Origin of the sequence: Paenibacillus sp. FSL W7-1279 (genome assembly GCF_037969845.1) — a bacterium.
Taxonomy (GTDB): Bacteria; Bacillota; Bacilli; order Paenibacillales; family Paenibacillaceae; genus Paenibacillus_AQ.
Window position 1 is genome coordinate 2,998,259 of sequence record NZ_CP150215.1, and the last position, 461,373, is coordinate 3,459,631.

The following is a 461,373-nucleotide window of genomic DNA, read 5'->3' on the forward strand; positions in this document are numbered from 1 at the left end:
TGCGAGGCTAGGTCCGTTGGACCCGGTCGCGTTGCTCCCTTAAGCCTCTCGGGTTCGTAGATACGTAATTACACAAAGCGAAAATCAGCACTTTTGCTTTATCAGGTAAACTTAAAGAACATGAAATCATACCCTAAGAGAAAAGGAGCGTTTAATATGATTAGTATCTATGATTGGTTCGGATATGAACTGCCTATTGAAGAACGATATCGCTTGATCAAGAAAGCAGGTTTTGATGGTGTGATGCTGTGGTGGAGTGAAGGCTTTGGTCGTGGAGAATATCGAAGCGGAGCACGACTTGCACGAGAAGCGGGGCTAACGATTGAAAACATTCATGCCCCTATCGAATATCAAAATGATCTTTGGTTAGCTAATTTGGCGGGTGAAGCTTTGGTCAATTGCTACTTGGAATGTATTGAAGACTGTTCGAATCTAGAAATACCAACAATAGTCATACATCTTCCGGATGAAAAACATATACATAACCCTTTTGCTATGGATAGATTTAAACACATTGTGGACAGAGCGGAACAGCGAGGAGTTAGCCTTGCTTTAGAGAACTTATGGAATTTAACAAACTTGACACACGTATTGAACGAAGTGGATTCGCCGCAAGTCGGTTTTTGTTACGATGTAAGTCACCACTATCGATATTATCCAGAATATGATTTTTTGTCCGTGTACGGTGAACGATTAAAAGCTACGCACCTGCATGATAATAACGGAAGCTACGCTCAACATGGATTGCCTTTTGATGGCACGCTTGACTGGGCTGTAATTATGCGAAAAATAGTAGAGGCTGATTATTCAGGACCCACCTCTATTGAAGCGATGAACTGGGATTATCTTAACCTGTCTGTTGAAGAATTTTTAGTAAGAGCATTTAAACAAGCAAAAAAGTTAGAACAATTAAAGTTGGAATTCAGCAGCCTTTCAAAGCAGAGCAGTAACTACGTATAACATAGTATCTACGCCGCGGCCCATTCGGCCCTTGGTCTGCAAGGGGCATTTCGAAGAAGTGACTCAGCAGACAACCCTGCGAGGCTAAGTCCGTGGGACCCGGCGCGTTCGCGCCTTAAGCCTCTCGGGTTCGTAGATACGGGAACGTTAGATGAAATCATTTAAGGTGTATAAGGAGAAAAGACATGAGAAGAACAATAATGTACTATCCCAGTATAGCTATACCAGACGGAAATTGGTTAAGAAAATCATTGCTCTACTGGGACGAAGTGAGCTCTATTGTTCCTAGAACTGTAGAATATGATTTATATTCTAGTAACCACTTAATTGCAGAATTAAAGAATGAAGGACATTATCGTCCAATTTATCCTGACCAGATAATGAATAGTGAGTATTTTAATGATTTTGAGAAAGAATGTATTGATAAAATTAAAAACTATCGAAAGAAATTTGATAATCCAAATTACAGAGCAAACTTTCGACCAGATCCAATTCAATTACATACCGAAAAATTGATTAATAAATATGATATTCATAGAGATAAGATGTCTTATCGAATTATGCAGTTGCTTAAACGTGAGGAATTAATTTCTTCTAGTGATGACTGGATGAGTTTTGACAATGAACTAGCAACTTTATATATGTCCGTATTGGCAAAATACTCAGCATTGAACGATGTGAATTTCACGGTAATTGGTACAGATAAAATAGCTGCAATTAATAGTATATACCCAGTAAAACGTCTCTCTAAGAAACCATGGAGCTATAAATCACCTGTAGTTAATTTGTCATTAAATATTTTACCGACTCCTTGTGATGATGTTTCATATAAGAAAATAATGAATTTCAAAATGAAATATAGAGATGAATTACTTGCTTTTCGAAACATCATTAATGAGTTCGAAAATCAGATTAGCAACTGTGAAACAGAATTTGAAATGAAAGAAAAATCAATAAATTTTAAAGAGATGATCGAAAGAGGAACAAGAGAAGCAATGAGTATGTTAAAAGGATCTGGTATAAACTTTTTCTTATCATCACTCAGATCCATAATAAATCTTAAGTCACCAACTATGATTGCCACATACACTGGCATAGTAGGACAGAGGATTTCTGATCTTCATCCTGCAGTTAGCTTAGCCGGAATTGGTATAGCTGGTGCAGTTGATATTTCGGTTAATTATATGACAATTAGTAAAAGTACAAAGGATAAACTTGCAGGCAAGGGGTTTTTGTATCTATATAACGCTAGACGTAAAGGTATCATTAATGACTTCATCTAACATCATATTCAGGCTTCGGGGCATTAGCCCCTTGGTCCCAGGAGTGACTCGAAAGAAGCATATGTGTGGACACATCCGACTTCGTCGGACGTCTTGAATATACGAGACGTTATATGCAATCAGGCAAGGGATAAAGACCATTATATTAAATTTAAGGAGATACTAATGATAGAAATACTAGAAGAACCAGTAGGAAATACATACAGGCAATTAATATCATTGGCATTTAACATCTGTGATGAGTTCATCTTAGTCAAGAGAGATCAAATTGAGTTAAGTAAAAACAGTGAATTACTAATCGAAGAGTTAAACCCATATGTAAAAGCGATGAAGAAACAAGAGGAATGGCCTGAACACGACTGTTTGGACATTATGCGGATGTCTATTATTTTGATTGCATACCAGAATTGGAACAATTATTGATTCATAAGGCGGAAAGACTTTATCAATGGAAGCAACCTGAATTATTAGAAGATCTATGTTTTTATAAAGACAAAGAAGAATGGTTAATAACCGTGGCCCATGAAAATCTAGGATATATCAGAACTACCGTCCGAGAAGAAATTGTAAGGATTAGAGAGATCGAAGGGATTATGATTTATTGATAAAGGCAAAAAGCGAAAGTGAGTAATTCGATGCGGAGCCTGACAGCATATAACATTGCATTCACGCTGCGGCTCCTAACGGCCCCTTGGTCTATAGAAGTTAAAGCTATGAAGTGTGGCAGCAGACAACTCTGCGAGGCTGGTCTTCGACCCGGCGACGTTGTCGCATTAAGCCTCTCGAGTTCGTGAATACGGGAACGTTATCGGAAATTCATGTAAATTAATTTAACATTATATGGAGGCTCAACATGAAAGAATCTGTTACACCTGAATATAAATTAGGTTTGTTTTACTTGTCGGGGCCCATAGAAGAAAGCGATCTTTTATTAATAAGCTCTGATTTGAATGAGAATGGAATTCAATTTATACCTTTAGATAAAAACGGAAAAGTTACTGCTTCGATTGATGAATTTTCTAATGTTTTTTCATTCTTAGTTAATTCTCCATTAGCTATGGCGTTGGTTTCAGGTATTCTTGCTAGTGCAACGTGGGATAGTATAAAAACTGTAATATTACGTACTTTTAAAAAAGTAAAAAACAAAAAATGTAACAAGATAACGAGAAATGGCGTTGAGGAGAAGCAAATAACATTTGGGATTGAAGTGAAAATTAATGATGATCATTACAATTTTAATTTTAATGGAATATCATCGGATGAAGCAATGCGCGAAGCTCTAGATAAAATTATTCCTTTGCTACAGAGTAAACAATCGCTATCAAGTGAAACAAACCACTTGTCAGGATCTGGTTTACCTAATTATATTGCAACTTATGACGAGGTATCGAAAATATGGATCGTTAGAGAAACCAATAAAATCATATTAGACAAAATAGAGAATTCCAAGTAATTAAGCTAATTCGAAGAGGATATGAACATCCGATAACATCTTATCTACGCTGCGGGCTGTACTGCCCTTGGTTCGCAAGAAGCGGTATGCGATGATGTGATTTCAGCTCACAACCCTGCGAGGCTAAGTCCGTCGGACCCGGTCACGGGCTCCCTTCCTCGGGTTCGTAGATACACAAACGTTAGATGAAATTGCCAATGAAGGAGAGTTCAATGAAGTTAACATCAATTCGCAAAAAAGTAAGAGGATTCAGAAGAAGAGCTAGAAAGCTACCGTTATGGGGGAATCATTTCAAAAACCTTGATCTTGATATATTAATAAAGTACAGAAAAGAGTATGTAAAGTTATGGATTAATCCATTCTGTAACTTGTATCAAATTAGTAATTCTGAAGTAGGTAAGAAGATTCCGCCGTATAGATTTAGAAACCAAATACTATTTCAACTTATTGAAATATATCTTGAGTGGGAAAGGAAGTTAAAAGAGCTAGATGAACCATATTATTTGAAGATTTGGATAGGTGATCCTGAGTTTACTAACTCACAGGTTGTTACTGCTATTAATTCGGAAATTAGTTATTATGAACATATTTTTATTAAAGATACTGAACCTAAGCCATTTCCATACATCAATAACCATCCGAGCTTTATATCGTTCACTTGGGAAAGGTGTGTTAATGGTTATTTTATTTGGGAAAGTGATTTAGAATCCATAGGAGAAATCAGTGATATTGAAAGAAAGGCATATAAAATATCGGAAGAATCTATTAACGGAAAAATTGAAAGAAGTTTTTATATAAGAACTGGAGACATGTGGACAGGGAGTATTCGAAGAAGCGGCAACATCACCTAACATAGTATCTACGCTTTGGGCTACGCCCCTGGTTCGCAAGAAGAGGTAAGCAGAGAAGTGAAATCAGCTCAGAACCCTGCGAGGCTAAGTCCTGAGGACCCAGTCGCTGACGCTCCTTAAGCCTCTCGGGTTCGTAGATACAAGAACTTTATACGAAACTACCAATTAATTTAATAAAGGAGATATCTCATGGATGAGACAATTAGTTCTTTTCGTAAAGAAGAAAAACCTGATGAAGTAATGAAAGAGATAATTGAAAGATATAGATTATTAAATCCGGAAACTGTGTTGAAACTTTTTAATTATATTATAGTTAAATCGAATATGAATTTTAAGGAAAATAACAAATCAGATTTCTCACTAAAATTATTTCTAGATATTATTTATTTGTATTCTTGTAATGGTTATCTAGGAAATAAGGAAACAATAGATTTTGAAGAGGAGTATTCATATATTAGTGAAAAAATCGAATTAATACAGGACATTTATTATTGGTCAATTGTTGAAGAGAATAAAACCCACACTGATAGTATCACTACCGATGCATTTATGTCCTATCATTTTGATTACCATCTAATCACATTGAGACAATACAATAACTTTATCAATTCTAATTCAGAATTGTTTAATAATAATTTTGGTGGAGACTTTAAGAGTAATGAAATAGTTAAAGGGATTTATGCCCTTATGAAAATAGAGTTTTGTCTAAAGGAGAATAAGCATCTTGAACTAATTCATAACTATTATATAGAACATCATCCCGAGTTATTTGCTTTTGTAGGTAATATGCCATTCTACTTATTAATTCCAAAGCTATTGGCTGAAAGAATATTAATAAACTATAATATTCCACTAGCATTTATAGATACTTTTATTAAAGAAATCCAAATATCTAAAGAGGAATTAATACACTATCCTACGGATATAAAAAAAATTACAAACCACACGGTAGGGTATTCTTATAATAATCTTTTGCTTTTTCCAAGAACCTATTTTATTTTAGATAGGTTATTAAACAATATGCTTTTTGATAATAAAAGCTTTCTTTCAAAAAAAGGTGACATTACAGAAAACTATTGCATGGAAATTTTATTGAATTTATTTGAAGAATCAAAAATATTTAAGGGCTTATATGATGAAATGGGTAATGAGCAAGACATAATTGTACTTCATAACGATACAGTTATAGTTTTTGAATGTAAATCATCTACGCTTCGTGAACCTTTTAGAAACTATATGAAATCGAAAGTACGTTTAGCTGAAGATTTTAAAGAAAGTATTCAAAAGGCTTATAACCAGGGACTCAGAGTAATTGAGAATATCCGTAATGGCACGGCAGTTTATTATGATAATGATAATAAGAATAAGAGAAATCTTATTCTTAATTTAAATATAATTAAACCGGAAAATGTAATAATTGTTGCAGTAACACTAACTACTTATTTAAGCTTAGCCAATAAGATACATCTATTACTTGAACGGGGAGCAGAATCAAATCAATATCCATGGGCTATTGATGTATTTTCACTGGAGCATATTGTTAATAAATGCAAAAGAGACTTCGATTCTGATTATTTAATTAAATATATTCGAGCAAGGATAGAGACATTTGGATCTACATTTTCTAGTGCTGCAGATGAGGTATCATATTTTGGTTTTTATACAAAATACAACAGATTTTATAATGGAGCAAATTATAATGCATTTATGATGCTTGGACCAGGCTATTCAAGTTTCGTAATAGATGAGGAGAAAGAAAACTTTTTATCGTTATCAGAATTAGGTTTATAAAGATAGATAGTAATTCTACGAGGTAAGTAGCTTTGTATAACATCATATCCACACATCGGAGCCTGACGGCTCCTCGGTCCGCCCGAAGAGATCGGCAGGAGTAGAATCAGTCGGACACATCCGCACCGACTAAGCACAGTCGCGCCCGGGTGCTATCGCAGTCTTAAGTCATTGGGACGTCGTGAATACAGTAACGTTATAGGAAATCAGCACAAAACATATTTATGGAGGATTAACAATTGAAGATAGTTAGTCAAGTTCAAGAAGATGAAGTAATAGCAGAATTCTTATTTGCAGAGGTTAACTCAGATAGATTTAAAGAAGGAATATTAAATGCACTTGGAGACCATGATTTGAATTTACTTATTAAACCCAATTTGAATGATCAAGCCGAGAACCAAATTAGACGAGATATTCTTGGTCAGACAAGGGGGTTCGGTCGCAATACGGATATGTTTGAGAATTTTCCTACAGAAGTTAAATGGTATAAAGCTTTCTTTGAGAAGCAAGATCTAAACGAAGTAATGTATATCAACTATAGTTATTGGAATGAATTATCAAGTAATACTAGACTTCCTTTGCAGGCATCGAAAAATATCATGAATCAAATTGAAGTCTTTGGAGTTAGTAACCAAGGATTTCTAGATATCAACTTAGCTCTCAAGAACGGTAAAGTATTTCCAAGATTAATATTTGTGTCTATGAATGAGAATTCGCGAGTAGTTGTATTAGAAGGTCACGCGCGGTTAACGGCTTATTATTTAGATAACGATTATATACCTGATGAACTTGAAGTAATTATCGGGTTCTCTGATAAGTTTAGCGTATGGGACTTATATTAAGAACATTTTGTAGGTTGTTCATAGATATTAATGCAGATCTGAAATAGAAACTATTTTGGGGAAGGTGTCTTCATGGACAAGAAGTCTGTAAATAGATCAATCATTATTGGCGCTGGCGAAGTTGGCGTAACCATTTCGGAAATCATGGATAAGAATGTTGTTCATAAGACAAACAGGCTCTATTGGGATACAAAAGGCAATGACTTCTTAAGAGCAATTTCACTTCCTTATTATGGATGGTTTATCTCAGAAGAAAAATGCCAGCTCTTTGGCGATATCTCAGGAAAAAAACTGCTGGAGATCGGCTGCGGCAACGGCCAATCCTTGCAATATCAAGGGGAACGCAACCCATCTGAATTATGGGCTGTGGATATATCGGAAAAACAAATTGAAAAGGCAACGCAGCATTTGGAGTCACTCGGTCTATCGGCAAAATTCATCTGTTCTCCCATGGAAGAAGAATGCGGCATACCGGCGGATTATTTTGACTATGTTTATTCGATTTATGCCATCGGTTGGACAACCGACCTTGAAGGTACCTTTTGCCGTATCGCTACGTATCTTAAAAAAGATGGTGTATTTATTTTCAGTTGGTCTCATCCTATACACAGATGTGTTACTGATGATAATGGTAGGTTTGTTTTTAGAAAGAGTTATTTCGATGAAGCTTGGTATCCGGTAGCTGTTGATGAAGGTGAGCTATTATTAGCGGACCGTAAGCTATCAACCTATGTGAACGCGCTGGCGAAAGCGGGATTTGTAATTGAGCAATTGATTGAGCAAACTGATGATGAGATTATGCAATCGCGGGACGATAAAAGCGATTTGGCCAAGAGAGCGAAGATGCTTCCTGTAACCTTAGTGATTAAGGCAAGAAAACTATAATATCTGATGACAAAGCGAAGCATGTATAAAGAACTTTAGAGGTATCAAGGAAGGCATTGACATCCGATAACACTATTTTCACGCATTGGGCATACGCCCTCGGTCCGGCAGAAGGTAGAACGTTAGGCGAAATCCTCAAGATATTCAGAATAGGGGGGAAGAATTAAGTTGCTTCCTTGTTGTTCAAACAGTAGAACTATTTTCAGAAGGGACCTGCTGATGAGAAGAAGATATTCTATTGAAAAAGCAGAGTGGACAGAAACAAGAGAAAAAAAGTATCAGCAAGACTGTAGAGATATTGTATTTAAGTTCGATGATGAGCTTTTACAGCAAGATGACGCTGTTTATTTGAATAGAAAAGAAGGACAAACTATGGTGATAAAGCCTTTAAATCAATAAACATTTTGGTACGAAATATGGTTAAAACTCAAAGACATCTACAATACATAATGAAACATAGAATTTAAAAGACAGATTAAAACCTAGGCAGATCTGATTGAAGACCCTTGTGAGCAACATCAGGAAGTCGAGAACTACGTCTAACATAATATTCACGCTGCGGACATTCGTCCTTGGCCTGGCATCCGCCGGGCATTCAGTAGACGCTGAGTCGTGAATACATAAACGTTAGATGAATCGCTAGAAGATAATGAAAGTAGGTGTAATCAAAGGTGTATCTAAACCAGTTTCATGCAATGATTGGATCACTCGTTGGGGAATTACTTATTAAATTTAAAGATCAAGGGGAATATGGTTTCACCAATAAAACTCAAAGAGAATGTAAACGAATTGGCTATTCAACGAATATTACACCGGAATTGATTGAACAAGCATATGAGAAAAAGATCGATTTAATGATAACTCATCATGACGCTTGGAATTTCATCTATGGAATGAAGGACGAGTGCGTGCGCAGGCTCAAAGCTTATGATATTGCCCACTTCTTCATACATTTACCTTTGGACTATGCTGATTTTGGTACAGGACAGTCGTTATTAAATGAGATCGGTCAAATACAAATGATCCAAGGATCATACTATGTGAATGGAGAAAGTCGAATCGGTATAGGAGAATTGCTTGAGACAATTACATTCAATGAGTTAGTGACTCGATTGAAATTGCGATGCAATGAAGAGGTAAAGGCTTGGAACTTTGGAACGCAGTCAATTCAGCGAATCGGAATCCTTACGGGAGCAGGCGATGGTACGAAACATGTAAGAGAAGCTTTGGAAGCACAGTGTGATGTCTATATAACAGGGGAGAAGACGTTATATACAATTCAGTATGCTGAATTTTCAAAGATCAATTTGATTGTAGGGAGCCACACATTTACCGAGGTGCTTGGTGTTCGATCGCTTGCAAATAAAGTCCGAGAGTCGTTTCCAGAAATCGAAATTGTATACATTGAAGAAAAACATATGGAATAGATTGCGAGGGTAACTCAAGGCGACTTTGACTAACACAGCATTCACGCATCGGCTGACGTTCTCGGCCGCAGACGTGGATTCGAGGAAGTGATTGCCGCCGCAATCAATAAAACCATCTTGGGGTGAAGCATGGAAGATTGTATCTACTGCAATATTACTCAAGAAATTAATCATGAAGTTCTATTAGAAAATGATTTGTGTATCTACTCATTAATGCAGGATCAAGAAATACAAGGGGCAGGAATAATTGTGCCTCGAAGCCACAAGGAGACAGTGTTTGATTTGAGCCAAGAAGAGTGGAATGCGACTTATCAGCTACTTCATGAGGTCAAAATCTATTTAGACGATAAATACAAACCAGATGGATATAATGTGGGTTGGAACTGTGGTCAGCAGGAGGACAACATATATTTCATTCTCATTTACACGTCATACCAAGATTTTCGGATGAAACATACGCAGGCAAAGGAATCCGGTAACTTTTTAAGAGTGATATAAATAAAAGGAATGGGAAATAAATAACAACACTTTGTGAGCAGTTCAAGAAGGCAGCTGCGACACACCCGCACCACCCAACGCATCTCGGCCGGATCTAAAGGTCCTAAGGGAGTGGGGCGTCGGGAACACGACATCGTTATAAGAAATCGGCGAAGAGCGTAAGCCGATTATTGATATTCAGATATCTGTAAGGGATTTAGGCAATATAGAGACAATCATATCTGGACTTGAATCTTTAGGATAACTCATATTCTTGTAAGGCAAGCAGGTAGCTGGTCTGAACAATTCAATTTATTATTTCGAGATAACTTAAGAACTCATGAAGAATATGTAGGGAGAAAGAAACAATGAAAAAGTACATACTCTTCGATCATGATGGTGTTCTGGTTGATACTGAATACTGGTATTACAAAGCGGGAGAACGCGCTCTTGCTGACATTGGATTTACCTTGGATAAAGATCAATACCTCCGCGACATGACCCAGTCGCTGGGCACTTGGTCCCAAGCTAGGGCGGCAGGTATTGATGAACAGACCATAAGCAAGCAGCGTGAGGCCCGCAACGTCTATTATCAGGAATATCTAAGAACAGAAGCCATAGAGATTGAAGGCGTAGTTGAAACTCTAGCCGAACTGTCAAAGTACGTCCGCATGGCCATCGTGACGACTGCAAAACGGGCGGATTTTCAACTCATTCACGAAAAGCGCCAGATTAGACAATTCATGGATTTCGTCCTTGTTCGCGAAGACTACGAGCGCACCAAGCCGCACCCGGAACCATACTTGACCGGCATAAAGCGCTTCGGTGCTACCAAAGAAGAGACCCTGGTTGTAGAGGATTCAAACAGAGGTTTGAACTCAGCCGTGGCGGCTGGTATCGACTGTGCTATTGTCCATAACGACTTCACAAAAACACATGACTTCTCACAGGCAAGCTATCGAATCAAGACTCTGATTGAACTAAAGGACATTATTCTGAATGTAACCTGAGAGAGCATTCGCCAGCGTGTCCCGTACTCACTTTTAATGATATAGGTGATTGGGTTACAAGAATTCATGAACGGTCAGGAATAGATATGGACATTGTACGGCTGTCTTTGAAAGTATATTCGAAGTCATATAACAAAACATTCACGCTACGGGACGAAAAGCCGACCCTTAGTCCCGGAAGCATGAGCGAGGAAGCAATTGCCGGGACACATTCGCACAGGCTAAGTCCGTGGAAACCAGCGCATTCGCGCCTTAAGCCAGTGAGGGATCGTGAATACAACAACGTTATGTGAAATTCGGTAAAATCTAATAAGGAAATACACCGGGAATTTAGCATACATGTGCGGAAAATTAATAACATATTAATTTTCTTTACATATTTTGCACAGCAATTGTAAAGATCTATTATCAAAAAATCCTACAATTATAGTTGAAGGAGGTGGCTAATGGATAACTTTAAAGCCCTTGAAAGTGTAGTTGAATATCTGGAGAATGAAATTTCCGGCTCGAATGAAGTTGACTTTACTGTCATTTCAAAAATTGCATGTTGCCCGGTCCCTTTATTCCAACGAATTTTTGTTTATATTACCGGAATAACAATATCCGAATACTTAATGCATCGTCGACTGACATTGGCAGGTTATGACATAAAAAATAGTAAGGAAAAAATAATTGACATAGCTATGAAATACGGATTTAATTCTCATTCTTCGTTTACTTGAGCATTCAAACAGCACCATAAGTTTTCGCCCTCTAGTATTAGGAAGGGAGGGGTTAAGCTTAATGACTATCCTAGAGCCTCCTTTACAAATATCAGAATTGTAGGAGGAAAACGAATTATGGCAAATCTTAAAAGAATTGAATACATGGAACATGGTCCTCGAAAAATTGTAGGCATGATGAAAATGACTTCATTTCAAAAAGCAGGAGAAGAATGCTGGGGTTCAGCATTTAATGAAGGTTTGTTTGACAGATTCTCCGAAATTGAAAATTGGATCTGCAAAGACATTGATAATTATGTTGGGCTTGGTCACATGAGTAAATTTATCGGAAAGGATAGTTTCCAGTATATCATAGGTAAATTAGTTCAACCTGATGCACCAATTCCAGAAAATATGTATTTTCAGAATATTCCAGCAGGAACAGTGGCTAAAGTATGGATCGAAGCAGATAATCTTAACGATATTATTGATTCTGCATATTTAATTTGTTCCGAGGCGATTGAGAAAACAGGATATAGGATTGATCATGAAAACTTTTATTGGTGTGATGTTTACACATACGATAGATACTGCATCCCACTAGAGAAGAGAGAAAAAATTATTCTTGATTATTTATTGCCTGTTATTAAATAGCGAATAAACTTCGTTAAAGCACTCCTTGCATGCAATACGTGGAAGCCCTTCCAAAGATGTCATTGACTTCAGTTAACATAATATTCAAGCAGCGGCTCCTTGTGGAGCCTTGGTCTGCTGGATGGATTTCGAGCTAGCATTTCAGCAGACGTATCCGACTTTGTCGAACGTCTTGAATACGAGAACGCTAGATGAAAGAAAAGATCACATGAAAAACACTAATGAGGAGATTAAATGCTGAAGGAAATACAAGATTACTTAAATGATAGGTTTCCTGAATATTGGAGCGATATCAACATTCGTTTTGAGTTAGGTGAGCCTTATCGAAACGGATCGAAACGAAGAATAAATCAAGTAAATAAAAGAGTAAATACAATTTTCGAAGAGCTTTTCAAACCCACAGATCATATTTTTCTCATAGTTAAAGACTGGGGATCCTATGAAGACCCAATGTACGGGAATACAACACCTGAATATCTTTATGAATTACTCCGAGAAAGGATAATTGAAGAGGAAACTCTCTTTGATATCGATGAAGACGAAGATGTAGAGGGAAATAGCATAGAGGTTAAAATAGAATTTCATTTTAAAGTTTTGGAGGGATTGGTTTCTTCAATTCCATATAAGAAAATTTTTGAAGGAATTTCACATTATGAGCAGGGAAGAGAACCATCCATAGGACAGAGCGTGTACATCTTAAACAAAGATAAAAATATACTATTTCATATGTATGATGACAGAGGATGTATCGCTCACGCTACTTCAAAAGAACAGTTAATGTCCCTATATAGAGAGTATAACGATTGGATAGTGGATTACTGGAGAGAGTATTTTGATGGTATTTTCAAGGATGCATGATCCTTCGTCCAACACCATATTCCAATTGCGGGGCATTCGCCCCTTGGTTGTAGGGTGTGTAATTGTAGAAGGAATTCAGACAACACACGACCCAGCATAAGATAAGGGTTATCTAAAGCCGGGCCGGGTCGCGTCGCAGATACCAAACGTTATGTGAACTCACAGTGTGATATTTAATGAAAGCATTTAAAGGAGTCCTGTATGAAGACAATTATCTATATGGTTAGGCATGGAGAATCACCATATAATGAAGGAAATGAAAGAACAAGAGGGCTTACCCCAAAAGGAAAGGTCGATATTGAAAAAGTAACGAAGTTACTTATAGGTGAAGGAATAGACAAGATTATATCAAGTCCTTATACTCGAGCAATTCTTAGTGTTGAGGGATTGGCCGAGAACTTAAAGTTAGATGTTGAAGTATTTGAAGATCTTAGAGAACGACATTTTGCATCTTATTTTATTGAAAATGCAAAGTTAATGTCTAGTATCAGAGAGAGTTTTAATGACCCTGATTATACCTTGCCGGGTGGAGAGTCTAATGCTGACTGTCAGGAAAGAGCAATCTCAGTTCTAAAACCCATATTAAAAGAGTACAGAGGGAAGAAAATAGCAATCGGGACTCATGGTCTTGTAATGACTTTGATGATGAATCATTTTGATTCATCTTTTGGCTTGGAGTTTTTGAATCAATTAAAGAAACCAGATATTTATAAAATGCAATTTGAGGACTTAGAATTAGAAGAGGTAACGAAAATGTGGAATGACCAAATTTCTTAAGGTTTATCGAAGAGGACTGCGGTATTACATAACAGAGTATTCGCGCTGCGGGGGCAAGCCCCCTTGGTCTGCCCGAAGCAATTCGGAGAAGTATGAGTATGCAGACAACCCTGCGAGGCTAAGTGGCTAAGCCACCCAGTCGCATACGCTCCCTTAAGCCTCACGGGTTCGTAGATACAAGGAACGTTATGTGAAATTGGGGCAAATTCAAATAAATTTACTATTGATGGAGGTCCTTAAGATGAAAAATATTGTAGGTCATATCGATTGTGTGTATTTACCTGTCATTGATCGAGAAGAAAGTATTAAATGGTACCAGGAGAAACTTGGCTTTCATTGGACAGGATTTAGTTTTGACCTTGGTTTTGGTCCAGAGATAATGCTGGTAACGGTCAATAATAATGAAGATGTGAAACTAACGTACAAGACGGATTTCTGGGAAGATAAAGACTATGAAATGCATATTCTAACATACAAATCAGACAATATAGAAGAGACATATGAAACCTTGAAAGAACGAGGAGTAAATGTATCAGAGATAAAACTGTATGATGGAAACCGAAAGAATTTTAGATTTTATGATCTTAATGGAAATCGATTTGATGTATGGTCTGGCTGGCTTTGATTTTGAATAGTACAGGTATTCGATAAAGACCAAAACATTACATAACAACGTATTCTCACATCATACTCACGCCCTCGGTCCGCAGAAGTATTTTCGAAGAAGCAGGGGCTGCGGACAACCCCGCACCACCTAAACGCATCGGCCAGGAAACCGGGAGAGTAAGATAAGGGCTATCTAATTCTCCCGATTTCCTTTAAGGTGCTGGGGGTTCGTAAATGCAAGAACGTTAGCTGAAATTGCTGTCAATGTGCATAAAAGAAAGGAATAAAAAACAATGAATAGATCTGCGTTCACAATCGCAGTCAGTGGTCCATCTGGATCAGGCAAGAGTACATTAACTAAGCAATTAAGAGATAAACTTGTAGATGCAATATCTTTCTACTTTGATGACTATGCTTCAACTAATAAATATCCAGATAATTTTGATGAATGGTTGGAAAAAGGTGCCGACCCTAAATTAGTTCAAAACCCAAATTTTAATAGAGACTTATATGAGTTGGTTCAAGGCAGGTCCATAAAACTACCTAACAACCAAATCGTAAAATCAGAAAAATACATTATAGTCGAAGAACCTTTCGGTAGAGGTCGGGAAGGAATGGTCGAACTAATTGATTTTGTAGTCTGTATTGATATTCCATTAGAGGTAGCACTGGCTCGTAGGATTTTAAGAGGGATACAAAATACTGAGTGTTCTCCAAGTGAAACTTTAAAAAACTTCGAAGAATATTTGTCTCAGTATCTTATCGTAGTGCGAAATTTATACCAAGCTATAAATTCAAATGTCATGGCCGATTGTGATTTAATTGTATCTGGTCTTGAACCAATGGATGTAATTACGGACAAAATAATAATAGAGCTTGAGAAACGAAGTATAATATAACTCAAAGAAGACAGCAACATCAGCCGGACAACCCTGCACCGACTAGGAGTATTTTAAAGAATGGAGTGACCTCTTTGGATATTGAGATAGCAATTTCAATAGCTCTTAAAGCTCATAAAGGCCAAGTTGATAAAGGCGGAAACCCATATATTTTACACCCAATAGCAGTTATGAATAGGGTTGAAACAATTGAAGAGAAGATAGTTGCAGTTCTTCATGACGTTGTAGAAGATACGGAAGTAACAATTGATCAATTAAGGGAAACAGGATTTACAGATGAGATACTAGAAGCTATAAATTTATTAACAAGAGCTAAGGAAGACAGTTATGAAGAATTCATTGATAAAACATTAAAGAACCGAATAGCTAGAAATGTAAAGATAGCTGATATTAAAGAGAATATGAATTTATCAAGAATACAAGATCCTTCAGAACAAGATTACATGCGACTCGAGAAATATAAAAGAGCATTGGAAAGACTGGAAAGACTGGAAAGACAATTTGAAAGTTAATCAAGAAGAGGGTATACGCATAACACCATGTTCACGCTTCGGGTCATTCGCCCACAGTCCGGCAGAAGGAAATAGTGATTATGTAATGAAATAATCAGGTGAGAAATTTGTACACGAGGAGAAAAAACTATGGAAAAAAATAAATTACTAAGAATGGACAATGTAGGTATCGTTGTAGAATCCCTTGATGACGCAATTTCTTTCTTTGAGGAGATTGGCTTGACCCTCGAAGGGCGAACGACTGTCGAAGGGGAATGGGCTGGTCGCGTAACCGGACTAGGTTCTCAGTGTGTAGAGATTGCTATGATGGTTACCCCAGATGGCCACAGCCGACTTGAACTTTCGCGATTTCTCACCCCACCTACGATATCCGATCACCGGACGGCTCCTGTAAACTCCCTTGGTTATCTACGCGTCATGTTTACAGTTCAAAACATTGACGAGATGGTATCCAGACTCACTACTAAGTATGGTGCTCATCTCGTTGGCGAAGTGGTTCAATACGAGGATTCGTATCGGCTCTGCTACATTCGTGGAACCGAAGGACTTCTAATCGGTTTAGCGGAACAACTCGGTAACAAATAAGTAAGTGACGCTTTTTTTAAAAATACTCTATTGAAATATACGTTAATAGAGTAAAAATAAAAGAAAAGCTGTGTGAAAGTGTCCCGAAGAAGTTAGATTCGTCATATAACAACATATTCACGCATCGAACATTCGCCTACGGTCCGCAGAAGTTATTGGTAGGGAAGTATAGGCTGCGGACACTTCCGACATTCGTCGGACGTCGTGAATACTGATTACGAGATTATTATAATTTATGAATTACGCACTACGGCCAAACTTAGTAAAAACTATAATGTATATACATTAAGAGAAGGGTGTAATTGTAGGGGAGCGTAGCTAATTGTGAATAAATCCTACTTATTTTTACTTATTTTGGTTATTTTATTTTTATCGGCTTGTCAATCATGAGAACAATTAAAGCCGATAAAAGAAGAAACAATTGAATTCGACATAAACACTGCAATTGAAATGGTTGAGAAGAAAGAAAAAATGATCATTGATTTAGCATTGAGAGAAAAGGTGTCAAAACTGGAGTATAAGGAATTAGAGAAATCTTTTACCGAAGAGTTTGGAGTCCATGCTAAGGATATTCTATCTATATTATTTATCAATAATATGGATTCCGATCCCGAGTCAGATATGTATGTACAACAGAACACATTATACCCAACACTCTTTCATGAAGGAATAACTATAACAAATGCGGTCGTTTATAAGAGCTACTTCGAGAATGAGTTTATTAATCAAACTAGATTAAGCATTGAGGAAGAATATGTTGGTGATGATGAGAAGTTAAAGGATTGGAAAAGAGAATACATATTTACTCCAAACAAAAATGGAGAATGGGAATTAAATGGATTTTCTGGAGTGATGAATTTATTAGGCGAAGATTATAATATGAATTATTTAGAGTTAAAGAGGTAAAAAGTTAACTATCGAAGACCATCACATGTCGATATGGCAAAAGAATCTCATGGAGCATAAGCTACGATTTACCGAGGTATGGTGCGCTCGAACTAAAATAAGTCATACCATGATACCACGACGCTACGCACCTTAAGCACCCTCGGGTTCGTGAATACAAGAACGTTATGGAGACATCATCGTGATATAATCAAAGCAAAACCGATTAGGGCAGGAGAGATAGAATCCATGGATGATTTTACGAAGAAGCGGATTATGAAAATCATGGACCAATACACCCGAAATGCAGTACCAGAACATGTGAAAAGCCAGATTAGAATCAGTTACAAGATCAGAGGTAATCATGTGACATTGATTGAAGAAAGACAAGGATACAAAAGCGATCAATGGGTGCAGCTGCCAGTAGCTCAGTTCAGATTAGATGAGAATGAATGGAATATATATTGGCAAGACAGTAAAGGGAAATGGCATTTCATAGATGATATAGAACCGAATGAAAATTTTGAAATACAGTTAAAGATCGTGGACGAAGGGCATAACGGAATGTTTTGGGGTTAACTCGAACTGGTCCATGACATCTATAACATAATATTCACGCTTCGGTATCTTCCCCCTTGGTCGTTAGAAGTATTATGCTGAGGCTAACTCGTGACGACACCCGGCTTAAGCCAGATGCTATCTAAGGCCAAGGCGCGTTGTGTATGCAAAAAATCATAGATGGCAAAGAAACTTACTTGGTTGCTTATCATAACGAGGGTTATACTATTATTAATGAGCCTATTTAGGCTGCGTTATGCCGAGCATCATAGTTTGGCTTCAACAGGCTATTTCTACGAGGATCTCCTTCTGGATGAATAATCATTAATGATGTAGAACGCACCGATTGAAGAATACGAGCAGCATGAATCGAACAAAAAAGTGGTGGTTAAATTGGGGTAACCGTTAAAGATTTACTGCAGCTGCCTTCATTTAGAGGAGCTCAGGTGGTCACTGGAACAAGCAGACTACATCAGACCGTTTCCTCTTTATCTGTGTTAGAGGTGGCGGATGTCAATTTCTTCTCGCAAATTATTCAAACCGTTCAAGAAGAATGGTATGCCGAAGAACTGGTCATTAGCTCTTTTTATTCCATTAAGGACAGCGTGGAGCAGCAATGTAAAACGGTTCAATATTTGCATGACCTTGGTGAAGTGGGATTGATTTTGTACTATGTTGGCATTATCATGCCAGATATAGCCGATGAAGTGCGCGAGCTGGCCGAATCTCTGAATTTTATTATCATTTGCATGCCGAGAAACGATTACTCTCTTAGGTATAATGAAGTTATTTTTGAAGTCATGGAGGCTATCGTAAGCAATCAGAATGTAAATGAGCATTTCGTGAATGAATCACTGGAAAAGGTCTCGCTGCTGCCGGAACATTTGCGGAGCGTGGAAATTACCCTTAAACTGCTGTCGGACCGGATGAAAGCGAACATCGTTCTGACAAACAGCAGCCTGGATATCATCAATCGTGTCATGTGGCCGCGGAATTCCTCGCTCGATGTTGCGAATCTAATCCGGTCCATGGCGCCCTCCATTTTGAATGACAGAATAGGAGAAGGCGAGCTGGATTCGTCCTGCTTTGTTGAATACAAACGTGTGCATCAAAAAAACGGGGAGATCCTTTACCTGTTTCTCATTAAAGAGAATACGAAGCTGCCGCCGAAGACGATGGAGCAAGTCAGCGAGGTGGTGCAGGTGGCCATCAATTTGTGGGGAGACAAGCATAACGAGGTCAGCGAATACGCTTTGGTTAAAGCCATCGTGAATGATGAAAGCGAAAAAATGCGCAGATTGGCCAGTTTGCTCCATATTGACGTTTCCGCCATCCAAATGATGTGGCTCGTTTACATCCGGGATTTGTCGGAGGAAAGAAGGATAAGGGAAGACTTGAAAGCGCATCTCTCGCAATATTATAAAACCGCGGTCATTCAAACGATCGATCACTGCGTTGTTGTGTTGCTGGGGAATTGCTCCTATAAATACAATGAGTTTGAAATCGCAGTGGAATATATCGAAACCACGAGTCTCACCGCTGAAATATCAAGCATCGTTTATTCTCCGAGGATGCGGAACACCCAGGACGTACGCCGCATGTACCAGCTCGTAAACGGAGTCTCTAAAGAGGTTCACCGCATCTATCATAACCGCAAACTATACACCGCGGCTGAAGTCCGTTCCATGAAACGGGCCATAGACCTCAGCAAACAAGGGGAAGAGATGACGGAAGAATGCTTGTCCGTTTTGGAGCCTATCATGGACGACCCTGACGCATTGAACACCCTGATGACTTTTCTTCTGGATGCGAAGGGGAATATGGATGACTGCAGCAAGCTGTTGTTCGTCCACAAAAATACGGTGAAATATCGCATTAAAAAAATTTGCGAGCTCATAGGATATGATGTGACCATCAATTCGGAATCGTACGATGTTTATACGGCCTGCATGGTCTACCGTCTCATCCATAACTAAAAAGTTCCGATGTTTTGTCCAATAAGACAAAAACATCGGATTTTTTTTTGTTATCTGAAAAAGACGCTAACCTGCTTCATCTTTTACAATAAGAAACAAATATTCGAACCAACAAGATTAGGGGGGATCATATGAAAGCCGTTAAAAAGCATCAATCCTGGTTCAGTCTCGGAATCGTATGGGCCGGCGCGGTCATTAGCATCCCGAGTTTGTTGGTAGGGAATGCGCTTGTCGCAGGAATGGGATTATCCACAGCACTGCTCGTCACGTTGGCAGGCTACGCAATCATTGTACTGCTCATGATTTTGCAGGGCATTCAAAGCACGGACTTAGGAAAGCCGACCGTTCAGGTCGCAGCTCAGGTATTCGGCAAAACAGGGTCTCGTACGATTCTGTCGATTATCCTCGCGATTGCGTGTCTTGGCTGGTTCGGGATCCAGGCGAATGTGTGCGGCGCAGCCTTGGCAGACCTGCTAGCCAAGACCGGAGTGAACATGCCGGTGCCATTGGCATCTCTTATATGCGGTTTCGTGATGGTGATATCGGCCGTCTATGGCGTTAAAGTGCTGCGGGTGATCAGTTATATCGCCGTTCCTTTATTGGTGGGAATCAGCATATTTGGTCTTATCGAAGCCTTGACCGGTGACTCCCTGCAGATCATTCAGCATTATAAGCCTGAGGGAGCGATGAGCTTTACGGACGGGCTGGCGGTAACGCTGGGTTCATTTGCCCTGGGTGCAGTCATCGCGGGAGATTATTCGCAATTTTCTGGAAAACGGTCCGATGTCCTGAAAGCGGCTCTAATCGGGATTGTTCCGGCAGGCTTGCTGATGATCGGTGCAGGGGCTGTCCTGACGATTGCTTACCAAGCCAGCGATATTACAGCAACCTTTTTGAGCATTACGACTCCGTTTGTTGGCGGCGTGGTGTTGATCCTGGCTACGTGGAAGACCAACCTCGTGAACGCGATTTCAGGCGGATTTGCCTTCATTAACGTGTTCAACGTATCGAAGGAAAAAGAAAAATGGGCCGTCGGCATCGCGGGAACCATTGGGACCGTATTGGCCGTCGTCGGTATACTGAACTATTTCACTCCGATCATGTCCATCCTGTCGGCTATGATTCCACCGGTTGCAGGCGTGATGATCGCATCTTACTGGATGCTTGGAAGAGGGGATAAGAGCCGCTGGCATGAGGTCGAAGGCGTGAATACACTGGGCGTCGTTTCCTGGCTGTTGGGTGCGGTGATTGCTAGTACCCCTGTTGTGTTATCCTTGTTCCCAAGTTTGCCGCAAGTACCGAATCAGCCGTTGATCGGGATTGTTATTTCTTTTGTCGTGTATTATGCAGGCTATCGTTTATCGGCTCAGAAAACCGTTATATTGGAGGAATCATGAATGAGATATTTAGATAAAGCAGCTGTTGAAAACATCGCCGTTGGCGCAGCATTTCTGGGAACCGGCGGAGGGGGAGACCCTTACATCGGTAAATTGATGGCTCTCTCGGCCATTGAGAAGTTCGGACCAGTAAAACTATGCTCAGTCGATGAGATTAAGGATGAGGACTTTTTCATTCCGGCTGCGATGATGGGGGCGCCATCCGTATTAGTGGAGAAATTCCCCAGAGGGGACGAGTTTGTTAAGGTTTTTCAAAAATTAGCAAATTACTTGGGAGAAGAACAGATCGCCGGCACGTTTCCGATGGAAGCGGGAGGCGTCAATTCCATGATTCCCATCGTTGTTGCGGCGCAGCTGGGATTGCCTCTGATCGACTGTGACGGTATGGGGCGGGCGTTCCCGGAGCTGCAAATGGTGACGTTTAACCTGGACGGCATTCCGGCGACACCGATGGCGATTACGGATGAAAAAGGGAATATCGGTATCTTTGAGACCATTGATAATAAGTGGACGGAACGGCTCGCCAGAGCGGCCACGGTTGAAATGGGCGCCAGTGCTTTAGTAAGTCTGTACCCGGCAACGGGTGCTCAAATGAAGCAAAGCGGCGTTCATCATATCGTGACCCTCTCCGAACAGATTGGAGAAATCATTACATCGAAGAATCGGGACGCAGGCGATAAGCTTCAAGAGCTGCTGAACCTTGTGTCTGGCTATGAGCTTTTCCAAGGTAAAATCGTGGATGTCATCCGGGAAACCAAGGGCGGTTTTAACCTCGGTCAAATGCATCTTGATGGAATCGAAGCACATAAAGGCGGAGTGATGAAGGTTCATTTCCAAAATGAAAACCTGGTTGCCGAAAAGAACGGTCAAGTTATAGCGATGACCCCCGATTTGATCTGTCTGGTTGATTACGAAACCTTGTCGCCTGTAACTACGGAGAGCCTGAAATACGGTAAACGCGTACGGGTTATTGGACTGCCCGCTCATGATAAGTGGAGAACGGAAAAGGGAATCCAGACGGCAGGACCAAGATACTTCGGATATGATTACGATTATGTTCCTATTGAGGAAATGGTGAAAAAGGCGGTGGCTGAGAATGTATAGAATCGGGATCGATGTAGGCGGCACCAACACGGACGCCATCATTTTGGATGAGAATTATCATCTGGTTCATGCGGTGAAATCACCAACAAGTCTAGATATTAGAACGGGTATTGAAACCTCGCTCCGGAATTTGCTGCAGGAATCGAATATGGATAAAACCCAAATCACGCATGCCATGTTAGGTACAACCCAGTGCACGAATGCCATTGTTGAGCGCAAAAAGCTGGCCCAAGTCGGCGTCATTCGTCTGGGTTACCCGGCAACGGCTTCCGTTGCGCCGTACACGTCCTGGCCTGAGGATATGGTTCGGAAGCTGTCGGGTAAATATGCACTCGTTCATGGCGGATATGAATATGACGGCCAAGTGCTTGGAGAAGTCGACGAAGCTGAAATTATAGCTCTTTTAGAGGAATGGGGGAGCAGTGTCGAGTCCATCGCGGTCATTGGTGTGTTTTCATCCATTAAAAATGACCAGGAGCTTCAGGTTCGCGATCTCATCCATCAAGTATATGGACCGGAATTCCCTGTTTCCTGCTCATCCTTGATCGGTTCGGTAGGATTAATCGAGAGGGAAAATGCGACCATACTCAATGCAGCATTGTGCAAGGTTATTGAAACGACTACCCAAGGATTTGTGCAGGCGTTAGAAGAAGAAGGCATTACAGACGCAGCGGTGTTTTTATGCCAGAATGACGGTACCTTAATGTCGATCGATTACGCTAAACAATTTCCGATCCTAACCATTGCATGCGGGCCAACGAACAGCATACGCGGGGCCTCTTATTTGGCGAAGATCAAAGATACGATGGTTCTCGATGTGGGAGGGACTACATCGGACATTGGTGTTTTGCAGGACGGGTTCCCAAGAGAATCCTCGGTTGCAGTCGAGGTTGGCGATATCCGCACGAATTTCCGCATGCCGGATATTATCTCCGTTGGGCTGGGAGGCGGAAGCATTGTGCGTTCGGAGAACGGTAAAATCACGGTGGGACCTGACAGCGTAGGATACAAGATTGGACAGGAAGCGCTGGTCTTTGGCGGACATACGCTGACTACAACAGACATTGCCGTACGGCTGGGTCTTGCGGACGTCGGGGATAAGAGCTTGGTAGCGCATCTGGATGAAGACTTCGCTAAAAAGGTGCAAGCTGAAATTGCAACCATCATTGAGCAGGCCATTGATAAAATGAAGACATCGTCGGGAGATGTTGAGCTTGTATTGGTAGGCGGCGGCAGTGTCGTTATACCGGATACGATTCGCGGGGTATCCCATATGATTAAGCCTGAGAACGGGGGCGTAGCCAACGCCATTGGCGCGTGTATTGCTCAAATCAGTGGACAATATGAACAAATTTATATCTATTCTACAGAGCCACGTGAGGATTCATTAAAAGATGCGCAAGAAAAAGCCGTGCAGCAGGCGGTGCTGGCTGGCGCTGATCCGACTACGGTGGAGCTCGTGGAAGTGGAAGAAACCCCGCTGGCTTATCATCCGGGAAATGCGACGAGACTGAGAGTGAAAGTCGTAGGAAACATGAAGTAGAAGGGAGGCTTCACATAAGTTTATACAACTTGTGTGAGGCTCTTTTTTGTTACTTAACATCGTATCCACGCTGTGGGGACTTGTCCCTTGGTTCGCAAGATGAGACAACAGAGAAGCTGAATCAGCTCACTACCCTGCTAGGCTAAGTTCGTCGGACCCGGCGCATTCGCGCCTTAAACCTCTCGGGTTCGCAGATACAAGAGCGTTATGAATAAAAATAAACAAACAAAACCTATAAAAGTGTTATAAATTGAGTTATACTGAGGTAAGAATAAGTAAGGAGCCGTGCTGGAACACGACTCCAAAGCACAATAACTGCATAAAGAGCAGTCGGCCACAGGAGTTAGGTCGAGAAACAGACCGTTACCTTAGCGAGGGCGGTCTATTTCTTTTTCATGTAGGTAAGCAATGCCAAAATGAACATGCCGAACATGAACATTAAGGAAAGCGCATCTTTGACCTCCATGGGCATCACCTCCCTTCTGGGAGATTAGCCGACCGCCCTTATAGCCGTATATTGTACTTAGAAAATTATAACATATTGGACTAATAAATACTGATATTATCATGAATTACGAATTGAGAAAATAAAAGATTGAATAACAAAAGTATGTATTGTAGGAATCACAAGAAAGGCAGTAACATCACTTAACAATGCATCTACGCTGCGGGGCTTTCGCCCCTTGGTTGTTGGACGATTTTTCGAGGAAGAATATTCTGACAACACACGACCCGGCTAGGATATCTATGGCCGGGTCACGTCGTAGATGCGAGAACGTTAGACGACAGACCGAAGAAAAAATATATAAAGGCTGATGACAGTATGAAATTAAAGCAACGAATGTGTGAGCTTCTGGGACAGTAAAGGTTTGCGAATACAACAAAAAAGAGTATATGTACGTTAAACCCATGCAGAGGAGGTTGAGAAATTTGGATAAAGGGAGAATTATATATTTGAATGGCGTTACAAGTTCAGGTAAAACTTCAATAGTAGAAGCTATGCAATCTTACTCGAATCCATTTTTTTATGTAGTTGCCAATGATCTTTTTGAAAATACGATTGGTGATAAACATCTACAGACAGATTACTGGAAGTATTTAAGTGAAGTAATAATTATAATGTACCATACAGCAAAGTTATTTTCGGATAGTGGCAAGCATGTAATAATCGATGGGATACTTGTTGAAAGGCCTGAGTTAAAGCCACATTATGAAAAAGTCAAAGAGATTTTTAATGGGTATCCTTTGGAGATAGTCGAGGTGTACTGTCCTCTAGATCTTTGTCGTAAGCGAAATATAGAGCGTGGTGATAGAAGAGAAGAACAATCAGATGAGCAAAATAAAATAATGTCGCAAAACATTCGTTATAGCTGCTCAGTGGACACGAGTTTGAATACACCAGAAGAATGTGCAGAAATTATTATTACATCATTATTCAAAAAGAATGTTAAACAATCGTAAATGAGTATTATTGATAGCGACTCACAGGAGTCAGGTTCATCGGATAACAACGTGATCTAGCTTCGTGGCTATCGTCACTCGGTCTCTCGAGGAGTATCATGGAAGTAGATGAAAACACATCGATTCCCCTAAGATAAGAGCTAACTAAGGGAACCGACGTCAGGAACACAAGAATGTTAGATGAAATATCAGCAGTAATTAATTTTTAAGGACGGATAGGATGGAAATATCAAACAAAAAAATCAATGAAATTCTTAACAAAGAGCATAGTCCTAAATATCATGATAAATCAGAACTAATTGATGTAGCGTGGCCAGACTTGGTGGAAGTAGAAGGTTGCATTTTAATGAAGAAATACACTGAAGATAATATAAAAATTAATATTAGACATATTATTCATCAGTTTGGAGATCGGACTGGATTTGAAGCAAGTGAAAACCATGTTCATATGATAGATATATCAAAAACCTTTAAAAAACATCCTTTAGAAGGGTTGAGGTTTGCAAAGAAGCTATTAGAAATATGGTCTCTTAAACTGAAAATTGATTTTCCAGATTATGAATTTATACTTATCTTAACTTATCATGATGATGACACAATTTTACGGTTTCATAGATTAAGAGAATCAGAAGAGACTTGGATAAACATTAATGATATAGAGGATTTTGAAGAAGGGATTATGATTAGGAAAGTGTAGTCGTAGAGGGCAGATACCTCACCTAACCTAGTATCTACTCTCTGGCTTTGACCTTGGTTTGCAAGGGGGATTAAGCAAAGGGGGGACTCAAGCGAACAACCTTGAGAGGCTAAGTCTGTCGGATCCAGTCGCTACGCTCCTTTTATGGGGTATAAATATATCAGTATAACAATTAGAAAAGGCAAAGCAACATTTGAAGGCGTGCGGTCTTTCGGATGTGTTCTCCTATGTAAGAAGAATGTGACATAGTCGTAGATTATTTTGACTTTGATTATTCGATTTACTACATAGGCTGGACAACTGACCTTGAAGGAACCTTTTATCGGGTCGCTTCTTATATAGAAAAAGGACGGCGTATTTATCTTCAGTTGGTCTCAAGCGCTAGCATCAGATAACAATATATTAACGCATCTGAACACGAGAACGTCAACTGAAACCTGTGAGAAAGGAAATAAACCAGAATATGTATAAGAAGTATGAAATTAAGTATCCTAGATCAGAGTATGTCCAAGTGATTATTTCTATTTTAATTACTTCAATACTAATACAAGTGCTTCGAATAGATAATTTATTATCTGTTATTTGTGTGGTTATATTATTATTAGGTAACCTAGTCCGAGTAGTAATGCTATTGAAGAGGATATTAAGAAAAAATAGTGAGCTGGAAATTACAGAAAATACAATTAGGCTTAATCAAGCTAAAGTATCAGTACAACAAATCGAAAAGATTATAATAGAAGGTTATTTTGTACAGAGTATCGGTATCAAGTTATACGGAAGAAAATTAGTTTCAATGGATTTTCATTTTAGATTTAAGAATAACGAGGAAATAAATATTGAAGAATTAAAGCAATGGGCAAATAGGAACAGGATAAAAGTAACTAGTGGAAGAATATTCAGATGGATATAGATATCCTGAAAGTAATTAAGGGTGTCCTGCCATCCGGTAACCGCGTATCTACTCTTCGGGCGTACGCCATTGCGGTACGATGAATTTCATAGAAGCGGAAGACCACCATTCGCCGACTAACCGTATCAGCAGCCCTCCGGACTTAAGTTGGTGAAGGTTCGCAGTTACAAGAGCGTTAGTGGAAATTATTTTAATAACCAGGAGAACAAAATGAAAAGAATGATGATAATTGGATCTGGAGGATCAGGGAAATCTACATTCTCAAGTAAACTCTCTGAAGTCTTAGGCTTACCATTGTATCATTTAGATGCGTATTATTGGAAACCTGGATGGGTTGCAACCCCTAATCACGAATGGGATGAATTTCTAAGAGACATTATACAAAATGATATATGGATTATTGATGGAAATTATAATCGAACAATAGATATTAGAATTTCTAGAGCAGATACAATAATTTTCTTTGATTTACCTCCGTGGATAACTACTTATAGAGTCATTAAACGAAGAATTATATACCATGGAAGAACAAGACCAGATCTGAATGAGGGATGTCCTGAGCAATTAGATTGGGAATTCATGAAGTGGGTATGGAATTTCAGAAAACATAAAAGACCAGGAATACTCGAAAAGTTAAAAAAATATGAAAAAGAAAAAAATATAATAATACTTAAAACACCAAGGGAAGTAACTAATCTAATAGACAAATTAAATAATTAAATTCGAATAAGAGCAATAACATCTTCTAACTTTGTATCTTCGCACAGGGGTGGAGCCTCTTGGTCTGCATGAGGGATCTCGATGAAGCATATTCAGCAGAGCCATTGAAAGGGATTGAAAATGACAAAAAGAAACACTTATATCGTAGTCATTATCATTGCGTTAGTAACCATTTCTTATTTATACTTTTCTCCGACTACAGTGCACAAAGAGATGGAAGGCTTAGTCTATTCTTTTGATTCGGACTTTGAAAGGAAAACTCAAATGGTGATATCTGGTAATTCTAATCGAAATGTATTTTCTAGAGATTCGTTTATTGGCGAGTTAGTCGTAGATGATGATCTTTCATATGATGTTGAACTTTATTACGATGGAGGGAAGTTATTTGGGACAATTACAACGTTTGGTAAGGACGCAATGCTTAAATCAGTAGGCAGCGTGATGGCTACTAAAGAATTAGAATATATATGGATAACGCTGAATGATATAAATGAAAAGTATGGTATTCAAGAAGGATATATTTTTAGTCCAGCAGATAGCAAGGAAGAAGCGAATAATCTAATTAAGAAAGAACTAATGAAAGTAACTCAATGAGGTGTAGTCTTCAGGTAACAACACATTCACACTGCGGATCGCTACCGCGCCCCTTGGTCCGCACTGAGAACTATTGAGGAAGTGGAACTAGGTAGACAATCCTACACCGGTTAAGTCTGACGACCCGCGCTACGAACTTTAAGCACTGGTCAGGGTTCGTGAATGCAAGAACGTTATAGGAAATCAGCGAAATGTTGTATAAAGAACTAGCAACTTCATTTATAGTGATACGACAATAAATAAAGTCTAAAATAATGGAGGTTTTTTATGAATTCTGCTAACAAATGTACCATTTTGTTACTTGGCACATATCATATGGGCAATCCTGGACTGGATATGCACAATGTTAAGTCTGATGACGTCTTGGCACTAAAAAGACAAAAGGAGATTTATGAGGTTGTCGATAGACTTAAACGATTTAATCCAACGAAAATCGCAGTTGAAGCTCTCGCTGATGAACATGAGGCATATAATAATCAGTATCTCTCATATTTGTCAGGTGAATTTACTCTCGGGGCAAATGAAATTCATCAATTAGGTTTCCGTACTGCGGCTGATCTTGGTCATGATAGAATTTACCCTATCGATTGGAATGAATGGTATGGAGGGGTTGCACTAGGACATGTTTATGAATATGCACAATCAAACATGCCTGAGCTCTATCAACGGTTAAATTCTAATAACCAGGAAAAAGCAGAGGCTCTTCAAAAGTCAATGAAAGAAAAAACAGTAAGGGAACTTCTGATGACAGGTAATACTCCTAGTGCAATACAAGGGGACCATGAAACGTATATGACTGTTGCGCGAGTTGGGGATGGTAAAAACAATATAGGAATTGATTGGCTCTGTAATTACTGGTATCGTCGAAATTTAATTATCTATTCTAATATTTCACGAATTTCATCTCATCAAGATAGAATTCTTGTGATTTATGGCTCCGGACATATCCACTTACTCACCCAATTTATTAAAGAGAGTGGTCTTTTTTTACTTGAATCTGTAGAAAAATATCTAGGAGACCGTTAGATAACAGACCTTAACTAAAGTAAGACAATACTTGAAATAGCCGACGATTTATGTGGCTCGTAGAAGCTTCTGATGTCTTATAACATAGTATCTACGCTGTGGGTTTTGGTCCGTCGAACCCAGTCGCTGGCGCTATAAGTCTCTCGAGTTCGTGCAGAAGGCACCTGGCTCTCTAGCCAATTTTCAAGTGTTGGGCGAAGTAATCAAAAACTTCAAAAGCAATGGAAAAAGTTGTGGAATCAAAGCATTTATAAAAATGGGCTTCTGAAAAGGAGTAACCAGAGATATTTAGTCTTATATCCCCCTGATTTTACAATGATTAGAGAAGAAGACCTACAGGATATGCTGATAAACATGTGGCCGGCATTTATAAACTGGTGGAGTATGCCTGCAGGCGGCCAAACTGCGATGAATTATTGGGAAGCTAAACCAGATCTTATAGCTTTTGTGAAAGAATTCGAAAATCAAGCCGGAAGAGAGATAAAACCATTTAAGTTACATGTCGATATAGTATATACAGGATTGAAAGAACCAATTGAAGTGAATAACCAATTCATAATAATGCCCATTAAAGCTGAGTATTTATTGAAGAAAAATTGGTGGGTTAAGAGGTTTAAAGAGCATTATTGAGTGTAAGAAGAGCAGGTCGTGTAACAATATTCACGCTGGGGCCTATGTTTCGTTTAAAGTCATTGATAAATGACGCAGCGCTTTAGGTTGTCAGCCAGGGTATTTGCTAGACCATATAGCTGAGAAAATAAGTGAAAGGAATAAAGAGAAAGGTCCGGCCAACAGGAATATGGCCGGACCTTCTTCATTTGTTATAACACTTGGTAATGGTGGAGGCTTAACTTGGTTCTATATGAACATGTACGTCATAAACGCCGTGTGTTTCTTTTAATTCATGTTCCACCTGGTCTGAAATATCATGGGCGACCCGGATATCCAGATTCGACCTGACCAGGATGACGATGTCAACAACCGTGTTGCTGCCGTAATTTCTTGCCCGGATGTCCTTGACTCCCTTAACGCCAACCACTTGCTTTACGGTTTCTTTGTAACTTTTGACAATGTTCTCATCAAAGCCATCGGTTAAATGATGTGAGGCATCCCGGAATATATCCCAAGCGGTTTTACATATCAGGAAGCCTACCAATACGGCGGTCAGCGGATCGAGCCATGGCAGATGAAATTGGGCGCCGATGATACCAACGACCGTGCCGATGCTGACCCAGGCATCCGAAAGATTGTCCTTGGCCGCTGCCATAACGGCTTGACTGTTTATTTTGGTAGCCAGGCGTTTGTTGTAGCGGTAGACCAAGAACATCACGATGGCGCAGCCAATACCGGTCCACGCGGATAGAAGATCAGGCGATTCATGGTTGCCTTCAAACATGGAAGAAACGGCCCCGAACAGGACTTGGATCCCGACGGCCATCATAATAAAAGAGGCGATCAAGGAGGCTACCGTTTCCGCTTTCCAGTGGCCGTATGGATGATCCCGATCCGCAGGTTTTTGCGATAAACGCAGTCCGATCAATACAGCAATGGACGCCACGATATCTGTAGCATTATTTAATCCGTCCGCCCGCAGAGCCTCGGAGTTCGCGGTGTAACCTATCAATAATTTGATTGCAGATAAACAGATATAAGCAATGATACTGATGATGGCACCTTTTTCACCCAATTTTAAATCATGATAACGTTGTTGTTCCAAATCTAGCCGACTCCTTCCACACGCCCCAAAAAATAGTACCTGACTATATTACCAAGCCGAGTTGGGGTGGGTCTAGAGCAACGTTTTTTCCTATCACTTAATAAGTGACAAGGGGCAAAAAGAGTTGCACTGGACTAAGAAAGATAGTTCGAGGCTAAGGTCTTGGCATATAAAACTGAATACTGGATGGATGATAGCATTAAGCATGACGCTTGACATCAATATCCAAGGAGGGTAACATTGATTATATACTAGTTGGTACATAACTGAGGTGAGAGTGGTTGGCGCGTCCGCGGGAATTCGATATGCAGAAAGCATTGAACAATGCGTTGGAATTATTTTGGGAAAAGGGTTACGAAGCGACCTCCATTACAGATTTAACGACCAGGATGGAGATTAGCCGGCCGAGCCTATACATGGCTTTTGGAGATAAACGTGCGTTATTTATGAAGGTATTGGACATTTATATGGACCAGTTTCTTCGGAAACTCGAGTCTATTCTTGCTGCTAATGGATCGGGGTACAAGGGGATTGAGGCATTATTTCGAGATATTGTTGAATCGGTCGATGACCGTGGAATAAAGCGCGGTTGCTTGTTCGTAAACACAATGACGGAGCTTGCCGCACATGATGAGCAAATCGCGTTAAAAGGCCGTGAGTATCAGGACAAGGTATCACAGTTTCTGGCAAACGCGTTGACCGAAGGAAAAGAAGCGGGAGACATTGCGCAGACCATCGACGTTCATTCCACGGCACACTTTCTAATGCTGGCATTGGTTGGACTTTTCGTGGTCGTAAAAATAGAACCCGCCCCGGTTGTTTTGAAACACAGTATAGAAGTTACTTTGGGTGTATTGAGGTAATTTTTTTTGATCATTATATACCAATTGGTATATAAAAGTGCGAGCGCATATTATAACTTTTGTAAGGAGATGGTTGGAATGCGATGGAAGCAGCTGACACGTCACGTGTGGGGCGGATATGTATATTGGCCATTGCCTGTCATGGTATGGATCGTTGAAGATCGGGACGGATTAACGCTGGTTGACGCAGGGATACCGTCCATGTGGAATTCGTTGTATCAAGCGTTAAACGTCCGCTTCAAGAATAAGCCCTTAGTACGGGTGCTGCTTACGCACAGTCATGGGGATCATGTGGGGATGCTGCCGAACCTGACTCGGACCTTGCAGGTTCCGATTGTAGTACACCCATTAGAAGCGGACCGGATATCTGATATCCCCTCTAATCCAACCAAATCCCTGGATTTGGACAATGCGTATGGCGGGTTAATCCCTTATCATACACCGGGACATAGTCCGGGGCATGTGGTATTCTATCATCCTGACGACCAAATTCTTCTCGCAGGCGATCTGTTCACAGCATTCTTCGGCAAACTCCGCAGACCCATTGCGAAATTTACGCCTGATATGGAAGAGTCACTTCGGAGCGGGAGGATTCTTGAACGACTGGACCCTAAGCTTACGGCTTGCGCCCATTGTGGTGTTGTTAAACATGCGTCATCGCAATATCCCAAGCTGCTTCGTAAAGGTCATGGCAGTCGGTAGTCTTTGATTGCTTTCACTGTAAACAACCACATGATAACGGCTTTACAGCCCTTATCCCCGGTATATACCTCCAGTTCGGAAGCATTTAATGCCAGAGACTATCCTTTAGAAGGAAAACGGATCGAACAAAAAAATAGCGGGCGAGAGTCATCTCTCGACACCGCTATGGATTGACACGTACGTTCTTTACATGATCTTGTTCAAATAAAGCATATATTCACCGCGGTTCAGCGGGTTGACTTGTCGCCGTTTATTCACAGGGACGGTGGCTTGCACCTTCACGTAGCCTCCTGGTTTAACGGAGAGCATGCCCTCACCGCTTGTCAGGGAATGGACTTCGGCTTTCAGCAAGTCGGTTGTCCGCACGGGGATGGTACCATGAACGTGGACAGCATGGTTGTGGAATGTTGGTTCCTGATAGGTCCCCTCTAGCGCTGCCAACTTGGATAACACTTTGCTTAAACTGGTTTCCGGCAAAATGAATTGGATGACATTGATAGGCTCGTGGACTTCCGTTCCGGCTTTGCCCAGCGCAGACATGAGGACGAGCGGGGTCAGACTGCGAAAATCCTTTGCCGTCGACACCGGACTTGCGTAACCGGTATGCGTCAGCGTCACGATAATATCGGTCACGGTCCATCCATACAAACCTTCCTGCAGCACCTCAATCACCGTGTCTTTAATCGCTTTCTGAAAGGCTAAGGGGAGAGAGCCCAGTTCCACTTCCAGACGATACTGAATTCCGGTTCCTCTCTCGCCAGGCTCAACCCGTAAGCCAACCGTTGCATAAAAAGGACATTCGCCAATAAATTCAACAGCCTCTCCGGTCGCAACCGGCTTCTCGATACAAATGACCCGCGGAGCAGAAAATGCAGCTTCGATGCCATATTGCTGCTGGATCGTTTCCAGCAGAATTTCCTGCTGGACTTTACCGAATACGTGGATGATGTTTTCTTTGGTTTTCATATCCTGGATATATTGCAGGAATGGATCCTCTTCGGTGAGATCGCTTAAGGCCGTGTGAAGCTGATGCTCCTCCGCGGGATTCTTGGCCGAAACCTGGACTTGAATCGGCGGCTTCTGAAAGTGGACCCTCTTCATCCTGTCGGAAACAGCACCGATGACGTCGCCCACCTTGAGTTCATCGGTCATGAGAATCGCAATGTCTCCGGCATCGATCTGATTCACCGGCATGGATTTGCCATGATGCAGAGCATGGAGGTGTTTTACCTTGAACATGGTGGTGTTTCCGTTCTGCGTTATTACCGTAATCTCGTCTCGCGCCTGGATACTGCCGGCGAACAGCCGGAGGTATACGTTCCGTTCTCCGTTCGGAAGTTTGATCACTTTGAACACTAGGCCGGATAACGATTCATGCTGAAGCTCCGAGGCGTCATTAACGGGGAACAACTCCCCAAGCGCATGAAGCAGCGGCTCGATGCCGATCCCTTTGGCTGCTGATCCTGCAAATAGAGGGTAAGCTTTACCTTGCTGGGTTTGCCTGCGTAATTCTTCCTGCAGCCGCTCGCGTGATATGGGAATATCCTGGGCATAGTCGTTCAGCAGATCGTCATTGGTCAGTGCCAACATTTCGACCCATCCGGCGTTATGGGGATCGGCCACGTCTACCCGAACGGTTGCGCTGCCCTCATGAGATACAGAGCTCATCTCGCAAATATGTTCATCCAGCAGATTTCGTATCATGGTATAGACATTGTGGTAATTCGCGCCCATTCGATCGATCTTATTCATGAATAGAAGGGTGGGAATCCCTTGTTCTTTCAGCGTCTGCATGAGCACCCGCGTCTGGGCCTGTACGCCCTCAACCGCGGAAATCACCAAGATGACGCCATCCAGCACACTCAGTGAATGCTCGACCTCCGAGATGAAATCGGCATGTCCCGGCGTATCGATCAGATTGATTTTTAGATCGCCCAGCATGATGGATACGGCAGCGGATTTTATCGTGATGCCCCGTCTTCGCTCAATCTCCAGCGAATCCGTGATGGTATTGCCTTGGTCAACGGAACCCGCTTGATCAATAATGCCGGATCTGAACAGGATTTGCTCCGTTAGTGTGGTTTTACCGGCATCAACATGGGCCAAAACTCCAATATTCAATATGTTCTTCATATATCATAACCCTCATTCGTTTCATAGTTAGTTGTCCTTTCGGTTGGAAGTTATGGTTCAATTGCCGCATGTATATCGCCTCCGTGTAAAATAAAGTTACTTCTAGTTTATCCATTGAGAGATGATCGGAATATGTAATAAATACTTATAATCGTTCATTATCTTGCTCTAAATATGGCAACGTGCAGCGTCTTATTTGAATTTACATATTTAATACCGTGAAAAATGGTCGGCATTGGATTAGGATAAAGGCATACACCATATATGAAGGAGTCTTGCATTTGATAACACTTCATGCCATAGATAAGGACAATTGGGAGGATTGCATCCGTCTTAAACCGAGACCTGAACAGGAGAAGTGGATTGCCCCCAATCTATACTCGATAGCGGAAGCTCAATTCATGGAGGGCTTCAAAACGCGTGCGATCTACCATGATGAAGAGATGATCGGATTTGTGATGTATGGCCTGCACCCGCACGATGATAACTACTGGATCTACCGGTTTATGATCGACGGCAAGTTTCAGGGACTACATTATGCCAAACCTGCGATTCGTTTGGTTCTCGAGGAGATTCGGAACTCGCCGGATACAACAAACGATGTTATGCTCTGTTATAAATCCGAGAATGAGCATGCAAAAAGGCTATATTCCCAAATCGGGTTTAAAGAAGCCGGGATTGCCCCTTGGGGAGACGTGATGGCTAAATATCGTTTTATATGATTAGCGTAGGGAGGGAACGGCAATTCGAATATTAGCGATTAGCGACATTCATGGCTGCTACGATGAGTTCAATCAGTTACTGTATGATGTGCAGTATAAACCTGCCCAGGACCAGCTGATCTTGCTTGGGGATTACGTGGATCGTGGATTGAGAAGCAGGGATGTCATTGAACAAGTGATGAAACTGCGGGATGATGGTGCGATTACGCTTCGCGGAAATCATGACCAGATGATGCTGGATGCCATTTTGCTTGATTCGGATGAAGCGAACTCGCGCTGGATTCGCAATGGAGCTCGACATACGATTGAAAGCTACTGCGGCGCCGATTTTTTTGAGGGTGAAATGGATCGTGCCAGATATAACGAAGGAAAAGCCTATATTAAGAAGGGGTATGAGCATCATCTATCCTTTCTTGATACGCTGGCACTTTTCTATGAAACAGACACTCACATATTCGTGCATGCAGGGATCAATCCGGGTGTTGAAGACTGGAAGTTGCAGCCTCAGCATGATTTCATCTGGATACGGGAACCATTCTTCAATTATCCTACTGGCATCAACAAAACCGTGGTGTTCGGGCATACGCCAGCGGTCAACCTGCACGACTCGGAGCAGATCTGGTTCTGTGGAGAAGGGGACAAAATCGGTATTGATGGAGCGTGCGTGTACGGTAAACAGCTGAACTGTCTGGAAATCACGGAAGAGCAGGAATACCGAACCCATTCTGTTCGGTTCATGCACCATGATGTGAACGCAAAGGCAGAGCAATGAATGAACGAACACCTACTTTTAATAGGAGGATCTATCCATGTTAATGATGAATGAAAAGATAAAAGCACGCGAAGTAGAGCTGACCGGCTTAAACGGCGAAGATCTGGGAGTCGTCTCCAGGGATGAGGCGCTAGCGCTGGCGAAAAGTCACAAAGCCGATTTGGTGTGTACCTCCCTATTCAGCAGTCCCCCGCCATGCAAACTCGTAAGCCGGGGGCAGGCGAAGCAGGAGGCAGTGAAAGAGAAGAAGGGCCAGCAAGCTTCAGCCGATCCGATGAAAGTAAAGGAATTCCGCTTGTCCGTACATATCGAAGAGCATGATTATGACACCAAGCTGTCGCAAATGCATAAGCTGCTGGCAGCGGGCAAAGCTGTCCAGCCCGTTATTCGCATTCAAGGCAGGGAGGGCGAAGCCGCCCGCAAACTGCTGGAGCGACTCGTGCAAGATCTGGCTGAGGTAGGCAAGAAGGAGACGGGTATACAAGTCAGCGGCAAGCAGGCTACGGTGAAGCTGCTGCCTATCTAACAGAACGGGACAAATTTTTCATTGCATCGGCGTTTCATTGCAGTCGACGTTTTACGGTTTACTTTTTATTTTTTTGATGATACTATGGATCAAATTGTAAACGCCATGAAGAGAAGAGTAGATGAACAGGAATCCCTACAGAGAGCTCCGGTAAGCTGAAAAGGAGTTGGATGCCATTCATTGAACCAAGCCTCTGAGCGGCGCATCGGAACTTATGGATAAGGGATGGTGCGACAGGAGCTCCTGTTACAGAGCTAGGGTATAAGCGATCGCGTGATGGCCGTACCTGATAAGGCCTGATATCGTGAGATATCGGCGAATAGGGGTGGCACCGCGAAACCAATCTCGTCCCCAAGACTTATGTCTTGGAGACGGGATTTTTTTGTTTTTCATGGAATTACGGCAGATCAAACAACGTAAGGAGGAGTCAGGTATGAGCGACGACAAAAACAAAGGAGAAGAAACGGTGGATTTCTTGACCAAGATGATCAAGGAGGATGTAGAGAACAGCGTGTATAACAGGCCGGTGGCTACGCGATTTCCGCCGGAGCCCAACGGCTATCTGCACATCGGCAGCGCCTATGCGATTTACATTAATCACTCCATCGCCAGCCGGTTTCATGGAACATTCAATCTTCGGTTCGACGATACGAATCCACTGAAGGAAGATATCAAATATGTGCATGCGATTCAGGAGGATATCGAGTGGCTTGGACTTAAGCCGAACGTTTATTTTGGGTCGGATTATGCGGATCAAATCGCTGAAGCGGCCAGGAAACTCATTGCCAAAGGGAAGGCTTATGTCTGCGATCTCACATCCGAACAAATGACGGAATACCGGGGAACGCTGACCGAAGCCGGCATCAACAGCCCGTTTCGGGAGCGCAGCATTGAGGAGAATATGGCGTTATTTGAGCAAATAATCGCGGGAGCATTCCATACGTCGGAAAAAGTACTCCGAGCCAAAATCGATATGTCGTCCCCCAACATGAACCTGAGAGATCCCGTCCTGTATCGTATCATTCATGCGAAGCATTATCGGACCGGAACAACTTGGTGTGTGTATCCGATGTACGATTTCGCCCATCCGATCCAGGACTGGATCGAAGGAATTACCCATTCGCTATGCTCAGCCGAATTTAAAGATCATCGACCGCTATACGAGTGGGTACTTACGGAGCTGGAAGTAACCGAGCCGCCGAAACAGCGGGAATTCGGAAGATTGAATATCTCGGGATACGTTACGAGCAAGCGATACCTGAGGGAATTGGTAGAGGGGGGCTTTGTCGACGGATGGGATGACCCCAGACTGCCTACGTTGAAAGGATTACGGCGGCGAGGCGTGACACCTGAGGGCATTCGGCGTTTTCTGGGCGAACTCGGGGTGTTTCGCGGCAACAGTCTGGTGGATTCAGGCATGCTCGATCATTATATCCGTCAAGACTTGAAGGAACGGTGTTATAACGCAATGGCTGTCATGAAGCCGCTGAAGGTGATCATCACGAATCTTTCAGAAGATTGCACCGAGATGCTTGCTATACCGAATCATGAAAATGATGATACGTTGGGTGAGCGGGAGGTTCCTTTTTCACGGGAGTTGTACATCGAGCGTGAGGACTTTATGGAGGAGCCCGTTCCTGGATTTCACCGGTTATCTCCTGGCAAGGAAGTGCGTTTGAAAGGAGCCTACTTCATCAAATGCGAACATGTCGTGAAAGATCCAGACACGGGGGACATCGCGGAGATCCACTGCACGTATGATCCATTAACGAAGAGCGGGAGCGGATTTAATGAGCGGAAGGTGAAAGCAACGCTGCATTGGGTGTCTGCGAAGCACGGGATCCCGGCGGAACTTCACTTGTATGATAAGCTGCTGAAGGAATCTGCCGAGTTATCTGAATCGGGGAACATATGGGAGGAGCTAATGAATCCCGCATCGTTGATTCGCATCGAAAATGCTATATTGGAGCCTTCCATGCAGGAGGCGACCCAAAACCGAACGTACCAATTCATCAGACACGGCTATTTCTGCGTGGATTCCAAATATACGACCGAACGGAGACTGGTGTTTAACCGTATCGTTCCTTTGAAGGATTCATGGAAGAAGCCTATGTGAAAATTAAAATACAATTCCATAACTGAAGCGTTTACAGGCGTTAAGTGTAGGCGATTCGGCCACTACCAAAAAGCCGGCTGCAAGTTAGCTGCCGGCTTTTTGGTGTTGGTAGTAAATCTTCAGCTGTTCTACTACCCGATATATTCAGCGTTAACGCGTCCAATGGTCCGGTCGAGATAAGGATGGAGGCAGTTTGGTATTGGCGTCTCCTATTGCCGCGTTAACTTGGAATTGAGTAAGGAAGAGGCTGGTCGCCAGATTGGCTCCTCTCAGGTCTGCGTCCCTGAAATCGGCACCGATCAGATCGGCAGCCCGCAGATCGGCTCCTCTGAGGTCCGCGGCAATAAGATAAGCTCCTCTCAGATTGGCGTATCTTAGGTCTGCTCCTTTAAGTTTTGCACCCATCAGGTCAGCACCGCGCCCCCCGATCTTTTGACGCACGGGCGGCCCCTTATGCTTCTTGCGCGCATCATCCCGCACAAGCTCACTGGTCCGAAGAAGCAGCTGATTCACGTCTGCCCGATGAGCTGCAACATTCAGCTTTAACAAAGATTCGGGAGGAAGCTGAGTCATCCGTCGTGTCTCTTCCAGCGACAATCTCAGATCGGTATGGATGTCTTGAGCCGGTTGCAAAGTCAGGGCTTCGTTCAGATACCATAACAGTTCGTGAAGCTGCCGCATGATCGGGAATACGTCATACATTTCTTTTGCCGTCCCAGGGGCCTGCCGCCAGTCGCGTCCATTATAAGTAACCTGTGTAACCATTTGACCTGCTCCGAAGCAGTCGTATACGGTGCAGCCTCTCATACCTCGCTGTCTCAAGCTGCTGTGCACACCGCAGCGGAAATCGGATTGCAGATGGTGACAAGGGGTTCCACCGTCTTTGTCCATGGCAAAATCCGTGGAGGCGGCGAAGGGTAAAGCGACGCAGCATAATCCAAAGCAGCGTTCGCAATCCGCTTGTAATTGTAGTCCGACCTGCTCATCGGGACCTTGTTCTTGTTTGTCTGGCATCATGTTAGAGGAGCTCCTTCCAGTCGGTGTTACGTCAATAAAGTGACATCTATTTATATTTTAAAACAAAATGATCATAGAGTCATAGATGAAATCTTGGTTTAAACGGTTTTATACCTGGTGAAGGGATTAAAATCAGAAGTCCCGGATGCTATAATGCACCTTAAGCATATTGCGAATAGATAAAGGGGAATACCATGACAACAAACCAGCTTGCCTTGGAGGCAATTGAATCGAATGATTACGAGCGTGCATTGTTACTGTTTCAACAGGCTGTCAGGGAGTCGAGAGATGTTCAATCTCTTCATAACTTGGCGTTTTTCTATGTTCACGAGGGATTAAGGAACGACCAGGGCTGCTGGGAAGCGGCCGAGGATCTAGCGATTGAGCTTTTGAAGGAGTGCATCGAGCTTCAGCCTCGCTCTCATTTTCCTTACCAATTGCTAGGAGAAGCGTACCTGAATCTTGAACAGTGGGAAGAGGCGCTTGTGGCGTTAGAACGCGCAGCTCGTGTTCATCCAACGCCTGTAGCTATGCATAATGCAGCCGTGGCAGCCTACCGGCTGGAGAACGTAGAATTGGCCGTCTCCTACTTTGGACAATCTGTAGCTGCAGGCGATAACGAGTATACGAAATATGAATATGCGGCCTGTTTAGTTGAAACGAAACGATATGACGAAGCGCTTGCGATGATCGAGAAATTGATGAGCGAGACAGGCGACTATATCGGAGATGTCGAGATCGCAGAATTGTATCTGGAGATGGGGCAATACCATTCCGCCGTTACCTTTTACGAGAAAGGCTGGCGCGAATACGCGAAGGATCCTCGTTGGGTGAATCGGTTTATCTATTCGCTGATTCGTACTGGACAGAATCAAAGAGCAGAAGAGATCGCAGCTGAAGCGGTGCAGGAAAACAGGGCATGGATTGCCGATATTCAGCATGATCCGGAAGAAGATGAGTTTGATGAGGAAAACCAGGCAAGCATCCGCTTCGCCTTGGACGATATTGAAAATTACCAAACGATCATTTCCCGTTTCACAGAAGGGGAATATCCCGTCATGGATCATCGTCCCTCCATACTGACCGCTTGTTATTGGTTCGGCTGCAAAAGGCATGGGCATCCTGAATATGTATAAGTCACTGCATCGTGGCAATCCGTTAAGCTGCCAAGGGAAATCCGGCAGCTTTTTTGTATGTTACATGCCAAGCCGACCGATAGTATATAATGAAATTCGTGTCTTTGGGCATCGCTTTATTTGGAATTCCCTTCATTTCAGGACATATGTCCTTTCCCGAGTTTGGGGAATTCACTTTTAATAGTATACAGACCTATAGAAAAAGGAGTATGTATCGTGAGAGGAATCTTATTTGCATTCATTGGCGGTGCCTGCATTACGCTGCAGGGGGTGGCCAATGCCCGGATTAGCCAGGATATGGGCACTTGGCAAGCAGCGACCGTTACGCAGTTGACCGGATTTATTATGGCTTTGGTCATTTTGCTGTTCGTCCGGGACGGAAGCAGACAAGGATTTGGACAAGTGAAGCCGCTCTATCTAATCGGGGGAGCCTTGGGGGCACCCATTATATTCAGTGAGGTGACAGCGATTCAGAACATCGGCGTCACATTAACGATATCCGCATTGTTGATTGCCCAGTTATTCTTAACGTTCCTGATTGACAGCAACGGATGGTTCGGCGTGGTGAAGAAGAGAATGAGCTTGCCTCAATTCATCGGGATCGGGATGATGATCGCCGGTGTCGTGATAATCAAATTATGATATGGAAGCAAGTGATCCATTGAAATGTTCGGGAAAGGAGAGAGAGATGTGAAGGAAATTCAAAATGCGGAGCTCATGCAGCATTTTTTGCTGAGCAACCAGATCCAGTCCGTATTTCACGATGATTTAATGCCATATCTGGTGTTATATCACTTCGATCAGGGCGACATCGTCTGCACGCAAGGCGAGCCGGCCGAGATGCTGTATATCCTGGTTCAAGGGAAGATAAAAATCTTCACGACCTCCGCAGAAGGCAAGGCGCTTGTTCTATCTTTTAAAACACCGCTTGAGGTGATCGGAGATATTGAATACATTCAAGGCAATCCGTTGATCAATACGGTACAGGCCATATCATCTGTGTATATGATCGGCGTGCATTATCGCTGGCTTCGCAAATACGGACAGGAGCATCCGCCATTGCTGCAATTTTTGCTGCGGATCATTACGCGGAAGTTTTATATTAAATCCAATTTCTTGAGTTTTAATTTGCTGCATCCGGTTGAGGTGCGACTGGCCAGCTATCTATTATCCGTATCTGACGAAGAGTCAGGCACGTTCGCTGCCAACGATCCGGCCGCTTACAATCTGACGGATATCGCGAATCTGCTCGGCACCAGCTACCGGCATTTAAACCGGGTGATTCTGAAGTTCAGTCAAGAAGGGCTGATCGAGCGCCGCAAGGGGTTCATTCTGATTAAAGATCGGGAAGCGTTGACGAGTGTAGCGGGAGGCAACATCTACGAAGAATGACGCTTGGTGAGGATGAATCAATGAAGTGAGGAGATGGAACATGATAGCAGGATTGGTATTGGCACTAATCGCGGGTTCATTGGTTAGTTTGCAGAATATTTTCAATAACAGAGTGAATGAGAAAACAGGCTCCTGGTCTACAACGACGTTGGTGTTAGGCATGGGCTTCGTGGCTTCGTTTGGCATGAGTCTTGTTGTAGAAGGCAAAGGGACGTTCTCCCTACATAACATGGAGCCTTGGTACTGGATTAGCGGGTTGATTGGGGTCGGCGTGGTGATTTGCCTGGTGCAGGCGACAAGGCTGCTCGGTGCCACATTCGCCATTTCGATTGTCATGACCTCGCAGCTCGGTTTTGCGTTGTTGTGGGACTCCCTGGGATGGTTAGGGTTAGAGAAGGTTCCGTTTACCATGAATCAGCTGATCGGTGTTCTTGTTATTGTTGGCGGGATTCTGGTATTTAAATTAGGCGGGAAACGGGAACAACAAGAGACGGCTTAGCGTTAAGCTCATCTGATGAGGGGAGGAATCCATATGATAACGGAGATTGACAAAATCGCCTGGATCCACATCGCGGAAGGACGCATATTGGGCGCTCGTTCCAAAGGAAAGGATACGTACTACTTGCCGGGAGGAAAGCGAGAACCTGGGGAATCCGATATCGACACGCTGGTGCGGGAAATCCAGGAGGAACTGTCCGTTCGTATCAATCCGGAGACCGCGGCGCATGCTGGCAGCTTCCGCGCTGGCGCTCACGGCAAATCGGAGGGCGTTCGAGTAACGATGTCCTGTTACACGGCGGAGTATGAAGGAGAGTTAAGCCCGGCTTCGGAAATTGATGAATTGGCTTGGCTAACGTACAAGGATCGGGAGCGGGTCTCTGAGGTCTGCCAGATGATCTTCGATCATCTGCATGAATTGAAGAAGCTGGCTGATTAAGTCCCGTTGGAGAAGCAGCCTGCATCCAGCTCCATGCATCGAAAAAAGACGCTCCCGCGGGAGCGTCTTGTCATATATGGAACAAATGTTCGTTTTGTGGGTCATCTAAATTGAATCGGACGATATTCGGCTTTCATATTATTAGTATAGCTCAGCGCTTAATATAAGTCTATATTTTGCCAGGGAAATGTTTTATAGTTTGTAATACCCGGCCGGGGGACGTGGTATATCGCATTTTTTACTTGTGCTGTTCGGATAGAAAGAGGGAGTCCTGTGCAAATTCGATTATGGGATAACAACTTAAAGGTTCGATTATTGGGTGAAGCGCTGTTCAATATGCTGTTTTGGATGTACTTTCCCTTCATAACGGTTTATTTCGGAGCGGCTTTAGGCAATCATATCGCGGGAATCCTCATGACGGTTCCGCCGATATTCAGCATCATCGGCAGCTTGCTCGGCGGCGCATTAGCCGATCGGCTGGGACGCCGCCCCATCATGCTGCTTGGCGCCTCGCTGCAGACGGTCATGTTTGCGCTGTTCGCGCTGTCGCCTTCGCACTGGATCGATTATGCCGCATTTATCGGCATCGGATTCGGGGGCGCCATCTATAGGCCTGCCAGCTCCGCGATGGTAGCCGATCTGGTTCCGGTTGAAGAACGCCGGCAGGTATTTGCAACGTTCATGACGGCGAACAACTTGGGAGCCGTGCTTGGTCCGGCGCTTGGGGCCATTTTCTTTTTTCAGTATCGGCAAGAGCTTCTGTGGTCTTGTTCCTTCGTCTTACTGATCTATTTTATCGCCATTTACTTCATCGTTCAGGAAACCCTGCCGGCGCCTGCAAAACGCACGAAGCCGACAGGTTCGATTCTTCAGGTATTCAAGGAACAGTGGAAGGGATATGGCGTCATTTTTCGAGATAAGGTGTTTTTGGTGTACATACTGGCGGGGATTTTTGCTCTTGTGGCCATCATGCAGCTGGATCTGTATTTGGCTGTATATGTGATCGATTATGTACCATCCCAGGCGCTGTTCTCCTGGAATGGGCATTCGCTTTGCTTTCGAGCACGGAGATATTAGGGTGGGTGCTGGGGCTTAACGGGCTCATGTTCGTTCTCTTTATTCTCCCGGTCACCAAGTGGTTTCGGGATTGGAGGGAGCGTGACGTCTTCGTACTGTCTTCCCTGTTATCCGGAGTAGGCACTTTTGCACTCGGGCTGAACACAAACATCTGGTTCCTATTCTTTGTAACCATTATTTTCACTTTCGGCGAAATGGTCCGTTCCCCCGTGACGCAAAGCTTTATCAGCCGTTATGCCCCGGAGCATGCAAGAGGACAATATATGGGAGCTGACAGCTTACAGTTTACGATCGGAAGATTTCTGGCACCGGTGACGGTCTTTCTGTCCTCTTGGCTGCAGCCTATGGGTATATTCAGCATTATCTTGCTATCGGCATTAATCAGTGTGGTGCTGTATATCCTGCTATTTCGAATGTATGAAGAAAAAAAAGACGCAGCATAATAGGCCAGACCTATGATAAGAGAGTAGAAATGAGAGCAAGCCCGGTTGGAACGCAGCCGCAGGCTTGCTTTCTTTTTTATTCGACGCTGAACGTGACTGAAGTCTTTAAAGGAATAAATTTGAAATTCATATTTACAAACCGCTGGTCGGTATATATAATAAAGCTACAAATATACGGAGGGTTGGTGAAGGTCATGATTCCGTTTATAGCCATGTTGGTTTCGCTTCTTTTGTTTCGGACGCTCGGCTTTGCAGGCTGGGAGTATATGAATGACTGGGTCATCTCACTCAGATTTGCGGTTGCGGTCCTGTTACTGCTAACGGCTTCTGCCCACTGGGGAAAACGAAGACCCGATTTAATCGCCATGATCCCGCCAGGAATACCGAAGGCTGCGCTCATGGTTACCATCACCGGTGTGCTGGAGCTTGCAGGCGCGATGCTCATCCTTATTCCGGCTACAACAGCATGGGCCTCTGCCGGTCTGGCGCTGATGCTGATCGCCATGTTTCCCGCCAATGTATACGCAGCAAATCACCATTTGTCACTTGGCGGTAAGCCGGTCACTCCAATCGTACCGAGAACGTTTCTCCAAATCGTGTTTCTGGCAGCGGTTCTCATGGCGGGCTGGCTTCCACCTCAAGGGTAATCAACTTATCATCAAGGAGGAATTAATAAGTGAAGCAGGAAGAAAGGCGAGAGCAAACCAAGCGAATACTGCTTGAAGCCACGGAAGACCTGATTAGGGAGCAAGGCTGCAGCCAAACCACCCTTAATGACATCATGAAGCGTTCCGGTTTGTCTAAAGGCGCCATATTTCATTATGTTTCAAGTAAGGATGAGTTGTTTGTGCACGTATTACGGGCTAAGCTTGCCGAGCAGAACGAGCAGTTCATGAGCGAAGTGAACAAGCAAGGGGATATCAAACAGTTTGACGGACCGATGAATACCATTACCAACAGCATGTCGAGACTGGAAAGTCGTGATGATGTCAGCAACCTGATCTTCATGTACCTGATTGGCAAAAGCGATCAGCCCGAAATCGCCGACATTGTGGCTGGCTTCTATAGGGAAGCGACAGCCACTTCGAAGCTATGGATTGTCACAGGCCAGGAAGCAGGGGTTATACCGGAATCCATCGATGCGGAACGCACCGCCGAGCTGTTCGAGCTGTTGTCGTTCGGACTGCGGATGCGGGGGCTTATCGGTGTAAATAGTCATGCATTCAGCACGAAGGATTATGCCGAATTCATCATCGATATTCTCCGGCCCGGGCACCGGAAAGAGGGGAAGGATGGCTTATGACGCTGTGGTTATTTCTGCACATCGCCGGATGCGTATTATTTCTCGGTAATATCATTACGGCGGCATTCTGGAAAATAAGAGCTGACCTGAGAGGGGATCCGGCCGAAGTCCATAATACGGTTAAGAATGTTTTGTTAGCCGATATGGTATTTACCCTGCCAGGTTTGCTGCTAATTATCGTCTCAGGCGTTATGATGGCTGTTCAAGCCGGATATGCAATGGGCGGAATGAACTGGCTGATGGCCTCATTGATTCTGTTTGGCGTTACGGGGATCCTGTGGGCAGTTTTTTTGATTCCGCTGCAAAAAGGAATGATTCGGCATAGCATGCAATCCATTAGGGATGGGGTCATTTCAGCCGGTTATAAAAGAGCTTCGACGTATTGGGCTTTAGGCGGGACAATAGCCACGCTGCTGCCGATTGTTATTTTATACTTCATGGTCAGCAAACCATTTTGAAGTGAAGAGAACGATCTGATTGCCTAACGTGATCAGGTCGTTTTTTTAACTTGCGTTCATTCGACAATGGAACACAGGGGTGAGACGTGCCATTCCAACCTGCCTGCAGGTGCATATTTGACCATCCTCTGCATACAGTTAGGCGAGAAAGCTCTGAATAAGGGAGGATGCCGAAATGTCCGTTAATGATCAGCATTTGGCACAAATCGCTAAGGCCTATCTGCCAAGCGGTGCTGAACTTGTACGAATCGATAAACCTGCAGAACATCCTGCGGTTATCACAGCCGACGTAACGGGAGATCACATACCGGAGATTGCTGGTGTGTCCCGATTCAATGAAGCACTATATTTATTTGTGCTACAGTACCGCAACGGCGGATATGAGGTCGTAGCCAATGTCTTGGGGCAGGGATATGCGGTTCATTTATTGACCGCGGCCCCGGTGTTGAACCCTCATATGAATCAATTGATCGTGGGATGGCAGCTCGGTTCCATCTGGTCAAAATTGTCGATATACGCTTGGACACCAGAGGGCCTCCAAGATATCGCACCTGCCGATATATATTACAGTTATATCGAAATTGCCGACATGCCAGGTGCTTCGGGTCCGGATGGTCAGGCTGAAATTGCGCTTTGGATTCACGATACAGGCGAAGCTTATCGAGTCGAGGTCGTCAGGTGGAGCCAAGGGGCCTTAGTCACTGCACCGGATGTATACCCCTATTATTATCCTGTCGTTGTTAGGTACTACGAGAGACTGACGCAAGAACATCCGGATTACTCATATTATTGGTATTACCTGGCGGAGGCACAGTATCGGGCCGGAATGCCGGAAGCAGCCCTTGTGTCGGTCCGCAAAGCACTTACGTTCGCAGAACCTTACCCGGCGCGCGAAACGCTGCTTGAACTTGAGAAACGGATCAAGGAGATGCTGGCAAGCAGAGGGCAGTCCCAGCAGCATGTCGGGTTATTTCCGGCATCCGTGAAAACGACGAACGGAACGAAGTGGGGATACATTGATCGCAGCGGAAATATGGTCATTGAGCCGAAGTACGATGATGCACAGGATTTTCAGGACAATGGTCTCGCGATCGTAGGCGTGAAGGGGAAGTATGGCCTCATCGACAGGTCTGACCGTTTTGTAGTGAAGCCTATATATCAGTTCATCAGCCCGTTCTCGGAGCATCGAGCGACCGTGATCGATGAACAAGGTTTTAAGATGATTAACGAACAAGGAGTAGTTCTGACACGACGAGGTTATCCGTATATCGCAGAACTTAAAGAAGGAAGAGCGGTTTATTATGTAACCGATAATGGCAGTGGCGATAGCGCGAACAGCAGATACGGCTATTTAGATTCCACAGGCCAAGAGGTAATCCCGGCGCAATATGAGGAAGCGAATGATTTTGTCGATGGCAAAGCTGTTGTGAAAATCCAAGACCGTCATTACGCGCTCGTTGATCTCCATGGCCGCCGATTGGCCAATTATCCATTCGCCTACGTCGGACCGCCCGGCGATGGCTTGCTTGCTTATCAGAAGGATAGCACTGGCAAATACGGCTATATCGACGAGCAGGGGAACATCGTCATTCCGCCGACCTATACTTCGGCATTTCCTTTTCATCATGACAGAGCCATCGTCAACACGGCTGAAGATTACAAGTCGAAGTATGGCGTCATTAATAAACAGGGCGAGTGGGTCATCCAACCGGAATATAACGATATTCGGGATTTGAATGAAGACCGGTTTGCGCTTGGACGTGCGATCGATCCTGCACAGCCGTATATCGGTTCGATCTATGCCATTGCGGATTGGGATGGAAAGAGGTTATCCGATTTTGTATACCGTGAAGTATCGGAATACAAGCACGGATTGGCATCCGTTTATGATGCACAGCAGACGTATTTTATTGATCGAACCGGCAGACCGGCCCCGGGGTATCCTCAAGTGAACGGCAGCGGTTCGCTCACGCTCGAACCAGGCGGGCTAATTAAGGCATTGGTCGATCAGCGGCTGTCTTACGTAGATCGGTCGGGTCACGTCATCTGGAAGCAGAACACGGTGATTCCGCTGCAACCACCTTATAAGGTAATGGAAGAAAAGTACAAACCCAATCCGGATTACTTGGTCTACTATCCACAGATCGAAGGTATGAGGGATCAGGCAGCTCAGCAAACGCTGAATACGAAGCTTAAAGAAATGTCACAGGTGAAATTCATTCCTGAGAATCAACAGCTTGATTACACGTATACAGGTGATTTTGACGTCATTTTCTACAAGCAGAAGCTCCTCGAACTAGAGTTGAACGGTTATAACTATCCCTTCGGTGCCGCACATGGCATGCCAACCAAAGTTTACGCTGTGATCAACCTGGAGAACGGCAGGATGTATGAATTGAAGGACTTGTTTAAGCCTGGCATCGATTATGTGAAGGAGCTCAGCCGTATCGTTGGCAAGCAGATACAAGAGGATCCGCAGTATTCGTACGTATTCCCGGATAGCTACAAGGGAATTGCAGCAAACCAGCCCTTCTATGTAACCGAGGACGCGTTGCATCTGGTGTTTGCACCGTATGAGATCGCTCCTTACGCAGCGGGTTTTCCGACATTCACAATTCCTTTCGCTGAGATCAAGGACATGATCAATACGGAGAGTGAATTTTGGAGGGCGTTTCATTCCTGAGCTTTCATTTCGGGAATAAAAGCCATACCTAACCTTTCCATATTTCCGAACAAGGATTAGAATAGATGAAAACTCCCCTTACATACGAAGCTGGGCTAGGAGGTTTGGTTATGGCAGATAGTGTCACAGGCAAAAAAGATTTCGTTATCACATGCGCTGAGGATTGCGGGAACGCACCGAAGAAGGAGCTGCTTAAGAAACTCCACATCGCTATGGCTGGCATGGACGCACAATTTATGAATGAGAATTTCACGGATGGGATTCAGCTAAATTACGTTGGGGAAAGAATCGTTCAAGGGAAGGAACAAGTGATTGAATCGTTATGTCAGGGGCTTACCGATTCCTTGCTTGGGGTCGCATAGCATTGGGATCGGCTCGTTCGGCCGTCAAGCTCGGGGAGCGAAAAAGCGAATAGCGATTTCGCTTGCCAACACCATACGGACTCGGTTTAGTGCTTAGTGTAGTAGAAAAAATCGAGCATGGAATAAATGCATCACCATGCTCGATTCTTTAACCTGATATATCCGGAGCGCTTGCCACTCCCTTCTGTTTTATAATAATTATCTCCTAATATCAGCCGAAGAACATAAAGCGACAACTCACTGAATTAATCCCTCGCCTACTAGTTCCTCTCGCTTCCTGAAGCATATACAACTTCTGCAACTCGCAAATCCTTGCATCAGAGGCAACTGCATCCCACGATCCCGCAACCGCCAAGCTGTCTCTTTTTTAATAAAAACTAACACGGCGGAATCCGGGTTACTGCTAGCTAACAAGAGTGGCTATGATGAGTCATTAACCATATTTAAAAGCACTAGTGGGGACTTGTGGAAAAAGAACAGGGGAAAGGTGCTTTGATAAGGACGAGCGAAAATTAAACAGACGAGTGAGGTTATATATGAGAAAGATTAATCGTAATAGGATACTGCTTATTGGAGGCGTTTTCATTGATGTGCGAACAAGGGAATGAAGCGGCCGCACAAGCGGTTCAGGTGCAAGGCGGAAAATGTAAGTTAAATCATGTTACTAAATTTGATAACAAATAAATCCCAACCTCTCATTCATATAACTAAGAAGTCGCTAAATTGGTCATAAGCTTGTCAAGTAGACAGTATAAAAAAGACATGATTTAAGCTGCGGCCGTTTCCCGGTATTCTACCGGGGAACGGTCGTTTATTTTTTTCTGGAAGCGGTTTGGTTATAAAACAATGTATTCACACTGGACAAGGGAAGATTTCTTTGCCTACGCAGAGGAAGCCCGCACGTAGCTCCCGAAAGACAAATATCCGATCGACGACCTCCGGAACATTTGGGAATGGTACCAATTCTACTAAACGTCCAAAGGACTGGTTCAATCTTTAAAGACGGCAGACATAACAGTTCTTACTGATTATATTTTCCAACATTTTCATCGAAGTGTATCAATCAAATCAGACAACCATGTTTTGTTTCAGTACATGGATATTGTAAAAGACAGGTGATTTTTTCCATGTCCAAATTCCTTCCTCTTACCTTGATACAGGAACTTTAGTAGTTAATCAAGTTAATGGGCAGGATGATAATCTCTTGGTATTACCTTCCTGTAACCACAAAGTCAATTTATTTAAACAATTAGCTCAAACCGGTCCCCTAGTATCAACTGCTTGGAGCGATGGATTTTTTTACCATCCAGGCTGCTGACGGTACTTCGGATACATAGCAGAGGGTGACCCTCCTCAATATTCAAGTAGGTGGCTACATCGAAAGAAGCGTATTCCATCACGATATATTTTCGGGATATGCCAAATGTAATTTTGTGTTTGTTTCTTAAAATTTCGTACAATGATTTATGATTCAAATCCTCTTGCAGCAAAAAGGAAAAAGAAGAAGGAAGCCGGGTATATTCCACAGATACTGGGACATCGTCGGCATATCTGATTCTTTCGATGTTAATGATTTTATCCCCGGGTTTTAAACCCAAATGCTCCTGATCCGCAGCAGTAGCCTCTTCAATTACGCACTTGATCACTTTTGCCCCAGGGACCTTGTTTTGCAGTTTGCAAGTGTCGGTGAATCCAATGGTCTCCGTGACGTTTTTCTTGATCTTCTCTTTCGTAATAAAAGTGCCTTTACCCGGGATTCGCACCAAATACCCGTCAGAGGTAAGCGAATCGAGGGCAGCGCGGACCGTGACCCGGCTCACGTTGTTGGTTTCGCTGAGCTCTAATTCCGTAGGGAGTTTGTCTCCTGGCTTCAAACTGCCGTTATGGATGGATTCCAAAATTTTATCTTGCAGTTGTTTATATAATGGAGCGAATTCTGTATGATCGACCATGGTTTTACCTCCAAAAAAACTTTGTATTATATTGTTTTATTTCTCTACCTCTATATTATAACAATATCTACAAGCTGTGAACCAAAAAAAGGCGAATTATAGTATTGCCTTATGTATTTCCATGTGTTATTATCGCATCAAGACATTCCAATACAAAACACCGGTGAGGAATGAAAAAAAACTAAATGTATCATACAAGGAGAAGACGATGGATATCAAACAAATTATTGGAGACATTGTGGCAGGGAAACAAGAGGTTGGAGGTATTAAGCAGGTTTATTATGTAGCATGCGGCGGTTCTTATGGCGCTTTTTATCCAGCCAAAACTTTGCTGGAGAAAGAGGCCAAGGATATTAAAGTAGGGCTGTATAACAGCAACGAGTTTGTGCACAACACGCCTAAAGCCTTTGGCGAAAATTCGGTGCTGGTGGTAGCCTCGCACAAAGGCAATACGCCGGAGACGGTGAAAGCGGCGGAGATCGGCAAAAAGGCGGGTGTTCCGGTCATTGCGTTAACTTGGCTCACGGATTCACCAATTACGGAGCATGCGGATTATGTGGTGAAATATACATTTGGCGAAGGCAAGGATATCGCTGGAGAAAAAACCATAAAAGCCCTGTTGACCGCGGTAGAAGCATTGAATCAGACTGAGGGATACGAGCACTACAATCAATTCCTCGATGGTGTGGCCAAAATCGATCACATTGTTAAAAACGCTTGCAAACATGTGGCCAAACGCGCACTGACGTTCGCCAAAAACCACAAAGACGATAACGTCATTTACACCATGGCCAGCGGAGCCGGTTACGGGGCCGCCTACATGGAAAGCATCTGTATCTTCATGGAAATGCAGTGGATCAACTCCTCCAGCATTCATTCGGGCGAATTTTTCCACGGGCCGTTTGAGATTACGGATGCGGAAATTCCGTTCGTCATTCAGATTTCCGAAGGAAGCACCCGGCCGCTGGATGAAAGAGCGCTGAATTTCCTGAACCGTTATGCCAAGAGAGTGGAAGTGTTGGATGCCAAGGATTTGGGCTTGTCCACCATCGACGGTTCCGTGGTCGATTACTTCAACCATTCTCTGTTTAACAACGTTTATCCGGTTTACAATCAAGCTTTGGCAGCGGAACGAGAGCATCCGCTTACAACTCGCAGATATATGTGGAAGGTTGAGTATTAATGGAAAAATATAAGGTTATCGGCATCGGCGACAACGTAGTCGACAAGTATTTCCACCAGGGGATGATGTACCCTGGTGGAAACGCCTTGAACTTCTGCGCTTATGCCAAAATGTGTGAAATGGAAGCGTCCTATTTAGGCAAATTTGGAAATGACCAAGTCGCCCATTATATCCAGCGGGTGATGGATGAATTGGAGATTGAGCATAGCCATTGCCGGAATTTTGAAGGGGAAAACGGGTATGCGCGGGTTACGCTGGAAAACGGCGACCGTGTATTTCTCGGCTCGAACAAAGGCGGGATCGCCAAGGAAAAAGCTTGGGATTTTACGGAAGAGGACCTGAATTATATTAAACAATTTTCCGTGATTCATACGAGTCTAAACAGCTATATCGAGCAGGATCTGGCCTTCTTAAAAACAAGCCATGTACCGATCTCCTTTGACTTCTCGGTGCGTTGGAATGACGAGTATTTGGAGCAAGTTTGTCCGTATGCGGATATTTCCTTTCTTTCCTGCAGCCATTTAACGGAAAGCGAGCGAGAAAGAGAAATGCGGAAAGCTCAGGCATTCGGCTCCAAAATGGTGATCGGAACGGTGGGAGAAAACGGCTCATACGCGCTCTATAAAGATCGGTGGATCTACCAATCGGCCGTATTGACGGAAACGGTAGACACGATGGGAGCGGGCGATTCCTATTTAACCGCTTTTCTTATCGGGCTGATCCGAAGCTCGGAAAACGACACCCTATTCTCGGATTCGGATGAGGAGATGTTGCGAAGAATCAAGGCAAGCATGGAGCAAGGCGCAGCCTTTGCCGCGAAGATTTGCAGGATCAACGGCGCTTTCGGCTATGGAACGGCCGTCGTATAAAGAACCCTCCGACTATAAAAGAGACACCTTACATCGGCATTTTGTAAGCGTATTCAGAAAAAGCGGCATTGCGCCGCAAGTGATCAGATAAGTCGGCAAAATCACATAAGGAGGGCGAACCTCATGTTTTGGTTCCAGTTGTTAATCATCGTTTTGCTCATATTTTTTGGCGCAAGAAAAGGCGATGTTTTTATGGGCTTGCTCGGCGGCGTGGGCGTGGCGATCTTTGTTTTTATTTTTCATGTCCAGCCGGCGGCTCCTCCCATCGATGTCATGTTGATTATTCTAGCGGTCGTTTTGGCGGCCTCCGCGCTGCAGTCTTCGGGCGGGCTCAACTTCCTCGTCCATCTTGCGGAAAAAATGCTGAGTAAGTCGCCTAAAAACATTACGATTATAGCTCCGATTATCTCCTGGTTGTTTACGTTCTTGTCGGGGACGGGACATGTCGTTTATAGTTTATTGCCGATTATCAATGAGCTTGCTATTGATAATCGAATCAGACCCGAAAGACCCATTTCAAACAGTATCATTGCCTCCCAGCAGGCGATCACCTGCTCGCCGGTATCGGCTGCCACCGCCGCGATGATCGGATTTATGGCCCCGCTTGGAGTTAGTTTGGGTACCATCTTGACCATCGCCATACCGGCTACTCTTTTGGGGGTTGTTGCAAGCGCTGTATTGACCATACGAAAAGGCAAAGAACTGGAGGACGATCCGGAATATTTGCGGAGGCTGGCAGAAGGATTAATCGCCAAACCGGAGCATGATGCTGAGAAACAAGCAGTTACGAAGGGTGCGAAAGCCTCGGTTGTGCTCTTTTTGCTGGGCGTTCTGGCGATTGTTATCATGGGCCTGTTTACCAACCTGCGCCCATCGTGGGTGCTAAATGGCGAAACTACGCTTTTATCCTTGCCGAATACGATTGAAATTATTATGTTGGTTTGCGCTACGCTCATCATTATCTTTGGCCGTCCGGCGATTGAAACCATTCTTAACGGGCCTATATTTAGAGCCGGAGCACTGGCGATGGTTTGCGCTTTTGGGCTGGCTTGGATGAGCAGCACCTTCATCAACGGACAAACGGCTTTCATTCAGGATCATGTCGCCACCATCGTGAATAATCATCCCTGGACGCTTGCGGTGATCATGTTTATCGTCGCCGCTTTGACGACGAGCCAAGGGGCGACAACATTGATTATGGTCCCGATCGCCATCGCCCTGCATCTGCCTCCTTATATCATCATCGGAGCATGGATGGCCGTTAATGCCAATTACTTTTTGCCTGTGGCGTCCCAGTGTCTTGCCGCCATCTCGTTTGATACCACGGGATCGACCAAAATCGGTAAATTTGTATTGAATCACAGTTTCATGATACCGGGATTAATTAATACGGTGGTCTCCGTCATCATCGCTACGTTGATTGGAAGCGCTTTATTATAACCGCTTGACACAACCAAAGGAGGAATCTGTTAATATGATACAACTCTCGCAAGTCGCTGCCGCAAACTATCATTATAAAAGGTATTCCCTGGAGTATTTTTTGAGCTCCGCCGCACGGTTGGGATTCCGCAATATTGAATTGTGGGCTTCGGGTCCACATTTCCACTTGGATTATTTCTCGCTTCAAGATATCAAAAATTTGCAGTTAAAAATAAAAACACTCGGGTTAAAGCTGATCTGTCTGACCCCTGAGCAGTATGTCTATCCGATCAGCATCAGCCATCCCGATCCGGAGTACCGCAAGCACAGCGTCGATTTTTTTTGCCGCCATATTGAAGCCGCGTCGCTTCTCGATTGCGACCGAATGCTGGTGACAACGGGACTCGCCTATTTGGACGCCGATGAGACGGAAGCATGGAAATGGTGCCGGGAATCTTTGAGCGAAATTTGCAAAACAGCGGAAAAAGAAGGAGTCTACCTTCCGGTGGAGGCGTTTACGAGCTTTACGACACATGTATTTAACCGGGCTGAGCATATTTCCAGGATGATTAAAGAAGTCGGAAGCCCGTATTTGAAAGGGTTGGCGGACACGGATGTCATGGCTACGACAGGCAAGGATACGATCCACGACTTCATCAAGGAACTCGGGCATGATTTGAATCATGTCCATTTTGTAGACGGCAATCCCGGAGGGCATCTGGTTCCTGGTGAAGGCATGTTGGACATGGAGGGGGCGTTAAAGGCGCTGAACGCTATCGATTATAAGGGATACCTGGGTCTGGAATTGCTGGATAGAAGGTATATTTTGGACCCAGAAAAAGCGATGCGGGATTCGCTCGCGTGGTTTGAAAAGCACTTATCCTAATACCCATCTGCGAAATGAACGAGGCCGAATGATATGAACAAAGGAAGGGGAAGCGAGGGAATGCGAATAGCGGGAGTTGGATTCAGCTGCGTGGATGTTTATGACCAATTGAACAGGATGTATCCAACCGGGAATAGTGTCGATTTTGTTATTCATATGCGCAGAATGGGAGTTCAGGCTTCCTTGGTCAGTGTGATCGGGTCGGATGCATACGGGGACATGATGATCGACATGCTGAAAACAGAAAAAATCGATGTTTCCCATCTTAGCGTGCGGCAGGGCAGCACGGCGGTGTTCAAGATGGAGCTGAACGGGAACGATCGCGTGCACAAGGAAAAAATCGAAGGCGTTATGGCGCATTTCGCCTTGAATGAGGATGACCGGCGATTTATCACCGAGCACGATGCACTCCATACCAACCTGTCCGGCCGGATCGAGCGGGAACTGCCTTATTTCCGGGAGCAGGGCGTCTCCATAGTGTTTGATTTCTCTACGCGAACGAAGAAGGATATTGCCGGGCCGATTTTGCCGGATGTGGACTATGCGTTCTTCTCCTATACGGAGGAGGACGCATATATTACGGAGTTCATCGCATGGGCGCAGGCGCTGGGGCCGCGTATCGTCATCGCGACGTTAGGGGAGCGCGGCAGTCTGGCTTATGACGGGAAGACGCTGTATCGCGGTCAGATCGTACCTGTGGAGGTTGTCAACACGGTTGGGGCGGGAGATTCCTTCTGTGCCGGCTTCATGTACGGCGAACTGCAAGGCTGGTCCATTCCGGAATCACTGAATCATGGCGCTCGAACGGCAGCCGGGGTTGTCACCAAATTTGAACCCTACTGAAACAGTACAGACCAGAGAAGAGGTGCTTTCTTTGATTATTGATGTGCACACACATCCAATTTTCCACAAGGCAATTTGCGAGGACAAAGAGACGCTGGCATATCGCAAACGCGAGTTCGGTATATTCAAACAGTCGCCAACTCCCGTTGAATCGGTGCTTCAGGAGATGGACTACAATGGCGTAACGCGCTCCGTGCTGCTTCCGCTGGATCTGACGACCAGAAGTGGCGGCTGGATTGTCACGAATGAAGAGGTACGAACGCTGGTTGACCTAGCGCCAGACCGGTTAATCGGTTTTGCCAGCGTGGATCCGTATCGCGAGGATGCGGCAGAGACGCTGGAGTACGCGTTCGCTCATTTGAAGCTGAGCGGCCTGAAGCTTCATCCTTCCAAGCAGAAATTTTACCCCGATGATGACAGGCTGAAACCGCTCTACGAGATTTGCGTGAAATACGACAAACCGATCATGTTCCACGCGGGTATGAGCTGGGAGCCTGACGCTCCGGCCGTATATTCGCACCCGCTGCGATTCGAGGAAGTGGCGATCGCGTATCCCGAGCTTCGCATGTGCCTGGCGCATTTCGGCTGGCCATGGATTCAAGAGACGGTCATGCTGCTGCTGAAATATCCGAATGTGTTCACGGATACGTCATTGCTCCATATGGATAATGCGCTGGACTTCTATACGCAGATTTTCAAAGTAAATATGGGTCCGCTCTGGATCGAGCGCAATCTGAGAGACAAAGTCATGTTCGGCACCAACACGCCACGATTCAAAGCAAAGCGACTTTTGCCTGCGCTAGAGGCGATGGCGTTCCGGCCGAAAACATTGCAGAAAATTCTGAGCAGCAACGCTGAGGTATTCCTGGGTGAGAGGAGGAATGAGCGGCCTTGGTTAAATTAAAAACGCTTGTGCTCAGGTCGACAGCCGAGTATCAGATGATCAAAATTACGAGTGAGATTCAACGTTTCGTGGAACAATGCGGCATTGTCAACGGTCTGGCGGCTGTTATCTCGGCTCATACGACTACCGGCATTATGGTTAACGAAGGACTGGAATGCGTGGAGACGGATATCGAGGAATTGCTGGAACGTTTGGCTCCCAAGGATTGGCCGTATGCTCATGCGCATTTCCTGCCGTCGTACGGCGCAACGGGGAGCAATTCTCCCTCACATCTCAAGTCGATGATTGCCGGCAACAGCTGCATGTTCATTGTGCAGGATGGAAAGCTGGTGTCCGGCGACGCCCAGGATGTGTATTTGGCCGAATTCGACGGTCCGAAGAGCAGGAAAGTTTACATTCAGGTCATCGGAGAGTATCTGTCACATACAAAAGAGGCATCTGGTTAATATGATACAAATGGTTCTTCACTTCCGTGCGGGCGCGGCATCAGGTATCAGGCATCATTCTTCAAATTGACGAAACCACAGGGGAGTCCAGTGGTAAGCTTATTTTGTGATTGGTGAGAGGGCGACAAGCCCTCTCTTTTTTAGGACAAACAGGCATGAAGAAATATGCAAAATATCCCTCGAATGACATTCCCATCTCCGTGACAAAATGTACTAAGGTGGTGAATGGAAATGCAGATAAAGAGAATTATAATCATAATGCTGTCGCTTGTATTGATCACGATTGTGGGCTGCCAGCATCAAAAACCTGCCGAACAGGATTTGCTGCGGGTTAAATCCGAACAAGGAGCCACACATAAGAAAGTCATATTCCTGATGGTCGACTCACTCATGGCACAGGCGATCGATAAGGGCATTTCACAAAAACAGCTGCCCACCATACAGTATTTGATTGAACATGGACAATACCATAAGGATATGGTTAGCTCATTTCCTACGATGTCCGTTACGATTGACAGCACGATGTTAACCGGGAAAAATCCGAATGACCATGGTATACCGGGTCTCCTATGGTATTCTTCCGACGATAAAAAAATGATCAACTACGGTACCGGACCGATGGAAATCCTCAGACAAGGCATCAATCCGGTCCTGACCGATGCATTAATCCATTTGAACGGGAAACATTTAAACTCGAATTCACGAACGATCTATGAAGATTTAGCCCGTGTTGGCTTGAAATCAGGATCGATTAACGGCTTGATATATAGGGGAGCGACCGAGCATACGCTGACGATACCGGATTGGATTCAAGGTCCGACATCACTGCAGAAAAAAATAAAAGTCAAGGGGCCGGATTTTCTAACTTTGGGAGCCTTGTCTAATCCCTTAGAAGGTGCGGAGAATTTGCCTGATCATCTCACCGACCGGATGGGGCTAAACAATAAGTATGCAATAGAAGCTTTGAACTATTTAATTCAAGCGAACAAGCTGCCGGATTTTTTGTATGTTTATTTACCGGATATGGACCAGGAGCTTCACAAGAAGGGTCCGTCTTCGCTTGAAGGAGTCAAAGAGCTGGATCAGCAGCTCCAATCCGTATTGAATTCCTTCGGTTCGCGGGAAAAAGCGTTAAATGAAGCTATTTTCGTCATCGCCGGGGACAGCGGAATGACACAGCTTCTTCCAGCAAATCAGCGTTCCGTGATTGATATGCCAGCTATGTTGAGAGGCATCTCCGTTCTAAAGCCGGGCGAAGAGGTAGAAGCTGAAACCGAGGTCGCCCTTGCAGTCAATGAAACGATGGCTTATGTATATAATTTCAAACCCAATCGTTCCCTGCGAAGCTTGGCGGAAATCCTGAGCAAGGATGACCGTATCGACTTTGTTGCTTGGAAAGAAAACGAATGGATGCATGTCCTTCAAGGGTCCACTTTGAAAGAACTCCGATATAAGGCGAAAGGTAACCTGATCGATCGCTATAAACAAACGTGGACCGTGAAGCAGGATGCCGAGGTGCTGGACCTTACATTAAATGCCGATCATCGAACCTTGGATTACGGACAATATCCCGATGTGCTGGAGAGGTTGTCCGGTTCGCTGAATTCTCATAAAGGTAAATTTTTGGTCGTGACGGCTAAACCGGGATACGAATTGGCAGACCGAAGTTCACCAACACATGAGGGGGGCGGGGGTCATGGCTCGCTCCGTCGAACCGAGTCGCTTGTCCCGCTTATCATTGTTGGAACTGACGAAAAGCCTGAGCATCTACGAATGGTTGATCTAAAAGCCTATTTACTTGATCTGCTGACAAATCACGTTAAGAAGACAAAATAATTTGCAGAGGCTATACCATCATGTTCTACGACTTGGCCGGTGTAGTGTAGTTTGCTTGATATTAGGCACCTTTTTCCGATTTTATGGAAAAGGGTGCCTTTTTTATAGCGATTTATTTGAATTTTGCCGTTATAATATGATGTAACTCTTAGCTGTACAAGATGATCTCAACCTTATAAGAATTTTAATAAAGGAGCTGTACGAACATGACGACCAACCGAATCATTCATTCCGTTATTTTTTCGCTTAAACATGAGAAAGGCTCAGCGGAGGAGCAGCGTTTCCTGGAGGATGGACGATCTGCCCTCAGCACGATTCCAACGGTTCAAGACTTTAAGATATTCAAGCAAATCAGTCCTAAAAATACATATGATTTCGGCTTCTCGATGGTGTTTGAGAACGAAGCCGATTATGATGCCTATAATGTGCACCCGCAGCATGTGGACTTCGTCGAGAACCGCTGGAAGAAGGAAGTCGAACAGTTTTTGGAGATCGATTACAGCGAAGTGTAGAAGATGAATTCACATGAATAAGCTGCTGGAGCGGGGGATCATCGTCCGCTACGCCAAAGGTTGGGGACTGCCTGAGCATATTCGGATTTCGGTAGGAACCGCGGAAGAAAATCAAGCGCTGCTTGATGCTTTGGGTGAAATCCTAGGGTATATCACGTAACCTATGGATCGCCGGTTGAACTGCACCTCCCACTGTTAGACATGATCTAACAATGGGAGGTGCAGTTTTTTTTGATGAATATTGATGCAGTCTAATCCGTTATCCTGAATTTATAGGTTCTTCAGATTACCCCGATTCTCAATGATGGTTGTTACATGCAGTTTGAAATCCAGATTCGGGTAGTAAGTGGTTCTCCAATCCCGCAGCTGTTCACGATTCAGGTGATTTCTGAAATATTGGCCCAAGGCAAAGATATCTGCTTGTTCTTTTTGCGTTTTCTTGAACATTTGATCCAGACGAGAGGTCAACAGCGCCTCCAGCCTCTCCTTAATTTGTTCCTCCGTTAGATGCCCCCTGGAGTCTAGAATGGTGACCTTCAGCCTGAGATGGCTGCGGAGGTAAGGCTTATCATTCTTCATCCAGCTGTGATGGGTAAGCCTGTTGCTAATGATTTGTACGGTGGTGCTGTCCATGATCTCCACCTTGCCGAATGCGCTTTTTCCATAAAAGGCATTGGCTACTAACGTTTCATCGGATCCGATTTGACCCGTCATTCTGCCATTCTTGATGATAGCCGACCCCATGCATTCGATACTTGTGGATCTTCCTGAACGTATGATCGGGACGATGACATCATGCGTATAGGAATGAATGCTGCGAAACATTTGCCATATCCGGGTATCCGCCAATTGGGGGTTCCAGCCGGCGTTTTTTTCAAAAAAATCATAAATGATATTGCCGCTGTGTTCCGATTTGGCTGCCATATCCGAAAAGAATTGATCCAGCCCTTGATCACTGATGGCAAATAGCGTTTTGGAGGAGATGTCTCTGGAACGATTAAATGCGGAGATAATGTCTTCCATGCCGTTACGGGCAAAATTTTCATCCACGATGACGATTTTCAAATGCAGCAAATCGACCTGAGACTCCATATTCATGCTAATTTGATCAATAATTTCATTGATGGTGTCACCCGTTTCCGAAACGATATTTACGGTGCTTGTCTCATTGGTTGCCGGAATATCCAGAAACACCTTGTATTGATTCTCCTCGGTTAACGAAATGCCCATAATGACCGGAAGCGAGCGATGGTTAATGTCTTTGATATCCCAGCAACCGGTTACGAAGGGAACCATCGCAACCAGCAGGAGAACGAATTTAAAGGTCATTCGGATGGTGGCAAGCTTGTTCATATTAAGTTACCTCCGTCGTACGGTTCGCTTTATGCTTGTGCCGCCAACCGATGATAAACGTGATCAGCGGAATCACCAGGAACATATACAGCCTCAGTGGAATAATCCACCTTTGCAGCGTCTTAAGGTAGTCCCAGTTGGGGATGGCGATGGATATGGCAAACAATCCGATGGTCAGCGCAATCAGGAGAACGTTTTGAGGAATGAACGGGACGGCCCGCTTCGCAAGCGTGACGAGAACCCATAACGTCACACCCAGGTACAGAAATGCAAAAGCCATCAAACTCAATAAAAAGAAGATTGTGACCCGATCAAATAAAAGCCATGTAATGTTCACGGTGTCTATCGTCATTAGCATGGGGAATTCATATAATTCGGCGGTTGCGTGACCAAAGGTCAGAAGCGGCAAATATACGGACAATAAGAACATGGGAAACAGCAAGAGACAGCCTAGCATCATTTTTTTGGTGCTGATCTGTATAGAGGGCGGTAACAGCCCCAGGAAAAAGAAGCCGCCCGCATATACGAATAAACTGACCAGAAAATCAGGTTTCGCAAGAAAATGGAACGATTGACCAGGGTCAATGATTGGCAGCAAGTAATACCAATCCACATTTTGAAAGCTAAAGCACAGAACAAAAAGGATGGGGATTGTGAACAGGATAACCAGCAGGACACTGGTTCGGGCCATGCTGCTTATTCCTTGCCAAGCCATGAGGAAAGCAATGGATATCAGTAACAACTGGATCGCCCACAGCGGCGTGCTCGATAAGAATACTAAGGTGAGCATCTCGGAATAAGCTCGGATCGTTATGATAATGGCTACGCCGAAGTAGAGCAAGGCAGGCAGCAGGAGTAGCCACGGAAGAAATTTGCCGACGCTCCCGAAAATATCCACGACATTCCGATGCGCGGCCCATTGCAGTCCTTTGACATACATGTAGAGGGCTATCGCATGCAGTGCATAGCTTATGGCAATTCCGATCCAATGCCCCATGTCCATGGCTGAAAACAAATCGGAAGGATAGAGAAAAAAGATAAGACCCATATGACAAACCACATACACGATGGCTGCTTGATAACCACTCTTATCCATTGCGATCATCCTTCTGATTTAATGTTGGAAATGACAAGTAAGGAATGCCCATGCTTTTTTGATGACCCATATAGGCACAGATGACCACGATTCCAGCAAGGAGCCCCAACATCCCATAGATAGCGGATAAAATGATCAGCAGGTATTTGAACACGCGAACAGATACAGCGTTCTGAAACCCCACTACAGTAGAAGAAGCAATCGTGGTACCCGCCAGCACGATAATCAGAAGGTTGCTGACAAGTTTAGCGGACACGGCTGCCTGGCCCAGTATAATACCGCCAACCATCGTAATCGTGGGTCCCACGCTTTTTGGAAGTCGAACACTTGCTTCAAGAATGAGCTCTAGAACGATGAGGAGCAGCAGCGTTTCGACAAAGGCGGGATAAGGTACGTCCTGCCGGCTGTTAGCAATCGACAAGGCCAGCTGAAGCCGCAGTACTTCAGGGTTAACGGACACTAAGGCCACATATAACCCAGGAATAATCGTTGCGATCAAGACGCCCACAATTCGCAAAAGACGGATAAGGTACATGAAGGTGCGAGGGTAATTATGATCGTCCTTCATGCAGAACATATCCATGACGAGACTGGGTAAAATGATTGCAAAAGGATGACGGTCAATCATAAATACCACTTTACCTTGTTGAAGGGCGTGAGCTGCATTTTGCGGTAATTCCGTCATGTTGAAGTTGGTTACAAACGACCACTTGTTTAATCCCAGCATGTTCTCAAGCTGTTGGATATGTTGAACATCCTGGTGTAATCCTGCTCTGATCTTCGCTTGAATGGATTGCAGTAACTGGGGGTTGATCCTGTCCTCCTGATAGATTAGCAATAACGACTTGGGGTGACTTGACCCTGCCGTGTACGATTCTACCTGAAGGCTGGATCCGGTGCAGTGTTTTCGAAGGATGCCGATATTCGTATGGATATCCTCCAGAAAAGAGCTGCTGGAGCCGTATACCGTACTTTCCGTTTCAGGCGCAGCGACGGATCGGGTGACATTTTTCGATATCGGAAGAACGGCACAGCATGTCCCTGACAGAGGCTCCAGCAGGATCAGGTGGCCCTTCATGATGTCAGGTACAATCGATGCCAGATTAGGTTCTACAAGCTCGCCCAAAATTTTAAGAAGCTTAGCGGGCGGCAGGGAGGTTTTGACCAGATTTGAGGTTTGAGTTTGAAGGGATGCGATACTCTGGGGCAGATCAACTAACGAATCTAAACCAAACACTTGAACTTGATACTGCTGCAATCGAATTTCTACATTGAAATAATCAGCATTCGCTTTGAAATACTCAGCAAGGCTTTCTTTGAGATCCATATATTCACTCCCACGCGCCGGTATATTAGATATCATTTCCATTACAGCCATTGATTTATGCAAAAAAGCTTAATTGATGTCACACTTGGCGTGCCTTATTTGTCTACATTATGAAATAGACGAAAAAGGAGAGATATACGATGGAGAACATGCTCATCATCAACGCACATCCGAGGGTGGAGTCAGCGACATCGGTCAGCCTGCAGGTGCTTCAGCATTTTTTGGAGGCGTACACGAAATGGAGCCCAGGAGAAGCAATAGAACAAATCGATTTATACCGTGATTCTATACCTGCCATAGATCATATGATTCTAGAGCTACGGAGCAAACAGGGAAGAGGGGAGCTGCTTAGCGAAGAGGAACAACAGCTAACGGTCCGCACGTCCGCCATTCTACAGCAATTTAAGGCGGCACGGAAATATGTCATCGTCTTGCCGATGCACAATTTCAACGTTCCTTCGAAGCTTAAGGATTATATCGATAACATCCTCATTGCACGAGAGACGTTCCAATATACGGAGAAGGGTTCGGAAGGTTTGCTAACCGATGGCCGCAGTCTGCTGGTCATTCAGGCGAGTGACGCCATTTATACAAATAATGATTGGTATACCGAGGTGGAATATTCGCATAAATACCTAAAATCCATGTTTAACTTTATGGGGGTTATGGATTATCAGATCATCCGGGCTCAAGGAAATGCATTTTTCGATAGGGATCAAATTCTAGAACAGGCTTATAAGGAAGCCGAAGAAGCTGCGAAACGTCTTGCAGGTAAGAAAATTGAGACATCCAGTAAGTAAGGGAAGATAGAGTTCTGCTCTGTATATCAATTAAACAAGGCTGCCAACCCGGCAGCCTTTCCTTCGTTCATTCATAGTGGCCCTGCTCCTTCAAATAGGTGAGCAATGACGCCATGTTTTTGCGGATCTCATCAGGGTTCAGATGACCGTAACCCAAAAGCAGCTTGTTTACATGCATGCCCTTCTGAATACTGTGATGCTCCACAGGCGTAATGCGTATTCTGTTTAACCGGCTTTTTTCACTGAACGACTCATCAAAATGAATTCCGGGAAACTCAACGGCAAGATGCAGTCCTGCCGCATCTCCCCAGGGGTGCCAGGCCTCCCCGAAACACTCTTTAAGTGATGATAGAAGCACCTCTCTACGCTCACCATATAACCTCCGCATTTTCCTAATATGTCTGTCGAATTTTCGAGTATGTAAAAACTCAGCCAGTGCTGCTTGCTCAAACGGCGGATTCTGGACATCCGTATAAGTGCGGAGAAAACGCCAGCGTTGCTGAAGCTTAGGTGGAAGTATTGCATAACCAATTCGAAGAGCAGGAAAGAGTACTTTACTAAAAGTACCGATATAGATTACCCGCTCTGAGTCCATGGCATATAACGGCGATACCGGATCACCATAATACCGGAATTCGCTGTCATAATCATCCTCGATAATATAGCTTTGGTTCTCTCGTGCGAAACGGATTAACGCGGCACGTCGGTCAGCGGGCAGGATTCCGCCTAGAGGAAATTGATGCGAAGGCGTGATATAGACGGGTGAAGATGATTTTCCTTTCAGCTTGTCTGGCTGTATTCCATGTTCATCCACTGAAATAGGCTGGACGTTGTAGCCCTTATTAATAAATGTCTGCAGCATCTCGATGTTGCAGGGGTCTTCAACCATAATTTCCATTCCATCCTCATACAACAAGTCAGCAATGACGTGCAGTGCATGGGTAGCTCCTGCCGTTATAAAGACGTCTTCAGGATCTACGGAGAGCCCTTTGCTCCTGTAAAGCCATGAAACGATTTCCATGCGCAGTCGCGGCAAACCTTGGGGGCCCGTATAACCTAGCAGATCATGAGGCATCTCGCTTAAAGTTTTCTGCGAGATCTGCTGCCACAGATACCGTGGAAATTGCCTTAATTCCGGCTGGCCCGTCCGGAAATCAACTAAAAAAGATAGGGGACTCTCTACTCGCTTCGGCGGTTCTTCGACTGGAGGCACCTCCAGAGACAAACCTTCGGCAATCCGGGTCGGTGCTCCCTGGCGGCTTACGACAAAGCCTTCGACGAGCAGCATCTCAATAGCTTCATTTACGGTGTTTCGTGAAACATGCAGCACATTGGCCAAAACACGAGTAGATGGCAGTGCTTCGCCTTCCTTGAGTTTCCCGTTAATAATCTGGTCCCGGACGGCAAGATAAATCTGGCGTTTCAGCGGAATTTCGCTGCTCCGTATCAGTTCAATTCCCCACATTAGGGCATGACCTCCAACTGGTCTGTATAAATTCTAGTTTAACTGGCACTTTTTCCATACCAGTTCACACTCTATGATTGTAGCATATATCAATGTCTATTAGTCCTAGGATGGTTGGGGGATGTGATTGTTTGGAGCGTTGGAAAGGGATGTTGTATCTGTTGGGCGCATTTTCACTTGCGGGCACTTCGGTTATTACCGGTTGGTTTTTGAACGAAAGATTAGGGGTTTTCACCATTACCGCAGTCAGCTTGTTCTTTGCGCTTCTGTGTTTGCTGCCGCTGTGCCTGAGGAACCTGATGAAGACGGTCCGTCGTTTATCGATAAGAGAGTGGAGGATTCTATTCTTCCAGGCGTTATTTGGAATGTTTCTGTTTCGGATGTTTTTACTGTACGGCCTACAACATACAAGTTCTGCTGAAGCCGGAATCTTAACGGGTGCCACGCCTGCCTTTACCGTTATTCTGGCCGGCATGCTGCTGAAAGAATCGATGAACCGCACCAAGCTAGTAGGTGTTCTAAGTACGGTGGGAGGCGTTATCGTGATCCAGGGGTTATTTTCATCGGATGTTTCATTTTCCCTTCATCATATATGGGGTAACGCGCTAGTCCTCTGCGCAGCAGCGAGTGAATCTTACTTTAACATCCTGTCTCGGATCAGTTCAGTCAAGCAAAACAAGACATACGATGAGAATATTCATCCTATAGTCCAAACGACATTGGTCTCTGCACTTGCCCTCATGCTCTGCCTGGTTCCTTCATGGTTTGAGAACCCCGCAGCTTCACTATCAGCGATCGGGCTAAAGGAGTGGTTGGCTCTGGTATGGTATGGACCTATTGTAACGGCGCTGGCTTTTATTTGTTGGTATGCCGGCATCAAGCGGTGCCAGGCTTCAACGGCCGCAGCTTTTTCGGGGATGATGCCATTCACCGCTTTAATGCTCTCGGTCATCCTATTAAAGGAATCGGCCGGCTGGGAGCAGTGGTGCGGGGGACTCCTGGTCATTATAGGTATGATTCTGATTGGGAGAAATCAAGCACAAACCGGTAAATTGTCCATGCAGCCTGTCTCTGACCATGGAATGATATCTGGAGTTCGAAATGAACGCATGGATCCAGACGGAGGGAAACGTAGAACAGATAAAATTGGGTAATAAATGATAAGAGGGATAACATTAAGGATAAGGAGAGTGATCCGAATGGAGAAATTACTAGTTAAGCTTCTGGTGCATGGTGTTATGATTACGGCAATCCTAGTCGGTCTATCGAATGCTACGTTTGCATCAGCGGTTATTGCTGCTTTGGGTATCGGGATTGTTGCTTATCTGGTGGGTGATCTTTTAATTTTGCCGAGGACGAATAACATGATGGCTACCATTGGAGATGCGGGACTGGTATTCGTCATGCTGTGGATTATCAGCGAATCGGCGAACTGGACCTTGACCTTACCGGAGATCTTGCTGATTACGGTGTTAGCCGGTATCTTTGAATATTTCTACCACATGTGGCTCCTTCGGGACCACGAGCCTGTTCAAAAACAACGGGCTTGAGTTTCGGCAAGGCCAATCTGTGATTAACAAATTTTAAACAAAGAAAAAACACGCTGACCTCATCGGAGATCAGCGTGTTTTTGTGCTTTGGGCTATTTTTCTTCAGGTCTCTTGATTTGAAGAGGAGGAGGAATGAGCCAGCCTTTTTCCTTATTCATCTGGAGGATCCGCACACCCAGCGCCGTCTTGGTGAGATGATATTTAGCGAATAAGGCTCCAATATCCTCCCGGATGGACATCCCCATGGTTTTACTGCATGATACGAGTCCGAGTGATGTATCAGCAGCGATTTTGGCTGCAATTTCAGGATCTGTGAATCTTGCACCTACTGGAATATCCTCAAGTTTGGCCGGGGGTCTTTCGGGAAGTCCCGGTGCAGGGGCGATTCCGTTATCTGTAAGCAGTTCATCACATTCTTTAATCTCAAGTTTTGCTTGATCCAGCAGATCTTTTAGCATTTTTTTGAGATCTTTATCGCCTGCGTGACTCATATAAGCCTCGTAGCAGGAAACCATGCCTTTTGCCATCATGGACGTTTCCCATACACTGAAGATTTCACCATAATGCATAGGCTCATTTTTAGGATTGCCGCTTAGAATTCCCAAGTTGTTCTCTCCTTTTGTGTTTAATACAAACAGAGTCATTATGTGCAGGAGAGTATCTTTTAATTCTTTCGAAGTAGGTACAGGCATTTTTCGAGGAAATCATTGTCTGAAGGTGCGGATGCATGGGAAATGGGACATTAGCGCAAACTGGATTCGTGACAATATTGAGGAAGCGGGAGGACGTTACATGTATTTTTACAAAGAGGATCTGATCAATCTGATCGTTCCGGATAAACCCGATCCAGCAGCTGCAAAAGTGCTGCAGGAAACGTTAGGCGGCCGATTCGGCGAAATGCGGACGTTGATGCAGTTCTTTTTCCAAAGCAATAATTTCAGAGGGAACGCAACTCAATACCGTGACTTGATCCGTGGCGTTTTCTTGGAGGAGATAAGCCATGTCGAGTTGGTTCAACATACAATAAACCAGCTGCTGACAGGCGCGGGCGCAGAAGGCGCAGGTAATGCCGGAACGGACGGTGCTCCGCTGAATGAAGCGATTAAGCATGCGAATCCGCATCACTTCATTATGGGGGCCCAAAGTTCTTTGCCTGTTGATGCCGCAGGAAACCCATGGCAGGGTAATTACGTGTACGATCACGGAAATTTGGTTAGTAATTTACTTGATAATGTCGTGCTCGAATCAACGGGAGTGCTCCAAAAAACGCGAATCTATGAGATGAGCACAAACAAAACCTTCCGTGAAACGTTGGCTTTCCTGATTGTACGGGATAACGCGCATCAAAATGCGTTTGCCAAAGCGCTGGAGACGCTGGGCGTTGAATGGGGTAAAATATTCCCCGTTCCGAATTATGACATCCATAAATATCCGGAGTGTCAAAAATACGTAGATATGGGCTTCCATAACGCACAATTCAACTTCAGGCTGGATGATACACGAATCGGTGAAATCTTTAGCGGTCAAACCCCAAGCAGAAATGGCGGGGAACTGCAAGTGGTTCAACCTCCGGAGGGGTTCCCGTTACCTGTGATGCCTGAGCTGGCCAACGAGCATGCACCTGGGTTATACGATTTAAATCAGTAATTCATCTGTTTGGATATGCAGGCTATTGAACCAAAAGAGGCAGTCATCGGACTGCTTTTTTTGTTTGTTTTTATTTATTTATCTTTTGAATTTAGAGATAAGTATAGTAAGATAGAACACAATCCGAAAGATCGGGATATCTTTAAGATCATATAGAGTGACAAGGACGGGGGAGGATGGCTTTTGAAAAAAGTGCTTTTGCTGTTGGCGGATGGATTTGAAGCTGTGGAAGCGAGTGTATTTACGGATGTACTGGGGTGGAACAACCTGGAGGGAGACGGGACAACCCAGGTCGTGACCGCGGGACTGCATGACAGATTGAAATGCACGTGGAATTTTACCGTCATTCCCGAGGTCACGCTGGACTCGGTGAAGGTGGAGGATTACGATGCTCTGGCGATTCCTGGCGGGTTCGAGGAAGCGGGCTTTTATAACGATGGATACGACTCCAGGTTCTCCAAGATCATTCGGGAATTTCATGAGCAGGGCAAGTGGATTGCCACAATCTGCGTTGCAGCTCTTACGCTTGGCAAAGCCGGCGTGCTGGAGGGACGAAAAGCCACGACGTATGATCACCCGACCAGCATCCGAAAATCGCAGCTGCGGGAATTCGGTGCCCATGTCGTGGATGAGCAGATCGTTGTGGATGGAAACCTGATCACCTCATGCAACCCGGCAACGGCTTTTGAAGTGGCATTCACTTTACTGGAAAAGCTGACATCCTTGGAAAATACAATGCATGTGAAAGAGCTTATGGGATTTACAAAGAAATCATGATTAGAGACGAAATGGATTTTAAGCAGTAAGCCTGTCGGAAGAAGACAGAGCTTATTGCTTTTTTTTTTGTGATGACGACGTACCGCGGTTTATATAAAAAATAATTATAATCATACAGCCTATATGTAAGCGTTGGTTGAGGATGATACCCTTGAGTGCAAGGAGGGATATGATTTGAGTTTATTTCCTGTCACCTACTCGCTTCTATCCAAGCAAGCGGTAGGGTTACATATCCAACATCATTATGAGATCGGTAGCGTTGTGAAAATTCAGTATTTTCTGCGGGGCATGAACGATACGTACGAAGTAGAAACGGATGTTGATAAATATATATTTCGTATCTACAGAGCTGATCGAAGAAGCCGGTCTGATATCGAGTTTGAATTGGAATTTCTGCAGTTTCTCGGTGCGAAAGGGATCAGCGTGTCAGAGCCGATTCCGGGAAAAGACGGCGAATACCTTAGAGGGTTTAACGTCATGGAGGGAACTCGGTACGGGGTCCTATTTCAATATGCGGAAGGGCACGAAAGGCCGATTCACGCCATTGCGGACAGTTACCGATTCGGCGAATCCGTTGGCCATATGCATAAGGTGGCGGATCATTTTGAATGTGTTCATGCAAGGGAACAGCTGAATATGGAGTTTCTTATTGATCGACCTTTATCCATCATCAGACCCTATATGGAGCATCGGTTGATGGATTACAACTACCTAGGTGAATGGGCAGCGGAACTAAAGAAACGAATCTCGGAACTCGAGATTAGAGGTTTAGATTGGGGCGTATGCCACGGAGATCTGCATGGCAACACGAATGCCGCATTTGCGAAGGGTAGAGAGCTGACCCATTACGATTTTGATTTATGCGGTTACGGCTGGAGAGCTTACGATCTTGCCGAGTTTAGACTGGCCAGGGAGATACATAGCGGGCATGACCCGAAGGAAGTGGAAGGATTATGGGACGCCTTTTTGAGAGGATATGGCAGTGTCAGATCCCTCGGCGAAAATGATCTAGCCGCTGTCCCTGTTTTTGTTGCCATTCGGCAGCTTTGGCTCTTTGGATTATGTTTTCAAGATTCGGAGTTTGCAGGCATTGCCGACTATGATGAAGGTTTTATAGATAGCAAAATGCAGTATTTCAAGAGTTTGGGTTATGTCTAGAACGGAGGAGAGCATATGAAAGTTACCGTGGAGTTAACCGATTCTTCCACCAAATTTATCATTAATAATATATATCCGCTGTATTTGCATGATTTATCGGGGATATGGGGATGGAAGCCGAATCGATATGGCATCTATGAGGATGATGACACAAGAACCTTGAATGACCAGAATCAAGTTTTTGATGTATGGTGGGAGAAGCCTTCGATTTTGTTTCCATACCTGATCCGAGTGGATGGCATCCCGGCTGGATTTGCTCTGGTAGCAACCCCGCCATACACATATGGCAGTGATTATTATATGAATGAGTATTTTGTTATGAAACCTTTCCGTGGTAAACATGTTGCAGAAGCCGCGGCGGTGCAAGTCTTCGACAAGCATCCCGGCAGCTGGGAGATCCAAACGAACGCCACCGATAGCAATAAGCGGGCGCAGGCATTCTGGAGGAAGACACTGCAAATCTATGTGCCGCAATCATGCGTAAAAGAATTTGTTGCGACGAGGGACGATAATGAGAAGCTGATCTTTCAGTTTAACTCAACGCCGGCATAGCCGTTTAAGCCGATATTTAAAAATGGATGATGCCCAGGTCCCCGATCCTATGATCGAGAATCTGGGTTTTAATATGGGAAATGTTGTTTAAGCTGCATGGATGATAGACTCACTTTTATTGTGGTTATCCTTTACGGTGCGACTGGATTAAAGTATTCTGACCCGCAGCAAGGAGCCATGTGTCTTGATCCTTGACCATCACATAGATTGCCAAGCTACCTTGCCCGTCTTCAATGAGTTCCCCCTTCGATGTAGCCGGATACTGTCGTATATGCGCGATGGCCACATCCTGGCGTAAGAATACAAGTTTCTCAACGAAATACTTTGCGTATGAATGAAGAAGCGGCCCTTTTAAAACAACTTTATGTGCGTTATTTATTTGCTCCCAGCCTGAGAGCATCTCCCCCATCACATTGACCCAGGTGGAGTCTTGGGTAAAGTGACGATCCAAGGCATCGGCATCATGTTGATTAAATGCCGATTCCATATCGGCAATCGTTTGTCTAATGAAGCGACCTTCCTGCTCCTCTAATACCTTGTGATTTTCCTGGATGTTGGACATTGCGAATAACCTCCTTTTATTTTTACTGCATTATGGGCCGATACCTCTTCGGCCTTAACCATTGATTTCTGTGATTTCATCTTAGATGATAAGATATATAATTAAAAATATATTTTATGGCAGGAGCATATGCCTTCAGGTATATAAGCGAGAAGGGGATCATCCAGACGTTCGAAGACCTCGTTACTGATACAAGAAAAGATCGACATTACATCAAAACAATTCATACTTGGGGTATGGGTTGTTTTTTTATTTATGTTACAGGTGTCCCTTTTTTGGCAGAAGAGGTGTTATACAAACGTAAATAAGATTTACGCGGAGGTGCGTCTTCGAATTGGATTCGTTAGAGGAGTGCGTGAGGCGCGTTAAGGCCGGTGAGGTGGATTGTTTCGAGCCTATCGTCGATACGTACAAAAAACAGATCTACATATATTGCTGCCGGATGCTCGGCTGCAAGTTGGACGCGCAGGATGCCGTCCAGGATATCTTCATCAAGGCGTTCACCAAGCTTCATACCTATCAAGCGAAGGTATCATTCACATCATGGTTATACAAGATTGCCTATCATCATTGTCTTAATCTGCTTCGCAAGAGACAAGTTCGTATGCGGGTGAACCGACTCATCAAACCGGCAGGTTATGCTGATAGCGTGGAGCAGATGCTGGAGCGCAGGTGGTTCAGCGAACCGCTGGAATATGCCATGACCAAGCTTTCGGTTGAAGAGCGAAATCTGCTCGTGCTGCGGGTGTTCGAAGATAAGCCATTCACGGAGATTGCGCAGATTCTGGATAAGAATCTCAGTGCAGTGAAGAAAAAGTATGCTCGGATGAAACAGAAAGTCATCAAGCTGATTCAGGAGAAGGAGGGGACGGAGTTATGCGAGATTCGGGACAGCCGGAGCAAGATCGAATTCTGAGAGGCATGGAACTGCACTCCGTGGAAGAAGAGGTGGACGTGACCCCCGCCATCATGCACAGGGTGCGTCAAATTCACCAGAAGAAACAAGGAAGAAATGCCGGAAATCGTAAGAAAACCTTGATTATTGCGATGCTTACTGCGATTTTGATTCTTTCGTCTATTAGCGTTTATGCAAGCCAATACCTGATTCAGATCAAGAACAAGGAAGGCAAAGTCATTCTGTCTACCATAAAGCCATGGAAATACTCCGAGTCGGAATATAATTCCAAACGTAAAAAAGAGACGGAAGAAGAGCTGAGCAAGAGGTTAAAGCCCGGAGAACAGGCTGTATATTATATCAAGGATCAGCATCTGACTTCATCTACCAAAAAATATCCACTGAACTATTTTTATATGGCGACAAAGCATCCGAATTATCAAGAACTCGCAAAAGAAATTGAGGAGAAGGATGCGCCCCTACTTCGGAAACCTGATTATGTACCCGAAGGGTATCGATTTGATTTTGGACGGATTCAAATTAGAAACGAACCCGTGTGGGGAACACCGGGGTACGAAAGTCTTCTAAATGAACTTAAAGAGCAGGCGGAGAAGTCGGATGAAGAACAGGGACTGTACTATAAAATTGTTCCTTGGTTCAAGATTGCCTCTACAGGAATGGAATATCGTAAAGGCGATAATCGGATCAGGATTTTAGCTTTTGCACGAGAGAAGGGCCCAAAAGCTGGAGTGCTCACAAATCAAGCCGTAAAACTGACGGTAAATGGGAAAGAAATGATTTTTTCTGCCGATCAGACAAATGAAACGCGCAGCTTGACTTGGTTAAGCGACAGTGAAGAGGTGCTATATATAATTACGGATGATCCAAAGGATCCGCTATCCAAGGATGAGTTTGCGAAGATTGCAGCCGGTCTTGTTTCGGAATAAACGCTTTTCCATTATTTTTTACAAAATGTCCCTTTTGTTGTCGGCAAGGTGTTATATGAGATGAAATTCAACACTATTTTAAAAGGCCTTACCGCCGAAAGGAGCACGAATTTTACCATGATGAAAAACAAGATGAAGGTCGCTTTATTTCTCGCAGCAACGATGATGATCGGTTCCGCGAATGGTTATGCAGCAAGCACTGCAAGCATGTCTGTTCCGCAGACGAAGGCAGCGGCTTCTACTGCTATACCGGAGAAGACATCCGTTTCGTATGATGATCGTATCAAGGAGCTCAGTAACAAACTTAAAGCAGGGCAGATGGTTGCGTATTATGTTGCGGACCAGGAATATAACCGGTTAGATGAAATTTACTTTACGTCTATAGGCTTTGTTCATACCAAGTATGCGGACTATGTGGCGAAGGCTAAGGCATTGAACGCTCCTACGCTTACCAAGCCTGCTGACTTGCCGAAGAGTTATTCATTCCAGAACGCGATTTTATACTTAAAGAGTCCTGAAAGAACGTCTAGCTTGTACAAAGAAATTGAGCAGGAATTAAAAGCGAAGGCAGCAAACGGCGAGAAATTCGTATATTCCGACATCATGAAGTCGAATGAAGCGTCCGCGGCGGTTATGAATTTTGATAAAGGAAACGTAAAGCTTCAAGTCGTTGCGAGCTATATTGTCCCTGAACAGCCAATGGGCGGAACGCCTGTGCCGCAGAAGAAACCGAACGAGAAGAAGGAAACCATCGTCATTAACGGAGTGGAATGTGTCTACACAGCCGACTCCAAGGGAAGGGATCACCTGGATTGGGTGGATGAAGAGCAGCAGATCCGGTACAGCATTTGGGCGGAGAGCGCCAAATCGGATGTGCTGAACTATGCCAAGAAAATGATTGCGAAATAAGTTATTCTTAAGAGTCCATATTCATATTGACTCAACGCCAGTCTGTTTTTATTTTATTTCTTTATAGTCTAAGCTCTTTGAAATATCGAGCATAGGATGTTGTGTTCGGAAAAGTAAAGGAGGTTAGAACAATGGGTGAAGTTGGTGGATATGGCGGAGGATATGGTTCCGTTGGAGCAGTACTGGTACTCTTCATTCTCTTGGTCATCATCGTTTCTGCATTCGGATTTGGATTTGGAGTTTAATAGGTATTAAATGAAACCCGCACCGCTTGCCCGGTGCGGGTTTCTTCTGTATTAATGAGAAACCTGTCTGACGATTGGCGAGGTCCAACCATCATGTGGGACAGGCTCTAAAAGCAGGGACAACCATTTGTCGTATAACTCCCACGGTTTACCCGAATCCAGCAGTGCCTTGCAAGTATAGATCCCTTCCTCAACGGATCTGACCTTATCCGCCAACTGTAAACGTACAGCTCCATTCAGCAGAACCTGGTACATAAAAGCGATGTCCGCTTTGCCCTGCAGAACCTGTTCTGTAACATCAGCCTGTTCGGCGGGTGTCCAGCTTATGTCCGGAACGGGCGTATCAAGTCCGTAAGTTTCCGGATCGATGATATGGAGGCTGGCTTCACCGTTCTCAACCCGGTAAGTCCGCGTGGGCCGGTGAATGAACAGTTCATCGGAGCCTTCACTTCCCTGAATGATGATCGCTTTCCGATAACCGAGTTTTAGGATCAGTCGGCTTAAACGGTCAAAGACCGTGTTATGGTATACGCCGAAAGTTAGGAAAGGGGAATGGGCGTAATCCACAAACTTTTCGGCCGTATTGAGCACGGTCCGCATACCGAGCTCCTCCCGGATCGGGCGAAGATTCTTAAGCGGGGGACACCATTCCTCAGCATGTACATATAATACGCCAGATTGATGGGCTGCACGGATGCATGATTCTTTTGCCAGTAACGATCCGGATATCCCCTTCTCCGCGAGTATATCTGATAATGTGATCCCCCACTTCGGGGGCAGTGATGCGGTTCCATGCAGAGTGACAGGCAGATCAGCAGCAGCCAGTACAAACGCGGTGGCTAACGTAGAGAAAAAAGAGGACTTTCTGCCATCATAAGGTCCTGCACAGTCTACACCCTCATGTACAAACGAACGGTCCGCATATTCACGGCAAACCTGCACAAATGCCTCCAATTCTTCCACGCTTTCCATTTTGATGCGTTCCGCAATGAAAAAGGCTCCGATCTGAGCAGGGGTTGCCTGCAATCCGAGAATCGATTCTGCAGCCTGCAGCGCTTCCTCGTAAGTTAGGTCACGTGCGCCCCGCTTGCCGCGGCCGACTTCTTTTAGTAAGTGGATCATGATTTTTTTGCACCTCCTGAACCGGTCTCCTGCAGCAATTGATACAACTTGACGATCGAGGTTGCGACATCCACCATTCTTTTTCTTTCATTCATCGCCTGTTTGCGCAGGACATCGTATGCTTCGGATTCCGAAATGTTTTTCATCTTGCATAGAATGCCTTTGGCCATATCAATCCATTTACGCTCTTCAATGCGAGCAAGGAGCTGCGTTCTTTCGTTATGCCACTGCTCTCGTTCGTAAAAATGCTTGGAGCTAAAATGCAGCGTCCAATGCAGCTCATGCTCCTTCATGGCGGGGAATAAAAGTCCATCAATGATAACATCATCCTCACATGCTTCGAGAGATTGCGAAGCGGCATGATCGCTGCACCACCACAGAACCGGAACGCGCTTTTGTTGTTCAAGGGTATTGGACCACGATTTGATTGCGGCAACCGGGAGGTGGAGAACCGTTCCGTCTGCTTCCATGATTCCAGCCAGCGCTTGCTTCTCACTTCGGGCAAGGAGGACCTTGTATCCATAAGAACGAAGGATAAACTCCGGAAGAAGCGCCCTGGCATCTGTGTCACTTCGCTCTGAAGCAGGGACCGGATGGTGGATAACCAGCAATGAACGCATGGATTGACGCTCCTTTCATAAATGATATCCGTCAGAAATATGCTGTCAGTAAAAATAGATATTATGTTAAATTATATAACATATATCACAGGAGGATGTCGATATTTAATTAATTTTCTTCTTTTCATGTCAAATATGTTGACAGTTGGCACGTGGGTATTGTATATTTCCCTCAAGAACTTTAAATTTCGGATACAATGGTGTATCCCATTAGCGGCAAAGAAGCCTGCTTTCGTTCCGGTAAGAGTGTGCCTACTCTACTGGAGCGAATGCAGGCTATTTTGGTTTCTGTAAGGCTTCTGATGAATCAACAAGTATATTCAAAGGTGTTAGACGGAGGGGAGCGCAAACCATGACAAAAAAGAAGTTAGTAATGATCGGGAATGGTATGGCAGGGGTACGGGCAATCGAGCATTTGATTAAGCTTACGCCTGAGGCGTATGAAATCACGATATTCGGATCTGAACCGCATCCGAATTACAACCGGATTATGCTGTCTTCCGTTCTTGCAGGCGGAGCCGACATGCAGGAAATTATAATCAACGATTGGGATTGGTACAAAGAGAATAACATCCATCTATATACCGGCCACACCGTAACCCGGATCGATACCAAGAACCGTAAAGTGTACTCCGATCAAGGAGCTGCGGCCGAGTATGATTCATTGATCATCGCAACCGGTTCGAATCCGTTTATGCTTCCTCTGCCTGGCGCAGACAAGGAGGGAGTTATCGCCTTTCGGGATATTAAGGATTGCGAGATTATGGTGGAGACTTCCAAAAAATATAAGAAAGCCGTGGTCATCGGCGGAGGATTGCTTGGTCTTGAAGCAGCAAGAGGGCTGCTCCATCTCGGGATGGATGTTTCGGTGGTTCATCTTAGTCCCTATATCATGGAACGGCAATTAGATGAGACCGCTGCGAAAATGCTGCAGCTGGAATTGGAAGCCCAAGGCATGAAGTTCCTGCTTAATAAAAATTCAGAGGCCATTGTGGGCCGAAAGCGGGTCAAGGAGCTCCGCTTCACGGATGGGACGCGCGTTGAAACGGATCTGGTTGTCATGGCTGTCGGGATCAAGCCCAACGTCATGCTGGCACAATCCGCGGGAATTGAAGTCAACCGGGGTATTATCGTGAACGACTATATGGAGACGAGCATCCCGGGGATCTACGCGGTCGGTGAATGCGCCGAGCATCGTGGGATTGCGTATGGGCTTGTCGCTCCGCTCTACGAGCAGGGAGCCGTGCTCGCCAAGCATCTGGCAGGTGTGGAGACAAGTGGTTATGGCGGGTCCGTACTATCTACTAAATTGAAGATCTCCGGTGTAGATGTATTCTCGGCAGGTCATTTTGCAGACCCGGAAGGATCCAGGTCGATGCGGTACCAGGACGAAGTTGAAGGTGTATATAAAAAAATTGTCATTCGCGATGACCAGCTCATCGGAGCTGTTATGTTCGGCGATACGGGAGACGGGCCAAAGCTGTTCTCGCTCATGAAAAGCGGCGAATCCATCAAGGGCCGGGAGAAGGAGCTTCTGTTAGGCTTTACGGGTAACGCCGGTGCAGTATCGGCGGAACAGCGACTGGCTCAGCTAGCGGATGATGAGATCATTTGCGGTTGTAACGGTGTGTCGAAAGAAACGATAAAAGATGCCATTCTCACGAAAAATTGCAACACCGCTGCTTCCGTTAAAGCTTGTACAAAAGCATCGGGATCCTGCGGCGGCTGCAAACCTCTTGTTGAGGGACTGGTTCAGTTATACGCCGGAGATGCAGCAGGGGAACCCGTAAAAGAAGGGATATGCGGGTGTACTTCGCTAGGAAGGGATGAAATTATCGCAGAAATTACCCGTCTTGGACTTGGAACCGTCAAAGAAGTGATGAATGTGCTGGGATGGGAGAATCCGGAGGGATGTTCTAAATGCCGGCCATCGTTGAACTACTATCTGGGCATGCTGTTTCCGGAAACCTACGTCGATGAGAAGGAATCCCGCTTCACGAACGAGCGTTATCATGCCAATATTCAGAAGGATGGCACGTATTCCGTCGTTCCCAGAATATATGGCGGGGTGACGTCGCCTTCGGAGCTAAAGAAAATCGCGGAGATTGCGGAAAAATTCGATGTGCCGATGGTTAAGATTACTGGCGGACAGCGGATCGACCTGCTTGGCGTCAAGAAGGAGGATCTGCCGAAGATGTGGGAGGAGCTCGATATGCCTTCCGGGTATGCTTACGGTAAAGCGCTCCGTACGGTAAAAACTTGCGTGGGGTCCACGTTTTGCCGATTCGGCACCCAGGATTCCATAGGCATGGGCGTACGCTTGGAGAAAGAGTTTGAGCGGCTGAGCACCCCAGCCAAAGTGAAACTTGCGGTTTCCGGATGTCCTAGAAATTGCGCAGAAGCGACCATCAAGGATTTTGGAGTCGTAGCGATTGATGGTGGATGGGAACTGCACGTCGGCGGCAATGGAGGCGTTCATGTTCGGGCTACGGAGTTATTGTGCATCGTGAAGACGGAAGATGAGGTGCTCGAATGGGCCGGGGCATTTATCCAATACTATCGGGAAAACGCGCAGTGGAATGAGCGTACATCGGTTTGGATCGAGCGAGTAGGCCTGGATCATGTGAAAAAAGCATTAGAGAAGAAGGAGGACCGCGTCGCGCTCTTCTCGAGAATAAAGCTGGCTTTAAGCAAGCAGCAGGATCCATGGAAGGAAATTACGTCGGACAGCGGACTTCGTAAAAACTTCGTGCCTTTGCCTGATGCTGAACCAGTGACGAAATAGGGGGAATCCAATGATGACGAAACTTCATGTAGGATATGTAAACGAAATTGATCATAAGGGCTCAAGGACCATTGAGGTCGGCGGAACGGAAATCGCGCTGTTCCGTTTATCGGATGGAGATATTCTGGCTGTGGAGAACAAGTGCCCGCATAAAGGAGGAAAGCTTTCGGAGGGCATGGTGTGCGGGAAGCAGGTGCACTGTCCGCTGCATGATTGGAAGATCGATCTATGCAGCGGGCGGGTTCAAGAGCCGGATACGGGTCATGTTAACACCTACCAGGTTGAAGTTGATCCGGTAAGCGGCGCGATTTACCTGCAGGATCTTACGGCTTGACGCGAACCAGTTACCGAATTGCTGTAATTTCAGAGGCATTTCAATAGGTGAGTGATTGATTCATTAGAGGGGGTGCACGAGATGGATTATGTAAAACCGAATCAGGTAATGGATGACTTGATCGAGGCCGGAGCCGCGAAAGCCCGGCTGAAGACTTCGCAGATGCTCATCCGCGGCATGTTATCGGGCGCCATCCTGGCGTGCGCCACCACGCTAGCTTTTACCGCTTCGGACCAAACGAATATCCCGATGGTAGGCGCGCTCCTGTTTCCGGTTGGCTTTGTGATGATTGTACTGCTGGGCTTAGAGCTGGTAACTGGAAGCTTTGCACTCTTGCCATTAGCCGTCCTGCAAAAGAAGGCTTCAGGTGCCTCTATGCTTGCAAATTACGGATGGGTCATTCTCGGACATGTGATAGGCTGTCTGATTTATGGGGGGCTCTATACACTTACCGCGACCAGGATGGGGACGGATATGAGTCATCCGCTTGTTCAGATGATCATCGACACCAGTGAAGCAAAGACACTCGGTTATAAGGCACTGGGCGTGAGCGGCATGCTGCTGGTGGTGATCAAAGCTATGCTCTGCAACTGGATGGTGACGCTAGGCGTTGTCATGGCGTTTACGTCAAGTTCAACGATAGGGAAAATCGTTGCGATGTGGCTGCCCATCCTGGTCTTTTTCGGTCAAGGCTTCGAGCATGCCGTGGTAAATATGTTTGTGATACCGGCGGGCATGATGCTCGGGGCGGATGTCAGCTTGGCCGATTGGTGGCTCTGGAACCAAATTCCCGTATTAATAGGTAATTTTATTGGCGGAGCGGTATTTACCGGGGCGATGTTGTACTTATCCCATTTCGGATTCGGAAACCGCAGCGAGGTTAACCCGATTGGGAAGGTCCATCATGGACTCAGAGTTATGGAGGCGACAGCGGTTCCGGTCGATAAAAGACGATGAGGGCGGGCATGGTGTATATTGTTGGCGCAGGTCCGGGAGATCCGGAGCTGATCACGCTGAAAGCCCTTCGGCGTATTCAGGAAGCGGACGTCATTATGTACGATCGACTGGTGAACGATGAGCTGTTGAATTATGCGAAGAAGGATGCTTTGCTCGTATACTGCGGTAAGGCACCCGGCAGCCATTCCGTTCCGCAGGAGAGGATTAACGAGAACATGATAGACTATGCCCTTGCAGGTCATGATGTCGTCCGGCTCAAGGGAGGTGATCCGCTGATCTTCGGACGAGGCGGCGAAGAGGCGTGCGAATTGGCTGCACGAGGCATTCCCTTTGAGATCGTGCCCGGCATTACCTCGGCTTTGGGCGCAGCCTCCTCCACTAGGATACCTCTGACCCACCGTGGAGCCAGCACTTCGGTAGCTTTTGTCAGCGGAACGAGCTGCCATGGAAATGAGCGGGGCGTCAGGTGGGACTTGCTGACTCACAGTGTGGATACGCTAGTGGTATACATGGGCGTTAGCAGAATGAACGATATCTGCAAGGAGATGCTCGCTCATGGCAAGCCGTCGTCGACTCCCGTAGCTATCGTTGAACAAGGGACTCGGGCAGAGGAGCGAACCATAACGGGAACGCTCGGAACCATCCACAAGATCGCTCTTCTTATGAACGTGAAGAATCCGGCGCTTCTGATCATTGGCGAAGTTGTGCGAGTGAGGGATCAGCTCCTGAAACTGGCTTCGGAGGCGGAGGAACGAACAGGATAAACGAAACGCAAATACGCTGACAATATGAGTGAACCCTTATCCACATGGGGTTCACTTTTTTTGATGTGAAACAGGTTTGCAGCACAGGGAAGGCATACACTATATGAAAGCGGAAAGTGTTATACGCCGTGGGATTCGAGGGGGAGGCGTTCACGGATACCTCGCATTGGAGGGAACGTTTCTGGGAGGCTGCCTGTTCATGGGGAGACAGACGGGGCGGAGCATTGCGAAGCCCCGATAATACGTTCTTGTTTCGGTTACCGCACGGCAGATTGCACGTTGGTTGGCAGATTCTATATGGACAGACAAATGAAATTTTCCTCTTATCGTAGGAAGGTTTATGGTATTCTGTTTGGTAGCACATGAAAGGAGAATGTCCATGTCCCATGATCAGGATATTGCTGAAACCAACACGAAGCGGCAATCCCATATTCAATCTTACATCGATTCGCCCGACTTGCAGAACAAGCTGTATAAGAAGACCCTCATCGTTGTGATCCTCTCGCAAATATTCGGTGGGGCTGGTCTGGCCGCAGGATTGACGGTCGGTGCGCTTCTGGCACAGGATATGCTCAAGACGGACAGCTTTGCAGGAATCCCTGCTGCTCTTATAACGGTCGGTTCTGCACTGGGTGCCTGGTATATTGGACGGCTTACCCAGCGATATGGAAGAGGGCCGGGTTTGGCTGCCGGATTCCTGGCGGGTGGAATTGCCGCGATCGGAGTCATATTGGCTGCCGTTTATGACAATATTTATCTGTTATTCGCTTCGTTGTTGATATACGGTGCAGGTACCGCAACGAATATGCAGGCTCGTTATGCAGGTACGGATTTGGCTAAACCTTCCCAGCGTGCAGGAGCGGTCAGCATGGCGATGGTTTCCACCACCTTCGGTGCCGTTGCGGGTCCGAATCTGGTGGAGGTTATGGGGAACGTTGCCGAATCCTTCGGGATTCCTGCCTTGGCCGGACCGTTTATTTTGGCGGCGGTGGCTTTTATTCTGGCAGGACTGATCCTGCTATTATTCCTGCGCCCGGATCCTTATGCGATAGCCCAAGCAATTGAGGAAGTTAAAATGAAAATTTCCGGTGATTCTTCTGCCGGCACGGTGAACGGATCACAACGAAACAAACGGGGGATCATGGTTGGAGCCTGCGTGATGATATTGACTCAGGTGATCATGGTCTCAATCATGACCATGACGCCTGTCCATATGAAACATCACGGACATGATCTAGGAGCGGTAGGTTTGGTGATTGGCATTCATATCGGAGCGATGTACCTGCCCTCGTTAATCACAGGTTTTCTTGTGGATAAAATCGGCCGCATCAGCATGTCCATCGCTTCGGGCGTCGTGCTCTTGAGCTCCGGGATTCTAGCTGCTGCGGCTCCCGCCGAATCCATGGCGCTGATCATAACGGCGCTGGCTCTGCTGGGGCTGGGCTGGAACCTTGGATTTATCAGCGGAACGGCGCTCATCATCGATGCAACCCATCCATCCGCCCGCGCCAGAACGCAGGGAACAGTGGATGTCTTGATTGCTTTGGCGGGAGCATCGGGCGGCGCTTTATCCGGTATGGTGGTTGCCAATACCAGTTACGGTACGCTTTCCATTGCTGGAGGTTTACTGTCACTGGTGATGATCCCTATTTGTCTAAGCGCGGTGAACAAGCGCAAACCATCATCATCTTCAAAAAACGCGGCAATATAATGAAAACAGCCTCCTATCATAGACGATAGGAGGCTGTTTTGAAGTGGCCTTAAGGAAGGATGTTGCCCGCCGCACGGTAAATGGCATACCATTCTTCGCGGGTGAGCGTTACATCGCCGGCTTTAATACAGTCATGCAAGCGACTGATATTCATCGTCCCGATGATCGGCTGCATGTGTGCAGGGTGACGTAGAAGCCATGCGATGGCAATCGTGGTGTTGGTTACATTGTATTTTTCCGCAATCTCATCGATCTTCTCATTAAGCTCAGGGAACTTGTCGCTTCCAAGGAATACGCCTTCAAAGAACCCGTATTGGAAAGGAGACCAAGGCTGAATCGTAATATCGTGAAGTCGGCAGAAATCGAGTACGCTGCCATCGCGGTTAACCGCGGCGTCATTCTCCATATTGACGTTGATCCCGCTTTGAATCATGGTGGTGTTCGTGATGCTAAGCTGCAGCTGGTTGGCCACGAGCGGCTGCTTCACTGCTTTTTTCAGCAGCTGGATCTGCATCGGATTCTGGTTGGATACGCCGAAATGACGCACTTTACCGGAGCTTTCGAGTTTATCGAATGCCTCAGCCACCTCTTCTGGCTCAACCAGCGCATCCGGACGGTGCAGAAGGAGTACATCGAGATACTCGGTTTTGAGTCTTTTTAGGATCCCATCAACGGAATTCAAGATATGCTCTTTGGAAAAATCGAACATGCCCTGGCGAATCCCGCATTTGGATTGCAGAATGATCTTCTCGCGGACTTGTGCATTCATATGTATCGCGTCTGCGAAAATTTCCTCGCAAGCTCCGCCGCCGTATATGTCGGCATGGTCGAAGAAGTTAGCGCCTTCTTCCAGTGCGGATAACACGAAACGCTCAGCTTCCGCTTTTTCCAGCGAATTTATACGCATGCAACCCACGGCTACAACAGGTACTTCCAGTGAACTGCTTCCAAGCTTCATCGTTTTCATGATTACGGTCCTCCAATTCAAAAATAGGTTGATTGTGCGACCACCTCGCTGTAGTTGCAGGGGCAGCTGAGAACTTGTAAGCGAAACTACATAGATGCATAGGTCCATGCTGACAGTCTCTAGTTTATTGTGACATGCAGATGGCAAGGTGTACAAGCTTAAATTTGCGAAGAGAGCTTGGGATCATTGAGCGAGGGAAAGGTTTGTGAAAATTTGATAGAGAGGATATATACCATGTCGATATAAAAGCTGCGGCAGCCGGGTCAGGCGTATTGAATCACTTGCCACCTGACTACCGCATAACCTTGCCGTTTTAATGCAGCGGTTTGACTTTCCGAATGACGATACGGCTGTGAGGAAGGGACGGCATATCGTGAAAGCTGAAGCTTACGTCCTGCACAGGCACTTCATAACTCATCTTGTTTGCGAGAAAGTCGAGACTTTCCTTCATGATCTCAAGCGTAATCCACTCCCCGGCACAGCGGTGTCCCGTATGATGGTCTCCGCCTCCTTGAGGGATAAAGCTAAAGGGGCTGCCGTTCCAATCGTCGAAACGATCCGGCTTGAACAGCTCCGGCTGATCCCACAGACCGGGATGATGATTCGTTCCGTATAAATCGAGGATCGTGAGCACGCCTTTGTCAAATGCATATCCGTTCCAGGTGAAATCCTTCCGTGCACGCGCAGGCGCAAAGGGGAAGAAGGGATAGAATCGCCGGACTTCCTGGACAAATTTCTTGAGTTGCTTCTCGTCAGACGTCATCAATTTGTCACGCTCTTCGGGCTGCTGAATGACAGCTAAGGCAGTAAAGCACACGTAAATGGCGACCGCTACGATGGGGCGAAGAATGTTCAGAATCTCTACCGCTGCGGTTTTCTTGTCCAGGAGCTCGCCCCTAAGATCGCGATGCCAGGATATTGTATGCAGGGTGCTGCCCTGTTGCGGTTCTATTGCTCCACTGCGTACCTCAACTACGAGATCCTGTATCCATTTTTCCGCTTTAGCCCGGGCATTTCTTCCTTTCCTGTGCTTGATACCAAAGGCTGCCGTAGCCTCAATCATGTCAGCTAGCCAGCCCGTTTTCTCTTTCACTTCCGCTTCGGGAAGCGGCACAGCCGCCCATTCACAGGCCACTCGGCACAGAATTTCCTGAGCCTCTTTATAGATCTCGACTTTATCCCTGGACTCCCATCGACACACGGCAAGCTCCCAATGTTTATGGGTGATTTCCCTCATGCAGCCAAGAGCTTCTCTGGACATCAAGGACATAAACATCGCTTTGCGATGATGATGCTCTTCGTCATCCAGCGTCTGGACTCCGTCTTCACCGAACAGGGTCTTGAGCACGCGTTTCGGGGCTGCACCGCTACGAACAAACTTCTCCTGATCGTAAAATAGTCTGGCCGCTTCTTCTCCGCGCATGCAGATGGCGCGTTCCCCCAATAGACGCGTCTCGAAGAGATCAGATTGAAAGCCGATCGTTCTGTTGGTAATGAACAAATAACCTTCGCGCAGCACATTTAAGCTGTGATCGAGCCCCTCTTCCTTGGGCATCGGTTTGATATTTTCCATAGTGATTGCCTCCTGATTGTTCAAGATTAGAGATGAAAACGTGCTTCCAACACAATACTTCTTAAATACCCGTTCTCATCCGATCTGAACAAATCAAGCTTTTACCACAATGTCAAAAGACAACACGCCAGTACCTGATCGCCAAACGACCGGATATCCTCCAGATAGTCGTAGCGGGGCGGGTTCGTTAAGGTGCTTGTATTTATTTGGTGACTGCGGATGTTAACCCTTTATTCGGCGTGGCCTGCATGCTTGATTACACCTCGTTTACTGGATATGTATGAATGACTCGAGCTCTCCGTTTCTATGGGAAGGCTCGAGTCACCATTCTTCAGCTTCGGTATATTAAATAGAGATGCTGGGTCTAACCTTTGCTTACGAAATTCTTAGCGTTGTCTACTTTCAGCTTTTTTACATGTTGAGTTAATAGATTCTTGTCACTTACGATCCAGGTGTGATTCTTGGAGTTCCGTCTTCGGTTCGCTATGAAATGGTAGGGACTACCAGAGTATATTTTAAAGTTACGAGTTATACAATCAGCACAAAATTTGACGCACTCGCTCCGATTTTGGTTCGGAAACGATACTTGATCGAATACGTGCCGTTTAACCAAAATGGTCGCCCCTTGAACAAGGGGGGCCCATCGATTGGCCATGTTGGGGTAACGGTACAGAAGATCCTTTTGACCGGCAAGCTGCATGAAGTGAGCCCTTTTTCCTACAATATCAGCACGAGTCTTGATCATGAGATCGACGCTATCCTTCAGATAATCGCGAGCGTAATAATCATCGTCGTCAAATTTGGCAATGATGCTGTGTTTAGCGACCTTTACACCAAAATTGAGGCAGCTGCCGAGCGATAATTCAGCAGGCTTCCTATATATTCTCACGTTACGATATGGCTTGGCTGCCTGTTGAACTTCCGATAGTTTCAGGCTGCCATGATTTAATATGATGATTAACTCTTTGTGCCTGTAATTCTGTCTGACGTAATTTTCTAGCAGATTGTGCAGGCATTCCGGTCTTTTGGTACAGGTGATGATCGAAACAGCAGGCTGTGAGGGAGAAAATGACGTTCTCGTCAAGTTCGGTCGCCTCCGGATTTCCTCTGAACGAATGTTTTGTAGTCTTTTACATTCGGAACTTTAGGGTGCTTGTCGGTAAGTTCTTTATCGCTGATCACCCAGGTATGGCTTGATGAATTCTTCCTTCGTACTGCTGCAAAATTATACTTATCACCGGAATAGATCCTGTAGCCCTTACGCTTGCTTCTCATGCAAAAAAGATCGTCTTCACCGACGTTTCGATTCGGAAATCGCACTTGGTTAAGGACGTTCTTTTTAAACATGAGCGTAGCACCCGGCAGTTGGGTAACGGGGCGATTTTCATCGTTAGGAAAACGTAGAATTAGAGTTTTGGAGCCTTTTAAATACATATAATGTGCGAGTTTTCCTATAATATCAGCATTCGATCTTCTTAATGACTTCAGGCAGTCCGACAAGTAATGAGGGGCGTAATAGTCGTCGTCATCGAATTTGGCAATGATGCCGTATCTCGTTTTGCTAACGGCGTAATTTAGACACGCACCTAGAGTGACATGTTCGGGCATGCGATAAATTTGTATGTTTCGATGCTTATTGGCCAGCTGTTGGTAAGGAGAGAGTGCGATTGAACTATCGTTGATAACGATAATAAGCTCTTTTTTTGGGTGAGATTGTCTGGTGAAATTATGGAACAGGTTTTTAATATAATTGGGGCGATTGGTGCAGGTAATAACGGATACGCCTTGTGCTTTAGATGAATGGTTAAAGCTTGCTGCCATTACATCACTCTCCTTATCTATGAAGATAATTCCTATATCACATTAGAATATGTAAACTATAAATAGTGGTAACGGCATTACTGCATGGTCAACTCAAAAAAATTAATAATAGGAGGGCATCGAGATGAAAGAGGGATGGGAACGCACAGTGCCGCCGATGCAACTAGACATCACACAAATTCATGACATGATTACACCCGTATTTCCCCGTAAAAAAGTAGTAGCCGCTGAACGGATCGGTACCGGACTTAGCAATACCAACTACAAAATTCGTCTGGAAGGCAGTGCAGAACCTTACGTGCTGCGTTTGTTCAGGAAAGGCCTGGAGATTGCGGAAAAAGAACTGGCTATCATTCAAAGGGTTCGTCAAACCGGTCCTTCAGTCAAACATACAGTCATTTATTGTCAGAGATTGAAGAGACGCCCGTGCTTGTTCACTCGGACTATAATGGCTTAAATATATTAATGCAGCATGGTCCAGAAGGATGTGCGGTTTCCGCAGTGCTTGATTGGGAGGAGGCTTTTTCATGGAACAGATACGTAGATATAGCCAATATGCTTAACGATACGAACCCGACGGATCTGTATTTGAAAAGAGCTTCGTTCGAGCATATCGTGAGGAAGGAGCGGTTCTGAATGATCATTGGAGAATCCTATCCAAGCTTGAAGATCTTGTTGCCTTGTGCGATATGTTAACTCATTCCAACTTAGCTACGCCCACTCGAATGCGTGATCTTCAGCGTTTGGTTGCAGAAACCGTTCAGGTTACGAATGGCTGAGCTTTATTTGATTCGTATATCAAAATAACAAATCGAGTTGCAATATGGACTTTGTTTGTCTATAATAGATATCACAAATCTATAATAATATTTGTCCGTGGCAATCTTCCTTGAGCATGGTGAATTTTCCAGAGGTCAGGATTTCTTATTTTATTATTATGGACATTAAAGATCCAGAAGGGTGATGGTATAGATGACGGAGCAATTGCACGATGTCCTTATTGTTGGCGGAGGTCCGGCAGGCTTGAATGCTGCGCTGGTATTGGGAAGAGCGAGAAAAGATGTGGTGTTGATTGACGAAGGGAAGCCGCGAAATAAGGTTACCCGTGAGACTCATGGTTTTCTTACCCGAGACGGTGTCAGCCCATCGGAATTTCGCCGTATTGCAAGGGAACAGATTAGCGCGTATCCTTCTGTCCGTTTCGTAGAGGGTACGGCTGCCGCCGTTGCAGGCGTGGACGGTGATTTTCGGATCACAACGGGAGAAGGGACGATCTACCGCAGTAAAAAGCTGCTTTTTGCCGTTGGCAAGAAAGATAGCCCCTTGGATATTAACGGTTTGGCGGACGTATATGGCAAGAGTGCTTTCGTCTGTCCATATTGCGATGGATGGGAACTGCGGGATCAGCCGCTTGTTGTCATTGCCAAGGGGGCGGGGGCCGTGCACTTTGCCAAAGTCATTGCAGGTTGGAGTGATCGTTATACGATTTGTACGAACGGACCGGATGAACTGACGGATGAACAGCGCCAAGAGTTGAAGGAGCATGAAATCCCCGTATTCAGCTCCCCGATTCATCGCATTGAATCGAACGAGGGTATGGTCCGGGAAGTCGTGCTGGAGGATGGAGAGATCATTCCTTGCACGGGCATCTTTTTCGCGCCTAAACTGGTCTCCGGCTCAGTATTGCCGGCCGCCATCGGATGTGATATCAATGAAGCCGGAAGCGTGGTCATTGACGCCTTCGGTAAAACGAGCGTGCCTGGCGTCTACAGTGCCGGTGATGCAGCCACGGAAATGTATCAGGCCATAGCCGCCGCTTCGATGGGAGCCATGTCAGCGGCTGCCATCAATGGTGAGCTGCTTAACGAACGTTGGAATCGGTAAAGCATGAATATGCGAAAAAGCAAGCTTGGTTATGAACCAAGCTTGCTTTTTTATGCCCTTAGGGGATTTTTTGAGTATAAATGATTCTTACACTCCGCGGTCGTGACGTTTTGGGTATGATGGAATCATCAAGTAAAAGAAAGGGTGTTTGGGATGAGAAAAACGATGGACTACACCATGAATCAAGTTTGGAGGGATAAGAACATCTAACCCTCCGACATTATGGAGGAGATTGATTTGAATTCACGAACCAAGAAATTTTTGTCCTATTATAAACCGTATCTGGGATTATTATTTGCAGACTTGGCATGCGCTTTTGTTGTCTCGGTTATTACGCTAATGCTTCCTCTGTGTATACGGTATATCACCATCAACGTGTTGGAAGGGAATTCCCCGAATCCACTGAACCAAATCTATGCGGTTGGTGCAATCATGCTGGCCATGGTCCTCATCCACACCTTCTGCGACATGTTCATCTCCTATAAAGGACATATGATGGGGGCTTATATGGAGAGTGACATGAGACGGGAGCTGTTTGACCATCTTCAGAAGCTGTCGTTTGGTTTCTACGATGAGAACAAAACAGGGCAGCTCATGACACGCACTACCAATGACATTCTGTCGTTAACCGAGTTGTATCACCATGGACCCGAAGATATTGTCATTTCCGTTCTGAAGTTCCTGGGTGCATTCATTATCTTAATGTATATTGACGTGAAGCTGACCCTGATCGTGTTTCTCTTTCTGCCGGTCATGGCCGTGTTTGCTTTTTATTTTAATAAGAAGATGAATGTGGCGCTGCGTGTTAGCAAGGACCGAATCGGGGATATCAACGCGCAGGTGGAGGATTCTCTATCGGGTATCCGCGTGGTGAAGTCGTTTACGAACGAACACGTAGAGAGGAAAAAGTTCGCCTACGCTAACGGGCGATTCGTTGACAGCAGAAGGGAAGGGTATAAGAGTGAAACCTACTTTCACGAAGGGTTGGTTGGGTTTACCCAGCTCATTACCATAACGGTCATTGTGTTTGGCGGAGCCGCCATCGTGGATGCCTCGCTGGAACTGGCGGATTTGCTGACTTTTTTCTTGTGTATTGGCATTCTGATCGAACCGATCCAGAGACTCGTTAATTTCGCCAGACTGTACCAGGAGGGTATCACGGGATTCGACCGGTTCATGGAGATTCTGGAGGTAGAGCCGGATATTGAGGATTCCGTTGATGCTGCGGTGATCACGCAGGTTCAGGGGAATATCACATTTCAGAACGTCAGCTTCAGATATAAAGATAACTACGGATATGTGCTGAAACAGGTATCGCTGGACATCAAGCCTGGCGAGTATGTGGCATTGGTAGGTCCCTCCGGCGTTGGCAAGACGACGTTGTGCTCGTTGATTCCGCGTTTCTATGAAGTAAGTGAAGGACGCATCATGCTGGATGGACGCGATATCCGGGATATCACGCAGCACTCGTTAAGAAGACATATTGGGATTGTTCAGCAGGATGTATATTTGTTTGCGGGAACCGTCTTCGATAACATCCGGTATGGCAAAATGGAGGCCAGCGAGGAGGAAATCATCGAAGCTGCGAAAAGAGCGAATGCCCATGATTTCATCATGGCACTGCCGGAAGGTTACGATACGGATATCGGGCAGCGCGGCGTCAAGCTGTCCGGAGGACAGAAGCAGCGGCTCAGCATTGCACGTGTGTTCCTGAAGGATCCGCCGATCCTTATATTTGATGAAGCGACCAGCTCCCTGGATAATGAAAGCGAGAGAGCCGTCCAGGAATCGCTGGAGCGGTTGAGCAATAATCGCACAACGCTTGTCATCGCGCATCGCCTGACTACGGTACGGAATGCGCAGCGAATCGTCGTGTTATCCGAGGATGGAATTGAGGAACAGGGCACGCATGATGATTTAATTGCCCGTCAAGGCGCGTATGCGAATTTATACAATATGCAATTAACCATATAAGAGGAAAGGCGATTTGCGAACGGTTTATGCACCGTCAGCAAATCGCCTTTTCCTATTGTTGGATCAATCTATTGATTGCGTTTGTTACGTTGTCCTGTTCCAATCGAAAATCGGAATTTAACCTTGAAGCGTTTTTCCAGGCTGCTGGTCTTCCACTTCCTTGATTGCATTGTCCTCGTCTTGGACTTTCCCCTTCGAAGAACTAAACCATCCGATAACGGCAATCAGCACAAGAACAATATAGAAGGATGCCTTCCAAATCGAGCTCTCAGGGAAGTGATGGTCGATGAGGGCAACATCGGGATGCGCAAGGGTAATGACGGCAAGTTTGACCCCTACCCAACCGACAATGAGGAATGCCGCCACTTCAAGCCCAGGGCGCTGCTGCAGCAGCTTCACGAAGTAGGATGCCGCAAAACGCATGATGATCAGACCAATGAATCCTCCCAGGAAGATGACGATGAATTGACCACCATCCAGGCCGCCGATGTTCGCCAGACCGCTTGGAGGCAGCGCCACAGCCAGTGCTACGGCTGCAAGTATCGAGTCTACCGCAAACGCGATGTCTGCAACTTCGACTTTGAAGACGGTCATCCAGAAGCCGGATTGCTTCTTGGGTTTGTCCGGTAGAGGCTTGGCGTCTTCCGTCGGTTTCTTGCCCTTGATCACATGTTTCAATGTGTGATTGATCGAAATGTAGAGAAGATAGAGTGCGCCAATGGCTTGCACCTGCCATACGTCAACCAGAAACGAGATTAAGAACAGCGATCCGATGCGGAATACAAACGCTCCGAGCAATCCGTAAAATAAAGCTTTTTTACGCTGCTCCTCAGGTAAATGCTTTACCATAATGGCAAGGACCAGCGCATTATCTGCTGCGAGCAACCCTTCCAGTGCGATGAGCACCAACAGTACCCACCCATACTCCAATAAAAGCTCCATACCCATTCCTCCTAGTTGTTTAATTGAAGGCACAAAAGAAAAGGACCTCCACCGGCAGGTGAAGGCCCCTCATAATCAAAAAGAGACCTTCACCACAGAGTGTGTGGTAAAGGTCTCGCAAACAACGTATCGTTGCCAACAAAGCCGGGGAAATTTCCCGGAATGACGACTTTGTTGTGTCAGCTACTCCCCTTTAATCACGTTCCTGCATAACTGATATCGTTATCAGTTAAGCCGTGATATAAAGATATATATTTTTGGGGGATTAGTCAAGCTTTTTTTTACTTGAATTCAGCAGAATACGTCTCCATTGGAACGGGGCTATTCTTGATTGTAGAGCGTCTCCTCACATTTACATTAACGCTCGATATAACAACGCTAAGAAATACTAGGGCAGCACCCAAATATTGATTGGAATTCAGGACCTCGTGAGCAAACCAGAATCCGACCAGCGCCGCGAATACAGGCTCCAGAGAAAATACAAGTCCCGTCCGGGTAGCCGTCGTATATTGTTGGGCAATTGTCTGAAAGATGAACCCGACCGCGGTGCACACCACGCTAAGAACAAGGACGGCCATCCACGAGTGGGTCGTGCTTGGCCATACCGGAGCTTCAAAGAGCAGAGACGAGATGAACGCGTACAATCCGGTGAATCCAAGTTGCAGGATGCCAAGGCTTAGCGTATCGACCTTCTGCGCGGCAGTGCTTACCATATTGATATGAAGCGCATAACATAATGCGGCCGCGATGCAGAACAGATCACCGATCTTAAATGTAAAAGGAAGCTGGATAGTTAACAGTGAAATGCCCGTTAAGGCCAGCACAATACTGACAACCGCTTTGTTCTCTATTTTTTTCTTAAATAGAAACGTATGTAATAAGGGGACAAACACCACCGTTAGACTGACCAGAAATCCGGCATTGGATGTTGTCGTGGTCTTGAGACCGAAGGTAAGCGCGGTGAACATGATAAATAATATAAAGCCTAGGAGCATGGCATATCGAATCGTCTTTACGTTAACCTGGCGCAAGCGGGGGAGAAAAATCAAGCCTGCAAGTATAAAGGCCAATCCAAAGCGTAGGGCTATCAAATTAAACTCCCCTAGCGAATCCAGTCCCATTTTCATAAAAAGATAGGACGAGCCCCAACAAATGGTGATGAATAAAATCATAAGATCGGCCTTCAGCGGTTTCAAGTTCTATTTCCTCCTTCAAGTGATTGAACAGAATCAGTATACTCACGTACAATAGACAAGTAAAACGAATGTTTCTAATGATAAACATGAGTAAAATTCATGTATAAATGAGCAGGAGGAATTCCCTTGAGCATAAATAAATTCAAAGTTCTATTGAAGGTCGTCGAGCTCGGAAGTTTGACCCAAGCCGCTGAAGTGATGGGTTTTACGCAGTCCGGTGTCAGCCATATGATCAGCAGCCTGGAAGATGAGTTTGGTTTCTCGTTGCTGATTCGGAACCGTTCAGGAGCGAAGCTGACAACCAATGGCGAAGAGATTCTGAAGACGATACGGGAAATATTGAAATGGAACGAACATTTGGAACAGCAGGTGGCTTCCATTCATGGAATCGAGCTGGGAACCATTCACATCGGTACCTTCACCAGTGTCGGTGTTCACTGGCTGCCGGGGATTATTCAGGACTTTCAGCGGGATTATCCCCATATCGAGATTCGTTTGGTCGAAGGAGATTATCGGGAAATCGAGGATTGGATCGCTGAGGGCAAGATCGATTGCGGGTTCCTGTCACTTCCAACGTCGGATACATTCGATGCGATTCCCCTGCATCAAGACCCGATGCTTGTATTGCTGCCCATGGAACATCCGCTTAGTTCTGAGGACTCTATTACATTGTCCCAGATTGAGAATGAACCGTTTATTATGCCAAGCAAAGGTTCCGATTATGATGTGAACCGGATGCTGGAGAAAGCCCGGATCAAGCCGGATATCAAATATACACTTGGTGATGATTATGCCATTATGGCCATGGTGGAGAAGGGTCTCGGCATCAGCATTCTTCCAGAACTTGTGCTGCGAGGGCAGCAACGGAATATACGGCTGATCGAATTGAAGGAGAAGAGCTTTAGATCGCTCGGCATTGCCGTAAATTCCATGCGGGAGATATCTCCCGCTACGAAGCGATTCTTGGATTATGTTAAGAGTTACCCCAAGCTGTAGCTGCTATAAGGGCGCTAAATGAGACTCATACCCGCATCCAGACTCTATCACACGGCAGGAGCTTCGTTCATGAACTTCACTACATCAAATAATGGGTGTGGTGTCACAAAGTCACTTGTTGGGATTGTTATATAGGTAAACAAAGAAGGAGGTGAGCTCACTTGCAGCCAACCATCCCCGGGGAAGCGGAAGGAAGAAGAGAAGCCATTGAAGCGGTTGTAGAACAAGTCAAATCAGGAGATAAACACGCATACCAAGCGATCATCCTCCAGTTTGAGCGGCAGATGTACACGTACTGCTACTATATTCTGAAAAATCATACGGAGACTGAAGATGCGGTACAAGAAATTTTTATTCGTGCCTATGAGCATCTTCATCAGTACAAGAGACAAGTGTCTTTCTCCGCCTGGTTGTATAAAATGGCCTATCATCATTTGATCAATATCAAAAAGAAGCAGAGCCGTTTTCTTAACCTGATCGAGCATTGCAAGGAACAGCAGCCGGATATGCAGATATCTCAGCACGAGCCGGTTGTGTACGAGCTGTTAACCTACCTGACAGCAGAAGAACGACACATTTTGCTGTTGAAGGCGGTTGAACAGTATACCTTTGAGGAAATCAGCGACATCATGGGACTCAAATCGGCAACGATACGAAAGAAGTATGAACGGTTACGACGTAAACTGATGGACCGAATAAGCAAAAAAGGAGAGGTAGCACGTGGGACAATCGCCGAAACAAACGGAATTCGCTGAAATGAATGTACTTGAAGAAATGATTCGAGAATCATCCTTACAGAAGAATAGCTTGAGCTATCAAATTATGAACAGGATTGGAGAACGTGAAATGACAAGGACAAGAACATCATCCAAACGGCAACCGAATGTTTTAAAAAGAACAATACTCGTTGCATCCGCAGCTGCTGTGCTGGGAGGAAGCGTAATCGGGTCAGGATTTGTATCGCCGGTCATGGCGGCAAACCTGAAGCAAATCCCAGTGATCGGCGTGCTATTCAAAGGAACCAGCGAAGAAGCAGTTCATACCGCTATAAAGCAAGGGATTCTATCCGAACCGAACTTGAGCGTGACTCACGATGGCGTGACTTTGAAGATAGCTAACCTTCTATACGATGGAACTCGGCTGTCCTTTATACTCGAACGCGAGGGAGTGGATTTACCGAGTACAGCTTCTCCGTATATAAGCGAAGATGCTAAATTCATCGGTAATCCAGATAGCGAGTATATTAAGTCGAGGACAGTAGCTAAGAAGGATCAGGAAAAAGGCTATATTGAAACGCCGCGAATTCTGGTGGACGGACAAGAAGTAGTGATGGGCGAAGGGACATTTGGAGATTACCCGCAACAGGACAATGCCTACATCGTTGAGCTTTCCAAGGATCTGAATCTGCCTGATCAATTCGAGCTGACCATTCAGGCCAACGTAACCCAAGTGAATGAAACCTTCGAGTTCAAGGTCCCTGTGAATGTCACTAATAAATCGGTTGTCGTGAAGCCGGACCAGGCTACAAAATCGGATGGACAATTCAGTTATACCGTGAAGCAATTGGATATTTCACCGGTATCGACCCGCCTGGTTCTGGATAGTAAAGGCGAGGTGCCTGCTTCTGCAGAGCAAACAGGCGATTACAGCGCCAGCATGGTGTATTACGAACTTGTGGATGATCAAGGGAATGTGCTGAATCCTCGGATGTTTGGTTACTTTAACAGCAAGCCCAAGACTGAATATCATATCGACGAATTGTACAGTCCTGTAAACGGAACTCCGAAATCCATCACGATTAAACCGTTTACTCTGACCGTAAACAACAAGGATTGGAGCGTAGTTGGTCAAGGAAAGGACAGCATCGGAGATAAAACATATCTGACGGAACTGGAAATGACCATTCCGGTTCAACCGTAACAACGAGCGTAAGTATAAGAGAGGCCCGCATAAGCTGCGGGCCTCTCTCTCATTCTTCATCATTCTGGCTTATGTTTCGGCTCGAAATGTTTTGCCTAACGGGGTGCCAAGGCCATAATAATGCCGGAAATTATATATGATCGGGCTCCATTTGGCAGGATCAATGTGATGCTCATTCCACATGATGTTTCGATGGGCGTGTACATGGATCGCCTGTGTTTCGACAATGGCAAACATGGAAGAATAGTTAGGCATCCGAATGTTTTTTACTGCGGCCTCAATTTGAATGGGGCACTCCATGATGCGAGTAGGCTTTACCGCGACAGAATCCGCTGGAGTTAAACCGCTAATCGCGTATTTATCTTTTTCATATGTAAAACCGTTCTTTGCCTTACCATCAGGAACCGGATATTTTCCTGTATGAGGGGCTAATTGTTCAACATTTTCCCATAAGGAAGGGTCTGGAAGGTTGATGACACATTCCGGATGCCTTTCCAAATTCTCCATCGCTTTACCGCCAAGTCCGATTCCTAAAACAATGTAATCTCCGAGCGCCCATGAAGAGGATATGGGACTTATATTTACGGTATCGTCTTCATTTAGCGTATTGAGTAAAATTACCGGGGTTCCATAGTACAGAATTTTCGGTTTAATGATGTTCGAGTTGATCATGCCTTTCGTTTCCTTCATAAAATGTTCCTCCCATTAACTGTTCTATCCCAAATCATTGTAAAATAGAAAAGGTTCGATGCTCATCGAAATATGGATTACATCAGGAGGGATCGAGATGAATGCGAATTCGAACATAGCACAAGTAGCCTCACTCGTTAGCGATGCTTCTAGAGCGGCTATTCTAACCGTTTTATTGGATGGGCGATATCATCCGGCAAGCGAGCTGGCGTACATGGCAAACATCAAACCGCAAACGGCCAGTTTCCATTTATCGAAAATGGTAGCGGCGAATCTGGTCACCGTTGAGCAACAGGGAAGACATCGTTATTATGGGATACAGAATCAGGAGGTTGCCCAGATCATGGAGACACTTCTATCGATAACGCCTCCTGTCGAAATAAGATCATTAAACCAAGCTGCGGAGAATGAAGCCTTACGTCAGGCAAGGACTTGCTACGATCATCTTGCGGGGAAATTGGGAATCCAATTGACGAATTCACTGCTCAGCGCAGGGGTCCTATCCGAAGTGGAAGATCATTATACGGTTACAGAAAAAGGAGAGGACTTTTTCAAGGCATTTCAGGTCGATCTGGGCCGTGTTAAGCGCAAACGCCGCTCTTTCACACATCGATGCCTGGATTGGAGTGAAAGACGCCATCACCTGGCCGGGGCATTGGGACATGCCCTGCTAGAAAGGTTGCTCGAGTTACATTGGATACAACGCGTTCCAAGCACAAGAGCCATAAAAATCACGCCCGAAGGCAAGAAGGGATTGCAGGAAATATTCCATATTGACGTGGAGTAGGAACGGGGCTACGGTATAGGACTGATGGTGAAGGTAGACGATGCAGATATACTTATGGATGCAGAAATATGGATGCAGAAAAATGAATGCAGAAAAATAAAAAGGACTGCCCTCGCCTCATCGGAAGATGAAGAAAGGCAGTCCTTGAATTAGAGATTAGCGCAGTGTTTTTAAAGCTCCGCTCCATGCAAGCACTTGGTCAAGCATGCCATTCAGGTTGACGAGATGCAGATCAGCCGGTTTGAATACAGAGCCATTCTCGAAATCAGTGAATAACGAAAGCGCTGGGTGTACACGAACATCCGCTACGGACAATTCGCCCAGAATTCCACGCAGATGTTCGGCAGCACGAGCGCCGCCAACCGAACCGTAACTCACGATACCTGCAGCTTTGTTGTTCCATGGCTCACGAGCAAAATCGAGTGCATTTTTCAAAGCCCCAGAAATACTGTGGTTGTATTCTTGTACGATGAATACAAAGCCGTCAAGACTGTTCAGCTTGTTGTTCCAAGCGGTAGCTTGCTCTGTAGCATCAGCTTCGCCCAAAAGCGGCAGCTTGTAATCAGCGATATCAACGATTTCGTAGTTTGCATCTCCGCGTTCATCAGCGATACGTTTAACCCATTCACCTACTTGCGGGCTTAAACGGCCTTGACGTGTGCTGCCTAGAATGATACCGATATTCAATTTGGACATTGTTGTTACCTCCTGATTATTTGAAATTTATTTTTACCGTGATGTATTTGTTATTTTGCATGAGCTAATCATAATCTCAGGGGGTTAACTTTGTCAAGTAGCTTACAAAAAGTTTGTGAAAATCATTCCAACATTTTTTGTCCCATTACGGTCCCAATGCGCCTGGATATGTTCCTGACAACGGACGGTGTTTTGTACCGCATAGACAGCAGTAATGTTATACTGATCATATGTCCTGAAACAATATTTCTGAAGCGGGATAAGCGGTAATTCAGCAACAAAAGTACATATACAGATTGGAGAGGTGAAGCAAGTATGGAACTTAGACAATTAAAATCCGACGAGTTTGAGATCAGCACCAAATTATCCGAATATGCCTTTCAATATACGCTAACACTGGAGCAGCGAGAATCCAATCAAAAACATTTTAAACCTGAACGCTTCTGGGGGATATTTGATGGAGAAGAGCTGCAAGCGAAACTGACCATCATCCCGCTGCAAGTTTATGTGCATGGAAACAAATTCGAAATGGGCGGTATTGCCGGTGTGGCAACATGGCCCGAGAACCGCAGACAGGGACATGTATCAACCTTGCTCAAGCATGCATTGCAAGAGATGAAGAGCAAAGGCCAGACCCTCTCCTTCCTGCATCCGTTTTCGATCCCGTTCTATCGTAAATTTGGCTGGGAACTTTACGCGGAATACAAAAAGTACACCATTCCGGTATCTAAATTCCCGCGTAAGGTGGAAGTGCCTGGCCGCATTGTAAGAGGCGTAACCGATATTCCAACACTGGACGGCATGTATCAAGCCTATGCCAGCCGCTATAACGGGACTCTTGTGCGTGATGAAGCATGGTGGACAAGATCCGTGCTGCAAGGCGACAATCACAGCGTTGTTTATTATTCAGCGGAGGGAAAACCGACGGGCTACGCGTTATATGAACTCAAAGACAAAGATCTTGTGTGCGACGAATTTGTGTACCTGAACGAAGAAGCACGAAGCGCACTCTGGACCTTTTTTGGAAACCATGATTCCAGGATTGAGCAGGTTACAATGACAATGGTACCTGGGGATGATCAGCTGCCATTCATGCTGCCGGATCCACGCGTTACCCAGGAAGTGGTCCCTTACTTCATGGCCCGAATCGTAGATTTGAAATCCTTTGTGGAGCAGTACGCTTTTGAGGCTCATCAGGAAGCTGTAATGACCTTAGAGGTGGAAGATTCCGCTGCGCCTTGGAATGCGGGCAGATGGAGGTTGTCCGTTAATCAAGAGGGGAAAGGGGAGCTGTCGGAGCTTCCGACCGATCAAGGGGAGCAGGCTGATCTGACCACCGATATTCAGACGTTGTCTGCTCTGTTTACGGGATATAAAAGACCACAGGCGCTGCATGCCATTCACCGGCTATCTGGGAATCCAAAGGCTGTAAAACAACTGGAAACGATGATCCCCGCCGGTCAAACCTATCTCATGGATTTCTTTTGAGAAAGGGAGAAGACTAGGTGATTCGCAGACTTTTGCCTGAAGAACTGGGGCGTCTCTTGGAAACGATCAACAGAGAGCAGCATTTCTTATACTATTCCTATCTCACATTTCGGAAGAATCATGCCGTTCACTATGGGCAGTTCTCTGAACATGGAGAGCTGCTGGGTGTTGCGGCTTTCCTGAAGGGTCTTCCTTTCTACGCCTTTTCGGTTTATCCCCTTCAGACATCGTTTCGTTTTCGGTCCGTGCTGACCCGAATGATACAAGATTTGAAATTACCGGATGGGGCATTAGGGAGCTTTATCGTGAGTGAGGATGAATGGGAGGTTCTAAATCCTGAGATTGATGTGACGAAACCTCCCGCAGGCATCCTTCTCATGAAGCATCGGCATCTTGAAGATTTGCCTGTAGGGGATAACGAAGTGTTTCGTTTAGGCCCATCGTACTTTGATATGATCGAGTCAAAAATGGCTGAGTTCCATTCAATGGCTTTTGCAAGGGAAGAGCTTCATCATCCGTTTTATGGGGTTGTTCAGGATCAGGAGCTCATCGCTGTCGGCGGATACCATATTTATAGCGATGATTATGTGGAGCTTGGAAATATCGGCACGGATGCTGCGTGGAGGAGACAGGGGTACGGCAAAAAGGTGTGCGCGGAATTGACCCGTAAGGGGCGTGCAATCACTCCCCATGTGTATCTGAATGTGCTGGAGGATAACCTAAGCGCGGTACGTTTATATCAGTCTCTGGGATATGTTACGGTGTGCAAACAGTACATCGTTGAATTCGGTCTATAGTTAGGAGCAAGGGGGAAAGAAGCCTGATTTATCAGGCTTCTTTCGTTTTTTCATCGGAGGGTACAGGTTCAGCCCTGAACCTCACGCTTGGAATAAACATAAAGCTTCCCGTCATCTCCGTATTCCGCGTATGCGATGTCTTCCAGGGAGTCAAAACCTTGTTCCCGAGCTTTCGATTGGATCTCGCCCTGTTCAATGGGTTTGCCCAGCATCGATTCCTCGAGCAGCTTTCCCTTGTCAATAACCGTTACCGTAAAGGTGTCCGGCTTGGCTGCTACGCCCATATCCTGAGCCGTGGGCGGCTCGTACTCGGGTTTACGCATGACGGAAAGCGATCCGTCCGTTTCCAGTATGGCGTATTTGACTTCAGTTAACGAGAAAATGCTTTGCCGTCTCAGCATGGATAACAGCTGTTTATATTCCATATCGTATTTGTTCAACAATTTTTGGTTGAGCTTTCCGTTATCGATCAGGAGTACCGCCCGGCCTTCCGTTAAATATCCGAACTTAACAAAGTGGGTGGTTGCCTTCTCGAAGAGGTAAGACATCGTTGTCCAAAGCGCAAGCGCGAATAACAAATGATAAAGGTTTACCTTATCATCATAGAGGCTTGCCCCGACGATTTCACTCAGAATTAAGGAGGACAAGAAGTCAAGCGGTGTAAGCTGGCTGATGGTTTTTCTCCCCGTAACAAATGTGATGATCCATAACCCGAAAAAGCTGACGATTAGTTTAATCCCTAAATCTATAAACATATCCATGGACAACCCTCCTTCAGCGTTCATGTCATATGGTAAGATATTAAACGTTTTGGCTTCAAGGAGAAACAAGGGAGATTTAACCTCCCATTTCGAGGGTTGACGATTACTTGAGAATTCCGAAAAGCTCTCCTTGATCCCCTAAAACTTTACTCTTTTTAAATCAACCACTTGAAAACGACGCTACGTCATCTTGTAAGATGTATGTTGTGATGAAAAATTACGATCTATGTCATAAATACATACAGAAGGAGATGGTCGGAATGAACAAGGGAGATGTCATTATTTACGCTTGCGTCATCATTGGAGCGGGTGTCGGTTTAGCGCTGGACAGCGCGTTTCCAGGATTTCTGGTCGGTTTAGGCGTTGGATATTTGATTAAAATCTCATGGAACCATGAAGAAAAGTAACCATGATAGAGATATTTACATAGGTTGTATTAGAGGGGAGTGGAAGTAATCCAAATTAACATGGAGCTATCATTTTGGATTGGGTTTGACAAATAGAAAAAACTGACTTATAGTACTTTACTATCAGCAACGATCAAAGACATGATTCTTGAAACGACCTGCCCAGAGAGGGAAGTGATTGGTGAAAGCTTCCTCCGTGATTGCTTCTTGAATTACCCCTTTGTAGCTGTGTTTTTGAACCCTGATCGCTCGTTCGACTATCGAGATATGGAACTAGAAAACACCGAATCATCCCCGTTACCGGATGTCTGAATGAGGATCCGATGAGCATGCTGCGATTTAGCCGCTGTAAGTCTGGATCAAATTAGGGTGGAACCACGAGCTGAACGCACTCGTCCCTTCGGGATCGAGTGCTTTTTTGCGTTCAATCTAAATTTGATGGAGGGATAACAATGTCAATCGTAGTAACGCTGCCAGACGGAAGTAAAAAGGAGTATCCCGCACAAACGACGATGGATCAAATCGCGGAATCCATCCATTCAGGTCTGAAGAAACAAGCCGTTGCAGCCAAAGTGAATGGGAAACTCGTGGATTTGGATCATAAGCTGTGTGAGGATGCGGAAGTAAGCATCATAACGCTGGATTCAGAGGATGGACTGTACGTGTATCGGCACAGCGCGGCTCATCTGATGGCCCAGGCCGTTAAACGGTTGTATGGCAGCCAGTCCGTCCATTTGGGGGTAGGACCTGTCATTGAGGATGGTTTTTATTATGATATGGATTTGGGGCACTCAATTACGTCTGAAGACTTGATTGCCATTGAGCGGGAAATGCAGAAGATCGTTCAGGAAGACCTGCCGATTATTCGCAAGGAGGTGGGTCGTCAGGAGGCCGAACATATTTTCCAAGATGACCCGTACAAGATGGAGCTGATCCGCGAATTACCGGCGGACGAGGTCATTTCGGTGTATGAGCAGGGAGAGTTCGTTGATTTGTGCAGGGGGCCGCATCTTCCTTCAACGGGCAGAATCAAGGCATTCAAATTAATGAGTGTGGCGGGCGCTTATTGGCGGGGGAACTCGGACAATAAAATGCTGCAAAGAATATATGGAACGGCGTTTCCCAAGAAGTCGCAGCTCGAGGAGCATCTGTTGCTGCTTGAAGAGGCCAAGAAACGGGATCATCGGAAGCTGGGTAAAGAGCTCGGGCTCTTTATGTTCTCGGAGGAAGCACCGGGCATGCCTTTCTTTTTGCCGAACGGGATGATCATCCGCAATGAGCTAGAGCAATTTGCAAGAGGACTTCAGTTCCATCGCGATTATGATGAAGTGCGCACGCCGCTGATGATGAACAAGCGGCTGTGGGAAATGTCCGGTCATTGGGATCACTACAAAGACAATATGTATTTCACGCAAGTGGACGAGACGGAGTATGCGCTGAAGCCGATGAATTGTCCAGGGCATATGTTAGTCTACAAAAACTCGCTGCATTCCTACCGAGAGCTGCCCATTCGCATTTCCGAATTTGGCCAGGTGCACCGCCATGAATTCTCAGGGGCACTGAACGGTATGATGCGGGTGCGCACGTTTTGTCAGGATGATGCGCATATTTTTGTAAGACCTGATCAGATCCAGGAAGAAATCAAGCAGGTTATCGATTTTATCAGCCAGGTTTATCAAGTGTTTGGCTTTGATTATACAATCGAGTTATCGACAAGACCGGAAGATTCCATGGGCTCTGAGGAATTGTGGGAGCAGGCGGAGTCCTCCCTGAAGCAGGTGCTGGATCAACTGGGGCTGCCGTACCGGATTAATGAAGGGGATGGCGCGTTTTATGGTCCGAAAATCGATTTTCATATCTTGGATTCCTTAAAGCGAAGCTGGCAATGCGGCACCATTCAACTGGATTTCCAATTCCCTGAAAAATTCGATCTTTCGTATATCGGAGAAGATAACCAGAAGCATCGGCCGGTTGTTATTCACCGGGCGGTATTTGGATCCATCGAGCGATTTATCGGGATTCTTACAGAGCATTACGGCGGGGCTTTCCCGATGTGGCTGGCTCCCGTACAGGTTATGATTATACCGGTATCCGACCATTATATCGATTACTCGTTAAAGGTGAAGAAGCGTCTGGAAACTGCCGGCATACGGGTGAACGTCGATGTAAGAAATGAAAAGCTGGGTTATAAAATCCGCGAAGCGGGTCTGCTGAAAACGCCGTACACGCTTGTTCTTGGCGAGAAGGAAATGAACTCCGATCACGTATCCGTCCGTAAACGGGGCGAGGGCGAACTTGGAGAGAGTGCCTTAGATGATGTGATCGCAAGGCTTCGGAATGAGATTGAGTCCAGGGGGATTTGAACATCCCATTGATGATATTCATCACCGTGCTTGATCCTTGGACATGGTATAATTTGGATATGTCGGAGGAGTGAAGCCCGTTAATGATGAAGGAGAGAGTACCTTGCAAACATACCAGAGCAAAGAAGCGTTCATCGCTGAAATTCAACGAACGTATAGCCTTTTTGACCAAGAATTTGATGAGGTACCAGAGGATGAAAGGAATCTTCGTATTGGCGAAGTCGATAGAACACCCCAAGAGATGATCGCCTATCAGCTGGGATGGCTAACGCTGGTGATGAGCTGGGAGAAGGATGAACTTGCGGGTAAAGAAGTTACGACGCCAACCCCTGACTTAAAATGGAATCAGTTGGGGGCGTTGTATCAGCAATTCTATCATACGTATGATGGATATTCTTTGGAAGAATTACGTTCGTTGTTAAAGCAGAGGACAAATGAATGGTGTGAATGGATCAGCGGCTTACGTGAGGAAGAGTTGTTTGATTCAGGTGTTCGCAAGTGGACGGTAACCGGTGCCAATTGGCCGATGTGGAAATGGCTGCACATCAATTCCGTCGCACCGTTCAAAAGCTTCAGAACCAAAATCCGAAAGTGGAAGAAGCATGCCGGCTAGCCCATATTACTCGGCAGACAAAACGATTCGAGGTTTTCTCGAATCGTTTTTTTCGTTGGAATCGAATGAAAAGGGACAGGTTTGTTCCTTTATCACCACCTTAGGGGCGCAAAAGTCAAAATATTGCACATCAAGGCAAAAATCGGCTCTACAAGAACCGGGTGACTCTCCTTATCATGAATCGTAATCATGATGGATTGGAAGGGAGCACGACGTTATGTGGAGCAGTGCGATTAAAGATGCTGTAGAGAAAATCCGGATGAACATGGATACCTTCGGGACAAGATTTCCCCACGTCAGCAGGGACGGCGCTTATTTGCTGAATGACAATGACGACTGGACGAACGGTTTCTGGAGCGGACTTCTCTGGCTATGTTATGAATACACGGGCGACGAGGCCTTTCAATTGGGCGCGAAACGAACGGTAGAAGATTTTCGCCGCCGCTTTGCAGAAAAAAAGGTGCTTGATCATCACGATATCGGATTTCTGTATTCCTTGTCCTCCAAAGCGGAGTGGATCGTTGAGAAGAACGAGAGCGCCCGCCAATTGACGCTTGAGGCTGCGGACTTGCTGCTGAAACGCTGGCGTCCAGACGGAGGATATATTCAAGCGTGGGGTCCTGAAGGAGATCAACAGGAGGGCGGTCGCATCATTATCGATTGTTTGATGAATCTGCCGCTGCTGTTCTGGGCGGGACAGCAAACCGGTAAGTCCCAGTATAGAGACATCGCAATCATGCAGGCGGAGAAGACAAGGCGTTATCTGGTGCGGGGAGATGACAGTTCATACCACACCTTTTTCTTCGATCCGCATACGGGGGAGCCGATCGGCGGTGCCACGCATCAGGGCTTTACGAACGGCTCGACCTGGACGCGGGGACAAGCGTGGGGGGTGTACGGCTTCGCACTGGCTTACCAATATACAGGAGATCGTGTATACCTGGAAACCTCCAAACGAATGGCGAAGTATTTCCTGAAGCACTTACCGGAGGATCATGTCGCCTTTTGGGACTTTAACGCCCCCGTAAGCGCTGATACTTACCGCGACAGCTCTGCCTCCGCCATTGTGGCAGCAGGCTTGCTGGAACTGATTGGACATTTGGATGAGGAGGATCCGGAAAGAACCGACTTTGAGCAAAGCCTGGAGGCTTCCATGACCTCGCTGGTACGAAATTACTCTACAATCGGCAAGGAGGCGGAGGGTCTGCTGCAGCATGGCTCTTATCATGTACGCGGCGGATTGTCACCGGATGATTTCATGATCTGGGGGGATTATTTTTACCTGGAAGCTTTGATTCGGATGGAGACCGGGAGCAAGGGGTACTGGTATGAACGCTGATGCCACGGAAGCTTCGGTGAATGCCGTATGGGCTCTTTTGAATCTGGAGGATCCCGTTATGCGTTCGATGCAGGATGCAGATGATCAAGGCCATCGGCGCGATATGCTGTGTAAGCTGCATAAACATTTCTCCTGTCGGAACACACCCGGATGGTGGATGAGCAGTGAGGATCAGCAGAAAATTTCGGATTATGTGAAGCAATTCTGTGCAGATGAACTGGAAACCGTCATGAAGACGGCGGATGAGGTGGTGCAGCAGACGTTCCTGTTCCGCTTTCCATGGGATATGGAACGGAGCGTGATTCCCGTTACATTTGACGGTGATATTGACTGGTGCCATATTCCCGATCAAGACGTGGAATGGGCTTATATGCTGAATCGCCACCGCTATTGGGTGGCGCTGGGACAAGCGTATGTGATGACAGGCGATGAGAAGTATGCAGCGGTGTTTAGCCAGCAGCTTGAAGACTGGATCGATCGGAATCCTGTCCCTAGAGAACCAACGACGGATACGTTGACATGGCGTCCGATCGAGGCGGGTCTGCGCAGCGTGAACTGGATCAAGGCACTTCGATACGTGATCGGTAGCCCTTCCCTGACTCCGTCATTGCTCGGTAAAACGCTGATTTCGCTTCACGAGCACGGGGAGTATTTGGCTGCTTCCTTCACCAGCTGGAAGCATATCAGCAACTGGGGAGTACTGGAAACCTGCGGCTTATACCATATTGCACTGTTCTTCCCCGAGTTCAGCAAGTCAGCACGGTGGCGGGAAATGGGAGAAGAGAGACTGATGGAGACGGCGAGGCTTCAAATTATGGCGGATGGCATTCATTGGGAGCAATCGCCTACATACCATCATGAGGTGCTGGCTTGTTATCTTGACTGCATTCACCTCTCCAATCTCAACGGGTTGGAGCTTAACGGTCCATTTCGGCGTACGGTCCGCGAGATGGCCGAAGCCTCTCTATACTGGGCGAAGCCGAATCACAGACAGCCGATGCTGGGAGACAGCGACGATAGCGATATTCGTGGTATTCTGACCTATGCCGCGTGGTTATTTGGGGATTCCGTTCTGAGATATGGCGGCCATGCTCGACCGGATTATGATAATGCCTGGCTGTTCGGCATAGACGGAATCCGGGAGTACAAAGCTATGGTTCCAGCGGAGCCGCCATGTCAGAGCCGGGCTTTAACCCATTCCGGTCATTATACGATGCGAACGGGTTGGGACGAAGATGCATTGTACCTTTATTTTCACTGCGGACCGCTTGGCGGAGGCCACGGTCACGCCGATATGCTGCACGTGGATCTTCATGCCTACGGCCGTGATCTGCTCACGGATCTTGGAAGGTATAACTATAGCGACCATACACCGCTGAGAAAAGCATTAAAGGAGAGCTCAGCCCATAACACAACGGTTGTCGACGGAATCGGGTTTACCGGAATCAAGGACACCTGGTCTTTCGACCGGATTGCCGCGCCGCTAGGCTGCAAATGGGTCAGCAGGCCGGAGTTTGACTATGTCGAGGGGGCGCATGACGGCTATCTCTATGGGAATGAACCGTTGTATCCGCGGAGAAGGATCATTTTTGTTAAGCCATATTTTTGGCTGCTGATCGACAGCTTGGCGTGCCTTGAGCAGCATATCTTTACCCAGCATTTTCATTTTCCGCACCCGCCAGGAGAAGTCGGGATCGAAGCGGAGTCATTGATATCCTGTACAAACACCCCCGGGGAGGCGAATCTATCGATTATCCCCGTACGCACAGACGGTCTGCGCGGAGAAGTTGGCGAGGGTGTAATATCCCGCGAGTATAACCTGTTGGAACCGAATGCGAATGTGACTTACTCCCGGACGGGAAAAGGATTGATCAGCATCATGCAGGTGCTGTATCCTCATCGTCCAGGCGAAACGGCTTCTCCGCGAGTTCGTAAGGTCCCGATTTACCGTCATACGGGTGAGCGGGTTCATGACGGGCAAGCGGAGGCATGCGGTGTTCAGCTCCCGGGAATGGAAGAGGAGTTTATACTCGTTGTTAGTCACCGTGCGCCGTCCGGCCACTATGATTCTTTTGTGGTGGAGGGCATGCAGATCTTCGGGGAGGTTGTGCTGATGACCCTTCAAGGCGGAAAAAAGCATGCAACCGCCATCATTTAATGAATGCTTCCAGCACAAAGGACTGATAGAATAAAGAGGACAAGAGCATAAGAGAGGCGCAGAGAATATGTTCAAATTCACCTACTACAAACGCATCCAGCTGTCGTTTCTTTTGCTGATCTTTATTCCGCTGATCGCGGTTTCTATCATTTCGTTTGTTCTGATTCGGGATACGATGGTAGAGAAGCTGCAGCTCAGCAACGAGAATGTCCTGAACGTCATGACGGATGAGCTGAGCAAGACGATTGACGATGTCACGTTTGCTTCCCATTTTATCGTGAACGATACGAATGTTCGCAATATCCTGAAGTCATTCGCAGACACCAAACGGCTGGCTACTTATCAGGATTATGTACATTTTAGACAAATTCAGGACGTATTTTCCCTGATTAATTCCAAGCCGCTGAATAACAACGTACGCATGTACTTGGTCAACCGTCAGCATTTTGTCATCTCATCCGGCACGGAGGATTTGACCGCCATTAACGGAAGCCTCGACAAACTGATGGAGCGCGTCGATCTCAGTAAACCGGAAACCCTGCAATGGCTTGGGATGGCCGGCGGCGACTCATCAGGGAAAGGCAAGAGTTATTATATTGCCAGGGTGATCTATGACAGCCGAGAGAAGAGGCAAGTGTCCGTATTGCTTAGTGCCATTTCCGATTCGTACTTCAACAAGCTGCTGGGTACGATCGACTTCGGCAAGGTGGCGCTCTTTGATGCAAACGGGGAATTCATCGCAGGCAATTCCGGGTTGATCCCGCATCATACGGAGACCAAGGGCAGTGTCCGAACGGACAGAACCATATTGAAATCGAACTGGAAGCTGGGTTACGAGGCCTCGGAGAAAGAGTGGTCGGGGCAAATCTCCCGGACTTTTTATACCGGTCTTGCCGGGGTTCTGCTGCTGTTTCTCGTGTTCTCCGGAATGTCCATCCTGATCGCCAAAAGGCTGCACAGTCCGATTCTCAAGCTGCAGCGGGTCGTACGCCAGTTCGGCATGGGAAACCTGGATGTCAGACTGGAGGTCAAGGGCAAGGATGATATCGCCGAATTGGGGCAGACGCTGAATACGATGCTCGATCAATTGCAGCGGCTGATCCATGATATCGAACAGGAGCAGGAGCAGAAGCGAGTGATGGAGCTCGAGGCCTTGTTTATGCAAATTCGCCCTCATTTTTTGATCAACACGCTGAATTCGATCAAATGCAGCCTGATCTTGACGAAGGATACGCTTCACAGTGGAATTATTGATTCCCTGATGAGTTTGCTCCGAGCCTATCTCAAGGTCAATGAGCCGGCCACCTTACGCGAGGAATGCAAGCTGCTGGGCCACTACGTTGACATTATGAAAATCCGCAATGAAATCCCGCTTCATTTAGAGGTTGATCTGGATCCGGAAACCGAGGGACTCATCTTGCCGAAACTTATTTTGCAGCCCATCGTTGAGAATGCCATCGTCCACGGGCTTGTCGATCATCAAACTCCACGCATGGAGATCCGTTCCCGAAGCAACCCGGACGGAATCAGAATCGAGATTATCAACAATGGCTTCGGGGCCGATGAAGAGATGCTCCAATGTCTAAACCGTAGACTTGGAAAACCAAGCGGCGAGCAGGATGGAGCTTATGAGAGGGTCGGTCTAATAAACGTGATCCAAAGACTCCGATTGACCTTCGGACAGGAGGCGAGTTTGACACTCGCCATCCTTCCGCAGGGTGGAATGTCAGTTTCGCTGTACTTGCCCCAAAGTCATCATCATGGTTTTTTGCCGGAGGGAGAGGAAGAATGATGTACAGAGTATTGCTCATAGACGATGATGTTCCTATGCTCAAGGTACTGCAACAGATGATTGACTGGGAGGCAAACAATCTGCAGATTGCCGGCAGTACGTATTCCAGCGCGAAAGCGATGCATATGTTTGAGGAAGTCAGGCCGGACATTGTCATTACGGATATCGGACTGCCACAGAAAAACGGCATTGAGCTGGCGGACCATTTTATTCGCATGAAGCCGGAGGTTCGGATTATCTTCCTGACGTGTCATGAGGATTTTCATTATGCCCAGCAGGCCGTAAAACTGCAGGCGGATGACTATTTGATCAAAGATCAGCTTACGGCAGAGCAGCTGGAACAGAGCCTCGGCAAGTCCATGCACTTGTTAAAGACGCGGGCTGGTCTGATTAATCGCGAGGCAGCGAGTTACAATAGTCAGCTCTTTCGGCAGGATTTGCTGCAAAAGGTGATCAATGGCTCTCCGTCCGAGGCCACTTTGGCTTATGCGGCGCAGATCGGCATCTCCTGGACGTATCCGTGGTTTATGCTGGGGCTGGTCAGCATTCAGCTCTCCAGCTTTGACAAGCGTTTCAGGCAATCGGAATTTCCGCTGATTTTATATGCTGTCTACAATATCGCGATGGAAATGTCCGAATCGTATGAAGGGATTACGCCGTTCATGGAGCAGGGGAACATTGTGATTCTGCATAACTTTAGGGTGAACCTCGCACAGAATGCCAGCTTGCATCTCCATAATTATGTGCAGCGGCTGCGTTATCAGTGCGTCCATTTTCTCAAAATTCAACCGAACGTAATCGCGGTTACGGACAAAATGGAACTAAGCTCGATTGGCTCCATTTATCAGGAAATTCTTCATGACAAATGCGAGTTTTACGAAAATTCCGACTATACGATATCCGAAATTTCTCAAATAAGGTCGCGGTGGTTTCAAGCCGCGCCTCAGGGCTTTCTTGACAGCTACGTTTCGGAGCTGGAGCGGAAACTCATCAAGCAGGATCTCGACGGTATCCGCACGACCCTGCACAAAATCGCCGGCACCGCAAAAGAGCTGTCGATTGATCCGGCCGACTTTGCCAGGGATCTTTCCTCCATGCTGCGAGGTATCGAGCTGATGTTCTCCAGTCTCAAATTCGATGAGGATCTGTTCGCCTATCTTGCTTTAGCTCGCACCTTGGAAGATATGATGGAACTGGTGGAGAGAAAGCTGACCCAGATTATCGGAACCCGGCAAGCGGGAGTGGGAAGCTCCACGAATGAGCCGAAGCTGCAGGTGATCCAGCAATATATCGATCAGCATCTTGACGATAACATTACGTCGATCGACATGGCACGCTATCTGTTTTTGAATCCGAGCTACTTTTCGCGCTATTTCAAACGGATGACGGGGTTGACCTTTACGGATTACGTGCATCAATACAAAATGAAGATGGCTACCAAAATGCTCAGAATGTCCGGACAAAATCTGGAGTCCTTAGCTATGGGATTAGGTTATTCGGATCGGACGTATTTTTCAAAAGTGTTTAAAAAATACGTGGGGACCACACCCAGCGAATACAAAGCGAAGTACACCGCACGAAAATAAGCGGACCGCTACCACTTCATTCACTTATAAGCATCGAAGCATAGGCTCCACTTTGTGGGGCTTTTTTGTTTTGGGGTCCCCGCAAAGTATTTGGAATAAGGATCGAAGTTTAGGCTCCACTTTGTGGGGCTTTTTTGTTTTGGGGTCCCCGCAAAGTATTTGGAATAAGCATCGAAGCATAGGCTCCACTTTGTGGGGCTTTTTGTTTTGGGGTCCCCGCAAAGTATTTGGAATAAGCATCGAAGTTTAGGCTCCACTTTGTGGGGCTACTTTAGGTCAAAATCTTGCACATGGCTGGTCATAATCCCTCCTTCTTGCCGATACCGGATGTATTACTATAATGACAACTTACAAATTGTTGAGGTGATGCTAGATGGAGGCTGTACAACAACCAGTGCCCAAGAGCCGGCGGAAGTTTTGGACTCCCAAGCGGAAAGAGGCTTTGATCGGGTGGCTGTTTCTGGCCCCGGAAATCGTCGGGATGCTGCTATTAAACGTGTTTGCTCTTGGATTTTCTTTGTATTTAAGTTTATCCGATTGGGATATGCTGTCAGGTGTCCAAGGGATCGAGTTTACCGGATTGGATAACTACATCAAGATGTTCCATGATCCGACCATTATTCAAGCGATAAAAAATAATTTGATCTATATGGTTCTTACGGTGCCGATCCCGATTGCCATCGCTCTGGTGCTTTCGGTTTTGATTCACAACAGCGTGTTCTTCAAGAGTTATTTTAAAGTCGCGTTCTTCATTCCTTATATCTCTTCGATTATCGCAGTTGCTGCGGTGTGGAGCGCATTATTCCACCCATCGCTGGGACCGATCAACCAGTTTCTGATGGATCTCGGGATCAGCAATCCGCCGAAATGGCTGGTCGATCCGAAAACGTCGCTCTTGGCGATTTCGATCATCAGTTCCTGGGCGGGCCTGGGCTACACGATCATTATTTATATGGCCGGGCTTACGAACATTTCGAATGAAATTTATGAAGCGGCGGATATTGACGGTGCCAGTGCAATTAAAAAGTTTTTTGCGATTACGGTTCCGATGCTTCGTCCGACAACCTTCTTCCTGTTAATTACGATGTTGATTGGCTCGTTTAAAGTGTTTGACATCATCGCCTTTTTAACGGAAGGCGGCCCGAACAATTCTTCTACCGTGCTTGTATTCCGCATCTATGAGGAAGGCTTTCAATATTACAATATGGGATATGCTTCGGCCATTTCCTGGCTGCTGTTCGCGATTATCGGTCTGATTACCGCGCTCACCTGGAAAATGAGAAATGAAGAATAAGGAGGGAGAGGAATGTACATACAGCTTCTTCGAAAAAACCTGTCCAAAGTGGTAGTCACCTTTATCATGGGGGCATTGTCCATTGTGTTTCTCGTACCGCTCATCTGGATGATTTCCGCGGCTTTTAAATATGAGAAGGACGTTATGCGATTCCCGATTCAATGGATACCGGAAAAGGTGAATCTGGCGTACAATTTCAAGATGGTCTGGATGGGAAGAGTTCCCTTCTATGATTTCTATTTTAATTCTTTTAAAATAGCGATTATTACGACCCTAATCACCCTGATTATCTCATCCATGGCAGGGTATGCGCTAACGAAAATTCGATTCAAGGGACGAAATCTGGTTTTTATGGCCTTGCTCTCGTTCATGATCATTCCGGATCAGGCGACGCTCATTCCGCGGTTTCTGCTCATTCGCTGGTTTGGACTCTACAATACGCATGAGGCCATCATCTTTATGAGCATGTTCTCCATTTACTTTACGTTCCTGCTGCGTCAATTTATGAACGGGATCAGCGATGAATACTTGGAAGCGGCCAGAATTGACGGAGCGGGTCATCTGCGGACATTTGCTTCCATTATGGTTCCGCTGTGCAAGCCTGTGCTGGCTACGGTGGCCATTATTAAATTCATATGGACCTGGAACGATTACCAGAATCCGCTCATCTTCTTGCTGGACAAGGATTTATACACGATTCCGCTGGGGATGACGCTGTTCCGTGATGACTACACCAACAACTATGCCATAATGATGATGGCGTCAGTCTCGGCAATCATTCCGTTGGTCATTGTGTTTATCGCATTGCAAAAGCAGGTTATAAACGGCATTGCTTTGGGCGGGGTAAAAGGTTGATACGAAGTCTAAAGTCAAAATTCAGAAGTTCGAAAAGTCAAAAAAGTAATCCTAGAACCTCAAAATTGTGCACTTGATCCGCCATGCTGGTGCCTATAATGAACATGAAAACAACACCACAACTAATTTATCTGTGCAGGGGGAAGTAAGATGAAGAAAAAAAGCAAACACAGATTATCCGTCATTCTTAGCACGATCCTGGCGAGCACCCTGGTATTAAGCGGCTGCGGGAAATCCGGGTCGGAAACGGGTGCCGGCAGCAACGGTGGAAGCGGTCAGACGGACAAGCAGGTTACCGTTAAGTACTACAACTGGGATAACGAAGCCCAGCAAGCGGGTACGGACGCCATGCTCCAGGAATTTATGGATCAGAATCCGAATATCAAGGTCGAGCATGTGGTTCTGGTTCCCGGCGACTCCGTGGAAATGTTGAAAAAGTTGGATTTCCTGATCTCATCCGGTGAAGCGATCGATGTGATTCAATTCCCAAGCTTGGGCGGAGTTCTCGAACGGGCCTCACGTGGAGCCCTTGCTCCCCTGAACGAGTTCTATGAGCAGGAAAGTCTCGTTCCGGAAGACGAATACTTTGTGAATGCCAAGCTAGAAGACAAGTATTATGGCATGCAGTACACCAAGAGTACCAACTATGTGATGCTCAACAAGGATGCCCTGGATGAAGCGGGACTTGAGGTTCCGAAATTCGGCTGGACGTGGGATGATTACCGCGACTATTCCAAAAAGCTGACCAAGGGCGAAGGGGTTGACAAGCGTTACGGTTCTTACTTCCATACATGGGAGCTATATATGAACGCTCCTGCGCAAACCATGATGAAAGATCCGTTCGTATATGAGGACGGGACAACCATTTTGGCAGATCCGACCTACAAATACTTCTTCCAGCTCCGCAAAGATATGGAGGAGACGGACAAGTCGGCCAAACCTTACAGTGACGTGCTTGCCGCGAAGCTGAACTACCGTACTGAATTTTTTAATGAAGAAGCTGCCATGATTCTTACAGGTAACTTTACGGTAGCGGATCCAGGCAATACCGAGCAATATCCGCATGATTTTAAAACCGCTTTCGCTCCTGTACCTGTGCCTCCTGCAGGATCGGAACCTAATGAGTATGAAGGAAAATACTTCACCAGCGGCAATATGCTGGCACTGGGTGCCAATTCCACCAACAAGGAAGCATCCTTCAAGCTTATGAGATTCATGACAACAGCCGATTCGGACAACAGACTTGAGTTCTCTGGCTACAAGAAAGCGAATAACGAAGAATTGTTGACAAAGCTGGTTGCCGGTAAAGAGGATAAGTACGATATGGAGTCGTTGAAATATACGCTGTTTAGCGATGAAATCCAGTATCTTGATGCAGCCAAAGTCATGATGACGGATACTTCGGAATTGACCAAGATCATTAATGACGGCTTTGCGAAATTCATGCTCAGCAATGAATCGATTGATGAGGTTCAACAATGGATGGTCGATGAAGCCACCAAAATCATTAACGAAAAAGGCGTTGTCAAGTAACGGGGCAATGCACGAGGTATGAGAATCCTGGTAGGAAACGGGTTTCGGGAGGCCAATGAACGGGCTTCCCCAAAGCCCTTTTTTTACGACTGGTGAGCGTTGGAGGGGAAATTATGTCCATATCAAGAAAGCCTAAGGACCAGCTTGTTGTTCCTTCGCTGGAGCAGCTAGCCTGGCAGGACATGGAGCTCGGGATGTTCTGCCATTTCGGAATCAATACGTTCTGCGACCAGGAATGGGGGGAAGGCAAGGATGCTCCGTCTTTGTTTAATCCGGACGGCCTGGATGCTAAACAGTGGGTCCGATCCGCGAAGGAAGCCGGATTCCGTTATTTCATATTGACGGCCAAGCACCACGACGGTTTTTGCCTGTGGCCGACGGCGACAACGGATTATTCCGTAGCCTCGAGTCCGTGGAAGGTGGGTCGGGGCGATGTCGTAAAAGAGTGCGCGGATGCTTGCCGGGAAGAGGGCATCGGCTTCGGTATTTATGTATCTCCCTGGGACAGGCACGAGCCGTGTTATGCCGACCCGCAACAGTATGATGACTTTTATTGCAGACAATTGGAGGAGCTCTTAACGGGCTATGGTCCGCTTGTGGAAATTTGGTTTGATGGCGCTGGGTCGGAAGGCCGCGAATATGACTGGCCCCGTATCATGGATCTTGTTAAAAGGTATCAGCCCGGCGCCATGGTGTTTAATATGGGCGCGCCCACGATCCGTTGGGTCGGCAATGAGGATGGCGTGGCTCCGTATCCTTGCTGGAACACGGCCGATTCTTCGCGGGGCAGCATGTTCAGCGAAGAATCGTTGAAGTGGCTGCCGGAGACGCCGGGCTGGGTGCCCGCGGAATGCGATGTCCCCATCCGCAAAGACCGCTGGTTCTGGCATCCGGATGAAGAACACTTGCTGTTGTCCGTGGATCAGTTAATGGAAATCTATTATCGGTCGGTCGGGCATGGTGCGACCTTGCTGCTCAACGTCGCACCAGACCAGCGCGGGCTGCTTCCCGAAGCCGATGTAAAGCGGCTTCTGGCATTTGGCAAAGAGATCAAGCGCCGGTTTGGTCATGCCCTGGCCGAAAGCTCGGGATCGGGAGAGGTCGTTGAATTATACCTTCCTCGAACATGCGTGATCGATCATGTCGTTGTTATGGAGGACATTGCTTTCGGGGAACGGGTGAGTCAATATGTGCTGGAAGCCTTCATTGATGGAGCGTGGCTCGAGCTTATACGCGGCAGCGCGATCGGCCACAAGAAAATCGATGCGTTCGCTCCAGTGTCTCCCGACAAGGTACGTTTGCGTGTACTGAAATCGGCAGCAAGTCCGAAAATCAAAAGCATGGCGGTTTATCGCTGCGGGGAATAAACGTTGGATTTTATATAGGTGTGGAGGAGAACTGTAATGGGAGTGCTCACTTGGAAGAACGGGCAGTACTTGCTGGACGGGCAGCCGTACCGGATCATATCGGGAGCGATTCACTATTTCCGTGTCGTTCCTGAATATTGGGAGGACAGGCTATTAAAATTACAAGCCTGCGGCTTTAACACCGTTGAAACGTATATCGCATGGAATGTGCATGAACCCAAAGAAGGGGAATTTCACTTTAGCGGTATGGCTGATATTGTATCGTTTATCGAAATAGCCGGGAAACTGGGCCTGCATGTCATTGTCAGACCGAGCCCGTTCATCTGTGCGGAATGGGAATTTGGAGGTTTGCCGGGCTGGCTGCTAGGTTATGGAGAAATCCGGCTACGTTGCAGTGACCCGCTCTATTTAAGCAAGGTGGATCATTATTACGACGAGTTGATCCCGAGACTGGTTCCGCTGCTGTCCACACACGGAGGGCCGATTCTGGCGGTTCAGGTCGAGAATGAATACGGCAGTTACGGCAACGACCACGCTTATCTGGAATATTTGCGTGCAGGACTGGTTCGGCGAGGTGTTGATGTGCTTCTCTTTACTTCGGATGGGCCAACCGACGAAATGCTGCTGGGCGGGACGCTTGGCAATGTGCACGCAACGGTGAATTTCGGTTCCCGGGTAGAAGAATCCTTCCGCAAATACCGGGAATATCGTACGGAAGAGCCGCTGATGGTCATGGAATTCTGGAACGGCTGGTTCGATCACTGGATGGAGGACCATCATGTGCGGGATGCGGCCGATGTCGCCGGCGTACTGGATGAAATGCTTGAGAAGGGTTCCTCGATTAATATGTATATGTTTCATGGCGGAACCAACTTTGGCTTTTACAGTGGAGCGAATCACATCCATGCATATGAGCCAACAACGACAAGTTATGATTATGATGCCCCTTTGACGGAATGGGGGGATCAGACGGAGAAATATGAGGCGGTGCGGTTGGTGCTCGACAAGCATGGTTTTAAGCCGGGGTGTGCCTTCCCGGATCCCATTCCAAAGGCAGCCTACGGAAAGGTCGCGTTGTCTGAAATGGCCGATCTGTTTGCGGATGCCAATCTAGAGCATCTCTCAGAACCGATAAAAAGTGTATGCACCCAGCCGATGGAAAAATTCGGACAGTCCTATGGCTTTATATTGTACAGCACATTTATTCAGGGACCGCGGCAAGGACAGCAGCTGCATATTCAGGAGGTTCGTGATCGCGCGCAGGTATTTCTTGACGGTCGGCCGCTTGGCATTATCGAACGATGGAAATCAGAGCCTCTCGATATTACCGTACCCGCAGGCGGAGCGAGGCTGGATATTCTTGTCGAGAACATGGGCCGGATCAATTACGGGCCGCTAATCCGCGATTCCAAGGGAATCACGGAAGGCGTGAGAATCGATAACCAGTTCCTGTACGACTGGACGATCCGAACCCTGCCGCTGGAGCCAGAAATGCTGTCTTCTCTCTCTTATACACCGGTTACGGATGAAGGGCGGGCGGAGCAAGTAGAGCTGTCCATGCTGGAGTCGGAACACGCGGGCCTGCCCCGATTTTACCGCGGCAGCTTTCAGGTGGAGGATATCGGAGACACGTTTCTTCGCTTTGATGGCTGGACCAAAGGTGTCGCCTGGATCAATGGCTTTAATCTCGGTCGATACTGGAGCGCGGGGCCGCAGAAGGCCTTGTATATTCCCGGCCCTTTATTGCGTAAAGGGGGGAACGAGCTAGTTCTTTTTGAACTGCAAGGCGGTCCCGAATCTTGCGAAGTTGAGCTGTCAGATCAACCGGACCTTGGACAGACCTCGGCAGTGGATGAATCTGTGCTCAATTTCGTACAGGATGGGGAGGACAAATAGTCCATAACGACACGGATCATACAGTTCATCGTGTACAACATGCCCGGTCAGAATATCCCTCTGGTCGGGTTTTTACTGCAAACAAGATAAATGATGGCATGGGTTCTGAAAAATAGCTTCCCTTTTTATTCATTTAGGTTTTTAATGTTTATATGGGTTCGAAACAGGTTTATTTAAGTTCGTTTTTTATTTTCATTATGTTGGGAAGCAGCTTTATCATCGGATTGGGAAAGGAGAACAAATGAACGATTATAAAGAGAGAATGAACCGGATTGTTCGGAACGTTGCGGAACAAGCATGGGGGCAGCCTCTATTACCCAGCGGATTGTGGTTCCATGGGGATGTGCGTGATAACTTCTACTATGCCTCTTATCTGTTTGCGGCTTCGCTAGACCTTGAGATTGATCCGAAGTTTAATCGGCAGGAGGGTAAACGGCTGGCAGAGGAGGTTCTGGGTCGTGTGCTGCGATTGCAGAACAAGGACGCGAAGAGTCCGATGTACGGTCATTGGCCGCTGAACCTGGGACCGAAGCCGGAAGAGGCGAGTCCACATGCGCTGCCGGTTGAATTAATGGGGAGCTTGATGGTTTTTTTCCATCGCAAGTTTGAAACTGAGATGAGCGAGAGCTTGGCGGCTGGGTTTGAGGCTGGACTGGAACATATCTACCACGGAGGATTTTTTCGCAAGCCGCTCACCGTGTGCAATCATCATGAGGCTAAATATACGGCAGCCAAGCTAATATTCGGCCATCGGTTCAATGATAAGGAACTTCTGGAGGACGGAAAACAAAGTCTTCGGGATACCCTGTGCTTGCTCCGGCGGGAAGGCATGGCAGAATATGGCTGCTTGCCGTGGTTCTGGCATTGGACACAGGCGTTCACCTGCGCGTTGGAACTAATGGAGGAACCGGAATTAAAGCGGGAGCTTCATGAACTTCTGGATGAGCTGTGGAGCCTGCGCACGTCCTATTATTTGAAAGGGGCGTGGGTAGGAGCCCACTCCAGAGGATGGCCGCATGATGCACCGAGGGATGCCAATGTGCTTCACGATTATGTCCAGTTCGGTGATTTTAGCCTTCCGGAGGAGATGCCGCGCACGGAGTACGCCGGATTTCTATTCCACGAAGCTCCGGAAGCTGATCGTCGTCTAGCCCTGGATCGAAGCGAAGCGACCGAAGTGCGCAAGGATCTGATGAAATCGGTTGACGGCGAGATGCTGCAGCTGCACTCCTACGCTTATGTGACGGAACATTTTGCGGCGGGCGGATTGTGGGAGCGGGTTCGTGAGTTCGACAACGAGCAGCTGCGCTGGATGTTCAGCCTGCCTGTCCGCACTGGCGGCAAGGCAAATCAGCTGTATTTTTTTCACCCGGGAGAGGGATATGATCCCTCAGGAAACGATCCCCGCCACCAGAGTGAGTGGATGGAGGTGCTGTACCACAAAAATGTGGTGCTTGCGCTGTATCCGCTGCCTGAACCAGCAGGTGATGGTGGCGATGAAGTTGTCGGCGTTCTACCGGAAGGAGAATGGCTGTATGAGGCGGAAGCTTTGTACGGCAAGGTTGATGAGGTTTATTTTGCCATACATTTGAGCCCCGGGACCGCTTATAACATTAGGGAGCAGTCCGGATATCATCTGGCCGTCTGCCATGGCCCTCGAATGGCTCTCACCGTAGAAGCGGTGACCGTTCGGGAAGCGGAGAACAGAGGGATGGGACAACTGGCGGCGTTCGCACGGCAAATGTCCGGGCACAGGCCGGAATTCAAGACTGACGGCGGATTTGAGGTTGCGTATAAAGGATGGATGACCGAGGATCGAATGCATCTGAAGGTTATGGCTTCAGGCAGCTCCGCGAGAACGATAAACGGAGCGGAATATACGTTTGAATCATATTCTGTGTAGTTATCGAATAGAAAAGAGGAGTTAAGATGAAGAAATTGCAGTTGATTCAAAAAATAGCAGAAGAAGGCGTGGTCGCGGTCCTGCGCGGCGAAACGCCGGAGCAGGTTGTGGAGATGGCCGAACAGGCGATTGCCGGCGGCATTAAAGTGATCGAGGTGACGATGACCGTACCGTTTGCGCTCCGGGCCATTGAAACGTTGTCGCGCAAATATTCCTGGAACGCCGAAGACCCTTCATCCTATGCCATCATCGGGGTAGGTACAGTGCTAGATCCGGAAACAGCGCGTGCTGCGATATTGAGCGGCGCCGAGTTTGTTGTTGGGCCGTGCCTGAGCAGGGAAACCGTCGTGCTGTGCAACCGCTATCGGATTCCGGTCATGCCGGGCGTGATGACGATCAAGGAAATCCAGGAAGCACTGGAACTGGGGGCGGACATTGTCAAGCTGTTCCCTGGCAATCTGTACGATCCGTCGATGATCAAGGCGATCAAAGGCCCGCTGCCGCAGGCGAATATCATGCCGACCGGTGGTGTCTCGCTTGATAATCTTGGCGAATGGATCAAGGCGGGGGCTATAGCCGTCGGTATTGGATCGGATCTGACAAGCGAAGCTTTGAAGCGGCAGGATTACAGCTTGATCGCCCATAAAGCAGCCGAATACAAGAAAGCGTATCTGCAGGCTAAAGGGCTGACACAGTAACTATACTTTGGAACTGGTAGGAAAATTAAATCAGATAACGCCTGTTGTTGACTCCCTGAGTCTTCAAGAGGCGTTTTATTTTGAACGAATTCACTTCAAGGACCTGTCTCAAAAAGTATATAATATCCAACTGCGGGAACAGTAGAGGAAAAGATAAATGAAGGTAATTGAATTCCTTGTAAGGCAAAGCTGACCATGAGGGAAAAACGAGGAGTCGTTTACATGACGGAGAACACCACACGCAATCATGTTTCACAAGAAATATTGCCGGTTTCCATCGCGCAATTTATCGAAAATATGAAGAGTCGATTCGGGCAGAGCGGAGATATCATATACAGAGAGTTAATTGTGGGGGCTATCCCTACGGTGATGGTTTACATTGAAGGGATGGGAGATCCTCATCTTTTAATAGAAGCAATTCATAAGGATTTACCGCTATTCATTGAATTCCCCTATCAAACCCCGGAAGAACGTATGAGAATGCTGAAGGAACTGACGATAACGATGGGGAAAGTGGGGGAAGCCCGAACCTATCAAGAGGTTGAAAAGAAACTGTTGTCCGGGAATACGATCGTCTTCATGGATGGAACATCCACCTCGCTCTATGTGGGTACTGAAACACTGAAGCAGCGCGCAGTTGAAGACGCGACTTCTCAATCCGTGGTAAGAGGTCCGAGGGAAGGTTTTACTGAATCCCTCCGCGAGAATACGGCCTTAGTCCGGCGGAGAATTCAGAGCCCTAAGCTGCGCATTGAAGAAAGAACTGTAGGCGAGCACACCAATACGCAATTGGCCGTGATGTACATGGACGGTTTATGTGATGTCGATGTACTCAATGAGCTGCGCAGAAGACTGAATGCAATCAAGCTGGACAGCGTCCTGGAGAGCAATTATATCGAAGAGATGATACAGGACCATCGATACAGTCCTTTTCCGACGGTATATAATTCAGAGCGGCCCGATGTTATTGCTTCTGCAGTACTGGAAGGGCGAGTTGCTATTTTTGTGGAAGGTACGCCGTTTGTATTGGTGGTTCCGGCACTGTTCGTACAACTGTTTCAATCGAGCGAGGACTATTACCAACGCTGGGATTTTGCCAGCTTGGTTCGACTACTTCGATACTTATGCTTCGGAATAGCGCTTCTTACCCCCTCATTATATATTGCGATCACTACGTTTCATCAGGAAATGCTTCCGACCAACTTGCTGACAAGTTTGATCGGTCAACGCGAAGGGGTGCCATTCCCCGCATTTATTGAGGCGTTGATTATGGAAATCACGTTTGAAATTTTGCGCGAGGCCGGGATTCGATTGCCTAAATCGATCGGCCAATCCGTTTCCATCGTTGGCACTTTGGTTATTGGACAGGCCGCCGTCGAAGCGGGTCTTGTATCGGCCGCGATGGTGATCGTTGTATCCATGACGGCGATTGCCAATTTTGCCCTTCCGGCTTTTAATATTGGGATCTCGGTCCGGATATTGAGATTTGGGCTAATGGGAATAGCAGCGTCATTCGGATTGTATGGAATGATAATCGGAATGATTATGATTGGCCTCCACCTGTGCAGTCTGCAGTCCATGGGGGTTCCTTATATGTCTTCTTTTGCACCTATACGCTGGCGGAGCCAGAAGGATGCATTGTTGCGATTGTCACGCCACAGTATGAAGAAATACTTGTCCAAATCCAAGACATGAGCCGTCTTTTTACGTCATGACTCGAATTCTTTATTTTAGACAGATGGGACTGGTTATGGATGTGGGAAAGAAAAGTACTTACAGTCCTGCTTATAGTCAATTTAGCCATAACGCCTGGATGCTGGAGCAAAAAAGAACTGAATGAGCTTGCCGTCGTCATGGCACTTGGAATCGATACCCACGAGAATGGGTACGCCGTTTCAGCTCAAGTGCTCAATTCCAGTGAGACGGGGTCCAAAAAAGGCGGATCCATGGGGAGTCTTCCGGTCGTAACCTACAAGTCAGTGGGTAAAACCATCCCCGATGCCCTTCAGCGCATGCTGAGCATGGCACCTCGGATGCCGTATCTGTCCCATGTCCGGGTGTTGGTATTTGGGGAAGATTTGGCCCGGCTAGGGGTCAGCGACGTGCTCGATTATATCTCCCGGAACCATCAGCTTCGAACGGATTTCTTCATGCTCGTTGCCAAAAACGGGAAAGCCTCTGACATCCTGGAGGTCGTTACGCCATTCGAGTATGTTCCGGCAAATTCGCTCTATTCCTCGATTCTGATATCGCAGAAAAAATGGGCAGCGACGGGTAAAGTTACATTGCAGCAGTTTGTGACGGAGTTAAAGCGAAGCGGCTCAGACCCTGTATTATCCGGAGTCCAGTTAAACGGCAGTTTAGCAGAAGCACAGTCTCTGGAGAATGTGAAGCAAATCAGTCCTTCAACGCTGCTTCAACATACGGGATTAGGCGTGTTTAAAGAGGACCGGTTAGTGGGATGGCTGGGGGAACCGCCTAGCAAGGCCGTCAATTATGTCTTGAATAGAGTCGACAACACGGCGGGATATATTTCATGTCCGGACGGAGGCATCGTCGGGTTTGGGGTGAACCGGGCAGACACATCGCTTGATGTTACGCTCAATTCGAAGGGGATCCCTGAATTTTCAGCCGAATTGGAGATCGAAGCGGATGTGAACGCCGTTCAATGTCCGATTGATATCAGTCGACCTGCCGTCATCGACGAATTAGAGAAGGATATCGAAGATAAATATAACACCAATATCTCGAAGCATATCGGGCTGGTGCAGCAGCGTTATGGATCCGATGTTTTTGGATTCGGTGAGGTCCTGCACCGAAAATATCCGGATGTTTGGAAAAAATACCGGGATCATTGGGGAGAAAGCTTTAAAACGATGAATATCCGCGTGGATGCAGATGTAGCGATCCGGCGGATCGGATCCATCATACAACCCATAAACCAAAAGGTGGATGAGCCGTGAATTGGCATTGGTTATTCATATTGTTCCTGTCCATCGTGCTCGTTACGGAAACCCGGCAACTGCTGAAGCTTCGCTCCCTCAGGGACTTGGTTGTGTTCTATGCGGTATGGGGAGTGACCTTGCTGGCCTTGATCGGGGATATGATGGAGGTACCTTATTTAAGGCCGCTGGACTGGATCGGCGTCTTAATGCAACCGCTGAACAGGTTGATCTCATAACGAAGAAGGGTATGGTTGTACGTGATTAAATACAAAGATATCGCCGCACGGCAATTTTTTATACTGGCCTTTGGCTTGACCATCGGAACCTCGATCCTGGTGACCCCCACCGGATTAGCGCATACCGCACGGGAAGATGCGTGGATGGCTTCCCTCTTCAGTATCCTCATTAATCTCCTTATGGTTGTGCTGTACTTAGCCATCGCGCGTGTCTATCCTGGCCAAACGATCTTTGAGATCCATGAGAAGGTTTTGGGGAAGCTGCTGGGAAAGATTCTCTCGCTGCTCTACCTTTTTTATTTTTTGATTCTTACGGGCACATTGCTTGGCAACTTGGGTTTTTTCCTGAGCAGCGAGATGATGCCGGAGACGCCGATCGAGGCTATCCAAATCTTATTCTTGATAGCGGCCGTCATGTGCGCCAGGATGGGCATCATTCTTTTGGCCCGTGTCAGTGAATTGATGTTTCCGTGGATTGTATTTCTGTTCTTGGTCCTTGTCCTCTCGCTGATTCCCCAGATCGATTGGAACCATATCAAGCCTATGCTTGAGGAGGGCTGGATGCCAGTTGCCAAGGCCGGATTCCATTCCTCCATGTTTCAGGAACTGATTGTGCTGATGACCTTTTTGCCCCTGGTTAAGGGGGAGAGGAAAGCGGGGAAGGCATTGATGTGGGGAGCCGCTGCAGGCGGGATCGTGCTCGGCATTACCGTCCTGCTCAGCGTGCTGGTTTTGGGCATTGAGCAGACGGAGAATAGCACGTTTCCGGCATTTGCACTTGCGAAGACGATCAACTTAGGAAACTTTTTCCAACGTGTGGAAGGCATATTGATTACACTTTGGATCCTGACTTTTTTTATCAAGATCTCTCTCTTGTATCTTTCGATTCTTCAAGGCATGAAGACCGTGTTCGGACTAAAGGAACAAAATCCGTTAATCTATCCATTGTCCGTGCTGTTTGTGATCGTGGCCTGGAATACATACATCAACACCATCTATGTTGCCGATATCATTCAGAACGTGTGGTCAAGCTATGCGCTCCTCCATTTGCTGGTGATTCCCATCGGACTCTATCTGATTGGCTTAACCAGAACAAAAATCATCAAGCTGAAGTGAATTCCATTCTGCATTAGAACAAAGCCCGATAACTCGGGCATTTTTTGTGCCGGCTGCATCAAACTACAATGGTCATATTTTTCGTAAAAAAGCTTGAAAGTGACGTAGCGTCATCCTGTATAGTGAAGTTATCGAGACTTTAGGAAAGCAGGTGATGAAGTTGATTCCCATTCAAGATTTATCCAAGCAGACGGGGATTACGGTAAGAACGCTGCGCTATTATGACCAGATTGGCCTGCTGATTCCTGCCGCCAAAACACCGGGCAAGCATCGTATATACAGTGAAGAGGAATTAAAGAAGCTGCAGCAAATCCAGTTTCTGAAGAGGCTGGGCTTTAGTTTGCAAGAAATATCGGATATGATTTCCAACCCGGAATGGAACTGGTCCACCAGCCTGATAAATCAGTTGGACATTGTAATGAACGAACAAAAAAAGCTGAACCAGATGGAATCGGCGCTGCGAGCCGTGCTTCACAGCATTGCGATGGAAGGTGAGACAAGCTGGGACGTCATTCAGAAATTGATTCACCTCTCCGGAAGAGACCCATCGTTAAAGCACTCGATAAGGCAGCAGATGTTTGAGAAGCGCGAAGTAGAGTTGTTAAGTCTACTCCCTAATATGAACAGCACGGATCCCGACTCTCTCGAGTGGATCGCTCTGTTGGGGCAGCTCAAAAGGCGGATGCAGGACGGTCCCGATTCACCGGATGTGCAGCGAATTGTCCGACGGATGGATGAGAAACGACTTGAGGTATTTGAAGATGAAGATCCCTTCATCGATAAGCTGTGGGAGATCCGTAAATCGCCGGCGCAGTCCGAGCAGATGGGATTATATCCCATCGAGGATGCCCTTCTTCAGTTCATGGAACAGGCATTCGAAATTTATGTATTACGCAAGGACAAAGAACAAGCAGAAGAGGGGGAGATATCTTGACGTTGGAACTGCTGCTCTCCATTGGAGCCTTATCCCTCTTGGACATGCTGAGTCCAGCTACGCTTGGCGTAACAGTGTATTTGCTCTTGACCGAACGGGACCGGTTAATTCCCCGTTTATTCATTTATTTATTTACAGTGGGAGGCTTCTACTTCCTGGTAGGCGCTGCGCTTATGCTGGGTTTGGATGCCGTTTTGCAATCCGTAACCGGCATTTTTCAAAATCGAACGGTAAGCTGGATCATGACCGTTGTCGGCGGTGTCCTGTTTGTCGCCAGTTTCTTGATCCCCACGAAAAAAACATCCGAGCCGCGCCGTCCAAGATCCAAAAGCTTCGGAGCCATGATCGGACTTGGATTCACGACGTCCCTGCTGGAGGTAGCAACAGCCCTTCCGTACTTTGCGGCTATCGGGCTGATGACTACAGCTCAGTTAACAACGGTTCAATGGATGCCCATCCTGGCTGCATACAATATCGTGATGGTGCTGCCTCCAATCCTACTGCTTGGATTACACCTCGTATTCGGCCGCATGATGCAGCGTCCGCTCGAGAAGCTGCGCCTGAAAATCGCGCAGAGCTCCGGATCGATTCTGTCATGGGTATTGTGTATTGCCGGGCTGATTCTGGTGCTGAACAGCATAGATAACTTGTAACGATATCCAATTATGAATTAAGAGTCTGCTTCCAATGATTTATGAACAGCTCTACTTGCATGTATGGAGGTTGTATCAAAGAGTGGAACATTGGAATCCTCGGGTTTTACTAATAATCCGATCTCCGTACATCCTAGAATAATTCCTTCGGCACCATCTTGAATCAGCCGTTCAATAACTTCTTTATAGTGGGCTTTTGAATCCGATTGGATGTTACCGAGACATAATTCCTCGTATATCACTTTATTTACGATCTCACGATCTTGTTCATTGGGGATGAGCACTTGAATACCACTAGATTCTATTCGTTGCTTATAAAAATTCTGCTCCATGGTATATTTGGTTCCAAGCAAGCCTACTGTACGAATCCCATGTTCATGGATTTGATTTGCCGTAGCATCGGCAATGTGCAGCACAGGAATTCTTATTCTTTCTTCTATATAATCTAGTACCATGTGCATCGTGTTGGAGCATATCACAATAAAATCGGCGCCGCCCTTTTCTAATGAAAGTGCAACTTCACCTAATGTTTCACCGGCTTTTTTCCAATTCCCCTCGGATTGATAGCGTTCAATCTCTTCGAAGTTCACGCTGTACATAAGGCATTTGGCCGAGTGGAGGCCACCCAATTGGCTTCTCACCTGCTCATTTATCATTCTGTAGTATTCAATGGAGGATTCCCAGCTCATTCCCCCGATTAGTCCAATTGTCTTCATAGATAAGCTCCTTTACAGTCCGAAGTAAACTTATTATAGAGTGTTTCATACATGCAAAACAAATGCTATCTCTGTATCCGTTACAAGGTATTCATAACCGAGGTAATGCACTGAAGAGATGATTGAATTTGTTCTCTTAAGGGAATGATATCGGGCACCTTTGAGCCTGCTATGTATTCATCGTATTCTCGTTATGATATATTAATCGCATGGTTCATCGACTGACCGATACCTAATTGTAGCGGTTTGTTACAGATGTGCTTGTCCTTGCATTACAGCCTGAGACATTGAGGGGGTTATCCATGAGCATGCGGATTTTAGAACGGATAAGAGAAGAGACGGCAGCCCAGCATGAACGAATCGAACAGAATCCATACGCCAAAGCTGCCTTCGATCAGACCTTGAACATAGATCAATATCGGTCTTATTTAGCGAAATTTTACGGATTTATTAAACCGGCCGAAGAGCAACTGATGGCAGAGGGTGCCGTGAACCATCTTGGTTTGGATCTGGAAATCCGAACGAAATCGAACCTATTGGAAGAAGATCTTATTCATCTAGGAATGACTCCTGATGAGATTGCACAATTGCCACTGTGCAGCCGATTGCCAGAGCTGAGCAGCCAAGCACGAATATTGGGATATCTGTATGTTATTGAGGGATCCACACTTGGTGGCCAAGTCATTACGAAACAATTGATGAAGTTCTTGCCGCTGAGTCCGGAGTCGGGTCTACGTTATTTCTATGCATATGGTCAAGAGACCAAGCCAAGATGGATCGAAATCCGGGAAGCGCTGCTCAATGCCGCGGAGGATCCTGATGAGATTATAGATTCGGCTAAAGAAACTTTTCGTTTGCTGGATGCTTGGATCAGAGAATAGGCATATTAGGAAACCATAGAGACACCTTGATGAAAAACCGCGTTCTGCGGTTTTTTTGCATTGAAGCGAAACAAGCATTACACGCATACCAATCTTGCTATAGCCATAGGCTATAACTAGATATAGCTTATATGAGTTACACTATACCGATCAATACATGATATCTTTCTTGTAACAATTTGTATAGGAGTGTTACATAGATGGCAAAAAGCAGTGTACTGGGATATCCGCGTATTGGCGCTGATCGGGAATGGAAGAAAGCCTTGGAAGCATTCTGGGCAGGCAAGCTGGAAGAATCGGAGTTTCACGGGCAGCTGCAGGAGATTCGGTTGAATCATTTACGGAAGCAGCAGGAGAGCGGGATCGATCTTATTGCGGTTAATGATTTTAGTTATTATGATCATGTTCTGGATACGGCGACGATGTTTGGCATCGTACCGAAACGCTTCTCTTATGAGGGCGGCGTTGTGCCATTGTCTGTATATTATGGCATTGCACGCGGAACGAAGGATGCTACGGCAAGTGAAATGACCAAGTGGTTTAATACCAATTATCACTATATCGTGCCTGAATTGGATGGGGCTGCACCGGTACTGACGGAAAACAGACCCCTTGCAGCCTATCGGGAGGCCAAGGAGAAACTTGGAATAGAAGGCAAGCCGGTTATTGTCGGACCGCTCACCTTCCTGAAGTTGTCCAAAGGGTATCAGTCGTCGGAAACGGATGCTTGGCTGGAAAAATTGTTACCGCTCTACGTACAAATTCTTCAGGAGCTTGCCCAAGAAGGCGTTCAATGGGTACAGATCGATGAGCCGATACTCGTTACAAAATTAAGCGATGCCGATCTTAAGCGGTTAACCCGCGTCTATGAAACGTTTGCGGCTTCGGCACCGGGATTGAACATCATGCTGCAAACCTATTTTGAATCCGTTGAAAACTATCAGGATATTATCCAGCTTCCGGTTAGCGGCATCGGTCTTGACCTGGTGCACGGATACCAAGGCAATATGCAAGCCATTAAACAGTCAGGGTTTCCTGCGAATAAGGTGTTGGGCGCCGGCATAATCGACGGACGGGGTATTTGGAAGGCGTCTCTTCGCGAGAAGCTGTCGCAATTGGAAGAGCTGACGAAATACGTAGCCCCTGAACGCCTGATCGTTCAATCTTCGTGCAGCTTGCTGCATGTTCCGGTGACGGTGAGCAGCGAAACGAAATTGCAGCCAGAATTGAAAGGAGCGCTCGCCTTTGCAGACGAGAAGCTGAGTGAACTGGTTCTTTTGACAAAAGCAATCTCCACAGGAGCAGCCCGAATCACTAAGGAACTGGAAGCATGCGATGCTGCGCTTCAGGCGCTGAAACAATCCGGAGAGCGGAATCGCCATGACATTCAGCAGGCAGTTGCTGAGATTAGTTCACAGAATCCGGTTCGCAGTCTGCCGTTTGCGGAGCGTCATGTCGCTCAACAGAACAAATGGCAGCTGCCGATTTTTCCGACCACGACAATCGGCAGCTTCCCGCAATCAGCCGAGGTGCGCAAGGCACGTCAGGCGTGGCGTAAGGGAGAGTGGAGCCATGAGCAGTATGAGCGCTTCATTCAAGAGCAAATCGATGTTTGGATCAAGCTGCAGGAAGAGATTGGCCTTGATGTGCTTGTGCATGGGGAGTTCGAAAGAACGGATATGGTTGAATTCTTCGGAGAGAAGCTTGGAGGTTTTGCCTTCACTCAGTTTGGATGGGTTCAGTCCTACGGCTCACGCTGCGTAAAACCGCCTGTGATCTTCGGGGATGTGGCATTCGAAAAACCGATGACGGTGGAGGAAACGAAATATGCACAATCGAAGACGGACCGGCCCGTGAAAGGGATGCTAACCGGCCCGATTACGATTATGAACTGGTCGTTCGTTCGCGAAGATATCTCGCGGGAACAAATTGCCTATCAACTGGCTTATGCCCTAAGACAGGAAGTAGAGGCGCTGGAGCAGGCGGGCATCGGGATGATTCAGGTGGATGAACCAGCGGTGCGCGAAGGGTTGCCGCTTAAGGAGGAAGATCAAGCGGAGTATCTCGCTTGGGCTGTTAAAGCCTTCCGCATGACCACATGCACGGTTCAGCCGACTACGCAAATTCATACGCATATGTGTTACTGCGAATTCCATGACATGATCGATTCGATCGAGGCGATGGATGCCGATGTCATCTCGATTGAAACTTCGCGCAGTCATGGCGAGCTGATTCATAGCTTCGAGGTCAATACGTACAGATTAGGGATCGGACTAGGCGTGTATGATATCCACAGTCCGCGGGTACCTCGAGTGGAAGAGATGACAAGCATGATCGAGCGTGCACTGCGGGTCCTGGATCCGAAGCTGTTCTGGATCAATCCGGACTGTGGCCTCAAAACACGCGGTAAGGAAGAAACGGTTGCATCCCTTCGTAACATGGTTCAAGCCACGGAGATCGCTCGCTCGTCCTATTCGCTGAACGTGTAACCGTCAATATGGCCAGGTGGGCCGATTAATGAATCGTAAAGTTAAGATAGAAGCAAGCTGCATTGGCAGCCTGCTTCTTTTTTTTACTAATCAATGCAGCTATTTGAAAGATTTGCTTCTAGAACAGGATCCGAGGGACGTCTATATGTCTATGAAACTCCTGTCATTAGCATAGAGTAACGTTGGACACAAGTTGTTGACATCTTGGTAAAATCGTTGTCACATCCGGCGATTATATTCTTCTTATGGAATCGTATCTAGCACGATCACCAAGAAGGAGGAACCATGATCTATCACAAGAAAAGAAAGAAACTTACCAGAGTCTTTTATATTCTATTTATTGCAATCCTGCTTATCGTCGGCTTCAAATTGGCATGGCACGTCGGTTCATCAACGGTAGAGTTGATGCCGGCATCATCTGCTAGAGTTGCAGATAACTATAAGTCGCTTCCTGCCGTGCCCAATCATCAAGAAATATTTCGGATCGTCATCGATCCAGGCCACGGGGGAAAGGATCCTGGAGCTACAGGAGTCAGCGGCGCATATGAGAAGGCGTTCAATCTGTCCCTTGCCGGACGGGTTGCTGCCCTTCTTGAGGAGGATCCTATGTTTGAGCCTCTCTTGACACGAACGGATGACCAATTCATAGAATTGGAGGAGCGGGGAGCGATCGCGAATGATGGGAATGCGGATGCCTTCATCTCCATCCATGGCAACACCTATACGGATCCTATGGTATCAGGAACAGAAACCTTATACCGAAACCAGGACAGCATTCCATTGGCCCAAGCTGTTCAAACGCATTTGGTGCAGGGAATTGGACTCCGTGATCGCGGCGTAAAGGAAGAACAACTAAAAGTGCTAGGTACACCCAAGATGCCCGCAGTGCTTGTTGAAGTTGGATATCTTACCAATGCGGAGGATGAGGATTTCCTGCTGAGCGATGAAGGACAAGACCTTGCCGCGCTGGCAATAGTCGATGGACTCAGATCATATTTTTTGGAATCGCAGGAGCTCTCGCTTGAACACCAAGAAACGGATGATTTAGATGAAAAAAGATCGCCCGATACCACTCAAAGCGGAATTCGGTCCATGGAGAAGAAGGTGTATTTTAATGGTTCAGCGAAAGACGGCAAACAGGTTGCTTTAACGTTTGATGATGGCCCGGATGCCATAGTAACACCCAAGATTCTGGATATTTTAAAGGAAAACGAGATTAAAGCTACCTTTTTCTTGCTGGGAGATCGGGCTGAGGCTCATCCTGAGATTGCCCGGCGAATTGTTGAGGAAGGCCATGCCATAGGGAATCATTCCTGGTCACATCCCAACTTCAAGGAGTTATCCATGGACGAAGCGATGAAGCAGGTCATGGATACACAGGAGGAACTGAACGACATCATTGGTTATCGACCATCCTTATTCAGGCCGCCGTATGGCGCATTGGATAAGGACATGGAGCAAGCCATCCAGAATAAGGATCTAGCCATTGTAAACTGGTCTGTAGATACGATGGATTGGTCAGGTGTGCCTGCTCAGGAGATCATGAGGATCATCCACAATCAGTTGAAGCCTGGAGGCATCATTCTGCAGCATTCCGCAAACGGCCAGAACCATCTTGCCAACACTATTGAGGCACTTACACTGTTAATACCTGATTTGAAGAATCAAGGATATTCTTTTGTCACCGTACCGGATCTGCTGCATTTGCCTGAATCACAGACATAATATGCTTGTAGGTGATCAGGTTATCATAACTGTGGGGATATGCTAAAATCGAATCATCAAATAGCTTGTGAATTAGGAATGGAGACTTCATGAAAAAAACAAAAATTCTCATTATCGAAGATGAGGAGCCGATCGCCGATCTGCTGGCCTATGGCCTCGCGATGGAGGGTTTTGAAACCCGTACCGCGGCCAGCGGTGCCGCAGGCTTTAGGGAGCTTGCGGCATTTCATCCCGATCTGCTCCTTCTGGATTGGATGCTGCCCGACCAAAGCGGGCTCGATATATGCAAAAAAGTAACAACGGACTATAACATCCCCATATTCATGATTACGGCAAAATCCGACATCACGGATAAAGTGCTTGGGCTAGAATTTGGTGCCGATGACTACATTACGAAGCCCTTCGATCTGAGGGAGGTGGTCGCCCGAATTCGCACGATCCTCCGACGGCTGGATCAGGCGAACCAAGGGGATAGGGGAGGAATGCCGGAAGCCGTGATCCGCTTTAGGGATATCGAAATCGTAATGGAAGAGCGACTGGTCAAGAAAGACGGAAGACCGGTTGATCTTACGCCGAAGGAATTCGACCTGCTCATGACCATGTACGGTCACCGGGGGAAGATTTATACCCGCTCGGAACTGCTGGATTTAGTCTGGGGATATGATTTCATGGGGGATACGCGGACGGTGGATACGCATATTCAGAGGCTCCGCAAAAAACTGGATGCCGGCGATATGATCACAACCGTATTCGGCATCGGCTATAAATTCGAGAAGCAGGCGGAATAAGAGATGATCCGGACCATCAGAGCCAAGTTTATTGTTGGTTTTTTTGTGATATTCAGTCTGTCGTTCCTCGTACTCAATCAAACTGTCAAGGAGATCATTCGGACAAGCAATCAGAAGATCGTAACTTCCGATCTGGTTGGACTTAAAAACAACAGCAATGTATATGTAAGGCAAGCTTTCCTTATCAATCATTTTACGAACAATAAGCTTTATTTCGGGCAGATGGCCGAGGAAATGGTGAATGATTTGAAGCATGCTACCTCTAGCCATGTCAGCGCATACACCGTCGACGGCAAGTTATTGTTCTCATCGGACGAGAGAAGATTCTCGGGACCCTCGGATGCGGATCTTCGCCAAGCGATCGAGGGAAAGACGGCCTATACCATCACCTATGGTCGAAACAGCGGAACCGTTCTCTATTCATATCCGGTTATCATCGATGGAGTCAAGGTGGGCATATTGAGGTTTACCAAGGATTTTACCCTGCTCTACGAACAAAGCGGCCGGATCATGGACATTATTTTCTACATTGCGCTTGCCATCTTCGGGGCAGCGTTCCTGTTCTCGTACCTGCTGTCCAGGAATATCACCATACCGCTAGTGAAGCTTACCCGCGCTTCCACTGAAGTAAAGAACGGGAACCTGGATGTTCGAATCCGATTCCGGCGAAGAGATGAAATTGGCAAACTGGCTCTGAATTTCAATGACATGATCGACCGGATCGGCAGCCAGATATCCACGATTGAGCGTGACCGGGATCGCTTGAAGGAGCTAAATGCGCAGGAGAAACGTTTTTTTGACAATGTGACCCATGAACTCAAAACGCCGCTCACCTCCATTCTGGGTTATGCCGAGCTCATTCGGGAGAAAGGGGATGACGATCGGGAGTTCTTCGATAAGGGCATGAATCACATCGTTGAAGAGAGTCGACGTCTGCATGGCATGGTGCTAAGGCTGTTGGAAGTATCACAGCACAATGCTGGAGAAGAGGATGTAGAGCTTGTGGATTCGGGAAAAATTCTGCGCGATGTAGTTGACTCCATGTCGTTCCGGGCCAAGCGCTATAAAAAGAGCATCGTTTGCGAAGCAGAGGAAGGTTCCTTCGTGCTTGGCCAGCCTGATCGGCTGCGCCAGCTCTTCATCAATCTTCTGGATAATGCCATCAAATATAGTGCCGCCCAATCGGAAATTACCGTCAAGGCTGAGCGTGTGGACGGAAGCGTTCGTTATACCTTCGATAATCCCGGAGAGCCCATACCGGAACACGAGATCGCAAACGTCTTCCAGCCGTTCTACTCGGTGAGCCAGAAGCAGAAGGAAGAGGGCAGTGTGGGTCTGGGCCTCAGTATCGTTAAATCCATCGTCGATGATCACGGCGGAACCATCCGTATCGTCAGCGAGAAGTTTCATACTGTCGTCTATGTTGAAATTCCTTATGAAAAGGCGGGGGCTGTCCATTGAGATATCGATATAAACGTTTTGAATTATGCTATGCACTTGCCTTGATTTTACTGACCGGCTGTGCAAGCGGACTGCAATCAGAGACCGTCATTATCCCCAGCGCGGAATCGGATCAAGCCGTGGACGAGGGAAGCCGGCCTTTCCAAGTGAAGACGATTTATCGAATGCCAGAATCCAAGGATGCAGTTGAATTGCTCGGCTGGTCATCATCCAAGTCGGTGGTCGGTCTTTTTTATGAAACCGAAGCAGTAGACGCGGCGAAATTGAGCTTGCAGCGTTTTTCATCCCCATACGAGCGAGTTGACCATTCATTAGAGATTGAAATGAATAAGATTTCCTATCAATTGTCCCCCAATGGAAAATATGTTTCGGGAATTGCCAAGACGGAGGAGGGCGTTTTTCTGCAATTGATAGCATATCCGGGCGGGGAGGTGGAAAGCCTCGAAGCTACGACAGATGCCAATCAGGAGCTATGGTTTGAGGAACCGACTTGGTCCGGCAACAGTCGATTTGTAAGCTATATGGTGATGGAATCAAACAAAAGGCAGTCCAGCATCGGGATTTTTGATACGGAATCGGAATCGGCACGTGTTTATCGGCTGAAGGGTCTTGAAACGGAAGCCCTTCCTTTCAAGGTGATCGTCTCGGATGACGGGAAGATGGCGCTCATCGTTCTGGACGAATACGGTCACGGTCGTCGAATTGCTATGGGTGCCGTCAACGGCAATGCGATTGATGTTCAGTATGAGCATGATATCGGCACAGACCAAGCCGCATGGTTGAACGATGATCAATTCGTATTCTTAGGAACGGAGGGAACCTTGTACGTATATGACCGCAGAAATCATGAGCTGTCCATTCTGCTGGAGAAGGTGGATAGCTATGAGTTCTCGAAGGATCGCAAATATGTCGCCTATTCCCAGAACGGGGAGAATACAATTTATGCAGGTAAGCTTCAAGGGAAGAATATACTGAGCGCAGAACCCATCTATCATGGGGTCATACCTTCTAAGATGTATTGGAGTCCGGACCATCGCCGGCTTCTCGTGAACGGCCGCAAAAATTATGCCAAAGAGCAGGGGCCGGTTGCGATCGGACCGACAGAACATCAGCCATTTATAATCGAATTCAAGTAAAGGTTGAGGTATCTTTGACCACCTATTTATTCTTCGCTCTGCGGCAGATTGAACGATAGGCGTTCGATTTGCCGCTTTTTCTCTTTAAGGATGAGTAGGGAATCGTGCAAACCCCCGTTTTTTGTTATGATTATTACTAAACTTTGAATAGAAGAGGAACAAGACATGCAGTTAAATGAACACAACTTGATCAAGATGCAAAGCATCATCAAGGAACACCAATTTGAGCATGCAGCTGACTATTTAATCGAATCTACGCGCCAAGGCATACGGTTATCCAAAAAGGGAGTGGAGAACTATGCCAGGCCGTGCCATTCACGGATTGGCGGAGATCCGGATCTTCCCGAAGAAATTGAATGGCCACTGACTTCGGATGGAACACCGATGACGTTTTTGGCACAGCTGCAGTTGAGGGATGTGGCAGCTCATGATGCCACCGCTTCGTTCTGACAGAGGATCAGACGGCGGCTGCGGTTCGACGCCGGGCTCCTGAGGAAACCACGTTAGAAGAGTTCACCGGCTACCGTATTGAAGCCAGAGCTACGCTTGAGCCTCCTAATTACGCATATGTGGATGACGAAATCGTCGAGGATGAGGAGCACGATTTTGAATCTTATGAGGACCTGTGTCATCAATTGACTGGACTAGAATTTGACGACATTGCAACGATCTTTGGCTATCCCTCTACCCAGCACGGAGATTGTGAGCATGAGGCAGCTTTAATGCTGCTAACCGGATCCGAGTACAATTACTCCATGGAGGCGGCTGTGCAGCAGATCACCGATCATTGCGGCGGCAACGCGGCGCAAGCCCAGCAGGAAATTCGGGATACACTGCTGCTGCTGGCGATCGATTCGGACGACGATGTAGGATTTTGCTGGTGGGATGCGGGTGAACTGCAATTTTACATACGAAAAGAGGACTTGCTGGCCGGAAATTTCGAGCGCACGTATTGTTCGCTATACTCAAGCTGAATATTGGGATCATTATGTACTTGGAGGAGGTATGAACCATGAAGGAGAAGGTCACTAAAGCATATGATAAGCTGGCCGGAGACTACGAGCGGCATGTGGATTCGCAGAGCGGACATAATGCGTATTACGAAAGGCCGGCCATGATCCATTTGTTACCGGCAAACATGGAGCAAATGGCCGTTCTCGATGCTGGTTGTGCCGCGGGGTGGTATACAGAGCAATTTCTTAAACGAAGGGCCCGGGTCACAGCGGTTGATCTGAGTCCGGCGATGGTAGAAGCCTGTAAGAGGCGAGTCGGCAATGAAGCGACGGTATTCGCATGCGACATAACCGAGGATCTGCCCTTTGAAGATGAGGCTTTTGATCTTATCGTAAGTTCATTGACGCTTCACTACATCGAGGATTGGGCGCCGACCTTTCGCGAATTTCAGCGCGTGCTGAAACCTGGCGGCAGTTTGATTTACTCCGTTCATCATCCCTTTATGGATGTTAAACATTTTGATCGCCAAGATTACTTTGCCCGTGAGTTATTGACGGAGGTTTGGAACAAACCGGAGTCCGGACCCGTCGAAGTCTCCTTTTATAGAAGACCGATTCAGGAAATCATCAACGTAACTTCCTCACGGTTTCGAATCGATCAGCTCATCGAGCCGCAGCCCAGTTTAGCGGATAAAGACAACCCGGAAGCTAAGGAATGGATGGCCAAATGGTATGATCGCCTGATGATGAACCCTCATTTTTTGATAGTGAAAGCACTAAAATCATAACTTCGTTCGAATACATACATATTCAAAAGGGGAGCCGCGTCCATCGCGGTTCTTTTTGTGCTCGAAGTACGTGACGGGAGCGGATATGATTTTCCTCCAGCCCATACAAGATTTAAAGGATATCGATGGGGGAGGATGATCGCCATCCGACGGTCTGCACATGAAAGATGGATGATACAGCCTATGTGTATCATAGCGATTGGTTGTATAATAGAAGCAATGCAATGCATTACATCACATCCAAGGGGAGAAAATTACATGCAATGGAATGAAATTACGACAATAGAAGAATGGAATGCGATTCTGGAAAAATCCTCCGAGCGCGGCCAAGTTATTTTGAAGCATAGCACGACATGCCCGGTTAGCTCCAATGCTCTTTCGGAGTTTGAATCTTACTTGAATAAGACGCCAAACGGCGATGTGGATTACACGCTGGTTAAAGTCATTGAGTCCCGGCCGGTTTCCAATAAAATTGCCGAGGATTTGAACGTAAAGCATGAATCGCCGCAAATTATCTATGTGAAGGACCAAGCGAAATATTGGACGGCCTCACACTGGGCGGTTACGTCTGCGCATATCACCGCGGTTCTGGACTGAACATAATCCTTTGTCGCGCTTGAAAGATGGTGTAATAGATGAAAAAACTGGAAGAACTAAGATCGATAGAGGCCATCGAGCGGTTTATTCAAGATCACACCTTCAGTTTTGTATATGTATCCAGACAAGATTGCAGCGTATGCCACGCGATCTTACCCAAACTTAGAGAGTTGTTGGAGCAGTTCCCTCGCATCTCATTGGGACATATCCAAGGCGAAGCCGTCGGTGAAATCGCCTCGAGATATTTGATATTTACCGCACCGGTACTCCTCTTATTCGTAGAGGGAAAAGAGCATCTGAGAGAGGATCGTTTTGTACAGTTTGGCGCGTTAGAAAAGAAATTAAAAAACTTGATGGAGCTCTTTAGCTAGTTGTCAGGGAAAAAGCAATGAACCAAAAGGCGATATTCCTACGTCACAAGACTTAAGGAATGTCGTCTTTTTGCGTTTCAAAACAAGCTGAGAAACGGAACTTTAAGGCAATAACCGTCATAAAAAATTCAAGCAATTGTCGAAAACCAGGACTAATTTGCATTCAAATATTACTAAAGTATTAAAAATATAAGGGGGAATGCCGATTTATTAATAGTACAAAAGATGTAATGTTTATGGAATCATAACGTGAATATGGATCTATTGAACTGGAATTTCACATAACAAGAGCTTTATGTGAAATGAACCTATGTCAGAAGAATGATGGAGGGGGAAAGCGGTTCATTCAAGATGAACATTTTTGAAAAATGTAATGTATTCATGAAAATTCCGGAAATATTCAATGTTTCCAGGAAAGTAGGTGATGCGACAGGTTCGCGAAAGAATTCCCTATTTTAAATGGAAGATACATAAGAGATATCAAAGGAGAGACACCAAGTGAGTGAGCCAAAATCGTTATCAAAAGGAATGCGTTTTAAAAATCTGAGCATTGTTACAAAAAACATGATGTGGACGAGCCTCTATATCATTATTACCGGGGCCATCGTGATTGGCGCAAGCTTTTATATCCAGGACAACGTGCTGACGAAGCAGCTGCAGTCCGATTCGGGGAAAATTATGGATACCTTGGTTAAGTCGGTATCGGTGGAAGATGCTCAAGCGGTGAAAGGCGCAACCGATCGCAATGCGGATATCCAAAAAAAACTTACCAAGACGTTTAATGATCTATCCTTAACGCATCCCAATATTGCACAGGGCTATATTTTTGGACCGGAGCTCGAGGGTGGCAACCAGACCTCGATTATTGCCATGCCGACGGCAGTGCTCGATATGTTTGCCGAAGAAGACTTGAATCTGGGCGACTTATACGAACAGCCGGATATCCACGCCGATGCCGTAAGAGAGATGCTGAAAACGAAAAAAATCGTCTACACCAAAGCCTATACAGACAATTATGGTACCTGGATCACCGTGCTGCATCCTTTCCAGGATGCCAGCGGGGAGATTTTTGCTTACATGGGAATCGACGTGGATGCAAGCTTAATCGCTTCCGGGAAACAGGAATTGATCACCAATACGGTTTTTGCGCTGCTGATTACCTTGCTGATCGTATTAGCATTGCAATACTTCACGATTAGACGGACATTCGCACCGATTCAAGCATTAATGGGGGCGCTGGACAAGCTGAGCAAAGGTGACTTCACCGTCCAATTAAAAGCTGGCGAAGATGAGCTGGGCCAGGTCAATGCCAAGTTCAATACAACCGTCAATCATATTAATGAACTTGTCACAACGATCAAAACGGTATCGGAGCAGTCTGCAGAGCAGTCTAAATTCCTCTTCTCCGCTGTGGAAGTCAATAATAACAAATCTTCAGCTATTACTAGAAATATGGAGGAAATGTCGGAACGCGTTGCTCTGCAGAGCACTTCCATTACCGAAAGCGTGGTTTCGCTTGAGGAAATCTCATCCGGCGTATCAACGATTGCCGGCAATACATCAGATCTTTCCGAGATATCCGTACAGATGAAGGAGCAATCGGAACGTGGTAACCACAATGTGGAGCAGGTTATCGAGCAGATGAATTCCATCGATCATTCGGTCAAAAACTCGGTGCATATCATCGAGAAGCTGCAGAACCGTTCACATGAGATTGGTCAGATCGTGCAGGTTATTACCGAAATTGCTTCTCAGACGAATCTGTTATCACTCAATGCCGGAATCGAGGCGGCAAGAGCCGGCGAAGAGGGCCGCGGGTTTGCTGTCGTCGCCAGTGAAGTGAAGAAACTTTCGGAGGAATCCAGAAAATCGGCGGACCAAATCATTGAATTGGTTCGATACATTCAGGATGAAACGGCATCTGCGGTAGAAGCCATCAGCGAAGGTGAACACAACGTCGCTAAGGGAATTGAAGTTGTCAAAGAAACGGGAGAGCTGTTTAAAGGCATGCTGGTGGCAACCGATACGGTGACGAGTCAAATTCAAGAGGTGTCTGCAGCTACGCAGCAAATGGTTGCCGAGACCGAACAGATTACCGCAGCGATTAAACAATTGGCAGAGCTTGCAGAGAGAAACTCGTCCGTATCGGGTGAGATCCGGATCAGTGCCCAGGAACAGCAGGCTTCCTTCACCAAAATTTTTGAATCTGCAGAACAGATCAACCAGGTTTCCGCTGAGCTGGAGGCGCTTGTAAACAAATTGCGTGTGTAGTGTGTAGTACTGCGAGAACAAAAACAGTAGAGAAAAAAAGATGGAGCTGAAACCTTTGAATACAACATTGATGATCGAACAAGGCAAAGAATATTGGTTGAATGAACTGCAGCTACCTTTACCGGGATTCTATCTGTACACCGATGGTCCAGCGCATCTTCAGCAGCAAGAGCTTGATCGCACGACGTTGAAGCTTCATATCGAAACCGGTAAAATCAAGCGGTTCCGCGATTCATATGACTTGAAGGCGTGGATGCTCACAAGCTATGTGGTGTTTCTATACCGAATGACTCACGATACCGATTTACTGATCGGCGTGAACAATGAGAAGGGCAATCTCCTTCCGTTGAGAGTTAACTTAAGCGGCAGCGATTCATTCGCACAGATCTATGAGCACATTTCCGCCAAAATGGAGCACATAGAAGTAAGCAGCTATTCGCTTGAGGATATAGAAGGATTCACCGGTCAGCCGCTCCCGCTCCAAACGATCTATGGCCATAATGGGAATGGTTATGCTTATAGCTCCAGCTGGCTGAACTGGATGGTTCAGGAGGAGAAGAAGGACGAATGGACGCTCTATGTATCCTATGCACGACCATTGTATCGAGAAGAAACGATCGAAAAATTTAGCAGGCATTTTGAACAGCTTGCAAATGCGGCTCTTGAACATATGGATGTTCCGGTTAGCCGTTTGCCTATGCTGACAGAAGAGGATAAGAACGCGTACTCGATACTCAATGACACGAAGAAAGAGCTCCCGAAGGATCCTACCATTGTGTCGATGCTTGCTTCCATTGTGGAGAGATTTCCTAAGCGAATCGCGCTATCGACAGGTCATGAGCAAGTATCGTATGAGCAGCTTGACCGGTTGTCAAACCAAGTTTCACATATGCTTATAGACAAGGGACTGCGTAAAGGCCAATTCGTCTCGATATTTATGAAGAGGGGCCTGGATACAATTGTCAGTATGCTCGGTGTGCTCAAGGCCGGCGGAGCCTATATCCCGCTGGATCCATCACATCCAGATGAAAGAAATGCTTATATTATCGAGGATACCGAATCGGCGATCATTCTGACGCATCAGGACTTCACTGCCAAGCTGGATGGACTCCTGGCTGGTTTTCAACCGAAGCCAGAGTACTTCTGTCTGGATGAACAATTCCTTTCGTACTCGGAGGAAGCCTGTGGCGTCCGCGTTGAAGGCGATGATTTGGCATATATTATCTATACCTCCGGTTCGACGGGCAAACCGAAAGGGGCCTTAATCGCCCATCAAGGCGTCGTGAATTTGGCACTGGCCAATCAAGAGAATTTACAGATGAGTGAACAGGATATCATTCTTCAATATTCCACATTCAGCTTTGATGCTTCCGTATACGATATATTCGGATCGTTGGCTTGCGGTTCACGACTGCACCTTCTTACCGATGAACAGCGTTTCTCCATAGACGCCTTTACGGAGGCCGTAGCAGAAACCAAGGCAACACGTGTCGCCATATTGCCTACGGTGTTTTTTAATCAATTGGCAGCGTATTTGCCTGTGGAAGACACACATAAATACCGGAATATCAAGACGATCGTCGTCGGAGGGGAAGCGCTGGCCGGAGAAACCGTTCGGATGTTCCAGAAAAAGCTGCAGATTCCAATCGTGAATCTATACGGCCCAACGGAAACGACGGTTGTAGCAACAGGGCATGTCGTTGATTATCCGGTTCCGGACGATCTGGCCACCGTGTATATCGGGACGCCTTTTGCCAACTATGAATTATATATTGTGAATGAACATAACGAGTTATGTCCAACTTGCGTAACCGGAGAGCTGCTGATCTGCTCGGTCGGCGTAGCCAAAGGGTATCTGAATCAGCCTGAGAAAACAAAAGAAGCCTTCATTCTGGATCCGATAACACCGGAATCAGGAAAACAATACTACCGTTCCGGAGACTTGGTTCGCCTGCTGCCGAACGGACAAGTGGAATACCGGGGGCGTAAAGATTCGCAGGTGAAGATCAGAGGCTTCCGGATCGAGATTGGGGAGATCGAAGACAATCTGGCGAAGCACGAACAAGTAAAAGACATCGCGGTTATTCCGAGAATGGACGAGGACGGAACCAAAATGCTAGCGGCATTCTATACAACCCATAATGGACAAGCAGCTTCTGCTAAGGATTTGGTGCAATTTTTAAGTCAGAAAGTACCTGGTTACATGGTTCCTAAATACATGTGTTTCGTGGAAGAAATGCCGCTATCCCCGACCGGTAAGATCGACCGTAAGAAGCTGGCAATGTACGAATTGTCGATGGAGATGGAAGAGGATGACTCCCACTACGAGGCACCGGTTAACGATATTCAGCGGGATGTTGCTGCGGCTTGGGAACAAGCACTTGGACAAACCAAGATCGGCATCCACGACGATTTCTTCGATATCGGCGGGTATTCTCTGAAAATACTGGAGATTCTGGTGCTCCTTAAGCCGCAGTATCCACAGTTGAAGATCAATGATTTCTTTGTGTATCCGACGATTGCAAAATTAGCGGAGCGAGTAGAGGAAATGGGGCAGGTAACCATCCCAGCCGATCAATTAGAAGATAGGGATCTTCCTATTCAGGATTTGGCTGAGTATCCGATCTCTTTCCCGATCAACGATGGTTCGGAACAACCCATCTATCACCAGCAGCATATTTTGCTGACAGGCGCCACGGGATATTTGGGGTCACATCTGCTGTATGAACTGCTCAAACAATCGACCGCTACCGTATACTGTCTGGTTCGACCAACAAAGCAGATGGAGCCCTATGCCCGCCTTGAGCAGATCATGACCGGATATTTTGGCGAAGAGGTCAAGTCTCGAATGGACAAAAGGGTGATTGCGATTCAGGGCGACTTGGAGCAGGAATATCTCGGGCTCGGAGCTGAAGACCTTGCCATGATTGAAGCACGCATCGATTCCATCATTCATTGCGGAGCCGAAGTGAAGCACTTTGGCGATTCCGACTATTTTGCTAGAGTCAATGTGGAGAGTACGGACCGTTTGTTGACTTTGGCTCAGAGAAGACCGCATATCCGCTTTCACTTTATTTCTACGCTTGGGATCCCTGAAGATTTGGCACTGGGCGGTCAGTGGGATGCCATCGTTGCCGGAACGGGATATGAAGAGTCGTCCATTGAGAATGTCTATACGAACAGCAAGCTGGAGGCAGAGAAGCTTGTCATTAAAGCCGGTGCAGATCGAGGCATTCCATCATCGGTTTATCGCGTGGGGAATTTGTCCTGTAACTCGGAGAATGGAATTTTCCAGAGAAACATCGATAACAACGCGTTTTACCGCATGCTGAAAGCGATGCTGCTGTTGAAGAAAGCGCTCGGTGTGAGATGGGAAGTAGATATTACGCCGATTAACTATGCCGGGGAAGCCATTACCGCACTGCTGCTTCAGCAGGAAACGGTCGGGCGGGTGTTCCATATCTGCAACCCGGTTGCCATTCCTTATGAGGAGATGGTGGAGCATTTCAAAGCCTATGGATATGACATTTCGGTGATGGACTGGAAGGAATACGAAGCATGGTTATTGGATCCTCAGCAGCCGAAGGATAAGGAAGGCCTTGAGCTGGCGATGGCCCAATTCGAAGGCGACGGAGCCAAGAATTCCATCTACCGGTATACTTGTCCGCAAACCTCGGAATTCCTCAAGCACACAGGGGTAAAATGCGCTTTACCGGACAAGCTGTTATTCGAAAAAATGATTGAATATGCCGCTGGTATTGGATATTTCGTGAAGCCGGAGTAATCACAGGCAGGCAGCAAGCATGAAACCGCGAGAAGCTCTCGCGGTTTTTTTTGTGGTCAGGATCAGGCACAGCATGCAAATATTTTTTTTGTGGCGGGAGTGTGGTACGATCATACTGATTTAAGTCCAGTAACACCAAATGAGGTGGCCCATGAATCACGAACATTGGAAGCAGGCAGAAACCGCACTGGCTTGCATGGATGTTTTCAAGAATGGAGAGAACGACCCTGTAACGATTGAAGGCGAATCGGATGACCTGCGCTGCATCGGAATCGGTACGGATGCTGCAGTATTCGTATACGAACCTTTGCCGGCTTATGCGTTTAAACTGTATGCTGCGGAGGCGCAGCCTAAGAAGGAAGCGGAGATTAAGGTCTATCAAGAGTTGGTAGGCAGCCCCTATTTTCCTGTATTTTATGGAGCAGGTGAGCGTTACGTGGCGATCAGCCATGAATCCGGATTCACTCTGTACGACTGTTTGCTCTATGGTATGCCCGTTCCGAGGCAGGTCATCGATGATGTTGAAGCAGCACGCTCCTTTGTGCGCAGCAAGGGCTTAAACCCGCGGGATATTCATTTGAAGAATGTACTGCTGCAGGAAGGGAGAGGGAAGGTACTCGATGTATCGGAGTATATTCAGGAGGGAAACGACAAGCGCTGGGAGCATCTCGTGTGGGCTTACGACAACGTATATCCGCTCCTTGAGGGCAAGAAGTTACCGCTCTGGGTATTGGAGGCCGTGAAGAACGGATATTACCGTTTAGACCCATCCAGTGTGAATATGCAGGAATTTGCAGACCGGATTGGACGACTGTTCTTCAGAAAATAGGATAACCGGAACTATTCCAAACGGGGTAGGAGCATTCCCCGCTTAGCAAACGAAGTGCTATCATCAGAACATATAGCGGATTCAATCCCCCTGAAGCTGTAACGGTTCCAGGAGGATTTTGGTTATTAGAAGATACTCCAGTTCATCTCTCGGGATATGGTCTGCAGCAAATGCACGCCGGCATAGCTGTTGCCCTTGTCATTCAGTGCTGGGCCCAGCACACCGATTCCATAACGTCCGGGCACAAAAGTTAAAATGCCCCCTGAAACGCCGCTCTTGGCGGGCAACCCTACCTGAATAGCGAATTCTCCTGATGCGTTGTACATGCCGCACGTCGTCATAAACGTCCTGGCGATTTGAACATACCTTCTAGGTATGAGCGTGTTGCCGGTAAGCGGATCCGTACCGCTGCAAGCCAGCACTAATGCCATTCTGGCTAGATCGGCGCAATTCACAGCGATTGAGCAGTGCCGAAAATACACCTCTAACACCTCTTCAACATCTCCGCATAGAACCCCGTTTTCCTTCAAAAAGAATGCTATGGAACGATTCAGATTCCCGCTTTCCGATTCTGAACGGTAAACGCCCAAGTCATATTCCAAGCCAGCGTTGCCGGATAGCTCTTGAAGAAACTGAAGAATTCGGTCGGATTTCTCGCTCGGGCTGCCTCCGTGAATTAAGGAAGAAACGGTAATCGCGCCTGCGTTAATCATCGGATTGAAGGGAATGCCGGGCCTTATTAACTCCAGCTTCAGCATGGAATTGAAGTTGTCTCCGGTCGGCTCCATGCCAACCTTGCTGAAGACGGCATCCTCTCCATTGTCCATCAGGGCTAATATTAACGTAAACACTTTGGAGATGCTCTGCATCGTAAAGCGCAGCCCGCAGTCCCCGGCTGTGACGGATTCACCCATGGTGTTCAGAAGGGTGATGCCCAGAGCAGCATGCGGAGCTTTCGACAGCTCGGGGATGTAGGCGGCGACTCTGCCTCTGCTGACACATGGCAAGCTGGCTTCCAGCCAGCCGGGAAGCTGCTGTCGGATGGCTTCGATTTCGGTTGGCCTCATCTGTCAAACCCCTTTCTTGGTGTTAAACACCTTATAAGCCCGCCATGGCCGTGTCCATGCTGCGGGTTTTGGTTTTGTTCTGAGTAAGCATGCTCGTGTTCGTGTACTGAACAAGTTTGTTAAGCTTTATGTAAGGTTCGTATAAAAATCGTGTAAGGTTCGCCTTTTATAATTACATCTGTGCTTAACTAACGACAACTTGAAGGGGAACGCCATATGACAGCCATATTACAAGCAAAACATGTAGAAAAAACATTCGGTAATCAAGGGAATCAATATACGGCATTGCACGATATCAATCTTGAAATTCAGGAAGGCGAGTTTGTCGGCATCATGGGACCATCCGGGGCAGGCAAATCCACGCTGCTGAATATTTTCTCGACGATTGATGCACCGACGGCAGGCGATATTACCATTGCCGGACAGCATATCGTGGCGATGAACGAGGAGCAGCTATCGGATTTTCGCCGGAATCAGCTCGGCTTTATATTTCAGGACTACAACCTACTGGACACACTCACGGTCAAAGAAAATATTTTGCTTCCACTGGCGTTGTCCAAGGTGCCTGCAGACGAGATTGAGAAACGGGTTAACGCGATTGCTGATACGTTCGGCATTCGCGATATCTTGAACAAATATCCTTATCACATCTCAGGTGGTCAGAAGCAGCGTACCGCGGCCTCGCGCGCCATTGTGGCCAATCCAAGCCTCATATTGGCGGATGAACCGACAGGGGCGCTGGATTCCAAGTCGGCAACCAGCCTGCTGCAAAGCTTAAAGAAACTAAATGAGATCGATCGTTCCACCATCATGATGGTCACTCACGATGCTTATGCTGCGAGCTACTGCAAACGTGTCATTTTTATAAAAGACGGACAGCTTTACCAGGAGCTTCATAGAGAAGACCAACTTCGCAAGGTGTTTTTTGAACAGATTCTGGAGGTACTGGCTGCACTTGGGGGTGAGCACGATGACACTGTTTAGCATAGCCAGAAAAAATATCCGTAAAAATTTCACCAATTACTTTTTGTACTTTGCTTCGATGATTTTTAGTATCGTCATTTACTTTACTTTTGTTTCATTAAAATATGATACTGCCATTCAGTCCGCAACGGAGGGATCGACAAAAATAAGTTCAGCCTTTAGCGGTGCCGCCGTCGTGCTGATCATCTTCGTGGCTATATTCATTTGGTATTCCAATTCCTTCTTTACCCGCAAGCGCAAGAAAGAAGTCGGATTGTATTCATTGCTCGGTGTTCGGAAGAAACAAATCGGCCGGATGTTATTTTATGAAAACTTTCTGATGGGTGTGCTGGCTCTACTAGCCGGGATGGTTCTAGGCTCCGTGCTGACGAGATTCTTTGTATCCCTGTTAATGAAGGTTATGGGATATGATGCGGTGTCGAATTTCTCGATATCGCCTGCGGCCATCATCAATACCACCACCGTATTTATGATTATTACGCTTATCACATCGCTGCAGGGTTACCGATTGATCTACCGGTTCAAATTGATTGAATTGTTTCATGCGGATCAGGAGGGAGAACGGGAACCGAAGGCTTCATGGATCACCGCTATATTGTCTCTGGTATTCATAGGCACCGGATATTGGCTTGCTATGCAAAATCTGCTGGAATCCAAGGCTTGGGCGGCGATGGGATTCATGTTAACGCCGCTTGTCATCCTGATGACCGTGATTATCGGAACGTATCTGCTGTTCAGTACCCTGACCGTTACGTTGTTGAAATTGTCCAGAAGCAACAAGAACAGATTCTGGAACGGGATGAACATGATAGGTGTCTCACAGCTTCTATATCGAATCAAAGGCAACGCGCGAACGCTCACCATCATTGCCGTACTTAGCGCGACAACACTTACCGCTGTTGGGACGGCTTACAGCTTTTATTACAGCAATGCAAGCAGCGCCCAGCAAGCGAACCCGAACAGCATGATGTGGATCTCCCATGACAGCAGCGTGACCAAACGCGCAGACGAGCGGATCGACTCAGCTGCGCATCATGAGCTGTTATATCATGTGTCCGTCCCTGTCCTTGAAGTGGATGCTGATGTCAGAGGGCTGAACGATGTTTTTTCGCATGATATCCAAACATACAGCGTCATCTCCGAGCATGATTTTAACGAGCTGGCGAAGGTGCAGGGCCGCAAAGATACCCTTATTTTAAGCGGAGAAGAGGCCGTTGCCTTGGACCCAGCCTATTACGAAGGAATTTCACCGACGTATGTGGGTTCTACGGTCACGCTTAACCCGGACAAGCAGGAGCAGCAAATTACCTTTAAGGAATTGAAGAAATTCAGCGTGCTGAATATGGGGACCGTCTATTCTACAGTGGTCGTAAGCGACGAACTGTATACGCAATTGCAGAAACAGAACAACACGATTTTGCTGGAGGCTTATGGCATATCGAACCAAGATAAAGCGAAGCAGTTGACGGAGGATCTAGAAGGCATCTTACCGGAAAGCGCCTCATTCGCCAGCTATTATCATGATTATGCGAGAGGTATGGAATCGTCAGGCCTGTTGATTTTTATGGGAGGATTCCTGGGACTTGTGTTCCTTACGGCGACAGGCAGCATCATTTATTTCAAGCAATTGACAGAGGCCAATTCGGACAAAGCAAGATATCAGATATTATACAAAATCGGCGTAAATCGGCGTGAGGTTAAAAAGAGCATAGCCCAGCAAGTGCTGTTCATCTTTGCTTTGCCGCTTGCTGCAGGCATTGCGCACTGCGCTGTCGCACTATTTGCGTTGTCTAAGCTTCTGCATATGAATCTTGTGATTCCGGTCGTGATCTGTATGGTCGTTTATACCTGTGTTTATTTGATCTATTACGTTGTTACCGTTAGGTCCTACTATAAAATCGTAACCAAAACATAATAACCAATCATAAAGGAGTACAGTCATGAAAAAAACGTTGATCTTCGGCGGCATTCTTGTCGCCATCCTCATTGGATTTGTTGTATTCATTCAAAATGTAAACATCAATCGCCTCGGAACAGAATCATATTATGTGCAAATCCAAGATGGAAACCGAGTGGAAGACAAAGCGGATAACGGAGAGAAATACATCTACTACGAGTACAACCTGGAGGGGTTCGACAAAGAAGGGAGCGCGAAGACGTTAACCTTTAGGGCAAATAAAGAGCTGCGAAAAGAAGCGTACTTGCGTTTATATGTTAAAGAAAAGGGAGTCAGTTCCTATCAAGAGGTACAGGCAAACGAAATTCCGGAAAAAGCCAAGATGAAGCTTGAAACGTTAGAAAAATAAGGACGATATCAGAGGGAGAGAATAACGTGACTCATCTAAAAGAAAGAACGACGAGCCTATCGAAGAAGGCTATCATTAGCTCACTTGTTTTGACATTGACTGCATGCCCGCTCATCAGCGCGGGTCATGCAGTGGCAAAAGCCGTTTCCCCGACTACAATTTCACAAGTCTCTGCGAGCGTTGAAGCGCATGCGCCGATTCAATATCATATTCAGGCGAGACTGAACGAGAAGAACATGACGATGCAGGGAAGCAGCATGGTTACCTATCGTAACACGAGTCAGGATACGTTGAATCAGCTGGTATTCCATACCTTTGCCGATGCCAACCGTTCGAAATCGACGCAGACGTCCATGTTTAAACGATCGAACGAAGAAATCAGCAAGAACCATCCGGAGAAGAAGCCCGAAGATTTTCTCGGAGGTATTGATATTCAAGGAGTGAACGCTAACAGCCAAGCTCTCGAGTTTCACAACAAAGATCAGGCTTTGATTATTCAATTGAAGGAGCCCTTACAACCGGGAGCAACGATAACGGTACATATGGACTTCTCTCTGAACATTCCGTTTGGTTCGCAGCGCTTATCGTATTACCAGGATATTGTGAATGGCGCTCACTGGTTTCCGGTCATGTCGGTCTATGATGAAGAGAAGCATCAATGGAACACAACCCCTTACAGTCCAACGTTCGAAACCGATTATTATACTTCCGCAGACTATGAAGTAGAGTTCAACGTTCCCGACGATTATCAGGTGGCGATGCCAGGCACGATAACGACACGGAATGACGTGGAACCTGGCCGTAAGGTTGTTTCCGCTATTTCCAACAATACAAGGGAATTCGTATTTTTTGCCAGTCCCAATTTCAAAGTGGACAGTGTTACCCGCGACGGCTTGACGATCGAATATTTTTATTTTGATAACGAACCCGGAAAGAAACAGGTTATTGATCGGTATATCGATCAGGCATTTAAAGCGATAGAATTTTTTGGAGATAAATACGGCGCTTATCCTTATCCGGAATTCCGAATCGTCGAGTCTTACGTGGAGGGCGTGGCTATCGAATATTCACGGGTCATTCAGATGGGACAGGTTGACAGCCAGGCCGATCCCGCGCAGGACACGGTATTCGTTCATGAAATTGCACATCAGTGGTTCCATGCTCTGATCGGGAACGATTCGGAGAACGAATCTTTCCTGGACGAAGGTTTTGCCGATTTTTCCAAGGTGTATTTTGCCGAGAATCAGGGGGATAAGCTGAACGGCTTTAGATCCATTCAATTTGACGATTCCCCGCTGGAACTTGCCATTGCGTCGAGCAATGACGAGGTGGGGGATATGGCTAGCCCGGTTTATTACGATAAAGGTCGCCAAGCGATTTACCAATTGTACCATTCTGTTGGCGAAGAAAAGTTCGATCAGTTTATGAGGGAGTATTTCAAACGCTATGTTCACAAAAATGCCACGATTGAGGGACTCCTCCAAACAATTGAAGACGTGCTGGGAGAAGAAGCCCGTAACGAAATGGCCACGGCTCTATACGAACCGGGCTTTGTACTTAAGCCTGAATACCAATTGTCAGAAGAAGAGAAAACAGCTTATATGCATGACCAGTTTCAATTGTTGTATCAAACATCCTTAAACCAAATTCCAGACTTGCCCTACGAAACGATGAGCCGCATCATGGAGAAGGCTCTCCAGGGAGAGCCGTTATCGATCGTTCTGAGCGATCAAGTAAGCAGTTCAGCACGCAAGCAGCAAGAAGCCATGGTGAACCAGCTCACGATGCTCTTTGATATCAGCGGAGTGAAATATGACGTTATTCGGGACCGCCAGGTATTGAAAAAGAAATTAAAGAAAGAACTGGGGACAAGCAATCTGATCGTGATTGGCAACGGTAAATCGAATGGGGTGATCCAGGCGCTGAAATCCGGTATCATCGAGCGGGCCAACAAAATGGGCTTTGCCTGGAAGGATACCATGAATCAACCAGGTGCTTCCGGAGCGTATGCGATCAAGCATCCATTCAATCAGAATCGCCTAATGCTGCACTATTTCTGGAATGGAGATCATGTAGATGACAAGGCCTTGGAGACGTACATGGCAAAAATGCAGGAATCTCTAGGATTCACGAGCGCTTTTTATCACTACTATGTGTTGGACAAGAATGGCAAGATGGTGTTAGATAAACTGGAGGGGAATCCGCTATCGAAGTTTTTTGCGGAGGAGTAAGCTTGATGTTTGTCCCCTTCCCGAGCCATGCTCTGTTGAATAGCAGCCTGGCTGGTGGGAAAAATGTTGGTTATAGCAGGGGGTGAACGAATTGGCGTTTGATCAAAAGGTACTTGTCGTTGATGATGAGACGGATATTGTCAGGCTTCTTCAAACCGTACTGATCAAGGAAGGCATCGATCAGGTGTATACTGCTGGATCAGCGGAAGCAGCATGGGTTGAATTCCAGAAATGGCAGCCTGATCTTGTTATTCTGGATATCATGCTCCCGGACGGAGAAGGATACGAAGTATGCAAGAAAATTCGCAGCGTCTCCAATGTTCCGATATTCTTCTTATCGGCCAAGACGGAAGAAATCGATAAAATCCTGGGATTCGCCATCGGCGGCGACGATTACATTACCAAGCCATTTAGTCCGAAGGAAGTGGCTTACCGGATCAAAGCCCGATTTCGGAGACCGGATGTTACTGAGCAAGTGGACAAACCGAATCGCGTGATAAAGAAAGGCCCCTTTGAATTAGATGAAGATAAGATAGAGCTGAAGAAGAACGGCAAAGTCATTCCACTAAAACCGAAAGAGCTGGGATTGCTCACGCTGCTGCTTAAACATCCGGGTCAAATCATCAGCAAGGAAAGTTTATATGATCAGGTCTGGGGTGAGGAATTCTTCGGTTTTGATAATACCGTGATGGTTCACATCCGGAGGCTGCGGGAGAAAATAGAAGATGACCCTTCCAATCCCCGGTATCTGCTCACGGTAAAAGGCCTTGGGTATAAGCTTGTCGTAGAGGATGAATAAGGGATGAAGTGGAAGCTGACCGGCAGATATTTGGTCTCCGTGGTTCTTATCGTTGTCATCGTTATTATTATGAACATCGTCGTGGTTATCGGTTTATTCATTCTACAATCGGTGAATGAGGATCTTCCAATCTTAAATAGGCAAACCTCAGCGGAATCGATATCCCGATCCTTCCAGAAACATATCGTAATAACCGAATCGGGTGCTTCGATAAGCGAGAAGGGCAAGGAGATTCTGGAGAAGAATCAAGCGTGGGTGCAAATTCTGGATGAGGATGGCGGGGAAATCTACCGTTATCTTGCTCCGGAGGAGGCCAAAACGAAGTACGCCCCCATCGATATCGTGCAAATTTATAAGTATGTCGAGAAGGAAGTGCTGTCCACCGTTTTCGTTGGCGAAAAAAAAGGTTTCGAGCATCGTTACAGTTACTTGGTTGGATTTACGACTCCATACCTGGAGCGGCAAGTGTTAACCTTCGATTCCCGGAACATTGCTCAAATGTTTAAGGTCTTTAGTGTGTCCATCATCATTATTGATGGATTGATTGCCTTATGCATCGCTTATATCTTCAGCAAGCGGCTGACCAAACCCATGTTTATCTTAATCGACAGCATTAAGCGTTTAGCTGGTCGTGATTATAACGTCTATCATCAACCTAAGGGGATTTATAAGGACGTCTTCGCCAATATCAATCATTTGTCGGAAGAGCTGAAATCAAGCGAGAAGGAAAGAAAGAAATTGGATGCGATGAAGGAAGAGTGGATCGGGAATATCTCGCATGACATCAAAACGCCTCTTGCTTCGATTCAAGGCTATGCGGAGATGATCAAGGACACGGAATATCAGTTCTCCATGGATGAAATACGGGATTACGCCGGGATCATCGAAGGAAAGTCCAAATATTTGCGAGACGTGATTGAGGACTTGAATCTGTCGACCCGCTTGAGGAATAAAGAGCTGTCGTTGAAGAAGAAAAATGTAAACATCGTAAGCCTGGTACGCAATGTCGTCATCGATACCCTCAATGACCCCAGGTATGCCAACCGGGACATTGATTTTAGCAGCAGTCATGAGGTTATTAAAATCGAGGTTGACGATATTCTGATACGCCGAGCGATCAGCAATCTGATCTATAATGCAATTGTTCATAACCGTGAGGATATTTCGATCAAGGTCCAGGTTGAGAAGTATGATGAGCATATCCTGATCCGTATAGAGGACAATGGAAAGGGCATTAAGCAGGAGGAGCTTGGAAGAATCTTCGATCGCTATTACCGTGGGACCAATACGGGAGAACTCCATAAAGGATCAGGTCTTGGCATGGCGATTACGCATGACATTGTGATTGCGCATGGAGGGAATATTCAAGTTCATAGCACGGTTGGCCAAGGCACGGTTCTTGAAATCAAACTGGAACGGAACAGCGCCCAATAGGAGTGATGGTTTTCCGAGGATATTAGGGACCATGGCAGGAGTAAAAACACGCAAAAGGGATACACTACCGCAAAAGGAGTGTATCGCTTATGAAACTGCTTGTTAAGTTGTTGGTGCATGGAGTCTTGATTACGGCACTGCTGGTTGCACTTACCGATGCTTCGTTCACAGGCGCTGTCTTGACGGCATTAGGCATTGGCATCGTCGCTTATTTGGTGGGGGATTTATATATTCTGCCCCGAACCAGCAATATGATGGCAACGATTGCGGATGCCGGCTTAGTATTTGTGATGCTGTGGGTCATCGGTGGAGTTGCAAACTGGACTATCGATTTCTCGGAGGTCCTGCTGATTGCAGTACTTGCAGGAAGCTTTGAGTATTTGTATCATATGTGGCTCAGGGGCGAGCATTTGTTTGAAAAGAGACGGCGGGCCTCGTAACCACGGCAAAACCTCATATCGATAAATGTGCGTATACGATAAAGCCTGAGATATCAGGCTTTTTTGTTGCCAACAAAGAGAACACGCATTAAACCATAAAAAAACAAGGCTGCCATATCATGATGGCAGCCTTGTTTTTTCGATTAATCTAGGTTCCCTAATTGATTTAAAATGTCCTGTCTTCTCTGGTCAATATATTTACGTATCGTATCCGGCTCGGAGTCGAACACCTTGTCGCTCCACTTATGATTAGGGTCCTTATAGACATGGTCCGCAATCGCATTGTGCATTTTGTATACGATCGGCAGTTGACGCCTCACGGTGAATACCGACTCGAGAAACCCAGACAGGAGAGCTTTATACCTCTGCCTGTGCGGACGGAAGGATAATATTTTCTCGGTCAGCTTATTATAACCTTGAATTTTCACAAGGTCAGAATCTACTAATTTTCCATAGCAATTCCTTCCCCAAGTTCCCTCGTAGTCCCACGGGATCATGCGGTAAGTTCGGTTTTTTCCATGCTCAAACAAAGTGTAGTTCTGATTAAAGCCATCGTAATTCCCGGTTAATACCGCGCCGCATAACCACCGCAAATAATTTTCGATGTCCAGGTGCTTACGAAGATACTGCTGCAATTCAGCACCCACTTTGAGATGAATCTGCTGTACGAAGTTGGACAGCTTCACGCGATCGCGCTCGGAACCTTTGATCAGGTTATAACCCGAGAAGGAGGATTTACCGGATGAACGCTTATCCGTAAAATCGGCATTGTCGTTAACGGCATAAATAATGCTGCGCACGGGAATTCCCCGCTTGCGAAAAAAGGGAGTCTTAACTGCCTCAATATTAAGGTAGACCCCCAGATTCTCATTATTCAGATTCAGCACGCAGTGGCGGGTCGACGGGCTTGGCACATGGATAGAATTGAAAAATTGAAAGGAGAGGGCGTTTCGAATCAAGGAAGGGTCATCATATTCGGCATTGAAATGGTAGGTATATTTTGAGGTTCTAATTTCATAGGATTTTTTCGGGTATTCACGTGTATGCCCTCCGCGATAGCGAATGCGTATCGGTATCCTTTTTCCCCCGCTAACCAGCTGTGCAGGCACAAAATGATTCGACCAAATATTGCTTTTTAACTGTTCATAATCTTTGTCTTTGATAGTTATGCGATACACAGGCAAGGGCATGAAGCTACCTCCTTCAAACTGGTAGACTATCGTTGATTTTATATGATTCGATTATATTAAACCAGTTCCTTTCTATTACGGGAAACATATAAATATATTACCGATAGACCTGATGGACAATTGAGGGGTATCCAATGCGGTCAAGATAACTCCTGAAATATACCATTCATGATCTGTCGAAATATGAATCCTCGAAAGGAGCATGAACATGGCTTATAACAGGTTTGGTTTCGGGAATTTGGTAGGAAGAAACGTGAAGATCAACCGCGGCGGGCCAGATTCAATTGAAGGTCTTCTGCTCGATGCTCAGTCAGACTACCTGGTTGCAGTTGCTGATGGCGGTTTTGTTTATGTTAAAGACGATCATGTCAAGAGCATTACGGACACAGGTAAATCCGGTGGAGCGAGAGAAAGTATTGTAAATCCGATTACGGCATACAACTTCGTGGGAGTCATGCAAGCCCTGCGGTATCGCCTTGTTAAAATTAATCGGGGCGGACCAGAAAAACTGGAGGGCATCATCGTTGACGTGAACCAGAACTATCTGATCTTAACCGTAAAAGGTCAAGAGGTCGTTCACATCCCTGTTAGCCATATTAAATCGATCACGGTTGTTCGTGGCGGAGGGAATAACCAATCCGGCAGCAATCAAAATCAAAATAGCAACTCTCAAGGCAACCAATCCAACCAATCGCAATCGCAAGGCAACCGCTCAGGCGGTAACCAATCGGGGGGCAACCAAGGAGGAAACCGCGCGGGCGGCAACCAATCGGGAGGAAACCGCTCAGGTGGTAACCAATCGGGAGGAAACCGTACAAGCGGTAACCAAACGAGAGGTAACCAGACTGGCGGAGACTGGATGAATTGGACAGGCGGCAACCAATCCAAGAACCGTTCCGGCAAGCGGAATCGCAGCGGCAACCGTTCCAATAACCGCTCCGGCAACCGAAATCGCAGCGGAAAACGGAGAAGTGGCGGCGAGTAACTCATCGGTCCAATACAAACGGTGTAATGATATCCAAGTCCAGCCATCTTCTCTCACTCATTTTATATATGAAGCAATAGGAATTTAAAAGTATGTTAGTCCTCCGTAGCGAAACACCTCACATGAATCATTGCGTGTTCTCCTCTTTTATAAGGTGAGTTGCATGAATATTCCACCGATTCAGCCCCTTACCGATATCATTGTGCGTGCATTATTGATGTCTTGCCTCTGAATGAGCATTGGCTGCCGAACGCATCCAATGCTTCCTTCAGGGGAGTGTTTATCCAGTACGATGCTTGCGGTTGTAAGCCTGCACGTTGTAGTTCGATATCAACAATATATGCAGGCGCAGGGGTTAGGTGATGGTGATTCTTGATGCTTAAGTGAAGTTATTTGATGTGCAAGTCATCATGACGCAGCGAAGTTTTTTTGCGAGGAGGGAAGAGATGGAACCATTACGCTCAATGATAGGCAAACGTGTTGAGTTGGAGCTTTCGGGCTGCAAGACGATGCTTCATGGAGAATTCATTGATATGGGAAGCGACGTTCTGGTGTTATATTCCAATTCAAAATATATATATACACCAATCCATCATTTGCAGCATTTACGTTTATATGAAGAATGGGAAAACCCTGCGATGGATAGCGGTCCTGATTCTAAGATTGATCTCACCAATATTTCATATCGCAAAGTGCTGATGAATTCCAGGGGCATTTTTACTGAAATTTACTTGGGAGGCTCGCACTCATTGCATGGTTATGTGACGGGCATTATGAACGATTTCTTTGTGTATCACTCACCGATGCATCAGGCGGTTTATATTCCGGTTAACCACGTTAAATATCTGATACCGTATCCACCGAACATGACCCCTTACAGTCTCAGTCAAGAACATTTTCCAGTACAGCCTTCCGGTGTTGCGCTGTCTCGAACTTTGGACCAGCAGTTAAAAAAGCTCGAGGGCCAGCTCGTCATATTTGATCTCGGCGAACAGCCCCACAAGAAAGGCTTGCTTAAATCCGTAAATGATAAAATCATTCAACTGGTTCTCGCCTGCGGAAACGACATTTACTTGCATATTGATCACATTAAATCCATCCATCTGCCGTAAATCGGATAATCTAACCTTTAGAAAGTTACAGACTTCCCACTGACAGTTTATCTGGCGGTGGGGTTGTTATTTGCCTAGCCTCTGAGAAACATCATATTGTATCGTACGGGTACTAATATAATGAAGTCGCTATTTAATCAACGGAGCATTCATTCAGAGGGGGGGGCGTATCTTCTCATGCGATCAAGCAGTTGTCCATCCGTGCACGGGTTCTCGCCGCTCACAAAATCCTTCATGTAGTAGGACAGATAGTCACCGTATCGACTTTCGGTCTGAAGGAGCAGCTCATCCACGAAATAAACTCCATTCGAGATTTCGTCTTTAAGGAGCGTACATAATGCGCCATATAGGCCGCACGCAACCTGAAAATAGGTGGCGTTGGTATGATATTGAGGAAAAATGTCGTCGCTGCTTAGAACATTATACATATACCTCTCTTTGTCCGGATAAACAAGCAGGACCCCCACTAAATCTTCTCCTCCGACTTCACCGTTCGCTGGATCAAGCACCTGGTGATCCCATTCCCATATTTCGTCGATATCCTCAAGTTGGGAACGGATTAAATGAATGGTATAGTCGCTCACGCGGTAGATAAAACCTGTCTCCATATCGAATGCTTTGCCGAGGGTCAATACTTCCTCATGTGGCATTAATGAGCCATAGAATTGTTTATTTCCCAATGTGACCTTGAATTCAAGCTCGTATACTGGAAGATGCATTGTGAACGGAATGTGATGTTTCATAAACATCGGATAGTTGAGTATGGCTTCATCAAGAAAACATTCGGGTGACCAGGTCGAATAAATCGTACGCTCTTTAACGAGTGAAGGGTCTTTATATAGTGAAGTATCATGTTCAACGATATAGCAGGCAATCGGTTTCTCGTCAGGTGTTTCGTTCATTAACTTGATGGCCATCCATTGTACAACACCAGGATTCATACCGGAGCCGATAATAGCTGCTGATTGCGCGGTTTGCTGCCGGCCTTCCTGAAAAATCCGGTAACGTTCCAAAAGTGAATATTCTGCAAGACTTTCATTCTCATCCACTTTCGGATTCTCGAGCGCGGTATTAATGTAGTGCACACCGGAGTCTTGGCAGCAAGTAAGCATATCGACCGTATCAGCCCAGGATACATCGATTACGTGCGTGGTGTTGGTATTTCGCAAATGCTGACGAAACAGTTCCAATTGATTCAAATCGAATTGGTGCAGTGTGGCATGCTTTAGCAGTTTCGGCATGAATGATCGATAATGAGCCGCATCTCTCTGATTCAGGTCTATTAAATGAATCTTGCTGTGCTTTATAAAGGAATGAATGGGGTCATGGCTATCTCCAAGGCTTTTCTCTAATACCGAGAGGATTGCTTTAGCGACTCCGCCGGAACTGCCAAGTATGCTGATAACGATTCGGGGTTGTTTCATATTCTATCAACTCCTTTCTAGTAATAGAGTATTCATCGAGTTGAGAAAAGGTCTGTACGAACGCACATTCAGCGTATGATCTCGTTCGATTCACGATATGTACATAACAAGCTGAGCTCACAGACAGAAAGAGAGAGCACTGAAGGATGTGCGTGTTATTCATCGTTTTATAAGAATGATGAACAGCGCGCGCCACTGATTTTCAATGCTCTCCACGAATTGTTGTTACTGTTGTTGAATGTTCAGTACAGCCATTGAACCCAAAAAGCCAGAACCACCAATGTAAATAATAGTGTAGGAGGGATGGTTAGGACGGTTACTTTGATATAATCCTTCCATTTGATATTGACATGGTGCTGTTTAAGAATATGAAGCCATATTAATGAAGCCAGAGTACCCATGGGTAGAAGCAACGCTCCAATATCACTGCCGATTACACTGGCAAGATAAGAAATCTTGAGCGTTAGCGGATCAAGGTTCATATTGGTTAAGGTGATGGTTCCTACCATCAGGGCGGGGTGATTGTTGAAGAGGATCGATAATAACGAGAGAAGGCCACCCATTAATAAGCTGGCATTTAATAAGTCTGTTGAAACGATAGGCTCGAAGAATTGGATCAACACTTTCGTCAAACCAATATTATGAAGGGCATAGATGAGAACATACATCGCAAATGCAAATACGAGAATATGCCAGGGTGTTTTTTTTAATAAATCGTTCGGAGGTATTTTCAGAACGATCCATCTCCATGACAATAGAATGGTTGAGCCGAGGATAGCTACAATTTCGATAGGTATCCCGAAGTAGGAAGCGACAAACAAAGCGACTCGAACGGTAAAAACAAACAGGAGAACATTACGCATAAACTTATTGCGCTTGTGATTATCTTCTGGAGAAATCATAGTACCGCTAAGAGGATGCTTTCCACTGCTCATATGTTTTTTCACATGAAGTTTACGCGGTATCTGACGTCTAAAGCAGAGGAATAGCAGGCTTACGAGTAACAAAAGCCCGAGGGTTGCTGGAACAAACATCATAATGGTATGCATATAAAGATCCATGTCCACAATTTCTAGAGCGATTAAATTTACGATATTACTCACACCTATAGGTGCACTTGATGCAGTGGCTATGAGTGCACCTGAGAGTAGGTATGGGATTTTTTCATGATTTTTGAGTCCAAGTCGCCTGAGCAGAATAAGCAGGATCGGAGTCGTAATGAGAATACTTCCATCGTTGTTAAAGAACAGAGTCATTAGAAAGCATAAAATATTGACATACCAGAACAGGCGAATTCCCGACCCTCGTGCCCTGGCCGCCAAGCCCTCGGCAGCCCAATTGAAAAAGCCGAAGCTCTCAAGTATGATGGCCATGACAATGGTTGCTATGATCGTTATGGCAGCACTGCTTATGGTTGACCCGATCGTTAGGAGGTCCGGTAACGATACGCTCCCGCATAGTACAACGATTGCAGCACCAACGGAAGCGGGTATGGCTTCATTTAAGCCATTTGGGCGCCATATGATTAGAACCATTGCGATAATAAAAGCTGCAATTGTCAGAGTGATCACTGCTGGACTGAACATGGGTGTCTCACTCCCTTCTATCATTGATGATAAGAGTTAATTAGGAATCTTTCTTTTCGGGGACCACGACACTAATAAAAGCAACTTTTGTAGCCTCATCCTTAATAGATTCCATAGGGAGTTGTTTAGGAGGCGTTAGGAGAGTGTAAAGCCCCCAGCCTGCCAGTAAAATAACAATGAGTACGATCACAAATATCACTCCTCGCTTTGACTTATTCACTTTTTCGTGATGATACCTACCATTCATAATTAGTAGATAGATATACTCTATTTATATGTATCGAGGACTGGCAATGCTCTAATGGATTTGCCTTGATCGTGCGATATTCCGCGATTGTTGAGCTGCATCTGACCAGATCACTAGATCGGTACTGTGACATTCTATATTTCGTAAAATAGAGAGGGGGACTAGATTTGGTTTATAGATGTCGATAAGTGTAATGAAAGGGCCTTTCCCGAATCACCTGGATAATGGTTCAGGTTAATAGAAGCGAATCACGCCGCATGGAGCGTCGATAAATAACCCCATTGCTAGAAATAAGCAATGGGGCTGATTATTTTCTTAAGGCTTGGCATTTTTCCAGTAAGCATACGCATGCACCACGCTACCGGTAAAGGAAGGTGAATCCTTCAATAAATCAGGCAGCTTGGCAAGCTCTTCCTCCATGTAAGCTGCTCCTTCTTCATAGAAGGTAATATGATCGCCTTCATGGCTGGCTTTGATTTCTACGGAAATCTTGATCGGTTTGCCCAGCTCATCGGCAAATGCGATCTCTTCCTTAGCTACGGCGACAATTCCGTTCGATCCTTCCGCTGCATCCCGGAAGGCCATGAGAGAAACATGGTCCATTCGGTTGATCATCCACTTGCTGAGTGACATATCTTGTCCGGGAACTTTGTATTTATCCAGCCACACGGGCATATCCATGCTTGCTTCCAGATTGGAATCTTTTTTCAATTCCGTAACAAAGGCATCCAGATTCGCGGTCCATTCGGAAATAACCTGCTGCGAATTTTCCCTCCATGCAGGCAGCACATAAGGCTCAATGTCCAAATGAATGCCATGAAAGCGCTCATTGCCTTCCACAGCGCGATTGTAGTTCTTCACATAATTGACCAATCGCATCATTCTGGGCCGGTTCTCCTCAAGTGCCCATATCGGATGGCCACCCATGGCATGGACCTCGATTCCGGCTGCAGCCGCTTGTTTAACAAACGACGAGTACGAACTGTACGGTTGCTCCAGGTCCAGCCTTACATAGAGCCAGTTCAAGTTTTTCTCTTTCGCAAAATCAAGAATTTCCTGACTGTTTTGAATTACTTCATGGGCTTCCCATATATATGTGCCTCTTACGATAGAGTCCCGTGTAACGGGATCAGCATCGGGCACGCGATCGCCTTCTCCCGGTTCAGGATTCGGATCGGGGGCCGGTGATGGGGAAGTAGGGTCCTTATCGTCTGGCGGCACGCTCCCATCATTAGACATGTTTTGCCAGTTGCGAATATCGTGGATAGCGATCCCGGCAAAGGAAGCATATGAACCGAGCGCGCTGGACAGATGTTCCAATTTGGCGTTCATTCTTTCCTTACCATGTCCATAAAAGCTGGTGTGAGGCTCACCCGGCATTTCCTTCGTGTTAACCCCGATAAGAATCTGCTTGCCAAGCCTGTTGGCAAGCTCAAGCTCATCTCGCGTCAGGTTCAGAATGCCATGCTCGGATTCTACTTCGTTCCGATAGGCCATAACGGTAACATGGTCAAATGTACCGATCAGCCATTCATTCAGACTGGTTCCATTACTCAGAGTGTATTGATCAAACCAGAAGGGGATGTCAATTCCGAGCTCCAGGTCGCTCCCGGATACTTGATTCAGGAACACCATAAGATTTTGTTCCCAGGTGCTGATGATTATGTCCTGCTCATCCTCCCACTGGGCAAGTACATACGGCTCTATATCAAGATGAATGCCGTCAAATCGGGCGCCGGCCGAAACCTTGCCGTTATAGTTGATCACCCAATCGGCGAGTCCGAGCATATCCTCCCGATGTTCGGTGAGGGCCCATCTTGGATCTCCTCCTAAAGCATGCACGGCAATTTGATTCTCATGCGCACGCTGTATAAATGCCTCGTAAACTTCGAACGGCATTTGACGATCAATCTGTAGGAAGATTAGATTAATTCCTTCTTCGCGGGAAAAATCAAGCAGTTCTTCGCCGCCATCCTGAATCAGATCCGTTTGCCAGATCCAAGTTGCTTTTGTTGTAGCATTTTCTCCATAAGCCGGGGTTTGAAGCCCCACCAGAAGCATGACAGCCAACAGGCCGGCAAGCATCGGGTAACCTTTTACTTTCATGTTTTCCCTCCGTTTCTCTACGAGAACTCCACGTATTCTCTATTTAGTAAACGGGGTTATTATAGCATTGATGCCTCAAAAAAAGATGAGACCTTGTTCTTACGGGACAGGTGGCAAGCAATAGATCGAACAAATGATCGGTTTAAAAGGAACTATGATATATTTGGAAAAATATAACTAAATTATATAAATTATATGAATTTAAACAAGATTAAGGCTAACTACTCAGGAAGAAAGTTGTGTTTTTGGCTTCTATATGGCCTAGTGTCACTGTTTATAATGAAGAGCATCATTAAATTTATGGGTTATGAAGGAGATTCTAATGCTTTCATCATAGCGGCTAGTAATTTAAGGGAGAGGAGCACCTAGTAGAGGTGGTAAGTAAGATTTTATCATATGGAAATGAATCGTAATGTTGATTTCGAAAAGCATTCCCGTATACCGTTTGGCATTCAAGTCCATCCTAGGACTAAAAACATAAGGGTGGGCGCACATGATTAATTTGGAATCGAGATTGGAGAATATCGAAGACCGTTTTGTGAATATAGACACCTATCTATGTAAACATGAGTTTACGTTAGCCGGCAATTGGGATTATAAGCATGGTTATCTGGACAGGCGCTTGGATCAGGAGCGGATGGTGTGGCTTCGGATCCCTTTTCTGGTCACCAAAGGCAGCCTGGATGGCGAATGCGGCGGTTGTCATGCTACGATAAAGCTCGGCCGTCCATTCGTATTTAGACATATATACAATACGGGAACCGACAAGCATGCAGCACCTCGTTTATTAGGAGCACTCTTTGATCAATTCCAGGCTCCGATCGACCCTGACGCATCGGTGGACGAGATGTGGATTGAACAAGCACGAAAAGTCTTGGATGAAGTGGAGACAGGGTACTTGCACTGATACTCGGCGCTAACGAGGAGATCAAGTTTGCTTGATCTCTTTTTTTATAGTTACATCATAATAAGCAAGGAGCTCTGACGTTTGCTGCGGTCAAAGGGCTCCTTTTTGTATGAGTGAACAGAATAGGGGGATTAAAGAATATCCTTTGAAAACTTAAGTATTTTCGTAAAAGCGGGCTCAATGTTAAAACATCCTGATATAGTTGGAGAGACTGGCTTCAATATGTGCCAACTTGGATCAATTAAATAAATGAAGAAGGTGATACCCACCCATGAACAAAATAACATTATTTAATGATGGATGGACATTTGCAAAAAGCAGTCTTGATCATACGGATTCGGCGAATCTGAAATTCCAACCCGTGGATATTCCCCATGATTGGCTTATTTATAACACGGAGAATTTATATGAAAACAGCATAGGCTGGTACCGGAAGCAATGGACGTGGAATGGCGATGGAGCTCAGGTTCTGCTGTGTTTTGACGGGGTGTATATGGATTCTTCCGTCTATGTCAATGGTCATTGCGTGGGTGAATGGAAGTATGGCTATTCCTCCTTCGAACACGAAATCACGGATTTCCTGGCAGAAGGGGAAAATGACATCGTTGTGAAGGTTGTGTTTCAAAGTCCGAACAGCCGGTGGTATTCGGGAGCGGGCATCTATCGTAATGTGTGGTTAAAGATAAGGGAAGCGAACCATATCGCAACAGACGGCATTTATATATCAACAAAATGTCAGGAAAATGAATGGTTGGTCGAAGTCGACACAGAAATGAATATCGTAGATGATGTGGTCATCAACCATACGCTCCTGAAGGATGGTCAGAGGATCGCAGAGGTGTCCAATTGCGTCAACGCTAGCAGCACTGGCAATTTAACGAATACACAAACGATAGCTGTTGAGCGTCCATGGCTCTGGAGCCCTGATGAACCTCATCTGTATCAGTTGGTTACCGAGATGCGGGTGACTGGAATGGATCTTCCGACTGACCAGTACGATGAAATGGTAGAATCGGTATCGCACAACGTGGGATTCCGCCATATTCAGCTTGATTCGAATCAGGGGTTCCTTCTGAACGGCCGCAAACTGAAATTGAACGGCGTATGCGAGCATCATGATCTCGGAGCTCTGGGTGCAGCGTTTAACAAAACGGCCTTAGCCAGAAGGTTTGCTATTCTGAAAGACATGGGGGTTAATGCGATCCGCACCGCTCACAATATGCCTGCGAAGGAATGGATGGATCTTGCGGATGAAATGGGGCTGCTGATCGTATCGGAAGCCTTTGATATGTGGGAAAGACCGAAAACCCCTTATGATTATGCAAGATTTTTCCCGGATTGGGTTCAGCGCGACGTGAAGAGCTGGGTCAAACGGGATCGGAACCATCCGTCCCTTATCATGTGGAGCATCGGGAATGAAATATATGATACCCATGCGGATGAGAGGGGGCAGGAAATAACAAGAATGCTGATGGCGGAGGTCCAAAGATACGATCCCAAGCAAAATGCAAGCGTTACCATCGGGTCGAATTATATGCCTTGGGATAACGCTCAGTTATGTGCCGATATCGTAAAGGTGGCAGGTTATAACTATGCCGAGAAGTATTACGAGAAGCATCATCAGGCACATCCGGATTGGATCATCTATGGCAGCGAGACCGCATCGGTCGTACAAAGCCGAGGCATCTATCATTTCCCGTTTGAAAAGTCCATTCTGGCCGATGACGACGAGCAGTGTTCCTCCCTTGGAAACAGCTCGACCAGTTGGGGGGCGAAATCGGCGGAGGCCTGCATTCTGGCAGAGCGAGATATGCCCTTCTCGCTGGGACAGTTTATATGGACCGGATTCGATTATATTGGAGAACCTACGCCGTATCATACCAAAAACTCTTATTTCGGACAGATCGATACGGCAACCTTCAAGAAGGATTCTTATTATATCTATCAAGCAGCCTGGACGGATTACAAAACGAAACCCATGGTGCATCTGCTGCCATACTGGGATTTCAACGACGGCCAAATGATCGATGTTCGCATCTGTTCCAATGCGCCAAGCGTCGAGCTGCAGCTGAATGGGGAAACCATCGGTACGCATGATATTGACCATGCACACGGAAGACAGCTGGTGGGTTGGTGGAAGATTCCTTATGCAAAAGGCGAATTGAAAGCGATCGCTTATGACGAAGCTGGCCGTATCGTGGCTGAGGATACAAGAACCTCTTTTGGCGATGCCAAGCGTATTGTTTTGTGCCCGGATAAAGAAGAATTAACAGCCGATGGAACAGACCTCATCTTCCTGGAAATTGCGATGGAGGATGAGGACGGCCATTCCGCCCTGAACGCGAATAACCGGGTAGAGGTGCATGTGACGGGTGCCGGGCGGTTGCTTGGACTCGATAACGGAGACAGCACGGATTACGATCCGTACAAAGGCCGGAGCCGAAGATTGTTCAGCGGCAAGCTGATGGCAATCATCGGAGCCACATTGGAGCCTGGCCCAATTCGAATCGAAGTGTCTTCCAATGGTTTGGAGAACCGATGCCTAGATCTGACATCCATCCCTGCGCAGGATGAATTGACAAAGGGCATATCGGCAAGCATGAATAACGAAGAGGGGCCGTGCCTCACGGGGAACATGCTCGAGCTTCCGCTTCGCAAGATTGAATTGATCAGCGAAGGAGTTCAATCATTTCATCCGTCCAATCGGCAAATGGTGGTGCGTGCCATGTTACATCCGCCGGAAACCTCTTATCAAGAGGTCGAATGGGCTGTCGTGAATGATGCCGGCATCGAATCCAATATCGCCGGTGTGGAAGCCGATGGCCATGAAGCCATCGTAACTGCTCTTGGCGACGGTGAGTTTCGTTTGAGATGTACGAGTCGGAACGGGACGGATAAAACCAAGCTCATCTCCCAGCTTGAATTTCAAGTTGACGGTTTGGGTGCGGCCTACAAAGATCCATACTCCTTCATCTCCGCAGGACTGTATGATTACAGTCAAGGTGATGTGGGGAACGGGAACGAAAGAGGCGTAGCTACGAGCAGAGACGGCGAGACGCAAGTCGGATTTCGGGACATCGATTTCGGTCCCCATGGCTCCGATACGATCACCATTCCGATATTTGCACTCTCAAGCGAAGCGTACTCGCTGCAAATCTGGGAAGGCATGCCTGGTGAGGAGGGCAGCTCCTTGCTGGCCGACTGCATTTATCAGAAAGAGTCCAAGTGGAACGTGTATCAGGAAGAAACCTACCGGCTATCCAAGAAGCTGCGCGGCATCACGTCAATATGCTTTGTCCTGCGCCAGAAGGTGCACATCAAAGGGTTTTATTTTCAAGCGGGGGATCGGGCCTTCGAGCAGCATTATGCCGCAGATGGTGATCGAATCTACGGAGATAGCTTTACGATTATGGATGACAAGGCTGTTGAAGGTATAGGAAATAATGTTTCCCTCGAGTTTGACCTAATGGATTTCTCAGAAGCAGGCACTTCAAAACTGATTGTGTACGGGCGCTCGGCCATAGATAAAAACACGATTCATATCCGGTTTGCCAATTCGGCGGGAGAAAGCAATCAGCTTGTTGAATTTACGCAAACTGATGGATACGAAGAGCAAGTGTTCGATCTGGAGCATGTGAACGGCAAACAGAAGGTGACGTTCATCTTCCTGCCGGGAAGCCAGTTTGATTTTGGCTGGTTCCGGTTTGTACGATCCGGTTCATAATACAAGGGGTGACTCAAGGCTGCTGATCCAATCGGCAGCCTTCTTTTGTTAGGAATTGAGGTAAGGTCCATCTGAACGGATCGATAGGATTTTAATTAACCCTGCGGTATAATTAAATGATCGACATACCTGGATGGAAGGGACCGTGATGGAAATGAAGCAAACCAATAAACCGAGGAGTAAAAGAGGGCGCAGGATTGTCATATGGACCCTGTCTATATTAGTCATTATTACCATAGCAGCTAGTGTTCTACTGGATTCTCTTACTTACAAACCGCTCGATGAAGCGAAAGCGGTGTTTCAAAGTGATACGAAAGTAGTTGTCGAACACCTCAAGGACGGCTATCGTTTCGAGCCGGTGGGCGGGGAGGTGACCCAGCCTGACATTATTTTTTATCCGGGTGGATTGGTGGAGCCTGAAAGTTATGCGCCTTTTGCCAAGAGAATGGCGGAGAAGGGGCACCGCGTATATATTGCATCCATGCCTTTGAATCTCGCCTTCTTCGGACAGAATAAAGCGGATTCCTTCATATCGGAGCATCAAGACAGACGTTATGTCATTGGCGGGCATTCCTTAGGCGGGGTTTTTGCTGCGAGATATGCTGCTGAACATGCGGATGTCATTGACGGGGTTTACTTCATGGCATCCTACGCGGATGATGGAGGCAAGCTAAACGGGTTGAATATGTCCGCGCTTCAAATCACCGGTACGCAGGATGGCGTTCTTGATCGAACCGAGTGGGAGGCTGCAAGAAAGAATCTGCCGAACGATACGACATACGTGGATATTGCGGGCGGCAATCACGGACAATTCGGTTCTTACGGTTTCCAAAAGGGAGACAACGAAGCTTCCTTAACCCCAGCAGAGCAGTTGATCGAAGTGACGGAAGCCATGGACCTCTGGATCCAGGGACTCGATTCGTTTCAACGCTGAAACTGAAATGTAACCCGATTGAAACTTCTACGTATATAGGTTATAAACATGGGTACATGTTAAACACTTAAAGAAGTTGAGGGATTCCATCATATGAATGTGGCGTATACAGACTATGCCGATACGGGATATCGGCGGGCTGAGCAGAAGGCAGCTCAGTATTTTGCATCACTTTATGTACAGGTTAAGGAAAAGAGTTATGTGCCGATCCTGACAGAGGACATTCTAATATGGAAAAGGAAGCATATTCATCGTCCTTCATGGCTGTCTTTTTTATCGCGCGGAAAGAAGAAACCGGATAGCCGGGATTATCATAAATATATCGGCTGGCTTCATTATACAGGCGAATTGGATAATTACTTGGATCGAAGCATTTCCTATATTTATATGAGAGACCTGGGGATGGACCTGAATTCGCCTGACACGAAGGCCCGAATTCGGCGCGTTGCCCAAGATACCAAGAAACTTCTGCTTCGCTCGACCAATAGGAACGGTGGAGGTACGCCGGATTACATGAGTTTGACCGGGCTGTACCGATGGGCACAGAAGGAAGGCATCGAGAATGCCGTGATTTGGGTCATAAACAAACTGAAGCTCGTGGCGACCCATATCCCGGAGGAGATGGATGCGGACCAAGCTCAACGCAAATTGATTAAAATTATCGTAGGCGTTGTTATGCACGTCATCGAGGATATGAATGTCGAGACATCGCCTGCGGAGCGCTCAGCCCGCCTTGATGATGCTATCCGGCTGGGATATTCCTATGGGTTGACCTATCCTTTTATAGACGATCTGCTCGATTCAAGGGTACTTAACGCTCAAGAGAAGGAACAGTACTCCCAGATGATACGTCAGGCGCTCCTTACTGGAACGGTACCGGAGCTTGGGCAGTGGAGCGGGAAGAACATGGATCTCGTTCAATTCGTTCATAAGGAACTTCGGGATGCATTTGAGTATATTCAGGGACACCAACACCCGGAAACGCAGCATGCTTTTTTCGAGCAGTCTAATGTGTTTTTTCATTCCCAGCATATTGACCGCATTAAGGATCTGGGCAATCCCAATTACAGTAACGAGGAATTATATCTGCCAATCATCCTGAAATCATCGTCCTCCCGCTTGATCGTCCGTTCCGTTATCAGCGCTTCGGCGGATGAAGGCTTTGAGGACCGAACCTTCTTCTACGGTATCTACAACCAGCTGGCCGATGATTTTGCCGATATGTTTCAGGATATGGAAGACGGGGCGGTAACCCCGTATACGTACTATTTAAAATATCGCGGTCAGCGTACGGATCTTATCAATCCTTTTGAAATGTACTGGGCGGTTATTTCCCATCTGATTCATGGGGTGTATCATTCGGACGCCAAGACGCGAGAGGTGATGCTGGACCGGGCCATTAACGGCCTGAAGCGTTGTAAGGAACGGGTCGGTGCTGAGAAATATAACGAAATCATGGATATTTTTGCATCCGGTAACCCGGAATTCAATCGGCTTGTCCAGCAAATGGTTCGAACAGCCGATCAGGTGGATTTCTTCGATAAGTTGCTGCGGGACCAGATGGTTACGGTGCTCCGAAACGAGCGGAAGGAAAAGGATTATTTTATCGATACCATTAAAACCGTTCGAAATGAGATTAACAACAGCTTGCAAATCGCAAAGCCCCTTGGCATTCCACCCATGAAAGAGTCGCTGATTGACGCCGCCAATTATACGCTCGATGGGGACGGAAAACGTCTAAGACCTATCTTGACTTGGGTTATGGCGGTCAACGAATACGGTTTGCAAGCTTCCGCCATCGTGCCGCTGCTAAGGTCGCTTGAATACATGCACACCGCTTCCTTAATATTCGATGATTTGCCGTCTCAGGATAACGCCTCTACCCGTAGAGGACGACCGACCCTGCATCGGGTTCATGATAGCGCCACGGCGGAAATCACCGGTTTGTTCCTGATTCAGAAGGCTATCGAAGAACAATCGTCCCTTGATGGGTTTGATCCCCAGACGGTATTAAAGCTGATTCAATATTCGTCTCAGCGAGCGGGAGATATGTGTTCGGGCCAGGCGATGGATTTGAATTCAAAAGGGAAGGCATTGTCTTTGGAGGAGCTGAATACGGTATGTTATTACAAGACGGGCATTGCCTTCGAGGCATCTCTCGTCATGCCTGCCATCCTCGCTCAGGTGAAGGAGACCGAAATTGCGACATTGAAGAAATTCGCCTACCATGCGGGCATTGCCTTTCAGATTCAGGATGATTTGCTTGATGTGCAGGGCGATATGGAGCAGCTCGGGAAACCCGGAGGACAGGATGCGGAGAATAATACATCGACCTTTGTGAGCATTTTGGGTCAGGAAGGCGCCAGTCGGGAAATGTGGGAGCATTATTGCCTGGCTATGGAGGCGCTGCAGGAGATGCCGCGCAATTCGGCGTTTCTCAAGCATTTATTAAATTACATGGTAAATCGAGATCGTTAAATTGCTTCTATTAAATTGTTAATGTTCAATCATGAGAAAAATATCCCGAGAGGAAGTGTTGGCGTGAATGCCAGCACTTTTTTAGGTTATGGCATTGGTTTAAGCCATGCTTGCTGCATGCGTGTTACAAGGATGATATTGTGCAAAAGCAGCAATTCAGAAGAAACACAGCGTATTCCCTATAGATACAATAAGCCCTATGATACGCTTTTAGCCAGCGACCTGCCGCCGATTGAAAGAACGCCCCGTCTGAGCACGCCGGTTAGTATCGTGGTTGGCGAACAAAGTCCTGAATCCATGCTGGAGGTTGGGAAGCAGCTAAGCCGAGCTATTCCAAACGCCAAAAACACGATTCTAGAGGGCCAAGATCATATGCCGGATCCGGAATGGTTGCTGCCATTACTCTCAAGCTTTCTTTACAAGTAGTTAAAGTGGAGAAGAATAAAAGCGAGATTGTTTTTTTGATAAAAAAGTACAGTTCTTGCTGCAAGGAATTTGGTATGATGACCTCATAGCCAATCCAACTTGATAGGGGGCAACAGGATTTGAAATGCAGAGCGGTGAAATCGTTCAACGCGCCATTGATTATATCGAGGATCATCTGACGGAATCACTGACACTTGAGGGGATTGCCGGCGTGGCGGCCATGTCGCTGCCCAATTTATACCGTTTGTTTCATAGCCTGACGGGACACCCCATTAAGGAATACATACGTAAACGCAGAATCAACGAAGCCGCCAACTGCTTGCGAAATAGCGACTTGCCGACCATCGATATCGGGTACCGCTGCGGATTTGAGTCGTATCCGACATTCATTAAAACCTTCAAGAGACTCACGGGACAGACTCCAGGACAATATCGAAGATCTCAGGTGGTTTACAGCTTCGAACGGATGAATCTGAAAGAGCATGTAAGCTATTTGGAAGAGCGGGCCTTATCAGAACGATTTCCTGAAGTAAGGGTCATCCGTCTGAATCCTCAGCAAGGGATCGGCCATCTCTTCGTTTCCGAGTATGAGGAGGGTATAGAGACCGCTGCGATCGATCATTTTCGCGAACGGTTGTCATCACACCGTATCGATCTCAATGGGCTGAGGCTCTTCGGTTGGAACGTGGACATGGAAGGTGAAACCAAGCCCTTCGGTTATCAACTGCTGGCTGTAGGCACGATGGAGCAAGCCGAGATGATGAAGCATTCGGAACTTTATTCCCTGACGCTTGCGGGTGGATTGTATGCAGTGGCCCGAACGCCGTCGGTAGCGGAAGACAGTATTCAAAACACCTGGAACCGTTTGTTCTCCGAGTGGCTGCCCCGCAGTGTGTTTGAGCAAGGAAAGCATGAGTTCATTGAAGAATATGCGCTGAACCGGGATCAAATTGTTCGGATGAAGCTTTATCTTCCGGTGGAACGAAGCAAGCTGGTGAAACCTATTGAAATCGTGCAGTTGTCTTCGCTTAAGGTGATGCGCTTTCGAAGGACGGGTATAGATTGCGTCAAACAAGCGGATGAAGCTTCCATTGCCTGGTTATGCCGTAATGGATTGATGGAAGATTCGCGAATCCGCATATTCATGCACTGTGACGGTGGACTGCTGGATGAATGCTCTGTTTATGAGGTTTATATAGCTCCTCCTGAGGATTTTCTTCCTTCCTGTGAAGAAGCAGATCTACAAGTTGAGCTTGAAGGCGGAATGTATGCTTGTCTGGAGTCAGGTGCCGCTGGCACGATGACAGGTGTACTTGAAAGAGTGGATCGATGGCTCGATATGTCAACCGAGTATAGGCCGGATCCAGGACGCTTTTGGTATGCGAGTTATTTGCCTAAAGAAGAGGCGGATCTCGGGATGATCAGAGTGAAGTGTTATGTTCCTGTTCAAATCATGTCATGAGCATAAGAATGGAGGGAGTTCATGGGCCGATTGCCTATCGAAAGAGTGCAGCCGGAGGGGTATCGTCCGTTTACGACACCACGCGTGTTAAAAATGATACATGGAGGCAAAAATATGAGCGAAGTGCGTGATAATCTCAACTATGCAGAGGTAAGTCCGATTAAGAACAAAGTGGGCAGCATATTCATCCCGGTTCGGGATATCGAAAGGTCGCGCAGCTGGTACTGCCGTGTACTCGGAATAGCGGAAGATGATTGCCAGGTGATGAATGGTCATTTATGCCCTTTGCCCATGGAAGGAACGGGCGTGATTCTGGATACCATGCCGAAGTGGGGAGGAGATCAGCCGGGGGGAGCCCCATCTATCGATACTCCTGCGTTCATGCTGCTGACAGAAGATCTGGAAGGATCGTTAGCTTACATGAAAAAGCTCGGAGTAGAGCTCGTGACGGAAATTGAACATCATCATTGGTTCGTCATAAAGGATCCCGATGGAAACAAACTTATGATATGTCGTGAATAAGTAACCCGATTTTGAAACCATACATGAGATTGCGATTTACGTAAAAAGGGTACGTCGAGCTTGGGAATGTTCCATTCACTGAAAAAAACATTGGTGGTAGTAAAAGGTAGATATTGAAGGAACTCTAGGCCGGGGCTTGCACCGGCTTTTTTGATAGGATAGGAACTATGGAATATTGATATAAATGTAAAAAAATATAAATTGAGGTTGATAGTGGTATATAATGAACCTATAATGGAAATGTAAGCGCATTATTTTACGTAATGTCCTCGAACAACAAGTGGATTTACCATCATAGATTGGTTGCATGGCAAATCATAGAGAACGAGAAAGAGAGGTGACACGAAGCTTAGTAGACGGTTCGCTAGAAGAACAGCTATGAGGTGCACTGGTATCCATGAAGCCTTTAATTCGATCATAATTAGGAGGGAACATGATGCTAAGAAAAGGAATAAGTGTCGTTATACTGTTCAGTCTTCTGGTCGTTCTAATGCCTGTCAACAAAGTCAATGCCGCACCGAACTGGAATTTGGTATGGAGTGACGAGTTCAATGGGACCTCGCTCAACAGAGCCAATTGGACACCGGAAATCGGTACCGGCAGCGGCGGATGGGGAAACAATGAGCTGCAGTATTATACCGACCGGGCACAGAATGTTCAGGTAACTGGCGGTAACCTTGTCATTACAGCGCAGAAGGAATCCTACGGCGGGATGAACTACACTTCTGCCCGGATCAAAACCCAGGATTTGAAGAGCTTTACTTACGGGAAAGTAGAGGCGCGGATCAAGCTGCCATCGGGTCAAGGTCTATGGCCGGCGTTCTGGATGCTGGGAAGCAATATCAGTTCGATCGGCTGGCCGAAAAGCGGAGAAATTGACATTATGGAACGGGTAAACCATAACCCTTACGTGAATGGTACCGTACACTGGGATGCAGGAGGGCATGCCGAATATGGACGAGTATCCGGCAATTTGGATTTCTCCCAGTTCCATGTCTACAGCATAGAGTGGGATTCCAAATATATTCGTTGGTTTGTAGACGGTCAGCAGTTCAATGAATTCTATATTGAGAATGGAACCGGCAATACCGAGGAATTCCAGCGCCCGTTCTTTCTATTATTGAATCTGGCAGTCGGCGGAAATTGGCCTGGAAGTCCGAACAATTCCACGCCGTTCCCATCGCAGATGCTGGTGGATTATGTACGCGTGTATCAAGACAGTGGTGCATCGAACGTGATCAGTGATGGGATTTACACGATCGCTTCCAAGGCGAGCGGCAAAGTGATGGATGTTGTGGATGTCTCCATGGCAAGGGGAGCCAAGATTCAGCAGTGGACCAACTACGTTGCCAATAATCAAAGATTCAGGGTAGAAAGCACCGGAGACGGGTACTACAAGCTCACAGCCGTGCACAGCGGAAAGGTTCTTGATGTGCCGAATTCGTCCACAGCCACCGGCGTTCAGCTGCAGCAATGGGACGATAATGGATCGAATGCGCAGCGATGGAGAATCGTTGATGTTGGCGGAGGGTATTACAAACTTGTGTCCAAAGTAAGCGGACTGGCAGTCGATGTAGCCAGTGCGTCCACAGCAGATGGGGCGGTTGTCCAGCAGTGGACGGATAATGGTACGGATGCGCAGAAATGGATGTTCACCAAAATTAACTAAACTTGGACAAGCAGCTCCGTAAGGGGCTGCTTGTTTGGTTATGAAGAAGGTTGGCTTATTCCTGTTCCGGCTGACGAGCTGCATGCCCGTTTGGTATAATGGATGGAAAAATCCGGAGGAATCAGGAAACATGCAACCAGTTCTTTTTACGAACGGAAATCTCTTTTTACCCCATAGCGCTTCAACAGTGGATTCGATATTTGTGGAAGACGGAATCATTCGTGCTATTGGAAGCGCAGCCGACCTGCGACTTCAGCTGGCGGATCGGAAGTATCGAACGGTGGATTGGGATGGCGCCTTCGTTTTACCTGGCCTGGTCGATGCGCATATGCATCTCGGTATGCATGGACTGAAGCTTGGCATGCTTGATTTCACTGAGGCTACCTCTAAGGAAGAGATGCTGGCTATGCTTAGGGAAAGGGTCGCGGTTACGCAGCCTGGCGAGTGGATCATGGGGTTGAACTGGAATGAACATAACTTTCCAGACCGTCAGATTCCGAGCATGCAGGAACTCGACGACATGACAACGGAACATCCAGTCTATCTAACCAGGACCTGCTTCCATGCTTACCTTGGTAATTCGGAAGCCTTCCGAAGAGCGGGTGTTACATCAGACACGCCAGATCCGGAGTCCGGCGCTTTCGGCCGGGATGCCGATGGTCGGTTAAACGGCCGCATTTACGAGAATGCATCGATACCTTTTGCCATGGTGCAGCCGGAGCCTGATCCCGCCAGCCTGAAATTAGCGATGCTGGAGGCGTGCCGTGATGCGCTGCGTTTAGGCCTTACGGCAGCTCATACGGAGGATCTCCGCTTGCTTGGAAGTGTGGAAGCAATGCAGCGGATTCATAGAGAGCTAAGAGAGGAGGGACTGCACTTTCGTACCCATCAGCTGATGTTTCATGGTTATCTTGATGAAATGAAAGAGCTGGGCCTTAAGCCGGGCAGCGGCAACGATTGGAACCGTATTGGGGCCGTCAAATTATTCGCGGACGGGGCGGTTGGCGGAAGAACGGCGCTGCTAAAGGATCCCTACCATGATGCGCCTCATACTAGGGGGCTGGCTATGCATACTTTAGAGGAGCTAAGGGAAATCGTTGGCAGAGCGCGTCATCTGGGCTTTCCCGTTGCATTTCATGCGATTGGGGACGGCGCGGCAGCGTTGATGACGGATGTGCTTGAACTTTATCCATTAAGTCGGGATTCGAAACTTCCGGACCGATTTATCCATGCCCAAATTGTACACCCGGATACGGTGAAGCGAATGAGTAAGCTGAATCTGGCCGTTGACCTGCAGCCCCGGTTTGTAGCCAGCGATTTCCCTTGGGTGTTGGAGCGTGTGGGCCCTGATCGGACAAGCTATTTGTATGCGTGGAAGAAGTGGCTGCGCTCCGGACTGCCTTGTCCCGGAGGAAGCGATGCTCCCATAGAGCCGCTAAGCCCGCTGCTCGGGATTCATGCTGCAATGACGAGACGGAAGCCGGATGAGAGACATGATGGATATATGCCGGAGGAAAAGCTGAGCTTAACGGAAGCGATTGAATTGTTTACGATCGGTGGTGCCAAGGCGGCCGGAGAATCAGGGCAGCGGGGAACGATAGCAATAGGGAAATATGCTGATTTTACCGTTGTGGATCGTTGCTTGCATGATGCTATGGATCCGGATGAACTGCTGAAGACGAAGATCAGAATGACGATTGTGAACGGGGAAATCGGTTATACGCAGTAACTTATCCAATCGAGCAGTCCAGCAAAGGACTTGCTCGATTTGTATTTATGGATGATTTTTAATGACACAGAGATGGGTTATCGACTTGAGCCTTACTTGACGACATGGTATATTGTGAAGTTGCCGGCAAAATCGTCGTACAGCATGAGGGGATGATCTTAAGCAAAACGTTAGTGGAGATTAGAGAACATGTGGGTTATCCGGATAAACATTCAAACCATGGGATATAACGGCTACATCGTTGGTTAGTGTGAAAAACAGGCGCAATTGCGTCGTTGTTTCATATATTTAAAGAGACTGAAGAGTCGAAGAAGGGAGGAAGCCAATGAACTTAAAATGGAAGACATATCTCCCGCTGTTATGGATCCTGGCCATTCCTGTGCTTAACATTTTTTATGGGATATTGAACCATGCACATACGCCGGTAAAAAGCTTAATGACGGATCTTGACTCTGCAATTCCGTTTGTACCGATATTCATTATACCGTATCTGGTATGGTACCCTTTTATCATTATTATGCTGTTTCTGTTCTGTTCCAGAGACCGAAATGTATATTATCGAACACTATTGACCCAGTGTATTGGACTCATCGCGTGTTACATTATCTTTTTCTTGTTCCAGACGACGGTAGAGCGGCCGCTGCTTGTAGGCACAGGGGTTCTTGACCGGTTGGTAAATCTGGTGTACAGCACCGACAATCCGTACAACTGTTTCCCAAGCATCCATGTTCTGACCAGCTACTTGATGATAAAAGGGGCAGCAGCTAGTGCAGGCTTTACGAATAAAGATCGGGTGGCGGTGCATATCTTTGCTTGGTCGATCATTGTGTCCACGCTATTCGTGAAACAGCATGTCCTGCTGGACGTGGCGGGTGCCATCGCACTAGTTGAGATTTTGTGGTTTGGGGTAGGGAAATTATCTATAGGACACCGTGCTAAAAACCGGGGAGTTATCGTCCACGGGGAGAATATGTAGGAGCAATGAAAGTCCGGATAGACCGAAAGCCGTTTAACTTGCAAGCATTGTGTACGAAATCGAACGATAAAAGCCGCGTTTATAGGAAAAAATGTCATCATCATGTTACAGGAGAAGCCATAAGAATGATTCGGAACACCGAAAAGCTCATCAGAGATTTCAAGAACAATCCCAGGATGGATGGAACGATTCTGGCATCATACTGCCGGATCACTTCCCTGTATGGTGACCGGAATGACGCAGCCGCCTTATTCCGACTGTTTGCAGAGGAGCCTTCCGATTACAAGCGTTCCCTGCTGCTTGATCCGATTATGAGATGCGGAGATCAGGAGCTGGCAGAGGATATAGCGCGTGTTTGTTTTGATGGGAAGAAACTTAAGGAGAACATGCCTGGCGAGATTTTGCATGTTCTCGGGTACTTGGACTATGACCGCATGATGGATTATATGGTGGCGTGCATAACCGCAATTGATTGGTATTTATCGAAAGCTGCCTGTATCGGCTTGATGCATCTCCCTTGCGAGCGTTATGGCGAGATATTCGCTGATGAGATGGAGCGGGTTTACGGACAACCGCTTTTTCCCGAATTTCTCCCGGCGCTATGTTTCAAATTCACCGATGCCCGGATGGTTCCCCGTCTTATGGAGTGGGGGGAGCAGGCCTCTACGGATTGCAATGCGGGATTGATCCTGGGCATCGCTGCATTTGGCCGATCGCAACAGGCGAAGGTCCGACGTATTTTGATGGAACCGAAATGGGAGATGGATGCAACCGGAACCGGAAGTCACTGGTGGGGCTACATGTCCATGCAAATGTCCGAAGTGACGTTCAGTCAGCTTATTTCGGATATGAAGGATAGGATGCCGCTGGATTTACATAAAAATGAGACGTTAGAGGTAGAGGCGTTCATTGTTCACAGCCTGCAGGTGCTGCATGATTTGATGGAAGTGAAGCTGAGTGATGATCTTCATCCTCTCCGTTTTGCTGCGACGAATAATGAGCGGTTCTCCGATCTCTACGCGCAGTTGTTTCAATGGAGCAACGAGTATGAAGATGATTCCATGATAGGCCGGATCCAACATGTTTTGGGATACGATCACCCGATGGTGAATCAATACATAGTATTAAGAACGAGGATGGAAATGGCGATCCGCCGGGAAATGGAACTGGAGGCACTGCGACTTCAGCCATAAAATGGTTCCGACAGGTGTGCATCGATGGAACAGCTCATGAAATCAGCCGAGTTTTCCGAAAATTTAATAAATAAGGTTTACCGCCGAAATGGTTTTATATATAATAATCATAACAAATGCGATGAAGAGACGAGTAAATAAACGAATTCTTGTACAGAGAGCTCCGGCAGCTGAAAAGGGGCAAAGCGTTCTTTATTGAAAAAAGACTCAGAGCAGCACATGGAACCCTCATTGAGAGGCGGATGGTGTGCCAGGAGCTCCTGTTATAGAGCTAGAGTATCTGCATTACCGTGTAATGCCGTACTCGATGAGGCGAATATGGTGACATATTGGCAAATTTGGGGTGGTACCGCGAGTATAACAATCTCGTCCCTAAGACTTATGGTCTTGGGGGTGGGATTTTTTTGTTATATCAAAAGAAATATGATGGTTCAAGGTAGGGTACCTACACGAATCACGCCGGATTGAATAGTTATCTAGAAGAAGCTCATTTACTGCATGCTTTTGTCCGTACGGTAGATCAAAGTCGATGTATGGGAAACATGACGCCACTATTGAAAGGATATGAGTAACGAATGTCTGAAAAACTTAAAGTCGGTATTGTCGGTGGAACGGGTATGGTCGGTCAACGTTTTATGCAACTGCTGGATGGGCATCCATGGTTCGAAGTCACTTCCATTTCTGCCAGCAAAAACTCAGCCGGCAAAACGTATGAAGAGTCGGTTCAGGGCCGCTGGAAGCTTGCCACGCCAATTCCCGAGCAGGTGAAAGGCATCATTGTGCAGGATGCTTCACAAGTGGAACAGGTAGCGGAAGAGGTTGATTTTGTATTTTGCGCGGTTGATATGAAGAAGAATGAGATACAGGCATTGGAAGAAGCTTATGCCAAAACGGGGACGCCCGTCATTTCCAACAATTCCGCCCATCGCTGGACGCCTGACGTTCCAATGGTCATTCCGGAAATTAATCCGGGTCATATTGACGTGATTGCCGCGCAGCGCAAACGTCTGGGAACGACAACCGGTTTCATTGCCGTGAAGCCGAATTGCTCCATTCAGAGTTATGTACCGGCGCTTCACGCTTTGCTTGATTACAAACCCACCCAGGTTGTTGCCTCCACCTATCAGGCGATTTCCGGTGCCGGTAAGAACTTCACCGATTGGCCGGATATGCTGGACAATGTGATACCGTATATCGGCGGGGAGGAAGAGAAGAGCGAGCAGGAGCCGCTGCGCATTTGGGGCAGCGTCGTGAACGGTGAGATCGTGAAAGCCCAATCGCCATTGATTACGACGCAATGCATTCGCGTACCCGTAACCGATGGTCACTTAGCTACCGTATTTGCATCGTTCGAGAACAAGCCTTCGAAGGATGAAATTCTGGACCGCTGGCAGCAGTTTAAGGGAAGACCGCAAGAGCTGAATCTTCCAAGTGCGCCGAAGCAGTTCATTACGTATTTCGAGGAAGAGAATCGCCCACAGACGAAACTGGACCGTGACATCGAGCGCGGCATGGGCGTATCGGTGGGCAGATTGCGTGAGGATTCCCTCTACGATTACAAATTCGTAGGACTCTCGCATAATACGCTGCGCGGCGCGGCTGGCGGAGCTGTTCTGATCGCTGAACTGCTGAAAGCCGAAGGTTACATTCAAGCGAAATAATAACTATACTCATTAAGAAAAAGGCGACTGCTTGATGCAGTCGCCTTTTTGTGGTCATTGTTCATGGTTCGTACATTGACGAAGTTCGTGTGTATCGTATATAGTGTAATTCGCGCTTCAATGCAAAAAAGCAAAGAAGCCGAAAAGCATAAAAGCAAAAAAGTTCATCTATATAGTCAAGTGGACGGGAAGAAGCCCTGTCATGACCAAGTTTAAGGAGTCTTAGCACCATGGAACGACATCTCAGTTTCTCAAAAAGCATCATTCTTATTGTGTTTATACTGGCAGTACTGTTTGTCTCTATCTTTCTTCTTAAGGCAGAGCCGCATATACCGCTTCTGGCAACAACCGTGGGTATCGCCTCCTTGCTGCGGTTGTTCGGGTTTTCCTGGAAGCATCTGGAATCCGCAATCATTCAAGGCATTCAAACGGCGATTATGCCGATTCTCATCCTTTCGCTCATCGGCATTCTGATTGCGGTATGGATGATGAGCGGCACCGTCCCGACCATTTTATACTATGGAATGGATTATATTGAACCGCATTATTTTGCCGTGAGTGCGTTATACGTGACCATCGTGGTGTCGATGTTTACCGGAAGCTCTTTCACGACGGTCAGTACGGTTGGCGTTGCCTTCATGGGGATTGCTGTAACGACCGGGATTTCTCCGGCACTGGCAGCAGGAGCGGTGATCTGCGGAGCTTGCTTTGGGGATAAAATGTCGCCGCTGTCCGACACAACGAACTTTGCTCCGGCGGTCGCCGGCATATCCTTGTTCACCCACATTGGCAACATGATGTACACTACGGTGCCGGCCCTGATCGTGACAACGATCTTTTTCCTGCTGGCACCAACGGCGAATAGCCTGGATTTAACATCGATAATTCAAATCAAGGCTGCGCTGAATGACGGATTCCATATTCATTGGCTAACGTTGCTATCGCCGATTGCGGTCATTGCCTGTTCCGTCAAGCGGATTCCGATCCTCCCTACGATCATTGTCGGCATTGTTACCGGACTCATCGTAACGGCCTTCGTTCAACAGCAGACGGCAGTCGATGTCTGGTTCAGCGTCATGCAGAGCGGTTACAAGAGCACGATCGCCAACGAGACCGTTGCTTCCATTGTCAACCGCGGCGGATTGCAATCGATGATGGGGTCCGTATCGCTGATATTGATTGCGTTATCCTTGGGAGGGCTGCTTCAGCATTGCGGCGTCATTGAAGCCTTCTTCCGCAAAGTCATGCAGCCGCTGAAGCGGAAGAGCAGTATCGTTCTGATGACCGGGGCGTCTGCGATTGCGGTCAATGGCATGACAGGTGAGCAGTATTTATCGATCCTTTTGCCTGGTCAAATGTTCAAGGAGGAATATGTCCGCCGAGATCTTCCGGCGAAGACGTTGTCCCGTACATTGGAGGATTGCGGTACGCTTGTTAACCCGCTGATACCATGGGGGGTAAGCGGTGCCTTCTTCGCTGCTACGCTTGGAATTCCGGTCATTGAATATGCGCCGTATGCAACTTTCTTGTGGTTAAGCCCGCTCTTTACATTTGCCTATGCCTTGATACCGCGATTACAGCGGAACTCGCTGGGCAGGAAGATCTAAGGGTAACCGAATAAACATGGATCCTCTGTTTGACCTTGCCTTCCGGATAGGGGAGACAGGGTCTTTTTGATTTAAGCGATTTAGACCCAACCTGTTCTTCGATACAACTGATATGATGGAAAGTGATGTGCAGCCAACAATCGCGGATTCATTCTTACGGGAGGGGATATTAGCATGAACCATAGGAAAGATAACGAGCTAACCGCTGCGGCGCTGATGGAATTGCATGTTCAGGCGATGTTTACGCATGACCGGGATATGCGAATTCGCTTTATTAACGAGCCTTGGCCGGGAGAGGAGCTAGCCCCGAGGTTTTTCATGGGTCGAACGATAGACGGCTCTTCGATCTGCAGGTTTCGTCATGATGTTCCCGCAGGAATTGCCGGGCAATTGAGGGCTTTGGTTGAAGATGAGCCGATCGTAACTGAAGAGGTTCAGACGAGGCCTAAACATTTTGCAGCTTATATGAACCTCCTTCGCACTGAGCACTATTCGAGCGGACCTTGTTATTGGATACCTGATCAAACAACGCAGGTCAATCAGACGGTAAGGATCACCCCGGGAAATATTCGCGAATATTCGCTCGACGGTTTTGAATGGCTGACCACGGAAATCGATTATGACCAGCCTTGTGTTGCGCTCATTCATGAGAATAGGGTGGTATCGGTTTGCCGCAGCGTTCGGATTACAGAACGAGCTCACGAAGCTGGGCTTGAAACGTTAGAGGAATGTCGTGGAAGAGGTTATGCGGCTGCTGTTGTTGCCGGATGGGCCATAGAGGTGCAAAAGATGGGCGCGCTGGCGTTGTACAGTACTTTATGGGAAAATAGCTCTTCCCGGAGAGTGGCAAATAAATTAGGGTTGTCCTATTACGGGGTTAACTTCACGATCAGATGACATGCTGGGCAGCGTAGACTCCTTACTGTATGAAGCCATAAAGAAATCCCTCAATAAAGTTGAGGGATGAAGTGAAGTACTCCATGATGATGTGAAATGATTAGCTCGAGCTGCCTCTTCTGTTCTTATAATAGCCATGACCTTGGTTGCCATGCCTGTGTTTGTAATCGGATGAGGAACCTTTACGACGCGAATAGCCATGACTGCTGCTGTATTTTCTTCCATAATTCTTCGCGGAACTGCTGTAACGCTTACGGCCATGACTATGGGATGTAGAGTGGAGAAGCTTATTCATGATCTTTCTTAACATGCGAAAACATCCTCCTTTCTTGTTCGTCATCATTCCATATAATTTAATCGGATCGTAACATAAATGAAACCCCATAATCAAATTAAAGGCTGCCCTTCTTATCAGGAGGGGTAGTCTCTTGCTTTAGCGAGCGACTTCAGCTCGTGCATGAACTGCAAAGAACTTGAGTAAGGTTCACTCAATTGCATCAAGCGTCTAATCATGTTCTGCAGTTCAATCGAAAGATGAAGTTCTTCCTGCCAGCTTCGCTCCACGGTTGCACCCCGGTTGTTGTGATCCGGTTCGTAGGTGGAATAGAGCATGAACAGCATAAAGTGACCGATGTCGCGGAGATCCTCGCTTTCCTTCGAGTCCTTATATTGAACAGAGGACGCCGAGCTGTCTGCCTTGAACTTTTTCCGTACAGGTGCTTGGAGCGGAGGGGGCTCACCAATCCTTCTCGCGAGTCCGAAATCAATAAGTTGGATCCTGCCATCCTTAAACAGTACGTTCGGAATCCGCAGATCAAGATGAACATAGCCTTGGTCGTGTATGTATCGGACCAGCTTCAGAAGCTGCAGCGTGATCTCGATGCATTCGACTTCTCCGTATTTCATGTCTTGTTCGAATATTAAATCTTCAAGCGTATCACCGTTCATATAAGACATGACCAGATAAGTATGGCGGTTGTCTGTGAAAAAATCCCGATATGCCGGAATTTGCGGATGTTGGAGAGAACGTAATATCGCTGCCTCACGGTTCAGCAATTCTTTGGCGTAATCGCCTTTGCTGGGTCTCGACTGTTTAACAGCCACCACGTTTCCGCTCTGTTGATCCCTGCATTTATAGATGATGCCGTAACTTCCTTCCCCAATCCTCTGTTGAACAGTGTAACGATTCCCCAGTACCGTATTTTGTTCAGCCGGGTAATCCCGCCAAGCGTTTATAAAGGAGCTTAAGTATGAGAATAAGCGCATATCGATTCCAATCTCTCCCTTGGGTCCGTTTGATCTTCCGGAGCAAGTGCTATTCCTATTTATCGTACATGATAAGTTTAACTAAAGATAGTTCAGCTAACTGCCGGGGCTCAGTCGAGATTCATTCGATTGGAGGTTTTTAGTATGTCTGGTCTTCAATCTGAGTTACGATCAGGTGTCCTTATTTTGCAAAAGCATGACCCTTTCATGCAAAGACTTGTTCGTTGCACTCTTGTAAAATTGGGCTCAAAGTTCGTGGTTAGCCATTTATGGTGGAAAGGGGCAGTGAAGCATGACAGCATCAATCAAAAGAGTTCATGTCGTATTTAAGACCCATCTGGACATCGGGTTTACCGATTTGGGAAAGAACGTAATCGAGCGGTATATGGAGCATTTCATCCCCCAGGCCTTGGAGCTGTCCGAACAGTTGGCTAACGAAGAGGGGAACGCAAAATTCATATGGACGACCGGCTCGTGGTTAATCCATGAATATCTGCAAACGTCTTCTCCTGAGATGCGGGCGCGCATGGAAAAAGCCATAGAGGAGGGGCGCATTGCTTGGCACGGGCTGCCGTTTACAACGCATACGGAAATCATGGATGCCCGGTTATTCGAATTCGGAATGTCCATTTCGGACGACTTGGATCGAAAGTACGGAAAGTCCACGATCGCCGCTAAAATGACGGATGTTCCGGGCCATACGCTTGCCATGGTCCCACTGCTGGCAGAACACGGCATACAATATTTGCATTTGGGCGTTAATATGGTATCCAAGAATCCCAAGGTGCCGGAAGTATTTGTATGGCGCGCTTCCGATGGCTCGGAGATCATCGTCCATTATGCGGATAGTTACGGTAAACCGTTTCACATGGAAGGGCTGGAAGATGCCTTGTATTTTGCCCATACCCATGATAACCATGGTCCATCCACGCTAGAGGAGATCCGTGCATTGTTTGAACAGTTGGAGCAGGATTATCCCGGGGCGGAAATCATGGCCTCGACACTTGATGCATTTGCCCAGCGACTGCGTACCGTCAAAGATCGATTGCCTGTCGTGAGTGAAGAAATTGGGGATTCGTGGATACACGGGATTGCCTCGGATCCTTGGAAAATCGCTCGCTACCGTGAATTGCTAAGGCTTCGGGATCGCTGGATCGAATCCGGTCAATTGGATAAGGACAGCGAGGCGTACGCTCGATTCTGCAACCGTCTGATGTTGATCCCCGAGCATACCTGGGGGTTGAACAATTCGGTCTATCTCGTCGATTATGTTAATTATTCCTCCTCGGATTTAGCCGCTGCAAGAGCACGGGATATCGTAGAAGACAATAAACGGAGAAAATACGATTACCTGTGCCAGCAGGCGAATGATATCAGGTCATACAGCCATTACGAGAGCTCTTGGCAGGAGCAGCGGGATTATCTTGAAGAGGCCGTTCAGTCGCTTCCGAAAGCGCTGGAAGCTGAAGCGAGAATGGAGCTGGATCGGATGAGTCAGCATGATACCGTCCAAGACTCGGAGCCGCTGCAGTACAAGCAGACGATTGAAACGAACGAGCATTACGAATTAGGGCAGTTTCAGGTAAGCTTTGCTGCCGACGGATCGATCAACCGATTGATGGATCGATCCGGGAAGGAATGGGCGAACGAGCATCAGAGACTTGGCACTTATAGGTATGAAACCTTCAGCAAAGAAAACTACGACCGTTTCTTCAAGGAATACATGACCAATCTGGGTATTCATCATGGCTGGGCGGACAACGATTTCGGCAAGCCGGGCATTGAATATGTCAAACCGCGGCCGGAGCATCGGCAGTATACGGCATCCTTGCGGACCCTGCATCTGGAGAGGTACGCCGATTATGATCTCGTAACTGCCGAACTGAAGCTGCCTGAGAATCTCGGCAAACAGTATGGAGCTCCACGCATACTGAACGCGATCTATACGTTCCATGCGAATGAGCCCGTCATTGAGGTAAGTCTAAGCTGGAGGGGCAAACCAGCATGCCGTCTTCCGGAAGCAAGCTGGTTTTCGTTTGCGCCTCTTGTGGATAATCCTAACGCCTGGAAGATGGATAAGCTCGGACAACGCATATCTCCGTTATTCGTCGTAAAGGACGGCAACCGGAACATGCATGGAATCAACACGGGCCTATATTATGAGGGGGCGGACGGAACGGCGGCCATTGAAACCTTGGACGCGCCGCTTGTTTGTCCGGGAGAACCGCGGCTGCTGCAATTTGACAATACGTATGCTTCATTGACCGGAGGATTTCATTTCAATCTGCATAACAACGTATGGGGTACGAATTTCATGATGTGGTTCGAGGATGATATGAACTATCGGTTCAGATTGAGCCTGCACTCTCATTCGTGAGTCATCTGATCATGAAACAAACCGAAAGATGTGAGTTTATAACTCGCATCTTTTTTATTGTTGGATCATCCCCCGGTCAAGCTATGAAGAAGGTTTCTCTTGGGAAAGAAAATCGCTGATCCTGCTCCGAAGCTGCTCATGCTGTTCAAAATGGTTATACATCCGATAGGCAGCCGTCTGCGCATTTCCGAAGAAGAATCGTTCAAACTGGGTTTGGCGACCACCGAACGAGCTTGCACCAAGCTCCCATGCAAGCCTGAACAATGCGATGCGATCCCGAGCATCCGTCGTTGACCCTTTTAAATATTGATTAAGGTAGGGGCCTGACTCCGATCGAAAATCCAATTCGGAAGGGATCATAATCAGGCCGCTGGAGCCTAGCAGTTGAATCATCTCTACCATCTCGGGATAGAATTTGGGGAAGAGCATGCTGGATGCGATAAGAGGACTGGCAGCTGGTACGAGATATCCGAATTTATCATGGCTGGCGCCCTGTTCGGAGGCCAGTCTTAATGCCTTGAAGGTTTCCAGAAATGTAATCACTTTCGAAACATTCGAGACCATATGGGGCTCGAGTCCAATGTTCTGTTCATCTGCCAAGGATTCCAGCAAGCCGAGCATGAATTCGGTTTTTACGATAAAACGGACGGCCATTTGATGGGCGATATGCGTATGAAAGTGACTTTCGCCGAATAAACGTCCGGCGTAAGTCTCGTCCCCATAGTAAAATATTCGATCATGAGGGACCAGCACGCGGTCGAAGATGACGAGCGTATCCATCTCTTCGTATCTGGCGCTCAGGGGATAATCGTAGGAAGAAGTGGCACCGTAGCTTTCACGGCATATAAAAGTCATCCCCGGTAAATCGTTGGGAACCGCAAATGCAAACGCAGAAGGATTTACATCCTGGGACATCGTTGGCGAAGGGGTCGGGAATACCAGCATTTCTTCGCAAGTAGCCCCTTGTGTTGCCATCAAGAAGGCCCCGCTTATAATCATTCCTTCATGATTCATCTCTTCGACTTTAGCCGCGATAGCGTCTTCAGCAGCATCCTGCTGACCGGACATTTTACATGCATAGGGCTGGATGAAGGCGTGAGATAATGTAATATCGTGATCACGACAGTACTTATAATAGTTCCTGAGATTCTCCGCGTATTTCGGATGATGTTCCTCCAGAATATCGGCAGCGGTATATAAGGACATGATCGCGGTGTTCATATAGTCGGGAGCGCGCCCTAAAAAGCCGTGATGCCGCCTCGCCCATAACTCCATCATGATTCGGCGTTTCTGCAAATCCTCAGCATTCTTTGGCGGGAGAAAAGACAAGCCTACCCGTTCTCCCGTATCGGGTGAGGGGTAAGTCAATTGTTCCATATATCTTGCGTCACATTGCATATCGTATAGATCGGCCTGGGTTTGAATAAGACCTTGAAATGCAGAATGCTCGGATAAAGGTCCCTTGATAGGCTCACCTTTATACCAAATGTTGATATTCTGCCGGTCAATCCGTTCGATATACTGCTTTCCCGATTTAATAGGCACGTTGTTCACCCCATTTGTAAAAATCATAAGCTAACGAACCTGTCTACTGCTGATAATGTACGTGCTTCGTCCACGCGGAGTACATTGTCCGTCGGAACCGACGAAAAATATGCGGATGTACCTCAAAAGTTGAAATAGGGAAGTGACAAAAGCAAAAAAACGGACCCGTTATGGTCCGTTTCTTGATTATTCGATTAATGGGATTGACCCAGATACTGCTCAAGCGTCAGGTTTTGCCTCGTGATTTCTCCTGCAATATAGACGCCCACGTAACGGACATGCCAGGGCTCATAAGAATAGCCGGTTAATTTCTCCTTGCCTTTTCCGTAACGAATGATAAATCCGTACTTCGGTGCATTGGCTTTCAGCCATTTGCCTTCTTTGGTATTTCCGAAGCTTTGCTCCAATGCATATCCTACGGAAGCGCTGGATATATCCATGCTCAGCCCGGTCTGATGCTCGCTTTGTCCAGGACGAGCGCTTGTTTTATTAGCGACGGCTTCGCCCTTATTACGGGCGTTGCGTTCGAATATGGCCTTCTGTGTGGCATAGGATCGGAAGCCTGACACGGCTTTGAGATCGATCCCGTCTTTCTTGGCAGCCGCAAACAATTTTTCGAGCGCAGTTGCCGCTACTCGTTTCATCTGTTTCTTAGGACTGGGTCCTGAGAAGCTGAACGGAATACGGGGTATGACCAAATCTTGAGGCACATAACTCGATGGTAGATTTCTTTGCTTGTTGACGAGTACAACGGTACTTGATAGATTGGTGACCGTATTTAAACCACGAACCGTTTTTATAGTCCGGTTAGGAGCGTTGTTTTCCAAAAACGCAGTAAATGATAAGCTGGAAGAAGCTGCAGCGGCAGCTTCCGCCTTGCCAATGCCGGTGCTGCTTAGAAAACTGGATAAGGCCAGGCTTGTGACAACGGAACCGATGATGATTGTGGGTATGATGGATTTTACGATATTTTTGTGCATATGATGTCCCTCCTCGTTAGCTGTTTCTGAGTATATAAGAGAGTTATATCGGTAGAATCTCTGACTTGTTTCTGAATTGTAAACAAAATAGAATAGATCGAATCTAATAATAACCCAAAAATAGATTATAGTGATATGAAATCGCAACAAATTTCTACATAAGGAGACGTTTTAGATGGAAATACGCGATTATATTAAACAAGGGTTTGAGACCTATTACGCTAAATATAGTCAAGTGACGGAGGAGGGATTCTGCAGGTGGATGCGTCCCGACGTTCCTGCAGAGATGAAAGTCGTCGATAACGATGAGGAGTGGTCCATATGGAAATTGGTCCCTTCCGTTGTGAGTGAGGATCATATTGGGGCGATGGAAGAAGAATATGGATTGACATTTCCGGAGTGGTATAAAGCATTCATCTCCACGTATCATCATTACTTTGACGTCATACCTGAACAAGCAGTTGACGAGCCGCTGGATAATGTCAGGCATATGTACAATCCCTTGTTGTGCCGGCTGGGATACCTTCCTTTTACATGGGACGAAGAGTATGGAAAGATATGGTGTATCGATCTAAGAGAGGACGCAGGCGAGGGTTACGGAGCGATCTATGAGATCGAACATGAAATCTTGTTTGATCTGGATGAGGAACGAACGGATCATGCCAAGCTTAAAGAGTCGCTGATATTTTTATATCCGGATTTCAAGGCGTATTTCGACCATACGTTCCTGGAAGGTTGAAACGTTTATCTTTGTCTATAAGGAGAATCGTCACATGCGAAATGAACAGCTGCAGGAAATTTTGAATGAATACGATATCCGTGAAGCGGAGATTGCGTTTATTCGGCATAATGAAAATCGAACCTACAAGGTAAAAGGCCATGACGGAAGTACATATCTGCTGCGCATTCATCAACCGTTCAAAGACGGCATGGCAGGTCAGCAGCATACTTACGAAGGTCTAATGGGTGAGCTGCAAATGCTGGAGCACTTGTCAGACCGAAATCATCTGCTTGTCCAAAGGCCTGTTCGTAATCGGGAAGGTGAGCTGATCACGGTCATCGAACACGAGGGGAAGCGTTGGAACAGCTCCGTGCTTACCTGGCTGGAAGGAAGAGACTTGCATAAGGATGACGTAAGCGACCCGGTATTGGTCGAGAAGCTGGGGGCTCGCATTGCAGAGCTGCACAAATTCTATAGCAAATACGAGCTGGAGGGCCTGGACAAGCGTCCGAGTCAGGGGATTGCCTACAATCAATATATGATCGAGGTTATACAGCAAGGATTAGCGAAAGATTTGTTTACTTCCACCGATGTTTCCATTGTTGAAGAAACCATATCGTTGATTAACGCGCGCCTTGAGGACAATAGGAACGTTGAGGCTTGGGGGCTTATCCACGGTGATTTAAGCTTGGGGAATATCATCATGACCTCGGATGGAGAACTGTGTTTTATCGATTTTGGTTTTTTCGGACCAGGATATGATTACACGGATGTTGCAATGGGTGCCATGATAGTTCCTTCAGAGCTTCGGGATATATTCCTGAAAGGGTATTATCGCCATGATCACACGGGAGAAGATAAGCTTGTTCTGTTAGAAGGTTTCATGCTGCTGGCCATTATCGGATACTATGTCTTTCAGATGGAGAATGAATCGGTGCATGCATGGATGCGTGAACGAATGCCGAAGCTGTGCGCCGATTACTGTACGCCTTATTTGTCGGGTGAACGCATATTTTATTCCGTCTAACTCGATGTCGGCTCAGACGATATCCGTGAAAGATCATTATAAGCATTCAATCCCTTGGTCAGCACGCTAATCGGGTGATACGATATGAGATATACAGCTTAAGGATTAGAGGTGAACAGCGTATGGCAGAAAGCAAACTTCTGCTGCAACAAAAAGCTCTCCAGGATGAGGCTTCTGAGGTAGCAGATGAACTTCGACTTCATGAGTTATTAAGTCAAGCAGGCGAACCGGTGCGTGTCGGCAGCTCAGTCCTCGGGTTGATGGTATGGAGAGACCTGGACATGACGGTAAAATGTTCTCGGCTGAATCAACAATTAATAGCACAAATCGCATCGGAACTCATGCTGCGTGCTGGTGTGCGGGAACTGAAGTTCATCAATGATACCGGAGTTTACAATACGGATCCCGCTTATCCCGATGGATTGTACATTGGCCTAAAGTATAAGTCTCAGCAAGGGAAGGAGTGGAAGATGGACATATGGTTCGTGGATGAACCGGAGAGACAACCCGACTTGAAACATATCATAACGATGCCTGATCTGCTGACTCGGGAACGCCGGGAAGCTATTTTGAGAATCAAAAATAACTGGGCAAGCCGTGCTGAATATGGCAAAACCGTGCGAAGCTTTGATATTTATACAGCGGTCCTGGAAGAAAACGTAAGCACGCCGGAGCAGTTTCAGGCCTGGCTTAACCAAAGGTCCATGAATATAGAATAGAGCCCATGATTCTAACAGCAAATTGGAGGTCAGATCCAATCCGGATTTATGATTTCCGGGTTATACGAGGATTCCTTCGGAGGCGAGAAATTGTTGGACCGTTATGCGAACAGTTTTATTGCGACAAGAGCCATAAAGGCTTAACAGCATAGCCATTTCCAAGGCTTCATCAGAAGAGTCATCCAAGCGGGTGGCTTTTCTTTTTATGTATATGTAAAACTTAAGTAAATCCTATTTTTTAAATATTATCCATATCATTTTTCCTGTGATAGCATGATCGTATATCTGGTAAGTGGAGAGAGGAATGATAGATATATGAGTACAGCATTTTGGCTAACCAATGCCCGGTTAGAAAGCGGTTATGAAGTTCAAGATGGCGTTATTACGGGAACAAAGACGGAGATTCGCCATATATTCATAGAAGATGGGAAAATCGCGAAAATTGTAGCTTCGGACACAACGATAACAGACGAGTGGCCGCAGCACGATGTGAAGGGTTTATTACTTCTGCCATCCTTTATCGAAAAGCACTGCCATTTGGATAAAACGCTGCTTGGTGACCGATGGCGTTCCGTTACGCCGGTTTCCAGTATTTTCGAACGTTTGGCAATCGAGAAAGCGACGCTTCCTTCGCTGGATACCTTAACGCAGGAACGTGCGGAACGGCTGCTTGATATGTACCTGGAGTCCGGGGTGACACATGTCCGAACGCATGTCGATATTTATCCGGAAGCCGGATTAGACAATTTAGAAGCGGTACAACAGGCACTACGCTCGTTTGAAGGAAAGTTATCTTATGAGATCGTAGCTTTTCCGCAGCATGGTTTGCTGCGCTCGAAATCAACGGAGTTAGTGAGACAAGCACTTCGCAGAGGAGCAAGCCTGGTCGGCGGAGTTGATCCGGCGACGGTGGATGGCGATATCGAAGCTTCCTTGCAGGGAATGGTGGAGCTCGCCGTGGAGGCCAATGCGGGCATTGATCTGCATCTGCATGATGCCCATCATCTGGGGACCTTCACCATGAAGCGGTTAGCACAGCTGACCATCGAGGCGGGTCTGCAGGGCAAGGTGGCGATCAGCCATGCCTTCGGACTGGGCGATATTCCACCATCCCAAGCACAGGAAATGGGGGACTTGCTCGCTGATGCGGGGGTCGCCGTTATTACGAGTGTGCCCATTGGCCGGAACTTTCCGCCGGTTGGTTTGCTGCACGAGCGCGGTGTAGAAGTGGCCGTCGGATGCGACAACATTTTTGATGTGTGGTCTCCCTTCGGAAATGGGGATGTGCTGGAGCGCGCCGGCCGATTGGCCGAAATATCCAGATGGGTGGATGAACGCGCTCTAGCGCAAACGCTCCAATATATTACCGGTGGCATTACACCGCTGAATCATGATGGGGAGCAGGTATGGCCGCAGGTCGGAGACGTCGCCAGCATCGTATTGGTCGAAGCTTCTTGTTCTGCCGAAGCCGTTGCGAGAAGATCCAAACGCGTGGCGACGATGTTTCAGGGACACATCGTTTCCGGTTCGCTTTAGGCGAATTTTATGTCCATTCGGATTAAGTTGCTGCTGTCCTATACCGGGATGCTGGTCATTAGCCTGCTGGTCTTTGTCTTGACTGCCAGTTTGTTTACCATTGCGGCTACCGGCGATGTTCACGGTGTTCGGGATTTTTATAAAGTGCACTACCAGATTAACCCGCTCACGGAACAAGAGGAGTCTATTTTCCTCGAATTAAAATATCTTTCCAAGAACGAGCCGGATGAGCTGCAGAACAAAGAGCTTCTGACGGAATACGATTTTAAGCTGAGAACCGTACGAGCAGGACTGTACGTCCGCAGAGAAAACGACCAGGTCTTTGTGTCCAACACGATGAACCAGCCTGAACTGGAAGCGAATCTGCCTCCATATGACCTGAACAACAATCAGATCCGCAATACCCTTAACATCGGTGAACGGTTCTATGCATATGCCAAATATGATTTCCGGTATTCGGACGGGGCCAAAGGGAGCGTGTACGTGATTCGCGAGCGAAGTCCATTCGGCGAAGTCACTCGCAAGCTGCTGCCCATACTTGTCTTGAGTCTCGTAGGCATCGTTGTTGTTGCGAACGTATTGTTATATCGTTGGATCACTCGCAGCGTGGTCAAACCGCTTGATTTGCTCCGACATTCGGCGGAACACATTAGGGAGGGAAATCTCCAGTTTTCTCTGGATTTGCATTCCAAGGACGAAATCGGTCAGTTAAATGAGACGTTTGAGAATATGCGGAAGCGTCTGCATGAATCGATTCAACTGCGGCTTCAGGATGAAGAGAATCGGAAAGAACTGATCTCCAATATCTCTCATGACTTGCGCACTCCCATAACGAATATTAAAGGGTATATCGAGGGCATACGCGACGGTGTTGCGGATACGCCGGAGAAAATGGATAAATACGTGAACATCATTTACACGAAAACCATTGATCTGGATAGGCTTGTGGATGAGTTGTTCCTCTATTCCAAGCTAGATTTAAAGCAGGTTCCGTTCATGTATGAGCATGTCGATATCATCGGTTTTATAGACGATTGCATCGATGAGCAGCGCTACGTGTTGGAGGAGAAGGACATTTTGCTGGAGTGGAAGGAACGCCCCGGTGATCCTGTCGAGGTCATTGCCGACCTGGAAAAATTAAAGCGAACCGTGCTCAACATCATTGGAAATGCCCAGAACTTCATGGACAAGAAGCAAAAAAACATAGGCGTCTCGATCCGGCTGTCTCCGGAATGGGTAACGGTAGAAATACGGGATAATGGCATGGGTATCGATCCGGAAGCGATTCCTCATATATTCGAAAGATTTTATCGTGCGGAGCCATCCCGCAATTCTGCAACAGGCGGCAGCGGCCTGGGGCTTGCCATTGCCAGCCAGATCATCGAGGGACACGGGGGTACCATCTGGGCGGAGAGCGAACTGGGCGTCGGCACCAGCCTGAACTTTACCCTCAAACGAGCGAATATGAAGGAGGCACTTTAATCCATGACGGCACGTATTCTCATCATTGAAGACGAGACAACCATCGCTCAGTTGGAGCGGGATTATTTCGAGTTGAACGGATTTATGGTTGATCTATGCCATACAGGCAATGAGGGTATGAAGCTTGCCCTTCATGAGGACTACAGCCTTATCATTGTGGACCTTCAGCTGCCCGGTATGAACGGCTTTGAATTATGCAGCCGCATCAGGAAGAACAAGGAGGTACCGATTCTGATCGTATCCGCCAAGAATGAAGAGATCGATAAAATCCGTGCCTTCAATCTCGGTGCCGACGATTACATTACCAAGCCGTTCAGCCCGAGCGAATTAGTCGCAAGAGCCAAAGCCCATTTGATGAGATATGTGAGGCTTATGGGCAAGCAAAGCCCAAATCCAAGCTCAGAAATTCATATTCGCGGTTTGGTTATCGATAAATCGGCGCGAAGAGTGTTCGTACGCAATCAGGAGGTCGCGTTCACAACCAGGGAGTTTAACTTGCTGGAATTTCTGGCTAGTCATCCGAACCGGGTGTTTAACAAAACGGAACTGTTTGAACGGATATGGGGCATGGATTCCAGCGGGGATATTGCAACCGTAACCGTCCATGTCCGTAAGCTGCGCGAAAAGATGGAGCTGGATCCATCCAATCCGCAGTACATTGAAACGGTCTGGGGGGCTGGCTACCGCTTTTCGGTTTAAATAATTTAGAAATTGTTAATAAAAGTTTTCGAAACGCTTAATCCCGGCTTTCTTGGGAGTTTAGGACTCTCCTCTATCATGGAGATATGACAATCAAGGCTCATATTTCAACGATTCAGGGAGGGTTTACCAATGAAAACATATTCTAATAAACTGGCGGCCATGATAGTGGCAGCTGCTCTGGGAACGGCTTCGCTGCCGTTGCATGTTCTGCAAGTCGAGGCTGCGGGAGCTCCGCTGGCTGTCCAAGATATAGAGCAAGCCACTCAAGTATTGTCCCAGCTTCGCGTGATGCAGGGTTACCAGGATGGCTCGATGGGGATAACCAGTCCGATCACGCGGGCAGAGCTGGCGAAAATGCTTGTACTTGCGTTTGGTCTTGAAGGCAGAGGGGAGACAGAGCCAAGCTTCACGGATGTGAATCCAAACGCGTGGTATGAGCGGTACGCATCCGAGCTGGTGGCGCAAGATATTATGCAGGCACCTGACGGCCGTTTTGACCCGCGAGGAACCGTTGCCCACGCCGAGCTGGTACAAATGGTGTCTAAGGCTTTGAAACGCGATGCCAAGTCCGTGGATTACTGGGCAAAGCGTTTTTATTCCGAGGAAGGCCAAACCACTCGTGGTCAAGCTGCCTACTTGATCAGCAATGCCCATGAGGCGATTCCGTCAGAAAAAGCCAAAATCACCAGTGTCCGCGCACTGAATGCGATAACCCTGATCGTCACTTTTGATGCTCCATTGACCACAGACAATGAGGCGTTTGCCAAAGCCAAAGAAGATTTTAAATTTGACAATGGACTAGAACTCACCAACATGCCGCGTTTAAAGACGGGCTCCATATCCACTTACATCGTCCCAACCTCCGTTCAAAAACCGGGTACATCGTATACGCTTACCTATAAAGGGAAAACAGCAGGTGCATTTACAGGTAATAGCACGAAGTTGGACATGACAGAGGTTAGACAAGTGGCTCAGGATACGTTTGAGTTGGAGGCACTCAAAGCGAACGGCGTCGTTGACTACGGTTATGTTATTTCCGCTTATAGCGGGGGCCGCGGAGCCAATGCATTCGTATTGGATGAGAACAACAGCGCGGATGGAAAAGTCTATCAGATCATCTCGTCTGGGCAGGGCAGAGAAGTCATGATTACGCCTGCAGGCGGACAACCTATCGTGGCCAAATACGTACCCTTCACCCAGTCCACGGATGGCAAACAAGAACCGAAATTCCGTTTGCCTGAAGGCCAGACGCTGACGCCGGGTGTTACCTATACCGTTACCTCGGATTGGGCACAGATTGCGAACCCGACTTTCGTTGCGGAGAGTTTCGAACCGCTGGATATCATCGGAGCCGAGGCGATCGGTGACAGCTCCGTTTCCATTACATTATCCGAGGACCCTGGAGATGAGCTGTTCTCCGGTCGGAGCATCGAATTGATTGACACAGAGGGCGGCAAGCTTATGGCAACCTATAAATATTCAAGCCGCAAAGGTGCAGTAGGCGTGTTCGATCTTAATCAGGAGGGCAAACTGAAGCCAGGAACGACCTATACGATTAAACCGGTCGGCAAATGGGCAGGCGAAACAACGGCGGTTCTGACCGTGAATTAATAAACTGTGGGAACATGAATACCCCATATGATAAGGATGAGCTCAAGAGCTCGTTCTTTTCATATGGGGTTTATTACATTTGTATAGAAACCATTTTATCATTTGGGACATTCGGGGTTAGCAATTCATTCCACAAAATCAGAAAAAAATTCCAATTAAATTGTTAGTTCTGTAGTCGAAACGTCCGGGAAGTGGGTATTAAATGTTAAACGGTTGACAACCTGTATATACATGTATATGATTTCCCTATATGCAACCTGTATATACAAGATGACGAGGAGGACGAAGTTTCATGTTGAACCCAGAAACCCAGTCTCAAGACTGGTGGAGAACTTCGACGGTTTATCAAGTATATCCGAAGAGCTTCAACGATACGACCGGCCTAGGTACCGGCGATATACGCGGGCTCATGGAGAAGCTGGATTATATAAAAGGACTTGGCATCGACATTGTGTGGCTCCAGCCGGTGTATGTTTCTCCGCAAAATGATAACGGTTACGACGTAGCGGATTATTGCAGCATAGATCCTGCATACGGGACGATGGACGATTTCGATAAGCTTGTGGCCGAATTAAAAAAGCGAGACATGCATCTGATGATCGACATCGTCGTGAATCATTCATCGACCGAGCATCGATGGTTTAAAGAAGCGGTTTCCTCACGCGATAACCCGTATCGCGACTATTACATCTGGCGGGATCCGGCAGAAGACGGCGGCCCGCCGAATAACTGGCAATCCAAGTTCGGAGGGCCAGCTTGGCAGTATGACGAGGGATCAGGGCAATATTACTTGACATTGTTTGACAAAACGCAGGCAGACTTGAACTGGGAGAACGAGAAGGTCCGTGCGGAGGTTGTGGATATCCTCACCTATTGGGCGGAAAAGGGAGTCAGCGGATTCCGGATGGATGTCATTAATCTCATATCGAAGGATCCCAGTTTTCCCGATGACGACGGTTCGGTGGCGCCGGGCGACGGACGCAGGTTTTATACGGACGGCCCCCGAGTGCACGAATACATTAAGGAATTGAACGAAAAAGTGTTTACGCCTTACAATCTCGTCACGGTGGGAGAGATGTCCTCCACAACCTTGGAGCATTGCATTCGATACTCGAACCCGGAGGAGAATGAATTCTCCATGACGTTCAACTTCCACCACTTGAAGGTAGACTATCCCAACGGGCAAAAATGGGAGCTCAAGCCTTATGATTTTGAGGAGCTGAAAAGAGTGCTCTCCGATTGGCAAATCGGCATGCAGAAGGGCGGCGGCTGGAATGCCCTCTTCTGGAACAACCATGATCAGCCGCGAGCGCTGACCCGGTTCACCAATGATGGCAAATACCGCACGGAAAGTGCAAAGATGCTGGCCACAACGCTTCACGGGTTACAAGGCACCCCATATGTGTATCAAGGCGAAGAAATCGGCATGCCCGATCCGAAATGGAATGATATCTCCGAGTTTCGGGATATTGAATCATTAAACATGTACACCATTCTCCAGGAGCAGGGTAAAACGCCGGAGGAGGCTGCCCACATCGTCAAAGTGCGCTCGCGCGACAACTCCAGATTGCCTATGCTTTGGAATGACGGTGACCAAGCCGGATTTACGACGGGGACGCCTTGGATCAAGATCGATGAGCGGTATCCGCTGATCAATGCGCAATCCGAAGTGGAGAATCCGCAATCGATCTATCATCATTACCGGAAGCTGATTGAATTGCGAAAGAACCTTCCGGTTATTACGGACGGTGAATATGTTCGCCTGGATGAAGGTCATCCCGAAATTTATGCGTATGCCAGAACGAACAAGGAGCAGACGCTTGTTGTCATTTCCAATTTCAGCGACCGCGACGTTTCGTTCGAGATTCCGAAGACGTTGATAGACAAGCTGACGGAAAGTCGATCGGTTCAACTGTTAATTGGCAACACAACGGAAGAACAGGCCCTTACTCCAACCGTTGCACTTCGACCGTATGCATCCTATATGTGGCTTATTCATAACAACTAAATTCATAATGTCAGGAGCGTAGAGCTATGGCCATTGATCGCAAAAACGTGGAGCGCATTGTCGAGGCAGTCGGCGGAAAAGACAATATCGAAGCCGCTACGCATTGCGTAACCCGATTAAGATTTGCCCTTGTGGACGACAGCATGGTGGACTCCCAAGCCCTTGAAGCGAACGATCTGGTGAAGGGGCAGTTCTCGTCCCAGGGACAGTTTCAGGTCGTGATCGGACCGGGTCTTGTCGACCAGGTTTACGATGAAATGATGGACATCACCGGCGGAGCGAGAGTTTCGAAGGATGAAGTGAAGAACATTGCGAGCAAAAAGCAAAATCCGCTGCAGCGGGCGATCAAGACGCTTGCGGATATATTCATTCCGATTCTGCCGGCCATCGTCATGGCAGGTTTGCTGCTTGGTATCAACAATCTGCTTACGGGACCGGGTATCTTCTATGAAGGACAATCGTTGATTCAGGTCCATCCCGAGTGGGCCGACGTAGCCTCGATTATTAATCTGATTGCAAGCACTGCCTTTACTTTCCTTCCCGTTCTGATCGGATGGTCGGCGGTAAGACAGTTCGGAGGCAACCCGCTGCTCGGGATTGTACTGGGTCTGATCTTGGTAAATCCGGATCTGCTCAGCGCTTACCAGTATGCCGATGCCAAGCTGGAGGGTACGGTTCCCGTCTGGAACCTGTTCGGCTTTGAAGTGGAGAAGATCGGTTATCAAGGCCAAGTGCTGCCGGTTCTAGTCTCAGCTTATATTTTGGCCAAAATCGAGAAGTTCCTGAACAAACGCGTCCATGACTCCATTAAGCTGCTTGTTGTGGCCCCCGTGGCCCTGTTGGTGACCGGGTTCCTCGCGTTTGTTCTGGTGGGACCGATCACGTTTGCCATCGGCAACGTCCTCACTTCAGGTCTTGTCAGCATTTTTGATTCCTTTGCCGCTCTCGGCGGCCTGATCTACGGCGGACTGTACGCGCTCCTTGTCATCACGGGGATGCATCATACCTTCCTTGCAGTGGACATTCAGCTCATCGGCAGTGAGGGCGGAACGTTCTTGTGGCCGATGCTGGCATTGTCTAATATTGCGCAAGGTGCCGCAGCGCTGGCCATGATGTTTATCATGAAGGAACAGAAGGCGAAAGGACTTGCCGTTACCTCTTCCATCTCCGCTTTCTTGGGGGTCACAGAGCCGGCCATCTTCGGGGTCAACGTTCGTCATAAATATCCGTTTATTTTCGGCATGATCGGATCCGGAACAGCCGGTGTGCTGCTGGCTGTGAACAACGTTCTGGCTTCATCGATCGGCGTGGGCGGGATTCCGGGATTCCTATCGATATTCCCTAACCAGTGGGGCGTCTTCTTCCTCGGCATGGCGATTGTATTGGTCATTCCGTTCACAGGGACATTGCTGTTTGGGCGTTACCAGTTGTCCAAGCAGTCTCGACGTACAACGGAAGGGAATCCTGCTGGCTCGGATGCAGCAGAACAAGCTGTTCCAGCAGCATTGAACGGCAGTTTTCAGTCCGAGTCGTTCGACTCGTCTGAATCGGCGAATAGTCCAACTATGGAAGCGGCTCAAGAAGACGTGGTCGATATCATGGCTCCGATCAAAGGGAAAGTGGTTCCCCTGTCTGAGGTGCCGGATCCTGCCTTCGCGGATAAACAGATGGGACAGGGCATTGCCATCCTCCCGTCCGAAGGAAAAGTGTATGCTCCATTTGACGGACAAGTCGCGCATCTGATTAAGAAGAGCAAACATGCCATTATTTTGACGGATACGAACGGAGTTCAGATCCTGATTCACGTCGGTATCAACACGGTCTCCTTGAAGGGAGAGGGATTCACGGCTCACGTGGAAACAGGTGCGGAGATAAGCAAAGGGCAGCTGCTGCTTGAATTCGATATGGATCGGATTCAGAAAGCCGGTTTACCCGTCATTACGCCGGTCATTATTCCAGATGGGCAGGAACATATTCAGAAGGTTACGGAGTTTGAAGGCGAAGCGTTTCCAGGCGAAACGCGAGTGCTTCAGGTGACTCTCGGTAATGGAAGCTGACAGTTCCGATGCAGCATGTAATAGCCGCTGGAAAATGGTACAATAACTGATGGTGATAAAGGATGACGAACAACATTTATTGGACGCTATACAAAGATTATGCCGACAAAATCGAAACCGGCATTCTGCAGCCCGGCAGCAAGCTGCCCTCGGAAAACGAGCTTGCGGCAACCTATCAAATCACTAGGGAAACGGTACGCAAAGGACTCAATTTGCTGGCTCAAAACGGTTATATTCACAAGGTAAAAGGTAAAGGCTCTTTTGTGCTGGATACAGGCAGAATGAACTTCCCGGTAACGGGGCTCGTCAGTTATAAAGAGCTAGCGGAACGGTTAGGCCGAAAGAGCCGAACGATTGTATATGAGACGGATTGTGTTCCGGCCGGGGAGGGAATTGCAAGGGAGCTTCAAATTCGTTCGGATCGGCTTGTATGGAGGGTCATCCGTGCCAGGGAAATCGAAGGTGAGCGCATCATTCTTGATATCGATTATTTGCTTGCCGACATCGTAACGGGTCTAACGAGAGATATTACCGGCGATTCTATCTATCAATACCTGGAGCAGGAGCTCCATCTGAAAATCAGCTACTCGAAAAAAATGATCTCGGTTGAACGAGTTACTACGATGGACCAGTCCTATATGGATCTTGGAAACGATACTCATGTCGTCGTAGTCCGGGGCTACGTTCATCTGGAAGATACCACGCTCTTCCAGTATACGGAATCGAGGCATCGATTGGATAAATTTCAGTTCGTTGATTTTGCAAGAAGAGAAACCAATCATGATTTTGGAGAGCAATAGAAGTGATTATGCAGCCGCGAATTTCATCGCGGCTTTTTTATGTTGTCTTGACACAGGCTTACCGGGGATTTGGTTAACGGGGCGATGTGCCGGAGAATAGATGGAATGAAAGAGGGAATTTCCTTCTTGATGTTGAAGCTATCTAGTAGGGATTGTCCGATAATCAAGGTAAAGGAGTCGATAGAACATGGACTTGGGACTGACAGGAAAAGTCGTGTTAATCACCGGAGGAAGCAGAGGGATAGGCCTTGAAACCGCGGTTACTTTTGCGTTGGAAGGGGCCAAGGTTGCGATTTGTGCACGGGATGAGGCGCAGTTAAAAGCTGCGGCAGACCATATCCGACAAGCAGCGGATATCGAAACGCTAACCATCGCAGCGGATGTTACGAAACCTGAGGATTGCATACAAGCGGTGAACGATACCGTGCAGCATTATGGACAGCTTGATATTCTGGTGAACAACGCCGGAACCGCCGCTGCCAGGCCATTTGAGCTGATCGACGACGAACAATGGGCATCGGATCTGGATCTCAAGCTGTTTGGCGCGATTCGATTTGCCCGTGCAGCTGTCCCTCATATGAGAGAGTCCGGCGGGGGTGCGATTATTAATGTCACGACATCCTGGGCCAAAACGCCGCCGGCCTCATCCATGCCAAGCAGCGTCAGCCGCGCTGCAGGGCAAGCCATGACCAAGGCCATGAGTCACGATTTGGCGAAAGACCAGATCCGGGTAAACACCGTATGCATCGGAACGATACGCAGTGCACAGCTTGAAGCGCGTTGGAAACGTGAATCACCGGAACTCGCTTGGGAACAGTATGCCCGGGACCCGCGCCATAACATTCCGCTCGGACGTATCGGAAACACGGAAGAAGCGGCAAAATTTATCGTATTTATGGCATCCGATGCTGCTTCCTATGTTACAGGCACTTCCATCAATATTGACGGAGGTTCAGCTCCGTCTTTGTAAGCCGTTAGCAATTAAGAACGCGGGAGGTCTTGGATGTGAAGCATGAGGTCGTGATCGGAATCGATGGAGGTGGATCGCAAACACGCGTCATGGTCAGCGATTTGTATGGAAATATTCTCTCCTATGCCGTTGGTGGAGCCTCCTCGATCCATAAAGACAGGAATGCACATAAGAATGTTCAGCAAACCATACGCATGGCACTTACCATGGCAGGCTGCAGATTGGATCAAGTCAAGGGTCTGTATGCGGGAATAGCGGGTTACGAGTCGGATCAAGACATGGAGTGGGTAACTCGTTTAACCGCGATCGAAGGACTCGGTTGCCCGAAATGGTACGTGAACGATTCTGTTGTCGCGCACACAGGTGCATTCATGGGGAATCCAGGAATCGTTGTTGTGTCGGGGACGGGATCCATGATTCTGGGAATAACCGAGCGAGAGATTCCTATCAAAAATGTGGATTTTCACCATTACGCCGCCAGCGCAGCGAGATTTCTATCTTATGATGCTGTGTATCAGATGTTGGCCGGGAATATTCATCCATCCGATGAATCGTTGGTCCGTCAAATCCAAACCTATTGGGGAGTCGAAAATAGGGACCAGCTTCGAATGTTGGCGTTATCGGGCTTTATAGAAGATCCACAAGAGCGGGACAAGAAGTTCGGGGAGATGGCTCCACTTATCACGACAGCAGCTGAAGCTGGAAGCCCATTAGCTCGGAGCGTATGCGATGAAGGCATGAAACAAATCATGGTAGGTGTTGAGATTATAGGTTCATTTTTTAAGTCGGATCATGTATCGGTAACCGGCATCGGGAGTGTCGTAAACTGCGCTTATATGAAATCTAAGCTGATAAACAGCTTGCAATCTGGCATCAACAAGCAATATGAATTTCAGAACCCTCAATTATCGGCGGCTGCCGGCGCCGTGCTTATGGCATTTCGCAGTTTGGGTCTGCAGGTGGATTCCCATAGGGTTGAATCCATGCGCAGGCACCCTCATGCTACATGGTAGAATTCATTTTTTCATAATTTATATTATGTAAACTTAGGATCATATGTAGTAAGAGCCCCATTTGCCTAATGATGTTCTTCTCATAAGGATGTCGTAATTTTATATATGATTTGTCGCATAGTTGGACTAAAAAAACGAGTGAGATGTGATACCTTATATGTGGATGTCATGGCAGCTAAGTTCATATCCGGAGACCGAAGAGATGTTGTGGCAGAATTACATACATAAAAGCCCGCCTGCTCTTTAAGGCGTTATGGATAGGCAGGACTTTATATTTGAAGTGATTAAAAATTAATGAAAAGTGATGGTGATGATTCATGTCTAAGGTGTATCGAATTGGAATTATCGGCTGTGGCGGTATCGCAAACGGGAAGCATCTGCCGAGCTTAAGCAGATTGAACAACGTGGAGCTTGTGGCATTCTGTGATATCGTCCTTGATCGGGCAGAAGCTGCTGCTAGCAAGTACGGGATTGAGGAAGCTAAAGTGTATAGCGACTATAAAGAGCTGCTTCAGGATCAAAGCATCGATATCATTCATGTTCTGACGCCTAATGACTCACATGCCGAAATTTCCATTGCGTCCCTTGAAGCAGGTAAGCATGTAATGTGCGAGAAACCGATGGCAAAAACGGCTGCGGATGCCAAGCGGATGATGGAAACCGCAGAGCGTACAGGCAAGAAATTGACGATCGGATACAATAACCGATTCCGTGAAGACAGTCTTTACCTGAAACAAGTATGCGAAGCCGGTGAGCTCGGAAATATTTATTTTGCCAAGGCTCATGCCGTACGGAGAAGAGCGGTTCCAACTTGGGGCGTGTTTTTGGATGAGGAAAAACAAGGCGGCGGGCCGCTTATCGATATCGGTACGCATGCTCTCGATTTGACCCTCTGGATGATGGATAATTACAAACCGAAGATCGTCCTCGGTACCACTTACCATGAATTGTCTCGCAAGGAGAACGCGGCAAATGCTTGGGGACCATGGGATCCGGAAAAATTCACCGTTGAGGATTCCGCATTCGGTATGATTGTAATGGAGAATGGCGCGACCATCATGCTGGAATCCAGCTGGGCGCTCAATACGCTGGATATCGATGAAGCTAAATGTACGCTGAGCGGTTCGGAAGGCGGAGCCGACATGAAGAACGGTCTTCGCATCAACGGCGAGAAATTCAGTCGTCTGTACACCAACGAGATCGAATTGAATTCCGGCGGAGTAGCGTTCTATGACGGGAAGAAGGAGCAGGCTCCGGATGTTGAGATGAGAAGATGGATCGAGGCGATCGATCAGGATAAGGATCCTGTCGTAACCCCGGAACAAGCTTATGTCGTATCTCGAATTTTGGAAGCTCTCTACGAATCCGCAAAACTCGGCAAAGCCGTTTACCTGGACTAAGTTTAGATTTATATGATGATTTAATCATGCAAAAGCCCTGATGTTCAGGGCTTTTTTTATGTCGATCATATTGAATCTAGCAAAACTGTGGATAGGTGATGGGGAGGAATGGGATATAGTATAGATTAATGAGGCATAATAAGCTCATTACATCATGAAGGCAGGGTTATATGAAATGATATTTATTTATAATGATTACGGTGGAACCCATACAACCTCGCTGGCAGCCGCGTATCATCTAAATAAATTACCCACGCATCGGCAGCTTACTACAGACGAGATTCTGGCGGTTGACTATTTCAATAAACTCAATACTTCCGACATGGGCAAACTCGTTTTCCACGGGCTGGATGAGAACGGGAATCCGGTATACACACTTGGAAGGGGCTCATCCAAGGTTGTCATACCAGCTCTAAAAAATTTGAGCCTGATCCTTCAAGACAAATATCAGAACGCAGAACCGATTGTATATTCCAATACTTCGCCTACCGTTCCATTGGTCATGACGATTGGAGGATTTTTAACTAAAAGATTAAAATTGAGTTTTATAGGCGATCCATTATTAATCGCAGGGGCGAAGCAGTGCTGCAGCAACATCCGTGAACTGGTTCTACATACCAAACAAACCGCAGCCTCGAGGTCTGGAACAGAGTCTGTAATCGTTATGGAGAACAAAAATTTCTCCGCATAGCTATTTGATATCCGCACTGACTGAGAAGATAATCCGGGATTCCACAGGTGTATCTTCTTTTTTATTAGCCCAAATATGCCTCAGCGTTTCTGTTATAGAGCTGAGTCGTATGATACAAAATCACTCAATTTTCGTTCAGCCGCGTCATCCTGTGAGAGTGGATGTTATCGAAATTTCCCTTGGCCTGCTTGGTACACAGCAATGTGCATCAGACAGTTTACAGCTGGTTTTCTTCGGTAATAATGGGGGAATAGCATCTGAGAGAGGGAGGATGTTCCCATGCGGTATCGAAGAAGAACCGGCCATCCCGTCAATAACCGCATCAAAGATACCCTACCGGCTAACACATCGATTACAGATCCCGATGCCTTAAGCCCGGATATACAAAGCAATCTAAACCATATCAGAGCAGCCCTTGGCAACAGCACCGATATCGTGATCAGGGAAATTCCGCTGGATGAAGAGGAGATACACTATATCGCTATCGTTTATACGGACGGTTTGGCGGATCAAAAGATCATTTCGGAATCCATCATGATGGTTGTAGCAGATATTGCGAAATCCCGGGTCAGGGAAGATTCGGAACATTCGAAACCATTCGACGGGCAAAAGATATTAGAACAAATTTCCCTCGTCAATAATGAGATTCAGTCTATTACCGATTATAAAAAGTTGTTCCATTCCTTATTGTCGGGAGACACCATTTTTCTGGTAGATGGATTGAATCGAGGCATCGCGGCAGGTACACGCGGTTGGAAGGACCGCGGGGTCATGGAAACATCGGCGGAGAATGTCGTCCGCGGTCCGCGCGAGTCCTTTTCGGAGTCGCTGCGTACGAATACAGCCTTGATTCGCCGGAAAATCAAGGATCCTCAACTATGGATGGAAACGCAACAGATCGGTCGAGTGACGCAGACGGATGTCGCCATGATGTACATTAACGGCATTGCAAACGATAAAATTGTCGGGGAAGTCCGGACCCGGCTTGGACGAATCGATGTGGACAGCATCTTGGAGAGCGGCTATATCGAGGAGTTGATTCAGGATAAGACGTTAACTCCTTTTCCTACCGTTTATAATACCGAACGTCCGGATGTGGTTGCGTCCGAGCTGCTGGAAGGAAAAATTGCGATTATCGTGGACGGGACTCCGTTTGTTCTGATTGTTCCGGCTCTCTTTGTCTCTTTCTTGCATGCTGCGGAGGATTACTATCAGCGCGCGGATATCAGCTCTTTCCTGCGCTTGCTGCGCTACCTGAGCATATTTATTTCTTTGCTTGGACCTTCCCTCTATGTTGCCATAACCACCTTTCATCACGAAATGCTGCCGACAAGGCTCCTGTTCGGACTGGCTGGGCAGCGTGAGCAGATCCCGTTTCCTGCCTTTGTCGAGGCGGTCCTTATGGAGGTTACCTTCGAGATCCTTCGGGAGGCAGGCGTGCGGCTGCCCAAAAATATCGGATCGGCGATTTCCATCGTAGGCACATTGGTGATTGGGCAAGCCGCCGTTGAAGCGGGGATCATTTCGCCCGCCATGGTCATCGTGGTTGCGATCACGGCAATTTCAAGCTTCGTCGTTCCATCCTTTAATATGTCCATTGCTTTTCGGATGCTCCGGTTTCCGTTAATGGCTCTTGCCGGATCCTTTGGCCTGTTCGGCATCTTAGTGGGGATCATCGCCCTAATTCTCCATTTGTGCAGCCTACGCTCGTTCGGCGTTCCGTACATGTCACCTTTCGCGCCGTTAATTCCGGAGGGGCAAAAAGATACGATATTGCGGCTCCCGCATTGGATGCTGCTGAGTCGCCCCCGACTGATGAATCAGAACAACCAAAAGCGCAGAAAAAGCACACCACCCCAAAAATCGCGGGAATAGATTATTGCAGACCAGCGGGAAAGTGAGTGAAATGGATGAAACGGATCACGGCGTTGATTCTCCTGCATATTGTCATCATGCTTCTTCTGAGCGGTTGCTGGAATCGCAGGGAATTGAACGATCTGGCCATAGCGGTAGCCGCTGGGGTGGACTGGGTGGAAGGCCGCTATCGTTTAACTGTCCAGGTTGCCAATCCCGGACAGCTCACCGCCAAAAGAAGTGGAGGTCCCCAAGCGCCTGCTACATTGTATACGGCAGAAGGGGACACTATTTTTGAAGCCGCACGGAGGATGACACAGATCAGTCCGCGGAAAATTTATTTTTCCCATTTACGGATGTTTCTTATGGATGAGGCAATGGCAAAGGAAGGGATTGCCAAAGTTCTGGACTTGCTATCCAGGGATCATGAATTTAGACCCGATTTCTACTTGGTTGTGACCAAAGGAGCAACGGCGGAGGAAACGTTGAAAATCATGACGTCCCTGGAAACCATCCCTGCAAATAAACTTTACGAATCGCTGCAAATCTCCGAGAAGGTATGGTCACCCAGCATGGCTGTAACACTGGATGAATTGATAAGCGATATGACCAGCAGCGGCAAACACCCCGTGCTTACAGGATTGATCATAACTGGGAATCGGGACATCGGAAAAACGAAGAAGAATGTAGAAAATATTAATACGCCAAGCCAATTGAAATATTCGGGGCTTGCCGTTTTCAAAAGGGACAAGCAGATTGGGTGGTTAAACGAGAAGGATAGCAGAGGGTATCGACTTATTACGGGGCACGTGAAAAGCTCTGTAGATTTCATACCTTGCCGGCGGAACGATGGCAAGGTTATTGTGGAGACGCTTAGGTCCGAAACGAAGCTGAAGGGAAGAATGGTCCAATCCCGTCCTCAAATGGATATCCGAATTAATATGGAGGGAAATATCGGCTCTGTAGAGTGCGGCGGCTTGGATCTGTCTCACCCTGATACCTTAAGAGACCTCGAAGTCCAAATGGAAGAAAGACTTACCCAAAGCTTAGAGGCGGTTATCGCTAAAGTACAAACGGAGCATAAAGTGGACATCTTCGGCTTCGGGGAAGCTTTTCGCCGTGCGCACCCGAAGGCGTGGAAAGGGATGAAGGACGAGTGGGAAGACCGATATTTTCCGAATCTCGAGACCCATATCCAGGTGGATTATAAAATCCGGCGTACAGGAACTACCAACGATTCATTTCTAAATGATATCAAGGAATGAGGCGATTTCATGCTCAACTTCGCGATTATAGCGGCTTCAGCCGGGATCTTAACCTGGCTGGAGCTGCCGAGGATGCTCCGGGAAAAAGAATACAGGGAAATCTGGGGGTTCGCGGTATTCATGATCATTGGCATGGGAATCAGCGTGGCTCAAACGGTCATGAAAGATATCCCAACTCCCTTGGCTATGATCACGGTCGTATTCAAGCCGCTCAGTGATTGGCTTACTGCCATCGGTTTGATCCAATAAGAAAAGGAGCGGGAAAGATGCCCGTAGTCAAAATTTCACTGCGTCAGGTCAGCATATTAACTGCCTTGTATACGATCGGAAGTGCTATTCTTATCGTTCCTTCGAGTATGGCTTCCATTGCTAAGCAAGATGCATGGATTGCCTGCTTGGTCGGTACCGGCCTCGGATTCATCATTCTGGCGCTGCAGCTGCAATTGTTCAAAAAATATCCGGAAACGAATTTAATGCAGTTGTCCGAGAAGCTTTTTGGAAAATGGATCGGCAAAACGATAAACCTTCTCTTCCTGCTTACGTTGTTCCTAGGCGGTCCCGCTACGGTGTTACATGAGATCGGTATTTTCATGACGATCCAGATGCTGCCGGAAAGTCCGATTCAGGCGATCATCTTCCTATTTGGGGCCCTGGTTGTGCTTGGGGTGCGTTTAGGCCTTGAGGTGCTGGCTCGTTCAGCGGAAATGCTCTTTCCATGGTTTCTTCTTCTGTTTCTATCCATGAGTTTATTATTATTGTCAGAGATTAAATGGGAGAATGCTATGCCGATTTTGGAATCGGGGATTAACCCCTTCTTTCCAGCCGCCGTCTCTTTCGTTAGCATTACTTTTCTGCCGAATGTCGTGTTGATGATCATCTACCCGGGGGCCGTCAACCGACCGTCAGAAACATACAAAGCCGTTTATATCGGCAGTTTATTCGGAGCGATGGTGTTGTTTACGATTATTGCCTTAACGATCTTGGTACTGGGTCCAGACATAACAGCAAGAAACCTTTATCCAAGTTATATGCTGGCAAAAAAAATCAATATCGGCAATTTTCTTCAGCGGATTGAGGCGGTCATGGCCGTGATGTGGTTTATCACTTTATTTTATCGAATTTCCTTGTTTTTCTATGCCATAGCGATTGGGGTAAGCCAAATATTTAATATTAAAAACTATCAGCCTCTGGTCGTTCCGCTCGGTTGGATTCTGGCCGCGGTTTCCGTCTTCATCTATCCCAATGTTCCATTCAAGTTGGTATGGGATACTAAGACCTGGATTCCGTATACGATTACCATCGGATTTATACTCCCGCTTTTGTTGTTCGGCATGCACGGATTGCGTAAAATTGGTTCCAAAAAAAACAAAAAGTCCTCGAAATCCGCCTAAACGGTTGGAGGACAAAGTGGGTTAATTGATAATCCACAGAAATCGCTATTGAAATGGAAATAGCTTAGCTTGTGCGATCCGTCTACTTGTAGACGGTTTTTTTATGTTGAGCCGGCAGGAAAGGGAAGTTTATCTATTGCGCACTAATAGATGAAGTCACTCTGACATTATTAAGGAATAACGGCGATTGTGATTTATGTCAAATTCTTCATCCGTTCTTCGATGCTCCGCTACATAGTTGCCATTCCAGTCGCGAACAAGAGTAGAAGGGTCCGTATTGATCCTATCCATTGTCTGATGCCGATTGAAACCCCGCGTACCTGGCAGTCGTATATGATAATTGTCATCTCTGACATCGTTAACGGGAGGAGGAGATAAAACCCGTGGTCAAGCAACGCAAAAATAAACCCAGTCGTACAGGTATCCATACATATAAGCAGAAAGCGAGAAAACAACGTAAACGATCCGAAGACACCCGCTTCGATCGGTTCTGGTTTCGGATTATGGAAGCGATCGGATGGATTATCCTGCTTGGATCGCTTCTAATGTATTGGAATTCCGCCCGGCTCACGACCATTATAAACAAAGCTCAGCCGGTCCATCATTTGACATCCGAAATGACTGGCTATGTACGTCTCGAAGGTCAGGCTGGGGGAGAAGCGGCATATACGGATGAAGGCAAGCTCCAGGATCTTTATGCTCTGCTCCAGAAAGAGCCGTTCCGCTGGGAATGCGGTAAGGGTGGTTGCGATTACAAGCTGGATGATAACGGAAGCCACCAATCATGGGGAAGTTCAGAGCTTAACGGAGTAACGGTTCAGGCGGAACGGTTCAGGTTTTACACGGACTGGCTTCCGCTGAATTTTGCGACGGTTGACTCGAAACATGTCTCCCTGATTTACCAAGGAAATTCATCCCGACCGCTGCTGATGGAAAGTCCCAAGGGTACGGCTTACGGTTATTATGCCGTCTCCCCCGGGGATTGGGTGACGGTAATTGGCCGGGCTAACAAAGGCCAGTTGGAAGCCTTTCCCTTACCGGGGGACGATACGAAACATCCTGTTCTGCTGATCGGTACGAGTGTGGAACAGATGTTGTCGGAAGAGAAAGGAGTCCAGTCCGTGTATTTGATCATTTCTTGTATCGTCGCATTGATGCTGCTCCCTAAAATGATCGGAAGAACCAGGCGAATCACTCCATGGTTAAAGACTAGAAGAGCGAGATAGTATGAACTGCATACGGAGGCGAGGATCATGGCTGCGGGGAAGACCGCGGCTCTTGATCCAAGGGTGCAGACACATTTGACATGAATAAAAACGAGGAGTAAAATGAATTCGCAGCTGCTTGAACAATTGTTCAAAACGAACGTTCAAATCAAAGAATCAACTTAACGAATAATTGGAATAGCAAATACATGTAGACAGGTAATGGATATCGAATGGTAAACGAAGAACAGGTACAGAATCAGGAAAAGGACGTAAAGCAGAAGATTTTAGGGGCAGCGAAGAAGCTGTTTGCCGGAAAAGGTTTTGAAGGCACCAGCGTCAGGGAAATTTGCGACGAAGCAGGCGTTGCATTAGCGCTGGTATCCTACCATTTCGGAGGAAAGGACAAGCTGCTCTATGCTTTGTTCGAACCGCTTAATGAACATTTTGCGAAGCTGTCCTTCAACTTGGAGGAGCCAATCAACGCGCTTGAAGCGTTTATCCGTGGTTTTGTTGCATACCGTTACGATAACGAAGAGTTGATTCATATCCTGCAGCAGGAAATGATGATGCAAAGTCCCCGGCTCAAGATGCTTTCGAATGCCTATTATCCTTCTTGGGTACATCTAAGAGCCATACTGGAAGCAGGGAAGAGCCAAGGCGTGTTTCAGTTCGAATCGATTGTGTACGCCGTCCATTTTGTGATGGGGGTCGTTATCTTTTCCAGACAGAACCCGTTCCTCGAGCCAGTGTTCGGCGATTTGCCCCCTGCGGAGGACAACGCCGCGCAGGCAGCTGAGCATATTATTCGTCTTGTCTTGAACGGTTTGCATTCATCGTGAACAGCAAAGGGGATAACATCATGAGAGCAGCGAAAATATACGGAACTAAAGACATCAGGGTTGAAGAAACGGCCATTCCTCCTCTTGAAGCGGGAAAGATACTCCTCAAAGTGGATTATGCAGGCATATGCGGAAGCGACATGCATGAATATGTAGCGGGTACATTTCCAATCCGCACGCAGCCGGTTCTCGGACATGAATTCTCCGGTACGGTCGTTGAAGTAGGAGAAGGCGTAACCTCTGTGGAGCCCGGTGATCAGGTGGCCGTTGAACCACTCATCGCTTGCGGCCATTGCTCCAATTGCCGAAGAGGAATGGTGAATCTGTGCTCGAACAGCGGCGGTTACGGTTATTCCATTTCTGGCGGGTTCGCGGAATACGCCGTTGTTAAAGAGGAGAATGCGTTTAAGCTTCCAGCTGAAATGGACGTTAAGCTTGGAGCACTCGTCGAGCCTACGGCCGTAGCGGTTCATGCGGTACGGCAAAGCACGCTGCGTCTTGGCGATACGGCAGCCATCTTTGGGGCTGGTCCGATCGGTCTTTTGCTCCTGCAAGCGGTGAAAGCGGCGGGAGCAAGCGAAATCATCGTCGTGGAAGTATCCGATGACCGCCGGGAGAAGGCGCTGGAGCTAGGTGCAACCCACGTACTTAACCCGGTTGAAGTCGATGCAGTTGCACGAATCAAGGAGCTGACGGACGGAGGAGTGGACGTAGCCTTTGATGCGGCGGGTGTGCAGGCTACATTCTTGAGCGGCGTAAGTGCGGTGAGAAAAGGCGGGGAATTCAAGGTTGTGAGTTTGTGGGAACAGCCGGTCACCTTTAGCCCGAACAGCTTTGTAAAGACCGAAGCCAAAATTACCGGTTCTTACGCTTACGCAAACCTGTTCCCCGAGGTGATTCGATTGCTCGCCGGAGGTATCATTGATGGGAACAAGGTCATCACAAGCCTCATACCGCTCGGCGATATTGTCGAGAAAGGCTTTGAAACATTGGCCAATGATCGAAAACAATGCAAAATTTTAGTTGATATGCACTTGTCCTAATGAATCAGCCCTACCAAGATCTCTATGGTAGGGCTTTTCTATACTGTACCTTACGCCGAATTTAATGGGAGGTGGAATTATTATCCACTCAGTCTTCATCAAAGGCATTTTTTTATATATAATTAATTCTTACATATTTTCATAAACCACTCTTAGGTTAATAAAAGCAAAGCGAGGTGAGCGTGATGGAGGATACCATCACCATTGTAGAATTTGACCAAAGCTGGGCGGAAGCTTTTGAATCCGAAAAAGAAGCGCTGCTTTCGGGACTTGGTGCCGAAGCGGCAGCCATCGAGCATGTGGGGAGTACCGCGATTCCCGGGCAGGCATCCAAGCCGGTGATCGACATCTTTGTCGGTTTGACGCCGCTCCGGCCGGTCGCCTATTATGAATCAAGGTTTGATCCGGCTAGCTATACGCATATTCCAACCGGAATGCAGGGGAGATATTTATTTGCCAAGCGTACGGAAGGAAAGTGGACTCATAATGTTCACCTTATGATGTATGATGCGTTGTTCCATACGAGAAATGAAATTTTGCTGCGAGATTATTTGCGTAGTCATCCGGAGCTTGTCACGCAGTACGGCGCAGTAAAAAGGGCGGCTGCCCTAAACGCAAGTTCCATGGAAGCCTATACGAAGGAGAAAACCGCTTTTATTCAGATGGTTGTGGATGCGGCCCGAAGCGAGCTGGGCCTTCCGCTGCAGAATGTGTGGGAAGATTAAGATTAAAAACAGCACGACCAGCGCTATCAAGGTATACGCTGGTGCATGAAATTTAATGGGGATATGCCGTATCAAATTCGACGCCGCACGGACCGCCATTCGGATTGATGTCGAGATTGACTTCCGTCCCGTCCTCCCGGAATAATGGCCGATAGAAAGCACCGATCTTGGCAGCCGAGGCGTTGGCGTAGTGGCAGATGAAGGCTCGGCGAAAACGGTTGGATTTGTTACGGTAGGAGCCGTGGATCAGGTTGCCGTTAAAGAACAGCACATCGCCTTTGTCCATGATCGCCGGGAGGGCCTTGCTATCCTTGGGCGGCTTTACGAAATGGGTGGTGAACGACTCGTTCGAGTCGGCTTCCTCCGGGCACACCAGAGCATAATCACTTGTTTTCGGAACGACGAGCAACCCGCCGTTCTCTTCATTAGACGCATCGATTGCGGTCCACGCCGCGATACAGTTACCCGGCTCGACCTGCAGGTAAAAGTTGTCCTGGTGCAGCGCTTGTCCGCGGGAACCCGGGGGTTTGTAATAGAACATGCTTTGAGCCGCGAGTGCCGGCTCGCCATACAAATCGGCCAGTACATCCATAACAGGCTTGTGCAGCATATATTTCATCGCGGTCGGATTAAAGCGGTGCGGATGCATCACACGGGGATAACGCTTCAGCGGTTCGACAACTTCCTCATCCAACACCGGCTCAAAGTGGCCAGGAACGGTAGTATGGCTGATCTCCTCAAACGTTGCTTCGATTTCCGACACCTCCTCCTGGCGGAAGAGCCCTTTTACGATTAAATAACCTTCCGTTTCGAACAATTGCAACTGTTCTTGAGTCAATACTCTTGGCTGCTTTTGCATGGGAATGCCTCCTGTACGTTTATTGTTTTTCCTATTGACAATAGAATATCGCCTGCTTAACTTGAGAGGAAGTCAGTTTTCTGCTTATTAATACCGGGATTCTGCTATTCTGTTATTACAGGTACAAAAGGAGGAGAAGTTCATGCGAACGCCGGCGGGCAGGCACGTGAAACCCTTAGAAAGTACCGGCACCATATTCGGCGACCATTTCGATCAAGACGATGCTTATCGCTTACGTCGCCCTCATGGCATGAAGGATTGGCTGCTTGTTTATACGCTGCATGGAGAGGGCTATGTCCGGACGCCTGCCGGAGAGAAGCGCTGCGGACCCGGGCAGCTTGGCCTACTGCGCGCCAATATCGCGCATGAATACGGAACTGTGAAGGGGAAACGCTGGAACTTCCTGTGGATTCATTATCCCGGACTTCCGGAAAACAGGATGCTGCGTTATGAGGAGTTTCTAGTCGAAACGCTGCCCGATGAACGTGTACGTGGGCGAGTCGAGCAAGCATTTCGGAATGTACTTCAAGATTCACTGGATCGTTTGGACCTATGGGAGGCGCTGTGTGAGAATTCGTTGCGTGAAATTTTGCTCCTGCTTGCGCAGCGGATGAACAAAAGACTCGATCCCAGAGTCGAGCAGACCCTTGGTTTGCTGTCCCGATCGTTAAAAGAAGATATTCGAATCGACGCGATATCGCGAGAGATCGGAATTTCGGGGTCAAGGCTGGCCCACTTGTTCAAGCAAGAAACGGGGTACACTATCGTGGAGCATCTGAATCAAATGAGGGTTCGCCATGCCGCCTTATTGATGACCCATTCCGGCCGTACGGCGAACGAAGCCGCGCAGGATGTCGGGTTTAACAGTTACAATCATTTTGCCGATCAGTTTCGCAAACAGTACGGGGTTTCACCGAGGCAGTACCGCCAGGCGTGCAAGCCTACATGAAGGCTGCCAGGCTTACGTTATTCATGAATCATACCAATGGAAGCTGCCTGCAAGAGCGCTGTATAGAATCACGCTGTACAACCTCCACTGGCCAGCAGCATGGCTTCGGTATTGAATGCAACGACGCCGATCTGGACCATGATCGTCGGGTTGCTGTTCTTCGGCTCCGTGTTTAGGCGGATTCAATGGATGGGCATGGGCGTCACGCTTGTCGGACTGATCATTCTGCTCGGCATTCGACCTGGATCATTTATTACCGTCGATTTCATTGGGTTTGCGACAATGATAGGTGCTACTTTGTGTTACGCCGTTGGTTCGCAGTTATCCAAACGTTTATTGGGCGGACTGAGTATGTATCAGTTAACGTTCGCTACATTGCTTGGGGCAATGGCAGGGAGTGGAGTGATCGCTCTTACAACGGAAACGGTTGAGCTTGCCAAGATCGCGGAGCCTGCCAGTATAGGTTCTCTTGTTGGCCTGGGCATATTCGGTTCTGGCGTGGCCTATATTCTGTTCAATTATATGGTCTTGAAAGGGAGCCCCGAGTTCGCGACATCCGTCACTTATCTCGTGCCTGCAACGGCGATGATCTGGGGATATACACTGCTGGATGAACCGATTGGGCGGAGCCTGATCATCGGCCTAATTCTCATTTTATCCGGGGTGTTTATCACCAACCGTGGCGGACGAACACAAAAAGAAAGAGTTGCTGCTGTACCTAAATAACATTCAATAGCACCAAGAAGGACTGCTAAAGAGGCAGTCTTTTATTTTTTTATCCCCGCGTTGTACCTTAACTGAAGCATTCAAGAAATTAAGGGATTTCGATATAAACGAAAGTGAAGAATTTCCTAAAGAGCTTCCTAAAGAAGGAAGGATGCCGGGTTTGAGACGAATTGACATTTTGCTCCGGGCCGCTTAAATTGCGGCTTTTTTCTTGTTTACCGTCGGGTTTAGTTATTTATCTATTGGGTTCCAAACTTTAAATTTTCGATGAAGATTTTGCGATTATTCTACCACTTTTGCAAAATCCACTTTGACCCTTAACGAGACAAATGTAAGAAAGCAAAATAAATATCGATTGACACCACCTTGCTATTTGCCTAATATACGGGCCAGACGACCCGGGTCCAAGTTCTGGATTCTACTTACAAGGGCTTGTCAATGCATTGAAAAAGGAGGATCCGTATACAAAAACCGAGACTAACGCCCGTTCGATACCCGCATGCATGCGCAGTGGTCTTTCGGGAAGACAACGATTGATTCCAAGGAGGTTATTTATGAGATTTAGAAAAGGTGGCAAGTACCAGGTCTTGATGCTTGCAATTTGTTTTATATTGGCATGCTCAGGAGGCAGCGGTGTCGCAGCTGCTTCCGGGGAGAGCAGGCTGGCTCAGAAAACATACGGAACACCGGAGGAAATTCTCATTCCTAACAACTATACAGTTGCCGTATTCAACGGTACGGCAGGGAAGGAAGAAGGCCGCAACGTTCTTTATGCGACCAGTAAAGGAAAGCCGGGGCATCTTAACGTGATCGACCTGGAGGATTATAAACTGCTGCGGAGTATTCCGATCGGACCCTCCGAAAGCTCATGGGCACATACGACGGCACCGGACGGAACATTGTTCCTTGCGGCTGACGGTGGCGGAGCCAGGCTGTGGAGTTACTCACCGGTTACTCATGTCCCTGTGCAAGTGGCACAGTTCGACGGCCAGTCGGTTCCGAACAGCATCACCACGGATGAACAGGGCCGCGTATATGTCGGAACCTATCCCGGCGGCAAAGTGTATCAGTATGACCCGGCTACAAAGCAAACCAAAGATTATGGCCGCGTCATCGGGTTGCTTGACCAGGAATATGTGCGCTCCATTGCTTACCAGGGCGGCAATATATATGCCGGCACCGCGCATAAGCAGATCGTACGCGTGAATTTAGCAACCGGGGAGAAAACAAATATCGCTGCTTCCCTTCCCATTAAAGAAGACACCGTGTATGACCTGAGCACGATTGATAACCGTTATTTGTTTGCCCGATATACGGACGGAAGCGGCATTCCTGGAGAGGCGTTTATCTACGATACGCAGACGGAAAGCTGGCTGGATGTTGTGCTCGAGAATGTAACGGGGCTGCACGCAACGGACTCGCTTGACGGAAAACTGTATTATATGTCCGACAAGAAGCTGAAAACGTTTAATCTTGCCACGCATGAGGTCGAGTTAACCGGAATGGAGTACAACAGCGGATTTCGGGGAGTAGATTGGGTTGAATTTCCCCATAATCCGGAATACCCAGGCAAAAATCTGGTGACCGTCCGTTATGACGGCGGCGTTACGATCATGAATATCGAAACGAAGCAAGTGCACCTGTTGCCGCCTGTTATTCCGGGTCTGCCCGGCGTTGTCAACCGGTTGAAAAGCGTGTCCGATACGGAGCTGATCACCACCGGCTCGCAGGCGCGATCCTCGCTCGTCGATCTGACGGATAACACCGCAACGCCGTTCAGCATCGGCCAAGCGGATAGCGTTCATGCCGTAGGCAATAAAGTCTATATGGGCGTGTACCCGGAGGGCGGACTGTACGAGTTCGATTTATCGACGGAGCCTGGAACGAACAATCCGAAGCGACTGGCCGTACTGGGCAACGATCAGGAGAGGCTGGTAGATATCTCCAGTTCCAAAGGCAAGCTCTACATTTCGACGATATCCGGCTACGGCACGCTGGGCGGCTCATTGACCGTTTATGATACCGTCACCGGAGAAATCAACGTTCATCGCAATGTCGTCCAGAATCAGAGCGTGCTCAGCACGACGGTTCATGACGGCAAGGTGTTCGGCTCCACCACGATTCGAGGCGGACTGGGTTCTGAACCGACGGAAGCGGAAGCGAAGATTTTTGTCTGGGATGAGGAGACACAGCAAAAAATAGCAGAGTTTCCACTCCGGGTTCCCGGTCTGGATAAACCGATATTCATCGGAGATCTTTCGGCAGGTCCGGACGGATTGATCTGGGGGGCATCCTATGAGTATATTTTTGCGATCGATCCCGATACGTATGAAGTCGTGAAGAGTAAAAAAGTGTATCCAAGCTTGAATTTCAGCCAATGGGCGCATCACCCGCTCCGCTGGTCGGAGGATGGACTGCTCTATGTGCTGTTTAACAACAAACTGACGGTCATTGACCCTGAAACGCTGGAACATCGGACATTGGCCGACACCTCCCGATTCGATCTACATGCGGACGGGAATCTCTATTTCACGGACATGCAAACCAATACGATCCTGTATCGGATGGAAGTTGACGGTGAGGTCGTGGAGGAACCGCCGCATACGGCTGTTCCCGTCACCAATCCCGGCTTCGAAGAGGAGTTGAAGGGTTGGGGCCCGTTATTCGCTCCAGGCAACGGTTACCGCTATGATCGCAGCACAGAACGCAGTTTCACGGGAACGCACAGCCTGAAGATTACGGATACGCTGAGAACGGCATCCGTTGCCGTTCAGAGTGATCCGATTCCCGTCATTCCGGGAGAGGAATATACGGCGGGCATGAATCTTTATATTGAATCCGGTCAGCCTGGCTTTATGTTCCGATTCTTTGATAGCAATAACGCGACCATCTCCACCTTGGAAACCCATTTGGATGAATCGCGATTGGCCCAATGGCAGAAAGTGACGCTAAGAGGGAAGGCTCCAGCTAATGCGGCTTATGCAAAACTGATTGCGGTAACTTCCAGATACAATGTGGCAACAGCCTATTATGACGATTTCTTTGTAACGGTAAAAGACAGTGTGCCGCCCGTCTCCACGGTTAGTCTATCGCCTTCTCCCAACGAGAACGGCTGGGTGAATTCCGATGTGTCCTTGTCCATCTCTGCCGACCGCGCGTACTCCATTGCATACGCTGCGGAAGGGGCACAGCCAATAGAGAAGACTACAATAAAAGGGAATACGGCCCAGCTTGAAATCACGAAGGAAGGCGTCACGACGGTCACCTATTCCGCCACTAACTTCTCAGGCGTGCCTGAGGTTCCGGGGACGCTGAAGGTGCAGATCGACAAGACGGCACCTGTCGTTGAATTCACCGGTGAGCGTACGTATACCGTAACCGATTCTGTATACGTTTCGTGCAGCGCCGTCGACAGTCTGTCTGGGTTAGCTGACAATCCTTGTTCTCATTCACTGATTGAACGTCCTGCCTATTTCTTCGAGCCAGGATCCCACGATATCTCCGTCAAGGCAATCGATCTGGCGGGAAATAAAACGGAAGCGGTCTTTCGTTTCGAGGTGATTGTAACGTATGACAGCTTGTCCGCGCTTGCAGCGCATTTCGCCGCGAGCGATCCAGGACTCGCACAATCGCTGTCAAGTAAACTCCTCCATGCCAAAGAGGCCGAGAATAGAGGTAACACCTCTGCCAAGGAAGGCATGCTGAACGCCTTTTCCAATCAAGTTAGCGCACAATCCGGCAAAATATTGACGGGCGAACAAGCAAAAATACTTGCCAAACTGGCAGGTTACCTGTAAGCAGACGAAAGCTTCAGCCATTTTAAAAACACGACACTTTTTTTCCATATCGTCGTATCGTCGTCCATATAGTAGGAACAGCCGCGTGAATTACGCGGCTTTTTTTGTTGTCAACCAAACGCATGGAATGGATTGTTTCTCATCATTAACAATGGCTGTACCGTCGAAATTTGTCATAACAAAAGTGCAATTTATACTTCTAAAGTAGCAATTTTTCGATGTCATATTGACTGGAAATTGAATGCTAACTAGAATGTGTTATAACAAATAATCAATATATTCAAAATTGTTAGTACAAGTAAGTTACGAAAAGGAGGTGATGCATTGCCAACGGAAGCCGATATTAGTCGACCACCGTGGCTAATATTTACTTACTATTTTGATCGAGAAAAAGGAGGTCATGACAAAGCATGGACGCCCGATTAAACTCGGCATCCCCACAGCCCGCTCCAAAGTCCAACAAATGGACGCATGTTAAAAGGCAGCTCAAGCGAAATATCGGGTTGTATATCATTATCTCGCCGGCGGTGCTTTATTTTTTGATCTGGCATTATTGGCCGATGTACGGCGTTCAGATCGCCTTCAAGGATTTTATGCCTGGCCTTGGCATTTGGAACAGTCCATGGGTCGGGTTCGAGCACTTCGAGCGGTTATTTGACGCTTATTATTTTTGGACGATTCTGAAGAATACCATCGGGATCAGTTTATACGGCCTGTTGGTTGGCATTCCCGCTCCGATCTTGCTTGCGCTTTTGTTCAACGAGATTCGAAATCGTAAATTCCGCTCATTCGCCCAAAGCATCTCCTACGCACCGCACTTCATTTCGGTTGTGGTCGCGGTCGGTATTCTGTTCTTCTTTATCTCGCCGACGAATGGCGTCTTCAACTCCATCCTTGTTTCCTTGGGGAGGGAACCGGTCGATTATCTGGCAGAGCCATCGAAATTCTGGCATCTGTACGTCTGGTCGGGCGTATGGCAAGGAGTTGGCTGGTCTTCGCTCATCTACAGCGCTGCCATCTCGGGCATCTCGCCTGACCTGTATGAGGCGGCTTATATGGACGGGGCCAGCAAATTTCGGCGAATTTGGCATATCACGATTCCCGGTATCGTTCCGACCATCGTGATCCTGTCCATCTTGAGCGCCGGCGGCATCATGAGTGTCGGCTTCGAGAAAATTCTGTTGATGCAAAACGCGATGAACCTGGAAACCTCCGAGGTGATCTCCACTTACATGTACAAGAGCGGACTGCTTAACACCCAGTACAGCTTTTCGGCGGCAGTCGGTCTGTTCAACAATGTGATCAATTTTATCATCCTGATTATCGTCAATGCGGTTGCACGCAAAGCGGGGGAGACCAGCTTATGGTAGAGGTCGTCGATGCAGGATTAAGGAGGGAATGTAAGAAGTGCTGCTGAACATCAAACGAACGCCTGGAGAAAAGCTGGCCGATATCATCATTCTAGTGCTGTCCATTCTGGTAATCATCGTCATTTTGTACCCGCTTCTCTTTGTTTTGTTTGCTTCATTTTCCGATCCGCGCCAAATTTGGGACAAGCCGCTGCTGCTGTTCCCGGCAGGCTTCAATCTCGACAGTTATGCCAAAGTGTTTGAGAACAGCGAGATCTGGAGAGGGTATGCCAATACGCTTCTGTACGCATTCATAGGGACGGCGATCAATATTATGATGACGGTATTTGGCGCTTATCCGCTCTCCAGAAAGCGCTTTTACGGCAAGGGACTGTTTACGCTGCTGTTTGCTTTCACCATGTTTTTCGGCGGCGGGTTGATCCCTCTTTATTTGGTAAACAAGGAACTAGGACTTCTGAACACGATGTGGGCCTTGGTACTGCCTGGTGCGATCAGCGCCTACAACATGATTATTATGCGAACCTACTTCCAGACCCGGATTCCGGTGGAGCTCGAAGAGAGCGCCTACGTCGACGGCTGCAATGATTTTCATATGCTGTTTCGAATCGTGCTGCCTTTGTCGATGCCGATTATTGCCGTAATGATCCTGTTCTACGGGGTCGGCCATTGGAACTCATATTTTGACGCTATGATTTATTTGACGGATCGTAGTAAATTTCCGCTGCAGCTGATTTTAAGAGAAATACTGGTTCAGAACGACTTCAAGGAAATGGCCGGAATATCGGTCGGTGCCGAATATGCGGATCAGATGATGGTCAAGGAAGGCTTGAAATATGCGATCGTCGTATTATCCGCGCTGCCGCTGCTCCTGTTGTATCCGCTGCTGTCGCGTTTCTTTGAGAAAGGCATCATGGTGGGAGCCATCAAAGGGTAAGCCGATATAGAGAGCGGTCATTACCGCTTGGAACTCATAATCATGAAAAGAGGGGATATGGATATGAGAAAAGGAATGAAACTTTTGCTTGCCTTGACGATGTCATGTTCGTTGACGCTTTCCGCCTGCGGCGGTTCAGGGGGTAAGGCGGAGCCGGAACCGGCCGGAACGGAAGGAGATCCCGGAAACATCAAGCTAAGGATCGTCAAGCGCGGGTATACCGATGTGCATCCTCCGGCCGATCAATTATGGATGTGGCAAAAATACGAAGAAATGTCCGGCATTCAAGTCGAATTTGAGGAGCTGGCGGGTTCCGCCGTCAACGAACGAAAAAATGTCATGCTTGGCTCCAACGACCTGCCGGATGCATTCTATCGCATTGCTTTCGGTACCGACGAGCTGATGAAATACGGCAAACAAGGCTTATTTGTTCCGCTTGAGGACCTGATCGAGCAGCATGCTCCGAATTTGAACAAACTCCTGAAGGATAATCCGGACATTAAGGGAGCCATCACGATGTCGGACGGGCATATTTATGCCCTGCCTTACGTCGATTTCTCTAAAGCGTTCAATTCCGTTCGCCTGTATATCAATAAGGATTGGCTGGATGAAGCGGGGCTTAAAGTGCCCAAGACGACCGAGGAGTTCCGACAAGCGCTCATGAAGGTTCGGGAGAAGGACAGCTCCCGTCTCGGGTGGGTGCTTGAATCGCAGTACTGGACTTTCCTGGAGAGCTTTCTGGCCGGCAGCTTCGGCATGGGGGAAGGCGGTGCCAAGGCATTCGGTCAATATCTATATAAGGACGCGGACGGACAGGTTAAGACAACGTTTAATGATCCGAAGTACAGAGAGCTGCTCCGTTACATGAGCGATTTGTACAAGGACGGGTCACTGGCCCAGCAAAATTTTACGACAGGCTATGATTATGCGAAGTGGTCTACGGACGGCTCCAACAATCTGATCGGTTCGTTTGTATGGGAAGGACCGGGATATATCGGTAAGGATGCAGCCGAGAACTATGTAGGCATTCATGCCCTCGAGGGGCCGAACGGGGATAAAGTCGCTGGGGTGCTGGGGCCGCCTGCCAAAGGGATTTTCGGCTTTGTCATCACCAACAAAAACAAATATCCGGTTGAAACCATCAAGTGGATCGATTATTTCTATGGGGAGGAAGGGATTAACTTTGCCACCTTTGGACTTGAGGGCGAAACCTATGATATGGTTGACGGCAAACCGAAATACAAGGACGAGATTCTAAATTACAAGGGCGGCGTGCAGCTGGGCGCTTTCCAATATGTTGATAATGTGTATGGTGCTTATTATCCATATGTTGAGCCAGACGACGATTTGCGGATGGCGGCGCGTGGGACGACGGTAGCCGACGAGATTAAGGCGGATCCGGCTGAGCTGGATCAGTTGGCGCCTAAAGAGCTTTGGCCAGATTTTGTTCCTACGGATGAGGAAGCCAATCAAACGAGCGCGATCCTGACCGATATCAATAAATACATTGAGGAGATGCGGGTGAAGTTTGTGACGGGGAAAGCCAGCCTGGACACGGACTGGGATAACTACGTAAAGACTCTGGACAAAATGGGAGCCCAGAGCTACTTGGATATCAAACGAGCGCAGTATGAACGTTATACAAATGTAAAGTAATCGAAATGACTCGAAGTAGGAAGATAGGAGCGGTTTACATGCCGATGATGCAAACGCTATAATTTTAGTACGACAAGATTTACACTGGAAAATAGATATAGATGGGATGAGAACCAAGTTGACCAAAGACAATAAACCACCGCTGTATCGCGTGATGATGGATGAGCTGAAATCACAAATTTCTTCAGGCCACTATGCTCCTGAAGCCCAGCTTCCTACGGAGTCCGAGCTAAGCTCCACCTTCGGCGTGAGCCGTATTACAACAAGAAGAGCGCTTGAGGAGCTGGAGCGGGACGGGTTTATCTACCGTGTCAAAGGAAGCGGCAGCTTTGTTAAACCCCGGCAACGTGGGCAAGAGCAGCGGTCGGTTGGAATGGATAAAATGATATCGCTGATCCTGCCTTCCGAAGACGATCGCGGCACGATGGGATATATTCGCGGAGCTTCGGACTGGCTCAACGCGAACGGTTACTATTTGAGTATTCACCAAAGCGACTACGATTCCCAGAAAGAACGCGATCTGCTGGAAATGCTGACCCGAAAGGGCATTGCGGCCATTATATTGTATCCGCGGAACGATCAGACGAATTACGACATTCTGCATCGACTTTGCCTTGAGGATTATCCGATCGTGACGATCGATAAATATTTTGACAGTCTGCCGCTTGGGGCGGTGGTTTCTGACAATTTCAGTGGATCCTATCAAGCCGTATCCAGGCTGATTGAGCTCGGTCATCGAAAGATCGCGTTTCTTACAGCAGTCAGCATTGAATCAACCTCTTCGGTGCGCAACCGGTATTTCGGATACTGCCAAGCGCTGAAGGACCATGGACTTCCCGTGGATAGCCGTTATATCAGGCTGAATATGAAGGATTATCGAGAGAAGGTTGGCTTTGAACGATTTTATAATGAGCTGCTGGACTCTTACCGGACGGAAGGGGTAACGGCTGTTCAGACGGAGAATGATCTGATCGCCGCCAACCTGCTGAACCGCTGTTTGGAACGAGGGATCCGTATTCCGGAGGATATTTCGATCATAGGCTTTGATAATAATCCTGTCACAGAGCATGTCATGATTCCGCTGACCACCGTTGAGCAGAATTTTTACGAGATTGGACGCCAAGCTGCCGAACATGTTGTAAACTGGCTCGAGAGAGGGAAACAGACACCGGACCGGACACTGATCCCCGTCAAGCTGGTGGAGCGTGATACAACCGCAGCAGCTCCGAGAGGGAAAGTCACGGAGTAGATAGGATAGAAAGGATGATATGAAGGCTGATTGCCGGGCAGGGCTTCTTCCTGTTGCAATCAGCCTTTTTATAGGTATGTAAAAGTTGAGTATAAAAATTCTCTACTTACTCAATCACTCCGAAAGGATGGTACATTATTTAGAGGCATGGACTTCGATAAGCGCTGTCCATTTGAGAGATCTACCTGACCAACAGGCGACTTGAACTCCCTCCGAACACGTAAAGATGACACCTAGCGAACCAAGACATGAAAGGAGGTGAACAACATGTGTACGATTCATATGCTGGTGGGGATACCCGGCAGCGGAAAAAGCTATTATGCCAAACAATTATGCAAAAGCGAGCGGGCCGTCATCGTTGCGACGGACTCGATCCGTGAAAGATTGTTCGGCAGCGAATCCAAACAGAAAAATACGTATCTGGTATTTGATGCAGCTTTCGCCGAGATCGAACAGGCGCTTGCGTCCGGACGAAATGTCGTTTTTGATGCCACCAATGTCAGCCGGGAGCGGAGACAGAAGTTCCTGAAGCGATTTGGCGATCGATCGGTGGAATGCCATATCTGCACAACCCCTTATGAAGTGGCTCTGGAAAGAGTCAAGGGACGAAAACGCCGGCTCGACGAGAAGATCATGACGAAATATGCCAAGAACCTTGAATTTCCTGTCATGAGAGAAGGATTCAGTGATCTGCATCTCGTTCATGAGCACGGCGAAACGCAGCTTACAAGAGAAGAACTGGAAGTGCTGTTAACACGCAGACCGGGTCATGATGAGTTATTTCTCTACTTGTCTCAATCTCCCTATTTCAATGTGATGCTGGGATATGATCAGGAGAATCCGCATCATTCCAAAACGTTGTCGGAGCATACGTATGCCGTGCTGGAATATATCAATGCTTTCTATGAAGGCGAGCATCTGCTGGCTATGCAATTAGCAGCGCTGTTCCATGACGCGGGCAAGCCGTTCTGCAAAGTATGGAAGCAAGCAAGAGGGTACTATTCCTATTATGGGCACGAGCACGTATCGGCAAGCATTGCCTGCCATACATTGAAGGACCTTGGGTATGATGATGCATTCATTCAGCACGTCGTTCAACTTGTGAGCTTTCATATGGAAATTTTGCATGGAGGGGATGCAGGGGCATCCAAAATCTATCATTTGTTAGGCGAAGATAGGCTGGCTGAGCTGTATTTCTTCGCAGAAGCCGATACCTTCGGCAAATAAGGAGGTGAACAACGATGAAAATAAAGTATCCCAAAACGATGCATTTGCCTTGGTCCAGAGGGTATACGGATGACGATAAGATTTTACGAAACACGGACCATTTTACGGGACAGGAGGTCGTCATTACCGAGAAAATGGACGGGGAGAACACCACGATGTACCCCGGTTTCATTCATGCGAGATCGCTGGACAGCAAGGATCATCCTTCCCGTCATTATGTGAAGACGCTGCATGGGGGCATCAAGTATATGATTCCGGAGGGTTACCGTCTCTGCGGGGAAAACGTATATGCCAAGCATTCGCTTTTGTATTCGGCGCTGCCGTCCTACTTCATGCTGTTCTCCGTATGGAATGAGTTGAATGTGTGCCTGTCATGGGATGAGACGGAGGAATGGGCGGAACGTCTGGGGCTGGTCACGGTTCCTGTCTTGTACCGGGGAATCTGGGACGAGGATGCTGCCAAGTCTTGTTATACGAAGCAGTCAGACTGCGGCGGGGAGCAGGAAGGTTATGTGGTTCGGCTGGCTTCCGCATTTGCATATGACGACTTTAAGCGCAGCGTTGCCAAGTTCGTTCGCAAGAATCACGTACAAACCGACGAACATTGGCTAAGCAAACCGATCGAACCGAATCAATTGGCAACTGCGGAATAGACGATGGGTGAGTGTAATAAACATTAAATATTAGAAAATGAGGTGCTGATCATGTAATTCCAGATTGCTTTTTATATGAGATAATGTAAATAGATAAAGACAGGAGCTGCCGATTAAATCGGGGCTTTTTTTATTGTTGTTTGTACATAGGGTTACCACATTTTGTTAGTTCAAGTATAATGAACCTATACATATGGATCAGAATACAGACCCTCATTATTTCATGATAGGAGTGTAAAGATGAATATGAAGATGTTTCGAGTTTCTGCTCCTTCAGGGATCAGATTGATGATATCGATGTTGATTTTAATCGCTATTCTTCTTGGAAATATAATAAGAGGCCATGAAGAAAGGGACTTCTTTTATTATGCCTGCATGGTGTGGTTAGTTTTTTGTTCCGCCGTATTCCTCATCTCCGTATATCGAACCTATCTGATGAAACCAGGCATGTTGGAAATGACTCAAGACGGAATCGTCATAAACGGTACAGTAATTAACGTTGAAGCTGTGAAATGTTTGCTGATCAACCATGACAGGAAACCGGTGGTCGGGATTAAACTGAAAGGGCGTGCAATCGTACCTCTAAAGTTATGTTTTACGTTCGCGGAGGAGCAGACGGAGGGAATCAGGCAGCTGGAGTTTTGGGCACGCGAAAGACAGGTGAAGGTGTCTAAAGGTTTTTTTATGAGATGGCTGTAGGAAGCACTTACTTATTATTCCACTTAAAGGAGGATGATAATGGAGGGGTTATACTCATTTATTCTCCTTGTTATTTGTGTTGGTCAATGGGTCTTAAGGAAGATCATCGACGTCGGCGAGGAAGAGATGCGTGATACACCGGTGCATAAATGGTATCTTCTGGGCTCATGGGCTTTATTAATTCCGATACTCATCCTTATATGGACGATGGATAGGAGCAGACCCAATCCCATATGGCCGTTCTTATTATCCGTAATCTTCTGCTTTCGCGGATATATGGAGTGGAAATACATGCGTGAAAGCAGGCACCATCAAGTTTCAATCCTATTGGCTGCAGTTTCGCTTTTCTTCACAGGATTGATGATATTCATTCTCTTATTAAAATATTAAAAAAAGCAATCAAAAAGAAATGTCCCGGAGATGGGTCAGCTATAATGTAATCAGGTGTTTAGACATGGATTACATTATGGGGAGAGGCTAACATGAATAATATGTTCAATCATGTAGATATGACTCAAATCTTAAACCGAATCGACGCATTAAGCGCTCAATCACAAACGTTATGGGGAAAAATGGATGCTGCCCAAATGCTGTCTCACTGCTCCGCGTTCCAAGATATCGCCATGGGCATCACAAACCCGCCAAGAGGCTGGTTAGGTAGGCTGGTAGGGAATCTCGCGAAGCCTGTGTTTTATAATGAAAAACCGTTACCCCGGAATATGTCTACGATTCCGGATATTTTGATTGCGGATCCAAGAGAATTTGAAACGGAAAGAGAACAATTGAAAGAAAAAATAGTGGCATTCCAAAAGAACGGACCTGAGAAATGTACCACGCATCCTCATGCATTCTTCGGTAAATTGACTCCGGAGCAATGGGGGAGGGGATTATACAAGCATCTGGACCATCACTTGAAACAGTTTGGTGTGTAAGGCTCAAGAAACCTGTGCAGTATGGATGCTTATATCCCCCCCGTAGAGCCATCCCAACGAAGGTTGGCTCTACGGGGTTGAAGGGTTTTGCTGCATATTATCTATTTTTCTTTATAACCAATCCTCGTATTTCTCCATAGTAAACTCGCCTTCCAGCTCCAATCGGGTATCCGGCTTACTGCCGTCATAATAGTTGACGTCCATCGTCGTCCCCGTCCAATATACGTAAAATACGCTATTTCCTCTATATTCGATGCGTCCCCGGTTATCATTTACCTCTTGGTGTTCAAAATAATACAACCTTGCATCCAGGCTTCTGGAGTTCTCGTTGTAACCCTGGGCAATCGTAAATTCCAGCGGAGCAAAGACATCGAGTTTTAACGTATCCAGATAAATCGTAAGCTCCGCATCCGGATTGTTCAATAATTCATCCGAGTCCGGTAAAGACTGGAGCGGCTCGGGTTCCGTCTCTGTCTCGAACCAGAGCATGATTTGCGGCCGTTCATTGACTTGGCTGCGGGTTGCATAGGCTTTGGATCCGGCCAAAGCGTGTTTTTCGGTTCCGTTATAACGGATTAAAGTTAAAGTTCCTGTCATGCGAATCTCCTTATTTATTATCTCTTATGAACATTGAATCATCGCACCTTTCGATTACATATACCTTGTAATGGTACGGTTAGATTAAACGATCAGACATCTTTACTGAAGCGATAAATATTCCAGCAGGGCATCCATTTGCTCGCTTCCCAAAAGATCAGTCAGTGATGGCATCACATGGGCGAGAAAATCCGGTTTGGTCTCATAGGTTTCTTCGTCGCTGGTTTCACCTTGGAAATGAAGAGCACCTTGAATGAGAATGGACAGCGCGTGAAAGCAATCCGCAAGCGAATTCGCGATCAGCTTTGGCTCGCCACCTTCGAATGCGGCATATACGGGCGAACCACTGGCTTGGACGTCTACCATCAGCGGATCATCATTCACATTGGCAATGACGAGGTGATGGGCTAGCCAAGTGCTCGATTCCACGATTTCACCACCGTCGCTAATCCAGCGATAACCCAATTGCTGCCGGGCCAGATGCTCAGGAGAAACAAAGTAGATAACCGCCGATTCTCCGATCTCAACCGCCGCGTTTTTCATTTTATGGGTTCCTTCGGCCATAGCGTCAATCATCTCATAATGGCTATATAGATAGGTCAGCTCAGGGGACAGCGTGATACGTTCATCCACGGGTGGCATCCGGACCTCGGACCGCTGTCGTATTTCATGATCGGTGAAGAGCCCGAAATCCCGATTATATAAGTCCTGTTGTTCTATGAATCTCGTTAAAGCGGCTTCCAGTTCCAGCATTTATTTCATCCCTTCCAGCATATTAATCGAATTATAACACGCCAAGTCACCGTGGTTAAGCGTGGGGAATACAAACTCAGGAATGCAATATGGTAGAATATCCCCTATGAGGGGGCAACGAGAGATGAAATATGAGTTCAATATTACAGCGTCAATTTCCGAGCTCGTATGGTATCCGGATGAATGGTCTGACGAGTATAAGGTGCACCCGAACTTCCAAGCGGTGATGGATCGGCTTGACATAACCGTTCCCGTAAGAAATATATATGAACGGTACTTCGATAGTCCTGTGAACAGCGGACATGTTCTGGTATTCCGTGAGGTGGAGGATTCGGTTTCCTGCATCGTGCTGGACACGTATCGCGATCCGCTGGATCAGCTGGATATGATTCAATTGGGTTGGCGGAGCCATAGTGGGGATAACGAGATTCGCCGGCTATCCCGCAAATTTTATGATGAATGTGAGTTTGCGGTCCGCTATCAGGAAGGACAATCGGTATTGTACGAACTGCTGCGCGAAGATCGATACCCACGGCAATTCCGCTATGATATAGTTTTTGAGCAGAAGATGAAACGATTTGTGAATCTCATGGATTCATAAAAGCCTAAGGAGTGAGCAATTATGAATATATCAAAATCGCATATTCGTCCTTTTCCAGCTTATGAGGATGTTTTTGATGGCGATATAGAGCGGTACCGGCAGCATTTTCTCCCGATTCTCTCCCTGAACCTGAAATGTCTCTTTCCCGAGGAGGATCAGTGGCTGCACTTTGTATCCGTTAAAGAAATTCACGAAGGCAGTGTCGGTGAAGAGACGGCCTCCGAACACACGGCGTACACGAAGGAGGATATGTTTGGTTTTGATGTGGTGGATGGTAAATATCGCTTCGAGACCGGTTGGAACTACTTCTTGCTCGAGCAGGAACCCGATCATGAAACACTGATAGAAGCCTATGCCGACAATGAGCGGGACTTCATGGCTCGCAAGCAATTCTATGAAGAGAAGGGACATATCTTCCCATACTCGTCGTTCGGTCGCGCTGCCGGATCGTCGGATGAGCTGAAAAGTGAATACCAGGAAAAGCTGGAGAAGGGCTGGGGATTGAGCTTTCCTGAGATCAACGGACTCCTGGATGACATCGGATTTATGTCGGAAGAAGCCCAGCGGGATCTGCAGGAGGAGGGCGAGTCGCTGGAAGATTGGCTCAGGTTTGAGCAGACCAATCTGCTCCATGTGCCTCGTACGCCGGAGGGAGAGACATTTACATATATAGGTCGGTTAACGGGATATTTCTTTCAGGCCTACGGGGCTGATGCGTTATATCTATTCTACTCAAAGGAACTGTGCAAGGCAGTCATTTGCTTGGAATATACTTGAACTGCGACTTAACCTAGGCAATGATGACGAATGTCCAGGTTAGAAATACAAGCAGCCTCGTGAATGGAGGGCTGCGAGATCATTCTTGTTGATCCGCCTCTAAGGCCCATTTCGCTCGATAAGCGGCAGGGGGGATGCCCTTGAACTTGGTGAACAGTCTTGTGAAGTAATGAACGGATGAGAACCCGGTTCGCTCTGCAATCACCTTGATGGGATCTTGGGTGTGCTGGAGCAGCAGTTCGGCTGCCCGGATTCGTTCGGTGCGAACCATAGTGGTAAAGGATTCATGAATGCTCTCCGCAAACAATCGGGATAATTGCCGCTCGGACACATTCAGGTAAGCCGCCACTTCGGGTAGTGACACAGGCCCGCTGAGATTGTCTCTTATGTACAACTTTGCCTTTTGAATGAGTTGTAGCGCGGATGATAGGAGTGGAGCGCTTTCGAAGCTGCCGGAAGCCCCGAGCAGTCCAGGAAAGGATTGCAGGAGTACATGCGCCAGCTTGGGCAGAAGCGATGCAGGCAGCGAGTCATCGGATTCCGACCGGATCAGCATGGATTTCCATATTTGGGTGGCGGGTGATTCGCCCGCATGCTCGGTCCAAACAGCACATCGATCAAGCGCTTCCATGTATTTCACCGATACATCGGGAGCTGACGGTTTCTCTATCGCTTCGAACGCAACGAACAACAGATTCAGATCGTGAACGTCTTTAATCTGATGTAACCGACCTGGGCGTGTACAGAAAGCTACCCCTTCATATAAGGGATAAGTCTGATTTTCGTCCGTATATACACCGGTCCCGCCGTCCACATAACATATCTCATAGAATGAATGCCGATGTATGGAATTGGCCGTCAAATGCCGGACGGTCCCCCAGTAATGGACAAGAAATGAGAGGCTTTCACCCTCAAGCCGTCCCGCATAACGATTAAGGCGTTCCTCGCTTTGGCTCCAATGATACAAGGCAGTTTACAGCTCCTTTGGCGTAATTTTGCAAAACGTCGTCATCCCCGTGCAAATACGATTTCGCTTGCCCTTACTATAATTAAACTAGATATTCCATAAAATATCGAGAGGGTGCATGGTGATGATTGACGAGAAGGATGTGCAATTTTACAAAGAGAATGGGTACCTGCTGGTCCGGGGCGTTTATAATCAACAGGAAGTTGAGGATATGAGAGCGGCAGTTGATGGGATCATCCAGAGGGCGGCACGCGCCAAATCGGATCAAAACCATGCCTGGCAAGGTGACTTCCTGCCGCCTGAGCAGCTTAAGAAGCTGGTCCTGAAAGGTTTTCACGATGTGCACTATCATGATGCCGCGTTCATGCGAGCGGCAATCCATCCCCGTATGACAGAAGTTTTGAACGGAATCATCGGACCGAATGTGCAGCTGCATCACTCGAAAATGCTGGTGAAGCCTCCTGCTAACGGGGCCGCGTTTCCCATGCATCAAGACTATCCGTATTTCCCACATCGCGATCACACCATGTTAGCAGCCAGCGTTCATCTCGACGATGCCGATATGGAGAACGGCTGCCTATGCGTTGTGCCGGGGTCCCATAAACAGGGCGTTTTGCCGCATATCGGCGCTTACTATTTGAACCACAAGGAGTATCCATTATCTTCGGGAACCCCGTGCCCAGCCAAGGCGGGCGATGTGCTCTTCTTTAATTACTTGACCATTCATGGCTCGGACGTGAACCGGAGCGATCGAACGCGGAGAAACATCCTATACCAATATCGTGATGCAGCGGATGTCCCTACAGCGGATGTTCACTTCGATTGGGGAATGGGCCTAATGGTAAGCGGAACCAATCCGGATTTCAACAACGTGAAGCCAAAATATGAAATCATCGGTTCGAAGTGACCACATCATAGTGCTGATCCCTTTGCTGAAATTAAAGCAGCTTAAAGCCCCCTGCGGGGCTTTTTTCTATGCCTGAAATTCATGGCTGTTCATGTTCACAACTAACATGTAAAAATATTTCGTTGTAATGTCAGCCAGCCCCCCTATACTAGATGATAATAGATCGGTTGATACAAAATGGGGGGAACGCATGAAACTTCAGGCTCCGGGCAAAGCATCGAAATGGTTTGTATATCAGAAAATCGTCATCGTTTTTATTCTATTATTACTTCCTCTCATCTCGATGAATATTTGGTTGAATTATAAGGGGATGTCCGTTACGAAGGAGTCCCTCTTGAACTCCGCGACGGCGGGCGCATCCTTCTATTCCAAACAGCTCGATAAAGAGATGTATTTTATCCGGAATTTACAGCTGCAGTTGTTAAATGACAAGGATCTGCAGAAGCTGAGCTTTCGGGGCAGCATGCTGGAAGACTATGAAGAGGTGGAGCTTATTGACCAGGTCAGGGATCGGCTTGCAACCCTCATGGTCTCCAGCGAGTACATTGTAAGCGCCGGTGTTTACGTAAAAGATATCGGGAAAACGATCTCCACCACAACGGGAGTAACCAACACGCCCAATAAGGAAATGGAACGGATATCTTCCATGATGTCGGTTATGCCCAAGCCTTCTTTTTACCGCAGCGGTGACCGGATTTTTCTGATTGAGACCGAAAACAACGGCGGCATCTGGTCCTACATCGAAATTTCCAGATCCAAGCTGCTGGGGGCTTTAAGCGAAATTGCCAAGCTGTATCCGGAATCCGAAGTATTACTCGGGAGTAAAGAAGGGGGGACCATATTAACGACAGCTTCGCGGGATGATGAGTCATCCGAGATTTTGAGTCATATCCTGGACAATCCCAGCCCGGAACAAAGTGTATCGGGGACGGGGGAACTGGATGGCGTAGACTATTTTATCATCCAGAATGAAGTTAGCGCGCTGCATCTGTCCCTGGTCATGTATGTGAACCAAAATGAAATCACGCGGCCTTTAAGCCAATTCATTACATGGTTTTATACGTTGTTTATTCTAGCGGTGACCGTCATGGTGCTCTATTCGTTCTCGGTTAATCTGATGATCCACAGGCCTCTGTCCAAGCTTGTCAAAGCCTTTCATATGATCGAAACCGATAATTTGAACATCATGATCGATTCCAGAAGCAAAGATGAGTTTCATTACGTATTTAACGGGTTCAACAGGATGGCGCATAAGCTCAAACATTCGATTGAGGAAAACTATGAGCAAAAATTAGCACTTCAGCACTCGCAGCTGAAACAGCTGCAGTCCCAGATCAATCCGCATTTTCTATATAACAGCTTCTTCAATATTTATATGATGTGCAAGGTTGGAGACTCGGACAGCGCAGCGGAGCTCTCGCAAAAGCTCGGAAGCTACTATCAATACATCACGAGAAGCGGCTCCGACGAGGTTCCTTTCTATACGGAATACAAGCATGCTCTCGATTACTGCGAGATTCAAGGCATCCGCTTCTCGAACCGGATAACATATGAGCATAGAGAAATTTCGGACATCCCTCCGTTCATTACCGTTCCGAGACTCATCATACAGCCTATTGTAGAAAATGCGTTTGAGCATGCGTTCGAAGACGGCATGGAGGAGGGGAAATTGTACATCAGCAGCGATTACCGGGAAGGACAATTGCGCGTGACGGTGGAGGATAACGGGAAGTTGCTAACGAATGACATGCTGCAGCGTTTGCAGGATAAGCTTGCGATGGATTCGAAGCATATTGAAAAAACAGGTTTGGTCAACGTGAACAACCGGCTTCAGCTTAAATACGGGCCAGGCAGTGGATTATTCATCTCGCGCAGCGCCTATGGCGGCTTAAAGGTGGATCTGATCATGATCATCGATGGGATAGAGGAGGGGCATCATCATGTATAGACTGTTGATCGTAGACGACGAACCTGTCATCGTTAACGGCTTGGTTCAGCTATTTCAGGAGCATGCACAATTGGAACTGGATGTATGCAAAGCTTATTCCGCCAAGGAAGCGCTGGAAATTGCCATGAGAGTGAAGCTGGACATCCTGGTCAGCGATATACGAATGCCCCATAAGAACGGGCTTCAACTGATTGATGAAATTACATACTATTGGCCGCATTGCCGAATTATTTTCTTGACCGGTTACAGTGAGTTTGATTATGTGCATGAAGCACTGCGAAAAAACGTGGATAATTACATCCTGAAAACCGAAGGAATCGATCCGATTTTTCAAGCTGTTCAAGAGGCCTCCTCAAAGCTTGACGAGGAGAATCGTCGCAGAATCCAGGCGGAAAAGGCAAAAGTGCATTTTCAAATCGCCGAGCCTCTGCTGAAACGGGAGCTGATACGTAAGGTATTGAAAGGAGAACCTGTTCATCGTCTATTGTCCGAGCCTCGCTATGAAGAAGTGGAGTTCCGCATTGATGTAGACCAGCCGGCATTCTTTATCATGGGAAGGATCAGGGGCGCAGCGGAGACGAAAACAAAGGATGTGGCGCAAGCTGTTCAGATGACGTTTATCAACGATTTGCCCTCCTCATTTACATGTGAGCATGCTGTTCTGGACGATGCCTTACAGGTATGGCTGCTGCAGCCGGATGCGGAGCTTCGGAATCGTTTTCGCGGGGATGAGCCGGAGTATGAGCTGCATTGGCACAGGTTTATATCCTATATGAAGGGCATCCTGGAGCTGGTTCAAAATGAATGCGAGGAACTGCTCGGTGTTCATGTTTCTTTCGGGATATCCGGCAATCTGCTACATAAGTGGGATACCTCGGGGCAGCAGCTTGATGTTATACAATCCATGCTGCAGTGCAGGGCTGCGCTTGGTCAAAATATGGTCATTGTGGACATTGAAAAGGCTAAAGAGCTTGAAGATAACGATCGAGATTACGACCGGTTCAAGCAGGATGATATGAAATTCGATGTGATCGACCAGATCCATAACTATATTTTGGAGCATTTATCCGGGGACGTCTCCTTGACCGCGATTGCGGAGGAAGTCCATTTTAACCCGTCCTATCTGTCTCGCTACTACAAGCAGCTGACAGGGCAGAACCTGCTGGAGTATATCCAGTCGAAGAAGCTGGAGGGAGCGCTCCATCTGATGCTGCATACGAATATGAAACTGCAGGAGATTGCCACTCGGCTCGGATTCGAATCTGCTTCTTATTTCACGACATTTTTCAAGAAAAAGATGGGGGTTTCCCCTCAGGAATACCGAAATACCCAATAAGTAAAAAAAGTGAAAGAGATGTAAAAAACTTAAAATTGATAGCGCTTTCGGCCGGAATCTATAATGAGACGTAGGCAGCACGGATTTCAAGATTACGCCAGATAAAGGGGGAAAGCAATCATGAGATGGATCAAACTAGCGAAGATGATGTTGATTAGCACGATGACGCTTTCGGTAATGGCTGCATGCTCGAATCAGGTAAAAGAATCTGAAGGGACGCCGGTCAAAACCTCTACAGAGGGTGCAAAAACCAATACAGCACCGCCCGACCCTCTAGGCAAATATCCTGAAACGGTCACGGTCACGCAAGTGCTCGGCTACAATCCGCCGGAGGATCCGCGGACGCCGCAAGGGATTACACCTGAACAGAATGCTTACTTCAAAGATCTCAAAGATATGCTGAACATTGAGGTTCAGTACAAATGGACGGTGCCTTCCAGCCAGTTTGAACAGAAGTTTTCATTAGCCATGGCTTCGGCGGATCTGCCGGATGTGATGGAACTGGACCAGAAGAACTTCGAGAAGCTGAAGAAGCAGGGGATGCTTGCCGATCTTACCCAAGCTTACAACGACTTTGCTTCACCAGCACTGAAAAAGTACATGGAGTCTGACGACGGATTTGCGATGAAGACGTTTACGTCGGAAGGCAAGCTGCTCGCGATTCCCGGATTTGAGGATCCTTTCCTGTCTACCCAGCTGCTCTGGATCCGGAAGGACTGGCTCGACAACCTGAATTTGCAGTCGCCGCAAACCATGGATGAGCTGGAACAGGTTGCAAGGGCTTTTGTGCAGCAGGATCCGGACCAAAACGGTAAAAGTGACACGTACGGTATCGCGATGCAGAAGAATCTGTTCTTCTGGGGCTTTGACCTGAGAGGTTTCTTCAATGGATTTGGCGCTTATCCGTCCATCGGGGACAATCAGTCGGCCTGGATTAAGGACGACAGCGGCAAGCTTATACCTGGACTCATTCAGCCGGAAGTAAAGACCGCCCTGGGCAAGCTTCAGTCCTGGTACAAGGAAGGAATTCTGGATAAGGAATTTGCCTTGAAGGACGAGAACAAGTCCGTTGAAGATATTACCGCAGGCAAGGTCGGCATTTCCTACGGCGAATGGTGGTATCCGAACTGGCCATTGAACCTCAATGTCGATAAAGATCCTAAGGCAGAATGGATTGCCCTTCAAATTCCCGGGCTGGATGGACCCGGGAAGTCGATGGTGCCCAAAATTCGCAGCAACAAGCTCGTGGTCGTGAACAAAAAAATGAAGAATCCGGAAGCTGCCATTAAGATGATCAACTTCTACATCGAGATGGGCAACAAAAAGTACATGGATCAGAATAAAGCGGAAAAAGGATATGTATACAATTGGTTCAACCCACGGATTTATAATCCGGCCCAAATCGATACGATCTATACGGAAGTAAACAAAGCGCTTGACGCGAACCAATCGGAAATCACGCTGGATGACGAGAACTACAAAAATGTGGCCGACGTCTTCAAAGCAACAAAAGATTACCTTGCCGGTAATACCGCAGATGCCTCGAAAGGCGTGAATTGGGGCCAGTATTTCAGTCGGGCGGCGAAAGACGGCGGCTGGGGAATGACGCGTCAAATCAAAGAAAAACAGGCATATGTGAACAATGAATTCTACGGCCTTCCCACGGCAACGCAGGTGGAGAAGGGATCCCAGCTCGATAAACTGATGCAGGAAACCTTCACTAAGATCGTCATGGGGGCTTCGCTGGACGAATTTGATAAATTCGTTCAGAGCTGGAAGTCGCTTGGCGGCGATCAGATTACGCAAGAGGTCAACGATTGGTACGGCCAGCAGAGTGCCAAATAATCTTTGAATGATAGAACGGGAGGATAAGCCTTTATGAAGTTGGCAGATTCCTCCCGTTTTAAATGGACGGGGAGGTTCATCTGTGAGAACGCTGAAAAAAGAATATCTGCTGCATTTGATGTTGCTGCCTGGAGTTATCGTCACGTTAATTTATGCTTATGGACCTATGGCCGGCCTCGTGATGGCTTTTCAACAGTTTGAGCCGCTGGCCGGGTTCTTCCACTCGGATTTCGTTGGCTTTGATAATTTTCGATATGTATTTGAACTGCCCGATTTCAAGCAGGTACTGTGGAACACCATTGTCATTTCCGTATTTAAAATGATTTTGTTTTTACTGGTGCCTCTGATCCTGGCACTGCTTCTCAACGAAGTCACCCGAAGATGGTTCTCGCGCTTTATCCAATCCGCCATCTTCCTGCCATTCTTTCTGTCCTGGACGGTGCTTGGCGGCGTCATCATAGAATTGTTCTCCTTGAATGGTCCGGTAAACGGCTTGCTGGGTGCGCTCGATATGGAACCGATCATGTTTATGCTGGATAACCACTGGTTCCGTGGGATCATTATCGGTTCGGACGTATGGAAAGGAATGGGCTATAACATGATTGTTATGCTCGCAGCCATAACAGGAATCCATGCAACATTGTATGAAGCTGCAGAAGTAGACGGAGCGGGAAGATGGAAACAGATGATTCATATTACGCTTCCCGGCATGGCACCGATTCTCATCCTGCTGGGTGTATTAAGTCTTGGCGGAATTCTCAATGCCGGTTTCGAACAGATTCTGATTATGTACAACCCGACGGTTTATGAAGGTGCGGATATTATCGATACCTTCGTCTATAGACTCGGAATGTTCAGTCAGCAATTCGGACCTGCCGCCGCAGTCGGCTTCTTTAAATCCGTCATCTCCCTGGCACTCGTGGCTGTGACGTACTATGCGGCTTATAAATATAACAATTATCGGATCTTTTAGGCTGGAGTGGAGGTAGGAAAATGCACAAACCAACGATCAGCAGAAGGCTGTTTGTAATCTTGAATACGCTGGTTCTATCCGCAATCACCTTGCTCGGCATCATTCCGTTCATTCATTTGCTCTCGATTTCGTTAAGCTCGAATACGGCGGCGATGGCGGGAGAAGTGAGGCTCTGGCCCGTCGGCTTCAACCTGGATGCTTACCGGTATTTGGGTGAAAAGGTGGAGTTTTTTCGATCGTTTCAGGTTTCGCTTACACGGGTTGTATTAGGAACGGCGGTGAATATGTTTTTGGTATTCATAACCGCATACCCCTTATCGAAATCCAATTATCAATTTAAGTTCCGAACGCCGTACGTGTGGTTTTTTGCCATTACGATGTTTTTCGGCGGGGGCTTGATTCCCACTTATATGATCGTAAAGAATACCGGCTTGATTGACTCCGTATGGGCGCTGATTCTTCCTGGGGCGCTCAATGTTTGGAACATGGTCCTCATGCTGAACTTCTTCAGAACGATCCCGAAGGAGCTGGAAGAGGCTGCAACGATTGACGGCGCCGGACACTGGAGAATATTATGGCGTATCTACCTGCCGGTTTCCCTGCCGTCTATTGCAACGATCGGCTTGTTTACCATCGTGGGACACTGGAATGCCTGGTTTGATGGAATTCTATATTTGAATTCACCGGATAAATATCCGCTGCAAACCTATTTATCCACGCTCATTATGTCAATCAACTCCCAAATGACCTCGATATCGATCGAGCAGATCAAGGCGATGGAGAATTTGAGCGAGAAAACGCTCCGGACTGCCCAAATATTCATGGGAGCGCTGCCGATCATGGTCGTCTATCCGTTCCTGCAGAAGTATTTCGTTAAAGGGATGACGGTTGGCAGCGTTAAAGAATAAGCACTTGCAAAAAAGGAGAAGAATCGGATGAATAAAGTTAAGGTTGCCCTCATCGGAGCAGGGCTGCGAGGCATCAATTATATGGAATATGCCCTGCTCCATCCCCATGAGCTTGAGGTGGTTGCCGTCGCGGAACCGAATCAGCAGCGGAGGGAACAGTTTAAAGCTAGGCATGGCCTTGAAGATTCGGCCTGCTTCGAGAATTGGAATGATTTCTTTGCAGGGCCCAAGCTTGCAGACGCGGTATTGATATGCACCCAGGATAAGCAGCATTTCGAGCCGACGATGCGGGCGCTGGAGGCCGGTTACCATGTGCTGCTGGAAAAACCGATGTCTCCAGATCCCGAGGAGTGCATCCGGATGGGCGAGATGGCTTCGCAGGCCGGGCTGGTGTTTTCCATCTGTCACGTGCTGCGATATACACCGTTTTTCACAACTTTAAAGGAACTGCTGGAGCGTGAGACCATTGGCCAATTGATGTCGATCCAGCATAACGAGAACGTGGGCTATTGGCATCAGGCGCACAGCTTTGTCCGGGGGAATTGGCGTCGTAAGGAAGATTCCAGCCCTATGATTCTCGCCAAATCCTGTCATGATCTCGACATTTTGCTTTGGCTTGCCGACTCGGATTGCCTTCGTGTATCCTCTTTTGGCTCACTGAGTCATTTTACGGCAGCGCAGGCACCGGAAGGCGCACCCAAGCGCTGTCTGGATGAATGCCCGGTCTCGGATCAGTGTCTCTATTATGCGCCTGATCTATATTTGACAGAGGATACGAATTGGCCAACGTCGGCGATCAGTGATGATATGAGTTATGATGCCCGTTACAAGGCGTTGCTGGAGGGGCCATATGGCCGCTGCGTATACCATTGCGATAATAACGTTGTGGACCATCAGGTCGTCAATCTGGAATTTGCCAACACCGTGACGGCTGCATTTACGATGAGTGCGTTTACGCGAGATGTCAGCCGCACGATCAAGCTGATGGGAACCCGCGGGGAAATCCGCGGCGCCATGGAGAAGAATGAGATCGAGATCATTCACTTCGGCAGCGGCAAGATCGAGCGAATATCTTTTGAGGATAGAGGCGGGCATGTCGGACACGGCGGCGGTGATATGGGCCTGATCAAGGATTTTCTGAGACTGGTGCAGTCAGGGGGAAACGATCAAGGGCTGACTTCGGCAAGCCGTTCCGTTCAAAGTCATCTCATGGCGTTTGCGGCTGAGCAGTCGAGAGTGGATGGAAAGGTCATCTCCCTAACGGAAATTGAGCAGCAGTTTAGCCCATCAATGAGCACGAAGTCCGGGAACTAATAGTTAGATACTCAAGCCTGGTTGCTGCTGCAATCGGGCTTGTTTTGTATTCCAGAAAGGTAAGAGATATATCTGATTTATCTGAGCAAGTCGCCGTTCCCGAGTGGCTGGCTATGTTAAAATAAACCTAGAAATTCAGCCGAATTTCTTGAAGGTTTGCTTTAACTGTTAGGAGATGACGATTATACGATATCTAAAAGATATTCAGGAGCCGGGGATGGGAACCTGGTATTTTGAAATTGATAACAACGGCACGGCATATAGGCAGATCGTTCTTTATGAGGATGGCAGCTGCATTACATCCAACCGGAAGCACGAATCCTCTCATTTCATGCTGGCGGAGCATCCTCTTAATCCAGAGGAACCCTATTATTCAGAAATCAGTCAAGCTGCATTCGAGGAGCTTTGGTTGGAACAGCTGCAAGCCGGCATGGAGGACTGGCATCAGACCCAACGTTTATTTCCAGTCGGCGCTAAAGTGGAAGGGTTCATCGAGGCCTTTTTTCCGCAAGGCACATTGATTAACTTGTTGGAACCGCGGGCCGTAGGCTTGACTGACACGTGCGCTCTGGAGTCACGCTCCCCTGCTGAATGGATGTACCCTCGTTATCGGGTCATTGCCGAGGTATCCGGTTACGATGAAGTAAACCAATGGGTGCTTCTTGTCAATGCTGAGCTTCCAGGAAGTCAGTTGGACGAGTCTTAACCAGGATCCGCGTTCAGGATCACCAGCCAATCGCGTTTTCTTTTACAAAGCGTAACCATCATATGTAGCTAAGGAAACCACGAAAACCGTGTTTTTTTTTTGCGACTTGGTCATGCGTATAAAGCGTTTGGCTTGAATTGGATATAATTTGCTATGCTCGGGTTATCCTAATCTCAAGAGTATGTCTTTGAACGAATTCAAAATGCCCAGGGAAGGGTAATCATGTTTTATTCCAAGACGATACAGGAGGTTAGCATGAAACATTCAAACGGTATATCCGATGTTGGGATACTCGGGATGGGCACTGCATTGCCGGTACATTCGGTGGCACAGTCGGATATTGCGGATTTAATTGCTTCTACGCTGCAGGATCAACCCGACCTGGCCCGCTTTGCTCGAAGAGTATTTCGATCCTGTGGTGTCGAAACTCGTTATACTTGTGAATCCAATTACCTTGGTTCATCGGAAGAATGCCGCTATCTGCCTTCCCATGACGAATCGGACATCCCGACTACCGAGGAACGAATGGATACATACAAGCGGGAAGCCCTCCCGCTTGGCATAGAAGCAGCCGAGAAGGCAATGAAAGATGCCGGTATCTCACCGGATCGAATCACGCATCTCATTACGGTCAGCTGCACGGGCCAATACCAGCCGGGCATGGATGTGCTGTTGATTCGCCATTTGGGGCTTTCTCCGCGCGTCAATCGTCTGCCGTTGATATTTCAGGGATGTGCTGCGGGCCTTAAAGCGATTCAAATGGCAAGGGATGTTGTCAGAGGAGCGCCGGCTTCACAGGTTCTGATTGTGTGCGTGGAGCTTTGCACCCTTCATTTTCAGCCGGTCAAGGAGAGGGAAGCGCTTTTTGCTGCTTCGTTTTTCGGTGATGGTGCCTCCTCTTGTGTTATCGGTCACCCGGAAACGGATCATCAACATTATTTGGAGCTCGGCTCGGGTTATTCGGTCGTGCTCCCGGATTCAACGGAGGATATGACGTGGGAGGTAGGCAATACAGGCTTTGATCTTTTTTTATCGCCGCGTATTCCCAAGCTGCTCGGTACTCACCTGGAGGAAGAAATGCGTGTTCTGCTGAAGGGAGATAAGCTCCCGGAATTGTGGGCCATCCATCCTGGCGGACGGGGCATCGTGGATTCTGTCCAGGAAGTCATGGGTCTGACCGATGAACAAACCAAATACAGCAGGGACATTTTAAGAACGGCGGGGAATCTCTCCTCCGTGACCATTATGTTTGTGCTGAGTGCGATGCGTAAGGAGATGCAAGAGCTGAACAAAACTTCCACCGACGGGGTAGCCATGGCCTTCGGCCCAGGCCTGACCGCGGAGCTTATGCGATTTACCTACATGAAGGCATATACGTCATCGGTCAAGGATCTGGACCATGTCCTTCTTTAGAACATTATCCATCCGGGCGCAGGAAGAGGAGCTTATGGATGACTTTTCCATGGGAGGGGAAGAGTTGATCGAAGCGCTGAAGCACTTAAGGCGACTGAATCGAATCTTCGCAGCGCCTGGTCCTACCTTAGATGGCGTGGAGAAGCTTTGGAAATCGATTGGCTGCCCGAGTACCCTTAGCATCATGGACGTAGGAGCAGGTTCAGGCGATGTAAACCAGAAGCTGCTGCAATGGTCGGATCAAAGGGGCATCAAGCTGAATATCACCTTGGTCGATATGACAAAAGAAGCATGCGATGAGGCTAAGCGCTTGTTTACGAACGAACCGAGGATTCAAGTTCGGCGCGCCGATGTTAGAGATTTACCCGATGCATCGGCTGATATCGTGACAGGTTCCCAGTTCATCCATCATTTCCAGGGTAAGCAGCTGGTGGAGATGGTGATGCATATGCTCAGAGCTTCTATTTACGGGGTCGTGATCAATGATATTCATCGGCATCCGGTACCTTACACGGCAGTCTGGCTTACGACGCGTATCATTTCCCGCAATCGTTATATCCGCCATGATGGTCCGTTATCGGTTGCTAAGGGATTTAAAGGGAAGGATTGGAGAGAGTTGAAAAAGCAGCTCAATCACGACACCATGACCTATAAATGGAAGTCGATGTTCCGTTATTCCGTTGTTATCCCGAAACAGGGGACTTGCTAATCCTCTACTCGTTAGCAATGAATGTTCTTCATGCAAGCTATGAGGCAGGTGTTCATATATGTCAAAGCAAGCGGATGTCATCGTCATTGGAGCGGGAGTAGCCGGCACTAGCTGTGCACTACAGCTTGCTAAACAAGGACATCGTACGATATTGCTGGACCGGCAATCCTTTCCGCGCCATAAAACCTGTGGTGAATTCATGTCCCCAGAAACCAAAGAGATGCTGGACTATCTAGGGGTCCAATTACGTGAAACGGTTGAGCCTAGTTCCATGGACCACGCCAAAATCGTAATGCCGCACGGCGGTGAGATTAACGCTCCGTTACCGGGGCAAGCAACCGGAATCAGCCGCTATGAACTGGATCGCCTGCTGCATGAGAATGCAGTGAGCGCGGGCGCGGACATTGTCACGGGAACAACCGTAACCAACATTCAGAAGCTGGATAATCATCGGTATGAAGTCGATGCAAGGCAAGGGAATGAGGCCGTTCGATATGAGGCAAGGGCCGTTATTGGTGCGTACGGTACAAAAAGACCACGTAGCGTTGCATCTGCCGAGGCGTATCGGGATGACACCGTGTATGTTGGTGTAAAATCGCATTATAGCGGCATTACGATCCCTGCTCGGGTTGAGCTGTATTTTTGCGAGGGGGGTTATGTCGGAATTTCGCCGATTGAAAAGGGGATGGTCAATGTAGCCGCGTTGCTGACCCTGAAATCAGTGCAGGGCAGCGGCAAATCGGTGCCGGAAATTCTACGGGCCGCTTCACGTACGAACAGAAGGTTAGCCGAACGAATGGCTGAAGGGGAGCCTGTTTCGGGAACCCAGGTATCGATTGCCCCGCTTCATTTATCCAATACGCCGCATCCATGGTCGGAATATCCGCATATCGGCGATGCGTTGTTGATGCTTCCGCCGTTGTGCGGAGACGGGATGTCGGTTGCTCTGCGATCATCATGGCTATGCTCCGACTGGACACACAAATATTTACATGGGGAAATAAACTTCGAACAATGGCGAGACCAATATACGCTTGAAGCTAATCGTACGTTTAAGGAGCTTCTCAGAAGGGCAAGGAGAATTCAGAACCTTGCTTTTGCCAAAACCAACCGCTTCTATCCAGGCATCGCCCGGATGATTCCAGGATTGGCGTCCTATATCGTAAAAGCTACCCGGTTATCCGAAACGGGCATAGGGTATGAATGGATGGATGGATGAGACGACAGACGGTGCTTCAGAATACAACGATCATGAAGAACGTTAAGGTACATTATTCGATGAAATCGATGAGATCCGTTAACAAATATGAACAAGCAGGCAGTCGATCAGAAGGATCGGTTGCTTTTTTTATTTTCTAAATATTAGCTCACTAATTTTTGTGAGAAACTTCGCCCATTTCTCTTGAAACTGCGGGTCGCCGGGTTCGAGGCCCGTTATCATCTTGGTAACATCCCCATAGACAAGTGGGTAAGTAGTCAAAGCAGAGATTGCCAACGTTAGCAATTCGGGGTCTAAATCCTCTGATATAAGACCTGCTTCTTGCTTCAATTTGATATCTTCCACGTAGGATTGAAGAGTTTCTTCTCTTCTTTGTTTTCTTGCAGCTTGTTGCGGCTGTGTTTCAAGAGCTTCCCAAGCGGTGAACCTTAAGAAATCCATTCTAGTTTGACTGAAAATTCGGAACCGATGCTCCGCAATATCCACTGGATTAGGAGGGAAGATAGCCCAATCCGGCGTATCGACTTTCAATTGATCTAGAACAGCCACTAATAGTTCTTCTTTTCCCTTAAAATAATGATAAATCAGTTGCTTTTTTACATCAGCGTTTTTTGCAATGACTTCTATCCGCGCACCTGTATATCCCTTATCGAAAAACTCTTTTCTTGCGGCCTCAAGAATATTCTTTCGTGTACGTTCGGCATTTCGAATTTCCCCCATTGTAGTACCTCCGTTCCCATGCTAGTTAATATGAATGATACATTCTAAATGAACAGGAGTCAAGTTCAACTGAAATTTTATTAAGTTCTACTTGACACTTGTAAAGTTATAATTTAACATTTGGTCAGTATCCGCGATTTCCACTTTGTTCCATTATGGTGGATAGACTGAAGGCTTGTTGCCGAGGTCCAAACCAATGTAAGCGGCGCTGCAGTCATTATGACAATCACGAGAGAAAGGAGGTTGAATCCCGTTTGAAGATACTAACCGTCGTAAGCCATCCGAGAACGAATTCTTTAACCTTTGCGGTTTCTGAGAACTTTGTACAGGGTCTTACAGATTCAGGGCATGAAACGGAAGTTTTGGATTTACACCGCATCCATTTTAACCCCGTATTATGGGAGGCTGATGAGCTCGATTGGTCTGCTGACCATAAAGTCTATTCGTCGGAAGTAGAAACTGAAATGGAACGGATGAAGTAGCATGATGCATCTTGCTTATGTATCTCGATTTGGTGGTACAGTGTACCAGCTATGCTAAAAGGGTATATCGATCGCGTATGGAATAATGTTTTCGCGTACGGTTCAAGTAAGCTACATCATAAACGGGTGTTATGGATTGGTCTGGCTGGCGCCCCGGCAGAGCATTTTGAGAAGAGAGAGTATGACACATTGTTCGCTAACCATCTGAACATCGGAACTTCCAACTATACGGGAATATCCAACTCCAAGGTAGAAATTTTGTACAATACCTTGGATTCAAACCCGGAACATCACCATAAGTTGCTGAGTCAAGCTTATGAGCTTGGCCGGAACTTTGGACATCAATGAAAGATAAAATCGGTGTATCAAACATTAAAAAGAGGTGTAATTAATATGACGACAGTAGCAGAAAACAATGTTATCCATGTTATGAAACAACGCAGCAGTATTCGTAAATATCAACAAGGGGTCGATATTCCTCAAGAGACGCTGAATCAGATTTTAGAAGCAGCGGCCACCGCTCCTTCAGCATGGAATCTTCAGCATTGGAAGTTTCTTACCATCCAGGATCCGGAAAACAAAAGTCGTATACTGCCTATCGCATATAATCAGCAACAAGTTGTTGACGCTTCGGCAGTAATTATTGTACTCGGTGACACGAAAGCGAATGAAAATGCTGAGATCGTATATGGGGAAACAGTTCGTGCAGGCTTCATGACAGAGGAAGTTAAAAATCAAATCGTCAGCTCTATAGATAGTTATTACGATAGCAACGAACATGCCGGGACACATGATGCTATTCGAAATGCAGCCTTTGCAGCAATGCAGCTTATGTTAGCCGCTAAGGCGCATGGAATTGATTCAGGCCCAATGGGAGGATATGATGCAGAAGCTTTAAGGAAAGAATTAAATATTCCTGATCGTTATATTCCGGTGTTAATGTTAACTTTAGGTTATGCTGAACAACCGGCGCATCAAACGAATCGCTTCCCCTTGGATCAGTTAGTTATCCGTGAACGGTTTTGATACATGGATAAGAACATTTTAGACACTAACGTCATCGCTCAAATCGGCTTGGTTGTTAATGACATTGAAGCAACGAGTCAGGCATATGCCGATTTCTTCGGCATAGAGAATCCCGGGTGGTTCTGGTCGGATATATTCGATATCGAAAAAACCGAGTATAATGGCATGCCCACGGAAGCGCGAGCAAAGCTATCTTTTTTCAAACTGGGATCGATCCAGCTGGAGTTGATCCAACCGGACCATCATCCGAGCACATGGCGAGAAAGTTTGGATCGGAACGGTGAAGGCTTTCATCATATCGCTTTTCATGTAAATGGCATGAAGGAGAAAATCAGCATACTGCAGCGCAACCAAATCCCCATCCAGCAAAAAGGGGAAAATGCCGGGGCAGATTACGCTTATGCCTACATGGATACGGTTCCTCAATTGAAACTGCTAATTGAGTTGCTTGAACAGGAGAAACGTTAAATTGCTGTAAATGCAGCAACTTTGAAAGCCGCATGGAATGCGGCTTTTTCTGTTGTGACAAACTGGAAAAATTCTAGGCGGAGGGATACTACGTTAGCACGGTAGGCTTAAATGAAGCAAAAGTCGCTAAATGTATTCGTGAACAAAAAGCACATGACCAAGCGGTTGATAAACTGAGTGTAAAGAAGTACGAAGATCCACGGATATTGTGTCTATGTATGAACGATTTGTTGACATTATACAAACGTTATTTTATTATGTTTACAAATTATATAGACAAATTCTAATATTGTTTGCGATAATTATTGAATGGAGGGGCGTTATGCAGGATGGAAAATATTCACCTAATCCGACCGGAGTTATTCGTAGTACTCTTGATTTTCAGTTCCAAATCGCTTGGCAGATGCTCGATTTACATCTAACGGGGCTTCAAGATGAGGAATTCCATTGGCGACCGGCTCCCAAGGGGCTCCATGTTTATCGTCAATCTGGAATCTGGCAGGCGGAATGGCCTGAATCCGAGGAGTATGGAATTGGCCCGCCGAGTATTTCTTGGCTGACATGGCATATCACCTACTGGTGGTCGATGGTACTGAATCATTCGTTCGGCAGCGGGACATTGGTCCGTGAAGACATCCATTCCCTGGGTAACATCCAAGAGACCAGAGATCAAATACATGAAATGAGCTGCGAGTGGAAACGTGAAATGTCGGCTTTGACGGACGATGCGTTCCTTTCTACGGAGCGGACCGTGTGGCCTTTCACGGATAAGCCTTTTCATGAATTGGCTGCCTGGCTAAATCTAGAGATGATGAAAAATGCGGCCGAGATCGGTTATTGCCGTTTCCTTTATGCTGTTCACAAGCAATAATACATGTATCCATGGGACCATAGCATGATCTTTACCTGCGGTATCCTTGAAGAGGGATTCGAAATACGATGTAAAATGAAGGGCTGCTACGTTGCTTATTGCAACCTGGCAGCCCTTAATATGTAGATTAATTAAGAGTTTGTCACTTCGTTCTCGATGACGATGCGATTTAACTTCAAATTTACCGGCGCCGATATCGTATCGCCTACAGGGCACTTACGCTCCAGGAATTCAACGAACTGTTCAACCTTATCGGCGGACGAAGGGGTTTTGATGTAGAAGGTGTATCGAATATCGGAGTATCCTGGGCGTACGTCAGAGCGGTTAAAGAATCCGTCAAGGTCAAGATCTCCTTCTACGTCAACCCGGAAATCTTCAAGGATAACATCGAATTTTGGCGCATATACACGGGCCACGATCGATTGGCATGCCCCCAGGGAGGCGAGCAGAGCTTCAACGGGGTTCATTCCGGTATCCGTACCTCCAAGGCTTTTCGGCTCATCGATGACGAATTCGAACTGCCTTACATTAGTAACAACCTTGACCCCTTCTTTCAAATGGGCAGTTGCCTTGAACGTTTGGACACTTGGCATATAACACATCTCCCTTTTCCTGGACAGGCCCAATCATGGGTGATCTGTCTCTATATTTAAATATATAGTATTATACTAGGTTTAGTAAGGATTATAATTCCAATTAACATGATCTGTCAATAAAATAAGCATAAAACGATAAGGAGAGTGTGCTCTCGTATCGAAAACACACTCTCCAGATCAGTTCCATATTATTTTTCGGAAGCCTTATTTTGTTGTTTCAGCAAATCGCGAATTTCTGTCAACAACAGTTCTTCCTTCGATGGAGCCGGCGGCTCTTCCGCCTTCGTTTCTTCCTTGCGTTTGAAGCGGTTAAGTGTACGGATGAACATGAAGATCGAGAAGGAGACGATCAGGAAGTCCACGACCGTTTGAAGAAATACTCCATACGTCAGGGTTGCATCCCCGATGGTCGCTTTTAGTCCTGATAGATCCACTCCGCCAAGAATCAATCCAAACACCGGCATGATGATATCACTCACCAAGGAGGATACGATTTTGCCAAAAGCAGCACCAATGATAACCCCAATGGCTAAATCCAGCACGTTACCCTTAAGCGCAAAGGTTTTAAATTCTTTTAACAAATTCATAATACGTCACCTGCTTTTCAATCCAAAATGTAGGGCGGCCATTAATCTACCACTCGAAATATCCTATCAGCAACTAGTAGAATGCGCAAGATCGTTAAGTCGTATCTTTTTTTACGGAAACGTAGGTGAGCGGCCGCTTGCCCGTACAGGTTGACCAATAGGTGGCATTCATGATAAGTTTTTTAATATTCGCAAGATAACGAGATCGAATGAAGGAGGGATAAAGCGATGACTGAGTTAGAGGTTGTAGATGTTTATGTGAACCTGTCGATACTAGGAAGCATAAGACAAGGTTCACACCATAACCAATCAGATACCGGAACTTTATCCTTCTATACTTATACTCAGGCAATTTAGCGATGGTTTGATCTTCGCTTGTTTCTTTATGGTATAGTTGGTTAACGTAGCGTAGAACGCACCGGATTTCTGGTGTTTCTGCGCTTTTTTTCGTTCTGAAATTTTGCCATAGAGGGATGAGGAAAATGTCATTAATCAATGTTTCTAACCTTTCGTTTGCTTATGATAGCAGCTATGATCCGATATTCGAACAGGTGAGCTTTCAAATCGATACCGATTGGAAATTAGGATTTACCGGAAGAAACGGCAGGGGGAAAACCACGTTTCTCAATCTGCTGCTAGGCAAGTACGAATACAGCGGGAATATTTCGGCCTCCGTGAGCTTCGAATATTTCCCTTACCATGTCAAGAACAAGGAGTATCTCACTCTGGATATCATCGAGGAGATCTATCCGGAGTATGTTCATTGGCAAATCGTGCGCGAGCTTAACTTGTTAAAGGTTTCGGAAGATGTACTGTATTGGCCTTTTGCGTCATTATCCAATGGAGAACAGACCAAAGTAATGCTGGCTGCGTTGTTTATCAAGGAAAACCGCTTCCTCTTGATTGACGAACCAACCAATCATCTGGACATGCATGCGAGAAAATTGGTCAGCGACTATCTCAGAAAGAAAAGCGGATTTATTCTGGTGTCGCACGATCGATCATTCCTGGATCACTGCGTAGACCACATCCTGTCGATCAATAAAACCAATATCGAGATCCAAAAAGGCAATTTTTCCGCATGGTGGGAAAATAAAAAGCGACAGGATCAATATGAGCTTGCCAGTGATGAGAAACTGAGGAAAGATATTAAACGTTTAACCGATTCTGCCAGGAGGACGGGGAAATGGTCTCACGAAGTGGAAAAGTCCAAAAACGGCACCAGAAATTCAGGCTCCAAAGTGGATAAAGGCTATATCGGCCATAAGGCAGCTAAAATGATGAAACGCTCCAAAAACCTGGAACAGCGACAGCAGTCCGCCATTGAGGAAAAATCAAAGCTTCTTAAAAATATCGAGAGTTCCGAGAGTCTGCAGATGTTCCAACTCGATTATCATAAAAAACAGCTGGTCGAGCTGGAGCGTGTCTCTATTTCATATGGCCCTAAGACGGTGTGTGAAAACCTGAGTTTTGCGATTGAAAAAGGGGACCGAATTGCCCTCTCGGGCAAAAACGGTTCTGGAAAATCCAGTATCCTTAAATTGATATGCGGAGAAGAGATGCAATACACGGGCCAGTTCAGCAGGGATAACCAGCTTAAGATATCTTATGTGTCCCAGGACACGTCCCACCTACAAGGCAGCTTGACGGACTATGCTATAAGCAGCGAGATTGATGAAAGCCTGTTTAAATCCATACTACGAAAGCTCGATTTCTCCAGACTTCAGTTTGAAAAGGATATTTCGACCTATAGCGGGGGACAGAAGAAGAAGGTGCTGATCGCTAAAAGCCTTAGTGAGCATGCTCATTTGTATGTTTGGGATGAACCGCTTAACTTTATCGATGTGATCTCTCGCATGCAGATCGAAGAGTTATTGCTCGGATATGCACCGACGCTTCTGTTCGTGGAGCATGATCGTGCATTTTGCGAGAATGTGGCAACCAAGATCGTTGAGCTTGATGGCAATCCATGAAACTAACGAAGAATGTTATCCCCAGATGGAACGAGAGTATGATTAAGCTGGTCAAGTATCTTAATAAGTAATATCAAAAAAAAGCTGCCCGCTTATTAGCGGCAGCTTTTTTGCGTTTCGTTGTCATATCCAACAGAAGCTCTTACAGTTTACTTAGTCCTTCCAGTAGCCGGTCAAATAAAGCCCTTCCATCGCGTGATTCCAAATGGATTCATCATTAGGACGGTCGATGGGAACCTGGAGGGTGCAAACGCCGTCGATCCCCCAATCCAATTCTTGCACATTTTGAATATCATGCATGGTTCGAAGAAAAAGTATATTACACGTGCCGGCTACGAACGAGGATAAGACGGCATGAAGCAGAGCAGCCTCCGGGGCATTCACTTCCCCCCACCTGATAAACAAAACGGATCGGCTGTTGTTTAGAACTTCATAGAATCTGTGAATGCGAAGATTTATCTTCTCTTTATAAGAAGCATACGATTGCGTCCAATCTTGATTGGGCCAAATCGGGAAGTCATGTACGGAGATCATATCATATTGCGTATCCAGTATGAAATGAGCATCATGGTACGGTCTTCCTTCAGCAGGCGTGGCGATTCCATCCTCCAAAAGAGCCGAAGTACCTTCAATCTTCCGCATATGCTCAAGTTCCATAAATCCGATGAAGCGGTTGCTCAATAACCGGGTTACATCCGAAATGGAGTTCGTTATCATCCAATCAAGCGGGAAAGAAAAGCGTCTTAGTTGACGCTGCCGCAAATTGATCGATGGCCCGCACCAGCTGCCCAAGCTGATGATCACATCATAGGCGCCTTTCACATCTACCAGCTTCACATTTGTCACCACTCTCTCATATACGTCTATGATTATCGTATTCAGCCTCTTTTCGGGACGTATGGACATTTATAGGTAGGGAACTGTTTGTTTTGATCGGAGTGTCTTACAAAAATGTAAGCTTGTAGAAAGGTTAATCGATAAGTGAATCTTTCATTATGGTTTAGACTGGGGTTAATGAACATATAAGAAGGTGATATATGATGAGAAATGTGATGATCATTTTATTTGCAATTACAAGCATTATGCTGATGGGGACGTGCAGGGAACTGGAGTTAGAACAAGCAGAATGCGGGGAGATGCATTGAATTGGGGATCAAGCGAAGGTCGAACACATGTAACAACATACGTACCTAAAGAAAAGAAGCCGCAAAGCAAGCAGCTTCTTTTCTTTGAATGATTCCACGGACAGATTCCAATGTGAAGAGACAGAGAGGGCTAGGACTTCCTTGGTTATCCTCTCAATTACTTTCTAGAATCAACTGCTGCAGTTGATTGGTGTAGAAAGTCAGCTCATTCTCCGAAGACAGATCCTTAAGCAGCGCTTGGATTAGAAAGGAACGTGGACGTTCAGCGGTGAACTCTTCCCGCAGCATCGCGGCTACCTCAGACAAGTCTTTTTTTCTGGAGTTCGTGATGGACATATCCGGGATAATCGACTCAATCGTATCCATCAACGCCGTTCTTCGTATTTCTTGCGTATGAGTAAGTGCCTCTAAATCAACCATCGAATATTCCTTCATGAGTTCATCGGTGAGCAGGGGACGGGGAGCACGTTGTTCCAATCCCAGCATGAAATCATCCATTCGCTCAGCAATGAAAACAGCCAATTCCTTTTGAATGAGCGGTTTGAATCCAAACAAGACATGAAAGGTATACTCGCGGATCAATCCGTTAAAGACGGCTGTAGCATCCCATTTCCATTCCTCTATCGAATCCCCGTAATGACGGAGTAAAATATCCTGGTAATAACGAAACATATTCAATTGAAGCTGATGGATGACGGTACCGATCTTGTCACTGTTCGCCGGTGGGAGCTCGTTATGATCACGCGATATGTAATATCCATGCTCGATGAAAAAATCGAACTGATAAGCGATCTCTTCAAGAAATGTTTCCCTGCGGGATAACCCTTTTTTGCGGATCTGTTCTACGGCATCAATCATATCCTGCTGTCGTTTCTCCAGAATACGGATGTATAGCTCTTCTTTGGAACTATAGTATTTATAGATTGAGCCTTTAGCAATGCTGCAATCATCCGCGATATCTTGAATCGAAGTCGCTTGGTATCCTTTTTCGGCAAAGGAACGAATAGCCGATTGCAATATTTTTTCTTTTAACAAACTCATAGCGCGGCCCCCTTAACGATGTACAAATATACCGGATTCGATCACTATCATATCGTTTTTTGCAGAGCTAATCCACAGGCACAAGAAAGGTGCCTCAATCTTGAACGAGCTCGATATCCGGATATTTCTTCGATAGTTCATCCATGGCGTTATGCCGTTTTCCCTTGAGATGCTGGTCAAAGAAAGCAACGCTTACCTCGTTTATGATGTGATGAACCGATTCTGGATCCTCTCCCGGGTTAGGCAGCAGCGGAGAGAACAGATGAAAATCCGTATAACTCATATGGGAAGTATGTGGAATCGTCATCGCGTATCCGCCTCCCTGCAGAGCATTCATGCGACGCCTTACCGTCTCCTCCCAAAAATCTTCGTAATACTCCCGTGTATGGCCGCTTTGCGCCATAGCTTGATCCAGCGAGTTATCGAATATCGACTTGTCGATACTCTTCTCACCATTCATCTGTAGATATGGCTTATTAAGTCCCGTGCTCGGCATAGGTTCTCCATATAAGGTCCCATCCATATTGATCGCAGCCTGGATACGAGAATCCTTCAGCAGCATCTGGGCTGCAGTCGCACCGCCGTAAGAATGCCCGAACATGCCGATTCGTTCCAGATCAAAACGACCGGTAAAACGGTCCTGTTCATCCTGTCTATTCAATTGTTCCAGCCGATTCAAAATAAAAGATACATCCTGAGTCCATAATGTCATGTGCTCGTCAAGCGCTTCAAAACCTGAAAGCTGGTGCTTGTTGATCAAAACCTCCCGGCCGTCCGGGAATACGGTTGCAGCCGCATCATAGGCATGGTCGATTCCAACCACGATATATCCATGGCTGGCCAGCTCTTCGATCTGGAAGGTATTCTGGTTGCGGAAACCCGTCATGCCATGTGAAAAAATCAAGATCGGATATTCCTGCTCCATGGAGGACAGCGGGGCATTGCTGTAGGCATGGGTCTCCACGAGACCCAGATGGCTTAACGTCCAGGCTGGGAAGGACAAGGCCTGTTCGAGACCTTGTGTAATCGCTGTTACATTGCGGATATAGGGTTCGGCTTCTTCCCCCGTTTCGGGCTCGGAAGGATACCATAACTGTACCATCAGCTCACGGTGATCCTTCGGATCGGCAGAGTATTCATCGGGCCGGTCATTGTCAATAAAGTGGTATACCGCAGTTCCCACAGGATAGGGTCCCTGAGGTTGATGAAATGCGAATACAGGGAGCAGGAGAGGCAGTGCGACCATGACTGATGCGTATAGGAACAATACCGTGGTCCATAACCAGGCTAACCATCTTCTCCTGCTCTTCTTACTGGACGGTTTCTTTTCGGGTTTTCTAAAAATGATGACAACCGTCAGGATAACGGAAGCCGCGTAACAAGGAATCATTTGCCACCGGCAATCCTCAACGATGATCTGCACAACCGTAACGATATATAGCGCTATTAACGAGTAGATCAGCCGGCTTTTCTTCGATTTTGGTCCCCAAATCGTAGCTATAGCCAAAGCGATAATGAATAGTATGATAACCATTTCTCCGAATCTCAAGTAAGCTCCTCCTATGTGTAACGGTTATTGTGGTTTATTCGATGTCTGCTGTTCAATGGAACGAAGATTCCTCGGTTATTTGTTTGGGTTTTCTAAGAAACAAGCTGAGAACCAGTCCTACACAAGCAATGCAGGCAGCCAGGAAAAAGGTGTCCGAAAAGGATGCAGCATGGGACTCCATAGGGTTGGTTCCAACAGAGTTACTCGGCAGGCTAGATGTCATCCGGGAAGATAAATATCCCGTGAAGCCGGCTACGGCAAACGAGGCGATGACCTGCTGTGATGCACTTGTGAGCGGAGTAACCCGGCTTACAAGGTGCTTAGGGGTTGCATTTAATACATGCGTATTCAAGGACATCATCGATAACCCCATGCCGGAGCCCATGAAGAACAATACGATCATGATGAGTAGTAAAGGGGTATCGGTTCGAACAAAGGACATCGTGAACAACGCAGCTGTCATCAGCGTCATTCCGGCCACAAGCGGGGGACGTGCGCCCACCTTATCAAAAAGCTTTCCTGCCAGAGGCATAAAGATCATGGAACCGACTGCCTGCGGCAGCAGAATGAGCCCGGTTGTCAGCGGAGTAAAACCTCTAATCTGCTGAAGAAGCAGCGGGAATAGTAGCACGGAGCCGAACATCGCTGCCTGCATGATCCAGGAGATGATGATGCCACGTGTAAAATCAGCCGATCTGAACGCACGCAGCTCAAGCAGCGGTTGTTTATGCCGTAAGCAGGACCAAATGAAGAGAAGCAGCGCAATCCCGCCGATAATGATTCCGGATAAAGTCTTGGCGGAAGTCCAGCTTACCCCTCCCTCACTGACTCCATAAGTAATCATGGCAAAAGCTAAGGGCCCAAGAAGCATGCCGACAATGTCCAGAGACGGAGCTTCCTTTTCTGAAAAGGAAGGCAGATGTCTGATGCCCACGAATAGCCCGATCATGCCAATGGGGAGATTGATCAGAAAGATCCATTGCCAGCTGACAAACTCAATCAGCCATCCGGACAATACGGGACCGAGCGCTGGGGCAAGCAGTAATGGAATTCCAAACATTCCTATGATAGAACCTCTTTTGTCCGGAGGTGCCAAACGGTATACCATGGCCATCCCGATCGGCGATACCATACCGCCACCCATGCCTTGAATAACCCGAAAGGCGATGAGCTGCTCGGCTGTCTGGGCAAAAGCACATAACACGGATCCTATCGTAAACAATCCGATCGATATGAGAAACACCCGTTTGGGCTGAAATTTATCCGACAGCCATCCCGCGAGAGGGATGACCGCGGACAATGCAAGCGTGTATGCGGCGATCGACCATTGAATGGTATGCAGGGGGCTATCAAAATATTGAACCAGCGTAGGTACGGCGACATTGACAACCGTGCTGTCCAACAGGACCATGAAGGTGCCGATGATGACGGCAAGCAATGGCGCAAGGATGTCTTTAATTGCAAAAGCTCTTTCTTCTGAGGTGTTACGAATAATTGCAGATGGATCTGACATGATGGTGAACCTACTTTCTTTTAAAAATTTCGAGATTTGTACTATTTGGTTTTCTGAAAAACCATTGAGTCATTTATAATAGTAACGATGAACGTAATTTGTGTCAAACGGGCACCCATCAAGTTTTTTTCGAAAAATATAACATTTCGGTATACTCGTCCATCTAATCTTATAGAGGGCCCTCAAGAAGGAGATGAATATCGTGCGAGAATTGGAACATGAAGTCAAGAGAGCGCAGCGAGGAGATCTTGAAGCGTTTATCCGGCTCTTCCGGAGGCTGGAACCCGAACTGTATGGCTTGGCGAAGTCCATTCTAAAACGCGATGAAGATTGTGCGGATGCTTTTCAGGAGACAACACTTAAAGCATATAAATCTTTATCTACATTACAAAAACCAAAGTATTTTAAAACCTGGGTGATTCGGATTCTGATCAATGAATGCAATCAGCTGCTTCGAAGCAGAGAGCGTACTGTAGTCATGGCAGAAGTGCCTGAGCGCGTAGGAACAACCAACTATTATGAGGACAGCCACAAACTGGATCTTCGTGAAGCGGTAGAACGCTTAGATGAATCGCTTCGAATCGTTATACACTTGTTCTATTTTCAGGATTTGCCAATTAAGGAAATCGCAAGCGTGCTTGATATCACGGATGGAGCGGTAAGGGCACGTCTTCACAGAGCACGGGGAGTATTGTTTGATCAGGTAAAACAAAATCGGAAGGGGAAGCTGGCCTATGAATCCTTTTGACTTGGACAAAGAACTTCGGGAGATAGGGAAAGTGCCTCAGCGCGAGGTTCCGGATATAATTCGCCGTCATCAGGACGAGGTTTACGCTTCTCTGACAAATCTTCCGATGTTAACGAGATCGAACCAGCAACAGCGTTCCACTAAGATACGCAGAATGGTAGCAGCTACAGCCGCGGCGGCCATGATTGCGGTGATAAGCAGTGCTTACGTTTCACCGGCAATGGCAGAATCGCTAAAAAAAATTCCGCTGATCAGCAGTATTTTCAGGTTAGCCGATGATTTGGGGCTACAAACAGCGGGGGAGCGGGGGTTGGCATCTGAACCGAACGCTAGCGTAACGCATCAAGGTGTGACCCTTCGAATACCGCAGGTTGTATATGACGGGACTCGTTTGTCCCTGGCGGTGAAGCGCGAAGGTGAAGGATTTACCGGGGGGATATCGGATGTTGAAGTTATCCAGGAGGACTTGGATACAACGCATAGATTTCAAAGAGGAGCCATCACCGATGTGGAGATGCTCATTGACGGTACCTCCATCCATGACCCCGGCCTAAGCGATAAACCGGGTCTGATTGGCAAGCCGACTTCGGATCCCAACGTCGTACTGTACGAACTCATAGGATTTTCACATTCAGAAAATCAACATCAATCCCTGCCGGATCAATTCCAGTTAACGGCCAAAATTACGCTTGAAGGAATTGATGCCCCTTATATCTTTAATGTACCTGTTCGGAAAAATACAGATCAAATTACGGTCTCGTCTGGAGAAACAAGAGAATGGAACGGATTTCAAATTACGCTGGAGCAGCTGAAGTTCACTCCAATCACCACAGATCTCATCTTGAATCTGGAACGTACGGACAAGTCAGGAGAGCTTGGGCTTGGTGAGCATCATCTGCTGTTCGAGGTTTGGGATGATCGGGGGAGAGAGCTCGGCCGGATTTCCGGGAAGGGAGTCTACCGGGATGATCGACAACAACAAGAGCTGCTGGAGTTGATGTTTGACCGGTTTGAAGATGCGCCAGAATCCATAACGATCAAGCCATTTCTGCCCGTCTTTCAAGATCCCGCAGCTAACAGCGGCTTGTACAAAGTCGATAGTACCGGAGAAATGGCCAAGGCGTACCTGAAGGAATTGGAGATTACCATTCCAGTGGATCATCTCGGTTTGGATAAGCTCTATGACGTTCAATGGTAAAAATATAAAAAGACATATCAAGGAGATCCTATGAAAAAAAAATGTAAAGTCATGTCTACGGCAGCACTCGCTGCGATGCTTCTTGGGGGAACGGTCTTGGGTCATGCTGACGCAGCCGCCGAGAAAACTAGTGCCAACAGCAATTCTACGCAGATAATGGCTGCTGCTTCAGCTATATCTGTTACCCAATCCGGAATCACTCTTCGGGTAACCAAGGCAGTATACGACGGGAACCATGTCAGCATTACGATCAAACGGAGTGGCAAAGGATTTACTGGTGGAATTACGGAAGGGAAGCTGGATAGTAAGACCGGTGAATATATTATGGAGAAAGGTTCCATCAGCAATATGAACATCCTGATCGACGGCAAATCAATCCATAGTACCGGAAGTCTGTCACAAAGACCGAGTTTAAGCTGGAAAGCAGGCGGTGATCCGAACACAGCGATCATTACCCTGACGGATGCATCACAGCTTGGAGGAAACATCAAGGCTTTTCCCGATAAATTCAAGCTCAATGCCGCTGTTACCCTTGAAGGTGTAAGCAAACCCTTTACCTTGGATATTCCGATACAGAAAGGTTCGAGCAAGCCGGTTGTCTTAAAGCCAAATCTCACCAAGAAATCGAATGGTCTAAGCATGACATTGAACAAGGCTACCCTTACGACTACTTCGACAAGATTACAGCTCATACTAAAAGGTCCTGGCAAGAATTCGATTTCCTTTGATGTTGTGGATGATCAAAGTAGACAGCTTAACATGATCAGTGGCAGGGGGACCGACGAGAATAATAAAAAAGGTGATTACTATTATGATATCCTCCTTGATGGGCTGGGCAAAAATGTGAACTCATTGACCATAAAGCCCTTTAAGCCTGAGCTGGAAGATGACGCCTCCGGTCAATATAAGTTGGACAGCAAAGGCAACATCATCAAACAATACATGAAAGATATTGAGATTCGCCTTTTGGTCAAATAGAGCTCATAAGATAAATCCGGATTAGAAAAGAACAAACATAAAAAATAGAAATCGAATGGAGAGAAAAAAACATGAAAACAATGTATAAAGTAATGAGTACCGTGGCACTGACAGGTATGATTCTGGGTGGAGCAGTATGGGGAACTGCTCAAGCGGCGAGTATAAGGGCAACAAAGCCTCAAGCGTCCAAGAGCATGGTCCAAGACGAATCCAAGGTAGCTAGCGATACCCAACAAGGGATTACCCTTGGAGTGTCCAAAGCATTATACGACGGCAACCATGTTAAAGTTGAACTGCAGCGAAGCGGTAAAGGACTTTCCGGCAGTTTAACCGGTGGCCATTGGGATGAGCAGATGGGTGAATATATCCATGATAAAGGTTCTATCCGCCAAATGGACGTCTTCATTGACGGTAAATCCATACACGAATTTGCGGGAGGGGATTTGTCGAAAAGACCAAGCGTAAGCACATCACCGGGTACAGATGCGAATCATGCGGTTATCATACTGAGCGATGCATCCCTGCTTGGAGGCAACCTTGAAGCGTTTCCTGATAAGTTCAAATTAACGGCTAAAATTGAGCTGGAAGGTGTTCAAAAACCGTTCACGTTGGAGATTCCGATTCAAAAAGTGATGAGCAAACCGGTTGTTCTTCAGCCTAACATAACTAAAAAAATGGATGATCTGCGCATGACGCTAAAGAAGGTTCATTCTACAGCTCACTCCACCCGAATTCAGTTCGTTCTGAGGGGTGGACATGATTCAACGATCCTGTATGATTTCTTTGATAATCAAGGTAATGAACTGGAGCGAATTTCGGGAAGAGGCACCGATGAGAACAACAAGAACGGTGATTACTATTACGACTTTATTCTGGAGGCTCCGGAAGCGAATGCAAAATCGATTGTCATGAAGCCGTTCACGCCTGAATTCAAAGATCCCAATGCAGCTTCAGGCGAATTCAAACTGGATAAGAACGGAGGGATCGTCAAAAATTACTTGAAAGATCTTGAGGTGAGTATCCCTATTAAATAATTCACTAGACTACTCATTTGGAGCAAGTGAAGAAGTGCCCGCAAAATATCTCGACGGGCACTTCTTTTTTATATTTCGCTAAATTACGAAATTTAACCAAAAGTTAACCTAAAATCGCAATGGATAAGAAATATACCTGCATCTGGCATGCAATGCTCTGAAGAGAAATGGAAGTCTTAGAAGCAATCTGGTTTTGACGTTTAATTTACTTATACGAGGGAGTGTACCAATCGATGATTAGCAAAATTGGTCAAATTATGGTGTACGTGGATAATCAGGATCAAGCCGTAAAGTATGAAGAAAACTATTTTGCTGTCATGGGAAAATAATAATTACCGGTCCGCAAGAACAACCGTAGATCACATGGATGTGAAGTCGCCTATTTGGCGGCTTTTTTTGCATGTTCTTTTATAGGGAAGAAATGCTCCCGCTGACAAGCTTTAGCCGCCTGATTTAGACCGTTGAAATGATGTGCGTTATACTTTTTCCCTGCATTCGCTATAATGGATACAGTGATTTAAGGAAGGGAATGTCATGCATGAAGAACGTGATCGTCATTGGTTCGGGAATACTTGGGGCATCGACTGCTTATCAGTTAGCCAAAATGGGAGCGGAAGTGCTTATTATAGACCGCCATGATAAAGGACAGGCTACGGATGCCGCAGCGGGCATTATATGCCCCTGGCTATCGCAAAGACGGAATCAGGCTTGGTACCAATTAGCCAAGGCCGGCGCGCGTTATTACCCTGATTTAGTGAGAGAACTCATCAACGAAGGTGAGACAGAAACGGGCTACGCACAAGTCGGGGCCCTTAGCATTCACGAGGATTTGGATAAAATCCGCAAGATGGAAGAACGGGCTCATAACAGAAAAGCGGATGCTCCGGAAATCGGTGAGATCACCCGGCTGAATGAGGAAGAAACCCATGAGCGTTTCCCATTGCTTCGAGATGGCTATCATTCCGTTCACATTAGCGGCGCCGCCCGTGTCGATGGTCGTGCACTGCGCGATGCGCTGATCCGGTCCGCTCAGAGGAACGGGGCCAAGCTTATAAACGGGGATGCCGCATTGTTATATCAAGCTAATCGCGTAACCGGAGCCGCTGTCGGAGCAAGCAGATTTGAGGCAGATGAAGTCATTGTTTGTGCTGGTGCATGGGCTAATCAATTGCTTCAGCCACTAGGCATTCACTTTCAGGTTCGTTTTCAAAAAGCGCAAATCATGCATGTGCAGGCGACTGACCGGCAAGATACAGGCACCTGGCCGGTCGTCATGCCGCCATCGGATCAATATTTACTCTCTTTTGATAACCAGAAGATTGTGATCGGAGCGACTCACGAAAATGAAGTCAAAGGCTACGATACGAGAATAACAGCCGGCGGCATGCAGGAAATCCTGAATAAAGGATTGGCCTTGGCGCCGGGACTAGCTGACAGCACGTTTCAAGAGGTCCGTGTCGGATTTCGTCCGTTTACCCCCGGATTTCTTCCGGTTATAGGTGCTGTCCCTGGCTGGGAAGGCCTTATAACCGCAAACGGACTGGGGGCGTCCGGATTGACGATGGGCCCCTTTATCGGTAGTCAATTAGCGAAATTGGCTCTTGGAATACCACTGGATATCGACATCGATGCTTATGATATTCGTACAGCGATCGAAGAGCGTTGAAGCATGCCGGCTAAATCGATTCTGAGCATGCAATTGGTGAGCGGCATCTTCAGTCACTATAAAGAAAGCCGCGAATATCGCGGCTTTTGTTGTTATGGCTTTAGCCAGTTGAGTGCGTGAAACGCGCGAAACAAAAAACCACCCGCTATGCGGGTGGAGGGATTGAGGGTTTGACCACTGAGACCATTCCAATAAAATTGAGATGTTCAGGCTCAAAGAAAGGAATGGTCTCAAATGGCAACCAAGAGCTACTGCCTAGCTCACACAAAGTGGATGTGCAAATACCACATTGTATTTACCCCGAAGTATAGACGGAAAGAGATCTATAATCAAGTAAGAAGAGACTTAATAGAAGTTTTCAAACGCTTATGTAAGTACAAAGGAGTAGAAATTATAGAAGGTCACATGATGCCCGATCATGTCCATATGTTGGTGGCTATCCCACCGAAAATTTCAGTCTCATCATTCATGGGATATCTAAAGGGGAAAAGTTCGTTAATGATCTTCGAGAAGCATGCACAACTAAAATATAAATACGGGAATCGAAAATTTTGGGCAGAAGGATATTATGTGAGTACAGTAGGTTTGAATGAAGCAACAGTAGCGAAGTACATTCGTGAACAAGAGGCACATGATAAGCCATGGATAAGTTGAGTGTAAAAGAGTACGAAGATCCATTCAGCAGCAACAGGGGCAAAAAGAAATAAACCAGTTTAACTGGTAAGTGAAAGTGACAAATAACAATGAGCCTGAACAGAGTTATGGTCAGGCTAGCGTCTTTAGGCGCAGTTTGGCAACAAGGGGTTATACCCCAAGAGCAAACCACCCGTTGGACGGGTGGTCATGATTTGAGAGAGATTGTATTCCAATCGCTTATACGGCAGATAATGATTCGTTCACGCGTTTTGCTTTCAACCTGCCAAACAGGAAGCGAACGGTCGGGCCTACAATGAGAAGTTGAAGCGGCAGCGCAAACACGAAATTTTTAATGAAAATGGAGAAGTAGCTTCCAAGCAGTGATTCCCCTCCAAGCCGGTTTGCATAATAGGAGGAAGCTAGCCCGTACATGGACATAAAAGTAACCATGCCGATCACCATACAAAATGCCATCATCACAATCATAAGGATTTTACTGGATTTATTACGCAATAAGGAAAAAACAATTTTCTTTGCTATGGGTCCGACAACTAACGATTCCAATAAGAAGGCAATCACGAAGCCCAACACCAATTGCAGGAGTATGGCCATAAACGATATGTTCCCAATTAATCCGTTTGTGAACAAATTGTAGGAGGTCATCATGATAACCATCCCCAGACACATCATCAAACCAAAATAAAAATTTTCTTTTTTTGTTGCTGGCAATTTCATCATCCTTTCTAGTTACCTTTGTCATTATAGAGATTGGAGAAAGTCTCTCGTAAGTGAAAATTCTGTGAACATTTTCTGAAAACATTCCTTTGCAAAGTACAACAATGACTAATTTCATTGCATTTCAGGGTGGGAGATCCTTTATTTGGTTTTATAGTCCTAAAGGACCTACGGCTGATATGCGTGACCTTCATATCGTGATAGGGTAAAGGCTAGGATAAGACAGCCAAGCGAAGTGGAAACTAACGAAGCCGCCGTCAATCCTCCTTTTTTATCGCGAAATGACCATATTACGATATTGGTCAATGAGTACTGGATGCGATTTCACCTGTCCGGTCAAAGGGACGCATACTAAAGAAACTATGGATCATGGAGGGAGATCGAATGTCGCATATGAAGCAAGTACCTCAACCTAAAACTTACGGACCGCTCGGCAATCTGCCGCTGCTGGATTCCGCTGCTCCGGTCCAATCACTTGTGAAGGTCGCCTCGGAACTTGGGCCGATATTTCAATTTCAATATCCGGGTGGACGCAGGGAGCTGTACGTCTCCGGCCACGAATATGTCAAGGACGCGTGTGATGAGAAGCGTTTTGATAAACGAATTTGGGCGCCGCTTCAGAATGTCCGTCCTTTTGCAGGTGATGGATTGTTTACGAGCGCTACACACGAGCCCAACTGGAAAAAGGCACATAACATCCTGCTCTCCAGCTTTAGCCAGCGTGCGATGCAAGGCTACCATACCAAAATGGTTGATATCGCGATGCAGCTCATCCAGAAATGGGCTAGGCTCAACCCTGACGAATCTGTGGACGTTCCTGCCGACATGACTCGTCTGACGCTGGATACCATCGGCCTGTGTGGTTTTAATTATCGCTTTAACAGCTTCTACCGGGAAGACAATCACCCGTTTATCGACAGCATGGTGCGGGCCCTTGATGAAGGCATGAATCAGCTGCACCGTCTCGGCATACAGGACATGTTTATGATTAAAAAGAAGCGGCAGTTTCAGGAAGATGTCCAAAACATGTTCTCGCTAGTTGATGAGCTCATACAAGATCGCAAAAAGTATGGCGGTGAAGAAGGGGATTTGCTCGCGCATATGCTGGAAGGCGTCGATCCTGACACAGGCGAGCGCCTGGATCAAGAGAATATTCGTTATCAGATGATTACCTTTCTTATCGCGGGGCATGAGACGACAAGCGGATTGCTGTCCTTTGCTATTTATTATTTACTGAAAAATCCGGATAAATTGCATAAAGCGGTAAGCGAAGTGGACCGCGTTCTGAAAGATTCCGTGCCGACTTACAACCAGGTGCGGGAGCTCAAATACGTCCGCATGGTTCTTAGCGAGTCGCTGCGTTTATGGCCAACGGCGCCTGCCTTCTCGTTATATGCAAAGGAAGATACGGCAATCGGAGGAACCTATCCGATTCAGAAGGGGGACAGCGTAACGGTCCTGATTCCGGGACTACACAGGGACTCCCGCGTGTGGGGAGACGACGTGGAGACGTTCAGACCGGAGCGCTTCGAAGACCCCAGCAAGGTACCGCATGACGCGTATAAACCATTTGGCAACGGACAACGCGCATGCATCGGGCAGCAGTTTGCGCTGCAGGAGGCAACCTTGGTGCTTGGCCTGGTGCTCAAATATTTTGAATTGATCGATAACCAGTCTTATGAGTTAAAGGTTAAGGAAACACTCACTTTGAAGCCGGAAGGGTTCCATATTCAAGTTCGAAGCCGTCAGGACGGGGCTGCACTGTTGGTTCCGGCAGGAGGCAAGACGGGGGCAAACGATTCGGAGAAGCGGGAATATGCCACGTTGTCCGATACAACCGGGACTAATGTTCATCATACGCCGCTCCTCGCGTTATACGGGTCCAATCTGGGCACGGCAGAGGGAATTGCCCGAGAGGTGGCGGATGCTGCGAAGCACCAAGGGTTCGACAGCCAGGTGGGCACACTGGACGATTATGCCGGAAGGCTTCCGAAGGAAGGCGCCGTCATCATTGTAACCGCCTCGTACAACGGGCAGCCCCCTTCCAATGCCAAAGCATTTATGGAATGGCTGGAGGATGCCGATGTATCAGAAATTGAGGGTGTGCGATATGCGGTATTCGGCTGCGGAGACCACAACTGGGCAAGCACCTATCAGCGGATTCCGCGCTTGATAGACGATCAGCTTGCAATCAAAGGGGCGCAGCGACTGCTTACGCGTGGTGAGAGTGATGCCAGCGGAGACTTTGAGCATGAAGTCGACGAATGGACGGAGCATTTATGGCCGGATCTGATGCAATCGCTAGGACTCCCTCTTACGTCCGTCAATGTGGCGAAGCGCAGTGCCCTGTCCGTCCAGTTCGTGCAGGGAGCGGCCGCCGTGCCTCTGGCTGAAACCTACCAGGCTGTAACCGGGCACGTTGCTCATACCCGCAATCTGCAGCATGCGGATAGTGGAAGGATCACGCAGCATATCGAAATCTCGCTTCCCGCGGGAACGGATTATCGTGAAGGAGATCATCTGGGGGTGCTTCCGGTCAATCCGGTGACGCTGGTTCAGCGAGTGCTCCGAAGATTCAAACTGGACGCGGGTGCTCATCTTATCTTGTCTGCTGAAGGAAGAAGCCGTGCGCATTTGCCGACAGGCATTCCTGTCCGTCTGGACGACCTGCTGTTCCGCAGCGTGGAGCTGCAGGAGCCGGCCACAAGAGCACAGATTCGGGAGATGGCCGCTTACACGGTATGCCCGCCGCATGCCAAAGAGCTTCAAGAACTGCTTGCGGAAGCGACCTATCAGGCTGAAGTGCGGGCCAAACGGATCACCATGCTCGACCTGCTGGAGCGGTATGAAGCCTGCGAGCTGCCGTTTGAACGGTTTCTTGAGCTCCTGCCGCCATTGAAGCCGAGATATTATTCGATTTCCAGCTCCCCGAAGGTTAGCCCGAATACGGCAAGCATCACGGTCAGTGTCGTTCGGGGCAGTGCTTGGAGCGGTCAAGGGGAATACCGGGGCGTGGCTTCCAACTATTTGGAACAGATGAAGTCGGGCGCAGAGGTTCTGATGTTCATTCGTTCTCCGGAGTCGGGCTTTGCGCTGCCTGAGGATCCGGCAACGCCAATGATTATGATCGGTCCAGGCACGGGCGTGGCTCCGTTCAGGGGGTTCATCCAGGCAAGACAAGCGCTTCGGGAGGCTGGGCAGGAGCTGGGTGCTGCGCATCTGTACTTCGGCTGTCGGAATCCGGAGCAAGACTATCTTTACCGCGAGGAGTTTGAGCAGGCGGAGAGAGAAGGCTTGGTCACCTTGCATACAGCCTTTTCAAGGATAGACGGTGTAGATAAATGCTACGTCCAGCATTTAATGACACAAGACGGAGCGTTATTGCTGTCACTGCTTGAGGCAGGAGCACGAATGTACATTTGCGGTGACGGTTCCCGGATGGCCCCGGAGGTAGAGCAAACACTAATGCTTTCCTATCGGGAAAGACATGGCGTTAGTGCAGAAGAGGCTGCCGCCTGGCTATCCGGGCTGGAGGCGTCGGGACAATATGTAAAAGACGTCTGGGCGGGATGAGGGTCATTCCAGCGAATTAGTTCTACAGATCTCCTTTCGATCCAGTACTGTTTTTATGTTAAGATGATCAGTACATGAGTAATGGAAGAGATTCGAAGGAGAGTGTGACTTATGCACGAAGAAACCTGTGTTCCGACTGGCGTGAAACCTCAAGACACCGGCTTTGGTTATACGTTATCCTTGATCGGCGGTAAATATAAAATGATCATCTTGTACTGGCTGTCTGAAAATAAGGTGATGCGGCATAATGAGCTGAAGCGAAGCATTGGTTCTATATCCTTTAAAACGCTAAGCATCATGTTAAAGGAGCTGGAGGCCGATGAGCTAATCGTTCGCACGGAATATCCCCAGGTCCCTCCAAAAGTCGAATACACCTTGTCGGAACGCGGACTATCCCTCATTCCTGTGTTACATATGATGTGCGAGTGGGGAGAGAAAAACAGTGTGCCGGCTCTGGAAGCTGTGCAACTGGAAGCATGAGGTTTTGTTATATTCAAAGAAGTATTTCCTGAACAAGGAAATACTTCTTTTTTAACGGCTTCATTCGGTTTATTTATCACATGTTGTCTATGAACTTCAAATAGTCTCGTGCACTTATATCCAGTGCGTTATCAGGAGGCGATAGGTCCATGTCAGGCGTGTTGCCTCCAGGAGCAGCCTCTTGCCCATAGTAGGCAAAGAACGAACGATAATCTGCGTCGCAGTACAGGAAGGTCGTTTCAAAAGGAGTTAGGATCTGGGCAAGCGTGTAGCGATACCTTCCGTCTTCCCGATAATCTTCTTTCTTGATGCCGGCGGATACAGCTAAAGCCACTTTCCGATTCTTTAATTTATCGCCTCTTGAACCGTAAGCCCAACCATAAGCAAAAACATCGTCAAGCCATTTCTTGAGGAGTGGCGGGCAATTAAACCAATAGATCGGAAACTGCAAAACAAGATGGCTATGCGATTCAATAAGCTGTTGTTCTTGTTGCACATCAATGTTTCCGTCGGGATAAACCCTATGCAATTCGTGTACGGTATATTTTTCCGGGTATTGTCGGAGTTCTTCTACCCACCGCTTATTAATGACGGATGTTTCCAGGTTTGGGTGTGTAACGATAACAAGTGTTTTCAATGATGTATCCTCCTTGAGCATGATTGATATTCTTGAGTATAAAGCGCGCACTGCAATTATGTAAGTATGCACTTTTAGTACAGGTACTTACCAAAAGGTGAGTGTTGGCGGAGGATATCGTTGATTGTAAATTGTAGAGTTTTCAGAAAAATAAAAGACAACCATCATCGCATATTATGATATATAATAATTTGCACTGGCTGCATTAGAATGAACGCACGCGGGTACATAATTTCTAGATCACCCTCTGAATAACCGTTAAATGTATGTAAGGTCTATATTCGGAGATATTATCTGGTATCATATTATTTTCATAAAGGAGTTCTTGTTTAATGGTAGATTTTTTTATGAAATTCAATCCCATTATCCAAGCATTACTAGCCACCTTGTTTACTTGGGGAATGACGGCGTTAGGGGCGGCTCTTGTTTTTTTTACAAAAACATTGAACCAGCGTCTGCTGGATAGTATGTTGGGTTTTGCCGGCGGTGTCATGATTGCGGCCAGTTACTGGTCCTTATTGGCTCCAGCCATCGAGATGTCGGAAGGCAATGCGATTGGAAACTGGTTTCCGGCGGCCTTCGGATTTTTATTAGGTGGAGTTTTTATATGGGGAATCGATAAGGTATTACCCCATCTTCATCCCAATTCTCCGATTGGAGGAGCGGAAGGATATAACCCCAAAGTGAGAAAACGGAGTACTCTGCTGGTCCTCGCTATTACCCTCCACAACATTCCGGAAGGGTTAGCGGTCGGGATCGCATTCGGTGCGCTTGCCAATGGAGGGACTGAAGCATCGTTGGTAGGGGCTTTGACGCTGGCCTTGGGCATCGGCATTCAAAACTTCCCGGAAGGCGTTGCAGTTTCCATGCCCTTACGAGGTGACGGAATGTCCCAGAGAAAAAGCTTCTTCTATGGACAGTTCTCGGGTATGGTGGAACCCATTGCCGCGGTAATCGGCGCGGTAGCCGTCGCCTTTATTGAACCCATGCTCCCTTACGCATTGAGTTTCGCGGCCGGTGCGATGATTTTCGTTGTAGCCGAAGAGGTTATTCCAAGTTCGCAAGAAAAAGGGAATAAGGATTTGGCTTCCATGAGTTTAATGTTCGGTTTCGTATTGATGATGATTCTTGATGTGGCGTTGGGATAGCGACGAGAACAGCCAGCCGGGTGCGGACTGGCTGTTTTGTCGTTCACCCCGGCTAAGCTATACTGGACTAAAGTCGAGGTTCTCGTCTCATTCGCTGGACCAATGCTCAAGTCTCTAAATGGATGCTATACTGAATAGGACTTCAGGATTTGGCAGAAGAGAGACAAAAAGGGACGACGGAAGGAATGGGAACACATTATGCAAAAGAAAACAGGTATATTGATCGTAGTGGCCGGCGTACTGCTGTTGCTCTTTACGATGAACCCGAGGAACATTTTTTCGGATGTTCAATTCGGATTTTCCTTTAAGACCAAGAAAATTAATGATGAGAAAACATTCGCCGCTGATGATTACCGGGATTTGTCCATTCAAACTGGAAGCTCCGACATTGAAATCACAAAAGGAAATGCAGACGAGATTAAAGTCCGGTTGAACGGAAAGGTAAGCACAAAAAATGCAGACCAAGTGAAATTGAAGGTCGAGCCGAACGGAGATACGCTGGAAATCGGGGTTGATGTTCCTGACGGTATTGAGTTTGGTGTGAATATTATGGATATCGTTTTATCCGTGGAAATACCGGAAAAGCAATGGACAGCGGCCCAAATTGAAAGTGGAAGCGGCGATATCGAGATCGGAAATATGCGTGGAGATGCTGTCACCGTTAAGGCAGGCAGCGGGAATATCAATATTCAGGAAGTAAATGCAGGTTCACTTACGGTGTATACCGGCAGTGGTGATATTGAGGCAATGGAGATTGAAGCCGAATCCTTTATGTTGGAATCCGGATCCGGCACTATAGAGGCGGAACGCTACCATGCCACAACGCTGAACTTTCAGACTGGAAGCGGTGATGTTGAACTGAAAGACGGGGAGTCGGCCGTACAAGGAACGACAGGTTCTGGAAACATACACCTGGAATCGGAGCGGTTGATCCATAATACCGACCTCCGAGCCGGAAGCGGGAACGTAAACATCGATTTGGCTCAAGAGCCTTCCTCCCTGGAAGTTGACTTTCAAGGAAGCTCCGGTGAAGGAAAAATCGAGTGGGACGGAATACAGTATGAGGTAAAAGACGAAGACGAAGGCAGGCTGAAGGGGACGTTCGGCAATGGCGACATAGCGCTGAAAGTTCGCACTGGCTCTGGAAACTTCAAGCTGGAATAAAGTTGAATACAATAGAATCGACGATTTGAAGAGAAGACACCCCGAATTGGAATTCTCCCCTCATGGCAGACAACGAAAAAGAGACATCTGTTAAGATGGCTTTACATGTTGTCTGCGGGAGGGGATTTTTTCATGGGAATAAAAGACGTGCTAACAAGAAACTTTCAGTCGGACACGCCGGTGAAAAAACTGGTCAGGGATATTGTCTTCATTCGTGCGGGGGAGCGCAAACTTACGGAGACTGTTCAGAAAAGCTAAACGACCGCTTCCCATTGGAGTTCCGGGAAACGGTCGCAGCTTACAGATGTCACTTTATTGGCGTCAACTTGGCAGGGATATGACCAACTTCGATGTCTCTTTCATTAAAAACCAAAGGCTTGTTGAATCAGTCTCGCATAGATGGCGGCAGCTTCCTTGCGCAGAAGTTTGTCGGACGGCCGGTAATCGGCGGCCCCGTTTGCGTCTGTTGTCACCTCGGGTCCATGCATCCCGGATCCGACCATGAACTGTACGGCTTCGTCTGCCCATGCAGCCGGTTTTGAGCTGAGTTTGGCAGGAACCGCCTTGGCGCCAAGCGTGTTTTGGGCCACACGCCATATTATAGCAGCAGCCTCTTGGCGCGTGATCGGCTGATCCGGTTCAAAGTTCTGGCCTGGTGTGCCGGTGACACCTCCCATGTCCGCGACATTCTGCACATAACCAGCGAGAGGGTGCCCTTGCATATCCTTAAACGAACTCGCGCTATCGCTAGGCTTCATCCCGGCCAGCCGGCTGATAACACTGACAAACTCTGCCCGCGTAATCGGTTCATTCGGTCGGAAGGTGGATTGCTCATTCTCCCCAAAAGCCTTGAGGGACTGCATGAAGTAGATATCCTTGGCATAAGGATTCTCTTCCGGAACGTCGTTGTACGCAGCAGGCTCCGCGAGCTTTTCGGACATGCTGTCTATCGCCGTATAATACATATACGCCACATTGCCGTTATCATCTTCCTTGAAGGCGGCAGGCGTACCGTTCTCATCTACGAATCGCAGCGGACCGACCGGCGTGAGTTTATGTTCGCCCAATGCATCCGAGACTAACAACTCACCTTGGCCGGCCTTCACCCGTGTGGCGATAATCGGTGTTCTCAAACTTCTGAACATGCCCTCGAATTTCTTGAGCTGCTCCTGATTAAGCGGGAAGTCGTTCGGCTGAACCTGCTTCTTCGGATAAAAATGATCCATAAATGCGGTGAAAAATTCGGCTCGGATCGATGTGCTCGCGTCACTGTTAACAACGATCAGGCCTCCGACATTCTGGTCGGGAAGGAGCCAAAGCCAGGAATGATAGCCATCCAAATCGCCACCTTTGCCAATCAGGGTTTGGCCGTTATGGCTGCTGTGCATGAACGATTCAAAACCGTATGACATCAACGGAAGACCAGCTGCATCATAATGCGTCTGATGCATCAAACGCATGGTCTCTTCCTTCATAATGCGGGAAGATCCGAACTGGCCCTTATTTAGATGGGCAGTGATGAAATTGGCCATATCGGTACCGGTGGCGAACATGCCGCCTTCCGGCGCGATGGTAGGTATGTTTTGGTACGGCTTAAACGGATGACGTTCGGCATTGTAGCCAGTCGCAAGGTTTGCGATGATATCCTCATCCATCCGAAATGCAGCGTGCTCCATTTGTAGCGGGGTGAAAATATGCTTTTTTACATAATCTTCAAACGGTTCTCCTGATACCCGCTCGACAATGTAGCCCTGCATGGAGGAGGCAAGATTATCATAGCGGTAAACCTCTCCTGGCGTGCGAACCACAGCCGGTGCATTTAACCTGATAAAGTCGGCAAGCGGCATCTCGCCCTTCTGAATGATATGCTGCGGAAGCGAGTAGTCGTCCGTAAAGTCGAAGCCTGTTGTATGGGTCAATAAATGCTCAACGGTGACGGGTGTCCCGGTGTTGTTGGTGATTTTAACATCCGGCATATAATCGGTTATGTCTTGCTTCAGGTCGATTTTTCCTTCCTCTACCAGTTGCATGACCGCCGTCGCGGTTATCGATTTGGATATCGAGGCCATGCGGAACAAGGTTCGATCGGGGTCAATCTTTTTCTTGGATTCAAGGTCGGCATAGCCGTAGCCCGTATTCAGCAGCACCTTGTCGTCTTTTACGACCACAACAAGCGCACCGGCCAGCATGTCCGAAACCTGGGGTTTGGCAAAATAGGCGTCGGTGAACGCCTTGACTTCTTTGGCACTCAGTACCGGTGCTCCCGTATGCTGTGTTAAAGCTGTACTTGAGGCGGGTTTAGCCGTATCGGCAAAGATATCGGCAGGGAAAGCCAGCAGGCTAGCGGACAGTACGGAGGCTGCCAGGGCACGAATGGTTCTGGATTTGCTTTGTTTATTTGGCTTCATGGGTTCCTCTCCTTGTCAATCGTATTTGATTTCCACTTCATGGTAGATGATGGAGGGAGATGGAAGAACGGTCCGCAGAATGAGTTTTAACTGGCTCTTCGGAGGGAACCAGGCCTCGACTTTGGTCCAGGGGAGATAGAATAACCGAGGGCGGAATCGATGGTTTTATACTATAATTTCTTAATTGATACAATAAAATTGTGATAATTAGGTGATATACTATCATGTTTTATACTTACTATTTTATAATAGTATAAATATAAAGTTGACTGGGGATGAGGAAACTGAATCTATACATCAAGGAGAGCGGAAATAAGCAGGCTGCAAGGATGATCGTTTTTTTGCATGGCGGCGGTGTAAGCGGATGGATGTGGAGCAAGCAGATTCCCTTTTTTGAAAACAGCTTCTGCCTGATACCTGACTTGCCCGGACATGGGCGCAGTCCCGGCAATCCGCCTTTTTCCATAAGCCGCACCGCGGAGCAGCTTAACGAGGTCATTTCGACCAAAGCTGATGGACGGGAGATTGTTGTCTTCGGCTTTTCACTAGGTGCGCAAATTCTCGTGGAGATGATATGTCAGCGACCCGGCCTTATTGATTACGCCATCGTAAACAGCGCATTGCTGAGGCCGATGCCGACAGCGCTTAAGCTGATTGAACCTTCCGTTCGAATAAGCTTCCCATTAACAAGATACAGATGGTTTTCCAGATGGCAGGCAAGCACGCTGTATGTGAATGAGGTTGACTTTGAACAGTATTACGCGGAAACTCTGCATATGAAGCGGGAGATGCTGGTTTCGGTGCTGAAGGAGAATATGTCCTATTCAATCTCTCCGCGGATTCAAGAATCCACAACGAAGCTATTGGTCACGGTTGGGGAGAAGGAGAGAGGCATTGTTAAAAAGTCGGCTGAAGATCTCGTGCAGCTGAGCGAAAACGCTGACGGGATCATCTTTCCCGGTGTTGGGCACGGCATACCGCTTGCTGATCCGGCGCTGTTTAATCGGGTAGTGAACCACTGGCTTAACACCGGTACAATTCCGGAGGGTACTCCTCATTTATAGCGGGGACGGGCAGATCATAATCCTCCTCATAAAATGGCTGTAGACTTTGCCCTTAGGGCAAGGTGTATAGTGATCTTGAACCAAGAGCGATAAACCAGAAAAGAGGTGAACCTTTGCTGTCGATTGGAGAATTCTCCAAAATATGCGAAGTATCTACAAAGACACTTCGATATTACGATGAGATCGGATTAATTCATCCGGACCAGATCAATCCGGAAAACGGTTACCGATATTATTCCATTAGTCAATTAAAGAAAATGCTCTATATTAACCGTTTGAAGTCTTATCATTTTTCGCTGGAAGAAATCAAGGAGATTCTGGACGAGGAAGCGGATCCATCCGAAGAGAAGCTTCGCTTCGCCCTTCATCGCAAACGTAGGGATATTCAGGAGAAGATAGACACGTATGAATATATCCTAAAACAAATGAACCAGGATATCTTGAATCTGGAGCAGGGCATACATCTGATGTCATATCTGGATGATATCGAAGTACGGCTTGTTGAAACAGGACCAATGAATATCCTTAACATGCGTCAAATGATGAGCAGTGATGACTATGCTTTAGGATATGGCGGGTATTACAGCAGATTGTACGAAAAGATTGCCAGGGAGCAGCTTACCTTGGTCGGAACACCCATGACCATATATCACAGTCCGGAATTCCATCCTGCAGGCAATGACACCGAGTTTGCCCTTCCGGTCAGGGAGGCTGTAAAGGGAACGAGAGTGTTGTCCGGTGGCCTTTGCGCGAGGTCTGTTTTAAAGGGGGCTTATTCCAATTTGACATCGGTATATGCCAAACTGAGGGAATGGATAGAAGATGAAGGATATGCTTTGACTCAATCGCCCTATGAAGTTTATGTAACCGACCCCTATCAGGCCTTGACTGCCGAGGAATTGGTGACCGAGGTGTATTTCCCCGTGACCAAAAAATAAGAGATTTACATATACCATATAGCTTGTATAACGAATTCTGCGAGGTATCTATTATGAAAAGAAGCTGCTGGCCAACGACATTATGGCAAACCCTAGCCCCGGCGACGGTGGGAATGGACGCTGACAAGCTTTCAGGGCTGGATTCATGGATCAAAACCGAATATCCCGATATTCATGGCATAGTCGTGGCTCGACACGGAGCTATCGTTTATGAAAAATACGATCATGGTTATGGCCCGGAAGATCGGCACCATGTTGCATCGGTTACAAAGAGTATCATATCTGCACTCATTGGCATTGCTATAGATGCAGGCTATATACAACATGCAGATCAGAAGGTGCTGGATTTTTTCCCCGAATATGAACCTAAGGCTGACGCTCGACAACAACGGGAAGTAACGATACGCCATCTGCTCACGATGACGGCTCCATATCCATTTGAGGATTGGCACGAACCGCTGGACAAACTGTGCATGCAATCGGATTGGGTTCATTATACGCTGGATATGCTGGGCATCGGTGGAAGTCTGGGAGCATTTAAGTATTCTACTGCAGGGGTGCATCTCCTCTCAGCTGTCATAACTCGCAGCACAGGAAAAAGTGCCCGCGCGTTTGCTAACGAATACTTGTTTAAACCGATCGGCATGAACGAAATTCCGGATTATGACATGAATTCATTCGGATTTGATGATTTATTCGGAAAAGACGTCAGGGGATGGGTCAAAGATCCAGCCGGTAATTCTACTGGAGGATGGGGGCTTACGCTAAGTCCTCGAGATATGGCTCGTTTCGGCTTTCTTTATCTGAACCGCGGCACATGGGACAATCAGCCCATTATATCGGGGGCATGGATTGACCAATCAACGGCGATGAATCCCAACCATTATGGATATCTATGGTGGTTGCGCGATGAGGACGGAGTATCTGCATACTCGGCAGTAGGCGATGGAGGCAATATCATATGCTGCATTCCGAAGCAAGACTTGGTCGTAGCCATTGCATCAGCATTTACCGTTAATCCGCGGGATCGATGGACACTGATTAAAGAACGCATTATCCCGGCGGTTATCGACTAAATAGATCATCGCAATCTTTGACTCGGTATCAGTTTCAATATGTGGTTGATGTCAAAAAAACAAAAATATCTGCTCATCTGAAGCCGCCAAATTGGCGGCTTTTATGGTTGCTGCACAATCTTTCAGGCAAAAATCGCAATCGGTGGCCCTTCTTAGCCATTCTGATGTTACGTGTATTTTCATACATTGTATGGACAAGCGAAAACAGAAATAAGCAGAGGGTGGGGAGGAATCGTTGTGACGCTGCATCAAATCCAAGTGACGGGCATGACTTGCACGGCTTGTGCAGCCCGGATCGAGAAAGTCCTTCGTAAGGTGCAAGGCATTCAATCTGTCCGTGTTAGCCTCGCCTTATCTCAGGCCACGATTCATTATGAACCGACGCAGATTGGAATAGAGAAGATCATGGAGAAAATCGAAAAACTTGGCTATGGAGCGACTGACAGGCTGTCGCATCCACAGGCCGGGATCGGTGCGGAGACGGGAGCTTATCGCATCCGGTTTATTATTGCCGCTTGTTTATCCATGCCGCTCATATGGGCGATGATGGCGCATGTTGCCGATTGGCCAGCACAATGGATACCGAATTTGTTGATGGAACCCGTATTTCAATGGGTGCTCGCTACCTTGCTTCAGTTTGGCGTTGGGTATCCTTTCTATTATGGAGCTTACCAGGCATTGATCCATCGTACGGCAAACATGGATACTCTCGTTGCGTTAAGTACCTCGGTGGCTTATTTCTACAGCCACTATGTCATGTTTGAATCCCGGGACAGCTTCACGCATCCAACGCTTTATTTTGATACGATCGCGATGGTGATGACCGCGGTTCTGCTGGGCAAGTGGCTTGAGACCATGGCCAAAGGCAGAGCGCTGAAACAGCTTAGTGCCTTATATGAGCTTCAGGTTAAACGGGTTCGAGTTTTACGCAGTCATGGGGAAGAATGGCTTTCAGCGGATCAGGTGCAGATCGGAGACCGCATCCGGGTGAATCAGGGGGAATGGATCTCCATTGACGGCTTTGTTCAGTCGGGATCGGCGGATGCCGATGAATCTATGCTGACAGGTGAAAGTACAGCAGTGGCCAAGGGCATGAAAGATCGAGTCTACGCCGGAACGCGTTGTCTGATCGGAAGTTTGGACATCGTGGTTGATAAGTATCATGACGAAACCCGCCTGTCTCAAATGATTGGGCTAATCGAGTCCGCGCAGCAGGGGAAACCGGCCATTCAGCGAACCGTAGATCGTATAGCGGCGATTTTTGTTCCCTTGATGATCGGTTGTGCTGCGCTTACCTATGCGGGGTGGCTCTGGTTTTCCCAATCTCCCGATGCATCCGAAACGGCCATGCGCCACGCGCTGTCTGTTTTACTGATCGCCTGTCCCTGTGCGCTTGGGTTAGCTACGCCGGTATCCGTCCTGATCGCAACCGGCTCGTCAGCCCAAAGAGGCGTTCTGTTCAAAGACGGCCGTTCTCTGGAGAGTTTGCGCCGAACCGATGTCGTATTGTTGGATAAGACCGGCACGTTGACGGAAGGAACGCCTCAACTTACGGCGATTCACACTGCGGACGGCGTCAAAGCCAAAGCTGCCTACGCGCTATCCATGTCGGCTGCGGTGGCTTCCCGGTCCGCCCACCCGTTAGCACAAGCCATTGTACGAGCTGCCCAAGACAAACATTCCCCCATTTTGGAAACCCAGAAATTTCAAGAGCGGGTTGGGAAAGGGATGGAAGGCTATGTCAGAGGTGAGCACGTATGCGTGGGAAATCGAAGATGGCTGCTGGAGCAGGGCATACAGCCGGAGAGTCCTCCAGATCACCCCGGCTATACCAGGATTTATGTCGCCGTGAACGGGAAGTGCATCGGATCGCTTGTATTGATTGACAAGCTTAGAAAAGACGCCCGGAAGATTGTACAGGAGTTAAAGCGCCGAGCCGATGTGTGGATGGTAACGGGCGATGAGGAGCAGGCCGCCGTGGCGGTGGCTGCCGCGGCCGGGATCGATCAGATGCGCGCAGGCATGCTTCCTGAAGACAAGCTGGCATTCATCCGCGAGCTTCAACATCAAGGGCGTTCCGTTGCGATGATTGGCGATGGCATAAACGATGCGGCTGCGCTAGCCGTGGCAGATGTCGGCATGGCGATGGGCGGGGGAGCGGACGCAGCTAAACAGGCCGGCGACATCGTACTGATCGGAAACAAGCTATTCAACATCATCGATGCGTATACATGGAGCCGCCAAACGATACGAAACGTTCATCAGAATTTGCTGTTTGCTCTATTGTATAACGCCGTTACCGTACCATTGGCCGCATGCGGTTATTTGGATCCGCGCATCGCTTGCATCGGCATGGCGGCAAGCTCCGTGATTGTTGTTGCGAATGCGCTTAGATTGCAGCTGAAGGTGCAGAGACTGGATAAGAGCCGCATAATAATGTGAAGACGGAGTCCCAACCCGTTGATATGCAGCCACCGGTACGAGTCCGAGAGCCTGGGATATCACCCGCACCTGGAATATGGTCATACCTTTGGCTAGATAAAGAGTAGGGATGTACGAGGTGTGGAAGACATAACAGCTTATTGGCAGGGTACCGTGTTGACTCTACCGCTAACTGATCCTGAGTAGTCTCCCTCTCAGATGTAAACCGTCATTTCTTGCGATGTAATAGCGAATTGAGATCTAAAAGATAACAGGAAAAGCCGCAGTCCGGGGACTGCGGCTTTTCCTCAGGCTGTCGAGAAAGTCTCGACAGCTATTTTTTGTGTATTTAGTTCAACACGACACCGCGTTAATACTATATAATATTAGTAAATAAACCGTTCGGAAGGGTGTTAAATATGTTGCGTTCTAACCGAGAAAAACAGCAGGCTTACGAGTTTGTTTCGATTGAAGAATTGGTTCCTCAAGATCATCTGCTCCGTAAAGTGGACAAGTATATCGATTTCTCTTTCATCGACGAAAAGGTCCGTCCGCTTTACTGTGCTGATAATGGGCGACCAGCCATCGATCCTGTCGTGTTATTTAAGATGATTTTCCTCGGTTATTTTTACGGCATCCGTTCAGAGCGTCAACTGGAACGCGAGATTCAGACGAATCTGGCATACCGTTGGTTTCTTGGTTTGGGATTGACAGACAAAGTTCCGGACCATACCACCATTAGCTGGAACCGACGGACTCGTTTCAAAGACACTAATATCTTTCAAGATATCTTCGATGAGATTGTGCTGCAGGCAATCGAGCATCGCATGGTCGGCGGACGAGTCCTGGTTTCGGATTCCACGCATGTGAAGGCCAATGCGAACAAACACCAGTACACCAAGCAGCAGGTTCTACAAAACACACGAGATTACATGGACGAACTCAATGGCGCAGTAGAAGCCGACCGGAAGGCGCATGGAAAAAAGCTTTAAAACCCAGAGAGGATGTGGTCGAGAAGAAAGAAATCAAGGTGAGCAAAACCGACCCGGATAGCGGTTATATGATTCGCGACGGGAAACCGGAAGGATTCTTTTATTTAGATCACCGGACCGTTGATTTGAAGTACAATCTGATTACCGATGTCCACGTCACGCCGGGAAACGTCCATGATTCTGTACCGTATTTGTCGCGTTTGGATCGCCAACGAGAGCGATTTGGTTTTGAAGTTGAAGCCGTTGCCCTGGATTCAGGCTATTTAACAACCCCCATCTGCAAAGGATTGCAGGAACGGGGGATCTTTGGAGTGATTGCTCACCGGAGATTTCATCCGACCCAAGGCTTATTTCCGAAGTGGAAGTTTACCTATGATGCCGAGCGTAACCGTTATATTTGTCCGCTCCAGCATGAATTGTTGTATCGCACCACGAATCGAGAAGGATACCGGCAATATGCCTCCGATCCGAAGCACTGCAAGACTTGCCCGATGCTGGAGCAATGTACCCGTTCACGGAATCACCGCAAGGTCGTCACGCGCCATGTCTGGGAAGACAGCAAGGAATGGGTGCGAAACAACCGGCTCAGTCGATCCGGCAAGTATTTATACCGAAAACGAAAAGAAACGATTGAGCGAAGCTTCGCGGATGCCAAAGAGCTCCATGGGTTTCGCTATTGCCGGTTGCGCGGGTTGCAAAACGTCAGGGAACAAGCTCTGATGACAGCAACCGTGCAGAATATGAAGAAGATGGCGATCCACTTGGATCGCCTGGAAAACAGGGGGTAATCCCCCATTTCCCCTCTTGAATTGACCACTTAAAAAGGGAGAAACCCTGTACTTTGAAAAAAGTGCAGGGTTTCTCGACAATCTGAGGAAAAGCCGCAGTCCGGGGACTGCGGCTTTTCCTCAAGCCAGAGTTGTGTGCCATCACTCATCTATGGCAGGAACGATCACTACGCCAGCTCCAACACAACCATTTGGTGATTATCCAAATAAGGAACCGTGTAGTTAATCTCGTCTTGATTGTTGACAGTATAAGGAAGTTCCTCCATCGAAGGAGCTAAATAGACCCGTTTAACCGAGGCCTGGGACGGGAGACGCAAGCCGACGGAAACATCCCGCAGCGGAACGATGTCTTCAATGACTTCAACACGCCCCTTCAACACAGGGGTGGCATACAGCAGGTGATTTATGTAGCGTTTCTCGCCCTGCTGATACTGAAGCGTCGCAATGCCTCGTGCCGGCAAATCGCAGCTCAAGGAAGGCTGCGGCAGGAGCCGGGCAAGAGCATGCAATACCATCTCTTTCAGAATGAGGTGTCCGTTGTCCGCGTAGTCGCCGAACACATTCCAAGCGATATAGATACCGCTTGTGCTTTCGATCATGCCGGGTCCGCTGTCCTCCCCCGCGCTTGGCGTGTGCTGATGAGAACAGAACGTGAACACGTCCCGGTTAAAGTACGGATTCTCCCGGCTGCCAATTGCACGGCCGCCGTTCAGTTCAACCTGCTGTCCCTCGCTGTACATGACAAATGAAGCAGGGAGGAGGGGCCCTGGAGTAAAGTCCGGACGGAAATATGACGGACGGTAAGGGCTGGCGCCTCTCCAGTTCAGTCCAAGATCAAGCGCAAAAGTGCTGCCGTCCGGCTCCAAACCTGAGCGACCCGTGGCCAGAAGCTTGCCGCCGCTTGCGGTAAAAGCGCGGATAGCTTCTCCCAATGCCGGCCATACCGGCACATCATCAGGCAAAATCAGCACTTTGTAGAGGCTGAAATCAGCACTGGCATCCACGATGTCGTACAGGTAATGTCCTTCGGTCAGGATGCGTACGGCTCCGGCATCCGCCAGATTGTTACGGTCTTCCGATTTTCGTGCTTCGGGACAAGCCTCCCAAGCAGCCTCCAGCGACAAGACGGCGATATCCGCTACTGAAGATGTTTCGCTGCACCATGGCTCCTTCGCTTCCACCTCCGCATAGGCGGTGCCGATCAAGGCGTAAGTCGCTTCATCCATCATGCCGGAAGGGTGAAGCTGATCGCCGATTGAGCACTTGGCGCCGTGGGCGAGACTGAGCGCCGTTTCGAAGCGAAGCGCGTTCGGATGCTTGTAACCGCCGAATTCGCCCCAGGAGGTATGGAATTTGCCCGTCATGCCGAGATAGTCCATGCCAAGCGTCTGTGCATAGCGTGCGGAAAGCGGGAAGTGGTCGTAACCCCAGCCTCCGGTCGGCAGCGATTCCAGTTCCAGATGACTGTTGACTTGGGCAAGGTCGCGGCGTCCGCGACGCTGATGGCCGCTGTTATGGAAAACCGGAAGACCGGGCTTGATCTCGTCCACCGTTTCCCGAACGCGGCGGGCATAGTTCAGGTAGGTCGCCTCGCCCAGGGCGGCAACGGCTGCTTCATCGCGAGGGTCTTGACCGGCTGATCGCAGGGCGGCTACGCAATGCTGGCACCGGCATTTGCGGGTCCCGACGATGTCAAGGAAAATGCCATCCGCATCATATCTGGAGACTACCTCACGAATTTGCTCAATCAAGATGTCCAGGTAAGGCGTATTAAAGCAAAACTCGTGGTAACCGGGGGTCATGAAATCTTTCACCCAGCGCGTACGATCTTCCGCGTCGCGGATCAGCCATTCGGGATGGCGCCGCGCCAGCTTTTCGTCCAGCCCCGCGGATAAGTACACCGGCGTTTTGACGTCGATTTCGTGGGCGGCAGCAATCATCTCGCCCAGCAGATCGAATGAGAGATGCGGGTGCATTTCATTGGCTTCGCTCGGATGGTATGCCCAGCCGTGATGGCATTTTGAAAACACCGTAATGGAATCGACGTGCCCGGCAAGCAGCATGTTCTGGAACTGGGATTTTGAAAAACGGCTTCCGATGTCGGCGATGGCCTCGGATGTATGGAAGTCGAGATGAACCTGACGATAACGCATGCGCAAACAGCCTCCTTAGTCGCTATATGGTAGCGGTTACTTGTGATCAAATGTACCTCTTTTTCATGCGGGCAACCAGTGATAATATAGACTTTAAATAGCACAAAATGAACTTGCGAAAAGGAGGGGATGGTCTTGCTGTGCTTAGAATTCGCCATACCGCCGCTGCCGCAATTCGTAACGGCCGGACATGCCGTATGGAAGCCGGGAGACAAGCATTTCGCTCGTACCTTCGGCGTTTTTGACCTGCTGCTGGTCACAAAAGGAACGCTCTATATGAGGGAGGAACAGACGGAGTATGAGGTAGGCGCCGGAAAGCTGCTGGTGCTGGAGGCGGGGCTGCGGCATGTCGGGCACCGAGCCTGCTCGGAGCATACGGAGATTTATTGGGTGCATTTCATCCATGGGCATCCGGCCGTGCATATCTTGCAGGAGGATATTCCCTGGACAAGCCTGCTGTCCAAAGGCACGGTCGAAGACGTTGAGCCCTCATCGCAGCAGCGCATGTACTTGCCGAAGTTTGCATCCGTCGAGGTGCAAACCGTGGAGCCGATGCTGCGCGGTTTGAACGATACCCACAACAGACTGAACGGGGAGAATGCGCTCCAGCTCCATCTTTTGCTGACCGAGCTGTTTGCCGCGCTGCAGGCAGGCTGCGCTCGGACGTCCGAGCCGGAGCCTTCCGTCCGGCTGGCCCAAGCCGCCGCAGCCTATTTAAACGAACATTGGAAGGAGCCGTTTGAACGGGCCTCGCTGGAGGAAAAGCTCCACTTCCAAGCGAGTTATATCGCCAGATGCATGAAGAGGCATATCGGCAAAACGCCCCTGCAGTATGTGCTGCACCTGCGCCTGGAGGAGACCAAGAAACTGCTTGGCGGCACGGTGCTTGGCATTTCCGAGATCGCGGAACGCGTGGGAATCCGAGATTCCAACTACATGACGCGCCTGTTTACCGCCAAGCTTGGCATGACGCCCGGTGCTTATCGGCAGATGCTTCGGCAGAAGAAGGAAAGTGGAGGAACGCGTCACCTGGGCAACCCTGATAAGTAATAAGGCGATCCCGGAGATACGGTGAGTGCGTATCCCGTGCAGGGTAACCTTCCGAAAGTTTTTTTGCGACATGGTTCGTATTTTGTAAGAGGGGGGATTGCGCCGGACGATTTTGTCATTTGGGGCGATTATTTCTTCCTGGAAGCGCTCATGCGTTTAAACAACGGGCGGCCCGGTTACTGGTACGAACCCGTGAGGTCAAAAAACAATAGAATGATTTTCCGTGGTTTCCTAAATAGCGAGAGGCCCTGTGATTTAAGACTGACAGGGCCTCCCGATACGATGAGCCCTTGCTATGCAGGGCTTTTTTTTATTGTACCTAAAGAACTGATACAGGCCAGCCTTACCGATGAACACGGATAGGCAGCTGAGTTAACATTTGTCCTGCGGCAGAAGGACTCAGGTTATCTTCCAGTTTAAAATCAGGAACCGGTTCAATGCGCGGGAAGAAATCCATGAACCTGCTTATCGCTATATTTGCTTCCAGCCGTGCCAGCGGAGCACCCAGACAAAAGTATGTTAAACCGATAGCGGAGCATTTCCTCGATGGCATTGGGAAGGAGCTCGCGGTTAGCCTGGATTTCCCCGTAAATTTGGTTGTTGTCATATAAGAAGGAATAAAACGTATTGGCTAGCAGATGAGTCGTCGTTTCAATGCCTGCACCCAGGATAAACATCGTCGTTCTGACGATCTCATCGTCCGATAACCGATCCCCGTCCACCTCGGCTTGGATGAGGTCGGAGATGATATCGTCCGCGAGAGTGGCTCTTTTTTGGACGATATGCGGATAGAGATAGTTGTAATATTCCTTGGCAGCATGACGTTTCAGTTCTTGTACATCTTCCGAATGGTTTTTGGGCAGGGGAAGGAACAGATCGACCAATGGATGGCCTTTATCAGCGATAAAAACGCAGAGAACATCGTGAAGCGTACTTCGCTGCAGATCGGGATACATGACTATGCGCTGCTTGAATATGACAAGGGCAGGGTGAGCATGACAGATGATGATCTAGACAGATCGATGCCGGAAGACAGATGGACACCTGGTGAGCCGTTGACCGAAGAACTTGTGCGAGAGCACATCGCTCCTGAGCTATCCTCTTATATGCAGCGTAAATTGGATGAGATGCCGAGCTCTATCATCGATTATCAGTTTACGTTTAACGGCAAGTTTCGAGTGCGGGAAGGCGACCTGAACCTTTGTATTCTTACAGATGGGACAAAGAAGAAGCAATTACAAGAACGAATCTCAATCTATATAGCCAATAAGCTAGAAAAAGGAACCTATCCGACCAAACCGTTGGAGACGTTTTTCCTGTCCAGACACATCCTGGACGAGGGGCTGTTTCCAGACGCGGATCCCTACTCGACTGGATCATTGGCGTCTATGGATTAAGCAGGAAACAGGGGAGAGTTACGCTCGCGCGCTCCGGTTTCTGACTCACCTCTTCGGCTTGGGATTCCCGAAAAGCTGCCAAATCAAACTGAAGTCCTCAGTGAAGCAGTAGCTCCCGATTAGAGGCTTGGCTAAGTCGGGAACGCATCGATTCTTTGCCAATGCTGTGGAATATCCCGATCTGTATCCTCTAATGGAGGAGTATGCCAAAACTGCAATGGAGCCGTTTGAATGGTACGCGGATACGGAAGGGGAGAAAAACTGCATGCCGGGAAGCTATGCCGTATTTGGCCTCGGATTGAAGGATAAAACGTATTTCCCGTTGGTGGAAGAATATATGGGTAAAGTCGATGACGAACACCAATCCGTTCAAAACCATTTTACTTTAGCTTTTACTGAGCGGCATGGTGTTAGTGCGGAAACGATTCCAACCCTGGTAAAGTGCATGCTGCACTGCACCGATTGGATGAAACTGAAGATTCAATCGGACATGGAAACCGACGTAAACGTCAAACTGCTGCTCGACCAAGTTCGCGGCCTTCCGTATTACCAGGTGGAGCATATCGTATATTTGGTCTGGGGCGGAATGGACAAGCTCAAGAAGATAGCCGCCAAAGCCGAAGGGGAAACCTCCATAGATGTGGAGGTTATTTGGGTTGGTCGGAAAAAGTATATCACGAAAAGAACTCATCCAAGCTGAAATGCTTGACAAACATTAGCTGGTTTTTTTCTTGGTTTTAGGATTAGAAGTCATATCCAACCGCATTTTTCACATAAAATGTACAAGCTTGGTATTCGTAGGCGGGAGTGAATGCGATTGAACGTGAATTTATTAATTAGCTACATTATTCTGGGATTAACATTGGCTGCTCCGATCGGGCCCGTGAACTCGGCCAGGCTTGATAAAGGCATTAAGAACGGCTTTTGGCATGCTTGGGTAGTCGGAGCTGGATCCATGCTGGCAGACGCAGCTTTTATGTTGCTCATTTATCTAGGTCTCGTTCAATTCCTTAATATTCCGATCGTTCAGATCTTTTTGTGGCTCTTTGGCGGATTCGTGTTAATTTACAGCGGGGTTGAAAGCATAACGAAAGTGAATAAATTGAAAATCAGCTCGGCGGCAAGAAAAAAGGATTCGCTGTTAAGCTGTTTTCTGCTCGGTTTTTTCATGTCCATCACGAGTCCTTTATCAATCCTGTTTTGGCTGGGGATTTATGGCTCCATCCTGGCCAAGACTGCCTCAGCGTTCGGGACGAGCCATTTGCTGTTGTATAGCAGCATGATCTTTTTGGGCTTAACCCTTTGGGATCTATGCGTTGCCGGTCTAACAACAGGCCTTCGTCGCTTCCTCAACGAGAACATGCTGACTGCGATTTCGGTCATATCGGGAGTATCACTGATCGGTTTCGGTGTGTACTTTGGTATTCAGGGCATTCTTGCGTTAACAGGATAACCAAGTGGTCATCTGCCCAATTCCGTTCAATATACATGGGACAAAGCGACAGTATTGGAGGGTAAACATAAACTGTTCTCAGACAATTAGGCAGAAGTTTACACATTTCAATACGTTGTGAAGGGGCGAAAAACGACTTGCTAAGATCTATCGTGATTCCTGAGCGTTACCAATCCAGTCTAGACAGAATGGAAACGGCTATCGCCATACAAAAAACCAAATCGTATTTTAAGATCGGGCTTGAGAAGGCGCTCCGCTTAACCGAAGTCTCCTCACCCGTTATGGTAAAAGAGGGCACAGGCATTAACGACAATTTGAACGGCACGGAACGGACCGTATCTTTTGATGTGATGGATATGAAGGAAGGCCGTGTCGAAATTGTGCAATCCCTTGCAAAGTGGAAACGGTCGGCCCTTACCCAATACGGCTTTAAGAATGGGGAAGGTTTATACACCGATATGAAAGCCGTCAGGCGGGATGAAAACATGGATAATCTGCATTCCATATTCGTCGATCAGTGGGATTGGGAAAAAGTGATATGCGAAGACATGCGTACTCTCGCCACCTTAGAACATGAAGTTGTAAGGATATATGATGTGATCAAATCCACGGAAGAGTACCTTTATGAACTTCATCCCTTCTTGAAGCCGATCCTCCCGGAGCGGATTTTTTTCATCACGACGCAGGAGTTGGAAGATCGTTTTCCTAGTTTAACGCCGAAGGAAAGGGAAAATGAAATTGTCAGGATACATGGCGCCGTATTCATTATGCAGATAGGCGGAACGATGAAGTCCGGTCAGGTGCATGACGGCCGCTCGCCGGATTATGATGACTGGACGTTAAACGGGGATATTGTTTTGTGGTATCCGGTATTGAATTGTGCGGTGGAGATCTCATCCATGGGGATCCGGGTTGATGCTCAATCGCTGTGTCAACAGCTTCTGGCAAGCAGCAGAATGGAACGTTTGAGCCTTGACTTCCACCAAGCCGTCGTAAAAGGAGAGCTGCCGCCAACCATCGGGGGAGGCATCGGACAATCAAGGCTGTGCATGTTCCTTCTAAGAAAAGCCCACATCGGCGAAGTACAGGTATCCGTTTGGAATGAGAAAACCCTGAAAGAATGCGAAGAGGGGAACATCCCGCTCCTATAAGAAGCAAAAAGAAAGGATATCTTACAATGAAGATATCCTTTCTTTATTCATTGGGGATGGTGTTGGTCTGCATCTTATTCCATATCTTGACCATAATTAGCGTCACGATGGCCACAAGTGCAGCCAAGATCAAGCTGACAAAAAAACCGGGCCGAATGCTCTTCTCCATGATGGTTCCGGTTACGGCACCGAGCAGGAGGATGATGCCGAATCCACCCAGAATCACATCCCACATTCTGACCTTTAGAATTTTGTAAGCCGAAATGATAATGAACGACCAATTATACATCTGCAATATCCCGGCGGCAGTTGTAATGTATTCGTATATTTTTCCGGGCAATAGGAGTGCCGTAACGATTGAAGCCGATAAACCGATCGCGGCAAGCACCAAGGAAGGGAGCGGCAGCTTCCGGAAATTTTCCAGCTTCTTCGTAAAAATACTCGGTGCATCGCCGTCTTTAGCCATCGTCACAAGCAAGTTCACTACGGCAAACAATGAAGCGCTCATCGTCGAGAATCCGGCCATAATGATCGCTCCATTGAATACATGGGGAAAGAAAGTTAGCGGATAGCTGGATAGCGCTGTAACGAACGGGCTTTCTTTCTCACTCAAGAGGTTGTAGGAAACCATGAAGACAGCAAGCCCGATGGATATCATGTAAATCACGGTCAGTCCGATGAGCATGACTTTTCCTGACTTGGGAGCATCCTTTTTGTTTTTGAGCTGCATGGACATCAAACCAATGGTTTCGACACCCCCATAGGCATAGAAAGCATATAAGAGCGAGGACCAGAATGCGGGAAATCCGCCAGGGAACACTTGTCCAACCGAATCGGGAAATCCGGGTCTACCATCGCTGCCCCCGCGAATCCAGCCCATAAGCGCCGCAGTTGAGAGAAGAATAAACATGAGAATCGCCGCTGTTTTTATGACGGCCAATACATTTTCCACCTTATCGAAGCCTTTCGTACCCAGCAGAACGACGGCAATCGATAATACGGCATAGATGGCTGCAAAAATCCATAGCGGAATATCAGGGAACCAAAACTTGGTCAGGATGGACAGAGCCGTCAGCTGACTGCCCATGATTAGAATTTTCGTGCTCCAGTAATTCCATGCGCTTCCGAAACGTGCCCACCGCCCAAACGCTTTTCCCGCATAATAACAAAAGGATCCCTCTTGAGGATCCGCCGTCGTCATTTTGGCCAAAAAATGAAAGACGATATAGGTTCCTATAGCAGCGATAAGAAATGATACAACCATGGAAGGTCCCGTCAGCTTAATACCAATACCGGAACCTAGAAAATACCCCGTACCAATCGTACAACCGATGCCAAGCAGTGAGAGCTGCCACCACTTTAAGCTGCCTTTGCTGCTCTTTTGATCCGATGATGCGGAATCGTTCGGTCCTGCACACCCAGGTGAATCCATAGCACATACCTCCTCTATGGTTAAGTTGTTCATGTATCGAGCAGAGTATGCATCTGGTTTGAGCAGATTAACCATTATTGGAATAATTATTATGTAAGTCCCCATAATAGCTATAGATTGGTGGGGAGTGAGTGTTATGTTAAGTCGATTACTGATAAAAGCGCTGAAACGAAGCATACCAAAGAACAGAACAAAGAAAACAACGGATACACCACATCCGATAACCACGTCACTTCAAGACTCCATTCAAATATTGGAGCAGAAACTGGGGAATAGCTCTGATTTTATCGTCAGAATAGTACCAGGTCGCGACGGTATACCGGAAATTGCGGTGTGCTACATAGAGGGACTTGTTGATATGGATCAGCTTAACGGCATCATGGAGGCTTGGTTAACCGTTACAGTGGATACTGCTGGAACGCCTGATATGGATGCCTTGCTGAAAAAAGTACTGCCAGCAAGGCAGGTAAGTCAGCTGCAATCCGTTCACGCCTTAATTCCGGCGGTATTAGAAGGTAAAGCCGTTATCTTAATCGATGGCTTGGATGTCGCTTATTCAGCATCGGTTGCAGGTCTGGAGAAGCGATCGATAGTTGAGCCGAGTTCACAGACCGTGATTCGAGGACCTAAAGATGGCTTCACTGAAGATATTTCGACGAATCTATCCCTTATCCGAAGAAGGCTTCGAACACCGGATTTGCGGATTCAAACGATGGTTATCGGCAAATATACCAATACCAGAGTGACGATAGCTCATATTGAGGGTATTGCGGATCCGCAGGTTGTATCAGAGATTATGTCGCGGTTACATTCCATTGATACGGACAGCGTGCTGGAAAGCGGATATATTGAAGAATTTATTCAGGACGCTTCCGTGACATCTTTTCCAACGATGATTAACACAGAACGCCCTGACGCAGTGGCTGGAAGCCTTCTGGAAGGACAAGTTGCCATTTTGATTGATGGTTCACCTTTCGTACTGATAGCCCCTGTTACTTTTTTTAAGTTCCTCCATTCTAGTGAAGACTACTATCAACGGTATGATTTGACCACATTTTTGCGGGCCATTCGTTTTGTTTCTCTTGTGGTATCCCTGCTGCTTCCCTCATTATATATTGCCTTCTCGACGTTTAATCAGGAGATGATTCCGACTCCACTTCTCATTAGTTTGGCAGCGCAAAGGGAAGGCACTCCGCTGCCTGCGCTGGTTGAAGCCTTCATGATGGAATTAACGTTCGAGATCATTCGTGAAGCTGGGGTTCGGATGCCAAGGGTCATTGGTCCCGCCATTTCGATTGTGGGGGCGCTCGTATTGGGACAGGCTGCCGTTCAGGCGGGCCTTGTGTCCGGTGCGATGGTGATCGTAGTTTCCTTTACGGCTATTGCGAATTTTGCGATCCCGGCTTTTAGCATGGCAGCAGCCATTCGCTTAATTCGTTTTGTCCTGATGCTGCTCGCAGGTACGCTTGGTTTGTTCGGTATTCTGGCAGGCATCGTGCCTCTTTATGTTCATTTGGTGTCCCTGACTTCGTTTGGGGTTCCATATCTGTCGCCTATGACACCGCTTCGCTTCTCTGAATTGAAGGATCTGTTCGTCCGTCTACCATGGCCATTGCTCAAGACCAGACCTAAGGAGATCAGTCAACGTAATCTAGTCAGGCAGAACGAGAATCTACGCTCTAAGGATACGAGAAAGGATCAGACGAGGTGACTTTAATTAACTAGAGGTGAAATATGCGCAATTTCGCTCACATAACACTTTTGCTGGTCATGATGTTTTCAATGACAGGCTGCTGGAATCAAACCGAGTTAAACGAGATCGGCCTCATCTCAGCGATCGGTATAGACCGGTCAGGGGATCGGTGGATCGTTTCATATCAATTAATTAACCCATCGGCGATTTCATCCGGTGCTGGCGGTGCTGGCAAGGCTGGAGGCTCAGAGGCTCCAATCCATGTGTTCTCCTCAACGGGCCCAACGCTTCGGGAAGCGATTGATGTTAGTTATACGGAATCAGCCAGACGTCTATATTTTCCGCATACGGATATTCTTGTGCTTGGTCAGCAGGCAACGGAAAAGGGGATTAGCGAAATCATGGATTTCTATTGGAGAAACACCTATATGCGTGAGACCGTCAATGTCCTCGTTACGAACGGGCAGGCAAGTGAGCTGCTAAAGCAACTTGTACCGACTGAACGATTACCGGGTGCAGCTATCGCTAATATCTTGGACAAAACGGATCAATTTAATGGCAATTACCCCTCAACGAAAATGTATGAGCTGGCTATTAGTTTGGATTCGGAGTCACAAGCAGCCGGTGTTCCCCAGATTGAATTAGTGGGTGGGCCGGAGGCTAAAGTGGATTCCGTGGATCAATTACATAAAACTTCAACCCGCGGAAAGCTGAAAATTACGGGATTATCCGTATTTGATAAAGACCGGAGAATCGGAACGTTAACGCGGAGTGAAAGCTTCGGAATATCCTGGTTAACTGATAAAGTGAGCATCAGTACGTTATCCATTCCTTGTCCAGAATCGAATACAGAAAGAGAACAATTCTCATTCCAATCGGCCTCTGCAAAAACCAAAGTCACACCTCATAAAACGGCAAACGGTTATCAAATGAGCGTTTCTGTTAAAGTCAAAGGTACAATATCGGAGTCTCATTGTCACGGTAACTTAACCAGCTTGCCTACACTTCATGCGGCGCAGAGGGAAATTGAGAAGGTAATCAAGGACTATATCGAACAGGGATGGGAAGCCGCCAAAAGACTTAAAGTCGATTTGCCACATTTTGCCGACAAGATCCATCGTAAATATCCGAAGGATTGGCAGAAGTTAAAGGACCGTTGGGAAGAAGAGGAGATGCAATCTCTCCAACTTGTACTAGAGGTGGATGCTACGATCAGTCAAACCGGAATGTCACAAACGTCTTTCAGAGAGACGGGAGCTCTTAGTAGGCCTTTGCTCTTTTCATTGGTAAGGGCACAGAAAGGGAAAGCTGCTTATGAACCAATCCATTCGAGTTACCGAGCTAGTATGTTATCTAGCTCTTTTTGAGGTTGGAAGCACAACCTTGTTTTTCTTGGGAGCTGAAGCCAAGCGGGATGCTTGGCTAGCCATGGCCCTAGCCGCCTGCGCTGGACTGCTCCTACTCTGTATATATCTGATGATACACCGCACAGATCCTGATCTTGATTTGTATGATTTATGCAAACGATATTTTGGTAAAATCATCGGTTATGTAGTAAGTTTTGCCTTTGCCGCTTATTTCACTTATGAAGCCTCTCGTAATCTAAGGGATTTAGGTGAACTTACGGTGTTGACTTTGTTAAACCGGACACCGCTGGCATTTATCATGCTGATCGCCATTCTCGTCATTACAAGTACGGTGATGTATGGGCCTCGTGTTGTCTTTTTGGTCAGCGCTGGCCTGCTGCCCATCGTAATATTGAGTTATCTCACCATATATTCACTGCTGCTAACGACAGGACTTATGAAAACGGAGATGATGCTGCCGGTTTTAGAGAATGGTTTTAAACCAGTATTCTCTGCAGCCATACCGGAGCTGGTGTCATTTCCGTTTGGACAAACGCTCTTGTTCCTGGTGTTTTTTCCTTTGGTGCATAAGAAGGGGAGGTTGCGGAGAGGCGTGATAATCACTTATATCATTACGGCGATTTGTTTAATATTGATCAACCAAGTCAATATTTTGGTCTTAGGGCCGACACTTGCTGCCAGTAGTACGCTTCCTTTGCTGCAGGTGGTTCAGCTGATCGAAATTGCAGATGTCTTTGAGCGCATCGACGTTTTATTCGTTCTTATACTATTTCTGGGACTGGGCGCGAAAATGACTGCTTTTTCTATGGGTGCCGTAATCGGCCTCACTAAACTCACAGGAATCCCCTACAAGATAAGTACTATTTTCTTAGGGGTATGTTTATATATGCTGGCATTCTTGTCCCCCAATTACCCTCATCATATATGGCTTGGGATTAAGTTTGTCGTGACATATGTAACACCCATCTTCCAGGTGGCGCTGCCTTTGATGCTTCTCCTTACGATATGGATCAGACAAAAGATGGAAAAACAACATCAATGAAAGTTTCAGCTCCAATAAAACTTGTGTTCGCTAAAAATACCCTGAATACTTTCGGCTTGTTTAATTAACAATAAACCTGAACTGCAGAAAAGAAGCCGTTATCCAGCTACCACCTTGTTGAAATTACTTGATTGACATGTAAGCAAACCATATTAGGAGGTACGAGAATGCAATTCGAACAACCACAAAATCATCAAAACATGGAGACCGGTATGATTCCTCCACAATTGAACCACGGCGGTCATGAGATGTTTGATGTCCACGAAGTATTGGCAGGGGCTATCAATGCCATGAACACGTATACCATGCTGAGCGGACATGTGCAGGATCCGGAGCTTCGGGATATCCTGCAGCGCCAGAAGCAATTTATGGCTGATGAGTATAACATCACCTTGGAGTGTTTTAAATCAGGACAAGATCCTTCAAAGCCGACGCAAAGCTATAAAATGAAGCAGGGCAATGACTTTATTTACGGCATGAAACCAGGCCAGCCGAAAAAACCGATGCAGTCCACAGCCGAGATCAACGATGAAACCATCGCGCTCAGCATGTTGAATACAGTGAAATCGGGTGCTACAATGAAAACCAATGCAGCCATGGAATCCACGAATCCGGTCGTACGCCGCGTGCTTGCCGATTCCCTTCCTAACTGCATCGAAATGGCTTATGAAATTTCGCTATATCAGAATAAGCATGGATACTACCAAGTACCGCAGCTGCCTCAGCAAGATATGCAGTACATGCAGAATAGCTACGGCACAGCCCCAATGCCTGGCAATATGGCCCCTCACTAATAACCAAAGCGCTTTGTCCGTATGGACAGGGCGTTTTTTTTATTTCTTCTAAAAGGAAAGGCAATACATAACCTCAGCGACTGGATATTAATTGAGAATGATTATCATCCAGACTATAATAGGATAAAACAATGTTACAGTCTGAAGGGGTGACCGTCAGCATGGAAGAGACGCAATATTCGCTGTTTGGAGTTCGCTATATTAAGCTTGGTCATACCGAAGAGGCTGCCGGCGGATTCATGGAAACACATACCATGTTATTGGTAAGTAAAGGTTCAGGTGATTTGTATTTGAATGGAGTTAGGCATCGATTGAAAGCGAAGGCGATCTGTTATTGTCCGCCGGGGACGATTGCCGACATACGCCGGACTCCAAACTCGTCGGTTCCGCTCGAGCTTTATGAATTGCAATACGATGTATGGGAGTTCAAGGAGCGGACACCAAGCCGAATCGTATACGGCAAGCGAATCTCTGCACTGATGGGCACCGGCAAGCTTCCCGTCGCCGCTACACACGAGGCTCTAGTTCTGGTTCAAGAACTATACCAATTCAAGCAATTTCACGGAGTCAGCAGCGGGAGACTTGCAACAAACCTTCGCATAGATGCGGTATTTAAACAACTGTTGGGTACGCTGCTGCAGTCAACCGATGATGAGGAGCGGGAAGAGGATTGGCTGGAGCGCATGAGACTTGCGGTGGATTATATGGAGAAGCATTTCGCCGAGGCGATAACGCGAAACGACATGGCGAAGAGGGTAGGATTAACGCCGGAACACTTCTCTGTATCGTTCAAAAGAGCAACGGGATCCGGCTTCACGGAGTATCTGACACGGCTTCGCCTGGAGAAAGCCAGGGAGGAATTGCTTAGCGGCGACGATCGTAATCTCGATCGAATCGCGCGGGAAATCGGCTACCAGGACGGTTTATATTTAAGCCGGAAATTCAAGCAGTATTTCGGTTACTCTCCTCGCGATTATATCCAGCGTCCGAAGCGTATTGTGGCCCTGCAATATGTGGGTCATCTGCTGGCGCTTGGACTTACGCCCGCAGGAACTTCGACCAATCTGCTGCGTGCCCGCCCTTATGTCGGAAAGCTGGGGAATGCAGCGGACGTAGGAGATGCTCGATCGTTCCAGACGATATCATCGTTGCAGCCCGATCTGATCATCACGTGCGGACCGAACAGCGAGCCCTTATCCCAGCTTGCTCCAACCATTTCACTTCCTTGGGGACAGGAAGACCCGCTCGACGAACTGTTACGATTAGGCAGAGCACTCAATCGTGAACGCGAAGCGATGAACTGGATGGATGGGTTTCGAGCGAAGGAGGAGCAAGCTGCTGCTCAAGTAGCTAAACTAATCGATTCACATGCTACGGCTGCGGTGTATGAGTTTTGGGCGGATCGGCTGTGGGCGGTTAATATGGCGTATGGCAGAGGCCTGCGCAATTTATACCAGTCGTTCTCGTTTCGGCCACCAGAGCCGCTTGCAGAACACGTATTAGGTGAGGGAGTCGGCTTGGAGTTAACGCCGGACATGCTGGCAGCGTATGCCGCAGATTATATGTTTGTAACCATCTGGGAAGGTGGTGGAGGTGCAGGCAATGCAGAACGTGTCATGAACAGCAAAGAATGGAGAAGCTTGCCTGCCGTTCAAAACGGGAATGTGTTCTTTCTCGATCTGGAGTTATTTAAATATAATGATCCGCTTGCTTTAGAGCAGCAATTGTCCATACTCACCGAGCTTCTAACAAATGTCCATAGAACCGCTTACGGAACGCAATAGACTCGTGCAACCCTTGCCGTTATTATGATAATAATGATAATCATTATCAACACGATGGAGGGTTCAAAGATGTGGTTGCTTAAAGGATTGATGTTGTCTCTGATCGGAAGTATGGTCATTGTGCTGGGCGCCTGTGGAGACACACAGCAGCAAAGTGATATTGTTAAGGCCAATGGCGACCCGCAAACAGGGGCAACACGTAAATATGAAACGGTCATGGGCGAGATCGAGATTCCGAAGGATCCGAAGCGAATTGTCGCGACGCAATATCTTGGCCATCTGCTAACCTTGGGCGTTAAGCCAGTCGGCTCCGGTACGGCCAGCCTGAATCAATATTTTTTGCAGGATCTGACCGATGGCATCGAGGATATCGGTGACGATCAGGCGGCGCTTGAGAAAATCGTAGCCCTTGATCCCGATCTCATTATTAGACCTTCCGATAAGAACTATGAGCAATTCGCCAAAATCGCACCGACGATTGTTATTCCCTGGGGAGCAAAAGATCTGTATGCCGAGCTGCGTGAATTCGGAGAATTTCTCGGGAAATCGGAGGAAGCGGAGGAAGCGATTCGGCACTATGAGGAGAAGCTTGCAGAGGCCAAGGCGAAGCTGGACGGAGTCGTGAAGGAAGGAGAAACGGTTGGCGTCTATGAGATTTGGACGAAAAACTTCTGGGTCGTAGGTGAGAGCTTTGGGCGCGGTACCCGCAATCTGTATTCGGGTCTCGGCTATCAGCCGCCAGAAACCGTGAAAGAGCAGATCGTGAACGGAGGAGCCGGTCTGGACATTTCCCTGGAATCGCTGCCGGAAATGGCCGCGGATTATATGTTCGTGACGGTCTACGATGCGGACGGAGGCGGGGATCGTGCCAAGGAGATTATGGAGAGTGCCATCTGGAAGTCCCTGCCGGCTTACAAAAACAATCGCATCTACACATTGGATATCAATCAGTTCTCGGCAGGCGATCTCATCTCCCTGGAGAAGCAATTGGAGATCCAGACGAAGCTGCTTCTTGGCAACGGGAAGTAGCTGCATAGTTACAAGGTGTCCATTAGATATTCATACTTATTCATTTGCGAAAGGTTCACGGAAATGCCGGCCTGATGCAGTCGATAAAGTCTCGGAGGATAAGGAATAGATAAGCTTGAGAAGTCGCGATTCTTGCGGCTTTTTTTAGCGGTAAAAAGGACTTATCTCTAGCATGATCCTAAGTTTATACTTGGTTTCTTGGAGTTTGGGAATTGTGGAGGATCTTCTCACTTTGTTAACAACTTTAAATCGTTTATAATGATTAGATAATAGTAGGTATTTTAATCTATCAATATTTATAATAGACTATAATATGGTGATAATTGACACAGAAAAGGTGTGTTTTCAGAGGACGCCTTGCTTTTTAATGACATTTTTAGCGGGGATGTCTATTCTTTTTTCAAATATATGGGATAAGGAAGGTTTATAATGAGCAACATGGAGAAAAAAACAGACGTAATCTTAATCGGTGCCGGCGTCATGAGCGCAACATTGGGAGCCTTACTGAAAGAATTAGTACCTGAGTGGGAGATCAAAGTGTTTGAGAAACTCGCAAGCGCGGGGGAAGAAAGCTCCAATGAATGGAATAATGCGGGAACCGGCCATTCCGCATTGTGCGAGCTTAACTATACGTCCGAAAAACCTGACGGATCTATAGACATCAGCAAAGCAATCAATATTAACGAACAGTTTCAGGTTTCAAGACAGTTCTGGTCTTATCTGGTAAGCAGCAATTTGATTCGCAATCCGCAGGACTTTATCATGCCTATTCCGCATATGAGTTTAGTGCAAGGCGAAAAAGACGTGGCTTTTTTGAAAAAACGTTTTGAAGCGCTGTCAAACAACCCGCTCTTTCAAGGAATGGAATATTCCGAGGATCCGGATCAGCTGAAGGAATGGATTCCGCTTATTATGGAAGGGCGTACATCGAATGAGCCGTTAGCGGCAACCAAAATCGACTCCGGGACGGACATTAACTTTGGCGCTTTAACGCGCATGCTGTTTGACCACTTGAAGAGCAAAGACGTCGAAATAAACTACAAGCATAGCGTCAAGGATATTAAACGTACACAAGATGGTTCGTGGAAAGTGAAAGTCCATAATATCGAACACGGTAAAACCGAATATCATACGGCGAAGTTCATCTTTATCGGCGGCGGGGGCGGAAGTCTGCATTTATTGCAAAAAACCGGTATCCCCGAGTCCAAACATATTGGAGGATTCCCGGTAAGCGGATTATTCATGGTATGCAAGAACCCGGAAGTGGTAGCGCAGCATCATGCCAAAGTATACGGAAAAGCCAAGGTTGGCGCTCCGCCGATGTCGGTTCCCCACTTGGACACAAGATATATTGACAACCAAAAGGCATTGCTCTTCGGTCCGTTTGCCGGCTTCTCGCCGAAGTTCTTAAAAACCGGGTCGAATCTTGATTTGATCACATCCGTCAAACCGAACAATCTGTTCACCATGCTGGCGGCTGGCGTAAAAGAAATGGCATTGACCCGATACCTAATCCAGCAAGTGGTGCTATCGAATGAAAAGCGCATGGAAGAATTACGCGAGTTTATTCCGAACGCCAAAAGCGAGGATTGGGAAATCGTCGTGGCGGGCCAACGTGTACAGGTGATTAAGGATACACCGAAGGGTAAAGGAACGCTTCAATTTGGTACTGAAGTGGTTAGTGCCGCGGATGGCTCGGTCGCTGCCTTGCTCGGTGCTTCCCCAGGCGCTTCGACAGCTGTTCACGTTATGCTCGAGGTATTAGAGAAGTGCTTCCCGCAGCATATGGAAGAATGGGAGCCGAAAATTAAGGAAATGATTCCTTCATACGGCATGTCTCTTACGAAAAACCCGGCCTTATTTGAGGAAATTCAAGAATCCACTGCGCAAGCGCTAGGTCTAAGCTTAAAAGTACTGGTGCATAGCTAATAGTAGACAGGTAGAAAGCGGCAATTAAAAGAAACATCGCGCTTTTTCTGGATAACGCATTAATAAGGAACATTCCATATACGTATTGGCCTTATGGCCAAAGATCCAAGCGGTTCATCCATTGAACCGCTTTTTTACGTTATTTAACAGCCGAGTATCACTGATATCAATATTTCGGATATTATTGAAAGTTTGCAGGATATTATGAATGGGCCAAGCCTCTTATAATGAAATCAAGAAATGATAACACTTACATAATGATCATAGGAGGCTTACCCATGAAAATTACCCGGCATCCGGAGAATCCGATCGTAGTGCCTGGACTTTACGAGTGGAGAAAGGTGACGGTATTCAATCCGGCCGTCATTATCGATAACGGAAAATTCTATATGATAGAACGGGCGGCAGGCTCGCTGACTCCCTGCAAAAACTACCTGGGTCTTCTGGAGAGTGCGGACGGGGTGCATTTCACTCATGTGCTGGACGAGCCTGTCGTAACGCCGGACCAGCTGGGATTCCCCTACGGCAGCATCCAGGACCCGCGGATCGCCAAGATCGACGATACCTTTTATTTGAACTATGCCTTACGGCCGTGTGCTATGAACTATTACCCGACGGGAGCCGGCATCCCCGAACGCTCCATTCCCGAGTATCCGGACGGCTGGGGCGAAGAGGAAGGCCACTGGCTGACGCGTTCCGGGATATTGACTTCCAAGGATCTCATTCACTGGGAGTACCTGTGCGATACAACGCCGCTGGATATCAATGATCGTGACAATATTCTGTTTCCGGAAAAAATCAACGGCAAGTATGTGCTGCTTCGCAGACCGGAAGAATACGTAGGGGAGGAATACGGAACCGAAAAAGCAGCCATGTGGATCAGCTACTCCGAAGACTTGGTGCATTGGGACGAGCCCAAGCTGCTGGCAAAGGCCGAGAACAACGATTGGGAATTTAAAAAAATCGGCGGCTCCACGCCTCCGGTGCGGACAGACAAAGGATGGCTGGTGCTCTATCATGGCGTGGACCAAGATACGGTGTATCGTGTAGGGGCCTTGCTGCTGGATTTGGAAAATCCGGAAAAAATCATCGCGAGAACCCGCCGCTTCATTATGGAGCCGGAGACGTATTATGAGAAGTTCGGCTATCAGATTCCGAATGTCGTATTCCCGACAGGCAATGTGGTCAAGGACGGGCTCCTCTATATCTATTATGGCGTGACGGATACGGCGATTGCGCTCGCTACGGTTCCTCTGGATGACTTGGTTGATTATATTTTGAACGAACCGCAATAACGAGAGGAGTGAGGGCGTGGCAGAGTAGTTGGTTTCTCTGTCGCGCTTCCTCTAGAACCAATTTGTAAGCGATACCATTCATTTGAAAATTTGTGATGGTTATGTTACTAAAATTAACGTTAGAAATGAAAATATGCTTTTTATAAGTTATCGCTATTTAAAGTGACTTAAAAAAATTAGATGAAATCGTTTTTTTAATGGATATTGGGATCGATAACCCGATTGTATAATTAATATATCTTATATTGTTAAATATAAGAACATGATATGTAATATATAAAGAGAGGGGTATATCAAATGAAAACATCTAAGAAGCTTAGAACGCTGCTGCTCACCGGAACAGCCGCGCTGCTGCTTATGTCAACCGTAGCCTGCGGATCTGGAGAGAAAGACGCTGCCGAGCCGGAAAAGGTTACCTTGAACATCATGCATCCATGGACCTCGCCGAACGTGGATAACGAGGTGTACAAGGAACGGATCGCGGAGTTTGAAAAACAGCATCCCGACATTATCATCAAGCAGGACGGGGTAGCGGCAACCGAGTACAAAACGAAGCTGCGCACGCTGGCTGCCGCCAACAACCTGTCGGATATTAATGTCGTATGGCCCGGCGCCGATCTGGCTCCTTTGGTAGCCGGGGATCTGCTGATGCCGCTGGATGGCCTGATGGACAACTGGAAGGATATTTTGCCGGAGGACGCATTGGCCGGGTTCAACCAGAACGACAGTCAATTTGCCGTGCCGACCAAACAAACCTTCGTGGATATTATTTACTACAACAAGGAAATGTTCGCTGGAGTCGGTTATGACCAATTTCCGGCTACCTACGACGAGTTCATTGATGCGGTGAAAAAGCTGAAGGAAGCCGGCATTACGCCGATCTCTCTGGGCAACAAAGAGAAATGGCCGCTTCAATCGTCCTTCTTGTCGATTATCGGTGACCGTTATGTAGGCAGTGACTTCTTACAGAAAATTCTGAACAAGGAAGCCAAATTTACCGATCCCGAATATGTGAAAGCGATTGCCGTCATTGACGAACTCGCCAAGCTGGGAGCATTCAATACCGATGCAAACAACATGGATTCCGTGCAAGGCCAGGACTACTTCATACAAGGCAAAGCAGCCATGCATATCTCTTCTTCCACCGTTGACGGAAGAATCCGCATCAACAACGAGGAAGGGGACAAATTCGGCATTGCGCTCTTCCCGAGCGTACCTGACGGCTCCGGCGATCCGGTGAAAAGCGCGGGCGTCGTTCAGTACGGCATTTCCATTAAAAAAGGATTGAGCGATGAAAAGAAAGCGGCTGCCGAGGAATTCATTAAATTTTTTGTTAATGAGGACCTGTACAAAGATCTGATCAGTAAAGGCGTTGTCGTACCGGCCAACGTTGAAATTCCTGAAGATGCGAGCCCGTATCTCAAGGAAATGCTGGAGTTGACCAACAAGGGAACGGCGCCGGTATTCGACAGCGTGATTCCGACCCAAGTTACCGATGTCATGCAGAACGGATTGCAGGCTCTGACGATTGGCAGAGGTACGCCGGAAGAGCTCGCTCAAGAGGTTCAGGAAGCGTTCGACAACATGAAGTAAGGGCGCACTTCCTAAGTCAAGATCATGATGGTACAAAGAAAAACCCGGCAGCGGGTTTTTCTTATTAAAGGCAGAAAGAAAGGAGTTACGCCAATGCATACGCTTAAGCATACGAAATGGGCTATTTTCTTGGGCTTGGCGCCAGCACTCATTATATATATATGTATTGCCATTTTTCCTATCGGCTTATCGGTTTATTATTCCTTGATGAACTGGGATGGGATCACGCCTATGCGTTTTATCGGGCTGGACAATTTTGTTGATATTTTTAAGGACGATATTTTTTGGCTGTCCGTTAAAAACAACGTCATCATTATGTTTACAGGGATCGCGGGACAGATCCCGCTTGGCCTCCTGCTGGCCTTGCTGCTGAATCGAGGGCTGAAGGGCTCCAGTTTCTTCCGGACGATCGGATTCCTGCCCGTGGTCATCTCATCGGTCATGGTGTCCCTGATCTGGGGCATGGTGTACAACACGGAATACGGGATGCTGAACAATCTGCTTGGTGTTTTGGGACTCGAGAGCTGGCAGCAGAATTGGCTGGGCGATCCGTTTTGGTCCATGATCTCGATCAGCATCGCTTATATATGGCAAAACTGCGGACTGTACATGATTATTTTATTGGCAGCTTTGCAGAACATCCCCGATGAAGTCAATGAGGCGGCAGCCCTTGACGGGGCGACCGGATTAAACCGGATTATGCGCATTACCATTCCGATGATCCGCGGGACATTGCTCGTTTCCGTTGTCTACAGCATCAGCAATTCGTTCCGTGTGTTTGATCTGATCCAGATCATGACCGGCGGAGGACCGGCCCATGCAACAGAGGTTATGACCGTCTATATGTATAACAACTCATTTATGAATATGAGATTCGGCTACGGCAGCGCGGTATCCGTATTGATTCTTCTGTTTAGCCTTATCGTTATTACAATCGTGAATCGAATTGCTAGAGAAAATGAATAGAAGGGAGAGGGAGGAGATGTACAGACAAACGAAATGGTTCCATTTATCGGCATACACATTTTTGGGGATATTCGCTATTATTAATATAATCCCTTTCTTTTGGATGATCGTAGATTCTTTCAAAACCGAACAGGAATATGCGGCGAACCCGTTCTCCATACCAACCGAACTGCAATTCTCCAATTACGCAAAAGCGTGGGAAGTTGCGAATATGGATACCTACTTTCTCAACAGTATCATCGTAACCGTGGTATCGTTGGTCGTGACGGTCCTTCTCGGATCGCTTGCGGCGTACTTCTTGGCAAGGTTCAATTTTAAACTGCGCGGAGCGACTTACGCGATATTTTTGCTGGGCATGGTCGTTCCGATCCACGCGACCTTGATTCCGATCTTTCTGATCATGCGGAACCTGCATTTGCTGGATACGCATTTATCGTTGATTCTACCTTACACGGCCTTCCATTTGTCGTTGACAATCTTTATTCTGGAAGGCTTCATGAGAGGATTTCCGAAGGATCTCGAAGAATCAGGCGTCATGGACGGCGCGGGCGTCTTCAAAATTTTCTGGTCGATCATTTTACCGATCACGCGTCCGGCCATTTCAACTGTCGTGATTCTAAACTTTATTTATAATTGGAACGAGTATTTGTTTGCGCTCGTCTTGATCAGTTCATCGTCGCTGAAAACATTGCCGCTCGGACTCGCCAACTTTGTCGGCATCGAGACGGCCAGCCTGACACTGCAAATGGCGGCATTAACGATCGCGCTTATACCGATCATCATTTTCTACCTGCTGCTGCAAAAACAACTGGTTAACGGCATGACGGCAGGAGCAGTTAAAGGTTAAACAGGTTTCAATTCTACATCATGAGGACATCGAAAGAGGGAATGGACATGCGCAGCAGTTTTGGCTGGATCGGGAATTATGGTCTGAAACAGAAAGCACTGGTCATTTTCCTCTTTTTTGTCATTTTGCCTACGCTTGGGGTCGGCGTCCTTGCTCAAGACAAACTGAACGAAGTGCTGCGGGGCCAATTTATCCAATCAAGCCAGCGCAGTCTGGAGATTGTAACGAGTCAACTGGAAGAGCAAACGACGATGATTGAGGATATAGCCGATTATTTGATACTGAGCAATGACATGCGTCAATATTTGCGGCTGGATCCACCGCCGGAGAGCGAGAGAGCGGAACGGTTGAAGCAAAATCTCGAAGGTTTCCTGACGTTTCAGTTAATGTCCAAAAATTATATCAAATCGATATCCATCACCGGCTTTAACGGCAATTCCATCGAGATGGGCGAGCCGATTCACGGCAACGAAGAATCATGGAACCAGCTCGCGGACGAGCACAAAGGCGGGATCGTGTGGAGCAGTGCCTATCCTTCAACCAGCGGTTGGTATGGAGAAGTAAGCCTCGTGTCCTTGTTCCGTGTACTGAACTCCTACGACGAGATCACACTGCCGCTTGCCCGGCTCGTGATCCGTATGGATGAAGCCAGTATATTCAAACAGCTTCAACGGGGGTTAACGCGGGACGAAGGGATGGTATTCATCGTGGATTCCGATGGACGGCCTGTTCTGCCCTCCAAAGACAGGTTTCCCTTGAATATCGGCGATGAGGCAGCGTTTAAGGATATCGTAACCGCAGGGACGATGGGCACGTCTACTTACCGCCATGACGGTAATGAATATTTGACCTTTCATCAACGGATGGAAAACACCGACTGGAATATCGTTTCCATGGTGCCCAAGGCTGCGCTGGATCAGGATCTACGCGGCGTAACCATATTGATGCAGGTCATTCTCGGCGGGATTCTCCTGTTGGGTTTATCGGCCTTGATCGGCTTCCACTATACGATTATCAGACCGATCCTGCGCTTGAAGATTGAGACCAACCGGGTAAAACTCGGCGATTTCTCCGCCAGGGTCCCTATTCGTTCCAAGGACGAGATTTCCGAATTGAACCGCAGGTTTAATGATATGGTATCCACGATTCAAGAATTGATCGAGCATAAATACAAGCTGGAACTGCGGGAGCGCGAATCGGAGCTGCGTCTGCTTCAGGAGCAGATGGATCCGCATTTTCTCTATAACACGCTCGATATGATCCGCTGGACCGCCAGGCTTGAGAAGGCGAGCGAATCCAGTCAGCTCATCGAAATCTTGTCTCGATTCTTGCGTTCCAGCCTGAACAATGGCCAGTACGAGACCAGCCTGGCAAAGGAAATGGAATTTGTGCGCTCCTATCTGTATTTGCAGCAGAGGCGGCTGGGTCCAAAACTTAAATACGCGCTTTACATGGAATATGATCTGGCAAATACGCTAACTCTGAAGGCTACCATTCAGCCATTGGTTGAGAATTTCCTTAAGCATGGCATCGATCGGGGGGAGCCGGTAGCAAAAATATCGGTCAAAGCATACAAGCGTGAGGATGAAATGTGGATCGACGTACAGGATAACGGGCGCGGAATGGACGATGTGACCTTAGAGGAGGTCCGGGAGACTCTCCGTAACGGGGCACAGACCGGTCACAATCGAGGAGCGCTCTGCAACATCCATGAACGTCTGTACCTATTTTTCGGAGAACGCTACGGTCTGGAAGTAATCGAGGCTTCAACGCAAGGTACCTTGATTCGCCTCAAGCTCCCACATTCTGAAACCTACGGTGGTGAATCGCATGATGCAACACGATAAGACAGTAAAAATGCTGATCGTTGATGATGAACCCGTGATCTGTCAAGGCCTGCGCTATACGATTGATTGGGCGGATCATGGCGTTGAAGTCGTTGCGGAAGCCTATGACGGCAGTGAAGCGCTGCAGGTGGTCCAAGAACAAGAGATTGATTTGGTGCTGACGGACATCCGGATGGAGGGAATGGACGGTCTTCAGCTTACTAAGGAGCTGAAGCGCTGCCACCCCCAGATTCGGGTCATCATGATCAGCGGTTATGAGGAATTTGAGTATGCACGCCAAGCCATCAAGCTTGATGTAACCGATTACTTATTGAAACCCGTTGATATTGAAGAATTGGTGGCGGTCGTGGCTGGAATCGTGGAAGACGTTCGCCGGAAGGATACCCGTCTTGATGGTTCAGTGAAGGATGCCGAGCTTTGGCTTGCCGAAATGGCCGCGCCGTACGAAACTTCAATAGCTAAGCCTGTGCCTCCATATCTACTAACCAGTGCCGAGTATAAACTCATAGCCACGCAGCTGGAGAAGTACTCGAACCTCGCGGCTTCCGTGACCGAACAGGATTTTGCGATACTTCAGCAATTGTGGCTGCATACGATACGTGATAATCTGGAATCATGCGGAGTCCGTCACGTATCCGTATTCGTGCATAAAAATTTGCTGATGACCCTGCTGATGACGGATCAACCGCTATTGAAAGGGCAGTGGGATGAAATCCTGCAAAATATGCTGGATTCTTGGCCGAAAGAGCATCGCATGTATTGCGCGGTATCGGATGCCTACACGTCCTTGGGCCAAACCGCCGCCATGTGTTCGGAAGTTCGAAACCTGCTGCCTTATCATGCTTTGGATAACTGCCCTTTACTGGATTGCGCATATAAGACCAAAGTGGATAACGGCCGGGTGCTGCGCGATTTTGACAGTGCGGACATGGTCTCGAAGCTGTCCGTGGCGTTATTCAAGCAGGATGCTGATATGCTGGAAGAGCTGGTGCGCGGCATGTTCCAATTTTTCCGCGATCAGCGCTATCTATTGACGGATATGGTGAAGGTCTGTGACGAATTATCGATTATGCTGCGGCAGCGCCTTCGGCAAAGCGGGCTGACCCAGCTTGAGCATGGCCTGGAAAGGGCGTTCGATCTGGACGTATACAATCATCCCGAGGCGATCCGGCAGGTGATATCCACGGAAGTGTTTGACCTACTGCAGCTCATCGACAAGGTTGGCATCGACCGATCGTTCTGGATCATTGAGAAGGCCAAGAAGTATATGGCGGAACATTATCTTAGTGACCTGAAAGCATCGGAAGTGGCCGCGTATTTGAAAATTACACCGAGCTATTTCAGCAATATTTTCAAACAAAGCACGGGAAAAAGCTTCAGCGAATACATGAACGAACTGCGCATTAACGAGGCGAGAAATCTGCTGTTGACGACGCAGGACAAGGTGTTTGAGATTGCAGATCGCGTCGGGTATAAAGAATACAAGTATTTTGTATCCGTCTTCAAACTGTACACGGGAATGACACCCAAGAAATATCGGGTCTTGAATATCAAAGAATAAGCATACTGACCAGATTGGAAGGAGAAGGGGAAAATGGATAAGTATCGGAATGCGGCACTTCCCGTTGGCGAGCGCGTAGAGGATTTGCTGTCGAGAATGACGCTGCGCGAGAAGGTCGGGCAGCTGAACCAGCACTTGTACGGCTGGATGGCATATCGGCAATGCGAAGGGACTGAAACGGAGTTTGAACTAACCGAATTATTCAAAGAGCATGTCGAGTGGGGAGCAGGCATGGGGGCGTTGTACGGACTGTTCCGGGCGGACCCTTGGTCCGGAGTGACCTATGAGAACGGGATTCCTACGCAAGACAATGCCAAGGTAGCGAATGCCATACAGCGCTATGTGATCGAACACAGCCGGCTTGGCATTCCTGTTCTTCTCTCGGAGGAATGTCCCCATGGTCATCAGGCGCTTGACGGAACGCTTCTGCCCGTTAATACGGCTATCGGATCGACGTGGAATCCCGAATTAATTGAACGCGCCTATTCCCATGTGGCCTCCGAAATCCGCAGCCGCGGGGCTCACATCGGCTTGGTATCGGTACTGGACATCCTGCAGGATCCGCGGTGGGGACGCTCCGAGGAGTGTTACGGGGAAGACCCGTACCTGGCTGCGCGGATGACGGAAGCGGTTGTGCACGGCATGCAGGGAAGAGAGCAAGAAGAGTGGAAGCGCCCGGACAAGGCGGCAGCCGTGCTCAAGCATCTGTGCGCTCAGGGAGCAGGGCAGGGCGGTCGCAATGCAGGACCGGTTCCCGTTGGCGAGCGGGAGCTTCGCGAAATTCATCTGCCGGCTGCGCAAGCCGGAATCAAGGCAGGAGCGGCTGGGGTCATGGCGGCCTATAATGAGCTCGATGGCATTCCATGTCATGCCAATGATAAGCTGTTAACCGGCATTCTGAGAGATGAATGGGGATTCGATGGGATTGTCATGGCGGATGGAACGGCCATCGACCGTTTGGTAGCCATAACGGGAGATTATGAGTCGGCGGCAGGACTTGCCCTGTCATCCGGGGTTGATCTTAGCCTGTGGGACAAGTCGTTCACCACGCTTGAACAAGCGGTGAAACAAGGGAAGGCCGATATGGAGTACATCGATCGCGCGGTGGCTCGAGTGCTTCGGCTTAAATTCAGACTGGGACTGTTCGAGCACCCATACATAAACGAAGGCTTGGCAGCTGCAACCGTCAATAATGCTGCCGCTAAAGACTTGAATGCATCCGTCGCAAGAGAAGCGGTTGTGCTGCTCAAGAACGACTCAAACATACTGCCGCTGAATAGCGGCCGGATCAAACGACTGGCGGTCATCGGCCCTAACGCGGACAGGCTTTACAACCAGCTTGGAGACTACACCAGCGTTCAGCGCGAGGGCAGCGGAGTCACGGCGCTTCAAGGCATTCGGATGGCTGCACCCGCAGGCACGGACATTGTCTTTGCTCCCGGATGCAGCGTGCGAGGTATGTCCACGCATGGCCTACCCGAGGCGGTTGAAGCAGCCCGTTCCGCGGATGCGGTCGTGCTCGTACTTGGCGGCAGCAGTGCCCGTCAATTCGGAGATACGTTTGATAGTAATGGTGCAGCCATTGTAGCTGAAGGGGATCCGACGGAAATGGATTGCGGTGAAGGCGTCGATCTAGCCGATCTCCGATTAGGCGGCATACAGGAGCAATTGGTCCGGGAAATTCACGCGCTCGGCAAACCAGTTATTACGGTGCTCATTCAGGGACGTCCGCTGGCCATCGGCGAGGTAGCTGAGCTCAGCGATGCACTGCTGTGTGCCTGGTATCCAGGAAGCGAAGGAGGCCGCGCCATTGGCGAGATCCTGTTTGGACAGGTGAATCCCAGCGGCAAGCTTTCCGTATCCATACCACGCTCCGTGGGTCAATTGCCGGTTTATTATAATCAGAAGAACGCTGGACAGCCTCGTCCCTATGTCGATATGCCGTCCAAGCCGTTATATCCGTTCGGATTCGGTCTTGGTTACAGCATGTTTGAATACGGAACTCCAACGATTTCGCAGAAGGAAATGACGCTGGAAGAGCTTCGATCCGGAGGCCGGGTCGAGGTCAGCGTGGAAGTGAGAAACAGCGGAGACATGAAAGGACTTGAAACTGTACAGCTCTATATTCAAGGCGATCAATCAGGGATTACCCGTCGTTTGCGGGAATTAAAGGGATTTAAGAAGATAGCGCTAGAGCCTGGTGATGTAAGCACCGTCACCTTCGAGCTTGGCTTCGAGGAATTGGCTATATGGAATCGAAACATGGAATTCGAAGCAGTCCCTTGTCGAGTCAATATCGTAGTGGGTGCCCATTCGGATTGGGAAACCGGTATTGTTCAGTTAAGGTTAAAGTCATAAAACGAAGCTGAAACAAAAAAAGGGTTCTTAAACATTAGCACGATGCATCGATACTTGGAGGCAGCATGTAACGCTGTCTCTTTTTGTCGTGAATGTGCACTTTCGTTGACTAGAAGAAGAAATTGGGATATGATTTTAGAAATTGCGGAAAACATTATCGTTTTATTATTTTCCGAACAGGGAGGTGTGCCTATTGAAAGAGCGAATTGTTGCGGCGGCAAGCCATGAAATCAAGAGAAGAGGATTACGCTTTACGATGGGGGACCTTGCCAAACGACTGGGTATGAGCACGAAGACGCTGTACGGATGGTTCCCTTCCAAGGATGTGCTGATTGCAACGATTCTTCGTGAGGCCATTATCGAACTTCAAGAAAAAGAAAAGGACATCATGACTAATCCTGAACTGACTACGCTCGATAAACTTAAGCGATGTCTTATCCTCATTCCGACTGATTTTCAGTTTATCGGATTAAACCTCATAACCGAGCTTCAGCGTTATTATCCTGATCAATGGAAGACGCTGGATGAATTTCTGAATAAACAGTGGGAAAGCATCACTGAACTATTTGAAGAAGGAATCAATCAAGGTTTGTTACGCCCGTTTAATACCAAAATTTTTATTGATTTGTATGTTGGAGGCCTTTATCGCTTAATTGAGGACTCGTCTGAAAATAAAAGCAGCATTACGCTTCAGGAGAGCCTGCGGGATATGGGAGAGATCCTGTTAACCGGTATTATTCAGAAGGAAGTTTGAACGATCATTTATTCATTAAGGAGAAGAGAGGGTATCACTTGAGTAAATCATTAAAAGGTCTGTTTTTATTTACGGATATCGGATTTATTTTGTATTGGGTCATCACTGCACTAGCGTTAATTCCCAAGGAATATTTATATCAGGATTATACCAATGAGCTGTTAGTAGCCTGGAATTGGTCGTTCTTCCCGCTCGATATATTCATTTCCATCACCGGAATGTACAGCATTTACCTACATAAACAGATGAATATAAAGTGGAGAAGCGTTGCCTTAATCTCGCTCATCCTGACATTTTGTTCCGGACTGCAGGCGATCGCTTTTTGGATCATAAAGTCCGATTTTGACATCATGTGGTGGACGCCTAATCTGTACCTCATGTTATATCCATTGTTCTTCATCCCAAAACTGCTTGAGACCAAAGAGCCGTGTTAATTCACGGTTTTTTGATTTTCGTTTTACAAAGATCGGATGAACATTCGATAAAAGTTACTGCCGACCTCTTCTGAGCGCTGGCGAAAAAAAGGGCTAAAGGACCATGCGATTCGTCTAACTTTAAGTATTTTATACACGGGAAATTCCTGAGGTACATGGTAAACTCAATAGTGGATCCCCCATTTTTTGTAATGAAGCAGAAACTTGATTGGAATGAAACGATGTTTCTGTATAAAGAGAGGAGGAAGATATCCTATATCATGGCAAAAATGCCCGCATGAACCTTGTCTTTCGTGCGTTTTCGGGGGCAGTCCAATTTCTTTCCTACTATTAATGGAGGTGTATTGATGGTTGACGTTCAAGGGTTGAGGCATATGAATAGGCATTTAAAAATGCTAACGTCCGCAATACTTGCAGCTCTCGTGTTTTGTTTGTCCGGATTGCCCGCATTCGCGGCGACTCCTGAGAAAACAATCAACGCTTCAGCAACGCTCGCCTACAACTTAAAGGGACTTAATCATAATGTGGCCGTTCAGAAGGCTTATATCGCGGATAAATATCTCTATGTCACGCAGCGGTCGAAGGGAAATTGCTATCTTTCAAGATTGCTCATTAACGGGAAAGACGCTACTTATGTAGATGAAATGACCGTTACGAATACCGGCCACTGCCAAACGCTGGATATGTATACGTACAATGGCATCAATTACTTTTACTTTAGTTCCAAAGCAGATCCTTCAACGGATTATTACTGGTCGCTGCAGGTAGCTAGGCTGCAATATTCGGCTGGCAAGACCGTGGATTATACGGATTTGCATCGCTTCACCTACATGAATTACGCCAATAAAACGGGGGCAAGGCTTGGTGAGACCTACCGTGTGGATGGCGGCGGCAACAGTACGCATACGGTGTTCCGGGTTCAAACCAAAGAGGGAACCGTAACATGGTCGATTTATGACACGGTCGCACTCAATAAGCTTCTGGACAGTAATGAACAGGTGCGAATGGACAGCGCAGCTGCGGTTAACGCCGCCGTTGGCAGCTTTACGCAGTCGGGCAGTGCGATCGTAAGGCCGAACGGATCCTTCCAGGGGGCCGATATGCTGGGTCAGACGAAAATATATACGTCAGGCGGTGCCGAAGGCGATATCCCGCAGATTGCCATGATGACCAACGCAGGGACATTCAAAACCCTCGTGAAAATAACGAATGTGGGGAACCATGAAATCGAGGGCGTACAGACAAAGAACGGCAATGTTTATTTTACGATCGTTACGGACCCGGTAAACAAAAGAGATACGCAAAAAGTGTATTACGTTCCGGATAGCATATTTAATTAACTTCCACCGAGTTAGCCTCTGATAACTGTAACAACAGTAAATTTAGCATAGTTGGCATTCGACTATGGAAGGGAGATTTGTCCATGAAAAAAGGCTTCGTCTCGTTTATCGCCTGCCTGTTGTTTGTTCCGATGTTTACAACGGGGGTGCTGGCGGCTGGAAAAGGACAAGGCAAAGAAGTAAGCACAACGGTGATGTCTTACAATATCCATCACGGAGTTGGATTGGATGAGCAGCTAAGCCTGCAAAGAATCGCCGATGTTATCCGTGATTCCGGCGCAGAGATTGTCGGCCTTCAAGAAGTGGACCGGTTTTACGGGGAACGAAGCGACTTTCAAGACCAAGCGAAGGAATTGGCAGGTTTGCTCGGATATCACTATGCTTATGGTGCGAATCTAGATCTGGAACCTGCGGAAGGTCAGACGAATAACCGCCAGTATGGAACAGCCATCGTAAGCAAGTATCCGATCCTTCGATCCGAGAATGTGCTGCTGAGCAGCTTCGGGAAGGAGCAGCGCGGTGTTCTACACGCTGTTGTCAATCTGAAGGGGATCCACGTGGATGTGTACAACACGCATCTTGGATTGGATGTCACCAGCAGAACGGCACAGGCGCAAGAAATCATTGAGCTTGCATCAGCTTCTGAGGGACCAGCGCTGCTGATGGGCGACTTCAACGCAGAACCAAACAGTTCAGAGTTTAAATTGGTGCTGGACAGCGGTTTATTCGTAAACAGCTTTCAGGGAATCGAAGATGCCTATACGTTTCCTGTAATCAATCCGTCGGTAACGATCGATTACATTCTGACCTCACCAGCTGTACAGCATTCGAATCAGCGCGTGATCCATACGGAAGCTTCGGATCATCTGCCTATCGCAGCCGAAGTATCATTCAAGCGTTAGGCCGTTTGGGTAAGCTTAAAGTTTAGGTTCGTGCATGATATATGCAGGACATAACAATGGTCAAGAGGCTACCACCGGGCATTTGCTTGGGGTAGCCTCTTTCATATGAGGAGATGAATCGATATTCTTCCCTTTACAGTTTTTTTACCGTTCTGTCTATATCCACAAAATAGGTTATGCTACGATACAAGCACAAGGAGGGAGCGTGCATGATCATCTGGAGATTACCGCTGGTTGCATTGATGTGCTTGAGCATAACCGTAACGGGGTGCATGCAAGGTGGCAAAGGGCAGGGCTCTGGCCGTATACTTTCGCAATCAACGGCATCAGATATGGCTGGTCCCCCAGAAAAGACAAAGCTGAGATTCTGGTCAACGGGGCGTCATGACGCGAATTATATCAAAGAGGTCATTCATCGTTATAACGAAGAGAATAGCGATTTAATTGAGGTTGAGATGACGGTTATGGCAGATGATTTTGCCCAATCGCTAGATTTGTCATTTGCCAGCGAGCAATCACCCGATATCTTTACCCCGATCGATCTCGCTGAAATGTCCCGAAAAGGCTATGTGGAGCCGCTCAACCCATATTTAACGCCCGAGATCAGAAACAGGTTCGGGAAGCAAGCCTTCATCGAAGGATACAACGTCTTTGATCCATACATATACAGCCTGCCTAACAGCGGATCAACCTTGCGGCTTATTTATAATGCGGAGCTGTTTAAGCGGGCAGGCATAACCTCCCCTCCGAAATCGCTTGACGAGTTGGTGGAGGCGGCAAGTCGAATCACCGAAATTGGAAAAGCGGACGGCATTTACGGTTTTGCCCTCCCCTATAAAAATCCTGCCAGCGCTCTCGGCCGGTCAGCCGTTCCGATCGCGGAAATAAGCGGAATCAGCGGCGATGGATATGACTTTTCGACAGGCAGCTATGATTTCTCAGGCTTTATACCGATTATAAGCGCATTTCGGACCATGATGGAGAATGGCAGTACGCTGCCGGGATCGGAATCTCTGGACATCGATCCGCTTCGGGCACAATTTGCCGACGGGAAGATCGGGATGTATCTGTCTTATTCTTCGGAACCCAGCATTTATAAGTATCAGTTTCCTGCGAAGATCCAATGGGGAGCTGCTCTTCCCCCATCGATTGACGGGACCTATAAAGGAGTGATCAACCAGGGAGTTGGAGCGACGAGGTGGTTGTCGATTAGCAGCCAGTCGAAGCATAAGGAGGAAGCTTGGAAGTTTCTCCGTTATATGTATAGCGATGAAGTACTGATTGGGTATCAGGAAGCCGGACTCGGCATTTTGTCCGTGGAGGCGATAGCCGCTAAAGCCAGGAAACCCGATATCGACGGCATCACCAGCTTCTTCCCAGGTGAGTATGACGGAATATGGCCTGCATCGCCTCAAGGATTCAAGCCCAAGGGTAAGGAGTGGGAGGACGAATTCGTAAAGTTCATCATGATCGGAGGGGATCTTGATTCATTGGTTGAGGATCTGAACGCGCGTTACAACGCAGCATTAGATCAGGAACGGGCCGCCGGCAGAGTGGATATGAAAGCCATTCCTTCCTTTGACCCGCTGCATCCTCAGGATGTCTCATGGCTAAGCGATTGATCTACATTAACAAACAACTGCTGCCACAGCCGAAACATAGAGACGGAGGATGTTGATCAATGCTCTACCGACTATCGTTCAGACGCCGAATCTGGATCGCGTTTATGCTCATTGTCATTTTTGCGGTTACAACCGCAGGCGCGTTAAGCTACATGATCGCGGAGGAAGTTGTAAAGGACAATGCCTATCAGCTTAGTCAGGAAACGATTCATAAAACATCCAAGGTGTTGGATGAGAAGCTGAATCATGTCACGCAAGCGGTTTACTCAATGATGGTCAATACGGCTTACCGAAGAGCGTTGGGAATGGACAGCAGCTACTCGGAGGCGGAGAACTACTATACACATTTGTCCGGGCTGCAATCGACTTTTGTGCAGACCAAGCTGTATGAACCTATGATCGATTCTATTCTTATCGCCACGCGTGAGGGTGACTATTACCAGACAAGTCAGCAGCGTAACTTCTCCTATTCGTTCTATGATTCGGAGCTGTATACGCATATCAAAAGCGAGAAGCGCAAATTATGGGTGGCCGGTCATGAGGACCGTTTCTTTTCCAGCCGGGAGAACGTCATTTCTTTTGTGATGGAGGGCATACCTTCCCATTATATCGAGGATATTTTCGTTGTAGCGAATGTCAAAATCGACTCGATTCGATCCTTAATTGCCTCGGAGGATAAAAATCGCAAGCAGTTCCATCTCTTAGCCTCCTCCGATGGGAGCGATGTGCTGCTAAACGATTCCATCATCGCGGATACGCTGAAACATGAGCCTAAATACAGGGAGGCCTTGACTGCTGAGCAGGGTAGCTTTGAGTATTCGGATCAAGGTTATGAGTACCTCGTTAACTTTACCAAGCTGGGGGGAGTGAAGGAGTGGACGCTATTCAGCTTCCTGCCTAAATCAGAATTGATGAAGCAGATGGACAGCATTAAGCTGACTATTCTTGGGGTTATCACGGGATGCTTGCTTGTGTCGTTTGCTTTTGCGAATATGCTGACCCGTTTGCTCATAAGACCGTTAAGCCACTTGCAATCACTAATGAAACGGGTGGAAATGAGCGATCTTAACGTACGTTATGAAAGCGAATACAATGATGAAATTACGCAGGTCGGTTATCGCTTTAACCGGATGCTGGAAGAACTCAATGAAATGTTTGATGTTGTGAAGCAGGCAGAGAAGGAAAAACGCCAGTCCGAGATGAAAGCCCTGCAAGCTCAAATTGATCCTCACTTTCTATATAACACGCTGAACACGGTTTACTGGAAGTGCCAGTTGAATCAATTGGAGGATGTTCAGGAAATGGTGTTGTCCTTATCACAGCTGTTTCAGCTCGGCCTCAATCGCGGCAAGGAGGAGACAACGCTTGCGCATGAGCTTCAGCACGTGGAGCAGTATTTAAACATTCAGCAGAAATGCTACGAAACGCTCTTTACCTACATGATCGAGGTTGATCCTTTAGTGGATATGCAGCAGCCGATCTTAAAAATCATACTGCAGCCGCTGGTTGAAAATTCAATCCTGCACGGCTTTAACGATCGCAATGAGGGTGGCTTCATACGGATTCAGGTGAAACAGGATAGCTCTTATCTGTACTTCATCGTTGAAGATAACGGTATGGGGCTGAACGAAAAGAATACAGCTGATCCACTCCTTCGACAACCGTCATCCTCAGCTGGATCGGGTTATGCGTTATATAATGTCCGGTTGCGATTGCAGCTACAGTACGGTAGCTCGGCTGATTTGCACTTGGAGAGCGAACCTAATGTATGTACCCGAGTTTCGATTATCATCCCCCGTTACCCACAACTCGAAGGGAGTTGACTCAAGCCGATGAGCGCAAGAACGACAACCATATGCTTTATTGATGACATTCAGAGTGTCGTTGATGGCATATCCAAGCAAATCAACTGGGAACATCATGGGATATCCGTAAGCGGGACGGCAATCAATGGAGAAGACGGACTCCTGCTGATCACCTCGTGCAAACCGGATATCATCGTGACCGATATTCGAATGCCGAAGCTCGATGGTCTGGAAATGACCCGACGTGTCAAAGAACTGCTGCCTCGCAGCAAGGTCATATTGATGACAGGATTCAGTGATTTTGAATATGCGAAGCAAGCGGTTCAGCTTGGGGCGTTTGACTTCATAACGAAGCCCTTTTCACTGGCTCATATCGAGGAAATTGTCGTAAAGGCCAAAAAAGAAATTGAAGCGATACGAAATCAAGAGGATCATATCGCTGAATTAGAGCAGCGGGTTCAGGAGAGCATGCCGTTCCTGCGTCAGGAATTGTTCACGTTGCTGTTGCATCATAAGGTGAACGAACAGGAGGCGGAGCAGCGGTGGGAATATGTGAAGCCGGATTTGGAGTCCAGGCATTTGCTTGTCATGATTCTTGAAATCGACGGATTTGCTGACAAGCATCGAGATTCGCCGATGAATGAACTGGAGCTTGCCCGGTTTGCATTGAAGAATATTACGGAGGAGACCATCGCTTTGTATACAAAGGGGATGGTATTCCGGGATTCGGCTAACCGCCTAGTGGCGGTGTTGAATACACCGTTATCAGCTTCAGCGGCGGCCATAGCGGAGGCGTGCTGTCAGCATGTCAGATTATATACTTCCTTAACGATTTCAATAGGAATTGGCAGCCCCGTAACGTATATCCATGAATTAAACTCATCGTACGATCAGGCTTTGCATGCCCTGTCATACCATTTCTATACCGGCGGCAACGCGGTGATTTCATACGAAGATATAGCTAATACTGAAATCTCCCTGTCGCGCAGCATACGGGCCGCAGAGCAGGAAATGGTATATGCCATACAATCCGGAAACGTCCGCCAAGCTTTACTGATGCTTGATCATATCCTGACTGAGTTTACGAACAGGTCGCCGCTTCCGAAGCCGGAATACTTCATCAGCTTGTACTATGAGCTGGCGTACATGATGCTAAGGGCGATTCAAGACAAGGTACCCATGAACGAACTATCCGATTTGAACATGATCGTTCGGGAAGGGCGGGTCAGCTCGGAGAGATCCTTAACGGACATGAAGAAGCTTCTGCATAGCATCGTGACGCTAGGCTGTGAACGCATTGAGAATCAGAACCGCTCCGCCGCCGCAAAAATCATCCAGGAAGCCATTCATTATGTGAAGTCCAATTTGGATCAGGACCTCAGCATAAGTACTTGCGCGAAGGCAGTTCATCTAAGCCCAAGTTATTTTGCCGGCTTGTTCAAAAAAGTGACGGGAATGGCATTTAGTCAATTTGTCACTCAAGAACGGATGGAGATGGCCAAACGGCTGCTCTTGGAGGATCGGCAAATCCAGGAGATCGCGGAGTCGCTTGGTTATGTGGAGCGGCGGTATTTTACCGACGTATTTAAAAAATATACGCAGATGACACCATCGGAATTCAAGCAGGCGCACATAAGAAACAACATTTCATTGTAATGGGAGGGATATCGTGACTACCCGCATTGAGAATGCCATTGACTGGCCCGTGTTTATGTCCAGACACGATATGGTGTGGACCACGCGTCCGATCAGCTGGGATGAAGGAGCTTTTCTTGGAAACGGCATGCTCGGAGCGATGATCTACAGTGAAGAACATCGGGATAAACGGAATGTGCTGCGTTTTGTGCTTGGACGTTCCGATATAACCGCATCGCGTCCGGATGTAGAGGCTTTTCCTGTACGCGTGCCTATTGGCGAGCTTGCATTGGAGCTGGAGGGTTGGATTTATCAGCCCTATGAAATGCGGCTGGAGTTATGGAACGCGGAGCTCCGGGCGGTTATACCGACTACGAAGGGTGAAGTCAGAATTCGTGCGCTTGTGCATGCATTGGCGCCCGTACTTGTCTTGGAGCTCGATGCAGATGAAGGTGAACGCCATGCGAAGCTGAAGTGGTACGCCTATCCGGAAGTTGACCCTATTTTGAAAAACGCGGACGGGATCAATCTCAACCAATATATACCTGATACCACCGTTCAGCATATAGAATCCGGTGAGGTATCGATCGGTATACAGGAATATGGAAGCGGGGATGGCTGCACTACGGCTTGGATAACTCACCGTCCTGACCAGACTGAGCAGGGGGTGGGAAGCTCGCATCGCCAGATCTGCATCTTAACCGTAATGAATGGCACGGACGATTTCGTTCGTGATCAGGCGATACGGGAACTTCGGGCTGTGCCGAAATCAACCTCAGGCTGGGAAGCTTGGATTCATAAGCATCGCAGGTGGTGGCATTATTACTATCCGGAAAGCTTCATTTCCATACCGGATCAGCAGTTGGAAAGCTTTTACTGGATACAGATGTATAAGCTTGCGTCTGCGACCCGGGCAGACTCATTCCCTATCGATAATCAGGGGCCGTGGCTCACATCGACGCCATGGCCTGGACTATGGTTCAATATGAACGTTCAGATGAGTTACTCTCCGATCTATACGGCCAATCGACTCCATCTGGGCATGTCGCTGATTCGTTCTTTGGAGGGGCATCAGGATCAATTGATCCGTAATGTTCCCGAAGCATACCGTGCAGACTCGGCAGGACTTGGTCGAAGCTCAAGCTATGATCTGAACAGTCCGGTTACGGATGAGGTGGGGAATTTAACTTGGGTGATGCATAACTGCTGGCGTCATTACCGATATGCCATGGATGATCAAATGCTGCGAAGCCTGGTATATCCTCTTCTGCGGCGCAGTGTGGGTTTATATTTGCATCTTCTTGAGGAAGGGCAGGACGGCCGTCTACACTTACCTCCCACAGTCTCACCGGAATACGGGTCCTTTAAGCAGGTGAAGACAACTGATACTCATTATGATTTAGCGCTGCTGCGCTGGGGATGTGAAACGTTGATCCGCATGGCGGATCAGCTTAGTGTTCATGACCCGCTTCATGACAGTTGGCGGGAAGTGCTAGAGCGCTTGGTACCTTTCCCGGTCGATTCATCCGGTTATATGATCGGCGAGGGTCAACGTATGGAATTCGGACACCGTCATTTCAGCCATATGCTGGCGGCCTTTCCACTGCATATCGTCGGCGATACCGAAGAGGAGAAGGAGCAGATTCTTCGCTCGCTTCGGCATTGGATCGGCCTTGAAGGAGATTTGCGCGGATTCAGCTTTACCGGAGCCGCCTCCATCGCGGCCAAGTTAGGTTTAGGAGATGAAGCTCTCGCGTATTTGCGAAGTTTAATGCATCTCATTAAGCCGAACACCATGTATAAAGAAGCTGGACCGGTCATCGAAACACCGCTGGCCGGGGCAGAGTCGATCCAAGATATGCTGCTTCAGAGCAGAGGGGAGCGGATCTATGTATTCCCTGCAGTCCCTAAAGAGTGGCCGGAGTCGGTATTCCATCAGCTACGGGCAGAAGGAGGCTTTCTTGTTAGCGCAGCTCGGGAGGAAGGGCGCACAGCTTGGATACATATTTGCAGTATTGCCGGAGAGCCCTGCCGGATCGTAACGGATATGGCCACTTCTGCGGACAACGACCTGGTCATTGACATCGGGGGAATCACGAGGAAGTGTCCAATCCAGGCAGACGGGACGATCGATCTGGCTTTGAAGACTGGTGAGGAAGCTTATATTTACAGAGCCGATGGGAGCGGATCCACTCGATTCCGCATCTCGCCTATCCCTGCTGAGAAGGGCAAATGCAATCTGTTTGGCAGTCGTAAACCGTGGAGATTGTATGGGATTCCCCAATAATCGGTAGATCATCGTAAAAACCTGCAACCGTTCTCCTCTCAAGAGCAGCCTTATCCCTATGAAGGCTGCTCTTGTTATCACCAAAGGCTATAAGTGTGTGTTCAAAAAGGTCGATTTTCAGCACCGAGAAGGTTGGATGAAGCTAGGGACGTCAGGAGCGGAGCGTACGTTTTGGGTACGTGAGCACCGGAAGGCCCGGCTGAATTCAAGATTCGATGCTGAACTGCTTCCTGATTCGCTTCGTGATCAAAAGCGGACTTTTTGAACAACCTCTATAAGGAGGAAAATCATATGTTCAGCATCCTTCGCAAATATAATCGCAGCGTCATTGTGGCGTGGCTGTTCTCTTATGTCACCGTATTAATGGTGCCGATTCTGATCAGCTTTGTGCTGTATTCATTCTCATACCACCAAGTGAAGAGCGAGACCAATCGGGCAAACGAATTGCTTCTTCAGCAGATGGAAATGTCCATTGACAGCAAGCTGAAAAGTCTGGAGCGTTTAAGTCTGGAAATCGCGCTAAACAAAGGGATATCGGCATTTTCCAGCGTGGAGTTACCACTTCGTGATCACCAGTATTACGATGTGTTCAGCATATCGGAAAGCCTGCGAACTTATAAAAATGCAAACGATTCGATTGAGGATATTTACGTCATGTATTTGAACAGTGATACAGTGATTTCAACCTATGGCCACACAAGCGGCAGGGGCCTCTATCAAAAACTGCGGCGAAATGACGAACCCTCCTATGAGAAGTGGATGGGACTGTTTGAGCAAAGATATGTAAACGGTTACAAATCTATGGAGTTTCAAGATGGCCTTCAGAGCTTCCCGGTGGTTGTATTTGCTCATTCCCTTGTATTTAATTCCCCTGCACAGCCCCCTGCTGTTGTCCTGTTCTTGATCAAGGATTCGAAGCTCATCGAGAGCGTTCCCCTGCAAAAGGATGCGAGTATGTTCATTATCGATACGGATAGTCAGTATATCGCTGCATCACGACAGGATCCGACCGTACCTGCTGGCCTGAATTATGAGCAGCTTCAAGGAGATAGCGGAATGATCTACATGGACTCGGGCGAGGGGAGGTTCGCCGTTTCCTATATTACGTCGCAAGTAACCGGATGGAAATATGTATCCGTACTGCCAGCAGCATTATTTAATGAGAAGATGAAAGATTTACGTCATCTGACATGGATCAGCATCGCCCTGAGCTTGTTTATCGGAGGGATCGTTACAGTATTGTTCTTACGCAGAAACTATATGCCGGTTCAATTGATGCTGCAAAGTTTATCCAAGCAATTCGGTCTGAGGTTTGACGCGGGAGCCAACGAATACTCGTTCCTGCAGGGGACGATTCAGCAGCATTTTCATGAAAAGGCAGATATGCAAACGGCGCTTCACAAACATCGCAATACAATACGAGCGCATTTATTGCGGCGTCTGTTAATGGGGTACTCCGATCATGATCAGTCTCTCCATACCACGTTGCCTGCTCACGATATTCAGTTTCATTCCAACCGATCTGTCGTCCTGCTGATATCGATTGATCATTATGGCAAGTTTGAGCAGTTTGGCATTCACGGGCTCCCGGATCAGAAGCAGCAAATGCTTTATTTCATATTGACTAACGTGCTTGAGGATACGGCTTCCGATGAAGCGCTCGTGTTTACAACAGAAGTGAACGATGCGCTTGCTTGTGTCGTTAACTTCAAAGCGAGCTTGTCAGAGGAGCAGGAGCAATGTGTGTTGAATCGAATACTGGCTCAGGTTCGCGAATTCATGCGAAAGCATATTGAAGCAGAGCTTACGGTGGCTGTGGGTCAGGTTCATTCGAGTTTGCATGGCATTGCCCTTTCTTATCAAGAAGCACAGGCCGCACTTGAATACCGGATTGTAATGGGGAGCGGACAGTTCATCCCATATACGGACACGCTTTCTGACAAGAGTATGCAAACCCGTCAATTTTATTATCCTTTGAGTGTCGAGCAGCAGTTTATAGGCTTGGTGAAGAGCGGGAGCTACGACAAAGCAGAAGCCATTTTGGATGATATATTCCAAGCCAATTTTTCAAAGCATCCGGTTTCGGTACCAATCGCCAAATGCCTGATGTACAACCTGGCAAGCACGATGCTGAATACGCTTGAGGAAGTGAAAGCGGGCAGCAAGCGAACATATGAAGAGCAATTCATCGATGCGGATCTATTGCTTGAGTGCGATCATGTTCCGGAGATGAAGGAGCGGATGAAACAGATGCTTTCGCAAGTCTGTGAATGGATTCTGGCCGAGAAACGGAATCATCACCGTTATTTAATCGAAGATGTCTCGCAGTATGTCCAAGAGCATCTGTATGACCCGAAATTGAATATTTCAATGATTGGCGACGCTTTTCAGATGACCCCCTCGTATGTATCGAGACTGTACAAGGAATTTACAGGAGAAGCCTTGCTGGATACCATTAACCGCCTCCGCCTGTCTAAAGCAAAAGAACTGCTAGTTCTGCAAAAGCTTACCGTCATTGAAATCGCTAACCAGGTCGGTTACTCGGATGTCAGCACGTTCCTGCGAATCTTTAAAAAATTCGAAGGAGTGACCCCCGGGAAATATCAAAAAGCCGCACTGTAAACCCGGATTTTGGAGGGAAATCCATCGATTTTTAAGGAATTGCCTGCGATTTTAGATTTTGTCTATGGTCAGGGACGCGGGTTTTATTGAACAATGACATCGGATAGGGCATCATGCTGGCCTAACCGCTACCTTAATCTTACAATCGGGGGAATGATGATGGTTCAACGTTTGCTGGTCAAAGACAGCTTGTTGCGAAATGTAAAGTCAGGACTGACCGCCATATTGTTAACAAGTCTGGTGCTTGCGGGATGTTCGTCGGGAAGTAAGAATGACACGCTGGATGCTAAGCCGAACGAGGCCGGGAAGGGTACAGCCACTGCAATCGGTTCATCGTATCCGCTAAATACACCCGAATCGATCACGTCATGGGAAATCTTGAACATGAATGCGGTAACCTTCTATTCCAACCTGGCCGATACGCCGTTTGGGAAAGCGCTAGCCGAAAAAACAGGAGTTCAGGTGGAGTATATTCATCCTAATGATCAGCAGACGGCGGAGCAGTTCAATCTAATGATCGCGTCCGATGAGCTTCCCGATGTCATTGAATACGATTGGACCGGACGAAGTGCGGGCTCTTATCCGGGCGGACCGGAGAAAGCCATTCAGGACGGTGTCATCCTGGAGCTTAATGATCTGATTGATCAATATGCCCCGAACTTGAAGAAGAAACTTGAAGCGGATCCGATGCTTGATCAAATGGTCAAGACAGATAGCGGCAAATATTATGTATTTCCCATGATTCGCAATCCATCCGGTCTCGTCTTCCGCGGTCCCATGATCCGTCAGGATTGGCTGGATGAGCTTGGTCTTCCAGTTCCAACGACCATAGAGGAGTGGGAGAAGACGTTAATTGCCTTTCGTGACGAGAAGGGTGCCAAAGCACCGCTAAGTGTCACTTACACCGGAGGGAACTTTGAGATCCGCGATGCTTTCATCGGAGCTTACCGCACCTCAAACTCCTTCTATGTCGACGATGAAGGAAAGGTGAGGTATGGTCCCATAGATCCGCAGTATAAAGATTTTCTGGCCTTATTCCGCAAGTGGTTTACGGAAGGATTGTTTGACAAGGACTTTGCGCTCACCGATACCAAAGCGTTGGACAACAAGATTCTCACCGGGCAGACCGGCGCAACGGTGCATCTTCTCAGCGGCGGCATGGGTAAATGGATGGATGCTATGAAGGCGCAGGATCCGAAATTCAAGCTGGTAGGAGCTCCGTATCCAACTCTCAATAAAGACGAAGTTCCCTTTATCGGACAACGGGATTTCAAGTACAATCCGGGACCAAGCAAAGCCATCACAACCGCCGCCAAAAATCCGGAATTGATCGTACGCTGGCTGGATTATGCCTACAGCGATGAGGGCGCGATGCTCTACAACTTCGGCATTGAAGGGGAGAGCTACACGATGGAGAACGGGACTCCCGTGTATACCGATTTGATTAAAAACAATGAGAAATATAGTCTGCAGCAGATGGTATCGCAGTATTCCAAGCCCAATGGACCTTACGAAGCGGATGAACGCCGGAATTGGAATACGTTCCCTGAGCAGGATGAGGCCGTGAAAGTATGGGCAAAGACGGATGCCGAGAAGCATATACTGCCTGGCTTCCTGACGCCAACCGTCGAAGAAAGCAAGGAGCTTGGCAAGATTCTAACCGAAGTAAGCAACTATAAAGAGGAAATGTTTGTTAAGTTCATTGTCGGCAAGGAGCCGATGGAGAGTTATGAGAAATACGTGGAGCAAATCAAGAAGCTGGGGATTGAACGTGCGGTTGAGATCTATCAAAGCGCTCTGGATCGATATAACAGCAGATAATGAATTGCGAGGGGAATGGAGCGAGCTCTCATCCCCTCGCTAACTTGAACCTTCAATAGACAGAACATAAGGAGTGAGCACGGCATGGCGAAACTTCCGCCTCCGACACGCACGTCAATTCCTTCTAACTCGGCAGGACTGGATCCTCGAAATTGGGGCTTGTTAAAGGACATTAGTAAAAATCGTTTCCTGTACATCATGTTAATCCCGGTACTCCTATACTTTGCGGTTTTTCATTATTTCCCCATGTACGGGGCGTCCATCGCCTTTAAGGAGTTCTCTCCACGTCTTGGCATCATGGGTAGTCCATGGGCCGGCTGGGAGCATTTCGAATCGTTTTTTAACGGCATTTATTTTTGGCGGGTCGTCAAAAATACGCTGTTAATCAGCTTTTATGAGCTCCTCTTTGGCTTTCCGGCACCCATTATATTGGCGCTTCTGCTAAACGAGGTGAGGAAAACCGCATTCAAACGCACGGTTCAAACCATAACGTATATGCCGCATTTTATTTCGCTGGTCGTTGTTTGCGGCATTATTAAGGAATTCACGATGAGTGACGGGTTAATCAACGATATTTTGGCTTTTTTCGGATGGGAACGGGTCTCTCTTCTGCTGGAGTCTGAATATTTCCGGACCCTTTTCGTAACCTCCGGAATTTGGCAGAACATCGGTTGGGGGACCATCATCTATCTTGCCGCCCTGGCCGGTATCGACCAGGAACAATATGAGGCCGCGAAGATTGATGGAGCCAATCGGTGGAGGCAGATGTTGAATGTGACTTTGCCAGGGATCATGCCTACGATTATCATCCTGTTCATTCTTGAAATCGGGAGGCTGATGAACGTTGGCAGCGAGAAAATCATCCTGCTCTACAACCCGTCAACCTACGATACGGCAGACGTGATCAGCTCCTATGTGTACCGGGTGGGGCTGCAGGAATTCAATTACAGCTTCAGTTCGGCGGTAGGGTTGTTCAATTCGGCCATTAATTTCACGCTTGTTATAGGCTCAAACTGGCTGAGCCGCAGAATGAATAAAACCAGCTTGTGGTAGGAGGTGAGGGGAATGGAATGGAGAGCCGGGAATCGATCGGTTGGTGAAAAGCTGTTTGATGTTTTGAATTACGTCTTGTTGACCGTAATCACCTTATGTACGTTATATCCATTGATATACGTGCTGTTTGCTTCCTTGAGCGATCCAACCCGTTACATGCAGCATTCGGGGATTCTATGGAAGCCGCTGGATATAACATTTAATGCATACCGGCTCGTGTTTGACAATCCGATGATTATACAAGGATACGTGAATACGTTTTTAATCGTTTCGGGCGGTTTGGTGCTCAATATCACGTTGACCGCGTTCGGAGCGTATGCGCTGTCCCGTAAGGGTTTGCGATATCGCAAGCAGCTGATGCTGTTTATCGTATTCACCATGTTCTTCAGCGGCGGTTTAATTCCGCTGTATTTTACAGTGAAAGGCCTGGAGCTCACCAATACGCTGTGGTCCTTGATTATCCCTCAGGCTATATCTGCTTTTAATCTGATTATCATGAGAACGGCTTTTGAGGCGGTGCCTGATAGTCTGGAGGAATCGGCAAAGATTGATGGAGCCAATGAGTTCGTCATCCTATTCCGGATCATGATGCCGCTGTGCATGCCGGTCATCGCCGTTATGCTGCTGTATTACGGAGTCAGCCACTGGAACTCGTGGTTTCAGGCCATGATCTATTTGCAGGATCGCTCCTTGTACCCGCTTCAGCTCGTCCTGCGAGAGCTGCTGCTTCTCAATGATGCAAGCTCCATGGCAAGCGGAGCGAGCGGAGGAGAGGTTGCCGTTATCGGCGAAACGCTCAAGCATGCAACCATTATCGTGGCAACGGTACCGATTCTGCTGGTCTATCCGTTTCTGCAGAAGTACTTTGTGAAAGGTGCCCTAATTGGTGCCATTAAAGGATAACGACAGGAGGATATGATGAGTAAATTAAAGATTCAACATGAACTCGACTTGGATATGTGGTGGAACGCTGCTCGGTTGAAGGTGGACCGGATGCTGGCTAGAGAGCCTGAACTTGCACCCCATGCAGCCAAGGATGGGGAATACGACGGCTTGACCTTGGACAACTGGATATCGGGGTTTTGGCCGGGAACGCTGTGGATTTTTTACGATATGACCGGGGATGCGAAGTATAAGGAAGCGGCGTGGGAGTGGGACATACGGATGGAACGATTGACCTTGGAAGAGAGTCGCTTCCATCATGATGTCGGGTTTCAGTATTTGCCGACAGCCGTATTGAAATATAAGCTAACCGGAGATGCCGATGGCAGAAGACGAGGACTTGCGGCGGCTAACTTTCTGGCTGGACGATTTAACCTGGCTGGCCAGTACATCAGGGCATGGAACAAGGATCTCCCGGGTTGGGCTATTATCGATTGCCTCATGAACCTGTCCCTCTTGTACTGGGCTTCCGAAGAAGGTGAAGACCCGAGATTCCGCCACGTGGCGAATGCTCATGCGAATATGGCTTTGGAGCATATGATCCGTGCCGATGGATCCACCTGTCATGTGGCCGTGTTTGATCCGGAAAGCGGGGAATTGCTGGAGTATAAGGGTTGGCAGGGCTATGCCCCGGAATCCTGCTGGTCGAGAGGGAATGCGTGGGCGCTGTACGGGATGGCTAACGCTTACCGTTTTACGAACAACAAGAATTTTCTGTATGCCGCCGAGCGGGTAGCTCATCATTTTATAGCTTCTTTGCAGGGGCACGGGGTGCCGCCATGGGACTTCCGGGTACCGAATCCCGATACTGAGCCACGTGACACCTCCGCAGCGGCCATTGCTGCTTCCGGATTGTTGGAGCTCGCTGCCTTGACCACTCCGGAGGTTGGGGCTGTATACCGGACAGCCGCTGAGCGAATCGTTCTGGCATTATCGACGGAGTATGCAGCATTTCAAGTCCATGAGCATGAGGGAATCCTGTTTGGCGGAACCGGCCATAAGCCAGCGGACACCAATATCAATGTGTCGCTAATTTATGGGGATTATTATTACATCGAGGCTCTGGCGAAGCTTCGGGGCTGGGTTCATCGCGTATTCTGATTGGTTATGGGCGTTAATATTCGAAGAGAGGTGAACGGATATGAAACCGTTAATAAACGCATTAAACCAACGGTATCACAGATTGATATGTATGGGGCTGGTCTTGATCCTATTGGTCGGAACACTGATGATGTCGTCTTCAGAAGCCCAAGGGGCATCAAGTGATGCAGGAGGGAGCGGCATGAACCGAATCGAGAGCACGGTAACGGCAAGCAGCCACCAATCGGGCACGAACTATGTACCTGGTAATGTATTGGATGGGGTATGGGGCGAGGACGCGGAGAGCCAGCAAAGCCGCTGGTCCGCATCGGGTCAAGGTCAATGGCTGCAGTTTGATCTAGGCACGGAACAAACCGTTACTTATGTGAACATTGCGTTTCTGAATGCTAGAGAGCGTCAGTCCAGCTTTGAGATATTAGCTTCGAATACTGAAGATTTCCAATCCAGCACCGTTGTTTTTGAACGACAGTTCAGCCGGCAGCTGAAACCGGAAGATAGCATCATGCAAACCTATGTATTACAGCCTACGGTGAAGGCAAGGTATTTGCGGTTGATCGGATATGGCAATAATGCCAGCGGCAGCTCGGGAAACTGGAACAGTATTATGGAAGTAGAGCTTTACGCAGGGAAAGTGCCGGGTGAATCACCGGAAGAGCCGCAACCTCCGCTTCCACCAAACGCGGGCGAAGTGAAGGAGGAGGATGTAAAGCCTCCGGAGATGAAGCGCGTCTCGGTCAGCACGGCGGAACAATTGCAGCAGGCGCTGGATCAGGCTGTGGCTGGTACGCTGATTGAACTGAAGGATGGGACATACGAGCAGAACGGTCCGTTTGTTGTGAAGGATAAACACGGCTCTGCCGTCTATCCGATTCGGATTACCGGGAAGTCCGGCAAGGCAATTATTAGCGGGAATAGCTATATGCACATCGAAAATTCAAATTATATTGAGGTCAGCGGACTCACGTTCCGGAACGGGATCGGCGATGAGAATGGAAAACAGACCTTGATAGATCGAGGTTTGGCGCATCGGGCGCTCACCGGAGTTCATCCAGGGATTCAGCTGGAAAGCTCCAGCCGAATCTCTATTTTGGGCAACACCTTTGCCTTGGATGAAACGGGTCAGCCCTACCGATTTAAAGCTCAAAACCGATATGTATGGTGTTTGCTCAATGTGGAGAACAGCTGCCGGTACAGTGAAGATCGGTATAATCCGAACGGAGAAGTATATAAGGGGTTAACGCCATTTGAAGATCCGAAACTCATAACGGACAATGGCACGCACAGGCATTACATCCGTGTTGAAGGAACGAGCAGCCATAACCGGATCGCTTATAATGATATTGGACCGAAGAAAGGTTTTGGCGCAGTCCTGATTTATGATGGCGAAGGGCATAGCGGACAGCATATTTCGCAATACGACGTCATCGAGTATAACTATTTTCACGATATTGGTCCCCGGGTAACCAACGGGTTGGAAGCCATCAGGCTCGGGCTTTCCAGTACCTCGCTCGCATCCGGTTATATTACGGTTCAGTACAATTTATTTGACGGCTTTAACGGTGAAGATGAAGTGATATCGGTGAAGAGCAGCGACAATATCATTCGGAACAACACGATTCGTCATTCATACGGCGGGATTGTGTCTCGGCATGGAAACCGTAACAGCTTCTACGGTAACCATCTGATCGGGGACGGGGTGACACCCGGCAGCAGCGGATTCCGGATCTACGGCAATGATCACAAAATCTACAACAATTACATGGAAGGCCTTACGGACAAAGTGATTCGTCTTGATGGCGGAACACATGACGGCGGACCTGAAGGCAGTACGAATCCAATCGTTCGTTGGGGTGGAAACCAAGAGCAAACTGCAAGGCTTGGCGATCTGCCGGCTGAACAAAGAACGGAACTTTTGCGGGGACATTGGCGGCAGTATAATGTTCAAGTCTACAATAATACCATCGTGAATGTCGGCAATCAAACAACAACTTTCAATCTGGGCGGCAGAACCTATCAGCCTGTTGGGACAAAGATTTATAACAATCTGATATTTAGCCATGCGGGTACCATGTTTCATGAAACCGATGCGGTGATCCAAGCACCCGAACAGGAACGGGCTGTGTACAAGGGGAATATGCTCTCGGGGAACGCACCGATTTCGAACAATCCCGTCGTGGATAGAGAGATGACCAAACAAGAGCTCCATTTGGTGCGCAGTATGGACGGCCTCATCCGCTTATCCGTCTATAGCCCGGCCGTTGACGCTGCACTGACTCCATTCGTTGCAGCGGACGACATGGATGGCCAGTTCCGCTATATACCTGACGTGGGTGCAGATGAATATGCTCCAGGCAAGCAGCGGGCCAATCCCCCGCTCACTGCTCATGATGTCGGCCCGGACGCCTGGATGAAATAAAGCAACTCCATGGGGACCCATCATGTCTGCTGTCCCACGACGTTTTTCGTACGCATTCTGCATCATCATTCCGCCTTCATGCCGACTCTTCGGACTTTCGATGTCACACGGAAATCAAAGGTTGTATTTTTATAAATTTCACTCCATTGATCCGCGGTTTTGACATGGCTATTCCAATAGGTTGGTTTTCTGGCTCGTACCAATTCGCCGAATCCGAAAATATCGGATTCTTTTTTTTGCGTTTTTTGGATGAGTCCGAGCATGAGTTCTTTAGCGGATCGTTCGTTCTCCCTCGCAATTTCCTCAAGAATATGCGAGTTATTGAGCGGGAGGGTTTCCGTATTTTTTTCTTCGACATTCACTTCCGTCACTGCCGTGATCGTAAAATGAGGAAGGCCGTTCTTGATGTCCACCTTGATTTCTGATTCCCGGTTCGTTGCATGAATGGTAACAACCTGAGAATCGTCTCCGATATGAATGATTCCTCGGTATCCTGCCGGACTGATTCCCTTGATGACTAAATATCCGGCAATTTCAAACGGTTTCGTCACGCCGACCAATTTGGCCCCTTTGAAAAAAGCCATGCCGCTGATCTCCACGTTCTCCCCCTTCATGATTTGGATATAGGGCAGAAATCCTTCCTGCCCCTTCTTCGAAGAATTGTTCCAAAAGGTTCCGATATAGTCGATCGGGAACTTGCCATGCTTAACGGCATCGTCCAGCGTGGAGGACAAATACAATGCCGGGACGCGCTCCAGCTTCGGAGCAGCCTCCATCAGTTCCTTTGCTTTCCCCTTGGATACCATCAACCAGGCCATACGGCGAACTTCCGCGTTTCGGTGAAGATAGTCGTTTAAATTCTCCATTCCCTTTCTGGCAAACTCTTCAGACACGACGATGACGCGGAGATGTCCAAAAAACAATTTGCCTGATATTTGCTGCTGGAGATTCATCATCGCATCATCGACGGTATGCCCTACAACATCAAGCACCCACACGGTTTCTTGGGCGCCTTCTCCCGAAGCACCGCCTTCGCCGGGTCCGAGCGGTATTCTTCCGGGAAGAGCGATTTGAACGGATAATTGGATCATTTCCTGTTTCGGTGCGGGATATTTCCCTCGAAGATGAGAAATTTCTTCTTCACGAATCTCGGCATCCTTGTCGGCCGTGTCGATCGATATACCCAGAACGACGGCGCGTTCCTCTATCTCCATCCGATCCCAGCAGCCTGTCAGAAGTGAGCAGAGGAGAAGAAGGATCATGAATTTTAGGTTAAGGCGGGCATTTACTCTCTTACTCATTGAGATCCTCCTGAACTCAGACATTTAAACTCACACGAAGACTTTAACAAGGACGATAATTAGAAACCAAACCGTTACGATTCCGATGTTGATCCAGCCCAGCACGCGGGATACCTTTTTTTCCTTGGTCATGTTCGATTGTCTGTACTTATTCGTGTCGATGAACAGATTGAACAAGCCGGAGAAGAGCCAGATCAGTATGGCAACATCCAAATAACCGCTGTAAATTTCCCCGATCATTTGGCTGCACCTCTTTTTTTGCGCAGGATGGCGATGACCAGCAGGATTCCGGGATACGCGATAGTAATCAGCAGTCCATATTTGGATATCATGCTGTTCACTTCATTCAATTGAATCAAGCTTTGGGGCAGCATGGCCAGGACGAATAGAATGGGCAGGATGAAGAAGGATATCATCCCGTGATCCGCTAACCGGAAGAGCTTGCTTATCGAGTAAAGCGTAAAGTAGTAACAAGAGAACAAGGATGTAAATACAGCCGTTACCCATACGGCTAGAAAGACTGCATCCAAGCGTTCTAGCACATTGGCAGGCAATGAAGTTGCTTTGGCAAGCTCCAGTGTCGGCCACAACAGCTTTTTGGTTTCCTCGGCTCCAAACACGCCCACGGTGGCAGCCACGATCAAAATATACAAAGCGCCGGTTACTACCATGGCCCATAGGCTGGACCGCATCGCTCTTTCAGGTTTGCACATGGCCGGAATGACCATCATCATAATAAAGTATCCATGGAACACGGTGGAGAGCGTAATAATGCCTGCCGGTATGCCTCCGGGCTCATTTCCCCATACAGGGAGAACATTGACCAAGTCTGCATTTTTTAATGAAAGGGCGACGATCAAAAGCGCAGGTATCAGAATAAAGGGGCTGTAGAATAAGTGGATATATGCAAATGTCATAATATTTCGGCGTGAAGAAAATGCAGCTAGGAGCAGCATGACCAGCACGGTTACCTCCAGCGGTGTATTCTTCAGGACGGCCGTAACGACAACCTCACCGAATTCTCTTGCAACCAGAGAGCTCAAAACCGCAAAAAACGCAATCGAGATCACGCTTGTGATTCGACCGAACCACTTGCCGATGATGACTTCGCTGTACTCCACATATGAGTCGTTCGGAAACCGCATGCCGAGCCGGGTCATGAAGAAAAGTCCGACAAACGCCAGCAGCATTCCCAAAAAAGTAACGAACGGAGCCCCGGCATCCGCAGCTTTGACCGCCGACAAAGGGAGTGCAAGCACACCTACTCCCACGATGGTGCTGATCGTAATGGCAGAGGCCTGCAGGACCGTGATTTGGCGCTGTTCATTCATGGTTATCGACCTTTCTCGTCGTTAGGTTGGACGGGATTCATGATATTGGTTGAGGAATGATCCACCTGCTCCTTCATTTGATCACCGAGCCTTGATGTGTTCAGCGGTTGGAGGAAGGAAGGCCTGTTCTTCATCTTCCACAGCGGTCCGCGAGTCAGAAGATCCCGCATGCCTTGAAAGTTGCCTGGCACGAATGGGCTTAGATACGGAACCCCGAATGATTTAAGCGACAATAAATGATTGGCAATCAGAATGATGCCGACCATGACGCCGTACAAGCCGAAGATCCCGGCTAATATGATCAGCGGAAAACGCAGAAGACGGAGCGCAAGCGCCGCGTTGTAGGCCGGCGTTGCGAAAGACCCGATGGTCGTTAATGCGATGATGACGATGGTAATCGGACTGGCGAACCCGGCAGATACCGCGGCCTGTCCGATGACGAGCACGCCGACAATGGATAAAGCGCCGCCCACTTGTTGCGGCAACCGGATCGTAGCTTCCCGTAAAACCTCCATCGAAATTTCAATAACGAGCACTTCGACCATTGCAGGAAACGGGACGCCTGCACGTCCACCCGCGACGGCAACCGCAAATTCCGTGGGAATCAGCTCAGGATTAAAGGAGATAATCGCTACATACAACGAGGGAAAAACCAAGGAAAATATCAAAGCAACCAGACGGGACAGCCGGATCGCACTCATCAATAGAAATCGCTCGGTATAATCTTCGACCGTTTGATAGAACTGGCTGAATACCGTTGGAGCGATCAAGGCGAGCGGGGAACCGTCGACCAGAATGGCCACTCTGCCTTCCAGCAGATTTGCTACGACTTTGTCGGGCCGTTCCGTATACTGGATTTGCGGAAACGGAGACCAATGATTGTCTTCGATAAACTGTTCCAGATACCCCGAATCCAGCACGGCATCGATTTCAATGGCGTCCAGGCGCTTATTCACTTCATTAACGATGCCGGGATTAGTGATGCCATCCATGTAACAGACCGCTACCTTGGATTTCGTTTTCGTTCCGATCTCCATAGATTTCACGCGGAAATCCGGCGTTTGCAGCCGGTAACGGAGCAGGGAAATGTTGGTGCCGAGCGTCTCGATGAATCCTTCCCGGGCCCCGCGGATCACCTGTTCTGTAGCGGGCTGTTCTATCGAACGCTGCGTTATTTTTCGTGTATCAATGATAATAGCCTCGTCCAGCCCTTCGATCGCTACAACTGACTGTCCCCTTAGAAGATTGTCGGTGAGTACGCGGATTTTTCGTTCCGAGTATCCTTCGCTGTGATAGAGCGTATCTTTCATCAACGTGTCCATCAACGCATGGCGAGGCAGGTCTGAAACATCGAGATGGAGAGGGCCATATTTAAGAGGTCTCAATAAAGTATTATTAATGACGGCGTGATCCGTCATATCGGAGAAATAAAACAACACGGCCGGATGCTGCCCGAACACATGGAAAGGATGTATCATAAAATCGTCGTTATCGCCCAGAATATTTTTGATTTCGGATGTGGTCTCTTCTAGACTCTCCGATATGTTCCGGCCCTCTGAACTCGCATCATTTGAATTGGAAGAGACTTCGTTATGGGATTCGTTCGAACCCGTCCATGTGGAAAATGGCATTGTTGTTTACACCTCTCTTGTTAAAGGGTGGTTCTTAGCAGTTAGATAGTTTGGTTAAGTATTTCCTCTGATTGTTATTTTTATCAAAGGAAGCCATCTAATGTATTGTATTTAATATAAGTATGCGATATATTGCATATAACAAACTTGATTAGTAAGGATGATTAAAACTATGCCTGTACCTAAGAATTTTGTCTCTCCCGTACGGATGACTGCAAAGGAAAGAGCGTTCTCCCAAATTCAACGGTGGATTATCGATGGCACGTTGCAGCCCGGCGAGAAATTGCTTGACGCTGAATTGGCGGAGTCCCTTGGCGTAAGCCGAACGCCTATCCGGGAAGCTTTTCAACTGCTCGAAGTACAAGGACTCGTGTCCAGTCATCCTGGAAAAGAAACAAAAGTTACAGCCATTGAGAGGGAAGATATCTTTAAGATGTATTCGACCATGGCTGCTCTTCAAGCATTAGCTGCCGAAGTGGCCGCTACCATTATTGTTCCGGCGCAGATCCAGCAATTGCGAGCGATTAATCTGGATTTTGAGAATGTCATGAAAAGCGGGCAAGTCTATCAAGCTATGGAGTTGGATGAGCAGTTTCATAACTTGATTGTGGAACTCTCCGATAATCCATATGTCGCTACATACAGCGCTTCTCTTCAGATGCATATCCGGCGGTTTAAATACGTGTTCCTAAAACAACCGATCGCTGCTACACAAGCCTCGGTCGATGAGCATGCATTAATTATCAGCGCCTTCGAGCAGAAAGACAGCGAGCGGGCACAGGCCATGATGAAACAAAATTTTATACGTCCCATGCAGGAACTTCATGGGTTACTCTAAATAGACAGGAGAGGGAAGGATGACAAACAAAAAAGACTTGCGTATTCGCAGTAAAGTAATCAGTGAGGGGGTCAATCGGGTACCGAACAGAGCGATGCTTAGGGCTGTTGGTTTTACAGATGAGGATTTCAAGAAACCGATGATTGGCGTAGCCAGCACCTGGAGTGAAGTGACTCCGTGCAATATGCATATAGACAAGTTAGCCATAGAGGCTAAGCAAGGGGTACGCAACCATGGCGGCGCTCCGCTTATTTTTAACACGATCACGGTTTCGGATGGCATTTCGATGGGACATGGCGGCATGCTGTTCTCCCTGCCCAGCCGTGAAGCCATCGCGGATTCGATTGAGATCGTGACGGGGGCCGAACGATTCGATGGTCTTGTGGCGATCGGCGGTTGTGACAAGAATACGCCCGCATGCCTGATGGCGATCGGAAGGATGAATATTCCTGCGGTTTACGTTTATGGCGGTACCATCCAACCTGGGAAACTCGAAGGCAAGAACGTGGATATCGTTACGGCTTTTGAAGCAGTGGGGCAATATCATGATGTAAAAATGTCGGACGAGCAGCTCCATAAGGTTGAGTGCAGCGTCTGCCCGGGACCGGGCTCCTGTGGGGGCATGTACACAGCCAACACGATGGCCGCTGCGGCAGAAGCCATGGGGATGAGCCTGCCCGGGTCATCCTCCACACCGGCTATTTCACCTGACAAGGCAGCGGAATGTGCTGCCGCTGGAAGGCAGGTCATATCCCTGCTGGAGCATGAAATCTATCCCAGGGACATCATGACCAAAAAGGCATTTGAGAATGCGATAACGGTTGTCATGGCTTTAGGCGGTTCAACTAACGCGTTCCTGCATCTGCTCGCCATCGCTCATTCGGTTGGCGTAGATTTGACATTAGACGATTTCGAGCGAATCCGTTTGCGCGTTCCCCACCTCGCAGACCTCAAGCCAAGCGGACGACATGCCATGCAGGACTTAAACGAAGTGGGCGGCATACCGGGCGTCATGAAATTGTTGCTCGCGGAGGGGCTTCTGCATGGGGATTGCCTGACGGTTACAGGCAAAACCTTGGCAGAGAATCTGGCGGAGGTTGCACCGTTAATGGACAGCCAGGAAATCATTCACCCTATCGATAAGCCGTTGAAGCCAGATGGGCCATTGGTTGTGCTAAGTGGTAACCTCGCACCTGAAGGTGCGGTTGCCAAAATGTCGGGTATGAAGAAGCTGCGTTTTGTCGGACCGGCCAAGGTGTATGACAGCGAGAAAGATGCAACCGAAGCGATCTTGAAAGATGAAATCCGCAAGGGTGATGTGTTAGTTATTCGTTATTGTGGTCCAAAAGGCGGACCGGGTATGCCGGAGATGCTGTCGGTAACGGCTCTCATTGTAGGCAAAGGTCTCGGTGGGGAGGTAGCGCTGATTACGGACGGCAGGTTCTCGGGAGGATCGCATGGGTTCGTAGTTGGCCACGTATCGCCAGAAGCACAGGTAGGAGGGCCGATCGCCCTGCTGAAGAATGGAGATATGATCACCATCGACAGTGAAACGCAAGAAATGAACTTCGACGTATCGGATGCAGATTTCGCTGTACGGGCACAAGCATGGCAGCAGCCTCCACTCAAGGTTTCCACAGGCGTATTATACAAATATGCACGATTAGTGTCCTCAGCATCTAAAGGTGCGGTCACCGACTCAGCAGAATAAGATCATGTTCCAGCCTGAATGATGGGCTATTGCCAACAAGCTCTTGCCAATTCGCAAGAGCTTGTTGGCATATGAATGGACCAGGGCCATATTCGCAACTTTTGGATTCTCTATATTGAATAAACAGAGGGAAGTGCTTTTGACATAAATAGATCAAAATGCTGGCAAAAAAAGCATGGGGAGACTAAAAATTATGGCTAGGGTATGGTATGATTTTTAAATCATTATTTTTGCAAGCGTTATCATAAGAAGACTACATATCGATTTATAATGTCCTGTTGGTCCTGTTCTTTACATCCAATACCAAGAAGGAGCAGACGATATTGGGAACATTCAAATCCAAAATACTCATTTATAGTTTACTGCTGGGATCCTTCCCGACGATTCTTATCGGATTTTTCTCTTATTTTATAGCCGCCAAAGATGTGGAGGAGAAGGTAAACGAGGGAAATATGCATCTGTTGAACCAGACCCGGATGAGGGTCGAGCAAGTGCTCGATTCCATGCAAAGAACCGCCCTGCAGTTTGAGAACTCTTCGCTGCTGAAGTCTGTGATGGACAGCAAGTTAAGTGGACAGGACTTTATTAAGGTCCGGGAACTGATGAAAGAAATGTTTAACCTGCAGACGCAGACTATATTAAATCAGGTGTATGTCGTTAATCTGAAGCATGAATGGGTCGTGGATTTAAATTCCCTCAAACCTCTGGAGGGATTGAACAAAACCGAGTTCGAGCGGTATCTGGATACCAATGATAGCATATTCTGGGCAGCGGGCTCGGGAGAAATCTCGCAAACCGCGAATCCGGTGGAGACGGATCATTGGAACAGCGCCGAACAAACGGCAACAACCCTTCGGCTGGTGCATAAAATACCGCTGCTGTCGAAGAACGCGTCGCCGACGGGTATTCTGATTCTGCAAATCACCGCCAAAGATATCCGGAGCATGCTGGAGCCCGTCAATTTGCGGGCCGCCCAGTATATCCTAAACGAGCAGGGAGATGCATTCCTGTCGCCAGTTCAGGATCGTGAGGCTTACCGTTCGATCAACGGAGAGATTTCGGCAAGGATTCAGCAGTCCGATCAGCTCCAAGGTGCATTCCATGCCGAGAGCGAAGGTAAAAAGGTGAGCGTGCTGTATGCCAAATCGGAATATAACGGGTGGACCTATGTATCCGTCGTATCCCTGGATAAAGTAACGGACCAGACAGGAAACATTGCGCTGATTACCGCCGCCGCCTGTTTCGGGATTATTGTGACCGTGCTGATTGCTTCTTGGTTTGGCAGCCGGAGGATGTATTCTCCAATCCGCAGACTCCATGAGTTCGCGACGAACGTTCAGCCGCAGCAGGCCGATGCCAACCGCAAAGATGAGTTTGAGTTCATTCGGGAGAGCCTGACCTCCCTTGCCGTTTCCAGAAACGAGCTGGACAAACAGATGAAATCCCAAACGGTCCATTTGCGAGAGTTCTATGTCCTGAAGCTGTTTACTGAGCAAATGTCCGGAGCCGATGACAAGTACGCTTCCGAACGCTACGGGTTTCCAACGGGCTGGGGAAGCCTCGGGGTGCTGCAGCTTGAGCTGGATAACCTTCAGCAGTCGCGGTTCCAGGAACAGGATCGGGAGCTTCTTCTGTTTGCGGTAAGCAATATCGTCTCGGAAACCCTGCCAGAAGAGGCCCGCTTCAGTCCGATCGTGCTGAATCATTCCCAGGTGACGCTGCTGACCTGTAAAGAAGAGGATGCCGAAGCCGGGCAAGCTTTGTTCTATGAGACCGCTCAGCACATCAAAACCAAGGTTCAGGAATACCTCGGGCTCGAATGCAGCATCGGCATCAGCCTTCCATTCAAGCGGTTGTCCAATGCGAAGCGCGCCTATAAAGAAAGCAGCCAGGCACTCAAATTACGATTTATTCTCGGATCGAATATCATCGTACGCTATGCCGATATTGTGGATCAAGGAAGTGCAGAGAAGACAGTATACACGAAATTAAGACTGATTGAAGAACAGATGATGCTTGCCCTTGAAGAACGACAGCTTGAGAAGGTGGAGCAGCAGTTTCAGCGTTATTTGGATGAATTGCTGTGCAAGGACGGGCTTTATCAAGAGCATCATTTATTGCTGCTGCAGCTCGCGTCCAGGACCGTAAGCATAGCCCAGGAGCAGGGACTGTCGATGCAGCAATTATGGAATGGCGAAGAGGAGTTGAAGCTTCTGTTCAGGCTGCAGACACGAAGCGAAATTGCGAGCTGGTTCCACTCCAAATTGTTTAAACCTGTGATCGGGATTCTGGAGGACATGGCAGATAAGCAATTCGTAAGCATTACCCGCCGAATCGTGGAGATCGTGCAAGAGCAGTATGATAAAGACATTTCACTCGAATACTGCGCGGCGGTCATGAATTTTAATCCGGCTTATATCAGCCGGGTATTTAAGAAAGAGATGGGTGTGTCCTTCAGTGAATACTTAAGCGAGTACCGAATGAATATAGCCAAAAATCTGCTGGCCACGACCGAGATGAAGGTCTCGGAAATCGGCCAGAAAGTGAGCTACACAAATATCAGCGCCTTCATTCGTACGTTCCGTCGGACATTTGGGGTAACTCCCGGCCAGTACCGGGAGCAGCATAGTGAAGAAGGCTAGCTTGAGAATGAGCAGCTCGATCCGAAGATGAAGACATACCCGGCTGCATGATGGCTCAATTTTGAGTAAGCCACCATAACAAGAACTTAATGGAGCTGTTCCATCCGTAGAATGTTCTGCGGTGGAGCAGCTTTTTTGCACGAAAAAGAACGCCCGTACGGTGCCATTATAAATATAGATTCGGGACCATTTATTCCATGGCTAATGTAGACGGCAAAGATCCTGTTCTTATCTGCATGTCATATGCGGCATATAGAAGGTGGAATACGGCATATGCAGGGGAATTGGTGAAATCCTGTAACCCTTGCTGGAAAGGCATTTACCGAGGGCTGGTGCGTGAAGTCATGAACGGAGTATAGCCGGACACGAGGATGGTGACGGATAATTAATCCATGAAAACGCATACAACCAACAAAAACGATGTTCAAACAGGCAATGCCCATGCTTCCGAAGCGAGTTTTGTTCGAAGCTGATTAAGGAAGTAACGCTCACAAAACTAAGCGCGTGCTTCCGATGTGAGTTTTGTTCGAAACTGATTCAGGAAGTAACGCTCACAAAACTAAGGGCATGCTTCCGAAGTGAGTTTTGTTCGAATCTCATTCAAGAAGTAACGCTCACAAAACTTTGAGGAGAGGTGCTATGAAAACAAATCAAGCTCCGGCAACAGTCGGCCCGCAAGTAAAGAGGGAACTGCGCCTGGAGAAACGAAAGCTCTTACTAAGGGATCTGGTCAGGGACAGGTGGATGTATCTGATGCTGCTGCCAGGCGTGCTGTATTTTATCGTATTTAAATACGTGCCGATGTACGGGGTGACGATGGCTTTTCAGGATTACAAGCCGCATACCGGGTTCTTCGGCAGCCCGTGGGTCGGGTTCAAGCATTTCGAGCGCTTTTTCAGCGAACCGCAGTTTTGGATGCTTTTTCGAAACACCATCATTTTAGCTTTATATAATCTGATCTTTTTCTTTCCGCTGCCGATTATATTGGCGCTCATGCTGAATGAGCTAAGGCGGGAGCGCTTCAAAAGGTTTGTGCAAACCTTGATCTACATTCCGCATTTTGTATCCTGGGTTGTCGTTGTCGGTATTTTCTATATATTGTTTACGACCGAGAACGGCATTCTGAATGAAATCATTTATCAGATAACGGGAGAGAAAATCGCATTCCTGCTGGAGAAGGACTGGTTCCGGACGATGATTGTGTCCCAGTCGATCTGGAAGGAAGTAGGCTGGGGCACCGTGATCTTTCTTGCCGCCCTTGCTGGCGTAGACCTGCAGCAGTATGAAGCCGCACGGATCGACGGAGCCGGACGCTGGCGTCAGCTGTGGCATATCACGCTGCCAGCCATCCGCAGCACGATCATCATTTTGCTTATTCTTCGTTTAGGCAACTTCCTGGACTCGGGCTTCGAGCAAATCTTCCTGATGATCACGCCGACAAACCGGGAAGTGAGTGAAGTATTCGATACGTATGTATACACCAAAGGGATGACGCAGGCACAGTACAGTTACAGCGCAGCCGTCGGTTTGTTTAAATCCTTTGTCGGATTGATTCTGGTTCTCGGTTCAAACTGGATGGCCAAGCGATTCGGGGAAGAAGGGGTGTACTAGGAGGATGCCGCGGATGCATTTTTTGAAATGACAGGAGGGAATAAACGTGCGTCAAGATCAAACCTGGGGCAATCGCCTGTTTGATATCATTAACCATTCGATTTTATTCATCGTTGCGATCGTGTGTGTTCTTCCATTCGTGTATGTGCTGGCGGTTTCGTTTGCCAGTCCGGCTGAAGTCGCCAAGGGTGGGTTGATTCTATGGCCCAAAGAATGGTCGCTCGTATCGTACCAATATATTTTCTCGTCCGACACACTGCCGCGAAGCTTGCTCGTTTCGATCTATATTACGGTAGTAGGAACACTGATCAACCTGGCGTTTACATCGCTGATGGCTTATCCGTTGTCCAAGCCTCATCTCCGGGGCAGAAATCCCATCCTGCTCGGCGTATTGATCACGATGCTGTTTAGCGGGGGGATGATCCCAACATACTTCGTCGTGAACGGGTTGAATTTGACCAATACGCTGTGGTCCTTGATGATACCAAGTGCCATCAGTGCGTTTAACCTGATCGTGCTGAAGAACTTCTTCCAGCAAATTCCCGACGGGCTGGAGGATTCGGCTAAAATCGATGGCTGCAATGACTTGGGAGTTCTGATTCGAATTGTGCTTCCATTGTCGCTGCCAGCGATGGCCACGTTCGGTTTGTTTTACGCGGTTGCTCATTGGAACACGTTTTTTAATGCCATTCTATACATCAATGATAACGAGAAATGGCCGATTCAGGTTCTGCTTAGGGAAATCGTGATTTTGGCACAGAGCCGGGTAGGGGATTCCAGCTTCGACGAAATGGACGTGCAGCCGTTAACGATTCGTATGGCGGTCATCGTTTTTGCCACCGTGCCCATTCTGCTCGTGTATCCTTTTCTGCAGAAGCATTTTGCGAAAGGCGTCATGCTGGGCTCAGTGAAAGGATAACCGGTTGGATGCGCCTTCTTCCCAATAAGAGGGTTTCAATAGAAATGAATATGATGGAGGGCTAAAGATGAAGAAAAGATGGATGACAACCGTTATGGCAATGCTGGCGGGGATGATGGTTGTAACGGCTTGCGGAGACAAAAGCGGCGGGAGCGGGGTCAATGGCGACGGACCTTATCCGCTTACGCTGGTGGTTAATCAGGTTGGGGAAATACCCGACCCGAAAAATCAGATGGAGGAAAAAATACGCGAATACACAAATACGGATCTGCGGATTCAGTGGATTCCCTACTCCGCATACGACGAGAAGGTTAACGTCATGGTCGCTTCCAATGAGCTTCCGAAGCTCATCAAGCTGAACTATACGCCAACGACGATCAGCTCGCTCGAAGCGGATCTGTTCTGGGACATCACCGAGCAATTGAAAAATTACCCGAATTTGGCCGCGCAGCCGCAGGCCTATTACGACAACATCAGCGTGAACGGCAAAGTGTACGGCATCCCCCTGTTCCGGGACATGGGCCGGGCGATCGTCAGCTACCGCAAGGACTGGCTCGATGCAGCCGGCTTGAAGGAGCCTGTCACCCTGGATGATTGGTATGAAATTATCCGGTACAGCACGGAGGAGGATCCGGATGGCAACGGAAAAAGGGACACCTACGGAATGATGCTCGACAAAGGCTATAACCAGGGTACGGCATCGACCTTGACCCGGCTTGCCGTTTCCCAAGGCGCACCTAATAAATGGGGCATCGACGAGCAAGGCAATTTCTATCCGGAGTTTGTATCCGAGCAGTTCTTCGATGTCATGAAGCTGTTTAGAAGATTATATGAAGAGAAGCTGATTAATCAGGATTTCGCCGTGGTTGATTCCTCCGAGCTCAATAAGGTGTATGAATCGGGCCGCGCGAATATCCGGATCTCCGGCGGTAACGGTCAATCGCTGCAAACCAAGCTGGAGAAGGTTGTTCCGGAAGCGGTTGTCGACGTATCTCCGCTGCAAGGTCCAGAAGGCATTCGTGTTCCGGGGGAAAGCGGAAATACCGGCTTCCTGGCAATCCCGAGATCGACGGTCAAGTCTGAAGAAGAACTGGCTAAAGTGCTGACCTTCGTTGACAAGCTGCTGGATCCCGAGATGGTCAATGTTATTAATAAAGGCATCGAAGGCGTGCATTACAAAGTCGAAGGAGATTATACCGTAACGATCGATGCGGATAAGGACGCTCAAGAAGTCAAGCCTTATCGCGATACGTTTCCGCAACGGGGCGATTTGTACAATATGGAGAAGAAACCGAAAGGAACGGAGCTGTTCAACAAGAACAAACAAATCGTGTATGAGAACGAGAATTACATTGTACCGAATCCGGCGCTTACCCTGAAATCGACGACTTACAATGAACGCGGCGGAGAGCTGGAGCAGATCATCACCGATGCGCAAACCAAGTTCATTATGGGGCAGATTGACGAGGCCGGCTGGAAGGCGGAAGTGGAGAAATGGAGAAAGAGCGGCGGAGATCAAATGGCTGCAGAATATAAAGAATCTAACACGAATCAAAAATAGCGGTCATTGAGGAGCATGTAAACGAGAGACAAAGCTGGCAAGTAAAAGGAAGTGCCTTTGGTGTACTTGGCTGCTTTGTCTCTCACTACTAATATATCTGTATTAATGATCGAAAGAACATTTCACACGGCTGCCTTATAGGCAAATCACTCATTCAACTTATATAATGAGGCAAATTAGGAGCACTCGGTTCATGGGCTGTCCATTTTCGTTCCAATTAGCACGAGATCAAGATGATTCGTTCTAAGCGCGCCAGCCGGCTTGATTTGCAGCACAAGACCATCGCGGTCAAAACGGCAGGTAAGGATAAACATCTGCTGTTGTTCCAGCAGTTGAATGTGGATCAAGCAGGTCGACGGGTCTGCCCATACGGCACCACAGGCGGAGGGAAGGCCGAAAAAAGGGTCGGGACCGATATGCCAATCATTCATGGAGCAAACAACCTTGGGACGACCGGTTTCATGAATGAAGGTGAGTTCACAGGATTGCTCACTGAACGTAAAATGACATCCTGCCCATCCCGGCTCGTTAGCAGTTAGGCGATATTGCTGCCCCGAGACCTGCACGGCTGTACTGGAGATGGAGCTTCCCTCCGGCAGATGGAGCTTCAAGGCGCTTAGACGCTGCTGCATCCGCTGACAACCGGCATCATCTAGGGGGCAGGACTGCTGCATGGAAGAAACCAGATGGGTCCAAACGCAGTCGAGGATTCCTTGGTGTTCATCCCGGTTCAGCATGGTGTTGGCCGTCGAGACAAAAACGGCGTCATGGTCCGGGATGATAAGGACGAATTGCCCGCCTGCGCCGAAAGCGCAGTAGGCTTGACGCCTGGCTCGCCAGAACTGGTATCCGTACCCGCTTCGTCCTTCCAGCAGAATTCCGGCGCTGGAGTTATCAACGACCTTGGACGTGCTTAACTCTACCCAGCCCTCCGGCAGGATCCGGATTCCGTTCCACAGCCCGTCCTGCAGATAGAGCTGACCGAATTTGGCCAGATCCTCCGTGGTGCAATAGGCTCCGCTGCCGCCCTGGTTAATTCCGAGCGGGCAGGTCTCCCACTCGATATCCTGCATCCCGAGGGGCTGAAACAAGCGGTCATCGAGATAGTCATGCACGGTTGTCCCCGTAACCCGTTGGAGTATGGCGCAGAGCGTATGCGTACCTGTCGTATCGTAGGCAAAGACGGTCCCCGGGGGATGACTCGGTGGCGTATGAAGATACTCGAACACGATATCCCGGGCCTCTTTATTGGTTGATTTTCGGTGGACGGTTTGCATACTCAGCAGATGCCGGATGGTCATATCGGCTGTGTACGGGTGTACGGTCTCCGGCTGCTTATCCGGAAAAAAATGAATGACCTTGTCCTCCAGGGAGATCCGTCCTTCACCGATGGCAATGCCGACGGCTGCCGATGTCAAGCTCTTGCTGACGGAGAAGATCGGATGCCTTAAATCCTTGTGAAAAGGGGAGTAATAACCTTCGGCAGCTACTTTGCCATGCCGAAGCAGCATAAAGCTGTGCAGGTTCATATTCCTTTCCGTCATATCCTCCATAAAGCGGAGAATGGCGGAAGGAGGAATACCGACGTCCTCCGGACGGACTCGAGCCAGTGCAGTCATCATCATCAACCTCTCGTCTGATTGGATGTACCAGGAGTGTAGGGCGGATACCAACGGTCTTGGCCACTGAGCACATGTTCGATGGTAAACCGTTTAGCCTCGGTCTCAGTGAGCTGCCTGGACCACGCAACCCGCAAGGAGAGGGATGCTCCGGGGCCGCGGCTGCCGAATTCGGCATAACGCGATGTTTCTTCACGGTCCGGTTGGTTCCAGTTATGCCAGCCCTGTGGATGAACGGAGCCGTCCATCTCGGATCGGATGAACACCACATTGGCATAAGCACGCCAAGGCCGGCCAAGGTATACGTTCTCAACACCGGGTGCTCCCGAGATTTTGCAATCGATAAAGACATAGCCAAACTCCGCTTCCTCCGGCGTATTGGCTGCGGTCAGGTAACCACCGGACCGCTTGCAGTGGATGGTGCACCGGTCGAATACGGCCGTTGCAGGCCCAAATATAAAATCGACATCGCCCTCGATATAACATTCGGCAAAGAAATGACGTCCGCCGGACACATAGAGCGTATCTTGATCACCTTCAAGTTTTACATACCGAAAGGACACCCGGTCGGCATCGATAAAGGCAGCGACTGCCTGACCCGTCCCAGGACCGGAATCATTGCGGATGGTCAATTGTTCGGCGCTGAAATCATTTGCGCAGATATAGAAGCTTCCGCTGCGAAAGGTCCCGAGGGGTTGTCCATCTTCATCTAAGGTGTGGGCGTTATCCGAATATGTAAGAATCGTTTCTTCAGGTCCTTCACCGATCATACGGATGGCTGGTTTCGATGAAGGAATGTTGATTTTCTCACGGTAAACACCTTTTTTAATTTCGATGATGACAAGACAATCGGACTGTTCGGGAATCGAGTCGATTGCAGATTGCACCGTCACGAAGTCGCCTTGCCCGCTGGGATCTACTGTGATTTTCATCGATGAACACGCTCCTCTATGGATTTTATATCTATGTTATCGAATTGGAGATTCCAATAAAAACATCTCCGATGTTTAAATCGAGTCATTCTTTGCCTTTTTTGCCGGATTTGAAAAAAAACAGCTTCTTAGACTTGTTTTCTAGAGGGAAAGTAAACAGAGAAACAGAGCATAAAATGCAAAAAACGCGATTGATTCAGCATCAAATCCGGAATTTTTATCGTTTATGTTTCTTTATAATGAGGCTTGAGATTAAATCTTCCAAGGATATTGAGGTGAGGCGGTATTGAAGCAAGAGAACAATTGGTCCGTCCGGACGGCGGAAACCATTCTCCGTCAAGCGGACAGCGAGGGACTTCACCCGGAAATTGCCCGCCGGTGGGCGTATGTTCCCGGGATGATGCTCATGGCGGTCGCCCGCACAGGGGACTTTTATAACAAGGACGATTATTTTGATTTCATGAAGCGGCATATGGATCTGTTTGTTCAGGCTGATGGGGACATTCGGGGGTACAGAATCGAAGAATATAATCTGGACCAGATCAACCAGGGGAAAAATTTATTTGCGCTAAGTGCCAGATTTCATGACTCCCGTTATGAAAAGGCTTCCCATACGCTAGCCGCCCAGCTGATCAGCCAGCCCAGAACGACGGACGGCGGTTTTTGGCACAAAAAAGTATACCCGTTTCAGATGTGGCTGGATGGGCTCTATATGTCATCGCCGTTTCTGGCCCAGTATGCCAAAACTTATAACCGGTCTGAACTGTTCGACGAGGTAGCTCACCAGCTTCTGCTGGTGGAGCGTAGAACCCGGGATTCCAAGACGGGCCTGCTCTATCACGGATGGGATGAAGCGAAGGAACAAGTATGGGCCGATCCGGAAAGCGGGCGGTCCCCGCATTTTTGGAGCCGGGCCTTGGGCTGGTATGCGATGGCGCTAGTGGACAGTCTTGAATTTTTTCCGGTAGATCATCCGAAGCGAGGTACAATGATTGGCATATTCGAACGCCTAAGCCGAGCGCTGGCACGTTATCAGGAGAAAGAGAGCGGGCTGTGGTTCCAGGTGCTCGATCAGGGCTTCCGGGAAGGCAATTATCTTGAAACCTCCGGCTCCTCCATGTTTATTTACGCTTTGGCCAAGGGTGTTCGGCTCCAGTATCTGGAACAGCCTTCAAGACCTGTTGCGGAGCGGGCTTACGAAGGTTTGATCCAGCGGTTTGTTGAGGCTGGCAAAACCGGCGTGCATCTTCATTCCATATGTCATGGAGCGGGGCTCAGCGATGACCGCAACGGCTCGTATGAATATTACATCAGTGAACAAGTGGTGTCCGACGCCCAGATTGGCGTAGCGCCTTTCATCCTTGCCAGTCTGGAAATGGAGCGGTTAGCAGATTCGTGATAGGAGGAGGAACTAAATGATGCACTCATCGTCATCGCTGCAAGCATTACAGAACAAATCATGGTTGTCGGATCAGGGAGACGGGACGTTCGTGAACCCGGTGCTTCATGCGGATTATTCGGATCCGGATGTGATCCGGGTCGGGGAAGATTTCTATATGACGGCCTCCAGCTTCGGTCATCTGCCGGGACTGCCGATTCTGCACTCGAAGGATTTGATTAACTGGAGGATTATTAATCATGTGCTGCCCCGGATGGAGCTGCCGGGCTATGACGTCCCTCAACATGGGAACGGCGTCTGGGCTCCGGCCCTTCGGTTCCATGACGGCAAGTACTGGGTGTTCTACGGGGATCCGGATGTCGGCATCATGATGAGCACAGCTGCGGACCCGGCAGGCAGCTGGACGCCTCTGCATCTGGTTCAAGAGGGGAAAGGCTTGATCGACCCGTGTCCGTTCTGGGACGATGACGGCCAGGCCTACCTGGTTCACGCGTTTGCCAAAAGTAGATGCGGCATCAAGCATCTGTTAAGAATGTGCCGGATGTCCCCGGACGGAAAGCGCCTCTTGGATGAAGGTCAGATTGTCTTCGACGGGACCGAACGTCATCCGACGATGGAAGGGCCGAAGATGTATAAACGAAATGGTTATTACTATATTTTTGCGCCTGCCGGGGGAGTATCAACGGGGTGGCAGACCGTGCTTCGGTCAACCTCGGTCTTTGGCCCTTATGAAGACAAAATCGTACTGCATCAAGGCGATAGCCCGATTAACGGCCCGCATCAGGGCGGTTGGGTAGAGCTGGATTCGGGAGAATCCTGGTTTATGCATTTTCAAGACAAAGGGGCCTACGGAAGAATTGTTCATCTGCAGCCGATATGCTGGGTGGATGATTGGCCGGAAATGGGTGCCGATACGAATGGAGACGGGATCGGCGAACCGGTTCTGCGTTATCCGAAGCCAAACGTCGGCGGGGAACACAGGATTGAGGCACCGGACGATTCAGACGAGTTCGAAGACGCTCAGCTTGGCCTTCAGTGGCAGTGGCAGGCTAATCCGAATCCGGCCTGGTATGCATTCGAGGAGGAAAGCCATTTGCGATTATTCGCCTTCCCGGTGCCGGAGAACCAGCCTTCGCGCACGATCTACGATGCTCCTCACTTGCTGATGCAGAAATTCCCGGCGGAAGTATTTCATGCGGAAGCCAAACTGGATGGAACGGCGCTAAAGCCTGGTGAACGGGCGGGCTTGATCGTATTCGGACGAACATTCGCTTATGCGGCCATTCAGATGAAGGCGGACGGCTCCGGCATGGAAATCATCCAGGCCCAAGGGAACGGCTCGGAGGAGAATGTGGTGTGGTCCGACGGATTGGATGAAGGGAAGGTAACGCTTCGGGTGACCGTTCATCCCGGTGCTCAATGCCGCTTCTATTTTGCTTCTGCCGATGGTCCTTTCTTGCCGTGCGGAGATAGGGAGTTCGAAGCCGAAAAGGGTCACTGGGTCGGTGCCAAGGTCGGATTGTTCGCGGCAAGTACGGAAGAACAAGCGGATAGAGGGTATGTGGATATCGACTGGTTTAGGGTTGGAAGAGGAGAGATATAGAAAGAGAAAGATTACGGGGCTGCTCCAAGACGGTAACAACTTTGGAACAGCCCCGATTCTATCCATGACGCTTGCGGTACTGAAGAGGCGTGGTCCCCGCGATTTTTTTGAAGGTTTTATTAAAGTGGGCAATATGCTCAAATCCGGCTTGCTCGGAGATGAATTGTACGGATTCTCTGCTGTTCACGAGCATTTTCTGTGCTTCGCGAATTCGTACCACCTGCAGGTATTCGCGAAAGTGAAAGCCTGTCAGCTTGGTGAACACTCTGCTGAGATAGGAAGGGCTGATGTAAAACTGCTTGGCGACCTGCTCCAGCGTAAGCCTTTCATGATAATTGGATTTGATATATTGGGCAATTTCTGAAATTTTCTGATGCATCGGATGCTCATATTCATGGGTTTGGAATTGAAGCGTGGTCTCGATCCGATGAAGGCGGATGAGCAGCTCGTTCATCCATGCGCGAACCAATGAGCTGTAGTGAGTCTGCTCCGTTTGGCATTCTGCGAGCATCGAGAGGAGCAGCCGTTCGATTTCGGGCTGATGCTTCAGCGGAATGCGAACGAGTCTGGACGTCCCGTGATCGAGCAGCTTGGCGACGCCGGCATCGCCTTGTTCGATGAAGCTTCTGGAGAAGCTGATCAGCACCCGCTCGAAGGTCAGCTTATCGGAGCTTGCCGTTGAGTGGAGATCATGCGGGTTCACGATCATCATGTCCCCTTTTTTGACGGTAAACACGTTATCGTCCATGAAGTAGACCCGCTCACCGTTAAGCAAGTAATACAGCTCAAAGTAGGGATGCTCATGCGGACGGGGCATGCTGCTGGAACCGTTTCGCGACATGTATTGGATGGAGAAATCATGATCTCCGATATGGTACTTGGGCTGCAGCCGGTCATTCATTCCTCATTAACTCCTTAGTTCGCATGGTTGGATTACCACCGATTGTGATCGTAGAAAATTATATATCATGCCTGCAGCCGATCTTCAAGGGCTTTGAACGCAATCGGCAACAATTTTTAAGATGAAAGAAAGTATGAGTTTTCAGAGGAGCAGAAGTTTTTTTAACCCCGGATGGAATAGAGGTCCCGATGGAACGCCATGGCCATGTCATCGAAATGCCTACCGAACAAGGCGGAAGGTATATCGTCCTGCCGGTATAAATCGAATAAGCAATCTTACAAATACGGAGGTACACATGATCAAACAAACAGAAGAAGCGATATGTCCTGACTTGCCAGTGATCCCGGAGTATATCGTAACGATTACGGACTATGGAGCCGTTGGAGACGGCGTATATGACAACACCGAGGCATTTCATCAAGCGATTGAAGCCTGCGTTAAGGCCGGTGGTGGGAAGGTGGTCATCCCTCCCGGGATCTGGCACACCGGTCCATTGACCCTGCAGAGCCGGATTGAGCTTCACGCCTCTGCCGGTGCGCTTGTTGTGTTCAGCAAGCAATTCGAAGCTTATCCGATCCGGATGTCTACTTATGAGGGCCGGCAGATGTTCCGCTGCCAGTCTCCGCTCGATGGAGAAGGGCTGGAGGATATCGCGATTACCGGCAGCGGCATCTTTGACGGAAGAGGCGAAGCCTGGAGGCCGGTTAAGCAAGGGAAGCTGACCGAAAGCCAGTGGGATCGTTTAATTCACAACGGTGGTGTCGTGGATGGCGAGGGACTGTGGTGGCCAACGCCGGCTGCCCGGGACGGGAAGGAGAACTTGGCCCGGATCGAACAGACAGGCAGCGAGGTTCCACATGACTATGCGCCTGTGAGAGACTACCTGAGGCCCAATCTGCTCAGCTTTAGAAAGTGCAAGCGGATCCTGCTCAGCGGCCCGACCTTTCAAAACTCCGCAGCCTGGTGCCTGCATCCTTGGGCATCAGAGCAGATTACCATTCAGAACATTACCGTCCGCAATCCATGGTATGCCCAGAACGGGGACGGTCTGGACATCGATTCATGCAAATGCGTAATCGTGGAAAACAGCTCGTTTGATGTAGGAGATGATGCGATTTGTCTGAAGTCCGGTAAAAATGAAGCCGGGCGCCTGCTGGGAAAGCCGAGTGAGCGGATCAGCATCCGGAACTGCACCGTTTATCACGGCCACGGCGGCATCGTGGTCGGCAGTGAAATGTCCGGAGGCATCAAGGATGTATACGTATCCGATTGCACCTTCATCGGCACCGATATCGGCATTCGTTTTAAAAGTTGCCGCGGTCGCGGCGGCGTGGTCGAGAACATCTTCATTGAAAGGATCCGGATGCGGGATATCGACGGGGATGCGATCTCCTTCAATTTATATTACGAAGGGAAAGCCGGCTCCGGCGAGTATCAAACGGAAGTGATGCTGCCCGTTACCGAGGAAACCCCCGTGTTCCGGAATATTGTCATTCAGGATATTGTGTGCAGCGGTGCGCACACTGCGCTGCTCATCAACGGCTTGCCGGAGATGCCGGTGGAGAACTTGACGGTGAAGAGGTCGGCCATCACAAGTCGGGAAGGCATTGTATGCCGAAATGGAAAGAACCTCAGTATTCAGGACATCGTCCTTCGTAATCAGGAAAATCAGCTGCTTCTCTTTCACCAAAGCCGAAATGCTCAGGTGGCGAATGTCAGCGGAGAAGGGGGCTCACAGGATGACCGCCTGCTGGTGGTGACCGGGGAACGGTCCAGGCAAATCGAATGCTCGGGGCTGAAGGCCGATAAGGCTAGGCAGATTATGATTTCTTCTGAAGTGGAACCGGAGGAGGTCGTGATCAAGTAGCTTTGCTGTTGGATTCAATAAGGCTTAGAAAGGAGGTGATCGAATTATAACCGTTGCAAGCATCTCAAAATGATAAGGAGGTATGCAATTGATAGCAGCAAAATGGTTAAAGCAAATGCTTGTCCTCACCATGCTGTTTACAAGTTTTTCCGGCGGAGCCGCTTATGCTGAGGAAAGCCCTGAAACCGTAACCCCATCCAATTCCTCGCGAACGCCGGCATTTCCGGGTGCCGAAGGCGGTGGAAAGTATACGACTGGCGGCCGGGGCGGCGACGTGTACGAGGTAACGACGCTGGCCGACTCGGGTCCAGGCTCGCTTCGTGATGCGGTCAGTGCTGGAAACCGGACCGTTGTATTTAAAGTCGGCGGCGTCATCGAGCTGAAATCTCCCCTTAAGATTCTCGGAGACAATCTGACGATTGCCGGCCAAACGGCGCCGGGCGATGGAATTACGGTCATCGGGTATCCAACGTCCTTTGATGGAAACAACCTGATCATCCGTTATATGCGATTCCGTCTGGGCGATATGAATGAAACGGAAGCAGACTCTTTTGGCGGACGGTATAAGAAAAACATTATCATCGACCACTCCTCGTTCAGCTGGTCCGTCGACGAAGTGCTCAGCCCTTACGGTAACGAAAATGTCACGGTGCAGTGGTCGATCATAGCAGACGCCATGCACATTAGCAAACATGTCAAAGGCAGACACGGCTACGGCGGGATATGGGGCGGCAAGAACACCAGCTTTCATCATAATTTGATCGCCCACAACTCCAGCCGCAACCCGGCGTTTGACAGCACGGCAGGCAATTCCCATGATTTCCGCAATAACGTTGTTTACAATTGGGGATTCTTTGCTTCGTACGGAGGCAAAGGCGCGGTTACCAATATGATCAACAATTATTACAAGCCCGGACCTGAAACGGAAGTGGTTCGGTTTATGAATGCGGAGAGCACCGGGAGCTACTATATTGACGGCAACGTTATGGACGGATATCCGGAATATACACAGGATAACTGGTCCGGCGTTCATAAGTATCCGGATTACGTGAAGCTGGAAACTCCCGCTTCCTTTGCCAATCCACTGCCGACCGAATCCGCCGAAGAGGCTTATGAAGCGGTTATGCAAAGCGCCGGAGCCACCCTGCCGAAACGGGATGCCGTCGATGCCAGAATCATCCATGACGTTATTCACCGAACCGGCATGCATATCAACTCTCAGAATGAAGTAGGCGGATATCCGCTAGTAGAGATGGTCAGATCCACGTTAGAAGATGATGATCATGATGGTATGCCGAATGATTGGGAGATCGCTCGCGGGCTGGACCCGAGAGATCCGAGTGACCGCAATCTGGCCAATGAGGAAGGATACACGAATCTGGAGCTGTATTTGAATTCCATGACGGGAAACGGATCAGCTAATCCCTCTGCAGTCATTACCGCTCCGGCAAACAACACGGTGGTCAAAGCCGGATCGAACGTGACGATTGAAGCGTCCGTGTCCGATGAAGACGGAAGCGTATCGAAGGTCGAGTTTTACCGGAACGGAGAGAAGGTTGGAGAGGACGACAGCATGCCGTTCCGCTATGAGTGGACGGACGCTGCGGACGGCACCCATTATTGGGCCGCGAAAGCGATCGACGATACGGGAACGATGGCGTTCTCGACGAGCGTGGTCGTTCATGCGAACACCGAAGGGAGCATCGAGCCTTGGAAGTCGGCCGATATAGGCAGTCCGGGAATACCGGGACACACCCAGCTTGGTGATGCCCTCGGCGAGATGACCGTCAAGGCGGCAGGCGATATCGGCGGCACGAAGGACGTCTTTCATTTTGCCTATCAGGAGATCGAGGGGGACGCTGAAATTGTGGCCCGGGTTGAATACATCACCCCAACGAACGAGGAAGCAGAAGCCGGCATCATGTTCCGCGAGAGCCTGAAGGAGGATGCTCCATTCGTTTCCCTGGTCGTCCCTTATATTCGTACGGGGAAAAGAGGTGTTACCCTGAGTCGAGCCGAGGAGGGCGGAGAGGTTGCGAGAATTCAGCCGGAGCAGCAATTTCAGCTGCCTTATTGGATTAAGCTTGTCCGCAAGGATAACCAATTCACATCAATGATCTCTCAAGATGGAACCAGCTGGACCACGGTCGGAAACGTCCAAGTCGATTTGCCTAAGCAAGCCTATGTCGGACTCGTGGCGGATGCGGCCAAAGTGAACAATGAGACGTGGAAATACAATACCTCGACATTTACTAACATCAATATATCGGCAGATACAGGCAGCGGCCCGAAAACCGTATATTATGTGAACGATGATTTTGAAAACCTTGAAGCTGGCTCCGTACCTGACGGTTATGGAGTGATCCCGGATCCGCAGGATGCCGATCATACGGTCACGGTGGAGCAAGTACCTGCGAATTCTACGGGCAACGATTCCGAGAAGTCGCTAAAGGTATACGATAATGCAGTAGGCAGCACCGGGTTTACCATGAGCTTCCCGCAGCAGTTGGGTACGGTAGTCGTCGAGACGGATTTCATGTCCCCGGCCATGCCCGGCACTTCGGTGCTGCTTCAGATTAAGGATGCAGAAGGTACCAAGACGCCGATTGCTCTTGAGGTGCGCAAGCCGCAGTTACCGATTCAGGAGGATGCGTACGCCCTGGTTTACAAGAACAAGAATGGGCAAGACGTAAAGTTAACCGACCTTCCGGCCGCTAACCGCTGGTACAATCTGAAGGTCATTGCCAATGCGGCGGCTAACACCATGGATATTTACGTAGACAACGCACTGGCAGCCGAGCAGGTTGAGTTTAGAGACGATATGCGGACATTAGGACTAGGTAGCGCATTGTTCGGCAGAACGCCCGGAACCGGCAAGGGAACTTATTACTTCGACAACATCAAGGTATACGTGGAACCGGCAGCCGCACCTAAAGGACTACGGGCGATCCCTGGGAATGCGAAGGTTCAGCTGAATTGGGATAACGCCCAAGGTGCTTTATCGTATACCGTCAAAAGAAGCACGACAAACGGGGGGCCGTACGAGACCGTGGCATCCGATCTGAGTGCTTCCAATCCATCGTATACGGATACAAGCGTAATTAACGAAACCACTTATTATTATGTGGTTACCGGAGTGAGTGATTTAGGAGAAAGCGATCCCTCGAACCAAGTGCGTGTTACGCCATCGGTGAATGCCGTGAAGCCGCAAGCCCCGGCGGAGCTCGCGGGACTTAGCCGCAACACACAGGCTGATCTCACCTGGCAGCCGGTGGAGCATGCGGTCACCTATACGGTGAAGCGTAGCGAAAGTCAGGAAGGGCCTTATATTGAGGCAGGCCGCGCAGAAGAGCCTTTCTTTAGAGATACGGGGCTTGTAAACGGTAAAGTCTACTATTATACGGTGACGGCGACAAGCGTTGCCGGCGAAAGCGAGGCGTCCGACCCGGTCGAGGTCCGTCCGGTGGCGCCGCTAGAGTCGCCAGCGGATGTTAAAGCGAGTGCCGGCGATGCATCGGCGGTGATCTCGTGGAATGCCTCACCCGATGCTTCGAGTTATCAGATCAAGCGAAGCACCGTTCACGGCGGCCCTTACACGGTCATTGCCGATCAAGTGAAGGATATCCGTTATGAGGAAAGCGGCTTGGAGAACGGGACGGCCTACTATTATGTTGTTTCCGCACATAACGGCACCGCCTCCAGCGCGAATTCTGAAGCGGTTCGGGTCATTCCATTCCCTGCGAATACCTCGCCGCCTCCGGGTGATCTTCGACTAAACCCGGCCAAAGACCACGTCAAGCTGTCCTGGTCAGCCGTAGAAGGTGCAGCTTCTTATCAAATCAGAAGGTCGGAATCAAGAAGCGAAGCAGGAAGTGTCGTCGCCTCCGATTTGCGGCAGCCCGAATTTATCGATACGGATGTCGTTGCCGGCACAACTTATTATTATTCGGTGCAGTCGGTAAACGAGAACGGGCCGGGCGTCGGAAGCGATCCTCAAGGAGCAACGCCTGCTTCCGTCATCGTCGTGGCGAAAGACGGCACAGGCATGTTTACCAGCGTTCAAGCCGCGGTGGACTCCATCCCGGATGGCAATACGGACCGAACGATAATCTATATCCGTAATGGAATCTATGAGGAGCAGGTTACCGTTCCTAAGACGAAGCATGCCGTGAGTTTTATTGGCGAGAGCAAGGAAGATACGGTCATTACCTATACCGGGATAACGGGCACCGGATTCAATGAACGTGCCACCGCCGTCGAATCCGATGATTTTACCGCCGAGAACATCACGTTTGCGAATGGAGCGGGTCCTCAAGGCCCGGCGCCTGCGCTGGACCTTCGGGGAGATCGGGCCTTATTCAACCATGTCCGCATGATCGGTTATCAGGATACGTTCTTTGTGAACAATGCCGGGAAACGGGTGTATGTGAAGAACAGTTATATTGAAGGAGCGGTGGATTTTATCTATGGACCTGGAATCGCCGTGTTTGACCAGAGCGTCATTCACAATGTCCGTTCAGGCGGATATATTACCGCTGCCAGCACGCCGGAAAATCAGCCCTACGGATATTTGTTCCTCAACAGCAAGATTACAGGAGCGGACGGAATCGAAGATGTCTACCTCGGGCGACCATGGAGACCCTTTGCCCATGTGCTGTTCATGAACACGGAAATGGAAGGAATCGTGCACGATAAAGGCTGGCATAACTGGGGACGACCGGATAACGAGAAAACCGCCAAATACTACGAATATAACAATACCGGACCTGGTGCGGCAGCCGAAGCCCGCGCGAATTGGTCGAAGCAGCTCACGCCGGAGGAAGCGAATATGTACACGATTCCAATGATGATGAAGGGATCGGATGGTTGGGATCCGACTAGAATGCCTGTTCTTCCGCAGCCTTACGGGGAAGAAGACGATACACCTCCGCACACATCGTCCCAAATAACACCGGAAACACCGAACGGCCTGAACGGCTGGTATACGGTGCCGGTTACCATTGAATTGAGTGCGGAAGACGACGGTTCAACTGTTACCGAAACCGTCTACAGTTTAGACGGTATCACCTGGACTCCTTACTCGGGGCCGATCGTTCTGGACCGGGAAGCGGCCGCGGCTGCGATATACTATCGCTCCGCCAACGCTGCAGGTCTTGAGGAAAGCATCCGATCCATTGTATTGAACATGGATCTGTCCCCACCGGATATTCACGTAGAAACACCGGTACAGGAGGGAGGATGGAATGTCTCCAGGGATTGGACGCCGATCATTGAAATGAGCGATTCCGTTTCCGGCGTCGACGACAGCCGGACGGTTATCAAGCTGGACGGTAATCCCGTTCAACCCAGTGAAGCCATCCCGCTGTATCAGCTCCCGCTCGGGAGTCATGTCTTAACCGTTGAAGGAGCAGATCTTGCGGGCAATACGTCAGTAGCTGAGATTGAATTTCAGACGGTTACAAGCACCGGCGATATGATCGCTTTGATCGAACGGTTCCTGAGCAGCGGAGAGATTGGGAATGCCGGTATTGCCAACAGTTTGACGAAGAAGCTGGAGAAGGGAAATATGGATAGCTTTGAGAACGAGGTCCGGGCACAGCGGGGCAAACATGTGTCAGAACTGGCGGCGGACATCCTGCTGCGGCATGCCGAGGCATTAAGAGAAGAGATTATATAAGTTCTAAAGCCCTCAAATTTTGAATCAAACTGGATATCATGATGCTTCTATTCCAGAATCCACAAAACAGGGATGGTGAGATCCCTGTTTTTGTGCTGCTCTGGCTCCCGTAGTTCTCGGATCCTGAACGTTCACATAGTGTTCCATTTCAGTATGACTGCAATCACATGTACGGAGACAGGAGTTTCATATACTTGGGTTGTAAGAGTGAAATAGTTCACAAAGATGGGGTTTAGTCTAAGGAGGTTTGACTATGAGTTCATTCACGCTTCAGAGCCAGGTATCCGATATTGTTACATCCATCCCGCAAACGGCGGATTTATTCCGATCACTCCGGATTGATTTTTGTTGTGGAGGGCAGGTGCCACTGGAAGAAGCAGCTAAACAGCGTAATTTGGAACCTGCCGCCGTACTGGAGAAGGTTCAAACCCTGGAGAACAAGTTTGCCGATTATCAGGAAAGCCGTCCGGCTTCACTGAGGGAATCCGAACTGATTGAATACATCCAGCATAAACATCATGCCTTCTTGCGGGATGAATTACCTGCTTTAACGCCGTATGTGACGAAGTTGGCACGCGTTCATGGAGAGCATCATCCCGAGCTTCTCCGGGTGCAGGAGCTTTTCTCGGATCTGAAAAAAGAACTGCTGGAGCATACGATGGATGAGGACGAGCATGTATTCCCGCTTATCTTGAAATTTGTTGCAGAGCCTAACCACCAAGCTGCAGCGGAGCTTAAGCCGCATGTGTCTGAGCTGGAAGATGAACATGCTCACGCCGGCAGATTGCTTCAAGAGCTCAGGGAAGTAACCGCTGATTTCGAACTTCCGTCGGATGCCTGCGGCACGTATCGGCTGGTCTATCAACGGTTGGCCATGCTTGAAAAGGACACCTTCGAGCATATCCATCTGGAAAACAACATCTTGTTTGAGCGGATTCGCGAAGCGGTATAACATTGGTTAGAACCCCTTCTAAGCTGGGTGATGTATTGCTCGGATGACGATCGAACGTGTAAAATAACGCCCTAACAATAACGCCCTAACCTTATGGTTAGGGCGTTATTGTTTTGTCATGATTAGCGTGCAGACTCCTTCCCCGGGAGGGAGAAGAGGTCAAATAAAATTCACTTAACTATTCCCTGTATTCAGTCGATAAATATATCAGTTGGAATTATTCGACACAGGAGGGTGCATATGGATTATTCGAAATTGGGAAAACAATTCATAGGCGGGGTATGGCGAGACGGTAAAAGCGGTAAAACGCTGCCTGACATCAATCCATATAATGATGAGGTCATTACGGCTTTTCAAATCGCGAGTGTTGCAGACATTGATGATGCCTATCAGGCTGCCTACCAAGCTAAGCTGGAATGGGACAAGGTTAACCCTTACCGTAAACGCGACATCCTTGAAAATGCGGTTAAATATATGGAGTCGCATGAGGAAGATATTACGTCCATTATTGTTCAGGAGCTGGGCGGAACGCGTCTGAAGGCGGCATTCGAGATCGGTCTTGTGAAAAATATGATTAAGGAAGCGGCAACGTTTCCCCTAAGAATGGAGGCAAAGATTTTACCATCCACTGAAGATGGCAAGGAGAACCGACTGTATCGGATCCCGGCTGGCGTGGTTGGGGTAATCAGTCCATTTAACTTTCCTTTCTTCTTGTCCATGAAGTCCGTCGCCCCGGCATTAGGTGCCGGCAACGGCGTCGTGCTGAAGCCGCATGAGGATTCGCCGATTACGGGTGGAACGCTGATCGGCAAGATTTTCGAAGAAGCGGGTATACCGAAGGGCCTGTTGAATGTAGTGGTGACAGATATCAAGGAGATTGGCGATGCGTTCGTTGAGCATCCGATTCCGAGAATCATTTCTTTCACGGGTTCGACTAAGGTTGGAAGCCATATTGGCCAGCTGGCCGTCAAGCACTTCAAAAAGCCGCTGCTGGAGCTCGGCGGGAACAGCGCGTTCATTATCCTGGAAGATGCTGATATCGATTACGCGGTACAAGCGGCAACGTTCAGCAGATTCACGCATCAAGGCCAGATCTGTATGTCGGCCAACCGGATTCTTGTACAGAAGCCGATCTATCAGGAATTTGTAGATAAATATAAAGAGAAGGTCTCTACCCTTACAACAGGTGATCCAAGCGATCCGCAGACCATTATCGGGCCCGTCATCAACCATCGGCAGGCAGAAACGCTGGAGAAGCTGATTGAGAAGGGGATTGAGCAAGGTGCAGTTCCACTGGTACGGGGTAAAATCACCGGCAGAATGGTGGAGCCTACCGTCCTCGTCAATGTCAAACCGGATATGGAGGTAGCGCAAGAGGAATTGTTCGGCCCGGTAGTATGTATCATCCCGTTCGAAACGGAAGAGGAAGGAATCGAGATCGCCAACGATACACGATTTGGGCTTAGCGGGGCTATTCACACCTCCAATCTGGAACGCGGGGTAGAACTGGCGAAGAAGGTCCATACAGGTATGATCCATGTGAACGATGTCACGATTAACGACGAGCCGATTGTAGCATTTGGCGGAGAGAAGCAGTCGGGATTGGGTCGTCTGAATGGGGAGTGGAGCCTGGATGAATTTACGACCATGAAGTGGATATCGGTTCATTACGGACAAAGGAAATTCCCGTATTAAGGGTTGGGGGAGATAGGCATGAATAATGTGACTGAAGAGCAAACACAGCATGAGCTGATCAGCGCCTTTGTAAAGGTAGCTCCATTGCTGAAAAGCCTTACGAATGATGACATCACAATTGGCATTTATGATACGGAGAAGCTTATCATCAACATTCCGGGAAGAACCTTTTCGCTGAATGTCAAGCCTGGGGACCCGCTAGTGGAGGGGGATATCGTAACCGATGCCATCCGCAATAATAAAGCTTTATCGGCTGTCGTTCCGAAAGAGCTGTTTGGATTTCCGCTAGCTGCACGCGCGATCCCCCTTCACGACGAACAAGGCAGGGTTATCGGCGGTGTAGGCATGGGGACAAGTCTTGAAAAAGCGAATGCGCTGTTTGAGATGGCCGAGAGTTTCTCGGCAATTGTTGAACAGACCACCGCGTCCATTGAAGATATCAGCCAATCGATTGCTCACCTTACCGAACGTGTAACTGATGTAACGAACCAAATGACGGACGTCAGCTCCAGCGCGCAGCAGATTGGGAAGATCTCCAGCGTTGTTAAGGAGATTTCGGATCAGAGCAACATGTTAGGGCTTAATGCTTCTATCGAAGCAGCAAGAGCTGGGGAAGTCGGAAGAGGCTTCTCGGTCGTTGCTGATGAGATTCGGAAGCTTGCGACAAGCTCCAAAGAGAACGTGGACCAGATTAATGGCATTACGAAGAATATTCAGGAATTTTTGCAGCACTTAAATCATGCTTTTTCCGATATCCACACGCTAACCGATACCCAGTCAAGGGCGATTCAGGAATTCTCTGCAACGATCCATGAGATTAGTATCAAAGCAGAGGAGTTAGCGCAGGTAGCAGAAGAAAGCCTGTATGCAAAAGAAAACAAGCAATAGAAACTCAGAATACTCTGTGTAACTTAATTTTATACAGGCAGATAGAGCAGAAAAGAGCAGAAATACACCTATGATGTATTTCTGCTTTTTATTAGATATGCTGTGGCAATGCACCATGATGCCGATGAACTCAAAAGATATCCGGTTCATATCTAATGTTAATATGCTTTTTAAACTAATCGCTAGGGTATTTTCGCTTCGCTGCTTGGTTTATCATTATGTAATGGGTAATTTTGAAAGCGGTAACATTCGACGTGAAAAAGATCCGTATAGGTCCACGAATCCATTTGAAGAAAGGTACAGTGAAGAGGATGACGAAGACAAGCAAAACCATATTGTTTCAAGGTGACTCCATAACGGACGGGAATTGGGGGCGCGACAACGATCTTAATCATATCCATGGACATGGCTACGTATATCTTATTGCTGCTGAGCTGGGCTATGAACTAGCGGAAAGCCAGCCACAGTTCATCAATCGAGGAATCAGCGGCCATCGCGTCTCAGATTTGTACGCGCGTTGGAATGAAGATGCGATTAGCCTGCAACCTGACCTGATCAGTATGTTGGTTGGCGTTAACGACGCAGGCCGGATCATCGAAGGCTCGCCAAGCGGAGCTACCGACAGGTTCGAAAAAGCATATCGTCACATACTGGAGGAAACGAAAGAAGTGCTTCCACAGACAGGACTGGTTTTATGTGAGCCATTCGTACTGAAAACGGGCGCCACCGTGCAACACTGGGACGAATGGCGTCAACGGCTGAATGAATATAGCCTAGTTGTCCGGCAATTGGCTCAAGAGTTTGAAACACTGTTTGTCCCCCTGCAAGAAGCGTTTGATCATGCGGCAGAACGAGTAGGCGCAGAGTATTGGATATGGGATGGCATTCATCCCACGACAGCCGGGCATCAATTGATTTCACGTGAATGGCTGAGGGTCGTGCAGAATAGTCCATTCGCTATAAGTTGAACAGATACATAAAGTGATCTCGCTCGAAAGTCCACAGATAATCAAATCAGTCATGTTCTCAGCTGCAACTCTTTCACCGAAAGGCTGGAAGGGTTTTTTCTTGCACTGAAGTGGCCTCAATTGTGGGTTGGCAGATCAATCTATAAATATATTTATACAACTAGTATAATAATCTAATTTGTCTTATTAAAAGACGGCTTGTAGAATAATCTCTGTAAACAGCCAACAAAAAAAGGAGGAAGTACAATGGAGAAAAGCATACTAATTGTCGTTACCAATCATTCAGATATACAAGACGGAAGAAAAACGGGCATCTGGTTAGCAGAATTCGCTGAAGCTTATATTGAGTTTATAAAGAAGGGCTATCAGGTTACAGTGGCGAGTCCGCTCGGCGGACAAAGTCCAGTAGATCCAAACAGCGTGAATGAGGATACCCCGAAAGAGATATGGGAAGCAGCAGTACATCTGGAAAACACGGTTCGTATCCGTGATGTTTCTGCCCATAATTTCGATGCTATTTTCCTGCCGGGTGGTCATGGAACGATGTATGACTTGCCGGACGAACAAATGCTGCATCAATTAGTCCGTAATTTTTATGAAGCTGGAAAAATAGTCGCTGCAGTGTGTCATGGACCTGCTGGATTGACAGGAGTCACATTATCGGATGGACAGCCCCTAGTTGCTGGAAAACGGGTGAATGCTTTCACAGACAGGGAAGAGGCGGAAACCGGACTTAGCGAAATTCTTCCTTTTCTACTTGAAAGCAAGCTTCGGGAATTGGGAGCCGTTTTCGTGGCGGCGCCTAACTGGACTACCCATCATGAAGTTGACGGGAATTTGATAACAGGCCAGAATCCTCAGTCTACCCTGGCTGTAACCAAAGCTGTTATTGAAAAACTCGGATAAGGAGCACGGAGGCTGCTGTTTGTATAAAACAGTGGCCTCCATGCTTTTCTTTTGTGTAGAATGATTAGGAAGTCTATCATTGTAGTAAACAAACCGGTATCAAAAAAGTGCAGCATGGACCGACATTGCGCTGATATTAGGGACACCACGATTGAGTCCATATGCAAAGGGGTAGGAATATAATGGTGGATTTTGAATGGTACCGAAGCTTTATCAGTATCTATAAACATAGATCCGTATCGGAAGCCGCCAAAACTCGGTTAATGACTCAGCCCGCAATGAGCCAGCATCTTGCCGCATTGGAAGCCGAACTGGGTGAATCATTGTTTACAAGAACCTCTAGAAAGATGGTTCCCACCGAAAAAGGTAAAGAACTCTATACTCAAGTGGTTCCGTTGATCGAAGCCTTGGAAGAAGCAACGCAAACATTCATGATGAACACTTCTGTAACAGCTCCCGTCATCCGAATTGGGACAGCCCACGAATATTTTCGGGAGAAGCTAGCTCCCCATTTGGGGGAGTTCCCCTTTCGAATGATTGCTCATTTTGGCGTTGCCTCACATATTTTGGAGTTATTATTGGAAGAAAAGGTCGACATACTTATAACGTCCCAAAAAATATTGGCTCCCGGCATTGAATATATCCATTATGTTCAAGAAGAGTTTGTGCTGGTTGCACCCTATAATTTTAAAGAAATCGACTTCGAAGATCCCGACCGGTTCGAAGCCTGGCTGTGCGCTCAAGATTGGATCAGCTATGGCAGTGATTTACCGATCATACGCAGATTATGGAGAGAACACTTCAAGAAAAGACCACATATGCAAATCATGCACGTTCTGCCGGACCTTCATTCCATATTAGCCGCCATAGAACACGGTTCGGGAATAAGTGTCCTCCCCACTTATATGCTGGAAAAATCAATACACAACCGTCAGGTAAAGATCATTTATCCTTCCTTCAAGGTAAGCAACGAGCTGTATCTGGCTTATCCTATCAAATTTCGAAACCTTCCTATAGTGAAAGCGATGATTGAAGCATTGCGAAAAACTTTCTGAACCGCTGATTCAAAACGGAATCCAGTGGTTTTTTTTGTTGTGTCCATCGGCATCATCGATGCACTGCCCGAGAAGGAACGTTCGCAAGGAATCTCGTTCTATTCATTGTTTTCCTATATTCCCGGCGTGATCGGCCCCGTTCTCGCATTAGGCCTCTGGCAGACCGGGGGGATGGATTCATTCACCGTCATTTTTGTAGCCATCGCAATCTGTACCGGTTTGTTTGGATACAGCGTCAAGATGGATAGAGACAGTTTGCATCAGCATTTCTTCAGAGCAGGGAGCAGCTTTTCTTTATACTGGCGCTATTCTCATGGGCATTACGCAGGCGCTCTTATACCCAACGTTAACTACTTATTTGTCCTTTGTTTTACCTTCATCCAACCGCAATGTGTTAATCGGGCTGTTTATTGCCATGGCTGACCTTGGCGTATCCATGGGCGGGGTTGTGATGGGGCCCATCGCGGATTATTTCTCTTACTCCGTCATGTATATGATATGCGCTGTATTAAGCATGGCTATGGTAATTGTTGCGTACGAGCGAAGAGGAAGCTTGGTGGCTTCGAGCAACAACCTTGCCAAGGAGAGTGAAGGGGATGTGTAGCCGTTTAACAAGGTTCAAGGCGGTGACAGCCTGCTCTTGAAGTGTCAGTCTAGGTCCGTCGGAAGGTTCATATCATCTCTGCTCGTTGGTTGAGCAGAGATTTTTAATGAACATTGTCTCTTATCTGGCTAAGTGATAGATCGACTGAGCCATCTTCTATGATCCCTGTATGGGTGGGGAATAATGTAGAAGCTCATCCCAATGAGGCGTAGCTATGTTTGCGCGTATCTTCAAATGATCAAAAGCTTGCTGTAAAGCGGTCATCTCGTCTGCCGACACCGCCTTATCACTTAACAGGATTCTGCCAATCGGGCTTGAGAGCATCAGCTTCAGCAGGATGTAGAACAGCTTTCTTTTGCCCCGGGCAAATTGCTTCTGACCGGCAGGCGTAACCGTAAAGCCGTTTTTCTCTAAGACTTGATGCCCCTCATCTACCGCATGGATGACCAGATTAAGAAGCTTCTTGTCTTTTGCGGCTCTGCGCAAATTACCGTTATATGAAGAAGCTATGGAATTCAAAGGCAAGATGATCACAAAATGACTTTTCAGCCACTCATCCATATTTGTAATGTAATTCCATTTATATTTAGTGTTAACCAAGGCTTCATCGATCAGTGTGCGCCATGACAGATCCTCTCCTAAACCACCGATCGTTAGGTTGGTTTTTGGGCCGTGCACGCTAATGATCCGGCCATTCTCTCTCCAGCCGGCAATCGACTGAAAAGCGAACGCAACCTGTTTCGCTACCGGACTATGGGTTTGCAAATACTTCTCCATTTCCCCAGGGCTTGCATTGTTGCCCATTATAACGATATGGCAGCTATGATTCGCCGCAAGGGCAGGCAGCACAGCCTCGAAATCCGGATATTTCATTACAACAAAAATAAGGTCATAAACATCGTCCGGCTGTAGTTCTCGGATGACCCTTACTTGATTAACCGTAGTTTGAAACTGAAAATAATGCCGAATGACATTGCCGTTCTTCTCCAACTCCTCTGCTCGTCGTCCTCTTGCCAGCATCGTGACGTTGTGCCCTCCACGCACTAGCTCGTGGGCTAAATAACTGCCCAGAACCCCTGCGCCGTAAACCAATATTCTCATCGCGGGTCCCTCCATTTTGGGTTGAACGATTGGATCAAACCATGTTTGCTCAAGCGTTTATCCCTTGTCTCTTTAACAAAGTTTTTAAATATTATCTTCAAAATTTAAAAATCATAGCTTGATTCTATATGGACATCAACTAGGATGTCAACAAGTTTTTAAATATTGGATGTGAAATTTAAAAACTATTCGCATTATGTTAAACTACTTGTAGTGATGAACACGGGAAGTGAGTGAAGAGTGATGAATAAATTCGAAATCAGAACGCAGCAAAAGAAGGATGCGATCATTCATGCGGCATTAAAGCTTTTTAAAGAAAAAGGCTTCGTCCATGTTAGCATTAAGGACATTGCCGATGAATCCGGCGTATCGTCGGTATCGCTGTATAACTACTTCGGCAGTAAAGAAGGGGTGGTCAAGGAATGTGCGAATGTTCTGATGCAAAATACGATCCGAATGGCTGAGGAGCTTTTGCATCAAAATATCGACTTTAAGGATAAGATTTCTCGGATTTTGGAGATCTGTGCAGATCAAGACTATCAATTGCTTGGTACACCGGGTGCCGTTGAGGATCAGGTGTTAGCGAGCTTATATAGTGAAAACACGAATCAAATTAGAATAGAGCTTATTCAGGAATTTATTGAGCTGGGGAACAAGGAAGGGGCGATTCATTCCTCTGTTTCGCTGGAGACCCTATTGGAATTATTAAGTGTCGTCGGGACGCTCCAAGCTTCCTGGGCCAGAGCCGGGAATTATAAAAACAAGATGGCGGAACTTATCCAGCTACTCTTATATGGTTTCGTTGGACGCCGCTAAATAGTCAGATGGAAAGTGCCTTTCCGATTCCGGAAGGTTCTTTTTTGTTTTTTATTTTTAACTTTACTGAGAAGTTTGAGGGACAGCTTACGTTTATAGGTTGTACTAAATGAGCAGGGAAGTGAGGTGAAACACATGACAGATGCGTCTTCCGAAACCGAGATCATTCGTCGTATCGTCGGAGGCGAAAAGCAATTATTTGCCGTTATCGTCGATCGTTACAAAATTAAAGTATACGGAATCATCCGCAGCATGGGGTTAAATCATCAGGATTCTCAGGACATTGCGCAGGAAGCATTTGTTAAAATCTACCGCAGCTTGGCGAATTATCGGGACGAAGGGCATTTTTCGGCCTGGGTATATAGAATCGTCGTTCATGCGGTGAAGGATCTTCAGCGCCGAAATCGAATCCGTTCTGCTTCAAATGAAGGGACCCATGAACCAAGCCACCAGCATACGCCTGAACAGTTTGTCCTTCAAAAAGAAATGCAGAGGGAATTATATCACCAGCTACAGGAATTGCCCTTTAAGTATCGATTGGTGCTCCTTCTCAAGTATACGAATGAGCTGACATATGAAGAAATCTGCGAGATTACCGGATTAAATGCTGACCAAGTTCGAAATGCCATGCACAGAGGCAAAAAGAATCTCAAGAAACAAATCGAGAACAAGGGAGGGATATGGTTTGAAACCTATATTAAAGGCTAGTGACGAGGAGTATTGGGGCTCCAAAATATATGAGGAAGGACCGGACCCCGAATTTACTTCAAACGTGATGAAAGCATTAGAGAACATCGAAATGGACCCGAGGGGGCTTGGCGGAGGCTTGCAAAAGAAAGCCGCTTTCAAGCAGGTATTGCGGCGAATGGTGATGACCGGAGCTGCTGCCGTAATACTCATGGGCGGAGCGTATATGGTATGGCAGAATTCGCCTGACAGTACCTCTATGATCGGCGAGCATCGGTATCAAGGAAGTGACTCTTTATCCACCAACGGATATTGGTTATGGGATGAGGAATATGAAAGAGCTCGACGCTTTGATCTTCTTCAAATGCAGAACGTCAAAGTGGAAGATGGCGGATACTCGATGGAAATCATGGCCGTGTTGAAGGACCGTTCCCATATTGTTATCATCACGAAGCAATTCGGACCAGATGGCCGTTCACTAAAAGACAGTGTGCGCGATCCGTTCTTGATTACGGACACGCAGGGACGCCAAGTTGCAATTCCCGGTAGGCATCTTCGCAACACGGATCCGGGAATACAGGATTATGTTTATGTATTCAATGGCACGGTTCCGGATCACATTGTTATCCAGGGTAAAGCAGTAGAAGTAGTAGCTGATCCAGAACAACAACCACAAGAACGTGTCCTGGTTAATTGGCCGCTGGAGTTGACGATGGATATGACAAATGCCAAATCTTTATCGGTATCTAAACCTTTAGAGGATACATATTCAACGCAGGAAGGGCTCAATATGGACATGAAACAGCTTCTAGTTACACCAAACGGTATCCGCTTTGATATGTCGATATCCCTGGCTCCCCAGATGCTCGAACAGGTCCCATCGAACTGGCATAACGGCCTGGAGGTTTTGTATCATGTGAAGATTAAGGAAGGTAACCGGTATAAGACCATCGGATCCTATATTAAAAAAGTGGAATCGCAGCAAATGAATACTTCAAGCGGGACCCTGGAATGGTCCAATGAATTCGATTCGACCGTGATTCCTCCGGATTCCAGTCATGTGAGGGTGGTGGTCGACGGATTGACCATGCGTTTCCTAAACGAAGGCGCCATTCAGCTTAACCCCAGAGAGCTGGATAAGAATCCCGCTGTGATGATGGATGGAGGAGACACCCTTACGTTTACAAAATCTTCGCTGCTGAAAGATCCTTCTACAGGAGAACAAATTGTTGCCCTGTACGCCAAGGGAAGGTTTATGAATCAGCCATTACTTGATGAATGGGTAGCAGTTGATAATAATGGGCAGGAATACAAGGTCCATATCGGTGGAGCTTATACGCAGGGGGAGCCAGTAACATCGGAATATTTGGAATTTGCGATTCCAGGTTTAACGAACATCCCGCCATCAATTACATTAAAACGAACCGTTATTGGCAAGAAGCGAGATTTCCAGTGGGCATTCGACTTGCCTGCCGTTTCGAATCTGCCTTGGTAAAGTTGCTGGGACCTCCGACCATGAGTTAACGAACAAACCCTAAAAAGGAATTTCGCCCCCCAAGGAGAACCATATATTACTTGGAGGAGGATGCATCTATGCCTAAAACCATACTTGTAGTCGATGATGATCCGGATATCATTGACATGCTTAAACTTTATCTGGACGCAGAGGGATATAAGACGCTCGAAGCTTTCGACGGGAAAACTGCCCTAGAGCATCTGCGAAGCAGGCACGTGGATCTCGCACTCTTCGATATCATGATGCCGCTCATCGACGGATTCCAGCTGCTCCGTATGATGCGGCAGGATTATAAAATCCCGGTTATTCTCATCTCGGCCAAAAATCAGGAGCTTGATAAAATAACCGGACTCAAGCTGGGGGCAGACGATTATGTGTCCAAGCCGTTCAGCCCGCTCGAAGTGATGGCGAGAATTCAGGCACAGTTAAGACGCTCCTGTGAGTTTAATGAGCCGTTGGAAGCTCCAGCGGTATCCGAAACCTGCGTTGGGGACTTGCAGCTGGATCACCGGGAATGCATGTTATACATCAAGGGAACGCCGATTTCGCTGAGTGCGATCGAGTACAAATTATTGAAGCTGTTCATGGGGGAGCCGGGGCGCGTATTTACGAAGAAGCAAATTTTTGAGCATGCCTGGGATGAACTTTATTTGGCTGACGATAATGCCGTGATGGTCCAAATCAGCAGGCTTCGCGACAAAATCGAGGCTTGTCCCAGGAAGCCTGTCTATATCAAAACCATTCGCGGTCTCGGTTACCGGTTTGCGAAGAAAGATGAGTTACAGCCATGAATTCACCTAATCGTCTGCAGCGTTCGCTGATTCGCCAATATATTTTTTTCTTTGTTACCATTGCGCTTATTGCCGCGTTTTCGCTATTTGTATTAAATGCGCTGATCATGGATTATTTTATGGAGGCTTCCGGACCGGTCAAGGCGGAGGCTGGAGTCATAGGCAGTCCAACAGCCGTGCCAGGCATGGACAGCGATCAGCATGAGAAGGTGTTTTATGGAATGGCACTGAAAACGCTGCTGCTGTTTCTCGCTTTGTTTGCAATTAGCGTATATGTCTTCGGAAGATGGACGGCATCCCGGCTGACGACCCCGCTCCGATCGATTGCGGATGGTATCCGCAGCATTGCACGTGGACATTACCATGAAAGATTACATTTTCGAGCGAGCTATGAACTTGCGCAGATTCAGGATGATTTCAATGATATGGCTGCACGGCTCGAACGGATGGAGAGGGAAAAGCGAGAGCTTGCAGAGAGCAAGCAGCGAATGCTGATTGACATTTCCCATGACCTGAAGACACCGATGACCACCATTCAGGGCTATATCGAAGCGATGGAATTGGGGCTCGTTAATTCGGAAGAGAGAAGGCAAAAAATCCTGCGTTTGATTTCCGACAAAGCCAGCCTGATGTCGGAGCTGATCGATGGTATCTTCGAGCTGTCCAAGCTGGATAGTCCCGACTATCCTTTTGCCGTTGAGGCATCCGACATTACAGAATTCACAAGGGAAATTGCAGCCGAGTATTACGAGGTGTTCGACGAACAGAAGTTTCATTTCCATTACGATATTCCTGACAGTGAAATCATCGTACCATTCAACACGACCTGGTTAAATCGGGCGGTTTCCAATATCCTATCAAACGCTATTCAATACAATCCGCCCGGTACAGCTGTTGAACTGAAATTGGCAGCAACGGGGAAAGGAGTCGAAATTCACATTACAGACGATGGCATCGGAATCCCGGATGTGTTGAAGGAAAAGGTCTTCGATGCCTTTGTCCGCGGAGACCAAGCCCGAAAAAGCGATGGGGGGACGGGTCTGGGTCTTGCCATTGCCAAACAAGTGGTTGAAAAACATGGGGGTAACATCAGGCTGATCACGAACGGGCACACGAAATTCATTCTTTTTCTTCCTAACGAATTGTAAGATTACTGAAAGATTCAGGAAAGCGGAGCGAAAGAGTTATCCGGTAACCTCAGAAGTAGAACCAACCACTTTAAGGGATACAGGAGGACTGGAGAGATTGGAAATACACAAAGAGAAAGAGAAAGAGAAAGAGAAAGAAAAAGGCGTTACTTTTTTTCGAAGAATCATGGCAAACCGGAAGCGTAGGGGGCCGTTATCCCCTGGATGGAAGGGGGCGTCGCTTGGGCTTGGTGCCACCGGCTTTATTCTAATTTTGATACAGGCCAACTATCTATTGACGGGGCATGGTGTCGGTAAATTCATCGTGGGCACATTCCTGTTTCTCTTTGCGGCTGCCCTTATAAGCGGCCTAGCATCAATGTTGCTGCACGGGGTCAAGAAACTACCAAGCCGTTATATTTGGATGTTGCTGTATTCCCTGATCATGTTTTTGTTCTGTTTTATTGTGCAGCCGGGCGTATCGGCAGTCTTCATCGTCTCTTTGGCCATTGTTTTATCTTTATTTGGTGCATTGGCTTATAAATTTGCAGCGGGAAGCTACAAGCAAGTGTCTAAAACCAGGAAAATCGGCTCGATGGCCTGTTTGTCCTTGATCACCATCGCGATCGGCGCGGGCAGTTTCTGGCTGATTCGTGCCGGAGATGATGCCGCTCCGGACATCACATTGAAACAGCTGAAAATCTCAACCCGATATGAAGACTCGATGATGAATAACCCGGCCGAACAAGGCACATATCCCGTCCAAAGTCTGTTATACGGAAATCCTGACAACTATCGGACAGAATTTAACCAAAGCGGTTCCCTAACCACCCAAACGGTGGATGCGTCCAGGTTTGTTGAGAAATGGTCGTCTTTGCGCACGAAGTCGCTTGGATTCGGACCCGAGGCCATGCCGTTAAACGGAAGAGTGTGGTATCCCGAAGGGGAGGGCACCTTTCCGCTTGTTTTGATTGTACATGGTAATCACTTAATGAATGATTATTCCGATCCGGGTTATGAATATCTCGGCAGGCTGCTCGCGAGCAAAGGGTATATATTTGTCTCCGTGGATGAAAATTTCCTCAATTTCTCCCCATATGAGGATCTATTCCTGATCAATCCGCTGCTAAAGGAAAACCCGGCAAGGGGTCTGCTGCTGCTGGAGCATTTGCAAACCTGGAAGGGCTGGAACAGCGATCCGGACAACCCGTTTTACCAAAAGGTCAATATGGAACGAATCGCCCTCATCGGTCATTCCCGAGGCGGCGAAGCGGTCGCGATCGCGGCAGCGTATAACAAGCTTAGCCGTCATCCGGACCATGGGGATATCAAGTTTGATTATAACTTCTCGATCCGCTCGCTCATTTCCATTGCGGGAACGGACGGGCAATATAAGCCGCAAGGCAAACCTTTGCCGCTGCAAGACGTAAATTATCTGGCTTTGCATGGAGCTCATGATATGGATGTCAACAGCCTGGACGGTGCGAAGCAATATCACCGGATTCGTTATACCAAGGGCACAAATTACATGAAATCGCTGATCTATATCTATGGAGCCAACCACGGCCAGTTTAACGGAGGCTGGGGCAGAGGGGATGGGGCAGGGTTGGGGAACCAACTGTTTAACCTACGTCAAATTATGCCACGGGATGAGCAGGAAACCATCGCAAAAGTGTTCATATCTTCGTTCCTGGATGCCACGCTGAAGGACCAAAGGCAATACAGGGAGGTGTTCAAGGATTTGGGTTATGCCAAGGAATGGATTCCCGACAATCTGTATGTGGGCAATTATTACGATTCGCAGATGACTTTGATCGCCAATTTTCATGAAGACATCGATCTGCAGAGCACCACACTTCCTGGCGGCAGCTTGCGGGGCGAGAACCTGCAGCAATGGAAGGAAGAAAAGGTTAAGACAAAATTAGGCGAAGCGGATTACAGCGCGGTTCGCTTAGGCTGGAATTCGGACGGTTCGTCCGAGCCTGCGTCCTATACGGTTACTTTGCCGGATAACGGGGTGGAAACAGGGAGGGATAGCTCGATCGTATTTTCGCTGGCAGATGCACGCAAAACAGAAGAAAGCGGCGACCCGAAAGAGCTTATCAATTTTACGATTACGGTTGAAGATAGGAAGGGCCATCAGGCAAGTCTTCCCCTCAGCCACATATCCAAGTTGCCGCCTGTTATTGAAGGTAAACTTCTCAAATGGCCATTTTCGAATGCAGGCAATACTTCAGAACCTGTATTTCAAAGCTATGATTTCCAGTTAGACGATTATCACAAAATGAATCCGGACTTCAACCCGCTGCAGTTGAGCAAGATTCGCATCGAGTTCAATCTAACCAAGCGGGGAAGCATTCTGCTTAGTGATGTAGGCATTCGATCATAACTTGTATGGTCTTATAGGATGACTTTGATGACTGCCAGTCGACAAGAACTCTATACGATGAAGAAGCCGCCATACTGGCGGCTTCCTTTGATTTAGGTTGGGTAGCGGGCTCAAACCGTTACAGCAAGCTGTGATACGTATCCGTTTTAGGAAAGTGGATCGTGACCTTGGTATAAGCTCCCGCCTCCGATTGGATGGATAAATGATGGCCCAGCTTATGCACTAATTGCTTTGCGAGGTAAAGACCCATGCCGGTCGATTTGGCATGGCTTCTTCCGATGGAACCGGTAAATCCTTTTTCAAAGACTCGATGAAGATCTTCCGGCTGAATTCCGATGCCCGAATCTATAATATGCATCCTTTTTTCCTGTCGGTCCTCCTCGACCGTGAATGTGATGGTTCCGCCTTCATTCGTATATTTCAAAGCATTCGCAACGATTTGATCAAGGATAAATCCGAGCCATTTCCGGTCGGTATGAACCGATTGCCGAATGTCCTCCATATGAAAGCGAATCCGCTTGTTGATAAACGTTTTTGCGAATTTTTTCGCACAGGTTTTAATGATCGCGTCTAATGGTTCTTCCGTGATGAAGTAATCTTTGGAGAAGGAATCAATTCGAGAATAGTATAATGCCTGCTCCACATAATTTTCAATTTTGTCGAGCTCATCCTCAAGTTTATCGGCTAGGGAATCTGCTGTTTCCCCGGTGCTATTCTCCATTAGCAGACGACTTGCCGCTATCGGAAGTTTCACCTCATGAATCCAGGACAAGATAAATTCCTGATGATCGATCTTCTCTTCATTCAGTTTCCGAAGGTCGCGTTCATGTTGGCGATGCAATTTGGTGAAAAGCTCGAGATACAGCCGTTGTTGCAAGTTTTGTGGTTCAGGGGCAACGACAGTCCAATCTTCCCGGTCCAGATGGATCAGTTGCTGAAGCTTCAGGTAATAGGATCTTCGATAATAATAGCCAATTAGCAAGTAAGCTGCGACCAAGGCAAAGCAAACGATATGAATATACAGCAAGTTGCCTGACACGAGGGCCGGGTTGAAGGATAAAGTCATGATTATTGAAATAAAGCCCATCATACCCGCGTACAACATCAAAAAATAACGTTTGTCCTTTATGTATTGAATGAAACTCATGGGACCATATAACCTTGCCCTTTCTTGGTAACAATCCAGTTTTCCTTTCCGATGCCGGCCAGTTTTTTACGCAAGCGGACGATGTTAACGGTTAACGTGTTTTCGTCCACGAAGCTTTCATCCTGCCAAAGATGACGCATGATTTTCTTACGGTCAACAACCTTTCCCTTTTGCTGCATGAGGATTTTCAGTATACTGACCTCCGTTTTGGTAAGCTCCGCTTTCCCTCCTTCATACGAGAGAATACCTTTCTCCGGATGGAACATGACCCCCTCATGTTCGAGCACATCCGATTGCATGTCCGAATAGGAATAGGTTCGGCGCAGCAGCGCATTAACTTTAGCGGTCAACACATCCATATGGAACGGCTTCTGAATATAATCGTCCCCGCCCATATTCACTGACATAACAACATCCATGGGCGAATCGCGGGAAGAAAGAAAGACCACCGGTACATTGGAAATTTCTCTTATCTTCTGACACCAGTAAAATCCATCATACGAAGGCAGGTTAATATCCATGATGACAAGATGGGGTTGGTTATGAATAAAGCACTGTACGACATGGTCAAAGTTTTCGACGATTACCGTTTCCAAGCTCCATTTGGTTAATGCTAATTGGATCATCCCCCGAATGGTCGGGTCATCCTCTACGATCATGATTTTCATAAACGATCCTCCCGGGCGTTACGAGCGGCAAATTAAACACATTGTATACGATCTTCCCGCGGCAGACAAGCAAGTATCCGGGGGTTCTTCCTTTGTCTAATGTGACAGGAATGTAAGGTAGAGGGGGAAGTTGTAAGCTAAAGTAAAGGTGAACTGTATTAAGATCAGGATAAGAAATACATGATGTCGAAATCGTGCTGATTGTTTCTATATTGATAACCAGGAAGGATAGATCAACATGAAAATGGTAGTGAACGCTTCTCAGATTAGAAAGGTTTATGGCGTAAAAGGAAATGTATATACCGCCTTGGATGATATCGATTTGACCGTGCAGGAGGGAGAGTTCGTGGGGATCATGGGGCCGTCCGGCGCAGGCAAGTCGACATTGCTCCATGTGCTTGCGACAATTGATCAGCCTACTTCGGGAGAGGTGATGATTGACGGGGTAGACGTACTGAAGATGGATGAGGAACAATTATCCGCTTTTCGCCGGGATAAACTGGGATTCATTTTTCAAGATTACAATTTGCTGGACACTTTAACGGTGAAGGAGAACATCTTGCTGCCCTTGGCGCTGGTCAAGATGAATGTCAAAGAACTGGAGCATAGAGTGGAGGAAATCGCGGACAAATTCGGCATCACCCCGATTCTGAACAAATACCCGTATCAGATTTCCGGAGGGCAAAAACAGCGGACTGCGGCTTCACGCGCCATGATTTCCGGCCCCAGTCTGCTGCTGGCCGATGAGCCGACCGGCGCTCTGGATTCGAAATCGGCGACCGCGCTGCTGGAGAGCCTGAAAGACCTGAATGAATATGATCAGGCAACGATTTTGATGGTCACTCATGACACGTTTGCGGCAAGCTACTGCACGCGGGTGCTGTTTATAAAGGATGGTCGCATTTTCACCGAACTGACTAGAGGAGATGCATCCCGCAAACACTTTTTCAAAAAAATATTGGATGTATTGACCGTTCTGGGAGGGGATGCAAGTGACCTTGTTTGACATCGTGAAAAAGAACATGAAAGGGAACTTCAAAAACTACACGATCTATTTCATTTCCATCCTGTTCAGCGTCATTATCTATTATACTTTTCTTTCTTTGCAATACAGCCAAGAAATTACGAATTCAATCGAATCATCGCAGAGCATGCGATCCGTTTTTATGATAGCATCCATCATTTTGATCGTATTTGTTACCGTCTTTATTATGTATTCCAACCGTTTTTTCTCCAGGCAGCGTAAAAAGGAAGTAGGCTTGTACGCGTTACTTGGTCTACCCAAAAAAAAGATCGGAAAAATGCTGTTTTATGAAAACCTGATCATTGGGGTAACTGTTTTAATCATAGGAATCTTGATTGGCACATTGTTGTCCAAGCTGTTCGCTATGATCTTAATTAAGCTGCTGGGGACGCCGGTACAGGTAGGCATGGCTTTCTCTCTTCGAGCTCTGATTCATACGCTCATCGTGTTCATGGTGATTATTTTGGCGACGTCGATCCAAGGCTATCGATTGATTTACAGCTTTAAACTCATCGAATTGTTTCGCGCGGAGCAGGAAGGGGAGCAAGAGCCGAAAGCGTCGTTTCTATCGGCAGTGGGTGCAGTTCTCTTTTTGACTGCGGGATATGGGTTCGCCTTCCGCGATTTTGCCGTCACCGAAGAAATTCTTGTCAATCTGAGCGTGATGACTGTCGGAATTATCGCTGGAACGCTTCTGCTCTTCTCCTCGCTGGTCATTGTCTTGCTGAGAACCGCCAAGAAGAGAAAACGAAGTTATTATAAAGGCATGAATTTGGTCATCACCTCTAATTTGGTGTACCGGATTAAAGGAAACGCTCGTTTGTTAAGCGTCATTTCCCTGTTATCCGCTGCGGCGTTGTGCGCCTTCAGCGTCGGCTTAGGCGCATACTATACGTTTGACAAAACATCGAAGCTTACCGCTCCATTTAGCTACATGTATATTGCCCAGGACAACGCCTTTAATAAAAAAGTAGACGAAATCATACGTGGAGATGAAGCGCATCCGATTATTGCGCAAATGACGATTCCGGTGCTGGAGACAAAAGGGGAGGCTTCCAATCCAGAGATCCTTCCGGAGAGAATGATCGAAGCAGACAAAACCCCGCTCAAAGTGGTCTCGATCGATCAATACAACCAGGTGGCAGCGGCGCTGCGCTTCCCTGTACTTGATCCGATCGAACAGGATGAAGCTATAGCGATCCGGCCCATGTATACGGACTATGAGTGGCCCGATTATGAAGGCGAAACGGTCGATATCGAATTGCCGGATCAACGGTTAACTCTTGCTTTTACGGGGATGACCGTAGAACGAATCATGAATTGGAGTTATCCGGATGTGATGATTGTTGTAAGTAACGGCACCTACGACAAAATGGAGGCGCAAGTTTCTCCGACCCGCTATGTCGGGTATGCTGTGCAGGAACAGAAGACGACGAAGCACACGGCTGATGCGCTGGCGTCGCTGAAGACACCGGAATCGAATTTATCTTCATATTATTCCGAATACCGTCTTGGAATCGAAGAAGCGGCCTTTAATGTTTTTATCTTAGGATTTCTTGGGCTCGTTTTTGTCATGGCAACAGGCAGCATGATCTATTTCAAGCAGCTGACTGAAGCAACAGCAGACAAACCACGGTACGATATTCTTAAAAAAATCGGTGTAAGCGGAAAAGAAGTAAGTATGGCAATCATTAGGCAGAACGCATTTATTTTTGCTTTGCCGCTCATGATCGGCCTTGCACATTACATGGTCATCCTCCAATTGTTAAAAAGATTATTCAGCAATATGGCAGGCGCCAGTCTCATGCTGCCCATCCTGATCTGCATGGCTGTGTTTTTCCTGATCTACACGGTTTATTATGTGCTCACGGTCAACTCCATCAGCAGGATCGTCAATGGAAGGTCTGCCCCCGTGGTTAGAATTGCGGCTATCGCAATCATGGTCTGTCTTCTGGTTCTGATTGGAATCTTCTTCGGCACGGAAACCCCTGCAACGCAGGTTGAGAGGGGCCAGGCAGAGAAAATCCAATTACAGCTACCAGAACCTACTGGAGAATATTCTGTGGGGACGATGGAAATGCACTTCAAGGATGACAACCGGGTGGATCCATGGAAACAGGACAGAGACAGGGAACTCATGATCAGCATATGGTACCCCGCCACGGGAAAAAGCGAGCAGAAGGCAGTGTACATGCAGCCCGAAGCAGCAAAGTATTATGATGAAAACACAATCTCGACGATCGGATTGGATCCCGGTCGGGTCGATCTCTCCGGTATCCGCACTCACGCTTGGTTAAATGCACCGCCGGCGAACAACGACGTTGGGTGGCCGCTGCTCATCTACTCACCTGGCGGGTCTGTTCCAAGAAACTTCGGGACGGCTGTAGTCGAAGACTTGGCCAGCAGAGGTTATGTGGTCGTTACAGTCGATCATACGTATGAAGCCTCTGCGGTCCAATTTCCCGATGGACGTGTGGCAACGGAGTCATTACCGACTTTCAGTGCAGAGACGGTACTGAAGATGCTGGAGGTAAGAGTGGATGATATCCAATATGTGTTGGACCAACTCGAACTCATCAAGGAAGGCCGTCATCCAGGCGATCAACCATTGCCCGCTGGACTCCAACAAACATGGGACCTGTCTAAGATCGGAATATTCGGACATTCCGCCGGCGGGGCTACTGCTGCTCAGGTGATGTACGAGGATGATCGCTTTGACGCTGGCATCGACATGGATGGAACGATGGGCCACATGCCCGATAATCCATTGCCGGTGGCGCAGCATGGTTTGGATCGTCCTTTCATGCTCATGAATTCAGGCTACAATAAGGATGGCGAGGTTGATTCCCATCTAACCGCGATGGACCGTCAATCGTTCTGGCAGCATTCGACCGGCTGGAAACTCGATCTAACTATTCCCGAGGGAGCACATTATACGTTTACAGATTATCAGACGCTGCTTCCACAGCTTCAAGATAAGCTGAGCCTATCGCCGCGAGTAGTCCAGCAATTTATCGGAACTGCCGACCCGAAACAGACAATCGCTGCCCATCGAGATTATGTCGCTGCCTTCTTCGATTTTCATTTAAAGGGTGCTCCACAGCCGCTGCTGACCTCTCCGTCCGCAGACTATCCAATGGTTGATTTGTTGAAGTAAAGACATGAAGATAAACCGCGACACAACAAAACAGGGATGATATCATCTCTGTTTTGTTCCCGTTCGAGATCACAATCATTACTTACAGTTATTGTTTTGTTTTTGCCACAATCTTGATCGCTTATCAATAGAAAAAACAGTATAATAAAAACAAACAAAACTAAACAAAGACATTCGGATAAGGCGGTGGTAGGAATGAATCAGGAGTTTTTGCATCCGGCAGATCTGCTCCTTCAATTTATCAATCGTATTTATAACCATGGCATGACGACCACGTCCGGGGGTAATCTGTCTATCAGGGACGAGAACGGAGATATTTGGATAACACCCGCCGGGGTGGACAAAGGCTCCCTTACACGGGGAGATATGGTATGCGTGAAGGAGGATGGTACGGTTCTGGGAAATCATAAACCATCCAGTGAATTTCCCTTCCACAGGCTTATCTATCAAGCCCGTCCGGATTTGAAAGCAATCATTCATGCCCATCCGCCAGCGCTGGTTTCGTTCAGTATTGTCCGGCGCATTCCGGATACCAGGCTGCTTCCGAACGAACGGCAGATCTGCGGCGAGATCGGGATCGCACCTTACGCCCTGCCTGGAAGCGAGCAGCTCGGGGAGAACATTGCGGCTGTTTTCAAGCGCGGGATTGACACGGTCATGCTGGAGAACCATGGCGTTGTGGTCGGAGCCGGGGATCTTCCGCAAGCGTTTAACCGGTTTGAAACCCTAGACTTCTGTGCGAGGCTGGAGATCGAGGCGCGGCGACTCGGAAATCCCGTCCTGTTGACCGATGAGGATTACGACATCGTCCGCAACAAAAGCACGCTGCAGCTGGATACGTATATCCGCGACACCTGCACGTCGGAGGAAAAAGAAATTCGCCGGGACATGTGCGCAATTATGCGGCGTGCGTATAAACAAGGTCTGTTTACAAGCACGCAGGGTACTTTTTCCCATCGTTTATTTGGTCATGATTTTATCATTACACCCTACGGCAAAGACCGCAACCATCTGGAGCCGGGTGACCTCGTTCGTATAGAGAACAGCAAAGCCGAGGCCGGCAAACAGCCGAGCAAATCCGTCTTTCTCCATGAAGCGATCTATAAAATGCAGCCGCATGTCGATTCGGTGATTATCGCGCACCCGCCTAACATCATGGCATTTGCCGTAACGGATACCGTATTCGATTCAAGAACGATTCCGGAGAGTTATATCTTGCTTCGCGGAATGCCCAAGCTTCCCTTTAATGCGGTTTACAATGAGCCCGAGCGTACCGCTTCGCTGTTTAGACCCGATACGCCGATCGCCATCGTGAACAATAATTGCATCATCGTTGCGGGACAGAGCCTGCTCAATGCTTTTGATCGATTGGAAGTTGCAGAGTACAGCGCCAAGTCCATTCTGTCGGCTAGAACGCTTGGGAATGTCATACACATCGATGACGATCGGATTCGCGAGCTCGAATCAGCATTTAATCTGGAGTAGTAAATGTATAGAATATCTTCAGCTGTACCAAGGCTGCCGCAGGAATAGTGCGGCAGCCTTTCGTTTGTTCCGGCTTAGACATATCGACATCGGCCTTCACCGTTTTTTGGGGAACCCGGCCCCTTCTCGGAAACGATTCGATATGCGTGTTTTCAAGCTCCTGTTTACAACAATATTAATATTGTCTATTATATAGATAGATCGATCATGTTTATGTTTATTTAATGATTTAAATTAATGTGTTGAAACCTATATTAAATAGGCAGCTATGAGCACAGTTGGATTACGATTTAATTCTTTGGAAAAGAGGAGACGCAATGAATATACCTGCTTCTACAAATCATAAACCCGTGATTATTTCGGATAACTATGGGAAAGTGGATGGGCGATTCGCATATAAGACAGATGTAAGTGCACTATCTTTGGGATTGACCAAGCAGAACGGGGACGGTAGGGCGCATATTGCCGCCAAAGTATGGAGAGCCGCTGAGGAACAAGGGGCCGGTCCATCGGATGAGTTACCTCTTCATCGAATTCTGGATTTATCCATCCTCATTTGCAGTGCCCTGACACATTTTAGCGAAGCCTATAGATTTGAAGATTTATATGACCCGCAACATCCTGTGATCGACCGGATCGGATTGCAGGGGAACGCCATGACGGTAGCAGTATGCACGGATAATGAACAGATTCAGGAGGATATCAAGCTGTTCAACGAGGCATTGAGCGATAATGGTGAGATGATTGGTGAACGTCTGCGCACTTTGACGAGAATGTTAGAAGAATTGGGTTATGTACGGTGAGAAAGCTGCCGGATTGGGAGTGATGAACCCATTCCTGCGTTCAGAGTTAACGAGAGTTTGGAGGTGAGCGGTCATGAAAGACCAGCATGATAATAAATCTTACGTGCTGTCTCCTGGGAGAGTATTGACCGAGGAAGAAAAAAGTCTTGTCTGGAAAAAACCATTAACACATACAGCAAGCGAGGAAGAACGGCGAATCACGAATGAAATCAAGCGTAATTGGCACCGCGGCGAGATGAAAATCGCCACGATTTTATTGGAAGGGGATGCCGGCTCCGGAAAAACGCAGCTTGCCAAGGCGTTGTCCGCAAACTTCAGGTTACCCTATACCAAAGTAACTTGTTTTGCCGATATGGATAAATCGGATATCCTCGGAGCCATTTTGCCGGTTATTTCATCTGATCGAATGAAGCAGTTGGAATCAGCGGACCGAGCGGCCTTGAAAGCATTATACGAAAGCGACGGCTTTCGAAGCTCGACGGAGATTTTGATGGAGGCGCTGGAGATTACACAAGAGATGGCTTCCGCAAAAATGAAGCAATTATTGAAGCTGGCCGCGAATATGGCTCAGGATGGAGCTGTAGAATATCGATTTTACGCTTCCGAGATCGTCCGAGCTTTTCAGAAGGGCTATCTGCTGGAAATCCAGGAACCGAACGTGATTCGGGATGCCGGCGTATTAATGGCATTGAATTCCGCATTGGAGCCGGGCGGCAGTCTTAATCTCCCAACGGAGATCGTGCAGCGGCATCCGGATTTCATAGCGGTGATCACGGCAAATCGTAGTTACGCCGGATCCAGGCCGCTTAACGAGGCATTGCGTGACCGAGTGCAGCATACGGAGAAGATGGACCTGCCGACCAAAGAGATTATGATAGAGCGAGCGATGGCCAAAACCGGCTATCAAAACGATGAAATGCTGGATGTGCTGGCAAGGGTCATTATCCTATTGGATAAAACAGCCCGAGCTAATGCCATTAAAGGCGTGGCTGGCATGCGCTCTTATTTCTATTGGGTGGATACCGTTTCGCAAGGTGCTTCTGCGAGGGAATCCCTTTATCATAAAGTGATTTACAAGATAACAACCGATTCGGAAGAGATCACACTGCTGGAAGAAGCGCTGAAAGGCGAAGGTTTGCTGGATATGTTGGAGGAAGTCCCGGTTGAAAAGAATAAAAAACGAAGCCCAGAGGCAGTGGAGATCGCGACATGGGAGAGCGATATAGAACTGGATTCCATGCCTGACGGGCAAGCTGAGGAAGAAGGGCTCCAGTTAAAGAAGTCCGCTGAAAGCGAAGACAGCACATCCATCCTCGCGGATGAGTCAGCGGATATGGAAAGCACGGATTCAGGAGAGGACGGATCACCGCAATATCATCAGGCCAATCCCGAACCCATGACAGAGGAGGAGAAACAGAAGGAGCGGGACTTCCGCAAAAAGCTGAATCAAGTCTCCAGGGCCATCGTGTCCGATTCGATTCATCAGGCTGTAAAGCTGATCGTTCACCGTCCTGATGTTGACCCGATCCAGCAGGAGGAATATCGGAGTCTGCGTAAGGACATTATGCCCATCGTGCGGGAAATCGCCAGACAGACGATGCCGCTGTTGGAGCACGAGATAACCACGGAATATGCCAAGAACCATTACTATGGTTCTAAGTTTCAGGCAGACAGCGTGGCTTACCGTGATTTCAGGTATTTTGCCAAGAAACGTCCTCCGACGGAATCCCCTGGTCTTGTCGTCGGTTTGAGGGTCGATGAATCAGCATCGATGGCTGCTTTCGGGAGACTCGAGGCGGCTAAGCGGGCGGTCATCGCGGTCTATGAATTCTGCCAAATTTGCCATATACCTGTTTTAATTTATGGGGATACTGCGGATGTTTCCCGTTTGGAGCAGATGTCCATCTTCGCTTATGCCGATTACGATCAACCGGATGTCCGCGACCGGTTCAGGCTGATGGGCATCCGGGCCAGAAGTAATAATCGGGATGGTATGGCTTTAAGAATTATGGCGGAACGGTTAGCAAATTCACCGAAACAAACGAAGCTGTTGATTAGCATCAGCGACGGGCAGCCTAAAGCCATGGATGACTATACCGGTAGTCTGGCGATTCAAGACATGCGGCAGACTCTATCCGAATACGAAAGAAAAGGAGTCAAATTTCTGGCGGCAGCCATCGGCCAAGACAAAGATGTCATTAGTCAGATCTATGGTGCCGAGAGATTTTTGGATATGACCAACCTGAATGAGCTGCCAGCCAAGCTGGTGCGGATCATTTCTCGATACTTGTAACATCATCTTACCGAATTGCTTCAGCCTGCGTGTCATAGTGACATGCGGGCTTGTTTATTACTGATGTCTGTGAATACATGAACGTATCTCCCCGTTCTTTCTTGGTAAACTGGACATGTGCCCTGTTCAAACATTATAGTTAAAAGAATGAAGAGCGCGTCGTTTTGTCGGTTTTTTTCGGTGTCGTGAATCGATGCTCAGCGTTACAACTTGAATATGTATACATAAGTAAGGGAGGACATGTATGGAGCAACCCCGTATTTGGCCGAATCGGTTCAAGCGCTTTTTTCTGAACAATAAATTTGTGCTTCTTTTGCTTGTTCTGTTGCTGGTTGGTCTTAATGTGTTGGTTCTAAGCAAAATTTCGTTTGTGCTGCATCCGCTCGCCGTGTTAATCAAGACGATCGTTTTGCCGATCATTTTATCAGGAATACTCTATTATTTGCTGAATCCTCTGGTGGATGTGATGGAGAAATGGAAAATCAAGCGTGGATGGTCCATCCTGATCCTCTATCTGGTTATAGCCGGTATTCTAACAATTGTGGTGCTCGCGGTCATTCCGGTGCTGCGCAACCAGATTATGGGGCTGATTGATAACTTTCCGATATATAGCGAAAAGGTTAGACAGCAGTTTGAAGATCTAACGGGCAGCGAGTTGTATAACCAGATTCAAGAAACCATGAACATTAACTCCCAGGAATGGTGGACCACCGTCACGCAGAAGGCAACGGAACTTCTAAACCACACGTGGAGCAGAGTTGGCGGGTTTCTGGGTGCATTTACAGAGGTTGTGTTGTCGATCGTGACGGTACCTTTTGTACTGTTTTATATGCTGAAAGACGGCAAGAAGCTCCCTCTGAAAATATTGTCTTTCCTGCCGACGAAGAGTCGTTCCGGAATTTTGCATGTGCTTCAGGATATCAATCATCAGATCAGCTCGTTTATCCGCGGGCAGATTATTGTGAGCTTCTGTATTGGTATTCTGCTGTATATCGGTTACATGATCATCGGTTTGGATTACGCGTTGATTCTGGCGATTATTGCATCGTTCACCAGCGTGGTGCCTTATCTGGGACCCGCAATCGCGATTACGCCTGCGCTCATTGTGGCTCTGGTCACTTCTCCGGTGATGCTGCTGAAGATGGTGGCGGTATGGACGATCGTGCAATTAATAGAAGGGAAGTTCATCTCACCCCAAATCATGGGTAAAACGCTCAAGATTCACCCCATTACGATTATCTTTGTCATACTGACGGCCGGCAATCTGTTCGGTGTGGTTGGCATTTTGTTAGCCGTTCCCGGCTATGCGGTCCTTAAGGTTTGTGTATCGCATATCTTTGAATGGTTCAAGGACACGTCGGGATTATATGATCCTCGGAATAGCAACACGCCGAAATAGTCTTTTGGCTTGTGTCAATCCATATGATTAACTCTTGAAGTCGCCATTTTGGCGGCTTTTTTTCAACCATATTCCTCAATGAATCAGAAGGTAAGTGTAACCATGCTCCACCATGAAGCGTGGATTCATTGCAAAAACAAATCCGAATTGCTATAATGGATATCATAGGTCTATATAATTCGAATTTAAGGGGGGAACCGCTATACAGTTTTCCAAAAGCGTTGATTATGCTCTGCACGCATTAATCCACTTGGCTCATTCGGAGCGTGATCAGAACATCGGGATCAAGGAGTTATCTGCGACGCTGGGCGTCTCGGAAAGCTACTTATCCAAAATTATGTCTAAGCTGAGGCAGGATGGTATCGTGCGGGCTGTACCGGGAGTGAACGGAGGCTACGAGCTGGCCAAGCAGGCCGAGCAGATTACATTCCTTGAAGTGATACAGGTCATTGAAGGAAGACAGCAGTTGTTTGAATGCTCCAATCTCAATTCGCAGCAGCATCGCCTGCTAGCCGAAGAGAAGGCTGCCAAGATGCATGAGGATAATCCCCGTGAGTGCGTATGTCTGGTCAAACAGGTGATGGACGGCGCCGAACGGCAATTGTATCAATACTTGGAGGAGCAAACGATCCAGTCGGTATTGGATGCGGCATCGAAGCGTGGCAGCTGTGCGGAAAACAAGAAGTGATGAACTTCTTGTTTTTTTATTTTGATTTTGACCGTTCTTATCCCATCCAAGAAAAACAACTCGGATTTCATGCAATTTTATATTGACCGAATGTTCAGTCTTAAATTATATTAGAATCATAATCTGGATGTATCATCCATTGGAGAGAGGAGTTTTCAAATGGATTTAGCTTATCAAACTCAAGGCAGTGGGACACCTGTTGTGTTGGTACACAGTCCAGGTGTCGATTCAAGAGAATGGAACTATATTGCCCCGCATTTAGCCCGGAGCCATCAAGTCATCACGTATGATGGGCGGGGAACGGGAAAATCCCCAGCGCCGCAAAAACCAACCAGCTTGGTTGAAGACCTTCGGGCATTGCTCGATCATCTGCAAGTTGACAGCGCTTCGCTTGTCGGTCATTCCATGGGAGGGCAGGCCGTTACGGATTTTGCCTTGACTTACCCTTCCAGGGTTGACCATTTAGTATTAATCGCACCATCGCTAACCGGTTTCAAGCACGCCCAGCCATTCATCGATTGGATGGCCCAAGTAAATGCATGCGCACCCGATGTCGACCGTCTGGTCGAACAATCGTTGAGCGGGCCTAATTATCGTGTGACGATGTCCAGCTCTGAACGGGACTTTTTGCGCGAGATGCACACGTTGTATATGACCAGAGTGTTTAGTGAGTGGAAGAGCTTCGAGGTGATATGGCCGATGCCGCCAGCGATCGAGCGGTTGGAGGAGCTTGCTGCAAGGACGCTGTTTATTCAGGGAACGGTCGAATGGGAGGATATGCAACGAATTGCGGAACAGTTCAAGCGTGTGCAAGGCATCCGTTTCGAGGTAATCGAGGGGGCTGACCATATGGCTACCCTGACACATGCAGACGAACTTGCCGGTTTGATTGCTGCTTTTTTAGCGAGAGGATAATGGAACACATCGCGGCATGAATTACAAGGGAATAAATAAATTTTTTGCTTGATATAGAGGCAATGCATACACGCAAAAAGCCGCACAAATTGCGGCTTTTTTGATGATTTTATACAGTTAGAGTAGATGAAACGACATAAATTCATTGCGACTTGTTTTTCTCTAATAACGGTATGTGGGAGCGACACGGTTCCAAGCTCCCCGATCGCCTCGATTCCTCACTTTTTGTCTTTGTTCCCCGGTGCAGACGGTTGCTCTTTTTTAGGCGTTTCCTGGCTCGTCTCAAAGTTAATCGGCGGTAAGCCGTTTGCTTGCCACACCGTTCCTCTGCGCTCGTACTCGAATAACTTCTCTATAGCATTCGCAATCTGTGGTCCGACTTCACGCTCAACCAAATACAAGGCCACATCAAGTCCGGAAGTAACACCTCCGCCAGTTACCAAGCGTGGGCCATCTTCCACGATTCTTGCATCGACCGGAATTGCACCGAGAGCCCCTAACGCACCCATGCCTATCTGATTGGTGACAGCATATCTGTCTTTCAACAATCCATCCATAGCCAGCAGCAATGAACCTCCACACACGGTAGCCACCGTAACGTCCTTATTATTCATAGCTTGTTTCATCATCGTTGTTAACCCCGTATCCTTAGCCTGCCTCAATATGTTGGGAATAGCATCTGCGGTATTCCCCGCTGGCTTCCCCGAAGCACCAGGAACTACAATAATCCCGGAACGATTAGGGTCTAACATATCTTGCGCTTCGAGGGCAGGTCCATTCAGCCCGCTCGGTACCGAACGCTTACCTTCTGCAGATACTAATTCTACAGTGACTTTTCCACCAGTGTACATTCCGGCAGCAGCAAATACTTCATATGGCGCTAAGGCGTCCAGCAGATCAAACCCATCGAATAATACAATTTGTACATGCACGCTTTTACCCTTGGATGGATCTGGGTTCTTGTTTCTTTCTGCGCTTGCTGCGGGGGCGAATAGACATAGAACGAGTGTTAACGACGTGAGTAAACTAAGTATTTTTTTCATCCTGATACCAATTCCTTTCGATTCGTTCTGATGATGATTTCAGGAATAACTAGCAGCAGCGCAATCGAGCCGTAAACGCCGATGGTGTAGCTAGTAGGGTAAACGTACCCGAATCCCTGATGAAAAAGGGAAGTAATGAGATGGATCAACATGTTTGTGAAGCAAAAGGCATAACTACGAATCATCCAGTTGCGATGTCGAATGATCCTTTTCCTCTTGATTTGCACGAGCGCCGTAATGGTGATAACCAGCCAGATCATATTCAGCAGATTGAATCCCATACTGCTTATTTTGCCGCCTGTCGCGTAGGGGGCCATATATCCGGAAGTTAACACAACCAGCAGTACGGATACGATATATACATAGCCGTTTATGCGATGCAGCCTGCGGCTTCTTTCAAATATTCGATTCGAAAAGTTAATCAGTCCCGATGCCATGGCCACACATGCGAATGCGACATGAACGTACATGACATTAAGCCAAACCGGGAGATTGAGCTCGCGCTTCAGCCCGGTCTTATGGCTTAAAAATCCCGAAGCACCTGGATCGATCCAATAGTTTTTCACCAAGGCGTGTAGTATAAATAGAATGCTGACACAGGCCAGCAATAGATATAACGATTTTCGTTTCTTCATCCGTTCGCAACTCCCGAAGCTCCATATTTGATACACACCATTTCTGAATACGGAAAAACACGATCGACATACATACCTGGAAGCCAGAGCGCGTGTATGCCGCGGATTTTCTTCTTACGATTAGGTAACCCGATTTCCTGTTAACTTGGATGCAGGCAGTAAGCCAGCTTTGGCTATACCGACCATGTGATCTCCATCGGCGACAACTTCAAACTTGAGATTCAAGCGCATGGGTTTCGTGATTCGTAGTGACCAGGCCAGCTTGTTATCCTGAAGTACAGGGTTCATAAACTCAATGGTTTCATCCCCCTGCGTTGCCGTGCCCTGGATCAAATCGTCCCTTGTCAATATGGTGAGCTTGACCTCCATCTTCCCGACGGGCGTAGCGATAGTGGTCTCCCAATCCCCGTCGAAGACCGATGCCTGTATGCTTTTGCTATGCTGGGAGCTGGGCGTGGGTATCATTGCTGTTTTGTTCACCGCGGCATTTGGTTCGTCGCTCGTCACTGATTTATTAACGTTAGGCGTAGTCCCTGTATCCTTCCAAACCGTGCCTCTTCGTTCATATTCGAATAATTGCTCAACCGCGTGAGCGATACGAGGCCCAAGTTCACGTTCCACCAGATATAGCGCTACATCGAGTCCGGAAGTTACACCGCCACCGGTAACCAGATTACCGTCGTCCACGACGCGAGCCGAGACGGGAACTACCCCAGTTGCACTAAGTAAGGCCATGCCCAGGTGGTTCGTTACCGCCGGCCGGCCTTCTAAGAGGCCTCCCATAGCAAGAATCAGGGAACCGCCACAGACCGTAGCGACTGTAATGTCTTTGTGCTGGAGAGCCTGCTTGATCAACCCAGTCAATTCGGTACTCATGGCTCGGCCCAGAATAGCCGGAACCGAATCGGGCCCATCTCCCTCGACGTCGCCGGACGCACCAGGTACGAGAATGATGCCCGCTCGTTCCGGGTCCAGTCTGCCACTCGCTTCAATCCTCAACCCGTTGATGCCGCTAGGCACGGATCTTGGTCCCTCGGCGGTGACCAATTCTACGTTTAACGCATTTTCAGCATTCATGGCTGCAGCACAGAAGACCTCGTAAGGCGCTATCGCATCCAGAAGGTCGAAGCCGTCAAACAACACAATTTGAACGTTAAGCATCCATAAATCCTCCTAGTCTCTATTTAGTCAAAAGATCTTTCAGCTTACGATATTCCTTCTCATCAATTTCACCATTGGCCATTCGGTTCTTCAGAATCATAGCGATGTCATTCTTTTGATGACCGTTTTTGTAACGATAACGAATCGCGTATACTCGAACCGCCAGGAAAGAAAACAGCGTGAGACAAAACAAAGCGCCGAAAGGAAAGAACGAGAAGGCGTTATTTTCCAAACCCATATGTATACCTCCTTTATCATGGTGTGCGGGACGATCACCCGAAGTTGGGGCTGGTCGTGTGCGCAAATAGAAGCATACCAAACGAATATCTCAAACAAAGATGAAAAAAGATCACAAAAGTATAAAGAAAACATCACAATACATAAGCTCGCGTTAGTTCTTGTTAAAAAAAATGATAAACTAGGAAAGCAAAGGTGGGATAAACATGAGCGTATCAAAGACGATTCTGGTTGTAGACGATGACCAAGATATTGTTGAGCTATTAAGGGATTTTCTAGAGAATGACCACTTTCAAGTGAAAACCGCTTGCGACACCGCTCAAGCGTGGAACATATTTAAGGAAAGCTCTGTTGATTGTATTGTTCTTGACATTATGATGCCGGGACAAAATGGATTTGAGTTTTGCCGCCGGATTCGCGGGGAGAGCAATATACCAATCCTGTTCTTGAGTGCTCGCAGCGATGATGTGGATAAGATTCGAGGCCTTACCCTCGGAGGCGATGATTACATCGTCAAAACCGCATCGCCGGGTGAGATCGTTGCCAGAGTAAAAGCCGTATTGCGGCGTTCCGCTTCCCCACAACAATTGGATAACAGGGTTTTGGATTACGGCCGCATTAAATTAAACCTGTCCACTAGAGAAGTACTAGTGGATGGAAACAACATCGTGCTCACACCCAGGGAATATGAGCTGCTGCGATTATTTGCCGAACATCCGAGACATGTTTTCTCCTATGAACAATTACTTTCGAAGTTTTGGGATGGGGTGGGCGACAGGCATACAATTCGGGTCCATCTTAGTCGGCTTCGCGAGAAAATCGAAGCTGATCCGAATAAACCGCTATTCCTGGTCAACGTATGGGGAGTAGGGTATCGCTTTGAGGGAGGGTAATATGAGGTCACTCCGCATTCGTACGTTTACCATGCTTTGTTTCTTCTTTATCCTCTTATTGCCGTGGATCTTCTTTGTTACTGCGCACTTTATGGAAACCAAGACACTCAGCTTCGAACAAGGTCGGCTGCAAAACGAGACCCTACAACGAAATATATCGGAAATGACGCAGCGAATAGAATCGGACACAGACCAATGGACAGATCCAGTCTGGCAAAACCAATTGTATTCCGCGCTGCGTGAAGCGAAGATGGATGTGCTCATTCAATCCGCAGAAGATCAGGAAATTTATCGTTCCAATCCTGACCGACGTGGCACTAATTTATCAACCGAGCGGTTCTCCGTCATCGAGGACGGCCAGTTGCTGGGAAGGGTTATTCTGTACTTACCTAAGTCTAATCAATTTCAAGTGATGTCGGCTTTTGTCGGGCTGCTGCTTGCGATCTTTGTTGTCGGAATGGAAATGAGGCGATTCGTTCTCAAACCACTCGAGAAGATGGGAAATGCAGCAAGACAAATTGCAACAGGGGATTGGGATGTTCGGCTACCCATGTCCAGGGTCACCGAAATCGCTGAAGTGCGCGATGGATTCGATGTTATGGTCAAGGGACTTGAGCAATCCTATCGAAAACAGGCTGAACTGGAAGAGGAACGCCGATTCGTCATTGCGGCTGTTGCGCATGATTTACGGACACCGTTGTTCGCTTTGCGAGGCTACTTGGATGGTCTGGAGCAAGGGATCGCTCAATCTCCGGAGAAAATAGCCCAATATGTTGCAGTCTGCAAAGACAAATCGGCCCAATTGGATCGTTTGGTAGAGGATCTTTTCACTTTTACAAAAATGGAGTATGTGGAGTCGCAACTGCATACTAAAACGGTGGATTTTAACCAGGTCGTCCGGAATTCGATGGATAGTCTGAGTCCGCTGGCTCGGCAAAAAGGAGTTTCCATCTCGTTCCATGTAACGGATCGGTGCATCATCCATGGAGATATGCATTTATTAGAACGAGCCATGAACAATCTTCTGGATAATGCTGTAAGACACACATCTGCGGGTGGTGAAATCGAAGTCCAGTGTAATAAAGTTGGTGATAAGGTTAAGTTTACGATACGCGATACCGGACCGGGCTTCTCTGGGGAAGAGCTTGAGCGTGTATTTGAACCTCTATATCGCGGGGAAGCATCCAGAAGTCGTTCAACCGGTGGCAGCGGATTAGGCTTAACCATTTCACAAAGAATTGTTAGGCAGCACGGAGGCGAACTTGCCGCAAGCAACCAACCGGAAGGTGGAGCACTGCTTGAAGGATGGTTACCTGCAGCAGCTTCAGGACAGTTGGAATCAAATGGTCTATAGTCGTTCATATTACTTATTGCACGTTGAAAAAGCCGCGAAAATGCGGCTTTTTTTGTTTTGAAGGAATCACATGCATGTCCGTACGGACATTTCCCCCTTTACAAGTGCAGCAGCCTGTTGTACAGTTGATTATACGAGTAATCAACCTAACAACTAAGGGGATGATAACGGTCAGAAAGGAGGCTTCACCTTGAAAGCTTTGTTGGATGAATCCCAGCCCATTTTTCAACAAATTGCTCAAATGATTATCGATGATATTGTGGATGGTGTAGTGAAGGAAGGGGAGCGCGTCCCTTCTGAGAATGAATTGTCCCGATTTTATAACATTAACCGTGCCACGGCGCGTAAAGGGCTTCAAGCCTTGGTTGACCTGGACATCATTTACAAGCAGAGAGGAATAGGAATGTTTGTAAAGGAAGGGGCCAGGAAACAGGTGCTGCGTGACAAACAAAAGCATTATCGGGAGTATTATATTCGTCCGATGCTGGAAGAGGCGAGGCGAATTGGCATGACGGTCGAGGAGGTTATGGAGTGCATAGTGGAAGAGGAGGGGAACTTATGATTTCTTTAAAGCATGTATCTTTTTCCTACGAAGATGTTCCTGTGATCAAGGAATTGTCATACGTTGAACAAAATCCAGTCATTACGGGATTATGGGGACGGAACGGTGTGGGCAAAACGACGTTGATGAAACTGATTGCGGGGCATCAGATTCCTAGTCAAGGCAACATTGAGGTTATGGGCCACCGGCCATACAATAACCAGGAAGCCCAACGACATTTGTGTTACATGCAGGAAGATCATCCGTTCAGTGATATTTGGACCATTCGCGATGCCTTGCGGTTTTATCAATATTTCAAACCGAACTGGAATCAGGAATTGGCAGAAGAGCTGCTGGAAACGTTTAAACTGCCGCAGCATAAAAAAGCCAAGAAGCTGTCGACCGGGATGAAAACGGCATTACAGGTTGTGATCGGTTTGGCCAGCCAGGCGGATGTTACGATCTTGGATGAACCGACCAACGGGCTTGATGCAGGAATGCGAAAAAAGTTCTATGAACGGCTGTTGGATAGCTATGATGCGTTTCCGCGCCTGATCTTGGTGTCGACACATCAAATCGAGGAATTACAACCATTGCTGGAATCCATCGTGGTTGTTCATGACGGAAAGCTGCTGTTACATGAGCCGATGGAAGAGGTGCGGGAACGGGGGATCTGGATAACCGGTGAACACGATCGAGTGAATCAATTAATCAGTAACCAAAAGATCCTAAATGAAAGCACCATCGGTTCCGTAAAGAAAGTTATGATTGATGTCCCGTTCTCCGACGAATGGAGAGAGCTAGGCCGCAGTAATGGAATTTCCGTGGAGAAAGCGCATCTTCAGGATTATTTGCTTCATATGACGGATAATGTGAAGGAGGGGGTACGATGAGCTCGACGCACGGCACGTTTCGTTTAATCTATGAAGATGCAAGCTGGTTCTTGGGGAAGCTGCTTCTGTTGTACATTACGCTGCCATTAACAGCAGCCTGGATTATGATCGGGACATCCTTTGATATGGATAAGACACTCAGTTCTATTTCAAGCCCCGCATATTTTTTCTTTATCCCGTTCTATGGGATCATGGGGTTCAAAAGCCTTCTGCCTATTGCTGTCAGCCTTGGAGGCACACGAACTCAAATGCTGAAAAGCTTTTATGTCATCGGCGTTTCAAGTGTATTTGTGTATATGTTAGTCTTAAACCTCTTACAATGTTTATTATGGACATTATACGATCGCGGAGTCAGCTCGGTATCCATTACGCATGCGGGGATGTTTCATTCCAGTGAGTACCAATTTTTGCCTTACTTATGGATCGATCTCATGGTCGGACTAATCTTGTTCGGCGGCGCTTTTTTTATCTACTGCATAACGTATCGTGCGGGCATGACAAGGACATTAATCGGTATCATGATCATTGCCATCGCAGCCATGTTTCTCTACTACTCGGGAGTGCTTGAAGCACCTATAGCATGGTTGTCGACATTAAATATAAATGCAATGACCGGTTTCACGATAGCCGGAATCGCAGGTTTAGCAGCGCTGTTAACCACCTATCCGATGATGCGTAACGCCTCACTGCAACCGAAACAAAAGAGAGAGTAACTGCAGCAACCTATCCGTGAACATATCCGGATAATAAGGACGCGAATATGTTCCCCTTTAAGTAGACAGTGTGTGAAAGGCGCATCAAAGTCTATTGGAGGGGGTTTTTTCTATGAGTTCAATACAAATTCTTGTAATGTATTGAGTTCCCAATCAGCCGGATTTGGAAGAGCGAGGCCTTTTGATTAAAATAATCAACGCTAGAATCAAAGGGACCCAGATCTGGAAGATAGGAAAATGGTATTTCAAATTTTGAGCAAACCCGATCCAGATATGATAAATAAAGTTCGGAGAGACGAACGAAATGGTAAAGATGAAAGCACCCACGATCACGGTTGTTTTTTTATGGCTGACTTTGATCAGGCTGGAAAGACCGAGTACGGCGCCGAGGTAGAATGCGGTCATTTTAACGAATATGCCAATATAGATCAGCAAGATGATTAACGGGTCCAAACGCTCCAGAAAATCGGCGATTTCAATGAGACGAACCGACCGAAGCAGCGGAAAAGTCGATATGCTCGTTATGGTGGGATCCAGAATCGCAAGATTTAAAATATTGAATATCAATAAAAAGATACCTACGAATATATAGGAAGACAAGGATGCCTTGGACAGCGTTTTCTTGTCTTCGAGATGACTCCAAAACATGAGAAATACTACGACCTGACCGAACGGAAAACTAATCACCTCCGGCAACGATGTTCGCAGCACAGGCAGAATTCCGTTTTCTAATATAGGCATAAGGCGCTCAAGATGAATGATATTCGAACCGATGAACATGAGAACGATCAGGATATACCCGATCAGCGTGAAAGGGAGCAGGAATTCGGTGACGCGAAAGAATACCTCTATGCCTTTCCATACGGCATAGCCGGACAGCAACACCATTAAGAGAATCAGGAAGTACAGCGGTGTGCTGGGGAGAAAGGAGATATTGATAATGTCCGCGAACTCGCGGGTATTCCTCATGGATTCATACGCAAAATAAACGATATAGGCTGCAGTAATGATGGAACCTAAATATTTGCCGAAGTGCTGATTTAAAATTTGGGGAAGAGCATGCTCCGAATTTTGGTTCTGGATATATAAATAGATGAACAGCAGTAACATTCCCGTGATCATTGCAACCAGCACGACCAGCCACGCATCTTGTTTAGCTTCAATCCCCAGTTCATACAAAGGGGTGCTGCCGATCATAAACAAGATGGTCATGGCAATGATTTGGTATTTACCGATCTTCTCCATTTGGGACCTCCTTGTTATAGGTATCGATAGCGTTCTACTTATTGGGTTCAATCAAATTCGAGAAGGGTTTATTGATCATATTCGTGTGTTCAACGGTGACTTTTACATTCAGTTTGAGTTCCAGTTCCTGGAGCGGTCTCTCCGAATTTGTAAGGTGTTTGCTGGCTGCAGGATATTTTCTGTGAATCATATCCATGAAACCAACCACGTCCACATTCAAATCCTTCATGCTCTTCCACGCAGCCAGCACTTCATCCTTGATCTGCTCGGCAATCGTATCCTCGAGTTTCGAAATAACGTCCGGGTTCGTCAAATCCATCGTACAGCTGGTTTCATCAAGAGCCCCCACTGTTTGAATATGGATCATCATGTTGACCGAACCATTCACCATTTTGGGGTCCACTTGGGTCGATGATTGGATGACTCGGTAACTCGACAACCGGGAAGCGTCTCGATCGCTGCATGGGGTAACAATGATCAGGTTTTTGACGCTGTTCGAGAGCCAAGCGACGCCTCTGCTTTCTTTTCGCTTCATCCATCCCACCAGCTTGTCTCCTCGAAATACGCCCAAATCGCCAAGTTTGAGTACCGCTTGATTACGGGTTGACTTTAAGGCATCCAAGTTAGATTGTTCCTCTTGATTGCCGGACACTCTTAACTCGGGAGCCATGGCGCTTTTGTACGGATTGGCGACCATGGATGCAAAATCAATCAATTTAATATTTTTTACTTGGGATAGATTTTCTTGTCCTTGGGTTATGACCCGTTGAATCGCGTTTCCTGTTATTTTCTCTAACGGAATGAGCACTTCCAATAAATTGGAGGCTTTATCCTTGGTCAGGAGAACCGACATCGTTTCCCGACTTTCCACCGGACGGAGGAAAAAATCAAGGATTTGCCGTACGCCTTCATTCCGGACGACTTGTTCATTGATAATCAGTACGGAGTTATGGGCAAAAAACAGCGCACGCGGCGCTTCCAAATTCGCGTTCTGCATGGCTTCGCGAATGGTCTTGCCCCTGGTGGAGAATATGGTGATCGGAGATTGGCTTCCCCCGGCTCCGCCGCCGGTCTGGGTGGCGATGGACTGCGGAATGACGACTTGGAAGGAGATGACCCATTCATCCTCGCTGCGGTCTATGGACGTCGCCGATACAATACTAAGCGAGTTTAACTCTTGACTATCCCAGCAACCATTGAGCAGCAGCGAGGCAGCCAACATGAGAATCAGGAGATTCAACTTCCGCTTCATCTGTTCTTCACCTCCGAGTTATACCGGTTATATATTACTTCTTGCCATTGGAAGGCGATGGACGCTGGTTCATTTTTTGCCGTTTCGCGTTATTACGGTTGATAAGGGTCGGTCTTGTCAGCATGGCCCACCATGGAACACGGACCAGAACGTCTTTTTGGTCTGAAGGGATAAACGGAGCGAACGGAGTAAGATATGGCAAACCGAATGAACGCAAACCGCATAGGTGGATCAGCATGGCGATTAATCCTGCCATAATTCCAAAGAGCCCTAAAGTTGCCGCCAATATCATAAAACCAAAACGGAGCAGTCTGGCGGAGTTGGCTATGCTCACAGAAGGCGCAACAAAGCTTGCGATGGCGGTAAATGCAACGATGATAACCATGGCAGCAGACACTAGGCCTGCCTGTACAGCAGCTTGACCCAGAACCAACGCGCCTACGATGGAGATCGCGGAGCCCATCGCTCTAGGCATTCGAACACCGGCTTCCCTTAATACTTCGAACGTAATTTCCATCGCCAAGGCTTCGACAACGGCGGGAAAAGGGATGCCTTCCCGCTGTGCTGCAAGGCTGATCAGCAAGGTCGTTGGCAGCATTTCTTGATGAAACGTGGAGATGGCAATATATAGTGAAGGGAGAAGCATCGATACCATAAAGGAAATGATGCGCAACAGCCGCAAAAAGGTCGCGATATCGAACTTTTGGTAGTAATCCTCGCTCGATTGAAACAGTTTGAAGATGGTGATGGGGGCGATCAACACAAACGGTGTCCCATCAACCAAAACGGCAACTTTTCCTTCCAGAATTGCACCAGCGATAGCATCGGGGCGCTCCGTATTAGTCATGGTAGGGAAGGGGGTGAACGTTGTATCTTGTATAAACTCTTCGATATACCCGCTCTCCAGGATGCTGTCGGTATCGATCTGGTCTAAACGATTCAATATTTCTTGCACGATCTTATCATTGGCGATGCCATTCAAATACATAACGGCAACATCCGTTTGGGTGATGCGGCCAATCTTGCGGTCCACGATCCAGAGGTCTGGGCTTTTAATCTTACGACGGATTAAGGCCGTATTCGTACGAATATTCTCGGTGAATCCTTCTTTCGGGCCGCGAACGACGGTCTGAGATTGGGGCTCTTCTACACCGCGTTCCTCTCCACCGATAGAGCTGGCGATAATGCCTCGGGATGAACCGTCTATGAGAATGACAGTATTGCCTTCTAGCATGGCGGAGATCAGGGATTCCATATGCTCCAAATCGCTAATGCTGCCTATGGATAAGAAACGGTTTTTGATGATGGACAAGATTTCTGCAGGGTTAGAGGCATGCAGTTTTTCTTCGTAATCCTTTGAGGTTAAGGAATCCATAATCGAGTGATTGATGGTGAGCGTATCAACCAGTCCATCGATATAAATGACGGCCAGGGTGCAATCGCTTCCGAACATATGACTTAGGGTCCGAATGATGATGTCCCTACTGTGGCCGGTTTGTTCTCTGATTCTATGTAAATTCTGATCCAAGCGGTCGGAGAGACGAGAGGATTCGGCGGTTTGCACCGTTTGCTCGTTATGATGAAGCAGTGCTGTTTTCGAATGGGTTCGCTTTGTTCGTTTAAAAAAGGGCATGGGATCAGCTCGCTTTGACAAGATTCATACGATCTAAAGTTCCCTATTTCGGGTTTAATATTCTTTGCATGGTGAGGACTTCATCCATATTTGGAGGGTAGGTTAGTTTAACTATAAATGTTTTGTAGACTGACAGATCGGCGAATCGGTGGTACCTTATAATTAGCTGATATCTCGTTAATAAATGGATGAATGGCTTGGAGGCCTAGGGCAGTGAAAAATAAGCTTGAAACACGGATCGAAGGGGACCGCATTGTGCTCCGTCCCGTAAGGGAAGATGAATTTGATGCCTATTTCGGATTATTGCAGGATGCTGAGCCTAACCGATTAACGGGAACGCAGCAGGCGTTTACCAAGGATTCGATTGCGGCCTGGATTCATAAAATCGGATACGCTCATGAGGATCGACTGGATATGATGATTGCGGAGAAGGAAACGGACGGTTTAATTGGTGAAGTGGTCCTGAACGAAATCAACCCCAACAACCGCAGCTGCAATATCCGCATATCGATTTCCGGTCAGCACAGCAATAAAGGATACGGCACGGAGGCCATGAAGCTCATGCTGCGTCATGGTTTCGAAAGTTTACGTCTACACCGTATAGAGTTAGGTGTATATGCGTTTAATCCTCGGGCCATACATGTCTATGAAAAGCTTGGTTTTAAACGGGAGGGCATTCTACGGGACTCGATATGTTGGGACGGAAGATTCCATGATATGATTTTGATGTCGATTTTGGAGGAAGAATATCGGCAACTGCCATAGTTATTCGTATATGCTTTATATCAACAGAACAAAATTACACAGGCTAAAGAAGTCGCCAATATCGGCGACTTCTTTTTTTGCTATTTTAAAAGGAGTTTCACTTTCTTAATGAAAGGTGACGAGAAACGAAACTTCATGGGGCTCAGCCCAACCAGCAGAATCAAGCTGTATGCCCAGAACAGCCAGGCTGCCAATAGGGGGAGGCTCTGCTCTGAGATTAATGGGAAAGCGACATCATGGAAAAGAATCGAAAAAATGTCCATGAACATACCAGGCAGAGCAATCTGGACGGAACGGCGGGTACGATCTGAATACGGAACATCAAGAAATGAGAACAACGGAGCGATGCATCCATAAATTAAAGGGATGGCGGCAGCAAAACTCAAGACGGTTCTAAACGGGTGCCTGATATCAATCAGCAGGTTCCCCCCATAATGAAAGATGATCGTGGCGATCAGCCAAAGGGCGAAACCCCATAATAAGAAGAGACCAGCATGCCGGCTTTTGATCCGTTGTGCGTTCATCGCTTCACCTCATTGGTCATGAAATCAAAAAACACGTGCAAAGCGGTAAAAACATCCTCCTTCGGAAACTCCTCGTCCAACAAAGCCTGCACGGCCAGCCCGTCTATTATAGCATTCACTAAAATTCCCCACTGATCCATGGATATGTTCTTTATGGGCGATTCCCCCCACCGGGCTGTAAGAATATCAGTCAGATGTTTGTTTTCTTCTTGAATCATGGAACCCATTCGATTGCGGTTCTCTTTGATCTGAAAGCTAGCAGCTAATGAAGAGAAAAACAATCGATGGTAAACAGAATGATAATCGCATCTTTCCTTGGCTTCTTGTATGGCTTCTTCAACAGATCGATTGTTTTGCTCCACTGAAACCCATGAAGCATTACATAGGCTCTCAACGAGTTCAATTATTAATTGCTCTTTCGTTCGAAAATGATAATAGACCGTTCCCTGGCTGACATTTGCTTGATCGGCCACTGCTTTCAAAGTTAATTTATCCATGCCTTTTTCTGCAACACACTTTTGGGCAGCTTCGAGCAGTTCTTGTTTGTTGATGACGTTCGGTTTCGCCATGACCGTTTCACCTTCCTTATATGTGAGTTATTCAAACAACTAACTCTAATGTATAAAAAATAAACTCGATTTGTCAAATGGAGGAATCGGAATTCGCTCTGTCTATTCGGGCGGAGGGTACAACGATCATCACTTGTATATTGTCTGCATTCTTCATTAGTTTGCTGTATAATAACGTATCGAGTATCATTCGCATGGCAAATGAACGAAACTTACAACTACCATGATGACTCCTCCAACTTGGCTGAGTTTAATATAAGAAGTTCCATACAGGATGATAAACTTCATCCTTTACACGATCGAGAATAAATAACATTACAATAAACAGTAGTCAAAGGAGCATTATATATGAAGCCTTATACTTCTAACCGAATTAAAATCCCGCCGGGATTATGGGAAGGAATACACCAATTAGGCATTGCCGCCCAAGACGTGGCTCGCAAAGCGGAATTGCCGCTCGCCGTCATTACTGAGCCGGAAGTCACCACCGCCCAATACTTCGCGATCTGGCAGGCCTATTCCGATCTCATGGGGGACACTGCCCAAGGCATCATCCAGCTTGCGACCGTCTTTGAAACGGCGAAGTACCCGCCGACCGTCTTAGCGCCTTACCACGCTCGTGACTATCGGGATGCTTTAAACCGAATGGCTCGGTATAAGCAGCTATGTCCACCCGAAGGCTTGCTAATCTCCGAGGAGGGCGAACGATGTACCATCGAGCTGGAATGGCTGAACCTAAGCGATCAACCTGGTCCGGCGCTGCTTGTTGGTATTACACTGGCATGTCTTCTGGAGCTTGGAAGACGGGGCACAGGTCAACCGCTGACCGCGCAATTGGTTGAATTTTCGCAGCCTATGGGCGATGTACAAGCTCTTGAAGCTTATTTTGGCTGTCGCATCCGGATGGGTGCAAACCGTAATCGATTAACGCTCTATCGAAGAGATCTGGACCGACCTTTTATCTCGTATAACGAAGAATTGCTGGAGATTCTGACTCCAGCTCTGGATCGTTCGCTTGATGAACTACAGAGCCACCGCTCCATTACTGACCTGGTCAAATGGATCATGAAACGCAGTCTCACAGGAGGGCGCCCTGACATTCAGTCAGTGGCGAAGGAGCTTAATATGAGTGATCGTACGTTACAGCGCAGGCTGACGGATGCAAATGCAAGCTTCAAGCAATTGTTGACACAAGCAAGACATGAGCAGGCCATCGAGTACTTGGCAGACCCCTCGCTCGATATCAAAGAAATTGCCTTTTTGATTGGATATGAAGATCAGAACTCGTTCTACCGAGCATTCCGTCTTTGGGAAGGAGATACTCCATCCCATTGGCGCACTGAACATTTTAATAGTCCTTCGCTGTCCGAACACCGACAGGAAATGTTGACCATGGGTTCATAGCGTTTGGACATCAAAACACAGGTTTCTTTGTCAATTACAATTGGCGTGTTAAACAAGTACTTTGGCGCGATAAACTAGTTACCCAGCTATCTATACAATGTAATATGAACACTATCCAGAGCACAAAGGAGAAATGTTTATATTATGGATATGGGATTAAACAATAAAACAGCATTGGTTACAGGATCTACGAAAGGGATAGGCAAGGCTATTGCCATTGAACTTGCCAGAGAAGGTGTCCATGTTCTTATCAACGGACGAAATGATGAAGAGGTACAACGAACCGTTAATGAAATCAAGTCGGATTTCCCGAATACAAGTCCTCAGAATGCTACCGCCGATTTGGTGGATATCGGGCAAAGAGAGGCTCTATTTGATAAATACCCTCACGTGGATATTCTGGTTAACAATATGGGGATTTACGAAATCATGCCGTACGAGGATGTTAACGATGAAGTTTGGGATACCTACTTCCGTACGAATGTGCTTGCAGCCAACGGATTAACCCAATTTTATTTGCCCGGCATGCTAAAGAACGATTTTGGACGTATTATCTTCATGGCGAGTGAAGAAGCCATGATGCCTTCCGGACAAATGCCGCAGTATGCCATGACAAAATCCATGCTGCTATCCTTAGCAAAAAGCTTGTCCAAATTAACGAAAGGTACCGAAGTAACAGTCAATACGATTTTGCCCGGCCCGACTCTCTCCGAGAACGTGCAGGATATTATCGAGGGAATATACGCCAATGAAGATATGACCTTTGCGGAAAAAGAGAAAGCTTTCATGAGTACAAACCTGCCTCAATCCGAAATTCAACGATTTATTAGGCCGTTCGAAATCGGTAGACTGGCTGCATTCCTATGCAGTCCTTATGCATCCGCGTTTAAAGGTTCACCAATCCGTATGGATGGGGGAATGGTGCCTACGATTTTTTAACTTATATATATCAGCTTATATATTAAAAGCTTGGGATCTAAAAGAGATCTCCAAGCTTTTTTAGTATTCATACGCAGCGGCCCTGATCCGAAGCTGGTTACTCACCTATTAATTCCAGCCTGGTCAGTCTTTTCTGATATACAATTCGAGACAATCCAACGCTGATCTCATATAGAAGGAACAGGGGCACAATGACGAGGATGTCCGACACGATATCCGGCGGTGTAATGGTTACGGCTGCAATCGTCAGCAGCAAATAGGAGATTTTCCGCATTTTAGCTAAGCGGAGCGGATTCAGGATGCCAATCGAGGTCAAGAACATGATAACGACGGGCATTTCGAACAGCACACCAAACGGTACGGTCATATGCACCATAAAACGGAAATATCTCTCGGCGGTATACGCTGTTATGAAATGGTGCGACAGCGAATCCAGGAAGGACAGGACCATGGGGTATATGACAAAGTAGCCAAAGGCCAAACCCAATAGAAAAAGGGCTCCGATCGCAGGGATGTAAGCCAGGGATGCACGCCGCTCAACAGTACTCAACCCGGGTACGACGAACCGCCATACCTGAAATCCGGCAACAGGCATCGTCACCGCAAGAGCTATAACGCCTGCAATCATGAAGTATACCCAAATCACGTCCGTTGGTCCCAGTATTTGAAGCTGACCCTCCACGTCGCGAGTCAGCATTTCATACAGCGGTTCAACATATAGAAAAGCGGCACAAAGGGCCACCAAAAAGGTGCCCAATGTGATGAGAATCCGCTTGCGGAGCTCTGTTAAGTGCTCTATTATATGCAACTCCTGTTCTTGCTCGTGCTGGGTCATTTCAATTTATCTCCATCATGGATATCTTCGCTCGAAACCAGTTCACGCGTTGAGTTTTTGAACTCGCTTAGTGTTCGACCGAAGGCACGGCCCAGTTCAGGCAGCTTCGAAGGACCGAAAATAATCAAGGCGATCAACAGAATGAGGATCAGCCCTGTCACTCCGATGTTTCCCAGAGGCATATGATCAACTCCTTTATTTATTTTTTATCCGATGCCATATGCAGCAGCTCAGTAATATCTCTGGCGATCGACTCGTCGCGCGGCGCATCATGCAGCTTCGAGGCAATTCGGTCGATCAGCGCAGGAGCTTGAGGATTCGTTACCGTTAGAATTTGCACTTCTTCATTAAACATGTTCTTCACTTGCTCTTTGGCTTGTGACATATTATCGTTGTCCACGTTCTTTGCTCCGCTTACTCCTTCATCCGGCTCGCCTTTGCCTGACATTCCTTCCGTCTGACTTAACACCTTTTGCTGCATGTTGTCATAGTGGTTAGAAGAAACGCGTGATTCTGCACGTGCCAGAATAATCGTGTCATTGAGGACAAAAGCTTTCACTCCATCAATGCCCAGACCTGCAAGTCTTGACTGAACATGGGAAGAGACGCCGCCTTCATGCAGGCTGGATGAGCCGATCATGCTGTACACGGACATGCCCATCCCGCTTGTGGTATTGCCATGGACATTGGTTGTTTCGGTTTTCGGTCCATGATAGCTAGGGATCACGTCGGTGCTGTGCAAGTGAACGGCATCGGCATTATGCTGATCCACGGATTGCGCGTTTTGTTGATTGTCGTCGGTTTGATTTAAGCAGGCTGTTAAAGAAAGAAGCAGTGCCGAGCCCATAATCGGGCCTTTCCACCTGCTCCACAATTGATTCATGAGCATTCGCCTCCATATCGGTTAGTAATTTTATCATGCCCGGATGGAGAATAATGTATGAATGAAATTTTGATGGGGACAATACCCATTATTCAAAAATGAAGAAGAGTAGGGGTGCTGAGAGTTTGAGCGAACAAGACGAACAACAAACCAAACCATCGAAGCCTGACGGCTCGCAGACGATGACACGGCGGAAGTTTCTGAGAAACTCCGGTTATGCCGTGGGAGGTGTCGTGCTGGGCGGTGTACTCGGATATCTTTTGCCGAAGCGGGAAACCCCGCCTGCAGCACCGGCACCTGAACAGAATGATAACAACTACAACCAAGCATTAATGTTCTTTAACCAGGAGCAATACAGGATCACGGAAGCAGCCGTAGAGCGAATTTTTCCTGCGGATGAGAACGGTCCGGGCGCTAAAGAACTCGGCGCAGCCTTCTTCATCGACCATCAGCTGGCCGGTGATTGGGGGTTCAATGCAAGAGATTATATGCAGCCCCCATTCTATGTTGGAGAGAAAACGCAAGGTTATCAGGGCCGATTAAGACGACGGGAGATATTCTACATTGGTCTGCGCGAGATTCAGAACTACAGCCAAAAGAAGTATCAGAAAGATTTCCCTAGCCTGTCTCCAGAGGAACAGGATGCCGTGTTAACTGCCTTCCAGAACGATGAGGTCAAATTGACAACGATCTCGGCCAGCGGGTTCTTTAACCTGCTCCGCAGCAGCACATTGGAAGGGGTCTACAGTGATCCGTTGTATGGCGGGAACAAAAATATGCAGGGCTGGACGATGCGTCAATATCCGGGTAACCAAATGGCTTACACGAATATTATTGAGAAGAATTTCACCGTCATCCCGCCGAAGAGTTTAAAGGATCACCTATAACAGCTCATCTATAGCGAAAGGAGTACGCATATGGCCAAAAAATTACCGAAAACGGATGTTGTCATTATCGGCGTCGGCTGGGCTGGCGGGATTATCGCCTCGGAATTGACCAAGAAGGGTTTATCTGTTGTCGGTTTGGAAAGAGGTAAAGAAAGGGTAACGGAAGACTACTACATGGCTCACGATGAGCTCCGTTACGCGCTCCGGTACGATTTGATGCAGGACCTTTCCAAAGAAACGATTACATTCCGGAGCACCGAAAAAATACGTGCACTACCGATGAGGCAGTATGGATCGTTTCTGTTAGGGGAGGGACTTGGGGGAGCCGGCGTGCACTGGAACGGGCAAACGTTCCGTTTCCTTCCCTACGATTTTAAAATCCGGAGCATGACGGAAGAACGATATGGGAAAGATAAAATACCGCCGGAAATGACGATCCAGGACTGGGGTATTACCTACGATCAGCTCGAGCCGTTTTTTGATAAGTTCGAGAAGACGACCGGCATCTCCGGCGAGGAAAATCCCTTGGCAGGAAAACGTTCGAATCCTTACCCAACACCGCCTATGCTGCATACGCCATCCATGAAGATGTTTGCGGATGCTGCGAAAAACCTGAAACTCAATCCGTATACGGTTCCTTCAGCCAATCTGTCGGAAAACTATACGAACCCGGATGGCATTTCTCGAGCGGCTTGCCAGTATTGTGGATACTGCGAGCGGTTTGGCTGCGAATACGGAGCGAAAGCGGATCCTGTCGTTACCGTGATTCCTGTTGCGAAAAAAACCGGAAAGTTCGAAATCCGCACCCATTCCTATGTTCGTAGAATTCTGCATAAGGGTGGTAAGGCAACGGGCGTCATGTACACGGACCTAACGACCGGGGAGGAAATCGAACAGCCGGCCGATATCGTCGTCTCGACGGGCTATGTATTTAACAATACCCGTTTGATGCTTCTCTCGAAAATCGGCAAACCATACGACTCGTCCAGCGGGACGGGCGTGATTGGCAAAAACTATGCCTATCAGGTGATCAAGGGGAATGCCGCCGGATTTTTTGAGGACAAATTCAATTTGTTTGCAGGTGCAGGAAGCCTAGGGATGAGCGTGGACGATTTTAATGGCGACAATTTCGATCACTCGGACCTGAAGTTCATTCATGGGGGGAATATTGCCCATACGGTAACCGGACAAAGGCCTATTCAAAACAATCCTGTTCCGGAGGAATCACCGCGTTGGGGCAAAGAATTTAAGGCGAATTCCTTGAAGTATGCCAACAGTGTACTGACCGTAGGGTCTCAAGGTTCTTCGATGCCTTATCGGCATCATTACCTGGATTTGGATCCCACCTATAAGGACGCATTCGGAGACCCGTTGATTCGAATCACGTTTGATTTCGAAGAGCAGGATCGCCAGTTGGCCAGGTATCTTTCCGATCGCTGCGCGGAGATTGTTCAGGAGATGGGGGGCCAGAATATCATGAAATTAAAGGAACTGGGACCTTACGAAATTACGACATACCAATCGACTCATAATACCGGCGGGGTGATTATGGGAGAGAACCCTGGCAATTCGGCCGTCAACAACTACATGCAAATGTGGGATATGGAAAACTTGTTTGTGGTAGGCGCATCCGCTTTCCCGCATAATAGCGGCTATAATCCGACCGGCACGGTCGGGGCTCTTGCTTATCGCACAGTGGATGGAATTATGGAATACAGCAAAAAGGGCGGGCTGTTAGTATAGCTTGTATTTTACAAAAGGAGGCAGTTTCAACCATGTTCAGAAAAGGATTACTGTTAGTATTGCTATTGACTTTTGCTCTTGCTGTGGTGGCATGTGGTGGTAATGATGCAGCAGATCCGGCTCCGGCTCCTGCAGAAAACGGCGGACAAGCACCAGAGGAAGGAGCAACCGGCGGGGATGCCAACAACGATGCAGCTATGACGCTGTACAATGCCAACTGCATGGCTTGCCATGCTACCGACTTAGGCGGGGGCGGAAATTTCCCCAGCCTTCAAAATGTAGGCTCCAAGCACGACGCTAGCGAAATTGCAGGTATTATTTCAAATGGGCGCAATGGAATGCCGGCATTCCAAGGCAGGCTGACGGAAGACGAAATTAATGTGCTGTCTCAATGGTTGGCTGCCAAAAAATAAGGTGAACCGGATATGAAATTAAGAGGACCCTCATGCTACAATGCAGATATAAATCGCGTTGTGGTCATGGGGGTTTTCTCTCACGGTTACAGCGTAAGAATGGAACACTTTTGGAGGTGGATTGTGAAGTCATGACAGAGACGTTCGTATCCTCCTATAGCACATGCTCGATAAAGTGCCGGACGGTGGTGTGCTTTTTTGCCGGTGTCCTGACCTATCGAAATAATTTTGAAGATGCTGCAAGCGAGGTTGCCCGAAGATACCCGAATGCCAAAATCTTAATGATCTTTCCTTACGGGATGGCAAACGGCATATCGGTTTCCTCGTTAGTCCGTCTACTGGCCCGGCAGCTTACGCAAGTCGGCTATGATTTGGTTCGAGAGCAGTCTCAGCGGGTTATGGAAGCAGGACAGATCATCCATGAGCATGCAGCTGGTGCGGAGCAGCTGATCCTGATCGGGCACAGCGCCGGAGGCGTGATCGCTTATAAGGCAGGGCTTTATTTGGAGGAGAAGTTTAATTATCGGGGAATCCATGTGTTTGCTGTAGGATGTCCAAGGTTTTATTTGAAGGATATTCCTTACAATGACCGGTTTACATATATCACGGGTCAGAATCCGGACAGGATCACTAGAATTGGCAGTTGGCGCATGCCGGGTTCCAAGGTGTACCGTGGAAGGCCGGGGCGTGAGATTCAACTGGATTTTAATCCGGATCATCGAGGATGGCGGTTTCATGCCTCTTATTTTCTGAAATCAGCCTGGACGGATTCAAACGAAGCATTCCATACCAATTCAGTCGATCTTATATCCAAAATCCATGAATTGCACCCCGAAAGATAAACATTACGTAATAAATGTTATGTAAACCAAATGTACAAGCATCCACTGGCAGATAGAGTGGGTCCATGGTGTATTGTATGTACAAAAGAAACCGTTCCTCTCGTTAATGGTTTGGGTCGCCCCTCCATTTTACCAAAGAACGGTTTCTTTGCGTCTAGAAGTAAGCAATCTGCACGCGTAGCGGAGAGGACGAATCGATTCCGGACAAGCGTCAGCGCTCGCCTTTGCGCCCACATTTCATCCTTGCTCAGAACGTTGTTTACAGCTGTATATTCGTCTGATGAATTTTACGGAATTTCAGGGGAGTGAGACCGATTATGGTTTTAAACGTGCGACCGAAATGGGTTGAATTCTCGAAGCCGACGCTTTCGGCGATATCTGAAACTTGCATATTGGATTCTTTCAACAAATGACACGCTTGCTTGATCCGTACGTGATTCACATACTCGATCAGGGTAAACCCCGTCGATTCCTTGAAGGTTCGGCTAAGATGGGAGGGACTTACATGGAACCGGCTGGTGAGTTCCTCTAAAGTGAGGCGCTGGTCGTAGTGGTGATTGATAAAGTGAGCTATATGGGAGATACGCTGATGAACCTGGTTGGTAGAGATAGTTATGTATTGGCGGCCGCTGTTCAGAATACGGTGGATGAACACCAAAAGCTCGGATAACAGGATTTTGAGATAGAAATTCGACTCTGGGGATTCGTTAGCCGATTCGGCGGCCATCTTCGCAAAGAGCCCTTCGACATACCCCTGTTCCTGACCCTTTAACCGGATGGAACCGGAACCTGCTTGGAAAGGGGAGAGGGGATGAAAAGACGGATCCTCGGTCAACAACCCGCCTAAAAACTCTTCTTGAAAGAGCAGGGTTACTCTTTCGAATGGGGCACCGTTAGGATTGATCAGACGGTGTCCGTCGTTCTTGCGAATGAGCAGCATAGAACCGCCCACGAGCTGAAACGGCTGGCTTCCAATACAATAATGCAGCTCGCCTGAGACAATGTACAAAATTTCATAAGCGTCGTGATAGTGGAATGAAGGAATACTCGATCGGGATTTGCTCTCTCGACTGATATAAAAGGGATCGGAACAAAAAAAGTTGATGTCAAATCACCTCTCACGAAATCCGGCTAGGTAATGATGTCCTCATTGTACCCGAAGCCTCCTGAATTGTTAATCAAAATAACAGCAGGATATGTTGAAAATGGCCATTTTTAAATAAGATCCCGCGAGAATCCCGAGAAAACATGGGATATATTCAAGAAGGCGGGGTTCATAGCGAATCCTCAAGCCAAACCGTTCAAATTTGAACGGGAAAGGGGTTGCAAAGCATGCGAATCAAGAAGAAAAGAGGACGGAATGCAAAGCGAATGTTCTTATTGTTTTTAGCATTATTGTTGATCCCCTGGACATTGCCGGCAAATTCTCATGCCGACTCCGTGACGTCCAAGCCCGAGCTAGCCTCTGATGGACCGGGGAAAGCGGCAGAAGCCATAATCGCCGAATGGGTCTTCAAGAACAAGGGAGAAGGAGGCATCCATCCTGCAACCGGAGGACTCAACAAGTCTTCCTCCATCCTCCAACAGGTCGGAGGATATTTTGAATACTACGACAGTAAAGCCCAAGACATCAGCTATCAGGGCTGGGACAATGGCCAGGGCAAGAAATATTGGTTGGCCATGGTTCCTACGTCAGCCTACAAGAATGTCAAACTATCCTCGGAGCAAAGCTCTTCGGGTTCTGCGCCTAACGATTTCAAAGTACAGGTAAGCACCGACCGAACGGTATGGACTGATGTTCCGGGAGGCACTGTACAGATGAATATCGTTTCGAGTTACAATTGTCCGAATCAATCCTGCTTACTCCGCAACCTCCCCCTGCCGAATGCAGACGATAAGCAAATGCTGTATATCCGCTGGGTGGTTAACTCCAATAAGCCAACCAACCCCAAAGATAATCCGAATGGCATTGGATCGGGAGGTTCCAGTAAAATTCGGAACATTCGCGTAACCGGGGAACCGATATCCGGAACAACGCCTGAACAGCCTACCATCGACGTATCCTATGTGCCGGAACAAGATGCCGAAAAGGTAGCTGTGACAACGCCGATTGAGGTTAAGTTCAACAAACCGATCACGGTAACGGCCAAACAGGACATCACGGTACGGGATGGCCAGAATCAGCCTGTTTCAAGCATTGCCGTCGAAGTCATAAACGAGACGACATTGAATATTAGGCATAGCGGATTAGGTCAAGGGAAGAGCTACAGGGTAACAATACTCCAAACCGCGGTCCAAGGAAAAGACGGCTCCCCTCTGCTTCGAAATATCGAGTGGAGCTTTACGACTGTAGGAGCCGTCTCTCAGCCGAAACTTATTAACATGACCTTGAACGGAGATCCAAAAACGAGCATGGCTTTCGCCTGGTACACGGATACGTCGGCCGCAACGAAAGTCCAGGTTGCCGAATCAACGGGAACCGGAAACCAGTTTCCGAAAGAGGGATTTCTTGAATTCACCGGCTCCTCGGAGGAAATTTCGACGTATATGACCAAGAGCGACAGAACGACCGGAAAGAAGAAAAAGTTTTTCAGCCATAAAGCAAGCGCGAATGGATTAAAGCCGGGAACGGATTATGTATTCCGGGTAGGCGATGGTTCAATATGGAGCTCCGTTGGATCGTTCACAACCGATACGGCAACACCGCAGCCATATCGATTTATCGTGGGAGCCGACTCTCAGGCCTCAAGCAAATCAGGCTTTGAACCATGGGTGGATACCTTCAAGAAAGCCTACGAACATATGGGCAACCCCAAATTTCTGATCAATGCCGGCGATCTGGTCGATAATGGCGACTTGGAGGAGCAGTGGCAGTGGATGCTCGGACTCGCGCAGGAGCATCTGATGAAAGTGCCATTTGTACCCGTACTGGGCGGACACGAAGTATCGGATTGGGACGGGGATGCCACGACGCCGAATAATAACTTTTACAACCATTTCAATCTGCCGCGGAAAGTGGTGGATGCGACTCATGACGGGTCGGTTTATTCTTTTGAATACGGCGACGCGCTTTACATGGTGTACAACTCGCAGTTTGACGGCAAGCTGAATGAAGACGGCTCCGTCGATTGGGACGACGATCAGCATGAACAATTTTGGAACCAGATTGATTGGATGAGGAACACGGTGGCGAAGACCGACAAGAAGTGGAAGTTCGTCACGCTTCACAAAGCGCCTTATGCAGCTGGCGATAATTCCGCGCAATGGGAAGGGGATCGCGTTGAATTTTACCGGAAAAATCTGATTCCTGTTTTTGACGAGCTTGGCATCGATATGGTGTTCGAGGCTCACGATCATATGTACATGCGTTCCTTCCAAATGTATGGGGACAAGGTCATCGATCCGAAAAAACTGGAAAAAGACGAAGCAGGCAATGTCGTCAATCCTCAAGGAACGGTGTATCTGATGTCCAACGCGTTTGGAAACAAATTCTATTATAAAAACGAGCCGTATGACGACTACTTCGCAGCGATTAACAATCAGCCGAAGAAAAAAATGTTTACGGATGTGTCGGTTTCGGATCAAATTTTGAAATTCGATGCCTACACGGCTGCTATTGAAGATGAAGGAAAGAGCGGATATGGGAAAAATGGGCTGAAGGTGTACGATCATTACGGTATCAAACGAACAGACACCAAACCGAATCCGGTAGAGGGAGCACAGGTTAAGCTCCAAGGTGCCAAGGCTACGTTGACCTGGAAGACACCAACTTCCAGCAATGAGCAGGTAAGAGGATTCCGCATTTATGAACAGGATGACAAGATCAGCAAACATTGGAGCCTTTATGTGCCAGTGAAGTCGGGAACGTCCCAGTACAGCGTCGTTATCGACAATTTGAATCCGGATATCCAATATAATCTGGTGATCAAGTCCGTTGGCAGAAGAGACAATTCAAGCCCAGTCACCGTAAGCACTTCGGATCATGCCGAGGGGAATGAACCTCCATCTGCTGTGGATGGTTTGGCGGGCAAAGGCGTGTCTCCTTTTCAAATCGACCTGACCTGGAGAGCACCTTCCGGCAAAGCGCCGGATCGGTATCATATATACCGCAACGATCGTCACGTTGGAACAACCAAGGAAATAACATATGCCGATACCGGGCTGACGCCCGAAACGGAATATCGGTACAAGGTGACTGCCGTCACTATGGGAGGCGTTGAATCACTGCCGACTGCAGAAATTCGCTTGAAAACGATGACTTCTTCGCAAGGCACCGGGCTTTACAAACCGTTCCCGCAGCATACAGCCTACAGCTCCGGCTCGATCAAGCCGAATCATGTGCAACAAGCGCAGCTGGATGCGACCGTTGCCCGGCTGTATGATGAATGGAAGCAGAAATACTTGAAAAAGAAGCCGTATCTCCAATCTTCGGAGCCGGATCAGTACTACGTCTGGTATGCCGACGGGGACTGGTTTCAAGAGGAGTATGACGAGGAGCTGAAGGTCAATTATCAACCCATGACCGTTTCGGAAGCGCACGGATACGGGATGCTGATCACCGCACACATGGCGGGTCATGATCCTAAGGCCAAGGCTTATTTTGACGGACTATATCGATATTTCAGAGCACATCCGAGCAAGATCAACCCGGAGCTGATGGCTTGGAAGCAGGGCGATACAGGTCAGGCCGTCGTAAATGTCGGCGGTGTTGATTCGGCCACAGATGGTGATATGGATATCGCGTACGCTTTGCTCCTTGCGGATCGCCAGTGGGGAAGCGACGGTGAGATCAATTACCTGTCCGAAGCCAAAAAAGTAATCGATGCGATCATGAAGAGCGATGTCAATCACGCCGAGTGGACGTTGAAGCTTGCTGATTGGGTGAGCGACAACGATGCTAAGTATGGCAGCGCTACGCGTCCTTCCGATTTTATGCTTCAGCATTTGAAAGACTTCAAAAATGCGAGCGGTGACGCCAATTGGGATCGGGTCATCGACAAGACCTATTCCATCAGCGAAGGAGTATACAAAAAGTACAGTCCGAATGCGGGGCTGCTGCCCGACTTTGTGGAGAAGAAAAACGGCAGCTATGCACCGGCAGATCCGGAATTCCTGGAGTCTGAAACAGACGGGGATTTCAGTTATAACTCTTCGCGCATTCCTTGGCGGCTCGGCACGGACGCTCTTATGACCGGGGAAACCCGTGCGAAAGAGCAGCTAAATAAAATGACGTCATGGATTCGCCAAGTGACCGGGGATGATCCGGGAAAAATATATGGCGGCTACAAGCTGGACGGGTCAAAAGCACTCGTGAATTATACGGATACCTCATTTTCAGCGCCGATGATGGTTAGCGCCATGATCAATCCGGAGAATCAGCAGTGGCTCAACCGATTATGGGACCACAATGCCTCCATTTGTACGAACGATGACGTTTATTTTGGAAATACGCTGCGTCTCCTAAGCATGATTGTCGTTTCGGGTAACTGGTGGTCACCGACCATCGCGGACACCGAAGCGCCTATGCAGCCAACCATCGAAGAAGCGGTAGCTGTGTCCGATTCATCCGTGGAACTGAAGTGGACGCCTTCATTCGATAATGCGGGAATTGCAGAGTATAAGGTTTATCGGAATAATACCGTCATTGGAACGTCGAATACGACGGATTATAAGGATAGCGGCTTGACGCCGAATACAACGTATCAATATTTTATCGTTGCGTACGATACCTCAGGTAACATGTCCAAAATCAGCAATGTCAGAATCGTCTCGACGGGGAAGCCATGAATGTAATGCGATGATGACCATCCCAAAAGCACTGTACTCATATTAATCGCAAAAGCTGGCGGCAATCATATCGAGATGAATAAAGAGCCTGGGGCCACCCGGGCTCTTTATTGTCCGCTCTCGAAAACAATCTGTTAACCGTTGATAAGGAATAAGAGGCATTAGAACGATCATGCTACCTTCTTAACTTTGCGAATTTCTTAAGTTGTTTCCTTAGCAGAAAAGGTTATACTTATCAATAGGTTAATTTGAAAGTCATCAGGGGGATATGTTAATGGCAAAACAAGATGAAGTTTCATTACAGAAGAAATTGAGGCCAAGGCATATCAGCTTTATGGCAATGGGCGGTGTAATCGGCACCGGGATATTTAAAGGAAGTTCCGAGACGATCAGTCTCGCCGGTCCGGGCGTTATTTTCTCTTATATCTTTGCAGGACTGCTGCTTCTGGTGGTAATGGGAGCAATGACGGAAATGGCTACGGTGTATCCGGGCCGGAACATGAAAGATTTTGTACGGGAAGCCTTTGGAAAACGGGTTTCTTTTGTCATGGGCTGGATGTATTGTTTCATGTGGCTCTCGGTATGCGTGATTGAAGTGATTGCGGCAGGCAGCTTTCTGCAATACTGGTTTCCGGAGGTTCCGCTGTGGCTGCTCAGCCTAGCAAGTGCTGCGCTCATTATTTTAATTAATATGATGAGTGTTGGAAGCTTTGGCGAAGTGGAATTTTGGCTTGCCGGGATCAAAATCGCCATGATTATTAGTTTTATTGTGCTGGGAAGTTTTCTGATGTTTGGCATTATTCCGAGTTCAGACACCCCATACCTTCAAAATTTCACCGCTCACGGCGGTTTTTTACCAAACGGATGGTTCGCCATATTCTCGGCTCTGCTTGTCGTTACCTTTTCGTATGGCGGCTCCGAGCTGATCGGTCTCACATTAACCGAGACTGAGAATGCGGAGAAAATCCTGCCGAAAGTCGTGCGCAATTTTATTTTGCGGGTAATTTTGTTCTTTACGCTGCCGATTCTGATCATATGCGGATTGATTCCGTGGAATCAGCTCGGGGGAGAGGCAAGTCCCTTCGTTCAAGTGTTGTCCGCTACGGGATTGCAGGGAACAGCCCACATTATGAATTTTATCTTGGTGACGGCAGTGCTGTCGGCAGCCAACTCCGGTATCTATGGTGCGACGCGCATGATTTATTCCATGGCAGCTGCCGGGGAGGCTCCACGAAGCCTGGCCAAGACCACGAGCAAAGGCATTCCGCTTAATACGCTGAACCTCTGCGCGATCATACTATTAGCGGGTTCCTTGCTTGGATTGATTGCGCAAGACCAGCTGTTTCGGGTTCTGATGGCGGTGCCGGGGTTTGTCGTTGTGCTCGTGTGGATCTGCATTTGCTTCTCGCAGCTGAAGCTGCGCAAAGCTTATCCGATGCAGCCCAGCTTTAAGGTATGGGGGTTCCCCTATATAACCGGCGTAACTGCGCTCTGCCTGTCGGTGATCGCTGTCCTGTTTCTGATAGACGGACAGAACCGGGTCAGCATCAGCGTATGTCTGTCCGTCCTGCTGCTATTGGTTGTCTGGTCCCTCATGAAATTCAAAAAAGGGAACAGAAGCGGATAACGGAGCAGATGTTGGGCTTCAATTTCACGGTCATCGGACAAGCATAAAAAGGTGTCATGATTCGGTTGGAAGCCGTATTGCAGCAATCAAGAAAACGGAATATACAAAGAGAAGGCGGCAGAGGAATCAATCCTCTGTCGTCTTTTTATATGCATGAGAACAAGTAAAGAAAGTGAAAGGAATGTAAAAAAGGAACAATTGATAGCGCTTTCTTATGGAAATTATAATGAATTATACATAAATTGGAGTCGCCTAGGTAGGGAGCGTGTTCATTAAATAAAGCTAATGATGAGGGTGCTGATGGGTATGATGGTACAGAAATTTTGCAGTCTGAAATGGCTGTACACAGCCGGAATCTTAATTTTGATCATCGTGACGGTCTTTTTAATCGCAAAGTCTGAATTTTCACAAACACATCCAGAGGACACTTATATCGCGACAGTTGACGGAGAAGTGATTCATGTGAGCGAATTTCAAAGAGCTATTCATGCCAATCGAGCTGAAATGATCAAGTATTTCCATGAAAAATATGATGCAGCGCAGTCGCCCGAATTTTGGTCCACGCCATACGGAAATGAAACTCCGCTTGAGTTGATCAAAAAGAAGGCGCTCGAAGACAGCATCCATCTTAAAATTCGACAGATCCTTGCCAAAGAGCAGGGCGTGCTTTCCGATATCAGTTACGACGGTTTTGTACAAAACCTCTTGCTTGAAAACGAGAGAAGGCAGCAAGCAATCAAGAACAATCAGGTTGTTTTCGGACCCGCTCAATATACGGAGGAAACCTATTTAGAATATGTGATGGGAAACACGGCCTTAGCGGTCAAAAACCATCTGATGGAGCATGACTGGAAGCCGAATGAACAACAGCTGCTCACGTTTTACGAGGCGAATAAGAGACGGTTGTATCATGCGCCCGCAACCGTGAAGGTACGACAATTATCATTATCTTTTCTTGATGCCAATCGGAATGTCGATACCCTTCTCAAAACTCGGGAGAAAAGGAAATTGGAGACTGCTAGGCAGAAAATTTTATCCGGAATTTCATTTGAGCAAGCAGCAAAGGACATCCATCAAGATAGCCAGGTTACGGAGCAGTTATATAACTTGGATAGTCACAGGCACAACTCCAGAAGTCCGGTAGCTCTAGCTTCTGTCGACCTTCATCCAGGAGAGGTTAGCGAAATTATTGAAGAGAACGGCCGCTTCTATCTCATCCAATCCGTGGAGAAAGATCAGAGGGGAACCAAGTTTCTGGCATTTGACGGAATAAGAGAACAAGTGTTAAAGGACTACATCGATAACAAATATGAAGTGTACATACGTGAGCGAATAACCGATGCGCACGTTGTATTGAATGAGGAGTTGTACAGTAAATTTCAAATGTAACTGCCCATTTGGCATTACATAAATAAAAATGAAGGGAATGAAGATGATTGAGGCAATCGTTTATCACAAAGTTGATCTGCATGGTTTCTATCTTTTCCTTGGTTTGCAATTGGGTTACCGCTTCACCGTCGGACGCTTTAGCTGCCGGATCCACTTATTACGTGGACAGTACAGGGGGAGATGACAGGAATAACGGCACAAGTCAAGACTCTGCGTGGAGATCGTTAGACAAAGTTAACGCGACTACCTTTGCCCCAGGCGACAAAATCTTGTTCAAAGCTGGGGAAAGCTGGAATGGCAGGCTGTGGCCGAAAGGTTCCGGTTCAAGCGGAAATCCGATCATTATCGATATGTACGGTTCCGGAAGCAAACCATTAATCGCAGGGATTACGTCCGAACTGGAAGCCGTCTTTTTGAAAAACCAGGAGTATTGGGAAATCAACAACCTGGAGGTGACAAACAGCTCGCCGCTGCCTTTTGATCGAGATTGGGAGAATCCGCGGGGCCAAAGACGGGGTGTCTATATCTTGAATGAGGAAGCTGGTCTATTGAATCACATCTATATCCAAAACATGAACATCCATGATGTCGATGGATCATATACTACACGCTCCGGAGGGATTATTTTTGATTCGGTCGGGTCGACTACACCCAGCGCATTTAACGATATTCTCATTGACGGCAATATACTGACGGACGTGGATGCCTATGGCATTTACATTGGCTCCAATTGTATCCTGCGCTACGGAATGGGCGATTTATGGCCATGGGTACCTAAACCATACGGGCCATGGACGCCGTCCACCCAAGTGAAAATATCCAATAATACCGTCATCAGAGCCGCAACCGGCGGGATCGCTTGGAATGTCACCGATGGAGCGGTGGTCGAGCGCAACACCGTCCAACAAGCCACCTATCTGGCAACCAATGCTTCCATTTGGTGGGCGTATGCGGACAATAACCTCGTTCAATTCAACGAATCTTTTGCCAGTGTGAACGGCGCGGAAGACGGGCATGGCTTCGACGTGGATGCAGGAAACATCAATTCGTTGGTTCAATACAATTACAGTCATGATAACGCTGGCGGCTTCATGCTGTTCGTAAACGACACTTACAACACAATCAATACCATCGTCAGATACAACATCAGCCAAAATGACAGAAAAAGCATATTCCGATACAGTGGATCCATTGATAACGTTTACAACTACAATAATACGATTTACGTAGGAAAATCATCAGGCAACCCGGTGATGAGCGATTACTTTACCAAGGCTTCGGGAGCCCCGCGCAACATTCATAATTATAATAATGTGTACTACAGCGTCGGTGATAAGGGATGGGACTTGACGGGTCAGACATTTGACTACAACGCATATTACGGAGGAAACACATTGGTGCAGGCTGATGCCCATAAGATAACGGACGATCCGAAATTTGTTGATCCCGGAAGCGGCGGCAATGGCATGGATACAGTGAATGGGTACCGATTGCAAGCGACTTCACCACTAATAGGCGCAGGCATACGCATAAACGATAACGGAGGAAGGGATTATTTTGGCAACCCGTTATATAATGGCGCTCCCGATATCGGTGCCCACGAATACGAGGGCAGTGTTCCACCAGCAGGGAACATGCCTGATCCGATCGTCATCGTTCCGAAACGGCCTGCCAGCACACCTGTCGACAATCTAGCTACGCAGGCAGCTGCAAGTACGACATTTCAAACGTCTTCTTCAGGGATTGAACATATTATTGATAATGATTACGACACGGCATGGGAAACCGATACGGAGCCTTCCTTTCCGAACGATATCACGCTCGATTTTGGCGAGCAAACGCTTATGGCCAATCAATTGAAGCTTAATACTAGATTCGGAAAGGATTTGGGTATTACGAACTTTGATCTTGAATACCGTAATGGTTCGGCATGGATTCCCCTACGCACCAATATCAATCTGACTTGGGATTTGAACACGGGCGCAAACGAGATCAAATCCGTGGAATTTCCACTTACTCGATTCTCTCAAATCAGATTGAAGGTCCATGACGGTGCAAACCCATCGGGGCGAATCGCACTAAATGAGCTTGAATTGTATAACAATCCTGAACTATCCAAAGATATGGTCACCACGACCTTTGCGACGGGGGCAGGCACCATTACTAACATCATCGACAACAATTTGAACTCTGCATGGGGAAGTACCGGCAATGTAACCTTTCCAGGTTATATTACCCTTGACTACGGCAATCATAGGGTACCGGTCAACAAGGTTACGTTAGTCACGTTTTTTGGGATCGGCCAGGGTATCACCAATTTTGACGTGGAGTATTTCGACGGTAGCCGTTGGGTGACGGCTTTGTCTGACGCATCGGTCGAATGGGAGCTTAACGACAGCACCAAAGAACGCCAAAGCGTTTCCTTCACAACGGTAAACGCCTATAAACTTCGGTTAAAGGTGAATGACGGGAATCGGATATGGGGGAACATCGCGTTAAATGAACTCATCGTTGAGCATATCGTTGATAACGTACCCGTTACTGGAATAATAATGGATACACCGGAGCTTGTGTTTAATTCCTCTTCCGGCCGCAGTAGAGAGCTCCACGCAACGGTTATGCCGGATCATGCAACCAATAAGAATATGAAATGGAGCACGAATCAAGAGCAGGTGGCAACGGTAGACGATCATGGCATCGTGACTGCCTTAGAGGAAGGAAGGGCTGTTATCACGGCAACGACGGAAGAAGGCGATTTTCAGGCCTCCAGCCATATTACGGTGGACTGGACAGCTCCTAAGATCACGATACATCAAGTTGTAACATCAGAATATAATACGGGTGTGTTTCAACCCGAATTTGAAGTGGCAGACCTTCTGTCAGGTGTCGACCAAGCAAAAACCGAAGTCATCTTGGATGGAAACGTATTAACGGATTTAACTGAAATTCCGTTATATATACTTGAGCAGGGTACACATACATTTACGGTAAAAGCAATTGATTTAGCAGGGAACTCATCTATACAATCCGTAGACTTTCAGGTGAAAACAAGTTATGCCGCTCTTGAGGAACTGGTTCAACGTTTCGCAGACGAGGGGACCATTGATAACAAAGGGATTGCTAACAGTCTGCTGAAAAAATTGCAAAAACAAAATCTGCGCAGTTTCATTTCTGAAGTCCATGCACAAAAAGGGAATCATATCTCCGCCGAGGTTGCGGAATATTTGTTACGCGATGCAGCGACGCTCCTTAACCCATTGTAGATTGTTTATTAACTGAAACGAAATGAAGTCAGCGCCTGTTTCCGCAGAAACAGGCGCTGACTTGCGTGTACGGAAGAAAGGAGACGAGGGTGCATTCATTGAATATCCCGGGTATGATGATTAGGTAGTATGGGAGTATATCATTATATTTATAGTATAATGGTTACTTTAATATGAGATGGATAACTGGAAAAGAGGGAACGGATGCCTACTATACTGGTTGCTGACGACGATGCGAATATTCGCGAACTCGTCTGTTTATTTCTAAGAAACGAAGGTTTTATAACGGTCGAAGCCGCGGATGGCAAGGAAGCACTAACCGTCTACGCCGAAACCCATATCGATCTTGTCGTGCTTGATATTATGATGCCGATTATGGATGGCTGGATATTGTGCTCGGAGCTGCGAAGAACCAATCCTGATCTTCCGTTACTTATGCTGACAGCAAGAGGCGAAACATGGGAGAAGGTGAAAGGGTTCGAACTGGGGACGGATGATTATTTGACGAAACCATTCGATCCGTTGGAGTTGACGGTTCGCGTTAAGGCATTATTGAAACGATATCGGATTGGCTCCACGCAGATGATTCAGTTCGGAAACGTCATTCTTGACAGGCAGACCTATAAGGTGATGAGAGGGACGGAGTCGCTCACGCTGCCGCTCAAGGAGTTCGAATTGCTGTATAAGCTCGCGGGAACACCCGGGCAAGTCTATACTCGCGAGCAGTTGATTGACCAGATATGGGGGATCAATTACGCAGGAGATGATCGAACGGTAGATGTACATATAAAGCGCCTGCGTGAACGGTTTGCGACTACACCCGATTTTCGGATCGAAACGGTTCGCGGGCTTGGGTATCGGCTTGAGGTTTATGAATGATCAGATCCTTATATATTCGTGTGGTCCTGACATTTCTGGTCTCCGTCATCGCAGGAACGATCATTGCTTTTTTTATGTCCTCTTGGATATTCAAAGAAAAATTGAACGAGTACGCTCAAATCAACTTACGTAACTTTGGCGAAGACATCGTCCGGATATACAAGACCATTCCGTTACGTGAAGCGGACTTGTTCGTAAGTGAAATGAAGCAGCTCGAACTCTATCATATTCGAATTTATGAAGCAACGGGTCAATTCCAGTCTTACGGAAAGCTTAACGGACACAAACCTGCTACTGTGAGGATGGAGCAAGTAAAAAAAGTATTAAATGGAAGCGTTGTTCAAGACACTTCAAATGGTATTGCCTCAATTTTCTTAGGTTTGCCGTTAAAAACGGAAGTGGGAACGAAGGCGATGTTTTTGGAAATGCTCGCCCCTCCTTCCGCCTCATTTGTCATTAACTGGGCATTGATATTTGGAACCTATTTGTTGATTGCAGGAAGCTTATTGATTCTGGTTGCTTCTGTATTTCTGGTAAGACCGATCAAAAAGCTGACAAAAGCAACCAAACGTATAGCGACTGGAGATTTCAACGTCAAGCTGAATATTAAGCAAACGAGTGAGCTGGGGACGTTGGCTCGCAGCTTCGAAGAAATGACGAATGATCTGCAGCAGCTGGAGCAGATGCGCAGGGAATTTGTAACGAACGTGTCGCACGAGGTTCAGTCCCCGCTCACCTCAATATCCGGTTATGCTCAAGCGCTCAAGCAAGTGGACCTCTCAGATCAAGAACGAAGCCGGTATCTTGATATTATCATCGCTGAAGCGAAGCGGATGTCCAAAATGAGTGATAGCCTGCTCAAGCTGAGTATGCTTGAGTCGCAGTCACAGCAACTGCGGTTTGTCACACTCGGCCTTGATGAACAGATCCGGCGAGTCATCGTGGCGCTGCAGCCGCAGTGGTCTGCTCACAACATTCATTTTGAGCTTGATCTGCAGACCGTTAAAGTAACGGCTGATCACGATCAGTTAAATCAGGTATGGACGAACATCCTTGGCAATAGCATCAAATTTTCCAAGGACTGCGGCGTGATTAGCGTCAGCATCAAACAAGATATCAAATACGTCTCTGTTCGAATATCCGATACTGGCATTGGTATCTCTCTCGAAGACCAGAAGCGAATATTCGAACGTTTTTTCAAGGCCGATCGTTCCCACAGTCGCAAGTATGACGGCAGCGGTATGGGACTTGCCATCGTTAAACAAATCGTATCCCTGCATCAAGGCGACGTCCGAGTGGAAAGTGAACCTGGTCAAGGAGCTACCTTCATTGTTACCTTGCCAATCACTCCCCCACCAGATTAGTTAGATTCCTGGAGTATCCATCCATTGGATCGACTAGCCCTCGTTCTTCTGCTGCTCACATGTAAACTTCCTTGTAAGTGAGCCGGAGCTTTTTTTTGTCTGTTCATACTCCGTTCATATTGCCGTCATGAGGAGTACATCTTGGTTGATTACACTTTCATTAGTCGCCGATTTAAGGCAGCCTAATAAACAGATCAGGACAGGAGAAGATGAGAGTGACACAGATAGTGGAAAAGAAAACGGGGAATAGCACAAAAACAAAGAAAGTGCGAAACCTAGTACTTAAAATCATGGGAGCAATCGTGATAGCCATTGTTCTTTTTCTAGGTATTGTTTATATCACGAATGTGATCAGTAATAATTCGGAGGCGAAACGAATAGAGGCTTACGGCCAGCACGTATCTGTAGATGGGAAAAATATGAATGTGTTCATTCAGGGAGAAGGGGAAGAAACAGTCGTACTCCTGCCTGGTTATGGAACAGCAGCACCAGCTCTTGATTTTAAGCTGCTTATCGATGAATTATCTCCATTTTACAAAGTTGTCGCCGTTGAGCCTTTCGGTTATGGATTAAGTGATGCAACTGAAAAAGAGCGAACCACGGCGAATATCGTAAGTGAAGTTCATGAAGCTCTACAGGAGCTTAATATTGATCGATACACACTCATGGGCCACTCGATTGCAGGCATTTACGGTATTGATTATGTGAACAAATATCCGGACGAGGTGTCTGCATTTGTCGGAATCGATAGCAGTGTTCCAACGCAACCCGGCATGGATGCCAAATTACCTATAAATACGTTTGCATTCCTCAAAAAAACAGGTCTTTTAAGATTGGGAATGAAAATAAGTGCTGACCCCTATACTGGACTCGCATTTGAAAATCAAACGGTAGAGCAAATGAAATTGATTTCGAATAAAAACATGTATACTCCCACGACTTTGAACGAGATGGAACATATTTCTTCTAATTTTAAAGGGGCTCAAGATTTAACCTTCCCTAAAGACCTTCCACTTCTTCTCTTTGTACAAGCGAATAATGAAGGTGTAGAAGGTTGGATCCCTCTGCATGAAGGGCAGATCAAAGATTCGGTACATGGAAAAGTAATAACCATGAATGGATCCCATTATTTACACCATACCCACTTCAAAGAAATCGCTGAGAACTTTAGAGCATTTATGAAAGAGGTAGACGGAGTACCACCAACAAATTAACGAAATATACGATTAGAACTGATTAATAGTGAAAAAGCCGGGTTTTCCTACTTTAAGGAATCCGGCTTTTGTTTGTTTGATTAATGAGTTATTTATTTTCTGGTGTGTCAGTTTTGTATTCAATTACTTGTAATACTTTTGGTTCAATTGCTTTTAACTGTTGTTCATAGGAACGATTGTTTTTAGGAACTTCGCCATTATTCTCACTTTGAATTTGTGCTTCAACCTGAGTTTTTGCGATGACATCCATCACTTGTTGTTTGGAGACATTCTTAGATGCTGCAATCTCCACTACGGATTTGCCTTTAGCTAATTCTTGTTTGAGTTCAATTGGGCTTATGTTTAGTAAAGAAAAGAGTTTGTCGTCATTCAAAAAGGCATCTGCAAAATAATCAGGCTTGCCATTCGAAGTAAAGAAACCTTCTACTTTATCGTCTGAAGACGACGTTTCACCTGCAATCAGCGAAAGACTGATGGAATGGCCCTGAACCAGTACTTGGTAGAAGGGGGCTGTTGATCCCTTTTGGGTGTAAGTCAGCATCAATGTTTTCTGATCCGGGTTTTCCATTTGCTCCATAGCAAACTCGTACGCTTCGACGCTGCCGTATAGTGCATTGATCAAATGATCGACCTTCGACTTGATTTCCTGTTCGGTTAATGCCGTGAGCGGCTTCTCCTTAGGCCCCCAATTCTCTTGAATCACGTGTTCGATCTCACCCGTCATACTATTGGTGTGAAGGGCAATCTTTTTGCCGGTTGCTCCTTTTTCCTGGAGGATGATACTGGTTTGAGTACCTTGAACCGTGCTTGCCTCGATTATCTCAAACGATTTAGCCTCGGGAAATGCACTATACAGCTTTTCGAGTGTTGCTCTGCCAACTACATCCGACTTGATCTGTTCAGCCGTCATCGGTGTTCTGATCAGCATTTCAATCAGGGTAGGGGCAGCAAACGCTGCGGTTGGAATCAAAATGGCAGTAGCAACGATGCCAGCAATAAAACGTTTTTTCATGGTTTTTCCGCTCCTTTGTCGTAGCAAAAATTGTGAGTAGGATTGCTCTATACGGTTGGAAATGGCCGGAGGACAATCCAACGTTTCTGCTTCTTTGCGCAGATGCTCTCGGATTTTACGTTCAATAGTCATTGATCTTTTCCATCCTTTCCGGGGGGAGATTCCATATGTTTTTTCGAAGCGCCTGGATGCCCGCATGATATCTGGACTTGACCGTACCCAGCGGAATATCGAGTATGGTCGCGATTTCCTCCAGCGTGTAGTCGTGAAAAAAGCGGAGGATAATGACCGCTCGCTGTTTATCCGTCAGTTTTTGGATTGCCTGCGATATGAGTTGGTTCGTGCCGTCCATCAACACCGAAGGTTGATCCCAATGCGATTCTTCCCGGGCAAAGTCACGGATGCGCTCGAAAATTCGAAATCTCCGCCAGCGCTTGACCCGAAATCTCTGCACTTGACGGATGACCAAGCCGTGCAGCCAGAAAAGGAAAGGTCGATTCGTGTCGTAATTGGCAAGTGACGTCCACATTTGCATATAAATCTCATTCATGACATCTTCCCGGTCCTGCGGATGATCCACCAGAAAGGAAACGGTCCGGTAGACGTCCTGATAGGTGGCATCATACATCGTACGAAACGCCTGTTGATCACCGTCTTTCATTTGTTTGAGTAATTGAAACATGTATTCACTTTGCATTCAGAGGGCCCTCCTGGGTAAGCGGCTTACACCCTATATTGTCTCTCTATTTAAAAAAGGTTCGGTTTCTTTCTTTATTTTTTTTCGAGAATGATCATTACGTTCACTATGATTTTTAAAAAAGCCGGATTCCTTAGAGTAGGACAACCCGGCTTCTTAACTATAATACAGTCCGTCTGCGTATGCGATTGAATGTCGGTTAACTAGTTGTCGCTCATTCCTTTCTTCCCTATATGTCACAAATGCCTTTGTTGGTATTGTTATATAAATGGAAAACATAAAACAACCACAAGGAGAAATGACCGATGAACAAAAGTATGAAAATAACGGTTGCTGCGCTAAGCGGTTTATTGATGCTGGGTTCCATGAATGTTGCTTCGGAGGCAGCACCGGGTACCTCTAGAAGTACGGCAGCCGCTGTGAGCAAAGTGGAACAACTGGAAAAGGAGGAAACAGCCAGAATTAATAAACTGCTTGAAGAGAATCCGGATGACTCTTATATGGTATACGTAAGCAATGAACTGACAAATGGAAAACGTCTAGAGACTTTCGCTATGGGGAACATTCATCCAGAGTACAATACATATGAGGATTATTGGAAGAAAGCCTCTACTTTACAAGAACCGGTACTGAAGCAACCGAAAAATCTGCCGGAGAATTATCGCTTTGTGTCAGGGGAAATTGTCGGTCCATACAGCAGTGAATATCATAATGAAATGAAGGCTGAAGCAAAAAGGCTAGAAAAACAGGTGCATTCCAAAAAAATTAACTGGGCAAAATCAAACATGATTTTATTACATTATAAGAATGGAACCCATTATATTAAATTCCAAAGTGCTCGACTTGATCCGAAAGACAAGAAGCAGAAAGGCTATACCTATATAACCGCTGAGGAATTGAAAAAGAAGTATCCCAAGCTTGGTAAGGAATTTATAACCAATACCCTTTCCTGGATTGAAAATGGCAAGTCATTCAGCATCTCGACCAATCCGGGTAATCCTTTGAAAGAAGAAGACCTGATTAAAATGGCTAAAACAGTGGTCAAAAAATAAGAAAATAAAACCTTATTTAGTTTAAAATTGATATTTCATTCACTAATAAAAATTATTGAGTGAATTAGGGTGACGCGAACCGCCCGATCGATCCAATGAAGACATTGATTCAGCAGATTGAGGAATAATAGCGAAACTAAAAAAACTCGTATCCTTTCACGGATACGGGTTTTTTAATCATGGAGAGTTTTCGAGGTGTCAGATACCTTTCAAAATCAATTACGTCATGCAGGTAATGGCGAGATCATTGCAGATCTCGAAGAAGTGTGTAGATTAAACGTTAATGGTTAATATCGCATTTGTTCATAATGAAGGAGATTTGATTCTCCAATCGGTTGAGTTGTTCCTGTGTTTCTTGGCCTTCCGTACCCTGTTCCCGCAGAGCGGCAAGCTCTTGCTTGAGCCGATGGAGATCGTCGCCGGCATTCGCGCAGTTGTAGTCGCTTTCCAAATTGTCGAGCATCATGGTTCCTCCTTGGTTGTAAGATGTTGTTCATCACTAGTATGGAGGATACTTCCAAAGTTATTCATGGCCCTCCGTTAAACGAGCTTTTTTCGAATCGCGCCCGAAATCAAGTCGATCAAGGTAATCATGACAATAATTCCGAGCAAAATAATGCCGACGCGGTCCCAATTTCGTGAGCTCAGCGCGAAAATAAGCGGTGTCCCGATGCCGCCTGCGCCGATCACGCCCAGGATGGTGGCGGAGCGGAGATTGATTTCGAAGCGGTAGAGGATATACGACAGAAAGCCGGGCAGTACCTGTGGCAAAACGGCGAACCGGACGATTTGCAACCGTGTCGCGCCAGCAGCGATCAATGCTTCGGTCGGGCCCGTATCGATCTGTTCCACCTCTTCGGAGAACAGTTTGCCAAGCATGCCTACTGAATGCAAACCGAGTGCCAGCACACCTGCAAAAGAGCCGGGGCCCACTGCCTTGATGAACAACAGTGCCATTACGATTTCAGGAAAGACGCGGATCAGACTGAGCAGCACTTTGCCTGATCCGGAGGCGAATATGGACCCGGTCATGTTGGCCGCGGCCCAGAAAGCGAACGGGATACAGATGACCGCCGAGATGATCGTCCCCAGAATGGATATAGCCAACGTATCCAGCAAGCCTCGCAGCAAATCCTCTCCGTCTGGTAAATAGACAAAATCCCAATCGGGTGAAAGCAAACCTGAGAAAATAGCCGTTGTCACCTGACCAGCCGTCTCCTTAATGCCAGAGTACGGAATACCGGAGAAGGCCCAGACATAAACGACGGCCAGCATAACGTAGATGAGCCAGCGGAGCCGGCTTTTTTTCGGTTGGGGAACGATGTCGTTCCATGATTGACTCATAACAATTTCTCCCGCAATTTCGCACTAAGATAGTCGATCAAGAGGACAACAATCAGGGTGAAGATGATGATCATGCATGTCTTGTCGTACTCAAAAAAACCGAGTGTCACTTCATAATAATGACCGATCCCGCCAGCTCCCACCAGACCGAGCACGGCAGCGGCACGGACATTGATTTCAAACGTGTACAGCGTATAAGAAGCGAAATGCGCCCGAACCTGCGGGACAGCACCGTACACGATCAGCTGTGGCAGATTTGCTCCGGCAGCGGTCATCGCTTCCAGCGGTCCAGGATCTATCGCTTCCAGCGCTTCATAGGTGAGTTTAGCTATCAGACCCAGTGAAAAGACGGATAAGGCAAAAATCCCCGGTAACGGACCGAGTCCTGCTATGGCAACAAATAAGGCGGCGAGCAGAAGGTCGGGAATCGCGCGGAGCAAGTTTAGCAGAAAGCGAACCGGATAGGTGATCCACCGATTCTTGACCATGTTATCTGCACAGAGCAGCGCCACCGGAACGGCCAGGACGGCGCCCAGCGTGGTCCCGATCAGCGCCATGCGTATCGTTTCCAGCATGGCTTCCAAAATGTTGTCGAGATAGCTCCATTTCGGCGGGAACATTTCCCGCAGCAGGTCGAGCATATTTGGCAGACCTTCTACAAGCTCCATGAAGGAAGCGTCCGTCTGCTGCGCACTGCCCCAGACGAGAAGCAGCAGGAAAGCCATTGTCATGTATTGCTTCAGTTTGCTAGGTGGTTTCGGGCGATGAAGGGGAGATTGAGCTGATGGTTCGAACGGCCCCGTTTCCATTTCCATCTTCATACAGCCGTTTCCTCCAATACCTCATTCTTGCCGAATGGCCGTCCGTATATTTCCGTAAACCGCTCATCCGTCGCTTCCGATACAGGTCCGTCAAAGACTACCTCCCCGGCGCGCAATCCGATAATCCGAGTAGCATACTGCCGTGCCAGATCGATCGAATGCAGATTCACGATCGTCGTAATTTCGGACTCCGCGTTAATTCGTTTTAAATCATCCATGACCTGCTTCGTAGTCAAAGGATCGAGGGAAGCAACCGGCTCGTCCGCCAGTATGATCTTGGCTTCCTGCGCAAGCACTCGGGCAATCGCGACTCGCTGCTGCTGTCCGCCAGACAGCTCGTCGGCCCGGGCATAGGCTTTCTGGACGATGCCTACCCGGTCGAGTGCCTGAAAAGCGAGATCTACATCGGCCTTTGGAAATCGGCCGAGCAGGGTGAGCAGGGTGGAGTGGTATCCGACGCGTCCGGCGAGCACATTGCGGAGCACGGAGGAGCGCTTCACAAGGTTGAAGCTTTGAAAGATCATGCCGATATCTCTTCGGATGCGCCGCAGCTCTTTGCCCTTGGCCGCTGTGATCGATTTACCGTCGATCACGATGTTGCCTTCGGTAATGTCGTGAAGCCGGTTCATCGACCGCAGCAGGGTCGACTTACCGGCGCCGGACAGCCCGACGATCGCCACGAATTCGCCGCGGCCGATCGTCAGATTGATATGGTTCAGTCCTTTGGTTCCATTGGCGTATGTTTTCGAAACGTTGCGAATTTCAATCATGGCACCCAGTCCCTTATCGTTTACTCGGTCTTAACCTTGTTGCCATATTCACGGACAATCTCGAAACGACTGTCATCGGATTTGACATAACCTTCATGCGTGTAAATTTCCGAGATAATCTTGTGGCCTTCTTCGTCCTGGCCGATCTCGATAAACGCGGTTTGCAGCTTCTCAATCCATTCCGGGCTCATATCGGAGCGCACGGTGATCGTATCGTTCGGAATTTTCTCCGTATAAGTCAGTACGCGTGTATCTTCAAATACGGTGGGGTAATCGTTCTTGACGACATTGCGGGCATCCTGGAAAATGGCAGCTGCATCGACATCGCCGTTCAACACGGCAAGGACGGCTTGGTCATGGCCTTTTACCGTAATCGGCTCGACGTCCTTCATCGGGTCGATCCCGTTATCCATCAAAACCGCCGCAGGCCACACATAACCGGCAGAGGATGAAACGTTTTGGTAGGCAATTTTTTTGCCCTTCAGGTCGGCCGCGGATTGGATGGCAGAATCCTTTTTCACGATCATCATCGCCTTGTAGAAATCCACAAGCTCATCCGTAGGCTCGCCGGTTTCATCCTTAACGCCATAACGTTGGGCCTGCAGTATAACCTCAGCAGCGCCTCTCTCTTTGGCAAGAACATACGCGGTTGGCGGCAGGAAGCCAACGTCCACCTTTTTAGATGCCATCGCTTCTACAATCGTGTTATAGTCAGTCGATACGCTGACCGCAACGGGGATCCCGATTTTGTCGGACAGCAGCTTTTCGAGCGGCTTGGCTTTGGCTTCAAGCGTATCGGCATTCTGGGAAGGAACGAATTGGACCGTCAGTTTATCAGGGACATACCCGGTAGATTCTGTGGTCGCGCTGCTGTCTGTTTTTGTGCCTTGCGAGTTCTCCTGCCCGGCGTTCGCCGCGGCTTTGCCGCTGGTGTCGGTATTTCCGCCGCCGCATCCGCTGATGACAGCGACGCACAGTAACAGGGGCATGGTGATTTTCATCCATTTTTTCAAAACAATGACCTCCATTTATAAGTTAATGACATGTCTTACCTGCTCCACTATACGGAGGGAGTGTTAATGGTCTGTCAATGAAATGATAACTCTTTGTAAAGTTTTGGAATTTTAATATAAAACTGCATTTCAGTTGATAGAATGGCTTGAATATGTTGTGAACAGGAGAGATGGTATGAATCCGACGAATAAAATGACGATTACCGTGCTGGCCACCAGCGACTTACACGGACATCTGTACCCTACGGATTACCGGACACGGGACGAAAGGGATATGGGACTCGGCAAGCTGGCGTCCCTAATCCGTGAAGAGCGGCTCATCCATCCGGATCTGTTGCTGATCGATAACGGAGATTTGATTCAAGGCTCTCCGCTGGCTTCCTATGCAGTTAAAAGCAGAACGGATATCCATCCGTTGATTGGTGCGCTGAATGAGCTGGGCTACGATGCAGCTGTTCCGGGTAACCATGAATTTAATTATGGTATGGAGACGCTTGAAAAAGTGGTGCAGGATTCCCGGTTTCCTTGGTTGTCAGCCGGAATCCGGTTGCAGGATAGCAAGGAGCCCGCCTTTGGTAAGCCTTATCTAATCAAGCACGTCGGCGGCATCCGGGTGGCGGTTCTGGGTGTGACGACACACTACATTCCGAGCTGGGAGAATCCGTCCCACATTCAGGGTCTCGAATTCCAAGACGCATTGGAAACCGTGAAGGAATGGGTGCCGCGCATCCGTCTGGAGGAGCACCCCGATGTGATGATCGTGGCGTACCACGGCGGATTTGAGTGCGATATGGAAACCGGGGAGCCGGCGGAAAGCATCACCGAGGAGAACCAGGCTTATGCCATGTGTGCCGAGGTGAAGGGCATCGATGTGCTCATCACCGGGCATCAGCATCGGCTGCTGGCCGCGCAGGTCCACGGAGTGACAGTTGTCCAACCCGGCTTCAATGGACAGGCCATCGGCAAGATCCGTGTGGATCTGGTTAAGGCACAGGAACGCTGGATGGTTGTGGAGAAACGGGCCGAGTTGCTGAGACCGGACACTGGGACAACGACTGACACAGTGGTATTAGCTTCCAGCCAGCAGTTGGAAGAACGGACCCAGGCATGGCTCGACGAGCCGATCGGACGAGTCGAGGGTGACATGGGCATGAACGATCCTGCAGCCTGCCGGCTGGCGGAGCATCCTTTTATCGAGTTTATCCATCGCGTGCAGATGGAATATGCGGGTGTCAACGTTTCATGTACGTCATTACTCAGTGAAGATTCCAAGGGGTTCGGAGAGATTATCACAAGACGGGATATCCTTACGAATTTCATATACCCGAATACGTTGGTCGTACTTCGGCTGACCGGACGCGACATCCGGGACGCGCTGGAACAGACAGCCTGTTATTTTACGGTCGCCCCAGGCGGGACTCCTGCCGTGAACCCGGCATATATGAAGCCGAAACCGCAGCACTATAATTACGACATGTGGGAAGGCATTGAATATACATTAAACATTGCATGCGCGCCGGGATCAAGGGTCAGCAAATTGAAATATAACGGCGCAGACTTGCCGGGCGGGATGGAGCTGGATGTGGTCTTGAACAGCTACCGGGCCAGAGGAGGAGGGGATTACAGCATGTTCCAAGGGAAGAGAGTGATGCGGGAGATACTGATCGACACCGCGGAGTTAGTGGAACAGTATATCTTGGAGCGCGGAAACATCCCAGCTGCTTGTAATCACAATTGGAATATTGTCATTGAGAGGAAATAGCTTGCTGGTGATTGTTAACTTAAGGAGAGGCTTTAAATCGATCAACTTGTGTCACGGAACAGTCCTTACCATCGCGGATTGCGTACAAATTTATTTAGCCCTCTTGACTTTATACCTAACTAGAGAGTTTATACTCTAACCAATAAATCAAGATAGAGGGTGAAAGCATTGTTTAAGATCAGCGAGTTTTCCAGGCTGAGCCGAATTCCGTTACAAACGCTGCGCTATTATGATCAGCTCGGAATCCTGAAGCCAGGCATGACCGATGAATCGACGGGATATCGGTATTATTTCGCCGAACAACTACTGGAAATCAACCGTATCGTCATATATAAGGAATTGGGATTTACATTACAGCAGATCGCGTTGCTCCTTCATGAAGATATATCAACAGAACAGATTCGGGGCATGCTGAGGCTCAAGGAGAGTGAAATCGAGCGGCAGCTTGATATGGAGCGCTCTAGGCTTGTCCGGGTAAAAGAAAGAATGCAGCTCCTGGAACGTGAAGGAAAAGTAAATAATAAACAAGAGGTTGTCTTGAAACGCATTGAAGCCATGCACATGATCACGTATGCTTCCCAAGGCATCGTTGAGGATATCCCAAACCTTTTCGAAATGTTCGATGGGCTGCATGATGGCCGAGCCAAGTCTCTATTATACGGTCCGCAGACGTTGTTGTGGAACGTATCCGGCAGCAAAGAGCATGTGTTTGAGTTCGAAGCAGGTTATGCCGTGAAATCGGACACCTTCAAGCTGCCGGAGCATCTCCAGTATCGATTCCTGCCTTCTGAGACCATGGCCACACTGTTATTTCGCTCGGATTCGGCGTACTCCGAATCGGCCTGCCTGGATCTTGCCGAATGGATTGAGCAGCATGGTTATCTCGTTCGAAGCGACCAGCCCGGAAGAGAAACCTATGTGCCTTTATCAGGTGAGCCGGGGGTTTGTCTCATCGAAATTCAATTACCAATTGAATGCGAAGAGGAACGAGCATGAGTAATAAATGGATCGTTTATTTGCTTGCCCTGGCCGTGTTTCTCATTGGAACGATCGAGTACATCATAAGCGGAATTCTTCCCATCGTAGCGGAGGATCTAGGCATTGCGACGTCCACCGCTGGATCATTCGTAACGACATTCGCCCTTTCTGCAGCGATAGGCGCACCCGTAGTGGTCGCCGCAACCATCCGGGTGGACCGAAAAAAAATGCTTCTCGTTATGCTCGGCATATTTATTTTCAGCAGCTGTCTCGTCTATGTTAGTGACTCACTTGAAATGATGCTGATGACTCGAATGATCCAGGGACTCAGCGGTGGAACAGCCACGGTCATTGCTATGGCCGTAGCCACGCGCATGGTTGAAGAACGGAATCGGGGCCGTGCGATCGGCACCATATTGATGGGACTTAGCAGCTCCCTGGTGCTCGGCGTGCCGATCGGCACGTTCTTGAGCGAAACCATGGGATGGAGAACCTTATTCGTCATTGCTGGCTTGCTGATGGTGATTCCGTTCTTGGCGGTCGTTTCCAAAGTTCCGTCCATTACGGAGCAAAAAGCCATTACACTTAGAATGCAGCTGTCGATATTAAAAGATAAAAAAATGGTGCTGGCTGTAGTCATTACGCTGTTCTATATCGGAGGATACTCATCGCTATTTACGTATATATCCCCCTATCTCCAGCAGAATAGTGAGTTATCCGCAACGGCGCTTTCCGGTATTCTATTGATCTCGGGGATATGCAGCTTTGTTGGCTCCAAATTCGGAGGGGGGATAGCGGATACGAAGGGATCCAGATTCACGATCTACGCCGGTCTGTCCATCCAAGCGGGAACGTTGCTGCTATTGTCTTGGTTCAACGGCTCGATCTACGCTGTTGTTCCATTCATCATGTTATGGATGGCCGCCACATGGGCGACATCTCCAGCACAGCAGTTGTACTTAGTTACCCTGGTCCCGCAATCGCCGGATATTGCCTTAAGCGTCAACACTTCGTTTATCCAATTTGGCTTCGCCCTCGGCTCAGGAATCGGCGGATTGGTGATCAGCAGCTCCTCCATTGACAATCTGGGTTGGTCCGGGTTTGTCATGGTTTTGGTGGCGCTCTTGCTTGCAGTTCGGTTGTTCGCTAATGATAAAAATAACTATGACAACCCTTGTCACTATTAGCAGATATGATGAACTTAGGGATGATCATCTTACATCCTATCCATCAAATATTGAACTTAGTTTCTTAGAAAGGGATGAATCAATCATGTATACAACTGTTTCTGATTTTATTACAGAATGGAAGAGGGAAGCAGAATTAACACAAAAGGTGTTAGACAGTTTGACGGATGAATCTTTACAACAGCAGGTATATCCTGAAGGCAGGACGCTGGGGAGAATTGCTTGGCATTTCGTAACGAACACCCCTGAATATTTGACTGAATTCGGGCTTGTTCTCGATCAGGTGCAAGATTCAGATGATGTACCGGCCGCGAAACAAATCGCCGAAACTTTTAGAAAAATAAGTTCAGAGGTATCGACGGCTCTTGAAGCACGATGGACGGATGAAAGTTTAAAACAAATCCAAAATGCCTTTGGACGTCAGGAATCAAATGCTACCATCTTTATGGGATTGATTAAGCACATTGCTCATCATAGAGGGCAGGTCACCGTTCTTATGCGTCAGGCGGGATTGAATATCCCTGCGGTATATGGTCCTTCAAAGGAAGGTTGGATACAAATGGGAGTCGCAAACCCGCCGCTTTGAACATGAATGAACTCGGATATTAAGAACAAACACGCAATAAAGTCGCGAACAAACGCGGCTTTTTTGTTTTAACGATGTAATGGCATGAACATTTTCATCCCTGCGTTGCAGTTTTTATAGTAAAATGGAATGTGCGGGTTTTACCATAGATGAGTGTCGTGACTTTATGGAAGAGGAGTTATTGAGGCAAGTGAAAAAGTTATATTCAACATGGTTCGGAAGTTATTGGAGCCCTTATCTGGTTATGGCTCTGGCCGGTATTCTCAGCGCGGTTTACTTCGGAATCACCCATACGGTGTGGGCGGTAACCGGTGAGTTTACCCGTTTCGGGGGACATATTCTGGAATTCATCGGGGTAGATGTGTCGGATTGGGCGTATTTCGACCTCGTACATATGAACGGAACGACTTGGACGCGGACCGACGGCTGGATCGTATGGGGCATGTTTATCGGAGCCCTCATTACGATTCTGCTGAGCAGCAATTTCAAGATCCGAATGCCGAGACAGAAACGGCGGTACGTTCAGGGATTTGCCGGAGGAATGATCGCGGGCTTCGGAGCCCGGCTGGCTCTGGGCTGCAATCTCGCAGCCTTTTTTACCGGCCTCCCACAATTCTCCCTTCATTCCTGGATCTTTATCGTTGCTACCGGCGCGGGCACATTCTTAGGTGCTCGGCTGGTTAACACAAGATGGTGGAAAGGGAAGCCCGTCCTGAAAATGGGCGGTACCGCGCCCTCCGTTAAAACGGGTAAGAACAGGCAACCCCTATTGGGGGGTGTGCTAGGTCTTGCGTACATCGCGCTGATCGTATACTTCTACGCAACAGGTCGCACGATGCTTGGGACAGCCGCCCTTTTCGGAGCGGCATTCGGTATTCTGATCGAACGGGGGCAAATCTGCTTTACTTCCGCTTTCCGCGATCTGTGGATCAGCGGCCGGGCTACGATGACAAAAGCGATTGCCGTCGGTATGGCAGTCAGCTCTGTCGCTACGCTTATCGTTATTCTTGTATACGGTCTGGACCCGATTACAAAAATTGCCGCCCCAAGCACCTTTATCGGCGGATTGCTCTTCGGCTTGGGTATTGTTATGGCCGGAGGTTGCGAAACCGGCATGATGTACCGGCTGATGGAGGGACAAGTTGTCTTTTTACCCGTGTTTATCGGCAATATAATAGGTGCAACTGCTTTGGCATATGCATGGGATCATATGGGGATATTTAACCTTCTCGTGAAGAGCGGCTCGCCTATCAACCTGATCACCGTCATGGGTCCGGCGGGTGCATTGATCATTACGCTGCTTGTACTCGGGGGTGGATTCGCTGTCGCCGCATACTGGCAAAAAAACTACCGCTTCGGCGTTGGATTCAAGAAAGGGGATGCAACCCATGTCCGTTGATTTCACACTGGATCTCCGGGGGGAATCTTGTCCTTACCCGGTCATCTACACACTCGAAACACTCCGTGATATGAAAAAAGGGCAGACGCTTCAGGTCATTTCGGACTGTCCGTCCGCTTTTCGGAACGTGCCGGAGGAAGTCGTTAAACACGGCTATACCATGGCACAGGAGCCGGTCAAAAACGGCCAGGAATTCAGCCTGTTTATCCAGGCGTAATACCATAATTGCGTAAAAAGCCTCCCTTCTAAAAGGGGGCTTTTTCCTATTATCAGGTTAGCCAGAATCTTCTGGTTGGCCTTTTTTTGTGCTCGTTTTTATGTGTGACTGTTCTGCGGCAACTGAAAGCAACATGAAATGTTATCCTTAATTACTGGTTTACTCGGAATCTGACTTTATAATGAGAACAAAGGATGTGAGCTCCATATGATTAATATGAATTTGAAGAAATTGCGAAAGATGCACCGATTCACCCAAGAAAAAGTTGCCGAAAAGATCGGCGTTTCAAGACAAGCCGTGGCGAAGTGGGAAAGTGGAGAGACTGTACCGGATATTCAACATTGTACAGCTCTTGCGGATCTGTATGGCGTGGTATTGGATGATCTGGTCCATTATTCCGATAAGCATTCAGAAATCGGCCTGCGTCCGAAGGGAAAACATATTTTCGGCATGGTACGGGTCGGGGAACGTGGTCAGATCGTAATTCCCAAAAAAGCCAGGGATATATTCGATATACGCCCCGGGGATAGCCTGGTGGTTCTGGGAGACGAGGCGCAGAAGGGAATTGCCATTATGAAAAGCGAAGGCTTGCTGCAGTTTGCAGAGGATATATTAAATGCGCAGACATTCAAGGAGGAAGATGAGTAATTGCCATCCAAACGTTGAACGTTGCACGGGTCTGGGTGTCATGTCAAGGCGTCAGCTTTGGCCGGTTATATAAAAACTCAAGGGAACATCGCCATTTCAAGCTGTAGAGTTTGAAAGGCTCTCCAAGTTATTTTGAATGACTTGGAGAGCTTTTTAATGTGGAAGATCACGTTGAATCAGAACTTGATTTTAAGTGTGTCACCATCAAGATAAACTCCGTCGGAACGCATAATCGGCAGCTTCTGTTCCGCCGAAAAGCCGATGGTTTCCCCGTCCCTTAGTGTGACGTTCTGTTCAACGATATATAAAGAAATATCCATCAGGAATTCACGAAGCTCGGCAGGTGTTACCTGGCTGTCCAGCACTTCGATCTCGTCTTTACCAAAGGCTCTGAGTCCATAGGTATAACCATTGACTCCGGATTCCGTGCGTACGAGCCCGAAGTATACGAGATTTAACAGCGGAAACAGATCGTCGGATTTCATGGTTTCAGCCATTTCCACAAAGAGCTCGGGCTGAAATACCGTGCCGGATGAATAGAGACCGACGGCATTAGGCAGTTTCAAACAGCTCGCCGCCAGCTTGGTGTACATCCTGCCGCTATCAAGCGGGGAGGCAGCACGCGAAAACACAGCCAGAATAAGCTGACTGACATGGGTTTTGGTTACCTCTACTGCCTCTGGCCACAGGTAGTTTCCTTGCGCGTAATGCTCAGCCTCGCCATCCGGTACCGGAGCATCAACGAAGCTGACCGCGACCATGCAGCCGTCTGCTTCAATGACCAGAATACCTTCCTTTTCCTCTTCGGAGCTGCCATTCTCCGGGGAAGAGGAAATATTCCAGTCGTGCTGAAGAATTGCTTTGATCTGCTCCAGGTCGCATTCCGATGAGTTCAACAGAACGAAGCCGTTAAATATACCGGAAGATTCGTTGGAGTCCGTCGGGTTATTCTCTGGAGCTTCCCCTGCCTCATAGAGTGCCGCCTGTTTCATCCAATACTCACGAATCATGTTAACCATGGCTACAGCTTCCTGTTCCGCCGTGGCAGAATGATAGGGCTGCATCTCACTGAATACATGTCCGCAATGCTCGGTGTCTGACGGATTTTCATAACCGCCACAGACACCGACCAGCCATTTGCCAAACAGGGTCTTTTTATATTTGAAAATATAATAATGCATGTCGTGAAGATCAAATTCCCCCGCTAATTCGATTTTGCTGGGCTTATGACCGAGCTCTTGTTCATTTGCCAGCCATTCGATCATGGAATCCATTGCTGCTTGTTGTTGAACTGTCATTGTGTTCCTCTCCTTGTATATGTACGATAATATAACTGTTATATTCTACCAACCATCATGGGGTTGAGCAATACTAGAAAAAGGCAAATCATTACCAATGAGAGAATGATCCTCGACTGCCTTATTCTCAAATATGGGCAGGATCCATACACACCATGTTGAATATATTTTTACATCCATACAGAGATCAAGGAGGTGGGCAGGTGGAACTTTTAAAGGTTTCATATGAACAGAAAACAGTATTACGTAACCTCATGGAACTCTATCAATACGATATGAGCCAATACGAAGCTGAGAGTGAGAATGACGTTAATGAATTTGGCCTGTACGATTATAAGTATTTAGACCATTACTGGACGGAAGAGGGGCGGTATCCTTACTTTGTAATACAATCAGGGAAGCTGGCCGGGTTTGTATTGGTGAGAGAAATAAAAACAGCAAGAGATTTCACTCGAAACTACTCCATGGCGGAATTTTTCATCTTAAAAAAATACCGAAAGCAGGCAATTGGTAAGGAAGCAGCCTTTAAAGTATTCGAAATGTTTAAGGGCAAGTGGAGTATTGCCTGGTTGGAAAAAAATCGGTCGGCCCAAGCATTTTGGACAAAAATCATCTCAGAATACACGATCGGCGAATATTCCGAAACAACGTTTTCAGGTAACCCTGCAATTGAATTTAATGCCTAACAGCTTGTTTGAAAATACGACGCATCCGCATGATGAGCCATTCAAATAAAAATGAAGAAGCTCGATATAAATCCGATCGGGACGGTCGCCTAACCGTCCTCCACTGAATATATCTGAAGTATTAGATGATTCAAGAGAGGATGTTGGCCTTGCAAGCTGTTTCTCATGATCTAGATCAAGGGTGGATCGCCTATACATCGAATCGTGCCGGATCGTTCGACATTTGGCTGTACCGACCGCAGGATAGGCTTCATGTTCAACTTACTCGGGGACTTGGCGCGGAATTCTCCGTTCCCTATTGGTCGCCGGACAGTAGGAGGATTGCATTTATCGGAATGGGAAATGTGGTCCACTTGCTGGATACCGCCACGCTTACCGCAGCCAGAATTGACCAAATCGAACCTTACACGTTGTTGGACTGGTCTCCTGACAACCGGTCGCTGGTGTATGTTAAAAACGGCCTGATCGTCGTCTATGATACGTTCACACATCGGAGCTATACCATCTCAGAGCCTGGAGCTAGCGATGTTCAATGGTTCCCTTCGGGTACAGAGCTTCTATTTGCGGCTCCGGATGCCAGCGGCATTACGCAGCTCTTCCGCATGCGGAGCGATGGCGAAAATCGGAGACAAATCACACGGAATATGAATGGACCGCTCCATAACGTTCGGATATCCCCGGACGGTGCCTTCGCACTCTATACATTCCCCGGTGCAAGCATCTCCATGATATCAACTGTCGATTTGGCAACCGGAACCGTCTATACGCTGGAGGGCGGACCGCTCGCCAAAAACTATTTTCCGTCATGGTCACCGGATTCCCAGAACATCGCCTACAGCGCAACCGCTTATGAAGAGCCGTATTATTATTCTCTTATCCAGATTGACAGCCGCACCGGACAGAATCAAAGGACGGTTGCGGTTTCCGACTGTTTTGCCACCCCTGTCGGGTTGTCGCCGGACGGTGCGAAAATCGCGTATTTGTCGGGATGCGGAGGTGTTGAAAGCGCTAGTCAGCTCTGGATCGTGGATATCAGGGAGCAGATGCCGGTGAACGTCGTCAGCGGCGGGCGTATTACCGCCGTGCAGTGGTCTCCCCGCGCCAGAAGGCTTCCGGAAAACATTTTCACCAGCCTCGTTTATCGGGTATCCTTTCCATATCCCGCAAACTGGCGTCAGGTAAGTGAAGAAAGATACGAAGGGGCCGACGGTTTTTTTCAGGTATCCGCGATTTCCTCGAGTGACCCTATTACCGAAGTATGCCACGCCGAAGCTTTTCATCCATTAATGCCTTACGGCTCATCACCAACGATTATCCATGTGAAGGTGCAACATCAAGACGCGTGTTTCATCTTCCCGTCAGCCGACCAGCCAGCCGAGATGAATAAGCAGTCCGCTCTGATCGTAAGATACCCCCGCCCTGTCCAGATCGGGGAAACATTCTACAATTATTTTATCTTGTTTGCGGACGTCAACCATATCCGTCAAATGGGTGCGCGGTTGTCTTTTTTATAATGCTGCGCATTTCTCCCTGGATGAACTTTATTTAATTCCTACTTGACAGGTGGAATTAATTGGTTTAATCTAGCCACAGGTATCACCCTTCAGTCATCATTAAATGATCATTCATTATCTTAGCATTGAAGGATAATGTCAGCCGATTGGTCCACCAAAGGCTCCTGTTTACTCCTCTGTCGTAAGTACGACGAAAGGGGGAGACGGGGGTCTTTCTGTATTTTCAAGTGTTAGCAATAGGGGATAAGGACCGGAAAACGGAAGTTCATGACCCGAGAAAGGAGCGACATGGAAGATAAGAATTGGGACTTGTTAGAGGAGGCCGATTGGCATTTTCGCAAAGTGGTACGCAGATTTGTCAAAGAACGTGACAAGATTTCGGTGGAAGGCATATCCTTGCCAGGCTTGTTGATTCTCAACACGATATTCCGGAATGGAGAGCAGAGGCTTGGCGAGCTGGCGGAACAGCTCGACTTCACATCCGGAGCTGTAACGGCGATATGCGACAAGCTGGAGACTTCCGGGTTCGCGATCAGAAGGCGTAGCAAGACGGACCGGAGAGCGATTGCCTTAGATATTACAGAAGCAGGAAGAGAGATGCTGCAGCGTAATGAAAATGTTGGCGGGTATATGATTGACCTCATCTTCGGCGCATTCTCGCACGAGGAGCTCAGGGAACTCATTCATTATTTTAAACAGCTCCATGAACATCTTGAAGGTTTCTCGGATTCCGTGCTTCAACAGTGTGCAATATTTACCGAGCCAAACGAAAGGAATGTTCAAGGTAATCGCGGCTCCGTGAAACGTTCAAACGCCTTTATTTCTTACTAAAAATCAAATTTGAAAGGAAGTTGTGACGATGGGACATCCGACGATTTATCCAACAGGTACAACGGTTTATAATCCGGAGAAGACTTGGAGCGGTTACACGATATATCAAGCAGCGGATACAGGAGCTCTCCTCATTGACATGAATGGGAGAGAGGTTCATTTGTGGAAAGGGCTTCGAGGATTTCCCAACAAGCTGTTTCCGGGTGGTTACGTGCTGGGAAGCACCTCCGAGCGCGACCCGAAATACGGGTTTCAGGATGAAACCAATCTGGTGCAGGTCGACTGGGACGGCAATATCGTCTGGAAATTTGACCGTTATGAATACATAGAGGATCCGGGGCATCCGCCCCAGTGGATGGCACGCCAGCATCACGATTATCAGCGTGAGGGCAATCCCGTCGGTTATTATGTTCCAGGGCAGGATCCGAAGGTGGATTCGGGAAATACGCTCATTCTGGCCCACAAGAATGTGAAACGTCCCGAGATATCCGACATCGAGCTGCTGGATGATACGATCATCGAAGTGGATTGGGAAGGAAATGTGGTGTGGGAATGGGCCGTCAGCGATCACTTTGATGAACTGGGATTTGATGAGGATGCAAAGCTCGCATTATCCCGCGATCCGAACACCCGCGGCTTTGGAGCTCATGCGGGCGATTGGATGCACATTAATTCGGCTTCGGTGCTCGGGCCTAACCGATTTTATGATGCGGGAGACGAACGCTTTCATCCCGATAATATAATCTGGGATGCCAGGGAAACGAATATTATTGCCATCATTGATAAAAAATCCGGGGACATCGTCTGGAAGCTTGGCCCCGATTATTCCACGGAGGAAACGAAGCATATCGGCTGGATTATCGGCCAGCATCATGCACATCTCATACCGCAGGGCCTTCCGGGCGAGGGTAACATTTTGATTTTTGATAATGGGGGTTGGGGCGGTTACGGAAAGCCGAATCCGGAAGCGGCGGATGGCTTGAAAATAGCTCGGCGTGACCATTCGCGCATCCTGGAAATCAACCCCGTTACTTTAGAGATTGAATGGCAATATACGCCGACGGAAGCCGGATTCCAGGCTCCGCTTGACTCTTACCGCTTTTACAGCCCGTATATCAGCTCGGCACAGCGGCTTCCCAATGGCAACACCCTGATTACCGAAGGGGCTGACGGGCGAATATTCGAAGTGACACGAGAATTCGAGCTGGTGTGGGAATATATTTCGCCTTATAAGAACAGCCGCAACTCCAATATGGTCTATCGCGCATACCGGGTTCCATATGAATGGGTTCCTCAGCTTGAATTGCCCGTTGAGACGGAGATTGCCCCGCTGGATGTTGCCGATTACCGTCTGCCGGGGGCCGCGCCGAGAGGTGCCGTTACAAGCGTGGAAGTCGAAGGTACAATCTCATATGGTGAGGGCGCGCTTTGCGTGGCCAGAACAGATGAAGTCGTGCATAAAGAGAGGGATCGGGATGAGTAGACATCAATCTTGGAAGCAATGGAGTTTTTGGATGCTGTCGGTGATTCTTATCATGAGTATGCTAAGCGGGTGCGGCAATGCTTTGGGTGAGCAGCAGGAGAATCGGCTCAAACTGAAAATCGCGGACATTTCCACCAATACCGTGTTTCGTGTGGCAAAAAGCAAGGGCTTCTTCGACAAACACGGAATTGATGCCGAATTGGTAAACTTCGCTACGCCGGCTGAAGGCGTGAACTCCTTATTCATTAAACAGGTAGACGTTGCGTTCGGAGCGGACTTCCCGCTCCTGAACGCTGTCAGCAAAGGCGATTACTCCATCTTTGCTTCCTCAGGAACGGCAACGGATTTAAGTGCGAGCGAATGGAAGCTGTTCGTTCGTAAAGAGATTGGAAGCGCTGCGGATCTCAAGGGGAAAAGGTTAAGTTTCTCAAGAGGCACTTTCATCCCCTATCTGTGGGATGTGTATTTGGCCGAAAACGGAGTTGCGCTCTCGGATGTGGAGCTGATCGGACAGGGAAGTTTCGACGAGGCGTATGTAGCTCTCAAAAAAGGCGACATTGACGCCGCTTGGGTATATGGAGCAGTGCTGAACGAGAAGTTCGGTGCGCTTACCGAAGCCAAAGAATTGTCGGATATGTCCAAGACACCGGTAAGGCTTGGTACCGGATTGATCGCATCGAATGAAGGGCTCAACAGTAACAAGCAAGGTTTCGTAGCGCTGCTGAAAGCGCTGGATGAAGCGTCAGCTTATGCCCAGGCGCATCCGGAGGAAACGGCGGATCTGATGTATGAAGAGGTCAAGCAGCCGAGAGAAGCAACGCTAAAGGATCTGCCGAAGAATCCATGGAATCTTGGTTTTACGGAAAAAGCCTACGAAGGATTACAGGGACAGAAGGAATATATGGTGGATAACGGGATCATCGAAAAGGACTTCGAGCTGAACGAAAAATTGAATCTGGATTTGGTAAGGGAAGCATTCCCGGATCGAGTCCTTGAACTGAAGTGAGGAGATGAAGACGATGAGAGCAGCGTCAAGGCAGAATGAAATCCACATTGAACAGTTGAATAAAAGTTACGCACAGCAAACCTCGGCAGGTGACTTGCACTATATTATCCAGGACGTCAATCTGGCGGTAAAAGGCGGCGAGTTCTTCGTTCTGTTGGGTCCAAGCGGGTGCGGCAAGTCGACGCTGCTGAGTCTGATCGCCGGCTTTGTATCCAAAACTTCGGGTCAGGTGAGAGTAGGCGAGAAGGAGGTGGACCGTCCGGGCCAGGATCGTGCCGTCGTATTTCAGCAAGCCGACTCCTCCTTGTTCCCATGGCTGACCGTAAGAGAGAATGTGGAATTTGGACTTCGGATGAAGCGAATACCTCCCGCGAAACGAAAGGACATATCCAGCCAGTTTATTTCGCTAGTGGGTCTTGCGGGGCATGAGAGCAAATATCCACGCGAACTGTCAGGCGGTATGAAACAACGGGTACAGCTGGCAAGGGTATTGTCCAATGATCCAGCGATTTTGCTCATGGATGAACCATTCGGCGCATTGGATGCGATGACAAGACGGACGATGCAAAGAGAGTTGGTACGCATATGGCAGGACACGGATAAAACCGTCATCTTCGTGACGCACGATATTCAGGAAGCTCTTCTACTCGGAGGACGTATCGGCATCATGTCAGCGGGTCCGTCCTCAAAAATAACGGATATCTACGAGGTGTCTCTCACCTATCCGAGAGATATATCTAATCCCGCTTTCCATGCGCTGTACAACCAAATCCAATCGCATTTTGACGAGTAGAGAGGAAGGGAACCCATGAGCAAGAAAATTAAGAAATGGTCGCTTCATATCCTGGTGTGGATTGCTGGTCTTGGCGTCTGGCATTTGCTTTCCCTTGCGTATGGGCCCGAAATTCTGCCAGGTCCAATCTATACCGCCAAGGGCGGATATGAATTGTTGATGGACGGCACCCTGATTCAGTATATCGGGATTAGTTCGTACCGGGTGCTGCTCGGATGGACCCTCGGCAGCCTGATTGCAATCCCGGCCGGACTTATCATCGGGAAGGTAGGGCCAATCCGCGCTTTTGCTGAACCGTTCCTCAATTTCATCCGGTTCATTCCGCCGATTGCTTTCATCACCTTGTTTCTGGTCTGGTTCGGCATCGGGGAAACATCGAAAGTTATGCTTATTCTGTATGCAACCTTCTTTATTGTGGTAATAAATACGTTGACGGGTGTGTTATCCGTAGAAGAGGATAAGATTCGCTCCGCCCGCAGCATGGGGGCATCCGAGTGGCAGATTGTGCAACATGTCATCATTCCTGCAACGATCCCATTTATGTTCACCGGCATCCGGCTTGCCATGGGAACCTCGTTCATGGCGATTATCGGGGCAGAGATGATCGCGTCTAATGAAGGCGTGGGGTATCTGATCTGGAATTCACGTTTGTTCTTCCGTACGGATTGGATTTTTGTCGGATTGATTTGTCTGGGATTGATGGGGTTCATAACGGACCGTGCCGTAGGTCTGCTCGGGCGCAAGTTGTTGTCCCGTTACGGGGTAGTCAGTACGAACTCACTCCGTAGATGAACGTAGTGCTGTTATACGAAGCCGCAGCTCCCTCTTATGGAGGGGGTGCGGCTTTTTCATTTGGAATAATGGATCACCATACTTAACCGGTTCATGGAGGAGCCGGAGTTATGATAAACATGCGGTTTATCGGCCTTAAACCGGATGGATTCCCCTTGCTTTACCGTATATTCCTCATGGTCGATACGAATGGTGATCTCCCCTTCGAATACGGTAATAAACTCCTCCGTCCCTTCGATATGAGCCTCTGCACTTAAATAACCGCCACAGTCCATTTCTAACGAATACATTTCAGATCGCCGCCCTTCCTCAAAAGGGAAAAAAGGATAAATTCGAACTTTTCCGTGATCCTCCACCAGCGCTTGCACCTCTTCTTGGGATACCACGACCGTTTCGGATTGAGGCTCATTAATCAAAGACGTAAAAGAAAGCTTTAACCCGTTCGCGATTTTCCAGACGGTTGTTATAGAGGGACTCGATTCTCCTCGTTCGATCTGGCCTAGCATCGTTTTGCTGATCCCAGTCATCTCCGCGACTTTATCCAGGCTTAGCTTCCTTTGCTCTCTTAGCAGCTTCATATTATTCGCCAATATTAAATGAATCGGCTTCAACATCATACACCGCCTTTTTTAGATTGTACGTTATAACATACATATTGTATAATTATAACGCACGTACGTTATAACGTACAATTATTACTACTATAACATACGCGAAAGGAGGGAGCGCGTGTTCATCGTTTCGCTGTTGACCTATGCGATTGTCGCGTCATTTACGCCCGGACCCAACAACATCATTTCGATGACGAATGCACGGAGCCACGGATTTAAGAAAACGATGCGCTTTATCGGAGGGGTAGCAGCTGGATGCTTGGTCATTATGCTGTTGTCCAGCTATTTCAATCTGGTATTATATCCATTCATCCCGAAGATCAGGTTTGTTATGAATATCATCGGATGCTTGTATCTGATCTATCTTGCCATAAAAATCATGCAGAGCAAGCCCCCTCATGCAGATGATAAGGCACGTGGATTCAATACCTTTTATTTCGGGTTCATCTTCCAGTTCATGAATCCGAAGGTTATTTTATACGGGATAACAGCTCGACCTTCGTCATGCCGATCTCTACTTCCCATGCACAGTTGATATCCTACTCGTTATTGCTCACGATTGTCGGCATTTGTGCCAACATGACCTGGGCGCTATTCGGTTCGCTGTTCCAGCATCTGTTATCCCGATATGAGCGCCCATTTAATATATCGATGGGATTGCTTCTGCTTTACAGCGCCTTTTCTATTTATGCCACGAACTGATTTGCTAGCTACAACGTAATGTCATCGCTCCTCAGCCAAAAGAACAAGGCTTCCCGAATCACACATCCGGAAAGCCTTGCTTTGTATTACTCGAAAATGTTGGAGATCTGCTCTTTCAGTTTGTTAGCAGATGCATGAAATTGGGTTAGTTCCTCGTCGTTAAACTCGAGATTCAGAATTTCCCGAACGCCTGTACGATCAACCACACAAGGTACGCCTAAGTATACGTCAGACACACCGTGGTAGTCCGTGAGCAGCGTGGATACATTGAGAACGGAACCTTCGTTTTGCAAAATGGAGACGATGATCCGATCGAGCGCCAATGCGATTGCATAGGAGGTGGAACCCTTGGCGTTAATGATTTCATAAGCCGCATTCTTGGTGCGGTCGAAAATATCTTCTTTTTCACCGTCAGTCAGATCGATTCCGATCCCCGCGATGTTGGCAATGCTCCAGAGCGGCAATTCGGAATCACCGTGTTCCCCGACGATATGGGCGTGAATGCTGCGCGGATTAATGCCTTTGTTTTGACCAATCAAATACCGGAAACGGGCGCTATCCAGCAAGGTGCCGGAGCCGATCACGCGATTGACGGGGAAGCCGCTCTTCTTCAACGTGACGTAAGAGAGAATATCCACCGGATTCGTAGCCACAAGAATGATGCCGTGGTCATTGTATTTCACGATGTTTTGGATAATATCGTCAAATATCGCCGTATTTCGCTTCAATAAGTCAATTCGCGTCTCGCCGGGTCTTTGGTTGGAGCCTGCGGCAATGACAATGATGTCTGCATCCTTGCAATCGCTGTAATCTCCAGCCCACAGCTTGACGCCTCCGGCAAAGGGGAGGCCGTGATTCATATCCAAGGCTTCACCAAGCGCTTTGTCATGGTTCGCATCGATTAATACCAGTTCAGATACTCTTTCGCGCAAGAATAAGGTGTACGCAGTCGTTGCTCCCACAGCTCCTGTACCGATGATCACCACGCGGGACGGACGCTGAGCTTCATTTTTTGTCATAAGTGTTTCGCTCCCTTGTACTGAGTTAATGAAATTTGGTGAATGGTATACTTCTGATGAATTATCCTAATAAAAGGCTGCCGGAACAGTGAATCCCTAACGCTTCATCGATAGTAATGATAACATATTCAGGAAGATTTAAGCAGCGGGATTGTGATATATTTCATCCTGTGTGTTCATTTTTAACTTTGACACTGTCAGAAACCATACACCTTCATCGGGGGAGGAGGATCACGCTTATGCCAAACGCGGTCACAGGTTATTATCGGCATTTCTATCAGATATAAACGAAGTAAGCAGTTGCCTTATTTCCTGAATCATGACCCTCTGATATTCATTACCGTCATGGTAGAGCTCTCCGATCTTCTTGTACGTTTGGTCCAGTTGTTCTTGATAGGATGCAGCTTGTTTATCGGGGTGGTTCCTCTTGAACTCATCCATGACGTTCTGGATATACGCCGGACGAGCGCCCCAAGTTCCGAGTACTTCACCTGTGCTTGCATGGAGGAAGACAGCAATTGGCTGTGCGCGTCCGCCATCCGTTAGAAAAAGGTCCATTGTTTCCATATGATCTTCCATGATGAGCACGTCGGACGGAATTCGGCTATATTCCAATATTCTAAATAGGACAGGTACATTCCATATGACATCCGGGCACCAATCCGTACAGAGAATCAGGCAGTGCAGATGGTTGAATGGGTTTCGCTCAGAAGTGAAGAATCCCTCAGTCTCTTTGTTCTCCCACTGGAAGCGATCATAGACTTGTCTGAATAATTCCTTCGTATTTGGGATTCTGCTCAATTTCATTTCTCGAATCTTCATATTCTCCATGAATTGGAGAGGCGTTAAACCCTGGCCGATTTTATGTTGGAGATGGAGGGGATAAGACATAGGATCATACGTCCTTTCATAACGTAATAGATTCATATTGAGATACATCCAAGTTAACGTTAGCTTAAGACAAAACTGACCATACAGAAATGGTCAGTTATTATCTGTTTATGAAAGTCAGATGTACTGAAGGTTGTGTTACCGAATGAAGCTATTCGTGAATAGGATGCGCAACATAGGCTGAGTTTCATGTATAATTCATTAAACATACCTGCCATTACGACAGTAAATTTTATTAATATAATGCCTGAGGTGGTCCCACTTGTTTGATATTCTTCTACCGGAGCAAAGCGAGTTCCCATTATACCAGCAGTTATATCTGCAAATTCGTGAGGGTATCCGTAATGGGGACATTCCCGACGGACAACGATTGCCTTCCGTTCGTGCCCTCCAGCTTCAGCTCAATATAAGCAAAACGCCGATCGAGACGGCTTATCAAATGTTAACGTCTGAAGGGTATGTGATCAGCAAACCGAGGTCGGGGCTATATGTCATAAATCCATACAAGGAACTATCTCACCATCATCAACAGCGGACCCCCTCCATAACAACGATGTCAGTTATGCATTCCAACGGGCACTTGAATCAAGGTCAAGGTGTTATTGACTTTAATCCCACTCGTTTAGATCAATCGTCCTTTCCAGTACGAACCTGGAATAAAATGCTCAAGGAAGCGCTGGAACAGCATGTGAGTGAAATGGGAATGTATGGGGATCCGCAGGGCGAATACGGGCTGCGCACCGTAGTTTCGGAATATCTGCGAAATTCCAGAGGGGTTATTTCAACACCTGATCAAATTGTGATCGGCGCCGGCACGGCCTATAGCATGGGCCTGCTTACCAGAGTACTGCCAGGACTTAAGCACATTGCGGTTGAGGAGCCGGGTTACAGCTTGGTACGAGATCAATTTCACTTGAATGGCTGTGATTTACTTCCGATTACGCTTAGTGATAAGGGAATCTCGCTTGACCAGCTGGAGAGCAGCCACGCACAGCTCGTATATGTAACACCATCTCACCAATTCCCGACGGGAAGCATCATGCCTTATCCGGAGCGGGAACGATTACTGGAGTGGGCCAATACCAGAAATGCATACATTATCGAGGACGATTATGACGGTGAGTTTCGTTACCAGGGAAAACCGATTCCTTCCCTGCAAGGGTTGGATCATAACGGGCGGGTCATATACGCCGGCACGTTCTCGAAAGTATTGACTCCGACACTGCGTATGAACTATCTCGTTCTGCCACCGGCGCTGCTGAATCACATATCCCACAAACGTCAGGAAGTATTCTTTGCCCCTTCACGCGTGGAACAGTGGGCAATGACCGCGTTTTTTGAACAGGGGCATTGGTACCGTCATATTCGTAAAGTACGTAATCTGTACAGGAAGAGACATCATCAGTTGATTGAGTTGATTGAGGCTTATCTTGGCAGGTTTGTTGAAATTACGGGTCAGAATTCAGGCCTCCACATTCAGCTGATCGTCAAAAAAGAAGTGTCCTCGGAGGAATTGATTCAGAGGGCGGCGAACGTCGGGGTTATCGTGTACGACCTGCGAAAAATGTGGATGAACCACCAGCAAGATGCAAACCAGTTCCCGAGGTTATATATGGGATTTGCAAGCTTGAACGCAGCTGACATGGAAAAGGGGATACGACTTCTGCAGAAGGCCTGGAACATGGATTGAACACGGCTTGTTTATGACTGTCTTTTATAAAATATTGAAACTGACCATTTCATAAGGGTCAGTTTCTTGTTTATGATAAGAAAAAAAGTAGGAGTGCGTGCTATGATCACCCAAAGTGAGGTAAGAGCATATTTAAACCGTTTAGGCATTTCGGATATTCAGGAACCGACAAAGGAATATTTGTTCGAGCTGCATAAAGCCCACGTGGCACGAATACCTTGGCAGACCTTGGATATTTTTGCTGGGAAACCGACATCCATCGATATACAGGAATCCGTACAACTTATGATCCATCATCGAAGCGGTTATTGTTTTCATCTGAATGGAGCCTTTACCGCGCTTCTTCGAGCCTTAGGTTATAAGGTATCTTGGCATCGGGCAGGAGTACAGCCTTTAGGGCAAGAACCACGGATTAACGGCTTCCATCTCGGGATAACGGTAAGTTTATTGAATGAACAACTTGGGGAAGAAGAGCGGTGGCTCGTGGATGTCGGACTTGGCGATATGCCATGGGAACCGATCCCATTGAAATTTGGACAATACATACAGGGACCTTTTCAATATGCGATTGAGCCGTCTCGCATAACGGATGATGGCTGGAGGCTGATCCATGATCCCCATTATTCATATGTAGGCGTAGATTATGCCCCTGATGTTGTGAACAGCTTGGAACTATTTAAATCAAACCATGAATTTTATAGCCGATCACCGGAATCCCCGTGGATGGAGCTGTTCATTGTTAGGCAACGGCACGAGCAGGGCATGAACGAGCTCAAAGGCTGCATATGGAGAAAGTGGAGCGGCAATACCCTGGATAAGATAGAGATTTCATCGAAGTCGGAATGGTTCGAGATCCTGGCGGACATATTTAATGAGCCGCTCGTCAACTATTCCATGATCGAACGGGACCTGATATGGGATAAGGTTTACAGGCAGCATCAGAATTGGAGGAAGCTTATGGAGAATGAGCAAGTATAGAAGGAACCGAATGATTCACTTTATCTCAGTTCTCCAACTGATCCTCAGCGGCATAGAACACGCTAAACTAATCTATCACTTGAGTAACCGGAAACGCAGATGATAAGATGGTACATAAAATTCGTGTTGTGAAGCACCGTCTTATTGCTTCATAACCTAGCTGTAAGGAGATCTATAGTCATGGCAACCATCGAAGATTTTACCAAGCTGGATATTCGGATCGGGACGATCGTGGAAGCAGAGCCATTCCCGGAAGCGCGCGTTCCCGCCATCAAAATGAAGATTGATTTCGGCCCGCTCGGGATCAAGCGCACCAGTGCCCAAATTACGAATCGATATGATGCGGACACCATCATAGGTAATCAAGTCGTCGCTATCGTCAATTTTCCGCCTAGACGCATAGCTGGCTATCAATCCGAAGTGCTTGTCCTCGGCGGGGTACCGGAGCAGGGAGACGTTGTGCTTCTGAAGCCGGATGTTGATCTGCCGAATGGTACTCCCATCGCTTAAACCTATTTCATCAGTCGGTCCGGTCGCTTGCGGCTTGGACCGACTAGATGAACCTCACCTCGTTGCGTCTCTTCAACAATTTAGCGGCTCCTTCCGCAATTTTCTGAACACCGATTTCGATGAGTTCCTCCTTCACCTGAGATACGCTTAGTCGTATCATGGATTCGTTCTTAAACTCAGGCAAGAACATGCTGCTGGCATCCTGAGCATATACGTTCTCATTCTCCAGATAGTGAACCAATTGATATGCTTTTAATGGTTCTGGCAGCTGGATCGTGGAATAAAATCCGGAAGGCGAACCCGTATAGGATAAGAAGGGCGGCAGGTGATTTTGGTAAGCCTGCTGGAGCAGAGCCCCTTTTTTACTATAGGTCTGCCTCATCCTCTGAATATGTGCTCGGAACATCCCGTTCTTTAGATAAATTTCGAGGGCGCCTTGCATGAGCACCGGACTGTGTATGTCCGCCGCGTGCTTCGCCCGCTGGAATATTTCACTCATCGCTTCGGGGATCACAGCCAAGCCCAGCCGTAGTCCGGGGAGCATGACTTTGGAAAAGCTCTTCGTGTAGATCACCCTGCCAGAGGGATCGAAGGCAAACATCGGATCATGTTTCGAATCCGGATCCAAATCTCCCATGTAGTCATCCTCGATGATATAGACATCATACTTCTGCGCAAGCTCTACTATCCTCTTTTTCTCCACATTGGTATAACTGTAGCCTGTTGGGTTATGGAACCTTGAGACCGTATAGAAAAACTTGATATCCCGAGTTTTAAAAATGTCCTCCAACCGCCCAAAGTCGATGCCGTTCTTCGTAACCTCTATCCCGTATGTCACGGCTTGATGAATCTTGAGGGAGTCCATCATGCTAAAGTGCGTGGGTTGCTCCACGCAAATATTGTTCTTTCCGTTAGGAAAAGGAAGGGAGATCAGCAGATGCAGCGCTTGCTGCGAACCGGACACAACAAAGATCCTTTCAGGAATCGTGAAGACCTGCAAGTCGATTAAATGCCGGGCTAACTCAACACGAAGTGACTGCAAACCCGGAATTTGGGAATAGGTGAATAACTCTTCTTTATATATTTCAATCGCTTGGTTCATGCAATGCTGAAAGTCTCGGTAGGGCATGACTGTTTTGTCAGGTCCCGCAGATCGAAAATCGATCACTTGGTCCGCTGGGTTCGAGAGGTTTATGTTTCCTCTGCCCTCCACGACATAGTAACCACTCTTGGGAACAGCATAGATAATATGTCTCTTTTCCAATTCAGCATAGGCCCGTATGGCTGTATTTTTACTGCATGAATAGGATTCTGTCAAAGCGCGGATGGATGGCAGTTTGCTGCCGGGTTTCAATAAACCATCCAGTATTTGGCGTTCAACTGACTGAATAATGTCGGTGTATTTCATATCTCGTTATACCTCCATTCGATCTGTACGGGTACAGAGCCGGAAAACATGCATTCTCACAACAACATGCTATAAGTATACTCTACAATACAGCAAGGGTTTGATTCGATATTGTTTTAATTGAGAAGGCAGGGATCATGATGGAGGTTTCTCTGTGGAGCTTACTTGCTATTGCACTCATAGAAACCGGGATTGCGATTCAAAGGAAACAACATGCCAAGCTGTTGATGTTGATTGGGATGGATTGTGTGCTGATCATGATCATTTTCATCGTTAGGAGAACGATGTAATGACGATTAATACGGGGGTTGAGGAGTGGGATCGATGCATTTTAAATGGACATGGCTCTTCTTGTGCCTGATTGTGATGGTAATCCTTACGGGCTGTGACCGCATCAAGGAATCGGATCCGGGAGAGATTGTGAAACAGTATGTGGAATGGTGGGAGCAGGGCAGCTACGAATCGATGTATGATGTGCTGTCACTGGAGTCTAGACAGAAGATGACAAAAGAGGATTTTATAACACGATTTCGGAACATTTATGAGGGGATTGGAGCAGAAGACCTCACCATCACGACAGACTTTACGGCTCAGGATGCAAGCGAAACAAGGGATGAGCGAGTGTTCTATCCCTATCAAATCCAATTGGAAACATCGGCAGGTCGGGTGCAGGCAGAAGGTTCGTTTGAGCTATTAAAAGAGGAGGATCCAACCGAGACTAAGAAGCTGTCTTGGCGAATGGTGTGGCAACCTTCCTTGATATTGCCGGCTATGGATGCCTTGGATAAGGTGAACGTGCAGACGTTACCATCCAGCAGGGGCGAGATTTTGGATCGTAACGGTCACGGTCTGGCCATTAATGGCACGATTGAGGTCATCGGTATCGTTCCGGGTAAGCTCGGCGCCGATGGAGAACAGACCTTGGTTGAATTAGCTGAACGCCTGGGGATTTCGACCGAGATTATGAAGCGTAAGCTTGATGCGCCGTGGGTGAAAGACGATTTGTTCGTACCCATCTTGAACCTCAATGCCCAGCAGGGCAGAATGGATTACAGTGATCTGCCAGGCGTTATAAAGAAGAAGGAACGTGCTCGAGTCTACCCTTACGGCGCGGCGGCAGCACATCTAACAGGCTACATCCGACAAGTGACAGAGGAGGATTTGGTCCATGCGCCCGAGGCGCAGTATGGACCGACTGAACTTATAGGTAAATCAGGATCCGAGCAGGTATATAATGAAGTGCTGCGTGGCCGGGACGGTAAGCGGATCTCGATCGTGGATTCCTCGGGTAAGGTCAAAGAAATCGTAGCCGAGAAGGAAGCGGTAGATGGTCAGGATATTCGTTTAACCATTGATGCTGAACTTCAAAAATCCATATTTGCTTCATTTCGTGAGGATGCAGGTACCGCAGCAGCCATCAACCCCAAGACCGGAGAAATCTTGGCATTGGTTAACAGCCCGTCCTATGATCCCAATGCTTTCATTGTTGGATTATCGACAGAGCAGTGGGATGAGTGGAACCACAATCCGGATAAACCGCTATTGAATCGATTCACGAAGCTGTACGCTCCGGGCTCGGTATTTAAACCGATCACGGCTGCGGTTGGTCTGAAGCTTGGGGTTACTACCCCTGGAAAGGTCAGGGAGATCCACGGCTTGCGTTGGTCCAAAGACCCGAGCTGGGGAAATTATTACGTGACACGCGTGAAGGAAGTACCCGTCCTGAATCTGAGAGATGCTCTTGTGTATTCAGATAACATCTATCTGGCACAGGAAGCATTGGAGATGGGTGCGGATCCTTTTCTGAAGGAAGCTGTAAAATTCGGGTTCGAAGAGGGATTGCCGCTTCCATTCCCTTTCCCGAAAGCAAGCTTGGCTAATGAGGGGATCAAGAACGAAATTCAACTCGCGGACTCCGGATATGGTCAAGGTGAAGTACTCATGAGTCCTTTACATTTGGCATTGGCCTATACTCCCTTCATTAATGGCGGGAAGCTGATTCAGCCTGTACTGGATTTATCAGAGCAGGAGAACAAGCCTCAGAAGACAAGAGAGGTGTTGGATTCGGACACTGCCGGAATCATCAAGCGTATGCTCGTCGATGTGGTTCAGGATCCAAAAGGCAGCGGACACGGTGCTGATCTATCGGGCATTGAGCTTGCAGGGAAGACGGGAACCGCCGAACTGAAAATCAGCAAAGGCGAAAAAGGACAGGAGAACGGATGGTTCGTTGCGTTTGACACGAGGGAGTCCAAGCTTCTCCTTGCGATGATGATAGAGCATGTTGAAGATCGGGGAGGCAGCGGGTATGTCGTGAACAAAGTCGCGCCGATCTTGCAAAAATATTACGAAAAAAAATAGCCTTGAAAATAAGCTGACGAAAAGTTCTTGTTATGCGAATTGGACGGTTGTAATATGGAATAAAACTAGTCGGAGATGATCTTATGAGTAAGATTCAATTCTCAGTCCAAGTTCGATTGGTATCCGATCTTACCCGTTCCAAACAGTTCTATGAAGAAGTACTGGGTTGCGAAGTGAATGACGTATGGGCGGTCAGGGATGATTTTGCGCTCGGATTCAAGCTGATTCAGGCGGAATCCCGCGCTGATGTCACACCCAATCCAGCGGGGAAGGACCATGCGACGCGCTGGGATACATACGCTTACGTGGGTACACATTATGATTTGGATGCGTTGTATGAAGAACTGACCTCCAGGGGGGCCGAAGTGGCACAGGAACCTGTATTCATGGAAGCGGACTGGGGCGTGTGGAAGGATTTTGCGATTCAAGATCCAGACGGCTACGTAATTGGATTTGGCTCCGGGATAAAGGACTAGGTGGGTGCGATGTCGGACATTGATATGAAGCAGGTCCTTATCAGCAGCGACCCTTCGCTGTTGGATTTGGATGCCATTGTACATTTTTTGCGGCGAAGCTACTGGGCTAATGAGCGTTCTGACCAAAAAATCAAAACATCGTTAGAAGGTTCTACGTGCTTCGGGGCATATTACGCCAACCGACAGATCGGTTTTGCTCGTGTGGTAAGTGATGGCGCAACCGTCTATTGGCTGTGTGATGTATTTGTGGATGAGGCATATCGTGGAATTGGCGTGGGGAAGAAATTAATCGAATCGATTACGACCCACGAGGATTACCGAAATGTATTCGGTATATTGGCAACGCGGGATGCCCATGGTCTGTATGAGCAATACGGTTTTGTCCGCGATCATGGAAAAACATTGACTCGTATGCCGGATTTTCTGCGGAAGGATTAGTTAGAAGGGGGATTCCTCAATGATTATATGGGTTAACGGCGCATTCGGTTCGGGGAAGACCCAGGCTGCGCATGAGCTTCAGCGAAGAATCCCGAACTCGTTCGTGTACGATCCGGAAAATGCAGGTTACTTCATTCGCGATAATGTGCCAAGAGATGCCAAACGCGATGACTTTCAGCATTATCCGATGTGGAGGGAGTTTAATTACTCCATGTTTAAGTATATGGACCAGGAATCGGATCAATTGATCATTGCTCCGATGACCATTACAAACGCGGAATATTTCGATGAAATCGTTGGTAATTTGAGACGTGATGGCGTGAAAGTAGAGCATTTTACATTGTGCGCTTCCAAGGAAGTGCTCCTTAGACGGCTGCGGAGCAGAGGGGAAGGTTCGAATTCATGGGCCGCACAACAAATTGACCGGTGTATCAGCGGATTCTCGAATGAAGTGTTTCAGCATCATATCGACACGGATCATCTATCGATCGATGAAGTGGTAGAAACGATCGGTGCTTTGGCAAATGTGAAGCTGTTGCCTGATCATCGCAGCTCCGCCAAGAAGAAACTCGATCGAATCAAAACCAAATTTGCGCACATCCGATTTTTTGGATAACAAGTGGATGGATTTTCACATTTGAAGGTTTATTCGAAAGTTCGTAGTGTAGAGTTTTAGCGATAGCGGGAATATAACTAAAGAAAAGGCGATTTCTCATATTGGGAAGTCGTCTTTTTCTGTCTGTAAGGTAACAGAAAATCTAACCGCCAAAATATTTTATATGCAGCTAAATATTTTTCCTTAATGAAAAACAAGCTATATATATACGAATATTCTCAATGAAATCAAGAAAAAATGGAGAAATACAATTAAAATGAGATCTGCGAAATTATAAAATTCCATTGACAAAATCCTAAAGATGGATTATTTTTTGTGCATAGGAATTAAAGTTGCATTTGAGCAAAATAATTGGATCGCGGCAGGACGAGGTTTGAGAATGTCCGGGATCGTCTAAGGATTGAGCAAACTCATTATTGATGTGGAGTGGAGGAGAAGAAGAAGATGAAGAAGAGGACGAATAGAAACAGGATATTATTAGGGGCAGCCGCCATTCTGAGTTTGCTGCTGGTGTTAACCGCTTGCGCTACGGGAGAAGTGAAGCAGGAAGGAACAGCGGGTGAA

General features: G+C 47.5%; 398 protein-coding genes, 10 pseudogenes and 2 other annotated features (1 of these 410 running past the window's edge). Of the genes and pseudogenes, 323 read left to right on the plus strand and 85 right to left on the minus strand.

Translation table 11 applies throughout. The features are described from left to right. Positions 1 to 156 precede the first annotated feature (156 nt). From MKY82_RS13335 to MKY82_RS13455, 25 genes are all read left to right on the plus strand, one after another. A complete protein-coding gene (locus MKY82_RS13335; protein ID WP_339296256.1) occupies positions 157 to 960 on the plus strand; it encodes a sugar phosphate isomerase/epimerase family protein in 804 nt (267 codons plus the stop codon). A gap of 185 nt (positions 961 to 1,145) precedes the next feature. After that, entirely contained in the window at positions 1,146 to 2,243 is a 1,098-nt protein-coding gene (locus MKY82_RS13340) for a DUF6236 family protein (protein ID WP_194542194.1), read from the plus strand. An 853-nt stretch (positions 2,244 to 3,096) separates the two neighbouring features. Then, positions 3,097 to 3,696 carry a hypothetical protein gene (locus MKY82_RS13345; protein ID WP_194542195.1) on the plus strand — a complete coding sequence of 200 codons (600 nt, stop codon included), beginning with the start codon at positions 3,097 to 3,099 and terminating at the stop codon, positions 3,694 to 3,696. Between the two features lie 212 nt (positions 3,697 to 3,908). After that, a complete protein-coding gene (locus MKY82_RS13350) occupies positions 3,909 to 4,547 on the plus strand; it encodes a hypothetical protein (protein WP_339296257.1) in 639 nt (212 codons plus the stop codon). Between the two features lie 189 nt (positions 4,548 to 4,736). Further along, entirely contained in the window at positions 4,737 to 6,338 is a 1,602-nt protein-coding gene (locus tag MKY82_RS13355; RefSeq protein WP_194542197.1) for a hypothetical protein, read from the plus strand. A 239-nt stretch (positions 6,339 to 6,577) separates the two neighbouring features. Continuing rightward, positions 6,578 to 7,180 carry a hypothetical protein gene (locus MKY82_RS13360; RefSeq protein WP_339296258.1) on the plus strand — a complete coding sequence of 201 codons (603 nt, stop codon included), beginning with the start codon at positions 6,578 to 6,580 and terminating at the stop codon, positions 7,178 to 7,180. A gap of 72 nt (positions 7,181 to 7,252) precedes the next feature. After that, entirely contained in the window at positions 7,253 to 8,065 is an 813-nt protein-coding gene (locus tag MKY82_RS13365) for a class I SAM-dependent methyltransferase (protein ID WP_339296259.1), read from the plus strand. Between the two features lie 219 nt (positions 8,066 to 8,284). Then, positions 8,285 to 8,464: a hypothetical protein gene (locus MKY82_RS13370; RefSeq protein ID WP_339296260.1), complete on the plus strand. Its 180-nt coding sequence runs from the start codon at positions 8,285 to 8,287 to the stop codon at positions 8,462 to 8,464. A gap of 296 nt (positions 8,465 to 8,760) precedes the next feature. Further along, entirely contained in the window at positions 8,761 to 9,492 is a 732-nt protein-coding gene (locus MKY82_RS13375; RefSeq protein ID WP_339296671.1) for a Nif3-like dinuclear metal center hexameric protein, read from the plus strand. Between the two features lie 129 nt (positions 9,493 to 9,621). Beyond that, positions 9,622 to 9,990 (plus strand): HIT domain-containing protein, encoded by a 369-nt coding sequence (locus MKY82_RS13380; RefSeq protein WP_339296261.1) that lies wholly within the window; start codon positions 9,622 to 9,624, stop codon positions 9,988 to 9,990. A 347-nt stretch (positions 9,991 to 10,337) separates the two neighbouring features. After that, positions 10,338 to 10,979 carry an HAD-IA family hydrolase gene (locus tag MKY82_RS13385; RefSeq protein ID WP_339296262.1) on the plus strand — a complete coding sequence of 214 codons (642 nt, stop codon included), beginning with the start codon at positions 10,338 to 10,340 and terminating at the stop codon, positions 10,977 to 10,979. Positions 10,980 to 11,425: 446 nt separating this feature from the next. After that, positions 11,426 to 11,701 (plus strand): helix-turn-helix domain-containing protein, encoded by a 276-nt coding sequence (locus tag MKY82_RS13390; protein WP_339296263.1) that lies wholly within the window; start codon positions 11,426 to 11,428, stop codon positions 11,699 to 11,701. A gap of 117 nt (positions 11,702 to 11,818) precedes the next feature. Then, positions 11,819 to 12,334 carry a GyrI-like domain-containing protein gene (locus MKY82_RS13395; RefSeq protein WP_339296264.1) on the plus strand — a complete coding sequence of 172 codons (516 nt, stop codon included), beginning with the start codon at positions 11,819 to 11,821 and terminating at the stop codon, positions 12,332 to 12,334. A 234-nt stretch (positions 12,335 to 12,568) separates the two neighbouring features. Beyond that, positions 12,569 to 13,192, plus strand: a complete 624-nt coding sequence (locus MKY82_RS13400; RefSeq protein WP_339296265.1) for a DUF3885 domain-containing protein — start codon at positions 12,569 to 12,571, stop codon at positions 13,190 to 13,192. Positions 13,193 to 13,393: 201 nt separating this feature from the next. Continuing rightward, positions 13,394 to 13,969 carry a histidine phosphatase family protein gene (locus MKY82_RS13405; RefSeq protein WP_339296266.1) on the plus strand — a complete coding sequence of 192 codons (576 nt, stop codon included), beginning with the start codon at positions 13,394 to 13,396 and terminating at the stop codon, positions 13,967 to 13,969. A gap of 241 nt (positions 13,970 to 14,210) precedes the next feature. Continuing rightward, positions 14,211 to 14,594: a VOC family protein gene (locus MKY82_RS13410; protein WP_220685654.1), complete on the plus strand. Its 384-nt coding sequence runs from the start codon at positions 14,211 to 14,213 to the stop codon at positions 14,592 to 14,594. 274 nt (positions 14,595 to 14,868) lie between these two features. Next, entirely contained in the window at positions 14,869 to 15,474 is a 606-nt protein-coding gene (locus tag MKY82_RS13415; RefSeq protein WP_339296267.1) for a hypothetical protein, read from the plus strand. Positions 15,475 to 15,548: 74 nt separating this feature from the next. Then, positions 15,549 to 15,986, plus strand: a complete 438-nt coding sequence (locus MKY82_RS13420; RefSeq protein ID WP_339296268.1) for an HD domain-containing protein — start codon at positions 15,549 to 15,551, stop codon at positions 15,984 to 15,986. A 129-nt stretch (positions 15,987 to 16,115) separates the two neighbouring features. After that, a complete protein-coding gene (locus tag MKY82_RS13425; RefSeq protein ID WP_339296269.1) occupies positions 16,116 to 16,571 on the plus strand; it encodes a VOC family protein in 456 nt (151 codons plus the stop codon). 471 nt (positions 16,572 to 17,042) lie between these two features. Further along, positions 17,043 to 17,477: a hypothetical protein gene (locus MKY82_RS13430; RefSeq protein WP_339296270.1), complete on the plus strand. Its 435-nt coding sequence runs from the start codon at positions 17,043 to 17,045 to the stop codon at positions 17,475 to 17,477. Between the two features lie 228 nt (positions 17,478 to 17,705). Next, positions 17,706 to 18,035 carry a DUF3024 domain-containing protein gene (locus MKY82_RS13435; protein ID WP_339296271.1) on the plus strand — a complete coding sequence of 110 codons (330 nt, stop codon included), beginning with the start codon at positions 17,706 to 17,708 and terminating at the stop codon, positions 18,033 to 18,035. A gap of 425 nt (positions 18,036 to 18,460) precedes the next feature. Further along, on the plus strand, positions 18,461 to 19,990 hold the full coding sequence (locus MKY82_RS13440) for a PucR family transcriptional regulator (RefSeq protein ID WP_339296272.1): 1,530 nt from the start codon (positions 18,461 to 18,463) through the stop codon (positions 19,988 to 19,990). A 131-nt stretch (positions 19,991 to 20,121) separates the two neighbouring features. Then, positions 20,122 to 21,387, plus strand: a complete 1,266-nt coding sequence (locus MKY82_RS13445) for a cytosine permease (protein ID WP_339296273.1) — start codon at positions 20,122 to 20,124, stop codon at positions 21,385 to 21,387. Continuing rightward, positions 21,388 to 22,491: a DUF917 domain-containing protein gene (locus MKY82_RS13450; protein WP_339296274.1), complete on the plus strand. Its 1,104-nt coding sequence runs from the start codon at positions 21,388 to 21,390 to the stop codon at positions 22,489 to 22,491. Continuing rightward, complete coding sequence (locus MKY82_RS13455) at positions 22,484 to 24,034, plus strand: hydantoinase/oxoprolinase family protein (RefSeq protein WP_339296275.1); 1,551 nt, start codon at positions 22,484 to 22,486, stop codon at positions 24,032 to 24,034. Before MKY82_RS13450 ends, MKY82_RS13455 begins: the two co-directional genes overlap by 8 nt. 382 nt (positions 24,035 to 24,416) lie before the next feature. Here MKY82_RS13455 and MKY82_RS13460 read toward each other — a convergent pair whose 3' ends face one another. Then, on the minus strand, positions 24,417 to 24,500 hold the full coding sequence (locus tag MKY82_RS13460; protein ID WP_220687457.1) for a putative holin-like toxin: 84 nt from the start codon (positions 24,498 to 24,500) through the stop codon (positions 24,417 to 24,419). A gap of 464 nt (positions 24,501 to 24,964) precedes the next feature. On the opposite strand from MKY82_RS13460, the gene MKY82_RS13465 reads away from it, so the two are divergent. The 8 genes and pseudogenes from MKY82_RS13465 (at position 24,965) to MKY82_RS13500 (ending at position 30,072) form a co-directional block, all read left to right on the plus strand. After that, positions 24,965 to 25,495: an AAA family ATPase gene (locus MKY82_RS13465; RefSeq protein WP_339296276.1), complete on the plus strand. Its 531-nt coding sequence runs from the start codon at positions 24,965 to 24,967 to the stop codon at positions 25,493 to 25,495. A gap of 220 nt (positions 25,496 to 25,715) precedes the next feature. Beyond that, a complete protein-coding gene (locus tag MKY82_RS13470; RefSeq protein ID WP_194542235.1) occupies positions 25,716 to 26,192 on the plus strand; it encodes a hypothetical protein in 477 nt (158 codons plus the stop codon). A gap of 142 nt (positions 26,193 to 26,334) precedes the next feature. After that, positions 26,335 to 26,591 (plus strand): annotated as a pseudogene (locus tag MKY82_RS13475) (class I SAM-dependent methyltransferase); the annotation flags it as partial. Between the two features lie 64 nt (positions 26,592 to 26,655). Further along, the gene (locus MKY82_RS13480; protein ID WP_339296277.1) at positions 26,656 to 27,102 is read left to right on the plus strand and encodes a hypothetical protein; all 447 of its coding nucleotides are present in this window, start codon (positions 26,656 to 26,658) and stop codon (positions 27,100 to 27,102) included. A 210-nt stretch (positions 27,103 to 27,312) separates the two neighbouring features. Then, the gene (locus tag MKY82_RS13485; RefSeq protein WP_339296278.1) at positions 27,313 to 27,822 is read left to right on the plus strand and encodes a DNA topology modulation protein; all 510 of its coding nucleotides are present in this window, start codon (positions 27,313 to 27,315) and stop codon (positions 27,820 to 27,822) included. A gap of 120 nt (positions 27,823 to 27,942) precedes the next feature. Next, positions 27,943 to 28,416: a hypothetical protein gene (locus MKY82_RS13490; RefSeq protein WP_339296279.1), complete on the plus strand. Its 474-nt coding sequence runs from the start codon at positions 27,943 to 27,945 to the stop codon at positions 28,414 to 28,416. A gap of 267 nt (positions 28,417 to 28,683) precedes the next feature. After that, on the plus strand, positions 28,684 to 29,442 hold the full coding sequence (locus MKY82_RS13495) for a DUF5694 domain-containing protein (protein ID WP_339296280.1): 759 nt from the start codon (positions 28,684 to 28,686) through the stop codon (positions 29,440 to 29,442). 354 nt (positions 29,443 to 29,796) lie between these two features. Next, on the plus strand, positions 29,797 to 30,072 hold the full coding sequence (locus tag MKY82_RS13500; RefSeq protein ID WP_339296281.1) for a hypothetical protein: 276 nt from the start codon (positions 29,797 to 29,799) through the stop codon (positions 30,070 to 30,072). Positions 30,073 to 30,289: 217 nt separating this feature from the next. On the opposite strand, the gene MKY82_RS13505 is transcribed toward MKY82_RS13500, so the two are convergent. Further along, complete coding sequence (locus MKY82_RS13505; protein ID WP_339223466.1) at positions 30,290 to 31,159, minus strand: cation diffusion facilitator family transporter; 870 nt, start codon at positions 31,157 to 31,159, stop codon at positions 30,290 to 30,292. A 305-nt stretch (positions 31,160 to 31,464) separates the two neighbouring features. On the opposite strand from MKY82_RS13505, the gene MKY82_RS13510 reads away from it, so the two are divergent. Continuing rightward, complete coding sequence (locus MKY82_RS13510) at positions 31,465 to 32,022, plus strand: TetR/AcrR family transcriptional regulator (RefSeq protein ID WP_339296282.1); 558 nt, start codon at positions 31,465 to 31,467, stop codon at positions 32,020 to 32,022. 78 nt (positions 32,023 to 32,100) lie between these two features. Further along, positions 32,101 to 32,724, plus strand: a complete 624-nt coding sequence (locus MKY82_RS13515) for an MBL fold metallo-hydrolase (protein WP_339296283.1) — start codon at positions 32,101 to 32,103, stop codon at positions 32,722 to 32,724. Between the two features lie 186 nt (positions 32,725 to 32,910). Here MKY82_RS13515 and MKY82_RS13520 read toward each other — a convergent pair whose 3' ends face one another. Continuing rightward, a complete protein-coding gene (locus MKY82_RS13520; protein ID WP_339296284.1) occupies positions 32,911 to 34,857 on the minus strand; it encodes a translation factor GTPase family protein in 1,947 nt (648 codons plus the stop codon). Positions 34,858 to 35,138: 281 nt separating this feature from the next. Between MKY82_RS13520 and MKY82_RS13525 the strand changes: the two genes are divergently transcribed. The 4 genes from MKY82_RS13525 (at position 35,139) to MKY82_RS13540 (ending at position 38,993) form a co-directional block, all read left to right on the plus strand. Beyond that, positions 35,139 to 35,579: a GNAT family N-acetyltransferase gene (locus MKY82_RS13525; protein ID WP_339223474.1), complete on the plus strand. Its 441-nt coding sequence runs from the start codon at positions 35,139 to 35,141 to the stop codon at positions 35,577 to 35,579. Positions 35,580 to 35,625: 46 nt separating this feature from the next. Next, positions 35,626 to 36,351 (plus strand): metallophosphoesterase family protein, encoded by a 726-nt coding sequence (locus tag MKY82_RS13530; RefSeq protein WP_339296672.1) that lies wholly within the window; start codon positions 35,626 to 35,628, stop codon positions 36,349 to 36,351. Between the two features lie 37 nt (positions 36,352 to 36,388). Next, positions 36,389 to 36,877, plus strand: a complete 489-nt coding sequence (gene infC, locus MKY82_RS13535; protein WP_339296285.1) for a translation initiation factor IF-3 — start codon at positions 36,389 to 36,391, stop codon at positions 36,875 to 36,877. Positions 36,878 to 36,973: 96 nt separating this feature from the next. Continuing rightward, positions 36,974 to 37,233, plus strand: a binding site (T-box leader). 77 nt (positions 37,234 to 37,310) lie between these two features. Beyond that, positions 37,311 to 38,993 (plus strand): glutamine--tRNA ligase/YqeY domain fusion protein, encoded by a 1,683-nt coding sequence (locus tag MKY82_RS13540; protein ID WP_339296286.1) that lies wholly within the window; start codon positions 37,311 to 37,313, stop codon positions 38,991 to 38,993. 150 nt (positions 38,994 to 39,143) lie between these two features. Here MKY82_RS13540 and MKY82_RS13545 read toward each other — a convergent pair whose 3' ends face one another. Continuing rightward, a complete protein-coding gene (locus MKY82_RS13545) occupies positions 39,144 to 40,007 on the minus strand; it encodes a pentapeptide repeat-containing protein (protein WP_339296673.1) in 864 nt (287 codons plus the stop codon). A 197-nt stretch (positions 40,008 to 40,204) separates the two neighbouring features. Between MKY82_RS13545 and MKY82_RS13550 the strand changes: the two genes are divergently transcribed. The 11 genes and pseudogenes from MKY82_RS13550 to MKY82_RS13600 all read left to right on the plus strand — a co-directional run bounded on the left by MKY82_RS13550 (position 40,205) and on the right by MKY82_RS13600 (position 49,801). Beyond that, positions 40,205 to 41,146: a tetratricopeptide repeat protein gene (locus tag MKY82_RS13550; protein WP_339296287.1), complete on the plus strand. Its 942-nt coding sequence runs from the start codon at positions 40,205 to 40,207 to the stop codon at positions 41,144 to 41,146. A 216-nt stretch (positions 41,147 to 41,362) separates the two neighbouring features. Next, entirely contained in the window at positions 41,363 to 41,788 is a 426-nt protein-coding gene (locus MKY82_RS13555; RefSeq protein ID WP_339223482.1) for a DMT family transporter, read from the plus strand. Between the two features lie 48 nt (positions 41,789 to 41,836). Continuing rightward, positions 41,837 to 42,538 carry a cyclic nucleotide-binding domain-containing protein gene (locus MKY82_RS13560; protein ID WP_339296288.1) on the plus strand — a complete coding sequence of 234 codons (702 nt, stop codon included), beginning with the start codon at positions 41,837 to 41,839 and terminating at the stop codon, positions 42,536 to 42,538. A 40-nt stretch (positions 42,539 to 42,578) separates the two neighbouring features. Further along, positions 42,579 to 43,037, plus strand: coding sequence for a DMT family transporter (locus tag MKY82_RS13565; protein ID WP_194542250.1), 459 nt, complete (start codon positions 42,579 to 42,581; stop codon positions 43,035 to 43,037). Between the two features lie 33 nt (positions 43,038 to 43,070). Next, a complete protein-coding gene (locus MKY82_RS13570) occupies positions 43,071 to 43,475 on the plus strand; it encodes an NUDIX domain-containing protein (RefSeq protein WP_194542251.1) in 405 nt (134 codons plus the stop codon). 273 nt (positions 43,476 to 43,748) lie between these two features. Continuing rightward, positions 43,749 to 44,995 (plus strand): annotated as a pseudogene (locus MKY82_RS13575) (MFS transporter). Positions 44,996 to 45,189: 194 nt separating this feature from the next. Further along, the gene (locus MKY82_RS13580) at positions 45,190 to 45,642 is read left to right on the plus strand and encodes a hypothetical protein (protein ID WP_194542253.1); all 453 of its coding nucleotides are present in this window, start codon (positions 45,190 to 45,192) and stop codon (positions 45,640 to 45,642) included. Positions 45,643 to 45,671: 29 nt separating this feature from the next. Beyond that, positions 45,672 to 46,298 (plus strand): TetR/AcrR family transcriptional regulator, encoded by a 627-nt coding sequence (locus tag MKY82_RS13585; RefSeq protein WP_194542254.1) that lies wholly within the window; start codon positions 45,672 to 45,674, stop codon positions 46,296 to 46,298. Then, a complete protein-coding gene (locus MKY82_RS13590; RefSeq protein ID WP_339296289.1) occupies positions 46,295 to 46,756 on the plus strand; it encodes a DUF2269 family protein in 462 nt (153 codons plus the stop codon). The genes MKY82_RS13585 and MKY82_RS13590 overlap by 4 nt, the downstream gene beginning before the upstream one ends. A 175-nt stretch (positions 46,757 to 46,931) precedes the next feature. Beyond that, positions 46,932 to 49,439, plus strand: a complete 2,508-nt coding sequence (locus MKY82_RS13595) for a WG repeat-containing protein (RefSeq protein WP_339296290.1) — start codon at positions 46,932 to 46,934, stop codon at positions 49,437 to 49,439. 110 nt (positions 49,440 to 49,549) lie between these two features. Next, positions 49,550 to 49,801: a hypothetical protein gene (locus MKY82_RS13600; protein ID WP_339296291.1), complete on the plus strand. Its 252-nt coding sequence runs from the start codon at positions 49,550 to 49,552 to the stop codon at positions 49,799 to 49,801. 1,241 nt (positions 49,802 to 51,042) lie between these two features. On the opposite strand, the gene MKY82_RS13605 is transcribed toward MKY82_RS13600, so the two are convergent. Next, complete coding sequence (locus MKY82_RS13605) at positions 51,043 to 51,753, minus strand: GntR family transcriptional regulator (protein ID WP_339296292.1); 711 nt, start codon at positions 51,751 to 51,753, stop codon at positions 51,043 to 51,045. A 208-nt stretch (positions 51,754 to 51,961) separates the two neighbouring features. On the opposite strand from MKY82_RS13605, the gene MKY82_RS13610 reads away from it, so the two are divergent. From MKY82_RS13610 to MKY82_RS13655, 10 genes are all read left to right on the plus strand, one after another. Then, the gene (locus MKY82_RS13610) at positions 51,962 to 52,936 is read left to right on the plus strand and encodes an SIS domain-containing protein (RefSeq protein WP_339296293.1); all 975 of its coding nucleotides are present in this window, start codon (positions 51,962 to 51,964) and stop codon (positions 52,934 to 52,936) included. After that, complete coding sequence (locus MKY82_RS13615; RefSeq protein WP_339296294.1) at positions 52,936 to 53,805, plus strand: fructoselysine 6-kinase; 870 nt, start codon at positions 52,936 to 52,938, stop codon at positions 53,803 to 53,805. Before MKY82_RS13610 ends, MKY82_RS13615 begins: the two co-directional genes overlap by 1 nt. A gap of 123 nt (positions 53,806 to 53,928) precedes the next feature. After that, positions 53,929 to 55,245: an anaerobic C4-dicarboxylate transporter gene (locus tag MKY82_RS13620; RefSeq protein ID WP_339296295.1), complete on the plus strand. Its 1,317-nt coding sequence runs from the start codon at positions 53,929 to 53,931 to the stop codon at positions 55,243 to 55,245. A gap of 34 nt (positions 55,246 to 55,279) precedes the next feature. Then, positions 55,280 to 56,110, plus strand: coding sequence for a sugar phosphate isomerase/epimerase family protein (locus MKY82_RS13625; protein ID WP_339296296.1), 831 nt, complete (start codon positions 55,280 to 55,282; stop codon positions 56,108 to 56,110). Between the two features lie 33 nt (positions 56,111 to 56,143). Further along, on the plus strand, positions 56,144 to 56,953 hold the full coding sequence (frlD, locus tag MKY82_RS13630) for a fructoselysine 6-kinase (protein WP_339296297.1): 810 nt from the start codon (positions 56,144 to 56,146) through the stop codon (positions 56,951 to 56,953). Between the two features lie 31 nt (positions 56,954 to 56,984). After that, entirely contained in the window at positions 56,985 to 57,857 is an 873-nt protein-coding gene (locus MKY82_RS13635) for an amidohydrolase family protein (protein ID WP_339296298.1), read from the plus strand. Further along, positions 57,845 to 58,303 carry a secondary thiamine-phosphate synthase enzyme YjbQ gene (locus tag MKY82_RS13640; protein ID WP_339296299.1) on the plus strand — a complete coding sequence of 153 codons (459 nt, stop codon included), beginning with the start codon at positions 57,845 to 57,847 and terminating at the stop codon, positions 58,301 to 58,303. The genes MKY82_RS13635 and MKY82_RS13640 overlap by 13 nt, the downstream gene beginning before the upstream one ends. Before the next feature lie 231 nt (positions 58,304 to 58,534). Continuing rightward, positions 58,535 to 60,139 carry an alkaline phosphatase family protein gene (locus MKY82_RS13645; protein ID WP_339296300.1) on the plus strand — a complete coding sequence of 535 codons (1,605 nt, stop codon included), beginning with the start codon at positions 58,535 to 58,537 and terminating at the stop codon, positions 60,137 to 60,139. A 206-nt stretch (positions 60,140 to 60,345) separates the two neighbouring features. Beyond that, a complete protein-coding gene (locus MKY82_RS13650) occupies positions 60,346 to 60,651 on the plus strand; it encodes a Dabb family protein (RefSeq protein ID WP_194542261.1) in 306 nt (101 codons plus the stop codon). A gap of 13 nt (positions 60,652 to 60,664) precedes the next feature. Further along, positions 60,665 to 60,811, plus strand: a complete 147-nt coding sequence (locus tag MKY82_RS13655; protein WP_339296301.1) for a hypothetical protein — start codon at positions 60,665 to 60,667, stop codon at positions 60,809 to 60,811. Positions 60,812 to 60,921: 110 nt separating this feature from the next. Here MKY82_RS13655 and MKY82_RS13660 read toward each other — a convergent pair whose 3' ends face one another. From MKY82_RS13660 to MKY82_RS13670, 3 genes are read right to left on the minus strand one after another with little or no spacing between them, the layout of a single operon-like run. Beyond that, positions 60,922 to 62,004, minus strand: a complete 1,083-nt coding sequence (locus tag MKY82_RS13660; protein WP_339223501.1) for a Ger(x)C family spore germination protein — start codon at positions 62,002 to 62,004, stop codon at positions 60,922 to 60,924. Position 62,005: 1 nt separating this feature from the next. Then, positions 62,006 to 63,100, minus strand: coding sequence for a GerAB/ArcD/ProY family transporter (locus MKY82_RS13665; RefSeq protein WP_339296302.1), 1,095 nt, complete (start codon positions 63,098 to 63,100; stop codon positions 62,006 to 62,008). Continuing rightward, on the minus strand, positions 63,093 to 64,427 hold the full coding sequence (locus MKY82_RS13670; RefSeq protein WP_339296303.1) for a spore germination protein: 1,335 nt from the start codon (positions 64,425 to 64,427) through the stop codon (positions 63,093 to 63,095). The genes MKY82_RS13665 and MKY82_RS13670 overlap by 8 nt, the downstream gene beginning before the upstream one ends. Positions 64,428 to 64,567: 140 nt before the next feature. Between MKY82_RS13670 and MKY82_RS13675 the strand changes: the two genes are divergently transcribed. Continuing rightward, positions 64,568 to 65,227 (plus strand): NAD(P)H-dependent oxidoreductase, encoded by a 660-nt coding sequence (locus tag MKY82_RS13675; protein ID WP_339223506.1) that lies wholly within the window; start codon positions 64,568 to 64,570, stop codon positions 65,225 to 65,227. A gap of 67 nt (positions 65,228 to 65,294) precedes the next feature. On the opposite strand, the gene MKY82_RS13680 is transcribed toward MKY82_RS13675, so the two are convergent. Next, positions 65,295 to 66,692: a PLP-dependent aminotransferase family protein gene (locus MKY82_RS13680; protein WP_339296304.1), complete on the minus strand. Its 1,398-nt coding sequence runs from the start codon at positions 66,690 to 66,692 to the stop codon at positions 65,295 to 65,297. A gap of 131 nt (positions 66,693 to 66,823) precedes the next feature. Between MKY82_RS13680 and MKY82_RS13685 the strand changes: the two genes are divergently transcribed. Beyond that, the gene (locus MKY82_RS13685) at positions 66,824 to 67,846 is read left to right on the plus strand and encodes a DMT family transporter (protein WP_339296305.1); all 1,023 of its coding nucleotides are present in this window, start codon (positions 66,824 to 66,826) and stop codon (positions 67,844 to 67,846) included. Positions 67,847 to 67,891: 45 nt separating this feature from the next. Next, a complete protein-coding gene (locus MKY82_RS13690; protein WP_194542268.1) occupies positions 67,892 to 68,242 on the plus strand; it encodes a DUF2512 family protein in 351 nt (116 codons plus the stop codon). Between the two features lie 92 nt (positions 68,243 to 68,334). On the opposite strand, the gene MKY82_RS13695 is transcribed toward MKY82_RS13690, so the two are convergent. Then, complete coding sequence (locus MKY82_RS13695) at positions 68,335 to 68,847, minus strand: DUF3231 family protein (protein WP_071224207.1); 513 nt, start codon at positions 68,845 to 68,847, stop codon at positions 68,335 to 68,337. 187 nt (positions 68,848 to 69,034) lie between these two features. Here MKY82_RS13695 and MKY82_RS13700 point away from each other — a divergent pair, with 187 nt between their 5' ends. The 4 genes from MKY82_RS13700 to MKY82_RS13715 all read left to right on the plus strand — a co-directional run bounded on the left by MKY82_RS13700 (position 69,035) and on the right by MKY82_RS13715 (position 72,376). Next, the gene (locus MKY82_RS13700; RefSeq protein ID WP_071224205.1) at positions 69,035 to 69,889 is read left to right on the plus strand and encodes a manganese catalase family protein; all 855 of its coding nucleotides are present in this window, start codon (positions 69,035 to 69,037) and stop codon (positions 69,887 to 69,889) included. A 183-nt stretch (positions 69,890 to 70,072) separates the two neighbouring features. Next, positions 70,073 to 70,666: a DJ-1/PfpI family protein gene (locus tag MKY82_RS13705; RefSeq protein WP_220685586.1), complete on the plus strand. Its 594-nt coding sequence runs from the start codon at positions 70,073 to 70,075 to the stop codon at positions 70,664 to 70,666. A gap of 174 nt (positions 70,667 to 70,840) precedes the next feature. Then, a complete protein-coding gene (locus tag MKY82_RS13710) occupies positions 70,841 to 71,824 on the plus strand; it encodes a phosphotransferase (RefSeq protein ID WP_339296306.1) in 984 nt (327 codons plus the stop codon). 15 nt (positions 71,825 to 71,839) lie between these two features. Beyond that, entirely contained in the window at positions 71,840 to 72,376 is a 537-nt protein-coding gene (locus MKY82_RS13715; protein WP_339296307.1) for a GNAT family N-acetyltransferase, read from the plus strand. Between the two features lie 124 nt (positions 72,377 to 72,500). Here the strand turns inward: MKY82_RS13715 and MKY82_RS13720 are convergent, their stop codons facing one another. Then, a complete protein-coding gene (locus MKY82_RS13720) occupies positions 72,501 to 72,938 on the minus strand; it encodes an SgcJ/EcaC family oxidoreductase (protein ID WP_220685583.1) in 438 nt (145 codons plus the stop codon). A 355-nt stretch (positions 72,939 to 73,293) separates the two neighbouring features. Between MKY82_RS13720 and MKY82_RS13725 the strand changes: the two genes are divergently transcribed. The 4 genes from MKY82_RS13725 (at position 73,294) to MKY82_RS13740 (ending at position 75,934) form a co-directional block, all read left to right on the plus strand. After that, entirely contained in the window at positions 73,294 to 73,854 is a 561-nt protein-coding gene (locus MKY82_RS13725) for an RNA polymerase sigma factor (RefSeq protein ID WP_339296308.1), read from the plus strand. Then, positions 73,815 to 74,780: a hypothetical protein gene (locus MKY82_RS13730; protein ID WP_339296309.1), complete on the plus strand. Its 966-nt coding sequence runs from the start codon at positions 73,815 to 73,817 to the stop codon at positions 74,778 to 74,780. Before MKY82_RS13725 ends, MKY82_RS13730 begins: the two co-directional genes overlap by 40 nt. Positions 74,781 to 74,897: 117 nt before the next feature. After that, entirely contained in the window at positions 74,898 to 75,689 is a 792-nt protein-coding gene (locus MKY82_RS13735; RefSeq protein WP_339296310.1) for a hypothetical protein, read from the plus strand. 131 nt (positions 75,690 to 75,820) lie between these two features. Next, positions 75,821 to 75,934 carry a sporulation protein YjcZ gene (locus MKY82_RS13740; protein ID WP_194542276.1) on the plus strand — a complete coding sequence of 38 codons (114 nt, stop codon included), beginning with the start codon at positions 75,821 to 75,823 and terminating at the stop codon, positions 75,932 to 75,934. Positions 75,935 to 75,985: 51 nt separating this feature from the next. Here MKY82_RS13740 and MKY82_RS13745 read toward each other — a convergent pair whose 3' ends face one another. Both MKY82_RS13745 and MKY82_RS13750 read right to left on the minus strand, forming a co-directional pair. Next, positions 75,986 to 77,056, minus strand: coding sequence for an anthranilate phosphoribosyltransferase (locus MKY82_RS13745; RefSeq protein WP_220685582.1), 1,071 nt, complete (start codon positions 77,054 to 77,056; stop codon positions 75,986 to 75,988). Further along, complete coding sequence (locus tag MKY82_RS13750; protein WP_216531281.1) at positions 77,053 to 77,676, minus strand: ANTAR domain-containing protein; 624 nt, start codon at positions 77,674 to 77,676, stop codon at positions 77,053 to 77,055. The genes MKY82_RS13745 and MKY82_RS13750 overlap by 4 nt, the downstream gene beginning before the upstream one ends. Positions 77,677 to 78,028: 352 nt before the next feature. Between MKY82_RS13750 and nirB the strand changes: the two genes are divergently transcribed. The 5 genes from nirB to MKY82_RS13775 all read left to right on the plus strand — a co-directional run bounded on the left by nirB (position 78,029) and on the right by MKY82_RS13775 (position 84,227). Further along, on the plus strand, positions 78,029 to 80,461 hold the full coding sequence (nirB, locus tag MKY82_RS13755; RefSeq protein ID WP_339296311.1) for a nitrite reductase large subunit NirB: 2,433 nt from the start codon (positions 78,029 to 78,031) through the stop codon (positions 80,459 to 80,461). 13 nt (positions 80,462 to 80,474) lie between these two features. Then, positions 80,475 to 80,795 (plus strand): nitrite reductase small subunit NirD, encoded by a 321-nt coding sequence (nirD, locus tag MKY82_RS13760; RefSeq protein WP_220685580.1) that lies wholly within the window; start codon positions 80,475 to 80,477, stop codon positions 80,793 to 80,795. Between the two features lie 81 nt (positions 80,796 to 80,876). After that, positions 80,877 to 81,752 (plus strand): formate/nitrite transporter family protein, encoded by an 876-nt coding sequence (locus tag MKY82_RS13765; RefSeq protein WP_220685579.1) that lies wholly within the window; start codon positions 80,877 to 80,879, stop codon positions 81,750 to 81,752. A gap of 8 nt (positions 81,753 to 81,760) precedes the next feature. Further along, positions 81,761 to 82,516, plus strand: coding sequence for a uroporphyrinogen-III C-methyltransferase (gene cobA / locus MKY82_RS13770; RefSeq protein WP_259445324.1), 756 nt, complete (start codon positions 81,761 to 81,763; stop codon positions 82,514 to 82,516). A 379-nt stretch (positions 82,517 to 82,895) separates the two neighbouring features. Continuing rightward, entirely contained in the window at positions 82,896 to 84,227 is a 1,332-nt protein-coding gene (locus tag MKY82_RS13775) for an MFS transporter (protein ID WP_220685577.1), read from the plus strand. A gap of 49 nt (positions 84,228 to 84,276) precedes the next feature. Here MKY82_RS13775 and MKY82_RS13780 read toward each other — a convergent pair whose 3' ends face one another. The 4 genes from MKY82_RS13780 to MKY82_RS13795 all read right to left on the minus strand — a co-directional run bounded on the left by MKY82_RS13780 (position 84,277) and on the right by MKY82_RS13795 (position 88,588). Beyond that, complete coding sequence (locus tag MKY82_RS13780) at positions 84,277 to 85,194, minus strand: aldo/keto reductase family oxidoreductase (protein ID WP_339296313.1); 918 nt, start codon at positions 85,192 to 85,194, stop codon at positions 84,277 to 84,279. Positions 85,195 to 85,507: 313 nt separating this feature from the next. Further along, positions 85,508 to 86,767, minus strand: coding sequence for a cytochrome P450 (locus tag MKY82_RS13785; RefSeq protein WP_339296314.1), 1,260 nt, complete (start codon positions 86,765 to 86,767; stop codon positions 85,508 to 85,510). Between the two features lie 364 nt (positions 86,768 to 87,131). Continuing rightward, positions 87,132 to 87,851, minus strand: coding sequence for a glycosyltransferase (locus MKY82_RS13790; protein WP_339296315.1), 720 nt, complete (start codon positions 87,849 to 87,851; stop codon positions 87,132 to 87,134). Beyond that, positions 87,848 to 88,588, minus strand: a complete 741-nt coding sequence (locus MKY82_RS13795; RefSeq protein WP_220685575.1) for a glycosyltransferase — start codon at positions 88,586 to 88,588, stop codon at positions 87,848 to 87,850. The genes MKY82_RS13790 and MKY82_RS13795 overlap by 4 nt, the downstream gene beginning before the upstream one ends. A gap of 124 nt (positions 88,589 to 88,712) precedes the next feature. On the opposite strand from MKY82_RS13795, the gene MKY82_RS13800 reads away from it, so the two are divergent. The 4 genes from MKY82_RS13800 to MKY82_RS13815 all read left to right on the plus strand — a co-directional run bounded on the left by MKY82_RS13800 (position 88,713) and on the right by MKY82_RS13815 (position 92,446). Then, complete coding sequence (locus MKY82_RS13800; RefSeq protein WP_339296316.1) at positions 88,713 to 89,045, plus strand: phosphotransferase; 333 nt, start codon at positions 88,713 to 88,715, stop codon at positions 89,043 to 89,045. Next, positions 89,015 to 89,224: a phosphotransferase gene (locus MKY82_RS13805; protein ID WP_339296317.1), complete on the plus strand. Its 210-nt coding sequence runs from the start codon at positions 89,015 to 89,017 to the stop codon at positions 89,222 to 89,224. Before MKY82_RS13800 ends, MKY82_RS13805 begins: the two co-directional genes overlap by 31 nt. 336 nt (positions 89,225 to 89,560) lie before the next feature. Beyond that, complete coding sequence (locus MKY82_RS13810) at positions 89,561 to 90,472, plus strand: NAD(P)/FAD-dependent oxidoreductase (protein WP_194542287.1); 912 nt, start codon at positions 89,561 to 89,563, stop codon at positions 90,470 to 90,472. A gap of 237 nt (positions 90,473 to 90,709) precedes the next feature. After that, positions 90,710 to 92,446 (plus strand): ABC transporter ATP-binding protein, encoded by a 1,737-nt coding sequence (locus MKY82_RS13815; protein ID WP_339296318.1) that lies wholly within the window; start codon positions 90,710 to 90,712, stop codon positions 92,444 to 92,446. Between the two features lie 117 nt (positions 92,447 to 92,563). On the opposite strand, the gene MKY82_RS13820 is transcribed toward MKY82_RS13815, so the two are convergent. Both MKY82_RS13820 and MKY82_RS13825 read right to left on the minus strand, forming a co-directional pair. Further along, entirely contained in the window at positions 92,564 to 93,394 is an 831-nt protein-coding gene (locus tag MKY82_RS13820; protein WP_194542289.1) for a TerC family protein, read from the minus strand. A 275-nt stretch (positions 93,395 to 93,669) separates the two neighbouring features. Further along, positions 93,670 to 94,584 (minus strand): DMT family transporter, encoded by a 915-nt coding sequence (locus MKY82_RS13825; protein ID WP_339223540.1) that lies wholly within the window; start codon positions 94,582 to 94,584, stop codon positions 93,670 to 93,672. Between the two features lie 126 nt (positions 94,585 to 94,710). On the opposite strand from MKY82_RS13825, the gene MKY82_RS13830 reads away from it, so the two are divergent. The 3 genes from MKY82_RS13830 to MKY82_RS13840 all read left to right on the plus strand — a co-directional run bounded on the left by MKY82_RS13830 (position 94,711) and on the right by MKY82_RS13840 (position 97,500). Further along, positions 94,711 to 95,580 carry a LysR family transcriptional regulator gene (locus tag MKY82_RS13830; protein ID WP_194542291.1) on the plus strand — a complete coding sequence of 290 codons (870 nt, stop codon included), beginning with the start codon at positions 94,711 to 94,713 and terminating at the stop codon, positions 95,578 to 95,580. A gap of 161 nt (positions 95,581 to 95,741) precedes the next feature. Continuing rightward, positions 95,742 to 96,335, plus strand: a complete 594-nt coding sequence (locus MKY82_RS13835) for an RNA polymerase sigma factor (RefSeq protein WP_194542292.1) — start codon at positions 95,742 to 95,744, stop codon at positions 96,333 to 96,335. Continuing rightward, complete coding sequence (locus MKY82_RS13840; protein WP_194542293.1) at positions 96,301 to 97,500, plus strand: DUF4179 domain-containing protein; 1,200 nt, start codon at positions 96,301 to 96,303, stop codon at positions 97,498 to 97,500. The genes MKY82_RS13835 and MKY82_RS13840 overlap by 35 nt, the downstream gene beginning before the upstream one ends. Positions 97,501 to 97,569: 69 nt before the next feature. On the opposite strand, the gene MKY82_RS13845 is transcribed toward MKY82_RS13840, so the two are convergent. Next, on the minus strand, positions 97,570 to 98,190 hold the full coding sequence (locus tag MKY82_RS13845; RefSeq protein WP_339296319.1) for a flavin reductase family protein: 621 nt from the start codon (positions 98,188 to 98,190) through the stop codon (positions 97,570 to 97,572). 97 nt (positions 98,191 to 98,287) lie between these two features. On the opposite strand from MKY82_RS13845, the gene MKY82_RS13850 reads away from it, so the two are divergent. Beyond that, positions 98,288 to 98,977: a winged helix-turn-helix domain-containing protein gene (locus MKY82_RS13850; RefSeq protein WP_194544755.1), complete on the plus strand. Its 690-nt coding sequence runs from the start codon at positions 98,288 to 98,290 to the stop codon at positions 98,975 to 98,977. A gap of 156 nt (positions 98,978 to 99,133) precedes the next feature. Here the strand turns inward: MKY82_RS13850 and MKY82_RS13855 are convergent, their stop codons facing one another. Continuing rightward, positions 99,134 to 99,673, minus strand: coding sequence for an NADPH-dependent FMN reductase (locus MKY82_RS13855; protein WP_194542294.1), 540 nt, complete (start codon positions 99,671 to 99,673; stop codon positions 99,134 to 99,136). Between the two features lie 315 nt (positions 99,674 to 99,988). Here MKY82_RS13855 and MKY82_RS13860 point away from each other — a divergent pair, with 315 nt between their 5' ends. Together MKY82_RS13860 and MKY82_RS13865 are read left to right on the plus strand one after the other, a co-directional pair. After that, a complete protein-coding gene (locus MKY82_RS13860) occupies positions 99,989 to 101,161 on the plus strand; it encodes a GNAT family N-acetyltransferase (RefSeq protein ID WP_339296320.1) in 1,173 nt (390 codons plus the stop codon). 17 nt (positions 101,162 to 101,178) lie between these two features. Beyond that, entirely contained in the window at positions 101,179 to 101,958 is a 780-nt protein-coding gene (locus MKY82_RS13865) for a GNAT family N-acetyltransferase (protein ID WP_339296321.1), read from the plus strand. 68 nt (positions 101,959 to 102,026) lie between these two features. Here the strand turns inward: MKY82_RS13865 and MKY82_RS13870 are convergent, their stop codons facing one another. Then, the gene (locus MKY82_RS13870) at positions 102,027 to 102,719 is read right to left on the minus strand and encodes a DUF421 domain-containing protein (RefSeq protein WP_220685565.1); all 693 of its coding nucleotides are present in this window, start codon (positions 102,717 to 102,719) and stop codon (positions 102,027 to 102,029) included. Between the two features lie 260 nt (positions 102,720 to 102,979). Between MKY82_RS13870 and MKY82_RS13875 the strand changes: the two genes are divergently transcribed. The 20 genes from MKY82_RS13875 to MKY82_RS13970 all read left to right on the plus strand — a co-directional run bounded on the left by MKY82_RS13875 (position 102,980) and on the right by MKY82_RS13970 (position 128,407). Next, complete coding sequence (locus MKY82_RS13875; RefSeq protein WP_339296322.1) at positions 102,980 to 103,126, plus strand: hypothetical protein; 147 nt, start codon at positions 102,980 to 102,982, stop codon at positions 103,124 to 103,126. A gap of 452 nt (positions 103,127 to 103,578) precedes the next feature. Further along, positions 103,579 to 105,489: a threonine--tRNA ligase gene (thrS, locus tag MKY82_RS13880; protein WP_339296323.1), complete on the plus strand. Its 1,911-nt coding sequence runs from the start codon at positions 103,579 to 103,581 to the stop codon at positions 105,487 to 105,489. Positions 105,490 to 105,592: 103 nt separating this feature from the next. Then, positions 105,593 to 106,102: a ClbS/DfsB family four-helix bundle protein gene (locus tag MKY82_RS13885; protein WP_339223552.1), complete on the plus strand. Its 510-nt coding sequence runs from the start codon at positions 105,593 to 105,595 to the stop codon at positions 106,100 to 106,102. 217 nt (positions 106,103 to 106,319) lie between these two features. Beyond that, entirely contained in the window at positions 106,320 to 107,441 is a 1,122-nt protein-coding gene (locus MKY82_RS13890) for a glycoside hydrolase family 88 protein (protein ID WP_339296324.1), read from the plus strand. Then, entirely contained in the window at positions 107,431 to 109,599 is a 2,169-nt protein-coding gene (locus tag MKY82_RS13895; RefSeq protein WP_339296325.1) for an alginate lyase family protein, read from the plus strand. Before MKY82_RS13890 ends, MKY82_RS13895 begins: the two co-directional genes overlap by 11 nt. 67 nt (positions 109,600 to 109,666) lie before the next feature. Further along, positions 109,667 to 111,391, plus strand: a complete 1,725-nt coding sequence (locus MKY82_RS13900; protein WP_339296326.1) for a histidine kinase — start codon at positions 109,667 to 109,669, stop codon at positions 111,389 to 111,391. Continuing rightward, entirely contained in the window at positions 111,388 to 112,977 is a 1,590-nt protein-coding gene (locus MKY82_RS13905; RefSeq protein ID WP_339296327.1) for a response regulator, read from the plus strand. Before MKY82_RS13900 ends, MKY82_RS13905 begins: the two co-directional genes overlap by 4 nt. 373 nt (positions 112,978 to 113,350) lie before the next feature. Continuing rightward, positions 113,351 to 114,271, plus strand: a complete 921-nt coding sequence (locus tag MKY82_RS13910) for a sugar ABC transporter permease (protein WP_220685558.1) — start codon at positions 113,351 to 113,353, stop codon at positions 114,269 to 114,271. Between the two features lie 12 nt (positions 114,272 to 114,283). Beyond that, positions 114,284 to 115,126, plus strand: coding sequence for a carbohydrate ABC transporter permease (locus MKY82_RS13915; protein ID WP_339296328.1), 843 nt, complete (start codon positions 114,284 to 114,286; stop codon positions 115,124 to 115,126). Between the two features lie 150 nt (positions 115,127 to 115,276). Then, entirely contained in the window at positions 115,277 to 116,659 is a 1,383-nt protein-coding gene (locus tag MKY82_RS13920) for an extracellular solute-binding protein (protein ID WP_339296329.1), read from the plus strand. A gap of 113 nt (positions 116,660 to 116,772) precedes the next feature. After that, positions 116,773 to 118,026, plus strand: coding sequence for an alpha-L-fucosidase (locus MKY82_RS13925; RefSeq protein ID WP_339296330.1), 1,254 nt, complete (start codon positions 116,773 to 116,775; stop codon positions 118,024 to 118,026). A 36-nt stretch (positions 118,027 to 118,062) separates the two neighbouring features. Continuing rightward, positions 118,063 to 119,922, plus strand: a complete 1,860-nt coding sequence (locus MKY82_RS13930; protein WP_339296331.1) for a beta-galactosidase family protein — start codon at positions 118,063 to 118,065, stop codon at positions 119,920 to 119,922. Positions 119,923 to 120,163: 241 nt separating this feature from the next. Next, a complete protein-coding gene (locus MKY82_RS13935) occupies positions 120,164 to 121,825 on the plus strand; it encodes a hypothetical protein (RefSeq protein ID WP_339296332.1) in 1,662 nt (553 codons plus the stop codon). A 26-nt stretch (positions 121,826 to 121,851) separates the two neighbouring features. Continuing rightward, on the plus strand, positions 121,852 to 122,523 hold the full coding sequence (locus tag MKY82_RS13940; RefSeq protein WP_194542311.1) for a bifunctional 2-keto-4-hydroxyglutarate aldolase/2-keto-3-deoxy-6-phosphogluconate aldolase: 672 nt from the start codon (positions 121,852 to 121,854) through the stop codon (positions 122,521 to 122,523). Positions 122,524 to 122,745: 222 nt separating this feature from the next. Further along, on the plus strand, positions 122,746 to 124,218 hold the full coding sequence (locus MKY82_RS13945) for a spore germination protein (RefSeq protein WP_339296333.1): 1,473 nt from the start codon (positions 122,746 to 122,748) through the stop codon (positions 124,216 to 124,218). A 59-nt stretch (positions 124,219 to 124,277) separates the two neighbouring features. Beyond that, entirely contained in the window at positions 124,278 to 125,486 is a 1,209-nt protein-coding gene (locus MKY82_RS13950; RefSeq protein WP_194542313.1) for a Ger(x)C family spore germination protein, read from the plus strand. After that, the gene (locus MKY82_RS13955) at positions 125,483 to 125,704 is read left to right on the plus strand and encodes a hypothetical protein (RefSeq protein WP_194542314.1); all 222 of its coding nucleotides are present in this window, start codon (positions 125,483 to 125,485) and stop codon (positions 125,702 to 125,704) included. Before MKY82_RS13950 ends, MKY82_RS13955 begins: the two co-directional genes overlap by 4 nt. A 21-nt stretch (positions 125,705 to 125,725) precedes the next feature. After that, complete coding sequence (locus MKY82_RS13960; protein ID WP_194542315.1) at positions 125,726 to 126,820, plus strand: endospore germination permease; 1,095 nt, start codon at positions 125,726 to 125,728, stop codon at positions 126,818 to 126,820. A 154-nt stretch (positions 126,821 to 126,974) separates the two neighbouring features. Then, positions 126,975 to 127,754 (plus strand): MerR family transcriptional regulator, encoded by a 780-nt coding sequence (locus MKY82_RS13965; RefSeq protein WP_339296334.1) that lies wholly within the window; start codon positions 126,975 to 126,977, stop codon positions 127,752 to 127,754. Next, positions 127,751 to 128,407 (plus strand): GAP family protein, encoded by a 657-nt coding sequence (locus MKY82_RS13970; protein WP_339296335.1) that lies wholly within the window; start codon positions 127,751 to 127,753, stop codon positions 128,405 to 128,407. The genes MKY82_RS13965 and MKY82_RS13970 overlap by 4 nt, the downstream gene beginning before the upstream one ends. Positions 128,408 to 128,424: 17 nt before the next feature. On the opposite strand, the gene MKY82_RS13975 is transcribed toward MKY82_RS13970, so the two are convergent. Then, entirely contained in the window at positions 128,425 to 129,123 is a 699-nt protein-coding gene (locus tag MKY82_RS13975) for an aspartate/glutamate racemase family protein (RefSeq protein WP_339296336.1), read from the minus strand. Between the two features lie 302 nt (positions 129,124 to 129,425). On the opposite strand from MKY82_RS13975, the gene MKY82_RS13980 reads away from it, so the two are divergent. The 14 genes from MKY82_RS13980 to MKY82_RS14045 all read left to right on the plus strand — a co-directional run bounded on the left by MKY82_RS13980 (position 129,426) and on the right by MKY82_RS14045 (position 147,196). Continuing rightward, entirely contained in the window at positions 129,426 to 130,004 is a 579-nt protein-coding gene (locus MKY82_RS13980) for a biliverdin-producing heme oxygenase (RefSeq protein ID WP_339296337.1), read from the plus strand. A 200-nt stretch (positions 130,005 to 130,204) separates the two neighbouring features. Beyond that, positions 130,205 to 132,493 (plus strand): 5-methyltetrahydropteroyltriglutamate--homocysteine S-methyltransferase, encoded by a 2,289-nt coding sequence (gene metE / locus MKY82_RS13985; RefSeq protein WP_339223576.1) that lies wholly within the window; start codon positions 130,205 to 130,207, stop codon positions 132,491 to 132,493. Between the two features lie 285 nt (positions 132,494 to 132,778). Continuing rightward, positions 132,779 to 134,218: an N-acetylmuramoyl-L-alanine amidase gene (locus MKY82_RS13990; RefSeq protein ID WP_339296338.1), complete on the plus strand. Its 1,440-nt coding sequence runs from the start codon at positions 132,779 to 132,781 to the stop codon at positions 134,216 to 134,218. A gap of 89 nt (positions 134,219 to 134,307) precedes the next feature. Next, the gene (locus tag MKY82_RS13995) at positions 134,308 to 135,006 is read left to right on the plus strand and encodes a response regulator transcription factor (RefSeq protein ID WP_339296339.1); all 699 of its coding nucleotides are present in this window, start codon (positions 134,308 to 134,310) and stop codon (positions 135,004 to 135,006) included. A 3-nt stretch (positions 135,007 to 135,009) separates the two neighbouring features. Next, the gene (locus MKY82_RS14000) at positions 135,010 to 136,467 is read left to right on the plus strand and encodes a HAMP domain-containing sensor histidine kinase (RefSeq protein WP_339296340.1); all 1,458 of its coding nucleotides are present in this window, start codon (positions 135,010 to 135,012) and stop codon (positions 136,465 to 136,467) included. Further along, complete coding sequence (locus tag MKY82_RS14005; protein ID WP_339296341.1) at positions 136,464 to 137,603, plus strand: WD40 repeat domain-containing protein; 1,140 nt, start codon at positions 136,464 to 136,466, stop codon at positions 137,601 to 137,603. The genes MKY82_RS14000 and MKY82_RS14005 overlap by 4 nt, the downstream gene beginning before the upstream one ends. Positions 137,604 to 137,768: 165 nt before the next feature. Beyond that, positions 137,769 to 138,053, plus strand: a complete 285-nt coding sequence (locus tag MKY82_RS14010) for a DUF1963 domain-containing protein (protein WP_339296342.1) — start codon at positions 137,769 to 137,771, stop codon at positions 138,051 to 138,053. Positions 138,054 to 138,172: 119 nt separating this feature from the next. Continuing rightward, positions 138,173 to 138,577 carry a DUF1963 domain-containing protein gene (locus MKY82_RS14015; protein WP_339296343.1) on the plus strand — a complete coding sequence of 135 codons (405 nt, stop codon included), beginning with the start codon at positions 138,173 to 138,175 and terminating at the stop codon, positions 138,575 to 138,577. 38 nt (positions 138,578 to 138,615) lie between these two features. After that, entirely contained in the window at positions 138,616 to 139,344 is a 729-nt protein-coding gene (locus MKY82_RS14020) for a class I SAM-dependent methyltransferase (RefSeq protein ID WP_339296344.1), read from the plus strand. Between the two features lie 258 nt (positions 139,345 to 139,602). After that, positions 139,603 to 139,941 carry a bacillithiol system redox-active protein YtxJ gene (gene ytxJ / locus MKY82_RS14025; RefSeq protein ID WP_194542326.1) on the plus strand — a complete coding sequence of 113 codons (339 nt, stop codon included), beginning with the start codon at positions 139,603 to 139,605 and terminating at the stop codon, positions 139,939 to 139,941. A gap of 38 nt (positions 139,942 to 139,979) precedes the next feature. After that, positions 139,980 to 140,312: a thioredoxin family protein gene (locus MKY82_RS14030; protein WP_339296345.1), complete on the plus strand. Its 333-nt coding sequence runs from the start codon at positions 139,980 to 139,982 to the stop codon at positions 140,310 to 140,312. Positions 140,313 to 140,810: 498 nt separating this feature from the next. Next, complete coding sequence (locus tag MKY82_RS14035; RefSeq protein WP_339296346.1) at positions 140,811 to 142,583, plus strand: HAMP domain-containing methyl-accepting chemotaxis protein; 1,773 nt, start codon at positions 140,811 to 140,813, stop codon at positions 142,581 to 142,583. A gap of 55 nt (positions 142,584 to 142,638) precedes the next feature. Continuing rightward, positions 142,639 to 146,367, plus strand: coding sequence for an amino acid adenylation domain-containing protein (locus tag MKY82_RS14040; protein WP_339296347.1), 3,729 nt, complete (start codon positions 142,639 to 142,641; stop codon positions 146,365 to 146,367). Positions 146,368 to 146,518: 151 nt separating this feature from the next. Next, positions 146,519 to 147,196, plus strand: a complete 678-nt coding sequence (locus MKY82_RS14045) for a serine/threonine protein kinase (RefSeq protein ID WP_220685539.1) — start codon at positions 146,519 to 146,521, stop codon at positions 147,194 to 147,196. Positions 147,197 to 147,321: 125 nt separating this feature from the next. Here MKY82_RS14045 and glsA read toward each other — a convergent pair whose 3' ends face one another. Further along, complete coding sequence (gene glsA, locus MKY82_RS14050; RefSeq protein ID WP_339296348.1) at positions 147,322 to 148,263, minus strand: glutaminase A; 942 nt, start codon at positions 148,261 to 148,263, stop codon at positions 147,322 to 147,324. Positions 148,264 to 148,479: 216 nt separating this feature from the next. Here glsA and MKY82_RS14055 point away from each other — a divergent pair, with 216 nt between their 5' ends. From MKY82_RS14055 to MKY82_RS14085, 7 genes are all read left to right on the plus strand, one after another. Next, entirely contained in the window at positions 148,480 to 149,247 is a 768-nt protein-coding gene (locus MKY82_RS14055) for an ABC transporter ATP-binding protein (protein ID WP_339296349.1), read from the plus strand. Then, the gene (locus MKY82_RS14060; RefSeq protein ID WP_339296350.1) at positions 149,234 to 151,162 is read left to right on the plus strand and encodes an ABC transporter permease; all 1,929 of its coding nucleotides are present in this window, start codon (positions 149,234 to 149,236) and stop codon (positions 151,160 to 151,162) included. The genes MKY82_RS14055 and MKY82_RS14060 overlap by 14 nt, the downstream gene beginning before the upstream one ends. 25 nt (positions 151,163 to 151,187) lie before the next feature. Beyond that, a complete protein-coding gene (locus MKY82_RS14065) occupies positions 151,188 to 151,553 on the plus strand; it encodes a YxeA family protein (protein WP_194542333.1) in 366 nt (121 codons plus the stop codon). 26 nt (positions 151,554 to 151,579) lie between these two features. Next, entirely contained in the window at positions 151,580 to 153,784 is a 2,205-nt protein-coding gene (locus MKY82_RS14070; RefSeq protein ID WP_339296351.1) for a M1 family metallopeptidase, read from the plus strand. A 91-nt stretch (positions 153,785 to 153,875) separates the two neighbouring features. Continuing rightward, the gene (locus MKY82_RS14075) at positions 153,876 to 154,583 is read left to right on the plus strand and encodes a response regulator transcription factor (protein ID WP_339296352.1); all 708 of its coding nucleotides are present in this window, start codon (positions 153,876 to 153,878) and stop codon (positions 154,581 to 154,583) included. 3 nt (positions 154,584 to 154,586) lie between these two features. After that, on the plus strand, positions 154,587 to 156,017 hold the full coding sequence (locus tag MKY82_RS14080; RefSeq protein ID WP_339296353.1) for a HAMP domain-containing sensor histidine kinase: 1,431 nt from the start codon (positions 154,587 to 154,589) through the stop codon (positions 156,015 to 156,017). An 89-nt stretch (positions 156,018 to 156,106) separates the two neighbouring features. Further along, positions 156,107 to 156,457 (plus strand): DUF2512 family protein, encoded by a 351-nt coding sequence (locus MKY82_RS14085; RefSeq protein ID WP_194542337.1) that lies wholly within the window; start codon positions 156,107 to 156,109, stop codon positions 156,455 to 156,457. Between the two features lie 143 nt (positions 156,458 to 156,600). On the opposite strand, the gene MKY82_RS14090 is transcribed toward MKY82_RS14085, so the two are convergent. Continuing rightward, the gene (locus MKY82_RS14090) at positions 156,601 to 157,647 is read right to left on the minus strand and encodes a CotH kinase family protein (RefSeq protein ID WP_339223600.1); all 1,047 of its coding nucleotides are present in this window, start codon (positions 157,645 to 157,647) and stop codon (positions 156,601 to 156,603) included. A 208-nt stretch (positions 157,648 to 157,855) separates the two neighbouring features. On the opposite strand from MKY82_RS14090, the gene MKY82_RS14095 reads away from it, so the two are divergent. Beyond that, entirely contained in the window at positions 157,856 to 158,632 is a 777-nt protein-coding gene (locus tag MKY82_RS14095; RefSeq protein ID WP_339223602.1) for a hypothetical protein, read from the plus strand. Positions 158,633 to 159,078: 446 nt separating this feature from the next. Beyond that, a complete protein-coding gene (locus MKY82_RS14100) occupies positions 159,079 to 159,744 on the plus strand; it encodes a DUF2642 domain-containing protein (protein ID WP_339223604.1) in 666 nt (221 codons plus the stop codon). A gap of 149 nt (positions 159,745 to 159,893) precedes the next feature. On the opposite strand, the gene MKY82_RS14105 is transcribed toward MKY82_RS14100, so the two are convergent. The 4 genes from MKY82_RS14105 to MKY82_RS14120 form a co-directional block, all read right to left on the minus strand. Then, positions 159,894 to 161,168 (minus strand): S-adenosylmethionine decarboxylase related protein, encoded by a 1,275-nt coding sequence (locus MKY82_RS14105; protein WP_339296354.1) that lies wholly within the window; start codon positions 161,166 to 161,168, stop codon positions 159,894 to 159,896. Between the two features lie 242 nt (positions 161,169 to 161,410). Then, complete coding sequence (locus MKY82_RS14110; protein WP_339296355.1) at positions 161,411 to 162,754, minus strand: arsenic transporter; 1,344 nt, start codon at positions 162,752 to 162,754, stop codon at positions 161,411 to 161,413. 40 nt (positions 162,755 to 162,794) lie between these two features. Then, positions 162,795 to 162,944, minus strand: coding sequence for a hypothetical protein (locus MKY82_RS14115; protein ID WP_339223609.1), 150 nt, complete (start codon positions 162,942 to 162,944; stop codon positions 162,795 to 162,797). A gap of 372 nt (positions 162,945 to 163,316) precedes the next feature. Next, positions 163,317 to 165,107 (minus strand): hypothetical protein, encoded by a 1,791-nt coding sequence (locus tag MKY82_RS14120; RefSeq protein ID WP_339296356.1) that lies wholly within the window; start codon positions 165,105 to 165,107, stop codon positions 163,317 to 163,319. A gap of 493 nt (positions 165,108 to 165,600) precedes the next feature. Between MKY82_RS14120 and MKY82_RS14125 the strand changes: the two genes are divergently transcribed. From MKY82_RS14125 to aac(2')-IIb, 14 genes are all read left to right on the plus strand, one after another. Beyond that, the gene (locus MKY82_RS14125) at positions 165,601 to 166,014 is read left to right on the plus strand and encodes a YugN-like family protein (RefSeq protein WP_113058021.1); all 414 of its coding nucleotides are present in this window, start codon (positions 165,601 to 165,603) and stop codon (positions 166,012 to 166,014) included. Positions 166,015 to 166,285: 271 nt separating this feature from the next. Further along, on the plus strand, positions 166,286 to 169,738 hold the full coding sequence (locus MKY82_RS14130) for a glycoside hydrolase family 2 TIM barrel-domain containing protein (RefSeq protein WP_339296357.1): 3,453 nt from the start codon (positions 166,286 to 166,288) through the stop codon (positions 169,736 to 169,738). 148 nt (positions 169,739 to 169,886) lie between these two features. Continuing rightward, the gene (locus MKY82_RS14135; protein ID WP_308116306.1) at positions 169,887 to 170,672 is read left to right on the plus strand and encodes an alpha/beta hydrolase; all 786 of its coding nucleotides are present in this window, start codon (positions 169,887 to 169,889) and stop codon (positions 170,670 to 170,672) included. 93 nt (positions 170,673 to 170,765) lie between these two features. Continuing rightward, a complete protein-coding gene (locus MKY82_RS14140; protein WP_339296358.1) occupies positions 170,766 to 173,150 on the plus strand; it encodes a polyprenyl synthetase family protein in 2,385 nt (794 codons plus the stop codon). A 63-nt stretch (positions 173,151 to 173,213) separates the two neighbouring features. After that, the gene (locus MKY82_RS14145) at positions 173,214 to 173,576 is read left to right on the plus strand and encodes a hypothetical protein (RefSeq protein ID WP_339223616.1); all 363 of its coding nucleotides are present in this window, start codon (positions 173,214 to 173,216) and stop codon (positions 173,574 to 173,576) included. 124 nt (positions 173,577 to 173,700) lie between these two features. Further along, positions 173,701 to 175,038 carry an AraC family transcriptional regulator gene (locus tag MKY82_RS14150; protein ID WP_339296359.1) on the plus strand — a complete coding sequence of 446 codons (1,338 nt, stop codon included), beginning with the start codon at positions 173,701 to 173,703 and terminating at the stop codon, positions 175,036 to 175,038. A 21-nt stretch (positions 175,039 to 175,059) separates the two neighbouring features. Further along, positions 175,060 to 175,560 carry a VOC family protein gene (locus tag MKY82_RS14155; RefSeq protein WP_194542343.1) on the plus strand — a complete coding sequence of 167 codons (501 nt, stop codon included), beginning with the start codon at positions 175,060 to 175,062 and terminating at the stop codon, positions 175,558 to 175,560. Between the two features lie 436 nt (positions 175,561 to 175,996). Continuing rightward, complete coding sequence (locus MKY82_RS14160) at positions 175,997 to 177,229, plus strand: RICIN domain-containing protein (protein ID WP_194544759.1); 1,233 nt, start codon at positions 175,997 to 175,999, stop codon at positions 177,227 to 177,229. 130 nt (positions 177,230 to 177,359) lie between these two features. Beyond that, positions 177,360 to 178,958, plus strand: coding sequence for an amidohydrolase (locus MKY82_RS14165; RefSeq protein ID WP_339296360.1), 1,599 nt, complete (start codon positions 177,360 to 177,362; stop codon positions 178,956 to 178,958). Between the two features lie 325 nt (positions 178,959 to 179,283). Beyond that, positions 179,284 to 179,934 carry a phosphatase PAP2 family protein gene (locus tag MKY82_RS14170; RefSeq protein WP_194542345.1) on the plus strand — a complete coding sequence of 217 codons (651 nt, stop codon included), beginning with the start codon at positions 179,284 to 179,286 and terminating at the stop codon, positions 179,932 to 179,934. A 125-nt stretch (positions 179,935 to 180,059) separates the two neighbouring features. Beyond that, positions 180,060 to 181,127, plus strand: coding sequence for a hypothetical protein (locus MKY82_RS14175; protein WP_339296361.1), 1,068 nt, complete (start codon positions 180,060 to 180,062; stop codon positions 181,125 to 181,127). A 112-nt stretch (positions 181,128 to 181,239) separates the two neighbouring features. After that, positions 181,240 to 181,504, plus strand: a binding site (T-box leader). Positions 181,505 to 181,702: 198 nt separating this feature from the next. Then, positions 181,703 to 182,788 (plus strand): aspartate-semialdehyde dehydrogenase, encoded by a 1,086-nt coding sequence (gene asd, locus MKY82_RS14180; RefSeq protein ID WP_339296362.1) that lies wholly within the window; start codon positions 181,703 to 181,705, stop codon positions 182,786 to 182,788. Between the two features lie 230 nt (positions 182,789 to 183,018). Then, a complete protein-coding gene (nhaC, locus tag MKY82_RS14185; RefSeq protein WP_194542348.1) occupies positions 183,019 to 184,395 on the plus strand; it encodes a Na+/H+ antiporter NhaC in 1,377 nt (458 codons plus the stop codon). A 174-nt stretch (positions 184,396 to 184,569) separates the two neighbouring features. Further along, the gene (aac(2')-IIb, locus tag MKY82_RS14190) at positions 184,570 to 185,292 is read left to right on the plus strand and encodes a kasugamycin N-acetyltransferase AAC(2')-IIb (protein WP_339296363.1); all 723 of its coding nucleotides are present in this window, start codon (positions 184,570 to 184,572) and stop codon (positions 185,290 to 185,292) included. 100 nt (positions 185,293 to 185,392) lie between these two features. Here aac(2')-IIb and MKY82_RS14195 read toward each other — a convergent pair whose 3' ends face one another. Beyond that, entirely contained in the window at positions 185,393 to 185,602 is a 210-nt protein-coding gene (locus tag MKY82_RS14195) for a hypothetical protein (protein WP_100539335.1), read from the minus strand. Between the two features lie 101 nt (positions 185,603 to 185,703). Then, on the minus strand, positions 185,704 to 186,558 hold the full coding sequence (locus tag MKY82_RS14200; RefSeq protein ID WP_339296364.1) for a protein kinase: 855 nt from the start codon (positions 186,556 to 186,558) through the stop codon (positions 185,704 to 185,706). Positions 186,559 to 186,850: 292 nt separating this feature from the next. Here MKY82_RS14200 and MKY82_RS14205 point away from each other — a divergent pair, with 292 nt between their 5' ends. Next, positions 186,851 to 188,935, plus strand: a complete 2,085-nt coding sequence (locus tag MKY82_RS14205; protein ID WP_339296365.1) for a DUF5054 domain-containing protein — start codon at positions 186,851 to 186,853, stop codon at positions 188,933 to 188,935. A gap of 81 nt (positions 188,936 to 189,016) precedes the next feature. On the opposite strand, the gene MKY82_RS14210 is transcribed toward MKY82_RS14205, so the two are convergent. After that, positions 189,017 to 190,480 carry a 4-hydroxyphenylacetate 3-hydroxylase N-terminal domain-containing protein gene (locus tag MKY82_RS14210; RefSeq protein ID WP_339296366.1) on the minus strand — a complete coding sequence of 488 codons (1,464 nt, stop codon included), beginning with the start codon at positions 190,478 to 190,480 and terminating at the stop codon, positions 189,017 to 189,019. A gap of 194 nt (positions 190,481 to 190,674) precedes the next feature. Then, complete coding sequence (locus MKY82_RS14215; protein WP_339296367.1) at positions 190,675 to 191,460, minus strand: M15 family metallopeptidase; 786 nt, start codon at positions 191,458 to 191,460, stop codon at positions 190,675 to 190,677. A gap of 175 nt (positions 191,461 to 191,635) precedes the next feature. Here MKY82_RS14215 and MKY82_RS14220 point away from each other — a divergent pair, with 175 nt between their 5' ends. From MKY82_RS14220 to MKY82_RS14330, 23 genes and pseudogenes are all read left to right on the plus strand, one after another. After that, positions 191,636 to 192,199: an SMI1/KNR4 family protein gene (locus MKY82_RS14220; RefSeq protein WP_339296368.1), complete on the plus strand. Its 564-nt coding sequence runs from the start codon at positions 191,636 to 191,638 to the stop codon at positions 192,197 to 192,199. A gap of 34 nt (positions 192,200 to 192,233) precedes the next feature. Then, positions 192,234 to 193,208: an aminoglycoside phosphotransferase family protein gene (locus MKY82_RS14225; protein WP_339296369.1), complete on the plus strand. Its 975-nt coding sequence runs from the start codon at positions 192,234 to 192,236 to the stop codon at positions 193,206 to 193,208. 122 nt (positions 193,209 to 193,330) lie between these two features. After that, a complete protein-coding gene (locus MKY82_RS14230; RefSeq protein ID WP_339296370.1) occupies positions 193,331 to 193,927 on the plus strand; it encodes a hypothetical protein in 597 nt (198 codons plus the stop codon). 18 nt (positions 193,928 to 193,945) lie between these two features. Further along, a pseudogene (locus tag MKY82_RS14235) lies at positions 193,946 to 194,071 on the plus strand (SAM-dependent methyltransferase); the annotation flags it as partial. Between the two features lie 171 nt (positions 194,072 to 194,242). Beyond that, positions 194,243 to 195,463 carry an amidohydrolase gene (locus MKY82_RS14240; RefSeq protein WP_339296371.1) on the plus strand — a complete coding sequence of 407 codons (1,221 nt, stop codon included), beginning with the start codon at positions 194,243 to 194,245 and terminating at the stop codon, positions 195,461 to 195,463. 9 nt (positions 195,464 to 195,472) lie between these two features. Further along, positions 195,473 to 196,945: a HAMP domain-containing sensor histidine kinase gene (locus MKY82_RS14245; protein ID WP_194542357.1), complete on the plus strand. Its 1,473-nt coding sequence runs from the start codon at positions 195,473 to 195,475 to the stop codon at positions 196,943 to 196,945. A 3-nt stretch (positions 196,946 to 196,948) separates the two neighbouring features. Then, positions 196,949 to 197,644: a response regulator transcription factor gene (locus MKY82_RS14250; protein WP_194542358.1), complete on the plus strand. Its 696-nt coding sequence runs from the start codon at positions 196,949 to 196,951 to the stop codon at positions 197,642 to 197,644. Between the two features lie 132 nt (positions 197,645 to 197,776). Beyond that, positions 197,777 to 199,258, plus strand: a complete 1,482-nt coding sequence (locus MKY82_RS14255) for an S-layer homology domain-containing protein (RefSeq protein WP_339296372.1) — start codon at positions 197,777 to 197,779, stop codon at positions 199,256 to 199,258. A 292-nt stretch (positions 199,259 to 199,550) separates the two neighbouring features. After that, a complete protein-coding gene (gene treC, locus MKY82_RS14260; RefSeq protein WP_339296373.1) occupies positions 199,551 to 201,266 on the plus strand; it encodes an alpha,alpha-phosphotrehalase in 1,716 nt (571 codons plus the stop codon). 26 nt (positions 201,267 to 201,292) lie between these two features. Next, entirely contained in the window at positions 201,293 to 203,323 is a 2,031-nt protein-coding gene (gene treP / locus MKY82_RS14265) for a PTS system trehalose-specific EIIBC component (protein WP_339296374.1), read from the plus strand. A 62-nt stretch (positions 203,324 to 203,385) separates the two neighbouring features. Beyond that, positions 203,386 to 204,123, plus strand: coding sequence for a trehalose operon repressor (treR, locus tag MKY82_RS14270; RefSeq protein ID WP_339296375.1), 738 nt, complete (start codon positions 203,386 to 203,388; stop codon positions 204,121 to 204,123). Positions 204,124 to 204,310: 187 nt separating this feature from the next. Then, positions 204,311 to 205,093 (plus strand): SDR family oxidoreductase, encoded by a 783-nt coding sequence (locus MKY82_RS14275; protein WP_339296376.1) that lies wholly within the window; start codon positions 204,311 to 204,313, stop codon positions 205,091 to 205,093. Between the two features lie 35 nt (positions 205,094 to 205,128). After that, on the plus strand, positions 205,129 to 206,106 hold the full coding sequence (locus tag MKY82_RS14280) for a BadF/BadG/BcrA/BcrD ATPase family protein (RefSeq protein ID WP_339296377.1): 978 nt from the start codon (positions 205,129 to 205,131) through the stop codon (positions 206,104 to 206,106). Positions 206,107 to 206,423: 317 nt separating this feature from the next. Next, entirely contained in the window at positions 206,424 to 207,506 is a 1,083-nt protein-coding gene (locus MKY82_RS14285) for a Gfo/Idh/MocA family oxidoreductase (protein ID WP_127590332.1), read from the plus strand. A gap of 175 nt (positions 207,507 to 207,681) precedes the next feature. Next, a complete protein-coding gene (locus tag MKY82_RS14290) occupies positions 207,682 to 208,197 on the plus strand; it encodes a DUF3189 family protein (protein WP_339296378.1) in 516 nt (171 codons plus the stop codon). Between the two features lie 279 nt (positions 208,198 to 208,476). Continuing rightward, complete coding sequence (locus MKY82_RS14295; RefSeq protein ID WP_339296379.1) at positions 208,477 to 210,072, plus strand: spore germination protein; 1,596 nt, start codon at positions 208,477 to 208,479, stop codon at positions 210,070 to 210,072. 35 nt (positions 210,073 to 210,107) lie between these two features. Next, positions 210,108 to 211,316: a Ger(x)C family spore germination protein gene (locus MKY82_RS14300; protein ID WP_339296674.1), complete on the plus strand. Its 1,209-nt coding sequence runs from the start codon at positions 210,108 to 210,110 to the stop codon at positions 211,314 to 211,316. A 9-nt stretch (positions 211,317 to 211,325) separates the two neighbouring features. Then, positions 211,326 to 211,565, plus strand: coding sequence for a hypothetical protein (locus MKY82_RS14305; protein WP_220685508.1), 240 nt, complete (start codon positions 211,326 to 211,328; stop codon positions 211,563 to 211,565). 17 nt (positions 211,566 to 211,582) lie between these two features. Continuing rightward, positions 211,583 to 212,707, plus strand: a complete 1,125-nt coding sequence (locus MKY82_RS14310; protein WP_339296380.1) for an endospore germination permease — start codon at positions 211,583 to 211,585, stop codon at positions 212,705 to 212,707. Positions 212,708 to 213,090: 383 nt separating this feature from the next. Beyond that, the gene (locus MKY82_RS14315; protein ID WP_339296381.1) at positions 213,091 to 213,933 is read left to right on the plus strand and encodes a hypothetical protein; all 843 of its coding nucleotides are present in this window, start codon (positions 213,091 to 213,093) and stop codon (positions 213,931 to 213,933) included. 212 nt (positions 213,934 to 214,145) lie between these two features. After that, a complete protein-coding gene (locus MKY82_RS14320) occupies positions 214,146 to 214,754 on the plus strand; it encodes a TetR family transcriptional regulator (RefSeq protein WP_339296382.1) in 609 nt (202 codons plus the stop codon). A 20-nt stretch (positions 214,755 to 214,774) separates the two neighbouring features. After that, on the plus strand, positions 214,775 to 215,797 hold the full coding sequence (locus MKY82_RS14325) for a 2,3-butanediol dehydrogenase (protein WP_339296383.1): 1,023 nt from the start codon (positions 214,775 to 214,777) through the stop codon (positions 215,795 to 215,797). Between the two features lie 185 nt (positions 215,798 to 215,982). After that, positions 215,983 to 216,522 (plus strand): GrpB family protein, encoded by a 540-nt coding sequence (locus MKY82_RS14330; RefSeq protein WP_220685504.1) that lies wholly within the window; start codon positions 215,983 to 215,985, stop codon positions 216,520 to 216,522. A 52-nt stretch (positions 216,523 to 216,574) separates the two neighbouring features. Here MKY82_RS14330 and MKY82_RS14335 read toward each other — a convergent pair whose 3' ends face one another. Then, complete coding sequence (locus MKY82_RS14335; protein ID WP_194542373.1) at positions 216,575 to 217,381, minus strand: phytanoyl-CoA dioxygenase family protein; 807 nt, start codon at positions 217,379 to 217,381, stop codon at positions 216,575 to 216,577. Between the two features lie 142 nt (positions 217,382 to 217,523). Here MKY82_RS14335 and MKY82_RS14340 point away from each other — a divergent pair, with 142 nt between their 5' ends. From MKY82_RS14340 to MKY82_RS14395, 12 genes are all read left to right on the plus strand, one after another. Continuing rightward, positions 217,524 to 218,330, plus strand: a complete 807-nt coding sequence (locus MKY82_RS14340) for a helix-turn-helix domain-containing protein (protein ID WP_339296384.1) — start codon at positions 217,524 to 217,526, stop codon at positions 218,328 to 218,330. A 111-nt stretch (positions 218,331 to 218,441) separates the two neighbouring features. Then, positions 218,442 to 219,056, plus strand: coding sequence for an EamA family transporter (locus MKY82_RS14345; protein ID WP_339296385.1), 615 nt, complete (start codon positions 218,442 to 218,444; stop codon positions 219,054 to 219,056). Positions 219,057 to 219,610: 554 nt separating this feature from the next. Further along, positions 219,611 to 222,853 carry a hypothetical protein gene (locus tag MKY82_RS14350; RefSeq protein ID WP_339296386.1) on the plus strand — a complete coding sequence of 1,081 codons (3,243 nt, stop codon included), beginning with the start codon at positions 219,611 to 219,613 and terminating at the stop codon, positions 222,851 to 222,853. Positions 222,854 to 223,263: 410 nt separating this feature from the next. Next, entirely contained in the window at positions 223,264 to 224,223 is a 960-nt protein-coding gene (locus MKY82_RS14355) for an ABC transporter permease subunit (protein WP_071221841.1), read from the plus strand. Positions 224,224 to 224,260: 37 nt separating this feature from the next. Beyond that, positions 224,261 to 225,157: a carbohydrate ABC transporter permease gene (locus MKY82_RS14360; RefSeq protein ID WP_339296387.1), complete on the plus strand. Its 897-nt coding sequence runs from the start codon at positions 224,261 to 224,263 to the stop codon at positions 225,155 to 225,157. A gap of 63 nt (positions 225,158 to 225,220) precedes the next feature. Next, on the plus strand, positions 225,221 to 226,813 hold the full coding sequence (locus tag MKY82_RS14365; RefSeq protein ID WP_339296388.1) for an ABC transporter substrate-binding protein: 1,593 nt from the start codon (positions 225,221 to 225,223) through the stop codon (positions 226,811 to 226,813). 118 nt (positions 226,814 to 226,931) lie between these two features. Then, a complete protein-coding gene (locus tag MKY82_RS14370; protein ID WP_339296389.1) occupies positions 226,932 to 228,062 on the plus strand; it encodes a GntR family transcriptional regulator in 1,131 nt (376 codons plus the stop codon). Between the two features lie 267 nt (positions 228,063 to 228,329). Then, entirely contained in the window at positions 228,330 to 229,289 is a 960-nt protein-coding gene (locus tag MKY82_RS14375) for an AAA family ATPase (protein ID WP_339223687.1), read from the plus strand. A 14-nt stretch (positions 229,290 to 229,303) separates the two neighbouring features. Then, positions 229,304 to 229,942, plus strand: coding sequence for an RNA ligase family protein (locus MKY82_RS14380; RefSeq protein ID WP_220685497.1), 639 nt, complete (start codon positions 229,304 to 229,306; stop codon positions 229,940 to 229,942). A 240-nt stretch (positions 229,943 to 230,182) separates the two neighbouring features. Continuing rightward, positions 230,183 to 230,641 carry a hypothetical protein gene (locus tag MKY82_RS14385; RefSeq protein WP_220685496.1) on the plus strand — a complete coding sequence of 153 codons (459 nt, stop codon included), beginning with the start codon at positions 230,183 to 230,185 and terminating at the stop codon, positions 230,639 to 230,641. A gap of 126 nt (positions 230,642 to 230,767) precedes the next feature. Continuing rightward, complete coding sequence (locus MKY82_RS14390; protein ID WP_339224440.1) at positions 230,768 to 231,031, plus strand: DUF4181 domain-containing protein; 264 nt, start codon at positions 230,768 to 230,770, stop codon at positions 231,029 to 231,031. A 92-nt stretch (positions 231,032 to 231,123) separates the two neighbouring features. Continuing rightward, positions 231,124 to 231,573 (plus strand): DUF1569 domain-containing protein, encoded by a 450-nt coding sequence (locus MKY82_RS14395; protein ID WP_220685495.1) that lies wholly within the window; start codon positions 231,124 to 231,126, stop codon positions 231,571 to 231,573. A gap of 111 nt (positions 231,574 to 231,684) precedes the next feature. On the opposite strand, the gene MKY82_RS14400 is transcribed toward MKY82_RS14395, so the two are convergent. After that, on the minus strand, positions 231,685 to 232,170 hold the full coding sequence (locus MKY82_RS14400; protein WP_339296390.1) for a hypothetical protein: 486 nt from the start codon (positions 232,168 to 232,170) through the stop codon (positions 231,685 to 231,687). A 102-nt stretch (positions 232,171 to 232,272) separates the two neighbouring features. After that, entirely contained in the window at positions 232,273 to 232,923 is a 651-nt protein-coding gene (locus MKY82_RS14405) for a hypothetical protein (RefSeq protein ID WP_220685493.1), read from the minus strand. A 124-nt stretch (positions 232,924 to 233,047) separates the two neighbouring features. Between MKY82_RS14405 and MKY82_RS14410 the strand changes: the two genes are divergently transcribed. Next, the gene (locus MKY82_RS14410) at positions 233,048 to 233,524 is read left to right on the plus strand and encodes a hypothetical protein (protein WP_220685492.1); all 477 of its coding nucleotides are present in this window, start codon (positions 233,048 to 233,050) and stop codon (positions 233,522 to 233,524) included. Positions 233,525 to 233,545: 21 nt separating this feature from the next. Continuing rightward, a complete protein-coding gene (locus MKY82_RS14415) occupies positions 233,546 to 234,301 on the plus strand; it encodes a siderophore biosynthesis protein (protein WP_194542385.1) in 756 nt (251 codons plus the stop codon). Between the two features lie 79 nt (positions 234,302 to 234,380). On the opposite strand, the gene MKY82_RS14420 is transcribed toward MKY82_RS14415, so the two are convergent. Further along, entirely contained in the window at positions 234,381 to 235,268 is an 888-nt protein-coding gene (locus MKY82_RS14420) for an AraC family transcriptional regulator (protein WP_339296391.1), read from the minus strand. Between the two features lie 124 nt (positions 235,269 to 235,392). Here MKY82_RS14420 and MKY82_RS14425 point away from each other — a divergent pair, with 124 nt between their 5' ends. From MKY82_RS14425 to MKY82_RS14475, 11 genes are all read left to right on the plus strand, one after another. Beyond that, a complete protein-coding gene (locus tag MKY82_RS14425; protein ID WP_194542387.1) occupies positions 235,393 to 236,175 on the plus strand; it encodes a phytanoyl-CoA dioxygenase family protein in 783 nt (260 codons plus the stop codon). Between the two features lie 190 nt (positions 236,176 to 236,365). Next, on the plus strand, positions 236,366 to 238,123 hold the full coding sequence (locus tag MKY82_RS14430) for a histidine kinase (protein WP_339223699.1): 1,758 nt from the start codon (positions 236,366 to 236,368) through the stop codon (positions 238,121 to 238,123). Continuing rightward, positions 238,116 to 239,459, plus strand: a complete 1,344-nt coding sequence (locus MKY82_RS14435) for a response regulator (RefSeq protein WP_339296392.1) — start codon at positions 238,116 to 238,118, stop codon at positions 239,457 to 239,459. The genes MKY82_RS14430 and MKY82_RS14435 overlap by 8 nt, the downstream gene beginning before the upstream one ends. A 120-nt stretch (positions 239,460 to 239,579) precedes the next feature. Continuing rightward, positions 239,580 to 241,304, plus strand: a complete 1,725-nt coding sequence (locus tag MKY82_RS14440; RefSeq protein ID WP_339296393.1) for an extracellular solute-binding protein — start codon at positions 239,580 to 239,582, stop codon at positions 241,302 to 241,304. 82 nt (positions 241,305 to 241,386) lie between these two features. After that, entirely contained in the window at positions 241,387 to 242,277 is an 891-nt protein-coding gene (locus MKY82_RS14445) for an ABC transporter permease subunit (protein ID WP_071221825.1), read from the plus strand. 20 nt (positions 242,278 to 242,297) lie between these two features. Beyond that, positions 242,298 to 243,185: a carbohydrate ABC transporter permease gene (locus MKY82_RS14450; RefSeq protein ID WP_194542391.1), complete on the plus strand. Its 888-nt coding sequence runs from the start codon at positions 242,298 to 242,300 to the stop codon at positions 243,183 to 243,185. Between the two features lie 27 nt (positions 243,186 to 243,212). Then, on the plus strand, positions 243,213 to 244,499 hold the full coding sequence (locus tag MKY82_RS14455; RefSeq protein WP_339296394.1) for a Gfo/Idh/MocA family oxidoreductase: 1,287 nt from the start codon (positions 243,213 to 243,215) through the stop codon (positions 244,497 to 244,499). A 217-nt stretch (positions 244,500 to 244,716) separates the two neighbouring features. Beyond that, positions 244,717 to 245,205 carry a hypothetical protein gene (locus MKY82_RS14460; RefSeq protein WP_339296395.1) on the plus strand — a complete coding sequence of 163 codons (489 nt, stop codon included), beginning with the start codon at positions 244,717 to 244,719 and terminating at the stop codon, positions 245,203 to 245,205. A 255-nt stretch (positions 245,206 to 245,460) separates the two neighbouring features. After that, complete coding sequence (locus tag MKY82_RS14465) at positions 245,461 to 246,618, plus strand: type III polyketide synthase (protein ID WP_220685485.1); 1,158 nt, start codon at positions 245,461 to 245,463, stop codon at positions 246,616 to 246,618. After that, positions 246,605 to 247,327, plus strand: a complete 723-nt coding sequence (locus MKY82_RS14470) for a methyltransferase domain-containing protein (protein ID WP_194542394.1) — start codon at positions 246,605 to 246,607, stop codon at positions 247,325 to 247,327. Before MKY82_RS14465 ends, MKY82_RS14470 begins: the two co-directional genes overlap by 14 nt. Before the next feature lie 58 nt (positions 247,328 to 247,385). Next, the gene (locus tag MKY82_RS14475; protein ID WP_194542395.1) at positions 247,386 to 248,546 is read left to right on the plus strand and encodes an FAD-dependent oxidoreductase; all 1,161 of its coding nucleotides are present in this window, start codon (positions 247,386 to 247,388) and stop codon (positions 248,544 to 248,546) included. A 129-nt stretch (positions 248,547 to 248,675) separates the two neighbouring features. Here the strand turns inward: MKY82_RS14475 and MKY82_RS14480 are convergent, their stop codons facing one another. Then, positions 248,676 to 249,266: a TetR/AcrR family transcriptional regulator gene (locus tag MKY82_RS14480; protein ID WP_194542397.1), complete on the minus strand. Its 591-nt coding sequence runs from the start codon at positions 249,264 to 249,266 to the stop codon at positions 248,676 to 248,678. 254 nt (positions 249,267 to 249,520) lie between these two features. Between MKY82_RS14480 and MKY82_RS14485 the strand changes: the two are divergent. The 5 genes and pseudogenes from MKY82_RS14485 (at position 249,521) to MKY82_RS14505 (ending at position 252,113) form a co-directional block, all read left to right on the plus strand. Continuing rightward, positions 249,521 to 250,096: pseudogene (locus MKY82_RS14485) on the plus strand (NAD(P)H oxidoreductase). A 45-nt stretch (positions 250,097 to 250,141) separates the two neighbouring features. After that, positions 250,142 to 250,774 carry a nitroreductase family protein gene (locus MKY82_RS14490; protein WP_220685484.1) on the plus strand — a complete coding sequence of 211 codons (633 nt, stop codon included), beginning with the start codon at positions 250,142 to 250,144 and terminating at the stop codon, positions 250,772 to 250,774. A gap of 3 nt (positions 250,775 to 250,777) precedes the next feature. After that, positions 250,778 to 251,242 (plus strand): VOC family protein, encoded by a 465-nt coding sequence (locus MKY82_RS14495; RefSeq protein ID WP_194542399.1) that lies wholly within the window; start codon positions 250,778 to 250,780, stop codon positions 251,240 to 251,242. 56 nt (positions 251,243 to 251,298) lie between these two features. Further along, positions 251,299 to 251,442 (plus strand): annotated as a pseudogene (locus MKY82_RS14500) (IS200/IS605 family transposase); the annotation flags it as partial. 122 nt (positions 251,443 to 251,564) lie between these two features. After that, positions 251,565 to 252,113: a DinB family protein gene (locus tag MKY82_RS14505; protein ID WP_339296396.1), complete on the plus strand. Its 549-nt coding sequence runs from the start codon at positions 251,565 to 251,567 to the stop codon at positions 252,111 to 252,113. A gap of 131 nt (positions 252,114 to 252,244) precedes the next feature. On the opposite strand, the gene MKY82_RS14510 is transcribed toward MKY82_RS14505, so the two are convergent. Together MKY82_RS14510 and mscL are read right to left on the minus strand one after the other, a co-directional pair. Then, positions 252,245 to 252,706 carry an OsmC family protein gene (locus MKY82_RS14510; protein ID WP_339296397.1) on the minus strand — a complete coding sequence of 154 codons (462 nt, stop codon included), beginning with the start codon at positions 252,704 to 252,706 and terminating at the stop codon, positions 252,245 to 252,247. A 191-nt stretch (positions 252,707 to 252,897) separates the two neighbouring features. Beyond that, positions 252,898 to 253,296: a large conductance mechanosensitive channel protein MscL gene (mscL, locus tag MKY82_RS14515; RefSeq protein ID WP_339223715.1), complete on the minus strand. Its 399-nt coding sequence runs from the start codon at positions 253,294 to 253,296 to the stop codon at positions 252,898 to 252,900. A 482-nt stretch (positions 253,297 to 253,778) separates the two neighbouring features. Here mscL and MKY82_RS14520 point away from each other — a divergent pair, with 482 nt between their 5' ends. Next, positions 253,779 to 255,269, plus strand: coding sequence for an Lsa family ABC-F type ribosomal protection protein (locus MKY82_RS14520; RefSeq protein ID WP_339296398.1), 1,491 nt, complete (start codon positions 253,779 to 253,781; stop codon positions 255,267 to 255,269). 153 nt (positions 255,270 to 255,422) lie between these two features. On the opposite strand, the gene MKY82_RS14525 is transcribed toward MKY82_RS14520, so the two are convergent. The 4 genes from MKY82_RS14525 to MKY82_RS14540 all read right to left on the minus strand — a co-directional run bounded on the left by MKY82_RS14525 (position 255,423) and on the right by MKY82_RS14540 (position 260,517). Beyond that, the gene (locus MKY82_RS14525; protein ID WP_339296399.1) at positions 255,423 to 256,106 is read right to left on the minus strand and encodes a DUF1796 family putative cysteine peptidase; all 684 of its coding nucleotides are present in this window, start codon (positions 256,104 to 256,106) and stop codon (positions 255,423 to 255,425) included. 461 nt (positions 256,107 to 256,567) lie between these two features. After that, the gene (locus MKY82_RS14530) at positions 256,568 to 257,455 is read right to left on the minus strand and encodes a TetR/AcrR family transcriptional regulator (protein WP_339296400.1); all 888 of its coding nucleotides are present in this window, start codon (positions 257,453 to 257,455) and stop codon (positions 256,568 to 256,570) included. A gap of 94 nt (positions 257,456 to 257,549) precedes the next feature. Then, complete coding sequence (locus tag MKY82_RS14535; RefSeq protein WP_339296401.1) at positions 257,550 to 259,004, minus strand: alpha/beta fold hydrolase; 1,455 nt, start codon at positions 259,002 to 259,004, stop codon at positions 257,550 to 257,552. A 52-nt stretch (positions 259,005 to 259,056) separates the two neighbouring features. Next, complete coding sequence (locus tag MKY82_RS14540) at positions 259,057 to 260,517, minus strand: MDR family MFS transporter (RefSeq protein ID WP_339296402.1); 1,461 nt, start codon at positions 260,515 to 260,517, stop codon at positions 259,057 to 259,059. Between the two features lie 193 nt (positions 260,518 to 260,710). Here MKY82_RS14540 and MKY82_RS14545 point away from each other — a divergent pair, with 193 nt between their 5' ends. The 6 genes and pseudogenes from MKY82_RS14545 (at position 260,711) to tnpA (ending at position 266,848) form a co-directional block, all read left to right on the plus strand. Continuing rightward, positions 260,711 to 261,265 (plus strand): sigma-70 family RNA polymerase sigma factor, encoded by a 555-nt coding sequence (locus MKY82_RS14545; RefSeq protein ID WP_339296403.1) that lies wholly within the window; start codon positions 260,711 to 260,713, stop codon positions 261,263 to 261,265. Then, positions 261,252 to 262,463, plus strand: a complete 1,212-nt coding sequence (locus tag MKY82_RS14550; protein WP_339223725.1) for a DUF4179 domain-containing protein — start codon at positions 261,252 to 261,254, stop codon at positions 262,461 to 262,463. The genes MKY82_RS14545 and MKY82_RS14550 overlap by 14 nt, the downstream gene beginning before the upstream one ends. A 30-nt stretch (positions 262,464 to 262,493) precedes the next feature. Then, complete coding sequence (locus tag MKY82_RS14555) at positions 262,494 to 263,441, plus strand: DUF5643 domain-containing protein (RefSeq protein ID WP_339223727.1); 948 nt, start codon at positions 262,494 to 262,496, stop codon at positions 263,439 to 263,441. Positions 263,442 to 263,512: 71 nt separating this feature from the next. After that, positions 263,513 to 264,475, plus strand: a complete 963-nt coding sequence (locus MKY82_RS14560) for a DUF5643 domain-containing protein (protein WP_339296404.1) — start codon at positions 263,513 to 263,515, stop codon at positions 264,473 to 264,475. Positions 264,476 to 265,013: 538 nt separating this feature from the next. Beyond that, positions 265,014 to 266,141 carry an FAD-dependent oxidoreductase gene (locus MKY82_RS14565; RefSeq protein ID WP_339296405.1) on the plus strand — a complete coding sequence of 376 codons (1,128 nt, stop codon included), beginning with the start codon at positions 265,014 to 265,016 and terminating at the stop codon, positions 266,139 to 266,141. Positions 266,142 to 266,375: 234 nt separating this feature from the next. Then, positions 266,376 to 266,848 (plus strand): annotated as a pseudogene (gene tnpA, locus MKY82_RS14570) (IS200/IS605 family transposase). A gap of 166 nt (positions 266,849 to 267,014) precedes the next feature. On the opposite strand, the gene MKY82_RS14575 reads toward tnpA, so the two are convergent. Continuing rightward, the gene (locus tag MKY82_RS14575) at positions 267,015 to 267,506 is read right to left on the minus strand and encodes a hypothetical protein (RefSeq protein ID WP_339296406.1); all 492 of its coding nucleotides are present in this window, start codon (positions 267,504 to 267,506) and stop codon (positions 267,015 to 267,017) included. A gap of 390 nt (positions 267,507 to 267,896) precedes the next feature. On the opposite strand from MKY82_RS14575, the gene MKY82_RS14580 reads away from it, so the two are divergent. Together MKY82_RS14580 and MKY82_RS14585 are read left to right on the plus strand one after the other, a co-directional pair. Further along, positions 267,897 to 271,085 carry a cytochrome P450 gene (locus MKY82_RS14580; protein ID WP_339296407.1) on the plus strand — a complete coding sequence of 1,063 codons (3,189 nt, stop codon included), beginning with the start codon at positions 267,897 to 267,899 and terminating at the stop codon, positions 271,083 to 271,085. Between the two features lie 111 nt (positions 271,086 to 271,196). Further along, on the plus strand, positions 271,197 to 271,565 hold the full coding sequence (locus MKY82_RS14585; protein WP_194542412.1) for a helix-turn-helix domain-containing protein: 369 nt from the start codon (positions 271,197 to 271,199) through the stop codon (positions 271,563 to 271,565). A gap of 76 nt (positions 271,566 to 271,641) precedes the next feature. On the opposite strand, the gene MKY82_RS14590 is transcribed toward MKY82_RS14585, so the two are convergent. Beyond that, a complete protein-coding gene (locus MKY82_RS14590; protein WP_194542413.1) occupies positions 271,642 to 272,202 on the minus strand; it encodes an NAD(P)H-dependent oxidoreductase in 561 nt (186 codons plus the stop codon). A 332-nt stretch (positions 272,203 to 272,534) separates the two neighbouring features. On the opposite strand from MKY82_RS14590, the gene MKY82_RS14595 reads away from it, so the two are divergent. From MKY82_RS14595 to MKY82_RS14605, 3 genes are all read left to right on the plus strand, one after another. Further along, on the plus strand, positions 272,535 to 273,350 hold the full coding sequence (locus MKY82_RS14595) for a ZIP family metal transporter (RefSeq protein ID WP_071221625.1): 816 nt from the start codon (positions 272,535 to 272,537) through the stop codon (positions 273,348 to 273,350). A 198-nt stretch (positions 273,351 to 273,548) separates the two neighbouring features. After that, the gene (locus tag MKY82_RS14600; RefSeq protein WP_194542414.1) at positions 273,549 to 274,514 is read left to right on the plus strand and encodes a DUF4097 family beta strand repeat-containing protein; all 966 of its coding nucleotides are present in this window, start codon (positions 273,549 to 273,551) and stop codon (positions 274,512 to 274,514) included. Between the two features lie 132 nt (positions 274,515 to 274,646). Next, the gene (locus tag MKY82_RS14605; protein WP_259445313.1) at positions 274,647 to 274,772 is read left to right on the plus strand and encodes a hypothetical protein; all 126 of its coding nucleotides are present in this window, start codon (positions 274,647 to 274,649) and stop codon (positions 274,770 to 274,772) included. Between the two features lie 104 nt (positions 274,773 to 274,876). On the opposite strand, the gene MKY82_RS14610 is transcribed toward MKY82_RS14605, so the two are convergent. Further along, the gene (locus MKY82_RS14610) at positions 274,877 to 276,922 is read right to left on the minus strand and encodes a serine hydrolase (RefSeq protein ID WP_339296408.1); all 2,046 of its coding nucleotides are present in this window, start codon (positions 276,920 to 276,922) and stop codon (positions 274,877 to 274,879) included. A 329-nt stretch (positions 276,923 to 277,251) separates the two neighbouring features. Here MKY82_RS14610 and MKY82_RS14615 point away from each other — a divergent pair, with 329 nt between their 5' ends. From MKY82_RS14615 to MKY82_RS14635, 5 genes are all read left to right on the plus strand, one after another. Continuing rightward, on the plus strand, positions 277,252 to 277,986 hold the full coding sequence (locus MKY82_RS14615; protein WP_339296409.1) for an alpha/beta hydrolase: 735 nt from the start codon (positions 277,252 to 277,254) through the stop codon (positions 277,984 to 277,986). A 113-nt stretch (positions 277,987 to 278,099) separates the two neighbouring features. Further along, a complete protein-coding gene (locus MKY82_RS14620) occupies positions 278,100 to 278,924 on the plus strand; it encodes a MerR family transcriptional regulator (RefSeq protein WP_339296410.1) in 825 nt (274 codons plus the stop codon). A gap of 53 nt (positions 278,925 to 278,977) precedes the next feature. Further along, positions 278,978 to 280,000 carry a serine hydrolase gene (locus MKY82_RS14625; RefSeq protein WP_339223747.1) on the plus strand — a complete coding sequence of 341 codons (1,023 nt, stop codon included), beginning with the start codon at positions 278,978 to 278,980 and terminating at the stop codon, positions 279,998 to 280,000. A 237-nt stretch (positions 280,001 to 280,237) separates the two neighbouring features. Continuing rightward, complete coding sequence (locus tag MKY82_RS14630) at positions 280,238 to 282,442, plus strand: cation-translocating P-type ATPase (protein WP_339296411.1); 2,205 nt, start codon at positions 280,238 to 280,240, stop codon at positions 282,440 to 282,442. A 398-nt stretch (positions 282,443 to 282,840) separates the two neighbouring features. After that, positions 282,841 to 284,201 (plus strand): IS1182 family transposase gene (locus tag MKY82_RS14635; protein ID WP_339219424.1). Its coding sequence is split into 2 segments (ribosomal slippage): positions 282,841 to 283,408 and positions 283,408 to 284,201, totalling 1,362 coding nucleotides; the frame shifts between segments, so codons are not numbered across the junction. Positions 284,202 to 284,368: 167 nt separating this feature from the next. On the opposite strand, the gene MKY82_RS14640 is transcribed toward MKY82_RS14635, so the two are convergent. Beyond that, positions 284,369 to 286,354 (minus strand): alpha-amylase family protein, encoded by a 1,986-nt coding sequence (locus tag MKY82_RS14640; RefSeq protein ID WP_339296412.1) that lies wholly within the window; start codon positions 286,352 to 286,354, stop codon positions 284,369 to 284,371. Between the two features lie 135 nt (positions 286,355 to 286,489). Here MKY82_RS14640 and MKY82_RS14645 point away from each other — a divergent pair, with 135 nt between their 5' ends. Continuing rightward, complete coding sequence (locus tag MKY82_RS14645; RefSeq protein WP_339296413.1) at positions 286,490 to 287,404, plus strand: AraC family transcriptional regulator; 915 nt, start codon at positions 286,490 to 286,492, stop codon at positions 287,402 to 287,404. Between the two features lie 63 nt (positions 287,405 to 287,467). Further along, positions 287,468 to 287,599, plus strand: a pseudogene (locus tag MKY82_RS14650) (glucuronyl hydrolase); the annotation flags it as partial. Positions 287,600 to 287,838: 239 nt separating this feature from the next. On the opposite strand, the gene MKY82_RS14655 reads toward MKY82_RS14650, so the two are convergent. Next, positions 287,839 to 288,360, minus strand: coding sequence for a cytochrome P450 (locus MKY82_RS14655; RefSeq protein ID WP_339223755.1), 522 nt, complete (start codon positions 288,358 to 288,360; stop codon positions 287,839 to 287,841). On the opposite strand from MKY82_RS14655, the gene MKY82_RS14660 reads away from it, so the two are divergent. The 4 genes and pseudogenes from MKY82_RS14660 (at position 288,328) to asnA (ending at position 291,405) form a co-directional block, all read left to right on the plus strand. Beyond that, positions 288,328 to 288,801, plus strand: coding sequence for a DUF6138 family protein (locus MKY82_RS14660; protein ID WP_339296414.1), 474 nt, complete (start codon positions 288,328 to 288,330; stop codon positions 288,799 to 288,801). The genes MKY82_RS14655 and MKY82_RS14660 overlap by 33 nt on opposite strands. Before the next feature lie 40 nt (positions 288,802 to 288,841). After that, positions 288,842 to 289,501 (plus strand): annotated as a pseudogene (locus tag MKY82_RS14665) (DUF6138 family protein). A 117-nt stretch (positions 289,502 to 289,618) separates the two neighbouring features. Further along, on the plus strand, positions 289,619 to 290,254 hold the full coding sequence (locus MKY82_RS14670) for a LysE family transporter (protein ID WP_339296415.1): 636 nt from the start codon (positions 289,619 to 289,621) through the stop codon (positions 290,252 to 290,254). A 188-nt stretch (positions 290,255 to 290,442) separates the two neighbouring features. Continuing rightward, the gene (gene asnA / locus MKY82_RS14675; RefSeq protein WP_339296675.1) at positions 290,443 to 291,405 is read left to right on the plus strand and encodes an aspartate--ammonia ligase; all 963 of its coding nucleotides are present in this window, start codon (positions 290,443 to 290,445) and stop codon (positions 291,403 to 291,405) included. Between the two features lie 43 nt (positions 291,406 to 291,448). Here the strand turns inward: asnA and MKY82_RS14680 are convergent, their stop codons facing one another. Then, positions 291,449 to 292,837, minus strand: a complete 1,389-nt coding sequence (locus MKY82_RS14680; RefSeq protein WP_339296416.1) for an amino acid permease — start codon at positions 292,835 to 292,837, stop codon at positions 291,449 to 291,451. A gap of 136 nt (positions 292,838 to 292,973) precedes the next feature. Here MKY82_RS14680 and MKY82_RS14685 point away from each other — a divergent pair, with 136 nt between their 5' ends. From MKY82_RS14685 to MKY82_RS14820, 28 genes are all read left to right on the plus strand, one after another. Continuing rightward, the gene (locus MKY82_RS14685; protein WP_339296417.1) at positions 292,974 to 294,548 is read left to right on the plus strand and encodes a spore germination protein; all 1,575 of its coding nucleotides are present in this window, start codon (positions 292,974 to 292,976) and stop codon (positions 294,546 to 294,548) included. Positions 294,549 to 294,571: 23 nt separating this feature from the next. Further along, positions 294,572 to 295,897, plus strand: coding sequence for a Ger(x)C family spore germination protein (locus tag MKY82_RS14690; protein ID WP_339296418.1), 1,326 nt, complete (start codon positions 294,572 to 294,574; stop codon positions 295,895 to 295,897). Beyond that, the gene (locus MKY82_RS14695) at positions 295,845 to 296,939 is read left to right on the plus strand and encodes an endospore germination permease (RefSeq protein WP_194542426.1); all 1,095 of its coding nucleotides are present in this window, start codon (positions 295,845 to 295,847) and stop codon (positions 296,937 to 296,939) included. The genes MKY82_RS14690 and MKY82_RS14695 overlap by 53 nt, the downstream gene beginning before the upstream one ends. A gap of 167 nt (positions 296,940 to 297,106) precedes the next feature. After that, positions 297,107 to 297,733 carry a spore coat protein gene (locus tag MKY82_RS14700; RefSeq protein WP_339296419.1) on the plus strand — a complete coding sequence of 209 codons (627 nt, stop codon included), beginning with the start codon at positions 297,107 to 297,109 and terminating at the stop codon, positions 297,731 to 297,733. Positions 297,734 to 297,864: 131 nt separating this feature from the next. Next, positions 297,865 to 299,517, plus strand: coding sequence for a helix-turn-helix domain-containing protein (locus MKY82_RS14705; RefSeq protein ID WP_339296420.1), 1,653 nt, complete (start codon positions 297,865 to 297,867; stop codon positions 299,515 to 299,517). A gap of 69 nt (positions 299,518 to 299,586) precedes the next feature. Further along, complete coding sequence (locus tag MKY82_RS14710) at positions 299,587 to 300,546, plus strand: ABC transporter substrate-binding protein (RefSeq protein WP_339296421.1); 960 nt, start codon at positions 299,587 to 299,589, stop codon at positions 300,544 to 300,546. A gap of 429 nt (positions 300,547 to 300,975) precedes the next feature. Continuing rightward, complete coding sequence (locus tag MKY82_RS14715) at positions 300,976 to 302,475, plus strand: malate:quinone oxidoreductase (protein ID WP_194542430.1); 1,500 nt, start codon at positions 300,976 to 300,978, stop codon at positions 302,473 to 302,475. Positions 302,476 to 302,753: 278 nt separating this feature from the next. Next, entirely contained in the window at positions 302,754 to 303,770 is a 1,017-nt protein-coding gene (locus MKY82_RS14720) for a glycosidase (RefSeq protein ID WP_339296422.1), read from the plus strand. Positions 303,771 to 304,067: 297 nt separating this feature from the next. Then, positions 304,068 to 305,363: an extracellular solute-binding protein gene (locus MKY82_RS14725; protein WP_194542432.1), complete on the plus strand. Its 1,296-nt coding sequence runs from the start codon at positions 304,068 to 304,070 to the stop codon at positions 305,361 to 305,363. A gap of 93 nt (positions 305,364 to 305,456) precedes the next feature. After that, on the plus strand, positions 305,457 to 306,329 hold the full coding sequence (locus MKY82_RS14730; protein ID WP_339296423.1) for a sugar ABC transporter permease: 873 nt from the start codon (positions 305,457 to 305,459) through the stop codon (positions 306,327 to 306,329). Between the two features lie 16 nt (positions 306,330 to 306,345). After that, a complete protein-coding gene (locus MKY82_RS14735; protein ID WP_009592052.1) occupies positions 306,346 to 307,176 on the plus strand; it encodes a carbohydrate ABC transporter permease in 831 nt (276 codons plus the stop codon). Between the two features lie 47 nt (positions 307,177 to 307,223). Beyond that, positions 307,224 to 309,023 carry a sensor histidine kinase gene (locus tag MKY82_RS14740; protein ID WP_339296424.1) on the plus strand — a complete coding sequence of 600 codons (1,800 nt, stop codon included), beginning with the start codon at positions 307,224 to 307,226 and terminating at the stop codon, positions 309,021 to 309,023. Then, the gene (locus MKY82_RS14745; protein WP_339296425.1) at positions 309,007 to 310,584 is read left to right on the plus strand and encodes a response regulator; all 1,578 of its coding nucleotides are present in this window, start codon (positions 309,007 to 309,009) and stop codon (positions 310,582 to 310,584) included. Before MKY82_RS14740 ends, MKY82_RS14745 begins: the two co-directional genes overlap by 17 nt. A gap of 33 nt (positions 310,585 to 310,617) precedes the next feature. Next, positions 310,618 to 312,942 carry a glycoside hydrolase family 3 N-terminal domain-containing protein gene (locus MKY82_RS14750; protein WP_339296426.1) on the plus strand — a complete coding sequence of 775 codons (2,325 nt, stop codon included), beginning with the start codon at positions 310,618 to 310,620 and terminating at the stop codon, positions 312,940 to 312,942. Between the two features lie 193 nt (positions 312,943 to 313,135). Further along, on the plus strand, positions 313,136 to 313,696 hold the full coding sequence (locus MKY82_RS14755; RefSeq protein WP_339296427.1) for a TetR/AcrR family transcriptional regulator: 561 nt from the start codon (positions 313,136 to 313,138) through the stop codon (positions 313,694 to 313,696). A 38-nt stretch (positions 313,697 to 313,734) separates the two neighbouring features. Then, positions 313,735 to 314,130, plus strand: coding sequence for a YvaD family protein (locus tag MKY82_RS14760; RefSeq protein ID WP_194542436.1), 396 nt, complete (start codon positions 313,735 to 313,737; stop codon positions 314,128 to 314,130). A gap of 347 nt (positions 314,131 to 314,477) precedes the next feature. Then, positions 314,478 to 315,470: a helveticin J family class III bacteriocin gene (locus tag MKY82_RS14765; RefSeq protein WP_194542437.1), complete on the plus strand. Its 993-nt coding sequence runs from the start codon at positions 314,478 to 314,480 to the stop codon at positions 315,468 to 315,470. 83 nt (positions 315,471 to 315,553) lie between these two features. Further along, entirely contained in the window at positions 315,554 to 316,372 is an 819-nt protein-coding gene (locus MKY82_RS14770; RefSeq protein ID WP_220685448.1) for an endonuclease/exonuclease/phosphatase family protein, read from the plus strand. Between the two features lie 209 nt (positions 316,373 to 316,581). Further along, positions 316,582 to 317,994, plus strand: a complete 1,413-nt coding sequence (locus MKY82_RS14775) for an extracellular solute-binding protein (RefSeq protein WP_339296428.1) — start codon at positions 316,582 to 316,584, stop codon at positions 317,992 to 317,994. 59 nt (positions 317,995 to 318,053) lie between these two features. After that, the gene (locus tag MKY82_RS14780) at positions 318,054 to 319,817 is read left to right on the plus strand and encodes a sensor histidine kinase (RefSeq protein ID WP_339296429.1); all 1,764 of its coding nucleotides are present in this window, start codon (positions 318,054 to 318,056) and stop codon (positions 319,815 to 319,817) included. 9 nt (positions 319,818 to 319,826) lie between these two features. Next, positions 319,827 to 321,455, plus strand: a complete 1,629-nt coding sequence (locus MKY82_RS14785) for a response regulator (protein ID WP_339296430.1) — start codon at positions 319,827 to 319,829, stop codon at positions 321,453 to 321,455. A 13-nt stretch (positions 321,456 to 321,468) separates the two neighbouring features. Then, entirely contained in the window at positions 321,469 to 323,721 is a 2,253-nt protein-coding gene (locus tag MKY82_RS14790) for a glycoside hydrolase family 95-like protein (protein WP_339296431.1), read from the plus strand. Positions 323,722 to 324,012: 291 nt separating this feature from the next. Next, entirely contained in the window at positions 324,013 to 326,343 is a 2,331-nt protein-coding gene (locus tag MKY82_RS14795) for a helix-turn-helix domain-containing protein (protein WP_339296432.1), read from the plus strand. Between the two features lie 153 nt (positions 326,344 to 326,496). Next, positions 326,497 to 328,164, plus strand: coding sequence for an extracellular solute-binding protein (locus MKY82_RS14800; RefSeq protein ID WP_339296433.1), 1,668 nt, complete (start codon positions 326,497 to 326,499; stop codon positions 328,162 to 328,164). Positions 328,165 to 328,248: 84 nt separating this feature from the next. Continuing rightward, complete coding sequence (locus MKY82_RS14805; protein ID WP_071220961.1) at positions 328,249 to 329,217, plus strand: ABC transporter permease subunit; 969 nt, start codon at positions 328,249 to 328,251, stop codon at positions 329,215 to 329,217. A 12-nt stretch (positions 329,218 to 329,229) separates the two neighbouring features. Then, complete coding sequence (locus MKY82_RS14810) at positions 329,230 to 330,120, plus strand: carbohydrate ABC transporter permease (protein WP_220685443.1); 891 nt, start codon at positions 329,230 to 329,232, stop codon at positions 330,118 to 330,120. Between the two features lie 12 nt (positions 330,121 to 330,132). Beyond that, positions 330,133 to 331,260 carry a glycoside hydrolase family 88 protein gene (locus MKY82_RS14815; protein ID WP_339296434.1) on the plus strand — a complete coding sequence of 376 codons (1,128 nt, stop codon included), beginning with the start codon at positions 330,133 to 330,135 and terminating at the stop codon, positions 331,258 to 331,260. A 40-nt stretch (positions 331,261 to 331,300) separates the two neighbouring features. After that, positions 331,301 to 333,676: a chondroitinase-B domain-containing protein gene (locus MKY82_RS14820; protein ID WP_339296435.1), complete on the plus strand. Its 2,376-nt coding sequence runs from the start codon at positions 331,301 to 331,303 to the stop codon at positions 333,674 to 333,676. A 65-nt stretch (positions 333,677 to 333,741) separates the two neighbouring features. On the opposite strand, the gene MKY82_RS14825 is transcribed toward MKY82_RS14820, so the two are convergent. From MKY82_RS14825 to MKY82_RS14840, 4 genes are read right to left on the minus strand one after another with little or no spacing between them, the layout of a single operon-like run. Beyond that, positions 333,742 to 334,977, minus strand: a complete 1,236-nt coding sequence (locus tag MKY82_RS14825; RefSeq protein ID WP_220685440.1) for a Ger(x)C family spore germination protein — start codon at positions 334,975 to 334,977, stop codon at positions 333,742 to 333,744. A gap of 30 nt (positions 334,978 to 335,007) precedes the next feature. Beyond that, positions 335,008 to 335,217, minus strand: a complete 210-nt coding sequence (locus MKY82_RS14830) for a CLC_0170 family protein (RefSeq protein ID WP_194542439.1) — start codon at positions 335,215 to 335,217, stop codon at positions 335,008 to 335,010. Beyond that, positions 335,214 to 336,308, minus strand: coding sequence for an endospore germination permease (locus MKY82_RS14835; RefSeq protein ID WP_194542440.1), 1,095 nt, complete (start codon positions 336,306 to 336,308; stop codon positions 335,214 to 335,216). The genes MKY82_RS14830 and MKY82_RS14835 overlap by 4 nt, the downstream gene beginning before the upstream one ends. A gap of 2 nt (positions 336,309 to 336,310) precedes the next feature. Then, on the minus strand, positions 336,311 to 337,939 hold the full coding sequence (locus tag MKY82_RS14840) for a spore germination protein (RefSeq protein ID WP_339296436.1): 1,629 nt from the start codon (positions 337,937 to 337,939) through the stop codon (positions 336,311 to 336,313). A 172-nt stretch (positions 337,940 to 338,111) separates the two neighbouring features. On the opposite strand from MKY82_RS14840, the gene MKY82_RS14845 reads away from it, so the two are divergent. The 6 genes from MKY82_RS14845 to MKY82_RS14870 all read left to right on the plus strand — a co-directional run bounded on the left by MKY82_RS14845 (position 338,112) and on the right by MKY82_RS14870 (position 347,221). Beyond that, the gene (locus MKY82_RS14845) at positions 338,112 to 338,777 is read left to right on the plus strand and encodes a GntR family transcriptional regulator (protein ID WP_194542442.1); all 666 of its coding nucleotides are present in this window, start codon (positions 338,112 to 338,114) and stop codon (positions 338,775 to 338,777) included. Positions 338,778 to 338,796: 19 nt separating this feature from the next. Next, entirely contained in the window at positions 338,797 to 340,488 is a 1,692-nt protein-coding gene (gene ilvD / locus MKY82_RS14850; protein ID WP_339296437.1) for a dihydroxy-acid dehydratase, read from the plus strand. Between the two features lie 323 nt (positions 340,489 to 340,811). Beyond that, positions 340,812 to 343,130 carry an AraC family transcriptional regulator gene (locus MKY82_RS14855; RefSeq protein WP_339223810.1) on the plus strand — a complete coding sequence of 773 codons (2,319 nt, stop codon included), beginning with the start codon at positions 340,812 to 340,814 and terminating at the stop codon, positions 343,128 to 343,130. Between the two features lie 639 nt (positions 343,131 to 343,769). Beyond that, positions 343,770 to 344,741 carry a sugar ABC transporter permease gene (locus tag MKY82_RS14860; RefSeq protein WP_194542445.1) on the plus strand — a complete coding sequence of 324 codons (972 nt, stop codon included), beginning with the start codon at positions 343,770 to 343,772 and terminating at the stop codon, positions 344,739 to 344,741. A gap of 46 nt (positions 344,742 to 344,787) precedes the next feature. Beyond that, positions 344,788 to 345,660: a carbohydrate ABC transporter permease gene (locus tag MKY82_RS14865; RefSeq protein WP_194542446.1), complete on the plus strand. Its 873-nt coding sequence runs from the start codon at positions 344,788 to 344,790 to the stop codon at positions 345,658 to 345,660. Positions 345,661 to 345,727: 67 nt separating this feature from the next. After that, positions 345,728 to 347,221, plus strand: coding sequence for an extracellular solute-binding protein (locus MKY82_RS14870; RefSeq protein ID WP_220685436.1), 1,494 nt, complete (start codon positions 345,728 to 345,730; stop codon positions 347,219 to 347,221). A gap of 191 nt (positions 347,222 to 347,412) precedes the next feature. Here MKY82_RS14870 and MKY82_RS14875 read toward each other — a convergent pair whose 3' ends face one another. Continuing rightward, entirely contained in the window at positions 347,413 to 348,846 is a 1,434-nt protein-coding gene (locus tag MKY82_RS14875; RefSeq protein WP_339223812.1) for a serine hydrolase, read from the minus strand. After that, a complete protein-coding gene (locus MKY82_RS14880) occupies positions 348,846 to 349,772 on the minus strand; it encodes a pectinesterase family protein (RefSeq protein WP_339296438.1) in 927 nt (308 codons plus the stop codon). The genes MKY82_RS14875 and MKY82_RS14880 overlap by 1 nt, the downstream gene beginning before the upstream one ends. Before the next feature lie 286 nt (positions 349,773 to 350,058). On the opposite strand from MKY82_RS14880, the gene MKY82_RS14885 reads away from it, so the two are divergent. Beyond that, positions 350,059 to 351,171, plus strand: coding sequence for a glycoside hydrolase family 88 protein (locus tag MKY82_RS14885; RefSeq protein WP_339223815.1), 1,113 nt, complete (start codon positions 350,059 to 350,061; stop codon positions 351,169 to 351,171). 16 nt (positions 351,172 to 351,187) lie between these two features. Next, positions 351,188 to 352,774 (plus strand): glycoside hydrolase 43 family protein, encoded by a 1,587-nt coding sequence (locus tag MKY82_RS14890; RefSeq protein WP_339296439.1) that lies wholly within the window; start codon positions 351,188 to 351,190, stop codon positions 352,772 to 352,774. Positions 352,775 to 352,832: 58 nt separating this feature from the next. Here MKY82_RS14890 and MKY82_RS14895 read toward each other — a convergent pair whose 3' ends face one another. Continuing rightward, positions 352,833 to 353,675 carry a helix-turn-helix domain-containing protein gene (locus MKY82_RS14895; RefSeq protein WP_194542452.1) on the minus strand — a complete coding sequence of 281 codons (843 nt, stop codon included), beginning with the start codon at positions 353,673 to 353,675 and terminating at the stop codon, positions 352,833 to 352,835. 295 nt (positions 353,676 to 353,970) lie between these two features. Between MKY82_RS14895 and MKY82_RS14900 the strand changes: the two genes are divergently transcribed. The 9 genes and pseudogenes from MKY82_RS14900 to MKY82_RS14940 all read left to right on the plus strand — a co-directional run. Next, positions 353,971 to 355,542 carry a glycoside hydrolase family 28 protein gene (locus MKY82_RS14900; protein ID WP_339296440.1) on the plus strand — a complete coding sequence of 524 codons (1,572 nt, stop codon included), beginning with the start codon at positions 353,971 to 353,973 and terminating at the stop codon, positions 355,540 to 355,542. Positions 355,543 to 355,630: 88 nt separating this feature from the next. Continuing rightward, positions 355,631 to 361,219: a pectinesterase family protein gene (locus MKY82_RS14905; RefSeq protein ID WP_339296441.1), complete on the plus strand. Its 5,589-nt coding sequence runs from the start codon at positions 355,631 to 355,633 to the stop codon at positions 361,217 to 361,219. Positions 361,220 to 361,472: 253 nt separating this feature from the next. Next, entirely contained in the window at positions 361,473 to 362,171 is a 699-nt protein-coding gene (ric, locus tag MKY82_RS14910; RefSeq protein ID WP_339223826.1) for an iron-sulfur cluster repair di-iron protein, read from the plus strand. A gap of 240 nt (positions 362,172 to 362,411) precedes the next feature. Further along, positions 362,412 to 363,866 carry an aldehyde dehydrogenase family protein gene (locus MKY82_RS14915; RefSeq protein WP_339296442.1) on the plus strand — a complete coding sequence of 485 codons (1,455 nt, stop codon included), beginning with the start codon at positions 362,412 to 362,414 and terminating at the stop codon, positions 363,864 to 363,866. Positions 363,867 to 363,884: 18 nt separating this feature from the next. Continuing rightward, on the plus strand, positions 363,885 to 364,754 hold the full coding sequence (locus tag MKY82_RS14920) for a methyl-accepting chemotaxis protein (RefSeq protein WP_194542457.1): 870 nt from the start codon (positions 363,885 to 363,887) through the stop codon (positions 364,752 to 364,754). 311 nt (positions 364,755 to 365,065) lie between these two features. Continuing rightward, positions 365,066 to 365,722, plus strand: a complete 657-nt coding sequence (locus MKY82_RS14925) for an SGNH/GDSL hydrolase family protein (protein ID WP_339296443.1) — start codon at positions 365,066 to 365,068, stop codon at positions 365,720 to 365,722. A 246-nt stretch (positions 365,723 to 365,968) separates the two neighbouring features. Then, on the plus strand, positions 365,969 to 366,628 hold the full coding sequence (locus MKY82_RS14930) for a type 1 glutamine amidotransferase domain-containing protein (RefSeq protein ID WP_194542460.1): 660 nt from the start codon (positions 365,969 to 365,971) through the stop codon (positions 366,626 to 366,628). 182 nt (positions 366,629 to 366,810) lie between these two features. Then, complete coding sequence (locus MKY82_RS14935; protein WP_339296444.1) at positions 366,811 to 367,683, plus strand: LysR family transcriptional regulator; 873 nt, start codon at positions 366,811 to 366,813, stop codon at positions 367,681 to 367,683. Between the two features lie 39 nt (positions 367,684 to 367,722). Beyond that, positions 367,723 to 368,287 (plus strand): annotated as a pseudogene (locus MKY82_RS14940) (MFS transporter); the annotation flags it as partial. A gap of 156 nt (positions 368,288 to 368,443) precedes the next feature. Here MKY82_RS14940 and MKY82_RS14945 read toward each other — a convergent pair. Beyond that, entirely contained in the window at positions 368,444 to 369,388 is a 945-nt protein-coding gene (locus MKY82_RS14945; protein ID WP_339296445.1) for a 2-dehydropantoate 2-reductase N-terminal domain-containing protein, read from the minus strand. A gap of 243 nt (positions 369,389 to 369,631) precedes the next feature. On the opposite strand from MKY82_RS14945, the gene MKY82_RS14950 reads away from it, so the two are divergent. From MKY82_RS14950 to bahA, 6 genes are all read left to right on the plus strand, one after another. Then, positions 369,632 to 370,204 (plus strand): TetR/AcrR family transcriptional regulator, encoded by a 573-nt coding sequence (locus MKY82_RS14950; RefSeq protein WP_339296446.1) that lies wholly within the window; start codon positions 369,632 to 369,634, stop codon positions 370,202 to 370,204. Between the two features lie 135 nt (positions 370,205 to 370,339). Beyond that, a complete protein-coding gene (locus MKY82_RS14955) occupies positions 370,340 to 370,912 on the plus strand; it encodes a sigma-70 family RNA polymerase sigma factor (protein ID WP_339296676.1) in 573 nt (190 codons plus the stop codon). Further along, entirely contained in the window at positions 370,890 to 372,386 is a 1,497-nt protein-coding gene (locus MKY82_RS14960; protein WP_339296447.1) for a hypothetical protein, read from the plus strand. The genes MKY82_RS14955 and MKY82_RS14960 overlap by 23 nt, the downstream gene beginning before the upstream one ends. A 98-nt stretch (positions 372,387 to 372,484) precedes the next feature. Next, positions 372,485 to 373,198, plus strand: a complete 714-nt coding sequence (locus tag MKY82_RS14965; protein WP_194542473.1) for a response regulator transcription factor — start codon at positions 372,485 to 372,487, stop codon at positions 373,196 to 373,198. Beyond that, entirely contained in the window at positions 373,195 to 374,346 is a 1,152-nt protein-coding gene (locus MKY82_RS14970; protein WP_339296448.1) for a HAMP domain-containing sensor histidine kinase, read from the plus strand. The genes MKY82_RS14965 and MKY82_RS14970 overlap by 4 nt, the downstream gene beginning before the upstream one ends. 97 nt (positions 374,347 to 374,443) lie before the next feature. Further along, positions 374,444 to 376,714 carry a bacitracin amidohydrolase BahA gene (gene bahA / locus MKY82_RS14975; RefSeq protein WP_339296449.1) on the plus strand — a complete coding sequence of 757 codons (2,271 nt, stop codon included), beginning with the start codon at positions 374,444 to 374,446 and terminating at the stop codon, positions 376,712 to 376,714. A gap of 118 nt (positions 376,715 to 376,832) precedes the next feature. On the opposite strand, the gene MKY82_RS14980 is transcribed toward bahA, so the two are convergent. Both MKY82_RS14980 and MKY82_RS14985 read right to left on the minus strand, forming a co-directional pair. Then, positions 376,833 to 377,861: a sensor histidine kinase gene (locus MKY82_RS14980; RefSeq protein ID WP_339223847.1), complete on the minus strand. Its 1,029-nt coding sequence runs from the start codon at positions 377,859 to 377,861 to the stop codon at positions 376,833 to 376,835. Beyond that, entirely contained in the window at positions 377,858 to 378,529 is a 672-nt protein-coding gene (locus tag MKY82_RS14985; RefSeq protein WP_194542477.1) for a response regulator transcription factor, read from the minus strand. Before MKY82_RS14985 ends, MKY82_RS14980 begins: the two co-directional genes overlap by 4 nt. A gap of 238 nt (positions 378,530 to 378,767) precedes the next feature. On the opposite strand from MKY82_RS14985, the gene MKY82_RS14990 reads away from it, so the two are divergent. The 8 genes from MKY82_RS14990 (at position 378,768) to MKY82_RS15025 (ending at position 390,293) form a co-directional block, all read left to right on the plus strand. Then, positions 378,768 to 379,535, plus strand: a complete 768-nt coding sequence (locus MKY82_RS14990; protein WP_339296450.1) for an ABC transporter ATP-binding protein — start codon at positions 378,768 to 378,770, stop codon at positions 379,533 to 379,535. Further along, complete coding sequence (locus MKY82_RS14995; protein ID WP_339296451.1) at positions 379,516 to 382,710, plus strand: FtsX-like permease family protein; 3,195 nt, start codon at positions 379,516 to 379,518, stop codon at positions 382,708 to 382,710. The genes MKY82_RS14990 and MKY82_RS14995 overlap by 20 nt, the downstream gene beginning before the upstream one ends. Before the next feature lie 195 nt (positions 382,711 to 382,905). Further along, the gene (locus tag MKY82_RS15000; protein ID WP_339296452.1) at positions 382,906 to 384,195 is read left to right on the plus strand and encodes a class II aldolase/adducin family protein; all 1,290 of its coding nucleotides are present in this window, start codon (positions 382,906 to 382,908) and stop codon (positions 384,193 to 384,195) included. Between the two features lie 317 nt (positions 384,196 to 384,512). Next, positions 384,513 to 384,998, plus strand: a complete 486-nt coding sequence (locus tag MKY82_RS15005; RefSeq protein ID WP_194542480.1) for a DUF6530 family protein — start codon at positions 384,513 to 384,515, stop codon at positions 384,996 to 384,998. A 73-nt stretch (positions 384,999 to 385,071) separates the two neighbouring features. Next, a complete protein-coding gene (locus MKY82_RS15010) occupies positions 385,072 to 387,291 on the plus strand; it encodes an AAA family ATPase (protein WP_339296453.1) in 2,220 nt (739 codons plus the stop codon). 244 nt (positions 387,292 to 387,535) lie between these two features. After that, the gene (locus tag MKY82_RS15015) at positions 387,536 to 388,690 is read left to right on the plus strand and encodes an AI-2E family transporter (RefSeq protein ID WP_339296454.1); all 1,155 of its coding nucleotides are present in this window, start codon (positions 387,536 to 387,538) and stop codon (positions 388,688 to 388,690) included. Positions 388,691 to 388,892: 202 nt separating this feature from the next. After that, positions 388,893 to 389,378, plus strand: coding sequence for an Rrf2 family transcriptional regulator (locus tag MKY82_RS15020; RefSeq protein WP_113060199.1), 486 nt, complete (start codon positions 388,893 to 388,895; stop codon positions 389,376 to 389,378). A 159-nt stretch (positions 389,379 to 389,537) separates the two neighbouring features. After that, positions 389,538 to 390,293, plus strand: a complete 756-nt coding sequence (locus MKY82_RS15025; RefSeq protein WP_339296455.1) for an alpha/beta hydrolase — start codon at positions 389,538 to 389,540, stop codon at positions 390,291 to 390,293. 218 nt (positions 390,294 to 390,511) lie between these two features. Here the strand turns inward: MKY82_RS15025 and MKY82_RS15030 are convergent, their stop codons facing one another. The 4 genes from MKY82_RS15030 to MKY82_RS15045 all read right to left on the minus strand — a co-directional run bounded on the left by MKY82_RS15030 (position 390,512) and on the right by MKY82_RS15045 (position 393,370). Continuing rightward, a complete protein-coding gene (locus MKY82_RS15030; RefSeq protein WP_339296456.1) occupies positions 390,512 to 391,336 on the minus strand; it encodes a DJ-1/PfpI family protein in 825 nt (274 codons plus the stop codon). Then, complete coding sequence (locus MKY82_RS15035) at positions 391,333 to 391,971, minus strand: DUF2306 domain-containing protein (protein WP_194542484.1); 639 nt, start codon at positions 391,969 to 391,971, stop codon at positions 391,333 to 391,335. Before MKY82_RS15035 ends, MKY82_RS15030 begins: the two co-directional genes overlap by 4 nt. Before the next feature lie 120 nt (positions 391,972 to 392,091). Beyond that, the gene (locus tag MKY82_RS15040) at positions 392,092 to 393,132 is read right to left on the minus strand and encodes a DJ-1/PfpI family protein (RefSeq protein ID WP_339296457.1); all 1,041 of its coding nucleotides are present in this window, start codon (positions 393,130 to 393,132) and stop codon (positions 392,092 to 392,094) included. A 19-nt stretch (positions 393,133 to 393,151) separates the two neighbouring features. After that, positions 393,152 to 393,370 (minus strand): hypothetical protein, encoded by a 219-nt coding sequence (locus MKY82_RS15045; RefSeq protein WP_339223865.1) that lies wholly within the window; start codon positions 393,368 to 393,370, stop codon positions 393,152 to 393,154. Positions 393,371 to 393,575: 205 nt separating this feature from the next. Here MKY82_RS15045 and MKY82_RS15050 point away from each other — a divergent pair, with 205 nt between their 5' ends. From MKY82_RS15050 to MKY82_RS15070, 5 genes are all read left to right on the plus strand, one after another. Further along, positions 393,576 to 394,262 (plus strand): response regulator transcription factor, encoded by a 687-nt coding sequence (locus MKY82_RS15050; protein WP_220685410.1) that lies wholly within the window; start codon positions 393,576 to 393,578, stop codon positions 394,260 to 394,262. Position 394,263: 1 nt separating this feature from the next. Continuing rightward, positions 394,264 to 395,616, plus strand: a complete 1,353-nt coding sequence (locus MKY82_RS15055) for a HAMP domain-containing sensor histidine kinase (RefSeq protein ID WP_339296458.1) — start codon at positions 394,264 to 394,266, stop codon at positions 395,614 to 395,616. Positions 395,617 to 395,806: 190 nt separating this feature from the next. Then, positions 395,807 to 396,178 (plus strand): GntR family transcriptional regulator, encoded by a 372-nt coding sequence (locus MKY82_RS15060; protein ID WP_339223869.1) that lies wholly within the window; start codon positions 395,807 to 395,809, stop codon positions 396,176 to 396,178. After that, positions 396,175 to 397,050, plus strand: a complete 876-nt coding sequence (locus MKY82_RS15065) for an ABC transporter ATP-binding protein (RefSeq protein WP_339296459.1) — start codon at positions 396,175 to 396,177, stop codon at positions 397,048 to 397,050. The genes MKY82_RS15060 and MKY82_RS15065 overlap by 4 nt, the downstream gene beginning before the upstream one ends. Then, the gene (locus MKY82_RS15070) at positions 397,047 to 397,763 is read left to right on the plus strand and encodes a hypothetical protein (protein WP_339296460.1); all 717 of its coding nucleotides are present in this window, start codon (positions 397,047 to 397,049) and stop codon (positions 397,761 to 397,763) included. Before MKY82_RS15065 ends, MKY82_RS15070 begins: the two co-directional genes overlap by 4 nt. A gap of 153 nt (positions 397,764 to 397,916) precedes the next feature. Here MKY82_RS15070 and MKY82_RS15075 read toward each other — a convergent pair whose 3' ends face one another. From MKY82_RS15075 to MKY82_RS15085, 3 genes are read right to left on the minus strand one after another with little or no spacing between them, the layout of a single operon-like run. Beyond that, positions 397,917 to 399,008, minus strand: coding sequence for a GerAB/ArcD/ProY family transporter (locus MKY82_RS15075; RefSeq protein ID WP_194542492.1), 1,092 nt, complete (start codon positions 399,006 to 399,008; stop codon positions 397,917 to 397,919). Positions 399,009 to 399,042: 34 nt separating this feature from the next. Next, positions 399,043 to 400,260, minus strand: coding sequence for a Ger(x)C family spore germination protein (locus tag MKY82_RS15080; RefSeq protein WP_339296461.1), 1,218 nt, complete (start codon positions 400,258 to 400,260; stop codon positions 399,043 to 399,045). Between the two features lie 34 nt (positions 400,261 to 400,294). After that, complete coding sequence (locus MKY82_RS15085) at positions 400,295 to 401,893, minus strand: spore germination protein (RefSeq protein ID WP_339296462.1); 1,599 nt, start codon at positions 401,891 to 401,893, stop codon at positions 400,295 to 400,297. 213 nt (positions 401,894 to 402,106) lie between these two features. Between MKY82_RS15085 and MKY82_RS15090 the strand changes: the two genes are divergently transcribed. Continuing rightward, positions 402,107 to 402,658 carry a GNAT family protein gene (locus MKY82_RS15090; protein ID WP_339296463.1) on the plus strand — a complete coding sequence of 184 codons (552 nt, stop codon included), beginning with the start codon at positions 402,107 to 402,109 and terminating at the stop codon, positions 402,656 to 402,658. A gap of 80 nt (positions 402,659 to 402,738) precedes the next feature. Here MKY82_RS15090 and MKY82_RS15095 read toward each other — a convergent pair whose 3' ends face one another. Then, positions 402,739 to 403,182, minus strand: coding sequence for a DUF5367 family protein (locus tag MKY82_RS15095; RefSeq protein ID WP_339296464.1), 444 nt, complete (start codon positions 403,180 to 403,182; stop codon positions 402,739 to 402,741). Further along, positions 403,179 to 403,751: a TetR/AcrR family transcriptional regulator gene (locus tag MKY82_RS15100; protein ID WP_339296465.1), complete on the minus strand. Its 573-nt coding sequence runs from the start codon at positions 403,749 to 403,751 to the stop codon at positions 403,179 to 403,181. The genes MKY82_RS15095 and MKY82_RS15100 overlap by 4 nt, the downstream gene beginning before the upstream one ends. Positions 403,752 to 404,099: 348 nt before the next feature. On the opposite strand from MKY82_RS15100, the gene MKY82_RS15105 reads away from it, so the two are divergent. Next, entirely contained in the window at positions 404,100 to 405,155 is a 1,056-nt protein-coding gene (locus tag MKY82_RS15105; RefSeq protein ID WP_339296466.1) for a helix-turn-helix domain-containing protein, read from the plus strand. 144 nt (positions 405,156 to 405,299) lie between these two features. After that, positions 405,300 to 406,094, plus strand: coding sequence for an SDR family oxidoreductase (locus MKY82_RS15110; RefSeq protein ID WP_194542499.1), 795 nt, complete (start codon positions 405,300 to 405,302; stop codon positions 406,092 to 406,094). Positions 406,095 to 406,191: 97 nt separating this feature from the next. Here MKY82_RS15110 and tatC read toward each other — a convergent pair whose 3' ends face one another. From tatC to MKY82_RS15125, 3 genes are read right to left on the minus strand one after another with little or no spacing between them, the layout of a single operon-like run. Further along, a complete protein-coding gene (gene tatC / locus MKY82_RS15115) occupies positions 406,192 to 406,929 on the minus strand; it encodes a twin-arginine translocase subunit TatC (protein WP_339296467.1) in 738 nt (245 codons plus the stop codon). Then, positions 406,926 to 407,111: a twin-arginine translocase TatA/TatE family subunit gene (gene tatA, locus MKY82_RS15120; RefSeq protein WP_071221680.1), complete on the minus strand. Its 186-nt coding sequence runs from the start codon at positions 407,109 to 407,111 to the stop codon at positions 406,926 to 406,928. The genes tatC and tatA overlap by 4 nt, the downstream gene beginning before the upstream one ends. Before the next feature lie 17 nt (positions 407,112 to 407,128). After that, positions 407,129 to 407,812, minus strand: coding sequence for a hypothetical protein (locus MKY82_RS15125; RefSeq protein ID WP_339223889.1), 684 nt, complete (start codon positions 407,810 to 407,812; stop codon positions 407,129 to 407,131). Positions 407,813 to 407,937: 125 nt separating this feature from the next. Between MKY82_RS15125 and MKY82_RS15130 the strand changes: the two genes are divergently transcribed. From MKY82_RS15130 to MKY82_RS15145, 4 genes are all read left to right on the plus strand, one after another. Next, the gene (locus tag MKY82_RS15130; RefSeq protein ID WP_071221682.1) at positions 407,938 to 408,699 is read left to right on the plus strand and encodes a gluconate 2-dehydrogenase subunit 3 family protein; all 762 of its coding nucleotides are present in this window, start codon (positions 407,938 to 407,940) and stop codon (positions 408,697 to 408,699) included. A 30-nt stretch (positions 408,700 to 408,729) separates the two neighbouring features. After that, positions 408,730 to 410,442 (plus strand): GMC family oxidoreductase, encoded by a 1,713-nt coding sequence (locus MKY82_RS15135; RefSeq protein WP_113060162.1) that lies wholly within the window; start codon positions 408,730 to 408,732, stop codon positions 410,440 to 410,442. A gap of 32 nt (positions 410,443 to 410,474) precedes the next feature. Further along, positions 410,475 to 410,855, plus strand: a complete 381-nt coding sequence (locus tag MKY82_RS15140; RefSeq protein ID WP_071221684.1) for a cytochrome c — start codon at positions 410,475 to 410,477, stop codon at positions 410,853 to 410,855. A gap of 131 nt (positions 410,856 to 410,986) precedes the next feature. Continuing rightward, positions 410,987 to 411,697, plus strand: coding sequence for an alpha/beta hydrolase (locus MKY82_RS15145; RefSeq protein WP_339296468.1), 711 nt, complete (start codon positions 410,987 to 410,989; stop codon positions 411,695 to 411,697). 259 nt (positions 411,698 to 411,956) lie between these two features. Here the strand turns inward: MKY82_RS15145 and MKY82_RS15150 are convergent, their stop codons facing one another. After that, a complete protein-coding gene (locus MKY82_RS15150; protein WP_339296469.1) occupies positions 411,957 to 412,706 on the minus strand; it encodes a helix-turn-helix domain-containing protein in 750 nt (249 codons plus the stop codon). Positions 412,707 to 413,029: 323 nt separating this feature from the next. Between MKY82_RS15150 and MKY82_RS15155 the strand changes: the two genes are divergently transcribed. From MKY82_RS15155 to MKY82_RS15185, 7 genes are all read left to right on the plus strand, one after another. Beyond that, positions 413,030 to 417,484, plus strand: coding sequence for a glycosyl hydrolase family 8 (locus tag MKY82_RS15155; RefSeq protein ID WP_339296470.1), 4,455 nt, complete (start codon positions 413,030 to 413,032; stop codon positions 417,482 to 417,484). Positions 417,485 to 417,758: 274 nt separating this feature from the next. Beyond that, positions 417,759 to 419,111 carry an amino acid permease gene (locus MKY82_RS15160; RefSeq protein WP_339296471.1) on the plus strand — a complete coding sequence of 451 codons (1,353 nt, stop codon included), beginning with the start codon at positions 417,759 to 417,761 and terminating at the stop codon, positions 419,109 to 419,111. A gap of 306 nt (positions 419,112 to 419,417) precedes the next feature. Then, on the plus strand, positions 419,418 to 420,500 hold the full coding sequence (locus tag MKY82_RS15165; RefSeq protein ID WP_339296472.1) for a SurA N-terminal domain-containing protein: 1,083 nt from the start codon (positions 419,418 to 419,420) through the stop codon (positions 420,498 to 420,500). A gap of 80 nt (positions 420,501 to 420,580) precedes the next feature. Then, positions 420,581 to 423,763 carry a discoidin domain-containing protein gene (locus tag MKY82_RS15170; protein ID WP_339296473.1) on the plus strand — a complete coding sequence of 1,061 codons (3,183 nt, stop codon included), beginning with the start codon at positions 420,581 to 420,583 and terminating at the stop codon, positions 423,761 to 423,763. 204 nt (positions 423,764 to 423,967) lie between these two features. Next, entirely contained in the window at positions 423,968 to 424,642 is a 675-nt protein-coding gene (locus tag MKY82_RS15175; RefSeq protein WP_194542508.1) for a response regulator transcription factor, read from the plus strand. Then, on the plus strand, positions 424,639 to 426,006 hold the full coding sequence (locus tag MKY82_RS15180; RefSeq protein ID WP_339296474.1) for a HAMP domain-containing sensor histidine kinase: 1,368 nt from the start codon (positions 424,639 to 424,641) through the stop codon (positions 426,004 to 426,006). The genes MKY82_RS15175 and MKY82_RS15180 overlap by 4 nt, the downstream gene beginning before the upstream one ends. Positions 426,007 to 426,221: 215 nt before the next feature. Then, entirely contained in the window at positions 426,222 to 427,220 is a 999-nt protein-coding gene (locus tag MKY82_RS15185; protein WP_339296475.1) for an alpha/beta hydrolase, read from the plus strand. 88 nt (positions 427,221 to 427,308) lie between these two features. Here MKY82_RS15185 and MKY82_RS15190 read toward each other — a convergent pair whose 3' ends face one another. Next, positions 427,309 to 428,364 carry a hypothetical protein gene (locus MKY82_RS15190; protein WP_339296476.1) on the minus strand — a complete coding sequence of 352 codons (1,056 nt, stop codon included), beginning with the start codon at positions 428,362 to 428,364 and terminating at the stop codon, positions 427,309 to 427,311. Continuing rightward, positions 428,354 to 428,929 carry a sigma-70 family RNA polymerase sigma factor gene (locus MKY82_RS15195; protein WP_339296477.1) on the minus strand — a complete coding sequence of 192 codons (576 nt, stop codon included), beginning with the start codon at positions 428,927 to 428,929 and terminating at the stop codon, positions 428,354 to 428,356. Before MKY82_RS15195 ends, MKY82_RS15190 begins: the two co-directional genes overlap by 11 nt. 305 nt (positions 428,930 to 429,234) lie before the next feature. Between MKY82_RS15195 and MKY82_RS15200 the strand changes: the two genes are divergently transcribed. Beyond that, positions 429,235 to 429,981, plus strand: coding sequence for a hypothetical protein (locus tag MKY82_RS15200; RefSeq protein ID WP_194542513.1), 747 nt, complete (start codon positions 429,235 to 429,237; stop codon positions 429,979 to 429,981). Positions 429,982 to 430,261: 280 nt separating this feature from the next. On the opposite strand, the gene MKY82_RS15205 is transcribed toward MKY82_RS15200, so the two are convergent. From MKY82_RS15205 to MKY82_RS15225, 5 genes are all read right to left on the minus strand, one after another. Next, positions 430,262 to 430,444, minus strand: a complete 183-nt coding sequence (locus MKY82_RS15205; protein ID WP_071221694.1) for a DUF2524 domain-containing protein — start codon at positions 430,442 to 430,444, stop codon at positions 430,262 to 430,264. Between the two features lie 77 nt (positions 430,445 to 430,521). Next, on the minus strand, positions 430,522 to 431,325 hold the full coding sequence (phnE, locus tag MKY82_RS15210) for a phosphonate ABC transporter, permease protein PhnE (protein ID WP_220685389.1): 804 nt from the start codon (positions 431,323 to 431,325) through the stop codon (positions 430,522 to 430,524). Beyond that, positions 431,322 to 432,146: a phosphonate ABC transporter, permease protein PhnE gene (gene phnE, locus MKY82_RS15215; RefSeq protein ID WP_339296478.1), complete on the minus strand. Its 825-nt coding sequence runs from the start codon at positions 432,144 to 432,146 to the stop codon at positions 431,322 to 431,324. Before phnE (MKY82_RS15215) ends, phnE (MKY82_RS15210) begins: the two co-directional genes overlap by 4 nt. Continuing rightward, positions 432,143 to 432,916 (minus strand): phosphonate ABC transporter ATP-binding protein, encoded by a 774-nt coding sequence (phnC, locus tag MKY82_RS15220; protein WP_339296479.1) that lies wholly within the window; start codon positions 432,914 to 432,916, stop codon positions 432,143 to 432,145. Before phnC ends, phnE (MKY82_RS15215) begins: the two co-directional genes overlap by 4 nt. A 20-nt stretch (positions 432,917 to 432,936) precedes the next feature. Continuing rightward, positions 432,937 to 433,944 (minus strand): phosphate/phosphite/phosphonate ABC transporter substrate-binding protein, encoded by a 1,008-nt coding sequence (locus MKY82_RS15225; protein WP_339296480.1) that lies wholly within the window; start codon positions 433,942 to 433,944, stop codon positions 432,937 to 432,939. Between the two features lie 160 nt (positions 433,945 to 434,104). Here MKY82_RS15225 and MKY82_RS15230 point away from each other — a divergent pair, with 160 nt between their 5' ends. The 7 genes from MKY82_RS15230 (at position 434,105) to MKY82_RS15260 (ending at position 440,706) form a co-directional block, all read left to right on the plus strand. Next, positions 434,105 to 435,691, plus strand: coding sequence for a bifunctional UDP-sugar hydrolase/5'-nucleotidase (locus MKY82_RS15230; protein ID WP_339296481.1), 1,587 nt, complete (start codon positions 434,105 to 434,107; stop codon positions 435,689 to 435,691). Positions 435,692 to 435,859: 168 nt separating this feature from the next. Further along, on the plus strand, positions 435,860 to 436,687 hold the full coding sequence (locus MKY82_RS15235; protein ID WP_339296482.1) for a MerR family transcriptional regulator: 828 nt from the start codon (positions 435,860 to 435,862) through the stop codon (positions 436,685 to 436,687). Further along, positions 436,684 to 437,856 carry an MFS transporter gene (locus MKY82_RS15240; RefSeq protein WP_339296483.1) on the plus strand — a complete coding sequence of 391 codons (1,173 nt, stop codon included), beginning with the start codon at positions 436,684 to 436,686 and terminating at the stop codon, positions 437,854 to 437,856. The genes MKY82_RS15235 and MKY82_RS15240 overlap by 4 nt, the downstream gene beginning before the upstream one ends. 85 nt (positions 437,857 to 437,941) lie before the next feature. Next, the gene (locus MKY82_RS15245) at positions 437,942 to 438,442 is read left to right on the plus strand and encodes a DinB family protein (protein WP_339296484.1); all 501 of its coding nucleotides are present in this window, start codon (positions 437,942 to 437,944) and stop codon (positions 438,440 to 438,442) included. 166 nt (positions 438,443 to 438,608) lie between these two features. Continuing rightward, positions 438,609 to 439,841, plus strand: a complete 1,233-nt coding sequence (gene yedE / locus MKY82_RS15250) for a selenium metabolism membrane protein YedE/FdhT (protein WP_339296485.1) — start codon at positions 438,609 to 438,611, stop codon at positions 439,839 to 439,841. Continuing rightward, complete coding sequence (yedF, locus tag MKY82_RS15255) at positions 439,831 to 440,058, plus strand: sulfurtransferase-like selenium metabolism protein YedF (protein WP_015735163.1); 228 nt, start codon at positions 439,831 to 439,833, stop codon at positions 440,056 to 440,058. Before yedE ends, yedF begins: the two co-directional genes overlap by 11 nt. 207 nt (positions 440,059 to 440,265) lie before the next feature. Next, on the plus strand, positions 440,266 to 440,706 hold the full coding sequence (locus MKY82_RS15260) for a helix-turn-helix domain-containing protein (RefSeq protein WP_339296486.1): 441 nt from the start codon (positions 440,266 to 440,268) through the stop codon (positions 440,704 to 440,706). Between the two features lie 176 nt (positions 440,707 to 440,882). Here the strand turns inward: MKY82_RS15260 and MKY82_RS15265 are convergent, their stop codons facing one another. After that, positions 440,883 to 442,004: a DUF4261 domain-containing protein gene (locus MKY82_RS15265; protein WP_339296487.1), complete on the minus strand. Its 1,122-nt coding sequence runs from the start codon at positions 442,002 to 442,004 to the stop codon at positions 440,883 to 440,885. Between the two features lie 203 nt (positions 442,005 to 442,207). Between MKY82_RS15265 and MKY82_RS15270 the strand changes: the two genes are divergently transcribed. From MKY82_RS15270 to MKY82_RS15300, 7 genes are all read left to right on the plus strand, one after another. After that, complete coding sequence (locus MKY82_RS15270) at positions 442,208 to 442,690, plus strand: GNAT family N-acetyltransferase (protein WP_339296488.1); 483 nt, start codon at positions 442,208 to 442,210, stop codon at positions 442,688 to 442,690. A gap of 140 nt (positions 442,691 to 442,830) precedes the next feature. Next, positions 442,831 to 444,204, plus strand: a complete 1,374-nt coding sequence (locus MKY82_RS15275) for a hypothetical protein (protein ID WP_339296489.1) — start codon at positions 442,831 to 442,833, stop codon at positions 444,202 to 444,204. Between the two features lie 288 nt (positions 444,205 to 444,492). Then, the gene (locus MKY82_RS15280; RefSeq protein WP_220687433.1) at positions 444,493 to 445,035 is read left to right on the plus strand and encodes a MarR family transcriptional regulator; all 543 of its coding nucleotides are present in this window, start codon (positions 444,493 to 444,495) and stop codon (positions 445,033 to 445,035) included. Between the two features lie 28 nt (positions 445,036 to 445,063). Beyond that, positions 445,064 to 446,518, plus strand: a complete 1,455-nt coding sequence (locus tag MKY82_RS15285; protein WP_339296490.1) for an aryl-sulfate sulfotransferase — start codon at positions 445,064 to 445,066, stop codon at positions 446,516 to 446,518. Continuing rightward, on the plus strand, positions 446,511 to 447,524 hold the full coding sequence (locus tag MKY82_RS15290; protein ID WP_339296491.1) for an ABC transporter substrate-binding protein: 1,014 nt from the start codon (positions 446,511 to 446,513) through the stop codon (positions 447,522 to 447,524). The genes MKY82_RS15285 and MKY82_RS15290 overlap by 8 nt, the downstream gene beginning before the upstream one ends. Positions 447,525 to 447,537: 13 nt before the next feature. Next, positions 447,538 to 448,317: an ABC transporter ATP-binding protein gene (locus MKY82_RS15295; protein WP_339296492.1), complete on the plus strand. Its 780-nt coding sequence runs from the start codon at positions 447,538 to 447,540 to the stop codon at positions 448,315 to 448,317. A 15-nt stretch (positions 448,318 to 448,332) separates the two neighbouring features. Next, on the plus strand, positions 448,333 to 449,109 hold the full coding sequence (locus tag MKY82_RS15300) for an ABC transporter permease (protein ID WP_339296493.1): 777 nt from the start codon (positions 448,333 to 448,335) through the stop codon (positions 449,107 to 449,109). 56 nt (positions 449,110 to 449,165) lie between these two features. Here the strand turns inward: MKY82_RS15300 and MKY82_RS15305 are convergent, their stop codons facing one another. After that, a complete protein-coding gene (locus MKY82_RS15305; protein ID WP_339296677.1) occupies positions 449,166 to 449,720 on the minus strand; it encodes an XRE family transcriptional regulator in 555 nt (184 codons plus the stop codon). 118 nt (positions 449,721 to 449,838) lie between these two features. On the opposite strand from MKY82_RS15305, the pseudogene MKY82_RS15310 reads away from it, so the two are divergent. Then, positions 449,839 to 450,422, plus strand: a pseudogene (locus MKY82_RS15310) (LysE family transporter). Positions 450,423 to 450,508: 86 nt separating this feature from the next. Here MKY82_RS15310 and MKY82_RS15315 read toward each other — a convergent pair. Together MKY82_RS15315 and MKY82_RS15320 are read right to left on the minus strand one after the other, a co-directional pair. Then, complete coding sequence (locus tag MKY82_RS15315) at positions 450,509 to 451,441, minus strand: L-lactate dehydrogenase (RefSeq protein WP_071220627.1); 933 nt, start codon at positions 451,439 to 451,441, stop codon at positions 450,509 to 450,511. Positions 451,442 to 451,693: 252 nt separating this feature from the next. Beyond that, on the minus strand, positions 451,694 to 452,248 hold the full coding sequence (locus MKY82_RS15320; RefSeq protein ID WP_339296494.1) for a thioredoxin family protein: 555 nt from the start codon (positions 452,246 to 452,248) through the stop codon (positions 451,694 to 451,696). 346 nt (positions 452,249 to 452,594) lie between these two features. Between MKY82_RS15320 and MKY82_RS15325 the strand changes: the two genes are divergently transcribed. The 3 genes from MKY82_RS15325 (at position 452,595) to csaA (ending at position 455,510) form a co-directional block, all read left to right on the plus strand. After that, positions 452,595 to 454,022: a PLP-dependent aminotransferase family protein gene (locus MKY82_RS15325; RefSeq protein WP_339296495.1), complete on the plus strand. Its 1,428-nt coding sequence runs from the start codon at positions 452,595 to 452,597 to the stop codon at positions 454,020 to 454,022. Positions 454,023 to 454,124: 102 nt separating this feature from the next. Continuing rightward, the gene (locus MKY82_RS15330; RefSeq protein ID WP_339296496.1) at positions 454,125 to 455,000 is read left to right on the plus strand and encodes an arylamine N-acetyltransferase; all 876 of its coding nucleotides are present in this window, start codon (positions 454,125 to 454,127) and stop codon (positions 454,998 to 455,000) included. Positions 455,001 to 455,180: 180 nt separating this feature from the next. Beyond that, positions 455,181 to 455,510 (plus strand): chaperone CsaA, encoded by a 330-nt coding sequence (gene csaA / locus MKY82_RS15335; protein WP_071220630.1) that lies wholly within the window; start codon positions 455,181 to 455,183, stop codon positions 455,508 to 455,510. Positions 455,511 to 455,553: 43 nt separating this feature from the next. Here the strand turns inward: csaA and MKY82_RS15340 are convergent, their stop codons facing one another. Continuing rightward, complete coding sequence (locus MKY82_RS15340; protein WP_339296497.1) at positions 455,554 to 456,918, minus strand: PLP-dependent aminotransferase family protein; 1,365 nt, start codon at positions 456,916 to 456,918, stop codon at positions 455,554 to 455,556. Between the two features lie 137 nt (positions 456,919 to 457,055). Between MKY82_RS15340 and MKY82_RS15345 the strand changes: the two genes are divergently transcribed. The 6 genes from MKY82_RS15345 to MKY82_RS15370 form a co-directional block, all read left to right on the plus strand. Then, a complete protein-coding gene (locus MKY82_RS15345; protein WP_194542536.1) occupies positions 457,056 to 457,208 on the plus strand; it encodes a hypothetical protein in 153 nt (50 codons plus the stop codon). A 34-nt stretch (positions 457,209 to 457,242) separates the two neighbouring features. Then, a complete protein-coding gene (locus tag MKY82_RS15350; RefSeq protein WP_339296498.1) occupies positions 457,243 to 459,279 on the plus strand; it encodes a penicillin-binding transpeptidase domain-containing protein in 2,037 nt (678 codons plus the stop codon). Between the two features lie 83 nt (positions 459,280 to 459,362). Next, positions 459,363 to 459,755, plus strand: coding sequence for a VOC family protein (locus MKY82_RS15355; protein WP_194542538.1), 393 nt, complete (start codon positions 459,363 to 459,365; stop codon positions 459,753 to 459,755). A gap of 9 nt (positions 459,756 to 459,764) precedes the next feature. Continuing rightward, on the plus strand, positions 459,765 to 460,193 hold the full coding sequence (locus tag MKY82_RS15360) for a GNAT family N-acetyltransferase (protein WP_339296499.1): 429 nt from the start codon (positions 459,765 to 459,767) through the stop codon (positions 460,191 to 460,193). Positions 460,194 to 460,212: 19 nt separating this feature from the next. Continuing rightward, a complete protein-coding gene (locus tag MKY82_RS15365; RefSeq protein ID WP_339296500.1) occupies positions 460,213 to 460,809 on the plus strand; it encodes an AAA family ATPase in 597 nt (198 codons plus the stop codon). A gap of 444 nt (positions 460,810 to 461,253) precedes the next feature. Then, a protein-coding gene (locus MKY82_RS15370; protein WP_194542541.1) for a zinc ABC transporter substrate-binding protein crosses the window boundary here: on the plus strand, positions 461,254 to 461,373 show its 5' end (the start). The gene runs 852 nt beyond the window's last position; only the first 120 of its 972 coding nucleotides appear in the window; it begins with the start codon at positions 461,254 to 461,256; the stop codon falls past the right edge of the window.

Excerpts from the sequence above, each read along its gene's own strand:
- MKY82_RS14595 (WP_071221625.1), top strand. The coding sequence starts at position 272,535 with ATGGTAGATTTTTTTATGAAATTCAATCCCATTATCCAAGCATTACTA.
- MKY82_RS13445 (WP_339296273.1), top strand. The coding sequence starts at position 20,122 with ATGAAAGCCGTTAAAAAGCATCAATCCTGGTTCAGTCTCGGAATCGTA.
- MKY82_RS15170 (WP_339296473.1), top strand. The coding sequence starts at position 420,581 with ATGGTTTCTATCTTTTCCTTGGTTTGCAATTGGGTTACCGCTTCACCG.
- MKY82_RS14715 (WP_194542430.1), top strand. The coding sequence starts at position 300,976 with ATGAGCAACATGGAGAAAAAAACAGACGTAATCTTAATCGGTGCCGGC.
- MKY82_RS14550 (WP_339223725.1), top strand. The coding sequence starts at position 261,252 with ATGAATCCTTTTGACTTGGACAAAGAACTTCGGGAGATAGGGAAAGTG.
- MKY82_RS13670 (WP_339296303.1), bottom strand. The coding sequence starts at position 64,427 with ATGGATCTCAAAGAAAGCCTTGCTGAGTATTTCAAAGCGAATGCTGAT.
- MKY82_RS14165 (WP_339296360.1), top strand. The coding sequence starts at position 177,360 with ATGCAACCAGTTCTTTTTACGAACGGAAATCTCTTTTTACCCCATAGC.
- MKY82_RS15010 (WP_339296453.1), top strand. The coding sequence starts at position 385,072 with ATGAAAGACCAGCATGATAATAAATCTTACGTGCTGTCTCCTGGGAGA.
- MKY82_RS14215 (WP_339296367.1), bottom strand. The coding sequence starts at position 191,460 with ATGCACAAAAATATCGTAAAATCCATCATACCCACAATCATCATCGGT.
- MKY82_RS14275 (WP_339296376.1), top strand. The coding sequence starts at position 204,311 with ATGGACTTGGGACTGACAGGAAAAGTCGTGTTAATCACCGGAGGAAGC.
- MKY82_RS14385 (WP_220685496.1), top strand. The coding sequence starts at position 230,183 with ATGAATATGAAGATGTTTCGAGTTTCTGCTCCTTCAGGGATCAGATTG.
- MKY82_RS14135 (WP_308116306.1), top strand. The coding sequence starts at position 169,887 with ATGGAAATGAAGCAAACCAATAAACCGAGGAGTAAAAGAGGGCGCAGG.
- MKY82_RS14130 (WP_339296357.1), top strand. The coding sequence starts at position 166,286 with ATGAACAAAATAACATTATTTAATGATGGATGGACATTTGCAAAAAGC.
- MKY82_RS14740 (WP_339296424.1), top strand. The coding sequence starts at position 307,224 with ATGCGCAGCAGTTTTGGCTGGATCGGGAATTATGGTCTGAAACAGAAA.
- MKY82_RS13510 (WP_339296282.1), top strand. The coding sequence starts at position 31,465 with ATGCAGAAAGCATTGAACAATGCGTTGGAATTATTTTGGGAAAAGGGT.
- MKY82_RS13690 (WP_194542268.1), top strand. The coding sequence starts at position 67,892 with ATGGAGAAATTACTAGTTAAGCTTCTGGTGCATGGTGTTATGATTACG.
- MKY82_RS14400 (WP_339296390.1), bottom strand. The coding sequence starts at position 232,170 with ATGACAGGAACTTTAACTTTAATCCGTTATAACGGAACCGAAAAACAC.
- MKY82_RS13740 (WP_194542276.1), top strand. The coding sequence starts at position 75,821 with ATGGGTGAAGTTGGTGGATATGGCGGAGGATATGGTTCCGTTGGAGCA.
- MKY82_RS15035 (WP_194542484.1), bottom strand. The coding sequence starts at position 391,971 with ATGAAGAAACGAAAATCGTTATATCTATTGCTGGCCTGTGTCAGCATT.
- MKY82_RS14735 (WP_009592052.1), top strand. The coding sequence starts at position 306,346 with ATGTACAGACAAACGAAATGGTTCCATTTATCGGCATACACATTTTTG.
- MKY82_RS13410 (WP_220685654.1), top strand. The coding sequence starts at position 14,211 with ATGAAAAATATTGTAGGTCATATCGATTGTGTGTATTTACCTGTCATT.
- MKY82_RS15075 (WP_194542492.1), bottom strand. The coding sequence starts at position 399,008 with ATGGAGAAGATCGGTAAATACCAAATCATTGCCATGACCATCTTGTTT.
- MKY82_RS14290 (WP_339296378.1), top strand. The coding sequence starts at position 207,682 with ATGATATTTATTTATAATGATTACGGTGGAACCCATACAACCTCGCTG.
- MKY82_RS15125 (WP_339223889.1), bottom strand. The coding sequence starts at position 407,812 with ATGAATCAATTGTGGAGCAGGTGGAAAGGCCCGATTATGGGCTCGGCA.
- MKY82_RS14980 (WP_339223847.1), bottom strand. The coding sequence starts at position 377,861 with ATGAGTTTCATTCAATACATAAAGGACAAACGTTATTTTTTGATGTTG.
- MKY82_RS14230 (WP_339296370.1), top strand. The coding sequence starts at position 193,331 with ATGGCAGAAAGCAAACTTCTGCTGCAACAAAAAGCTCTCCAGGATGAG.
- MKY82_RS15030 (WP_339296456.1), bottom strand. The coding sequence starts at position 391,336 with ATGAAAAAAATACTTAGTTTACTCACGTCGTTAACACTCGTTCTATGT.
- MKY82_RS13730 (WP_339296309.1), top strand. The coding sequence starts at position 73,815 with ATGCGAGATTCGGGACAGCCGGAGCAAGATCGAATTCTGAGAGGCATG.
- MKY82_RS14055 (WP_339296349.1), top strand. The coding sequence starts at position 148,480 with ATGACAGCCATATTACAAGCAAAACATGTAGAAAAAACATTCGGTAAT.
- MKY82_RS14585 (WP_194542412.1), top strand. The coding sequence starts at position 271,197 with ATGCACGAAGAAACCTGTGTTCCGACTGGCGTGAAACCTCAAGACACC.
- phnE (WP_339296478.1), bottom strand. The coding sequence starts at position 432,146 with ATGAAGATGGAAATGGAAACGGGGCCGTTCGAACCATCAGCTCAATCT.
- MKY82_RS13335 (WP_339296256.1), top strand. The coding sequence starts at position 157 with ATGATTAGTATCTATGATTGGTTCGGATATGAACTGCCTATTGAAGAA.
- MKY82_RS14325 (WP_339296383.1), top strand. The coding sequence starts at position 214,775 with ATGAGAGCAGCGAAAATATACGGAACTAAAGACATCAGGGTTGAAGAA.
- MKY82_RS14555 (WP_339223727.1), top strand. The coding sequence starts at position 262,494 with ATGAAAAAAAAATGTAAAGTCATGTCTACGGCAGCACTCGCTGCGATG.
- csaA (WP_071220630.1), top strand. The coding sequence starts at position 455,181 with ATGGCAACCATCGAAGATTTTACCAAGCTGGATATTCGGATCGGGACG.
- MKY82_RS14245 (WP_194542357.1), top strand. The coding sequence starts at position 195,473 with ATGTCCATTCGGATTAAGTTGCTGCTGTCCTATACCGGGATGCTGGTC.
- MKY82_RS13460 (WP_220687457.1), bottom strand. The coding sequence starts at position 24,500 with ATGGAGGTCAAAGATGCGCTTTCCTTAATGTTCATGTTCGGCATGTTC.
- MKY82_RS14320 (WP_339296382.1), top strand. The coding sequence starts at position 214,146 with ATGGTAAACGAAGAACAGGTACAGAATCAGGAAAAGGACGTAAAGCAG.
- MKY82_RS14860 (WP_194542445.1), top strand. The coding sequence starts at position 343,770 with ATGAAAACAAATCAAGCTCCGGCAACAGTCGGCCCGCAAGTAAAGAGG.
- ilvD (WP_339296437.1), top strand. The coding sequence starts at position 338,797 with ATGACAAACAAAAAAGACTTGCGTATTCGCAGTAAAGTAATCAGTGAG.
- MKY82_RS13940 (WP_194542311.1), top strand. The coding sequence starts at position 121,852 with ATGAAGAAATTGCAGTTGATTCAAAAAATAGCAGAAGAAGGCGTGGTC.
- MKY82_RS13500 (WP_339296281.1), top strand. The coding sequence starts at position 29,797 with ATGTGGCCGGCATTTATAAACTGGTGGAGTATGCCTGCAGGCGGCCAA.
- MKY82_RS15190 (WP_339296476.1), bottom strand. The coding sequence starts at position 428,364 with ATGACTATTGAACGTAAAATCCGAGAGCATCTGCGCAAAGAAGCAGAA.
- MKY82_RS14200 (WP_339296364.1), bottom strand. The coding sequence starts at position 186,558 with ATGCGCTTATTCTCATACTTAAGCTCCTTTATAAACGCTTGGCGGGAT.
- MKY82_RS14430 (WP_339223699.1), top strand. The coding sequence starts at position 236,366 with ATGAAACTTCAGGCTCCGGGCAAAGCATCGAAATGGTTTGTATATCAG.
- MKY82_RS13860 (WP_339296320.1), top strand. The coding sequence starts at position 99,989 with ATGGAACTTAGACAATTAAAATCCGACGAGTTTGAGATCAGCACCAAA.
- asnA (WP_339296675.1), top strand. The coding sequence starts at position 290,443 with ATGGAAACGGCTATCGCCATACAAAAAACCAAATCGTATTTTAAGATC.
- MKY82_RS13480 (WP_339296277.1), top strand. The coding sequence starts at position 26,656 with ATGTATAAGAAGTATGAAATTAAGTATCCTAGATCAGAGTATGTCCAA.
- MKY82_RS15095 (WP_339296464.1), bottom strand. The coding sequence starts at position 403,182 with ATGAACGCACAACGGATCAAAAGCCGGCATGCTGGTCTCTTCTTATTA.
- MKY82_RS13750 (WP_216531281.1), bottom strand. The coding sequence starts at position 77,676 with ATGCGTTCATTGCTGGTTATCCACCATCCGGTCCCTGCTTCAGAGCGA.
- MKY82_RS13935 (WP_339296332.1), top strand. The coding sequence starts at position 120,164 with ATGAACGATTATAAAGAGAGAATGAACCGGATTGTTCGGAACGTTGCG.
- MKY82_RS13515 (WP_339296283.1), top strand. The coding sequence starts at position 32,101 with ATGCGATGGAAGCAGCTGACACGTCACGTGTGGGGCGGATATGTATAT.
- MKY82_RS14300 (WP_339296674.1), top strand. The coding sequence starts at position 210,108 with ATGAAACGGATCACGGCGTTGATTCTCCTGCATATTGTCATCATGCTT.
- MKY82_RS13855 (WP_194542294.1), bottom strand. The coding sequence starts at position 99,673 with ATGTCCAAATTGAATATCGGTATCATTCTAGGCAGCACACGTCAAGGC.
- MKY82_RS14920 (WP_194542457.1), top strand. The coding sequence starts at position 363,885 with ATGAATAATGTGACTGAAGAGCAAACACAGCATGAGCTGATCAGCGCC.
- MKY82_RS15160 (WP_339296471.1), top strand. The coding sequence starts at position 417,759 with ATGGCAAAACAAGATGAAGTTTCATTACAGAAGAAATTGAGGCCAAGG.
- MKY82_RS13365 (WP_339296259.1), top strand. The coding sequence starts at position 7,253 with ATGGACAAGAAGTCTGTAAATAGATCAATCATTATTGGCGCTGGCGAA.
- MKY82_RS13355 (WP_194542197.1), top strand. The coding sequence starts at position 4,737 with ATGGATGAGACAATTAGTTCTTTTCGTAAAGAAGAAAAACCTGATGAA.
- MKY82_RS14870 (WP_220685436.1), top strand. The coding sequence starts at position 345,728 with ATGAAGAAAAGATGGATGACAACCGTTATGGCAATGCTGGCGGGGATG.
- MKY82_RS13605 (WP_339296292.1), bottom strand. The coding sequence starts at position 51,753 with ATGGTCGATCATACAGAATTCGCTCCATTATATAAACAACTGCAAGAT.
- MKY82_RS13900 (WP_339296326.1), top strand. The coding sequence starts at position 109,667 with ATGTTCAAATTCACCTACTACAAACGCATCCAGCTGTCGTTTCTTTTG.
- MKY82_RS15340 (WP_339296497.1), bottom strand. The coding sequence starts at position 456,918 with ATGAAATACACCGACATTATTCAGTCAGTTGAACGCCAAATACTGGAT.
- MKY82_RS14060 (WP_339296350.1), top strand. The coding sequence starts at position 149,234 with ATGACACTGTTTAGCATAGCCAGAAAAAATATCCGTAAAAATTTCACC.
- MKY82_RS14045 (WP_220685539.1), top strand. The coding sequence starts at position 146,519 with ATGAATCACGAACATTGGAAGCAGGCAGAAACCGCACTGGCTTGCATG.
- MKY82_RS14425 (WP_194542387.1), top strand. The coding sequence starts at position 235,393 with ATGATTGACGAGAAGGATGTGCAATTTTACAAAGAGAATGGGTACCTG.
- MKY82_RS14930 (WP_194542460.1), top strand. The coding sequence starts at position 365,969 with ATGGAGAAAAGCATACTAATTGTCGTTACCAATCATTCAGATATACAA.
- MKY82_RS14530 (WP_339296400.1), bottom strand. The coding sequence starts at position 257,455 with ATGAGTTTGTTAAAAGAAAAAATATTGCAATCGGCTATTCGTTCCTTT.
- MKY82_RS14110 (WP_339296355.1), bottom strand. The coding sequence starts at position 162,754 with ATGTTCAGTCCAGCAGTGATCACTCTGACAATTGCAGCTTTTATTATC.
- MKY82_RS15320 (WP_339296494.1), bottom strand. The coding sequence starts at position 452,248 with ATGAAATTGAGCAGAATCCCAAATACGAAGGAATTATTCAGACAAGTC.
- MKY82_RS14150 (WP_339296359.1), top strand. The coding sequence starts at position 173,701 with ATGCAGAGCGGTGAAATCGTTCAACGCGCCATTGATTATATCGAGGAT.
- MKY82_RS13915 (WP_339296328.1), top strand. The coding sequence starts at position 114,284 with ATGTACATACAGCTTCTTCGAAAAAACCTGTCCAAAGTGGTAGTCACC.
- MKY82_RS14990 (WP_339296450.1), top strand. The coding sequence starts at position 378,768 with ATGAAAATGGTAGTGAACGCTTCTCAGATTAGAAAGGTTTATGGCGTA.
- MKY82_RS14580 (WP_339296407.1), top strand. The coding sequence starts at position 267,897 with ATGTCGCATATGAAGCAAGTACCTCAACCTAAAACTTACGGACCGCTC.
- MKY82_RS14970 (WP_339296448.1), top strand. The coding sequence starts at position 373,195 with ATGAATTCACCTAATCGTCTGCAGCGTTCGCTGATTCGCCAATATATT.
- MKY82_RS14175 (WP_339296361.1), top strand. The coding sequence starts at position 180,060 with ATGATTCGGAACACCGAAAAGCTCATCAGAGATTTCAAGAACAATCCC.
- MKY82_RS15040 (WP_339296457.1), bottom strand. The coding sequence starts at position 393,132 with ATGCTTAACGTTCAAATTGTGTTGTTTGACGGCTTCGACCTTCTGGAT.
- MKY82_RS14335 (WP_194542373.1), bottom strand. The coding sequence starts at position 217,381 with ATGCAAAAGCAGCCAAGAGTATTGACTCAAGAACAGTTGCAATTGTTC.
- MKY82_RS14480 (WP_194542397.1), bottom strand. The coding sequence starts at position 249,266 with ATGGGGGAAATTCGAAATGCCGAACGTACACGAAAGAATATTCTTGAG.
- MKY82_RS14540 (WP_339296402.1), bottom strand. The coding sequence starts at position 260,517 with ATGTCAGATCCATCTGCAATTATTCGTAACACCTCAGAAGAAAGAGCT.
- asd (WP_339296362.1), top strand. The coding sequence starts at position 181,703 with ATGTCTGAAAAACTTAAAGTCGGTATTGTCGGTGGAACGGGTATGGTC.
- MKY82_RS15285 (WP_339296490.1), top strand. The coding sequence starts at position 445,064 with ATGGGACATCCGACGATTTATCCAACAGGTACAACGGTTTATAATCCG.
- MKY82_RS14560 (WP_339296404.1), top strand. The coding sequence starts at position 263,513 with ATGAAAACAATGTATAAAGTAATGAGTACCGTGGCACTGACAGGTATG.
- MKY82_RS14705 (WP_339296420.1), top strand. The coding sequence starts at position 297,865 with ATGTTACAGTCTGAAGGGGTGACCGTCAGCATGGAAGAGACGCAATAT.
- MKY82_RS13905 (WP_339296327.1), top strand. The coding sequence starts at position 111,388 with ATGATGTACAGAGTATTGCTCATAGACGATGATGTTCCTATGCTCAAG.
- MKY82_RS14205 (WP_339296365.1), top strand. The coding sequence starts at position 186,851 with ATGACAGCATCAATCAAAAGAGTTCATGTCGTATTTAAGACCCATCTG.
- MKY82_RS15165 (WP_339296472.1), top strand. The coding sequence starts at position 419,418 with ATGATGGTACAGAAATTTTGCAGTCTGAAATGGCTGTACACAGCCGGA.
- MKY82_RS14065 (WP_194542333.1), top strand. The coding sequence starts at position 151,188 with ATGAAAAAAACGTTGATCTTCGGCGGCATTCTTGTCGCCATCCTCATT.
- phnE (WP_220685389.1), bottom strand. The coding sequence starts at position 431,325 with ATGAGTCAATCATGGAACGACATCGTTCCCCAACCGAAAAAAAGCCGG.
- MKY82_RS14625 (WP_339223747.1), top strand. The coding sequence starts at position 278,978 with ATGAAAAGAAGCTGCTGGCCAACGACATTATGGCAAACCCTAGCCCCG.
- MKY82_RS14710 (WP_339296421.1), top strand. The coding sequence starts at position 299,587 with ATGTGGTTGCTTAAAGGATTGATGTTGTCTCTGATCGGAAGTATGGTC.
- MKY82_RS15330 (WP_339296496.1), top strand. The coding sequence starts at position 454,125 with ATGATCACCCAAAGTGAGGTAAGAGCATATTTAAACCGTTTAGGCATT.
- MKY82_RS13775 (WP_220685577.1), top strand. The coding sequence starts at position 82,896 with ATGTCCCATGATCAGGATATTGCTGAAACCAACACGAAGCGGCAATCC.
- metE (WP_339223576.1), top strand. The coding sequence starts at position 130,205 with ATGGCAAAAAGCAGTGTACTGGGATATCCGCGTATTGGCGCTGATCGG.
- MKY82_RS13370 (WP_339296260.1), top strand. The coding sequence starts at position 8,285 with ATGAGAAGAAGATATTCTATTGAAAAAGCAGAGTGGACAGAAACAAGA.
- MKY82_RS14330 (WP_220685504.1), top strand. The coding sequence starts at position 215,983 with ATGGAGGATACCATCACCATTGTAGAATTTGACCAAAGCTGGGCGGAA.
- MKY82_RS14405 (WP_220685493.1), bottom strand. The coding sequence starts at position 232,923 with ATGCTGGAACTGGAAGCCGCTTTAACGAGATTCATAGAACAACAGGAC.
- MKY82_RS14355 (WP_071221841.1), top strand. The coding sequence starts at position 223,264 with ATGGACGCCCGATTAAACTCGGCATCCCCACAGCCCGCTCCAAAGTCC.
- MKY82_RS14140 (WP_339296358.1), top strand. The coding sequence starts at position 170,766 with ATGAATGTGGCGTATACAGACTATGCCGATACGGGATATCGGCGGGCT.
- MKY82_RS15050 (WP_220685410.1), top strand. The coding sequence starts at position 393,576 with ATGAGCGTATCAAAGACGATTCTGGTTGTAGACGATGACCAAGATATT.
- MKY82_RS14800 (WP_339296433.1), top strand. The coding sequence starts at position 326,497 with ATGATGATGGTTCAACGTTTGCTGGTCAAAGACAGCTTGTTGCGAAAT.
- MKY82_RS14895 (WP_194542452.1), bottom strand. The coding sequence starts at position 353,675 with ATGAATGACCGGCTGCAGCCCAAGTACCATATCGGAGATCATGATTTC.
- MKY82_RS13930 (WP_339296331.1), top strand. The coding sequence starts at position 118,063 with ATGGGAGTGCTCACTTGGAAGAACGGGCAGTACTTGCTGGACGGGCAG.
- MKY82_RS13780 (WP_339296313.1), bottom strand. The coding sequence starts at position 85,194 with ATGAAAACGATGAAGCTTGGAAGCAGTTCACTGGAAGTACCTGTTGTA.
- MKY82_RS14795 (WP_339296432.1), top strand. The coding sequence starts at position 324,013 with ATGTTCAGCATCCTTCGCAAATATAATCGCAGCGTCATTGTGGCGTGG.
- MKY82_RS13975 (WP_339296336.1), bottom strand. The coding sequence starts at position 129,123 with ATGAAGACAATTGGACTAATCGGGGGAATGAGCTGGGAATCCTCCATT.
- MKY82_RS13920 (WP_339296329.1), top strand. The coding sequence starts at position 115,277 with ATGAAGAAAAAAAGCAAACACAGATTATCCGTCATTCTTAGCACGATC.
- MKY82_RS14925 (WP_339296443.1), top strand. The coding sequence starts at position 365,066 with ATGACGAAGACAAGCAAAACCATATTGTTTCAAGGTGACTCCATAACG.
- MKY82_RS15355 (WP_194542538.1), top strand. The coding sequence starts at position 459,363 with ATGAGTAAGATTCAATTCTCAGTCCAAGTTCGATTGGTATCCGATCTT.
- MKY82_RS13810 (WP_194542287.1), top strand. The coding sequence starts at position 89,561 with ATGACGGAGCAATTGCACGATGTCCTTATTGTTGGCGGAGGTCCGGCA.
- MKY82_RS14955 (WP_339296676.1), top strand. The coding sequence starts at position 370,340 with ATGACAGATGCGTCTTCCGAAACCGAGATCATTCGTCGTATCGTCGGA.
- MKY82_RS14520 (WP_339296398.1), top strand. The coding sequence starts at position 253,779 with ATGTCATTAATCAATGTTTCTAACCTTTCGTTTGCTTATGATAGCAGC.
- MKY82_RS15200 (WP_194542513.1), top strand. The coding sequence starts at position 429,235 with ATGAACAAAAGTATGAAAATAACGGTTGCTGCGCTAAGCGGTTTATTG.
- MKY82_RS13820 (WP_194542289.1), bottom strand. The coding sequence starts at position 93,394 with ATGGGTATGGAGCTTTTATTGGAGTATGGGTGGGTACTGTTGGTGCTC.
- MKY82_RS13850 (WP_194544755.1), top strand. The coding sequence starts at position 98,288 with ATGAATGCGAATTCGAACATAGCACAAGTAGCCTCACTCGTTAGCGAT.
- MKY82_RS14470 (WP_194542394.1), top strand. The coding sequence starts at position 246,605 with ATGTCCTTCTTTAGAACATTATCCATCCGGGCGCAGGAAGAGGAGCTT.
- treP (WP_339296374.1), top strand. The coding sequence starts at position 201,293 with ATGGCCATTGATCGCAAAAACGTGGAGCGCATTGTCGAGGCAGTCGGC.
- MKY82_RS13945 (WP_339296333.1), top strand. The coding sequence starts at position 122,746 with ATGACGGAGAACACCACACGCAATCATGTTTCACAAGAAATATTGCCG.
- MKY82_RS13910 (WP_220685558.1), top strand. The coding sequence starts at position 113,351 with ATGGAGGCTGTACAACAACCAGTGCCCAAGAGCCGGCGGAAGTTTTGG.
- MKY82_RS14900 (WP_339296440.1), top strand. The coding sequence starts at position 353,971 with ATGATCAAACAAACAGAAGAAGCGATATGTCCTGACTTGCCAGTGATC.
- MKY82_RS14985 (WP_194542477.1), bottom strand. The coding sequence starts at position 378,529 with ATGAAAATCATGATCGTAGAGGATGACCCGACCATTCGGGGGATGATC.
- MKY82_RS14835 (WP_194542440.1), bottom strand. The coding sequence starts at position 336,308 with ATGAATGAACAGCGCCAAATCACGGTCCTGCAGGCCTCTGCCATTACG.
- MKY82_RS14120 (WP_339296356.1), bottom strand. The coding sequence starts at position 165,107 with ATGAAAGTAAAAGGTTACCCGATGCTTGCCGGCCTGTTGGCTGTCATG.
- MKY82_RS13785 (WP_339296314.1), bottom strand. The coding sequence starts at position 86,767 with ATGGAAAATATCAAACCGATGCCCAAGGAAGAGGGGCTCGATCACAGC.
- MKY82_RS14510 (WP_339296397.1), bottom strand. The coding sequence starts at position 252,706 with ATGCCAAGTGTCCAAACGTTCAAGGCAACTGCCCATTTGAAAGAAGGG.
- MKY82_RS13745 (WP_220685582.1), bottom strand. The coding sequence starts at position 77,056 with ATGATCCACTTACTAAAAGAAGTCGGCCGCGGCAAGCGGGGCGCACGT.
- MKY82_RS14465 (WP_220685485.1), top strand. The coding sequence starts at position 245,461 with ATGAAACATTCAAACGGTATATCCGATGTTGGGATACTCGGGATGGGC.
- MKY82_RS14680 (WP_339296416.1), bottom strand. The coding sequence starts at position 292,837 with ATGGATTCACCTGGGTGTGCAGGACCGAACGATTCCGCATCATCGGAT.
- MKY82_RS13345 (WP_194542195.1), top strand. The coding sequence starts at position 3,097 with ATGAAAGAATCTGTTACACCTGAATATAAATTAGGTTTGTTTTACTTG.
- MKY82_RS13425 (WP_339296269.1), top strand. The coding sequence starts at position 16,116 with ATGGAAAAAAATAAATTACTAAGAATGGACAATGTAGGTATCGTTGTA.
- MKY82_RS15045 (WP_339223865.1), bottom strand. The coding sequence starts at position 393,370 with ATGGGTTTGGAAAATAACGCCTTCTCGTTCTTTCCTTTCGGCGCTTTG.
- MKY82_RS14825 (WP_220685440.1), bottom strand. The coding sequence starts at position 334,977 with ATGAGTAAGAGAGTAAATGCCCGCCTTAACCTAAAATTCATGATCCTT.
- MKY82_RS15175 (WP_194542508.1), top strand. The coding sequence starts at position 423,968 with ATGCCTACTATACTGGTTGCTGACGACGATGCGAATATTCGCGAACTC.
- MKY82_RS13875 (WP_339296322.1), top strand. The coding sequence starts at position 102,980 with ATGAACAAGGGAGATGTCATTATTTACGCTTGCGTCATCATTGGAGCG.
- MKY82_RS14095 (WP_339223602.1), top strand. The coding sequence starts at position 157,856 with ATGGCTTATAACAGGTTTGGTTTCGGGAATTTGGTAGGAAGAAACGTG.
- MKY82_RS14915 (WP_339296442.1), top strand. The coding sequence starts at position 362,412 with ATGGATTATTCGAAATTGGGAAAACAATTCATAGGCGGGGTATGGCGA.
- MKY82_RS14000 (WP_339296340.1), top strand. The coding sequence starts at position 135,010 with ATGATCCGGACCATCAGAGCCAAGTTTATTGTTGGTTTTTTTGTGATA.
- yedF (WP_015735163.1), top strand. The coding sequence starts at position 439,831 with ATGTCCGTTGATTTCACACTGGATCTCCGGGGGGAATCTTGTCCTTAC.
- MKY82_RS13435 (WP_339296271.1), top strand. The coding sequence starts at position 17,706 with ATGGATGATTTTACGAAGAAGCGGATTATGAAAATCATGGACCAATAC.
- MKY82_RS14080 (WP_339296353.1), top strand. The coding sequence starts at position 154,587 with ATGAAGTGGAAGCTGACCGGCAGATATTTGGTCTCCGTGGTTCTTATC.
- MKY82_RS14155 (WP_194542343.1), top strand. The coding sequence starts at position 175,060 with ATGGGCCGATTGCCTATCGAAAGAGTGCAGCCGGAGGGGTATCGTCCG.
- tatA (WP_071221680.1), bottom strand. The coding sequence starts at position 407,111 with ATGCCTCTGGGAAACATCGGAGTGACAGGGCTGATCCTCATTCTGTTG.
- MKY82_RS14030 (WP_339296345.1), top strand. The coding sequence starts at position 139,980 with ATGAAAAAACTGGAAGAACTAAGATCGATAGAGGCCATCGAGCGGTTT.
- MKY82_RS13565 (WP_194542250.1), top strand. The coding sequence starts at position 42,579 with ATGATAGCAGGATTGGTATTGGCACTAATCGCGGGTTCATTGGTTAGT.
- MKY82_RS14700 (WP_339296419.1), top strand. The coding sequence starts at position 297,107 with ATGCAATTCGAACAACCACAAAATCATCAAAACATGGAGACCGGTATG.
- MKY82_RS14545 (WP_339296403.1), top strand. The coding sequence starts at position 260,711 with ATGAATATCGTGCGAGAATTGGAACATGAAGTCAAGAGAGCGCAGCGA.
- MKY82_RS15110 (WP_194542499.1), top strand. The coding sequence starts at position 405,300 with ATGGATATGGGATTAAACAATAAAACAGCATTGGTTACAGGATCTACG.
- MKY82_RS13890 (WP_339296324.1), top strand. The coding sequence starts at position 106,320 with ATGTGGAGCAGTGCGATTAAAGATGCTGTAGAGAAAATCCGGATGAAC.
- MKY82_RS14950 (WP_339296446.1), top strand. The coding sequence starts at position 369,632 with ATGAATAAATTCGAAATCAGAACGCAGCAAAAGAAGGATGCGATCATT.
- MKY82_RS13795 (WP_220685575.1), bottom strand. The coding sequence starts at position 88,588 with ATGGCAGCAAGCTTTAACCATTCATCTAAAGCACAAGGCGTATCCGTT.
- MKY82_RS14455 (WP_339296394.1), top strand. The coding sequence starts at position 243,213 with ATGAATAAAGTTAAGGTTGCCCTCATCGGAGCAGGGCTGCGAGGCATC.
- MKY82_RS14730 (WP_339296423.1), top strand. The coding sequence starts at position 305,457 with ATGCATACGCTTAAGCATACGAAATGGGCTATTTTCTTGGGCTTGGCG.
- MKY82_RS14505 (WP_339296396.1), top strand. The coding sequence starts at position 251,565 with ATGCAGGATGGAAAATATTCACCTAATCCGACCGGAGTTATTCGTAGT.
- MKY82_RS14085 (WP_194542337.1), top strand. The coding sequence starts at position 156,107 with ATGAAACTGCTTGTTAAGTTGTTGGTGCATGGAGTCTTGATTACGGCA.
- MKY82_RS15360 (WP_339296499.1), top strand. The coding sequence starts at position 459,765 with ATGTCGGACATTGATATGAAGCAGGTCCTTATCAGCAGCGACCCTTCG.
- MKY82_RS14020 (WP_339296344.1), top strand. The coding sequence starts at position 138,616 with ATGAAGGAGAAGGTCACTAAAGCATATGATAAGCTGGCCGGAGACTAC.
- MKY82_RS13715 (WP_339296307.1), top strand. The coding sequence starts at position 71,840 with ATGAAAGTTACCGTGGAGTTAACCGATTCTTCCACCAAATTTATCATT.
- MKY82_RS14695 (WP_194542426.1), top strand. The coding sequence starts at position 295,845 with ATGAACCAATCCATTCGAGTTACCGAGCTAGTATGTTATCTAGCTCTT.
- MKY82_RS13470 (WP_194542235.1), top strand. The coding sequence starts at position 25,716 with ATGGAAATATCAAACAAAAAAATCAATGAAATTCTTAACAAAGAGCAT.
- MKY82_RS14415 (WP_194542385.1), top strand. The coding sequence starts at position 233,546 with ATGAATATATCAAAATCGCATATTCGTCCTTTTCCAGCTTATGAGGAT.
- MKY82_RS13395 (WP_339296264.1), top strand. The coding sequence starts at position 11,819 with ATGGCAAATCTTAAAAGAATTGAATACATGGAACATGGTCCTCGAAAA.
- MKY82_RS14090 (WP_339223600.1), bottom strand. The coding sequence starts at position 157,647 with ATGCCCTTGCCTGTGTATCGCATAACTATCAAAGACAAAGATTATGAA.
- MKY82_RS14845 (WP_194542442.1), top strand. The coding sequence starts at position 338,112 with ATGCCTGTACCTAAGAATTTTGTCTCTCCCGTACGGATGACTGCAAAG.
- MKY82_RS14435 (WP_339296392.1), top strand. The coding sequence starts at position 238,116 with ATGTATAGACTGTTGATCGTAGACGACGAACCTGTCATCGTTAACGGC.
- yedE (WP_339296485.1), top strand. The coding sequence starts at position 438,609 with ATGGAAGAGGAGTTATTGAGGCAAGTGAAAAAGTTATATTCAACATGG.
- treR (WP_339296375.1), top strand. The coding sequence starts at position 203,386 with ATGACGAACAACATTTATTGGACGCTATACAAAGATTATGCCGACAAA.
- MKY82_RS13925 (WP_339296330.1), top strand. The coding sequence starts at position 116,773 with ATGTCCATATCAAGAAAGCCTAAGGACCAGCTTGTTGTTCCTTCGCTG.
- MKY82_RS14685 (WP_339296417.1), top strand. The coding sequence starts at position 292,974 with ATGTTAAGTCGATTACTGATAAAAGCGCTGAAACGAAGCATACCAAAG.
- MKY82_RS14765 (WP_194542437.1), top strand. The coding sequence starts at position 314,478 with ATGGTTGACGTTCAAGGGTTGAGGCATATGAATAGGCATTTAAAAATG.
- MKY82_RS15065 (WP_339296459.1), top strand. The coding sequence starts at position 396,175 with ATGATTTCTTTAAAGCATGTATCTTTTTCCTACGAAGATGTTCCTGTG.
- MKY82_RS14995 (WP_339296451.1), top strand. The coding sequence starts at position 379,516 with ATGCAAGTGACCTTGTTTGACATCGTGAAAAAGAACATGAAAGGGAAC.
- MKY82_RS15070 (WP_339296460.1), top strand. The coding sequence starts at position 397,047 with ATGAGCTCGACGCACGGCACGTTTCGTTTAATCTATGAAGATGCAAGC.
- MKY82_RS15145 (WP_339296468.1), top strand. The coding sequence starts at position 410,987 with ATGACAGAGACGTTCGTATCCTCCTATAGCACATGCTCGATAAAGTGC.
- MKY82_RS14160 (WP_194544759.1), top strand. The coding sequence starts at position 175,997 with ATGCTAAGAAAAGGAATAAGTGTCGTTATACTGTTCAGTCTTCTGGTC.
- MKY82_RS14840 (WP_339296436.1), bottom strand. The coding sequence starts at position 337,939 with ATGCCATTTTCCACATGGACGGGTTCGAACGAATCCCATAACGAAGTC.
- MKY82_RS15005 (WP_194542480.1), top strand. The coding sequence starts at position 384,513 with ATGAATATACCTGCTTCTACAAATCATAAACCCGTGATTATTTCGGAT.
- MKY82_RS13490 (WP_339296279.1), top strand. The coding sequence starts at position 27,943 with ATGACAAAAAGAAACACTTATATCGTAGTCATTATCATTGCGTTAGTA.
- MKY82_RS14830 (WP_194542439.1), bottom strand. The coding sequence starts at position 335,217 with ATGATCGGGGAAATTTACAGCGGTTATTTGGATGTTGCCATACTGATC.
- nirD (WP_220685580.1), top strand. The coding sequence starts at position 80,475 with ATGACGAAACTTCATGTAGGATATGTAAACGAAATTGATCATAAGGGC.
- MKY82_RS15100 (WP_339296465.1), bottom strand. The coding sequence starts at position 403,751 with ATGGCGAAACCGAACGTCATCAACAAACAAGAACTGCTCGAAGCTGCC.
- MKY82_RS14220 (WP_339296368.1), top strand. The coding sequence starts at position 191,636 with ATGGAAATACGCGATTATATTAAACAAGGGTTTGAGACCTATTACGCT.
- MKY82_RS13720 (WP_220685583.1), bottom strand. The coding sequence starts at position 72,938 with ATGTCCAACATCCAGGAAAATCACAAGGTATTAGAGGAGCAGGAAGGT.
- MKY82_RS13385 (WP_339296262.1), top strand. The coding sequence starts at position 10,338 with ATGAAAAAGTACATACTCTTCGATCATGATGGTGTTCTGGTTGATACT.
- MKY82_RS14195 (WP_100539335.1), bottom strand. The coding sequence starts at position 185,602 with ATGTTAAGAAAGATCATGAATAAGCTTCTCCACTCTACATCCCATAGT.
- infC (WP_339296285.1), top strand. The coding sequence starts at position 36,389 with ATGTTAATGATGAATGAAAAGATAAAAGCACGCGAAGTAGAGCTGACC.
- MKY82_RS14820 (WP_339296435.1), top strand. The coding sequence starts at position 331,301 with ATGAAACCGTTAATAAACGCATTAAACCAACGGTATCACAGATTGATA.
- MKY82_RS15245 (WP_339296484.1), top strand. The coding sequence starts at position 437,942 with ATGTATACAACTGTTTCTGATTTTATTACAGAATGGAAGAGGGAAGCA.
- MKY82_RS14380 (WP_220685497.1), top strand. The coding sequence starts at position 229,304 with ATGAAAATAAAGTATCCCAAAACGATGCATTTGCCTTGGTCCAGAGGG.
- MKY82_RS14350 (WP_339296386.1), top strand. The coding sequence starts at position 219,611 with ATGAGATTTAGAAAAGGTGGCAAGTACCAGGTCTTGATGCTTGCAATT.
- MKY82_RS13645 (WP_339296300.1), top strand. The coding sequence starts at position 58,535 with ATGCAGATAAAGAGAATTATAATCATAATGCTGTCGCTTGTATTGATC.
- MKY82_RS13620 (WP_339296295.1), top strand. The coding sequence starts at position 53,929 with ATGTTTTGGTTCCAGTTGTTAATCATCGTTTTGCTCATATTTTTTGGC.
- MKY82_RS13870 (WP_220685565.1), bottom strand. The coding sequence starts at position 102,719 with ATGGATATGTTTATAGATTTAGGGATTAAACTAATCGTCAGCTTTTTC.
- MKY82_RS14310 (WP_339296380.1), top strand. The coding sequence starts at position 211,583 with ATGCCCGTAGTCAAAATTTCACTGCGTCAGGTCAGCATATTAACTGCC.
- MKY82_RS14725 (WP_194542432.1), top strand. The coding sequence starts at position 304,068 with ATGAAAACATCTAAGAAGCTTAGAACGCTGCTGCTCACCGGAACAGCC.
- MKY82_RS13520 (WP_339296284.1), bottom strand. The coding sequence starts at position 34,857 with ATGAAGAACATATTGAATATTGGAGTTTTGGCCCATGTTGATGCCGGT.
- MKY82_RS14775 (WP_339296428.1), top strand. The coding sequence starts at position 316,582 with ATGATCATCTGGAGATTACCGCTGGTTGCATTGATGTGCTTGAGCATA.
- MKY82_RS15155 (WP_339296470.1), top strand. The coding sequence starts at position 413,030 with ATGCGAATCAAGAAGAAAAGAGGACGGAATGCAAAGCGAATGTTCTTA.
- ric (WP_339223826.1), top strand. The coding sequence starts at position 361,473 with ATGAGTTCATTCACGCTTCAGAGCCAGGTATCCGATATTGTTACATCC.
- MKY82_RS13650 (WP_194542261.1), top strand. The coding sequence starts at position 60,346 with ATGACGACCAACCGAATCATTCATTCCGTTATTTTTTCGCTTAAACAT.
- MKY82_RS14475 (WP_194542395.1), top strand. The coding sequence starts at position 247,386 with ATGTCAAAGCAAGCGGATGTCATCGTCATTGGAGCGGGAGTAGCCGGC.
- MKY82_RS14305 (WP_220685508.1), top strand. The coding sequence starts at position 211,326 with ATGCTCAACTTCGCGATTATAGCGGCTTCAGCCGGGATCTTAACCTGG.
- MKY82_RS14365 (WP_339296388.1), top strand. The coding sequence starts at position 225,221 with ATGAGAAAAGGAATGAAACTTTTGCTTGCCTTGACGATGTCATGTTCG.
- MKY82_RS13390 (WP_339296263.1), top strand. The coding sequence starts at position 11,426 with ATGGATAACTTTAAAGCCCTTGAAAGTGTAGTTGAATATCTGGAGAAT.
- MKY82_RS14745 (WP_339296425.1), top strand. The coding sequence starts at position 309,007 with ATGATGCAACACGATAAGACAGTAAAAATGCTGATCGTTGATGATGAA.
- MKY82_RS14875 (WP_339223812.1), bottom strand. The coding sequence starts at position 348,846 with ATGATGATGACTGCACTGGCTCGAGTCCGTCCGGAGGACGTCGGTATT.
- MKY82_RS14010 (WP_339296342.1), top strand. The coding sequence starts at position 137,769 with ATGCAGTTAAATGAACACAACTTGATCAAGATGCAAAGCATCATCAAG.
- MKY82_RS14965 (WP_194542473.1), top strand. The coding sequence starts at position 372,485 with ATGCCTAAAACCATACTTGTAGTCGATGATGATCCGGATATCATTGAC.
- MKY82_RS15015 (WP_339296454.1), top strand. The coding sequence starts at position 387,536 with ATGGAGCAACCCCGTATTTGGCCGAATCGGTTCAAGCGCTTTTTTCTG.
- frlD (WP_339296297.1), top strand. The coding sequence starts at position 56,144 with ATGAACAAAGGAAGGGGAAGCGAGGGAATGCGAATAGCGGGAGTTGGA.
- MKY82_RS14880 (WP_339296438.1), bottom strand. The coding sequence starts at position 349,772 with ATGAAAATCACAGTAGATCCCAGCGGGCAAGGCGACTTCGTGACGGTG.
- MKY82_RS14890 (WP_339296439.1), top strand. The coding sequence starts at position 351,188 with ATGATGCACTCATCGTCATCGCTGCAAGCATTACAGAACAAATCATGG.
- MKY82_RS14450 (WP_194542391.1), top strand. The coding sequence starts at position 242,298 with ATGCACAAACCAACGATCAGCAGAAGGCTGTTTGTAATCTTGAATACG.
- MKY82_RS14390 (WP_339224440.1), top strand. The coding sequence starts at position 230,768 with ATGCGTGATACACCGGTGCATAAATGGTATCTTCTGGGCTCATGGGCT.
- MKY82_RS13995 (WP_339296339.1), top strand. The coding sequence starts at position 134,308 with ATGAAAAAAACAAAAATTCTCATTATCGAAGATGAGGAGCCGATCGCC.
- MKY82_RS15135 (WP_113060162.1), top strand. The coding sequence starts at position 408,730 with ATGGCCAAAAAATTACCGAAAACGGATGTTGTCATTATCGGCGTCGGC.
- MKY82_RS13660 (WP_339223501.1), bottom strand. The coding sequence starts at position 62,004 with ATGAACAAGCTTGCCACCATCCGAATGACCTTTAAATTCGTTCTCCTG.
- MKY82_RS15240 (WP_339296483.1), top strand. The coding sequence starts at position 436,684 with ATGAGTAATAAATGGATCGTTTATTTGCTTGCCCTGGCCGTGTTTCTC.
- MKY82_RS14690 (WP_339296418.1), top strand. The coding sequence starts at position 294,572 with ATGCGCAATTTCGCTCACATAACACTTTTGCTGGTCATGATGTTTTCA.
- MKY82_RS14495 (WP_194542399.1), top strand. The coding sequence starts at position 250,778 with ATGGATAAGAACATTTTAGACACTAACGTCATCGCTCAAATCGGCTTG.
- MKY82_RS13655 (WP_339296301.1), top strand. The coding sequence starts at position 60,665 with ATGAATAAGCTGCTGGAGCGGGGGATCATCGTCCGCTACGCCAAAGGT.
- thrS (WP_339296323.1), top strand. The coding sequence starts at position 103,579 with ATGTCAATCGTAGTAACGCTGCCAGACGGAAGTAAAAAGGAGTATCCC.
- MKY82_RS14605 (WP_259445313.1), top strand. The coding sequence starts at position 274,647 with ATGGGAATAAAAGACGTGCTAACAAGAAACTTTCAGTCGGACACGCCG.
- MKY82_RS15315 (WP_071220627.1), bottom strand. The coding sequence starts at position 451,441 with ATGACAAAAAATGAAGCTCAGCGTCCGTCCCGCGTGGTGATCATCGGT.
- MKY82_RS14815 (WP_339296434.1), top strand. The coding sequence starts at position 330,133 with ATGATGAGTAAATTAAAGATTCAACATGAACTCGACTTGGATATGTGG.
- MKY82_RS13340 (WP_194542194.1), top strand. The coding sequence starts at position 1,146 with ATGAGAAGAACAATAATGTACTATCCCAGTATAGCTATACCAGACGGA.
- MKY82_RS14285 (WP_127590332.1), top strand. The coding sequence starts at position 206,424 with ATGTCTAAGGTGTATCGAATTGGAATTATCGGCTGTGGCGGTATCGCA.
- MKY82_RS14105 (WP_339296354.1), bottom strand. The coding sequence starts at position 161,168 with ATGAAACAACCCCGAATCGTTATCAGCATACTTGGCAGTTCCGGCGGA.
- MKY82_RS14490 (WP_220685484.1), top strand. The coding sequence starts at position 250,142 with ATGACGACAGTAGCAGAAAACAATGTTATCCATGTTATGAAACAACGC.
- MKY82_RS15225 (WP_339296480.1), bottom strand. The coding sequence starts at position 433,944 with ATGGAGGTCATTGTTTTGAAAAAATGGATGAAAATCACCATGCCCCTG.
- MKY82_RS13615 (WP_339296294.1), top strand. The coding sequence starts at position 52,936 with ATGGAAAAATATAAGGTTATCGGCATCGGCGACAACGTAGTCGACAAG.
- MKY82_RS14810 (WP_220685443.1), top strand. The coding sequence starts at position 329,230 with ATGGAATGGAGAGCCGGGAATCGATCGGTTGGTGAAAAGCTGTTTGAT.
- MKY82_RS14720 (WP_339296422.1), top strand. The coding sequence starts at position 302,754 with ATGAAAATTACCCGGCATCCGGAGAATCCGATCGTAGTGCCTGGACTT.
- MKY82_RS13455 (WP_339296275.1), top strand. The coding sequence starts at position 22,484 with ATGTATAGAATCGGGATCGATGTAGGCGGCACCAACACGGACGCCATC.
- MKY82_RS13540 (WP_339296286.1), top strand. The coding sequence starts at position 37,311 with ATGAGCGACGACAAAAACAAAGGAGAAGAAACGGTGGATTTCTTGACC.
- MKY82_RS14170 (WP_194542345.1), top strand. The coding sequence starts at position 179,284 with ATGAACTTAAAATGGAAGACATATCTCCCGCTGTTATGGATCCTGGCC.
- MKY82_RS13675 (WP_339223506.1), top strand. The coding sequence starts at position 64,568 with ATGGAGAACATGCTCATCATCAACGCACATCCGAGGGTGGAGTCAGCG.
- MKY82_RS13375 (WP_339296671.1), top strand. The coding sequence starts at position 8,761 with ATGATTGGATCACTCGTTGGGGAATTACTTATTAAATTTAAAGATCAA.
- MKY82_RS13400 (WP_339296265.1), top strand. The coding sequence starts at position 12,569 with ATGCTGAAGGAAATACAAGATTACTTAAATGATAGGTTTCCTGAATAT.
- MKY82_RS14375 (WP_339223687.1), top strand. The coding sequence starts at position 228,330 with ATGTGTACGATTCATATGCTGGTGGGGATACCCGGCAGCGGAAAAAGC.
- MKY82_RS15265 (WP_339296487.1), bottom strand. The coding sequence starts at position 442,004 with ATGACAGTTCAACAACAAGCAGCAATGGATTCCATGATCGAATGGCTG.
- MKY82_RS14100 (WP_339223604.1), top strand. The coding sequence starts at position 159,079 with ATGGAACCATTACGCTCAATGATAGGCAAACGTGTTGAGTTGGAGCTT.
- MKY82_RS13350 (WP_339296257.1), top strand. The coding sequence starts at position 3,909 with ATGAAGTTAACATCAATTCGCAAAAAAGTAAGAGGATTCAGAAGAAGA.
- MKY82_RS14225 (WP_339296369.1), top strand. The coding sequence starts at position 192,234 with ATGCGAAATGAACAGCTGCAGGAAATTTTGAATGAATACGATATCCGT.
- MKY82_RS13625 (WP_339296296.1), top strand. The coding sequence starts at position 55,280 with ATGATACAACTCTCGCAAGTCGCTGCCGCAAACTATCATTATAAAAGG.
- MKY82_RS14340 (WP_339296384.1), top strand. The coding sequence starts at position 217,524 with ATGCGAACGCCGGCGGGCAGGCACGTGAAACCCTTAGAAAGTACCGGC.
- MKY82_RS14295 (WP_339296379.1), top strand. The coding sequence starts at position 208,477 with ATGCGGTATCGAAGAAGAACCGGCCATCCCGTCAATAACCGCATCAAA.
- MKY82_RS13665 (WP_339296302.1), bottom strand. The coding sequence starts at position 63,100 with ATGGATAAGAGTGGTTATCAAGCAGCCATCGTGTATGTGGTTTGTCAT.
- MKY82_RS14240 (WP_339296371.1), top strand. The coding sequence starts at position 194,243 with ATGAGTACAGCATTTTGGCTAACCAATGCCCGGTTAGAAAGCGGTTAT.
- MKY82_RS13580 (WP_194542253.1), top strand. The coding sequence starts at position 45,190 with ATGATTCCGTTTATAGCCATGTTGGTTTCGCTTCTTTTGTTTCGGACG.
- MKY82_RS15260 (WP_339296486.1), top strand. The coding sequence starts at position 440,266 with ATGATTAATATGAATTTGAAGAAATTGCGAAAGATGCACCGATTCACC.
- MKY82_RS15080 (WP_339296461.1), bottom strand. The coding sequence starts at position 400,260 with ATGAAGCGGAAGTTGAATCTCCTGATTCTCATGTTGGCTGCCTCGCTG.
- MKY82_RS14780 (WP_339296429.1), top strand. The coding sequence starts at position 318,054 with ATGCTCTACCGACTATCGTTCAGACGCCGAATCTGGATCGCGTTTATG.
- MKY82_RS14255 (WP_339296372.1), top strand. The coding sequence starts at position 197,777 with ATGAAAACATATTCTAATAAACTGGCGGCCATGATAGTGGCAGCTGCT.
- treC (WP_339296373.1), top strand. The coding sequence starts at position 199,551 with ATGTTGAACCCAGAAACCCAGTCTCAAGACTGGTGGAGAACTTCGACG.
- MKY82_RS14565 (WP_339296405.1), top strand. The coding sequence starts at position 265,014 with ATGAAGAACGTGATCGTCATTGGTTCGGGAATACTTGGGGCATCGACT.
- ytxJ (WP_194542326.1), top strand. The coding sequence starts at position 139,603 with ATGCAATGGAATGAAATTACGACAATAGAAGAATGGAATGCGATTCTG.
- nirB (WP_339296311.1), top strand. The coding sequence starts at position 78,029 with ATGACAAAAAAGAAGTTAGTAATGATCGGGAATGGTATGGCAGGGGTA.
- MKY82_RS14805 (WP_071220961.1), top strand. The coding sequence starts at position 328,249 with ATGGCGAAACTTCCGCCTCCGACACGCACGTCAATTCCTTCTAACTCG.
- MKY82_RS13765 (WP_220685579.1), top strand. The coding sequence starts at position 80,877 with ATGGATTATGTAAAACCGAATCAGGTAATGGATGACTTGATCGAGGCC.
- cobA (WP_259445324.1), top strand. The coding sequence starts at position 81,761 with ATGGTGTATATTGTTGGCGCAGGTCCGGGAGATCCGGAGCTGATCACG.
- MKY82_RS15025 (WP_339296455.1), top strand. The coding sequence starts at position 389,538 with ATGGATTTAGCTTATCAAACTCAAGGCAGTGGGACACCTGTTGTGTTG.
- MKY82_RS14770 (WP_220685448.1), top strand. The coding sequence starts at position 315,554 with ATGAAAAAAGGCTTCGTCTCGTTTATCGCCTGCCTGTTGTTTGTTCCG.
- MKY82_RS13735 (WP_339296310.1), top strand. The coding sequence starts at position 74,898 with ATGATGAAAAACAAGATGAAGGTCGCTTTATTTCTCGCAGCAACGATG.
- MKY82_RS13950 (WP_194542313.1), top strand. The coding sequence starts at position 124,278 with ATGTGGGAAAGAAAAGTACTTACAGTCCTGCTTATAGTCAATTTAGCC.
- phnC (WP_339296479.1), bottom strand. The coding sequence starts at position 432,916 with ATGATTGAAATTCGCAACGTTTCGAAAACATACGCCAATGGAACCAAA.
- MKY82_RS14615 (WP_339296409.1), top strand. The coding sequence starts at position 277,252 with ATGATCGTTTTTTTGCATGGCGGCGGTGTAAGCGGATGGATGTGGAGC.
- MKY82_RS14440 (WP_339296393.1), top strand. The coding sequence starts at position 239,580 with ATGAGATGGATCAAACTAGCGAAGATGATGTTGATTAGCACGATGACG.
- MKY82_RS15290 (WP_339296491.1), top strand. The coding sequence starts at position 446,511 with ATGAGTAGACATCAATCTTGGAAGCAATGGAGTTTTTGGATGCTGTCG.
- MKY82_RS15295 (WP_339296492.1), top strand. The coding sequence starts at position 447,538 with ATGAGAGCAGCGTCAAGGCAGAATGAAATCCACATTGAACAGTTGAAT.
- MKY82_RS13895 (WP_339296325.1), top strand. The coding sequence starts at position 107,431 with ATGAACGCTGATGCCACGGAAGCTTCGGTGAATGCCGTATGGGCTCTT.
- MKY82_RS13980 (WP_339296337.1), top strand. The coding sequence starts at position 129,426 with ATGAGCATGCGGATTTTAGAACGGATAAGAGAAGAGACGGCAGCCCAG.
- MKY82_RS14460 (WP_339296395.1), top strand. The coding sequence starts at position 244,717 with ATGGGAACCTGGTATTTTGAAATTGATAACAACGGCACGGCATATAGG.
- MKY82_RS15085 (WP_339296462.1), bottom strand. The coding sequence starts at position 401,893 with ATGCCCTTTTTTAAACGAACAAAGCGAACCCATTCGAAAACAGCACTG.
- MKY82_RS13550 (WP_339296287.1), top strand. The coding sequence starts at position 40,205 with ATGACAACAAACCAGCTTGCCTTGGAGGCAATTGAATCGAATGATTAC.
- MKY82_RS14600 (WP_194542414.1), top strand. The coding sequence starts at position 273,549 with ATGCAAAAGAAAACAGGTATATTGATCGTAGTGGCCGGCGTACTGCTG.
- MKY82_RS13485 (WP_339296278.1), top strand. The coding sequence starts at position 27,313 with ATGAAAAGAATGATGATAATTGGATCTGGAGGATCAGGGAAATCTACA.
- MKY82_RS15105 (WP_339296466.1), top strand. The coding sequence starts at position 404,100 with ATGAAGCCTTATACTTCTAACCGAATTAAAATCCCGCCGGGATTATGG.
- MKY82_RS14410 (WP_220685492.1), top strand. The coding sequence starts at position 233,048 with ATGAAATATGAGTTCAATATTACAGCGTCAATTTCCGAGCTCGTATGG.
- MKY82_RS13570 (WP_194542251.1), top strand. The coding sequence starts at position 43,071 with ATGATAACGGAGATTGACAAAATCGCCTGGATCCACATCGCGGAAGGA.
- MKY82_RS14750 (WP_339296426.1), top strand. The coding sequence starts at position 310,618 with ATGGATAAGTATCGGAATGCGGCACTTCCCGTTGGCGAGCGCGTAGAG.
- MKY82_RS14655 (WP_339223755.1), bottom strand. The coding sequence starts at position 288,360 with ATGTATCCCGATCTGCAGCGAAGTACGCTTCACGATGTTCTCTGCGTT.
- MKY82_RS15280 (WP_220687433.1), top strand. The coding sequence starts at position 444,493 with ATGGAAGATAAGAATTGGGACTTGTTAGAGGAGGCCGATTGGCATTTT.
- MKY82_RS13680 (WP_339296304.1), bottom strand. The coding sequence starts at position 66,692 with ATGTGGGGAATTGAACTGATACGGAGCAGCGAAATTCCGCTGAAACGC.
- MKY82_RS13450 (WP_339296274.1), top strand. The coding sequence starts at position 21,388 with ATGAGATATTTAGATAAAGCAGCTGTTGAAAACATCGCCGTTGGCGCA.
- MKY82_RS14610 (WP_339296408.1), bottom strand. The coding sequence starts at position 276,922 with ATGAAGCCAAATAAACAAAGCAAATCCAGAACCATTCGTGCCCTGGCA.
- MKY82_RS13845 (WP_339296319.1), bottom strand. The coding sequence starts at position 98,190 with ATGAAGGAAACGAAAGGCATGATCAACTCGAACATCATTAAACCGAAA.
- MKY82_RS13990 (WP_339296338.1), top strand. The coding sequence starts at position 132,779 with ATGATCTATCACAAGAAAAGAAAGAAACTTACCAGAGTCTTTTATATT.
- MKY82_RS13595 (WP_339296290.1), top strand. The coding sequence starts at position 46,932 with ATGTCCGTTAATGATCAGCATTTGGCACAAATCGCTAAGGCCTATCTG.
- MKY82_RS14250 (WP_194542358.1), top strand. The coding sequence starts at position 196,949 with ATGACGGCACGTATTCTCATCATTGAAGACGAGACAACCATCGCTCAG.
- MKY82_RS15140 (WP_071221684.1), top strand. The coding sequence starts at position 410,475 with ATGTTCAGAAAAGGATTACTGTTAGTATTGCTATTGACTTTTGCTCTT.
- nhaC (WP_194542348.1), top strand. The coding sequence starts at position 183,019 with ATGGAACGACATCTCAGTTTCTCAAAAAGCATCATTCTTATTGTGTTT.
- MKY82_RS13380 (WP_339296261.1), top strand. The coding sequence starts at position 9,622 with ATGGAAGATTGTATCTACTGCAATATTACTCAAGAAATTAATCATGAA.
- MKY82_RS15205 (WP_071221694.1), bottom strand. The coding sequence starts at position 430,444 with ATGCTCGACAATTTGGAAAGCGACTACAACTGCGCGAATGCCGGCGAC.
- MKY82_RS13495 (WP_339296280.1), top strand. The coding sequence starts at position 28,684 with ATGAATTCTGCTAACAAATGTACCATTTTGTTACTTGGCACATATCAT.
- MKY82_RS14945 (WP_339296445.1), bottom strand. The coding sequence starts at position 369,388 with ATGAGAATATTGGTTTACGGCGCAGGGGTTCTGGGCAGTTATTTAGCC.
- MKY82_RS13545 (WP_339296673.1), bottom strand. The coding sequence starts at position 40,007 with ATGCCAGACAAACAAGAACAAGGTCCCGATGAGCAGGTCGGACTACAA.
- MKY82_RS14640 (WP_339296412.1), bottom strand. The coding sequence starts at position 286,354 with ATGCGTTATCGTCAGGTTCATCTCGACTTCCATACATCCGAGGCCATC.
- tatC (WP_339296467.1), bottom strand. The coding sequence starts at position 406,929 with ATGACCCAGCACGAGCAAGAACAGGAGTTGCATATAATAGAGCACTTA.
- MKY82_RS13610 (WP_339296293.1), top strand. The coding sequence starts at position 51,962 with ATGGATATCAAACAAATTATTGGAGACATTGTGGCAGGGAAACAAGAG.
- MKY82_RS13405 (WP_339296266.1), top strand. The coding sequence starts at position 13,394 with ATGAAGACAATTATCTATATGGTTAGGCATGGAGAATCACCATATAAT.
- MKY82_RS13430 (WP_339296270.1), top strand. The coding sequence starts at position 17,043 with ATGATCATTGATTTAGCATTGAGAGAAAAGGTGTCAAAACTGGAGTAT.
- MKY82_RS14125 (WP_113058021.1), top strand. The coding sequence starts at position 165,601 with ATGATTAATTTGGAATCGAGATTGGAGAATATCGAAGACCGTTTTGTG.
- MKY82_RS14395 (WP_220685495.1), top strand. The coding sequence starts at position 231,124 with ATGAATAATATGTTCAATCATGTAGATATGACTCAAATCTTAAACCGA.
- MKY82_RS13965 (WP_339296334.1), top strand. The coding sequence starts at position 126,975 with ATGAAGTTGATTCCCATTCAAGATTTATCCAAGCAGACGGGGATTACG.
- MKY82_RS15300 (WP_339296493.1), top strand. The coding sequence starts at position 448,333 with ATGAGCAAGAAAATTAAGAAATGGTCGCTTCATATCCTGGTGTGGATT.
- MKY82_RS13590 (WP_339296289.1), top strand. The coding sequence starts at position 46,295 with ATGACGCTGTGGTTATTTCTGCACATCGCCGGATGCGTATTATTTCTC.
- MKY82_RS15275 (WP_339296489.1), top strand. The coding sequence starts at position 442,831 with ATGTTGGCCTTGCAAGCTGTTTCTCATGATCTAGATCAAGGGTGGATC.
- MKY82_RS15180 (WP_339296474.1), top strand. The coding sequence starts at position 424,639 with ATGATCAGATCCTTATATATTCGTGTGGTCCTGACATTTCTGGTCTCC.
- MKY82_RS15345 (WP_194542536.1), top strand. The coding sequence starts at position 457,056 with ATGATGGAGGTTTCTCTGTGGAGCTTACTTGCTATTGCACTCATAGAA.
- MKY82_RS15195 (WP_339296477.1), bottom strand. The coding sequence starts at position 428,929 with ATGCAAAGTGAATACATGTTTCAATTACTCAAACAAATGAAAGACGGT.
- MKY82_RS15000 (WP_339296452.1), top strand. The coding sequence starts at position 382,906 with ATGAATCAGGAGTTTTTGCATCCGGCAGATCTGCTCCTTCAATTTATC.
- MKY82_RS13700 (WP_071224205.1), top strand. The coding sequence starts at position 69,035 with ATGTATTTTTACAAAGAGGATCTGATCAATCTGATCGTTCCGGATAAA.
- MKY82_RS13600 (WP_339296291.1), top strand. The coding sequence starts at position 49,550 with ATGGCAGATAGTGTCACAGGCAAAAAAGATTTCGTTATCACATGCGCT.
- MKY82_RS15365 (WP_339296500.1), top strand. The coding sequence starts at position 460,213 with ATGATTATATGGGTTAACGGCGCATTCGGTTCGGGGAAGACCCAGGCT.
- MKY82_RS15350 (WP_339296498.1), top strand. The coding sequence starts at position 457,243 with ATGCATTTTAAATGGACATGGCTCTTCTTGTGCCTGATTGTGATGGTA.
- MKY82_RS15055 (WP_339296458.1), top strand. The coding sequence starts at position 394,264 with ATGAGGTCACTCCGCATTCGTACGTTTACCATGCTTTGTTTCTTCTTT.
- mscL (WP_339223715.1), bottom strand. The coding sequence starts at position 253,296 with ATGAATTTGTTAAAAGAATTTAAAACCTTTGCGCTTAAGGGTAACGTG.
- MKY82_RS14935 (WP_339296444.1), top strand. The coding sequence starts at position 366,811 with ATGGTGGATTTTGAATGGTACCGAAGCTTTATCAGTATCTATAAACAT.
- MKY82_RS14785 (WP_339296430.1), top strand. The coding sequence starts at position 319,827 with ATGAGCGCAAGAACGACAACCATATGCTTTATTGATGACATTCAGAGT.
- MKY82_RS13415 (WP_339296267.1), top strand. The coding sequence starts at position 14,869 with ATGAATAGATCTGCGTTCACAATCGCAGTCAGTGGTCCATCTGGATCA.
- MKY82_RS13800 (WP_339296316.1), top strand. The coding sequence starts at position 88,713 with ATGAAAGAGGGATGGGAACGCACAGTGCCGCCGATGCAACTAGACATC.
- MKY82_RS15230 (WP_339296481.1), top strand. The coding sequence starts at position 434,105 with ATGAATCCGACGAATAAAATGACGATTACCGTGCTGGCCACCAGCGAC.
- glsA (WP_339296348.1), bottom strand. The coding sequence starts at position 148,263 with ATGAGGCCAACCGAAATCGAAGCCATCCGACAGCAGCTTCCCGGCTGG.